Source organism: Clostridium sp. KNHs214 (assembly GCF_000744935.1).
Classification (GTDB): Bacteria; Bacillota; Clostridia; order Clostridiales; family Clostridiaceae; genus Haloimpatiens.
The window spans coordinates 230,686-692,058 of sequence record NZ_JQMW01000009.1; the positions used below are offsets into that span (position 1 = coordinate 230,686).

Sequence of the window (461,373 nt, forward strand, 5' to 3'; positions counted from 1 at the left end):
TATGGGTTTGTACTTTTATATCTGTACTTTTATATCTCAATATAGAGTCAAAAAATAATTCAACATTGTCATGAAGAGTTTTCTGATTTTCTTTTAATGCCAACACATAGTCAGCCTCTTTTTCTATAATAACTTCTGCTATTTTCTTTTGAGTTCCCATAGCATCAATTGTAACAATAGTATCTTTTAATTCTAATAGTTCAATTAATTTTGGAATTGCTGTGATTTCATTTGATTTATCATCTGTTTTGATTTGCCCTAAAACTACCTGATTCTGATTTGCCCAAGCACTAACCATATGAATTGATTTTTGATTTGAACTATTACAAGATGATCCTCTCACTGTTTTACCATCTATAGATACTACTTCTCCATTTACTAATTCAGCTAAATTCTTCATTAATTCATTAAAACATTTTTGAAATTGTTTAGGATTTATTTGGGAAAATACCCTATTGAATGTATCATGTGAAGGAATTCCATTAGGTAACTCAAAATATTGCTTTAGCCACTCTTCACTTGACTCTCCAAATTCTTCAATTTCATTATAAGATTCCATTCCACTGGTTACAGCACATAGTGCTATACCGATTATATCTATAAATTTATGTCTCTTGTTATCGCCTCGTGGGTCTTCGACCTCATTAAATGCATCAAATATTATACTTTCAATATCAAACATGTTTGGTTTAATAATAATCTTCCTTTCTATCTTTTGTACAATTTAAATTATAAGCATTATTTCAACAAAATAAAAGGGCTAGCGCCAAAAAATCATATGCGTTTGCCCTGGCGACATACCGTGAGGAGGTGGGGCGTCCATACCTGAATTTATTAGGGTAAGACGTTGGAGTTAAATCAATGCATATTTGTTAGAAAAATGGGTATTAAAGATTATTTATGTAATGCAGGGGGGCAAATAAAGTGGCAAGAGTTTATGGAATTAAAAAACGATTAGAGCAAAATAATATTGACAAAAAACTTATAAAGGAAATTATAGGAAACGGGGATTTAGTAGAAGTCATTACACGGATGGAAACTTTACTTGATTCTATTATAATGTATGAAAGTTTGGATTCTTGTGCCTGTCTGGGCGGCAAAGAATATCTGAAAAAATGTGAAAAAATCGGTAAAGAATTGACCGGCAAATCTATAAATGAGAAAATACTCTATCTCAATAGTAAGATTTTTCTTTCCGAAAGTATCGCCTTAAATAATGACGGTACATTAACTGCGGTACTGGTTTATAAAAACAATGATAAGTATTCGTGCGTTTGCTCAGCCACCGTTTGTAAAGGTGTGAAAGTTTCAGATCTTGCTCTATCAAAAAGCAATTCTGTTGACCGTGACATGCCTTTATCATACTGTTTATGTTGTGCGGGGTCATTTCGCCGCCATTTACAATTAATGTTAGATGTTAAACTGAAAACAAAGGAAATTATTTCGTCTCCGATTAACAGCCGAGGTGAAAAACCATGTGAATTTGTTTTTGAATTTAATTGATACAGTTTCCACCAATAAGCATAGTTAGAAGTTATTTTACTTTGCATTCCTTATATTTTCTGTGTGATAAAAGGGCTCGATATCTGTGTTGAGCTTCAAGCAAGGGGTCATGATCCGTCGCCTAACACCATATGCCCGTTTGTGCTGGTAGGCTCAATTCTTTGAGGTAAACCAGCACACATATCTTCAATACGGCTGGCTGCCGCCTAGTTCAGACACGTCGGGCATAAAAAACGTTATTTGAAATTTTAAGTTTACGCATCTAAAGGTTTTGGAGTTTTTATATACAAATATAAGTCACAAGTGAAGAATATTACGCACCTTATTTCTCCAAATTGTTACTTCACAATTTTCTTATGTATTACTTTAACAATTTAAATCTTTATTTGGACATTTAGCAGAAACCGTTGATAGGGATAAAATTTAAATGATTTCTACTTTATTTGAGAAGGCGATAGGTAAAAAATACATATATGGTAAATGAAAGAGAATTTCAATAATAAGGGGGAATAAAAATGAAGGTTTTAGTTATGGGTGGAACTCAGTTTGTAAGTAGCTCAGTGGCAAAATATTTAATTGGCAGGGGATATACGGTAGATATATTTACAAGAGGTGTTAAGCCTATTGAATATGATGGGGTTAGGAGACACTTACAAGGGGATAGAAGGTCCATTAAAGATTTAAAAGCAAATATTTCAATGGAAAAATATGATTATGTTTTTGATATATCTGCATATGCAAAAGAAGATGTGGAGAATTTAACTAAGGTTTTAAATAGAGAAAACTTAAAAAGATATATATTCTGCAGTTCAGGATCTGTGTATATACCTTCCAATGAAGTAGTTACAGAAGAATTTACTCGAGGTGAAAATGTAAACTGGGGAAAGTATGGATTGAATAAAAAGAAGGCTGAAGACTATTTATTTAATCTATATGAAGCTGAAGGGTTTCCCGTAACTATATTCAGACCTACTTATATATATGGAGATGGAAATAATTTATACAGGGAGATTTATTTATTTGATAGGATAAGTAGGGGACTAGATATTCCAATACCTGATGGTAATAAGAAAACTCAATTTATATATATTGATGATTTAGTTAAGATATTTGAAAGTGCCGTACATGTAGGCGAGGCTATAGGAAAAGCATATAATGTAACATATCCTGAATTTGTAACATGGCAGCAATTAGTTGAAACCGCCATGAAAGTGGTGGATAAAAAAGTAAATATAATAAAAGTGGACGATAAAAAATTAGACATATTAGATATAAATGTAAGAGAATTTTTTCCTTTCAGAAATGTAACGTATTTATTAGATACAGAAAAATTACAAAATCTGGAATATACGTACCAAAAGTTAATCTATTTGAAGGCATGAAAAAAACATATAAGTGGTATTGTGATTCTAAACCGCAAGTAAAAGATGATAGAATGAATAAAATGGATTTAGTATTGGAATGCACAATATAAAATAATATATCGACACAATTTTTAAAATGGGGTGATTTCAATGGCAACTTGGATTGCGCATCTAAGAGTAGCAGAAAATATTTTGAAAAAAGGATATAATTTTGAACAAAAGGCTTTCATAGTAGGAAATATTGGGCCTGATTGCGGAATGCCTAATGAAGATTGGAGTAATTTCAATCCACCAAAGAAAATTACACATTGGTTAGGCGAAGACAAGAAAATAAATGCCCAAGGTTTTTATGATAAATATTTAAATAGCAAAGAAAAGGAAAAAGACAATGAAGCATTTTCTTTTAAAATGGGATATTATGTGCATTTGTTAACTGACATTGAGTGGTCAAAATTATTTAAGGAAAAGAGAAAAGAGCCTTTATATAGAGAAGGTTTAGAAAAGGATAAAAATTTTATTTGGGTTATAAAAAAGGATTGGTATGGATTGGATTATATATATTTAGAAAAGCATCCAGAGTTTATATTTAATACAGTTTTTAAAAATGTACATAAAGTACCTGATTACTTAGATTATTTTCCAAAGGGAGCTTTTGAAAAACAAGTAAAATATATAACTGAGTTTTATTTAGGTGAGAATGAGGAGAATAAAGATAACTTTATTTATTTAACAGAAGATGAAATGGATAAATTTGTTGATGATACAACAATAATAATAGACAATTTACTAAGGAAGGAAGTATAAAATGGAAAATGCTGAGCTTACCAATATGTGTATGATAGAGGATAGTAAAAATGAAAAGGTGCTAGTGCAAAATCGTAAGAAAGGAAGTTGGACAGGCATTGCTTTTCCAGGAGGCCACATTGAAAAAGGTGAATCCATAGTTGAGTCTGTAATAAGAGAGATAAAGGAAGAAACTAATTTAGATATTGATAATATTAAATTATGTGGAATAAAAGATTGGTACGAAAAGGATAAAAATAAAAGATATATAGTTTTATTATTTAAGACACAAACTTTTTCTGGGAAGCTTTTAGAAAATGGAGAAGAAGGAGATGTGTATTGGGTAGATAAAAAATCTGTTTATACATTAAAATTGGCAGATGGATTCGATAAAATGTTAGATGTTATGCTAAGTGAAACATTAAATGAATATTTCGTAAGTGAAACTTTTGAACAAGATGGGTGGAAACATGAGTTAATGTAGGAAAAAGATGATAAATACATTGTGGAAATATAGGTGTAAATTTAGAAAAGTGTAAAATAGAAAGGAATGCAGAAGGAATGGTAGAAACATTTGCAAAGCCTGCGGCTGGTGCAATAATAGAGAAAGTGGAGGAAGACATTGATTATATTTTAATTCAAGAAAGATGTAAAGAAAATGGTGGAGAAGAAAATGGCCTTATAGAAATTCCAGCAGGAAAGATAAGAGAATATGAAAATATTTTTGACGGTTTGCGCAGAGAAATTTGGGAAGAGACAGGATTAGAATTAATAGAGATACAAGAGGAAAAAGATGCTGTTATATCTAATTGTAATGGATATAAAGTTATAAGTTTTAATCCATTTTATTCTTCACAAAACTTAAGTGGGGGCTATTCTATTATGTTGCAGACGTTTATTTGCAAGGCAAGAGGAGAGCTTCTAAAGAAATCTGAGGAATCAGTTAATATAAGATGGATAAAAGTTAAAGATTTAAAAAAAATATTGGAAGAAGATGAAAATACATTTTATCCTATGCATATTAATGCTTTAAAGAAATATCTTAAAGAAAAACTAATATAAATAATTTAGTATTTAAATTTAATATAAGTTTAGGATAATAAATTAAAGGGGCTGTTAATTATGAAAGTTGCTTTGGTAGTAAATAGAATAGAGAATTGTATGGAAAAAAATTTAAAAAATATAGTCTTCTATATAAATAAAGCCGCTGATGAAAAGACTGATTTAGTTCTTTTTTCAGAAACTGCTTTAACGGGGCTTATAAATGAGGACAAACCTCAATATGATATAAAGCTAGGTGTAGCAATACCTGGTGATGTAACAGATATAATTTGCAAAGCAGCTGAAAAAAGAAACATAAATGTAGCTATAGGATTGTTTGAAAGAGAAGAAAATTTTTTATATGATTCTGCTATTTTTGTTAATAGAAGTGGTGAAATAGCTTTGAAATATAGAAGAATAAGCAAGGGATGGCATGAGCCTAAAATTAAAGGTGAAATTTATAGAGAGGGCGATAAAATAAAAACGTATAAATCTGATATAGGAAATGTAGGATTTTTAATATGCGGAGATTTATTTGATGATGATTTAGTAGATAAAGCCAAGTTATTAAATATTGATTATTTACTATTTCCATTTGCTCGTTCTTTTTATGATGGTTCTATAGAGCAAAGTAGATGGAATGAAGAATTAAAATATTATATAGAAAGAGTAAAAAGGACAAACACCATTACCTTAGGAACTAATTATTTAGATAAAGAATATTTTGGAGGGGCATTCATTATATTAGGAACGGGAGAAGTTATTTCCACTTTAGAAGTGGGAACAGAAGGAATGTTAATAAGAGAATTTTAAAATGAAGCTATACGGAAAAATGAGATAGCAATGAAACAATGTGGTAAAAACAATTGAATATATAGGAGAAACTCGGTATTAAAAAGTTAAGTTTAAAGTAATAAACGATAAAATAGAAAATTTTAAGAATAAAATTTTTATAAGAAACCGCTGCGGTATAAAACGCAGCGGTTTTTTATATTGTCTATAAATGAAACAAAATGATGTAGAATATGAATATCAATTGAATTTTAGTATACTTGCAATAAATTTTAATTCGACCTAATAGTAAATTATTTTTATTAAATGTTAAAAAATATAATATTAACATGTTAAAGATTAATAGTTTTTTAAAAAGCATCACAAAAATATCATATATATGGAATAAGGCTATTTTTAAAATGTATATTACAATAATCGCTGTAAAAAAATAAACAAACATACATATTTATATAAGAATAAGAAATAAATTATTCAATAGCGCCTATAAATGAATGGATTATTGCAAATTTATTGGTAGTAGTATAGGATTGAATGGAAGGTATTTATAATATTGTAATATAAAATTTTTAAGTTGTAGTAGCATTATGGAGGTTGATATATGCTTAAAAATTATATGAGTTTTCATAAAAATAATATAAATAAAGAATTTAAGGTGAAAAAAATGGAAGAGAAAGAGGCTAAGGAGGTAGTAGAGTGCGCTTACAAGGCTTACGGAGGATCGTATATTCATAAATATATATATTCTTCAGAAGAACTTATTAAATTAAATGCCTTTGGAGGGATAATTTCATATGTAGCTGTTGACAAAGATGGGCAGGTAGTTGGACATATTGCCTTAGAGAAAGAAGAAAAATTATCTATATATGAATTGTCTTGTGCATTCATACATCCTTTTTATAGGGGGAGAGGTTATCTTAAAGGTTTAACTGAGGAGGTAATAAGAATATGCCAGCATGAAGGGATTAAAGGGGTGTTTGTAAGGTCTGTTACAAGTCATAATTATTCTCAAAAATCAGCTAGTAAAAATGGATTTATAGAATGTGCATTACTTTTATCTAGAATTAAATCGTTAAATTTTAAAGGTATATGTAATGAAATAAATAAAAGAGAAAATTTATTATTAGGTTATAGATATTTAAAAAAACCTTTGAGAAGAAAGAGTTTCTATAAAATTATAAAGCATATGGATATTATTAAAGAAATTTATAACAATATGGGAATTAAAGTTGAATTTAAAGATTCGGATAATTTAAATGTAAGTGATTTATCAGAAAGTAAAATTAGGGTTATATCTAAAGACAAGATAGAAGCTGTAGTATTTGTGGACAAGTTTGGGAATGAAATATTAAGTGAAGCTTCCAGGATAATTAATAAATTAAAGGCTCAGGGGAAAAAGGTTATAATTTTAAGAATTAAGTTAAATGACAAATTTACTCCTTGGTTTTGTGAATATATGGAGACAAAGGGGTTTATTTTTGCAGGAATCATGCCCTCATACAATAAAGATGATGAGTTGATACTTCAATATGTTCAAGATAAAGTTGATTTTGAAAATATAACCATGAGCTCTAAAATGGCACAAAGGTTATTAAATTATGTTAGAAATTGTTATATTGATAATTTAGAGAATGGGAGAATGAGTGTATGAAATTTTCGTATATTGATGAGTTATGCGCAAAAAAAGATGCGTTTAATTTTTCTAAAGAAACAGAAGAATTATTTTTAAATAGTATGATTGAAAATTATAAATTTCAATTAAAAAATCAGCCATATATAAGGTACTTAGCAGAAAAGAATAAATTTGATATAAGGGATATAAAGCATCTAGAGGAAGTATATAAAATACCTTTTCTTTTTGTGGAAACTATGAAGCTTAATAGTTTCTGTAATTTTAGAGAAGAAGATTTAGCTATGATATTGACAAGTTCAGGAACCAATGGACAAAAGACTCAAGCCTTTTTTGATAAAGGATCTCTTAGAAGACTTGAAGAATTGGCACTTAATGCTTTTGATTCTATAGGGTTTAGAAGTAAAACTCCAGTGCACTATTTCTTGTTTTCTTATGATATAAAGAATGCCAAGAATATAGGTACAAGCTGGAGTGATGAACAAATATTACAGTTAGCACCTGCAATTTCTATAAACTGGATGATTGAATGGGATGAAAATAAGGAGAATTTTTTCTTTGATAGTGAAAAATGGGCTAAAAAATTTGTTCAGCTAAGTAAAGAAGCACCAGTACGTTTATTAGGTTTTCCAGCATTTATGTATAAAATGGTAGAAGATATAAGAAGAATGTATGGGAACATTCAAGTTAAAAAAGAATCTTTTGTTATAGCTGGAGGTGGATGGAAGGACCATCTTGGTAAAAGTATGGAGTTAAAAAGTTTTTTACATTATATGAGAGAAAATATAGGATTAGAGCCTAATAATATAAGAGATACATATGGTATGGCAGAACATGGAGTGCCATATTGTTCGTGCCCTGAAGGACATTTGCATGTACCAATATATAGTAAAGTTTTAGTAAGAGATCCTATAACCTTAGAAAAAAAGAATTATGGAGAAGAGGGATTACTGCAGCTTTTAACGCCGTATAATATTGCTGAGGCTAATATGTCTTTGTTATCCACAGATATTGCAATATTGGGTAAAAATTGTAAATGTGGTATAAAAGGAGATTATATAAAAAAAGTAAGACGTGGAGGCATAAAAAAACATAAGGGATGTGCTATTAAAGCACAAGATATTTTAAGTAAGAGTAAATAGGGAGTGTTGGGAATATGAAATTAAGTGAATTTAAACATATATTATTCGGGGAAAAATTAAATTTGGAAGGTGAATTATCTGAAGAATTAGCTAATAAATATTTTTCTGAAAATATGCTTAGTAGAAGGTCTCAGAAATTTAGAGAAGTACCCATAGATAAAATACTACAAGTATTAGAGGATACTGCAAATAAACTTACTGATAAAAATGGTTTTTATTATAAGAAATTGATTGACAAAATGCCAGACATAACTAATTATTCTGCTCAAATGGTTAAAAAAGCAGTGGAACTTATACCAGATATGTTAAGTATAGATGCTTTGAAAAAAAGACTTAGATGTATTGGTGATTATCATGGTTTAGATTATTTTATAAATGACACATGCTCTAATACTAATAGAGTAGTTCCCATAGGATCTGTGCTTCATGTAGCTGCAGGAAATATTTTTTTGGGGTCTGTAGACTCTTTAGTAGTTGGAATAATTACTAAAAATGTGAATGTATTAAAAGTTTCTAGTGAAGATTTTTTATTTCCTGTATTATTTTATGAAGCATTAATGGAAGCAGATGAGGATAGAGTAGTAGTACCATATATTGCTGTAACTTATTGGAGGAGTAATAATCATAATATAGAAAGAATAGTTAAGAGTAAATTTGATGCTATATTGCTTTTCGGGGGAGAGGGGGCTGTTTTAAATTACAAAAATGGACTTTCTGCTAAAACAGAGATTTACTCATTTGGTCCAAAGATAAGCTTTGGACTTGTATGTAAGGATTTAGATGATGATAAACTTATGAATGCAGCAAAGGGATTTGCAAAGGATATAGTATACTGGGAACAAAGGGCTTGTACAAGCTGTCAAAATATATTTATAGAAAGTTGTAATAAAGATGAAAAGTTTGTTGATTATTTGGCAGAGAGTTTGGAAAACTTAGCTAGAGAGTTTCCGCAGAATAAATTAACATTGGATGCTGCTGTGGAAATAAGAAAAGAGAGAGAAATAGCAAAATGGAATGAATTTAATAATAATTGTAGAGTCATAGAGGGGAAAAAAGCTGACCACACTATAATAGTTAAGAAAAGCAATGATTTTATAAATTCACCCTTAAATAGAACTGTATATGTAAATATAGTTGATGATTATCAAGATATATTTAAAGGAAATTTAAAAGAGCTAAAATATTATATGTCTACTTTAGGGGTAATATCTAAGGAAAAACTACAGGATATTGTAGAGGAGTTTATGAAATATGGAGTAATGAGATTTTGTAAACCTGGATGTATGAATGAAGCTAATGATGAATACCAGTCACATGATGGAAAATATTTAGCTAATTTGCTTGTAAAATATATAAATAAGGAAGAATTAGAGAATAATAATTTTGGACTGGAATTTATAGAGAAAAATAAAAAGGAAGAAATCTTGCTTTCTAAGTTAAATGTTTTATTAAAAGAAGCTATTAAGGCACCTTTTTATAGAAAATTTTACAAGAATATTAAACTTCCTTTAAAAAGTTTAGATGAGTTTAGAAAAGTTCCAATTCTTGAAAAAAAGTATATGTTTAATAATAGTATAGACAAAAGTAATGATATGTTAACGAGAGATATGAAGCAATGCTATGTATTTTCGGCTGGTGGAACTACGGGTAAAATGAAGTATGTATTATATTCCAATAAGGAATTTGAAAACTCTCAAAAAGCTTTTGGAAAAGGATTTAAGGCTGTTGGTATTAATGAAAAGGATTTTGTTGCTAATTATATGAAAGCAGGTGCACTTTGGACAGCATTTTCAGCAGTTAACAAGGGGCTAGAAGAAGTGGGATGTAAAATATTATCTCTTACGGCTAATCAGTCAGAGAAGGACACTATAGAATATTTAAAAATATTTAAACCAAATGTAATTATAGGACTTCCAGGAAATATTATATTATTAGCAAGAGAAATAGAGAAATTAAATGAAAATATAAAAATAGAAAAAGTTTATTATGCAGGGGAGCACATGTCTGAAAAATCCCAAGAATATGTAAAAAAGATTTTAGGAGCAAAGGTTACAGCTTCTTTTGGTTATGCCGCAGTAGAAATAGGACCTATTGGTTTTCAATGTGAATGTTGTAAAGGAACTGACCATCATGTGATGGATGAATGGTGTTATTTAGAAAGTGATGAAAATGGAGAGGCAATAGTAACTGCATTAAATAAAACTCTTCATCCAATAATAAGATATAGAATAGGTGATAAGATACAGTGGATTCAAGAGAAATGTAGTTGTGGCAGAACATCTAAAAAATTTAAGCTTTTATCAAGAACGGATGATGTTGTAAGATTTAATGTATCAGATATATATTTAAATGATGTTTACAGTGTTTTAAAAAATGTAAAAGAAACTTCATCATTTTTTCAAATAGTGGTTGAAAATGTAGAGAATATGAGAGATGTTACATTTAAAATAGAAGCCCAAAATGAAAGAATACCTGTCTATGATGATAGTTTAACAAAGAAAATTCAATATTTATTAAAAACTAATATTAAAAGTATAGGAAAAGATTATAGAGAAAATTTAATTAATAATGTTTATGTTCAATTACTGCCACCTTGCACAATAGAACGGGTTGGTCGCACTGGGAAAATAAGAAGAATTGTCGACAAGAGAATTTAAGCATATAAGTATTTAAATTTATTGTTCCGGGCTCTTATGCAAGTTATGGAGGAAAAATTTCATAATTCCATCACATGTGGGTTAATCATAACAATATGATTTTCACAATTTAGTCACAATTACACCTAATTTTTATCAAATTACTCCTTTATTATGAAAACATGATGATTATAAAAAAGGAGTGATTTTATGAAAAAGCGAAATTATTTTAAGTGGGTTATATCTATATTTTTTTTGATTTTTGCACCTGTAATGGGATATATGCATCAAGTAAAAGGGGGAGGTCCTAGCGGTTCGCCTTCTGTAGATGCCCTTTGTCCCTTTGGAGGATTGGAAACACTATTTTCGTTAATAAAAGATAGAACTTATATAAATAGAATAGCACCATCATCTTTAATAATTTTAATATGTGTAATAGTGCTTACTATTTTGCTTGGAAGAATATTCTGCGGATATATATGTCCTTTGGGAACTATTCAGACTCTTATAAATAAATTAGCTAGAAAACTTAAAATAAAACAAATTAAAGTAAATGAAAAAATGGACAAGATTTTAAGATATTCTAAGTATGTGGTTTTAGTGGTGGTTTTATTTACAACATATAAAGCAGGAGAATTAATATTAAGACCGCTAGACCCTTGGGCTACATTTATGCACTTAGGTTCAGGCAGTGAAATATTTACTGAATTTTTAATAGGATTTATAATACTAATGTTAATTTTTATGTCTTCGTTGTTTATAGAAAGGGCTTGGTGCAGATATTTTTGTCCACTTGGAGCTTTTCTTGCAATAATATCACCTTTAAGAATATTTAAAGTAAAGAGAAATCCTCAAACATGTGTAAATTGTAAGAAATGTACTAAAAATTGCCCTATGGGAATAGAAATTAGTAATTGTAATGCCACTGATAGTATGGAATGTATAAAGTTGTGGTGAATGTATAACAGTATGTCCAAAGTCAGAAACTCTAGATATGAAAAAGGGTAAAAAGAAGCTTTCACTAAGTGTTATAGGTGCTGTTGTTACATTGGTTGTAGTTTTAGTGATAGGTGGCAATATAGCTTCAGGAAAATTTGAAGTAGCTCAAGGAAATACAGAAACTTTAACTCAAAATGGAGTGCTAAATCCAGACAATATAAAGGGTTACATGACTTTAAATGATATATGTAAAGAATTTAAAATAGAGTCCTCAATACTATTGAAAGAATGCAGTTTACCAGAGGATACAGATTTAAATAAGCCTATTAAAGAGTTGAAAACAGATTTGGAACAAAAAGATATAGAGTTTGAAACTGAGAATTTAAGAGAAGTTATTAAAAAAATATTAGAAAAATAATGAGAAATTAAGAATTTTTAAATATATTCTTATGAGGCTGTCGCATTAAGGAATTTATATACAATATATTGTTTTGCAAGTTTAAAATCAACACAATATGTTATAGGATTTATTCTTAGTGCGGCAGCCCTTTTTGATTTCTCATGTCATTTGTGTATATATTTTAAAATTAAATTTATATATCTACGTATTACAAAGTAATAATAACTATATAAAACGTGTATTTTAATCATGATATATAATAAAAAATACTTTACATTAAGCAAATATAATGGTAATATAAATGTATAGGAATTACTAACATAAATGGGGGCGGGAAACATGAATGTAAAAGTTTCTAATAATTTTATAAAAATTTCATCATGGATAATTAATTTAATATTTATAGTGTTTGTATTATGGTTTTCAAAATTAACTATGGTATCTAAAATAATTACCATAGTTGTGGTTAGCATATTTAATATGTATTTAATGCCAAGGATAATTAAAAAAATAAATGTAGAGATAGACAAAATGAAATTAGAGGAACTTCACTATTTAGGTCCAAGCCCAAAGTTTGAAATTATTTACAATATAGCATTTTTAGTAACCATATATTTTATGACTATTTACTATATGCTAGGTTACTACAGTAATAAAATTTCTTTTTTTTCTCCTTTGGGAATATTTATTCTTATATTTGTATTTATGATTATTATTGATTCATTATACGGACCACAGCTACACGTCAATAAACTTAAAAATAATATTACATTTATTATGGAGAAAAGTGATAGGACGGGTGTAAGTGTTTTAGGCAGCAGGGTTGGTTCTTATAAAGATGGAATTGTATTGGGAGATTATATATTTTTAAAAGAACATATATTGTATGCCAAAGATACAAAAGGAGATTTTATAATAATACTTACAGAGAATAGGGAGATAGTGATCAGGGAAAAAAGAGCCAAAGAATATTTTAGAAAGGTACTAATTGTGCATAAATAGAGCATAGTATGATTAACCAACAATAAGGTACAATGCAGTGGAATTATGAAATTTCTCCTCCATGAGTTGCATAAGAGCTAGGAACAATAAATTTAATTTAAGAAATTCTAATCTTTTAGCCATATAAAATTATCTAACACTCACATTCGACGTCCTGCCTCAGGTTCGCTAGCCTGGCGTACTTGCCAGGCTTACGATAATTTTATCTGTCTAAAAGAAGAATTTTTAAAATTAAATTTAAATAGTTCCGTCGCTTCTTATGCAACTCATTACAGAGAAATTTCATAATTGGAGTAATGTAATACTTTTTGTGGGATAATCATAGTATGATTTAGAATAGTTTTATCATATACGGTTACGATAAACTCATAAAGCAATAAAATAAAATGTGAAATATAGTATAAAATAATTGACGATGAATTAATAAAGTTATATTATAATTATATAAATATTAATTGATACTAATAAATCAATTTTGAGGAGGAATTTTCTATGATAATGACAACAACACCACAAATAGAGGGAAAAAGGATAATAGAGTATAGGGGAATAGTGTGCGGAGAAGTAATATCTGGTGTAAATTTTGTTAAAGATTTTATGGCAGGAATTAGAGATTTTGTAGGTGGAAGATCAGAAACTTATGAAGATGAATTAATAAGGGCAAGAGATGGTGCTATAGCTGAATTATCAAGAAGGGCACAAGCTATAGGAGCTAATGCTGTAGTAGGAATTGATATCGACTATGAAGTTCTTGGTCAAGGTGGAAGTATGCTCATGGTAACAGCCTCAGGAACCGCTGTAGTAACAGATTAATTCAATAATATATAAAAGTAAAAGGCTGTAGAAAAGTTATACAGCCTTTTTAATAACTTTAATTATTTTACTCCTACATTATCAAATGCCTGTTGAACAGCCTTTAATTCTTTACTGTTGTCACCATATAAGTCTTTTGCAGCTAGTTCTATACCTTTTCTTGCTTCTGAGAAATTAGTTGTTGATCTCCAGTAAAGGCAGTTAGCTCTATAAAATAGTTTGGCCATAGCTGGTTTTCCTAAGCTCTCACCAATATAGTAGGCAGCATGATTTATAATGCCTGAGTTGATGTGAACTCCACCCCAGTCGAAAAACGGAAGAGCTGGATAATTTTTATATTCGTTCATATGAGCTGGTTGATTACCTTTATGAGGATCTTGCATATCTCTTAAAGCATCACCTGGTTTATCAGGAGTATAGCAATCTTCACCAATCTGCCAATCATCAGCATCTACTGCTGCACCTATTATATCTGAAAATGCTTCATTTAGAGCACCAGATTGTTTCCTATATTCAAGGTTAGATTGCATACTAGTTACACCATGAGATAATTCATGAGCTATTACATCTAGGGATGATGTAAAGTTTGCAAAGTCTTTACCATCACCGTCGCCAAAGTACATGGCTTTATGGGAATCGAACCAAAAAGCATTACTATAATTGGTACCTACATGAACAAAGCCTTCTATATTCATACCATTATTGTCTATACTATTTCTATTTAGAATATCTCTATAATAATCATAAACTTTTGAGAAATTAATATAGGCATCTACACCAGCTACTTGTGCATTGTCTATAAATCTATTGTCATCATCGCTCATTAATGGGCCGTATTCTTTTACTTGATCTATTGTCTTTCTCGTTATATCATTTTCCTCAAGTGAATTGTTTAGATTATACACCATTATAGAACCGTTCATATTTTTAGTCCTATTGCATAAATAATATTTGCTATCTTCACAGTAAGTTGGAATTGCTACTTCTCCATCAAGGGTGGTTCTACCGGTTCCAGTGGTTACTTGTCCGTTATTAGTTATATTAGTTATATTTTTATTTTCGCTTTTTTTGTTTGTTTTATCATTCTGAAATAAAATTGGTCTATTATTAAATTCATCTACTATTTGTCCATTTTCAGCGTTTATAAATAGTTTCCAGTCTCCACTTTCACAATTTAAACTAACTAGATATACTACATAAAGATCTCCATCAAAATTATATAAATACAATTTTGATTTTTCTTCAAATATTTGCTTTGGTTTTATATGATTTTCAGCTATTTGTAAAGCATATTTAGATTGAAGTTTTATTTTTTTATTCCAATTTATATTTTGAAAACTTTTATCTAATTCGCCATTTATAGCATAAATTTTACCGTTATTATCTGTATGCAGAATTAAATCACAACCATAAACAGGTATTCCACTTACAAAATATTGAACTTTATAGTGCTTTTTACCTAAGTGATCTTCTAATATTTTTTCTACAGCTAATTTACTATTTTTAGATGCAGAAGGATTTGAATCGTTATTTAAAAGTTTTTCTACTTCGGATGAATTTTTAAAGTGTTTATTATTTATTTTTGATTTAACAGATTCAGGCATATTCTTTAAGTCTAAGAAAAATTCTCCATCTTTCAAAAAGTCATCTATCATACGGTTAGAATTATATGAAACCTCCTTTTGTGAACTAGTTGGAATGAGTACCCTTGCATGTGCTTTCTCAGTAAAGGTAAAGGTTGACATGAAAAGCATACTAGTTGTTAACAAAATTGAAGTCAGTTTTTTATTCATAAATTTGCCCCCTTAAAAAATACTTAAAAAATACTTCATATACATACATATAATATGTATATGAAGTATAAGATGTTACGGTAAATTAAAGTAAATTTATAGTATTCATAATAGATATTTAAATCCTATCCTTATTTAAAGTGTTTAAAATAGCAATATATCAAATTTTCATTAATATATAGTTATTTTATAATGTTAATTAAATCCAGTATCACTATATTCCTTAGACTTGATTTTATAGTAATTTAGTTATATTATGAGATTAGTTCATTTATTTGTAATTGGGCTAATGTTTTGACAATTTGCAACAAGCATGTATAACTTAATAAGGGGGGCTAGAATATGCATAATGAATTTAAAGTTAATGAAATGTATTACGGTTTTAAATTGTTAGAAGAAAACAAAATTGATGAAATTCAGTCTGTGGCTAGGGTGTTTGAACACATTAAAAGTGGAGCAAGACTTTTACACTTGGAGAACAAGGATGATAATAAGGTATTTTGTATAAGTTTTAGGACAACCCCTACAGATAGCACTGGAGTGGCACATATATTAGAACACTCTGTGCTTTGTGGATCAAGAAAATTTAAAACTAAAGATCCTTTTGGGGATATTGCAAAAAGTTCATTGAATACTTTTTTAAATGCCATGACTTATCCAGACAGAACTAGTTATCCGGTGGCTAGCAGAAATCAAAAGGATTTTATGAATTTAATGGATGTATATTTAGATGCAGTTTTATATCCTAATATATATGAAAATCATCAAATACTTCGTCAAGAAGGATGGAGATATGAGACAGAGCCAAAGACAGATAAGTTGATTTATAAAGGTGTTGTGTATAGTGAAATGCAGGGAGCATTGTCTTCACCACAGGAAGTTTTGACAGGGGAAATATATAAATCTTTATTTCCAAATACTACGTATGCATTTAATTCTGGTGGAGCTCCAGAGGAAATACCACAGTTAACTCAGAAGAATTTTGAAGAATTTCACAGTAAATTTTATCATCCATCCAATAGTTATATTTATTTATATGGTGATCAAGATTTAGATGAATGTCTTAAATTCATAAATGAAAATTATCTTATTAATTTTCACAGAATAGAAATACCATCTCATATAGATGATGTGAAACCTTTTAAAAAAATGGTAGAAAGAATTTCAGAATATTCTATAAGTCCAGAAGAAAACGAAGAAAACAAAAGCTTTTTTGCTTTGAATTTTGTTTGTGGTGAAAATTCTAATGCTGAAGAATATTTAGCTATGAAGATACTTTATAACATGCTTATAGAATCTTCAGCTTCTCCAATAAAACTTGCTTTACTTAAGGAAGAAATAGGGGAAAGTATGCTTAACTTTGATCAAATGAATATGGATCCAACTAAACAAGCTATATTTCCTATAGCTGTAAAAAACACAGATAATAGAAAAAAAGAAAGATTTAAAGAAGTAATTTTTGAAACTTTAAGGGCTTTGGTTAAAAATGGAATAGATGAAAAGCTTTTAAAGGCGTCTATAAATTCAATTGAATTTGAACTTCGTGAAGCAGACCCATGGAGAATTGCAAATAAAGGACTTCATTATAGTGGTAAGATAATGGAGAGTTGGCTTTATGATGGTAATCCATTAACACATTTAAAATATGAGGAGAATCTTAATAAAATAAAGGATTCTATAAATGATAAGTATTTTGAGAATTTCATAGAAAAATATATGTTAAATAATAATCACTGCTCTTTAGTGGTTTTAAATCCTAAAAAAGGATTAGAAGAAAGTAAAGTAAAAGCTTTAGACGAAAAGTTACAAAATTACAAAGCTTCTTTATCAAAGGAGGAATTACACAAGCTTCAAGAGAAAAATGAAAAATTAAATAAAGCTCAAATAGCAGAGGATACAGAGGAAGCTAAGGATACTATTCCAAAATTATCATTAGAAGAAGTGTCTCCTGAAGCTGAAAAAATTCCACAAGTAGTGAAAAAAGATAAGGGCGTTACTATACTTTCTCATAATATGAATACTAATAAAATATCCTATATAAATTTATTATTTGATGCTAGTATTATTGAACAAAAATACATCCCTTATATAGGATTATTACGTGATGTTTTAGGAAAACTTCATACTGAAAAGAGAAAATATTCAGATCTTGTAACAGAAATATATAGTACTACTGGTGGTATAGATTTTGATACAGAGGTTTATAATGAAAAAAATAATATAGAAGTGTATTATCCAAAATTTATTATTAAATCTAAGGTGCTTTCAGAAAATATTCCTAATTTATTTAAACTGATAAATGAGATAATAACTTTAACTAATTTTGATGATGCTAGAAGAATTAGAGAAGTAATAAGAGAGACAAAATCAAAACTTCAAATGAGAGTTATAAATGCAGGAAATCAATTGGCTACCCTTAAGGCATATTCATGTTTCTCTAATGCTGATAAGTATAATGATATATTAAAAGGTGCAGCATATTACGAGTTCTTATGCCATTTGGAGAAGGAGTTTGAAAACAATTGTAGTGAAATTGCTGATAATTTAAGAAAAGTATATAAGACTATATTTAATAAAAATAATTTAATAATCTCATTTGTAGGAGAAAAGGAAGAAGAAAATAAGGTAAACTCTAGCATGCATATTGTATTAGATGATCTTAAGAATGAGAAAATTAATGCTGCTGAAATTAACTTTAAACCATCAAATAAAAATCAAGCATTAGTTACTGCTAGTAATGTACAATACGTGGTTAAAGCCTTTGATTTTGGAAAGCTTAACTATAAATACTCTGGAAAAATGCCCGTTCTTCAAACCATATTAAATAGTGAGTATCTTTATACAAGGGTTAGACTTCAAGGTGGAGCTTATGGATGTTATATGGATATGAGAAGAGGAAATAATATTGCTTTTGCATCGTATCGTGATCCAAATCTTACAAGAACTATAGATGTATATGATGAAGCCTATAAATTTTTAGAAGGGATAAATTACGCACAAAAGGATATGGAGAAGTTTATAATTGGCTCTGTGGGATATGTTTATAAACCATTAACTCCTGACAGAAAAGGTGAAAAGGCTACGGAAAATTATATATGTGGCATAACTTATAAAGATTTACAAAAGGAAAAAGATGAACTTTTAAATACAAAGCTACAAGACATTAAGGAATTTGCCTATATGGTAAAAGAAGGAATGAAACAAAATTATTGTTGTGTTGCTGGTAATGAAAGGGAAATAAAACAAAATAAAAATTTATTTGATGAGATAAGTATGTTACTATAGAAAACAAGAGAGAAAAAACAGTAGTCTTTAATGATAGCTCATTCTATGACAAAGTTTTATCATTTTAACTTTTAGTCATAAAAGAAACATATCATTAGGCTGCTGTTTTTATGTTTATCTTTAATCTTTTAATCTTCACGTTTTTTTTCTTCATTGAGTTTTTTTGCTAATTTTATATCTGCACTGGTTACACCACTGTTTATATGAGCTGCAGTAAAGTTGGTGATTTCGGGAGTTAAAGAACCTGAGTATTTAAATTCATCTTTTCTAATTTTATCAAAATTATTAAGTTTATTTTTATCCATAATCACATCCTCCTTAAAAATAATATTTATTGGTATATAAATATTATTTCCCTATTTGTAAGGGATATTCAGGGACAACCATGGGATGATAAATTAATCTTATGATTATCCCACAATAAGTATTACATTGCTTGAATTATGAAATTTCTCTGGAATGACTTGCATAAGAAGCGAAGGAACTATTTAAATTTAATTTTAGAAATTCTTCTTTTAGACAGATAAAATTATCGTAAGCCTGGCAAGGACGCCAGGCTAGCGAACCTGAGGCAGGACGCTGAATGTGAGCGTTAGATAATTTTATATGGCTAAAAGATTAGAATTTCTTAAATTAAATTTATTGTTCCTAGCTCTTATGCAAGTCATGGAGGAAAAATTTCATAATTCCATTACATTCTACCTTATTGTGGGTTAATCATCTTATTAATTTATTTATGAGGAATATTAATTTATGCAGTAATTTTATGTTAAATTTTAGAATACTAAATATAAAATAAAACTTTTGAATTTAATGCAAATAATATAATAAGAATGTAGGAAAAATACAAAATAAAAATGTATAAAAACCTACATTCTTATTTTGTATTTTGGACATAATTGCTATACTTCTACATGGAGGTATAACAACTATGATTAACAACTTACAAGGAGAGCTATTTCTAATGAATAGCATAGGAATTAAACCAAATTACGCCCAACTGGCAAAAAAATATGGTATGGATTGGAGGACTGTAAAAAAGTATGATCAAGGCTACAAAGGGAAACCAAAAACGAGAATTAAGAAAAGCAAGCTTGACCCATATCGTGTAGAAATTACTGATAAGTTAGCAATTCGTAGGATTACAATGAAAGGTGTTTATGAATTTATGGTGGATAAACATGGGATTAATACTATAGGTACCTATTCAAATTTCATCACTTATATCAAGAAAAACAAGTTACTACCTAAACAAAGTAATACTGGCCATCCACGTTATGAAACAAAAATTGGAAAACAAGGGCAAGTTGACTGGAAGGAGGATATAACACTTACTTCAAGATCTGGGGAAAAATACACTATAAATATTTTGCATGTAACACTTAGTTTTTCAAGATATAGCTACTTAGGACTATCCATTCAAAAAAAAACAGATGATGTTTTTAGATGTCTTATTAATTCCTTTGAAGCCTTTGGAGGAATACCAGAAGAGCTTTTGTTTGATAACATGTCCACTGTTGCAAATGTACATGGAGTAAAGAAAAAGATTACTGAAACAATGGGTAAGTTTGCAAAAGATTTTGGATTTAATGTCAGATTGTGTGGGGCAAGAAAGCCTGAAACAAAAGGGACTGTTGAAGCAAAAAATAAGGTAATTGACTGGATTCGGGCATATGATGGTGAATTTGATACATTAGATAATTTATTAGAGAAACTAAAGGAAATTAATTTAAAAATGAATATAAATATTAATACGGAAACAGGCATGTCGCCAACCGCTCTGTTTTATAAGGAAAAGGAATATCTGCATTCTTTACCAAAAGCTTCAATTATTGATACCTATCTATCACCAAATAAATATAAAGTTTCAAATGAAGCACTAATTAGATTTGGAGAGAGCAAATATTCCGTACATCCTAAGCTTATTAATGAGGAAGTTAGCGTTGATATCCTCGACAATAAACTATATATCTATTATAAAGGAAAACTTGTAACATTTCACTCAATTAATAAAAATCCAATTAATTATGTTCCAGAACATTACACGATACTTATGAAAGGGAAGGTTAAGGCTGCAGATTTAGAGGCTGTAGCTAATGAAAATTTAAAACTTATGGATAGATTATTAGAATCAAGAAAAATAGATATTTCAAATATAGAGGCTACAAAGTCACCCGAAGCATTATTAGCATATATGAATGGGAGCCCCTATGGTAACTGGATTATAGGGCAGTATGCCCATATGTCAAAAGAAAATCGAAGCACCTTTATTAAAGGAATGAATTTAGTACTTCCTTATGTAAAGAATAAAGAAATCTTCATGTCTAATTTAAAATTTTCAGTTAAAAACAATTGGTGTAAGCAATTAGATTATGATTGCTGGATAAATGATTTTATGGCAGTATGCGATGCAGAATGCATTCTAACAGATGAAGGATATAAAATAATTCATAATAAATATGAAAAAGAAATACAGGAGTTTACCTTAGGGCAGGCTCCAGGGATCGTGAGGATGAATTGCTAAATGAACAACTACAATACCCTTATTAATAACCTGGACACACTTGAATTAGTGCGAATTAGAGAGAACATTGATAGATACATAGATATGATGACAGACGGTAGCAAAACACCTGTTGATGCCTTATATGAATTAAGCCAATTAGAAATAAATTTCAAGAAGGATGCTGTAATAAAAGGGAATGTAAAAGTTGCTAATTTTCCGTTTTTAAAAGAAATTGATCAGTTTGACTTTGGATTTCAACCCTCAATAGATAAGGGAAAAATCATGGATTTTATAACACTTAGATTTTTAGAAAAGACGGAAAATATAATATTTTGTGGAAGTCCAGGAGTTGGGAAAACAAATTTAGCTGTATCAATAGGTATTGAAGCGGCTAAGCAACGTAATTGTGTGTATTTTATCACATTCCAGGAACTTATATCACAACTAAAAAAAGCAAGTGAAGAAAACAGGTTAGAAAGAAGAATAAAGTGGTTTTGCCGTTATAAACTTCTTATAATAGATGAACTGGGATATCAAAAGATGAATAATGAGTCTGCCAACTTATTCTTTAATCTTATAGCCAAAAGGTACGAGAAATCTTCTACAATAATAACAACTAATTCTCCCTTTTCAAAATGGGGTGATATTTTTCAGGAGCCAGTATTAACAAATGCTCTTTTGGATAGATTACTGCATCATTGCTCAGTTATCAATATAAATGGTCCATCATATCGCCTTAAAGATCAACTTCAATCAATCACTGCTGAGGAGGGGTAAAAGTACTAAATAAAAATGTAGGTTTTCCTACCATATTATTTTTGAAAAAACCTACATTTTTATATTGACATTTGCATTAAAACATCAGACAAATTGTAAAAATGTAAAACATTGTGTTGACAATTGTGAAGATCCATAATAAAATAACTAGTAATAGTTAAATTCTTTGAAGGGAAGAGTAAGCATTTTAAGATTACTCTCAGCGAGTTAGGGGTGGTGTGAGCCTAACAGGAAATTAAATGCTGAAAGACGTCCTGGAGATGTTTACCTGAAAGCGTAGGTTATTAGGGTAAGCCGGGTTTCACCGTTATATGATTCTAAGTGAACTTTTAAATTTAAGGTTAAAAAGGATGGTACCGTGGGAATATACTCACTCCTGGTTTGGAGTGGGTTTTTTTTATTATCATCTTAAATATGGCAATGCATGGCTATATTGTTTTTAACCAGTGAATTTAGGGTTAATTAGGGTGGTACCGCGAAAAATTCGTCCCTTAGGCATTGAGCTTAAGGGATTTATTTTTTTATAATATGTAAGTATAAAATTGTAATTTAGTAAAGTAGTTTCTAATTAAAATTTTAAATTAACATTGCGCAGTGTTAAAGGGTAAAAAATTTAAATCAGCACATTATTCTATTGATTATGAAGATTTAAGAATAAGTAAATACATTGGTTTAAGTATCAAATTATAAAAGCTACTATTTAACTGAATATAAACTTATTAGAGTAGCGTAAAGTAAGCGATAACCATGAATTTATTAGAGATAGTGTAAAGTGAGATATGAAAAAAATTAGCCTTAAAAAATATGCTCCTTAGAGCTCAAATGGTTAAAATTTTTATATCAAATAGACTAGGAGGAATTTTTATGAAACGAATATTAGTTAAAAATTTATATAATGAAGTTAATAATGAAGTTTGTATTAAAGGCTGGGTGCATAAAATTAGAAAGCTTAGCAAAGTATCTTTTTTAATATTAAGAGATAGAACTGGACTGATTCAATGTGTATTAGGCAATAATGTGGATATTAAAGATCTTAAACTAGAATCAGTTATAGAGATAGTAGGTAAGATTGTAGAGGGCAAAAACAAAATAAGCAATGTGGAAATACAAGTAGGGGAGTTGAAAATTATATCTAAAGCACAGGAAGAGCTCCCAATAGAAGTTAATAAAGAAGATTTGGAGGCCAATTTGGAAACTATACTAGATCATAGGGTTTTAAGCTTAAGACATGAAAAAATAAATAGCATATTTAAAATACAAAGCATTATAGCCCAGGGATTTAGAGAATTTTTAGTTGAAAAAGGCTTTACAGAAATTTTTACTCCTAAAATAGTTTCAGAAGGTGCAGAAGGAGGCACAGCCATTTTTAAAGTTAAGTATTTTGAGAGAGAGGCGTATCTAGCTCAAAGTCCTCAATTTTATAAACAAATGCTGGTAGGCGCGGGATATGAAAGGGTTTTTGAGATAGCTCATGTGTATAGAGCCGAGGAACACAATACAAGCAGACATTTAAATGAATATGTGAGCATGGACTTAGAGATGGGATTTATAGAAGATGAAAAAGAAATAATACAGTTAGAAACGGGTATTTTAAAACACATTATGTTTAAGTTAACCCATAGGTGTAAGGATTTATTGGATAGTTTACAAATTAAACTGCCAAAAATAAAAGAAACTATTCCTTCCATTACCTTTTCAGAAGCCATAAATATATTAGAAAGAGAATATGATAAGTACTGTGAAGAGGGAGATTTGGACCCACAGGGCGAGAAGCTAATATGTAAGTACGCAGAGGAAAAATTAGGCTCAGAATTTTTATTTATAACAGACTACCCAAGAAAGAAGAGACCTATGTACACTATGCCTAAGGGTAAAGAATTTACCCATTCCTTTGACCTTTTATTTAGAGGATTGGAGATTACCACAGGGGGACAAAGAATACATGAACATTCTATGTTAAAGGAAAATATGATATATAAAGGTTTAAGCCCGGATAACTTTACAGCATATATGGAAGTATTTAAATATGGAATGCCGCCTCATGGGGGACTTGCCATAGGATTAGAAAGATTGACTTCTCAGATATTGGGATTAAAAAACGTGAGGGAGGCTTCTTTATTTCCTAGAGATAGAACAAGGATATTGCCGTAGACAAATTTATTTTGCCCATGGGCTTTACAATATAATACTATCATTGTATAATATATAATATAAATCATATTAATGGAATTTGTCTGAAAGGAGACTGTAAAATGATTAATTTAATATTTGGAAACAAGTTGAGAAATAATTTAACAATAAAATATGCAGTCTGCTGTCAGAGAAAGTTCTTATAATTTATTAGCATAAATAATAGAAATTATCCTAATGAATGTGGCTTGTGTTTGTGTGAGTTAAATTGTGTTTAATACAAGCAACATTATATTAATATTTAAAAGTATTAATATTTAAGGATGTTGATGTTTATGAATTGTTTTTTGCTAATACTATATATGTTATTGACCGCAGATATATAAACTGCGGTTTTGTTAATATAATAAAGTTAATTAACCGTGGAGAAATCTACGGTTTTTTATATTTATTTTCAAAGGTTATGCTAAAGGCTGCAGTATGCTTCTAGATATTTATTCTAGGGCAACTGTAGCTTTTTTATAACTAAAATAAACGGGAGCATACAGAGCTTGCTCCTAATTTATAGGGGGGTTATGAAAATGAGAATTTGGATGAGAATACGTTATTTTTAAAAAAATATATTAAAACAATTACAGATTAGTTTATCTGATGGCTACTTAACGTAAAATTTCCATTGTACATTAAATGAGAATGCAGTGGTGGCTATATTCACGGAGAATAATTTTAAGCTTCCTATGAAGCAAAACTTTCCATGAAAAAAGAACTTAGATTATTTACTAAATTTAAATAGGGGTGATTTTATGATACAAGGAAATATTGATGGTATAAGAAAATCTATTTTAGAAAGAATTGAAAATTTATATGATATAAGTATAGATAAATATAGTATTTTTTCTTATGAATTAGTAGATGAAATGAATGATATTAGTAGGATAATAAGAAAGGAAATAAGTGTAGCTATAGATAGAAAGGGAAAAATCCTTAGCGTTATAGTTGGTGACAGTAGAAGCGCCCAGATGCCATTTATTGAGGATAAAGGTAAAAGGCTTAGTGGCATTAGAATAATTCACACTCATCCCAGCGGGAATCCTAAGCTTTCCTCACTGGACATATCAGCTCTTTTAGATATGAAATTAGATGCTATGGTATCCATTGGAGTTAAAGAAAACACTGGTGATGCTAGGGTAAATATAGGTTTATGTGATGTATATGATAAAATTTTAATTTGTAGTGAACTTAAAAATTTGAGTATTAAGCAGGCTATAGATTTTCATTTTATGGATAAGGTTGGATATATAGATAAAATTATCACAGAGATTGAAGTATCTGAGGAAGGAATTGAAAGGGCAATTTTAGTTAGTACAGATAGTGAAGAGAGTTTAGAAGAGCTTCAGGGACTTGCAGAAGCCTGTGAAGTTCTTCCTGTATATAAAGTTTTTCAGAAAAAGAATAGAATAGATTCAGCTTATTATACAGGTCAAGGAAAGGCACAGGAACTTAAGTATTTAAGGCAAATTAAAAATGCAAACCTTGTAGTTTTTGATGATGAATTGTCTGGATCTCAAGTTAGAAATCTTGAAGAAAGGATTGGATGTAAAGTAATAGATAGAACCACATTGATACTGGAAATATTCGCAAAGAGGGCTAAAAGTAAGCAAGCTAAATTACAAGTGGAGCTAGCTATACTTAAGCACAGACTTTCAAGATTAAGAGGTTTTGGTGCTGATCTTGATAAGATAAAAGGTGGTGTAGGTACAAAAGGAGGTGTAGGTTCAAGAGGTCCTGGTGAAAAGAAACTTGAAACTGATAGAAGGCACATAGAAAAAAGAATACAGGACATTAAGGAGGAGCTTTTGAGAATAGCTTCCAATAGAGCAGTTCAAAGGGAGAATAGAAACAAGGGAAGCATAAGTAAGGTAGCGTTAGTTGGGTATACTAATGCTGGAAAATCAACTTTACGTAATAAGCTTTGTGAAATTTCATCTTGTAATAATAAATTAAAGAATGAAGTTTTTGAGGCAGATATGCTTTTTGCCACACTAGACACCACTGTAAGAGCTGTAGTTTTAAATGACAATAGAAAGATTGCTTTGTCAGATACTGTTGGATTTATAAGTAAACTTCCTCACGAATTAGTGGAAGCTTTTAAGTCAACTTTAGAGGAGGTTATAGAAGCAGATGTTCTTCTGCATGTGGTGGATGCTTCAAGTGAGGAAGCTTTAGAGCAGATAAAAGCTGTTAATGATGTGCTAGGAGAGCTAAATGTACTACACAAAAATATCATAGTTATTTTGAATAAAATTGATAAAGTTTCTATAGCTAATTTAGAATCTTTAAGAAGTTTTTTAAAGGATCAGAAGGTGGAGGAGGTAAGTGCTATAACTGGTAAAAATCTTAATTTACTGTTAAAAACCATAGGAGAAGAAATTCCAGTAAAGCTTATCCAAAAGGAATTTATTATTCCTTACCATGAGCAGGCTATGGTTTCTATGCTTCATGAAAACTGCAATATTGTAAATGAAGATTATAGAGAAGAAGGAGCTTATATTAAGGCGCAGGTGTATGAAGAAATATATGAAAGATGCAAAAAATTTGAGGTTTAAGGTACATGAAAAGAAATAACAAATCGAATATGCTAGTAGTTATTTAAATGTGCCTAACTTGTTTACATTTTAAATTATTGCTGTATAATTAAATAGTGATATATTATTTACGTTATAGAATTTAATTAGTTATACAGCTATGTTTATTTTAACAGGAAGTTTGGAGTGAACATTGATAATTTTGGTAAGTTTGTTTGGATATATTGACAAGAAGCGCTCACTTCAACTAAGTAAGTAGGGGTAATTTATAAAGTTGTAAATAGTATATGATAGGAGGAATTTGCATGAATACTATTATAGAAAATATTAAAAAGAGAAGAAGCATAAGAGATTATAAGAAAGAACAAATAAAAGAAGAAGAATTGCAGGCTATATTGGAAGCTGCTATCTATGCTCCTTCTGGTTGTAATGCTCAATCATGGCACTTTACTGTTATTCAAGACAGAGAACTAATAAATCTTATGAGCAATGTGGCAAAGGAAAAGTTAAAAACTTCTTCAGATGAAGGTTTTAGAAATATGGCAAATAATAAAGATTTAGACTTAACTCATGGAGCGCCAACTTTAGTGGTAGTATCAGGCAGACAAGATGCTTATTCACCATTAACTGATTGTTCTGCCGCCATACAAAATATGCTTCTTGTAGCGGAAAGTTTAGATATAGGTTCTCTTTGGATAGGACTTATTGGACTTTCTTTTGACCATGAAGAGGTGGCTAGAAAACTAAACATTCCAGAGGGATATAAGCCTTACTATGGAGTTGCCTTTGGTTATAAAGGTTCTGGAGAAGTTAGAGCTCCTAGAAGAAAAGAAAATGTTATAAGCTATATTAGATAACTGTTAATTAGTTATATCATATATAAGTGAGAAGTAACCACTTTGAAAAATCTTCAAGGTGGTTATTTTTTTTGCTGGTATTGGATTGAATATAAAAAATTAAAATTAAGAAGGAAATGTTAAGGAGGAAAAACTTGTGGGAAAATCTATATCAATAGGTTTAAGTCAAATATTTAGTGATAAAAAATTTTATAAAAACACTTTTAGGCTGTCGCTGCCTATAATTATTCAATATCTAATAGTGTCTTCTTTAAATATGCTAGATACTGTTATGATAGGAAGGGTAGGAGAAGTAGAACTAGCATCTGTGGGTATAGCCAACCAATATTATTTTCTTTATAGTTTAATAGTAATGGGTATAAGTTCAGGTTGTGCTGTACTTATATCACAGCTCTGGGGAAAAAGAGATAAGGATAATATAAAAAGAGTATTAGGCATTGGTATAGTAAGTGGGACGGTTATAACCATTTTATTTTTTATAGTAGCTTTATTTATACCAGGGAAAATTATTGCAATATTTAACAAGGATACAAGGGTAATAAAGTTAGGAGCAGACTATTTAAAAATTGTATGTTTTAGTTATATTTTCACTACATTTAGTTTTAATTATGCTACAGCATTGAAGAGTATAGAAAATGCTACTGTTCCAATGTTAGCTAGTTTAATGGGACTTATAGGCAATGGAATTTTAAATTATATATTTATATTTGGAAAGCTAGGATTACCTGCCATGGGAGTTAAAGGGGCAGCGCTGGCTACATTAATAGCAAGAATTTTGGAATTAAGTGTTTTAATTATCTATGTATACGGGAAAAAAGGAATACTTGCAGTAAGGATAAAAGATATAACTTCTACTACATATCCTTTGTTTAAAAATTTATACAAGATAGTAATTCCTGTAGTTGTGAATGAAGCTTGCTGGGGGCTTGGAAATGTAACTTATTCTGTGATATATGGAAGAATAGGTACTAAGGCTACCGCAGCTATACAAATCTGCAGTACAATATTTAATTTTTTTATGATAATAAACTTTGCATTAGGTAATGCTTCGGTAGTAATAATAGGAAAGGAAATAGGAGCTGGAAGAGAAGAAAGAGGAAAGTTATACGCTAAACGAATATGTGCCATTTCTTTAGGCGTTGGAGCTATTTTATCTCTTGTTTTATTTATTACATCACCATGGTTACTTTCTGTATTTAATGTTTCTAGTGAAGTAATTAAGAGTGCACTATACATCCTATACATATATTCTGCTATATTTACCATTAAGACATTTAACTTCATAATAATAGTAGGTATATTACGTGGTGGTGGAGATGCTACTTATGGAGTATATGTCCAAGCTATTACTCTATGGTGTATAGGGATACCAGCAGCTTTTATAGCAGCATTTGTATTTAAATTACCCGTTCATATAGTTGTGTTAATGTCAATGATAGAAGAAGTAGTTAAAACTGTAATAGTATTAAGGAGATTTATATCAAATAAATGGATTCATAATGTGGTGAAAGATATATAAAATATGAATTTAGTATGGAATTTACATATAATTGGGCATGTAAAAATAGTTTATGATAAATAACATTAGTATGATTATTCTAGAAAAAGCATTACATTACCTGAACTATGAAATTTATCCGGAATGACTTGCATAAGAAACAAAGAAACTGTTTAAATTTAATTTTAGAAATTCTTAAATTAAATTTATTGTTCCGAGCTCTTATGCAAGTCTTGGAGGAGAAATTTTATAGTTCCACCACATTATATATTTGCCAAAGTTCCTTTTGAAATTTGTATTATTTTTGTATTATTATAGTTATATTTGAAACAATTCTTTTATTTCTTCTTCACTCATTTTTCCTAAAACATTCACATCGGAAGCATTTTCAATAGTCATATTAAAAATATCTTTTTTCTTTTCTTGAAGCTTTTGAATTTTTTCTTCTATGGTACCTTTAGCTACTAGTTTTATAACTTCTACGGTTTTTTTCTGACCAATTCTATGAGCCCTGTCAGAAGCTTGATTTTCCACAGATGGGTTCCACCAAGGGTCAAAGTGAATAACTGTGTCTGCTCCAGTTAAATTTAAGCCTGTACCACCAGCTTTTAATGATATTAAAAAAACGCTGCATTTTCCTACATTAAACTCATTTACCATATTGATTCTATCTTCACTTTTTACAGAACCGTCTAAGTACATATAGTTTATATTTTTATTTTTTAATTCTTCAGCTATATTTTTAAGCATTGATGTAAATTGAGAGAATACCAAAACTCTATGGTCTTCTTCTAATATATTGTCTAATATATCTAAAAGTGCTGTTACTTTAGAACTTTCTCCTTTATAATCTTGTACGAATATTGCTGGGTCACAGCAAATTTGTCTTAGTCTTGTTAAAAGTGATAAAATTTTAAATTTGCTTTTATTAAATCCCATTTCATTTATGTTCTCATCAATTTCATTTTTAAAGGAATTAACGTAGGAAGTATAAAGTTTCTTTTGTTCATCACATAAATCTACAATAACTGTATGTTCTATTTTTTTAGGAAGTTCTTTTATAACATCATTTTTATGTCTTCTAAGAATAAAAGGTTTTATATGGTTATTCAGTTCTTTTAATGCCTCTTCATTTTTGTTTTTTAGTACAGGGTTTTCATATAGAGTTCTGAATTTAGTGTGGTTTAAAAGGTATCCTGGCATTATAAAGTCAAATATGGACCAAAGTTCTGTAAGAGAATTCTCTATAGGGGTACCAGTTAAGGCAAAACGTCCCTTAGCTTTTAAGTTTTTTACAGCATGGGCACTTTGTGAATGAGGATTTTTTATAGCTTGTGCTTCATCTAAAAAACAGTAACTGAAAGCTATAGCTTTATATTCATCTATATCTATTCTTATAAGAGGATAAGAGGTAATTATCACATCAAGATTATTAATATTTTTCATTTTTTCATATCTTAAATCTTTATTACCACACATAACTTCTACCTTAAGCTCAGGAGCAAATTTTTGTATTTCATTTTCCCAGTTATACACAAGGGAAGTTGGGCATACCACTAGAGAAGGATTAACTTGATCATCATTTTCTCTAGAAGCAATAAATGCAATAGCTTGAAGAGTTTTTCCAAGACCCATCTCATCAGCTAATATACCTCCAAAGCCATAGTGTGCTAAGGTTTTTAGCCACTTAAATCCTGTTTTTTGATAATCTCTTAGCATGTTTTGTATGTGACTTGGAGCTTTAAAATCACTTTCATGAACTTCCTTTATATTATTTATGGTTTCTCTAAATTTATTGTTTTTTTCAACTTCCACAATTTCATTGTCTTTAAATTTTTGGTCTAAATATAAGGCGTTATATTTACTTAGCAGAATTTTTTCAGACGAAAGTTGAGAGTTTTTAATCCCTAAGTAATCAATGGTGTTGGTGAAATCTTCGAGAGCTAAAGAATTTAATAGTACAAAGCTTCCATTTTTTAATTTATGATAGTTCTTTTTAGTTTTTATACTATTAAAAATATCTACTAGTTCGTTATTGTCTATATTATCCATATTAAAAGAAATTTCTAGAAGGTCATCATCATTTATTCTTAAAGAGGATTTTATACTAGAAGAACTGTGAACTTTCATATTTTTAAAATCGTCAGAGTAAAACAAGTTGCTTGTATTTTGTAGACTTGTTATACCTCTATATAAGAAGTCCACTATAGCTCCTTCATCCTTAAGAATTAGGAAAGTGTTCTCCTTTTGAAAACCGTGTTTCTTTAATAGATTTAAGATTTCTAGTTCTTTTTTATTTTCTCTTATAATAATAACTTCACTATTATTTTCTTCATTTAAAGGGTTTATTTTATGTATGCCGTATTTAAATTCTAAATTGGCAATTATATGATTATCAATTTTATCTAGATATATATTACTTTCTAAAGGTTCTTTAAGTATATAATCTTTTATTTCATCTTTAATTTGAATTGTTGAAGTTATATTTTTTACAAAAGGTATTATGTATTCTGAAAAATCTCCCCAGCTGCTTCTAGGTATTACTATAGGATTTTTCTTTAAAAATTTATTGTGAAAGGGTATGTAATGGTTAATTTGGATTTTGCTTGGTGCATATATTTTATCTTTACATAAAAAGTACTTCCCATCACTAGTTAGTGGCAAAAATGGGGGATTTTTTTGAAGCAATAATATATTTTTATGATTTCCACTTATCTGTAATTCTATAGGTAAATTTTCATGAACTACATTTACATTTTCAAAAGTTTTATTGTTAAGTTTAAAAGTAAAAATGTGATTATCTAAATAGGAAAGAAGTCTTTTAAACTGTAATTCATTTAAAGAAACTTGTTTGCCTTTGAAAAATTTCACAGAATTATTGTAGTAACTTAAATTTGAGCTAATGCTTGTTTGAGTCTCATATATTTCTTGAATTAAGCGAATAATTTTTTTATCCTCTGACTTAAAGGTATGGCAATGAGGATCGTATGTAAAGCCTTTGCCAAACTCTAAGGTTTCTAATGAATTAACCGCTTCTATAAATTGCTTCATATTTTTAACTACATATTTTTTATGTTCACCTATTTTTAATTCAATGGAAAATTCATCAGGGTGACAGTTATATTTATCTACAGCTAGTATTATGTCTAGTGCTAGTTCTTTTTTATTTAAAATATTATAATCTAATTCCTGTTTTATTGAATTTACAAAAGAAGTAATATCAATAGATTCAGTATTAATTTTCTTTCTATTTTTTTTTGCATTACTTATATCTATGTATTTTAAAAGTAATGCTACTGTGTGTTTACACAAGCCTTCGTATTTTGTAAAGGCTTCACAGTTACAAAAGCAACTGGAAAGGTTTAGTTTTTCCTCATGTTCTTTAAGAAGCACTGCAATGCAATTATAAGTTTTATAATTGGAATCTTTTACATTGGCAAAGATTCTTTGACATGGGTTACCATAATCATCTTCTATATCCTCTATAGAAAAGTTTGATATTTTATTTTCTTCATAATATTCTTTCCCCCTTTGAAAGGTAGAACTATAACATAAATTTTTTAAATCTTCCTTAGAAAAATTAATCATAAAAAGCACCTCATATGGTTTTAGTATATACTTTAGATTATATCAATATTTGAGAAATTATAAACAAAAGAATATTAAAACAGTAGATATTTCTAATTAACTACAATAGAAATTTCATAATTCAAGTAATGTAATGCTTTTGTGGGATAATCATTTAATGTGTATTAATGCTAGTAAAGCTTACTAATGATATTTCAAATTATTTTTGGTATAATATATTTATAATGCAATGTATGTGTAGATATAAGAGTTTAGTATATTAATGGCATTCAAATAATTTTATTGAATGCCTTGTTTTTGTATATATATTCCAAAACCTAATGAGAAAGACGGTGGTTTTATGTTAACATTAAGGAAGATGATGGAGATTTCCAGATTTTATGATTTTGAAGTATTAGCCGGAGAAGAAGGATTAGGTAGAGAAGTGAAATCTGTAACAGTTATGGATGCTCCAGACATATACAACTGGATGAAGGGTGGAGAATTTTTAATTACTACAGGATACTCTATTAAGGATAATCCTAAATATATAGAGTTTTTAATTAAAAAATTAAATGAAAAGGGCGCTGCTGGATTAGGAATAAAACTGGGAAGATTTATTAGGGAAGTCCCAGAATCTGTGGTTCATGTAGCCAATGAGCTAAGATTCCCTTTGATACATATTCCCGTAAAATATGCTTTTGTAGATATAATAAACCCTGTATTATCTAATCTTGTAAATGCACAATCTAGAAAACTTATGTATTCTGAAAAAATACATAAATCATTTACTCAACTGGTTATAAGTGGGGGGAACACCCAGCAAATAATAGATACTCTTGAAGATATATTAGAGATAGACATAATATTTTATGATTTATATTTCAATAAATACTATTTTGGGAAAAATAATGATAAATTAATAAAGAAAATGCAAAATTCATCTTTGGAAAATATGTTGAAAGAATATAATTATTACACGGTTTCTATCCATAAGCAAAATTATGGATATATATTTTTGATGCATGATATAAACAATGAAACCTTAAAGGAATATGCAGAGATAGCTTTAGAACATGCAGCAACTGTACTTAAACTTAATGTACAAAATAAAATATCAAATTTGCAAGTTGAAAGAAGATATAGAAGTGAATTTGTACAGGATATAATAATGAAAAATATAAAGTCTATAGAAGAAGTAAAAAATAGAGCTAAAATCTATGGATGGACCTTTGACAGTGGATTTCTTTGTTTGATTGTAGATATAGATAACTATAAGGCTCAGTACATAAAAATGAATAAAAAATATTATAGCGGGACTTTAGAAAATATAAAAGAGCAGATATTTATAACTACTAGGAAAATAATGAAAAAGTATTTTGAACAAAGGGTATATACAACCTTTAGTGATAGCATAGTGTTTTTATTAGAAGCATTTGAAGGGGATAATGAAAAATTACAAAAGAGTTTAGATAATATCTGCAGTGAAATAAGAAAAGAAATATTAAGGGTAAATGGTTTTACTGTTACCATAGGCATAGGAGAATATAAGACATCTATAATGGATATGCATGAAAGCTTTAAGGAAGCTCAAAAGGCTATAAAGCTTGGTAGGATTATGTATAATAAAAATAAAACCATATTTTACAATAAATTAGGTATATACAAATTGTTATCTAGCATATATTCCACTCAGGACGCTTGTGAATTTTGCAGAGAAAAATTAAAAAATATTATAGAATATGACGCAAAATATAATGGTAATTTTACAGAAACTTTAAAATGCATAGTTAAAAATGATTGGAATTTAAAAAGTGCATCTAGGGATATGTATATACACTACAATACAATAAAGTATAGGTTTAATAAGATAAATGAAATATTAAATATTAACTTACAAAATCAGGAGGAAAAACTCAATATAGCTATAGCATTAAAACTTTTGGATATGCAGGAGTGATGATGAAGTTGTTATAGGTGGACAATAATTGTCCACTTTTTTCGTCCTCGAAGTACGAAGTAAAACAATATAAATTATGATACTATAAAATCATCAATTAGAAATGACTTTCATGCGTTAACTGGCCGGTTACGTTATTTAATTTGTAAGTTAATAAATATTGAAAGGGGAACTTAGATATGTATGAAAATAAAGTTGGGACACTTCCAGATATATTAGCTTCAGCTAAATGTAACAAATTACATGATCCTATTGGAGAATTACCATGTGGTGGAAGGCTTATATTGAAAGCAGGTCTTGTAGTAGATCCTAAAAATAATTTAGAGGAAGTTAAAGATGTTGTTATATATGGAGATAAAATTCAAAGTATAGAAAATGATATAAAGCCAGAAAAGGGTGATAGAGTTATAAATTGCGAAGGGCTTATTGTGGCTCCAGGACTTGTAGATATGCACCTTCATTTAGGAGATTTATTTGAGGTGAGTACAGAACCTATTAAATGTGCAGTAGAAGACGGTGTTACAATAGGACTTTCACCAGGAGCAGGAAATACTTTTATGGCACCAGCTTTATTGGGAGCAGAAGTAGATAGAGGTTTGCCTATAAATATAGGACTTTATTTAGGAGCTGTTAATGTACTTGGAACTATGCTTTCTGTGGAGGAGTTAATACAGCTTTTTAGAGGAGAACTTAATGAGGAAGTATCTATTAGAAAAATGACTAGAAATAGGATAACTAATACTACTGCTCCTTTGACAGTAGGTATTAAAGACCACATGGGACACTTTATAATGAGTGATGAAAATATAGAAAAGATATTTGAAATAACTTCTAAGGCAAAGTTAATATATATGTCTCACACTCAAGATCCTGCCCATGCAGAAAGATTAGTTTCATTATCTAAAGGAAGACCAATACATTTAGCTCATGCTACTGCTGCTGGATGTGGAACTCATATGGGAGCAGCAGAAGGAATGGCTAGAGTTATAGAACTTTGCAAAAATGATCATGTAACTGGCGAGTTTGTAACTACTATGCTAAGAGCAGGAAAAGGCAGTAGGGAAGGACTTCAATTGCCTAAGGAATCACAGAAATTAGCTTATGATGCACTACATGAAGGAATAGTAAAAGTGTTAATATCAGATGGTCAAAATGAAGCAACCATGAAAGGCTTCGGAGATACTAGAGATAATATACCTGCCATAATTGAACTAAGTGAAATGGGAGTATTAACATTAAAAGATGCAGTAGCTTGTATGACTTGTAATCCAGCTAAATTAATAGCAGATAGAACAGGAAATCCATGGTGGGAAGAAGCTATTGGACACATTGGAGTTGGAGCAAATGCTAATATAACTGTATTGGATCCTAATGATAAACTTGCTACTTATACAATAGTAAATGGTCAGGTTGTAGCTTTTGAAAATAGAATTGTAAGAAGATCACAAGGTGCAGGTGGCTGGGTAAGCAAGTTTGGAATGGTAAAGAGAACAGGAGTAGGAGATTTAGCTGCCTTCTCTTATATTAAATAATTAACTTAGGCACATTCAAAGAAATAACAAGTCAGTATGCTAGTCTATTTTGCGTCATACTGCGTCATCAGAACCTGCCGATAGTCTTACTATCAACAGAAACTGTTTCCTTGTCTGACACAAAATATACCAGCATCTTTGACTTGTTATTTCTTTTCATGTACCTTAAATGGAGATGACACTGTGGCACAGAGAATAAATTCTACAATAAATTGTGTTTGCTATTAAATTTCAAATCAATATATTGTATGATTAAACCACAAAAAGGTACAATGCGATGGAATTATGAAAGTCATTCCAGAGAAATTTCATAATTCAAGTAATGTGATGATTTTTGTGGGATGATCATTGTATACGAATTTCTTAATGGGACAGCGTCATCGTGGCAGCAGATAGGAGAGAAAAATATGTTTAGATCAGATTTAGAATTGAGAGAAGAGGCTTGTAAAATTCTCAAAAAATTAATAAGAACTAAAAGTGTAAATACTCCTGGGGATGAAATGGACGTAGTAAAGTTAATACTTTCTTATTTTGAAGGCTATGATGTAAAATATACAATATTGGACCATGGAAACAATAGAGGATCTTTAATATTAGAAATTCCAGGAGAAGATAATTCATCACCTGTAGCATTTATAGGTCACATAGATACTGTACCTATAGGTGATGAAGGAGCATGGAAATATCCACCTTTTCAGGGGGTTGTAGAAGGAGATTACATGTACGGAAGAGGCACTTCGGACATGAAGGGCGGAGTATGTGCAATGATTCTTACAGCTAAGTATTTATTACAAAATAAAAATAAAATTTTGCCTCCTAGAAAGATATATTTTTGTTTTACAGCAGATGAAGAAAAAGATGGCATGGGAATTATGGCAATAAAAAAAGCTGGTATTATAAATGACGTAAAAGAAATAATAATAGCTGAACCTTCATGCCTTAAACTTGGAATATGTGAAAAGGGAGCTTTGTGGTTAAATATAAAAGTTAGAGGTAAGGAAGCACATGCATCTATGCCGCACTTGGGTATAAATGCCATTGAAATTATGGTTGAATTTATAAAAAGATTAAAAGAAAGCATAGATATGGATTCTTTTAATAAATATCTTGGACATTCAACAGTTGCTGTAACCAAAATAGAGGGAGGAGTAAAGACAAATATTATTCCTGCTTTTGCTGAGGCTTCTGTAGATATAAGAGCTATTCCAGGAATAATTAATCAGGAAGTATTAGAAAAAGCTGAAGAAATAGCAAAGAGTTTAATAAAAGAAAAAGATGTTTCTATAGAATTAGAAGTGGAAAATAACAGACCAGCATTAGAGATTGAGGAAGAACACGAATTTTTAAATAAGTTTAAAGACATATATAGTAATTTAAATTATAAATTGGATTACAAGGGCATAAATTTTTATACGGATGCATCTCAAATTATACCGGATTTGGACATGCCTTTTGTAATATTAGGGCCTGGCGATGATTCATTGGCTCATCAAAGAAATGAGAGAATAGAGATATCAACTATACCAAAAGCTGTAGAAATATATATAAATTATATAATGTATCATGCGAAAAAATAGGTTATACAGTTTTAATACTATATTTTTCAGTAAGAAATATATGAATTATATAATGTAACATGAAAAAATAGTAGGAGGTAAATTTTATGGGTAGTAACAATAATAAGGCTTACAATAGATTTTTAAGTAAACCTGTGGGTTCTCATATAGGATTTTTAATAACTATTGCTTTGGCTTTTGCTTTATATTTTGGTCTTGTAAATATAAAAGTAGTTGGGCAATGGTTTCCATACAATCAAGTGGTTAGTAATGCTAATAGCAGTATATTTTATAAATTTATTTGGTGCATAATGAATTTTACTGAAGCAGAGTTTTTTGCAGGAGTTATGGCATCTTTAGGAATAATAGTTGGAGGATTTATAGCTTGGAGACTGGATGTAAAGGATTCAAAATATGCAGGATTTAATGTATGTTATGGGACAAATCAATTTCCTTGGGTATTTGCATCACAGGTACTATCAGTATTTATAGCAGTTTTTGTTTTAAATTACACTCATTTATTTGCAGGAGGAAAGTATACATGGCTTCCAACTTTTATAACAATAGTGGGAGTTCCACCAGCTATAATGCTTCTTTATGGTCCTAGTATAAAGGCTTTGTTTACAGGTTCTATTTTAGGAGGGTTATTATCCTTCCCAATAGCTTTTTGGATAATGACAAAAATAATACCTGTGTTAAATGTGCCAGGAGTGGTTTCTAATGTATTAACTATGGCTATTACAGGTATAGTAGTTATAGAAATATGTGAGACACTGCCATGGATGGAGAAAAAGCCATGCAAACCTATAAAGAGAAAAACAGTAAACTTAAGTGATGAAGAAAAGTTAAAATCTATGTCTAAACCTACTTGGTTTATTAGAAGGGTTTTAGCAGATTTTTCAGAAGCGCAATTCTATGGTAATGAAATTCCAGGATTATTAGCAATATTGGGTGTAAGCATAGATTGGATATTGAATTCTGGACATGCTGCTTATGGTTCAGGAGCAGTGCCAGCTATACTTCTATCACAAATAATAGGTTCAGCAGTAGGTGTGTACATATATTTTAATAAATATTATAAAACTGGTTGGTATGCTACTTTTGTACCTGTAGTTAGTGTAGGACCTGCCTGTGTACTTATGTTTGGAGCTAGTATACCGGTAGCGGTACTTTCAGGAGTTCTAGGTGCAATAATAGGACCTCCACTTGCTGAATATTTAGTTAAAAAGCTGCCTTCAGAGCTTCACCCAACTGTAGGAAATGTAACTTCTATGGCAGCAACTACTATAATGGTATCTACTATAATGGCTGTTATATTTTAACATAGATAGGTTGCAATTAAACATAGACATGAGGGATGTTGGTTGCATTAGTGATTTAAATTGTACCCTTTGTCAAGCGTACATCAAGCTTTCATAGTTTATTGAAATGTTTTAATTGAATATAATTCAAAATGGGCTGCCGCATTAAGGAATTCACATGCAATATATTGTTTTGCAAGTTTAAAGTTAACATAATATATTGTAAGATTTATTCTTAGTGCCACAGCCCCTTTGTAATCAACTTGATTTGCTATTTGAATAGTAAGTTTATTATTTTATTGTTTTTAGATTCCTCTAATAAGTTTTTCAAATTGTATGGATGATCAGTTATTATGTTGTCAACTCCTAAATCAATTAGTTTGGTCATGTTTTTTTCATTATTAACTGTCCAAACATGAACTTCACGTCCAAGAAGATGAGAATTGTGAATAAATTTTTCTGTAGCATTATCAGTTTCAATGCTATAGAAATCCACATCTAAGTTAGACATATCTTCAATTACTATATATACAATGGTACCAATTTTTATAGTGGGATCTAGATTTCGTACTTTTTTTAGGCTTTCATAGTTTACAGAAGATATTATGCATTGATCTTTAAAGTTTTCTTCTTCTAAAATTTTTAATACTTTTTCTGATAGCTCTGGGTCATGACCGTTGGCTTTAAGTTCAATATTTAATTTAATTTTACCTTTGCATAGTTTTATTGCTTGTCTTAAAGAAGGTATTTTTTCACCTCTAAATTTTTCACCAAAAGGATTTATGAATTTTTTACCAATACTATAATATTTAAGTTCATCGTAAGTTACATCCCATATATTTTTGTTTATTCCCGTTACTCTTTTTAAATTAGTATCATGTAACAGCACCACTTCTCCATCTGCAGTTTCCTGTACATCTATTTCAGCATAATCAGCTCCATTATTTATGGCGTATTGCAGTGCACTTAAGGAATTCTCTGGTGCATATATAGGAGTGCCTCTATGAGCAGTTATATGTACAGCATTCATTTTTACACTTGAATAGTAAGTAACTAATAATATTATTGTAAATAACATTATTAGTGCAGAACAAGTTATTATAATAAAGATATTATTGTGTTTAAGTTCTTTAAAAGACGAAGGAGTATTAATACCATATTCCATATAGTCACTTAACTTTGAATCATAGTCATTTACTTCAATAAAATAGTAAAGTCTTGTAATAATTATTATATTTATAGGTATGGCGAATATTGATACTAAGAACATAATTATAGAAGAAAAAACTGAAAAAAGTGAAAGCGAAGTCAATACTGGGAAAGAATTGAAACCAGACTTTTTCATAAAAGTTACAAAGGCTAGTCCTATTATAAAAAATAAAATAAGTGTACATGAGATTATGAATACATATAAGAGTAAAATTATACCTGATATATTCCAAAGTTTACTTTTACACATATTTTTGCTTTTTATAAGTGAAGTTTTAAAATCCAAACCCTCTATAATGGATATATGAATAGCAAATATATTTTTAATTAAATACATATAGGATGTTATTATTATAGTTAAAATAATAAGTATTTTTAGTGGGGTGTTAACTAATATATTTGCAAAAAAAGTTGGTAAATAAGCATTTAATATTTTAGGGCTTATAATCATAAATAGTAATGACAGTATAATGCATATATGTAGAAAGAGCTGAACCAAGAGTATTTTAATCACTTTAGAAAAGTTTTTTAATATAGCTCCAAATACCTTTGAAAGTTTAAATTTATTTCCCAAATATATATTTTGTGATAGTATAACCAATCGTACTACATCGGTGGTTAGTAAAAAAACGTTTATAATTACCAGTATTAATATAGTCCAAAGTCCAGGAATGCTAAATGAAAATTTTAACAATATATTATTAGTAAGAACTCTTTTTTCACTTAGATACATAAAGAGATTTATAATTATAGACAATAATGGAATTAGTATGAAAAAAAGTACTAGTTTATATAGAAACTTATATTTTATATTTAATATGAAACACTTTTTAAAATCATTAAAAGTATTTTTAAATAATTTTTTGAATAAAAATTCGTAGTTTCTTTTTATTTCTGTAAATCTCAATTGAAGTCACCTGCCTTACGCTTATTATAACCATATATTTAATGAGGAACAATATACTTAGTCATCAAAAAAAATTTCAGACTAATTCATATATAATCAAGAAAATAATTTGGAGGTTAGAATAAACTGAGGTTAATTTTAGAAAAAGTTGAGAAAATATAGTTTCTATAGAATAGTGCAGATATATAAAGTATTTTTTCATTTGCAGACAATAAGGACAACTAAATGATTAGTTGCCCTATATTGTTTGAAACTCCATGTTTTTTAGCATGGATGTGTATAGTTTGCAATGATTTTAACTCTTATATCTAGAGGTGAGCATAGATCATTGTCAGGAAGAATAAAGCTAAATCTTCTATTGGTATCTACACATGGTGAACTTGTATTAGTAGATTTATTTTTGTCATATATTAAGTTGTCTTCTTGTGCACTGCAAGGACATCCTTGGTCTAAAGTAAATGTTTGAGATTTAAATGCTAATACTGTATTGCATTTGTCCAAAATTATACATCCTACAGTTAACTCATGTCCAGGACACACATTCTTTAAGCAAACATTTACCTGCAATAACCTTGATGCGTTAGCCACGTTAGTAGGATCTAATGTAGCACTTTTACAAAGTTCACATGGATCAAAATGGATACAGCTATTATCATCGGCTTTGTTACAAAAATCAGAAATGGTACATGAATTTATATTAGGAAAACTTTTGTTTTCACTATTTTCTTCAAAAACTCTATTCATATAATTACCCTCCTACTATTTATTAAATTGAATAATACTAGATGTCTATAATTACATTATATTAATAGGAGTTATATAAGGTTACTACATATTTTTAGCTTTTATTTAATATGTTCTTCGCCAGTATTCATGTCGTATTCTATATTTAGATTTATAGAGTTTTCTTTTTGATCTTTTGAAGTATTTTTTAAAGAAGTATATATAATTTCAGTGGGAACTTGCAAATTATCTTTTAAATAAACATCTATATTTTCCATAGGAATTTGCAAATTATTTTTTTGAGTAGTATCTATGTTTTCTACGGGGATTTGCAAATTACTTTTTGAAATAGTATCTATATTTTCTATAGGGATTTGTAAATTACTTTTTGAAGTAGTGTCTATATTTTCTATATGTGTTTGTGAATTATCTTTTGAAGAAACATTGATATTTTCTTTAGATGAATTATTGTTATTTAAAATTGTACATATCACCATTAATGTTGATATAGAAAAGCTTTTTTTGTTTATATGGTTAATAAAAGCTTCTTCAATAAATATAGCAGGTGTTAAATTAGGGGTACCAACATGTTCTATGGGTAAAATTTCAGATAATGGTCTGCTAAATTCTGTATAATATATATTTTTTGAATATAAGTTTGATTTAAAAAATACCCTTAAATTTAAAAAGCCTTCAATAAAAATTTTACTTTTACCATGAGTGAATATATGTTTCCAATTACTAATTGTTGCATTAAACGAAAGCTCCAATATTAGTTCTATGTTGGGCTTATTTTCAGGAAGAGTTATGTGATAAGATTTACAAATTTCTTTACAAGGATATTGAATATTATAATTATCCAGTTCTTTTTGGGATATTAATCCATTTATCTTTGTAGCATTATTGTCCATATAAATGCTCCTTTCATATTGGATTTATTCATAATTAATTTTGAATTAGCTTGATGTATATTTTAACTATGAATAATTAATTGTAAGTGATATAAAATTCACTACTATTTTATGCTATGAATCTGTTGTAATATATGTTACTATTACTATTCTGTGTGATTGATAGTAAGTCTATTAAACCTAAAAATAAAATGTATAGGTTTATAAATTTTGCTTCTAAGGTAGCTATATTTAAGTAATTACAAATATATATTAAAAATAAGATAAAGTATTTAAGAAATAGTACATATAGTTTGTCTTAGGTGGAATTTGGTAAAATAGTATATTATAATATGAGATATATACGGTGTAGGCAGAGAAGTATATATAGATGATTAGAAATCATGTTTACATTATCTGAATACAGTTTGCAGAAGAGTCAGGAGTTAGTTTAGAAAAATTTGAAAACAATTAATATTAATGGGGGGCAGGTATGGGAGTTTCAAAGAGTATCGATAATAGACAGGGAAGGGTTCCTTATGAATATATTCAAAATATATTTAAAAGGCAGGAGCCTAAGGAAATGGAGAAATTTACAGGTGCAATATATGATGAGGAAAGAGAGATTTTTAAATTAAGGCTTATGGGAAAAGATTATTACATAAAGTATCCATCGGCAGATACATTTAATGAAGCTGGACAAGAGATAAAAGGATATACCATTAAAACTATATTTTTAAGATATTTAGTAAATGGAAAAGGTGTCCCGCCTACAGGAAAAGATATAACATATAAAGAAATACCAGGAGGACATACTTATTATCCTAATTTTAGTAGCAGAACCATTGCAAAGTTGGCTAAAGTATTTGGAGACAAATTAGAGTTTTTACAAGAGGTTTTCGAAAAAATGGGAGCTCAGAGAGTAAAAAATGGAGATATGGCATATAGGTTTGAATTTATAAATAATGTGTATATGACTTTTATAGTTTGGCAAGGTGATGAGGAATTTTCAAGTTCTGCAAATATTTTATTTGATAATAATATTATATACTACTTTAATGCAGAGGATTTAGCTGTAGTAGGAGAGGTGGCAATAGAAATAGTAAGAAATGGAGGAGAACTTCCTAAGGGTATGACGCTCTACGAATACGAAGATAAGTAAGGAACGGTTCATTAATTTTATATAATAAAATTAATGAACCGTTCCTTACTTGCATTAGAATATAATATGTGCGATAACAGATATAATTGGAAGTGTTATCAAAGTTCTTTCTATAAATATTATAAATAGTTCTTTAAAATTCACAGGTATTTTGGAACCAATTAGTAATCCGCCTACTTCAGACATATAAATAAGTTGAGTTACAGAAACTGCAGCTATTATAAAAAGTGTAATAGGACTTTTTATAGTACTTGCAGCTATTACTGATGGAAGAAACATATCAGCAAAGCCTACAACTAATGTAGAGGAAGCAGCTTGTGCTTCTGGGATTTGTAATAGCTGAAGTAATGGTATAAATGGCATTCCTAGCCATTTGAAAATTGGAGTGTACTCAGCTAATATAAGAGCTATAGTACCCATAGCCATGACTATGGGAGTAACCCCAAGCCACATATCGAAAACATTCTTAAATCCATCTGTTAAAAATTTACGTACATTAGTATTCTTTTGAGACTTTTCTATTGCTTGTTCAAAGCCCCAATTTAATGCAGAATAACCTTCAGGAATAACCTCGCTAGAAGATTTGTTATTATCATTAAAATAAGTATCAGATTTTCTAGAAAGAGGTGGTATTCTTGGAGTTATTACAGCGGCCGCTATGCCTGATAATGTTACTGTAAGATAAAATGGAAGAAACATATGACCGAGTCCAACTTGTGAAATAACAACTAAACAAAAAGTTATAGATACTGCGGAAAAGGAAGTGCCAATTATGGCTGCTTCTCTTTTTGAGTAATATCCCTCTTCATATTGCTTGCTTGTTAAAAGCACTCCTATAGTACCGTCTCCAAGCCATGAGGTTATACAGTCTATTGACGAACGACCAGGTAGATTAAAAATAGGTCTCATTACTTTAGTTAGTAAAGTACCGAAAAATTCTAGTAGACCAAAATCTAATATTAATGGTAGTAATAATCCTGCAAATAAAAACACTGCAAATAAAATAGGAAGTAAGCTATATAGTAAAAGACCACCAGTATTTTCAGAATATATAACTTTGCTGCCTAATTTAAAAAACGTGCATATAGCTAGAATCATGCCTATAATTCTCGAGATAACCCAAAGGGGTGTAACATCTAAAAGTTTTTTTAAGTAATCATTATTCATTAGGAAACTTGGCTTGAATATTTTTATAATTAGGGTAAAAACACATGATGAGGTTATAAGTATTGTCATTATTAATGGCAAATAGTTTTCTAATGAAGTTTGTATAAATTTAGAGAGAAAAGCAATAGGAATTGTGACCTCTCCTTCTAGTGGAATTGGTGTCATAAATAATAATATTCCAGTTATTGATGGAAATATAAATCTAAGCAAATCCTTTAACGAATATTTTCTTTTTACATTATTTTTATTCATTGAATTCTCCATAAAAACCTCCTTAACATAATACCATGTAAGGTATTAATATTTATACAGCATTTTTTATAATAATACAAAAATGATTATTTTGCAATAAGTTTTAAAACATAATTTGATTATTCCCCAAAAGGCATTACATTACTTGAATTATGAAATTTCATAATTCCATGGCATTGTACCCTTTTGTGGTTTAATCATTTACTTTCTTATTAATTTATATTTTGTTAACAAAGTTGTCACTTAAGTGTCACTGTGTATAAGTAATATATGTTTATCTGATAGATACTTAACGTAATGTGTCTATTTCTTTAAATATATAAAGTAAGATTATTATGTTATGTATTGGACAGTTTTTTAGATTAAGGAGAGTAGTGTTTTTATTAAGTAATTTTTTGCTAAAGCTAAAAATAATTTAGTTAGATTTTTTAAAAATGTCTTTGAAAAAACAAGGAGGGAAAAAGGTGAGTAAAAAAATATCAAAAATAGTTTTTATAAGTGTAGTTGTAATAATTATTGCAGTAGCAGGATGGTGGATATTTAACAAATATAGTAAAGGAAAGAAAGTATCAGTAAATACAAAGTATATAACAGCAACTGCAGCAAAGAGAGATATAAAAGTAAGTGTACAGGGAACAGGAACCGTATTTGCAGATGTTACTAAAGAAATAGTTACTAATAATAATGGTGAAATAAAAGATTTAACTGTTAAAGTTGGAGATAGGGTAAAGAAAGGGCAAGTCATATGTAGAGTTGAAAGTGAGCAGCTAAGGCAACAAATTAGTAATGCTGAAATTAATTTACAAAAACAAAAACTTCAATTGGAGAAAGCTAAGACGGATGAGGAAATTAATTTACAAAACTTACTTGTAAATGAAGCGCAGAAGGATCTAGATTATGCCAATAGTCAAATGAATAAAGCTGTTCTTACGTCACCTATAGATGGAGTAGTAGTGGAAAAAAATAATAACAGTGGAGATGATGTTCAAAGTGGTAAAACAATAATTTCCATAATGGATCCAACATCATTAAAGATTAAGTCATCTATAGATGAATTGGATATTTCTAAAGTAAAAAAAGATCAAAAAGTTCAGATAAGTGCTAGTGCTGTTGAAGACAAGGTATATGAGGGAGTAGTTGATTTTATATCAGAAACAGGAACAAATAATAATAATGTAACAAAATACGATGTTATAATATCTATGAAAAATTATGAAGAATTGAAAATTGGAATGAATGTTAATGTGGATATATTAGTTAATAGTAAACAAGATGCTTTGGTAGTTCCCGCAGAAGCATTAATAGAGAAGAATGGTAAAAAATATATCATGACTGCTGATAGTAATAATATCAATAGTAGTGATGATAGCAATAATAAGAATACCAATAATGATAATAAAGTCAACACTAACGAAACAGAAGCTAATAGAAAAAATCAAAATAATGTAAGTTCCAAGGAAAAACAAAGTGGTCAAATAAGTAATAGAACAAATAGAAAAAGCGAAATATCAAGTTATGATAATTTAGTAGAAGTAAAAACAGGGCTAGAAAATGAAAATTATATAGAAATTTTAGAAGGAATAAATGCAGGTCAAAAAATTCTCATAGCATTACCTGAAAGTAATAATACGAATACTACCAATATGAGGAGCAACTTTGGAGGTATGGGTAATAGAATGGAGATGCCTGGTATGACTAATGAAAGACCTTCAAAATCAAGTAGTGGTAAACGATAAATGAAGGCAGAACCTATGAGTAAAAATATTAATAGTTTACTTATAATTTGTAGTGCCGATTAACAGGGAGGTAGTACTGTATGAATAAAAGTCTTGGAGAGAAATATGTTATAAAAATGAACAATATATGTAAAAATTATAAAATGGGAAAGGGAGAATATAAAGCATTAGAAAATATAGATTTAAATATTAAAAAGGGAGAATTTGTTGCTATAGTGGGTTCCTCAGGAGCTGGAAAAACTACTTTAATGAATATTATAGGATGTCTGGATATACCCACAAAAGGAGAGTATATATTAGATGGGCTAAATACACAGTGTAGTGATGATAAATTAGCTGAAATTAGAAATAACAAAATAGGATTCATATTTCAAAATTATAGTTTGTTACCTAAATTAAGTGTACTAGAAAATGTTGAATTACCTTTAATTTATTTGGGATTAAGTGAAAAAGAAATTAGAGAAAAATCAGAGAGCTGTTTGACAAAGGTGGGATTGAAAACTCATATTAAGCACAAACCATCAGAATTGTCTGGAGGGCAAATGCAAAGAGTTGCCATAGCAAGAGCACTAGTAACAAATCCTCAAATTATTTTGGCAGATGAACCCACTGGGGCCCTTGATAGCAAAACTGGAGAAGAAGTATTAAAAATGTTGAAGGAGCTGAATGAAGAAGGAAATACTATAATTCTGATCACTCATGATAAAGAAATTGCCAATAAGGCAAAAAGAATTATAACTATAAAGGATGGAAAGATAGTATTAGATGTTTTAAACCAGAGCCTAAGTAAAGAGGTGAGCCTATGAAGATAACTAGACTTTTTAAAATGGCTATAAAGTCCATATGGTCCAATAAAATGAGGTCTTTCTTAACTATGCTAGGTATAATTATTGGTATTTCATCTGTAATAGTACTTGTAGGCATGGGAGAAGGGACCAAACAGCAGGTTCAATCACAAATAGAAAAGCTTGGAACAAATTTAATAACAGTTAATATAGTAGGTAAAAGAACAAAAAGTTTTGCAGATGAAGAAATAGATGAATTAAAAAGTAAACCTGGAATAAAAGAAATTGCACCTACACTTACGCAAAATAATATAGATGTTAAGGCAGGAAGTAACTCAGCGAATACAACAGTGGAAGCATCTACACCAGAATATTCTAACATAAGGAAGACATATGTAAGTTACGGTAGATTTCTCAATAAAAGGGATATAGACAATAGATACAAAGTTGCGGTTATAGGAATAGATACAGCAAATGATTTATTTGGAACAACAAATGTAATTGGGAAAGTTGTAAATATAAATGGGATTAATTTTTCTATAGTAGGAGTATTAGAAGCTCAGGGCAGCAGCATGGGTGGTTCTGGAGATGATAAAATAATATTGCCTATAAGCACTGCTCAGCGATTATTTGAGAATACTGACATTAAAACTTTTTATGTAGAAGCAACGGATAAAGATAAAGTAAGTGAAGCTATGAGTTATTTACAATTGTTTTTGAACAAAAAGTTTAATAATGATACAGATAGTTATAGACTATTTGATCAAACCAGTTTGCTTAGTACGGCAAATGAAACAAATAGTAGTATGACAATGATGCTTACTGGTATTGCAGCAATATCACTTATTGTAGGTGGTATAGGTATTATGAATATAATGCTTGTATCAGTTATAGAGAGAACAAGAGAAATTGGAATAAGAAAAGCCATAGGGGCTAAGAGAAGAATTATATTATTACAATTCTTAATGGAATCTGCTATAATAAGCTGCTTAGGTGGAATAATAGGAGTATTAACGGGATTTTTAATAGCTTATTTTGCACAAACTGTTCTTAAAATGACTGTTGTGATATCAAGTAGTGTAGTTATGGGAGCTGTTGCTTTTTCAGTATTTGTTGGAATATTGTTTGGAATGTATCCTGCAAGCAAAGCCTCTAAATTAAATCCTATAGAAGCTCTTAGATTTGAATAAAATAGATTTATTCCTCTGCGAGGTATTTCGTAGAGGAATTTTCTAATATTCCATGTGAATTATAATTAATATAGTATAAAATAGTTAATATAATTGCTTTTGTATATGCAAAAGCAGAAATTGAGTGTAGAACTAGATATAACATGGAGAGTGAATTTATAATGGATACTATTCTTATAGTGGACGATGAGGAAAGAATTAGAAAACTTATTGCAGCATATTTAAAAAAAGATAATTACAATACAGTGGAAGCAGAAAATGGCATGGATGCTATAAAAATTTTAAAGGAAAATCATATTAAACTTATGATATTAGATGTTATGATGCCTGTAATGGATGGATGGACAGTATTAAATGAGGTAAGAAAATTTTCTAGTATACCAGTGATTATGCTTACGGCAAAATCTGAAGATGAGGATGCTTTATTGGCATTTGAATTAGGAACAGATATTTATTTAACTAAACCATTTAGCCCTAAGGTACTTGTTGCTAATGTAAAAGCTTCTTTAAAGAGAACTTATAATTCTCAAATTAGAGATAATAGAGAATGTGCATTTGCAGGTATTCACATAGATAAGAATTCCCATAGGGTAACTATAGATGAAAAGGAAATAAATTTTTCACCTAAGGAATTTCAATTATTAGTTTATTTTATGGAGAATAATAGACTAGTACTTACAAGAGAGCAAATATTGAATGCTGTTTGGGGGAATGATTATTATGGGGATTTGAGAACTGTGGACACACACATTAAACGATTAAGAGAGAAACTTGGTACAAGGGCATATGTCATATCTACCGTAAGAGGATATGGATATAAATTTGAGGTGAAAAATGAAGATTAAAAAGAGTATATCAAAGCAACTTTTTATTATAACGTCTTTATTATTTATTGTTTTTATTATTATAATATTAATTACGCAGACTTTGTTTTTTCAAAAGTTTTATGTTAATAAGAAAAGAAGAGATATACAATCAGTTGTAAGTAAATTTAAGGAAGAATATAAAAAAACTAATACTAATGAAGAAACTAAAAACTTAATAGAAAAGTATCATATGAATAATAATGTTGACATTAGTATTTTAGAATCTTCAGGAAATATACAAATGTGTTTGAGACGGGAATATTTAAAGCCAGAAAAAATAAAAACAATGTATATGAATGAATTTATAAATAACTGGGTACCTAATATTTATAAATTTCAAGAAATTATGACTAAAAATAAGAGTGATATTTATTTAGAAACCCTAAAGGAAAAAGAAGTTCCAAGGAAAAATATAGTTTGTATATGGCCTATTAAAGAAAAAAATCAAATTATATTTGGATTCGATTCACTAGAACCAGTAAATGAAGCTGTGTCTGTAATAAAGGAATTCTATTTATATTTTTTTGTAGTTGCAATTTTACTTATAATAGTTACTTCTTTGATTTATTCTAATATTATAACTAAGCCTTTAGTACAAATAAATAAAACTGCCTTAAAAATGGCTGAATTAGATTTTAATGAAAGGTGTACGGTGAAAAGTGAAAATGAAATAGGAAGTCTTGCTACTACACTGAATTTTTTATCTTACAATTTACAAAAGGCTTTGACATCTTTAAAAGAAGCAAATGCAAAATTAGAAGAAGATATTGAAAAGGAAAGGCAATTAGAAAAAATGAGAAGAGAATTTGTAGCTGCGGTTTCTCATGAACTTAAGACACCTATAACACTAATAGAAGGATATGCAGAAGGTATTAAAGATAATGTGTTTGATGATGAAGATAAGGACTATTATATTGATGTAATAATGGATGAATCTAAAAAAATGACAGGGTTAATTAATGATATGCTTGATTTATCTTTACTAGAATGTGGGAATTTTAAGTTAGTTAAAGAGAAATTTTTTATAGATCAACTAATTAAGTCCAATATAAAAAGATTTTGGGGTATTGTGAAGGAGAAAAACATTAACATTCAAACCAATTTAATTGATAATATAGAAGTAGATGCGGATTGGAATAGAATAGAACAGGTGATATACAATATATTGACCAATGCCGTAAAATATACTGGAGATAAGTGTACTATTTTTGTGAATATGGTAAGGTTAAATAAAAAAATTAAGATAGAGATAGAAAATGAGGGGGAACATATTGAAAAAGAAGAGCTAGAGAAAATATGGGATAAATTTTATAAAGTTGATAAATCTAGAAGTAGAAAATTTGGAGGTACGGGTATAGGACTTGCAGTAGTTAAAAATATTATAGTTTTACATGGAGGAGAATGTGGTGTAGAAAACACTGAAAGAGGAGTTAAGTTTTACTTTATATTACCACTGTAGTTTCACTAATAAAATTGCATATAATTTCAAATAATATTAATATAATTATAAACTTACCTAAAAAATAGAAGGAAATACAGTAATAACTGTGGTAAAATGAAAAAAGTACAAATTTATATAAAGCATTAATACAAGTTAAAAATTAATGGTAATATAAATATTAAAATACAAAGTTAAGGAAGGGTTAGTATGATTGAATTAGGAAAAATACAAAATTTAGAGGTAATTAGAATTACTCCTATAGGAGTATATTTAAATTCAAAAGAGGATAAGAGTGAAGAGGATATTCTACTTCCTCAAAAACAGGTACCAGAGGGAAAAGATGTAGGAGATGAAATAGAGGTATTTGTTTATAGGGACTCGGAGGATAGATTGATAGCTACTGTTAGAAAGCCTAAAATAAATTTGGGAGAAGTGGCATTACTTAAGGTAGTACAGGAAACAAAAATAGGTGCTTTTTTGGATTGGGGTTTAGAAAAGGATTTATTTTTACCTTTTAATGAACAAATTACTAGTGTAAAAGTGGGCAGAGAATATTTAGTTTATTTATATATAGATAAAAGTGACAGATTATGTGCATCTATGAGAATTTATAAAAGACTTGCCAGTGATTCACCATATAAGGAAGATGATAAAGTTAAAGGAATAATATACAGTATAAAGGATGACTTAGGCGCATTTGTAGCAGTGGATAATAAGTATCAAGGATTGATATCTAAGGATGAATTTTATGGTGAGTACAGATATGGAGATGAAATTGAAGCTAGGGTGGTAAAAGTTAAAGAGGATGGAAAGTTAGATTTAAGCCTTAGAGAAAAAGCTTATAAGCAAATGGATGAAGATGCAGAGGTAATTTTAGAAAAATTAAAAATTAATGGTGGAGTGCTTAATTTAAACGATGGAAGCGATCCAGAGGAAATAAAAGAAGAGCTAAATATGAGTAAAAAAGCTTTTAAAAGAGCTATAGGAAGGTTATTAAAAGAAAAAAGAATCCAGTTTATAGAAAAAGGAATTAAATTAGTTTAAATTTTATATATGAAAAAGAGGATATAAAAAATGCATAAATGTAGTTTTAAAGATTTTCATTTAGGTGAGGATATATTGAAGTCTATAGAAAAATTAGGATATATAAATCCATCACCTGTACAGGAGAAAGTGATTCCATTTGCACTTAAAAATAATGATATTATAGTTAAATCTGAAACAGGAAGTGGAAAAACAGCAGCTTTTGCCATACCTATTTGCCACAAGGTGGAAATAGAAGAGGTAAATCCTCAAGCATTGGTGCTTACGCCCACAAGAGAATTGGCAGTGCAGGTGAAAGAAGACATTTCTAATATTGGAAGATTCAAAAGAATAAGATGTGCTGCTATATATGGAAAACAGCCCATGAAAGTGCAGAAGAGAGAATTGAAACAAAGGGTTCATGTGGTAGTTGGCACACCAGGTAGAACAATAGATCATATAGAGCGCGGAACTTTAAATTTAGAAAAAGTAAGATACCTAGTTATTGACGAAGCAGATGAGATGTTAAATATGGGATTTATATATCAGGTAGAATCTATAATAAAAATATTGCCTAAAAACAGAGTAACCATGCTATTTTCTGCAACTATGTCGGAGGAAATTCAGAACTTGTGCGATAAGTATATGCGTAATGCTGAAAATATAGATATTAATCCGGAAAATATTACTGTGGATAAGATAAATGAGGAGTATTACACAGTAGAAGAAGATAAAAAATTTAATGCTTTAAATAGTATAATTTATACCGAAAGACCTAAGAAATGTATTTTGTTTTGTAATACTAGGGAAAAGGTTGATGAGTTGGTTAGAAGTATGAAAAAACAAGGATATTATGCTAGAAAGTTGCACGGAGGCATGGAACAGAAGGATAGGCTAGAAGTAATTGAAAGCTATAAAAGGGGAGAAATTCAATTTTTGGTAGCTACAGATGTAGCAGCTAGAGGAATTCATATAGAAGATGTAACGCATGTTATAAATTATGATGTGCCTGTAGAGAAAGAAAGTTATGTTCATAGAATTGGAAGAACGGGAAGAGCAGGAAGCACAGGTACAGCTATAACTTTTGTGCGTTCTTATGATAAGAGGCTTTTAGAGGATATAGAAGAGTATTTGGGATATAAAATACCTAAAAAAGAAATGCCATCGAAGGAAGAAGTTATACAAGGTGAAAAGATTTTTAAAGATTCACTTAAAAACAAACCTAAGCTTAAACCTGTTAAGAATATACAACTTAATAAGGAAATCACTAAGATATATATAAATGCTGGAAGAAAGAAAAAAATACGACCAGGTGATATTGTTGGTGCTATTACCAGTATAGACGGTATTAGTGCTGAAGATGTGGGAATTATTGATATACAAGATGGTTTTTCTTATGTTGACATATTAGGAGGAAAAGGAGAAATTGTGCTTGAAGCTGCTGAAAATATGAAAATAAAAGGCAAAAATGTAAGAGTGCAGAAGGCCGTAAAATAATAAAATATTATGAAACAATAAAATATGTTATTTTGCCATAATGTAGAGATAATATAATTTCATAATTTGTATAACCACATACCTTTTTAATAAGTAAGGGTATGTGGTTATGTTTATTAACAGCTATATTTATGATGGATTTTTAGAACTTAATGTAACTATAGCTACTTTTATTATGGAGTATATTGGAACTACAACAAAAGCACCAATAGGTCCAAAGATGGCAGCAGAAGCTACTACCAAAAAAATGTCGGTAATTGGGTGGATTTTCATGGCTTTGGACATAACTAGGGGTACGATTACCCTCCCCTTAATGGCTTGAGCCACAATAAATAGAAGGGAGAGTTTAACTACCATTTTCAACCCCATGCTTAAGGCTATTATATATGGTATTATCATAGAAATAAAAAAACCTACAAAGGGTATAAAGGCTAATACAAAGGTTATAGATGATAGTATAAGGCCACTGGGTATACCTATAATTAAGTATCCAAGGTAAATCATAGAAGCTAATGAAAGAGCCACTTTAGCCTGACCGATTATGTAATTTGAAAGCACATAATCACATTTAATGTAAACTTCTTCTAATTTATTACCATATTTATGTTTATATTTATTAGGAACAATTTTTAATAATCCTTTCTTTAAATCTCCATTGTCCTTTAATAAATAAAATACAATTATGATGATAAGCAGTATGTCAGAAAATGCTACCATCACAAAATTAGCGGTTTTAAAAGCACCATTTTTAAATAAGTATAAATAATTTTTTACATATGAAGCAAGTTGTTCTAATATCCACTTCATATCCAAGTTTTTAGATAAATTTCCGTTTACAAAATTAATAAGATTGTTTTTATGTTCTACAATAGATAACTTTTCCATAAGATTTTTAAATTGAGAAATAAAATAGAAACCTAATCCTTCTACAATTCCTATTGCAATGATCATTGCAATTATTAGAGTGAGAGTAGCTGCATAGGTGTTTTTTAAGCCTTTTTTAATAAATATATTTTTTAAAGGTTTTAAGATGTAGTAGATAAATACTGATATTAAAATTGGAACGATTATCAATTTATACACAGAGGAAAAAGCTTTATTCACTATGGGTAGTTTTATAAGAAAATGGATAGCTAGCAGTATTAAATTTATAAGTATTAAAGGAAGTAAAAATCTTTTTAATTTCATAAATAAATACGTTTTATTAAGATAAATTTTTAAAGTGTTTTATGCTTAAGCAGTAATATTCAAAATAAATCTTAATAAAAATAAACCTCCTCACTAAATATTTTATTTTTATTTTGTGCTTATATTGCACTTTTATGCCTATATCACTAAGATTTTAAATATTATTTATATAAGTGTTTTATATGATTTCAGGTTGTTGCTTTGTCTAGCACATTGTATTTATATACTAATTTGATATATAATTTAATTATGTATTATGGTAAACTCCATACAATTTAAATGAATGAATATAATTGATTAAATAATATGATTATCCATAAAAAGGTACAATGTGATGGACTTATGAAATTTCTCCTCCATGACTTGCATAAGAGCTTGAAACAATAAATTTAATTTAAGAAATTCTAATCTTTTAGCCATATAAAATTATCTAACGCTCAAATTCGACGTCCTGCCTCAGGTTCGCTAGCCTGGCGTCCTTGCCAGGCTTACGATAATTTTATCTGTCTAAAAGAAGAATTCCTAAAATTAAATTTAAATAGTTTCTTTGCTTCTTATGCAATTCATTCCAGAGAAATTTCATAAGTCAAGTAATGTAATATTTTTTGTGGTTTAATCATAATATGTTTTTACTAATGTACTTAAAAAATTAAATATTACGAGGTGGTAATGTGAAAAAGAGATTGTATATACTTAGTTTAATTGTACTAATATGTTTTTCAGTTTTGTTTGGAGGATGTGCTAGTTCTCAGAAGAATAATGATAAAAATGATACTAGCACCAAAAAAGAGAAAATAAAAATAGGTGCTTTAAAAGGACCTACAGGTATAGGTATGGTTAAGCTTATGGAAGAGGGGAAAGATAAGTATGAAATTACTTTGTTTAATTCACCAGATGAAATAGTTTCTAAGGTTGTAAATGGTGACTTGGATGGTGCAGCTGTCCCTTCAAATTTAGCATCGGTTTTATATAATAAAACAAAAGGAGAAGTTAAATTAGCAGCTATCAATACATTAGGAGTTTTATATGTGGTTGAAAACGGGAATGATATTAAAAGTATAAAGGATTTAAAGGGGAAAACTGTGTATTCTTCAGGAAAGGGATCAGCTCCAGAGTTTATATTCAACTATATACTTAAGAAAAATGGATTAGAACCAGATAAAGATGTTAAAATAGAATATAAAATGCAGCATAGTGATTTAGCTGCTTCTGTAGCTGCTAAAGAAGTAGAGATAGCATTGCTTCCAGAGCCATTTGTAACTTCTTCTAAAATGAAAAATGAAGATTTGAAAATTCCTATTAATTTAACAAAAGAGTGGGAAAAGACTTCTGGAGATGAAAGTAAACTAGTTATGGGTACAGTAGTGTTTAGAAATGATTTCATATCTAGCAGAAAAGAGGATTTAAATAATTTTCTTCAAGAATACGAGAAGTCTGTCGATTTTATTAATAAAAATGTTGAAAGCGCAGGTAAACTTGCTGAGAAGCATGGAGTTATGCCTAAGGCCAAAATAGCAGAATTAGCAATTCCTAAGTGTAATATAGTTCTTATTAAAGGGGATGAAGCTAAAAAATCTATAGAAGGTTTCTATAAGGTTTTATTCCAAAGTAATCCTAAATCAATTGGAGGAAAAATGCCAGATGAAGGATTCTATTATAAAAATAATTAAAAGGATATCTATATTGTTTTTCTGGTTAATTATATGGGAGCTAGGCTCCCTTTTTCTCAATAAAGAAATTTTATTGCCAGGTCCTATTTCTGTTTTTAAAAGGCTATCAGGACTTCTATTTGAAGAATACTTTTGGAAGAGTATATTTTATAGTTTATTAAGAGTATTTGGTGCTTTAATAATATCTATAATTATGGGAATAATATTTGGTATAATGGCAGGAATTTTTAAGATTTTTGAAGAAATTATGGAACCATTCATGGCAGCAGTAAAATCTACTCCGGTAATGTCCATAATAATATTAGCTTTAGTGTGGCTTAAAGCTGGTAATGTAGCTATTTTTACTGCCATGTTAATATGTTTTCCCATAATTTATACTAATGTACTTCAGGGATTAAAATCAGTGGATACTAAAATAATAGAGATGGCAAGGTTATATAGAGTAAAAAAGGTTTATGTAATAAAATATGTTTACTTACCAGCAATAAAGTCATATATAGTTTCCGGAATAATTCTTTGCTTGGGGCTTGCATGGAAAGTAGTAGTTGCATCTGAGATTTTAAGCACGCCTAAATATTCTATAGGTTTAAATCTTTTAAATTCTAAAACCATGCTTGATACTGAAGAGCTTTTTGCGTGGACTATTGTAGTAGTAATCTTGAGTTTAATTTTAGAAAATGTTTTTAGAAAGCAAATATTAAAAAAGGGAGATAAATATAATAATGGAAATGGGAGCAAAACAAAATTCAATAGAATATGAAATTGAATTAGTTAATGTTTGTAAGAAGTATGGAGAAAAAGAAATTTTAAATAATTTAAATATTAGCTTTCCAAAAGACAAAATTACTGTAATAACAGGTCCATCAGGAGTTGGAAAAACTACTTTATTAAATATAATAAGTGGATTAGACACGGAATATGAGGGAAATATATTTTGGCATGATAATGTGAGCAATAAGAAATTTTCATATATATTTCAGGAAGATAGATTAATTCCGTGGCTTACAGTTTATGAAAATATAGAATTTGTTTTAAAATCCCAGTTAAATAAAGAGCAAATTAAAAAGGTAATTGATAAAAATCTAAAATTAGTAAAACTGTACGATAATAGGAATATGTTACCTGAAACTTTAAGCGGAGGTATGAAAAGAAGAGTAGCTATTGCAAGGGCCTTTGCTTATGAAAGTAACCTATTACTTATGGACGAGCCATTTAAAGGGTTAGACAATGATTTAAAAAAAGAAATAATAGAAGAGTTTCTAACAATATGGAATAATAACAGGAGAACTGTAATATTAATAACCCATGACAAGGGTGAGGCTGAAGCATTAGGACATTATATATATAAAATGGAAGAATAAAAAATTAAACTTTGCTTGACATTTAGTCATAATTTTCTTATAATGATGTAAAAGTTAATATTAATGAAATGCTGTGATAAGAAAAAGTAGGTTTATTCTATCTTTTCAGAGAGTCTCTGGGTGGTGTGAAGAGATAAAGAAGAATGTGCCGAATACATCTTTGAGCATCGCACCGAAGCCATTATGGTTGTAGGCTGCTGACGGGACTTTCAGCCGTTAAAAACGATAGAGTATCATGTATGTATTGAGAAGTTTTACATCGTACTCGAAAAGGTTAATATCGCAAGATATTAATGAATTAAGGTGGTACCACGGGAAATTATCTCCCGTCCTTATTGTGTAAACAGTAAGGACGGGAGTTTTTATTTTGTGCAAAATATTACTCAGTGATAGCTATTGCAATAAATTTGTAATCAAATTGACAATGCCGGCGTAGGTTGCAAATTTATGGACATTTCAGTGGATATCTATAAGATAATTGTGAGAAAAATTAATAGTAAAAATTTAAGGAGAGAGGTAGGTGAAGGGGCTGTCGTATTAAGGAATTCACATGTAATATATTGTTTTGCAAGTTTAAAGTTAACACAATATATCATAGGATTTATTCTTAGTGCGACAACTCTAGATGATATTATGAATATAGATGAGCAAATAAAAATAATTAAAAAGGGTGCAGATGAAATAATAAATATAGAAGAATTAAAAGATAAATTAATAAATTGTGAAAAGGAAAATAGACCTCTAGTTGTAAAATTAGGTCTGGACCCAAGTGCTCCGGACATACACATCGGTCATGCGGTGGTTTTGAGAAAAATAAAGCAGATTCAGGATTTAGGGCACAAAGCAGTAATAATAATAGGTGATTTTACAGGAATGATAGGGGATCCTACTGGAAAATCTAAAGCTAGGAAGCAGCTTACTAGAGAGCAGGTTTTGGAAAATGCTAAGACCTATGAAACTCAAATATTTAAAATATTAGACAGAAGTAAGACAGAGTTAAGATTCAACAGTGAATGGTTATGTAAGCTTAATTTTAAAGATGTTATAGAATTGGCATCAAAATATACTGTGGCTAGAATGCTTGAAAGAGAAGATTTCAAAAATAGGTTTAATAACCAAATGAGTATAGGAATACATGAATTTTTTTACCCATTGATGCAAGCCTATGATTCTGTAGAAATAAAGGCTGATATAGAACTTGGAGGAACTGACCAGAGATTTAATATTTTAATGGGAAGAACTTTGCAAAAAGAATACAATCAAGAAAGCCAGATAGCTATATTTATGCCTATATTAGAGGGGTTAGATGGTAAGGAAAAAATGAGCAAAAGTCTTGGCAATTACATTGGTATAAAGGAAGATGCAAAAGTAATATACAACAAAGTAATGCAGATACCTGATGAGCTTATAATAAAATACTTTGAATTAGCAACAGATTTACATCCAGATATTATAGATAATATAAAAGAAAAATTGAATAAAGAGGGTGTAAATCCAAGAGATATTAAAATGAGGCTTGCGAGAGAAATTACAGCTTTATATCACAATGAAAAAGAAGCTTTAACAGCGGAGAAAAATTTCAAGAGTATATTTCAAAAAGATGAAGTGCCTGAGGATATTTCAGTGATAGAAATGCAAAATGGCTGGGGATTGATAGATATAATGGTTCAAGGAAATTTAGCTTCATCAAAAAATGAAGCTAGAAGGTTGGTATTACAAGGTGGAGTGAAGATAAACGGAGAAACAGTAAAGGACTTTAAAGAAGTTAAATTAAATAAAGAGGACATTATAAAAGTAGGTAAGAGAAAATTTATAAAAGTTTTATAAAATGTGCGAAAATTTAGTTTTAAAAAGAGGGTGTCGCCAAACTATTTTAAAATAGTTTACGATACTCTTTTTGTCTATAAAGAGTACTGTAAGATTAATGAACTGTAATTAGTTTGTACGTAAAACTGTAAACAAAATTAATAAACTATTTATGGTTATTAATTTATATGAGAACATGTGTATGTATAAAATATATTTTTTTGTCTATAATGTGAAATATGATTATCCCACAAAAAGTATTACATTACTTGAATTATAAAACTTCTCTGGAATGACTTGCATAATAAGCAAAGGAACTATTTAAATTAAATTTATTATTCTGAGCTCTTATGCAAGTCATGGAGGAGAAATTTTATAATTCTACCACATTGTACTTTATTGTGGGTTAATTAAAATATAAAATTATTAGATTCGGTATAATAAATTTAAGTTCTACACGTAGTAAAAACTTATTTGAAATTTACAAATTTGTTTATGATTTGTGTTAAACTAAATAGTATAGGTTTATAATTAACAGGTAAAAGGAGTAGGGATATTTAATGTACAGTTCAGAAGAAGTTCTTAAAAAATATTTTGGGTATGATGGTTTTAGAAGAGGACAGGAAAAAGTTATAGGTAGTGTATTAAATGGCAAAGATGTAGTGGCTATAATGCCTACAGGTGCTGGAAAATCATTATGTTTTCAAATTCCTGCTATTATGTTTAGTGGAATTACTATAGTTATATCTCCATTAATTTCTCTTATGAAAGATCAAGTGGATAGTTTAAATGAACAGGGGATACAAGCTACTTACATAAATAGTACTCTTACAGAAATGGAATATATGGAGAGAGTGCAGCAGATATCTGTGGGTAATTATAAGCTTATTTATATAGCTCCTGAAAGGTTAGAGTCAGAAGGCTTTTGTAGAATATTAAATGATGTAGAAGTATCCTTTGTAGCCATAGACGAGGCTCATTGTATTTCTCAGTGGGCTCATGATTTTAGACCTAGCTATAAAAAAATAGGTGAGTTTATAAATAATTTTTTTAAAAGACCAGTAATTGGTGCCTATACTGCTACAGCTACGGAAAAGGTAAAGGAAGATATAGTTAAGTTATTAGGATTAAATAATCCTGATGTGTATGTAACAGGATTTGACAGAGAAAATTTGTTTTTTTCTGTGTTAAGGGGAGAAGACAATCAAAATTATATATTATCCTATATATCAAATCATAAAGAAGATAAGGGAATTATATATGCAGCTACAAGAAGAGAAGTGGAAAGCATATATAATTTTTTGCTAAAACATGATATAAAGGTAGGCATGTATCATGCTGGACTAAGTGATAGGGAGAGAGAAGAGGCGCAAAATAGTTTTGCTTATGATGATATAGATGTAATGGTGGCCACTAATGCTTTTGGTATGGGTATAGATAAATCAAATGTGAGATTTGTTATTCATAATAATATGCCTAAAAATTTGGAAGCCTATTATCAAGAGGCAGGACGTGCAGGTAGAGACGGTGAAAAGAGTGAATGTATACTTTTATTTAATGCAAGAGATGTGCAACTTCAAAGTTTCTTTATAGAGCAGAGTGAATTGCCTTCTTATAGAAAAGAGTATGAGTATGAAAAATTAAGAGAAATGGTAGATTATTGTTATACATCTAAATGCCTTAGAAAATACATATTGGAGTATTTTGAAGATGAGGTGAATTATGAGGAATGTAAAAACTGTGGAAACTGTTTAGATGAAAGTGAGTACAGAGATATAACATTAGAAGCTCAAAAGATATTTTCTTGCATATATAGAATGAGAGAAAGATATGGCAGTGGCATGGTAGTTGATGTGCTAAGGGGATCAGAAAATAAGAAGGTTCTAACACCAGGATTAAATAAATTATCAACCTATGGCATAATGATGGAATACAGTAGAAAAGATTTAATTAATATAATTAATAAATTAACAGCAGATGGTTATTTGAGGCTTACAAATGATGGATATCCAGTAGTAAAGTTAACATCAAAAGCTGTGGATGTTTTAAAGAGTAGAGCCAATATTAAAATGAAGGTTGCAAAGGTTAAAAAGGTTACTAAAACTGATGACCAATTGTTCAATTTACTAAGGATACTTAGAAAACAAATATCAGAAGAAGAAAAGGTTCCACCATATATAGTATTTGGAGACAGTTCCCTAAAGGAAATGAGTGGATACATGCCTATTAAGAAGGAAGAATTTTTAAGTATAAGTGGAGTTGGAGAAGTGAAATATAAAAAATATGGTGAAAGATTTCTAAGGGAAATACAAAGCTACATGGAAGAAAATAATATAGATAGGGGAGCTTTCTTAAAAACCTTAAGAAGTATAGATAATAACTTAAAATTGAAAAATGAAGAGGATAAAAGTGAGGAAAATGGAAATAGTAAAATTCCAAGTTACCATATAACATATCAAATGTTCTCTAGAGGAGAGGAACTTGAGGAAATAGCTAAAGAGAGGAATATGGCATTACAGACTATTCAAAATCATTTAATTAAATGCTATATGGAGGGAAAAGAGTTAGATGTTAATAAATTTGTACCAAAAGAATATGTAGAAATGATAAAAGAAGCAATAGATAAGGTAGACACAGATAAATTAAAGCCTATAAAAGAATTATTGCCAAGGGAAGTGGAGTATTTTTGGATAAAGTTAATTAAATGTCAAGAAGAAAAAAAAGTTGGATAAATATTTTATTCTACTTATTGAAATTTTCAATGGTTGTGGTAAAATTTTAGTAGAGATAAAAATTTATGGATTGTTATTACAATTATTTAAGAAATAAACAAGGGTTATTTCACCGCAGGATTAGATTCTCTGCGGTTTTGTTATTATTTAATTAATTAGTGGCTTGTAGAATTGAAAAATAAAAACTGTGGATAATTTTTAAGATTTGGCTTAAAAGCGTGCAAAAAAAGACACGACAAAAAGCCTTTTGTTAAAAAGGTATGCGTAGCATGTGGAAAGATATTTATTTGTGGATATGTTAATTATGAAGCTATTTTAAGAAGTTTATTTATACTTCTAATGTATTCTGGTTTATTTATAGCGTAAGCTAGTATAACATTTATGAGTTTAGAAATAGCCGTTAGGCACAGGTCAGCACGCATAGTTGCGGTGTTTAAAGTTCTTGGTGATTCAATGCATGGGTTAGATTTTAACGATGAAAGAGTTCGTTCAATACATGCACGATTAGGATATTCATCGTCCCATTCATTAGAATTTCTTTGAACACCAGGATAAAGTCTAAAGTCTTTATTGGGATAAACATAAGTCATACGACCACTTTTTTTATCAGTACATGGATTTTCACAAGTATGATAGCACTTACCTTTTTTATCCCTATGGGCTTTGGGACAAGTAAATTTGAATCTTAAGCTTCTATTTTTGCCTTTACAAGGACCTTCAGCTTTAAAAGGGGTTTTGTCTAAAGGACATAGAGGAACACCTTCTATATCATATTCAAGATCACCTATTTTACTGTTACTTTGATTACGAGGGTTAAGAGGTATAAATACTTTTTCAAAGCCACATTGTTGAAGAAAACCAAAGTTATCATAACTATCAAATTCTGAGTCACCTAAGAAATATTTAAATTTAAAGTTAGAGGTGTTACTTAATGTTTCTAAGAATGGCTTAATTACTGGTTTTAAAGAAGCATTATCATAGCAATATTTTTGCTCTTTAGGAGTTTCAAATTCTTTATCAATAGGGTTATAAAAATCTTCATCAAAAAATTTGATATTCAACGGAATGCCCCAACCATTAGTAATTAGACCAAATTTGTAAAAATAGCCGAAATGTCCATTTACGAAGTCTAGCTTAATACTATGGTTTGCAAAAGCAAATTTAGGCATGTTCTTATATGCGACAGCATAAGGATTGAGCTGTTTGTTATTGGTAGCTTTAGCATAGGATTTTACCCTATTTACTTCAGAAACAAGAGTTTTGGGATTATTTTCTTTTACTCTTGGTTTTAAACCTGAAGTATCATATATAAGTTGATAATTACGGTTTTTATGAGGTGAATCATCAGGAAGAGATTCATTGATATTGTTACAAATATCAATGACTTGAGGAACCATTGAATTAAATAAGTCGGCAAGATCACCTTCAAAATCCGTTTTAAATCTACTGAAAAAAGATTCATCAGGAATATCATCATAGAAGCAACAAAATTCTCTTATTTCAGTAGAAAATATAAGAAAAAGATTTAACAGAACAGTAGTAGGAATATGAAATATCTGCATTAGAATTAAAGCAGATAACACTGATGAAAGATTATATTTCCTATCTCTGCCTAAATCGGCATAGTATTTTTGAGTAAAAGATTCTGGAATAAAAGATTGGATATCAAAATTATCAGCAAGTAATTTGATGAAGCCTACAGGTTGCTTTTTTCTAAGGTCTTTAAGTTCGGTTAACTGCTCAAAAATATTAAGTTGCTTAAGTTTATTAATACAAAACATGTAATTCTCCTCCTCTGTGGATAATATTTTGTGTGGTTACATTTATTTTCTCACAGTGGAGGAAAATATAAAAGCCTATCGGCTAAAAAGATAGGCAAATCAACGGTTGTGTAATTTCACAATCGACTAATTTAATTAATTTGTAGGAGGAAACATTATGGAGTTCTATGTTTACAATACCTTAGCTAGAAAAAAAGAAGAATTTGTACCAATAAAAGAAGGAAAAGTTGGAATGTATACTTGTGGACCAACAGTTTATGATTATGCACACATTGGAAACTTGAGGACATATATTTTCGAAGATGTTTTAAAGAGGTCTTTAGAATATACGGGATATAAAGTAAAACATGTGATGAATATAACAGATGTAGGTCATCTTCAATCTGATGCAGATGAGGGAGAAGATAAAATGGCTTTAGGGGCAAAACGTGAAAATAAAAGCCCTTGGGAAATTGCTAGATTTTATGAAGATGCCTTTTTTGAAGATTGCAAAAAACTTAATATAAAAAGACCAACAGTTACGTGCAGGGCTACAGAACATATAAATGATATGATAAACCTTATAAAATCATTAGAGGAAAGGGGATATACTTATATTTCTAATGGTAATGTATATTATCAAATAGATAAATTTAAAGATTATACCAAACTTGCAAATTTAAGTATAGATGAATTAGAGGCAGGTAGCAGAGTTGAAGTAGATACAAATAAAAAGAACCCTCTAGATTTTGTTCTTTGGTTCACTAACTCTAAATTTACTAATCAAATAATGCAGTGGGACTCTCCATGGGGTACAGGATTCCCAGGATGGCACTTAGAGTGTTCTGCCATGTCTATAAAGTACTTAGGAGAAAGGGTAGATATACATTGTGGAGGAATTGATCATATACCAGTGCATCATACCAATGAAATAGCTCAATCAGAGGGAGCTTTAGGACATAAATGGGTAAATTATTGGATGCATGGAGAATTCCTTGTTTTAGATAATGGTAAGATGTCAAAATCCAGTGGAGACTTTTTAACTTTATCTAGAGTTATAGAAGAGGGATTTGACCCTTTAGATTATAGATATTTTTGTCTTCAATCTAGATATAGAAAGCAGCTTTTATTTAGCTTCCAAAGCTTAAAGGAAGCTAGTAACGGACTTAAAAAGCTTAAAGAAAAGATATTTTCCATAGGAAAAGCTGCATTGGAAAATGAAAGATTAGATGAAGATAAAATTCAGGATTATAAAAATAAGTTTGCAAATAATATATGTGATGATTTAAATATGCCTAATGCTTTTACTACACTTCATGAGGTTTTAAAAGATGGAGAGCTTACAAACAAAGAAAAAATTGTATTAGTTGAAGATTTTGATAAAGTTCTGTCATTAGATTTATTAAATTACAAGGAAGAAAAAAATATAGATATAGATGAAGAACATATAAATGACCTAATAGCTAAAAGAGCGGAGGCTAGGAAAAATAGAGATTGGGCTAAAGCAGATCAATTAAGAAATGAGCTTTTAGAAATGGATATAGAACTTATTGACACTAAGGAAGGAACTACTTGGAAAATAAAGTAATGTTAAAATAGAAAAATAAGAATAAGGAATTTATCTAGAATATGAAAATATTTTAGTAATAAATTCCTTAATTTTATACAGTGACTAAATCACACTTTTGTGGATTCTGTCTCTAGCATTGGTTAAATGAGTCTCCATTATTTTTCTAGCAGTTTTTCCATCTCTATTTTTTAAGGCATCTATAAGTTGTATATGATCTTCCACAGCCACATCTTGAAGTAAGTGCATATAAGGATCAATCATAACTATACGTCTACCTTCATCTAAAAGATGATCAATTAGTTGAATTAGCTTACCATTGCCAGAGGCTTCAGCAACTATTGTATGAAATCTTTTGTTATACTCCCATATACATTCATAATCAGGATATTTAACAAGAGATTCTAGTTTGTTAATTTGTTCTTTTGTAATTTTAGTAGCAGCTAGCTCTGCAGCAGCTCCTTCTAGAAGTATTCTTACAAAATACATTTCTAATATGTCTACATGAGTTATGATTTTTATCATGTAGCCATTTTTAGGTAGAGCATCTAATAGGTTATCATGACAAAGCATAGATAGAGCTTCTCTTACAGGAGTTCTACTAACATTAAGTTCTTCTGCTAGAGAGGTTTCTAATATTATTTCACCAGGTTTGTAAAAACCAGATAATATTCTATTTCTTAAGCATTCATAAACTTTTTCCCTTAAACTTTTTTTAGGATTAGAATTTTTCATATAAGCCTCCAATCAATAAATACATAAAGTATACATTAAATTAATTATATACATATTCTACGCATATGTACATATATCCTTTAAACAAATAAATTTAATAAATTTACGAATAAAGTTTCATATAAGGCACATTCAAATAAATAACAAGTCAGTATGTTAGTCTATTTTGCATCATACTGCGTCAGCAGAACCCGCCGATAGTACTACCAAAGGCGGAACCTGCTTCCTTGTCTGACACAAAATATACAAGCATCTTTGACTTGTTATTTCTTCTCAGGTACCTTATTAATAAAACTTTTAAAAACTACTACAATAAATTATAATTAAGTATGTAAAAATAAATTTACACAAGGAATGATTAAAATGATAGAATTACTTAAAAATTTATTAAATAATTTGGGCTACATAATAGTAATTGCATTTATAGTTTCAAAACTAAAAAGTTTTAAAAAAATAATGCAAAAGGATACCTTTACAAGAACAGATATGTTAATTTTATCTTTGATTTTTGGTGGATTTGGAATTTTAGGAACCTATGTGGGTAAAGAAATAAATGGTGCAATAGCTAACACTAGGATTATAGGAGTTATGACTGGTGGAATAATGTGCGGACCTGTGGTGGGAATAGTAGGAGGAATAATTGCTGCATTTCATAGGCTTATTGTATATCCAGTGGGCATAACGGCAGTACCTTGTTCCATAGCTACAGTAATATCCGGAGTGATGGCAGGAATAATATATAAAAGGTGTAATAATGAAAAATACGAAAAAAATTGGATTTATGGATTTTTAGGAGCTATAGCTATGGAAAGCCTTGAAATGATGCTTATTTTGCTTATATCAAGACCTTTTGAAAAAGCATTTTCTATAGTTAAAAGTATATACATACCTATGCTTTTTGCTAATGCAGCGGGAGTTTCTATGGTAATACTTCTAATACAAAACATATATAATGAAAAGGAAAAAATAGCAGCCAGTCAATCAAAATTAGCTTTAGAAATAGCCAGTAAAACTCTTCCTTATTTTAGGAATACAGCAGAGAAATCTTATGATAAAATATGCGAGATAATTAAGAATTCTACTGGTGCAGATGCAGTAGCTATAACGGATAAAAAATGTATTTTATCTCATGTAGGCATGGGTTCAGATCATCATGTTAAAGGTTCTTGTGTACTTACAGAAGCCACTAAAAAAGTCATTGATGAAGGCAAAATGATGGTTTTAAATAAAGCTCATGAAATAAATTGTCAGAAAAAGAATTGCCCATTAAAATCTGCAGTTATAGTTCCTTTAAAAGAAGGAGAAAAAATAATAGGAACTTTGAAAATATATTATGCTAAAGAAAATAGTGTATCCTATAGAAATATAAATTTGGCTGAAGGATTGTCTCAAATTATTTCCACTCAAATTGAGATAAGTAAGGTTGGAAAACTTAAGGAAATGGCCAATAAAGCAGAAATAAAGGCTCTGCAGGCCCAAATTAATCCTCACTTTTTATTTAATGCATTAAATACTATATCATCTTTTGTGAGAATCAATCCGGATAGAGCAAGAGAACTTATTATAAGCCTTTCTACTTATTTAAGGTATAATTTAGAAGTAGGGGATGAATTGGTTGATATATATAAAGAATTGGAACAAGTAAAGGCATATGTAGAAATAGAAAAAGCTAGATTTGGCGATAAATTGAATGTTATATATAATGTAGATGATAATATAAATATTAAAATTCCTAGTTTAATAATACAACCTATAGTAGAGAACTCCATAAAGCATGGAATACTACCCACAGGAAAACCAGGTAATGTTAAAATTTATATAAAAAAAATAGAAAATACAGAAGCTGCAATCTGTATTGAGGATGACGGAATTGGAATTCCAGAAGAAATAATTAACAGAGTATATAAGGGAAGGTGCAGTGAAAATAAAATAGGCATATGTAATGTTAATAACAGATTAAAAATACTTTATGGTCAAGGACTTAAAATTGAGAGAAAAACTAGAGGAACTAGTACTAGTTTTATAGTTAGATATAAGAGGTGATTATATGAACTGTGTAATAGTTGACGATGAATATCCAGCACGTGAAGAGTTAAAGTATTTTATAGATAATTACAGTAAAATAAATATATTAGGCGAATTTGATAATGGTAAAGAGGCTTTAATGTTTATAGAAAAGAACATACCAGATATTATATTTTTGGATATAAATATGCCTAAAATTTCTGGAATCGAAATAGGAAGATTACTTAGACGCTTTGATAAAAAAGTTTATATTGTATTTATAACAGCATATGAACAGCATGCGGTGGAAGCTTTTGAAATACAAGCTTTTGACTATATATTAAAGCCTTATTCTAAGGAAAGAATAATAAATACATTAAGGCGTTTAGAGAAAAGTTCTTTGAATCAAAATTTGCCATATATAAATAATAAAATAACTCTTTGGAAAGAAAATAAAATGGTAGTTATAAATGTCAAGGATATATGTTATTGTGAAGCTAAGGAAAGAGAAACTTTTGTTTATACCATGGGTAATGAGTATATTATGAATCAAAGTATTTCACATGTGGCAGAGAAGCTTCCAGAAAATATGTTTTTTAGAACGCATAGATCGTTTCTTATAAATATTGATAAAGTGGTAGAGATAAATCCCTGGTTTAATAATACATACATGCTTAAATTAGAAGGGTCAACCAAGGAGATACCAGTTAGTAGGAATAACATAAGTAGTTTTAAGCACATTATGGGCATATAAATGCACTTTATGTGCTTTTTTTTACATTTCATGCGAAAAGTTTAAACAAATTCTGATAATTTTGTATACTTAAGTTGTAAACGATATTAAAAAATTATTTAGTTAATTTTTAAAAATATTAAAAGGAGGACTAATTATGGTTTCATTCTTCTTATCAATTATAGCTTTAGTAGTAGGATATTTTATTTATAGTAAAGTAGTTGAAAAGGCTTTTGGAGCTGACGAAAACATACAAACTCCAGCTGTAAGACTAGAAGATGGTGTGGACTTCGTTCCAATGCCTTCATGGAAGATTTTTCTTATACAATTTCTTAATATAGCAGGACTTGGACCTATATTTGGTGCTATTTCTGGTGCATTATGGGGACCATCAGCATTTTTATGGATAGTGCTTGGATCAATTTTTGCGGGTGGAGTTCATGATTATTTTTCAGGAATGTTATCAGTGAGACATGACGGTGCAAGTATACCAGAAGTAGTAGGTCATTATTTAGGTGGCGGTTTTAAAAACTTTATGAGAGTATTCTCAGTAATAGTGCTTGTACTTGTAGGTGTGGTATTTATAACAGGGCCAGCAGGACTACTTGCAGGATTAACACCAAAGGCTCTTGATAAAACTTTTTGGGTATATGTTATTTTTGCATATTATATAATTGCTACATTAGTTCCTATAGATAAGGTTATAGGAAAAATATACCCTATATTCGGTATAGTACTTTTAATAATGGCCATTGGAGTTAGTGCAGGTATAATATTTAAAGGATATCATATTCCAGAAATTGCTCTTACTAACATGCATCCAAAGGGACTTCCTATTTGGCCACTAATGTTTATAACTATAGCTTGTGGAGCTATTTCAGGATTCCACTCCACTCAATCACCACTTATGGCTAGATGTATAACTAGTGAAAGGCAAGGAAGACAAATATTTTATGGTGCTATGATAGCAGAGGGAATTGTAGCTTTAATATGGGCTGCAGCAGCTATGGCTTTCTTTGGAGGTACAGCTCAATTAGGAAAGGCTATGGCGGAAAATGGTGGAGCACCTTATGTAGTTAATGTAATATCTAATACTTTACTTGGAAAAGTAGGTGGTGTTCTTGCAATATTAGGAGTTGTTGCTTGCCCAGTTACATCTGGGGATACAGCTTTCAGAAGTGCTAGATTGACAATAGCTGATGTAGTTGGATATAAACAAGGCCCTATAAAAAATAGATTGGTTATAAGTTTACCGTTATTCATCATAGGATTTATATTAACAAAAATAAATTTTGATATAATATGGAGATATTTTGCATGGTCTAATCAAACTTTAGCAATGATTGTACTTTGGGCATCTGCAATGTATCTTGTAATGAAAAATAAATTCCACTGGATAGCAACAGTACCTGCAACATTTATGACAGCAGTGTCTATAACATATATATTAGTTGCACCAGAAGGATTTAAGATGGCTACAAGCATTGCTTATCCAATAGGAATAGCTGTAGCAGTGGCATCACTTGCCATATTCTTATTAGCAGCAAATAAAAAATCTAAGGAAACTAATGTACAAGCTTAGAAATTTACAAAAATAATTGTTTAGAGGCATAATCTAGTTATTTTCTCCAAATTATATAAATGAGGAAATATTACAGTAAATAGCTATGGCGTACAATAGATATGAAGGCTGTGAAAAGTATTAATGCTTTTCACAGCCTTCATTATATAATTACTCAGCTAATTCTAAAGCTATTTCCATCATTTTTGTGAATGTTTTTTGGCGTTCGTCTGAATTAGTTTCTTTACCAGTAATTATGTTATCGCTTACAGTTAATATAGAAAGAGTATCTACTCCATATTTAGCTCCAAGAGTGTAAAGTGCTGTACTTTCCATTTCTATAGCTAATACCCCGTAGTCAGCCCACATTTTAAAAGAATTTGGAATATCATCGTAAAATAAATCGCTAGTTAATACGTTTCCCACAGTAACTGGTATACCTTTTTCTTCAGCTACATCATAAGCCTTTTTTAGTAGCTTAAAACTAGCAGCAGGTGCAAAATCCATTCCATTAAAACGTCTTCTATTTATGCCAGAAGTTGTGCAGGAAGTCATAGCAAGTATAACATCTCTAACTTTAATATTTTCTTGTATTGCACCGCAAGTTCCTACTCTTATTAATTTTTTAACTCCGTAACTTTGTATAAGTTCATTCACATATATAGATATGGAAGGAACGCCCATACCTGTCCCTTGTACAGATATTCTTTTGCCTTTATATGTACCAGTATATCCATACATTCCACGAACTTCATTGTAGCAAATAACGTCTTCTAAATAGTTATCTGCAATATATTTAGCTCTCAGTGGATCGCCTGGCAGTAGTATAGTTTCAGCTATTTGTCCTTCTTTTGCACCAATGTGTGTACTCATATATTATCTCCTCCAATTCTTGTATATATTTTTTATAATAGCATATTTTACAATGGTATAGCTATATTTTGTGCATTTTTATAAAATAATTATTACATATATAGCTATGAAATGGTAAAATTAAATATATAGTTGCAGTGGTAATATAAAACTATACAGTAAAAATTGCTAACTGCATATATAAATTTATACTTAATATAATAAAATCGAAGGGGGGAAAAGCCGTTACAATATATTTACTAAAACGCTACCTTAAATAAGTAACGGTGGATTTATGGATTATAAGCTGCAATTGATAAAGAAGAAGCACCAAAAGACTTCTACTTGGTCAGGAGGTACTACTACAGAACTTTTTATATATCCAAAAGATGCTTCCTATGCTGATAGAAATTTTAAATGGAGATTAAGTTCTGCTACAGTAGAGCAGGAAGAATCGAACTTTACATATCTACAAGGGGTAAATAGATGGATAATGACCTTAGAAGGTGATATTAAACTTCAGCATAAAGGTTATGGAGAAAAGGAACTAAAACCTTTTGAACCTTATAATTTTAGTGGTCAGTGGGAAACTAAAAGTTTTGGTAAGGTAAGGGATTTCAATCTTATGTTAAAAGAAGACTGCAGTGGGGAAATTAGCAGTATTAATATTGAAAAGGATATGTCTAGAGAGATTTATATGCATAGGCAGGAGATTAAAAATAACAACTTTTCTAAAGTAAGCTATGCATTATATTGTGTAAAAGGACAAATTTTAATTAGAACTTTTCATGATGAAGTTAAACTGAATGAAGGGGATATACTCATTATAAATTGTAATTTAGATGTGGAAGAACATGAACAAAGTCCAAAACTTTATGTAGATGTCCATAATAATGGTGAAGACGAGGCAGTTGTAACTACTGCTATAGTTTATCAAATATAAATAGTAAATAATAATTTTTATGTTATAATAGATATATTAGATAGTATGCTTATTATTAAATAAAAATTAAACAGATAATTGTAAAATTTAAAAAATATATTAATTAATGCTTGAGGAATTTCTCAAGCAGCTAAAATAATTTATAGGAGGGTTTAACTATATGAAATCATTAAAGGGAACTAAAACAGCTGAAAATTTACTTAAGGCATTTGCAGGAGAATCACAAGCTAGAAACAGATATACTTATTATTCAAGTACAGCTAAAAAACAAGGATATGTTCAAATAGCTAATATATTTTTAGAAACTGCAGAAAATGAAAAAGAACATGCAAAGAGATTTTATAAATTCTTACTTAATGACTTGCAAGGAGAAGGTATTGAAATTAACGCGGCTTACCCTGTGGCTTTATATGGAGATACTAAATCTAATTTGAAGGCAGCCGCTGCTGGAGAAAATGAAGAGTGGTCAGAATTATATCCTGAATTTGCTAAAGTAGCAAGGGAAGAAGGATTTGAAGAAATAGCAGTAGCTTTTGAAAGAATTGCTGAAGTGGAAAAGCACCATGAAGCTAGATATAATAAATTAGTGGAAAATATAGAGAAAGACAGAGTATTCAAGAAAGATAAGGTACAACTTTGGAAATGTAATAACTGTGGATACATATTTGAAGGAGAAGAAGCTCCAGAAGTATGTCCTGCATGCGTTCATCCAAAAGCTTATTTTGAAGTGCTTTGCGAAAACTACTAAAATATTAGATAAAAATTTCCCAATCGGTTTTAGATTGGGGAATTTTTATGTAGTAGTTAATTCATTAATTTTCAAAAATAAAACATTGCTTGCAAAAGTATTTTAATAATAGTATAATGGCGTTGTAATGTTAAATAATAAATGGATATTAGCTTAATATTATCAACATATGTATAAATTAGTAAATGGTATTTTTAAAAGAAGTTTAAAACAAAATTGAATAAATACTTTTAAGGTGTTTCTTTAAAAGAAATGAAAAGGGAAAGTGGTGAAAGTCCACTACAGCCCCCGCTACTGTAAAGAGGATGAAACCTTGTAAATCACTGAAGCAGATGCTTTGGGAAGAGAAGGGAGTAAGATGATTCTAAGTCAGGAGACCTGCCTTATGAAGTTATGTTTTAATCTTTCGGAGGGAGAGATTGCGTAGAGTTCACTGTGTTAATTGTGAATAATGTTGTTTTTTACGCCTTCCATGAAGGCGTTTTTTATGCTTATATTAACACATCTATGAAACGAGCCTCCTTAAAGAGGCTTGTTTTTGTTTTAATTATATCAAGATGCAATAATTTGATTATAAGGGTAGAGGATTTATGATAAGAAAAAATAAAAAAGGGGAGATTAGAAATGAAAGGGAGACAAATATTGGCATTAGTTATGGTCATATCTATGGCATTGACTGGATGTGGGACAAAAGCAAAAGGAAAAATGGATACTAAAAATAAGTCGGGTATGTCCCAAGAAATGAAAGGCGAAATGAAAGGAAAAGGCTCAAAATCTATGGGCAAATTAACCATGTCAGAGGGGAAAGGTTATCCAGTTACTATAAAGGATATGATGGGAAATGAAGTTACATTAAAAGAAAAACCTAAGAAAATAGCAGCAATATCAGGTACATTTTTAGGGCTTTTATATTCGGTAGGCGGAGAAACTATTTGTACTGCTGATTTATCTGGAGGAAGTATAATACCAAAGGGTGTAGAAAATCTCCCCAAAATAGGAAAGGTTTATAATCCAGATGTGGAAAAATTAATATCTCTTAAACCTGATTTAGTGATTGCTCAATTTGGGCTTCAAAATAAATTAATACCAGCTTTAAAACAAAGTAATATACCAGTTTTAGCTTTAAATATGAAAACCTACGATGATGTAATAGAAAATTTAAAAGTTGTAGGAAGGATAGTTGGAAATGAAAATAAAGCTGAAGAAATTATAGGTAAAATGGATAAAGATAAAAAAGCTATAGAGGATAAACTCCCAGAAAAACCTAAGAAGGCAGTTATTCTATACGCAACATCTAAAGATGTATCAGTAAAACTTGAAAATAGTATAGCAGGTAATGTGGCAAAAATATTAAAATTGAACAATATAGCTTCAGGAAAAAAAGGAGAAGAAATGGGAGAAGAATCTATTCCATTTAGTATAGAAGAAATAGTAAAGGAAGATCCAGAGGTTATATTAGTAACCAGTATGGTGAAATCTGATAAAACTGCAAAAGAAGTAATAGAAAAACAACTTGGAAAAGATCCCGTATGGAAAAATTTAAAAGCTGTTAAAAATAATAAAATAGTATATTTACCGCAAAAATACTTCTTATATAACGCGGGGGATAAATTTGTAGATGCAATAGAATTTATGGCTAAAGGCGTATATCCAGAAATATACGGTGAGTTAAATGACAAGTAATATAAAAAAATATAAAAAGAGCAGTAGAAATTTTTATAAAATAGCTGTGATAATAGTATTTATTGTATTAGCTGTAAGTGCATTTTTTATAAGTAATGTGTATGGTAGCATGGAAATATCTATAAAAGATATACTTAACATATTAAAACATCCTAATAATTTAACTCCAGAGGGTCTTGTTATATGGAATGTTAGAATTCCAAGAACTATTGTAGGAGCACTGGTTGGAATTAACTTGGCCCTCTCTGGGGCAATGCTGCAGGGGGTGATGAGGAATCCCTTAGCAGACCCTGGAATAATAGGCATATCTTCAGGAGCTGGTCTTGCAGGTATGCTTGTATTAATAATTTTTCCTCAATATCAATACTTAGTACCTCCAGTTGCATTTATAGGAGCTATGGGTGCAGCTATAATGATATATATACTTGCTTGGAAAGGCGGAATACAACCTATGAGAGTTGTATTAGCCGGAGTAGCAGTTTCAGCTATATTAGGTGCAGGCATATCTGCACTTATGGTGTTTTTTAGTGACAGAGTTCATGGAGCTATTATGTTTATGAATGGGGGATTATCTGCAAGAAGTTGGCCACAAGTATATACCATTTTACCCTATACTGCAGTAGGCTTAATACTTGCTATTATTATGTCTGAAAGACTCAATATATTGGTATTGGGTGATGATACTGCAAGAGGATTGGGACTCAACGTAGAATTAGTTAGGCTAGAAATAACAGCCATAGCAGCTATGCTGGCAGCTAGCGCAGTATCTGTAGTTGGACTTTTAGGTTTTGTGGGTCTTATAATACCTCATACAACTAGGCTTATAATAGGAAGTGATTACAAATATTTGCTTCCAGGCTCAGCCTTTTTGGGAGCAGCTATAGTTGTGTTCTGTGACACTTTTGGAAGAACTATTTTTGCACCAGTTGAAATACCAGTGGGTATAATAATGGCACTTTTAGGAGCACCATTCTTTTTATATTTACTAAGGAGGCAGGCATAGAAAATTAAAATATTATTGTAGGGTGATAAAATGGGCATTTTAACTGTAGAAAACATAAAGGTTAATTATGGCGAAAAGGAAGTATTAAAAGAAATAAATTTAAATATAGAAAAGGGGAAAATAGTATCCATAATAGGTCCAAATGGATGTGGAAAAACCACACTGCTTAGGGTTATGAGTAGAAATTTAAAGCCAAAGGCAGGAAGGGTTTTATTAAATGGACAGGATATATATAAGTTAAAAGCTAAGACTTTAGCAAAAAATATGGCTATTTTATCTCAGAATAATGGATGTCCCGAGGATATTTGCATAAGAGATTTGGTGTCATATGGGAGGCATGCTCATAAAAAGTTTTTTTCAGGATTTACAGATGAAGATGAAAGAATAATAGAGTGGGCTATAAGAAGAACAGGACTCAATAATATGAAAGATAGAAAAGTAGCTACATTGTCAGGAGGAGAAAGCCAAAGGGCATGGATAGCTATGTCAATAGCTCAAAAACCTAAGGTTCTTCTTTTAGATGAACCTACTACTTATTTAGATATAAGCCATCAATTAGAAATTTTAGATCTTGTTAAAGGTTTAAATGAAGAAGAAAAAATAACAATAATTATGGTGCTTCACGATATAAATGAAGCAGCTAAATATTCTCACGAACTTATTGTTATTAAAAATGGAGAACTGTATTGTAAAGGGACTCCATGCAACATCATAAATGATGAAATGCTTAAACAGGTGTTTAGAGTGGAAGCTGATATAAATGAAGATAAGAATACTAAAAAGCCAGTTATATATCCGAGAAGGGTGTTTAGTTTAGCAAAATAATAGAGAAGTATTATGTACTTTGTTGTGGTTAGAATAAGATTTTTAAGTTTTGGGATGATGTGATCATAAAAAATGCGCAGCTACAGGAATTTCTATATCTGTAGCTGATTTTTATTTAAATAAGTAGTTATTATCTCAAATTTTGTAGTTATAAAATTATATTGGAGGAATTAAATTTGAAAGTTACAGTGGTTTCTGTCTCTACTAGTGTTTTTGGGGAACTTATAGAGGCTTGCAAATATATTAATGAAAGTTATGGCAATATACTGGAATTAAAATTGTATTATGTATCAAGAGATATAAAAGAAGAGAAATTAAAAAGCATGATGACAGATATAGAAAATGGGGATATGTCTATAATAGATTTGATGGGTGCACCAGATAAAATTGTTAAAACAACGTATGATTCTCTAGAAAATTCAAAAGGACAAGTAGTTATCATAGGCAGACAAGGTAGGGAATATTTAAAACTGGGCAGTTTAACTTCAAAGGATATGAACATGAAGAAAAATAAGGAACAAAGTAAAAAAACTGATGTAAAGGCCATGGATAAAATGATAAACATGGCAGAGAAAATGGGAAAAATCCTGCCCGTTGGAAAACTAAATCATATGAAGAATTATATTCATATAGGGAAATATTGGAATAATGCTCAATTTCAGGATATGAAGAATTTATTATACTTAATATTAAGAGATTATGGAAAGTATAAAGAAATACCTAAGCCATTAGAACCAGTGAAAAGAGAAGATATAAGCATATGTCATCCGGAAACTATGGAATTTTTTAATAACTATAAAGAGTATGTACAAAAATATGGTTTTAATGAAGAAAGACCTACTGTTGCTTTAATATTTTATGGTCACAGTTATCCTAGTAAAACATCAATTTTGTATATCTAGAATATTTGGACCTAAAGAAGCGGAGTATGGCACAGGAGTTACTAAGTTATTAGAAACAAAGGCTTGGGAAGAAGAAGAGGATATAGGTAAAAATTTTATAGAAAGTTTAAAATATGTATATAGCAATAATTTTAGAGGAAAGGAAATAGATGCATTATATAATAACAACTTAAAAACTGTAGATGTGGTATCACAAGTAAGAAGTAATCATGAATATGAAGTAACCGATTTAGATCACTATTATGAATTTTTTGGTGGACTTTCTAAATCTGTTGAAATGGTTAAAGGAAAAAAGCCTGTTATGTATATAAGTGATACTACAGGAGAAAGATTAGAAACTGAAACTGTGGATAAGTCTATAAATAGAGGTATAAGGACTAGAGTTTTAAATCCAAAATGGATTGATGGAATGTTAGAACATAAATACCACGGAGTTCAAAAGATAGCTGAGAGATTTGAAAATATATTGGGGCTAGCCGCTACTACTAACAGTGTAGAACAGTGGATATATAATGATTTGTGTAAAAAATATATTGAAGATGAGAAGCTAAGGGAGAGATTGAAGGGAAACAACTCATTTGCATATATGACCATAGTAGAGTGGATGCTTGAGTATAATAAAAGAGGATATTGGGAGGCAAGTAAAGAACAACTTGAAGAGCTTAAAAATGTGTATTTAGATATAGAGGGAGACATAGAGGATTTTCAAGAGGAGTAAATAAATTTTAACTTCTATGGAAATAGAATTCTAATAAAAGCATTCTATTTCCATAGAAGTTACTTTTATTCCAAAATGTAGTAGTTATTAAAAGCTATTTTATTTATATAAATAATTACACTTTTTATGTAATTATCATAAAATATATAAGGTGATTAAAATGAATAAAATTCTTAAGGATAATTTATGTAACACTATTATAAAATTAAATTCAGAAAGTAATTTTAAAATTCACGGCTATAATAAAGTCATTACTATAGACAAGGGGTTGACCATATTAGATGAAGTAAATGTACAAAAAAAAATAGTTTTAAAGGATATTGTAGTAAATGGAATACTAAATATAAGTTTAATACAAGGAAATTTATATTTAGTAAATGTTAAAGCAGATAGAATAAATATAATTTCTAAATGCCAAACTTCTATAGAGATAGATGATAAAAGTGATGTGAAAAAAATATATATTTGGAATAAACAAAATATGGATGTTAAATTTAATACTAATAATATAAATTTAAAAAGCATTTGTGTTATGCCTATAAATAAAAGAAGTAGAAATACTAGTATAAGTTTTCAAGGTGAGGCTCAAAACTGTAGAGTAGCAATTTTATCTAACACGTCAGTTTATTGCTCTAAATCCTTTAAGAATAAATTTATTGAGGTTGATATTAAAGAAGATAATAAAGAATTAAGATTATTGGGGGATTTTTTAAATACTAAATTAAATATATTGAATTGTAATTGTATAATTGGTGATGAAAAGGTCGTACCTAAGAATTTAGTAATAAATTTAATATCAAATTTTAATGATATAATTTTAAAGGGAAATTTATTAAATGCTCATATTATAGTGAAAAGTACAATGAGTTTAATTGTTAAATGTTTATATATAAATAGATTGTTTATAGAAGAAAAAATAAGAGTACAATTATATTTTTTTGAAAATACAGTAATAAAATCATTTGAAACAGAAGGATATGTTGTAATAGATGGAACGTTGCATACAGTAAGAAATGCTATTAAACAAATATTTATAATAAAAAATACTGGAAGGATAGAATTAAATTATAATAATAAAGAGTTGAGATACTTGAGGTCTTTTATAGAGTGCATAAATAAGATATTGTTGTACTTTATAAAAGAGATAGATTTTGATATAACAGTAAATAAATTGTTAGAAATATGTAGTAACGAAAATATAGAGATTTATATAAGTGATTTGCAGAAGGTTGTTCCAGAAAGTAATGTTTTTAATTTGAATATAGAAGAGCAGACCATAAAATATACTGCTTTACAACCAAATGCGGATAGCATATATATGCAGGAAGCAGTTATGACCATTATATTGTCAGAGGAACAAAATTTTATATATAAATGTGTACCAATTAAAGGTAAGTATTTATATATGAGTATAGATTATGAAGATAGTTGTCTATATATACAAAATTATTATAGTGCATTGAATTATGCTTTTACTCAAAATTATTTAGGTGAAATAGTTCTTATGGAAAATATAAGCGTAGATAATTTTAATTTATATATAGAGAATAAAAATTTAAATATAGATTTGAATGGTAAAGTATTTTTATTAAATAATATAAATGTATTAGATTCTTGTGTGAAAATAAAAAATGGTGTCATAGTGCCTACTAATAAAATAAGTAAATGGAATAGTGTAGATGAAAATATTTCTTCAAGATGCTTTGCTAAAGTTAATGGGAAAAGCATATATACAAAATTTTATTGTGAAAATTTATCTATTCCCAATGTAAACATGGATTTTTCTAATCTTTCAGAAGGTTCCACGAACACTATATTATTTTATATAGGGAATAATTCATGTTATTCAAAAGTGAAAGAGGTTTATTTTAAAGGATGCTCATTAGAAATAAAAAAACAGAGTATTGGTAATAGAGATAATGGAGAACCATATATTTTAGATACTTTTGCAGAGAATAATATTTTGTATTACAATCACTTTAATGAATCGTATAAATGCATTAAAGTGAATGGATGCAGTAACCGTCATTACGTAAATTTACAGATGTTATCAAATAACTTTTCTAATATTACGGAAATTAACAATAGTGTATTAACACTAGTTCCTTATAGAAATAGTTTAGGTATAGTTGTGAATGATGTAGAGTTTAAACCAAATTTAGAAGAAGCAGAGTTAGAAAAAAAGATGAAAAATTTATTGGATTTAAGTTCTATAACTTTAAATGCTTTTGGACAGGGGGCTTGTGCAGAGTTTTGGCAAAATGAAGAAGGAGAACTTATAGAGATTGCTATATATATTAATGGACAATGGCAGATAAAAGATATTCCTGAAGTTATTCCAGATACTGAAAACAATGACATGGAACATGTTATTTGTATGAGTTTTAAATCTAATATAATGTGGAGCAGTAATATAACAGAAATTAGAATTATAAATACAGAAGATAAAGTCTTACAAAGTTATCAATATAGTGTAGATGAAGATTTAGGTAAAATATATGTATATAATGTTATATTAAATGATGAAAAATTGCCCATATATCAGGGGTTACTGGAGCCAGGAAGTAATAAAGTTATAATAAAATCAAAATATTTTAATGATATAGAAATTAATCAAATAATAAAGCCTATTCAAATAGTTGAAGTAGTTAATGGCATAGGAAAAGCTATTACAAGGATAGAAAATATAGGACCTAATATTATAAGTGTTAAGTTAATGTTAAATACTGGTGGCTTAAATATAGGCGACCCAATTGAAGTAAATATTGAACCCTAAGAGAAAATTATAAAAGGATCTATATTTAAATTTTTTTATTTCAGCTTCTTAGGCACATTCAAATAAATAATAAGTCAGTATGCTAGTCTATTTTGCGTCATACTGCGTCAGTAGAACCCACCGATAGTCCTACTAGCGGTGGGTTCTACTTCCTTATCTGATACAAAATATACCAGCATCTTTGACTTGTTATTTATTTTCATGTACCTTATTTTTGAAATATTATTCAATTTCTACTTCATAAAATCCCTTAGGAACAGGATTACCATCCTCATTTATTAATTTGAAGTATACATGGATTATTTCTCCATAAGAATAATTAGGGTATTCAGTCCATGCTTCACATTTTTCTAAGTCTAGGGGTTTTATAGCCATTAGAGGATAACTAGTGATATTAGTATCTATGGAGTTGTATTTATTTAAAGTAAAAATATATTTACCTTCTTCAGCAAGATAAATTTTAAAAGGTATAAATTTGAAACCATCTTCAAGTTGTGTAAGAAAGATAATTTTTACAAAGTTTGAGTTGATATCCTCCTTATTAATTTTAAAGTCTAAGATATCTTGTAGGAGAAAATTAGTATGAGGGATTATTTTGTATAATTTATTAGAAGAGGTATCTATAGCAATTAAATCATATTCGTAGAATTCATTATCATTAAGGAAAACCTTCAAATCATTATTTGTAATAGGATCTATTTCTGGATCTAATATGAAGGATATTGAATCTAGGTTAATTTCTTGTATTAATATTTTAGTTGAAAACATTTTATCATCTCCAAATATAAATATTGTTAAGGTACATGAAAAGAAATAACAATTCAAAGATGCTAGTATATTTTGTGTCAGAACTGGAAACAGGTTCCGTCGCTAGTAGGAGTATAGTTGAGTTCTGCTGATGCAGTATGACTAGCATACTAACTTATTATTTATTTGAATGTGCCTATGAGAAATGTGTAAAAGGACTACCTATAAAAGGTAGCCCTCATTAATTTATTGCATATCACCATATACAGAAACTTCGCAGGCACCCTGTAAAGCATTATTGTCAGCATCTTTTAAATTTAATAATAATGATACATTTAAGGTTCCAGCGGAAATAACTTGTGCAAGATATGGCTTATCTAAACCACTAGTATCCATTGAAATAGAACTGTTAGTAGGACTAGGTGGATTGTTGAAGGTGTAGCTATCTGCGGAGGCCTTGTTTAAGGTTGTCCCATCAGCACTGTCTAGTACAAATTTATAGGTGCCAGGTGAGTTGACAGAATAACTTAAAGTTGCATCTCCACTACTATTAAAAGTTTGAGCAAAATCTATAAATAATTTATCGGATAAATTTCCGGATTTGTTTATTATCGATACTACATAATTAGTGTAATCTAATTCTTGTCCTGTAGTAAATACAATACCGTAGTTTCCATTAGTATTGTCTGCAGTATCTAAGGTCCAATCAGTAGTAGGTGTAAGAGTTCCAGTGCTATCAGATGCTGTGAAATCTGCTTGTACAAGGTCAGTAACAAGTGAGCTATCTGATTGTTTTATAACATGAACTATTAACTTTTGGATTTTTGTTTTATCACTAGATAATGGAACTACCGAATTTAAAGTTTGTTCATAATACTTTTGAGCCATTATGATCCTTCCTTTATACTATAATATTTTATAGAAGACTTCTAAACTGCAAGGGAAAATTTATTTTAAGCAATTTAAACCTTCCTATATATAATATGCTAATTTATAAAATAGTGTTAAAAAATTTATGTTATAAATAGTATATAATGTTAATTCATGTGGAAGTTTATCTAATGATATACTAGGATTGTATGATTAAATATAAACATTAGATAATTACGGAAATAAGAGTTACGTTGTTAGTTTGTTTGACACTTAAGTTTTTAACATGCTATAATTTGCTTAAAATTAGAGAATTTTTAAAATAATACAATGGTGGTAGCTAATATGATAAAACAAGAAGATATAGCCAAAATTTTAAATGTTTCAAGAACTACTGTGGCTAGGGCTTTAAATGGAAGTGAAAATATAAAGCCTGAAACTAAAGAAAAGATTATAGAACTTGCTAAGGAGTTGGGTTATAAAAAGAATCCAATAAGTAGCTCTTTAGCCAGTAAGAAGAAAAAGAATGTCTATGCTTTTATAATAAAATCAAAGAATAAATACTATACAGAGGAAATAGAGAGAGGGCTTAAGAGTGCTGAAAAGGAATTTAGATTTTATGGGTTTAATATAAATATAATAAAAACAGATATTGAAACTCCAGAAAAACAGTTAGAACAGTTAAAAATTGCAGTAAAGGAAGATGTACAGGGGATAATAATAACTCCTTTGTTAAAAGATAAGGTGAAAGAAGTAAGAAATCAAAATCCTAACATAATTTTTACAACATTGGATATTAATATAGATCAATCTATATTTCACGTAGGTACTAATTATTTTAAATCCGGTAGAATTGCAGCGGAAATACTTATAAATACCCTAGAAGAGAAGTCTAAGGTTTTGGTTTTAGATACGGTAGATGATAGAATTTCCTCTAAGCTATACATGGATGGCTTTTTAAGTAGAATGTCAGAAGAAAAAAATAATCCTATGATAGGACCTGTGTATTCGGAGCACTTAATGAATGATTTAGATAATATATTGGAAAAACATATGAAAAAAGAAGTAAAATCAATATATGCTACTAGATTTTTAACGGATATAGTGAAATATATAAGTTATAGATACAATATCCCAATGAAAATTGTAGGTAATGGTATGTCAGATGATATGAAAAGTTTAATATTAGAAAAGAAGATACTGGCTACAGTGGTGGAGCAGCCCTATGAAGAGGGGTATTTAGCAGGCAAGTTTATGTTTGAAAAACTATATAAAGATGCTAATTTTAAAGAAGCTTCTCATATTATGGAAAGTAAAATAATAGTTAGAGAAACCCTTTTTTAAGAATATAAAATAAACTGAAAAGGAGGAATTTAAGATAATAATACTTCCTTTTGCCTATGTAGCGGTGGTATAGAAATAAATGAAAAGGCCCAAACAGCTATAAAAGGCATATATGCTGCGGGTGAGGTAACTGGAGGGGTACACGGTGTAGATAGAATTGGAGGATTGTCTACAGTTAATGCTATGGTATTTGGCAAAATAGCAGGAAAAGAGGCTATAAAATATATAGAGGAAAAAGCTGTTGATGAAAAAGTCTATAAGGATATTAATGAAGTATTCCATTTTAGTGATAAGCAAGAATCTACTATAGAGCTAGATTGGGCTATAAATGAAATAAGGGAGATTATGTATAGAAATGCTAGCATAATAAGGAATAGGAAGTCGCTAGAAGATGCAGTGAAAACTATTAATAATATAAAGGATAAATTTAACTTGTACACATATGTGTCACAAAATAAGTATTGTAAAAAAGCATTTATAGCTCATAATTATATTAATACTGCAATAGTGGCGCTAAAGGCCATGATAGATAGAAATGAAAGTTTAGGAGCGCATTATAGAGAAGACTAAAAACTTAATTTAATAAATTTATGATTTAGCCCATATTTATAAGAATGAAGGGTGTTGTGGAAGGTAGCTATAAAAGTATAGGATTTTTATAAAATAAAAGTATATAAAAAAATTTAAAAAAATTAATTTTTATACTTGAAAATGTTCACGAGAACATATATAATGTTATTAGAAAATAAAAATATTAAGAATTTTCAAAGGCTTTATGTAAAGGATAACAAAACCTATATGCTTTAGAAAATTTAGTATATAGGCAAAAATTTATTTATAAAAGAGTAATAAATTTTTTTAACAATAAATGTTCACGAGAACAAAACACACAAAAGCGCATTATACAATAAATTTAAACTAAATTTAGAGGAGGACTTGAGATGAAAGGAATTTTTTCAGCACTATTAGTACCATATGATGAAAACGGAAACATTAAAGAAGAAGGGCTTAGACAGCTAGTTCGTCACAATATTGATGTATGTGGAATAGATGGTCTTTACGTTGGAGGAAGTACAGGAGAAAACTTTATGCTTTCTACTGAAGAAAAGAAAAGAATATTCAAAATTGTTAAGGATGAGGCTAAGGATAAAGTTAAATTAATTGCACAAGTAGGATCTATAAACTTAAAGGAAGCAGTTGAACTTGGAAAATTTGCTACAGCTTTAGGATATGATTCACTATCAGCAGTAACTCCTTTTTATTACAAATTTGATTTTAGCGAAATAAAAAATTATTATGATACAATCATAAGCGAAACTGGAAACAATATGATAATATATTCAATACCATTTTTAACAGGAGTTAATATAACACTAAATCAATTTGCAGAGTTATTTAAAAACGAAAAAGTAATTGGAGTTAAATTTACAGCAGCAGACTTCTATTTATTAGAAAGATTAAGAAAAGCTTTCCCAAATAAATTAATATTCTCTGGATTTGATGAAATGCTTTTACCAGCAGTAGTTTCAGGTGTAGATGGAGCTATAGGAAGTACATTTAATGTAAACGGTAAAAGGGCAAAAGAAATCTTTGAATTAGGCAGAAAAGGTGAAATAGAAAAAGCTTACCAGGTACAACACGTTACTAACGATTTAATTGAAGGAATATTAAGCAATGGCTTATATCAAACTATTAAGGAAATATTAAAGGATAAGGGTGTGGATGCAGGATACTGTAGACAACCTATGAAGAAATTAAATGAAGAAGGAATTAAGTTTGCAAAGGAATTATCTGCAAAGTATCTATAATTAGAATTTGTAATATACAGATGAATAGTAAAAGTTTAAGTTTTAAATTAAATTTAAATTGATATATTGTCAGCTATGTACAGAGTGTAGAAGATTATATAATATTTTATCAAGTTATATAATCTTCTCTAATAGAACAATTAAATAAAATAAAATGGAGGGTTTATTTATGAAGGCATCATTTCAAATGTTGGATTATATAGTTCTAGTTGTATACCTTTTATTTGTATTGTACGTAGGTATTAGAGTAGCTAAAAAAGAAATGAAAGGCAAAGAATATTTTAAAGGCGATGGAACAATTCCTTGGTGGGTTGCAGCCGTTAGCTTATTTGCAACAATGTTAAGTCCAATTTCTTATTTAGCCTTAGCTGGACGTTCATTTAAAACAGATTGGTCAGCTTGGGTAGCTCAGCTTGGTATATTTATAGCGGTTCCATTAACTATAAAATATTTCTTACCAGTATATAAGAAACTTGATTTAGATACAGCATATGAATACTTAGAAAGAAGATTTAATAAGAGTTTAAGATTAGTAGGAAGTATAATGTTTATAATTTACCAGGTAGGTAGAATGTCTATAATCATGTACTTACCAGCGTTGGCATTATCAATAGTTACAAAAGTAGATATAAATGTATTAATAATCCTTATGGGAGTAATAGCAATCATATACTCATATGTTGGAGGAATTAAATCGGTATTATGGACAGACTTTATACAAGGTGTTGTTCTATCATTAGGCGCTGTATTTGTAGTAATCTATATGTCATTTACCATTAAAGGTGGATTAGGTGAAGTAATCAGAGTAGGTATGGCGGATGCTAAGTTTTTACACTTATCGCAAATGCTTAATTTAAATATATTCAAAGAAGGATTCTTTATAGTACTTATAGGAGCAGGTTTGTCAACGCTTTCATCTTATGTATCAAGCCAAGATATGGTTCAAAGATATACAACTACAACTGATCTTGGAGAAATGAAAAAAATGACATATTTAAATGGTGCTTTATCTATAGGTATAGCAACTGTATTCTTTTTTATAGGAACAGGATTATATGTATTTTATAAACAAAATCCAGCATTGTTAATAACAAAGGCAGAAGATCAAGTTTTTGCAAGTTATATAGTTAGTCAATTACCAGCAGGTATATCAGGACTATTATTAGCTGGAGTATTTGCGGCAGGACAATCAACTTTATCTACCGGTTTAAATAGTGTGGCTACAAGCTGGACTTTAGACATACATAAGTTGATAAAAGGTGACATTGACAATGATGAGGCAACTAAGCTTGCTAAAATTCTTTCTTTACTAGTTGGAATAGTATCAATAATAGTTTCTATAGTTTTAGCACATTCTGATTTGAAATCTGCATATAGCTGGTTCAACGGATTTATGGGACTAGTTCTTGGAGTTGTAGGAGGTCTTTTCGGACTTGGAATATTTACAAAGAAAGCTAACTCTAAGGGAGCAGTGGCAGGATTTATAGTATCGGCAGTGTTAACTATAGCAGCAAAATATTTTACAACAGTTACATTCTGGATGTATTCAGTTATAAGTATAGTCTCATGTATGTTATTTGGATACATATTCAGTTTAATATTTAAGGATGAAGAAAAGAAAGATTTAGATAGTTTAACTATATATGGTGATAAATAATAAATATAAATCTAAGTGAGTAGTTTAAATTAATTTGCCAGTAAAGCATAGTCCTTAAATGGGCATGTTTTCTGGCTAATTTCAAATGTAAGGTGATTTTGTATTTAATTTAATGTAGAAGTAGTTTATTAAAAACACACTTTAGTATTTTGATTATGAAAATTTAAGAATAGTGAGTATATTAAAAGAGTTCAATTCGTACAGGGGGATGATACACTATGATGATTGATAAAATTAAAAATATAGAACTTTATGGTGAGGTTGAAAGCAATATAGGTAAGGCTCTGAAATTTATGAAGGAACATGATTTTTCAAAGGATGAAAAAGGTGTTCATAAAGTAGATGGAGATGAGCTTTATTATGTAGTTGCAGAATATCAAACTAAAGATTTAGAAAAAGGCTTTTGGGAGTCGCATAAGAAATATATCGATGTACACTATATGTTAAATGGAGAGGAAAAATTGCTATATTCTAATTTTGAAAGTATGGAAATAGAGAAGGATTATAATGAAAATGATGATGCTTATATTTTAAAAGGTAACAGTGAAGGAGAATTAACTATAAAAGAGGGGACTTTTGTATTATGTTATCCGGAGGATGTACATATGACAGGTATAAAAGTAAAAGATTCTAAGGATATAAGAAAAATTATATTTAAGATAGCTATTTAGTGAGATAATTTCATGACTTTGTAAGTGTTATATTTAGGAGATGATTATAATGAAAGAAGATTTAATCAATAAAATAAAGGGTGGTTTGATAGTATCTTGTCAAGCTTTAGAGGATGAGCCACTTCATAGTTCTTTTATAATGTCCAAAATGGCTCTTGCGGCTAAAATTGGAGGTGCAGTGGGCATAAGGGCAAACACTATAGAGGACGTAAAGGCTATAAAGGGTGAAGTGGATTTACCTATAATAGGAATAATTAAGAGAAACTATGGAGAATGCTCTGTTTATATAACTCCTACTATGAAAGAAGTAGATGAATTATGTAAAGAGGGAGTACACATAATTGCTATAGATGCTACTAAAAGAGAAAGACCAGATGGAAAGAAGCTTTGTGAATTTGTAAAAGAAATAAAAAATAAATATCCAAATCAATTATTGATGGCAGATATATCTGATTTAGAAGAGGCAAAGCTAGCAGAAGCGTATGGCTTTGATTTTATAGGAACTACTATGCATGGATATACTGAATATACTAATGGAATGGATATACAAGATAATGATTTTGAATTTTTAAGACAGGTTTTAGACAATGTAAGAATACCTGTAATTTCAGAGGGAAAAGTAGATACACCGGAAAAGGCAAAGAGATGTTTAGAGTTAGGTGCTTTAGCTGTGGTTACAGGAGGAGCTATTACTCGTCCCCAATTGATAACTAAAAAGTTTGTTGATGAAATCAATAATAAATAGGAGGATAAAACAGTGAAGTATTTAGCTGTGGACATAGGTGGAACTGGAATAAAATACGGAGTAGTAGAAGATGATGGCAATGTAATAGTTCATTATAGTATGGATACAGAAGCCTGTAGAGGAGCAGATTGCTTAATAGAAAAGGTAAAGAATATAATAAGATTTCTACTAAAAGAACACGGCGAAGATATAGGCGGTATAGGAATAAGCACTGCGGGACAAGTGAATAGAGTGGCTGGTGAAATTGTATTTGCCACAGAGGCTATACCTGGTTGGACAGGAGTAAAACTAAAAGAGATTATAGAAAAAGAATTTTCATATGGTTGTTATGTAGATAATGATGTAAACTGTGCAGCATTGGGAGAAATGTGGACAGGATCCGCTAAAAATGAAAAAAACTTTTTATGTCTCACTTTGGGTACGGGTATAGGTGGAGCTATAGTGATAAATAGAGATATTTTTACAGGAAGCAGTTATTCAGCAGGTGAATTTGGACACATGAATTTATATCCTAATGGATTAGAATGCAATTGTGGTCATAGGGGATGCTATGAAAGATATGCTTCTACATCAGCTTTAGTAAAATTTGCACAAGAAAAGGCAGAGACAAAAGAAAGATTAAATGGAAAAATAATATTTGAAAGAGCTAATAATGGAGAAAAAATATATAAAGATATAGTTAACCAATGGACTTACAATATTGCGTTAGGACTAAAAAACCTTGTACATATATTTAATCCACCCCTTATCATAATAGGTGGAGGGGTATCGGCACAGGGAAATTTAATTACAGATCTAATAAAAAAGCATTTGGACACTATGATAATGCCTTCTTTCAGCAAAAATTTAATGGTAAAGGTTGCTAGCTGTGGTAATAAGGCAGGTATGTTAGGTTCAGTATATGGATTGAAAAATAATATAAAAAAAGGTCTATAAAATAAAGATTATATTAAACAAAAATTATATATAATAAAAAAAGGATGAATGCAAAGTACAGTGCCATTCGTCCTTTTTTACTATATATAGTTTTAATTTATCCTATTTTGTTATATGAAATTAAAGGCAAAAGTTCAGTGTTAGAAATAGATGTAAAGTTTGAGCTATAATCCGTTAATTTTCCACTGTAAATTAGTTTTAAGTACTTGGAAGTTCTAAAGTCAGAAGGAGTGACTAATTCACATTTCTTATTGAATATTTTAACATCACTTTTTTCTAATACAGTTGCTGCAAATTGAGAACAGAAATAAGCATTTTCCCTTTTAAATGGTATATTAAAAGCCACAGCAAATAAACCTATGAAATTATACTTATATTTATGTTTTTCATCATGGAATTTATTGATAATTTTTTTCATATTTTCATATTGAAACTTGTCCACTTCTAAAATATAAACTGCACAATTTACATTGGAAAATATAGAATAAAGCCCTTCATATCTATTTTCAACTATAAAGCCGCCTATTAGTGGATTTTGTGGAAATATTCTTCCAAAACTATATATTTCATTTAATTCAATGTCAAAGCCTATGGAAACATGAGTATAAGGTTCATTAGTGTATCGCTTTATAGCCTTAGATAGCAATGTGCCTGTATTAGTTAAAAGTATTACTACTTTATATTTTTGGGTTTTGCACATAATTTTCTCTCCCTTTTATATTATGAATAACAAAAATTTTATTTAAGCTAAGTTTCAATTTATAAAAAGCTAATACTATTTTAACATATTAAAGTTTTATTGTATGTATGATTTTTACGCATAAAATGTATAATATTTGGCAATATATATATAAGTTTATTAAATAGGAGTGAAAAGTATGAGTAAAAGAAAAAATACCAACAAACAACTTTCAGCTATGGGCATAGAAAGAATGGACAATGATAAAGAAGCACGAAAGAAAAAGGGGAGAAATAAAGATGAACTTATGGAGGATGATGTATAACTTATTTACTGGCGAACACATATTTAAATAGTATGCTATTGGATATACAGATAGTTGTATAAAAAATTACATTGACATTTCTTTAGGTTTTTTGAAAATATTACTTGAAAACAATATATAAATGGTTTATACTAAATATTATGAAAATTAATAAAAAAGAATTTTAGAAAAGGAGGTCGTGAAATGTTAAGTAAAGTGAATATATGTTTTAATGGCAATTCAGATTTAAGTAAGTTAGATACTGTACACGGCCTTTGGAATATAGTGTGATTTTATGCTTATTACCATTACTATTTCTTTGTAATAAGTTTGTTTGAAATTATACTGCCATGGGTTAATTGCGACCTATGGCTTTTGTATTCTATATTAGTATTTTGTTTTAAGATATTAAAGCCGTGGGAAAATTTCTACGGTTTTTTTATATATTATGGAGGTGTGCAGTTATGAAAAAATTATTTAATAAATATTTTAGTAAACCATTAGTTTTTACGTGAGTTACTTTAAAAATTACAATAGAGAGGGGGACTTTATGTGAAAAATTCTAAACTTTTGTGGAATTTTATGAAAGGTAATAGACTCAAATATATTGGGGCAATACTCAGTGTAGGACTTGCAACATTTTTTTCTACCTTATCACCTTTAGTTATAAGGACTACCATAGACTCGATATTAGGTGGAAAGCCTATGGAGCTTCCAGAGGCAGGAGTAAGGTTTGTAAACTTTTTAGGTGGAAAATCTGTATTAGTTCAAAATCTTTGGATTTGTACAATATTATTAGTAATTATAACTTTAGTAAGGGGAATATTTTTATTTTTAAAAGGGAAGTGGTCAGCTTCTGCTTCAGAAAATATAGCTAAAAATATAAGGGAAACCTTGTATAATCATATTCAGCATTTGCCTTATGATTATCACGTAAAATGTGAAACAGGGGATTTGATTCAAAGATGTACCTCTGATGTAGACACAGTAAGAAGATTTTTAGCTATGCAGCTAGTGGACATTGGAAGAGCGGTTTTTATATTAATCTTTTCTATAACCATGATGCTTTCATTAAATGTTAAAATGACTCTTATAGCTATGGCAGCAGTGCCTATAATATTTGCGTATTCTTGGATTTTCTTTAACAGCATAAAAAAATTATTTCAAAAGGCAGATGAGTCTGAGGCTAAAATGACCACAGCACTTCAAGAAAATTTATCTGGTGTTAGGGTGGTAAGAGCCTTTGGAAGACAAAAATATGAGGTGGATAAATTCAATACTAGAAGTGAGCAGTTTAAAGATTTAAGCTACAAGATGTATGCTCTTAGAGGAAACTATTGGGCTATTTCAGATTTTTTATGTATGCTTCAAACAGGAGCAGTATTAGTATTTGGAGTTTATTTAACCGCGAGAGGTGAAATGACATTAGGTACCTTATTTGTTTTCACTACCTATGAAGGAATGTTATTATGGCCAGTTAGACAGCTTGGTAGAATACTATCTGATGCAGGTAAAATGGTAGTGTCTATAAACCGTATCAGTGAGGTTTTAGGAGAAAAAGAAGAACAAATAAGTTCAGAAGATTTAAAACCTGAAGTAAAAGGAAATATAGAATTCCAGCAGGTGTATTTTGAATATGAAAAAGATGTACCAGTACTAGATGGAGTATCCTTCCAAGTTAAAAAAGGAGAAACAGTAGGTATAATGGGAAAAACAGGCTCAGGAAAGTCATCATTAGTGCATTTATTAGCTAGATTGTATGATTATGATAGAGGTTCCATAAAGATAGACGGAGTAGAGCTTAAGGATATTAATAGAAAATGGATAAGAAAAAATATAGGCATAGTTCTTCAAGAACCTTTTCTATTTTCCAAAAGTATAAAAGATAATATAAGTATTGCTAAAAAAGAAGCAGTAGATAAAGATGTATTTGAAGCCGCTGACATTGCAGCTGTACATGATGTAATAATGAGCTTTGATAGAGGATATGAAACTTTAGTAGGAGAAAAAGGAGTAACATTGTCTGGAGGTCAAAGGCAGAGAGTTGCCATTGCTAGAACAGTTATAAATAAAAGTCCTATATTAATTTTTGACGATTCCCTAAGTGCAGTGGACACAGAAACAGACAGGGCTATAAGAAAAGCTTTGGCTAAAAGAAGTAAGGGAGTTACTACCTTGATAATTTCTCACCGTGTGTCTACTTTAAAGGAAGCTAGCAAAATAATAGTATTGGATAAAGGTAAAATAGTAGATATGGGTAGTCATGAAGAGCTTATTAAAAAAGATGGATTATACAAACGTATTTGGGAGATACAAAGTTCATCAGAAGGTGAGCATTCAAGCGGCAGCAAGGTAAGTTAAGGGGGTGAATTGTTTGAGTGCATATGTAGAAGAAAATTTTAATAATAAAAATGAAAAAATTGATTTTGGACTTTGGAGAAAACTTTTAAAGTATGCAGCGGATTTTAAAAAACAGCTTATAATTTTAGGATTTGTAATGATAGGGGTAGCGGGTATTGACGTTTTAATACCCTACCTTACTAAATATGCAATAGATAATTTTGTAGTAACTGGAAATGTACAGGGGCTTTTAAAATTTTCAATAGTTTATGTAGTAGTTATAGGGATTCAAGCTATAAATGTAAAGCTTCTAGTAACTTTTTCTGGAGGGGTAGAAACTAAACTTGCCCACCATATAAGAAAGCTTGGATTTAAAAGATTACAGGAATTATCATTTTCTTACTATGACACTACTCCTGTAGGATGGATGATGTCTAGAATGACTTCAGATATATATAGGTTAAGTGAAATAGTTTCATGGGGACTTACAGATATGGTGTGGGCTATAGTTATGATGATGGGTTTTGCAGGGGTTATGTTTTATCATAATTGGAAACTTACATTAATAACTTTATGTGTGGTTCCACCACTGTTTCTAATAGGAATATATTTTGAGAAAAAGATATTGGATGCTTATAGAAAGGTTAGAAAAATAAATTCTCGTATAACTGGTGATTTTAATGAATGTATAACGGGAGCTCAAACTACTAAAACATTAGTTAGAGAAGAAGATAATTTAACAGAGTTTAAATTGGATACAAAAAATATGAGAGACTCAGCAGTTAGAGCTGCGGTGTTTTCTGCGCTTTTCCTTCCTATAGTTTTAACTCTAGGAAGCATTGGAACAGGTTTAGCTCTTTGGTTTGGGGGACAGGATGTGCTTTTAAAAACCATAAGCTATGGAACATTAATGATGTTTATTTCCTACAGTGTTCAGTTTTTTGAACCAGTAAGTCAATTGGCAGCTACTATAGCGGAACTTCAACATGCTCAAGCTTCTGCAGAGAGAATTTTATCATTGATAGAAACAGAATCAGATATATACGACTCTAAAGAAGTTCAGGAGATTTACGGAGACGAGTACAATCCTAAAATAGAGAATTGGCCAGAGGTTCACGGAGATATAACTTTTAAAAATGTGTCTTTTGCATATAAAGATGGTCAAAGGGTTTTAGATAACTTCAATCTTGATATCAAGGCTGGGGAAACCATAGCTTTAGTTGGAGAAACAGGATCCGGAAAGAGTACTATAGTAAATCTTGCCTGTAGATTTTATGAGCCTACAGAAGGAGAGATTCTAATCGATGGAGTTAATTATAAAGAGAGATCTATTGGATGGCTTCAGGCTAATTTAGGTTATGTTTTGCAAAGTCCACATCTTTTTAGTGGTACCATAAAGGAGAATATAAAATATGGAAGACTAGATGCTACAGATGAGGAAATAATAGAAGCAGCAAAGCTTGTAGATGCCCATGATTTTATAATGAAAATGGATAAGGGCTATGATACAGAAGTTGGAGAAGGTGGAGGAATGTTATCCACTGGAGAAAAACAACTTATATCCTTTGCTAGAGCTATAGTTGCAAATCCATCTATATTTGTTTTAGATGAAGCTACCTCTTCTATAGATACTGAAACAGAAAGAATAATACAAAATGCTATAGATAAGGTGTTGGATGGAAGAACCAGCTTTGTAATAGCTCACAGACTTTCTACTATAGTATCTGCAGATAGAATATTAGTTATAAAAAATGGAAAAATACTAGAACAGGGTAATCATGAAAGTCTTATGAGAAGAAAAGGTTATTATTATAACTTGTACACTAATCAATTTGTACAGGAACAGGAAAATGAAATTTTAAATGAATAGGGATTTTAGTAGATAATTCAGAATATATATGCTATAATTTATATTGTTTGAGGCAACCATATGGTAGAGTTATAGGTGAACGAAGCATTTATAACATTAGTTATATAAAGCCAAAGCATTAAATAAAATTTAATAATTGAATAAAATTATACGAATATATTATGTTACCACGAAGGTAGAGATTTTTCTCTACCTTTTTATTTTTTTATCCGATGACTACCTGCCGTAACACTCCCACTTATAACAAAGTGGGAGATAACGGCAGCTACGTCCCTGGATAACGATCTCTAACCTTCAGATGGAGTAAAAACTCCATCTGAAGCTAAGAGCTTTGTTTATAGAAATTATATTATCGGGGGGTATAAAAATGAACAGTAAAACTAATAACATGATCAAGGCAGCTATTTTTATAGCAATAGGATTAATTTTACCTTACTTTTTTCATATGGTAGGCATGGCGGGACCTGTGTTTTTACCTATGCATATACCAGTTTTATTATGTGGAATGGTGCTTGGGTGGAAGTATGGAATTGTAGTAGGATTTATAACACCACTTTTAAATTCATTTTTAACAGGAATGCCACCATTATTTCCAACAGGAATTTCTATGGCGTGTGAACTTGCAGCTTATGGATTTTTATCAGGATATTTATATAATAAAAAAAGATTAAATATAATGTTTGCATTGGTATTATCTATGTTTGGTGGACGACTAATATCTGGTATAATGAATTATATACTACTTACTGCTAAAGGAAATAACTTTGTATTTAAAGCATTCTTAACAGGAGCCTTTGTAAAAGGCTTTATAGGCATAATTATACAATTAATATTAATTCCTGTAGTGGTAAAGGCACTAGAGAAAGGGGAAAAAGTAACTGCATGATGAATGATAAAGAGTTCTTTAACCAAGTAGCATTTAAGTGGGATGATATGTGTCATCATGATGAAAATAAAATAAATCATATAATAGATATAAGTGATGTTAAGAAAGAGTCTAAAATCCTTGATGTGGGCACAGGGACAGGAGTTCTTATAAAATATTTAATGAAGACAAATCCTAAAGAAATTTATGGTGTAGATTTGTCAGAAAATATGATACAGGTTGCCAAAAGTAAATATAAGGATGATAGAGTAAAATTTTATGCAGAAGATGTAGTAGAATTTAATGAAGAAAAAGATTTTGATTATATATTCATTTATTCTGCATATCCACATTTTAAAGATAAGGAAAAACTTTTTAGTCATTTAAGAAAGCTTATGAAGGAAAATGGTAAAATAATAATTTGTCATTCTCAAAGCAAGGAGGATATAAACAGGGTGCATGCTTCCAAGGAGGCTGTAAAAGAACATATACTTCCAAAGGCAGAGATTACCTGTGAAATTATGAAAAATTATTTTAAAATAAACAAGTGCATTGACAATGATGAAATGTATTATATATCTGCCGTAAAATAATTGTATATTGAAGTAATTTAGAGCTAAATATAGATTTATTTTATCTATACTTATTATTGACTGCTATACTGAGTGACTAGTATAGCAGTCCTATTTTTTTTACTCAAAAAAATCATTATATCTCCGATATAAAATAAATTTGTTAAAAAATATGAATTACAGGAAATAAGAGGTAAATAAAGAAATAAATATAAATATATATATATTTATACTCACTTGGAGTACTATACTTAATTACAAATATTGATAAAAATAACATATAAGTTTATTATAAGAATAACATATAACTGCATGATAATAGAGGAGGATTTGGGGAAATGTTAAAAAACAAATTTGCAAAAAAGCTAGCTGCTAGTATGCTAGTACTTGGAGTAGTATCTGGAGCAATTCTTACTAATGTAAAAGCTGCGAATACAGCGGATCATTATTGGCAATTTTATAAGGAACTAGGTAATGCAGGAAATCACTATATTCCAGAATTAAGGTCAAAAACTAATACTACGCCAGCATATGTAAAAATATCCTATTGGGAAGGGAAATCAGGAGATTATGTACAAATGTGGGTAGTTGATCAAGATCATAATAGTCTTCAAGGAGGTATACCTGTTAAGACAGTTTCTGGTAATGGACAATACTCTATTCATAGCAATGCATATGAAACTATAGGTAATAGTCCAGTAACTATAGGATTTTATGCACCATATCGAAATTTTCGTTCTTGGTCAGCTAGTGGTGTCTGGAGCCCAGATTCAACAAGAAATTATAATTAGTATAATTAAAAGTAGTAAATTTTATCCATGTAAGTGTAATATTTAAAATGTAAATATTACACTTTTTATGGGTGAAAAATTAAATTTGTGAATTATGAAATAATATGTATTGATTAATTATAGTTCAAAAGAAAGGAGAAAATATGTTTTCAATTGAATTAAAAAGGGCTTTTTCAAGATTATCATTTAAAATAGCTATTTCTATAGGAATTGTATTTTGTATATTAAGTATAGTTAAAATTCCTATGTATGGAGGCGATATTTTAGATAATTATATAAAAGGATTTGTTGGCACTCCTTTTGAACATTTCATATTTTTTAAAGCAAATCCTATATCAAATCTTCTTATAATTATTATGCCAATAATAAGCACATTGGGTTATTCAGATTCCTATATAGAGGATTTCAAAAGTGGAATGATAAAAGGCATTTATACTAGGCAAAACAAACGTAGATATTTGCTATCAAAGTATTTCGCAAATTTTATAGCAGGAGGAGCGGCTTTTGCACTTCCGTTAGTATTGAATTATGTTACTTTAATTCTTATTTATCCAAGTGTGCAACCTAACATGGTGTTTGGCGGTACAAGTATAATGCCTAATGGTTTACTTTCAAATCTTTTTTATGGTCATGCAAATTTATATATAATCATGTGGATAGCAATTTATTTTCTATATTCAGGAGCGTTTGCATCTATAGCATTATGTTTTAGCACAATCATAAAGAATAAGTTTGTAGTAATATTTATTCCATTCATATTATATATTTTGGTTGAAGGATTTTGCGAATTATTTAATAAAATTGAGTATTCACCACAGACTTTTTTGTATTTATCTATGAACAAGAATTTTTATGCGATTTTACTAGAATTTATACTTATTTTTATGATTACTATTAGTTTGTTCTTTTTTGGGGGAGTAAAGGATGAAGTTTACTAGTTTAATTAATGATTTTTATAAAAAACTATTATTAATAAAATATAGGGTATTTATTAGTCTTTTCATTATGTATGTAGTCTTGATTTGTTTGGCTAGAGTTTATGTAAGTAGCATACCAACAGATATTAAAGTATCAATATTTGATATGTTATGTGATGTGTATAAGGGATTTGGGATAGTAGGAGTATCTAGATATATATTTCCTATAATACCTGTGTTTACATTCATATTAATTAGCTTACTGGATTTTGACAACAAAATAGTATGTCTAATTCGTTACCATTCAAGAAGAAGTATTTGGAGAAAAAGGGTTTTATACACAATCAACCTTTCTTTTCTGTTTAGCGTAATAATAGTGTTAGGTGGGTATCTAGCAAGTGGGATATTAATGGGTGGTTTTGAAAACAAATGGATAAATACGGAAGGCACTATATATAAATTACTAGGAGAACCAACTAATTGGAGTACACTTTTTAGTAAGTTTACTTCATATAAAATACTATTTTTTATTTTTACAAGCAATTTTTTAGGGTTGTGTGCTATTGGACTTTTAATTTGCACCATGAAAACATTTTTAAAAAATCAATATGTTTGTATGCTACTAATTGCAATTATATTTGCACCAGTATTATTTAATAAATTTTCAATTGTATTAAAGCAAATGACTATTAATTTAGCAAAGTGGATGAATACAATGACTATTGTAGAAAACGGTGTATATTTAATTTTGCTCATACTTATGCTGTGCATGTTAGGAGAGTGGATTATAGGCAAAAAGGATATTATAAGCAAAATATAAATAATTGAGGTGAGGGGTTATATATAAAAAGAATTTTATATTGATGCGTTCTTTAATAAAAAGGGATTTTACATATACTTTTAAAAGTATTTTTATTAAGAATACTTTTATTGGAGTAGTTTTTTTAATAGTCAACCTTATTATAATAATCAATGTAAATAGATTTAGTGGAGCGAAAAGTATAAATTTGATTTTTGAAATTTTAAAAGGTGCACCATATTATAATGCAAATGATGGTTTATCAATACCTATGGTATGGTTTATTATTAATACTTTCGTAATTTTTAGTTTGGCAAATTATACTTATGATGATTTTAGGCACAATGGAAAATATGTTTTAACAAGGATTAAAAAAGTAGGCTATTTTTATTTTGCAAAAGTATTTTGGCTAATATATAATGTTTTGATATATTACGTAATGCTATTTGCAATAATGATAATATTAGAAAAGGTATTTTCACGTGAATTTAGTAAATGGATTTTTGCTGATGGTATTCATTTAAATATGAATGATATTGTTATAAAAATATTCTTATTGTATATTACCACATCTATTGCTTTAGCACTTCTTCAGAATACAATATCGTTAGTATTAAAGCCTGTGTATTCTTATATTATAATTTTAGTTGTAATTATTATTTCCGTTTTTACAGTTAATAATTTATTGCCAGGACAACATTCTTTAATTTTAAGGCATGTACCTTTTGACAATATACATGGGTTGAGCTTTAGAAAATCAATATTTTATAATTTCGTATTATCGATTTTTTCAATTATGGTAGGGTATGGTATATTTTTAAAAAAAGATATATTATAAGATAAACTACCCAAGGTATAGAACTTAAGAAAGGACGGTTTTATAAACATGGGGAAAGAGTACGTAGAAATTAGTAATTATAAAAAAGTCATTAAAGGAAATACTATTTTGTCAGATATAAATTTAAAATTTCAAAGGGGTAAAGTATATGGGTTTAAGGGGAAAAATGGTTCTGGAAAATCTATGTTATTTCGTGCTATTAGCGGACTTATTAAAGCTACAGAAGGAGAAGTAATGATAAATGGAAAGAAAATTGGTAGGGATATTTCCTTTCCAGAAAATTTAGGACTTCTAATTGAGTATCCTGGATTCTTATCTGACTTTACGGGATTTCAAAATTTAAAATATCTTGCAGATATAAATAAAAAAATTGATGATAATAAGATAAAAAATACATTAGAAGCAGTTGGTTTAGATCCAGAAGATAAGCGTAAATTTAAAAAATACTCTCTAGGTATGAAGCAGAGGTTAGGGGTAGCCCAAGCTGTAATGGAAAACCCAGACATAATAATATTGGATGAACCAACCAACGCACTGGATATTGATGGGGTAGAATTAATAAATAAAATTATTTTGGAACTAAGAAATCAAAACAAATTAATTTTAATTTCTAATCATGACAAGGAAGAAATGGAAATGATAGCTGATGAAATATATACTATTCATGAAGGAAAGATAACTGATCATGTAGTCTTAAGAAAGGAAAATATATAAAAATGAATAAAAAATCAAAGCTCATAATTATTGTATCTATAGTTCTGTGTATAATATTATTTTGCTTTTTTAGATATAAAAAAATAAATAATAATGTGGCTAAAACCTATGAAAAACAGGAATACAGTATTGGTGAAAATATTCATTTGGATAATTTAGATCTTGTGGTTAAATCTTATAAGTTTATTCAGTACAATAAGGATGATAATGTGGATGTTTTACTAGAGTTAAATTTAAAAAATACAAGCAAAAAAACAGTGGATGCTTCATCATTAATATATAATAGTAAATTAGCTGCGGAATTTGAGTATGTGGATACTCCCAGTGTAGAAAAACAAGATTTAAGTAGATTAAAAAAATTACAACCAAACCATGAAATAAGTATAACCTTTAAATATTCAGTATTAGCTAGAACTATAAAAAAATTCAAAAATAAGACTGAATTCAAATTCTATATTGCAAATGATTTATATAAAGAAGACATCATTAAAAAATATAAAGAATTAAAGCTTTATTCAAAATATGTTTATTTGAAAAGTTAGAAAATAAGTTTTTTGTTATGATAAAAAATCTTATGGATTCTAATGGGGATTTAGACATAAGAATGGGTTGAAAAAATATGAGTATATTTAAAACAGAATAATGGTTTAAGAAGCCTCCAAGTCATGGGGGCTTTTATTAGCTGAAAAAATAGATTATAGTACTTGCTAATATGGGATTATTTTTTACTGAATTTACAGTTTAAATAAGATATAATGTATTATGTATGTAAAAAAAATATAGAGGACTAAATAAGAAAAGTTTCTCTTATAATTTTGAAAATTTTAGGCAGGGATATAAATAGATATGCTAAATCTAGTCTTATTAATAAAACTAGAATATAGAATCTAAATAAAATCTATAATTAAAATAATAAAATTATTTGGAAATTAGTCACTAGAAATTGTGGATTCACATAGATAGAAAGGACGATAAAATGAATTTAATAACATTAGAAAATATAAATAAGAGTTACGGTGAGAAGATACTTTTAAGGGATGTGTCTCTTGGCATAAATGATGGAGAAAAAATAGGACTGATAGGAATAAATGGGACAGGTAAATCTACTCTTCTTAAGATTATAGGGGGGCTAGAGAATTTTGATGGAGGAAACATCATAAAGAAAAATAAGCTTATTATAGAATGTTTAAATCAAAGCATGGAATTTCAGGAGGAACTAACGGTTATACAGCAAATATTTAAGGGCGATTCTCCAGTGATGAAAGTTTTAAGAAAATATGAAGAGATGATGGACAGTATAGAGAAGAATCCTGAGAATTTAAATCTTCAAAGTAAACTTATGGATATTACAAGTAAGATAGATGCACTTGACGCATGGAGTCTTGAAAGTAATGCTAAGATAATTCTTACAAAGCTTGGAATAAACGATTTTAATGCAAAGGTAGGAAAGCTTTCTGGTGGGCAGAGAAAAAGAATAGCTCTAGCAGGAGCACTTATTAGGCCCTGTGACCTTTTGATATTAGATGAGCCTACCAACCATTTGGATAATGAAACTATAAAATGGCTTGAAGAGTATTTAAATGCCAGAAAGGGCTCTCTTATTATGATAACCCACGACAGATATTTTCTAGACAGGGTAACTAATAGAATATTGGAGTTAAATAGAGGAAATTTATACAGTTATGAAGGAAACTATAGTGTATATTTAAGCGCTAAGGTAGAAAGACAAGAACTAGAAAAATCTCTAGAACAAAAGAGGCAAAACTTATATAGAAGAGAATTGGCATGGATAAGAAGAGGAGTTAAAGCTAGGGGCACTAAGCAAAAGGCCAGAGTGGATAGATTTAAAGAACTAGCAGCAGAAGAAGGCTATGCAGATGATGAAAACATGGATATATGTGTTGGAAGCACTAGACTTGGAAAAAAAGTAATAATTGCAGAGGAAATAAATAAGAGTTTTGGAGACAAAAAAATTATAAAAGACTTTAATTTTATATTGAGTGGAGAAGATAGAGTAGGTATAATAGGAAACAATGGACTTGGTAAGTCTACTCTTTTAAATATTTTATCTAGAAATGTAGAAGCTGATAATGGTCTAATAGATGTGGGTGAAACAGTGCAAATAGGATATTTTTCTCAAGAATACACTCATATGGATGAAAATATGAGGGCTATAGAATATATAAAGGAAGCAGGAGAATTTATAAAAACGGCACATGGACATTCTATAAGTGCCTCTCAAATGATGGAAAGATTTTTGTTCCCAGGAGATATACAATATGCTCCTATAGGTAAGTTATCTGGGGGGGAAAAGAGAAGGCTTCAACTTTTAAGGGTTTTAATGCATGCACCTAATGTACTGTTTTTAGATGAGCCTACCAACGATTTGGATATTGATACATTAAATGTATTAGAAAATTATATTGAAAACTTTGAAGGGGCAGTGGTTACAGTTTCCCACGATAGATACTTCTTAGATAAAATTGCAAATAGAATACTTGCTTTTAGAGGAAATGGTGAAGTTTTAGAGCATACAGGAAATTATTCAGACTATGTGGATTTTTTAGAAAAAACACAGCAAAGTTCATGTGTAGAAGATGATATACAACAGAAAATACCTAAAGATAATCAAAAGGCAGGAAAATCTAAGAAAAGTGAAGATGAAAAAAGTGAAAATAGTAATTTGAAAAATAGCAATAAGCCTTCTAAAATAAAATTCTCCTATAAAGAGCAAAGAGAATATGAAAAAATAGATGAAGTTATAGAAGGAATAGAAAAAAATCTTTCAGAGATTGAAGAAAAAATAAATTCAACCGCCAGTGATTATACATTACTGGAGGAATTATTAGCTAAAAAAGAAGAGCTTGAAGGTGAACTTTTAGAGCTAATGGAAAGATGGGAGTATTTAAATGAAATAGCAGAAAAGATTAAAAATCAGAGCTAGGAAAACAAAATACAGAAGAGGAGAAAAGAGATGAGTATTTTAACAGTAAAAAACGTAAATCATGGCTTTGGAGCTAGAGCCATATTTGAAGATGTGTCCTTTAGACTTTTAAAGGGAGAGCATGTAGGTTTAATAGGAGCTAATGGAGAAGGAAAATCTACCTTTATGAATATAATAACTGGAAAGATAGCACCAGATGAGGGGACTGTAGAGTGGTCAAATAGAATTAGAGTTGGATACATGGATCAGCATGCAGTGCTGCAAAAGGGGAATACCATAAGAGATATACTTAGACAAAGTTTTAAATATCTTTTTGATCTAGAAAAGGAAATGATAGATATAACAGAAAAGATGGCTGATGCCTCAGAGGATGAACTTACAAAGCTTTTAGAGGATATGGGGACTATTCAAGATCTTTTGGATAACAATGGATTTTATGTTATAGATGCCAAAATAGAGGAAGTAGCAGGTGGTCTTGGACTTAGAGATGTGGGACTGGATAAAGACGTAGCAGAACTAAGTGGCGGACAGAGAACAAAGGTGCTTTTGGCGAAACTTCTTTTAGAAAATCCAGATATACTTCTTTTAGACGAGCCTACCAATTATTTGGACGAGCAGCATATAGAGTGGCTTAAGAGATATCTTCAAAATTATGAAAATGCATTTATACTTATATCCCATGATATTCCGTTTTTGAACAGTGTTATAAATTTAATTTATCATGTGGATAATAGAAAGCTAGAAAGATATGTAGGAGACTACAATACTTTTATGGCACAAAGAGAAGCAAAGATAAAGCAAATGGAAGCGGCTTATGAAAGACAGCAGCAGGAAATAAAAGGTCTTAAGGACTTTATAGCTAGAAATAAGGCTAGAGTTGCTACCACAAATATGGCAAAATCAAGACAGAAGAAGCTTGATAAAATGGATATCATAGAACTTCCAAAGGAAAAGGTAAAGCCTGAATTTAATTTTAAACAAGGAAGAACTTCAGGAAAAATGATTTTTGAAACTAAGGATTTAGTAATAGGATATGGAGAACCTCTTTCAAAACCTTTAAATATAAGCATGGAGAGAGGTCAGAAAATAGCCCTTGTGGGAGCTAATGGTATTGGTAAAACCACTCTTCTTAGAAGTTTAATGGGAGAAATTAAATCACTTTCAGGGGAAATTGAACTAGGAGATTATCAGTTAATAGGGTACTTTGAGCAAGAAGAAAAAGAAGGAAATTATAATACCTGCATAGAAGAGATTTGGCATGAATTTCCAGGATTTACTCAGTATGAGGTAAGAGCAGCTTTAGCAAAATGCGGACTTACTACAGAGCATATAGAAAGTCAAATAGTAGTTTTATCTGGAGGCGAAAAAGCTAAGGTAAGACTATGTAAGCTTATAAATAAGGAAACAAATATATTGATACTGGACGAGCCTACTAATCATTTAGATGTGGAAGCTAAGGATGAACTTAAAAGAGCTTTAAAAGAATACAAAGGCTCCATACTCATGGTTTGCCATGAACCTGAATTTTATATGGATGTGGTTACAGAGGTTTGGAATTGTGAAGATTGGACAACTAAGATTGTATAGTAATTTTATAATGGAACAATTAGTTTACAAGCTAGCTCTTTATAGTCTATAATAAAAATACAAAATGGTATATATCGGAGGGAAAAACATGAAGATATTAGAAATGACCATTGATAACTATGATGAAGTATTTATGCTATGGACTTCTATAAAAGGGGTAGGAATAAGGAGTATAGATGATTCTAAAGAGGGTATTAGCAAGTTTCTAAAGAAAAATCCAACAACTAATTTTACAGCTGTTGAGAATAATAAGATAATAGGAAGTATTTTATGTGGGCATGATGGTAGAAGAGCGTATATTTATCATACTGCAGTGGATAAAAATTATAGAGGAAAAGGTATTGGAAAACAATTGGTTAGTGCAGTTATAGAGGCTTTAAAACAAGAGAGAATAAATAAGGCTGCATTAGTTGTATTTAGCTATAACGAAATAGGAAATGGCTTTTGGAATTCTATAGGATGGGAGAAGAGAGAAGATTTGGATTATTACAATTTAAGTTTAAATTGTAATAATTTATAGATAAAGTGGGGATTTGTAACTATTCAGCTGTCATAAAAAATATATAAAAAACACCTTACTTTCAAATTTTTATGCATCTGACAGTAAGGTGTTAGTATTAAATTTGCGTACACTAAAAAGAGGTGGGACACCTCTCTTAGCGAAGCTTTTCAGGCTAAAGTTGGTTCAATTGGATTTGCTGTAGATACTGATTCTATACAATCTAAAGCATTTTTACCTTGTTTTCTTACAGTAGATACATATCCACGAATCCTAGTAAAAGCGTTAGCTCCCGTAGAACTTCTGAATGTTCCTGAAATCTTTTATTTTACTTTAGCCATACGTAAATCACGTTCGGCTAAGTTATTATCAAAAGGTATATCAAAGTCATACATAAAAGCAAGCACTTGATCTTTATAGCCACTTAATCTATTGAGAAGATTAAGGCTTACACTTTTCTTTACCTTTTTCTTAGAATATAATTCAACATTTTTAGCATAGTCTTCATTAAAACCAGCTTTAAGTATTTCATCATACTTAGATTCAAAATCTTGAATTTTATTTAAAGGTAAAGCATTATGTTTGTCATTAGCTAAATCTACTTCTTTTTTTATTTCTAACAATAGATCTTTCATAGGCTTTGCCCAGTTTTGACCTTGTAATTCAGTTATACCATTAAGTTCTCTTAATATATGAGCATTACATAGAGCATGGTTACATTTAGTATATTTATAGTAAGTTTTAAAACCATCGTGGACTGACGTCCCAGTGAAGTTTGGAAGTATTGTAATATCATCAATAGCTTTTTTACCACGTTTTTCATGACATTCATAGTAAGTAAGATTTTCATTAGAAGCTACATGAAGCCATTGACGCTTTTTGTCGATATACATACCTGTTTCATCAAAATGAACAGCTTTTGTAGATGAAGTAAGGAAATTTCTAATTTTATTTGTTATAGCTTCTAATTTATCATGGCAGCTTTGATTAAAAGTTACCATACTACCTTGACTTAAGTGAATATTGAATAAATCCTCAATGAGTTCAACCCCTCGTTTATAAGGAATGAGCTGATACTGTGTTAAATAAACAGCTATCGCTTTTAACTGCTCGCCATATTGGACTGTATTTTTAATTTCTTCTGGAAAGCTAGCTGTGTTTTTACTTTTACAATGAGGACATATTTTAACTTCTGCTCTATGCTCTACAATTTTAACTTTTATATCTGGTATATCTATAATTTGACGAACAATATATCTTTCAGGAGAGACATTTTTTAGGGATGCTCCGCATTCAGTACATTGTTCTACCTTATGAATTTCAATTTCATCAGGATTATCATTTAGGCACAGTGTTGTTCCTTCATGACCTTCTTGACCGCCAGGTTTTTTACCTGATTTTGTTCTTAAACTTTTAGTTTTCTTTTTGAAACCATCTGACGATGGTGGTTTACTACTATTATTACTATTTTTATTGATTTGACTCTCTAATGATTTTACAAGCTGGTTTAGAGCCTTGTTATCTTTAGAAAGTTTATCTATCTTTGAATTTTGTTCTTTTATTTGATTAGATAGCATTTTAATAGTATCTATTACTTGAGATATACCTTGGTTGTAGATCTCAATAATTTTGCTTTCGCTCACCAAGTGCTACCACTTTTATCATTAGTTTTTGCAAGACAGGGTTTATGATAACAGAAAATAATGATAAATGGAAGAGATATCTTTAATAAATTAATAATAACAGCAAACTTAAATTATTTTAATAGCTGAATAGTTATGGGGATTTTTAAAATATACTGGTATATTAAATCTCAGATATGATAATTGTTTGGAATAACAAAGAACAGAAATTCAGAGAATAAGCAGTGATGAAATGAAAAATGGAGGTATTATTATGAATAAACGGGAACGAATTAAAACAATATTTTTATATGGTGTTTTCATTTGTTACATACTTTTGTTAATTAAAATATTGTTGTTATCAAGAATTTCACATTTGGAGCATAGGTCAATCAATCTCATTCCTTTTTATAGTATAATGCAATATATATCTGGTAGCACTGCAAATTTAAAAAAATTTGCTTTTAGTAATTTGGTTGGAAATATCGTTATTTTTATTCCTCTTGGTGTATATTTGCCATTACTCAAAAAAGATAAAAGAGTAATCACCAATCTGTTGTTTATATTTATAGTGAGTTTATTTGTTGAAATCATTCAGGGGGTTTTAGGCATGGGAGCATCAGACATTGATGACATAATTTTAAATTGCTTGGGTGGATGGGCTGGTATTTTAGGATATAAGTTTTTATTGTTACTATTACGAGATGAGAAAAAAGTACGTACTACAATCACAATACTATCTGCTATTGTAGGATTACCTGTTCTATTATATTTATTATTCATGGTGAGATTGAGGCTCTGAATATATTTATCTTTAGAAAGATTGGTTATAGATAAAGATAAAGAAAAGAATATAATAAAATCTAAAATAAAGGAACTAAGAAAAGAAATAAATGAAAAGCACAAAAATGAGCTTTCAAGAAACGAATGGATAGATAAGGTAGAAGTTATCAAAGTCATTGATAAATCTAACTTTGAAGTAGTTTGGAGAATGTAATGTTGGTTGGACAACAAAGATTGTGTAAGACAAGTTGAATAATGGTTAATATAAAGAGAGATAGAAGAGATTCTATCTCTCTTTATTATGAAAATCTAATAACCGTAAGCGGTAATTACATGTGCCTGACAATCACCCCGTATACAAACAATTAAATATTGTTCTATTGTATTAAGGCGATTATGACAAGTATATTTACTTAAGGTTAATGGAGTTTTTAAATTAGTAGAATTTTCTAAGGAAGTATAAGGCTTTTTTAATATAAGTTTATTATAACTTTTAACTTGCATTTGCAATTTTAAATTTACACCAGGTATTGGGTCTGATGTAGTACCAAAATTTATTGGGTCACTAGCGGTAACATTACAAGTAAAGTGGTATCCAGGATTAGCGAAGATTGAATAAGGAGAAACAGTTGCGTCAGCTAAATAGTGACCAGAAGAATTAAAATTTCCATTACAACCATAAGAGATAAATAATACTATTTCAGCTATAGTATCATTTTTTGCATTTGTAAAATTAAATCTGAAAGGTCCATATCTTCTTAAAACAAACCCTTCCATATCTGACCAACTTGCATTTGGAGGTAAGATAGATACAGAAGTTGAATTAAAAGTTATATTTGAATTTTGTGTTTTAATATTATAGTCATATTTTATCATTCCTGATTCGGAAAAATTACAAGTGTTAAATTTGTGATTTTCCTCTATATTCAATTTGAACTCACTCTCCATAATAATTAAAATTTAATAGTATTTTTGATTAAAATAATATATTATGATTAACCCACAATAAGGTAGAATGTAATGGAATTATGAAATTTCTCCTCCATGATTTGCATAAGAGCTAGGAACAATAAATTTAATTTAAGAAATTCTAATCTTTTAGCCATATAAAATTATCTAACGCTCACATTCAGCGTCCTGCCTCAGGTTCGCTAGCCTAGCGTCCTTTTAAGGGTTACGATAATTTTATCTGTCTAAAAGAAGAATTTCTAAAATTAAATTTAAATAGTTCCTTCGCTTCTTATGCAACTCATTCCAGAGAAATTTCATAATTCAAGCAATGTAATACTTATTGTGGGTTAATCATATTATATAATATGTAATATGATAAAAATAAATTGTTTGTTACAAAAATTTTTTAAATATAATTTAGCTTGGTATGGTGAAGTTAATTAGATTTTATGAAATATTAATTGTGGAAAATGTAGTGAAAATTAGACAACAAAAATTGTATAATAATTTCATAATAAAAATAGTTAGTTTTAAATAAATTAAATTTTTTTATTATATTAAATATAAAATTAAAAAATATATAGTTTATTGTATTTTGCCAACAATTTTGGTAAATTAGTATGTAGAGATAAAAACACAGTTTCTGTTGGTAGTCAGAACCTATATAAATTTAATATAGCAGTAACCTGCCCTCCTGGGGTTGTCCATTCTCTAGAGATTTTAATTTAACAGGAGGAGATGTTTATGATAACATCAATTAAATTAACAGTTCTTTTCAATGAACCTTTTTGGATAGGTGTATTTGAAGTATATGAGAATGATGGTTATAAAGTATGTAAGGTGACTTTTGGATCGGAGCCTAAAGATGAAGAGATTCATCAATTTATATTAAAAGAATTTAAAAATTTAAAGTTCAGTAGTATAATAGCCAATTCAAATGAAAAATTAGGCATAAGACGGGAAAATCCCAAAAGGATGCAAAGAAAAATTAGAAAAGAAACTAAAAACGAGGGTATAGGAACTAAGGCTCAAATAGCTTTAAAAGAACAGTTTGAAGAAAATAAGTTAATTAACAAAAAAATTAACAAAGAGCGAAAAAATGAAATGGAAGAAAGAAAGTTTCAATTAAAGCAGACGAAAAAGAAAGAAAAGCATAAAGGGCATTAGAAGAATAATTGCACAGTATAAAATTAAAGGTTTATTTTTAAAGAATATTTGATATCTTATAAATAAGAAGAGGCTTAGTGCTGGTAACACTAAGCCAATCCTAGAACGTTTTTAGTTTTAGGGCTATTGGATTTTAGTTAAATAAACTAGATTATGAAATTAGTGCTTGCGTTTGGTGGACGGAGCATTTTTTTCATTTGTCTTAAATTTAATTTTAAGACTTTTTATACTAATATGTACTTCAAAATCACAAAGTTTCGAAGTCAACCAACTCTTTTTTAGGAAATATAGTAATACCTTAATGAAATTTCTTAAGACAAGTAGTCTAAAGCTTCTACATAATCTAAATCAAGAGAATCATTAATAAAGTCTCTTAAGAGTTTTAGATGAGCGGCTCCATATAAAACTAACACCCGATCGTTATTATTGCAAATATGTTTTAAATTAGAGAAAATGTGAAGATTTCTTTTATACCATGAAGCAACGAAATCTATTCCTACAGAGTCGTCCCCTATTTCAACATCGTTGAAAGGTAAAAATGAAGTTATGTGTTGAAATTCATTAGTTTTTTTATTATTAAAAAATCTATATATTTCTGTAATACTTGTTTCCTTAGTAAATATTTCATAATACTTATTTGCAAATTTCATAAATGATCCATTGAGTTTTTGATATAAAGTATCATTTTCTTTAGCTTTCTCAAATACGAGGGGTTGAGTCCAACCATCATAGTAGTCAATACTATATATGTGATTTATTTTATTGTATTTAGCTAAATCAAATGCAAACTTAATTCGTTCATCTATTGGATTAGTAATGTTATAATCTGCCCCTTTTATACCAATTTGGCCCAACATTATATTTAAATCTAAATCTGGTTTGTGCAAAAATTTCTGAAAAAGTTCATTATGCTTGTCTTCTTCGCTAGGTGTTAATTCAACACATAGTTTATTAGGTTTAAATAGTGATATTTTTTTTATAATTTCTTTTAATTCATTTTGAGGATTCTTGTTTTGAATTTTAATAATGTCAATGCTTTCCTCCATTCTAAAGTGGAAGGTACCTAAAATCATAATTTTTGGCTTATTCATAATTTCTCCTTTATTATTTTTGTATTAAAAAATACTTATTTTTAGTAAATTCTCAAAAATCTAATTTTTGAAAATAATACAAATCATTAATCACATTTTATATAATTAGCCGATTTCTGTCAATGTGATGCTTTTGTTATTAATTCCATAGAATTATAATTTACATATTGAGCAAAATAGTAAGGTGATAATATTTTAAATACTTATCTTGGTGGTTTAATACACGAGATATTGAGAGGAGTGAATGTTATGAATGAAAAACATGATTGTTCTTGTGCAAGTCAACAAGAAAAGGAAAAGAAAGCTAATAACTCTAGAACCAAACATAGTAAAAAGACACATAAAAAAGATTAATATTAATTTTTAACAGTGCGCCCTTGAATATTACAAAGTAGCATTTAGGGGTGCTTTTCTTTTTCTTTAAATACACTAAAACGTATAAGGAAAACATTTAAAATATGTACAGCTATAGGAAGTAGTGGTAATATATTTATATAAGGTGATCCATAAAAGTAAGGCACATTCAAATAAATAATAAGTTAGTATGCTAGTCTATTTTGCGTCATACTGCGTCAGCAGAACCCACCGATAGTCCTACTAGCGGTGGAACCTGCTTTCTTGTATGACACAAAATATACCAGCATCTTTGACTTGTTATTTCTTTTCATGTACCTAAAATAAAATGTGTCTTTAAAGGATTACGTTTTAATTATGCTTTTGATAAAGTGATTATTAGCATTAGATTTATAGGAGGTAAAAAATCATGAAAAGTGAAAAAGAAAAAATGTTATCAGGAGATTTATATAATGCTGGTGATGAACAACTGGTTAAGGAAAGAGATTATGCAAGAAATTTAACTTTTGAGTTTAATCATACAAAACCAAGTGAAAAAGAGATAAGGCAGGAAATTATAAAGAAACTGATCAATACAAAAGGTTTATTTCATATTGAAGCACCATTTAATTGTGATTACGGCTATAATATTAAGGTTGGTGAAAATTTTTTCGCTAACTTTGGTTGTACTATACTCGATGTAAATAGGGTTGAAATTGGTGATAATGTACTTTTAGCACCAAATGTTCAAATCTATACTGCTGCTCATCCTGTTGATCCTATTGAGAGACTCAATGGAAAAGAATGTGCAAAAATCATTGTCATAGGAAATAATGTTTGGGTTGGTGGTGGAACAATAATATGCCCAGGGGTTAAAATTGGAGATAATGTAACTATAGGAGCAGGAAGTGTTGTTACTAAAGATATACCTGATAATGTAATTGCTGTAGGAAATCCGTGCAAGGTTATTAAAAGTATATAGATATGGTATAAGCATAGATTTTTAAGAAGATAAGGTATATTTTAAATTTGTGGAATGAGCTTTTACCTTGAATATTTATTTGAGTTTTGCTTGATGAGACAGCACAGTTTTATTTCATAAAGGATAAATATAATTTGGAGGAAAGTATATGTTATGCAGAGAAGATATTATTAAAATACTTAAAAATATGGATTTACCTTCAAATGAGTATTGGATAACTTCCGGTGCGGCGTTGGTAATTCATGGGATTAAAGAAGAAACAAATGATATTGATTTAGGAGTTACAACTAATTTGATAGAGCACTTTTTAAATAAAGGTTGTAAATATAGTTTGGCGGAGGATAATTCCAGAATCGTAACAGTAAATGATCATATAGAACTATTGGAAAATTGGTTTGTTGATGAAATAGAATTTATTGATGGGCTGCCAGTAGGTACTTTAGAAAGTATAAAAAAGCAGAAAGCTGAGCTAGGAAGAGAAAAAGATAGTAGAGATATTAAAATCATAGATGAATATATAAAAAAATTATAAATTGAAAATGGGTGAAAGCATGGAAATTAAAAATGAAATTATTATTTTGCGGGATTTTATTAAACAGGATATAGAGGATAGAATCTATTGGGAAACGGTAGAAACTGAATGGCAACTATGGGATGCTCCATGGGAATATGATGAGGGAGAGGAAATATTTAATCCTGAAAAGTATCGTGAGGAAAAACTTGCATGGATTGAAAAAGATAAGGATAACAGTAGAATACGAAGTGTATTCCAAATTTGTATAAATAACAAAAAAAAATCTCATATTGGGTGGTGCAGTTGGTATTATATTGATGATAGTTATGAATACACAAGAAAACAGGGGAAATGTACAATTGGAATCGATATACCACCACTTTCCGCGAGACACAAAGGCTATGCTACATCTGCATGGGTTCTCTTTATACAATATTTGATATCAAAAGGAATTGAAGATATATATACTCAAACTTGGTCAGGCAATAAGAGATTGATAGGTCTTGCAACAAAGCTAGGATTCGAAGAATGTCATCGTAAAATTGCATTTAGGAAAGTGCGAGGAGAAATGTATGATGGATTGACTTTTAGATTAAACATGAATAAATTTTTTAGATATATAAACTTAGCGAAGTGAGTGTCACTAGACATGCGATTCAAATTGAACAAGAAAAGATATTTAATATGTTATTTGAAGAATGGTTGTATAGGATAGAGGGAGATTCATCTAAAAATGCATATTAAAAAGTAATAAAGCAAGAACTTTATAAAGTTCTTGCTTTATTTGAATAATTATTCACTAAAATTAAGTTGAGTTTCTTCAGTTTTGTAAAAGATTTCTGCATCTAGTTCGTTTTCTGATTTAGCAACCCATAGTGTAACTATGGCGTCTCCAGTTATATTAATAACAGTACGACACATATCAAGAATTCTGTCTACTCCTATTATCATAGCTATTCCTTCTACTGGAAGTCCTATGGATTGAAGAACCATGAACCATGGAGAGAGTTATCATACCAACTCCAGGAACTTCTTCAGTGCCAATAGATGCTAATGTAGCTGTAAGTACAACAGTTACAAGTTGAGAAAATGAAATATTAAAAAGCAATGTTAATTTTCTTCAATTCTTCTAAAAGAATTAAAAGTTTATTTACATGATAGTTAAATATAAGGTCTAAGTTTGTTGATAAACAGCCTTTATTAGAATTTATTTCTTCATCAAATAGTTTTTTATATTTAGAAGCATTATCAAAATTTAATTTACAATCCTCTTTTAAGCTATTTATAGTAAATAAGTGAATGTAAGCATTGCTACATATATTTAATATTTTTTTTATATTATCCACTTTTATATTATCTGTTTTTTGCAACTTAATTTCATTTAAGTAAGTTTTGAGTGAATTTTCTGAGTTATCTATTTCTTTCTGAAGTTTAATTATGTTTAAATTTGATGTATTTTTAATTAAACTTCTAGAAAATAAAAAAATATCATCTATAAGAGTATTGCAATTAGAGTACATTTTATTTAAATAATTCGGTGGTGAGATTAGATAATTTACTAGTACAGCAATGGCAATACCTATAAATGTTTCTAAGAGTCTAGTTACACTGTATATAAAAGGAATTTGACCTTTCATATTGGTCATGATAGCTAGAAAAACTATACATGCTATAGTTATAGAACTTTTTTTATTAAGTAAATTACAAAAATAAATAACTGCAATTATCCCAATACCAGTTAAGATGGAGTTTTCTGGATGTACAAGAGCAAAAACAAGGCCTATAAGAGCACCTACAGAAGTGCCTATCATTCTATTTTTACCCGTTATAAATGAATCGGAAACTGAACTTTGCATACTTATTACAGCAGCAATGCACGCATAAAAAGGGTAATGCATATTCAGTAATTTTAGTGTTACTATACATAAAAAAACAGACAATGCTGTTTTGATTGTACGCATACCTATTTTTGACATGGGTATCTATCCTTTCGTTAAATATATAAAGTGAAATTTAGTTATTTATAGTATTTGTTTTAATGTCATAATGTGATTAAAACACAAAAAGGTACAATGTGGTGGAATTATGAAATTTCTCTTCCATGACTTGCATAATAGCTGGGAACAATAAATTTAAATAGTTCCCTTGCTCCTTATGCAAGTCATTACAGAGAAGTTTCATAATTCAAGTAATTTAATACTTTTAGGGGATAATCATAATGTAAGTATATCAAAATTTATTGTATAAATAAATAAAGTTATAAGTTTTTTTATATAGAGTTTTTATTATAACAAGAATTTAGAAAACGTTATATAGAGTAGAGGCAAATTACAGGGAGTACTTAATTTAATATAATATTGGAATATTAGTATGAACAATTTAAGAATAAATATTCAAATTTGGGAAATATTCAAAAATCAATTTAGTGTGATAAAAAGTTTAGTTAAAATGCTATTAAAAATTGTAATACATAAAATGAAATGTATGGAATTTTTCTATTGGATAAGTATAGGGTAATGCCATAAAATAGGTATGAGATTTATTAGGTCAAATAGTAGAGGGAAAATAATAGGGAGTGATTAGCAAAATGGAGAGATATATAAAACCAGACCAAATGACACCGAAGGAAAGAACGGATGCCTTTGCTAGAGGACAAGAAATAGACAGAATTCCTTGTATGCCTCAAATGGGAGTAACTATGGCTAATTTGATGGGTATAACTACTTATGAATATTATCATTCTGCAGAGAGAATGGCTGAGCTAGAAATATTTTTATTTGAAAAAATAAGACCGGACAGCGTTGGCGTAGGAACTACATTAAGAGGTGTGGCAGAAGCTATGGGGAGCAAAATAGGCTATCCACCTAATGGAATTTCTTATTTAGAGGAACCTGTACTTAAAGATATACGAGATGCACATAATTTATTGCCAGCAGATCCTTATAAGGATGGAAAATTACCACTCTGCTTAAAGGCTTTAAAAATTGTTATTGATAAAATAGGCCATTTGGTAGATGTAGGTAGTGATATAGCAGGACCTTTTAGTGCAGCAGCGGCAGTAGTAGGCACAGAAAACTTATTAAAAGGAATGATAAAGTATCCAGACAAAGTGCACACATTATTAGAGGTGGTCACAGAGACAAATTTAAGAATAGTTGAAGCGTTTGCTCAGTATGGGGTAGGATTATGTATGTCTGATCCAGTGGCATCTACAAGTTTAATAAGTGTTAAGCAATTCAAAGAATTTGCTATGCCTTATCAAAAGAAATGTGTGGACAAGATGAAAGAACTTACAGGAAAAGGCACTACTATCCACATATGCGGGAGAAGTAGAGAAATATGGGAACCCATTTTGGAAACGGGAATTACTACATTTAGCTTAGATAATGCTGAGGATATGGAAGAAGCTAAAAATGTTATGGGAGATAGAGTTTGTATAGTAGGAAATCTAAAGCCTGTTGATACCATGCGAAATGGAACTATTGAAGATGTAATGATGGAAGCTAAAGAATGCATAAGAAAATCCTATGATAGTAAAATGGGATATATATTGAGTACAGGATGCCAAATACCTATGGGTACACCTATAGAAAATATACAGGCGCTTATGGATGCTGCTAGGATTTATGGAAGATGCCCTATAGATAAGGAAATTTTAAAATAGATGATAGAAATTATGTTCGGGATAGGTTAATGGTAGGGGGATAATAAAATTATAAAAGGGGAAACAGAATTTCATTATTTTAAAATTCTGTTTCCCCTTTTATAATTATTGGAATACATTACGTATATTTGAATATAAGTATTCATGTAAGATTTTATTAATAATTTTGAAGTGAAAGCACATATTGACATGTAGTCATAAAAGGAATAGAATTTATTAATTATAGGGGGGTGATAAAGTGGAATTCACTATAAAAAAGATAATATCTATAGATAAGAATGCTCAGAAATTTAGAGAAGAAATGGATAAAAAAATACATATGGAAAGTAGGGAGTTAGAAAATATCATCCTAGCCATGAATGAAAAGTCAAAAATACAAATAGAGAAAAATCAAATGGACTTAATGGAGTCTAAGATAGGAAAAGCTAATGATGAAGCACAAATAATTCTAATTCAAGGCAAGGAAATTTCAAAAGAGATTACAGAAAAATTTTATAAAAAAGAAAATAATATTTTAGAAGAAATATTTAATGAGATAATAGCCTCGCTAGAGGAGGAATAGTATGAATAGTGTGGTAAGGTATTCTGCAATTAATACAAAGATAAGGGCATTAGAAGGTAAAATGTTAACAGACAAGCAGTATCGAGAGCTTATGGAATGTAAATCTTATAGAGAAGCTATTTTGTATTTGAAAAATGAAACTTCATATGCTGAGGCCTTTAAGGGATATGATACAGAAAAAATAAATAGGGGTTTTTTGGAGTTTATTTTGAAAAGAAATTATATAAATGGATTTGCGAAGTTAAGTAATTATTTAGTAGGTGATTATAAAAAATTCCTAAAGATATTTCTTATGAGATTTGAAATTGAAGATTTGAAGGTAATTATAAGAGGAAAATATATAGGAAAAAGCACAGAAAAAATAAGAGAACATTTGATATATAAAGGACGTCTAAATTATGTGGATTATGAAAAAATTATAGACGCTAAGAGTGTAGAAGATGTAGTTCAAAGGCTTAAAAGCACTCCATATTATAATCATTTATCACCAGTTGTACCATATGTAAAAGCTGAAGGATTATTTAGAGTAGAGATGGCATTGGATTTTGCTTACTTTAGTTCCGTAAGAAAATTTGTAGACAAAATTTCTAAGGAGGATAGAGCAGAAATTAAAAAAACAATAGGTATAGAAGCTGACCTTTTAAATATACAGTGGATATTTAGAGGGAAAATATACTATAATCTTCCTCCAGAGATTCTTTTTAACTACACTATTTATGATGGATATAAGCTTAAATCATCAGATATAAAAGAGCTTTGCTATGTAAAAGATCAAGAGCAATTTTATGAAGTTTTAAATAAATTTAAATATAGAGACATTTTTATAAGAGGTAAGGATGAATATCTAATGGAAAAGAATGTAATAGCTTATCTTAAAGGCATTTTTCAAAAAAGTAAAAGAGAGAACAAATTAAATATAAGTTTTTTACTAAGCTATATAAAACTTGTGATAATAGAAGTTAGAAATATTATATCCATAGTTGAAAACAAAAGATATAATATTGAAAAACAAGAAGCAATAAAATATGTAAGTATTACTTATTAGCAGTACTATAAGGAGGGATTATGTTTGGCAATAGAAAAAATGGTCATGTTAAATATAGTGGGTCCTAAATCTTATTTAAATGAAGTTGCCAAGAAAGTTGTATTATTAGGTGCTATACATCCCGTAAATGCCATAGAGGAAATAGATACAACGGATTTTACATTTCCTACAACGGAGGATAATATAAAAGCTTTAGAAGATGTATGCTATATAAGGCCCTACGGGGAAGAAGATGATTATGGCGATTTAAGTAAAAAGATAAAAAGCTTTGAAGAAATATATAAGGGAGTAGAAAAGGTTTCTTTGAGGAAGGAAGAATTACTGTACTCTATGGATGATATGGAGTCCCTTATTTGTGAACTAGAAGAAAAAATAAGTTATAAGTATAACATATTAAAAGAATTAAGGAATAAAAAAAACCAGTTGGAGCAAAAAATAGAACGTTTTAAATATATCGAAAACTTAGATATAGATATTAAAGAACTTTACGAACTTAACAATTTTGACTTCAAAATAATAAAAATTCAAAATGATAATATACCAAAACTTAAATACAATTATGAAAATATACCTTCAATAGTTTTAAAAATATACTCCCATTCAGAGTATTCTGCGTACATGGTTTTCACTCCCAAGTCTCTATATATAGAATCGGAGAGAATATTTAAGGCATTAAGTAGTGAAATAATAGAAATAACAGGAGAGCCTAGGGGGACTCCCAGTGAAATTTTAAAAGGCTTAAAAACAGAACTAAATAAAGTAGATGAAAACATATCTATTAGTGAAAAGAAAGTTAAAGAACTTTTAAAAGAGAACAATAAGAAGCTTTTAATACTACAGAAGAGTTTTGAATTAGAAATGAAGGGTAAAGAAATTAAAAGCTATACAGGAGTGACAGAGGAATTTTTTTATTTATGTGGATGGATACCTGTTAACTCTTTAAAAAGTTTTAAAAATGCATTAAAAGATTTAGATAACAAATTAATAGTTATAAAGAAGAACTCAAATGAAATAAACCCTAATTTAACACCGCCTACAAAGCTTAAAAATAATAAAATTACAAAACCTTTTGAATCCATGGTAAACATGTATGGTGTACCATCTTATAAAGAAATAGATCCTACAGGATTTTTAGCCATAACATATATGATAATGTTTGGAATAATGTTTGGTGATTTAGGTCAGGGGTTAGTATTTGTATTGGCAGGAATCTTATTAAAATATAAAAAATCCAGAGTTAATTTTGGGGGAGTCTTAACCAGAATAGGCATAAGTTCTTGTATATTTGGAGCTTTATATGGAAGCTTTTTTGGATTTGAAAATGTAATACCAGCGGCATTAGGAAGACCTATGGAAAATATAAATAAAGTATTAATATATGCTATAGGCTTTGGATGTGTATTGCTGCTAGGTGGGTATGTATTTAATTTTATAAACTGTTACAAAAGAAAAGATATAAAAGAAGGAATATTTGGCAGTAACGGTTTAGCAGGGCTTATATTTTATATATGTTTTATAGGCTGTATATTTACAAAGCTTACAAAATCTAAATTTCAAATGCCTGCTGTAGCTTGGATAATAATGTTTATAACATTAATAGCTGCTATATTGTTTAAGGAACCTTTGTCAAACTTAGTTATAGGTAAAAAACCTTTATATAGTGAGAGTAAAGGGGATTACTATATAGAAAGTGGATTTGGAATATTAGAGGTATTTTTAAGTATGTTATCAAATACTTTATCCTTTATAAGAGTAGGAGCATTTGCTATAAACCATGCAGGGTTGTTTTTAGCCTTTTCAGCTATAGCATCCATGATGAATAATGGAGTGGGAAGTACTTTAATGTATGTTTTAGGCAACCTAGTAATAATAGGACTTGAGGGTCTTATAGTGTTTATACAAGGATTAAGATTAGAGTACTATGAACTTTTTAGTAAATATTACGAAGGAGGAGGAATTAGTTATTCTCCAGTTAATATAAATTTACTTTAAGATTAGAAAGGGGACATAATAAATGTATATTTTATTAGTAATAACATTTTTAGTAGTAATAGGAACTATAACTTATGGAGTAGTAGAAAATTTAAAGGGAAATTTAGAGGGAAAAAAGAAGGTAAAAAAAGCTTTAAAAATAAATTTAGGTGCTTTTATTCCCGTAATGAGTGGCTCTATAGTATTTATGATACCTAATATAGTACAAGCAGCAGGACAAAGTACAGCTAATTCTTCAACAGGTATGGGATATATAGCAGCTGCCCTATGTACTGGACTCGCAACTATAGGGGCAGGTTATGCGGTAGGAGCTGTTGGATCTTCAGCACTAGGAGCAGTTTCAGAGGATTCTAAAATTTTAGGTAAAACTCTTATATTTGTAGGACTTGCTGAAGGAATTGCTATATATGGACTTATAATTTCTATAATGATATTAATGAGATTATAAATAAAGTTATAAATATTAAAAGCTGTGGAGTTGATTGTATAATGAAAGCTTATTTGATAAGTGATAACAGGGATACTTATAAAGGATTAAACATAGCTGGTATAAATGGAGCTGTGGCTCACAGTAAGGGAGAAGTTCTGGAGATTTTATCCAAACTTCTTCAAGATAAAAATATTGGCATTATTATTTTTACAGAAAAAATAGTGGACATGATACCTGAAAAAATAGATTCTCTGAAAATTTCCAAGGGACTTCCTTTGATAGTTGAAATACCTGATAGGCATGGAAGCTCTAGGGGAAATGATACTATATTAAAATATGTAAAAGAGTCTATAGGCATTAATTTGTAGTTATTTTAAAGAGAGAGGGTGTTTATTTTGACCACTATAGATGATAAAATAAAGCTTTTTACAAAGTTTACCTATGATAAGATTCAGGCTGAAAAGGGAATTGAGTTAGAAAAGATACAAAATATGAAAGAAAAAGTCATAAAGGAAGAAGAGCAAAAAATAAAAAAGATAGAAGACTTAGAGATGAAAGAGGCTTTGAAGAAGGCAGAATTAAAAGCTAATGAAATACTTGCCAAAGCTAAATCTGAAAACCATCAAAAATTATTAAATTTAAAGGAAGATTTAATAGGAAAAGTTTATAAAGATGTGATGAATAAACTAATGAAATTTACTGATAAAGAGGAATACAAAGATTTATTAATTAAAATAATTAAGTCAACCCTTGAACAATGTGAAGAAGGGGAATATAAGATGTATTTAACTATAAAGGATTATGATAAATACTATAAAGATGTAGAAGCCTTGATAAAAGAATTTAAGAATATTAAAGTAACTATAGAAAAAGCTAGACAAGATATAATAGGAGGAGTAATTATAGAGGATTCAAAGAACAAAATGAGAATAGATAATAGTCTTGGTGTTAGGCTTAAGGATAGTATTTGGGATATTGGTTTAAAGGTTACAGAAAATGTTGATTTTGAAAAATAGAAAGGAGGGTGTAACTTGGAAAATGCAAAAGGAATAATAGTAGGAATTAATGGGCCAGTTATAAAAGGCAAGGGCATGAAAAATTTTAAAATGAGAGAAATGGTTACTGTTGGGCAAAAGAAATTAATAGGAGAAATAATAATATTAGAAGATGATACAGCCACAATTCAAGTTTATGAAGAAACCTCCGGACTTAAGGTAGGAGAAGATATATTTTCCACAGGAAGACCTTTATCTTTAAAATTAGGGCCAGGAATAATAGGAAATATATTTGATGGTATAGAGAGACCATTAGAGAAAATAAATGAAATAAATTATGGTTTTATAGAAGAGGGTATAGGCCTTATATCCTTAGATGAGCAGAAGCTTTGGGATGTAAAGATAACTGTCAGTGAAGGAGATATTTTAAAGCCAGGGGATGTATACGCTCTAGTAAAGGAAACAAATTCTATAGAACATAGACTTATGATTCCATCAGATATAAGTGGAGAAGTAATATATAAGAAAGAGGATGGCAAATACAATATAAATGAAGTAGTGGTAAAACTTCAAAATGGAGATAAAATAGAGGAAATTCCCTTATATCAAATGTGGCCAGTAAGAACTCCCAGGCCAATTAAAAGGAGGAAGGCAATAGAAAAACCTTTGGTTACGGGACAAAGAATACTAGATACGTTTTTTCCTTTAGCTAAGGGAGGAACTGTAGCTATACCAGGAGGATTTGGTACGGGTAAAACTATGACCCAACATCAACTAGCTAAATGGTGTGATGCAGATATAATAGTGTATATAGGCTGCGGCGAAAGAGGAAATGAAATGACAGAGGTTTTGGAGGACTTTCCAAAACTCATTGACCCTAGAACTGGTATGAGCATTATGAATAGAACGGTGCTCATAGCCAATACTTCAAATATGCCTGTGGCAGCTAGAGAAGCAAGTATATATACAGGCATTACTTTTGCAGAATATTTTAGAGATATGGGGTATCATGTGGCCATAATGGCAGATTCCACATCTAGATGGGCAGAAGCACTTAGGGAAATATCTGGAAGACTCGAAGAGATGCCAGCGGAGGAGGGATATCCAGCATATCTTCCTTCAAGATTGGCAGAGTTCTATGAAAGAGCAGGTTACACGGAGAATTTAAATGGAAGTGAAGGTTCTATAACTGTAATTGGAGCTGTATCTCCAGCAGGAGGAGATTTTTCAGAACCAGTTACTTTAAATACAAAGAGATTTGTAAGTGTATTTTTAGGACTCGATAGAAATCTAGCCTATGCAAGACATTACCCAGCTATTAATTGGTTATCTAGTTATAGTGGATATCTAGATTCACTTAAGGATTGGTATGGTGAAAATGTAGCTAAAGACATGATGGAGATTAGAAATAAGGCTATGAAAGTACTTTTTGAAGAGAGCAAACTTCAGGAAATTGTTAAACTAGTAGGAGAAGATGTATTGCCAGATGATCAAAGACTTGTCATAGAAATAGCTAAAGTATTAAAAGTTGCATTTCTTCAACAAAATGCATACCACAAGGATGATACCTATGTTCCACTTAAAAAGCAATATAAAATGTTAAAGGTTATAGATGGTTTATATCAATACGGATGTAAGGCAGTAAAAATGGGAATACCTATATCTATAATACACAATAAGGAAATTTATGATAGCATAAATAAGATGAAATATAATGTGTCTAATGAAGATTTAAGTCTTATAGACCATTTAGAAGAAAATATAAAAAATTATTATAATAAATTATTTAAGCAGTACACTGCATAGAGGAGGTGGAAATTTGAAAAAGCAATATCTATTATTAGACAAGGTTCAAGGACCTACAATAGTATTATCAGATGTAGAAAATGTGGCTTATGATGAAATTGTAGATATAACCGTTGATGGGAAAGAAAATAAAAAGGGTAAGGTCGTACAAATAGATGAAGATAAAGTGACGATACAGGTATTTGAAGGTACTTCAGGTATTTCCACAAATAATTCATCCGTTAGCTTTACGGGAAATTCTTTGCAGGTTAGCTTATCTAAAGAAATTTTAGGTAGGGAGTTTGATGGTATAGGGGAACCTATAGATGGTGGAGGAAGAATTTATAGTAGAAAAAAGTATAATATAAATGGGAAAGCTATAAATCCTGTAGCTAGAAAATACCCAAGAAATTTTATTCAAACAGGTATATCATCTATAGATTGTCTTACCACATTAATAAGGGGACAGAAAATCCCCATATTTTCAGGAAATGGTATGCCGCATAATCAATTGGCGGCTCAAATTGTAAGACAGGCTAAAATTAGTGAAGAAGAAAATTCAAATTTTGCAGTAGTATTTGCAGCTATGGGGATTAAACATGATGATGCGGAGTTTTTTAGAAAGAGCTTTCAGCAGTCAGGAGTTTTAGATAGAGTGGTTATGTATGTAAACTTAGCAGATGACCCAATTGTAGAAAGGGTTATGACTCCTAGATGTGCTCTTACTGCAGCAGAATACTTAGCTTTTGAGGAGAATATGCATATACTTGTTATAATGACGGATATAACTAGTTATTGTGAGGCTTTAAGAGAATTATCTTCTGCTAGAGAAGAAGTTCCAAGTAGAAAGGGTTATCCAGGATATTTATACTCAGATTTAGCTTCCTTATATGAGAGAGCAGGTATGATTAAAGGAAAAGGAGGCTCTATAACTCAAATACCTATAGTATCTATGCCTAATGATGATATAACTCATCCAGTACCAGATTTAACTGGATATATTACAGAGGGGCAAATAGTGCTTAGTAGGGATATATATCAAAAAAATGTATACCCACCAGTTAATATATTGCCTTCACTATCTAGACTTATGAAAGATGGAATCGGAGAAGGTTACACACGAGATGATCATGGAGAAGTGGCTAATCAATTATTTGCTTCCTATTCCCATGTGCAGGAAGTTAGAGCACTAGCTCAAGTAATTGGAGAAGAGGAGCTTTCGGAACTAGATAAAAGTTATATAAAATTTGGAGGAGATTTTGAAGAAAAATTTCTAAAGCAAGGATATGAAGAAAATAGAAGCATAGGAGAAACCTTAGATTTAGCTTGGGATATCATTTCTATATTACCTAAAAATGAATTAGATAGAGTGAGTCCTAAAATTCTTGAAAAATATTACAGGGGTGGTGAATAATGCAGCAAATAGCTCCTACCAAGTCAAATTTAATAAGCGCTCAAAATACCTTGGAGTTTTCCAAGAAGGGATTTCAGCTTTTAGACCAAAAAAGAAATGTTTTAATAAGGGAAATGATGTCCTACATATCTAGAGCAGAAAAACTTCAGAATAGGATAAATTCTACTTTTAGTGAAGCGTATGAAGCACTAAGGCAGGCCAATATAACTATGGGAATATCCTCAGTTTCGGATATTTCCATGGCAATACCAGAAACTGAGGATTATGATGTAAGGTTTAAAAGTGTTATGGGTGTTGAGGTACCTCATTTAAATTATGAAAAAAAGCCTATACAGCCAAATTATAGCTTTCACAGAAGTAATACAGCTATGGACATTGCATATAAAAAATTTAATGAAGTTAAATATTTAATATATGAAATAGCAGAGGTGGAAAATGCAGTTTACAGATTAGCTATGGAAGTTAAAAAGACGCAAAAAAGAGCTAATGCTCTTCAAAATATACAAATTCCTAAATTGCAGGAAAGAGTTAAATTTATATCTGAAGTATTAGATGAAAAGGAAAGAGAAGACTTTTTTAGATTAAAAATGGTAAAGAAAAAGAAGAAAAAATATAAAGAATAAAAATATAATATTATAAATAAAAGGTATATTGTCTAGGTGTAATACTTAAGCACATATACCTTTTATTATTGGTAGTTCGTAATATAAAACAAAAATTATCAATATTAAATTTGTAATATAAATTGCCAATTACAGTATTGATATATGATAGTATTTACACTAATGATTATATATGATAAAATAGAATTAAATAGTAAAATATGTAAATTAAATGAAAGGTTTATAAAATTATAATTGCATTATATATATGTTATATGTATTTAATGGGTACAGTAAAATCAGTTAAAAATCCCAATGTGTTTGTAAAACGTGCAATAGCTGTTTGTCGTGTACATGGAGCAAAACACGAGGCACATGCTAAAGCGGCGGTTCAAGCATTTTATAATGACAAATATTTGGGACCTTGGACTCTTTATGGATGCGAATGTGGTGAAGCTTTTGCTTGTGATGGAAGACCTAATTGGACGACTGGAGCATAATGTTGGCAATTATTCTACTGATTTTGAATATAATTATGTAGATGATTATGGTGTGCTTAAATTAAAAAGTAAACATTACTTTAAGGGCATACCTAGTGGTTGGAATTTCTTTTCATATTAATCATGAGGGGGAGATATTATAGTTAATTTTATAATTGTTTTAAATGTTATTTTGGCAATAGCTTCCACGGTACTTATAATAAGAAATTTTTTAATTAAGTACAAGGGTAGTGACAGTGGTTTTAAAAATCTTGTGTTTTTAGCTTTTATAATTGTTGCTTTAATGTGTGCTTTAGGTGGGGCTTGGCAAGGAATGTCTACAAAGGGAAAAATGGAGTATTTAATAAATGTTAAGGAAATTCCAAAGAAAGAAATGGAAATCTTAAAGGTGGATATAGAATCTGGAAAAAGTGACATAAAAAAGAGTAGTGTAACGGGGTATATATGCTTAATAGGAGGGTATTTAATACTTTTAAACATTAAAAAAGAAAGGAAAAAGCAGTTAGAAGAAGATAAGAAAAAGTATAATTGGAGTAAAATCTAGAATTTTTTTTAAAGAAAAACCTTATTTTAAAGTGATTTATAATAAGGTTTTTTACTGAAATATAATAATTTAAATTAATTAAGTTGATTATCCTATAATTCCACCACATTGTACCTTTTTGTGGTTTAATCATTAAGTTGGATATTGCAAAAATAAAAAATGCCCTGAATCATTGATTCTTTCAATGATTTAGGGCATTTTTAAATTAAATGTATGTTGTGTAATGAGGATATTAAAATATTGATAAATTTAATAGTTGAACTTATTTCTATTTTAAAATAAAATAATAAGATGTATCAGAGTATTTGTAATTGGTCAAATTTATATATGAATGATTAACGATGATATGGGCTGGTATATAATTTTTAACGATGAATTTGCCCCTGTCATGAATGAATAACATATGATAAGAGCTAGTTGGGAAGGAGAAAAATATGTTTAGAGACATAGAATATGAAAATTTAGAAGGAGAGTATGTACTAGTAGATGTAAGAAGTGAAGGAGAGTATAAGGAATACACTATACCTGGAGCTATAAATATACCTATTTTTAATAATGAGGAAAGAAAAGAAATAGGCACGGTTTATGTAAGAGAAAGTGTAGATAAGGCTAAAGCTATGGGAGTGGAGGCGGCATCTAAAAAACTTCCATATATATATGAAAAAATATATGATTTACAAAAGAAATATAAAAAAGTAGTGCTTTTTTGTGCTAGAGGGGGGCTAAGAAGTACTGTTTTAACTACATTTCTCACCAGTTTGGGTGTGAAGGTTTACAAATTAAGGGGTGGATATAAAGGATATAGGGCATATATAAACAGAGAGCTACCAGTTCTTAATGAAAAAGTAGAGTATGTAATTCTTCAAGGAAATACAGGCATGGGTAAAACAAAAATTTTAAAGGAACTAAAGAGAAGAGGATATAATATAGTGGATTTAGAGGGCTGTGCAAATCACAGGGGATCACTTTTAGGAAGTGTTGGTATAGGAAAGTGTAATAGCCAAAAGGCATTTGAATCATTGGTATATGAGCAGTTAAAAGAGAGAAATGGTAATTTGGTGTTTGTAGAAGGTGAAAGTAAAAGAATAGGGAATATCATAATACCAGATTGTGTTTATAATAAAATGAGAGAAAGTAAAAGAATTTTGGTAAAGGGGGATTTGGATTACAGGGCTAAAAATATAATAGAGGAATACACAAGTGGACAAAAATGGAAGGAAGAGGTTGCACAAAGTTTAAATAATTTAAGAAAATATATAAGTGAAGAAAATATTGCAAGGTACTTGAAAATGGTAGAAAAAGGTGAGATCCTAGACTTGACTAAGGAACTTATGGTAAAATATTATGATCCCATGTATAAAAATGGGGAAAATAAGTACAAATATGAATTAGTTGAAGAGATAAACAGTATAAAAACTGCCTGTGATACTATAGAAAAATGGGTAGCTAAATTATAAGTTATTATAAGTGAATTTTTGGGGATTAGATATTGAGGAGTGGGACTAGTAAAAAAGGAGGGTGTTGTATGGCTTTAAATTTTACAAATAGCCCTGTGCTAGGGGCATTATTGGCTACTTTATTTACTTGGCTTATGACAGCTTTAGGAGCAGCAGTAGTATTTCTATTTAAAGAAATAAACAGAAAAGTATTAGATGGTATGTTAGGTTTTGCAGCAGGAGTTATGATAGCAGCAAGCTTTTGGTCACTTTTGGAACCTTCTATTGAAATGGCAGTTTCTTTAAATATGAAAGCTTGGGTACCGGCAGCAGTTGGATTTTTGGCCGGTGGTCTTTTTCTTTGGGCTGTAGATAAAATTCTTCCACATCTACATTCGGGTATGAAAACAGAAGAAGCAGAGGGTATAAAAACCAGTTGGCAGAGAAGTATACTTTTGGTTTTGGCTATAACCCTTCATAACATACCAGAAGGATTAGCAGTGGGTGTTGCCTTTGGAGCATTGGGTACTAATATCTCCTCTGCTACCTTTGCAGGAGCAGCAGCACTAGCTATTGGTATAGGAATTCAAAATTTTCCTGAGGGAGCAGCAGTATCTATACCCTTGAGAAGAGAAGGCATGTCTAGATGGAAAAGTTTTCTTTATGGTCAGGCTTCGGGAATAGTGGAACCTATAGCGGCGGTAATAGGAGCAGCCGCAGTGGTTCATATGAGACCAATACTTCCCTATGCTCTTTCTTTTGCAGCAGGGGCTATGATATTTGTAGTTGTTGAGGAATTAATACCAGAATCACAATTAGGTAAAAATACTGATTTTGCAACGCTGGGAACTATATTAGGTTTTGTAGTAATGATGGTACTAGATGTGGCCTTGGGTTAAGTTTTTACTGAATTAAATATTTGTAGTGATAAAATGCATACAAAGGAGGAATAGTTTTGGTAAATTCATTAGAAAAACTTATTAATGGAAATGACATAAGAGGTGTGGCATTAGAAGGAGTTGAAGGCGAAAAGGTAAATTTAACGCCGGAAATAGTTGAGATTTTAGGGTTGGCCTTTGCAAAATGGCTATCAATTAAAAAGGATGTAAAAATAGAAAATTTGAAGATTTCTGTAGGTAGAGATTCAAGACTTTCAGGAGAAAATTTAAAGTCATCTCTAATCAAAGGCATAAAAAACGGCGGTTCTGAAGTTTTCGATTGTGGCTTAGCATCTACTCCTGCTATGTTTATGACTACTGTTTTAGAAGGATATAAATATGACGGAGCTATAATGATGACAGCTAGTCACTTGCCTTTTAACAGAAATGGAATGAAATTTTTTACCAATGAAGGTGCCATAGAAAAAACGGATCTAAAGGAAGTAGTAAATATAGCTAAAGAGATGAAGGCGATAGATGGAGTTAAAAAAGGAAAAGTTAATACTATAGATTTTATTTCTCAGTATTCAAAATTTTTAGTGGGAAAAATAAAAGCAGGAGTAAATAGTAGTATAAATAAGGAAGAGCCTTTAAAGGGTTTTAAGATAATAGTAGATGCAGGAAATGGAGCTGGAGGATTTTTTGTAGATAAGGTTTTAAAACCACTAGGAGCTGACACAGAAGGAAGTCAATTTACAGAACCAGATGGAAGATTTCCAAATCATATACCAAATCCAGAAGATAAAGTGGCAATGCACTCCATACAAAAGGCTGTTTTGGACAATAAAGCAGACTTAGGAATAATATTTGACACAGATGTGGATCGTGCTGCAGTGGTAGATAGCCATGGCAATGAAATAAATAGAAATAAACTAATAGCACTAATTTCTGCTATCATATTAGAAGAAAATCCTAAAACTACTGTAGTTACAGATTCAGTTACTTCAGAAGGATTAAAAGAGTTTATAGAAAATAAATGTGGTGGAAAACATCACAGATTTAAAAGAGGATATAAAAATGTAATAAATGAAGCTATAAGACTTAATAATAAAGGTGAAGAATGTCATATAGCTATAGAAACCTCAGGACATGCTGCTTTAAAAGAAAATTATTTCTTGGATGACGGAGCTTACTTAGTGTCTAAAATTCTTGTTAAAACTGCTAAGTTAAAGGAAGAAAATGGTGAAGATATTCACAATTTAATAAAGGATTTAGAGGAAGCTAGTATAAGTAATGAATACAGAATGAAAATAACTTGCGAAGATTTCAAGGAATATGGAAATAAGGTTTTAGAGGATTTAAAAATATACTGTGATAGAAGAGAAGGCTGGGAATTTGAAGTACCAAACTATGAAGGCGTTAGGGTTAAGTGTAATAAAGAGAATGGTGGAGGATGGTTTTTAGTAAGACTATCACTGCATGATCCAGTGATACCTATGAATGTAGAAACAGACAGTAGAGAAGGAGAAAAATTAATAGTTAATGAACTCAATAAATTCTTTAGCGGGTATGAAAATCTAGATATAAAAGCATTAAATAAATAATTTAAAAAAGAGGCTGTTGCATTAAAGAATTTACATACGATATATTGTCTTAAACATTTAAATTTAGCACAATATATCGTAGTATTTATTCTTAGTGCAACATCCCCTTCGCTACTCAAAATAAATCTGAAATTATTGTACGTATACGTAAATATTTATTAAATATTGATATAATTATGAAAATTTATTATAATAGTTGATATGTGTATTAAAAGGTAGATAATATTATTAGGATGAATTATTTTATATGGGGGAATTTAGCTATGCATAAAGTGAATAATATAGTAGAAGGAAATATTTTAAAATCCTTATTAAAATTAGCGTTACCTATTATGGGCACCTCTTGTATACAAATGGCGTATAGCATGACTGATATGATATGGATAGGGAGAGTAGGAAGTAAAGCTTCTGCCGCAGTAGGCATAGCGGGGTATTTTACTTGGTTTGCAGTAGCTTTTATTGTTCTGTCAAAAGTAGCAGCAGAAATAGGTATATCACAATCTATAGGTAAAAGAGATATTAAAGAAGCAAGAAAGTATGCAAAACATGCTATACAAATAAATATATTTCTAGGTTTACTGTATGGGGCAGTTCTTATAATCTTCAGAAATAAATTTATAGGTTTTTTTAATTCGGGCAGTAACGAAGTATTTAATATGGCAGTAGATTACTTGGTAATAGTATCTTTAGGTATAAATTTCTATTTTATTAATCCAGTACTTACTGGCATATATAATGGTTATGGAAATAGTACAACTCCTTTTATCATTAATACTATTGGTCTTGTAACTAACATTATTTTAGATCCAATTTTGATATATGGAATAGGGCCTTTCCCTAGATTAGGGGTGAAAGGTGCAGCATTAGCTACAATAACTGCTCAATTAGTAGTTACATTGGTTTTTATATACAATATATATAAGACTAAATTTATAATGTTTCACAAGATAAATTTATTTACTAAACCAGAAACTTATTATATTAAAAAAATATTTAAATTAAGTACTCCTGTAGCTATTGAAGAAGGAATGTTTTGTTTTTTTTCTATGGTAATAGCTAGAATAGTTTCTCGTTGGGGATACATACCTATTGCAGTTCAAAATGTAGGATCTCAAATTGAATCCTTATCATGGCTTACGGCAGGAGGATTTTCAACTGCGCTTAGAACTTTTGTGGGGCAAAATTATGGAGCTGAAAAATGGGATAGAATCAAGAAGGGATACGTTACATCAATTAAGATAGTTGGTACCATAGGTATAGCAGTATCATTATTATTATTTTTCGGTGCAAAACCTATATTCTCATTGTTCATTCCAGGAGAACCAGAGACTATAAAATATGGAATGGTATATTTGAGAATATTGAGTCTTTCACAGTTCTTTATGTGTATTGAAATAACTACTGCTGGAGCATTTAATGGCCTTGGCAAAACCATGCCTCCATCTTTTGTAAGTACATTATTTACAGGACTTAGAATACCCTTTGCTTTAATATTGTCTTCTAACAAAATATTAGGTTTAAATGGAGTTTGGTGGACTGTGAGTATGAGTAGTGTAATAAAAGGAATAGTGCTTATAGCTTGGTTTGTGATATATATAAAAAGTAGACCAGAATTTTCACGTAGGCATGAAATTGCTTGTAAAAATTAATTTCATATTAAGTAAATATTCTCTCCTAAAATGGGAAAAATACATTATATATTATATAAATGGAGGAGGGAATGTAAATGGAAAAAACTATAAACGTTATGGATGAAAAGGGTAATCCTATTCAACTGGATATAATTGATGTATTAAATGTAGAAAATAACCAATATGTTATAGTAGGTGCTCAAAACTCAGATGAAGCCTATGCTTACAGAGCTATCCCTAAGGGAAAAGAAGTGGAGTATGTTTCTATAGGTGAGGGAGTAGAATTTAACAAAGTACTAAATGCCTATAATGAAAAGCATAAAGATGAATAAATATATAAATATCTTTTTAAATTAATTGATTTATATAAAAATGAAGAACTAGGGTTTAATTAAGAAATGATTTTAACATTTCCTAATTCCCTAGTTTTTTTATGTGAGTATTATGAGCCAGAAATACTTAAATATAATTTACTATAAAATATAATTATTATAATTTATAGTTAGGAAATTTCACCCTTTGCTTTGTTTCTTAGTCCATTGGAAACCTTTTTTGAAGTTGGGTTTCCTTTTGCAGTTTCTCTTGTGATAGGTGTTTGATAATTACATTTTTCCATCCTAGCTTTCTTATTATCTGGTTGACTATCCTTTGGCATAAAATATTCACCTCACTTTTATATAGGTTTATAGTATTATTTTGTACAGATTATATATCATATATACGATATATATATCGGGATATTAAGTAATTAGTAGGAGTCTTTATCTTCAACAATAGGATAGGGATATGATGCATAAAACAGAGTGCTAAGTATAGGCTAATTAGCAGAAATGAGGTTGTACTAATAAGAAATAAAGTATATTATAAAATAATATTATAGATTAATAGTAATTATTATTAAATAATATTGATTTCTTAATAGTTTAGTTATAAAATGAATGGAGGATATGTTTAAATTACCTAATATTTAAATAAAATCAATTTATAAGTATATTATGGAATGGGAAACGTAACTTAGGAGGATGAAAATGTTTAAATTTAAAAATGAAATGGAAGAACTAATGAATGCCTTTCAAAGGGAGGATGCCTATACACTGCAGCAAATTATTGAAGCGCCTAAAACAGAAAAATTTGCAAAAGAAATGTCACTTATACTTAGAGATTTAATGGAGGTTTCTCCAAAGATAAAGGATTTAGTGACAGAAATATTTAATAATACTACAAAGGTTAGCAATTTTAATGTTCAATTAGCACATCATTCTAAATCACTATACCAATCATCAATGGGACTTGGGCATGCTACTGAAGAATTATTAGCCGCTTCTGAGGAGATTACTGCTAGTATGAACCAAGTTACAGAAACTATTGTAGATGAAACTAGTGTAGTAGAAAATATATCAGGTTATACAGAGGATTTAGCTAAGGATTTTGAAAATAATGAAACAATATTAAAGGAAATGGTAGAAGTAAGTGGGGATGTCTATAATAAGTCTGGATATATGAAAAAGGACATGGAGAATTTGATAAATATATCTGAGCAGATAAAAAATATTGTAGAGGGTATAAAAAAAATAGCAGATCATACTAATTTATTGGCTTTAAATGCTAGTATAGAGGCGGCAAGGGCAGGAGAAGGCGGAAGAGGATTTGCTGTGGTTGCGGAAGAGGTAAAAAAATTATCAGAGGAAACTCGAAATCAACTTGATGAAATGGAAAAATTTATGGGTAATATGGAAGTGGCATCTAAAGATAGTTATGAAAGTATAAATTATACTATTGACTTCATAAGTAAATTAAATAATAATACTGATGATATGGAGAAATCCTTTAGTAAGAGCAAAAAGAGCATTAAAACAGTGTTATCTAGTATAGATTCTTTAGCTAGCAGTATGCAAGAAATTAGTGCTTCAGCAGAAGAAGTTAATGCAGCTATGTCTAACTTTTCTAATAATGCTGAGGATATGACAGTATTGGGTGAGTCATTATCAAATCAATCAAAAGAAATAGATGAGATGGCATCAGAAATTGAGAAATTAGATGATGATATATCTAATTTAGCTAAAAAAGGAGGAGAAGTTGTAAATTATTCTTTTTTTAAAATTTCCAATGGTAAGTTTATTTCAACTATTGACAATGCGATTTTAGCTCACCAAAAATGGCTAGATGATTTAGTGGTAGAGGTGGAAAATATGAAAGAGAGACCTTTACAACTAGATGGTCATAAATGTGGATTTGGACATTTTTATTATGCTATAGATCCAAAGGAGGCTAGTATAAAAAAAATATGGGATAGTATAGGAGAAGAACATCTTAAATTACATAGTATGGGACACAATGTTAAAGAGAGAGTGAAAGTAGGAGATGAAAAGGGAGCTAGGGAGGCTTTAAATAATACTAAAGACTTCTCAAAAAAAATTATAAAAAGTTTAGAACTTATAAGAGAAGAATCGAAAATACTTACTGCCGAAAATAAATATATTCTTTAAAAATATTTTTACATATAAAAATATATGGTAATACCATACCACTACATGGGAAAAACAATAGTGTAGTGGTTCTTTTTTTACGTCAACTAAAAACATACAATGGTATAGAGAAGATTAAGATATAAATATATTAAAAAATTAACCTTGGAGGTAAATATATATGCAAATAGGAGTTATAATGGGAGGAGTATCTTCCGAAAGAGAGGTTTCAATGCTTTCTGGAGAAGCTATAATAGAAAATTTAGATAAGAATAAATACGAGGTGCTTCCTATTCCAGTAAATACTCAATATCAACTTATTGATATGGTAAAATGTTTGGATTTTGCTTTTATAGCATTGCATGGTCAATTTGGAGAGGATGGCACTATACAGGGAATATTAAAAAGCATGGGGGTTCCATTTACAGGCAGTGATGTTTTATCTAGTGCTCTTTGCATGGATAAGAATATAACTAAAGAGCTATTACACACTAAAAATATTAATACTCCCGATTGGGTTATGATTAGAAAAGGAAAAGCAATAAATTTTCATGAAATAGAAAGAATTTCATATCCTTTGGTGGTAAAACCTAATAATGGAGGTTCCAGTATAGGAATAAGTATAGTTAAAAATAGAGAAGAATTTGAAATAGCCATAGAAGAAGCATTTAAATATGATGATGAAGTTATGATAGAACAATATATAGAAGGGGAAGAAATAACTTGTTGTATGCTAGACGGAGAGTTACTTCCGGTGTTATCTATAAAGCCTAAGGAAGATATTTGGTTTGATTATAATTCAAAATATACAGAGCAAGGTGCTGAAGAAGTGGTGGCAGAACTTAACGAAAATATAATGAAGCAGTTAGAGATTATAAGTAAAAAGTGTTGGGGAATTTTTAAGTTAAAAGCCTACGGTAGAATAGATATGATGATAAAGCATAATAAAGTATATGTACTGGAAATAAATACTTTGCCAGGGATGACAAAAAATAGCCTATTTCCTAAAAGTGCATGGGCTGCAGGGATGAATTTTAGCCAGCTTTTAGATAAAATAATAGAATGTTCTTTAGAAGAATAATCAATATATTTAGGCACTTAAAATTAAGTTTGTATTTGAAAGGTCTTTTGTTATTTTTGTATTAGTTGCAAGATAAATCATAAAGAATTAAAATTAGAGATAAACTACAATGTAAATGAGTTTAGGCACATTCGGATAAATAATAAGTTAGTATGCTAGTATATTTTGCGTCATACTGCGTCAGCAGAACCCGCCGCTAGTATTAAGTATTACTAGCGACAGAACCTGCTTCATTGTCTGACACAAAATATACTAGTAGCTTTGACTTGTTATTTCTTTTCATGTACCTTATTTCTAATTTGATTTGAAAATATTTTAAAATAGCAAGAGGTGTTTAAATGCTTTTTAATATAAAATTTCACAAGGGAGAGCCTATATATATTCAACTTTATAAATATATTAAAGATATGATAGATAACGGCATGCTGCCATACTTAAGTAAGCTTCCTTCTACTAGAGAAATGGCAAGTATTATCAAAATAAGTAGAAGTACAGTTATGAATGTTTATGAAAAGCTAGAAGAGGAAGGGTTAGTTAATACATTAAAGGGTAAAGGAACCTTTGTAGCTAAGCTTAATATAAACAATAATAGGGAGTGGAGTATAAATTGGGAAAAAAATTTAAATAACTATGCTGTAGAAGCTGAAAATATGGATATAATGAAGCATGAAAAACTTTATAAAAAAGGAATGATATCTTTTAAAAGTATGGCTCCAGATGAAAATTATTTTGATATGGAAGAGGTAAAAAGGGCATTTGCAAATTTAATTTCTGTGGAAGGTAATAGAATTTTAAATTATGGATATGCAAGGGGATATAAACCTTTAATAGGGTTTTTAAAGGAATACATGAGCGATAAAGGGGTAAATTTAAAAAGCAAAGATATAATAATAACCAATGGTTTCACAGAAGGATTTAATATGGTTTTGTCATCCATTACAAAAAGAGGAGATAATATACTATGTGAAAATCCAACCCATAACACAGCAATTAAGATTATGAAGCTTCATGGGTTGAAATTAATAGGTGTACCTATGAATAAGGATGGAATGGATATTAAGGCTCTAGAGAAAATATTGAAGGATAATAAAGTAAAGCTTTCTTATTTAATACCATCTTATCATAATCCTACAGGAATAGTAATGTCATATAAAAGTAGAGAACAGGTTTATAATATTCTTAAAGAATATAATATACCTATAATAGAAGATGGTTTTAATGAAGAATTACAGCATTTGGGAGCTCACATAGCACCCATGTCCACTATAGCAGGGGAGGAAAATTCTGTAGTTTATATAGGAAGTTTTTCAAAAATATTATTTCCAGGTATTAGAATAGGATGGATTTGTGCAGATAGTAAACTTATAGATGCTATGGAAAGTGTTAAAAGGAGTAAAAACATCCATACCTCTGCCTTAGATCAAGGAGTTTTATACCAATATATGTTAAGTGGTGAGTTTTCAAGGTATTTAAAAAGAGTTAGAAATATATACAGAGAAAAATATGATTTAGCTAGAAATTTATCAGAAAAATATATACCTAATGAATACATATATGGAGATGGTGGACTGTATATATTTATAAAACTAAAAGACATAAATTCAAGAAAGCTTTTGGAAAAGTGTTGTAAAAGAGGTGTTATTTTTACTCCGGGAGATATATTTTATACAGACTCAGGAGGAAAGGATACCTTTAGGCTAGCCTTTTCTAGAACATCTCTGGAAGATATAGAAAAAGGCATAAAAATAATAGGGGAGGAAGCACAAAGAGAATATATTGTGAAGTAAGTGCCGTAAGAAAAATCTGTCTTTAAGTCCACAATAAATATATTTTCTTAGACTGTTCGCAGTACGCCAAAAAATTCTAATGTTTTCAAATTCCAATACCCTAAAGCTTTCAAACTCGCTTCTGACGGCGCTCAAACAATGAAAGCTTCTTAACGGGTATTGAAATTTGAAAACAAAGAATTTCTAAGGCTAGCTCAATAGTCTAAGAAAATATATTTATTGTTACCTTAAAGACAGATTTTTCAGTTCATGCGTACATTGCTTCTAGGGGAGATGGCCTACTAAAGGATGATTTTCCTCCGCTACGCTATGGAAAATCTTTAATTTATATCTCACATTTCGCAGGTTAAAATTACCTATTAAATAATTTCTAAAAATATATCTCTAAACAAGATTATTTGATATTATTAAATTTACAAAACTTAGTTTAGAGGAATCAAGATGAATATTAAAAATATAATGAATTCAATCGATGGACCTATTCCTTTAATTTTGAAATACTGTAGAAAATTAAAAATCGGTGAATATATAAACCGACAGGTTGCTTATGATGATAATAAACGAATTGTCTCACCAGGTACAGCTGTAGAAGCTTTAATTGCAAATATACTTACAAATCGGAAGGCTCTTTATAAAATTGATGAATTTTATGCTGAAAAGGATGTTGAAACAAATTTTAAAAGATTCCTATTTTATTGATGAAATATATTTAAAAACATCTAGTCGTATAGAGGCTTTAGGATATGTTTTTCTATTTGCACTTATGGTATATATACATTAATAGAAAGAGATGTTAGAAAATCTTTAAAAGAAAACAAAGAACCATTAATTATTCCAGGTAAAGTGAAAACCCATGCCCCTACGGGGAAAAACATTTTAGAGCTTTTAGAAAATATAATAGTTTCTATAATTACATTTGAAGATGGTTCTATACAACGTATTATTGGCAATAAACTCAATGGTAATATTCAAAGACTTCTTAAGTTATCAGGGTTTTGTGAAAATATATATACTCAGGATTATATTTAACATTAATTTATAATAATCAATTTATAGAAAAATGACCCATTTAAGGGCCTAGATAGATGCGAATTTTTTTGCATATGAGGGAAAATATTCTCAATTTTGTTACCTAAAGTACACATTAGATTTTAACGGTAATGAAAATTATGCGTTAGTTATAAAATCAAATAAAATAATTTATTGGTATTTTATACATGCGAAATATAAGTTATATAAATCCTAATCATGCCTACGTATTTAAGGTGGCTAGCACCAATAAAAGATTTTTAAAGCGCTAAAGAGAAAAGCTAAAACTATTTTATTTAATGAAATAATTTTAACTTTTTCATTTTACTTTTTTATCTAAACTAAATATTTTCCATAACGTAGTGGAGGAAAATCATCCTTTAGTTAGCTGTATTCCCCCATAGATAGCTTATGCATGAACCGAAAAATCACACTTTAAGGGAGTAAAAAAATTGGAATTGGGGACTATGGAACTAGCTTTAGAACTTCTTATGTTTGCAGATTTCAATTCCCGTTAAGAAACCTTCTTGTTTGAGGGACGCAAGGAGCGAGTTAAGGTTTTAGGGAATTGAAATCTGCAAACATGTAGAAGTTCTTAGCGTATTGTGATTAGTCCCAAATTACAATTATTTCACGGACTTAAAGTGTGATTTTTCTTACGGCACTTGTTTCACAATATTCTTATTTGCAGATCATTATGTCTAGGATAAGTTTATCTGTTTCGCTCATGCCTTTAGCACCTATTTCAGCTATATTTTTAATAGTTTTTTCTATGTCTTTGTCTATAATTCCGTCTTTTTCTGATATTTCTATGCCTTCCATAGCTAATAGTGAAGATTGGATAGCAGCACTTACACCGGTGGAAACTTTTAGAGCACAACCAGTTTTAGCACCATCACATATCATACCAGCTATGTTTCCAGCCATGTTTTTAATGGAATAAATTACATTTTGTAAGTTTCCACCCATAAGATAAGTTATTCCGCAACTAGCTCCAGAAGAAGCAACTACGCAACCACATAGAGCAGAAAGTCTTCCTAGATAAGATTTAATGTGTATAGCTACTAAGTTAGCTAAAACTAAAGCTCTAGCTAGTTTTTCTTCGCTTACATTTAATTTCTCGGCAACAGCTACTACAGGCATCATAACTGTAATACCTTGGTTTCCACTACCGGAATTACTCATAACAGGAAGCATGCATCCTGCCATTCTAGCATCAGAAGCAGCTGCAGTTACAGCCATGGCGTAATTTTGTAAATCATTGCTTAATATTCCTGCATTTACTTTATTTAATAAAGTTTTCCCTACTTTAAGACCATAATCATTTTTTAATCCATCTAAAGAGATAGCTTTATTCATTTTTGCTCCTTCTAATATAAACTTTATGTCTTCAAAATCTGTAGCAAGGGCAAAATTATATATTTCATCCACCGTAGTATGTTCATATGAATTTGTGTCTTCAGCAGCAGTGCTACTTTCTGCATCTTCATTTTTATAGATATATTTACCATCCGCGTTTATAGATACTATATTTGAATGTTTATCTTTTATTACAACTGTTGCATTATGATCACCGTTAGAAACAGTAACTTCTACGTATAATTTTTCAGGCACATTTTTTGCAGTTACATATACTCTACCTTGTTCAAGGAATTTCTTTGATTTTTCTATGTCTTCCTTAGTTATATCTTTTAGTACCTCAAGTACAGCTTCAGAGTTTCCGCCTATAGCTCCTAGAGCGGCTGCTATATCTAATCCCACCATTCCAGTGCCAGGTATTCCAACACCCATGCCATTTTTTAATATATTAGGACTTACAAAAACTTTTATTTTTTCAGGATAAAGATTAAGTTCCTTACAAGCTCTACTTGATGCTAATGCTACTGCTATTGGTTCAGTACATCCTAAAGCTGGAACCACTTCATTTTTTAATAATCCTATAAAATACTCTTTATCATTAATTTTCATTTATAATTCATCCCTTCCTAAAAATCTTGTAATACAATCATATATGTTTAATAAAGCAAAATGTATGCCAAAATAAATTTATATTAAATTTTATTAATGAATAATTTTGAAAAGATATAATCTTTTGTTTTATTTTAGATAATGAGATAAAATATAATAATAAATATATATTGCTATGTTTTATTAAATAACGTCATTATAAAAGTAATTAAGGAGAGATGGAGTATGCAATCCATAGGTATAGTTACTGATAGTAATTCTAGAGTGGCAAGGTTTTTAAAGGACAATTTAAAGGAAGTATTAGGAGATTTTGTTCATATAAATAATTACTATATAAGAGAGCTTAAACAGGAGCAGATTATTAGAGATCAAGTAGTGCTATTCATGATTAAAGAAAGAGCATTAAGCATAAAAAAGTTTATAAGTAGTAAAAGTAAAATTTTGATTATAAGAAGAACTATACTAGAAAATGAAGTTTATAAGTTATTTTCTATTCCTGATGACAATAACGTTTTGGTTGTTAATGATAATGACGAAACTACGTTGGAAACTTTATCTTTGTTTTATGAATTGGGAATAAATCATCTTAATTTAATTCCATATGAGGAAGGAAAAATCTATGATAATGTAAATGTAGCAGTTACACCAAGTGAATCATGGAGGGTACCTTCCTATATAAATAAAATAATTGATTTAGGCGATAGGTATATTGATGTATCCACTTTTTTTCAAATAATAAGTGCATTATCTTTGCACAATGATGAAATAGGAAGAAATTTAATTAAGTACTCTGAAAAAATAGTTAGTTTAGATGGGGGAATAAGAGATAATTACAAGGAGCTTTTTATAAAAAATATTGAATTAGATATTGTAATAAATCTTTCTAAAAATGGAATAGCACTTACCAATACTAAGGGGGTCATAACAGTATGTAACAAGAGTTTTGAAGATATGTTTGCTCTAAAGGAACATGTAGAAGGTAAGTTAGTTGAAAACGTATTTAAAGGTGAGTTAGAAAAAATAATAATCGAAGAAGAGATATTTGATGAAGTTTTTGTTTATAAAAATAGATATATAAATGCTAACAAGAGAATTATACATTATCTAGGAGTGGAGATGGGAACTTACTATAATCTGCAGGAAATTACGTATATAAAGCAATTAGAGCAGAATTTAAGTCAAAAGATAAGAGAGAAGGGACAGGTAGCTAGATATACGTTTAATGATATACAAACTAAGTCAAAGATTATGAATGAATGTGTAGATTTGGCAAAAAAGATTTCTAAATCTGATTTGACAGTACTTATAATGGGAGAAAGTGGTACCGGAAAAGAGTTGATGTCGCAATCTATACATAATAATTCTGCAAGGGCTAAACAGCCATTTGTAGCAGTTAACTGTGCTGCCATGCCTGAAAATTTATTGGAAAGTGAATTGTTCGGATATGAAAGAGGAGCTTTCACAGGAGCACTAAAGGAAGGAAAAAAGGGACTTTTTGAGCAAGCTAATAATGGCACTATATTTTTAGATGAAATAGGAGATATGCCAGTGCTTCTTCAGACAAAGCTTTTAAGAGTTTTGCAAGAGAGACAGGTTATGAGGATAGGAGCTCAAAAGGTAATAGATATAAATGTAAGGGTAATAGCTGCTACTAATAGAAACTTACTTCAAATGATAAAAGAAGGAAAGTTCAGAGAAGATTTATACTACAGACTGAATGTTTTACCTATAAATATACCATCTTTGAGAGAAAGAAAGGAAGATATATTAGAATTATTAAAATATTTTATGGATAAGGATTTAAATATAACAAATGAAGCAAAGCAAGCTATATGTAAGTATGATTGGCCAGGTAATATACGAGAACTTCAAAATGCAGCTTCATACATATCCTTAATGTGCAAAGATGAAGTTACTGTTTATAATTTACCTTTTAATATTATTAATGATGAAAAAAAAGAAAAGAATAAATTAAATTACCAAGAAATGAATGAAATTTGCAGTGAAGAGGTTTATATATTAAAAAGTAAATGTGATTTTGAAAAAACTTTAGAAGTACTTAATATACTGAATGCATTTAGTATACGTGGAGAATCCTTGGGGAGAAATAAGCTTTTAATAATATTGAGAGAAAAAAATATAGAAACTAAAGAAGGAGAAGTAAGAAAAATATTAAATGTTCTAAGTTCTTTAGAATTTATAATATCTAAAGTTGGTCGTGGAGGAAGTACTATAACAGAAAAAGGGAAAGAATTTTTAAAAACAGGAAAATAAATAGGGGATTTAATAGGAAAAATAGGTTAATAGGTTAAACATATGTTATGTTTAACCTATTTTTTTGTTTTAATATATTTATAATTTTTTAAATACTAAATTTTCTAAATAAATATTTTGTAAATGTTTAAACTAATAAAATCAATGATTAGAAAGAATTTGTTAAAAAACTTTGTTAATGCAATAACAAATTGGCATGAGGCTTGCTTATAATATTTGCATAAATAAAACATTTAGGAGGCTTAGATTAATGGACAAGAAACCAGTGATAGGTATATCAGGAAGCGTAATTGTAGACGATGGAGGAATGTTTCCTGGATACGAGAGAGCATATGTAAATGACGATTACATTAAAGCAGTAACTTTGGCTGGAGGTATACCTGTTATGTTACCTATGGTATACGAAGAAGAAATAATAAGAAAACAGCTAGAAGCAGTAGATGGGCTTGTAATGTCAGGAGGTCATGATGTAAATCCGCTATTATATGGTGAGGAGCCTAGTCAAAAACTAGGAGGAATACTTCCAAAGAGAGATGTATTTGATTGTACGCTAATAAAAATTGCTATGGAAATGAAAAAGCCTATTTTGGGTATTTGTAGAGGACATCAAATTATAAATGTAGTTAATGGCGGAAATCTTTACCAAGATTTATCTTTTATAGATGGATGCTATATTAAACACAATCAAGGATCATTATCTAATGTACCTACACACACAGTAAAAGTAGAAAAAAACACTAAGCTAAATGTAATATTAGGAGATGAAGTGATAACTAACAGCTTTCACCATTTAGCAGTAAAAGATGTTGCACCAGGGTTTAAAGCAGTAGCAATGGCGAAGGATGGAGTTATAGAGGCTATTGAAAAAGAAGGAGAACACTTTGTAATGGGAATACAGTGGCATCCTGAAATGATGGCTAAAGAAAATGAAAAAATGTTAGGTGTATTTAAAAAATTAGTTCAAGAAAGTGCAAAGTAATAACATAAGGAGAGGGAGGAAAAGAGTATGTCAAGCAAAAACAAATTAGGTTTTTGGAGTATAGTACTACTAGGAATAAACGCTATAATAGGTTCAGGAATATTTTTATTACCAAACCAAGCAGCAAAATTAATAGGACCTGCAAGTTTAGGTGTAATAGTATTCGATATGCTTTTAGTTATAAGTATAGCAATGTGCTTTGCAGAAGTTGGCGGAATGTTTAAGAAAAACGGTGGACCATATGTTTATGCAAAAGAAGCATTTGGTGACTTTGTAGGTTTCGAAGTCGGATTTATGAAATGGGCTATAAGTATAATTGCATGGGCGGCTATGGCAGTGGCATTTGCTACAGCTTTAGGAAAGGTTTGGCCAGCAGCATCAGTAGGAGCTACTAAAAATATTATAGTTGTAGCAATATTAGTAGGATTAGGAATTATAAATATATTAGGAGTAAGCATTTCAAAAACATTAAATAACGTAATTACAGTAGGAAAATTAGTTCCACTTGTAATGTTTGTGGCTATAGGAATATTCTTTATAAAGGGAGGAAATTTCACTCCAATGTTGCCAAATGGTCAATATACACCAGGTTCTTTTGGTGCAGCAGCACTTTTAATATTCTATGCATTCACAGGATTTGAATCTATAGCAGTAGCAGCAGAAGATATGGAAAATCCAGAAAAGAACGTTCCAAAGGCAATTATAACAGTTATGATAATAGTGTCAGCATTTTATTTATTAATTCAAGCAGTATCTATAGGGGTACTTGGAACTAAACTTGCAGAAACTGCAACACCGGTAGCAGATGCAGCAGCAATATTTTTAGGACCTATAGGAGGAGCGATAGTTACAGCAGGTACATTAGTTTCTATAGGTGGAATAAATATAGCAGCTTCATTTATCACTCCAAGAAGTGGTGTGGCTTTAGCAGAAGATGGACTTCTTCCAAAAGCAATTGCTAAACAAAGTAAAAAAGGAACACCTTATGTAGCTATAATAATAACAGTGGCATTAGCAATTCCAATAGCTTTATCAGGAAGCTTTACAAAACTTGCAGCAATAAGTGTTGTTTCAAGATTTGCTCAATATGTTCCAACATGTTTAGCAGTAATAGTTCTAAGAAAAAAGAGACCAGAATTACAAAGTTCATTTAGAGTTCCATTTGGACCAGTTATTCCAATGATAGCTATAGTAGTTAGCGGATGGCTTTTAGTACAATCTTCTATGGAAAAAATACTATGGGGTCTTGGAGGATTAGTGGTAGGAGTTCCAATATATTTCTTAATGAGGAAATATAACAAAGAATCTGAAAATAAATAATATTATTAACCCACAATAAGGTATAATGTGATGGAATTATGAAGCAAGTCATTCCAGAGAAATTTCATAATTCAGGTAATATAATGCTTTTGTGGGATAATCATAATATAAATTAAAATAAAAAACTTGAAGATTAAAATAAAAACCCTTTGTGTTTATAGCATCAAGGGTTTTTATTTTGAAGTAAAATGAAAATTAAATTATTGAACTGTGATTGCATTTACAGGACATTCAGATTCTGCGTCTTGTGCGGAATCTGCTAAGTTTTCTGATACATCAGGCTGGTATGCTACAGCTTTTCCGTCATCATCCATTTGAAATACTTCTGGACATATTTCTGGGCATAAACCACAACCAATGCAGGTATCTTTATCTACTTTAGCCTTCATTAATAAAACCTCCATGTATGTATAATAGTTTTATAAATCTCCAATCCCTAGTTTACAATCCCCAACAAATATTTTAGTTAGAACTAAATTAGGTTCTATATATTAGAATAAATATAGGGGTTTAGGATTTATTACTATAACTTGGTACTTAAATAAAACCTAAAGCCTAGATTAAAACTAAGTATCAATTAAAAAAATAGTATATAAATTATATAACCGTAAAATTATGGTACAAGAATTTTTATTAATAATAAATATGATTAACCCACAATAAGGTACAATGCAGAGAAATTTCATAATTCAAGTAATGTAATACTTTTTGTGGGATAATCGTAAATATATATTTGTTATTATTAATAAAAATAGTATAATCAATAGTAAGAATTTTTATACATATGGTAAAATATAAAGCAAATATAATTATAAATATGGGGGGAAGAATAATGAAGTTAAACGTTTTCCAAGTTCCTTTTAGTAGATATGGTTCTTATATTGTCATTTCACCTTTAGAATATGGTGAAATAAAGAAGGGACTTTACATAAGAAATATTAGAGGTGGAGATGATGATTTAGGAGAAGTATTTAGAATAGAAACTGTATATAATGAGAATATTATTCCTTATAAAATAGAATGCAGTGAAACGCTTATGCAGTTAAATTCTGAAGAAGGATTTGTAAAAATTTGTATGCCGAATTCCAATACTGTTAGGATTCATTCAGAAGGAATAGTACTTAGATTAATTATGAAAAAAAGAGCTTATGATGACATAATAAAAGCTGAAAAAGAAGCATATGAAGTTAATTGTTCATCTAAAAAAATAAGGTTTATGATAAATCCTATTATAGGTGAGGTAAAAGTAAGAAGAGAATTAGAAGAATATCCAGAAGAGATAGTTATAGATTTATTACCACATAAAGGTGTTATGGACTTTTCTATAGAAGATTACCACACTGTATGGAAAGAAAAAAAGGATTTGAGTGATTTTAATCATTGTTTAAAAGCAGTGGAAGAAGATTATAATAGTTGGCTGGAAAATACATTGAATGTACCAGAAAGATATAGTGTGGGTAAAAGCTTAGCTTCTTATATAACTTGGTCTTGTGTAGTAAACCCTGAAGGGTTTTTAAAAAGACCTGCCATGTATATGTCTAAAAATTGGATGACCAATATATGGAGTTGGGATCACTGTTTTAATGCGATGGCTTTAGTTAAGAACAACCCTGAGTTAGCTTGGGATCAGTTTATGGCATTTATAGATGTACAGGATGAAAGTGGTACGTTTCCTGATTTTATTAATGATAGGTTTGCATTATGGAATTATTGTAAGCCTCCTATTCATGGATGGACATTAAAATGGATGATGGATAGATGTGATTTTATAACTGAAGAAAAAATTAAGGAAGTGTACGAACCTTTATGTAAGTGGACAGATTGGTGGCTTAAATATAGAGATTATGATAAGGATGGAGTACCTCAATATAACCATGGAAATGATTCGGGATGGGATAATGCTACAATTTTTAAGGAAAGTATGGCTGTGGAAAGTCCGGATTTATGTGCATTTTTAATAATTCAAATGGATGTTTTAGAAAAGATAGCAAATAAACTTGGAAAAAAGGAAGAGGCATGTGAGTGGAGAATAAGAGGGGAAGAACTTTTAAATAAAATGATTAAGCATTTTTGGAGAAAAGATAGATTTGTGGCAGTAGACAGTTACACTCATGAAGATATAGAGTCAGATAGTTTAATATTATATGTCCCCTTAATTTTAGGTAAAAGATTAAATAAAGATATAAGAAATAAATTATTAGAAAAAATCAAAAAAGAAGGTGATTTTTTAACAGAGTTTGGCCTTGCTACAGAAAAAATAAATAGTGAATACTATATTGAAGATGGATACTGGAGGGGACCTATATGGGCACCTTCAACTATGATTTTAGTATATGCCTTAAATGAATGTGGTGAATATGAATTAGCTAAAAAGGTGGCTGAAAGATTTTGTAGTATGGCAAACAAAAATGGAATGGCAGAAAATTTTAATGCATTAACTGGGGAAGGATTAAGGGATACAGCATTTACTTGGACATCTAGTGTATTTTTAGTACTATGTAATGAATATATATAATAAAACTTTAAAATATTATATTAAAATGGAGGATTTGCATGGATTTAATATTGTTTAATGGTAAAGTGGTTACCATGGATGAAGAAAACATAAGATGTGAAGCTGTGGCCATAAGGGGAGATAAGATATATGCAGTAGGAGATAATGAAGATATTCTTAGTTTAAAAAATGATACTACAAAGTTAGTAGATTTAAAAGGTAAATTGGTTCTTCCGGGTTTTACGGATAGTCATATGCATCTATTGGGATATGCCAGCAGTTTACAAAAGGTAGATTTAAGAGAGGCACATTCTATAGAAGAGGTGATAGAAAAAACAAGAAAGTTTATAAGAGAGAGAAATATTCCTAAAGGTCATTGGGTACTGGGCACTAATTGGAATCACGAAAATTTCAAAGAAAAAAGATTTTTAGATAGGAATGATTTAGATAAAATATCTAAGGAACATCCTATAAGTTTAATAAGAGCTTGTTATCATGTTTACTCAGTAAATAGTAAGGCCTTAGAAGTGTTAGGAATAAAATATGACAATATACCTAAAGTGCAAGGTGGTAAGGTGGAAGTAGATGGTCAAGGAAATCCAACAGGGGTACTTACAGAAAATGCAGTTTGGCTTGCAGATAATGCTGTAAATGAACCAGATTTAGAGGAACTTAAGGACATGATAGAAGAGGCAGCAGAAAAAGCCTCAGAGCAAGGAATAACTACAGTTTTTTCCGATGACTTTGCATATCTTCCAAGCAGAAATTATAAAAAAATAATTAAGGCTTATAGAGAACTTATAGATGAAGATAGACTAAAAGTAAGAATAAATCAGCAGTGCAGACTTTCTGATATGGATATATTGGAAGATTTTTTAAATGAAGGATGGCATAAGGAAAAGGGAGACAAGAATTTTAAATTAGGTCCTTTAAAATTAATATGCGATGGATCTTTAGGCGCAAGAACTGCGTATTTATCTTATTCCTATAAAGATAAACCATCTACCTTTGGAATGATTGCTTATAGTCAAGACGAACTAGATGAATTAATAATAACTGCTCATAAAGAGGGAATGCAGGTATCTACTCACTGTATTGGAGATAAAGCTATGTATATGGTTTTCGATAGCATTGAAAAAGCACAGAAACTATACCCTAGAAAGAATGCCAGGCATACTATAATCCATGCACAAATAACAGACGAAGTTTTGATTAATAAGTTTAAAGAATTAGATGTTATAGCCAATGTACAACCTATATTTTTAAATTATGATCTTCATGTGGTGGAGGAAAGGATCGGAAAGGATAAGGCAAAATATACTTACAATTGGAAAACTATGGTAGATAATGATATACATTTAACATTTGGTTCAGATTGCCCTATAGAAGCTTTTGATGTACTTCCTAATATATATTCTGCGGTTACAAGAAAAGATTTAAATGGATATCCAAAAGGAGGATGGCTTCCAGAACAAAAGTTATCTGTTTATGAAGCTGTATACGGATTTACTATGGGAGGATCTTATGCTTCTTTCGAGGAAAATGTTAAAGGTTCTATAACTCCAGGTAAATTTGCAGATATAGTTGTTTTGGAAGAAGATATTTTTAATGTAGAAGAAGAGCATATTAAAGATGTGAAAGTTGAAGCTACAATTTTAGGTGGAAAAACAGTGTATACTAGAGAAAAATTATATATTGTGAAGTAATACATTGAAGAAAAATCTGATTTTAATTCCGTAATAAATGTGTAATTTGGGACTGTTCACAATACGCCAAGAACTTCTAAATGTCTTACAGTTAAAACCCCTAAAGCTTTCAAACTCACTCGTTCCTCGTTCAAACATGAAATCTTCTTAACGGGTCTTTAACTGTGAGACATAAGAAGTTCTAAGGCTAGTTCAATAGTCCCCAATTACACATTTATTATTACATTAAAATCAGATTTTTAGTTTAATAGGAAAAAGCTATAACTGTTTCATTAAATGGAGTAGTTATAGCTTTTCTTTAAGGGCTTAAAAATTTTTTATTGGCGATAGCCAGCCTAAATACGTAGGCATGATTAGGATTTATATAAAAATATATAACTTTAATTGTTAGATAAATAAGAACTTGTAGATAAGTAATAAGTAATAAGTAATAGATAAGAAGTAATACCTATTACCTGGTCTAAATTACAAATTCTGATTTGTACAAACAACTGCCTTACGGCAAAATGAATTGAATTTTAGTTATTATTTTAATAGGTACCATATAACTTTTCGAAAGGCTGCGCCTAAAAAATATTATGAGCGCCTTTCTATTTATAAATTAAAGATTTTCCATAGCGAAGCGGAGGAAAATCATCCTTTAGTCAGCTGTGTTCCTCCTCTGATAGCCTATGCATGAACTGAAAAATCTGTCTTTAAGGTAACAATAAATATATTTTCTTAGACTATTGAGCTAGCCTTAGAAATTCTTTGTTTTCAAATTTCAATACCCGTTAAGAAGCTTTCATGTTTGGGCGCCGCCAGAAGCGAGTTTGAAAGCTTTAAGGTATTGAAATTTGAAAACATTAGAATTTCTTGGCGTATTGCGAGTAGTCTAAGAAAATATATTTATTGTGGACTTAAAGACAGATTTTTCTTCAATGTATTGTGTCACAATTATCTTATGTTTAACCGTAGACCTTCTACATACAATACTCTTTTAGAAAATATTCCGTGAACTACGGCGATATTGGAGCCTTCATCTATAAATAATGGACCATCTACAAAAAATGTTATTTCCCTTTCTCTTTCATAATCAGTAATATAGACTTTATGATATATAGAGCTGCTAGACTTACCATGATGTTCAGTTATGCCTGTACATATTCCGCTTAATGAAGTTTGCAGTCCTAAAAATCCTTCTAGCCAGGATAATAAATCAGGTAAAAGTAAAACTACGAATATAAATGAAATTAATTGGACTTTAGTTATATAAATAGCATATAGTAAGGCCAAATCATATAGTAGCCTAAAGGGACCTTTCCATCTGTTTTTAAAAGGAACATTTACATGAGGAGTGAACCAAGGCTTAAATCTCCATAGAATACTGCTTTCTTTGGATTCTTTTTTAGGGGATTCCCAGGCTTTTTTCCATTGAAGTTGCCTACTGTTTAAACCTAGCATTAATATATTTTTAGTTAACATAAATATTCCTAAAAATATTATTTCCATTACTATAGAGGATAATATTATATCCCTATTTTTTACTACAAAAGAAGCTATTAAAATATATGTTATAAAAAACACATTAATAAAATATAAAGGTTTTATTTTATTATTAATCTTTTCTTGAATATCCCTGTTAGCGTTAAGGTTTTTACTAGAAATAATAACTACAGATAAAAATAACAGTGACATAAAGCTAAAACTATTGATGGCACTTATCTTTAATACTTCAAACATTTCCATATTAATTCCCTTGATATTTAAATAAAAAACTATATTACAAACAATGTTTGTAATCAGTAGCCATACATAGAAAATTCTTATGCTCTCTAAATTTCTTTTTTCACTCATGTCTATAACCAGCTTTCTTTATTATAGTTAAATGATATTATCTTAATTTAAATTATAACACGGCAAACTTAATATAATAGTTATTTTTTAGTGATACAAAGTTTTATTACATATGTTATAGTTTTTGAGTTGCAAAAGACAGTACAATTTTAGTTTATGGATACCTAAAATTGTAACTATGTCTAAAAGAATATTGCATGCTAATGCACTATAATATATATTTATATAATTTAAATGTAGTTGATAATGGGGAGTTATTTAAGTGAAAAATTTTGCTGTACCACATTATGAATAATTTTAGAATATAGTGGGAAATGTAGAACATGAAAGAAATAGTGATACTTAAATAGAGTAGGCTAATTTCATAATCAAAATAAAAAGGGGAAGATAAGTTTATGTTAACTAAGGAACATGTAGCAAAGGATAAAAGCTTAGACAGTTCCCTCCATTTGCTGAAGGAGGGATATTTATTTATAGAAAACAGAGTTGATAAGTATCATTCTAACTTGTTTGAAACTCACTTATTGGGGGAAAAAGTAATCTGCATGACTGGAGAGGAAGCAACAAAGCTGTTTTATGATCAGGAACGGTTTCAACGAAAGGGTGCAGCATCTAAACGGGTACAAAAAACATTGTTTGGACAGAATGCAATCCAGACTATGGATGGAGAGGCACATGCTCATCGAAAGCAGCTTTTTATGTCACTGATAAATCCATTACATAAGAAAAAATTATTTGAACTTGTAATGGAGAAATGGGAAGATTCAATTGAGAAATGGAGAGTTAGCAGGAAAGTTGTACTTTTTGATGAAGCAAATGAAATTTTATGTCAGGCAGCATGCCAGTGGTCAGGAGTTCCACTGTATGAATCAGAAATAAAGAAGCGAGCAGAAGACTTTAGTTCAATGGTTGATGCTTTTGGGGCAGTTGGGCCACGATACTGGAAAGGAAAAATGGCAAGATTCAGAACAGAAGAGTGGATAAGGGGTGTCGTGGAAGATGTTCGTTTTGGTAGACTGGAGGCTGAAGAAGGTTCAGCACTATATGCTATGGCTTTTTATAGGGAGCTTGATGGTAGTCAGATGGATATTCAAATGGCTGCCATAGAACTTATTAACGTATTGCGACCGATTGTTGCTATTTCAACTTTTATTACCTTTGCAGCTTTAGCTCTATATGATTATCCAGAATGTAAAGAGAAGCTGCTTTCAGGTGACAGCAGCTATCTTGAAATGTTTGTGCAGGAAGTCCGCCGTTACTACCCTTTTGCTCCTCTTCTTAGTGCAAGGGTGCGAAAAGATTTTATATTGAATGAATACCAATTTAAAATAGGAACACTGGTGTTACTTGATATGTATGGTACGAACCACGATCCACAGATATGGAAAAGACCTTATGAATTTTATCCAGAACGATTTAAAGAATGGAAAGGAAGTTTATTTGATTTCATTCCTCAAGGCGGAGGTGACCCTGAAAAAACACACCGTTGTCCAGGTGAGGACGTTACTGTAGAAATTATGAAAATAAGTTTGGATTTTATTATTAATAGGATTGAATTTGACGTACCAGAGCAGAATTTAAGCTATAGTTTAGGAAGAATGCCTACATTACCTGAAAGTGGGTTTATCATGAGTAATATTAAACGAAAATTAAGATAAAGAAAGAGCTAATTAGGGCTTATCTTCTATTGAAGAAGTAATTAAACCGAAAAATCTGTCTTTAAGGTAACAATAAATATATTTTTTTAGACTATTGAGCTAACCTTACAAATTCTTTGTTTTGAAATTTCAATACCCATTAAGAAGCTTTCATCGTTTCAGCGCCGTAAGAAGCGAGTTTTAAAGTTTTAGGGTATTGAAGGCTGAAAACATTAGAATTTGTTGGAGTATTGCGAGTAGTCTAAGAAAATATATTTATTGTGGACTTAAAGACAGATTTTTTTATTGCACTTGCTTCACAATATTCTTAAGTTCTTCAGTGGATTTTTTTATATCATTGCTTCCAAGAATGCAAGATATTACAGAAAGACCACTTACACCAGTTTCCATAACTGACTTTGCATTAGAGTGATTTACTCCACCTATGGCTACAGAAGGAATATGAATTTTTGAAGTTATTTCTTTCAGTCCATTTAAGCCTATAGGTATATCTATATCTTTTTTAGTATTGGTGGAAAACACAGCACCGAGGCCTAAATAATTTGCCCCTTTGTTTTGAGCTTCCAAAGCTTCATTTACATTGCCACAGGATATACCTATTATGATGTCTTCTCCCAATATTTTTCTTGCATATTCTATAGGCATATCGTCTTGACCTAAATGAACCCCCTCAGCTTTTATTGCCTGGGCTATATCTATTCTGTCATTAATTATAAGAGGTACATTATAATATTTAGTTATGTCATGAATTTCATTGGCTATATTAAAAAATTCTCTAGTAGTTGCTTCTTTTTCTCTAATTTGTATTATACTTGCTCCTCCTTTTATGGATTCCTCTACAGCTTTTTTTAAAGGTGTATTCTTTAAAAATCTTCTATCCGTAACCAAATAAATTTTGTAGTCTATACTCAATTTTAATACCCCCTGTTGTAAAATTTTTGTTTTAAATTTAATTTCTAAGCTTACTATAGTAAGTTTATATCTAGGTTATCTTTAAATTCTTGTTCAGTTAAGCCATAAATGTAATCTATTAACTTGACTTTAAAGGAAGCAGGGAACTTTGTTTCATGAAATGCCTTTTCTCCTGCTATATTCATCCAAGCTACAGCAGCACATACCGCATTGAACTTATCCTTTTCAGCACCACAAGCCCCTGCGCATAAAGCACCTAGCATGCAGCCAGCTCCAGTAATTTTAGTGAATAGCTGGACACCATTTTTTATTAATGCAGTTTGAATACCGTCGGATATTACATCCATTTGGCCAGTAGCGGCAATTACGCAATTATATTTTTTAGCTAAAGTTTTACAAGCTTCTATTAATCCCTCACCATCATCTATAGAATCTACACCTCTAGTTTTAGAGGATAATCCAGATAAAAATTTTATTTCTCCTGCATTACCTTTAATAACGTCTATTCTACCTAATTCTATTAGTTTATTAATAACATCTAATTTTCGTGGAATAGCACCACAGGCTACAGGGTCTAATACCACAGGTATATTATTGTTTTTTGCTGAAGTTGCAGCCATAATCATGGCTATTTCTTGTTCTTTTGGTAGACTTCCTAAGTTTAAGTATAGACAAGATGAAATTTTAGAAAAGTCATAGCTTTCATCGTAGGCTTCTACCATGGCAGGAGAAGCACCAAAAGCAAGTAATATATTAGCACAATCATTTATAGTTACATAATTTGTTATAGCATGTACTAATGGAGTGGTATTTCTAACCTTTGATATAACGTTAAATAAATGGTTTTTCATTTTTGTATTCCCCTTTCGTTAGATGGTAGTGTGAAATTTTTTACACTACCTTTTTAAAAAAGCTAAGTAGTTTTTTATTCATAACGTACGCCAGCTGCTTTGTAAAGTTCAACAAAATGTCCTAAAGGACCTACACCATGACCAATGGAAAAGGAATTTTCTATAGCTTTTGTAATATAATTTTTAGATTTTATTACAGACTCTTGGATACTTAAACCCTTTGCTAAATGAGATGCTATAGCAGAAGATAAAGTGCAACCTGTACCATGAGTATTGTTAGTTTGGATTCTTTTTCCCGGTATTTTTATGAAGTTTTCTCCTGTATATAAAATATCGTTTGCATCATTACATCTGTGACCACCTTTTACAAGCACCCACTTAGCACCCATTTCTGAGATTTTTAAGGCTGCTTTTTTCATATGTTCTTCATTTTCTATTTTAAAACCAGCTAGAGTTTCCGCTTCTGGAATATTTGGAGTTACCATATGAGCTATAGAAATTAATTTTTTTAGCTCATTTATTGCATCGGGTTTAAGTAGAAAATATCCACTTTTTGATATCATAACAGGATCTACAACTATATTTTTAGTTTGATATTCTATCAGTAGTTCTGTTATGGTTTTTATAATTTCACTGTTGGAAACCATGCCAATTTTCACTGCATCCACTTCAATATCATCAAATATACATTTTATCTGAGAATGTACTATATTATTATTTATTTCTTGTATGTCAAATACATCTTTAGTATTTTGACAAGTTACAGCGGTGATTACGCTCATGCCATAAACGCCTAAAGCACTCATAGTTTTTAAATCTGCTTGAATACCTGCTCCACCGCAACTATCAGAGCCTGCAATAGTTAAAACTTTTTTCATTTGAAATCCTCCTAATTTGCAAAAAATAAAAGTTGTACCATAGCGGTACAACTTTAAAGTGAATAATTTCTAAATTATAAAATAAAAAACTGCTTAAAGAAAAGCAGCACATAAGGTAACTTTAGAAGTTATGTACCTACTTACCTCCGCCAGTATTATCTGGAATCAGGTTCAAAGGGTTAGAGCAATAGCTCTTCTCAGCTTTAGGCACCCCCGTAGTAATATTAAGTTAGTGTTCAACAATAATTATATCAAATGAATATAATATTTCAATACTGGTTACATAACAAAAAGTTTTTATTTATAGTGTAAATGTTATATAATATATATAGTAAAAACTATGTAAATATGTAAGAGCGTGCATTTGGGGGGATAATTATGAGGAACGTTTCTTTAAAAAGAAAAATAATGAGAAGTTTTCTTTTAGTGGCACTATTAGTCTTAGTACCCATATGTGTTATGACTATTAATATTGGGACTAAGGCCTCTGGGAAAGTATTGAGCCAAGTAGTAGAAAAAGCAAGTGTTACTGGAAAAAGTATAATAGATGAAGTTTATCCAGGCGAATGGTCTTTAGATAATGAGGAACTATGTAAAGGGGATAAAAAAATTAGTAACAGTGATATTGTATCAAAAATAAAAAAGGACTTAGGATTTGACATGATATTTTTATCTAGGGATAAGATAATATCTAGCAGTATTGATAGCAAGGATAGTTCTATTAAGCATATAGATGAAAAGGGTAAGCTAAATGAGCAGGTTTTTCAACAAGGTAGCAACGTAAATACTAGATTAAGAATTAGTGATGAAAAATATTTATCTCATATAGAGCCTATAAAGGATCAACAAGGGAAAATTATAGGTGCTTGGGCTATAGCCATAAAAGAGACATCCATAGTACAATATTTTAAAAGTACAGGCATCATAGAAATGGTAGGCATAATTAATGGTTTGTGTCTCCTTTCCTTAATACTGGTAATATATATAGCTTATAGACTATCAAGCTATTTAACATGTAATATAAATGAGGCTTCAAAATTTGCTAAAAAAATGGCTAGTGGAGACTTGACTTATAAGGTTGATGGTTTGAAAGAGAAAATAAGGAATACTAACGGAAATAAAGATGAAGTTGTAGAACTTATAGAGTCTTTAAATATAGCAGGAGATAGCCTAAGGAGATTGATATTAAATATAAAAAGTAGTGCTGAAAATTTAACTAAGGTATCTGGTAATGTGGGAGTCTCTATTGAGGAAATAAATGTGGGATTTCAAGAAATAGTAAGCGGAGTTAATGAAATGGCAGTAAGTACGGAAAATAATGCTAGTGCAGCAGAAGAAACAGCAGCAAGTGTTCAAGAAATAGCTAATAATTCACAGAAAATAGCTATAGATACAGAAAGTGTAACTAAAGATGGAAAAAATGCGTTAAGATTAGCAGAACAGGGTGTTGAAAAGGTAAAGGATGTAGTTGAATCAATGAATAATATAAAAAATACTACAAATGAAGCATGTAAAACTATGGAGGAATTACAGGAGTATTCTGAAAAGATAAATGAAATGGTGCTTATTATAAATTCCATAGCAGAACAAACAAATTTATTAGCTTTGAATGCGGCTATAGAAGCTGCACGTGCTGGGGAACATGGGAAAGGTTTTGCGGTTGTAGCAGATGAAGTAAGAAAATTAGCAGAAGAAAGTAAAAGTGCATCTGGTGATATAATATCATTTGTTAAAAATATTCAAGAAAAAACTAAAAATGCATCAGAAGCTATGGAAAAAGAATTAAAGTTAGTAGAATTAGGAGTTGAAAAATCTTATTTAACTAGTGAAGAATTTAATAATATATATGATACTATGAAGAATATGAGTAAAAATATTGAAAATATAGCTAACTCTATAGAACAACAAACTCAAATTTCTATAGATATGGCCAAGGTTGTAGATAAATTTTCTTGCAATACTCAAGAAACAGCTGCTAATTCTCAAATAATAAATTCAATAGTGGAGCAGAAGGTGGATTCCATAGAAAATGTAAGAAGTACTGCAGATGATTTAAATACTATGTCAAAAAGTTTAAAAGGGGAGATTAAAAAATTTAAGCTTTAGATGAAATCCCAAGATAGTAAGTGTTGTTTTTAATATATTTGTAACTTTTTATATTAGCTAAATGTTATTATTATAATGAAAGAAAAATAAGCCATTTTGGGAAAGGAAAAGGAGTATGAGTAGAAGTAAAAGGAGTGAAAAAAACAATAAACCCCATAAATCAAAAGTATTATTATTAGTAGTATCATTTTTTATAATTATAGTTGTGGCTGGAGCGCTAGGAGTAAGACATCATATATATTCAGTTTGTGAAAAGTATGATAATGTTATCTATCCAGGTGTATCAATAGAAAATATAGATGTTTCTGGAAAAACAAAGGAGCAAGCTATAACTTTAATTAATGAAAAATATGGAGATAAGGTTTTAAAGAAGAATATACTAATAAAGGCTCCTAATAAGGAATATAAAATTAGCTATTCACAATTAAATGCTAAATACAATATTTCAGAAACTGTGGATGAAGCTTTTAAGTATGCTAGAAATATGGGGATTTTACAAAAGTATAAATTAATAAAAAATCCTAAAAATCAAAAACACATGTTGAAATTTAAGTATGATGGAAAATATATAGATGTATTGCTTAATGAGATGAAAAAAGAAATAAATAAGGAAGCTAAAGATGCAACTATAAGAAAAGTTGGAGATTTAAGTTTTGATGTTACTGAAAGTGTAGATGGTAAAGTTTTAAACGAGGATAAGTTGAAGAAGAATATTAATAGCAGTATAAATGGAAAAGTAGATGATAAGGACTCAATTATTACACCTGAAATTAAAACAGTAGCTGCAAAGGTTCAATCAAAAAGTTTGAAAAGTATAAATTCTAGAATATCTTATTTTACTACAAAATTTAATACTTCTGCTTCTAATGAAAATAGAAATTATAATATTAAATTATCTGCCAAAGCTATAAATGGAAGAATTATAATGCCAGGAGAATCTTTTAGTTTTAACGAGGTAGTAGGAGAGAGAAGTGCAGCTAGAGGATATAAGGATGCACCGGTAATAGTAGGAAACAAGGTAGAAAGTGGTTTAGGTGGAGGGGTATGTCAAGTATCAAGTACACTATATAATGCGGTTTTAAGAGCTAATATGCGTTCTATACAAAGGACGCCTCATACTTTACCTTCTAGCTATGTACCTAAGGGATTAGATGCGACAGTAAGTTATGGAAGTTTAGATTATAAGTTTAAAAATACTTTGAATTATCCCGTATACCTAGAGAGCTATGCAGAGGGAAATACATTAGTTTGTAGTATATATTCAAATTTAAGTCTTAACCAAGTTAAATATGATTTTGTCAGTGAAGTTTATGAAACTATACCTTCAAGTACAAATTATGTAAATGACTCTACACTTCCAAAGGGAACTGAGGTTATAGAAACAACAGCTAAAAATGGATATAGAGTAAATGTCTATAAAGTAACCTATAAAAATGGACAACAAGTTTCAAAAGATCTATTATATAAAGATTACTATAAACCAGTAAATGGAGTAGTTAAAAGAGGTATAAAATAAAGCCCAATATTGGGCTTTATTTTATGTTTTCATATGATAAAAATATGTTCAAGGTCATCAAACTAGTAGAGTGTGCCATAGACATTCATAATAAATAAAGGTCCTTTTATAGATTTTATCAATTAGACAAAATTCCATAAATTTATTAATATTTAATTAATAAACATTCGAAAATGAGTAGGAAAGTTTACAAAAAGGTGAGAATAAGTGGAAAAATAGTCGAAAAAAGTTTTTGAAATAAGGAAGGAGCTGATATTTATGAAAAAATTTAAGAAGATATTTGCTTTATTTTTGCTAGTGGCAGTGGCATTTGGAACTTTAGCTGGATGTGGAAACAAAAAAACATCACAAAGCGGCGCTAAAGGTAAAAAGGAGCATATAACAGTCTGGCTACCACCTATAGGTGAAAATGATAAGCCAGTTTGGGAGCCAATTTTAAAGGAATTTGAAGAAAAAAATAACTGTGAGATTAGCTTAGAAATAATCCCATGGGAGACATATCCAGAAAAGTATGCTACGGCTATAGCAGCAGGAAAAGGACCAGATGTAGGTTATATGTATGCAGAAATGTTTCCTCAATTTATAAGTATGGGAGCGGTAGAAGATTTAACTAAAAAATTATCTAAAGAAGATTATGAAAAGTACATATATATTAATGATGCAAAAGAAATGGGAGGAATTTATGGTCTTCCTATAGAAGCCGCAAATCCAGCAGTACTTTACTACAATAAGGACATACTTGATAAAATAGGTGAAAAACCTCCAGTAACTTGGGAAGATTTTAGAAGAATAGCTAAAAAGGCAACTAAGGACACTAACGGAGATGGAAAAATAGATCAATGGGGATTTGCTCAAGGTTGGGGAGCTAAATTTTTTGGTGATTTAAACTGGAATTGGTACGGATTTTTATGGCAAGCAGGCGGTGAACTTTATAATGACGATTTAAAGACTGTAAAGTTTAACAATGAAGCTGGTGTACAAACAGCTCAATTTTTACATGACCTTAAATTTGTAGATAAAGTTATACCAGAAAATGCAATATCTCAAACAAATAAGGAAATGCTTCAAACAACTTTTGGAACTGGAAATGCTGCATTTTGCATATATTTATCTTCAGCATCTTCAGAAATACTAGATAAATCTTTCCCAAATCTTAAATATGGATTCATTACATCATTGCAAAATAAAGACAAGGGAACTTTTGCATCTGTTGACCAATTAACACTTATGTCATCAGCTAAAAATAAGGATCTATCCTTTAAATTAATGAAGCACATGTTAAGTGCAGAATCTATGACTAAATTCCATAAATATCATCCAAGAGCACCAATAACAAAGGATGAACCATATCAGGGTGATCCAAAATTAAAAGAGATGATAGAGAAAGATAAAGGTGTATATAGACCTCTTAAGGTTGCTCCACACGGTGTAGAAGTGTATGAATACTTATGGAAACAACTTCAAAAAATGATGAATGGTCAAGCAGCACCAAAAGAAGCGTTAGACGAAGCTGCAAGATATGCTAATGACTTACTAAAAAAAGACGCTAAATAAACTGAAAAGAGGGTTGTATATATTAGTATGTGTATACGCCCCCTTTTCTTTTGTAATTCATATAGATAAGCAAAATAATAATATGATTAACCCACAATAAGGTACAATGTGGTGGAATTATGAAATTTATCCTCCATTACTTGCATAAGAGCTGGGAACAATAAATTTAAACAGTTCCTTTGCTTCTTATGCAAGTAATTCCAGAGAAATTTCATAATTCAGGTAATATAATGCTTTTTGTGGGATAATCATAATATAATTTCATAAATTCATAGAAATTTTTAATGACTAATTTTTGACATATATAAATTATTAGTAATAATTCCCAGAAACGATGTAAGTACTTTGAAAGTAACTAGAGAATTTTAACATCTGGTGTTTAGTAACTGAGTGGCAAAGAATTAAAAAATCTTAGTATTACTACTAAATTATTTGAAAATTGGACACTGAAGATTAGAAATTGAAATTAAGGAATTAGGTACATGAAAAGAAATAACAAGTCAAATATACTAGTATACTGACTTATTATTTATTTGAATATGCATTAATAAAAGGGCGGTGAGAAACGTGAGTAGAAACAAAAAAATCAATTTAAATAAACTAAAGCCCTATGGTTATATATTACCCTTAGGAGTAATATTATTTAGTTTTTATATAATTCCCATAATTATGTCTATATACTTTAGTTTTACAAAGTACAATATAATGACTCCAGCAGTGTTTACAGGTATGGATAATTATAAAAGATTGTTTCAGGATAAAGTTTTTATAGAGGCAGTTAAAAACACCATAATTGTAACTTTGGTGGTGGTACCAGTTCAAACTATCCTTTCTCTTTTAATGGCCGTATGGCTTGTGAGTAAAAAGGAAAGTAGACTTGCAAGATTCGTAAGAGGAGTGGTTTTTATACCTGTAATATCTTCTATGATATTAATAGGGATTGTTTGGAGAGTTATGTTAAATTCAGATATGTCACCTATAAATTATATAATGTCTACATTTTTTAATGTGAGTGCTAATTGGCTTGGTAATCCTAAAACGGCATTACCGACATTAATGGCTATTGCTATTTGGAAAAATATAGGGTATTTTATAGTTATTTATATAGCAGCATTAATGGATATTCCATCTAGCTATTATGAAGCATCTAAAGTAGATGGAGCCAATAAACTTCAGGAATTTTTTCATATAACTCTTCCGCTTTTAAAGCCTACAACTATAATGGTAGTATTTTTAGGAACTATATGGTCTTTTCAAATATTTGATCTAGTATATACGCTAACAGGGGGAGGTCCTGGTACCACTACTATGACATTAGTAATGCATATATACAATTTATCTTTTAAAGAGTTTAACGCAGGCTATGCTATGACTGTAGCTAATGTACTTTTCTTTATAATAGCCATAATCTCTATACTTCAAAGAAAGTTTATAAGGAGGGAAGAATCAAGCATTTAGAAAAGTTTTTAGCTAATGATTATTAATTGGTTGAAATCCAGACCCAATGCCTAAACATAACTTAAGACTTTGGCATTGGGGACTAAAAATAGGGAGGAGGAAAAACATGAAAACATTAAAGAATATCATATGTAATTTTATTTTACTTGTAATTGCTAGTTGTATGCTGGTTCCGTTTATATACATGTTAATAATGTCTTTTAAAGTGACTTATACTGCTTATAATTTTAATTTATCCTTAGCTGATGTTACTTTGCAAAACTATATAACAATTTTTAAGGATAATAATTTTATGCATTACTTTTTTAACAGTATGTTTATAGCTTTAAGTGGCGTAATTTTAACTGTTATTTTTAGCAGTCTAGCAGGCTATGCTTTTGCTAAAATGGACTTCGCAGGAAACAATAAGTTGTTTTTCTTTATGATAATAACCCTTATAATACCTTCTCAGGTTACAATGATACCACTATATATAATAATGAAAAATTTAGGATGGATAGATAGTTATTTCGCTTTGATCTTACCTATACCAACGGCTTTTGGAGTTTTTTTAATGCGTCAGGCTATTTTGAATATTCCTAAAGAATTATTAGAATCTGCAAAGATAGATGGTTGCTCAGATATTAGAATATTTTTTCAAATAGTATTACCGCTTATAAAGCCAGCCATAATAACACTATCCATATTTACTTTTGTAGGGGCTTGGAATGAATTTTTATGGCCATTAATCATAACCACTGATGATACGGTGAGAACTTTAACTGTAGGGCTTTCTACATTGGGAGCACAATATACAGTGAACTATGGACTTATAATGGCAGGGGCAACTATTACGTTTATTCCTTCATTTATATTCTACTTAATACTTCAAAATAAATTTGTAGAAGGAGTAACTTTATCGGGAATGAAAGGATAGTTGCTTGTTAGCAACTAGTCAACAGTGATTGGGGATGCAGACTAATGATTAGGAATTAGTTCTTTTGGAGTGTTCATTAAAAGTAAGAGAGTGAATTTTATGGAATTGAGATCTGCTAGAAGAGAAGATTTTGAAGAAATTTTAAAACTTATAAATCATGTATTTAGAGATACAAGAGGAGAAAAGGCAACTATGGGTCAGGAGTTTCCTCTGCTTTTAAATATAAATAATCTAGAAAACATGATAGGAATTTATGAAAATGATAAACCTATAAGTGAAGTGAATTTTTTAAAGGAGAAAATATACATAGAGTCAGCAATTATAAATGCAGCATCTATAGGTGGCGTTTGCACTCATGAAAATTTTAGAGGAAAAAATTATGCTTCAAAGATACTAGATAAGGTAGAAGAAAAAATGTATGTGGATGGAATAGATGTAGTTCTTATATCTGGAGAAAGGACTTTATACACTAGAAGACAATGTATGAAGGTTGAAAATTTTTATAGATACACTATAATTCCTGAAGATTTAGAAATGGTATACATAAGAAAGGATAACATGAAATCAGAAAGTGCCTTATGCATAAAGAATTACCAAGAAAAATATTTTGATTCTATGGTTCATATATATAACTTGAATTCTACAAGATATAAAAGAACTTTGAAAGAGTTTAGTGTGCTTTTAGAGTCAGCTACTATTTCTTGGGGTAATTATACTTATGAAAAATACGTTATTGCTAGAGAAGATGAGTTTTTAGGATATATAATTTTAAGAATAATAAATGAGGAAAGTAAACATGGACAAGTGATTGAGTGTGCAGGAAAAGCTGAACATGTATATGAATGTCTTAAAAAGATAGCTTATGATAAAAAACTCAGTTATATAGATCACTATGTTCATATTAAAGATAGAATGAATTATTTTCCTAGTACAGAGCAAAGAAATTTAGATTGTCTTCATGGTACGGTGAAAATAATAAATTTTACAAGCTTTATGAAAAATTTGAAACCATATTTTAATCAGCATGTAGAGGAAGAAATAATTAATAAATTGAGCTTTACAAGCGGAGAAGACGGATCTCATATAATTATAGGAGAGGAAGATTTTAAAATTTCATCTATAGAAATGGCTACTAAGTTAGTGTTTGAAGGGATAGATAGTGAACAAGATTTATTAGAAAGATTACCTAAAGTAAAAAGGTTTATGAGTCGGGTTTTTCCAATTCCTTTTGTATGGACTGCAAATTTAAACTATCAATAAAGTAAATTAAAATGTGTATCCTATTTATATATTTAAGTTTAAGATTAGAGAGGAATTATTATGAATGTACAGTATGTTTTTTTAAATTCATCTTTTAAGCATATAAAGGATGAAACTCCTAAAGAGATTTGGGAAGAAAAAGGATTTAAAAAGCCAGTAAATTTAAATGTTATTAAGGAAGAAAAATTTGCTTTTTGTATTATGATAAAGGCAGATGAGGATTTTGTATGTTCTTTAGATATGAACAATAATATTGGTCATTTAGGACTTATAAATAGAGTTAGATTTTCCTTAGAATGTTTAAAAATTAATAATCAAGATTATAAAGAAAGTAGTAATAAGATTGAAGAAGACTTTTCAATACATTTTATAGGATATGTTAAAGATGATAATGGAAAGTTAGTTGGAGATGCTATTTTAAGGGAAAATTATACTGTAGTAAAAAAAGATGAAGAGAGGCTTCTTTGGGTACAGGGGAAAGTACCTAAGAACTATATAGGGGAGAAATTTTTAATTAATTTAAATATGTACTTACAAAGTCAGTATCTAGAGGAAGAAAAAATAGCTAATGAGATTATCAGTATAAATGTCACTGACATGCTTTTAAAGCCTTTAAAAAAGGAATATTTTCATTTGGATTTATGGCAGCACTTGAGAAGTTTATCTACATACTACAAGGTGCCTTTGTGGTCTGAAGAGCATTTTATTATAATAAAGAATTATACAAAAGAACTGGCTTCTTTAGGGCAAAAAACTATAACTGCTGTAGTATCTGATTTTCCATGGGCAGGGCAAGGTTGCTATAAAGTTAAAGAAAAGCAGGCAAATCTTTTTGAAAGCAATCTAGTTAAGGTAAAAAAGGATCAATACGGAAATTTAAATTGTGATTTTTCCATATTGGATAGATATATTGAACTGTGTATTGAACAAGGTATAGAAGAAGAAATAGATTTGTTTGGACTTTTAGGTAATTGGGATGCTATGAGTTTTGGAAATCCTTTAAAGGATTATAAAGATCCTATTAGAATTAGTTATTTAAATGAGGATACTGGAAGCTTTAAGTACATAGATTCAAAAGAAGAGTTAGGTGTATATATAAAACTTCTTTTAGAGCATTTTATAGAAAAGGGTTGGTGGAGTAAGGTGAGGATTATAAGTGATGAACCGAACAATCCACAAATTGCTAAACAATGTAAGGAGTTTATTAGTGGTTTAGTGCCAGAGTATGAAGTGTTTTATAAGGTAGCACTTCATGATATGAAGTTTTTGAAGGAATATGCTCATGCTTTTCATGATATATCCTTAAGTTTGCCTCTTACAATTCAAAGTATAAATTCACTTTCTTTAAGGGAGAAAAATAAAGGCAAATGTACTTATTATGTTTGTTGCTTTCCAGATAAATTAAATAGTTTTTTAAGTTCCCCCCTTATAGAAAGTAGATTAATAGGTTGGTATGCTTATTATTTTAAAATGGATGGATTTTTAAGATGGGCTTATGTTCTTTGGCCTTTTAAGCCTTTTGAGGATGCTTCCTATAAACATCCAGTATGGAAAGCAGGGGATATGTTTTTTCTATATCCAGGGAGTGATTTAAAGCCTATATCTTCTGTAAGATGGGAAAATTTAAGATTTGGGCTTCAGGATTACCAAAAACTTATGATGATACAGGATAATTTTAAGAGTTTGAATAGGATTAGTGAAATGGAAAAAGATTTAGGGCATAAAATACAGGATGAATTGAGTGAACTTTTAGGAAATAAGGAAGAAATGAAATCACCAGATGATAGAACTGTGGAAATGAATTATAGTTTAAATTTACAAGATTATACGAATTTTTTTGAAAAATTTTTAAAGTAGATTTTTGTAAAAGCTACCATAATTAAATAATAGAATTTTGTATTGGAGGGAAAAGTTTGTCGGGATTAAAACTTACTAATATAAATAAGAAATATAAAAATGGAGTTCATGCGGTAAAAGATGTAAATCTAGATATAAAGGATAAAGAATTTGTAGTGCTTGTAGGTCCGTCTGGTTGTGGAAAATCTACTATTTTAAGAATGATAGCAGGTCTTGAAGAAATAACTTCAGGAGAGCTTTCCATAGGAAATAAGGTAGTAAATGAAATAGATGCAAAGGATAGGGACATAGCTATGGTATTTCAAAATTATGCTCTATATCCTCATATGACTGTTTATGAAAATATGGCTTTTGGACTTAAAATGAGAAAAATACCTAAAGATGAAATAAAAGAAAGAGTAAATAATGTAGCAGAAATACTTGGTATACAGGAGTTCTTAAGAAGAAAGCCTAAGCAACTTTCAGGGGGTCAGAGGCAAAGGGTCGCACTGGGAAGAGCCATAGTAAGGGAACCTAAAGTATTTTTAATGGATGAACCACTTTCTAATCTAGATGCAAAGCTGAGAGTTCAAACTCGTTCAGAAATAACCAAACTCCATAAAGCGTTAAATACAACCTTTGTATATGTGACTCATGATCAAACAGAAGCTATGACTATGGGCACTAGAATAGTAGTTATGAAAGATGGAATAATTCAGCAAGTAGATACTCCGCAGAATATATACGATAAACCTAATAATGTATTTGTAGCTAGTTTTATAGGTTCACCACAGATGAATTTTATGGAGGGGACTTTAAAAGAAGTGGACGGATATATATATATTGTATTAAATGAAGACAGTATAATTTTAAATAATGAATTATCAAATAAAGTAAGGGAAAAAGCATACATAGGAAAGAAGTGTATTTTAGGTGTTAGACCAGAACATATAACCATAGCGTCTAATATTTGTGATGATAACTTAAGTGTGGGAGGTAAAGTTCATGTAGTAGAACACTTAGGAGCGGAAAATTATGTACATGTAGATACACCTAATGGAAGTATAGTTCTAAGGACTCCCTCACATCAGCAAATATCAGCAGAAAATGAAGTTAAATTATTCATCCATAAAGAAAACATATACTTATTTGATAAAGAAACAGAAGAAAATATAAATTAAGATAGTGGATATCTTATAGTAATTTGTTAGGGTGTCGTAGGATTAGTTGTACAAAAGAAGGGTGTGATAAATTTGTCATTATTAGATTATATAAATGAGAAAAAAGGAGCGTGCTTACTTCCTTTTATGGGCACTAATGGCTTGTTTTTAACAGGATACACTATATATGAAGTTTATAATTCTCCAGAAAAACAGCTAGAAGTAGCTAAGAAAATGGATGAGTATTTTCCATCGGATTTTATATATCCAATGGATGATGGAAATATATTTTGTGAAACTTTAAGTATTCCTATGAAAACTCCGGACTATGATTTCCCATCGGTAGAAGAACATCCCGTGAAGAGTTTAGAGATACTTAAAGAATATAAAGTACCTAATCCATATAAAGATGGAAGAATGTCCACTAATTTAAAGTCACTAAAGCTTATAAGTTGTAATTTTAAAAAGCCTTTATTTGTTTCCTTGCAAGGTCCATTTACGTTAGCTTGTCAAATGGCTGGCATATCTAGAATAGCTAAAAGTTTAGTAAGAGAACCAGAATTTGTGCAGGAAATTTTAGAATTTACAACGGAAGTAGTTTTAAATTATGCAAAAGCTATAGAAGAACATGGAGTACAATATATATCTATAGCTGAGCCTTCTTCAGGAATGATTTCTCCTAAGGCTTTTTCTAAATTTATATATCCTAAACTGCAACACATATATAATAACTTAAGCTGTTGGAAGGGAATACATATATGTGGTAAAATATATCATATAGTAGATCAACTTATGACTGTAGGAGCAGAAGGCATAAGTTTTGACCAAATAATGAATTTACCTAAGTTAGCTAAGAATTTTCCTAAAGATAAGGTAATTGTAGGTAATATAGATCCTATACAGGTGCTTAAAGTTATGAGACCAGAAGAAATAGAGAAAGAATCTAAAAAACTTATAGATTCTATGAAACCATATAATAACTTTCTTTTGGCATTTGGGTGTACCTGCTTAAATGATACCCCTGTAGAAAATTTAAAAGCTGTGATCTCAGCACTTAAGTAAATATTAAAAAATAATTTTTATTATAGTATGGCATATGGAGATTTAAAGTTATTTATTATGAATAAGAAGATATTATAAAATAATTTTATCTGTCTAAAAGAAGAATTTCTAAAATTAAATTTAGACAGTTCCTTTGCTTCTTATGCAAGTCATTCCAGATAAATTTCATAATTCAGGTAATGTAATGCTTTTGTGGTATAATACTTAATATAAAAATAGTTATAAATATATTGTATTAGGCACATTCAAATAAATAACAAGTCAGTATGCCAGTCTATTTTGCATCATACTGCATCAGCAGAACCCGCTGATAGTTCTTACTAGCGACGGAACCTGCTTCCTTGTCTGACACAAAATATACCAGCATCTTTGACTTGTTATTTCTTTTCATGTACCTTAGCTTTTTCTTATGTATAGTTTATGCAAATAAGGAATTAAAATAAAAATTCTTGATAGTTTTCTATAATAATTAAAGGAGTTTGGGGGAGTTGTTGTGCAAAAAAGAATAAGAGATTATGGAATAAACATAGGAAAACTAAAAATAGGTAAGAATAATTTAATTACAGATGTGCTAGGTGTAAGAGTAGGGCATGTAACTTTAAAAAGTGGAGATATAAATACAGGAGTTACAGCTATAATTCCTCATGAAGGAAATATATTTAAGGAAAAGTTAGTAGCTTGTAGCCATGTAATAAATGGATTTGGTAAAACAGTAGGAACAGTTCAAATAGAAGAATTAGGAACATTAGAAACACCTATTTTATTAACCAATACATTGAGCGTTGGTTTGGTAAGTGATGCTTTAATAGAGTATATGCTTAAGGAAAATGAAGATATAGGGGTTACAACAGGAACCATAAATCCTGTTGTATGTGAATGTAATGATGGCTATTTAAATTGTATAAGAGAAAGAAATGTAGGTAGGAAGAATGTTTTTGAAAGTATGGAGAATGCAGATGTGATATTTAAAGAGGGAGCCGTTGGTGCAGGAACAGGAATGACATGCTATGGATTTAAAGGTGGTATAGGCTCAGCTTCTAGGATAATAGAATTAGATGGTAAAGAGTATACTATAGGAGTTTTAACCCTTACTAACTTTGGAAGAGGTGAAGACTTAATAGTAGATGGTGAAAAAATAGGAGAAGAAGTATTTTGTTGTAATGAAGAAGATAAGGGGTCTTGTATAATAATAATTGCAACGGATATTCCATTAAGCTATAGGCAAATTAAAAGGGTATGTAAAAGGGCCTCTGTAGGCATGGCTAGAACAGGTTCCTTTATAGGTAATGGCAGCGGGGAAATAGTCATAGGATTTAGTACGGCCAATAAAATATATCATTATGAACAACAGGATATAATAAATATAAAAATAATAAATGAAGATAAGATAAATTTAATTTTTAGAGGGGTTGCTGAATCAGTTGAAGAGGCAGTACTTAATTCTTTAGTGTGTGCAGAAACTTTAAAAGGAAGAGATGGACATGTTAGACAAGGATTTAGTGAGATTTTAGAAAAACTGCAGTTCAATAATCAATAATCCCTAGTCTCCATTAGGACTTGTTATTTAGTAAGTACTAGTCTTCATTTAGGTTTTAGAAATAAGACTGAAGGAGCATATTTATTATACTAGTATCTAAATAAAATCTTTCTTGAGGGTTATAGACTGGAGATTAGGGATTGATAAAAAAATAGTGTTTCTATGGTTTGAATTTTTTCAAAACCTGGGCATTTAGTATGAAATTATATTGAGAATTATGTTTTTGTACATCTTGCAGTATTTCAAAGGCCATATTAGTGAAAGATTCATTGCAAACACTTTGAATCATGAGTATATAAAATTTTGTAAATAAATCGATATATATTTGGTTATTAAAAAAGGCTGTTTCTATTCCCTGGATAAAGTCAGTAGGTTCAGTAAAAAAATTTTTTTCAGTTATAGATGGATTCTTACCATTAAAATATAAAAAAAAGTTTTTTAATAAACACTGATGTTTATTCATATCGTTTTTAATAGAATTTAACAAATTTATTTCATTTTTATCTGATGTATTTTTTATTAGATAATTGAAAAGTTTTTGATTATAGCATTCTTTCTTTATATATTGAAAGGAAAGATTTATAGCATCATTTAAGCAATCTAACTTAACATTGTAAACAGGTGGCATGCCATCGTACAAATTTATCACCTCCGGGTATAAAAATATATAACATATAAAAAAAGGAAAAGTGTATAATAATATAATATGAATAAAAATACTTTTTGTTGAAATAAATATTTTAAAGTTATTTATATTTTTATTTCTAGTATGTTAGAATTTATATTAGTAAAAGATTTTAAACTTTTTTATAAGGTAAGGAGTGTTTTATATGACTACAGAAAATATGAATGATGTGTCAATGAAAGAATTTATGGATGAAGTGGATGCAAGCATGAGAAAATTACACAAAGGGGAAATAGTAAAGGGGACAATAATAGGTTTAAATGAAAATGAATTAATGGTTAATATAGGCTATATAACGGATGGAATAATACCTAAAAGTGAAATATCAGAGGGTGAAGGAGAAATAAAAGATTATTTTAAAATTGGTGAAGAAGTATATGCTTATATTTTAGATATTAATGATGGAGAAGGAAATGTATTATTATCTAAAAAGAAGGCTGATAGGATAAAAGTATGGGATGAACTGGAGAATTTCTATAAAAATGAAGAGGTATTTGAAGTTATAGTGAATGAAATTGTTAAAGGTGGAGTTACTGCTAAAATAAAAGGGTTGAGAGCATTTATACCAGCATCACAAATTTCGCTTTCATACGTAAAAGACTTGAATGTATTTGTTGGAAAATCACTAAATGTCAAGATAATAGAATTTGATAGTAAAAAGGAAAAGATAATATTATCCGCAAAAGAAGTAGAGAAAAAAATTGCTAACGAAAGAAAAGAACAGTTATGGAATAGTGTACAAAAAGGTGAAATTAGAAGTGGTGTAGTTAAGAAGTTAGCTAAATTTGGAGCTTTTGTGGATATTGGAGGATTAGAAGGTCTTGTACATGTGTCAGAACTATCTTGGGGAAGAGTTAAAGACCCATCACAGTTGCTATCAGTAGGTGACAATGTACAAGTTTATGTATTGGATGTCGATAGAGAAAAAGAGCGATTATCCTTATCCATAAAAGATATAACTACTGATCCATGGGAAGAAGTAGCAGTAAAATTTAAAGTAAATGATGTGGTAGAGGGCACAGTAGTTAAGTTAGCTAGTTTTGGTGCTTTTGTAGAGATAACTGCGGGAGTAGAAGGTCTTGTACATTTATCAGAGATATGTGAAGAGAATATAGCTAAACCTTCAGATAAACTAAAAATAGGAGATAAAGTAAAGGTTAAAATTTTGGGCTTGAATCTTGAAGAAAAAAGAATAAGCTTGAGCATTAAAGAAGCTGTAGATAAGCCTGTAGAAGATTTTTCAGCTTTTTTAGATGAAAAAGAATCAGGAGTTAATTTAGGTGAATTATTTAAAGATAAACTTAAGGATCTTATGTAAGAAATTTGTGACGCAAGTACAATAAGAAAAATCATACTTTAAGTCCATAAAAAAATTGTAATTTGGGACTAATCACAATACGCTAAGAACTTCTACATGTTTGCAGATTTCAATACCCTAAAACCTTAACTCGCTCCTTGCGTCCCTCAAACAAGAAGGTTTCTTAACGGGAATTGAAATCTGCAAACATAAGAAGTTCTAAAGCTAGTTCAATAGTCCCCAATTCCAATTTTTTTATTCCCTTAAAGTATGATTTTTCTTATGGCACTTACTTCGTAATTTATTCTTACGGTGGAGTATAAAATGAGAATAGCGGGAAAACATAATATTGAGGTGAAAAGTATTATGGAAAATAAGATGAAAAGCACTAAAAATAATAAAAAAGAAGATGGAGACTTTAAGAAGAAAAATATAAAGCATGGATATGAAGAGAGTGCTAGAGCAGTTTTTGGTATGGAAAATCAAATAAAACCATTAGAGGATTAGAATAGGAGAATAGATATGGCAAAGAAAATGTACGAAACTCATAAAAAAGGTAAAAAAAATGATGGGCATAAGCCAGAAGAAAGGGCAAAGGGGAACAAAAGGACAGAGGAAAGATACGAGAATTTCCATGGTGAACCTATAGAATAAGAATTACCCCAGTTTACAGTGAACAACTGGGGCAGTTTCATTATAAACAAAGTTAATATTAAAGATTGCATTAAACAAGATTTACCATTTTTAAAGTATGAAATCTTGTGGTATTCTTTGATACATTGGAAAATCAGCGTATCTGGTGAATTTTTCTTCAGAATATTCATCTTCTAAATTTTCTCTTTTCTTTTCACAGCAATTTAAATATAGTATATAGTTATATTTTATACTATGTTTTATTTCATCTGTTATTATTTCGAATAACATATCTCTTGAACATCTAGAAGGTAAGCCTTTCTTTATTTCTCTATATTTTTCTACGGCAGCTAATTCACCAAATAGCGCTTTTTTAATTCCAGCTATATAAGATTTAGGCTTTTTAAATTCTGAATCTTCACTTGGAGGAACATGCATTCCCGTTATTCCTTTATATATTTCCCTGAACATTTTGTTGTGTTTTAATTCATCATTTCTTATGGACTCTATTATTTCTTTTTCTTCTTTTGTTGGAGCTTTTTTAATAAGGTATTCATAAAATTGGGCATCTTCTTTTTCACCTTGAACAGCTTCTTTTATTAGTCTTAAAGAATTATTTAAAGCTGCTATATTACACATCATTCCACCATAATAGTAAGGATTGCTATACATATGCCTTAGGACCTCCAATAAATATTTACTCACTAAATATTATATTAAACATTTAAGAATAAGGTTCTTAATATTTAAAATATCTTTAAAAATTAAATTTTGGTTAAGTTTTACATCCAATTGTCAAAATAGTATGAAAATATGGTATAATTAATTATAATATTCAAAAATAAGTATATATATAAATAAAGGTTTTGAGCAACATAAATAAGTAGAATAATAAAAAAGGGGTGGATTTTATGCAAAGAACCATGATAATTTATGAGGGATTAAAGGAAACTACAGAAAAAATCGTTAAAAAAATGGCACTAGTACTAGGCCCTGCAAGATATTGTACTACAGAAGGGTTTAAAGAGGACTATAAAAATTATGATTTATTTGTAATTGCAGCTCCAGTATCTGGAGAAAAATTAAATGATAAGATTTTAAAATTTGTAATGGAAAATGCAACTTGGCTTATTAATAAAGAAATAGGATTGATATGTACAGATACTGAAAAGGATCCGGGAATAAAGGCATTAAAAAAACTTCAGTCTATATTAGGGAGTGCAGTAGTACACTGTAAAACTATAAAGTGTGACAAGTGTATAGGAGAAATAGTGCAGTTTTCTCTAGAACTTAAGAGAATAAGAGAGAGTTTTTTAAAGACTATGCCAAAAGAAGATTTAAAGAAAAGTATAGATGATTTTATAAATTCTCATAAAATATGTGATTTGGCTACAGGATACAATAATTGGATCAGGTCAACTCCTATGGAATATATATATAAGGACGGAGGTATATATATATTATCAGAAGGTGGAAAAAAATTTGCAAATATAATATTAAATAATAGAGTTAGCATAAGTATATATGGAAAACCTAATAATGAGGATTCTTGGGAAGGTATGCAAATAAGAGGGAAAGCGGAAATATTAGAGCTAGGCACGGAAGAATATAGTGAAATATTGAAATTGAAGGGAATTGATGAAGCAAAATTAAATTTAATGCCTGGGATATTAAATTGCATAAAAATTAATTTTGATAAAATCGAATATTTAAGTTCTAAATTTAAATCTTTAGGATATAGTACAAAACAAATATACTATTATAAGCCATTTTAGTATTATGGTAATAGGTGATAGTAAGTAAATATGGAATAAACTCATTTTGCGGCTAGTAAATAAGAACATTACTTATTGCTCAAAGTAATATTTATTAAATTTTTAAAATACCCTTGATTTTTGTTTAGCCACTGTGGTAAAATACAGAAAGAAAAAATAATATAGCCTTTAAGAACAATCCAGAGAGATTGGGAAGGAAAGTAAAAAGTACAAATATATTTACGAGGTAAATATATGTACCTTTTATAGCTATAGGTAAATTTAGATTTGCGTATTCTATGCCTTCCCTAAAGGGAAGGCATTTTTAATACCTTTAAGACTAGTCCAGAGAGACTAAAAAGGAGGAAAATAGATATGTTAAAAGGAAGAAATTTAATTGACCCTATGGATTTTACTACAAAAGAATTAGAGGAAATTTTTGAAAGGGCAGAGGACATAATTGCAAACCCAAAAGACTACATGCATATATGTGACGGGAAGTTATTAGGAACTCTTTTCTTTGAACCAAGTACAAGAACAAGATTAAGTTTTGAAGCAGCTATGCTTAGACTTGGAGGAAGTGTTTTAGGATTTTCAGAGGCAGGCTCCAGCTCAACAGCTAAGGGAGAAAGCGTAATGGATACAGTGAAAACTGTAAGTTGCTATGCTGATGTAATAACTATGAGACACCCTAAAGAAGGAGCTCCAGTAGTAGGTGCTATGGGAGCAGATGTACCTATAATAAACGCTGGAGATGGAGGACATCAACATCCAACTCAAACATTAACAGATCTACTAACCATAAGATGTACAAAAGGAAACCTATCTAATTTAACAATAGGTCTTTGTGGAGATTTAAAGTTCGGTAGAACAGTACACTCACTAATAAAGGCCATGTCTAGATACGAAAACAACAAATTCGTATTGATATCTCCAAATGAATTGAGAATTCCAGATTACATAAGAACAGAAATATTAGAAAAAAACAATATAGAATTTATAGAAGTAGAGAAACTAGAGGATGTAATAGGAAAGTTAGATATACTATATATGACAAGAGTTCAAAAGGAAAGATTCTTTAATGAAGCAGATTATATAAGACTTAAAGACAGCTATATATTGGATAATGAAAAAATGTCTAAAGCTAAAGAAGATATGATAGTAATGCATCCACTACCTAGAGTAAATGAAATAGCATATGAGGTAGATAGTGATCCTAGAGCATGTTATTTCAAACAAGCAAAATACGGAATGTTCGTTAGAATGGCTTTAATAACAAAACTTTTGGGGGTGGAAAAATAATGTTAAAAGTAGATAGTGTCAAAAGAGGTATTGTAATTGACCATATTAAAGCAGGAATGGGAATGAAGATATTTAACTTTCTAGGTCTTGATAAAATAGATGGCTCTGTAGCTTTAATAATGAATGCTTGTAGCGAAAAGATGGGTAAAAAAGATATTATAAAAATTGATAATGTAATTAATATGGACTTTACAATGATAGGTATAATGGATCCTAATGCCACTGTGAATATAATAGAAAATGAACAAATAAAAGAAAAAATAGCATTAAAGTTGCCAGACAAAGTGGAGGATTTAATAAAGTGTAAAAATCCAAGATGCATAACTTCCGTAGAAAAATATATACCACATGTTTTCTATCTAGTAGATAGAGAGAAAGGTCAATATAGATGTAAATACTGTGATGAGGCACATAATTTAGAAAGAGAATAAAATAACAATCCCCAGTAGCCAGCCTTTAGTTTTCAAATTAAAATGAAGATTAGGGAGTGGAGACTGGGGACTAAATTAAAGGGGGTTTTTGTATGGAGCTTCTTATAAAAAATGCTCAGGTAGTGGATTCATCACAAAACTTTATAGGTGATGTTTATATAAAACATGGAATAATAAATGAGATAGGAGTAGATTTACATAAACAGTGTGATGTTTTAGATGCAAAAGGAACTGTATTAATGCCAGCTTTTGTGGATTTGCATGCTCACTTTAGAGAGCCTGGATATACCTACAAAGAAGATATATTAACAGGATGTTCTGCAGCAGTAAAAGGTGGGTATACAACAGTAAATTTAATGGCTAATACAAAACCAGTATGCAGTAGTATGGATATGGTCAATTATATTGTTGATAAAGGAAATAAAATAGGGTTGGTAGATATAAATCAAGTGGTTTCTATAACAGAAGGACTTAAGGGGGAAAGCCTTAAACACTTAGATACCATAGATAAATCTGTAAGATTTATCTCGGATGATGGCAGAGGCGTTCAAGATAGTAAAACAATGCTAAATGCTATGATGAAAGCTAAAGAGAAAGGCTTAACTGTCATTGCTCACGAGGAAAATGAAGATATAAAAGATTGTGATACAAGACTTGCAGAAAATTTAATGACCTGGAGAGATTTAACTTTAGCTAGGGTTACTGGTGCTAGACTTCATGTTACTCATATGAGTACTAAAGAATCAGTAAAGGACATTATAGAAGCAAAGAAAAGTGGTTTAGAAGTAACTTGTGATGTAACTCCACATCATATAGCTCTTACTAAAAATGAAGATTATAGAGTAAATCCACCTTTAAGGGAAAAAGAAGATATAGACTTTATAATAGAGGCTATAAAAAGTAATTATATAGATGCTATAGGAACAGATCATGCTCCACACTCTAAAGAGGATAAAGAAAAAGGAGCCAATGGAATATCAGGAATAGAAACGGCTTTTTCAGTATGCTATACAAAGCTGGTGCGAGAAAACGGCTTGAGTTTAAATAAATTAGTGGAAATTATGAGTAAAAATCCAGCAAAAATATTGGACGTGAGTAAGGGAGAAGTGAAAATAGGATATAAAGGAGATTTGGTTTTAGTAGATTTAAATAAGAAATATACTGTAGATTGTATGAGTTTTAGATCAAAAGGAAAAAATTCACCTTTCCATGGTAAAGAAGTTTTTGGTGAAATAATTAAGACAATTAAAGAGGGGAAAATTGTATATAGTAGAGAAGATTAAAACTGTATTAAGAGTTAAAGTATATTGAAATTTAGGAACGGTTTTAAAATAAATATATAATTTGAATTTTTTTATCCGATGACTACCTGCCGGAACACTGCCACTTCTAACAAAGTGGGAGATAACGGCAGCTACGTCCCTGGATAACGATCTCTAACCTTCAGTTGGAGTAAAAAAACTCCATCTGAAGCTAAGAGCTCTGTTTATAAAATAAACTTTTGGAGGTAAAAAAATTGATTATAGATAGATTGTACCAAAGCGTAAAAGAGAAAGGTTCTGTATGTGTAGGATTGGACACAGCAGTTGAATATATACCAGAGGAGTTTTTAAAAAAATATAATTCACTAGAGGATGGAATAGTTAGTTTTAACCAAAGAATAATAGATGCTACTATTGAAAATGCAGCGTGCTTTAAAGTGCAAATAGCATATTATGAAGCTTTGGGACTTTTAGGGCTTAGGGCCTATAAGAGAACTTTAAAGTATATAAAAGAAAATAAAGCTATATCCATATCTGATATTAAAAGAGGAGATATAGCTAAAACCGCACAAATGTATGCTAAAGCCCATTTTGAAGGAGATTTTGAAAGTGACTTTATAACATTAAGTCCATATATGGGAATGGATAGTGTAGAGCCTTATTTAGAATATGTAGATAAAAAGGAAAAGGGATTATTTTTATTATTAAGAACATCAAATGAGGGAGCAAAGGATATACAATACATAACAACGAAAAATGATAAAAGAGTGTACAACGTAGTAGGTGAAAAGATACAGCATATAGGTGAAAAGTACTTAGGAAACTGCCAATATAGCAGTATAGGAGCAGTTGTAGGATGTACTCACGGCGAGGAAGCTGAAAAAATTAGAAAAGATCTAAATAAAACATTTTTCTTAATACCTGGATATGGTGCTCAAGGCGGTGGGGCTAAAGATGTAGCCTTATATATGAACAAGGGTAATGGTGGTATAGTAAATTCTTCTAGAGGCATACTTCTGGCATATAAAAAGAGAGAGAATGGTGAAAAAGAATTTGATAGATGGGCTGGAGAGGAAGCATTAAATATGAGAAAAGCGCTGGAAGAGGCCTGTAAAAATATATAAGTAAGCTTAGGAATATTAATTATATAACTTTGGAGGATAAAATATAATGATTTGTTCCATAAAAAAAGTATTGAAAAATGAAAAAGTATGTGAAGATATATATAAAATAAGTATTAAAGGAAATTTTGAAGGAAATCCCGGTCAATTTTACATGTTGAAGGTTCCGTATAAGGAACCACTTCTTCCAAGACCTATTAGTATATATGAGGTTGTGGATGGGAAAATCGAATTTTTATATAAAGTAGTAGGTGAGGGGACAAAACTTTTATGCAAACTTAAACAAGGTGATGAAATTCAAGTTTTAGGACCTTTAGGAAACAGTTTTAATTTAAAAGATAGTAGCAAAAAAGTAGCGATGGTGTCAGGTGGAATCGGAATAGCTCCATTAGCATTCTTGTCAAGCCGACTAAAAAAACAATGTATAGATTTTTATGCAGGATTCTACAATGAGTCATATGCTGTGGACAATGTGGAAAAAAATGTTAATAACTTATACATATCCATGGAAAAAGAAGTAAATGGTAATAAATTACAAAGTTATACACAGAAAAGTAATATAAAAGTTGTGGATAACTCTTATATTACGGATATTTTTAAGCCTGAGAAGTATGAAATTGTATATTGTTGTGGTCCAAAGGTAATGATGGAAAAGGTCGTAAAAATGTGTAAAGAGAAGAATGTGCCAGTTTATGTATCTATGGAAAATAAAATGGCTTGTGGCATTGGAGCATGTCTTGGTTGTACCTGTGAAACTGGAGATGGATATAAAAGAGTTTGTAGTGATGGACCAGTGTTTAAAGGGGAAGAGATTATATTTTAAAGTTCAGAATAATGAGTGACATAATTTTAATAAAAGTATAAAAATATTAAAAATTATATATTTATTAAAAACAGATTGTTTTGATGATTTTTAAAACTGTGGGAGGATTTGATAATAGATGAGTAATATAGATACTTCATTAAGTATATGTGATGTAAATTTTAAAAATCCTGTTATTGCAGCTTCGGGAACCTTTGGTTTTGGACAAGAGTTTAATAAGATATATCCTGTAGAAAAATTAGGCGGTATATGTTCAAAGGGATTAACTTTAAATGAAAAAGCTGGCAATGCTGGTGTTAGAGTACATGAAACTAGAGCTGGAATGATGAATAGTGTGGGACTTCAAAATCCTGGAGTAGATTTTTTTATAAAAAAAGAGCTACCTAATATGAGAGAATTAGGAACAAATATTATAGCTAATTTAGGTGGAAATAATTTAGAAGATTACCTAGAAGGAGTAGAAAAATTAAATAATACAGATGTTGAAATTATAGAACTTAATATATCTTGTCCCAATGTAAAACAGGGTGGCATGGCTTTTGGAATAAAATCGAAAGTTGCATATGATGTGGTTAAGGAAGTAAAAAAAATATGCAAAAAGCCTCTTATGGTAAAGCTTTCACCTAATGCAGAGAACATAGTAGATATGGCATTAAAATGTGAGGAAGCTGGAGCAGATGCGCTTTCACTAGTAAATACATTTAAAGCTATGGCTATAGATATAAATACTGGTAAACCAGTGTTTGAAAATGTATTTGCGGGGCTCTCAGGTCCATGTATAAAACCCATAGCCTTGAGAATGGTGTATGAAGTTTGCAAAAATGTTCATGTGCCTGTAGTCGGCATGGGTGGAATTGAAAATTGGAAGGATGCAGTGGAGTTTCTAATGGCAGGAGCTTCAGCAGTACAAATAGGAACAATAAATTTTTCTAATCCATATGCTTGCTTAGATATAATTAAAGGTATAGAAGAATTTATGGAAAGAAAACATATTAGTTCCTTATCACAAATTAAATTGAGTATAAAATAAGTAAAGGCTATTTTAGCAAATAAGACTTAGTAAATAAATTTTATTTGCTATTAATGTGATAGATATATTAAATATAAACACTAGGAGGAATTATAATGAATAGTATGGTTATAGATATATTAAAGGAATGTGATGCACTTTTAGAAGGACATTTTTTATTATCTAGTGGAAAACATAGTGACAAATATGTACAATGCGCTAAATTACTTCAATATCCAGATAAGGCTGAAAAAGTTTTAAATGTAGTTGTTCATAAAATAAAGGATGTAGATTTTGATATAGTTGTAGGACCTGCCATGGGAGGAATTATAGTTGCATATGAAATAGGAAGACAAACAGGTAAGCCAGCTATATTTACTGAAAGAGTAGATGGAAAAATGGATTTAAGAAGGGGATTTCAAATACAAAAGGGACAAAAAATATTAATAACTGAAGATGTAGTAACCACGGGAAAATCTTCTATGGAAACAGCAAAATTATTAGAAGAATTAGGAGGAGAAGTGGTAGGCATTTGTTGTATAGCTGATAGGGGAGAAAGCAGTATGCCTTATACTATATATAGCTCTACAAAAATAGAAGTTAAAAGTTACGAAAAGAAATTATGCCCTTTATGCAAAGCGGGAATAGCATATGTAAAGCCAGGAAGTAGAAATATAAAATAATTTATGAATATCATTAACCTACAATAAGGTACAATGCGGTGGAATTATGAAATACTTTTTGTGGGTTAATCATGAATATAATAAAATAAGCTACCTACATAAAAAAGGTAGCTGTTTTATTATGTTTAAAATTTTGTAGTTTTAATCAGAGATTTCCATGCTAACAATGTATTTTAAATCCCTTATAGGTAAAAGTTCATGTTTTTTTAAACAAGCGCTAAGGCCGAGCTCTTCAGCAGCCTTAAACATATGGCATAGACCAATTCCCATGTCAATAAGATTTAATTTAGATAATATTTTTTCAGAGATAAAATTTTTAGTTTTCATATATACATGTAGAGTATTTTCTTCTACTACTATACGCCAAGGTTGTGAATTAACAGCAGAAGGAGCTATTCTCAAGGCATTTAATATTGGAATAAAATCTTTATTTATTTCACCTTCTACAAACTGTTTTATAGTTAATCTATTTCTTTTAGAAATAGGTGATAAATCTTCTTCAGCATACCCAAAAGATATTAAAATTATATAAGATTGATTAGTTTTTATAGGAGCTATTTTGTTAAATACATTTCTATCAATAGATCTACCTAGCCAACAGCTTCCAATACCTAAAGCTGTTAATTTTAATATTAATTGTTCGCCTACAAATCCAACATTTTCTAGGTAGCCAGGTTCTTCCTTAGAAGTAATTGCAATATAATGGGGCGCTATTACCTTAGAGTACATATTTGCAATCCCTTTGAATGTTTTTGAAATTACTTCACCATTTTCGAAAAATATAATGTCAAAGGGTATGTCGTTAAGGGGAGTTAGTTCATTTACAAACCATTTTACTGCATCCATGTGAGCTCTAGATATGGCTTGGCCTTTATATGTTCTTACAGATCTCCTTAAATTCATGGCTTCCATATTACTCATAGTATCCCTCCAATCCACCATTATTTTGTTTAAACTGCGGCTATTAATAATTTTTATACCACTATATAAAAATTACTAATACTAAATTTAAATCTGTTACTTTGCTTATAAGTAATATTTAAATTCATGTATTAACTAAATTATAATTAAAAAAAAAGTTTTTGCAAATGTTCACACTATTCTTTAAATAGCTTTATACTTTAGTATTTGCCTTATTATTTATCTTTCACCTAGTCTCCTCCTTAATAAAGATTAGTATTTAAATTATAAGTAGCCAAGTAATAAGTGAAGACTAAGGATTAGAGACTAGGACTTATATTAGTATAAATATTATTACTAAAGGGGTCTATAAACAATCCCACAGAATTTTTTTAATGCATTATTAAAAAGGCGTATATGAACTTTTTCATCTAGGATAATTCTTTGAAGTATTGCTCTAATATAAGGGTCATCAATGATGAATATGTGTTTTTTGTATTCTTCTATAGCCTTATATTCTGAATCTATATCAGCTTTTAGCCTTTCACAAAGAGTTATACCATAATAGACAAAACTACCATTCCAAAAATTGCCGCAGGTGCTATAAGAGCCTCTAATTACTGGATTTCCTCCTAGCTTTTTTATGAGATCTGCTAATATTTCCATGTGAAGCATTTCTGTTATGGATACATTTTCCATAAGAGCTCCCAATTCATCACTAATGTCCTCAAAAAAGAAGTGATGATACAGATATTGACTAATAGCGGTAAATTCACTAACCATTCCGGCATAGTCGTCCATTAATATAGAAGCATAATAAAGATTAGGACGAAGTACTTTTACCTCAGGATATGGAGATGGATCAGCGTATTTCTCTCTTTGATGCATTTCATAATTAATTTTACTCAAAATATATTCCTCCTAAACATAAGTGTATTACTACTATATATTTTTGTTATTTAAAAATTATGAATGTATAGAAGAGAATATCAGGGTATTTTTCACAAGTTTATTTTTTAGGTCATAAATTTCTATTAATTTAGGAATAATAAAGAATATAAAATATTATGATTAAAGGTATTTTTATTAAAAGAAAGAGGAGAAGATATGGAGAATTTAAAATTTGCAGATTTGGGTTTTAATAATAATATTCTTAAGGCTATAGATGATATGGGGTTTGAAGAACCTTCTAAGATTCAAGCAGAAGTTATACCCGTTCTTTTGGAAGGATTTGATGTTATAGGTCAGGCTCAAACAGGTACTGGAAAAACTTTTGCTTTTGGAGCTCCAATTTTAAACAGTTTTGAAAAAAGTACTGGCAAAATATATAGTCTTATTTTAGCACCTACAAGAGAATTGGCTATACAAGTAAATGATGAGATATCACGTATAGCAAAGCATACTAAAATTAAACTTCTGCCTGTATATGGAGGGCAACCTATAGAAAGACAGATTAAAACTTTAAAAAATGGAATAGACATTGTTGTAGGTACCCCAGGAAGAGTCTTGGATCTTATAAGAAGGAAGGTAATGGATTTAGGTTCTATTAAATTTTTAGTGCTTGATGAAGCTGATGAAATGCTTAATATGGGATTTATTGAAGATATAGAGGAGATAATAAATAAATGTAATAGTGAAAGGCAGACTTTATTATTTTCTGCTACAATGCCAAATGAAATCAAAAAACTTAGTAAAAAATATATGAAACCAGAAACGAAACAGATATCCATAATAAAAAATGCTATGACTGTGTCTACTGTAAGTCAATATTATTATGAAATTAAGCAAAAAGAAAGATTTGAATCTTTTTGCAGGATATTGGATGTGGATGCTCCATCCACTGCAATTATTTTTTGTAGAACTAAAAAAGGCGTAGATCAATTAGTAGAGTCAATGCAGGCTAGAGGATACAATGTAGAAGGAATGCATGGAGATATGAATCAAAATCAAAGGATGAATACTTTAAGAAAGTTTAAAGAGGGGAATCTTGAATTTTTAGTAGCAACAGATGTAGCAGCTAGGGGCATTGATATTGAAAATATATCTCATGTAATAAATTATGATTTGCCTCAGGATGTGGAATCTTATGTACATAGAATTGGAAGAACTGGTAGAGCTAATAGAGAAGGTACAGCGTACACCCTAGTTACTTCGAGAGAATACAGTCTTTTAAAACAAATTGAAAAGGCTACAAAAAGCAAAGTAAAGAGAAAAGAAATTCCAACTATTGATGACATATTTTATGCAAAATATGAAAATATGCGCGTTAAAGTAAAAGAAACATTAGAACGGGAAGATTATAAAAAATTTGTTCCTTTAGCTAAGGAAATGGATGATGAATTTAGTTTAGTGGATGTAGCTGCTGCATTGATGAAAAACATATACGATAAAGAAATAAGTTATGATTATACAGAAAATAATTTGGGAGGCAGTTCTTATAATGTAAGATTATTTTTAACCGTTGGCCGTATGGATAAGTTAAGTGCGAAGGGTTTAGTTCAATTTTTATGTGATACTGCTAAAGTAGATAAAGAGGATATTGGGGACATAGATATACTACAGAAGTTTTCTTTTGTAGATGTAACGGAAAAAGCCTCTAATCATATAATAAATTATTGTTCAGGCAAAAGGCTTTGTGGAAGAAAAATGAAAATTGAAGTATCGAAATCTAAAAAAAGATAATAAATATAGTGAATTATTCCATGTCTAGCGGATCTAACACTGTATTTTATAGAAGATGCAGTATTAGATCCATCACGACACTGGATAACTATTATAAGTTTATAATTTCTAGATATTCATCATAGGTCATTTGCTTATCTACTATGCCAGTAGGTTTAATTTCTATAATTCTATTTGCAATAGTTTGGATAAATTGATGGTCATGAGATGTAAACAAAATATTGCTCTTGTAATCTCTTAAACCATTATTTAAAGCAGTAATAGATTCTAAGTCTAGATGGTTAGTGGGCTGATCTAAAAGAAGTACATTTGCAGTGCTTAGCATCATTTTAGAAAGCATGCATCTAACTTTTTCTCCTCCAGAAAGTACATTTGCCTTTTTTAAGGCTTCTTCACCAGAGAATAGCATTTTACCTAGAAATCCTCTTAAATAGCTTTCAGATTTTTCCTCTGAAAATTGACGAAGCCAATCTACAAGGGATAGATCTACACCATTAAAAAATTCTGAGTTATCTTTAGGAAAATATGAAGTTGTAATAGTGATTCCCCACTTATAAGAGCCGCTATCTGGTTCAATTTCTCCTGTTAGTATTTTAAATAATGTAGTGTTTGCTATTTCATTTTCTCCTATAAAAGCAATTTTATCTCCTTTAGAGACTATAAAGGACACATTATCAATCACCTTAACTCCATCGATGGTTTTAGTCAGTCCATCTACTACAAGTATGTCGTTACCTACTTCTCTTTCAGGTTTAAATCCCACATAAGGATATCTTCTGGTAGATGGCTGAATGTCATCTAAATCAATTTTATCTAATAATTTTTTGCGGGAAGTAGCTTGCTTAGATTTAGAAGCATTAGCGCTGAAACGGGCAATAAAGTCTTGAGTGTCTGTCATGGGATACTACAATTACAGTTCCTTCAAAATTAATTAAAAATTCCTCTAACCAATTGATGGATTTTATATCTAAATGGTTTGTAGGTTCGTCCAAAACCAGTATTCCGGGATTGCCAAATAAGGCTTGAGCTAGTAGCACTTTAACCTTTTCACTACCGGACAGTTCCTCCACTTTTTTATTGTGTAAATCTGTTTCTATACCTAATCCTTGAAGAACAGAAGAGGCTTCAGATTCGGCTTCCCACCCATTTAATTCTGCAAATTCACATTCAAGTTCAGAGGCTTTAATACCATCTTCGTCACTGAAATTCGGTTTTGCATAGAGAACCTCTTTTTCTTTTATAATGTCGTATAATCTTTTGTTTCCCATAATAACTGTTTCTAAAACTTCATACTGGTCATATTCATAGTGATCCTGTTTTAAAACAGACATTCTAGTTCCATGAGCAACGGAAACATCGCCTGTATTGGGCTCTATTTCTCCAGATAAAATTTTTAAAAAAGTACTTTTACCAGCTCCATTAGCGCCTATAACTCCATAACAGTTGCCAGGAGTGAATTTTAAGCTTACATCTTCAAAAAGTTTTCTTTCACCATATCTTAAGCTAACATTAGTTACATTAATCACGTTAATTCCATCCTTTACTTAGATTTTCATACTCAATTCGACATTATATCATAAAAACCTGTGGATTTCACTCATAAAAATAAAGGATGCAACAAAATATTTGGAGCACCCTTTATTAAGAATATTGTTTAATCTAAGTAAGAATGTATTTTAAAAATTTTAATAGTTAAAATTACATAACCCTACCAGGTATTATGGCATCAACTATTCCAATGATAACTGCTGCTATTAATGCACCTAATATGGTAACTCGCATAGTAGGTACTATAAATTGTGTTAAGTAAAGTATTAAGGCTGCAATTAAGAAACCTTTTATGCCTTTTCCAAAAGGTGAAGCATCTACTTTCATAAATCTTTCAACTAAATAATCTAATACACTTATTACCACTGAGGCTAATAGTAATGGCCATAATCCATCAATAGTAAAGCCTGGTGTTAAAAAGGCTGTTATACTAACTACTACAGCAGTTACTACTAATCTAATTAAATAACTGACAATACCTGATATTTCTTTTTCTGGTCTATTTTCACTCATGTTTAATCACTCCTTGTTTAAATCATTATTTATATATATTTTGCACAAAAATACTAAAAATATTACTTATATGTATTAGTTTTTGTAAGTAAAATAAATCAAATTTTATTTTTAAAATTATAATTATAAAATATGCCATAGAAGTTTTATTTTTATCTGTCTAAAAGAAGAATTTCTAAAATAAAATTTAAACAGTTCCTTCGCTTCTTATGCAAGTCATTCCAGAGAAATTTCATAATTCAGGTAATGTAATGCTTTTTGTGGGATAATCATGATATAATTAATATTATGATTTTAACTTGACTAAACATATTTCAAAATTTACGTTTTTTTATTGGAGGTAAAAATGTCAACGCAAATAATTATCGTACTTTTATTAACATTTGTAATATACGTTATATCTACATTGGCATATTCAGTAAGGATAGTTGGAGTTAGAACAGGAAGAATAGCCATATCTTTTGCAGTGTTTAATGTGTTTGCCTTGATATCAAGGACTGCAAACACTATACAAGCACCGCTATTGGCTAAAAATATAGAGAAGAGCATACAGATGGGTAATTCTGAAGCATTGTTATATATGTTTAGATGGATACTACTTTCTACTACACTAGCTACTATAACAGGAGCTCTTTTGATGCCTACATTTATAAAAGTATTTTCTAAGGCAGTGGAAGCTTTTAGTGTACATCGTTCCATACCTAAGTTATTAATACATGGTTTTTCAAAAACAGGAGTGGAGCAGTTTAAAAAAAGTATTACTAAGCCTACTCGAAGTAATATAGCTCAATTAAAAAGTTTTAAAAGAATACCTAAAAAAGTTATAGTTTTAAGTACTGTAGCTTTCTCCATTTCAACAGTTGGAGTATTAGCTTCATTATATGCTGGGTGTTTAAATCCAGAATTAAGAACTACTTGCAGTACATTATCCTCAGTTATTAATGGTGCAGCTACTATATTGATGTTTATATTTGTAGATCCATTTGTATCCATGTTAACAGATGATGTTATAAGAGGAGAGTGCAGCGAAGTACAGTTCAATAGGTGCATAACTTTTATAGTAGCAGGGTTAATAGTAGGAACTTTAGTAGCACAAGTTCTTCTTGTACCCGCTGCAAAAATAATCGGATTTGTGGCAAAGATTATATAATAACTCCGCAGGCCAATCTTCTACCAGCATTTCCTGCAGGTTGGCTTCTATAGTCGTCGGGACTTTCATGTATAATCACAGCTTTGCCTATAACATCTTTAACCTTAAATTTATTTGTAAAGAAGCACATAGCAGCATAGCCGTTATTAGAAAAGAGTACAGGAAAATCACCAGCGTGATTTCCATGTGGCTGATTTGTAGGGTTCCAATGTTCACCAGCTCCTTTAAAAGGAGCATTATTATCTCCTACTTCACAATTTCCAAATTGGTGTATATGAAAACCATGAGGACCTATAGGAGGATTGTTTCCAGAAGCAGGCTTATATTCAGGCAGTCCTGAAACTTTAATGCAAACTTGTGTGCCACCAGGTACATCCATAAAATATACTATCCCTCTTATATTGGGAGCAAGGGGACTAGCTTTTAATTGGGCGTAAGCAGTATTTTTTATATTAGGATTTACATCACTCCTAAAATAATCATCTATGATAGTTTCACCATAGCAATCATAAGGGGAGTTTAGTTCATCAAAATATGGATAATAATAAGAATAATCATACATAATTAAAAACCTCTTTCAATAAATATTTATTCAAATTATAGATGATATTACACACAATAGAAAGAATCTATTTTTCTTAAGTCAAGACCAAAATAAACCCATCTAAATCCCATCCAGCGCCATCCGCTTATGGATCTTCTGCCTACATAGGTTAAATAAGCCCAATAGGATCTTCTATTGGATTGCCATATATAGGTAAATCTATATAGACAAGGTCTTATGGAACCAGTGTCTACAGCTTTTGTGTTTATTCCTCCAGCTTTTGCTGTAGATTTACTAGGAGTAAAACTTGGTGGAGGTGCAGTTGGAGGGCCTTGCATATTTGGGGCATTTGGTATACCAGGGAAAGGGGGCATATTTACTTGTCTTTGTCCTCCTGGTATTTGGCGCATTCCGTGCATTTGAGCAAAAGGACAAAATTCACAAGAAACGTTCATAGGATAATAATCATTAGAATTCATATAAGAATAGTCCATTTCATCTAGATCTAGGTCATCAAAATCTGAGTCATCAAAATAATTTTCATATAGATCCATATCATTAAAATCCATATTTTCATTTTCATAAACTTCCATAATGTATTTAATCTCCTATTAAATTGATACAATATATAATATGTAAAATAAATAGTATGGTTACTTAATATATAGAGCATATATGCTACTATAACTTAAATTTGTAACTTGAATCCTTAACATTTAAAACTTTGATATTAAAATTGCGAAAGTTTTAATATTTAATATACAACTGTAGAGTAGAAATTGAAGCATGCTATAAAATGGGAATAATCAATTGACGAATTTTGTAGTATAATAAAAATGTATATAAAAAGGGAAAGGAAAGAAAACTATGAGACGTGAATATGTAAATTACATGGCAGATTTGCCCATTGCAATTTCTATGATAAATATAATACAGTACCCGATACATTGGCATGACAGCATAGAAATATTATTTGTACTCAAGGGTAGTATAAGTGTAACAATTGAAACTGAAAAATATGAGGTTGAAGAAGGAGAAATAGAGATAATAAACTGTGATGAGGCTCACAGCATAAAGGCTATACAAGAGGAAAATAAAGTACTTTTATTTCATTTGGATCCTAATTTTTTTGAAAAGTACTTTAACGATATAAGAAATATATTTTTTTATACGAATTCATCAGAAGAAGGGGCCCAGGAAGAAGAAAAATACTATGAACTTAGAAGATATTTATCCATACTGGTTTGTGAGGCTATTCAAAAGGCAGATAAATATGAAGATAATATAGAAGAAAGTTTAGTAGAACTATTATATCATCTTATAAATAATTTTCATCAGCTTATGTATGAAAGGGAAACCTTAAAAGACAATGATGAACAGTTTAAAAGATATGATAGAATAGTTAGATATATATACAGTAATTATAAGGATAAAATAAGTCTTCAAGAAATAGCAAAAAAAGAGTTTTTAAGTTCGGATTACTTATCCCATGAAATAAAAAATACTGTAGGATATAGTTTCAAGGATTTCTTAAATTTAACAAGGGTAGAAGAATCTATAAAATTACTGCTTGATACAGACATGACGGTGTCAGAGATTTCTGAGGAATTGGGATTTTCTCATATTAGATACTTTAATAAGCATTTTAAAAAGCATTATAATTGTACTCCTCTTCAGTATAGAAAAAAATATAAAGTAGATGATGAAAAACTTGAAGCATTAAAGAATACTAATATATTAGATATAAAGGAAAGTTTAGAATATGTTTCTGTTTACTTAGAAGATTATGATAGGTTTAATTATGAAAATAAGATAGTTAAGGTTGGTATAAATCCTTTAGCTGAAAAAGGAGAATTCCAACATGATTTTAGAGAAATTATAAATATAGGAGAAGCTAAAGAATTATTAAAGGAATCTGGAAGAAATTTCATAAGTGAGTTGCAAAGAGATATAGAATTCAGTTATGCTACAATATATGATGTGTTTTCTGACCATATGGGTGTAGGAATATGCAATGAAGATTTTTTCAATTGGAATGAAGTAAAAGAAGTGATGGACTTTTTACTATCTATAAAATTAAGACCCTTTATAGTTATAGATGATAAAATAGGAATAGTAAAACTTAAAAGTATATTAGAAAGCTTTGTAAGTTATTTTAGGGAAGAATATGGAGACTATGAAATATCAAAATGGAAAGTTAAAATCTCACAAGAGTTAACAGAAAAAAATAAAAAAATTGTAGAAGAAGCACTTAATGGATATTTGGATATTGAAGAATATTACGTACCTAAACTTAATAGAGATTTAATATATGACACTTGTTACATGATACCATATATAATAGAAAACTCTATAGAGGGCAATAATCTTTATTTTAAAGCTTTTGATTGTATGGCTTCTGGGGCACATATTACTAATGAATTATTTCTTGGAGATTATGGTCTAATAAATCAACATGGAATGAAAAAACCATCATATTATGCTTATTATTTTTTATCTAAATTAGGAGATACATTAATAGATAAGGGAGAGGGGTATATAGTTACAAAACAAGGAGATGATATTCAAATATTGCTATGCAGTTATGGTGATGAGATAACCAAATTAATAATGTTTGAAAATATGTTAAAAAAGAGAGGAATAAAGAAAACTGCAGAAAGAAAATTTTCATTAAACATAGTTAATTTGTCCTATGATTATAACATAATTAAATATGACATAAATGAAAGGCAAGGTTCTACCTATAATTATTGGATTAACATGGGTAAGCCTAAAAGATTAAAAGATGAGGAAGTAGAACTTTTAAAAAATTCTTCATTTCCTAAAATTTCTTTCCAATTTGCTAAAAGGAGTACGGTTTATAATATTGTATCCAAAATAAATGGATATGGAGCTACTCTCATAATCTTAAAAAAAGTACAAAAGCACCTTTATTAAGGTGCTTTTTTTGTTTATTTCCGTAAAACAACATTTTATAAAGTAAGCAAGTTTATACCTAATTATAAGCATATAAGTGAATGTAATAGTTATTATTTTAAATTATAATGTTAATATAAGAGTTTTAAAAAAGCAATAACAAAAAAGTACTTAAATTTTAAAATGATTAAATTTAAGGAATACTTAAGGGATAAATTTCCCCAATAATTATAGAAAGGTCGTGAGACTATAAAGCTTCAGAGAAAAATTAAATACGAAAACAGGAAAGAAAGGTGAAAAATATGGCAGTAAACACTCAGAAGTCTACTCATGGTAATATGGATTTTGCCACGGGAAAAGTGAGTAGAGTATTAATCAAATTTGCCATTCCAGCCATAATATCCTTGTTCGTTGCAGAGCTTTATAATATGGTAGACACCATATTTGTAGGTAGAGCCATAGGAGCTACGGCCATAGGCGCATTAACTATAGCCTTCCCTATACAAAGATTAATGTCATCTTTAGGACTTTTAATCGCTGTAGGAGCTTCAACTATAGTAGCTAGAAGTTTAGGAGAAGGTAACTACAAAAAAATTTCAAAGATAATAATCAATTCTTTAATTATCATGGTTTTAATTATGTCTACACTTATAATGGGTATATATATTTTTAAAAATCCTATTATAAGAGGATTAGGTGCAACTGACAATATATTTCCTTATGCAAATGACTATATAAAAATAGTTGTAATTGGAGGAATATTTCAAGGTTTTACATTGATTATAGGTTATATTTTGACTGCCCTAGGGAATGCCAGAATTAATTTAGTAGCTACATCTATAGGAGCTATATGTAATGTAATAATAGACTTTTTACTTGTAATAGTCTTTCCTTTAGGAGTTACAGGAGCAGCAATTGCCACTGTGGCATCTCAAATTATTTCTAGTATATTTGCACTATATCATTTCTTAAAGGTAAAAGGTAAACTAAATTTGTCTTTAAGTTTCAATATGGATAGAAAAATAAGTTCTACTATAATGGCTGTAGGTTTTTCTACATTTATAGTTGAAATATCAGATGCGGTAGTTGCAGTAGTTTTAAATAATATGTTGGTTCCCTATGGAGATACAGCCATAGTTATAGTTGGAATTATATCGAAAATATCTATGTTTATGTATATTACAATAATAGGTATAAGCTCTGCTATGCAGCCAATAGCAGCTTTCAACTATGGTGCTAAAAACTATAAGAGGGTTAAAGAAGTGGCAAAAAAGGCTAAAATTGCAACTTGGATAACTTCAATAGTTATTTGGGCAGTAATGATGATATTTGCAGCACCTATAATAGGAAGTTTTGTAAGAGAAAAGGATATATTGATGGAGGCTATAAAGGCATTTAGAATAGTGATATGCATTTTCCCATGTATAGGAAGTTATTTTGTAGCTATATATTATTATCAAGCTATTGGTGAGGCAAAGATTTCTTTACTTCTATCTATATACAGACAGCTTTTAATATTTATTCCGGTAGTTGTAATTACTATAAAGTACTTTGGAATGCTAGGTACTTGGATAGCATATCCTTTATCTGATATGATATCAGCGATTACAGGAATATATTATATGAGAAAGGCTAGAGTATATATAGATGAAGATATAATGGAAGAAAGAAAAATTGCAGAGAAAAGAAAACTTAAAGAATCATATGCTAATGGCAGAATAGGACGAATGAGAGAGGCTTAATATGGTAAAGTTTTAAAACTCAATATAAGGAACATTCAAAGAAATAACAAGTCAGTATGATAGTATATATTGCGTCATATTGTGTTAGCAGAACCCGCCGATAGTTCTAAGGCGGAACCTGCTTCCTTGTCTGACACAAAATATACCAGCATTTTTGCCTTGCTATTTCTTTTCATGTACCTAAATACTGAATGAATGATAAGTATATTCAATATAGTTACCATCTATTCAGTATTTTTTATTTTAAAAATTAAGTAACAAAATTGTTAAATTACATACTGTTATTTTCATATAGTAAAGACTATGATAGAATTATGATAAATGTATATTAATATATAAATTTTATTTAAATTGCCAATAAATAATATGAAAGCTATTTAAAATATAATATACTTTATGGAGGATTTTAATCATGGAAGAAATTACTGCGTGCTATTATAAATCTCCTATTGGTACCATAGAGATAAAAGGAGTTGCAAAAGGAATTACGTCAGTACAATTTGTAGAAAAGCAGTTAGAAAATAATAAATATATTTATGAAGGAGATAATAAGAAAATATATCCGGTGATAATCCAGTGTAAAAATCAGCTGGAGGAGTATTTTAATGGTGATAGAGAAGAGTTTCAATTAGATATTATATTAAAAGGAACTTCCTTTCAAAATAAAGTTTGGAATGAGCTTGTTAAAATACCTTTTGGAACTACAGTATCATATAAATATATAGCAGAAGCTGTAGGTAACAGTAAAGCCTTTAGGGCAGTTGGAAATGCAAATAATAAAAATCCCATAACTATTGTAGTTCCATGTCATAGAGTGATTGGTGAGAATAATAAATTAGTAGGTTATGGGGGAGGACTATGGAGGAAAGAATGGCTACTAGACCATGAAAAGAAGTTTTATCATAAAGGTAGCATTTAATATATTAATATATTCAAGTTGAATTTACTGATAATTGGAGATGATTCTATGCAAATGTGTTCTATTTGTCACAAAAATATAGCAACTATATATACTGCAAAACTACAAAATGGAAAACAAGAAATTATAGGTCTGTGTATGCAGTGTGCAAAAAAAATGGGATACCCAATGATGGATCAAATAATAAGTGAAACGGGTATTAGTCCAGAAGAGTTTGAGAGTATTTCACAGCAAATGAATAGTATGTTACAAAATGTGAATATAGAAGAAGCAATGGAAGAGGTAAAAGAACTACAAGAAGCAGGAGCATTGGGAGAGACTGGAGATGAAAAGTCTATTTCAAATTTTTTTAATAGTATATTTCCTAATGCTAGAGCTTTTAGACAGCCTGTGGATAATGAAGAAAGTAAAAACGAGGGAGCTTCTAACGTAGCAGATACTAAAATAAAAAATAAAAGAGTTAGGAAGAAGAGAAAAAATTTAGAGAACTATGGAATAAATTTAACTAGAAAAGCCAAAGAAGGCGGCGTAGATAAGGTTATAGGAAGAAATAGAGAAATAGATAGAGTGGTTCAGATATTAAATAGAAGGACTAAGAATAATCCAGTACTTATAGGAGAACCTGGGGTTGGTAAAACTGCTATAGCTGAAGGACTGGCAGTTAGAATTGTGGAAAAAGAAATACCAGAGAAACTTTTTAATGCAGAAGTATATTTATTAGATTTGACATCAGTGGTTGCAGGAACTCAATTTAGAGGTCAATTTGAAGCTAGAATGAAGGCTATTATAGAAGAAGCTAAAGAAAATGGAAATATTATTTTAGTAATAGATGAAATACACAACATAATAGGAGTTGGTGAAGCTCAGGGTGGAGCTATAAATGCTGCTAATATTTTAAAGCCAGCACTGGCTAGAGGTGAAATTCAAGTACTCGGAGCTACAACTTTAGAGGAGTACAGAAAAAACATAGAAAAGGATTCTGCCTTAGAAAGAAGATTCCAACCAGTATTAGTGGAGGAGCCTTCAGTTGAAGATACTATAGAAATAGTAAAAGGCATAAAGCATTATTATGAAGATTATCATAAAGTGAAAATATCTGATGAAGTTATAGAAACAGCTACAAATTTAGCTGAGAGATATATAAATGATAGATTTTTACCTGATAAGGCTATTGATGTTATTGATGAAGCTAGCTCTAGAGCTAATTTAAAGAATAAAGGATTAGTAGAGATTAAGGCTTTAAAAGAAGAAAAATATAATTTGGAAAAGATTATGGAAGAATCTGCAGATAAAAATGATTACGAAAAGGCAGCTGATTATAAAGTTAAGTTGTGTAAGATTAAAGAAAAAATAAATCACATGGAAAAGGAATGTAGTCATATAGAATTAACAATAGAAGATGTAGCATTTATAATAGAGTCTTGGACTAAAATACCTGTTATGAAAGTAACTGAAGAAGAAGGGGATAAATTATTAAACTTAGAAAAAACTCTTCATAGAAGAATAATTGGTCAAGAAAAAGCCGTGGCTTCTTTAGCCAAAGCCATAAGAAGAAATAGATTAGGGTTTAGCAAAAAGAAAAAACCTTCTTCATTTATATTTGTAGGACCTACGGGAGTAGGAAAGACTCAACTTGTAAAGACTCTTTCGGAAGAATTGTTTGGCAGTGAGGATTCACTTATAAGAATAGATATGTCAGAGTATATGGAGAAGCATACAGCATCTAAACTAATAGGTGCTCCTCCAGGATACGTAGGTTACGATGAAGGAGGACAGTTAACGGAAAAAGTTAGAAGAAAGCCATACTCAGTAATACTCTTAGATGAAATTGAAAAAGCACATCCAGATGTTTTTAATATGTTACTTCAAATTTTAGAAGATGGGAGGCTTACAGATAGCCAAGGTAGAACGGTAAATTTTGAAAATACAGTAATAATAATGACATCTAATGCGGGCACTAATTTTAAATCCGCAGGTATAGGCTTTGCAAATGAAAGCTATAAAATAGTGGAAAACAAGGTAAGAGATGCTTTGAAAGAAACTTTTAAGCCAGAGTTTTTAAACAGAGTGGATGAAATAGTAATATTCTCTAGTTTAACTAGGGATGAACTACACGAAATTTTAGATTTAATGTTAAAGGAAGTAATGGGGGAAATTAAAGAAAAGGGAATAAATGTTGAAATATCTGAGGAAGTGAAAGAATTCATATTACAAAAGGGTTATGATCCTAAATATGGAGCAAGACCTTTAAGAAGAGCAATACAAAAGTATATTGAGGACGAAATAGTAGAGCAGTATTTACAAAAAAGGTTTAAAAAAGGTCATACTATAAAAGTTATATTGGAACATGGAGAAGTGAAAATAAAATAATTTGAAACCAGGAGACTATATTCCTGGTTTTTTAAGAGCATAATAAAATCTTTTATCATATGTTCTATTTCATATTAGTGATAAAAGTGGTATAATTAGGTTATATTCAAGTATCATATAAAATAATTACTCATACAAAGGATGATTTTATGTTAAAGGTTTCGTTACTAGTGATGGTGTTGAGAGGAATGCCAGAATTATATTTGATGTTTGTGTTAATGTATATATTAGATCATAAACCAATTAATAGATTTAAAATAATGTTGTCTACTATAATCATGAGTGCAATAACTTATTTTGTTAGATTTCTCCCAATACACTTTGGAGTACATACAATAATAGCAATTGCATTCAATATTATTTTTGCGGTTTATATAAATAAAATTAGTCCAATAAAGGTTATGTCAAGTGCTCTTATTGGAGCAATAATGTTGTTTTTATGTGAAGGTATAAATTTATGGATTGTACAAAGGTTTTTTAATGTATCCTTTTCGCAAGGTTCCATAAGGACACTTAGAGAGTTTATATTTTCACTTCCAGCTTTATTTTTATTTTTAATTATTATATTCATTTGGAAAAAAATGTTCAATGAGGAGGAAGTTTGTACTAGTGATTCAAAGAATATGTGATAAATTATCAAAGTATATATCTCATAATTTAAAATTAGACAAAGATAGGGAAGAAGTAATATCATATGGTGTATTTGCTTGTATTCAAACTACATATTCAATTTTGTTTATAATAATTGTGAGCTTAGCTTTAGGGGTATTAAAAGAAGCTCTTATATTTTCATTTAGTGCAAGTTTTTTAAGAAGAACTTCTGGAGGAGTGCATTCTAGTACCCCTAGTAGGTGTGCCATAACTGGAGCAATTGTATCAGGCATTATTGCATGGCTTATTAAAAGATTTTCAAATAACATAAATTTAAATTTACTTATAATAGTTAATATATTGATTTTCTTAATATCGTATTACTTAGTAAGTAAATTAGCCCCAGTGGATAGCAAGTCAAAACCTATAAAAAGCAAAGAAAAGAGAAATATTTTAAGAAAAAAATCTATTAAAATATGGGGTGTTTTATTTTTAATTAGCACCTTTTTCATATTTTTTTATTATATATACAATAATAAAATTTTATTAACATTTAGTATGTGTGTAAGTACAGGAGTATTATGGCAAACATTAAGTCTTACACAATTTGGACAAGCTTTTATTAACTTTACAGATATAATTTTTAATAAAATAAAATTTTTGTTTGGAGGTGTACTAGATGAAAAAAAGAATAATTAAAGGTATATTAGGTTTAGGTGCAGTATTATTTACATCTATAGCATTGACTACATCTGCTTATGCATGTTTCTTTTTTATGTATCAACCAGAAGAACCTAAATGCTTAAGAGAAGAATAATAATTTAAGGGTGGTGAATACCACCTTTAAATTTACAAATTTAATTTGAGAGAGTGACTTTTATGAATAAAGTTCAAAATATTAAAAGTAAGAAAATAAATGAAATAGTAGCTATAGTAAAATTGGCATCTTTGCTTTTTTGTGGAATAATAATTTTTCAATACTATTCAAGTAAAAGCAACCAGTTTATGCATTTTCATAAAAATTATTACTATATGTTTATGACGCTTTCAGCAACCTTAATATTGATACTGATATATACATTATGGAATATTTTTTCACGGAAAGAATCTATATTCAAAAAATATGTTTTTATGCAACAAGTTGAGAATATATACTTTATAATTTTATTTATGTACTTAGTTATTCGATCAGGAGGTCACTTAAGTCCATATAAATTTATATTTATGCTTATAATTATAACCTCTAATATTCAATTAGGAATAAATTCAGGAATTTTTGTATCAGTAGTGTCATCAACTTTTATTTTAGCTTTAGATTTGATAAGCGTTAAAAATGTGGAGGTAAACACATTCTTTGAAAATGATTTAATATTATCAGGTGTGTTTATTTTAACAAGTATTTCTTTGGGGTATTATGTAAAAATAGAAGAAGAACATAATGCAAAGCTATCTGAAATGGTTAATCTTGATGGCTTGACAGGAGTGTACAATCATAGATATTTTCAAGAGATATTAAAAGAAAAAATAAACGAAGCTGGAAAGTTGAAGGAAAATTTATCTATATTGTTTTTGGATATAGATTATTTTAAGTATTATAATGATTTATATGGACATCAAAATGGCGACAAAGTATTAGAAAAAATAGGAGACATATTAAAAAACAATGTAAGAGAAATAGATGTAGTTGCAAGATATGGAGGCGAAGAATTTGCGGTTATAATGCCTAAAGCCTTTGAAAAAGAAGCAATACAGGTGGCAGAAAAAATAAGAGTAGCTGTGGAGAAATATAAATTTCAAGGAGAAGAGAATCAGCCTAATGGGAATTTAACCGTTTCTATAGGGGTATCAAGCTTCCCAGATAAGGCAAAAAATGATTTAGAACTTTTAAAAAGCGTTGATGATGCATTATATAGGGCAAAGTTTTTTCATAAAAATAGAGTTGAAAGCTATTATTCAGTTTTAGAAGAATTAAAAAGGGATATAGAAGAAGAACATATTGATTTAATAACTTCTATAAAAACATTAATTAGTATAATTAATGCTAAAGATAGATATACATATGGACATGTGGAGAGAGTGGTTGTTTACTGTAAGCTCATGGCGGAAAGCTTAAACTTATCAGAAAAAGAGAAAAAAATATTAATATATGGTGCATATATGCATGATATAGGTAAAATAAATATACCAGAGGTAGTAATAAATAAAAGGATGCCACTTACGAAGGAAGAATGGGAAATGCTGAAACAGCATCCGCAAAAGGGTGTGGAGATTATAAAACCAGTAGGGTCATTAAAAGATACTACTCCCTTAATTTTGCATCATCATGAAAGGTATGATGGTAGTGGCTACCCATATGGTTTAAGTGGAAAAAATATACCTTATTTGGCTAGAATATTAACAGTAGTTGATAGTTTTGATGCTATGACATCTAACAGGCCATATAATACAAAGAAAAGCTATGATGAGGCTATAGAAGAATTGAAAAAATGCAGTGGAACTCAATTTGATCCAATTTTGGCGGAAAAATTTATTCAGGTTGTTGTAGGTAATAAGAGTAAGTTTGATGAAATGTAGATATTTAAAATTCACAGGGCAAACGCATATGATTTTTTGGCGCTAGCCCTTTTATTTTGTTGAAATAATGCTTATAATTTAAATTGTACAAAAGATAGAAAGGAAGATTATTATTAAACCAAACATGTTTGATATTGAAAGTATAATATTTGATGCATTTAATGAGGTCGAAGACCCACGAGGCGATAACAAGAGACATAAATTTATAGATATAATCGGTATAGCACTATGTGCTGTAACCAGTGGAATGGAATCTTATAATGAAATTGAAGAATTTGGAGAGTCAAGTGAAGAGTGGCTAAAGCAATATTTTGAGTTACCTAATGGAATTCCTTCACATGATACATTCAATAGGGTATTTTCCCAAATAAATCCTAAACAATTTCAAAAATGTTTTAATGAATTAATGAAGAATTTAGCTGAATTAGTAAATGGAGAAGTAGTATCTATAGATGGTAAAACAGTGAGAGGATCATCTTGTAATAGTTCAAATCAAAAATCAATTCATATGGTTAGTGCTTGGGCAAATCAGAATCAGGTAGTTTTAGGGCAAATCAAAACAGATGATAAATCAAATGAAATCACAGCAATTCCAAAATTAATTGAACTATTAGAATTAAAAGATACTATTGTTACAATTGATGCTATGGGAACTCAAAAGAAAATAGCAGAAGTTATTATAGAAAAAGAGGCTGACTATGTGTTGGCATTAAAAGAAAATCAGAAAACTCTTCATGACAATGTTGAATTATTTTTTGACTCTATATTGAGATATAAAAGTACAGATATAAAAGTACAAACCCATACTACTCATGATAAAGATCATGGGAGAATTGAAGCACGAAAATACTTTTTAGTTAATGAAATTTCATGGCTAGATAATAAAGAAGACTGGAGAAATATTCAATCTATAGGTATGGTTGAAAGAAAACGAATTGTAGGAGATAAAGAAACTTTTGAGCGAAGCTACTATATAACAAGTTTAGAGTCTATAGAGTTATTCTCAAATGCAGTTAGGCAACATTGGGGTATAGAAAATAAGCTCCATTGGGTTTTAGACGTATCTTTTAATGAGGATAAATGTAGAGCTAGAAAAGATAATTCAGCTGAAAATTTGGCTGTCTTACGACATTTAGCCTTAAATCTACTTAGACAAGAAAAAACTTTAAAGAAAAGTTTAAATATAAAAAAAGTTAAATGTGCATTAGATAAAAAATATCTAGAAAAAGTTATTTTCGACCCTCTACGAGGTAAAGAATAAAGAATATTAAAATACCACTAGGGAAAGTCTATGAATAGTTTTTTCAATATTCACTTTATTTATAGTAGCTCATTTATTTTACATATTTTATAAAAACGCATCTTTATATTGAAAGAAATACAATATAAAGATGCGTTTGCCCTGTTAAAATTCATTAAAAGTATTGCAATTTTATATTAGATTTTGTATAATAATGTCGAAGAGAAAATTATATAAGAATTATATTTCTGGGATATTTGTTAGCTCTTATTTTGAACCTACAGTTTGCAAAAGGGAATTCAATATTCAAATGTATAAATGAGCTATAAGACCTTTTAGGCCAGTTCGTGGAAGCGTTTATGAGAATACCCACCTATCTAGAGGATAGGTGTCAAAATTAGAGTGGCGGTATTTCGGATTTAATTTATAAAAAATAAATGATTATAAAGCAGAGAGTATTCTCTGCTTTTTTGTTATGTATATGAGAAGAAATAACAAGTCAAATATTCTGGTATATTTTGTGTCAGACAAGGAAGTAGGGTTCAGCCTTAGGTAGGACTATCTGCGGGTTCTACTCACGCAGTATGACGTAAAATAGATTAGCATACTGGCTTGTTATTTATTTGAATGTGCCTTATATTTAATATCATGGTTACATGTGGTAAAATATAAATAATACTAAATATAAATTCCTTTTGTAAGGAGATATAGCATGTTAAATATGACTGTTCTTGAGTTGAACTTGTGATATTTTATCTGTAGTATTAGTTTGCTAGATTAGGAAAGGAAGGAATAATATGACTTGTAAATTTGGAATGCCTACATTAATTGAAAAAGATAGTATTGAGGACAACGTAGTATTATGCAATGAATTAGGATTAGATTTTGTGGAGTTAAACATGAATTTACCTTATTGTATGCCTGAAAATAATAGCCTTGAGGATTTAATGAAATTAAAAGAAAAATATAATGTGGAGTTCACTTTACATTTTCCAGAAGAAATTGATTTTGGGTGTTTTTATGAGGAAGTAAGAGAAGCAAATATTAGGCTTTTTAAGTATATTGCTACTTGGGCTTCAAAATTTGGAGCTAAAAAAATTAATATTCATTTAAACTCAGGGGTATACTTTACATTACCACATAAGAAGATGTTTGTATACGAGAAAAACAATGAATTATTTACGGACAAGCTTAAAGATTCTTTGAATAATATAATTGCTGTTGCAGAGCCTTTAGACATAAAGGTATGTGTTGAAAATATGCAAGTACATAAATTTGTAGAAGAAGCTTTTTTAGAGCTATGTGATGTCTCTGGAGTGAATTTTACGTGGGATGTGGGGCACGATGCTATGACTGGATATAAAATAAAAAATATATACTTAAATCATCCATATAAAGTTAGTCATATGCATTTGCATGATTATAACGGAATAAGCGATCATCAAGTGTTGTTTGATGGTGATATTCCTTTAAAAGAAAGAATTGAATTTGCAGAAGAAAATAAATTAAGCGTGCTAATTGAGACAAAAACCGTAGAGTCACTTAAGGAGTCAGTAAAAAGGCTTAGGGAATGTTCACTATTATAAATATAGTAATAGGCATAAAAGTATGAATTACTTTGTGGATTATTGCATGTACAAGTAAATATACTATATTTGTATTAAGAATTTACAGAGGGGAGAGTAGGGGCTATGTTACATGAAAAAGCAAGTAAGTATATTAAAGTAGTAATGTTAGTTTTTGTCTTATATTTTTTAAGTGAAAATGGTAATAATTACGGAATTTTTGAAAAAAATTTTAGATATGCAATTTTTGCAGGTTTTTATATATTTTTTATGATGTTTTTAATATCAGAAGAAAAAAATAGAAAAGGTAAAATTTACAAGATATTAAAGTGCTTGCTTCTAGTTCTTTTTATATGTATGGTTGGAGTTAAGATATATGATTTTAATGTATGTAGAAGAGTTGATAAATTGTGTAACCATATAGAATTTAATTTTAATAATATAAAAAGAGTAAAGGTGGAAAAAGTCACACCAGAAAGTGATAGAAAAAGTGCTCCAGATGAAAGAATAACAGATGATAAAGATAAAATAAATTATTTGAAGAATTATATATGTTCTATTGGTTTTACAAAAGTAAAAGGCAAATCACGCATAAAAGATGAAAAATATTTAAAAGAGCAGATGTTTTTTTGTATTTCTTTTATAAATAATAAGTATGAAGATTCTAATGATAATAGGCTGATTTTGGAAATATTCCCCAATAAAATAATAGTAAAAGGTATAGAAGAAGATACTATTTATTATAGTGTTGAAAAGGTTTTGAATAAGGAGTTATTGTGGAAGTTTTATGATGGTTTATAGTAGTATTTAATCAAGAAACTCCTACTTCAGCGTAAGCCAGTGAAGAGAGTTTACTGAGCAGTACATAATAACATCGTTTTGCGATTTGAGAAGGTGAGAATACACATGGAATTAAAAGAAATTACTTATCCAGAGATTATACAAATAGAAAATAACTTAAGATTAAGAATTTTACAAGAAGAGGATTATAAATTAGCTCTACCATGGTACCATAATGAAAAGGTAATGTACTATTCTGAGGGAGTTAAGGATAAGGTATATAATATAGAAAAAATTAGCTGTATGTATAATTATTTAAATGGTATTGGAGAACTATATTTAATAGAGATTTTAGAAAAGGAAGAATGGAGAGCAATTGGCGATGTTACTTTATCCGAGGAAAACATGCCTATAGTTATAGGAGAAGAAAAATATTGGGGACTTGGTATTGGAAGAAAAGTGATAAAAAAGCTTTTAGAAAGAGGAAATGAAATAGGACTAAGTAAGACTAAAGTGGAAATTTATAAATATAATAATCGTTCAAAAAATTTGTTTCTATCTTTAGGATTCACAAAGGTTTCAGAAAATGAAAAATCCTATAAACTGGAATATGTGTTTTAATGGTTAAATAATAAATGAGGTTTATTTTAAAATATATGAAAGCCATATACAAGATCAAAAACCATGCATAAAGAGGAACATAAATTCTTTATACATGGTTTTTATTTATGGAGTTTTAATTTATTGATTATTTGATTACTAAATTGCAGAACGACGCCTTAAAGCAGTGTTTACAGCTTTAAATAATATAAGTGTTGCTGCAATATTTATAGCACAAGCAGGTAAAACTACAGTTAAGAACAATGTAGAAAATGGTGCTGGAAGAGAAAATAATACTAATGCACTTCCTAAAAATACACATCCACTTACCAGTGTTCCAAGAATACTAGCAACAGCCATAGTTATCTGACAGTTTAATTTGTTTTCTGTAACTTTAAAAAATACATATAATACATGAGCAGTAACTATTTTGTCCACTATGTTTGGAATTTGGCCACCAGGAAAAGTAGTAGTAGCAGCTGTTAGAAATCCAGCAATAATACCTATAATTAAGGAGGATTTATAATCTTTAGTAATATAAAGTGCTATAAACATCATAGCTAGCAAGAAATCTGGTCTCATTCCTAAAAATAATGGAGGTGAAATCTGATGTAATATTAAACCTATAGCTAGTAATAAGGAACTGATAATTAGTTTTTTTAAATTCATAATTTTTGAACCCCTTTCAAAGAATAATTTTAATAAATGATAATTGTAAATAATACACCAATGGTATTCATCAGTTCACAACATAGATTCCACCTCCTTTTTTTAATACATTGCTTTCTAATTAACAGCTGATTAATTTGCAAAAAATAAAAAAACCTCATCCTATATTAGGACGAAGGTTATTCGCGTTGCCACCTAATTTATATTAATCTTATTGTATACAAATTAAAATTAAGACTAAATATCACTCTTTTCAGGTACTAACATACCCTATCCTTTTTAACGGCAGGATTCCGGTAAATGCTACTCTCTATAAATAGATTTCGTTTTACTTCTAACAGGGCCATTCGCTAAAACTAGTAATGTTAAGATTTCACCATCCTTAACTCTCTGTAAATACGTTATTATAGTTACTCTTCCTGATCGATGAAGTTTAAAAATATTAAATTTTAAAGTAATTATATCAATTTAATGTGTAAAAGTAAAGAAAAATTTGTAAGCAAGTTTTGACAGAAAATTTATAACTAAGCTTTTGCACATAAATTTTGAGCTCTACATTATTTTTTAATTTAAAATTTCAATTCTACATTTTCAAGGAGGTTCTATATTTAAATTTTTTATTTTATAACTGTGAAAGTTGAATTTATAAAATGTACATAATTATTTTATAAAAAGCTGTTGACGGTGACGTAACGTAATGTAGTATAATGTTTAAAAAGAGGTGGTAAATATGAAACAAGATGCCAGCCAGCTCATGAGTATAGGGGATTTTGCTAAGAAAGCGGGAACAACCCTAAGGACTTTAAGATACTACGATAATATAGGACTTTTAAAGCCTTCTAAGTATAATCAAAAAGGTCAAAGATTTTATGACAAACATGATTTTGCTAAACTTCAAAAGATATTAACTTTAAAATTTATAGGATTTTCCTTGGATGAGATAAAAAAAATATCTGTTTATGATGTAAGTGAAGAGGACTTTAAAAAATCTCTAGAGATACAAAAGAAAATAGTGGATAGAAAAATTCAACATACTAAGATGGTAATGAAAGCTATAGATGATACACTAAAAATGTTAAACAAAAATGAAGAAATAAATTGGGAAAACTTTGCTAACATAATAAATGTATTAAATATGGATAATAAATTGTTGGTACAATATCAAAATGCATCAAATTTAAGGGCGAGAATAAGAATACATGATGAACTTAGCGCCAATAAATATGGATGGATGAGATGGTATTTTGATAGACTGTTAAATATCCCTCATATGTCTAAAAATTTAAAAATACTTGAACTTGGATGTGGAGATGCTAGTTTATGGGCTAAAAATATGGATAGAATACCTAAAGAGTGGGATATAACTCTTACGGATTTTTCAAAAGGAATGCTTTATGATGCTAAAATGAACTTAAAGGAAAAGGTTAATAGATTTAAGTTTAAAATAGTAGATGTGCAGGAGATACCCTTTGATGATGGAACTTTCCATGTGGTTATAGCTAATCATATGCTTTATCATGTAGAGGATATACATAGAGCTCTTGGTGAAATCCATAGAGTATTGAATAAAGATGGACATTTTTATGCGTCCACTGTGGGTAAAAATCATATGGTGGAAATGAGAAATCTAATGTGGGAATTTGGATCTGAGGATATAAATTCAAAAAGCTGGGACAATACATCTAATTTTCAACTAGAAAATGGTACGAATGTAATGAAAAAGTGGTTTAATGATATTAACATAGAAAGATACGAAGATAGTTTAAACATAACTAAGGCAGAGCCACTTATAGATTACATATTTTCCATGCCAGGTAATGTGAGAGAAAAATTTGATGAAGAAAAAATCCAAGAACTTAGAGAGTTTTTAAATAAAAAGATAAAAGAACAAAATGGTATTCATATTTCAAAAGATACTGGCTTGTTTACAGCATTGAAAAAATATGTATGAAAGAAGGAAGAAAGAATATGAAGAATATAACTTTTTCACCACCGGATATAACACAAAAGGAAATAGATTTAGTAGTGGAGGTTTTAAAATCAGGCTGGATAACTACAGGGCCTAAAACAGCAGAATTTGAAGGAAAACTTGAAAAATTCTGTGAGTGTGATAATGTAGTAACTCTTTCTAGTGCTACAGCAGGTATGGAACTTATACTAAAGAGCTTTGGCATAGGAGAAGGAGATGAAGTTATTACTACAGCATATACTTATACAGCTACTGCTAGTGTTATACTTCATAGGGGTGCAAAACCAGTTTTTGTAGATGTTAAACAAGGAAGTTTTTTAATTGATGAAGAAAAATTAGGTGAAGCTATAACAACAAAAACTAAAGCTATAATAACTGTAGATGTGGCAGGTGTACCTATAGATTATGATAGAATAAGAGAAATACTTAAAGAAAAAGGAAGAGAAGATATCATATTTATATCAGATTCAGCTCACTCACTAGGTGGAAAGTATAAAGGAAAGAGAGTTGGAAGCCAAGCAGATTTTCATGTGTTTTCTTTTCACGCAGTAAAGAACCTAACAACTGTAGAGGGTGGAGCTATTACATTTAATAATAAAATAGGAAGAGAAGACTTGAAAAAAGAATTTAAGATAAATTCTCTTCATGGTCAAACTAAGGATGCTTTATCAAAGATGAAGGCTGGAGCATGGAAGTATGATATAGTAACTGATGGATTTAAATGTAATATGACAGATTTGAATGCAGCAATAGGTTTAGGTCAGCTTAGTAGATATGAAGAAATGCTTAGAATAAGAGAGCAAATATTTGATATTTATAGAGGAACTTTAAATGATAAAAAATGGGCTGAAATTCCATTTAAGAAAGATGATATAAGAGAAACATCATATCACTTGTTTTTACTTAGACTAAAAGACTTTACAGAAGAGATGAGAAATAATGTAATTATTGATATGGCAGAGAAAGGAATAGCTACTAATGTTCACTATATGCCATTGCCACTTTTGAGTTTATATAAGAACTTAGGATATAAAATGGAAGATTATCCAAATGCATACAAGCGATATGTTAATGAAATATCTTTACCAGTGTATTCTACATTGAGTTTAGAGGATGCTAAGTATGTGGTTGAAGAATTAATAAAGAGTGTAGAAAAGTTTATAAAGTAAATAATAAGTAAACATTTTACGTTAATGACCATTTAAGTAAATATTGATTGTATTACATAAGGATTATGTAATATTAGTGATAAAAAAAGGGAGGTAACTTTAATGAAAGTTAATTTTTATACTTCAAAAAGAGAATATGAAGAAAAGAAGATAGAGTTTGATACTGCCATTAAAAATGTAATAGAAAGGGGAATATCCACTTTAGGGCAGGAAGTTAAGGCTTTTGAAAAATCTATAGAAGAATTTACAGGAGCTAAGCATGCCATAGGAGTTGCATCTGGTACGGATGCATTAGTTATAGCTTCAGATATACTAGGATTTAAAGATGGAAAGGAAGTTATAACTTCACCATTTACATTTTTAGCATCCACTTCTTGTATAGCTAAACATAGAGCAAAACCAGTTTTTGTAGATATAGATGAAGAAACTTTTGATATAGATATAAACAAAATTGAAGAAAAAATAAATAAAAATACTGCAGGGATACTTCCAATTCACTTATTTTCACAAATGGTTGATATGGATAAAATAATGGAAATAGCAAATAAATATGATATAAGAGTTTTAGAAGATGCAGCAGAAGCTTTTGGTATGAGATGGAAGGGAAATGGAGAAACTTATAGACATTCAGGAACTATAGGCGATATGGGAATATTCTCATTCTTTCCAACAAAAACTTTAGGTGGCTATGGTGATGGAGGAATGATAGTTACTAATAGTGATGAACTTGCAGAAATGGCAAGAAAGCTAAGAGTTCATGGAGCTTCTAAAAAATATCACTATGACTATATTGGATATAATTCAAGATTAGATACAATTCAAGCAGCAGTATTAGGTGTTAAGCTAAAATATATGAATGAGGCTATAAAGAAAAGAGAAGAAATAGCTAAATTATACATGGAAAGACTAGGACAATGCGAATATATAAATATTCCTAAAATAAAAGGAGCTCAACAAGGCGTTTACTATGTATTTAATATATTAGCAGAGAGAAGAGATGAACTTGCAGCATACTTAAAAGAAAATGAAATTGGATACAGCATATACTATCCAGTACCACTACATCTTCAAGAATGTTTCAGTTACTTAGGGTATAAGAAAGGTGATTTCCCGGTAGCAGAGAGAACTTGTGAAAAGATATTAGCACTTCCTATTTATCCAGAGATAACTAGAGAAGAAGTGGAATTTGTTTGTGATACAATATTAAAATTCTATAAAAAGTAACTTGAAAACAGTATAGTAATTTTACTAATTAATAATTTTAGGCAAAAGTCTTTATTACAAAAGCTTTTTGCAGTATAATAAAGTATTATTGTTATATTTTTGTCAAAAAGAAGGGAGATTTAAAATGAATCCATTAGCAGAAAATTTAATAGAGAAAATTAGTAATAAAACAGCTACAGTAGGTGTTGTTGGACTTGGGTATGTTGGACTTCCACTAGCAGTAGAAAAAGCTAAAGCAGGATATAAAGTAATAGGATTTGATGTTCAAGATCAAAAGGTAGAACTTGTAAATAAAGGACATAACTATATAGGAGATATAATAGATGAAGAATTAGCTGATTTGGTTAAGTCTGGAAAACTTAAAGCTACAACAGATTTTTCTTTTGTAAAAGAAGTAGATTGTGTTGCTATAGCGGTTCCAACACCATTAGATAAATTTAAACAACCAGATGTATCTTATGTAGAAAGTTCTACAAAAGACATAGCAAAATATCTTCATAGAGGAATGCTTGTAGTACTTGAGAGCACTACATATCCAGGAACTACTGAAGAAATAGTTAAACCAATATTAGAACAATCAGGATTAAAATGTGGAGAAGACTTCTTCCTAGCCTTTTCACCAGAGAGAGTTGACCCAGGTAATAAATTATTTAAAACCAAAAACACTCCAAAGGTAGTAGGGGGATGCACAGAAGAATGTACAAAAGTAGCAGCTACTTTGTATAGAAGTGTATTAGAAGGAGAAGTATTTGAGGTATCATCTCCAGCTGTAGCAGAAATGGAGAAAATACTAGAAAATACATTTAGACATATAAACATAGGACTTGCAAATGAAATGGCAATATTATGCAAGAAAATGGGTATTGACATATGGGAAGTAATTGAAGCAGCTAAGACTAAACCTTATGGATTTATGGCATTCTATCCAGGTCCAGGACTAGGTGGACATTGTATACCACTAGATCCGTTCTACTTAACATATAAAGCTAGAGAGTACGACTACCATACAAGACTTATAGAAACAGCAGGAGAAATAAATGACTTTATGCCAGAATTTGTAGTAGATAATGCTATGAGATTATTAAATGGTCATAAGAAAGCATTAAATGGTGCAAATGTACTTTTAATGGGAGTAGCTTATAAGAAGGATATAGATGATATGAGAGAATCTCCAGCATTAAAAGTAATAGAACATTTAGAGAAAAATGGTGCAAATGTTATATACAATGATCCATATGTTCCAGAATTCAAACATGCTGGAAAAGAGTATACTTCAGTAAATTGGGAAGAAGCTATAAAAACTGCTGATATAGTACTAATAACTACAGATCATAGCGATTATGATTATGAAAGAATAGTTAAAGAAGCAGCACTTCTTTACGATACAAGAAATGCAACTAAAGAAGTTAAAAACAATAGAGAAAAAATACACAAACTTTAACAGCATTATTTAATAGTATAAGGCACATTCAAATAAATAATAAAGTCAGTATGCTAGTTTATTTTGTGTCATACTGTGTCAGCAGAACCCGCCGATAGTCCTACCAAAGGTGGAACCTGCTTCCTTGTCTGAAATAAAATATACTAGCATCTTTGACTTGTTATTTCTTTTCACATGTACCTTATACATTTGTTATAATAAAAATAGTTAATGAAAGTTCTATAATAATTTGATTATTATAGAACTTTTATATTGTCTATAAATAAAACCAACTGTCATGCAGGTGTGTCTGGTAAAATTTCCGTATAAGGCTTAAGAAAAATGGGCTGTCGCACTAAAAATAAGTTCTACAATGTATTGTATTAAGTTTAAATTTGCATAACAGTACATTTTGTGTAAATTTTTTAATGCGATAGCGCCATATTTATTTTTTGCAAAATTGGACAAAATAAATTAAGAGATTTTAGTTAAAGAATTTCATATGATTAAAAGTGTTAGTTAAAACTAATAAATCTCTTTATTATTTTAGTTTGAGTTAAGAGCAAATCACCATAGAAATAATATTAAAAAGCTAGATTAAGAATTAAGAAAGGGTTATTTATAGGTGATAGTATGAAAAAGGATACAGTTTACTTAATAGGAGCGGGAATAAATAAATGTATAAAAGGAGAAGAGGGAATAAGTCCACCTTTATCGAAAAGTTTTTTCAGCACTTTATTTAAAAAAGATAAATGTGCTAAAGAATATTACATTACTAAATTTTCATCTGTATTCTTTTATATAGAAAAGTATTGGAGATTGAATCCAGATAGTTTAAGTAAAACTCATTTTGATATAGGAGAATGTTTTGCACTTTTACAACTACAAATATTAGAAGCATTGGATGAGAAAAGATACTTAGATGCCTATGAATTAATTAAAATAAATTCATTATTTAAGGTTATGTTTATAGAAAATTTATATCCATTTCAGAAGTTTGCTAAAGAATCTTCAGCTATGGTTTCTTTTGGTAAAAGTATTTGTGAAAATGGAGAGAGTGTGATTACATTTAATTATGATTGTAATTTAGAGAATGCTATTGAATATGCCACAGGAGTTTCTGCCCAAAATAGCCAATGTTATGGTGTATATTTTGATGAAGTCAAAATGCAGGAAGAGAGCAATCCTATCAATGGCAAAATTAATAATGAAAGTTTAAATGATTTTGAAATTTTAAAGTTGCATGGTTCATTAAATTGGGTGAATTATATAGAATTGAAAGATGATAAAAAAATTAATATAGATGGTTCTGGTAAGGTTATTTTAACTAATAAATGTTGGTGGGAGGATAATGAAATTTATACATATAAGGGCATATTAGATCCATTAATTATTCCCCCTGTACTTTATAAAGATTATAGACAAAAACTTATACATAGTATATGGAAAAAAGCCAAGGATAAATTAAAAAACTGTAAAGAGTTAGTGATAATAGGATATTCTTTCCCTATAACTGATTTTTCTATAAAAAAATTATTATTAGAAAGTTTTCAGGGGCGAGAACTTGAAAAATTAATATGGGTAAATCCCAATACTACTGCAATAGAGGACGTTAAGAGAATACTGCACTATAATAAACCAATAATTTTATGCGGCTGCCTTGAGGAATTCATAAAGTAAGAAAATTATGATGTAAGTGCAATAAGAAAAATCTGTAGTTAAGTTCACAATAAATATATTTTTTAGACTACTCGCAATACGCTAAGAAATTCTAATGTTTTCAAATTTCAATACCCTAAAGCTTTCAAACTCGCTTCTGACGGCGCTCAAACATGAAAGCTTCTTAACGGGTATTGAAATCTGTAAACATGTAGAAGTTCTTAGCGTATTGTGATTAGTCCCAAATTACAATTTTTTTATGGACTTAAAGTGTGCTTTTTCTTATTGCACTTGCGTCACAATTCATCTTTATTCCCACTGGTTAAGAAATTTATAAAGTGCAGGGTAAACATTTAAATCAGACATTAACTTTAAATATTCATCCATGGCCTTAGTATTTTCGTTTTTTGTTTTTATAGCTCTTATCATTAAATTTTTAGGGGTCTCTAGAGGTGATATGTATTCTACTATAGAAACATCATAGCCTTTGGCTTCTAGCATAGTGCCTCTCATGCCGTCAGTTAGTATGTCAGCCATTCTTGCTTTTAAAACTCCATATTTAGTTATGTTTTTGAAAGGCTTATAAGAGTATTGATTTAAAAGCTCTCTGTGACAACAAGGCACAGCTATTATTACATCAGAATTAACCCTAATACCTAAAGCTAAAGCCATATCTGTGGCAGTATCACAGGCGTGAAGAGATAGTACTACATTTATTTTTTTATCCGGTACATAATCTTTTATATCAATAGCGTGGAATTCCATATTTCTATAGCCTAAGTTCTCAGCCATTTTTTTAGAAGAGGCTATAACATTTTTAGAATAATCAAGTCCTATAAAATGACATTTTAATTTTTTTACTTCTGTTAAATAGTAATTTAATACAAAGGATAAGTAGGATTTACCACAGCCGCAGTCTAATACAGTGATATCTTTTTTGTTGTTTTTATCTAGTTTATCAAATATACTATCTAAAAGCTCCACATAATGATCTATTTGATTATATTTTCTTATTTTGTCATTTTTAATTTTGCCGTCCTTTGTCATTATATTTATTTCTTTTAATAAACTATCTGCTTTTCCAACTTTAATATAGTAGTCTCTATTTAAAAGCGTTGAAGTTCCTTCCAAACTGTGATGTTTTGAGCAGACATCCTTTTTAGAAACCTTAGATCTAGTATTAGGTTCTTTAGAAGATTCTTTAATTTCTATGTTTTTCATGGTTACATTTTTATGGTCAGCAGATATTAGTATATTTGTGCCTCTCTCACTATATACAAATTCTAGAGTTTCATAGTTTTCAGCATCTATACATATGTCTTGTAAAATTTCTTTTAAACCTTGTAGTTTTGTAATTCCGTTGAAATTATATTGAATTTTATTATCCTTATAAATGCCTAGGCCTTTAAATTCTTTTAAACCAGTTTTAAAATTTGTACTTATTTCTTTAAATATAGAAGAGTTTTCTTCAAATCTGCTTTCTAACCCCATGAAGAAAAGCTTTAATTTATTTATACTTGATTTATTCATTATATCATCCCTTTTCATATACTATATGCAAATGCAATTATATCAAAGTTATCTATTATAATTCAACATTTACAATAATTTTATTTACCTAAATAGAAAAAAGTGTTATGATGTATATGTAAAATTTAATATGTAAGCAAGGGGATCCTGTAATGACAGGCTGAGAAAGGGATGTTATCTCTGACCCTAGGAACCTGATTTGGTTAGAACCAACGTAGGGAATGCTTTTGTTGTAGTATTTTTAGGTACATTTCCTGCGGATTTGTATCTTTTTTGTTTTATAAAGAAAAAAGATACAAAGGCTAAATATATTAAAGGTAGGAGGTGTGAAAATGATAGTAAATGGAAAAGAAATGGATTTTAAGGAAGGTATTACAGTAGAAAAAATGCTTGAAGAGCTGAATATTTCCAGGGAAAAAGTTGTTGTAGAAATAAACTTAGAAATATCAGACAGAGATAAGTTTAAGGAAAGAATATTAAATAAAGAAGATAAAGTTGAAATTGTAGCTTTTGTAGGTGGGGGTTAAAATTGAAGATTTTTTTTAATGGAAGGAAAATTGAAGTTCATGAAAATATTACAGCTTTTGAATTAAAAAAGATATTTAATTATAAAGGAGACATATGTATTTTAAATGGATTTCCTTTGGATAAGAATTATGAACTAAAAGAAGGGGATAATTTATTTTTTATAAATAAAGGACAGATGCCAGACAAAGAAGAAATTGAATATTTATTAACTTCCAGACATACTCCTGGGGTGCATAAAAAAATTAAAAAGGCATCTATTGGTATAGCAGGGCTTGGGGGACTAGGATCTAATATAGCCGTATCTTTAGCAAGAATGGGTATTGGTAAACTTATATTAGTAGATTTTGATCTGGTGGAACCTAGTAACTTAAATAGGCAGCAGTATTTCATAGAACACATAGGTATGAAGAAAACCCAAGCTATAAAAGATATAATAGGCAACATAAATCCCTTTGTGGAAGTTGTAACGAAAGATTTATATTTGGATAAAAACAATGTAGTTAAATGCTTTGATGATGCAAGTATTGTGGCAGAAGCTTTGGATAATCCCATTAACAAGGCAGAAATAGTTAATACCATACTTTTGGACGGAGAAAAAACTGTTGTAGCTGCATCGGGTATGGCAGGTTATTTTAGTTCAAATTTAATAAAGACAAAGAGAGTTATGAAAAATTTTTATATGGTAGGAGACTTAGAATCTGAAGCAAAGATAGGCTGTGGACTTATGGCTCCAAGGACTGCTATTGCAGCAAATCATCAAGCAAATATGATAATTAGAATTTTGTTAGGTGAAAATGATTGTTAATTATGAGGAGATGTGTATTATGGAAAATTTAATTATAGGTGGAGCGGAATTAGAAAGTAGATTATTTGTTGGAACTGGAAAGTTTCCTTCCACAAAAGTTATACCTAAAGTAATCGAAAAGTCACAAACTCAAGTGGTAACTACAGCTATAAGAAGAGTAGATTTAAATTCAAGGGGGGAAAATATTATAGAATGCATACCTAAAGATGTAATATTACTTCCTAATACTTCAGGAGCAAGAACTGCAGAAGAAGCTATAAGAATAGCTAGGCTTGGAAAAGCTATGGGCTGTGGAAATTGGGTTAAAATAGAGGTTATACCGGATAATAAATATTTACTTCCTGACAATCAAGAAACTATTAAAGCTACAGAAGTATTAAGTAAAGAAGGCTTTGTAGTACTTCCTTATATGAGTCCTGATTTGATGGCTGCAAAAAGATTAGTAAATGTTGGAGCAGCGGCAGTTATGCCATTGGGAGCACCTATAGGAAGTAATAGGGGAATTAGGACAGGTGAATTAATAAGAATACTTATAGAAGAAATAAAGGTTCCTATTATAGTAGATGCAGGTGTAGGGAAACCATCAGATGCAGTACAAGCTATGGAAATGGGTGCAGGGGCCGTTTTAGTAGACACAGCTATAGCCACATCTGAAGATCCAGTTAAAATGGCAGAAGCTTTTTCATTAGGCGTTAAGTCAGGTAGGATGGCTTACGAGGCTAGATTAGGTGCACAATCACAATATGGAAATGCATCTTCACCACTTACTGGTTTTTTGAATGGGGGTAAATAGAGTGAGATTTTATGATTATTATTCTAGGTATAAGGACTTTGATTATGATGAATTCTTTAATAATGTTACTGAATTGGATGTAAAAAGAGTTTTGAGTAAAAACGTAATAAGTGAATTGGATTTTTTAACATTGTTGTCGTCAAAGGCAGAAGAATTTTTAGAGGAAATGGCACAAAAAGCACATACATTAGCTTTGCAGAATTACGGTAAGGTAATAGAGTTATTTACACCTTTATATCTTGCAAATTATTGTGTAAATAAATGTGCTTATTGCGGATTTAACTGTGCAAATAGTATTAAAAGAAATAAATTGAGTATAGAGGAGATAGAAAAAGAAGCTAAGAATATAGTATCTAAAGGATTTAAGCACATACTTATTTTGACGGGAGAATCTCCAAAGGATACGCCTGTATCATATATTGTTGAGGCAGTAAAAGTTTTAAAAAAATATTTTCAATCTGTAGCTATAGAAATATACCCACTAAATCAGGAAGAATATAATCAGGTGGTAGAAGCAGGGGTGGATGGACTTACTGTTTACCAAGAAGTATATGATGAAAAAATATATGATAGGGTACATATTGCCGGACCTAAGAAAAACTATAAGTTTAGATTAGATGCCCCTGAAAAGGGATGTATAGCTAAAATGAGAACGGTAAATATAGGAGCGCTTCTAGGTTTAAATGAATGGAGAAGAGAAGCTTTTGCCACAGGACTACATGCAAAATACTTACAAGATAAGTATTCAGATGTAGATGTTAGTGTTTCTCCTCCTAGAATAAGACCTCATGCAGGGGTTTTTGAGGATGTATACCCAGTAAATGATAAAAATATTGTACAGTATATATTGGCTATTAGAATACTTATGCCAAGGGTAGGAATTACCGTATCTACTAGAGAAAAGGCAGAGTTTAGGGATAACCTAATCCCTTTAGGTGTTACTAAAATGTCAGCTGAATCAAGCACAGAAGTAGGTGGACATGAATTGAAAAATGAAAGTGAACCTCAATTTGACACAGCGGATAAAAGAAACCTAGAACAGGTTATGGACAGTATAGTAAAAAGAGGATATGAGCCTATATTTAAGAATTGGATGCAATTCTAATTTAACTAATAATCTCAACTTTAGTGTGTGTATTATTTCACTTAATTAGGATATACGCTGCAGTTTTAATTTAAGGAATTCTTCTCCACTTTAGCGTGAGTAGGTGGGGGAGAATTCAATGATAAAATCAATTATGAAAGAAACTATACATTAAAAAGGTTGTGTTTAATATGCCTAAATTGTATTTAATAACTAATAGAAAACTTGTAAAAAATCATAATTTCTTTCATGTAATAAATGAGAGCATTAAAGGCGGAGTTGATACTATAATATTAAGGGAGAAAGATTTAAATGAGCAAGAGCTCATAAGTTATGGTAAAAAAATAAAAGAAATAATAGGTTATAGAAAAGTTAAGCTTATAATAAATGGGAATTTTAATGCTATGAAAGCGGTAAAAGCAAACGGATACCATATGAAATTTAAAGATTTTTTAGATAAAAAACCTAAAAACATTTCTGTAGGTGTTTCAGTGCATAGTGTAGAAGAAGCTATGATTTGTGAGGAAAAGGGTGCAGACTATATTTTAGTTAGCCATATCTATCCAACGGATTGCAAGAAAGGGCTACAGCCTAAAGGAGTTAATTTTATTAAAGAAGTTAGAAGTAAGGTGTCTATACCAGTAATAACATTAGGTGGCATAAATGCTGAAAACGCAAGAGAAGCAATAGAAAATGGTGCTGATGGAGTGGCGGTAATGTCTTATATAATGGCATCGGAAGAGCCCTTTATAAGTGCAAAAAAATTAAAAGAGAACATAAAAATTGTTACGGGGTAACAATTTTTAGTGAACAAGAGGGCGGAGTGCTAGAGTGCTAGTGTGCCAGTGGGCTAGAGTGCTAGGTATGGTGGATTTTCCTTCGCTATGCTATGGGAAATCTTTTATTGTACGAAAAAAATATGAATGGAGACATAAAGTTTGAATTATTTTATTTAGTGAAATGATTCAAGCTTTTAGTTTTTTATACTTTAAAATTTTTTTAATTTGTAATTTTAATGTTCTAATGTTACTTATGAATTAAATTTTGAGCTAATAAACTACTAAAATAGATAAGAACATGTGTTTAATGAGTAGAATATTTTTGGAAAATATATCAATAATAGTTGAATAATTGAAGTTCAAATGCTAAGATATAAATATAAATGAACTTATCTAAAATTATGGTTAATAGAACTATAATTTTAAAGAAAATATTAAAAGTGAAGTGATGAAATCTGAAAAAGATTAAGTATATTATTAGTTTTTGTATTATATTTATAGCTCTTTTAATTATAGGAGAAAGCCATATTTTTCATTTAGACAATTTTTATACTCAATATTGGAGTACTACATTATATTTACAAGATGGTATAAAAAGTGAAGAAATGATTAAGGATATAGTTGATTCAGCAGTTTGTAATGAAGTTGAGGTATTTACGTTTATAAATTCAGGGGTAAATACCTCTTCTGTTCAATATAATATTTATGGAACTCCAGGGGCTGAAAAATGCATAAATAAAAATTCAAATATATTTGAAAAGAAATATACAAGTCTCTTTTTGGGAAGTATTGATTTTAAGTTTAGCAATATTCAAGATATAGCTGATATTAAAAATCAAAATGAATATTATGTTATAGGTAGTGGTGAAAAAGTTCATAAATTTAAAATGGATTTAATTAATAAGTATGCAGGAAATCATCCTAAAAAGGGTTATCTGGATAAAGAGTCAAAAAAGAATACCATTTTTATATGGATACTTTCCAATTAGCATTATTTTATTACTATCTTTTTATGATACTATTTCACAAAAAAAAGAAGATGTCATTAAAATAACTATGGGTGAAAGAATAAGTAAGATCATAATTCAAAATATCCTCTTAGATTCTTTTGTATTTATAGCTTCTTTTTTATTAATAGTATTTATTTTATCTAGATATACTTATGTATTCTTTAATTTTAAAATTTCAATTATATTATTTGGTGCATTACTTATTATCAATGGATTGTTATATTTAAATTTATATTTTTATGATCTAAAAGAGGCTTTCTCTAATGGAAAAAGCTCTAGAAATTTATTATCAATTAATTATGGTTTAAAATTAATAACAACCATTGTTACAATTTTTATAATATCCAGTAATATAGCATTTATTTTTGAGTCTTATAGTTTTTGTAAACAAAAAAACTTTTTTACAAACCATAAGGATTACTACCACGTAGAATTTTTGTATAAACCAGTTAGAAATAGTGATGGAACTATAGATGATAGATTAGATGAATCTATGGCTGTACAATGGAAATTTTATACGGAATTTTTTAACCAATTTAATTCAATTGCCTTAAAGGATATTTCTGATTTTTTTGAAATAAAATCTATTTATGCAAATAGAAATGCTTTAAATTATTTAAAAAGAAAAATAACTGAACTTAATAATTTAAATTTAGATAAAGAATACTATTTTATATTACCTAGTAAAATGAAAGATGATCCTCGTATTATTGATAAAATAAAAGGGAGTATAAATTATTCAGGTGGAGATGCTGATTTTTATTACAAGTATGAAGTTATATATTATGATGATAATATCCATATAGTTGGAATGGATGAGGATAATGTATACGGAAGTGATTTAATTAAAAATCCTGTTATTGTTTACAATAATATGGAAGTTCATAGAATCAAAAGTGAAAATGATGATGAATATAGAGAACCACTAAATGAATTAGATGATGTTATATATAGAATATCATCTAATGATGATATGTATAAATTTAATAAATTTTTAGAGAAACATAATCTAGTAGGTCAAAATATCTATAAAATAAATGCATTAGAAAAGTATGAAAATATGTGGAAGATAGCTAAAAGAATTTTATATATTAATTTAGTATTTAGCATTTTGGTTTTACTTTTAGAAATTATAGTGATTAATTGGATTATTAAAATGGAGTATAAAATTAATGCTATTGAGCTTTCTATTAAGAAAATTGTTGGATACAGTATTTTAGAAAAAAATAGAAAAATTATCATGATGACGGTTATAACTACTATGATGAGTATATTAACAGCTGTTATTTTAAATATAATAATGAAAACTCAGAAAGCTTATTATCTGGCTTTGGGTGGAATTGTAATATTGATATTTGAAATTTTGATTATTATATTTAATATACAGAAAGTAGAAAATTGTGAAATTCAAAAGATATTGAAAGGAGGGAATCTATGATTAAAATAAAAAACTTAAATAAAAAATTTGATGATAAAATAGTATTTTCGAATTTAAATTATTTTAGGAAAAAAATAGGTTTTCTTTTTCAAAATTTTGCATTGGTTGATAATAAGACTGTTAAAGAAAATTTAAAAATTATTCGTAAGGATTGTAAGACAAATTTATCAATGGAAGAGGCATTGAGAATTGTTGGTCTTGAAGATAAATTAAATAAAGAGGTGTATAAATTATCAGGTGGAGAGCAGCAAAGAGTAGCCATAGCTAGATTAATGCTTAAAAAATGTGATGTAATACTGGCAGATGAGCCTACGGGTTCCCTTGATAGGAAAAATGCAGAAGCTGTAATTAATATTTTAAAAGAATTAAATACACAAGGAAAAACAATTGTACTGGTTACACATGATGAGTATATAAAAAAACAAGGAAAAAGAGTGGTGGATTTATGAATAAAATAAATGGGAAAAAAATTATTATATTTATTATAGTCATATTTGTAGTTTTAAATATTAGTTGGTTTTTAATAACAACTATAAAATATAATAGATTTGTAAAAGCTGTACCTAAAAATGAAGATGGTTTTTATGCTATGACAAAAGAAGATGGGTATACGTATAGTGTAAAAAAACCAGATTATTTACATTATACAGGAAATTTGGCAGTTGCTAATAATAAAAATGGTGAACTTTTAATTATATGGCCACGTATAACTGGTGGATATGAGTATGGGCTAATATTACAGGAAAATGAGGGTGGATATAATATTTATGTGGATGAGGACATGAAACCTATAGACATAGATAAAGATAATCCACATGCGATTAAAATGATAGAGGAGCATAAAGCTGGTGTAGAGGCATTAATTTCTAGAGCTAATAAGATGTGGGGATTAAAAGAATAGAAAATAAAAAAAATGTTCACTACGGGATTAATGGCAGTTTTTTAGAGTAAGGTTTCGGTAAGATATGTATATTAGTTGAGTAGTGGTATAGGGTATTAGGAAAGAAAGGTGTGGTTTGTACGTGGAAAATATTTAATTGAAATTATAGCAATATAGCATAAAATCTAGAACTACACCATCAATGATATAGTCCTAAATTTTATATTTTAAAAATGTTTAAGCTATTTTATTCCAGTGTATTCTCTTATCAAGTCTTGAAATTTATTGCAAATATCTTTATCCATAGCATCTACATCTTCTAAAGCATATTTAATTCCTAGTTTTTTATATTTTTGTATTCCTAAAGTGTGGTATGGGAGAAGTTCAATTTTTTCAACATTTTTAACGTTTTCTTTTATAAAATCACCTAATTTTAATATATGTTCTTTAGAATTTGTAATTCCAGGTACAACTACGTGTCTTATCCATACTTTTGAGTTAGAATCATTTAGAGCCTTTAAAAACTCTTTGAATTTATCTTGACTTTGACCTGTAAGTTTTAAATATCCTTCATTATCAACATGTTTAATGTCTAATAATACCAAATCTGTATATTTTAATATTTCATCATAGTTGCCTAGGCCATGACCTGCTGTGTCTATAGCAGTATGAATTCCTTTTTCTTTGCAGAGTTTTAAAGTTTCTATTAGAAAATCAGGTTGAAGTAATGGATCTCCTCCGGAAAAGGTTACACCACCGCCAGACTTATCATAATAAGTTTTAAAACGTTCTAGTTTATCTACAATTTGTCCTGAAGTAGTTTCTTTTCCACCAGATAAGCACCAGGTGTCTGGATTATGACAATAAGCGCATCTTAAAGTACAACCTTGAAGAAATACAACTGAGCGTATACCAGGACCATCTACTAGCCCCATACTTTCCATAGAATGAAGTTTCCCTTTTATCATAGTTCCTCCTATATTGTATAAAATATCCCCAAGACCATTTAGAGTAAAGCTCAGAATTAGTTCAAGGGGACATTTTATATATTAATTTTTCGTTTATATATTATTTTTATAATTTTAATGTTTATTAAAATTTACAACTACATTTAATTTTATTTAAGTTACATTCTTTCATGGAAAGTTCTGCTTATAACTTCTTTTTGTTGTTCTTTAGTTAATCTATTGAAGTGTACAGCATAACCAGAAACTCTTATAGTAAGTGTAGGATATTTTTCAGGGTTTTCCATAGCATCAATTAAAGTTTCTCTTCTAAGTACATTTACATTTAAATGGAATGCATGTCTTGCAAAATATCCATCGAGTAAAGCTGCTAAATTGCTTATTCTTGAATCTTCATCTTTTCCTAAAGCATCTGGAATTATAGAGAAAGTATTAGATATTCCATCTTGACACCATTCTCTGTATGGTATTTTTGCTACTGAATTTAATGAAGCAAGAGCACCATTTTCATCTCTTCCGTGCATTGGGTTAGCTCCAGGTGCTAAAGGTTCTCCAGCTTTTCTTCCATCAGGGGTAGAACCTGTTTTTTTACCATAAACTACGTTTGAAGTAATTGTTAAAGCTGATAAAGTGTGTTCTGCATTTCTGTAAGTAGGATGTTTCTTAAGTTCAGAAGAGAACTTTTTAACTAATTCTACAGCTATATCGTCAACTCTGTCGTCATCATTTCCGTATTTAGGGAATTCGCCGTCTATTTTAAAGTCAACAGTTATTCCATCTTCATTTCTTATAGGTGTAACCTTAGCATATTTTATAGCACTTAAAGCATCAGCTGCTACAGATAATCCAGCTATACCAAAGGCCATAAATCTATGAACCTTGGAGTCATGTAATGCCATTTGACCTGCTTCATAAGCGTATTTGTCATGCATGTAGTGAATTGTATTCATAGTATTTACATAAAGATCAGCTACATATTCAATAACTTTCCAGTAACTTTCTTTAACTTTTTTATAGTCTAGAACTTCATCTTCCATTTTTTCTATCATAGGTATTACTTTTATAAGACTTCCGTCTTTAGCTTTTTTAACTTCATCGAATCCACCGTTAATAGCATATAAAAGTGATTTAGCAAGGTTTGCTCTAGCTCCGAAGAATTGCATTTGTTTACCTACTTGCATAGCAGATACACAACATGCTATAGCATAGTCATCTCCATATATAAGTCTCATAAGATCATCATTTTCATATTGAATGGAATCAGTCTTTATAGACATTTCTGCACAATATTTTTTGAAGTTTTCTGGTAATCTTTCTGACCAAAGTATTGTCATATTTGGTTCTGGCGCAGGCCCTAAATTAGTTAATGTGTGTAAAAATCTATATGAAGTTTTAGTAACAAGTGGTTGACCATTTAGAGATACTCCACCAATAGATTCTGTAATCCAGTTAGGATCTCCAGCAAATAAATCATTATATTCAGGAGTTCTTAAGTGTCTCACAAGTCTTAATTTAATAACTAATTGGTCTATAAGTTCTTGAGCTTCTTTTTCAGTGATGATTCCTCTTTCTAAATCTCTTTCTATATAAACATCTAGGAATGCAGTATTTCTTCCAAGAGACATAGCAGCACCATTGTTTTCTTTTACTCCAGCTAAATAGCCAAGATATAAGAATTGAACAGCTTCTTTAGCATCCTTAGCAGGCTTAGATATATCTATACCATATTTTGCCGCCATGCTTTTTATTTCGGCTAATGCTCTTATTTGTTCAGAAAGTTCCTCTCTAGATCTTATAAATTCTTCGGTAGCAGGTCCTTTTAAATTTTTTAGATCCTTTTGCTTTTGAGCTGTTAAGAAATCAATTCCGTATAAAGCAATTCTTCTGTAGTCGCCTATTATTCTTCCTCTACCATATGCATCAGGAAGTCCAGTTAAAAGACCAACACTTCTAGCAGTTCTAGTTTCATCAGTGTATGCATCGAAAACTCCTTGATTATGAGTTTTTCTATATTCATTAAATTCTTCTTCTAAACCTTCCTGCATTTTAAATCCATATTGAGTTAGAGATTGTTCTACCATTCTCATACCACCATAAGGGTTCATTATTCTCTTTAATGGAGCATCTGTTTGAAAACCAACAATAATTTCATTTTCTTTATCTAAATAACCAGGTTCAAAATTGTCTATACCTGAGAATTTTGAAGTTTCTACATCTATTATTCCTTTTTTTATTTCTTCCAATATAAGATCATATGCTTTTCCCCAAACATTCTTAGTTTTATCTGTTGGAGATGCTAAGAAGTCTTTGGTTCCTTCGTAACACTTGTAGTTCTTTAGTATAAAGTCTCTTACGTCTATTTCCTCAGTCCAATTAGCTAAATTGAAATCTTCCCATTGTTTAAACATTATAAATCCTCCTTATATAACACAGCTGTTCATTTTATAACACAGAGAAAAACTTTGAAATGTGTTTAATTAGAAATTCAAACTGTATTACTAATAATTTTTTTATTAAAACCAACTCGATGAAATGATTATAACATAGATATTCATGTTAAATCAATATAATTTTACAGTTTTATATTTTCTGTTTTATGATTTTATATAATCTGTTTTATTTTTAAAAATGGTTGTTTGAAATAGAATATAAAGTAAAACAGAATACAAAAGCATATATAACAGTTTCGGAATGAGCTTCTTAAAGAATAAAAATTACTTAAAATTAAGAAAAAAATATTAAATATTAGTAAAAGAAATACTAATTGACTATAATTTGAGTTATAATATATGTTGTAAGATATAATGAGGAGGTAGACTTGTTGTGGCAAAACCAAGTATATTCAGTAAACATTATGAAAAGGCTGTTAAAAAACGTAGGAAGAAAATGGCAGCTGTAATTATATCTGTAGTTTTTATACTAGGAATAGTAATGTATATAAATTTATCTAAAAATAAAGGTTTTAATATAATAAATAAGATAAATAAAATTAATAAAAAAACTGGAGCAGAAAAGGTAGAAAGCAAAAAGACTGTTAATAGTAAAAAAGAAGATAAGGACAAGAAGCAAAATACACCAGTAAAAAAAGAAAATGAAACAAAATATATAACAGTAAATTTAAATGAAAATTTAATTGTGAAAATTTCCTATGAAGAAAAAGAAAACAAAAAAATATATAAGGATGTAGTAAAAGAAAGTGATAATAGTAAGATATATTATGATGCTAATCCATCAAAGACAGCGTTAGTTGTATATGAAGAGAAAACTCAGAAGATATTTTTTATAGACAATCAGGGAAAGGTGTTAGATATATCAAAAGAGCAGTATGTGTCTAAAAGTGGAAATGTATTCTTAAGAGAAAATAAAATTAAAGAAGATAGTAATTATTTATGGTGTCAATCACCTAGATTTGTAGATGAAGAAAATATTGTATTCATAAGTAGACTTCCATGGTTAAAAACAGATGGAAAGAAATTCATATGGTATGGAAAAGTAGGAGAGAAGAAATATAAGTATATTAGAAATAAGCAAGGAGAAGATGTGCAGTTTCAAAATATAACACAAAAGGGTTTAGCAGTAAAAATAGATGACAAAATTTATTATGTGACATCAGATGGTACACTTAGTGAATAGATATGCATTATTTGGGGAAAAAGCAAAAAAAATGCAGATAAAAAACAATTCGATTTTAATTGAAGAAAATATATGTTTTAGTATATAATGAATATTATAAGAGTTTATCATAAATAATTTAAAATTTGATAAAATTACACATTGTATGTTATAATGTTAAAGTTAAATATGCATTGACGGTGAGTAGGAGGAATAAAATAATGAATACTAAAATGGAAAAAACAGAAAAAAATATTGTTAAACTGGAGATAACTGTAGAGGCTGCAGAATTTAATAAAGCTCTAGAAAAAGCATATAAAAAGAATGTTAAAAAATTCAACGTTCCAGGATTTAGAAAGGGTAAAGTTCCTATGAACATGGTAAAGCAATACTATGGAGAAGGAGTTCTTTACGAAGATGCAATAAATTTCTGTTGTGATGATACATATCCAAAGGCTATAGAAGAAAATGATATTAAACCAGTTGACTATCCAAAAGTGGACATAGTTGAAATAGCTTCAGGTAAAGATTTTGTATATACTGCTACAGTAACAGTAACTCCAGAAGTTGAACTTGGAGAATATAAAGGTGTAGAAGTCAAAGAAGTAAAATATGAAGTCAAAGAAGAAGATGTTGAAAATGAATTAAAGTCAATGCAAGAAAAAAATGCAAGAATAGAAACAAAAGAAGATGGAGAAGTTGAAAAAGGCGACATAGCTGTTATAGATTTTAAAGGTTTTGTAGGAGAAGAAGCTTTTGAAGGTGGAGAAGGAAAAGATTATAAATTAGAAATAGGTTCTGGAACATTTATAGATAACTTTGAAGAGCAATTAATCGGAGTTAAAAAAGGTGAAGAAAAAGATGTAAATGTTAAGTTCCCAGAGGAATATGGTAAGGAAGAATTAAATGGGAAGGACGCTACTTTCAAAGTTACAGTAAATGAGATTCAAAAGAAAGAATTACCAGCATTAGATGATGAATTTGCAAAAGAAGTTTCAGAATTTGATACATTAGAAGAAGTAAAAGCTGATATAAGAAAAAAAATGGAAGAAGCTAATGAATTAAGAGCAAAGAGAGAATATGAAGAAGCAGTTATAAATGCAGTATGCGATAATGCAAAAATAGATATACCAGCAGTTATGATAGAAAAAGAAACAGATATGATGTTAAAGGATCTTGAAATGAGATTGAGATATCAAGGATTAGATTTAGAAACATACTACAAATACACTGATAATACAGAAGAAAAAGTTAGAGATTACATGAAAGAAACAGCAGAAAAGAGAGTAAAAACAAACTTAGTATTAGAAGAGATTGGGAAAAAAGAAGCTGTAGAAGTAACTGAAGAAGAATTATTAGCGAAAGCTACTGAAATGGCAAAACAGTATGGTGGAAAAGATATAGAAAAAACTACTAAATTAATAGTAGATGCACAAAAGAGTTTATTAAAAACTGAAATAGTTACAGAAAAAGTTATAGATATATTGGTTAAAAATAGCAAGACTGTAGCATAATATAATGTGTATAATAATTGCCAGAATATTTCTGGCAATTAATTTTAGGGTTTTAAGGAGGGAATATTATGAGTTTAGTACCAGTAGTTGTAGAACAAACAGGAAGAGGAGAGAGATCTTATGATATCTACTCTAGATTATTAAAGGATAGAATAGTATTCTTAGGAGAAGAGGTTAATGACACAACTGCAAGTTTAGTAGTAGCTCAATTATTATTTTTAGAAGCAGAAGATCCAGATAAAGATATATTTTTATACATAAATAGTCCAGGAGGATCTATAACTTCAGGTATGGCTATTTATGATACTATGCAATATATAAAGCCTGATGTAAGTACTATATGCATAGGAATGGCCGCTTCTATGGGAGCTTTCTTATTAGTTGCAGGAGCTAAGGGAAAAAGATTTGCGCTTCCAAATAGCGAAATAATGATACATCAGCCACTTGGTGGTTTTCAAGGGCAAGCTACAGATATTAATATACATGCAAAAAGAATACTTCAAATAAAAGAAAAATTAAATAAAATTTTAAGCGAGAGAACAGGTCAGCCACTTGAGAAAATTCAAAAAGACGTGGAAAGAGATTATTTTATGACATCAGAAGAAGCTAAAATATATGGTTTAATTGATGAAGTTATAGTAAAGAATAGTAAGTAGAAGACTAAATAAACCCTTAGTGAGGTGTGAATATGGCTAAATTTGATGACAAAAAACAACTAAAATGCTCCTTCTGTGGGAAAAATCAAGAGCAAGTAAGGAGATTAATAGCAGGACCTGGAGTTTATATTTGTGATGAATGTATAGAACTTTGTTCTGAAATAATTACAGATGAATTTGATGATGAAGTAGAAGTAGATATGACAAATCTTCCAAAACCTAAAGAAATAAAAGAACATTTAGATGAATACGTAGTTGGGCAGGAAGAAGCAAAAAAAGCTTTAGCAGTAGCTGTTTACAATCATTATAAAAGAATAAACTCTAGTATTAATACATCAGATGTGGAATTACAAAAGAGCAATATAATGCTTTTGGGACCAACAGGTTCAGGAAAAACCTTATTAGCTCAAACACTTGCAAAGTTATTAAATGTGCCTTTTGCTATAGCTGATGCAACAACGCTTACAGAAGCAGGATATGTGGGAGAAGATGTAGAAAATATTCTTCTTAAACTAATTCAAAATGCAGACTATGATATTGAAAGAGCAGAAAAAGGTATAATATATATAGATGAAATTGATAAAATAGCTAGAAAGTCAGAAAATCCTTCTATAACTAGAGATGTATCTGGCGAAGGAGTTCAACAGGCTTTGTTAAAGATATTAGAGGGAACCGTAGCATCAGTTCCGCCACAAGGTGGAAGAAAACATCCTCATCAAGAGTTCATACAAATAGATACTGGAAATATATTATTTATATGCGGTGGAGCCTTTGATGGAATAGATAAGATTATTGAAAGAAGAACAAGAAAAAGTTCTTTAGGTTTTGGAGCTGAAATTCAATCTAAGAAGGACGAGGATGTAGGAGAATTACTTAAACAAATAATGCCAGGAGATTTGTTGAAATTTGGATTAATCCCCGAATTTGTAGGTAGACTTCCTATAGTTGTAACATTAGAGTCTTTAGATAGAGAAGCTTTAATAAGAATATTAAAGGAACCTAAGAATTCTTTAATAAAGCAGTATAAGAAATTATTTGAGCTTGATAATGTTATGTTAGAATTTTTAGATGAAGCTCTAGAGGAGATAGCAGACGAGGCTATAGAGAGAAAAACAGGAGCAAGAGGACTTAGATCTATAATAGAAGATGTAATGCGAAATATAATGTTCGAAGTTCCTTCAGATGAGTCAATAGAAAAGGTGATAATTACAAAGGAAACAATGAAAAATAAGACACCAGATATTGTGAATTCAAAAGATGGGAAAAGAAAAGCTATAAAAGCTCCAAAAAAAAGTTTAGAAAAGAAAAAGAACAACAATAATGAAACAGCATAAAATTGGCATTAAAATGCCAATTTTTTTTATAATAAAATATAAGGAATATATTTCTAGTGGTAAGTTAATAATATAAATAAAAGTTATTCTAGAGTACAGGTATAAGGCACATTCAAATAAATAATAAGTCAGTATGTTAGCTTATTTTGTGTAATACTGTGTCAGCAGAACCCTCCGATAGTCCTATCAAAGGCGGAACCTGCTTCCTTGTCTGACACAAAATATACTAGTATCTTTGACTTGCTATTTCTTTTCATGTACTTAAGATTAAATGAAGAGGAGAAAAATAATCATGAATACAAATGTATTGATACTACTAGAAATTTTTTTTACCATGGCAATTGGAATATACATATTAAGTAATCTTAAAGGCGGTCAATATAAAAAGGGATATGTTGAAAAAAATTATAGCAAGGAATTGGAAAAATTAAACCAGTTAAAAAGTATTAGTTTAACAGTGCCCTTAACAGAAAAAAGTAGACCTAGTAATTTTTCAGAGATTATAGGTCAAGAAAAAGCTATAAAATCTTTAAAAGCAGCTGTATGTGTGTCAAATCCTCAAAATGTAATTATATATGGTCCACCTGGAGTTGGGAAGACTGCAGCAGCTAGATTGGTACTAGAAGATGCTAAAACTAGAGTGTATTCTCCTTTTAAAAAAGATGCTAAATTTATAGAAATTGATGCCACAACAGTAAGATTTGATGAACGAGGTATAGCGGATCCACTTATAGGTTCAGTACATGATCCGATATATCAAGGGGCAGGTGCATTAGGGGTTTCTGGTATTCCACAGCCTAAACCAGGAGCAGTTACTAAGGCTCACGGAGGAATACTTTTTATAGATGAAATAGGAGAATTACATCCTACGGAAATGAATAAATTATTAAAGGTTTTAGAGGATAGAAAAGTATTTTTAGATAGTGCCTATTATAATTCAGAAGACACTAATTTACCTGAATACATAAAAGAAATATTTGAAAATGGACTTCCAGCAGATTTTAGATTAATTGGTGCTACCACTAGAAGTCCAGAAGAGATTTGTCCCGCTCTAAGATCCAGATGTGTAGAGATATTTTTTAAGGGATTATCACCAGAAGAAATAAAAATTGTGGCCAAAAATTGTGCAAATAAGATACCTATTAAGATAGAGGAAAATGCTTTAAATTTAATAAGTAAGTACGCTGAAAATGGAAGGGAAGCAGTGAATTTAGTTCAATTAAGTGCTGGAATATCTATTGACGAGGAGAGAAATGAAATTAGAGTAAATGATGTAGAGTGGATTATAGAAAATGGTCAATATACCCAAAGACTAGAAAAAAAAGTTTTATCAAAACCTGAAATAGGGTGTGTTAATGGATTAGCTGTTTATGGAGCAAACATGGGAATTGTAATGGAAATAGAAGCAATAGCCATAAGGAGCAAAGATGGAGAAGGAGATTTAAAGGTCACAGGAATAATAGAAAAAGAGGAAATAACTAATAGTAATAGAAAACTTATAAAAAGCAGTACAGCTAAGTGTTCAGTAGAAAATGTAATAACTGTATTACATAATATATTTGATATTAACAGTAAAAATTATAATATTCATGTGAATTTTCCTAGTGGAATACCAGTGGATGGACCTTCAGCGGGAATAAGTATAGCTACTGCTATATATAGTGCTATTAAAGGTATACCTATAAACAATAAAGTAGCTATGACTGGAGAAGTGTCCTTAAATGGAAAGGTAAAGCCTATTGGAGGTGTTACTGCTAAAATAGGAGCAGCTAAGAAAGCTGGAGCAGATAAAGTAATAATACCTAAGGAAAACTGGCAAGAAAACTTTAAATTTATTAGTGGTATAGAAATAATTCCAGTAGATAATTTACAACAAGTAATTAAAATAGCTCTTTTGAAGGAGATACTTAATAAAAATTATGAAGAAAGTAATAGTGTAATACTGTCTGCCACGCAGCTGAAGGATCAAAATATCCCTCAAGAAGTTTAATATGAGGGATGTTTGTGCTTTTTTTATGGAAAATATTAAATATAAAAATTGAAAAATTATATTTTTATGGTTATAATATATTAGTCTAGGTATGTATTTACTGTTAAAAATGAAGATAGAAAGAGGGGAGATAGAATGACAGATAATATAAAAACTCTTCCATTAATCCCTTTAAGGGGAATTGTTATTTTCCCTGAAATGATAATACATTTTGATGTAGGAAGAAACAAGTCCATTTTAGCATTAGAGGAGGCTATGCTAAAGGAACAAGAGGTATTTTTGGTAGCACAGAAAGAGGCAAAGATAGAAGAACCAGATAAAGAAGATATAAATATAGTGGGTACAGTTTGTAATATAAAACAAATTTTAAGATTGCCAGGTGATACTGTAAGAGTTCTTGTAGAAGGGGAAAATAGGGCTAGAATAATAAAATACAATAAGGAAGAACCTTATTTTGAAGTAGATATAGAAATACTAGAAGAGGAAGATGTATCTGATAAAAAAATACAAGCTTTGACTAGAAAGGTAAAAAAAGTTTTTAGCGAATATGTTAAACTTTCAGATATAATTCCAATGGAAGCTATAATAAACTTAGAAGATATGGAGAGTTCTGGAGAGTTAGCAGATATAATACTTTCATATATTCCACTTAAACAAAATAAAAAACAAGAGTTACTTGAAACATATGAAGTAACTAAAAGATTGGAAAAGCTATTATATGTATTAAATAATGAATTAGAAATAGCTAAAATAGAAAATAAAATAGGTAATAAGGTTAAAAATAGTATAGATAAAGTTCAGAAGGAATATTATTTGAAGGAACAGCTAAAGGCAATTCAGGAGGAATTGGGAGAAGAAGATGATATAAACAAGGATATAGAAGCTTATAAAAGAAAAATAACTAAAATGAAATTACCTAAGGAAGCTAAAGAAAAGGTAATGTATGAATTAAAGAAGTTAGAGAGAAATGGAAATTATTCTCCCGAGAGCAATGTGGTTAGAACATATTTAGATTGGGTGTTAGATTTGCCATGGAATAAAAAAACTAATGATACTATAGACATAAAAAAAGCAAGAGAAATTTTAGACAAAGAACATTATGGATTAAATGAAGTTAAAGACAGAATAGTAGAATATTTAGCTGTTAAGAAAGTTAGTAATTCTATAAAAGGGCCTATATTATGCTTAGTTGGTCCTCCTGGTGTTGGAAAAACATCTATAGCTAAGTCTGTAGCACATGCAGTGAATAGAAATTTTGTAAGAATGTCCTTAGGAGGAGTTCGAGATGAGGCTGAGATAAGGGGACATAGAAGAACTTATGTAGGTGCAATACCTGGAAGAATAGTATATGGAATGAAAAAAGCAAAATCCAAAAATCCATTATTTTTACTGGATGAAATAGATAAAATGAGCAATGATTTTAGAGGTGATCCTGCAGATGCTCTTTTAGAGGTACTGGATGATGAACAAAATAGTACTTTTAGAGATCACTATTTAGAGTTAGATTTTGATTTGTCTAATGTATTGTTTATTACTACAGCCAATAGGTTGGATACCATACCAAGACCTTTATTAGATAGAATGGAAGTTATCGAAGTTTCAGGGTATACTTCAGAAGAAAAATACCATATAGCTAAGAAACATCTTATTCAGAAAGCTTTAGAAGAACACAATATAAAGGATAAAAGAATAATTTTTTCTGATTCAGCTATATATAAAGTTATAGAAAATTATACAAGAGAATCAGGAGTAAGGGAATTAGAAAGAAAAATTTCAGCTCTAGTAAGAAAAGCTATAACTGAAATGTTAGAAAAAGATAAAGAAAAAATAAATATAACGTCTGTTATAGTAAGTAAATACCTAGGGCCAGCAATATATACATATGATACTGCTGAAAAGGAAGACAAAATAGGTGTTGTTAAAGGATTAGCATGGACTGGTTATGGTGGTGATACACTACCTATAGAAGTAAGTGTTATGGAGGGAAATGGAAAACTACAATTAACAGGTCAATTAGGAGATGTCATGGTAGAATCGGCTAAAACAGCATACAGCTACGTAAGAGCCAATGCAGCTCAATATGGTATAGATAGCAATTTTTATAAATCTAAGGATATGCATATACATGTTCCTGAGGGAGCTGTACCTAAAGATGGACCATCTGCAGGTATAACTATGGCTACAGCTATTGTATCAGCATTAAGTGGAAAAAAAGTAAAACATAATGTAGCTATGACAGGTGAAATAACCTTAACCGGAAGGGTTTTACCTATTGGAGGATTAAAGGAAAAAAGTTTGGCTGCATACAGAGCAGGGATTGATACTATAATAATACCTAAAGAAAACGAAAAAGATGTAAATAAAATTCCTAAAAGTGTCCAGAAAAAATTAAAATTTATTGCAGTAGATAAAATACAGCAGGTTATAGAAAATGCCTTGGTTGGAGAGATGAATAATGGAAATTAAAAAAGCGGAATTTATAATATCAGCAGTAAAAAGAGAGCAATATCCTGATGACAATTTACCAGAAGTAGCTTTTGTGGGAAGATCTAATGCTGGAAAATCATCACTTATAAACACTATAACAAATAGAAAAAAATTAGCTAAAACGAGTAGTACGCCAGGGAAAACGAGATTAGTAAACTTTTTTTTAATAAATGAAGATATATATTTTGTAGACTTACCTGGTTATGGATATGCCAAAGTTTCCAAGAAGGAAAAAGAAAGCTGGGTAAAGGTAATAGAAACTTACTTAGTGGATAGGGAACCTTTAGGAAAAGTTGTTTTATTAGTAGATTGCAGACATAAACCTACAGGAGATGATGTTATGATGTATAATTGGATTAAACATTATAATTACAAACCTATAGTAGTGGCAACTAAAGCTGATAAAATTAGCAATAATGAACTATTTAAAAATCTGAAAGTTATAAGGGAAACTTTAGGTATGGATAAGGATGAACAAATAGTTAAATTTTCTTCATTAAAAAAGGTTGGTGTTGAGGAACTTATAAATGCCATATACGAATAAATAAATTAATTTTAAAACACACAGTAAATGAATTATTTTTGCTGTGTGTTTTTTTATTTAAATTAGGTACATGAAAATAAATAACAAGTCAAAGATGCTAGTATATTTTGCTCCAGACAAAAAAACAGGTTCCGTTGTTATAGAGACTATGGACGGGTTAGGTTGACGCAGTATGAAAGTAGATTAGCATACTGACTTATTATTTATTTGAATGTGCCTTAAGTTTTATAAAGCTATAAATTTAATATTTGTGTTTAAGTAATAATAATTTAGTGTCATATTAAAACAAATTGAATAGTATATAGTATGAAACAAAAGATGTAAAGTAATAAATTCGTAGTGAAAGGAGGAGTATGCTTGGACTTTAATAAGGTATTTGAGCAAATGTTCAGCGAAAATGGTGATAACAAAGGATTTAATCCAATGAATTATGCAGATATACTAGGCAGCATGGGAAGCGGTAGTGGAAGTGGTAAATGGTTGTTAATATTACTGTTATTGCTCCTATGCTGCTGTGGTGGTTCGGGATTTGGTAACTTTGGAGGCTGTGGACAATGTAACAATAGGTGCTTTGATTTATGTTGTAGGCGTAAAAAACACTGTTGTAAAAAATTTAGAAAATACGAATGCTATTTAGATCCTTGTAGCTGTAATGCTGGTTGTGGTGGTTTAGGTGGTTTCGGAGGCTGTGGTTCGGGATGTAGCTGGATATGGGTAATAATCTTTATAGTAATAATATGCAGCTTGAGAGGTAAACCAGGAAAAGATAGTAGAACATGCTCCAGTAATGTGATTAATGTAGATACCGCAGAATAAAAATAATAAACAAAAATACCATTGCCCAAGAAAGGGGGGTTGATTATGTCAAGAAAAAGATGTTGCTGTGATTCATCAGCATGTGGTTGTGGATGTGGTTGTGGAAAACAAACATGCTTTGGGAATATATGTAATCCTTTCTGTTTAGTAGTGCTATTAATAGCGCTTAGAAAAGGAGAGGTAATACAATCCCAATCCACAATTGAAGCTTTATTCTTCTTGTTCTTACTTTTATGCTGCTGCAATAACGGTAGCTTTGGAGGATTTGGAAGTCAAAGACGTGATTGCTGCTGCTAGTAAAAGTAATGGGAGGGAGTACGTCCCTCCCTAGTGTAAAAAGGGGTGATATGGTGTCTAAGAAAAAACATAAAAATAGAGAAAGGGAAATGAGAGAAGAAAACAATTTTAACAATAATTCATATAATAATCAAAATCCGTACGGCGGTTTTGATAATTCTCCATTAGCCCAAATATCAAGAATGATAGGTAATATAGATATGAATGCATTAGCGCAGTTACTGGCTAATTTTAACATACAAGAAAACGATTATAAAGGGGATAAAGTAAACAATTATGAAAGTGAAAAGAAAAAAAGTAAAATGACAGAAAAAAATAGAGGAGAGCAGAAAAACATAAGTAAAGAAGAGAATACAGTAGATGAAAATGAAGATGTAAATGAACAATATAATAAAATAAACAATACAGAAAGCATAAATAATGTAGAAATTGTAGATGAACCAGTAATTATAGATAATATAAAAGCTATAAATATAGATAATGAAGTTGATAATGATAAAAGAGAAGAAATAATAAAATTATTAATGTGTTTAAGAAATTTATGTGATGACAAAATTAAGGAAGAAATAAATAGACTTATTCAAATATATTCTTGTAATTAATACCTATAGTTTATCAAAGTAAATAAATTTATCGATATAATGTATAAATTTTATTATATGTGGAAATATTATTAATGTAATCAAATTAATATTTGATTTACAAACTATAAATTTTAAGTTGTTTTATGCCCCAAACCCCCCATCCCCCTTGGACCGCATTAGCGGTCCATTTTACTTTAAGGGAGATGAGGATAATTTAGTGATTTTATAATAAAATTCTTTATTTTTATCCTCTGAAGGCTTTAATGTTAAAACAAAGGTATAGTTTTTTATGTCATTAGAATCTTTTAAATTTCCTTTGAAGTTTAAAGTCCAATATATTTCTCCAGGCTCACCATTTTTAGTATATTTAGAATCTTTAAAGAATCCATCTTGAAAAGATAACTTAGAAGTTTTTGAATTAAATCCGCATACAAATTCATCAATTTCTTTTAGGGAAGATTCACTAAAAACCATATTTTTCAAAGAATCTTTAAAAGAATCTTTATCCTTAGGCATAGAAGATAAAAAATTTACGAACTCTCCTATGGTATCTCTTCCAAAAAAATTCTCTTCACATTTATAATTGAATTTTTTTAGTTCCTTTCCAACTAGTATATAATTATCAAAGTTTATTTTACCATCTTTGTAGCTTCCAGATATAAATTTTGGTGTTCTAGTATTTGAGAAGTCCACAAAACCTAATATATTATTATAACTGCAAAATACATCCTTGAAAATTTCCCTATTCCAAAGAAAAACATGTTGTATAGCCTTGTCATTTTTACATGATTGAATAAATATTTCAGGTGTATTATCCCTATTTATGTCCTTTAAGGTAAGGCGCATTGGCCAGTATTCATAATAGTCTCCTAAAGTATCTAATTTTTTTTCTGGCTCTAAAAAAATGCTTTTATTATCTTTTGTACTTACTTGAAGATAATATTTATTATTTTTTGTTTTAACATACAGCAAATCTTCTTCTCCATCTCCAGTTAAATCAGTTTTAAATATTTTATCTCTGGACATAATATTGAAAGTAGACAGGGAATTTTTTTTCTTCCCTATGGTTATAAAAAAAAGGCAGAGTAAAAGGACTATTAATACACTAATTACCAAGTATATATGTTTTTTCTTTAAAAATATTACTTTTAACTTCATATAATTCACCCCCATTAAAGTATATGCATGAATAATATAATTAATTAATTACATAAACTAATTTTAATAAAATCCTTTGAAATGGAGTGAAGTGTTTTATGAAAAACATAAAAAAAATATTAATTAGCATTTTAATATGTTCTATATGTTTTAGTTTTATTGGATGCAGTAAAGGGAAAAAAAATAAAGTAGAAGAAAAAGGTGGATTAAAAGAGATAAATATTTGTACGAATTTAGAAGATAGGGATAATTTGTATTTAATAAATTACATAAAAAACCAATATGAAAGCATAAATACAAAATATAGAGTTAATATTACTAATTTTACAGAATTCAATGAAATTACAGCTATATTGAACGAGAAAAAAGTTGATTTAATATTCTCAGATAGAAATAATATGATACAACTAGCAGATAAGGGGTTTGTTGGTGAACTATCTTTAATAATAAAAGAAGAAAAAATAAAAGAGAGATATTATGAGGTATTAAGTAATTATGGAACACATAATAATGGAATATACGGAGTAGGTATACTACCATTTTCAGTTGAAATGTTGTATAATGGGAATGTTGCAGATAAGATGAAACTTTCTTACCCTAAGGATATCAATGATATATTCAGTTTATTTAAGCAGCTAAACAGTAAAGGAATGGAGGTTCCAGTGATTTTACCTGAAGACATTGAAATTAATGAAGTTTTATTTTCTACAATATTTAGTAATATAGCTCTTGAAAATAATATAGACGAGTTTTATGGAAGTTCTGATAAATACTACAAAGATTCAAAGGATATACAGAAAGTTTTTCAATATATAAATTATCTACAAAAAAACAATATATTGAATAATAAAACTTTTAAAAGAGTGTCCTCAGATAATTTGAAAGAAATACAGGGAAAGGAATATCCATTAATTATAGCTGCCTACAATGGAAAAGGTTTGAATAAATTTGAAGAAATTTATAAATATGAATTATTAGATTTAAGCAAAAATAATTTTAGAAACATTATTATAGTTGAGCCAATAGTTTGTGTAAATACTGCCAGTGTAGATAAGGAAGAAGTGAGAAATTTTATAAAGTTTATATATACTGAAGACTTGCAAAAGAAATTATCGCAGCAAGGGTTCTACATAGGAAATATGGAATTAAGTAAAAAAGTTACTGAAGGTACTGAAAAGGTATTCTTAGAACACATAAAGTATAGTAATAGAAGAAACATGCTAATAAATAACAGCATTCCAAAAGAAATTAATAAGGGTATAGAAAAAATAATAACTGAAATTTTAAATGGACATTATACGGGTGAAGAGTGGAAGAAAGTTGTAAAGAGTACATATAAATAAAAAGCATAAGTAGTAAATCTACTTATGCTTGCAATCAGGACATAGTCCGTAGAAATAAATTTTATTGGAAAGTACTGAATAATTTGTGTATTCTTTAATATCTTCGTTCAATTTAGAAAAAGATAGATTCTCAATGTCATCTACTCTACCACAGTTTAGGCATTGTATGTGAGGATGAGAATTTACGTTTCCATCGTATCGGAAACTTCCTTCACCCACATTTATTTCTTGTATTAAATTTACTTCAACTAAAGTTTTTAAAGCTTTATAAACTGTAGCAAGACTCATGGTAGGATAGTCCTTTTGTAAAGCTTTATAAATTGTCTCTGCAGAAGGGTGCTCTTTAGTTGATTTTAGATATTTGTAAACTGCTATTCTTTGAGGAGTCAGTTTTAGACTCTTTTCCTTAAAAACAGATGTAATATTATTCATAATCACCATTCCTTATTTTTAAACTACTTATATTATATAATAAAAATTATTATCTGTAAAGCTAGGGTAAATAATATAACTTTCTTTATTATATGGACATTTTGATAGAGAATCTATTTTAGATAAAAGTAAGATATAAAAGTGTAGCTACGTTCTTAAATAACAATTTCTTAGTTTTAGATGTACCAAAAGCTTCATCTAAGACTAAGAAATTTGTTTATAAAGAAATTTAATATTGTTATACTATTGAAAATAAAACAATATTAATATAGTAAATACAATTTAGTGGTTTAGCAATTATAGGAAGGAGGATTTGTTGGCTTGTACATTATGCCAACAATTATATATTGAGTCGGACATATATTATAGATACAAATGTGCTTTTATATTCTCCAGAATCTATATTAAATTTCCAAAGCGGTGATGTGGTAATACCGGAAGTAGTACTGGAAGAGTTAGATAATTTTAAAAGAAACAATGGAGAAATAGGTTATAATGCTAGGCATGTAGCTAAATTAATAGAACAGCTTAGAAAGGACGGAAATTTAGTTGACGGAATTATATTATCAAGTGGTAGAAAATTGAGAGTGGAAACGAATTACTATGAAATAGGAATACCAAAGTCTTGGGATAAAAATAAACCTGATAATAGAATAATTCAAATCTGCAAAGGATTAAAGGAAAAAGGTGAAGACGTGTATTTAGTTACCATGGATATTATGCAGAGAATAAAGTGTGATGCTTTGGGAATTCAAGTTGGTGATTTCTCGGATAATATCCACAGCAGCTATAGTACAAACTATACTGGAAGGACAGAATTGTATGCTTCTGAAGAAAATGTAAATGAGTTTTATATAAGAAAATGTATTGATTTAAAAGAATTGTTTTGTTACTGTGAAGAAAAAGAGGAGTATATCCGTCCTAATTTAATAGTAAATGAATTTATATTGATTAGAGCTATAGAAAATCCTAGAAAAACTGCATTAGGAAGATATGATGGCAAGAGAGTTGTTCCTTTAATATATAGCAATATAAGGCCTCTTAATATATCACCTAGAAATATAGGACAAAAATTTATGCAAGAAGCTCTCTTTATGGAATGTGATGAAGCGCCGTTAGTTATAATAAAGGGACCTGCTGGCACAGCTAAAACATTATTTTCTCTAGCTATAGGACTCTACAAAGTGTTAGAAACGAATTCTAGGGAATACAGGAGGATTTTAGTTTGTAGAGCTAATGTAACTATGGATGAGGAAATTGGATTTCTACCTGGATCGGAGCAAGACAAAATATTGCCTTTTATGAGACCAGTGTATGATAATCTGGAGGTTTTAGTGAATTCCTATTATAAATGTAAGGAGGAAGATGAGCTCAATGATAAAATAAGAGAGTTTTTTGATAAAAGAATTATAACTACTGAGGCAGTAGCATACTTAAGAGGTAGGTCTATATATAAAAACTGGGTAATCATTGATGAGGCACAAAACCTTTCTCCTAAACAAATTAAAGCTATAATTACTAGAATTGGAAAGGGTACTAAACTAATACTTATAGGAGATCCAGAACAAATAGATCAACCGTCTTTAGACTTTAAATTCAATGGATTGTGTTATGCTTCAGAGAAAATGAAGGGCAGCAACCTTTGTTATCAGCTTACCTTAAATTATGAAGAATGTGAAAGATCTTCTTTAGCATATGAAGGAGCTAAAAGATTATAAAATATTTTAATCATACATTATTAAAAATAATATAATATTAATTATTACGCCCAATTTTTAGTGTCTAATTGCCAGTTGCTAGTGAATAAACAGTATAGTAATTTGGTGATTAGACATTATTTATTGGGAAATAATATGTTAACTAAAAATTAAAAAAATTTATATTACTATAGGCATGTGGAATATGTTGTAATGAATATATACTTGTGATATATTTTACTTTATACTTGTATAGTTTAAGAAAGGTGATAAATTTGAAAAGAAATAAGAAAATCACTAAAATTTTAGCTTTCTTAGTTTTTCAAGTGGTATTTATATTTATAACCATTCCATTTTTTATATTTTGGGGTCCATTTGAAAATATTAAAAAAACTATGGTAGGGGCTTCAATGACTACTTTAAGTCATCAATATATAGCAAAAAAAATTTTATCACAAGATCGTATAGATGAAATTTTAAGTGAAAATAAATTTGATATAAAAAAGCAAAAGAACTTGGAAGAAATAAAAAATAATATAAAAAATAGAATTAAAAAAACAAGTATAGAGAAATATTCTATCAGCAGTAAAAGATTTAAGGGATATGTGCTAATTATAGATGATCCTAGTAAAATAAAAGTGGGGTATAGTGGTAAAATTGGATTAGAAGGAGAAACTACAAGTAAGATAGCAGAAAGAAATAAAGCTATAGCAGCTGTAAATGGTGGAGCTTTTGCTTACAACGAGCAGGAAGAATCATGGGTTAGTTCAGGTGCAAAACCTATGGGTATTTTAATATCCAATGGAAGGAATATCTGTAAAAGTGTAGGAAGAGACTCTCAAATGTATGTTATGGCTTTCACGGAAGATGGAGTGCTATTAGTGGGAAACTATAATTTTAAGGAATTAGAGAGTTTAAAGGTAAGAGATGCCATATCTTTTGGGCCTCCAATAGTTATTGATGGAAAGGGTACTGTAGTCAAAGGAGATGGTGGATGGGGTATTGCTCCAAGGACAGCTATAGGTCAGAGAAAAGATGGAAGTATAATTTTATTGGTTATAGATGGAAGACAACCTAGTAGTTATGGAGCTAGTTTAAAGGATTTACAGGACATAATGATTCAGTTTGCCGCTTATAATGCCACTAATTTAGATGGAGGATCATCTTCCACTATGTACTATAAAGGAGATATACTAAATAATCCTTCAGACCCTTTAGGTGAAAGAACGGTTCCTTCTATTGTGTATGTAGAAAAATAATATTATGATTAACCCACAATAAGGTACAATGTGGTGAAATTATGAAATTTTATAATTAAAGTAACTTAATACTTTTTGTGGGATAATCATATTATATTGTTGCTAAATAAATGATAAGGTGATTTTATGAAAAAATTTCAAAAGGTTCTATTATGGGTTATAATAGGTGTATTTATAGAAACATCTTTGCTTTGGTATTTAGATAAATACATATTAGATAATAACATTAATGTTAAAATAACAAAGTTAATATATAAAGAAAAAGAAGAAAATTATAATACAAAAGCTAGTATACCTTTAGAGACAAAAAATATAAAGATATCTCATGAAGGTAGCTATATTAGCTATTTAACAGAAGAAAAACTGAATATAATACATGTAGAAAAAGGTGTAAACGAAAGTTTACCAATAAGTGAAAAAAGCACAATATTGGATTATACATGGGTGGAAAATAGGGATAGAATGTTGATATTAGAAGCGCAAAAAGAAAAAAATTCTAATAGAATTAATATATCCTACTATGATGTAAAAAAGCATGAAAAAGAAGAAATAGCACATTTAGCTTGGTCAAATAATCAAGGAATTACTGGAAACATACTTGTATCTCCAGTAATAGAAATGATATATGTAAATATTGTAGAGGATGAAAAATCTAAGGTATATATGGTGGATTTAATGAAAAATGTAAAGGAAGTAGATTTAGGTGAAACTCATATAGGAAATATGCTTGTGACTAAAGAAAATATACTTTTATATGAGAACCTAGAGGATTCTGTACTAATGCAATATAATAAGGGGGAATGTAAAGACATATGTAAATTAGCTAGTGGTAGGCTGTGGAATTTGGATGATAGAGGAAATATTTATTTCTATGCAATGGGAAATTCAAGGATTAGTGATATATTATATATTGATAATGCAAGTAATTTGAATAACATGAAGAATAAAAATTTTAAGAAGATAAGTTTAGACAAGGAATATAGTTTAAGTAGTATTTATGTAAAAGCCAATGGGGAAGTTTATGTAGAAGATGGAAAGCATAACTTAGTTAAAGGGTATAATTCTGATAAAGTATTTAAATACAAAGGAAGTTTTATTGGATTTTATAAATATGGTTTCCTTTATAAAAATCAGAGTGGAGATATTAAAAGAGAAGAAATAAAATAATTATTAATTACTATTGATTTATAAGCCCCTAATTTCTGGGCATCAAGTCTAGACAGCAAATTATAATTATCTAAATGGTAATTGGAGACTAGGGGTTGAAGATTAGAAAACTTTAGTGCGTAAATAAATTTTTAATATTTTAGGGGGAGAGAAGTTTGTTCAGTAGAGAATATATATTAGAAAAAATATTAATTATTCCAGCTATATTAGTAGCATTTACCGTGCATGAATATGCTCATGCAAAGATAGCAGATAAACTAGGTGATAAAACACCTAGATTTCAAGGAAGACTCACATTAAATCCTATTAATCACATAGACCCAATAGGATTTATCATGATACTGATTTTAGGATTTGGATGGGCAAAACCTGTTGAAACTAATCCTAGAGCTTTTAAAAATTATTATAAAGATGATTTAAAAGTATCCATAGCAGGCCCTATTTCAAATTTATTAGCAGCATTGATTTTTGTATTGATTTATGGTTTTATAGCTAATCATATTTTTATTGGGGATTTTGGACGAAAAGTCAATACCATAATGTTCCTTATACTTTACATATTGCGAGGAGTAGTAGAAATTAATGTACTTCTATTTTTATTTAATTTATTGCCTATACCAGGACTAGATGGATTTCATGTTTTAAAAGATTTATTCCACAAGTTTTTTTATAAATTTTCAGATGTAATTTATGGTTATCAAATGGTGATACTTGTTTTATTTATAGTCCCATTGCCAGGATTAAGAATTTCTATAGCTTCTTTAATAATAGGCTTTCCTTATAGAGCTATAGTTAGTTTTTTCTTTAAAATAGCAAGTTTCATTTAGTAGAAAAATATTCATACAATAGCTATAATATCTTCAGATGGATTTTCAATGGCAGTAAATAGGTTCGGAAGTATCAACATACTTTTAGTAGAAGCAGAGAAGATTAACTCTTTGCTTCTTATTTTTGGATTTTTTATTGTTTTATACAACTTTTCTATGTTAAAATTATAGACGTATGTTATGTATATAGGAGGAAGAACATGAGACTAAGGAAAAAATGGTGGGCAAGACCTGAATTAGAGAAAAGTGAAGCATTCATTTCAGATGCTAAAGAATTAAAAGGAAGATGGCATGAAGAATTTAGAAATGATAATGATATATATTTAGAATTAGGATGTGGAAGAGGTGGATTTGTATCTAAAGCAGCTTTGAAACATCTAGATAAAAATTTTGTAGCAGTGGATCTTAAAGATGAAGTTTTAATATATGTGCTTAGAAGACTTCAAGAAGAGGAAATTACAAATGTAAGAATAACAGCTATGAATATAATGGGAATATCTGATGTATTTCAAAAGGGAGAAATTAAAAGAATATTTATAAATTTTTGTAATCCATGGCCTAAGGAAAGACATAAAAAGAGAAGGCTTACTCATACAAAATTTTTAGAATACTATAAACAGTTTATAGAAAAAGGGTGCCAAATATGGTTTAAAACTGATGATGATGAATTGTTTGAGGAATCTTTGGAGTATTTTAAGGAAAGTGGATTTAGTTTTAAATATTTAACTAGAGATTTACATAATGAAAATTTTAATGATAATATAGTTACTGAATATGAATCTAAATTCGTAGAGCAAGGAATAAAAATAAAGTTTTTAATAGCGGAATTAAATTAATAAAAGATATATATGCAAGGCTATACCTGAAATGGTAAGGTCTTGCAACTTTTTTTATTATGTTATTTTATTTTTTTATATAAGAATTAAAATTCACGAACTATTTACTGAAATAAAAGAAATATGTTAGTATTATTAAGAAAGGTACATATGGATGGGGGATTGAAAATGTCATTATTAAAAAGTACAATAAAGGAAATTAAGCCATTAAAAGAAGAGGCTATAAAAAAAGCGTGGGATAGAATAGATAATTTAACCAAACCTATTGGAAGTTTGGGAAGGCTTGAAGAAATAGCTGCTCAAATGGCAGGTATTACGGGAGAAGTTTTTCCTAAGATAAAAAATAAAAATATAATAATAATGTGTTCGGATAATGGAGTTGTAGAGGAGAATGTAAGTAATAATTCTCAAAAGATAACAAGTATAGTTACAAATAATTTTACTAGAGATATAACTGGGGTTCATGTTCTTTCTAAGTTCACTAACACAGATATGACGGTGGTAGATATAGGTGTAAATTGTGATTTCCATAATAATTTAATAATAGATAAAAAAATTTCTTATGGTACAAAAAACATGGCTAAGGAACCTGCTATGACAAGAGAACAAGCCATAAGAGCGGTAGAAATTGGTATAGAAATGGTAGATAACCTAGTAGAAGAAGGAGTAAATTTATTTGGTACAGGAGAAATGGGAGTGGGAAATACCACTACTAGTGCAGCAGTTTTAAGTGTGCTTTGTGATTTAGAGCCAGAAATTACTGCAGGAAAGGGTTCTGGTATAACAGATACACAATTAATGTGTAAAAGAGAGGCCATTAGAAAGGCTATAGAAGTAAACAAGCCAGATAAAAGTGATGTTATAGATGTATTATCTAAAGTTGGTGGGTATGACATTGCAGGGCTTTGTGGCTGTTTTTTAGGAGCAGCTAAAAATAGAGTGCCCATTGTGATAGATGGATTTATAGCGTCGGCAGCTGCTTTGTGTGCTTGTAGATTAAATCCTTTATGCAAAAATTATATATTTTCATCACATTTATCAGCAGAACCAGCTGCCATACACATGTTAAAAGAAATAGGAGTAGAACCATTATTGAATTTAAAAATGAGATTGGGAGAAGGATCTGGATGCCCTTTGGCTTTTAATATAATAGAAGCTGCAATTTATACTATGGAAAACATGGGAACTTTTGAAGATGCAGCACTAGATGTTAATGAATATATAGATATAAGAGAAAAATAAACATAAGGTAAGAAGTAAAAGTGAAAAGGTGAGAACTAATAGGTAAAAAGTAAAAACTATTGAAAAAATTCAGTAAAGCTGAATTTTCACTACAACTATTACTTCTTACTTCTTAGCTATTACCTATTATAACTGCGAAAATTGAACTAATAAATTTTAAACCCTAGTGTAAGATTATAATTGAAGATTAAAAAAGAGATGAGGTTTTATGGAGAAATGAATATATACTTAGTACGGCATGGGGAAACTGCTGAAAATGCAAAAGGAACCTATTATGGCAGTATGAATGTAGGGTTAAATAAAAAAGGAATTGCCCAAATAGAAACTTTATCAAAATTCTTTAATAATGTGAATATAGATAAGGTTTATATAAGTGATACTAAAAGGGCATATGAAACAGCAAAAATTATATTAAGCGAAAAGTCCATGCCGCTATTTAGGGATGAGAGATTAAAAGAAACCAGTTTTGGCGATTTTGAGGGGAAAACTTTTGAAGAACTATCTAAAGATTATCCAAAGGAGTGCCAATTGTGGGTGAAAGATTGGAAAAACTTTAGACCGCCTAATGGAGAAACCTATATGGAGATGTATGAAAGGGTTTCTAATTTTATGGATGAATTAAAAGAAATGAGCTACGATAATGTGCTGGTTGTAACCCATTCAGGAGTTATTAAGGCAATTTTATGCTATGTAATGGATGGCAACATGGATTTGTTTTGGAAGTTTGCTTGTTCAAATGGAGATAGAGTTTTGATTAAATATGAATATGGAAATCTTTATTTGGATTCCATAACACACGCTTTATTAGTTGACTAGTTTGCTAGTGAAATAAAAGAAGTTCAATTTAAAATTCAGTACAAAATATTTTTGAAGTTTTTGTAAGAAAAGTTCGATGGGCACATTAGTGATTACGAGAGAAATAATTTAGCACTAGAATTATAGCATATAGGAAGGGGAGACTTTTAAAGTGAGTAAAGTTGTTTTAGTTACTGGTGGAAGTAGAAGTGGGAAAAGTAGTTTTGCAGAGAATTTGTTGAAGGATACAAATGATGTGCTTTATATAGCTACGGCAATAATTACAGATGGAGAGATGAAGGATAGAATCAAAAAACATAGGGAAAGCAGAAATGCAAAATGGCAAACCTATGAGGGATTTAAGGATTTAGACAAAGTTGTAGAGAAATGTACCCATAAAAACATAATGCTAGATTGTGTTACTGTTATGATAACTAATTTAATGTTTGAAGAACACAAGGACTTTGATAGTATGTCCATGGAAGAAGTGGATGAGCTATTGATATACATAAAAGATCAATTTGGAAAGTTTATAGATAAAGCCAAGGAGAAAGATATAAATCTAGTTATGGTAACTAACGAAGTGGGAAGTGGTTTGGTGCCGGAGTATAAGTTGAGTAGAATTTTTAGAGATATTGCAGGGTTTACCAATCAATTTATAGCTAGAAAAAGTCACGAAGTTTATTTTACGGCCTGTGGACTGCCACTAAAACTAAAATAATTAATAATAAATATTATGATTAAACCACAAAAAGGTCAATGCGGTGGAATTATGAAATTTCATAATTCAAGTAATGTAATGCTTTTTGTGAGATAATCATATTATACTTGCGAAATAAAAGTTTACTAAAAGATAATTTTACAATTTAAATAATTGGAGATGAGTATAGTGAAGGAATTCTTTAATAATTTTCTACTTTTTGTACAGTTTTTAACAAGAATACCTATAAATAAAAATTTGCCTTGTGAAATGGACAATTTTAAAAATGGAATAATATTTTTCCCTGTAATTGGACTTATAATTGGCGGCGTTCAATGGATAGTGGTATATGTTTTTAGTAGAATTTTGCCTGTAAATATAGTGGCAGTTTTTGCAATAATAGCAGCACTTCTAATAACAGGAGCTCTCCATGTAGATGGATGGGGAGATGTGTTTGATGGTTTTTTTTCCTTTAAAGGAGGAAAAGAAAAAATAATAGAGGTAATGAAGGACAGTAGAATTGGAACTTATTCATGTATAGCTATAATTTGCAATTTTATTTTAAAGTATGCAGGAATATCAAATTTAATTACTGGGGGCTTTAGTTTATGGATTATAGCGGTTCCTGTAATGGCAAAGTGTTGTGTGGTATTTATATGCTACATTGGGAATACTGCAAAAAAAACTGGTTCGGGAAATGTATTTATAGGAAATGTAGAGCTCATAGGAGTAATAGTATCCTCTTTAATAGGAATGATTATAATAGTACCTATAGTAGGGGCAGGAAACTTTTTAATAATTGCTATAGTAGATATATTGTTAACTTTACTAATAAATATATTTTGTAAACATTATATAGGTGGTCACACTGGAGATACTTTAGGATTTACTAGTGAAGCTATAGAGATAGTTACTTTAATAGTTATGTCTTCTATTGTTTTTAATATGTAAATAAAACTATAGTTATTACAAGAGGGAGTGTTTTAATGAAAAAGTCATATGTCCATGTATATACAGGAAATGGTAAAGGTAAAACTACAGCAGCTATAGGACTTGCAATTAGAGCGGCTATGTCAGGAAAAAATGTTTATATTGGACAGTTTATAAAAGGAATGAAATACAATGAGTGTAAGGTAGTAGAATATATACCTAATATAATCATAGAGCAATTAGGCAGAGAGTGTTTTATAAATAGAGAGCCGCAGGAAGAAGACATATTAGCTGCAAAAGAAGCCTGGAGGAAATGTAAGCAAATTCTTAATTCAAGGGAGTATTCTTTGGTTATATTAGATGAAATAACTATAGCATTTTACTATAATTTAGTAGATGTAAAAGATGTAGTGGATGCAGTAAAAAATAGAAATGACCAAATAGAAGTGGTGATAACAGGTAGGTATGCTCCAGAAGAAATTATAGAAATGGCAGACTTAGTTACGGAAATGAAAGAAATAAAACATTACTATACACAAGGAGTACTTTCTAGAGATGGTATAGATAAATGATTGAAAGTAAGGGAGTTGATACAGTGAGTTTAGGTGGTAAAATAGCAGTAGTTACAGGAGCTTCTAGAGGTATAGGTAGAAGTATTGCTGTAGAACTTGCTAAAAGAGGAGCAAATGTTATAGTAAATTATAAAGAAGACCAAAACGGGGCAGAGAAAACGGTAAAATTAATTAATGAAAATGGTGGAAGAGGTTTTTTGTATAAAGGCGATGTAAGCAACTATTATTTCTGTAAAAGCATGATGGAAGATATAATAAATAGGTTTTCTAAAATAGATATATTAGTTAACAATGCAGGTATATCAAAAGTTGGTTTATTCATGGACCTAAAAGAGAAAGACTTTGATGACATAATGAATGTAAACTTTAAAGGAGTATTTAACTGTTGTCATGCGGTGGTGGAGCACATGATAAGTAGGAAAAAAGGTAATATTGTTAATATTTCATCCATATGGGGCAATGTAGGAGCTTCTTGTGAAGTTATATATTCAGCATCTAAGGGAGCGGTAAACTCTTTTACGAAGGCTTTAGCTAAAGAATTAGCGCCTTCTTGCATTAGAGTTAATGCTGTATCACCAGGAGTCATAGATACGGAAATGAATAAATGTTTTTCTGCAGAAGAAAAAAAAGCTTTGATTGAAGAAATACCTATGATGAGAATGGGACAAGGAGAAGATATAGGAAAGGTAGTAGGATTTTTATGTGATGAATCTTCAGGATATATAACTGGACAAATAATAACAGTGGATGGAGGTTTCTTATAATATGATTTAACCACAAAAAGGTACAATGTAGTGGATTTATGGGATTTCTCCTCCATGCCTAGCATAAGAGCCCGGAACAATAAATTAAATTTAAATAGTTCCTTCGCTTCTTATGCAAGGCATTCCAGAGAGATTTCATAATTTAGGTAATGTAATTCTTATTGTGGGATAATCATTTTATAAAAATACTTTTTTATAGAATGGTTTCAAGTATAAAGATCAATGACATATAGTAAATGTTAAAATATTTAAAAAAATGTAATTTATAAAGGGATTTTTTAATATAATATAGAACATTAATAATATATTGCATTGATTGGTTGGTGATTTTAAATGTATTGTGATATTCATGATATAAACAAATTGCACCAGGAAACTGACAGTAAAAATATATCCTATGAAAATAATAAGAAACTTATATACCTTTATAAAGCTAATGGAGATATGAAGGCAAAAGAAAAATTAATATTGAACAATATAAATTTAGTAAGAAAAATAGCTTTTAAAAAATCCAAGATATCATCTTTTACCTATGAAGATTTGATTCAAGAGGGAGTAATAGGTCTTATAAAGGGTATAGAAAAATTTGATATTAATAAAGGTACGGAGTTCTCTACTTATGTTTATTATTGGATAAATCAACACATAGATAGGGCCATATACGATAAAGGTTTTTTAGTAAGACTTCCTGTTCACGTAATTGAAAAGATAAATAAAATAAATAGAATAGAAAAAAGTCAACTGTGTAGCTATGGATATATAAAAAAAGAGTTTATATGTAGCAAATTGAATATTTCATTAGAGGAATATGAAGAGATGAAGGAGTTTGAGGATAAAATAAAGTGGATAGTTTCATTAAATCAAAGTGCTAGTTCTGAAGATGGAAGTGATGAAGGAGAGCTTTTAGATATAATCCCCTCATACTATAGTTTAAATAGTTATGTATATGATGATTTTAATGTAGAAGATAAAGTTTATAGAAATTTGCTAAGAAAAGATATAGAAAGAGTACTTCAAACTTTATCACCGAGAGAAGAAAAAATAATAAGGGATAGATTTGGATTATATGAAAGGGAGCCTAAAACTTTAGAAGAAATAGGAAAGTATTACAAAATAACTAGAGAGAGAATAAGACAGATAGAGGCTAAAGCCATAAGAAAATTAAGGCATCCTACTAGGGCAAGAGCATTAAAAGACTATATTATATCATAAAATAAATAATTGTAATTTAGTTTTATGAAATATATAGAGGATGTGGTAAAATATATTTAATAAATTCATATTAAGGGGGATTGTATATGGGGATATTACTGGGTATAATTTTAACTTTAATAGTACTAGTACTTGTGGCGGCTATATTGGGAGCTGTGGTCTTACCAATAGTTGCAGTTGTATTTGTAGTTGGTATAATTTTAGCTATAATTTCTGCAGTATTTAAATTTGTATTTGGAGTACCTTTTTTAGTGGCTATTCTTATAATAGCAATAATATATTATTTTATTAAGAAATAGAGTTTTGTATTTTAATTAAATAAAGATACTATAAAATGCGGGTTTAAGGAATACTTACCGCTTTTTATATTTTATTTACCTTTTTAGAATTTGGAGGAATTATCACATGGATAATAGGGATATAATAAAAGTTTCAGTAAGAGATTTAGTAGAATTTTTATATAGAAGAGGAGACTTGGTATCTAGTTTTAAAGGAGTATCTAGAAATATAGATGCAATAAAAATTCATCAAAAAATTCAAAAAAAAGGTGGAGAAAATTATAATAAGGAATTTTACCTATGTCATACTTCAGATGTAAATGATATAAAAATAGAGGTAAGTGGAAGAGCGGATGGTGTAATAATTTTAGAAAATGAAGTTATAATAGATGAAATAAAAACTACCACAAGACCTTTAGAAGAGATATATGAGGAATTTAATTTGGCTCATTGGGCGCAGGCTCAATGTTATGGATATATATACTCAGAGGAGAATTCCTTAAGTAATATAAAGGTCCAACTCACATATTATTCTTTTGTAGATGAGGATATAAAAACATTTATAAAAGAGTTTTCTTTTGAAGAATTAAAGAATTTTTTTAATCAAATGCTAAATAGATATATAAAGTATGCAAAGATGAGACAAAGTTGGAGAAGTGTTAGAGATAATTCTATAAAAGACTTTAAATTCCCATTTAGTAATTATAGAAAGGGTCAGAGAGAATTTGCTATAGGGGTATATAAAACCCTAAAGAAGGGAAAAAAATTGTTTGCAGAGGCTCCAACGGGTACAGGAAAAACTTTAGCCACTTTATTCCCAAGCATAAAAGCAATGGGAGAGGAAATTTGTTCAAAGATCTTTTATTTGACGGCTAAAAATATGGGTAAAATAGCTGCAGAAGATACTATGAACTATATGTTAGAAAATGGACTTAAAATAAAGGTGGTTTCATTAACTTCCAAAGAAAGGATATGTTTTAAAGATAAAAATTGTGATCCTGACATATGTCCCTATGCAAAAGGACACTATGACAGGGTTACAGATGCATTAGGAGAGATTTTTCAAAATGAAGATTTGATAAATGATGATAAAATTAAAGTATATGCTGAAAAATACAGAGTGTGTCCCTTTGAGTTATCTCTTGATTTATGCAATTGGGCTGATTGTATAATTTGTGATTATAATTATGTGTTTGACCCTAGAGTTTATCTGAAAAGATTTTTTGATTCTTATAATGATTATGTAATTTTAGTAGATGAAGCGCACAATCTAGTAGATAGAAGTAGAGAGATGTATTCAGCTGAATTAAGTAAAAAAGCTATGTTGAGTTTAAAAAAAATAGTAAGAGAAGAGATACCAGATTTATGTAAAAGTTTAAATAAAATAAATTCATTTTTTCTCAAAAATAAAAAGAAGATGACAGATGAATATTATATAAATAAAAATTTACCGGAAGATATTTATTCTTTATCTAAAAAGTTTTTAAGTATATGTGATAAATGGCTGAGTAAGGAAGAAGAGTGGGAGTTTAAAGACGAACTTTTAGAGGTATATTTTAATGTTCATAGATTTTGTAAGGTTTGTGAATGGTATGGGGAACAGTATGTAAGTTATTTTAAAAAAGAAAAAGATGATGTTATATTGAAGTTATTTTGCTTAGATCCATCTAAATTTATAGAGGACTTTGGAAAAGTAGTTAAATCTACTATATTTTTTTCAGCTACCTTAGCTCCAATGGATTATTATATGAACGTACTTAATGGGGAGGGTGAAAGTTATAAATTAAGGCTTAAATCTCCATTTCCAGAGAAAAATTTATGCTTAATTGTAGATAATAAGATTTCTACTAAATATTCTCAAAGAAAGTATACATACAACCAAGTGGTACAAGATATATACAATGTAGTTAAATCTAAAAAAGGAAATTATTTAGTTTTTGCACCTTCCTATGAATATATGGAAGTATTGTATGAAAAATTTATGGACTTAAATTTAAAAGTACAATGTATAAAGCAAAATTATAGTATGGATGAACAGGAAAAGGAAAACTTTTTAGAAAAATTTAGTGAAGAAAAAGATGAAACTTTGGTAGGGTTTGTTGTAATGGGAGGGATGTTTGGCGAAGGGATAGATTTGACCGGTGATAAGCTAATAGGAGCGGTGGTGGTAGGAGTTGGTATGCCTCAAATCTGTGCAGAAAGGAATTTAATAAGAGATTATTATGATGAAAAAAACTCAAAAGGATTTCAATATTCATATATATATCCAGGGATGAATAAGGTCATGCAAGCAGCAGGAAGGGTAATAAGAAGGGAAAGTGATAAGGGAGTTGTACTTCTTATAGACACTAGATTTGGTACAGTTTCCTATAGAAGTTTATTTCCTAAGCATTGGCTTACTATTTTCAAAAAGAATCAGGGAGATATTATAAAAATACTAGAAGATTTTTGGTATGTTAAATAATTAAAATTACGGCACTTTCTATTACTTATAGAAAGTGCCGTATATACTTTATTGTATATACTTAATAGGTATGTATATATTAATAAGACATTCCTCAGGATTATCGTCACAATAGGTATTATCATATTCTTCTATATCAGGCAATGTTGAGTGTTCATAAGGTGAATTAGGTAGCCATACTCCATATATATATTCGTAAGTTTGACCAAGACTATTTAAAGATCCCTTATGGGTAAACAATGCATATTTAGAAAAAGGTATTATTCTGCACATCATATTCTTTGGAACTTCCTCAGAATTGGCAACTTTAACAGAGGATATATAAGAAAATTTAGAACTACCGGGGAATAATTCACATATGCCGTAGTTTTTATTCTCATTTATTCTACTTTTAATTTCTTTAATTCTTGGATAGAAATCATCCCAAAGTTTATTTACTTCATTATGTTGATTTTTGCCAAAATATTTAGTACCTATTATTTTAAAGGTGTCTAATTCTACTATGTTAGGCTCAGGTAATCCCATAAAGTTCCCTCCAAATATATGAAATGGTATAACTAATAAAATCAATCATATCACATACTAAATTATACACTAATAAATATAAAAATAGTAGTTGAGTTTTGAAATAATTATATGAGTGCTTATTTATGTTTAACATTTTTACCAAATATATTTTGTAAAAAATGAAAGAAAAAACTTGAACTGATTCATATATTTTGGTATAACTATATATATACAAATTCTTTAAAGGTAGTGAAACATAGCAAATGAATGTTAAAAGCTGAATGGAGAATATACAGAAAATTTTAAAAATGGATAAAAAGTTAACAAACTAATTCAGTACCTAGAATATGTAGTATTTTTGGGGGTGTATTTATCGTGAGTAAAAAAAATAAAGATGCTTTGGTAGTAGGATTAGCCTTATTCGCTATGTTCTTTGGGGCAGGTAATTTAATATTTCCACCAGAACTAGGAATGCAATCTGGATCAAAGTGGATGTTGGCTACATTAGGATTTTTCTTAATAGGAATAGGAATGCCACTTTTAGGAATTATGGCAGTATCTAGAGCGGGAGGAAGTATTGACAAATTATGCAGTAAAGTAAGTCCTACCTTTAGCAAAATATTAGGAACTGTAATAGTTCTTTGCATCGGACCATTTTTGGCTATTCCGAGAACTGGTGCTACCACCTTTGAGATGGGTATAAGCCCAATTTTTCCAGGATTGAATTCAGTTATATTTTCTATAATTTACTTTTCAGTAACGCTGTTCTTTGTAATAAAACCATCAGGAATAGTAGATAAGATTGGTAAAATATTAACACCAGCTTTACTAGCAGTATTGGCACTTATAATATTTAAGGGGATAATTTCCCCTATGGCGAATCCAGGAACACCATTTATAAAAAATGCTTTTTCCAGTGGATTTGTAGGTGGATATCAGACAATGGATGCTATGGGGTCAATACTTATGGCTGGTATAGTTTTAAAAAGCCTTATAGATAAGGGATATAAAGAACCAAAAGTTCAAATGAAGTTGGCTTTTAAATCATCGTTAATAGCTGCATTGGGTTTGGCTTTTGTTTATGGGGGACTATTATACCTTGGTGCTACAAGTAATACGGTCTTCCCACAAAATATAACTAAAACTCAGTTAGTTATGAACATTGCTGAAAGTACACTAGGGGGATTTGGTTCAATTGCCTTAGCTATATGTGTTACATTAGCATGCCTAACTACATCTATAGGGCTTACAGCTACTACAGGAAATTATTTTAATGAACTTACAAAAGGAAAGGTTAGCTATGAAAAAATAGTTATAATTACTACTGTAATAAGTGCTATTTTAGCTAATGTTGGAGTAGAAAAAATAGTTAGATTATCTATGCCTGTACTTGTAGCAGTATATCCAATAACTATAGTTTTAATAGTGATGAACATGTTTGATAATTTGATACGTAATAAAGGAGCATATATAGGAGCTGTTTATGGAGCTTTATTTGTAAGTTTATTTGATGCAATGTCCGCTTTGGGATTTAATACATCTTTTATAGGAAATTTTATGAATATAATTCCATTATCTCAGCAGGGATTTGCATGGATAGTTCCATCAATAATCGGGGGAATACTATTTAGCTTAATGAGACAAAAGAAAAAGGGGCTAATAGAAGAATAATTAAAGTGGGGAATAAAATATGTATACTTGGGATTGTTTAGCTCCTAGATTTATAGTATTTAAATATATGATAAAATGGTATATTGATAAATTTGGAATGTTTTGTTATATAGCTATATTTGTTGGAGTTATTTTAATAGCGCTTTTAAGAGCTATCATATTAGACATAAAAATGGGGGAATATGACAGAGTAATAATGATAATTATTTTTACATTTATACTAATTGGAGGACTAATAGGGGTGGGATTAGATATGTATAATGGAAGTATTTCTATACCATAAATGAAAGTTTTAAATAGCCCATTAGTAATCTTTATATTAATTTTAAGGACGTTATACTTTTATTAAGTTGAAATAAAAGAAGCCTTCTGTGGTAAAATACTACCATAGTAGACTTCTTTTTTACTAGGAAAAAATTTAGTGCTATATGATGATATAATTTATATAGGTAAAATTTGATATAATACTATTAAGTGAAATAGCTGAGGGTAATGCAGAATATATAAAAAATATGGATGGTGAGGATATGAGTTTAAGATTTATATATGGAAGAAGTGGTAGTGGAAAGAGCTACTTTTGCACAGAAAGTATAAAAAATGCCTTATCTAAGGGAGTTAATAATAAAATCATATTATTGGTACCAGAACAATTTTCTTTTCAAGCAGAAAAGAATTTAATCGAAAAAGTAGGAGCTACAGGACTTTTGAATGTTGAAGTTTTGAGTTTTAAAAGACTTGCTCATAGAGTATTTAGTGAAGTGGGAGGACTAATTCATAAAAACATGGATGAGTCTGGAAAATGCATGCTTATATATAAAATTATGATGGATATGAAGGATGAGCTGCAGGTTTTTAATACTGCTGCAAAACAGCAGGGATTTGCCACAGTAATAGCTGATTTAATAACAGAGTTTAAAAATTATAATGTAACTCCAGAAACACTTATGGAAACATCAAATTCTATAGAAGGAGATGAATTTTTAGCTAAAAAAATACGAGACATAGGAATTATATATGATAAATTTGTAAAAATAGTAAATGAAGGGTATATTGATCCAGAGGATTACCTGACAATACTTTATAATAAAATAGATTTTTATGAAGCCATTAAGAATAGTGAAATATGGATAGATGAATTTAATTATTTTACTCCGCAACAGTATAAAATAATAGAAAAATTTTTAAAGCTAACTAAGAGGGTAAACATAACTTTATGTATGAACACCAGTAAAGACAAGGGGATGGATGGAGGAGTATTTAACTTAATAGAAAAAACAGAAAAAAAACTTATAGATATAGCTATGAATAATAATATATCTCTAGATAAACCAATAGAACTTTGGAAAAAACCATATCCAAGATTTAAAGAAAGTAAAGAGATTTCATATTTGGAAGGCAATTTTTTTAACTATAATTGTGTACCTTATAAAGGAAATACAAAGGATATAAAGATATTAAAAGGTGCTAACTTGTACAGTGAGGTTGAAAATGTAGCTAAGGATATAGTTAAGCTTTGTAGAGACAAGGGCTTTAGATTTAAGGATATAGCAGTGGTTAGTAGGGATTTATCTATTTACGAAAATACTGTTAAGGCTATTTTTTCAGAATATGAAATACCTAATTTTATTGATAGAAAAAAAGATATTGATGATAATCCTTTAATAATACTAATAAAAGCATCCATAGAGATATTTACAAAGAACTGGTCCTATCAATCTATATTTAGATATTTAAAAACAGGATTATTGGATATAGATGAAGAGGATGTTTTTTTACTAGAAAATTATGTTTTAGCTTGCGGAATAAAGGGAAAGAATAAGTGGACTGGAGAGAAGAAGTGGGAGAATTTTATAAGTTATAATTTTGAAAAAGAAATAGAAGATGAAGAAAAAGAAAAAATGTTAGAAAGAATAAATAACATAAGATATAAAGTAGCAGAGCCACTTTTAGAACTATGGAAAAATATTCATGGAAAGCATAAGGCAGTTCATATATGTACTTCAGCTTTTAATTTTTTATGTAGTATAGGAGTTCCTGAAAAGATAGAAAGCTGGGTAGATAAATTTAAAGAAGAAGGAAACCAACAGTTAGGTAGAGAGTACAGCAGTATATGGAACTTAGTAATGGAGCTCTTAGATGAAGTCGTAGAGGTGGTTGGTGAAGAAGAGTTAACCCTAGAGGAATTTATTGACATTATAACCATAGGATTTAGCCATAATAAAATGGGGCTCATACCTCCAGCACTAGATCAAGTTTTAGTAAGTAGTGTAGATAGAATTAAAAGCCATAATATAAAAGCTTTGTATATAATAGGTGTAAATGATGGGATTTTTCCAAAGGGCAATTGGGAGGAAGGAGTATTTACAGATTTAGATAGAATTGCATTAAGGAATTCAGGTATAGAACTTGCTAGCGATACTAAAACAAAAGCTTTAGAAGAACAATTTTTAATATACTCCTCTTTAACCATTGCTTCAGATTATTTAAGAATAAGTTATTCTATTGCAGATCATGAGGGAAAGGCATTGAGACCATCAATGATAATATCTAGATTAAAAAGACTTTATTCTAAAATAGAAGAACAGTGGGAACAGGTGGATGAGGCAAAAGCTGCATTGGAAAATATATATAGAAAAGTTCCTACTTTTAATAAATTAATAACTCTTATGAGAAAGGATAATAGTTTGAGTACTGTAGATCCAACTTGGAAGCAAGTACATCTTTGGTACAAGAATAATGAGCAGTGGCGAGAAACTTATAAAAGAGTTATTTTGGGATTTGAATATGATAACCAAATGAAAAAATTAAATAAAGGTAGTGTACAAAAATTATATGGTAAGAATATTAAGCTTTCAGTTTCTAGATTGGAGAGATATGTAGAATGTCCATTTGCATATTACGTTCAATATGGATTAAAAGCGAAAGAAAGAAAGATATTTAAACTTAGTTCTCCAGACATAGGAACTTTTATGCATAAAGTAATAGATGATTTCTCAGAAACAGTTAGAAAAAGTCAGTTGCATTGGGGAGATTTATCTAAAGAATGGTGTGAAGCAAATATAGATATATCCATAGAAAAGATTATAAATGAGACTTCCGGGTCTATATTAAACAGTTCAGCTAGATACAGATATCTTATGGAGAGACTAAAGAGAGTTTTACTAAGAGCAGTTTGGCTTATAGTTACTCATATGAAGCAAAGTGGATTTCAGCCTTTGGGATATGAAATGATATTTGCAGAAGATGGGGATTTTCCACCTATAGAAATATCACTTTCTAATGGTGAAAAGATTAAATTAATTGGAAAAATAGATAGAGTTGATAAATTAGTAGGAGAAGAGGGAGTGTTTTATAGAATCATAGACTATAAATCAGGTAATAAAGATTTTAAACTTTCAGATGTTTATTACGGGCTTCAAATACAGCTTATAACTTATTTAGATGCTATAATAAGTGCTGGTAGTGGAGAAAAAGATGTTCCATCACTGCCAGCAGGAGTTTTATATTTTAAATTACAAGACCCAATTATAAAGGGAAATAAGAACTTGACAGAAGAAGAAATAGAAAAGGCTATTATGAAAGAGTTGAAAATGAAAGGATTAATATTGAAGGATACTGAAATAGTAAAGGAAATGGATAGAGATATAGAAGGAATCTCTCTTATAATACCTGCGGAAATTAAAAAGGACGGAAATTTAAGCAGTAGATCCTCTACAGCAACTAAAGAACAGTTTGAAGAACTTAGGGAGCATGTAAGAAATAATTTAATCAAGAGTTGTGAGCAGATGTTAGATGGAGATATAGGAATAAAGCCTTATAGGAAAAAAGAAAGTGTGCCATGTAAATATTGTATATTCTCATCCATATGTCAATTTGATGATTCTATAGAAAGTAATAAATATAATTCAATACATGAATTGAAAGATCATCAGGTATGGGAGAAATTAGATGAGGAATTAGGCAGCAAAGATTCTAGAGAGGGTGATGAGTAATGGCAGGAGTAAAGTGGACAAAAGAGCAGCAGGAGGCTATTTATACAAGGAACTGTAATCTTTTAGTGGCTGCTGCGGCAGGCTCTGGTAAAACGGCAGTATTAGTTCAAAGGATAATAAATATAATAACGGATTTAAATAATCCAGTGGATATAGATAAGCTTTTAGTTGTAACTTTCACCAATGCTGCGGCATCAGAAATGAGGGAGAGAATAGCAGCAGCTATTATAGATAAACTGGAGGAGGAACCTAATTCTGCAAAGTTGCAAAGACAGCTAACCCTTTTACCTAAGGCAAGTATAACAACACTTCATTCCTTTTGTTTAGATATAATAAGGAACAATTTCCACATTATTGGCTTGAATCCAGATTTTAAAATAAGTGATGCCACAGAAAATATTCTTTTAAAACAGGAAACTTTAGAGGAATTGTTTGAAAAAAAATATGAGAGTGAAGAAAATCAGGAGTTTTTAAATCTTGTACAAATTTATTGTAATAATAGAGATGATAGAAACCTGCAGGATATGGTAATAGATTTATATAACTTCTCTACATCATTTCCTTGGCAAGAAAAATGGCTAAAAGAAGCAGCAGAAAAGTTTAACGTGGATAATATAGATTTAAAAGCTTTAGATGGCATTAAAACTTATTTAAAATATATATCAGAGGAAATAAGAGCTTTTAAGCAAAAATTATATATTTGTATAGAAATAATAGAAGAGGAAGAAACACTAGAGTCTTATAGGGAAAATATTAATGATGATTTAGCAATGATAAATGATTTAATAATGGTGTCTGAAACATCTTGGGATAATTTTGTTAAAAGCATAAAGAAGATAGATTTCAAGAGTCTAAAAAGATGTAAAAAAGGCGTGGATAAGGATAAGCAGGAGATTGTTAAAAAATTAAGAGAAGAAGTTAAAAAAGGTATTAATTCCATTAAAGATGAAGTTGCGCCTTTTAGCTATGAAGATATAAAAGAAGATTTTAAATGTCTATATCCTGTTATATCTAGCCTTTGTGCACTGGTTGTGGAATTTTCCGAAGAATTTTCTAAAAAGAAAAGAGAAAGAGGTCTTATAGACTTCAATGACTTTGAACATATGTGTCTTCAGATATTATCTAAAACAGAAGGAGAAAAAGTAGTGCCTTCAGAAATAGCATTAGAGCTTAGAAAATCCTATGAAGAAATACTTGTAGATGAGTATCAAGACACAAACACTATACAGGAGACTATAATAAATATTATAAGTAGAAAAGAAGAGCCTAATATTTTTATGGTAGGGGATATAAAACAAAGTATTTATAGGTTTAGACAGGCAAAGCCGGAAATATTTTTAGGCAAATACAATAGTTACTCACAGGAAGAGGGAAGCTTATATAGAAAGGTACTTTTATATAAGAATTTTAGAAGTAGGAGAGAAATTATAGAGGGAATAAATTTTATATTTAGGCAAATAATGAGTGAGAGTGTTGGAGAGTTAGAATATGATGAGGAAGAAAAGTTAAATTTAGGGGCAGATTATAAAGAAGAAAGTGATGGATTCAAAGTAGGTGGTCCAGTAGAACTACACTTAATAGAAAATAAAGATAAAGATGAACTCTCTGAAGAAGCTTTGGAAGAAAACATTGAGGAAGATAATCCTTCAAATATACAAATAGAAGCTAGAATGGTTGCAAATAGAATTAATGAACTTATAGATAATAAAAATGAAAAATTTATGGTTTTTAGTAAGGAGAGTGGCGAATATAGAGATGTAACCTATAGGGACATAGTGGTGCTTCTTAGAAGTACACAAAAATGGGCCCCAGTGTTTATGGAAGAGTTTAAAGAAAAGGGAATACCTGTGTATGCAGATACTGGAACGGGATATTTTCAAACTATAGAGATAAAAACAATGATGAGTTTGCTTCAAGTAATAGATAACCCAATACAGGACATACCTATGTTAGCTTTAATGAATTCCCCTATAGGAGGCTTTACCCAGGAGGAATTAATAGAAATAAAAATAAATAGCAAAGAAGATAGTTATTATGAAAAAATGGTTGATATAGTAAAAGTCTTGAAGTCTAGTATTCAGGAAATAAATTATAGTGAAGAGCAGTTAGAAGATCACATATATGAAGAGCAAATTGAGCAAAGTGTAAAATCTAATGATAACTCAATAGAAGTAGAGAGAGACTTATTAAATAAAATAGAGGGATTTTTGACAAATATGGAGATGTGGAGAGAAATATCTATTCACATGCCTTTAGATGAATTTATATGGTTTTTGTACAAAAGCACAGGATACTATGGGTACGTAGGAGCTATGCCTGCTGGAGAACAAAGACAGGCAAACTTAAAGATGTTGTTTCAAAGGGCTAAGCAGTATCAAAATACTAGCTATAAAGGTCTATTTAACTTTATAAATTTTATAAATAGACTAAAAGAAAATAGCGGTGACATGGGCAGTGCTAAAATCATTGGCGAAAATGAAAATGTAGTTAGAATAATGAGTATACACAAAAGTAAGGGATTAGAGTTTCCTGTAGTTATTGTAGCTGGTATGGGCAAAAAGTTTAATATGATGGATATTAATAAAAGATTATTGATTCATCAAGAACTGGGCTTTGGTCCTGATTGCATAGATTTGGAAAAGAGGCTAGTATATCCTTCTCTCATGAAAGGAATAATAAGGAAAAAAATAAAATTAGAAAGCCTTTCAGAAGAGATGAGAGTTTTATATGTGGCACTAACTAGGGCAAAGGAAAAGCTTATAATAACTGGTATGGTAAAAGATGTGGAAAAAGCTATAAGTAAATGGCATTTTAGCATAGAAAAAGGCAGTACAAAGTTATCAGCATACCACAGGGCTAATGCGGATAATTATCTAGACTGGATAGTGCCATGTGTAATGAGGCATGAACAGGGAAAAAAGCTTTTAATAAAGGGAGATATAAGAAATATAGAACTTTTAGAAGATACATCCAATTGGAGAATAAAATTATGGTCACGTGCGGAATTGTTAAATTCAGAGCAAATGTCCATGGAAGATATATTTAGCACTGAAGAGGTAAATAATCAGAATATAGAACTGGAGGATAACATTTATAAAGAAGTAGATAAGAAGTTAAACTATAAATATGCATATGAAGAGTCTCAAGAAATGCCAACGGTAATAACTGTTACTGAACTTAAGAGAAAGTTTCAAGAAATTTTAGATGAAGAGTATGATTCCAGTGTAGCTATTCCTAAACTAGTGAAGAAACCATTGTTTTTGTTAGAGAAAAAAGGGTTGACACCAGCAGAAAAAGGTACTGCTATGCATGCGGTGATGCAGAGAATTTCCTTTGATAGAGTGGAAAAATATCAAGATATAGAAGAGCAAATAAATACTATGATTGAAAAAGAATTTATTACAGAGGAAGAAGGAAAATCCGTAAATATAAATAAAATAATAGAATTTTTCAAATCCTCAATAGGTAAAAGAATGCTGAATGCTGAAAAGGTGTATAGGGAAGTACCATTTCATATGGATATAAAAAGTACTGAAATTTACAAGGAATTACCTAAAGATTTGTATGAAGGAGAAAAGATAATGCTTCAAGGAATAATTGACTGTTATTTTGAAGAAAATGGGAATATAATACTCCTTGACTATAAGACAGATTATGTAGAAAATGTAGAAGATATAAAAGAAAGATATAAAGTGCAAATAGAATATTATTCTAAAGCTCTTGAAAGCGTAACGGGTAGAAGAGTAAGTGAAAAATATTTATATTTGTTTTATAATAATAGCATAGTGACAATATAATATAGTAATTAATAGTAAGGAGAGATTTTTAGATGAATATAGAAATTATGACTATAAATCAGTTTCAAGCAGGAAATAGAATCGATGGGTTCTTTTTAATAAAATCAGTAGAATGTAAATCATCTAGCAACAATAAAAAGTATCTAGATTTTACGCTTGCAGATAGAACTGGAGAAATAAATGCAAAGCTTTGGAATTCCACTGAAGCAGATGAAATATATAGAGCAAATACTCTTGTAAAAGTTAGGGGAATGGTTACTGAGTGGCAGAACACTCTTCAATTTAAGATAGAAAAAATAAGAGAAGTAATGGATGAAGATGGAGTAGATATAACAGATTTTGTGCCAGTAGCGCCCTATACTTCGGAAGAAATGTACAATGATGTAATGGAGTATATTAACAAAATAAATAATGAAGAAATAAAAAAATTAGTTAATTATATTTTAGATGAATATAAGGAAACTTTAATGTATTACCCAGCAGCTAAAAGTAACCATCATTCTGTAAGAGGAGGACTTTTATATCATATAACTACAATGCTTAAAGCGGGAGAAAAATTGTGTCAAATATATACATTTTTAAATAAGGATTTACTTTATTCAGGAATAATCCTTCATGATATATCAAAAATGGAGGAAATGGCCTCTAGTGAGCTGGGAATAGTAAGTGAATACACTATAGAAGGGCAACTTTTAGGACATATAGTAATGGGAGTAAAGAAAATAGAAACTGCCGCAGAAAAATTAAATATAAATCCAGAAATAAAAATGCTTCTAGAACATATGGTGCTTGCGCATCACTATGAGCCAGATTATGGTAGTCCTAAAAAACCTATGATTCCAGAAGCTGAGATGCTTCATAGACTGGATGACATGGATGCTAAAATGTATGACATGAAAAAGGCTTTAGAAGATGTAGAGCCAGGTAGTATGTCCGATAGAGTTTGGTCTTTAGAGAAAAGAGCCATTTATAAAGCTAGGGAATTTTAAGAGGGGTGATTTTGTGAAGTTTATTCATACTTCAGACTGGCATTTGGGAAAAATGTTAGAGGGTTATAGTAGGTTAGATGAACAAGAGAAATTTATAGATGAGTTTGTAGATATGGTAAACCGTGAAAATCCGGATATGATAATAATATCCGGAGACATATACGATAATAGCAATCCTCCAGCAAGAGCGGAGGGTTTGTTTTATAAAGCACTTAGGGAAATAAGCTGTAATGGGAAAAGAGTTGTTCTAGTGATATCAGGTAATCATGATAATCCAGATAGGCTGGAAGCAGCATCTCCCATTGCCCACCAACAGGGTATAATACTTTTAGGTACACCTAGAAGTGTAGTGAGCGTTGGTAAGTGTGGTGAAGCTAATATAATAGAAGCAGATGAAGGATATTTCGAAATAGAAATAAATGGAGAAAAAGCTATTATTCTTGCAATGCCATATCCTAGTGAAAAGAGATTAAATGAAATTATATCAGATAAACTATCCGAAGAGGAAAGGCAAAAAGATTACTCACAAAAGATAGGAGATATATTTTTAAAACTATCAGAAAAGTTTAGAGAAGATACTATAAACTTAGTGGTATCTCATTTATTTGTTTTAGGTGGAGAGAGTTCTGATTCTGAAAGGCCTATTCAATTAGGGGGGAGTCTAACAGTAGATGCTAATAAGTTACCTAAAAAAGCTCAATACATAGCATTAGGACATCTACATAAGCCCCAGAAAGTAAAGGGTACTGATGGAAGAATAAGATATTCGGGTGCACCTATTCAATACAGTAAAAGTGAAAGAAATAATGCTAACTGTGCTTATATAGTAGAGGTATCCCCAGGGAAAGAGGCAGAAATAAATGAAGTTTATTTTAAAAATTATAAGCCTATAGAAGTTTGGAAATGTCATGGGGTGGAAGAGGCCATATATAAATGTAAGGAAAACAGTGATAGAGATGTTTGGGCTTATATAGAAATATATACGGACAGAGTAATTCTTCAGGAGGAAATAAAGGAAATGAAGAGTTATAAAAATGACATAGTTCAAATACTTCCTAAAATTCAAGGGGAAGAAGATGATGAGGTATATGAAAATTTAACGGAAAAAAGTATGGAAGAAGTTTTTAAGGAATTTTATAAATATGAGAGAAAAGTGGAGCCTGATAAGGATATATTAGATTTGTTTTTAAATATAGTCAATGAACATGAAGAAGAGGTGATGGAAAATGAAACCTATACTTCTGAAAATTAAAGGCTTAAATAGCTTCGTTCAGGAACAAAAGATACCTTTTAATGAACTTACAGAGAAAGGATTTTTTGGCATATTTGGACCTACAGGCAGTGGAAAATCTACTATATTAGACGGTATAACCATGGCTCTATATGGTAAAATTACTAGAGATAATAAAGGGTTTATTAATTCAGAAAGTGATAGATTAGAAGTAAGCTATACCTTTTCTATTGGATTAGGAAACAATATTAAAGAGTATCAATGTGATAGATGTATTAAGGTGGACAAAAATGGTGGATACAAGACCACCTTAGCTAGAATATATAAATTAAATGGAGAAAACAATGAAGTAATAGCAGAGGGTGCGGTAAATGTTAGAAATGCAGTGGAAAGTATAATAGGACTTTCTGTAGATGATTTTACCAGATCCGTAGTGCTTCCTCAGGGTAAATTTAGTGAATTTTTAAAACTAACTGGGGTAGATAGAAGAAGTATGCTAGAAAGAATATTTAAACTAGAACGTTATGGCAGAGGACTTAGGGAGAAAATTAAAAAACTAAAGGAACAGGAAGAAAAGAGATTAATAGAGCTAAATGGAGAGTTAAACAGATATAATGATGTATCTAAAGAAAAAGTAGATACTTTAAAAGAAGAATTAAAAAATTTAGAGGAAAAAGAACAAGCATTAAAGAAGGAAAAAGAAAAGATAGATAAGTTATATGAAGAGTATACTATTTTGTGGAATACCAAAAAAGAACTTCAAAACTATATTCAACAGCAAAGTGAATTGGTGAAAAAAGCAGAAGCCATTGAGAATAAAAAGCTAAAATTAGAATATGGAAAAAATGCCTTTAATATTAAGCCTTTTATAGATGAAGTTAAAAACACTGAAAATAGTGTAAAAATAAATGAAACTAAATTAAAAGAAAAAGAAGAACTTTTAATAGACATAAATCAAAAACTTTTATTGCTTCAAAAGGAATATGAAGTTGCTTTAGAAAATCAAAGAGAAAAAACTCCAAAGTTGGTTAAAAAGGCTACAGAGCTATCTAGAGCAGTGGATATAAATAAAAGAGTAAAGGAAGTTGAAAAGGAAAGACAGGAGTTAAGATTTAAGTACGATAATTTAAATAAAAAGATAAAATCCCTAGAGTCAGCTTTATTAGATATAACTACAAAAAGAGAAGTTTTAATTAATGATTTGGAGGAATTAGAAAAAAGTTTAAGCAATAAGACTATATCTCCAGAGTATAGAAATTCCATCTATAGTGCATATGATAAATATTGCAAATATAAGGAATTAAATGAAAATATAACTTTATTAAATAAAAAATATAATACCTTTAGTGAAGCTATAAAGAACAATGAAAAACAGTTCATAGAAATAAAGAATAAAAAGATAAATTTAGATAGTTCAATAAGTGGTTTAATAGAAAATAGAGAAGCTACTCAAAAGAAGTGTCCAGGAGATGGAGAAACTTTATTAAAAGCTCAGCAGGAAGTGACTTCAGTAAAAGAAAGAAAAGAAAAGATATTGATATGTTTAGATACTAAAGGGAAATTACATAAAAAATATGAAGATATTTTGTTAAAAAAGAAAGAACTTCAGGAAAAAATTAATTCTTTAAATTTAGAGTATGACCATGAGGTAGATGAACTTAAAAATGGTGAAAAATTATTTAAGGAAAAGTACAATAAAAACATTGCAGCAATGCTGGCAAAGGAACTACAAGAAGGAAAACCTTGTCCAGTATGTGGAGCCACTCACCATGTGAAAAAAGCCAATTTTATAGGTGAAGATGAATTAAAACATGTGGAAGAGTTAAACAGAGAATTAAAAGAAAAATGTGAAGCCCTTAAGGAAAATATTAACCATTATAATATTAACATGGCAGCAGTTCATAGAGATCAGCAGTATTTAGAAGAGGAACTTAAAAAAGTAAATAAAGAATTAGAAGGAATAGATATAGATAATTTACAAGAAGAAGCAAAGGCTAAAGAAGTTTATTTTACTAATTTAAAGGAAAAAATAAATAAGTGGAATGAAGAACTTAATAATTTAGAGAGGGATTTAGAGCATAAGAGGGAAGAAAAGGCTTCTATTGATAAAATGTATGCATCCCTAGAGGAAAAAATAAATGCGGCACAATATAATTTGAAAAGTATAAATGAGGATTTAAAAGATGCAAATGGCAAGTGCTCTAATGTATTTAAAGAATACACAGATATTATAAAAGTATTAGAGGTAGAAAATATAGAATTGGAAATAAAGAAAATAAAAATTTGGGATGAAGAGATAGTTAAACTTAAAAAACAAGAAAAAGAAAGTAGAAGAGCAGTAGATAAATTAAATAAGAAAAGGGAAGAAATACAAAGGGAAGTATCAAAACTACAAAGTGAAAGAGCGCAAATAACCCAAAGTGGAACAGAGAAAAAGAATTTCATAGATGAATATGGAGAAGAAGTAAAAAGAATATGTGGAGAAGAAGATCCTGAGGAATCTATATTAAAAGTTAACAAGGAAATAGACTATATAAACACCACTGAAAAATCTCTAAGAGATAAATTAGAATTAAAAAAGAATAAAAAAAATAATTGTGACAAAGAAAAATCTAGCTTAGAGAAAAATTTAGAGACTTTAAATGGCATATTAAAGAATCAAAAAGAAAATTTATACATTAAATTAAAGGAGTGTAGCTTTAAAGATGAAAAACAGGTTTTAGAGTATTTTATAACCAAAGAACATATAGAGAATCTGCAGCAAATAATAAATAAATATGAAGATGATAAAATAAAATTAGAGGATAATATAAAAAGATTAGAAGATAAAATCAGTGGCAGAGATATTACTGAAGAGCAGTGGCAGCAGACAAAAGAGTATAAATTTCAACTGCAAGAAAATTTAAATGAATGCATAGAAATAAAGGCGCAAAAGAAAAAGGAATTAGATGATACCATAAGGGATTTAGAGGAAGTGTTAAAGCTAATAGAAAGAAAGGAAAAATATCAGCATAAATATAGTTTATGTCAGGAGTTAGACGATTTAGTAAAAGGAAATAAATTTGTAGAATTTGTGGCTATGAATGAACTGAAGTATATAGCTATAGAGGCTTCAAAGAGGTTGAAAAGTATTACTAAGGGAAGATATGCTTTAGAAATAGATGTGGATGGTAATTTTATAATGAGAGATGACTTTAATGGAGGCGCTAGAAGGCATACAAGCACTTTATCAGGTGGCGAAACCTTCCTAACATCCCTATCCTTAGCTTTAGCACTTTCATCACAAATTCAATTAAAAGGTAGTGCTCCACTACAGTTTTTCTTCTTAGATGAAGGATTTGGAACTTTAGACAATGATCTTTTAGATGTAGTAATGACATCATTAGAAAAACTTAGAAGCGAAAACTTAGCAGTGGGAATCATAAGTCATGTGGAAGAATTAAAAAATAGAGTTCCAGTTAAGCTTATAGTAAGTGCTCCAGTGGCAGGGGTAAATGGAAGCGAAGTAAAAATGGAATATAGTTAAGAAAAGATATAGAGATTAAAACACATAAGATAATTTTTGTTTGTCTGTGAAAGAGGAATTCAATAAAAATACTATGATATTTAGTAAAAAATAAGGTTAAAGCTTAAAAATGAACTGTTTAAAACTTGAAAAATAAGAATTCATTCATTATTATTATATTAGTGAAAAAGTTATTTCAATTTAAGGAAAATTATGAAGTATAAACAGAAAGGATGAATGAAATGTCTTGTGATGAGTGTGGATGTAAAGGTTTTATAGAAATACTTAAATCGGAGGTAGTTCCAGCATTAGGATGTACAGAGCCAATTGCAGTGGCTTTAGCAGCTGCAAAAGCTAAGGAGGCTTTAAATTCTTATCCTGAATTAATAAAAGTTTTTGTAAGTGATAATATATTAAAGAACGGAATGGGTGTAGGTATACCGGGAACTGGTATGACAGGACTAGATATAGCGGCAGCATTAGGTGCTATTGGAGGAAATCCTAATGTGGAATTAGAAGTTTTAAAGGATATAACTAAGCAAAATATAGAAGATGCAAAAGATATGTTAAAGGGTGGAAAAGTATCAGTAAATACAAAAGCTGTACCCAATAAACTTTATATAGAGGTTCAATGCGTAAGTGGAAAAAATATTTCAAAGGCCATTATAAAGGATAAACACAATAATTTAGTTTTAGTTCAGCTAAATGAAGAGATTTTATTTCAAGTAGAGGATGAAGAAGAAGCAGAAGTATCTATTGATAAAGATAAAAATAAAGAGCATTGTATAAAATTAAGTGTTGAAGATATATATGATTTTGCTATAAATAGTCCTCTAGAGGATATAGAATTTATTTTAGAAGGGGCAAAAATGAATAGAAAAATAGCAGAAGAAGGCTTAAAAGGCTATGGCTTAAATGTAGGAAAAACCATTACAGATAATATAAAAAAAGGTGTACTATCAGATGATATTCAGAACTATGCTATGGCATTAACTGCTGCTGCGTCAGATGCAAGAATGGCAGGATGTATGTACCCAGTTATGAGTAACTCTGGTAGTGGTAATCAAGGATTAACAGTTATGCTCCCTGTGGTAGCAGTGGCAGAAAAATTAAATGTTAGCTCTGAAAAATTAGCAAGAGCTTTGGTTTTAAGTAATTTAGTAGCAATTCATATTAAAACTTATTTAGGAAGATTATCGGCTTTGTGTGGCTGTGTGGTAGCTTCTGCAGGTGCAAGCTGTGGTATTACATATCTTTTAGGTGGACAACTTAAGGAAATAAATTATTCTATTAAAAATATGGTTGGAAATATATCAGGTATGATATGTGATGGAGCAAAAACAGGCTGTGCTCTAAAAGTATCTACAGGAGTAAGTGCTGCAGTACAATCTTCACTTTTAGCCATGAATAATATAGTTATATCAGAAAAAGAGGGAATAATAGAAAAAGACGTGGAAAAAACCATCAGGAATATAGCTCAAATTGGAAGAGAAGGAATGCTTCAAACAGATAAATTAATATTGAATATAATGACTCATAAATAATGAAAAAAATACATAATTCAAAGCGGGGAAGCTCAAAAGCTTCCCCTTTTATATATCATTATAATTTAGCGGCGTCCACATAAAGCTAAAAGTAGTAATATCCAACATAGTCCACTGCTACGTCCACAGTTGTTAAAACATCTTCCGCCGCCTAGACCTAAAAATGGAAAACCACTATATGGACCGCAGTTGCAAGAAGGCCTGCATCTACATGGATCACATTGACAACTATTGCATCTGCAAGGGTCGCAGCAGCAGTTACAACAATCATGATGTTTATGGCTCATAGTATCCCTCCTTTACTTATAATAAGTACTAAAGAAGAATGAAATTATATGAGGATACTACTACTAACTAGTATATGTTAAAGTATGAGCATAAGTGAAGAAATTTTTAGTATTTTTTGTGATGTAGAATAACATATTAACAAATACTTTTGTTTCTTAAGTTTTTTAGTAACCTATATAATTAATTACCTGATTCGTAAAATGCCATGTTTATCATAACTTCTGTAGGATAGAAGCCTTCATTCCTTATGGACAATATATAATTAGTATCATATTGCAGAATTCTCTCGAATAGTGTAGATTCTATAGGAGAACCACCTTGAGTAAATGCAAATTTTGGTATCATATTCTCTGACAATACTAGTCCATCATGTATATTATAAGCATTATAATAAAATGATGTAGCCGCTTTAATCTTGGATCTATCATCTAGGTTTATTACCGGAATTTTTTTAGTTCCAGGAATAAAACCAGGAGCTTTTATTAGTTTGATGCCTAATTGTTCCATCTGACTTACTATTGTTTGATTTGTTATGTGTGTAATAGTATTTTTGCCAGTGGATATTTGAATATTAAGACTTCTACCTGGCCTAATTGTTTCTCTATGGGAAATAGTAAATGCCTGACCTGCGAAAACAAAACCTAGCCAGTAAGGTTGATTTCTAAATTGATAACTGGTAAGTGCCATATTAAATCACCTCGAATACTCTAATTGTTACAGGATACTCTTTGGTCCTTGCATAAATAGTCAAATTTTCATCGGGATTAAGGTCATAAACAATAACTTCCGCAGGAACATTAAATATATATTTACCACTTTCAAGTGTAAAATTTGGATCAGTAGAATGATAAATATAAGTAGCGGAGTCATTAACAACCCACAATTGCCTTCTCCTAGGTAAATTTTCAGATTTCACTCTTAAGGGCGTTGGTTCAGTATTAATGAGAACTTTCCCTATTCGAGTATCTTTAGTCCAATAAAGAGGAGTTATATTACTATAATCAAGTTTTTCCATAATTTTAACCTCCATAAAATGCAAATAAATATTGAATGATTAAACCACAAAAAGGTACGATACGATGGAATTATGCAAGTCATTCTAGAAAAATTTCATAATTCAGGTAATGTAATGCTTATTGTGGGATAATTATTGAATATTTTATTTTTATTACTGGTACATATTATGGTAGCAGCTAACTATATGTTACAGTTAAAATATGTAAGCATATATTAAAAAAATGTTAAAAAGTTTAGAATAAGTGTGCGAATTGCGAAGGAAAAGATAGTGTTCGAAATTATTCTCTACTGATGTTGTATGTGGCTATTGGCTTTAGAATTTATAAGATTTGTAAGAACTGTACAGTGTAGATATAGAAGAAGGAAATGGAAGAGATTTGTTGAATATAATTAATGCAAATACAAAAATGAAAAAGCTGAAGACAAAAGGGAGCAGTATAATGAATTAAGGAAAATATTAGCGGAATAAGGAAAAGATATTGTAGAAAGTATGTTTTTTATAATATGGAAGAGATACCAGAAAAGAAATTGAATAATGCAATTAGCACATATGCAGAATCAGTTGAAAAAACAAAGGTATATGCATTAGTTGATACAACTCTTTTTGGTAGTGCAAAAGAAGGCATGCTATTCACAAAAGCAGGTATTACATTTTTAAAGCATTAAATATTTTATAGGATTTATAAATTTAGGTATTTTAGGGTAACTTATTATGATTGTGTGAGATTAGGGGAAAAATTTTATATTTTATAGAATGGTACTGTGCAAAGAGTTTTTTAACAAGAATAATATATAAGAGCACTGTGATAAGTAGAGGGGAATTTCAAATATTATATGTATCACAGTAATAATTGGGAGGATATCATGGTAGAAGCAAAATTAATGAATATGTGTATGATTATAGATAAGGAAAACAACAAAGTTGTTGTACAGGATAAAGTTAATAAACCGGAATGGCGTGGTATAACTTTTCCTGGAGGTAAGGTGCAGAATGCTGAAAGTATTATTGAATCTACAGTTCGTGAAGTTAAAGAGGAAACAGGACTTGATGTAAAAAACTTAGAGTTTAGTGGTCTTATTGATTGGTATAATGATATTACTCATGAGAGATGGTTCATTTTTCTTTTCAAGACATATACATATTCAGGTGAAATGATAGACGAAACTCATGAGGGTAAAGTGTTTTGGACAGAAATAGAAATACTAGAAAATATGAATTTGGCAAGTGGTATGAAGAATTATTTAAAATTGTTTTTTAATGATAATTTAAATGAAGCTTATGCAGTTTGGAACGACAAAAATTGGGGAAAGTTTAGGTTTATGTAATGCATTTTTTATAAAGCAGCTTAAGATATTGAAAGTTAATAGCTTAAGCTGTTTTATATTTAACTTTTAGTTTCTATATTTATGTGTCTTTTCACCCATAAGTTAATTTAAAAATAAAGCTTATGGAATTATATATCATAGCTTTTTCGGGTATAGTAATAGGGATAAAGATATAAAGGAAGAGTGATAATATGGTAAAAAAAAATATGTTTGAAAAAGCTAATAAACTTATAAATGAAAAATCTCCATATTTACTTCAACACGCACATAACCCCGTAGATTGGTATCCTTGGTGTGAGGAGGCTTTTAAAAAGGCACAAGCTGAAGATAAACCCATATTTTTGAGCATAGGTTATAGTACTTGTCATTGGTGTCACGTAATGGCTCACGAAAGTTTTGAGGATGAAGAAGTGGCTAAAATATTAAACGAAAACTTTGTGTCTATAAAGGTGGATAGAGAAGAGAGACCGGATATTGACAGTATATACATGACATTTTGCCAGATGTTTACCGGCAGTGGAGGATGGCCCTTAAGTGTTTTTATGACTCCTGAAAAGAAACCTTTTTTTGCAGGTACTTATTTTCCAAAAGAAGATAGGTATGGAATGAGAGGAATTGTAAGTTTGCTAAAAGGCATAGTTGATGCTTGGAGGAAAGATAAAGGGAATTTAATAGAAAAAAGTCATTATATAACAGGGAGAATGCAAGAAGCCATTAAGGATGAAGTGGGAGAAGTAGGAGAAAATTTAATAAATAAGGCGTATACAGAGCTTAGGGAAGGTTTTGATAAAAAATATGGTGGATTTGGGTTTTATCCTAAGTTTCCCATTGCTCAAAATTTAATGTTTTTGCTCAGATATTATGATCATCATAAAGATGAAAAAGCTCTTTATATGGTAGAGGAAACCTTAAAGCATATGTTTAAGGGGGGCATATTTGACCACATAGGATATGGATTTTCTAGATATTCTACAGATGAAAAGTGGTTAATTCCTCATTTTGAAAAAATGCTTTATGACAATGCTCTTCTAGCTATTGCTTATATAGAGACCTATGAAGTCACTAAAAAAGAATTTTACAGGGAAGTGTGTGAAAAAATAATAGACTATGTAATAAGGGTTATGATGAGTAATGAAGGAGCTTTTTATTGTGCAGAAGATGCAGATTCAGAGGGTGTAGAAGGTAAATTTTACGTATGGCGTAAGGATGAAATTAAGGACGTACTTAAGAATAATTGGGAAGTATATTGTAAGTATTATGACATAACTGACAGAGGAAACTTTCAAGGCCAAAACATACCTAATTTAATAAATACTGATATAAATGATTTAGAAAAGGATAAAGAAGTTAGAAAGATTTTACAAAAGTGCAGGGAGAAACTTTTTGAACATAGAGAAAAAAGAATACATCCGCATAAGGACGATAAAATATTAACCTCATGGAATGGATTGATGATTGCAGCTATAGCCCATGTGGGAAGGGTTTTAAATAATGAAAGTTATATAAGTTATGCAGAAAAGGCAGTGAATTTTATTCTCCATAATATGATAAATGAAAAAGGAAGATTAATGGCTAGATATAAGGATGGTCAGGCTGACTTTTTAGCCTATCTAGATGATTATGCTTTTATTATTTGGTCTCTTATAGAACTTTATAATGCTACTTTCAAGGAGGAATACTTAAAAGAAGCGGTAAAATTAAATGATGAAATGTTAAGGCTTTTTTGGGACGATGAAAATGGTGGATTCTTCTTATATGGCGAAGATGGAGAAAATTTAATAGTAAGGCCTAAAGAAATTTACGATGGGGCAATTCCATCTGGAAATTCAGTAGCGGCTTTAAATATGATTAGATTGGCTAGAATAACAGGAAATGTGGAACTTGAAAATAAAGTGAATCAAATGTTTAAATGCTTTGGGGGAAAGGTAAATTCTAACCCAAGTTTATATAATTTCTTTAATATGGCACTTATGTATGCTAAAGAAGGAGGTAAGGAGATTGTTATATGTGGTCATAAGGAAGATAAAGAAGTAAGGGATATACTAAAGGAGGTTAATAAGAGATTTTTACCATATACTAGTACCATAGTATATGATGGAAATGAGGATATTGTAAAGATAATACCTTATATTAAAGATTACAGTAGAATAGACAATAAGACCACTATATATGTATGCAAAAATAATAGCTGTAGCAGAGGTATAAATTCTCTAGAGGAATTTGTAAAAAAAGAATTCTCTTAAATATAAAGATCGCAAAAGCGGTCTTTTTGTTTAGGGAAAAATCTATAGAACTAAAGTTATAAATTATAATTGTAATATATTGTATGGCAAGTGTTATAAGGAATAGTTATAATTAAGTGAGTAATCTATTATTTATATATGTGTATCAAGTATATCTATTATAATATTCTAAAATCATATGAAAATGAAATATAATGGCGGATATAGTATTGAGAATAATTTATAAATTTTGAAAATTTTATATAATATGATTATCCCACAAAAAGCATTACATTACCTGAATTATGAAATTTCTCTGTAATGACTTGCATAAGAAGCAAAGGAACTGTTTAAATTTAATTTTAGAAATTCTTCTTTTAGACAGATAAAATTATCGTAAGCCTGGCAAGGACGCCAGGCTAGCGAACCTGAGGCAGGACGCTGAATGTGAGCATTAGATAATTTTATATGGCTAAAAGATTAGAATTTCTTAAATTAAATTTATTGTTCCGAGCTCTTATGCAAGTCATGGAGGAGAAATTTCATAATTCCATCACATTATACTTTTATTGTAGGATAATCGTAATATAGATTTGATTAAAAAATAATATTTGTATAGGAGGAAAATTATGAATAGATATCCTGAACCAACGGTTGGAGCTATAATCTTTAATCCAGAGGGCAAAATACTTCTTTGTAAATCTCATAAATGGGGAAATAAATATGTAATTCCTGGGGGACATATTGAATTGGGAGAAAGAATGGAAGATGCTTTAAAAAGGGAAATATTAGAGGAGACAGGCTTAGACATATATGATATTAAATTAATTAGTTTAAAGGAAAGTGTATATAGTGACACATTCCATGAGGGAAAGCATTTTATTTTTATCGACTATATGTGTAAGACTGACTCAAGTAATGTTATTTTAAATGATGAAGCAGAAGAATACATATGGGCAGATTTAAAAAAAATTCAACATTATGACTTAGGTGGCTTTATGAAAGAATTACTATTAGAGTTGAAAAATAGAAAAAAATCAAATAAATGTATAGAAATATTTTATAACTATTAATACAATGAGAAATATTTTTAGTTTTTGTAAAAGGGGTGTTGTTATGGGGAATATTTTATTAGTAGAAGATGATGAATCTTTAAATAGAGGGATAAGCTTTAAACTTAGAAAAGAAGGATATAATGTTTTTACATGTAAATGCATAAAAGAGGCAAAGGGTATTTTAAAAAAAAGTAATATAGATCTTGTTCTGTTGGATGTTAATTTACCTGATGGAAATGGTTTTAAATTTTGCGAGTTTATAAGGGAAAATGGTGATACATTGGTTATATTTTTAACTGCTTGTGACCAAGAGGTAGATATAGTTAATGGGTATGACTTAGGAGCAGATGACTATATTACAAAACCCTTCAGTCTTATGGTACTTATATCAAAAGTCAGAGCGGTGTTAAGAAGAAAAAATAATAAACATGGTGAAAAAGTTATATACACAGGTAACATAGCTTTTTATACAGATAAATTTAAAGTCTTTAAAGATAAAGAAGAATTAATTTTAAGTAAAACTGAATTTAAACTATTAAAATACTTAATATCTAATTCTGGACAAGTTATAACTAAAGAACAACTTTTAAGTGAGTTATGGGATTTAGATGGGAATTTTGTAGATGAAAATACTGTGGCAGTAAATATAAGTAGGCTTAGAAAAAAAATAGAAGAAGATCCGTCTAATCCTAAATATATAAAGAACATAAGGGGAATTGGGTACACTTGGGCAGAAAGGTGTGCAATAAAATGATTAGATATATTAAAAGAGAACCTTTACTTAAAAAAGTATTATTCATTGGAATAACCATTTTACTAATTAATAATTTAATTGTTTTTTACCTACATTTTACAACTTTAAATTCAATTCATAAACAGCATATGGAATTTTCACAAGAGCTAATAGGAAAAATGGTAAATGTATTTCCAGAAAAAGAAAATGAAATAGTAAAAACCTTTTTTAATGAGGGAAATGAAAAGGATATAAATAACGGGAAAAAAATACTAGATAAATATGGTTATGAAACTGAAATAAAAATGTGGCAAGATCTTACTTTTAAAAAATATTTTTATAATTTAGGGTTCTATGATTTTATCTCTATGAATTTGTTAACAGTAGTTGTTATTTGTGTATTAGCATATGCAGTTATCTATTTTATAAAGAACGTAGATAAAATATCTATAGCTGCGGACTCTATAATGGATAATAATTTTAAGTTGAATTTAGAAGACAATGTAGAAGGTGTATTTTCAGAGTTATCTTCTAAAATAAAACAGATGTCAAAGACTCTGCAATATAATTTTACAAATTTAAAAAAAGAAAAGGAAAATATAAAATCTTTAGTTACAGACATATCCCATCAACTTAAAACTCCTTTAGCTTCTATTAAATTATTTAATTCTCTTTTAATAGAGGAGAAGTTAACTAAAGGAGAAATACAGGAATTTTTACTTAGAAGTAAACAGGAAATAAATAAATTGGAATGGCTTTTTAATTCTTTGCTAAAGATATCTAGAATGGAAGCCGGCATGATAGAACTTAAGAAGGAGTTAAAGGATATAAAGTCAACTTTGTTAAGGGCTATTAGTGAAATTTTTATTAAAGCACAAGAAAAAAATATTGAAATAAATGCAGAAGAAATACATTCTGTGTTAGTTTGTCATGATCCTAAATGGACTAAAGAGGCTATATTTAATATTTTAGAGAACTCAGTAAAGTATACTGAAAACAGTGATTACCACTGAATTAATGGAAAGCTATTTAAGGATAGATATTGAAGATAACGGTATAGGGATACCTAAAGAAGAATTTAATGATATATTTAAAAGATTTTACAGAGGAAAATTACAGAGGGTTAAATACTGCGAAGGTTCTGGTGTTGGTTTATATTTAACTAGGAAGATATTTGAGGAACAGGGAGGAAGTATAATGGTAGATTCAATAGAAGGTAGAGGAACTAAGTTTAGTCTTTACTTAGAAAACTGTAAGTAAGTTTGAAAGTTTAATGTAAATATTAGATGCTATCCTATAGTTGTAATTGAAAAGAAGAGTTACAAGTTTTATCTGAAACTAAGTAATGTCAGATTAATAATTACAAGGGGGAGTAAATATGAAAATTTTGCAAGCAAGTTTATTGAAGAAATATTATGGAGCAGGGGATAATCTTGTAAAGGCATTAGATGGCGTTAATCTCAGTATTGATGAGGGTGAATTTGTTGCAATAGTAGGTGCTTCAGGTTCTGGAAAGAGTACCTTACTTCATATATTAGGAGGTTTAGACAGACCCACTAGTGGGAAGGTGGTTATAGATGGAAAAGATATATTTTCTATGAATGACAACAAACTGGCTGTATTTAGAAGAAGAAAAATAGGATTTATTTTTCAATCATACAATCTTGTGCCAGTTTTAAATGTTTGGGAGAATATAACACTTCCTATAGGATTAGATGGTAAAAAAGTAGATAAGATGTATATTGATGATTTGATGAATACTTTAGGAATATATGAAAAAAAGAAGTTTCTTACAAATGCGCTTTCAGGAGGACAGCAACAGAGAACTGCTATAGCTAGAGCTTTAGCAACAAAGCCGGCTATAATATTAGCAGATGAACCTACAGGAAATTTAGATTCTAAAAATAGTGCGGAAGTAATTAATTTGCTGAAAATGTCTATAAAGAAGTATCATCAAACTTTAATTATGATTACACATGATGATAGAATAGCTCAAATGGCTGATAGGGTAATTAGGATCACTGATGGAAAAGTAGTTAATGGGGGGAATAAAAATGAGTAGTATATTAAATTTTTCGTGGAAAAATTTTAAATGCAATAAACGAAAAAATATTCTCACTATTATTACAATAATGCTAACAACATGTTTATTGATATCTATAGGTATATTATCTAATAGTGTTAGAATTATGAATATAAGAGGAATAGAGGGAAGGGTAGGAAAATGTCATGGCAAATATTCCAATTTGAATAAAAAACAGGAGAATACATTAAAAAATAATATAAAGGTAAAAGAAATTGGACAATATATTTTTGCAGCAGATGTAAAAAATAAGGATTTAGGCTCCTGCATAATGAATTTTTTATATATGGATAAAACATATATGGAAATGCAAAATGTAAAATTGGAAAAGGGCCATATGCCCGAAAAAAGTAATGAAATAGCTGTAGAGAGATGGATACTAGAAAGGCTGCGTGTAAAACCAGAGGTTGGTGAAAAAGTACATTTTAAATATTTATTTCGCCTAAAGGATGATAAAAAAGAGCCTATTATAGATGAAAAGGAATTTATTATAAGTGGAATCTTAAAAGAAAATGAGTATGCAAGAATGCAATATGTTTCAAATGCAGTGGTATCTAAAAATTTTATTGAGGATAAATTTAGTTCAGATGATTTTAAAACGTCTTATTACGTAAGACTAAAGGATAATAAGAATATAGAAGAGAACATACTTCATATAGGTAAAAATTTAGGAGTATCATCTGATGACATGAGTATAAATGAAGATTATATAAAATCTTTTGAAATAGATTTTGAGGCTATAATGCCTTACATTGTTATTGGGCTAGTAGTAATTTTGTCTGCAATTATAGTAATCCATAATATTTTTCATATTTCTATAATTGATAAAATAAGACAATTTGGTCTTTTAGGTGCATTAGGAGCCACCAAAAAACAGATAAGAAAAAGTATTATGTTAGATGGAATTTTTATGTCAAGTATAGGGATACCCTTAGGTATTTTGATGGGTTATATTTTAAGCTATTTTGTAATACCTATGGTTTACGTTGAAAATTTAACTATAGAATCCTCTCCATATATAATTTTGGTAACAATTATAGTAAGTCTTCTTACAGTAATAATTTCATTAATAAAACCTGCAAGAATGGCAGCAAAAGTATCTCCTATAGAGGCTATAAGGTTTAGTGGAGCCAAGATGAAAGAGAAAAATGTAATAAAAGATGGTGAAAAAGAAATAGATGAGAAGAAACTTTCATATTTAAATTTATGGAGAAACAAAAAAAGAACTATTATGACATTATTATCCTTAACCATAAGTGGAGTTTTATTTATGATATTTTCAACAATTATTCCAAGCATGGATATAAATCAGCGTGTGAAGGAGGATATTAGAAGTGATTTTCAACTCACTTCAATGCATGCGCATACTGATGACGGTGTATCTAATCCATTCAAAAGCGATTTAATTAAAAGAATAAAAGATATAAATGGTGTTGAAAATGTAAATTTATTAAGACACACTTCACTTAAATTAGAAGATAAAACTATACTCAATAAAAAAAATATATCATGCAATTTTTATGGATTTGATGATAAAATGTTAAGAGATTCTAAAAAGTATTTACTTGATGGAAAGATGTCTTTAGATGATTTAAAGAATAAAAATGGAGTATTGGTAGTGATTTCAGAAAATAGACCCTGTCATTTTAAAGTTGGAGAGAAAGTAAATTTAAAGAAAATTAGTGGCAATAATAAAGAAAAAATTTTAGAGTTTACGGTAATTGGAATAGTAAGAAAAAATATAGAAGATTTAGGTTGGTCCCATTGGGGAGGTGTACAATTTATAACTCACAAAGATACTTTTGTAAGGACTCTTGAAGATGATAGACCTGTAAGATTAAATATAGATATAAAGGAAGATAAATACGATTATGTAAAAAAATCTTTAAAAAGCTTGGGAAATAGCAATGTAACCATTATGGATTATAGAGAAGTTAAAGAGAAACTTGAAAATCAATTCAGAGGAATTAAAGTGGTTTCTGGTAGTATAATTTTTGTAATAGCGATTATTGGTATTCTTAATTTAATAAATACCATAATTACTAGTATACTTGCAAGAAAAAAGGAAATAGGTATGCTTCAAGCTGTAGGACTTTCAGATAGGCAGCTTATAAAAACTCTTCAAATAGAGGGGATGTACTATGCCTTAATAAGTGGAGTAGTATCAGTAACTTTAGGAACTGCAATAGGATATATATGCTATAGGTTATTTAGAAAAAAAGCTACCTATGCAGTGTATAAGTTTCCGTTAATTTCGCTTATATCCCTTATAGTTATACTAATAGCTATAGAAATTTTAATTACTTACTTAGCTCAAAGAAGTCTTAAAAAAGATTCTATAGTAGATAAAATAAGATATAATGAATAGTCGTTTATAAAAATATATTAGGATATGTCATAATGGTGAGGTTTTCACCTATATAAATATATACTAAAATATATCATGTGTAAGGGATTTCGTATTTATAAACGAAATCTCTTATTTTTATGATGCTTATTAGAGAAAAGGTGATGAAATGTATAAAATTTTTCTTATAGAGGACGATGAGAAATTGCAGGAACACATAAAAGAGTATCTTGAAAGATATGATTATCAAGTGGAAACTGTAGAAGATTATAAAAAAGTAGAGGAACAATTTTACAGTATAAATCCAGATTTGGTTTTATTGGATATAAACCTACCTTATTATGATGGATTTTATTTCTGTCGTATATTGAGAAGAAAAAATACAATTCCAATTATTATTATATCTGCAAGAACAGCAGAAGCGGAACAGGTTATGGGAATTGAATTGGGAGCAGATGATTATATTACAAAGCCCCTTAGTCTTCAAATACTTTTAGCAAAGATAAAAGCATGTTTTAGAAGAAGTTGTGGAGAGTATGTAAAAAACAATAATATAAGTATAAATGGCTTAACGTTGGATGAAAGCAATTATAAGATAATTTATGAAAATAAAGAGCTAGAGTTTAGTAAAAATGAATGTAAATTAATAAAAAAGTTAATTGAGGATAAGGATAAGGTGGTTACAAGGGAGAAATTATTAGAAATTCTATGGGATGATACTGTGTTTGTGGATGATAACACATTAACTGTAAATGTAACAAGGGTAAAAAATAAGTTAAGGGACGTTGGTATAGAAAATGCTATTAAAACTAAGAGGGGTGTAGGCTATTTCATTGATTCTAAATCAATAAAGTAGTTTTAAATATTGGGTGATGAAATGAAAAGAATAATTTTAAATTTTATAAAGGATAAGATTAGGACAACCTTCATTTATTTTATTAATACGTTTGCTATTATTTTATTTTTTTATCTTTATGTAGATAAAAGAATTCCCTTATTTTATCTTATAACGATTTCAACCTTTTTATATGTAATGTTTTTAGTATTTCAGTTTTATACCTATTATAAGTTTAATTTGAGTATTAAAAATATGTCAAAAGATTCAAATATAGATGGTGTATATGCAATAACCTATGAGCAAAAAGGAGTAAAACAGTTATTACATGAAATGAATAAAAGATATATATGCAATGTAAATTCTATGAAAGAGGAAAATAAAATAAATAACAAATTTTTTCACAATGGGTTCATAATATGAAAACTCCTGTATCTATAATTGAAATTATAATTCAAAAGATTATAGAAAACTTAGATTATCATTGCTTTACTGAAAAGTTAGATGATTCAATGTTAATATACAAATATATTGAAGAAATAAGGGAAGAAAATACAAAGCTTTTAGATGGTTTAGACCAGATATTAAATATGATACGTATAGAGGACTTCTCAAAGGATTATATTCCAGAAGCTGTGGACTTATGTGATTCATTGAAGAAGGTTATTAATCAGCAAAAAAATCAATTCATATATAACAAGGTTTTTCCAAAGGTGTTGTGTGAATGTGAAAATACGAAAATTCTAACGGATAGAAAATGGAATGAATTTATGATCGGTCAAATTATTTCCAATGCTATTAAGTATAGTAGAGCGGGTGAAGTAGAGAAAGATGTAAGTAAATTTGTGATTTGTAGAATTGAGAGGGAGGAAAATCATATAGTTCTCAATATAAAGGATGAAGGTATAGGTATACCAAGTTATGATATTAATAGGGTTTTTGAGGCATTTTTTACAGGAACTAATGGTAGAAAACATAAACAAAGTACGGGAATAGGATTATACATATGTAAAATAATATGTGGAAAATTGGGACATGAAATATCTGTAAGAAGTGAAGTGAAGAAAGAAACAGAAATAAAAATAAAGTACCTTTCAAAATCGTAAGGTTAGGGTAAGGTAAATGCATTACTCCTTTAAGTTGTAAGATATATAATTTAGCTATAAGGAATGAATTGAATAATTAAAATAATATATTGATTATGGCACAAAAAGTATTACATTACTTGAATTATGAAATTTCACCACATTGTATCTTTTTGTGGTTTAATTATATATTACATTTGGAGGGGAAAACATGATAGTAGTGGATACAAAACAACTAACTAAGATTTATGGAGGAAAAAATGATAGCAATTCTACTCACGCCTTAAATGGAGTAGATGTGAAAATTGAAGAGGGAGAGTTCGTAGGAGTTATGGGGCCTTCTGGAAGTGGAAAGAGTACACTTTTAAATATTTTAGGAGGCATAGATAAGCCTACATCCGGTAATGTAAAGATTATGGGTAAAAATATTGAAACTTTAAGTAAAGATGAGCTAGCCATATTCAGAAGAAAGAGCCTAGGATTTGTGTTTCAAGATTTTAATCTTATGGATAGTTTAACCTTAAAAGAAAATGTAATGTTGCCAATGATACTGGACAAAATCAAACCCAATGTTATGGAGAAGAAAACAAAAGAAATTATGAAATTTTTTGAAATACAGGATATTGCAAATAAATACCCTTATAATGTGTCCGGTGGTCAGCAGCAAAGGGTAGCAGCAAGTAGAGCACTTGTAAATGATCCTGCTATTGTACTTGCAGATGAGCCTACAGGGAATTTAGATTCAAAGTCCTCAAATAACGTAATGAAATGCCTTAGTAAAATGAATGAATGTATGAATAGCACTATTTTAATGGTAACTCATGATCCATTTGCTGCTAGCTTTTGTAAGAGAATTATATTTATAAAAGATGGGAACATTCATATGGAAATTGTAAAAAAGGGTGATAGAAAACAGTTTTTTGATGAAATACTTGATTGTCAAGCTATTATGGGTGGTGAGAGAAGTGACATTTAAAGATATTGCAATTAAAAATTTTAGATTTAATATTAAAAAATATTTTGCGTATTTTTTATGTAGTAGTTTTTGTATAACAGTTTTATTTATGTATAGCACGCTATTATTCAATGACAGCATAATAAAGGGTGTTAGCCCTAATCTATACAATACTATAAAAAGTTGTCTTATAATTATTGGTGCATTTTGCTTTTTCTTTATAAGCTATGCTCATTCTTCATTTATAAAATCTAGGAGTAAAGAATTTGGATTATTTTTAACTTTAGGTATGACAGAAAAAGATATAAATAGAATAGTAAATATTGAAAACAGCATTATTATTTTGGGAGCTTTAACTTTTGGTTTGTTAGTAGCTTCAGTTTTTTCTAGATTATTTTTTATGATAGTAACTAGAATATTGGAACTTAAGAATATAAATTATACTTTAAGTTATAAGAGCTACATTTTAAGTATAGGATTATTTTTTCTAATATATGTAGCTGTAATGTTCATAATAAAAATGTATATAAGAAAATTGGAAGTAACAGAGCTTTTAAAAAATAGTAAAAAGTGTGTAAATAAAAAAGTTACTCACCCTATGTTGGGAATTTTAGGTGTGATTTTAATAGGGGCTTCATTTATACTAACCTATTATACAATTTTAGGAGATATTTTTAAACATCAACCTTTTATGGTAGTAGTTTTTATGTGTATATTGGGAATAGGATTATATTTTATAATTTCAGAGTTTGGTTCTTTAGGTATAAAATTGTATAAAAAAAATATTACAATATATTTTAAACGAATTATAAGTTTAAATGAGATAAATTATAAGTTTAACGAGTATAAGAAAATATTATATACCTTATCCATTTTAAGTAGTGCAGCTATATTTTTTATAGGGTTAACCTTTGGATTTTATATAACAGTAAGGGATAACATAATGAAGGAATATCCTTATGATATTATGTATGTAGAGACTTTAAGTATGAATAAGTTATATCAGAATAAATTAAAAGAAGTGGTGAATACAAAAGAAAACCCACTTAAAGAGCAAAAGAAAGTAAATTTTACTACAATGGAACTTCAGAGATATTATGATGGTAAATATGAGCTTTGGAATAGAAATAGCATAATTTTTTCTGAAAGTGAGATTAATAAAATATCAAGAAAAAAAGTTCATGTTAAAAAAGATAATGCTGTAAGTTGTTGTTATAGAAAAGAGAAAAAAGCATGGTGTAAAAAAGGCGAAATTCTAAAGATAAAGGGAGAAGATAAAGGAAAGTTTCATGAATTTAAAGTACAAGAAGAAATATATGAAAATACATTAAATTATATGGCTACGGGTAAATATGATACTTTGCAGTTAATTATTTTAAATGATGAAGATTATAATATGATGACTGAAAAGAGTAGTAAAAATGTTGGGTCATTCAATTTATTGAAATTTGAAAATTGGAATAATACTGAAACTAATTTAGAAAATTTAATTACAGCTTTAAAAAAGAGTAATGGAATTTCTGATAATAATATATGGAATAATATTGAGAAGCGTGAGCGATGGGATGCAGAAGGCATTGAAGTATATAGACCTGTGTCCAAATTAGAGAGCTACAAAATTGATATAAGTAAATATGGTTTTTTATTCTTTGTAATAAGTTTTATGGGGTTACTGTTTTTAATATCTAGTGGAGTTGTATTATATTTTAAGGTATATACAGATATAGAAAATGAAAAAGAAAAATATAAAAAACTGTTTAAAATAGGTATTACAGATTGCGAGATGAAAAAGATTATTTCGAAGGAACTAAGACCTACTTTCTTTATTCCTATTATTTTAGGAAGCATTGTAGGAATAGGATATATTGCTATTATGGCTTCTAATTATTCAATGTACAAAAAGTTGTTATTAGTTTCAATTATAGTATCTTTAATATATCTTATGCTACAAACCTCGTTTTATTTTATTACAAAAAGAAAGTATTTAAATGAAATATTAGAGTAAAATAGAATTAATGAAAAGAAATGAAGTTATAATTAAGTTTATCAATTATAATAATATTGATAATTATTATTGAATAAAATACAATAGTAATATCTAAAATACTTAATTATGGAGGTGACAATTTTATGAAGCAAAAAGGTGTTAAGATAGCTATAATAGGAGCTGGTTTTGTAGGAGCCACTACTGCCTATGCTTTGATGATAGGCGGAATAGCTTCCGAAATAGTATTGGTAGATATAAACAAACAAAAGGCATATGGAGAAGCTATGGACTTAGCTCATGGGGCTTCATTTGTTCAACCAGTGGAAATAAAATCTGGAAGTTATAAGGATACTAAAAATTCAGATATAGTTATAATTACAGCAGGAGCAGCACAAAAAGAAGGAGAAACTAGGCTTGATTTAGTTAATAAAAATATAAAGATTTTTAAAACCATAATTCCAGAAGTGGTTGAATATAGCCCTAATTCTATACTTTTAGTGGTTTCAAATCCAGTGGATATTTTATCATATATAACTTATAAATTATCAGGGTTTCCAAAGGAAAGGGTTATAGGTTCAGGAACAGTTTTAGATACTTCAAGATTTAAATATTTGTTGGGAGAGCACTTTAAAATAGATGTAAGAAATATACATACTTACATAATGGGTGAACATGGCGATTCTGAAATAGCCACGTGGAGCTTGACTAATATAGCGGGAGTTAATATAGAAGACTATTGTAGTGCTACTTGTGGAAAATGTACTGGTGATTTTAAATATAGATTTGCAGAGGATGTTAAAAATGCAGCTTATGAGATAATTGATAAAAAGGGAGCAACTTATTATGCAGTGGCCTTAGCTATAACGAGAATAGTTGAGGCTATAATAAGGGATGAAAAGTCTATACTTACAGTGTCTACTCTGCTTCAGGGTGAATACAGTATGAATGATGTATACTTAGGTGTACCATCTATAGTTGGAATAGATGGTGTGAAAGAAATAATACAAGTGCCATTAAATAAAGAAGAAAAGACAAAACTAATGGATTCTGGAGAAAAGTTAAAACAGGTACTAAAAAATGGAGAATTTTAAATGAACCTTGACAAAAGTTTATATATGGTACTATAATATAGTGTAAAATCTTATATATAAATTTTATGAAGAGGAGAGTACTTTTTTAATCTAACTTCAAGCGAGCAGGGGATGGTGTGAGCCCTGTAGGAGATAAAGGAGGAAGAGAACCTTGGAGAAACTGCCTCAAAAGGAAAATATATTCCAAGTAAGGTAAGTCGCATTAAGCGTTAAATTTTTAAGTGGACTAAATTTATTAGTCAACTAGAGTGGTACCGCGGATACTCCGTCTCTACAGTAGTGTAGGGGCGGATTTTTATATTTGAGTAAGGCACATTCAAATAAATAGTAAGTCAGTATGCTAGTCTATTTTGCGTCATACTGCGTCAGCAGAACCCACAGATAGTCCTACTAAAGGCGGAACCTGTTTCCTTGTCTGACACAAAATATACTAGCATCGTTGACTTGTTATTTCTTTTCATGTACCTAAGCTTTAGTTTATATAAATTTTAAAATGGAGGTATAATATATGGATTATAAAAATTATGTTGCAGAAAAAATCAAAGCTCATGTAGATATGAAAATAGAAGATATAATGGCTTTAATTGAAATACCACCAAAGTCAGATATGGGTGATTATGCATTTCCATGTTTTAAATTGGCAAAAAACTTTAGAAAAGCTCCAAATTTAATAGCAGAAGAGCTTAAGGATAAAATAGATAAGACTGGATTTGAAAAGGTTGAAAATTTAGGACCTTATTTAAATTTCTTTTTAGAAAAAAGTAATGTAGCTAGGGATATTGTAGAAAAAGTATTAAATGAGGGAGAAAATTATGCAACTTCCAATGAAGGGGAAGATAAAAAAGTAGTGGTAGAGTATTCTTCTCCTAATATAGCGAAACCTTTTCACGTAGGACATTTATTTACTACAGTTATAGGAAATTCACTTTATAAAATACTGTCTTCACAAGGTTATGATGTGGTGAGGATAAACCACTTAGGTGATTGGGGAACTCAATTTGGAAAATTAATTTCTGCATATAAAAGATGGGGAAACGAAGAAGCTTTAGAAAAAGAACCAATAAAAGAACTTTTAAGAATTTATGTTAAATTCCACGAAGAAGCAGAAAGGGATCCTTCACTAGATAATGAGGGAAGATCATATTTTAAAAAGCTTGAGGATGGAGCAGAAGAGGAAACAGCTCTTTGGAAGAGATTTAGAGATTTAAGCTTAAAGGAATTTAACACTGTTTATGATATTTTAGGAGTAGAATTCGATTCTTATGCAGGCGAAAGCTTCTATAATGACAAGATGGATGCAGTAGTAGAGGAAATAGACAAAAAAGGAATACTTACAGAAAGTAATGGAGCTAAAGTTGTAATGCTTGATCAATACAATATGCCGCCATGTATTGTTAAAAAATCTGACGGTGCTACTATATATGCTACAAGGGATTTGACGGCTGCAATTTATAGAAAGAAAACTTACGATTTCTATAAAAATATATATGTAGTTGGAACACCACAAGCACTTCACTTTAAGCAAATATTTACTACCCTAAAACTTATGGGTAATGAATGGGCTAAGGATTGTGTTCATGTAGGTTTTGGTCTTGTAAAATTTGCTGATAGAAAGCTTTCCACAAGAAAAGGAGAGGTTATTTTCCTTGAAGATTTATTAAATGAAGCAGTTACAAAAACACTTGAAGTAATAGATGCGAAAAATCCTCAACTAGAGAATAAGGAAGAAGTTGCTAAAAAAATAGGAATAGGTGCAGTTATATTTACTTATTTAAAGAATAACAGAGAAAGAGATATAGTATTTGATTGGAAGGAAATGCTTAACTTCGATGGAGAAACTGGCCCTTATGTTCAATATACTTATGCCAGAGGTAAGAGTATATTAAGAAAGTTAGGAAATGCTTCTGGTGAAGTAGATTATTCTAAGTTGAATTCTAAAGAGGAATTTGAGTTAATTAAGCTTTTAGGTGCATTCAAAGGTGCTATAGATAACTCTATAGAAAAGTTAGAGCCTTCCATAGTTACTAGATATGTGGTGGAGGTGGCTAAAGCCTTCAATAAATTCTACAATTCTCATAGTATTGCTAATGCAGAGGATGAAGAAACTAAGAATGCTAGATTAAAAATGGTTGAAGCTACTTGTATAGTTATAGGCAATGCTTTAAATTTATTAGGAATTTCAACAGTAGAAAAAATGTAATTGAATTTTAACTAAGATTTAGAAATTATTATCCGTGGTTTAGCTATCGTTACCTCCCACTTTCACAGAAGGTGGGAGTATTACGGTAGGTGGCCACTGTATAAATAAATTTTGAAATTATTTTACAAGAATTTTAAGGAGTTATTTATGATTATTAGGGAGTACGAAAGCAAAGTTCATATAAATAAGAGCATATTAGCAAGGTATAGTATGTTGGATATGTGCTATTATGATATAGAAACCACAGGTTTTGATAAGGATAAGGATTGTATAATGTTGATATCCTTAGGTTATTTTACAGGAAATGATAGTTTTAAAATAAAGCAGTATTTTGCAGAACAATTGAGCGAAGAAAATAATATACTGGTAAAATTTAAAGAAGAGGCAGAGAAATTTAACAGATGGTGTTCATATAACGGCATTGCATTTGATGAGCCATTTATTACAAATAGAATGGACAAGTATTTTATAAATTTTAAGGTTCCTATTTATCATATAGATTTATACAGAATAATAAGACCATACTATGAACAGTTAGGTATAAATAGATGCAATCTAAAAACTGTAGAAAAATTTGTGGGTATACAGCGTAAAGATAGTATTACGGGTGAAGAAAGTGTTCACATGTATAATAGATTTTTAAATACTGGAAATGAAAAAATAAGAGATATAATACTTCTTCACAATTATGAGGATGTTTTGGATTTACCATATTTATTCAATTTGGTATATAGAATAGATGAAGATACAAGTTTAATAAGAAATAATTTGGTGAATAGTAGGCAGATAGATTATTTAAAGTTCCTTTTGAATAAAAATGAAATCTCAATAGACTGTAATTTTCACAGAATGAAAAAGAAGCAAGCATATAAAATAATAAACATGCTAAATAATGGCAAGGTGGATAAAAAAGACATATTTAACATACTAAATAATATATATTAAAAGCCAGAGAAGGTTACTAAAATAAATTTAGAGACCAACTCTGGCTTTATAGTTATTCTTTATGCTCTTTCTCAGTTTGTTCTTTATGCTTGTTTTTATAATAAGGACAGTGAGAAGAGCAGGAACTACAGTCACATTTTCCCTTTGTCTTATTTCTTATGTTTTTATATAAGAAATAGAAAGCTGCGGAAACTAGTATTAATGTTATTAATATTTCCATAAAAACACCTCATTTATAGGTTACAATTTTAGTATAATCCAAATTAATAGTTTTAAACAACTATTAATGGTATATGGATAAATACTCATTAGAAACTATACTTTATATAATATAAAGCATCAAAGTTAAAAGAATAGTTTGCCTACATTAAATACTAAAAATGAAATAATCCATGCTAATGAAATTTGGTACAAAACTGAAAATATAGCCATTTTTTTTCCGTACTCTTTTCTCATTACAGCCACAGTCGAAATACAAGGTGTATATAGAAGTACAAACACTAAAAAGCTGAAGGCGGATAGTGGAGTGAAATATGAAGGCAATATAGTAGCTAAATCACCACCGTATATTACACCCATACTGCCTACAATCACCTCTTTAGCCATAAGTCCAGTAAGTAGTGAAACTGAGGTTTCCCAAGTTCCAAAGCCAAGAGGTTTAAATATAGGTGATAAAAATCTACCTATGGCAGCTAAGAAACTGCTATTTATATCTGTCATTCCATTAAAATTGAAGTTAGATAAAAGCCAAACTACAATAGAAATGGAAAAGATTATGGTGCCGGCTTTTTTTAGAAAGCCTTTACCCTTGTCCCAAGTGTGATTAAATAGATTTTTAAGTTCAGGCATTTTATATTCAGGCAACTCGATTAAAAAAGGTTCTTCATCTTTTTTAAATAAAGTATTTTTAAATAGAAGTCCAATTACAAAGGATAGAAAAATTCCTATGAAATATAATGTGAATATAACCGCCGTCTGTTTACCTGGAAAAAAGATTGAAGACATAAGAGCATATACTGGTAATCTAGCATTGCAGGACATTAAAGGAACTAGAAGAGCAGTTAATTTTCTATCCTTTTCGCTTTCAAGGGTTCTAGCAGACATAATGCCTGGTACAGAACATCCAAAACCTACTACAAGAGGTATAAATGCTTTTCCAGAAAGCCCCATGGCTCTCATAAACTTATCCATTATAAAAGCAGCTCTTGCCATATAACCACTATCTTCTAAGAAGGATATGCCTATGAATAAGGCCAATATAATTGGTAAAAATACTACAACAGAGCCTACACCAGACACAATACCGTCTAATAATAATGATTTAAACCATGGACTTGAATTAGACAATAAAGAACCTAGTTTGGGAATTAAAATTTTGTTTAGTCCGTCGTCAAGTAAATCAGATAAAGGTTGTCCAACCCAACTAAATGTAAATTTAAATATAAAGAAAAATATAATCAGAAAAATTGGATAGGATAAAAACTTGTGAAGTAGCACCTTGTCAATTTTTTCTGATATAGTTTCAGTATTATTAAATGTGCTTTTAATACATTTATTCAAAACAGTTTCTATATAAACATAAGCTTCTTTTTCACTGCTAAAATTAAAGTTTGAATTCGAAATATAATTTTTAAAACTGGATTCTAAAAGAGCATTTTTTACCTCAGATAATCCTTTATTTTTAGAGGCAGATATAGGTATTACCATAACACCTAGTTCTTCGGAAAGGGTAGAATAATTTATTTCTATTCCCTTAGACTCAGCTACATCAATCATATTTAAAACCAGTATTATTGGTATGTTAAATTCCTTCAATTGAGTAGTTAGATATAAGTTTCTATTTAAATTTGAAGCATCTACTATATTTATAATAACGTCCACATTTCCATTTAATAAAAAATCCTTTGATACCTTTTCCTCATTAGAAAAAGTATCCATAGCATATATTCCAGGTAAATCTACAATTTTAAAATTAGAGTCTAAAAAACCCTCTTTTTTTTCTACAGTAACCCCAGCCCAATTGCCTACATATTGGTTCGAACCGGTTAATGTATTAAAAAGAGTAGTTTTTCCTACATTTGGGTTACCTACTAAAGCTGCAGTAAACATTAGGCTCTTAGCCCTCCTTAATTATTATATTTTTAGCATCATTTTTTCTTATAGCTAAGTCAAAACCTCTAAAGTTAATTACTAGGGGATCACCTAAAGGAGCAGTTCTTTTTAAAATTACTTCAGTTCCCTCTATACAACCTAAAGCTAAAAGTCTCTTTGTAAGTTTTTCATTTCCACTAATATTATTAATATAAGCTGTTTTACCAGGCTTTAAATCACATAAGCACATATTGAGACCTCCTCAATAATTTTTATAAGAGCTACCCATAAGCATATATACCGTTATTTTTCACTTACATAAAAGATAAAATCAATAGGTAAGTAGCCATTAGGTAAATGCGAATGAAAATAGTTCTCAATGAAATATTATCATTAACTTCATTTTTTGTCAATACCATATTATAATAATAAGTATGGCAATAAATTAGTGGGGGGAAGAGCATGAACGGTAATTTTATTAATAAAAATTCTTATGAAAAGAGAAAATATATAAGAGTAGATTTTAAACAAGAATTATATTATCCACTAGTAAACAATGAAAGCATATACAAAAACTTTGATGGAAGGAAACCTATTTTAAGCGCTATAAACATATCTGAAACAGGAATATGTTTTAAAAGCATCATTAAGCTTAATGAAGGGGATTTTATATCATTTTTAATGAAGGTTGAGAACAAACCGTCATTTTGGTGTTTGTGTCAAGTTAAGTGGGTTAGAAGTCAACAGGATAATATTTTTTTATTAGGTTGCGAATTTTATTTGCTTTCTTTAGTACAATTAAGTAATATAAGAGAATATATAATAGCTAATTTATAATTTTTTTAAAATCTATGGTAAAAATAATTTATAAGAGGTGATAGGCATGGAAAAAAATATAGCAGCTTTTTTTGACATAGACGGAACGTTATATAGAGAGGGTTTAATATCAGAGGTTTTTAAAAAGTTGGTAAAATACGAAATAATAAAACCAGAAAAATGGTATAATGAAGTAAGACCAGAATATTTGAAGTGGGATAACAGAAGAGGAAATTACGATAATTATTTATTAAAAGTAGCAAGCATATATATAGAGGCTATAAAGGGAATGCATAAATCTCAAATTGAATTTATAGCCAAAAAGGTAGTGGAACAAAAGGGAGATAGAGTGTATACTTACACTAGAGATAGGATAAAATGGCACAAAGAAAAAGGTCATAAAATTATAACTATATCAGGGAGTCCTGTAGAATTAGTGAGGGAAATGGCTTCAAAACATGGATTTCATGATTATAGAGGCGCAGTATATACCATAAAAGATGATATATATACTGGAGAAGTTACGCCTATGTGGGATAGTATTAGTAAAAAAGAGGCAATAATGGACTTTGTGAAAAAATACAATATAGATTTAAATGAAAGCTATGCTTATGGAGATACTTCGGGAGATTTCTCTATGTTTCAGCTAGTAGGATATCCTGTATGCATAAATCCAACAAAGGAATTAATTATGAAAGTGTTAAATAGCAGTGAAATAAAGAAAAGAGCAAATATAATAGTGGAAAGAAAAGATGTAGTTTATAATATGACAGGAGAGAATATAGCATTAGTAGAAAGAGTGGTAGAATGATTTTAAGAGAAAATAGAGAAAAAATATCCGTAAAGAGCGCAAGGTTTCTTTTGCCTATAGAATATGAAAAAGACTTTTATAAGAAGGCGTTATTTTTTGATTTAGAGCATTGTGTGAATAAAAAGCCCATATGTGTAGGTGTGTTTGGGTGCAGCTATTATGATGAGGTAAGAGAAGAATTAGTAGTAAATCAATATATGATAGAAAATAAGAGAGATGCAGAAGATGTACTTTATATTGCGGAAAAATATTTTATTAAAATGAAGAGCTTACTAAATAAAAAATATATAGTTACTTTTGCAGGGAATAATGATTTTACTGTAATAGATTATTTGTTTAAGAAAAATAATATTGAATTTAATATAAGGGAAAACTTTAAGGAAATAGATTTGCAAAAGGAATATGAAAAGAAAACTGGTTCCGGCATAGGGCTTAAAAATTTGGAAAAGGAATTTAATATAAACAGAGAAACAGAAGTTATAGGTGGACAAAACTTAGCTAAAACTTTTAATAAAATAGTTAGAGATAGTGATTATATATATAGAATGCCTCAGGAAAAAAAGGAAAAAATACTTCTTTATAATGAGCAAGATGTGGTTAGTTTATTTCAAATATGCTTAAATTGGCAGAAATACATTAAAACATCAGAAGAGTAGTAGCGTATAGAGGACTTAAATACGACTATAGTTTAAATTTATAGTTGTATTTAAGTCTTTTTGGTTATAAAAAATTTTTAAATAAATATGTACAGAAAATGTCGAAAACATAAAAGCTTTTTTTAATATGACTAAAATTCATATTACTATTGAAAAGTATAATATAGTTTAATATAATAGAGTAAATATGGAAATTAAAGAAAAGTTACGTGTAAAATGGCAAAAAATAAAAAGAGCTAAGTAAAATAGATAATTATTAAAAATTCATATAAATATGTTTGGACATATTTAAAAGGAAACTAGGAAGCATGTACTTATGTGGGCACTTTGTATATGTGGAGTTTATAGTGCAACCGGCCTTTGATTACAAAGGTCTTTTTTTTGTTGCAAATATTTAATTCATTTAAGAGTATACTCATATTGAAAAGTGTTATTAAGTCTAATATAATAGAATTAATATGAAAATTAAGTTAAAAATGTATGTAAATGGGAGGAAAAATGAGGAAAAAACTAGGAGACTTACTTTTACAACAAAATAAAATAAATTCAGAACAACTTAAATTGGCATTGGAAAAGCAAAAGGGTACTGGTAAAAGATTAGGTGAAATACTTATAGAAAAAAATATAGTAACCGAGGAAGACATAATAAATACATTAGAAGAGCAACTTGGAATTACTAGGGTATATATAGATTCTATTAGTATAGATGAAAAATTTACAAAAATGGTGCCAGAAAGCATAGCATTAAAATACAATCTTATTCCCATTGGCATTGATAATGAAAAGATAAAAGTTGCTATGTCCGACCCATTAAACATATTTGCTATAGACGATGTAAGGTTATCATCCACCCGGGAAGTAGAGCCATATATAGCTGGTGATGAGGAAATAAAGAAAGCAATAAATAAGTATTATTCTAGTCAATATATTAAAAAAGCCGCAGAAGACTTGTCTAAACAGCAAAATATTTTCCAAAAAACACAAGAAGATACTATGAAAATAGATGATATAAAGAATGCGCCAGCAGTTAGACTAGTTGATTCTGTTATAAATAATGCAGTAAAGATGAAGGCTAGTGACATACATATAGAGCCTTTTGAAGAATATGTAAGGATAAGATATAGAGTGGATGGAATACTTCAAGAGGTTTTTAAGTATAACAGAGACATTTTTAATGCTTTAATTACTCGTATAAAAATATTAGCAGACTTGAATATTGCGGAAAAGAGAATACCCCAAGATGGGAGAATTTTAACTATAATTGAGGAGAAGCCTATAGATCTTAGAGTATCTACTTTACCTACAGTTTACGGTGAAAAGGCAGTGCTTAGAATACTAGATAGAAGCAATTTTTTAATACATAAGGAACAGTTAGGCATGTGCTTAGAGGATATAGAAAAAGTGGAAAGAATGATAAACAGTCCCTATGGAATTATACTAGTTACAGGGCCTACTGGAAGTGGTAAGTCCACTACACTGTATGCTTTATTGAATGAAATAAATAATAGTGGCAAAAACATAATAACTGTAGAGGATCCAGTAGAGTATATGTTGGAAGGGGTAAATCAAGTAAATGTAAATCCAAAAGTAGGACTTACCTTTGCTTCATCTCTTAGATCCATATTAAGGCAAGATCCAGACATAGTTATGATAGGAGAAATAAGGGATAAAGAAACTGCGGAAATATCCATTAGGGCATCTATAACAGGCCATTTAATGCTCAGCACAATACATACTAATGATGCTCCATCATCTGTTATAAGACTTATAGATATGGGTATTGAACCATATCTAGTGGCCAGTTCTTTATCAGGAGTAATATCACAAAGGCTTGTAAGAAAAATATGCCCACATTGTAAACAAAAGTATAAAGCTAATGTTTTAGAAAAAAATATTCTAGGAGTTAAAGAGCAAGAAAATTTACAAATATTTAGAGGGACAGGCTGTACCTATTGTAATGGTAGCGGATATATGGGAAGAGTTGGAGTATATGAAATTATGGAAATAACAAAAGAACATAGGGAATATGTGGTTAAAAGCATTGATGTAGAAGGGTTAAGAGAAATCAGCATAGAAAAAGGAATGAAAACTTTAAAAAATTCATGCAAAGAATTAGTTTTGCAGGGGAGAACCACTGTAGATGAGCTTTTAAATATAAGCTTTTTGAAAGATTAAAGAAAAAGAGGTGTGTGTATGCCTAACTACAAATATAAGGTAATGAATAATGAAGGTGAAAAATTAGAAGGAAGTTTCAAGGGTGCTAACAAAAACGAAGTATTGGCAATGATCCAGGATAATAATTATTATCCTATAAGCATAGAAGAAATATCTGAAATAAGTGAAAAAGATGTGCTGCAAAGCCTTAAAAAAGTAAAAACTAGAGATTTATACATTTTCTGTAGGCAATTTCACACTATGATAAATGCAGGAGCTAATATAGCTACATGTATAGATACCTTAAAAATGCAAAGTTCCAATGTTTTAATGAGGGAAGCTCTTAAACAGGTATACGAAGATATACAAAAGGGTATAACTTTATCTGAGGCCTTAAAAAAACAACCAGAGATATTTCCAGAACTTCTAGTAAATATGGTGGAGACTGGAGAGACCAGTGGTAAGTTAGATTTAATTATGGAAAGAATGGCAGCTCATTATGAAAGAGAAAACAAGATAAACAATAAAATAAAAAATGCTATGGTTTATCCCGTAATACTAGGGGTATTGTCCATAGGTATAGTAATTTTTTTAGTAGCTTTCATAATGCCAATATTTATAGAAATGTTTCAAGGTAGTGGACTCCAACTGCCGCTTCCAACTAGAATTTCCTTAGCCATAAGTTCAGGCATAAGGAAAAATTGGTATATGATAATATTGATAATTGTAGTAGCTATTTTTTTGGTAAAGACTTATTCAAAAAGTGAAAATGGTAAACTGTTTTTTCATAGTTTAAAATTAACGAATCCACTAACTAAAGATATGAACACCAAGATAATAACTGCTAGATTTACAAGAACATTGTCAACATTGCTATACAGTGGTATACCTTTGGTTCAATCCATAGAAATCACTGCTAAAGTTTTAGGAAATAAAGTGGTAGAAAATAGAATGGAAGATGTGAAAACCAGAGTAGTTAAGGGAGAAAATCTATCAGATTCCATAAGAGAAATTAAGTTATTCCCTCCAATGCTAATATCTATGATAAACATAGGGGAAGAATCAGGAGCGCTAGATGACATATTGGACAAAACCGCAAATTTTTATGATGAGGAGCTAGATGCAGCTCTAAAGAGAATGACAGCCATGATGGAACCTTTAATGATTTTAATAATGGGTTTAATAATTGGATTTATAGTTATATCCATGATGCTCCCAATGTTTGATGTATTTAGAACTATACCAACATAAAAAAGTCATAAAGCCAATAAAAAGAGTTATCTCATGCCTTACAGTTAAAAACTCATATCTTTATAAGAGAAAGAGGGAAGAACAGTAAGACTTTGGATGATTTCTTATAAGAACAATAAAAATAATAAATAAGGAGGTATCTCATATGGAGATAACAAAAAATTTAAAAAAATCAAAAAAGAAAGGCTTTACATTAATAGAACTTATAATAGTAATTGCTATTATAGGAATAATAGCATTAATTGCTATACCTAAGTTTACCGGTGCTCAGAAGGAAGCAAAAATAAATGCGGATAAAGCTAGTGCTAAGACTATAGCTAATGCTGCAGCAGTAGCTCTAACTAAAGAGGATAGTTCAACAATAGCCGAGGTTAATGATGGTGAGGTTGAAGATGCATTAAGTGGGAAGATAAAGGAGCAACTTCAAAGTGTACCTGAACCTAAAGCAACTAATGGAAAGTTTTATGTTGATATTGATAAGGACGGAAATGTAACAATTAAAGCAGGAGGAGAAAAAAAATATATAGTTTATCCTGAAGATAAGGCTAAAGGGGATTCAACAGAAGGAAGCCCTTATAAATAAGTAGAAATTTTCAATTAGAACATTAGTGGTAACTTTACCATAATACTATTTATAGGTAAAGACATTAATTTTATAGCATTTAAGAAATTACTTATTGGGACTTGGGGGCTAGAAAATAAATTTTGCCCCTATCCTTTAACCTATTAAAAAATGGAGGTTAAACCATGTTCACAAATAACATTTTATCCATAGACATAGGAGCAAAAAACATAAAAATATTAGATTTAAAAGTAAATAAGAAAAATATCTGTGTAAACAATGTTTTTTCTATAAGAACACCAGAAAATTCTTATAGTGATGGTGAAATAACTGATATTGGAAAGATTAAAGAGTTTTTAGAAAAGAATTTGGAACTTAGAAGTATCAAAACTAAAAAGGCAGTATTTACATCAAAAAGTACTTCCATTATAACAAGAGAAATTTTGGTACCTGCTGCAGATGAAAAGGATATGGAAGCCTTAATAAAGTTTCAAATAGAAAGATATCTTCCTATAATGTCGGAGGATTATATAATTCAACATAAAATAATTGGTAACTTTACGGAAAATAATGTGGAAAAATCTAGAGTAAATGTAGTTGCATACCCCAAAAGTATTGTACAGGGATATTTGGCTTTATGCAAGGAATTAAAATTTACACCCTTGGCATTAGACATAAATAGCAATAGTATATGCAAACTTTTTTATTCAACATGTAATATTAATGGAAAAGAATATGAGAAAGGAAAATCCATTGCATTTATAGATATAGGAAGCGAGTACAGTGAGATAAATGTGCTTAAAAATTATAATGTAGAATTTTCAAGGCTTATATCTATTGGCAGTTCATATATAGATGTGGATATATCAAAAAACTTATTTATATCCGAGGAAGAGGGAGAAGAAAAGAAATTAAATCTTTTAAATGTAAGCAAGGAAATGGAGAAGGGATCTTTAAAGGAACTTGTAAGTAATATTGGAAGAGATTGGACAGACAATCTTGTTATAGAAATAGATAAAATAATACAATATTATAGAAAGAAAAACTTAGGGGATACAATAGAAGAGATATTTATATATGGTGGAGGAGCAAAGTTAACAGGGATAGAAGAGTATATGAGTAAAAGTTTAGGTATTCCAGTGAATTTTATAAAAAATATGCCTAATTTTAATATGGACAAGCATCAAGAAAATATAATAGACTATCTAAATGCTGCTGGTGCGGCTATTAGACTTTAAATGGGGGGTTAAAATGAAAGACTTTAACTTTTTCCAAATAGAATCCTATGATGAAAAGAAAAAAAACAATAAAAAAAATTATATATTAGCTACAGCAGGAGTTTTAGTTTTTATTATGGTTTTAATATCAGGATATAAATTAATGAAGAATGCTAAATTAAATAAAGAGATTCAAACTATGAAAAGTTACATAAATTCCAAGGAAAATAGTAAAAAACTAGAGGATGCTGAAAGGGAGCAAGAAAAATTAAAGATTTTGGAAAAATATAAGCAAAAGGTTTCTCCCATTGCTGAGTTTATAGAGAGTTCTGGAAATATAAACAGTTATCTAATAAATAATATTTATACTTCAGTACCTAAGAATGTGTATTTTAAGAGCGTAAATATGGATAATAACAATATTCAAATACAAGCAGAAGGAAGTAAGAGACAAGATATCGCTGAGTTTCAATATAATTTAAAAGAAACAAATTTATTTAAAAATATATTTGTATCTAATATAAACCAGTCGAAGGGTGGAAAATATATTTTTAATTTAAAATGCACATTAAAGGATGTGGGTATTAATGAAAATAAGTAAAAGGGAGCAATTACTTTTAAGTGTTTTAGTAGTTTTATGTTTAGGACTTTTATATTATAAATTGATTCTTGCAAAACAAAACAGACAAATCAATGATTTAATGATTAAAAAGGCTAATTACGAAGAAAAAGTTTCCAAAATAAAAAATAAAATAGCTAGGCAACCTAAAATAAAAAGTGATATAAAAAAGGTCAATTCTAAAATAATGGAAGATGTTAGAATGATTTTTCCTGAAATAGAGCAGGAGAGAATAATAATAGCTATAAATAAGCTCTTAAATGATTCAAACTTAACAGGTAATGTAATAAATTTTACGGAGTCCAAATTAGTTAATTTGTCAGGAGAAGATAATAAGGATAATAAAAAAAGAAAAGAAGATAAAGCCTTAAATTCTAATGAGTTAACGGGTTTAGTACAAAAATATAATGAAATTAATGGAGAAGAAAACAATAAAGTAAATAATAAAAAAGCAACTATAGAAAATAAAAAAGGTCCAAGTGGACAAGCAGAAAAAATGAGTATTAATATAAATTTTAAGGGGAATCATCCATCTTTAATGAATTTTATAAAATCAGTTGAAGGTTTTAGCAAGAAAATAATAATATCTAAAATAGACATAAATACTTCAGATGGAAATAACTTATCGGGAATTTTAACATTAGATATTTATGGAATTCCTCAATTTAATGTAGATGAATATATTCCATATGATTTTGATGTGCCTCATGGTAAGAATGATCCTTTTGCGGGGGGAGTAATTGCTAAAGATACTGTAAGTGAGCCTAAAAAAGAAGTGTATGATTTTTTAATGAGTGTAAGGGCAGAAACCTCTGATTTACCAACGATTATACTAGGAGAAGCAAAGGATAAGAATGAAAAAACCTATGTGTATGGAGATAAAAATGATGTAGAACAGGTATCTATGGAGCTTTGGAAAAAATCGGGACAATATTACTATAGATATAAAACCTCAAGAGATAAGTATCCAATGAGTTACGAGGCTGGTTCAAAATTAAAACCTCAAGGAAATGAAATAAGTATAAAAGTATATTCAAATCCAAGAAAATCTAATGGCGATATGGCTGGAGTTAACTTTAAGGTTAATAACAAAACAAATTTGAATTTAAATATAGTGGTGGAAAATGACGATAGAGTTGCCCCAAGAGTTAACATTATAAAAGAAGGTGGCAATATTAATATAAGATAAGGCACATTCAAATAAAGTTTTTAGTTTTATATGAAGTTTTTTTATAATGATAAAAGGAACAGATAGATTGGGGAGATTATACATGAAAAGGGCAATGAAAAAGAAAAGTGGACTTACATTAATTGAAGTAATTATAAGTTTAGCCATACTAGGCATAATAATTACCCCCTTTTTATCCATGGGATTATCTACTGTAAATTTAGGTGAAAAATCTAAAGAAAAACAGCAAGCTTTGATTATAGCGCAAGAGTATATGGAAAAGATAAAATCTCCAGAATTTAAAATCAGCAAATTGGATGCTGAAGAAGCCTCAGAGGGTATTTCAAAGGAAGTAACAAGAGGTGGCAAAAAATATTTAGTTAAATATAAAATAGAATCCTTAAAACAAGAGGAAAAGATAGAAAAGGTTAAATTTCAATATATATTGGAAATAGAAGATGGCGTAAAAGTTTATAAAAAAAGTGGAGAAGAAAAAACTTTATTGAATGAAATAGGAAGTTTATTTGATGAATCTGAGAAATTAGTTATACAGAAAAAAAACGATGGAATTATTTTTGAGATAGATACAAATGAGGGCAGAGATAATACAATTAAAGTGGAAGATAATATTAATGATTTACAAGTTTTAAATATAGGGTTATATAATACTAGTGATAATAAAATTAATTTGGATATAAAAAATTACCAAGGTGAACTGAATTTATATATGGATTCACAGGAATTTTATAATATAAATAGTAGCTTAGGAAAGATAAATTATATTTCTAATTACAATGAAAATGGTGAAGAGACTTATGGAAATTTATTTAAGGTGAACATAACTGTAAGTAAAAAGAATTTTAAAGGTAATGAAGAAATTCTTCAAACATTAGAAGGATACAAAAGGTATTGATGGAGGTGAACATATGTTAAAAAAGAAAAAGGGCTCTACTCTGTACATGGTGCTAATAATAATGTCCATACTTTTTGTATTTGGTACGGCTATGTTCACATTAGCACTATCCACTAATAATACCAGGTATTTAAAAAGTGATATTAAGGGAAATCTTTATGGAGCAGAATCAGGATTGGATATAGCTTATAGTATAGTAAATGAACATGTAAAAAGGGCTGTAAAAGAAGCAAATGACCAAGTAGAAAAATATATGCAGAATTTTATTGAAAAGGAATTGATTAAAGCAAAGGAGGAAGGCTCAAGCCCTTATATAAATAAGGATTTTAGTTTAAATACAGGAGAATTATTTAAAGAGCAAGATAGGGTATTTAAAGAAAAATATAAAATGGCGTTATTAAAAGAAAATACTTCAGGAGATAAGAAGGGGAAAATATCCCTATTAGAAGATTTAGAGGATGCAGAAGAGTATAAAGCTATTATAGGAAAAACCAAAAAAGAACAGGATATACCTGTGGTTACAGTAGAAAATAAAGATGAAATAGAAACACATATAGATGATTTTTTAAATGATAGTTTAAAAAACAGTTTAGATTTAAATCTCCAATCAGATTTTAATCATAAGGGTATCGTAAAAGCTGTAAGTTGTAATTTTACTATAGGTATACCTAAATACAGTGGAAGTAAAATAGGTTCTAACACTGTTAAAATTCAAAATAATGCTGTATGGTCAAAGGCAATAAATGTGGAGGAAAATATGAATGTTAAGGCTCCAGCCATCCTAGCAGGGGATGTTTATGTAGGAAAGAATTTAGAAATTAAAGAAAATGGGAAATTGAATACACAAGGTAAATTAAGCGCCTTTGAGGATTTTATTATAAATAATTCTTCTAAAAATAATGTGTCGGGCAATATATATGGTAGAAATGTGATATTGAATAAAAATGTTTATGGAGCTGAGCTGAATGTTACTAAAAATGAAAAATTTAATGGTAGTGTATATACAAAGGATGATCTAGAAATTAATGGGGAAAGCTGTAAGGCATTTATAGAAGGAGATTATTATGGACTAGAAGATGGCCAAAATGCTGATACACCGGATAGTTCTAGTTCTATTATAATCAATTCAGAGGATATAAGAGATGGGAAAGAAAATGATGTGAGACTTAACGTAGGGGGAACAGCATATATTTTAGGAACATCTTATATTAAAACTTCTCCCATATATCAAACAGGTGAGTCTCTATCTATAAAGGGAAATTATTTAGCATATACATATCCTCTTAAGGATGCATACACATCTAATGAAAATAGAAACTTAAAAGATGTGCAGTTTAAGTACTATAATCCATTGGCATTGGCAGATAGTTTTATGGATGGAAATAAATTAACTTCTAAGGATAAAAGTGAGTATTTTCAGAAATACCATAATCAGTATAAAGGCAAAGATGAATATAAAGAAAGCCAATCTATTCTTAATAAGGTTAAGCTTGGAGGATATTTCACTGCAGGGGCAGTAGTTTCTAATGGAGAGGTTGGAGCAGGAAGCTATAATGTTTCTGGGGAAGAGAAGGTTATAGAGGCTAAAAAAGCATATATAACTGAAGTGCTTAATATGGGTCAGGAACTAAAGGATTATAATGATGTAACCATTCAGAGTGAGAGGTTGAAAAACTTATATTATTATAAGGAAAATTTTAAGTCAATGGACAAGCGCTATAAGGATGGCAGCAGAATATTAGTAGTTCAAGGGGATTATTCTTTGTCTAAAGATAAAGATTTTAAAAAAGGAATACTTATTGTTAAGGGAGACTTAAATATTGATGAGGATATAGAGTTTACAGGAACTATAATAGTTACAGGAAACTTAAATCTATCGCAGAAGTGTAAGATAACTTATAATGAAGCTTTAGTAAAAAAGCTTATAGCGGATAATTATAATGAGTTTAAAAATATGTTTCCTGAAGAGGAAAATGCTGAATATTTTTATGTGAATATAAATCCTACATGGAACAAGGAAAATGTATTTATTAGAGAAAAAATAATAAAGGTTTCAAAGTGGAAGATACTTAAATAGAAATTAGGTGTTTATATGAAGAAAAAGGGTTTTACTCTTATAGAAACTTTAATAACCACTGCTATATTTATAATAGTCCTTTCAATTTTGTACACTTTCTTCAATACAAATTATAAAAGTTACAGCAGCACAGAAGCGGAAATAAATTTGCAAGAAGAAGGAGATAAGGCTATAGAAAAAATAACGGAAAAAGCTATGCAATGTAGTAAGGTATTGCAGGTGGTTGATGAAAATGATGTAACTGTATATTCTTATGATGATGAAAGTAGTGAAGAAGAAAATAATTATGATATTTCAATTAAAAGCATAAAAATAGATAATGTATTTGAAGAAAATAAATATTATAAATTTTATCTAAAGGAAAATAAATTATACATGAGTACTGATGATGCACATACTGGGATTTTAATAGCAGAAGATGTAGAAAAACTCCTAATAAAACCAGCAGGAAATGAGGGCTATTTTCAAGGAACTAAAGGTATGTATGTTAAATTTCAGCTAGCTGCAGGAAGAGGGAACGATTTAAAAAAGGTAGTGGAAACAGAAATATATTTTAGAAACTAAAATTAAAAGGAAGGGAGTGAAGATTTTGAAAAAAAGATTATTTGCTCTATTTGCTTTAATATTATTTACTTTAAGTTTGTTTTTACCTTCTCATGAAGTTTTTTCAAAAGGTAATGGTAAAGGTTCCTATGGGGAAGAATTAACTAGTAAATTAAATTATGATAAAAAAGCAGAAGCTTTACAAGGAACCAATCCACAAGAATTTAAGGTAACTGTTACATTGAATTTGGAAAAAAACAATAATAAAACTAAATTTCAAGATTTTATATTTGAAGATAAAATAAATTATGAGTATTTTGAAATAGTTCCTAAAACTTTAGCCATTGAATATCCTAATGACTCATCTAAGGGGGAAATAAGTTTTGACCATGAGACTAATATGGTAATAGGTGATTTTAGGAAACTTCAAAACAACTTTCAAAAAATAACAATTGTTTATAATATAAGATTAAAGGATGGTTTGATTATAAAGGAAGAGCAAGAAGTACCTGCAAGTAAAGATACGAAGTTAACTTGTAATGTAAAAGATGGAGGAAATACAGAAAGAATAACTATAGATTTAGATTGTTCACTGAAAATACAAATAAAAGATAACACACTTAAAGATTTATTAACTTTAACGCAAAAAAGTGAAAAGAAAGAGTATAAATTAAATGAAGAATTTAATTTAAATTATTCTATAATCCCAAGAAAAATAAAAAGTAGCGAGGTAAGTGGTTTAGTTTCAAAACCTAAGGATGTGGTTTTGATGGTGGATACTTCTGGAAGTATGGATTGGGATTTATATGGAAATGAAATCAATATAGATTGGTATGGAAATAAAATGAGTAAAATTAAGAATATAAGAGATTTCAAAAGTTTTTTAGAAAAAAATAATTATGGTGATAGTGAGGCAAAACAAGTTTTAGAGGATATTAGATTTTTAGAAGAAAAGGATATAAGGTTTGCTAATGATAGAGAGGTAGTTGATAACTTTAATCTTTTGAATAATCCCAATAAATATTCATGGTGGTATAAGCAATGGTATTACAGATGGGTTAGAACTGATGAGCAAATAATAAAAATAATAGAAAAAATTCAAAATTACTATAAAAAATTTAATTTTGATAAATCTAGATTGGATATAGTTAAAGAAGCATTATATAAATTTCTAGACAGTTTTAAGGATAAATCCTATAGTGAAGGAGTAAACATAGTACTAAACAATTTTTCTTCGGATATTAATAGAAAATATCCAACTATAGAATTAGGTTTAGATAAAAGTATTAATAATAGTATTATCGAGAAGGCAAAAAAATGGATAAGTAGTTTAACGCCAATGGAAAGTACTAATATTGGTGCTGCTTTAGAAGAAGGACAAGATATATTAAAAAGTTATCAAAAAGATGATTCAAAAACCCACGAACAGTATTTAGTTATGCTTACAGATGGAGTGCCGGAGGCAAATGAATATCTAGAAACTGCAGCTTGGAGAGAAAATGGTAATTCAGCAAAATACACAAATAATAGAATATTATCAGAAGCTAAAGATTATGCTATTACTGCAGCTAATAATATAGCTAAGAATTCACCAAATATAAATAATTATTTATTAGGGTTTTCCAAGGATTCACCTTTAGAACAACTACAAAGCATTGCATCTGAGTATGGTTACTATAATTTGGATAATATAACAAGGAATATAACTGGTAATAATAGAGATAAAATTTTAAAATCAGTAAATAAAGAGTTTGCAAAATATAAAAAGAAAAATGGTGAGTTACCTAATTTTAATATAAAACAAGCTTTAAAGGCAGAGGATATAAAAGATGTTTATTCTAAAATAGCAGAAGATATAAATGCAGATTTGACTCTTAAAAATTTAAGATTTGAATTCCAATTACCACCTGGATTAGAGCCAGTGGAAATTCCTAAGGGATTTCAGTACCAAGATGGTAAAATAATAGGAAGCTTGAATAATGTAAAGTACAGTTTAAAAAATGGACAATATGTGGCAGAAAAAATAGATTTTAATATTAAAGTAAAAGGAATAGCTTCAGGAAAAATAGATTTGAAAAACAAATCAAAATTAATTTATAAGGATGTATATGATGAGGGTAAAGAGGAGTTTTTTCAAGGTTTAAATAGTGTGGAAATAAAATCTTATAGCAGTGTGATTTCCATAATAAATCACGGCTTATTTCTAAAAAACACAGGTATCGGGGAAAGCTCAGGTGTAGCAGTGGCAAATAAAATAAAGTCTAATTTTGGAGTTAAAATAGAATCTAATGTATATGAAGTCTTTTCTATGGATATAGTTGTAAATAGCGATGAAAGTAATTTGAACAATGGGGAACAAATATTAGTAGATAAAAAAGATATATTTATTTACGGAATAGAAAATGAAATTCTAAAGGAAACACCACTAGAAAATATATTAAATAATTGCGCAGGGCTAAAAGTTGAAAAACATGGACAAAAAACCATAATAACTTTTACAAACTTGAAACTTCAGCCAGGAGAATACATTATGTCCTATAAAGTATGCCCTAAACTAAAAAATTCATCTAATAATGTAACTATGATAAATGATGCTGTTTGTACTATAGATAATAATCAAAAGCTAAATAAGCCACTAAATATAACTATACAACCATTACCAGATTTAGACTAAATATATAATATCCTATGGGATAATCCTATAGGATATTATATATTATGATAATTCCACCGCATTGTACCTTTTGTGGTTTAATCATATTATAAATAAGCATAAAATTCATTTCATGGCTTTTACATGAAATATTTTAATTGTATTTATATGTGATAACCACTGATAAGTTTATGGATAAGTTATTGGAGGACGGATTAATGAACTATATTTTAATTTTCATTTTAGGCTTATTGTTTGGAAGCTTTTTTAATGTTTGCATATATAGAATTCCTATAGAAGAATCTATTGCATTTCCACCTTCTCATTGTACTAATTGTGGTAATAAACTTAAGCCTTTCGATTTAGTACCAGTGATAAGTTATTTATTTTTGAAGGGCAGATGTCGATACTGCAGGGAAAAGATATCTATAAGGTATCCTATGATTGAATTATTTACCGCATTAATATGGCTTAGTATATATGTGGTTTATGGATACTCTATTTTGACCATTAAATATATATTTTTATTTAGTTGTATTTTAATTATTGGCATGATAGATTATGATACTCAGGAAGTTTATTTTTCCAATTCTCTAGTTGGCATATTAGGTGGAATTATATTTATTATTATAGAGATTTTTATGTATAAAGCTATAACCATACCTTATGGATATATTTTAAAGGATTATATTTTGGGAGGGTTAATTCCAGCTGCAATAATTGCAATAATAGCTTTCTTAACTAAGGGTATGGGCTGGGGTGATGTGGAGATAATGTTCATGTGTGGCTTATTTTTAGGTATAAAGAAATCCTTATTATTAATGGTTCTTTCCTTTATAGTAGGCGGTGCAATAGGAGCTATATTGTTAGTCACTAAAAAGAAAGGGAGAAAAGATCCAGTGGCTTTTGTACCATTTATAGCAGTGGCAGCGGTGATAGTTATGCTTTGGGGAGAGAAATTAATAAATTGGTATTTTTTAGTTTGCTAGTGTGCTAAGGAATAAAAAAAGGGGCTGTCGCATTAAATAATTCACATGCAATATATTGTTCTGCAAGTTTAAAGTTAACACAATATATCGTAGGATTTAGTCTTAGTGCAACAGCCATATTTTTTTATGAAAGTTTTTCTATTCCTATTTTTATTCTTCTTAAAGATTCTTCTTTCCCAAGTATATCAGCTAACTCGAAAGCACCACCTGGTGTGAATTGCTCACCTGATAGAGCTGTTCTTATAGGCCATAGCATTTGACCATTTTTGATTTCTAACTCTTTTATTAGAGAGAATACAGTGTTGTGTATTGAATCTAAAGACCAATCCTCTAAAGCTTCTAATATTGGAAGAACCTTTTGTAAATTTTCTAAAGAGTTTTCAGGGTTTGTTTTCATTTTTTTATGAGTATATATAGCTATATCATAATCAGGTAACTCTTGGAAGAATTTAATCATTCCAGGTATTTCAGTCAATACTTCTGTTCTTGTATGAAGTAGCTCACTTATTTTCATTAAATCTATATTTTCATTAAATATTACTTCCTTATAGTAAGGAAGGGCTGTATTGTGGAACTCTTCTATAGATAGTTTTTTAATATATTCTCCATTCATCCATCTAAGTTTTTTAGTATCAAATACTGCTGGAGCTTTATTTATATTTCTATAGTCAAAAGCTTTAGCTAATTCTTCTAAAGAGAATATTTCTTGGTTGTCGCCGGGGTTCCAGCCAAGAAGTGCTACGAAGTTTATAACAGTATCTTTTAAATAACCATTTTCTAATAAATCTTCGAAAGAAGAATGACCACTTCTCTTACTTAATTTTTGATGTTCTTCATTAGTTATTAATGGGCAGTGTACATAAGTTGGAATATCCCATCCAAAAGCTTTGTAGAGACGGTTGTATTTTGGCGTAGATGAAAGGTACTCATTACCTCTAACTACGTGTGTAATGCCCATTAAATGGTCGTCAACCACATTTGCAAAATTGTATGTTGGAAGTCCGTCTGATTTAATAAGTATCATATCATCTAATTCAGAGTTATCCACTGCAATTTTTCCGTAAATTTCATCATCAAATACAGTTTGACCTTCTGTTGGGTTATTTTGTCTTATAACATAAGGAAGACCTTTTTTTAGGTTTTCTTCAATTTCTTCTTTTGAAAGGCCCATACAGTGTTTATCATATTTAAAAGGTCTCTTTAGAGCTTCTGCATTTTTTCTAAGCATATCTAATCTATCCTTTGAGCAGAAACAGTAATAAGCCTCTCCCTTTTCTATTAATTGTTTAGCATATTCTAAATAAATATTTCTTCTTTCACTTTGAACGTAAGGTCCTACAGGACCGCCTATATCTGGACCTTCATCATGTTTAAGGCCAGTTAGTTTTAAGGTGTTATATATAATGTCTACAGCACCTTCTACAAATCTCTCTTGATCTGTATCTTCAATTCTCAATATAAAATCACCATCTTCATGTTTTGCAATTAGATAGGCATATAAAGCTGTTCTTAAATTACCTACGTGCATTCTACCCGTTGGACTTGGGGCGAATCTTGTTCTAACTCTTTTAGTACTCATATATTTCACTCCTATGTATTAAAATTTATTTTAATCTTTTGAGGACTGCTACTATAAAATAAAAACCTCTCATCCTTGAGGACGAAAGGCATAAATGCCATAGGGATACCTCTGAATGATACCCTTTAATAATAAAATAGCGCTAGTTCACAATTACACATAATATCATAATATAATAATGGTTTTTTTATGTCAAGATTATGCAAGAATATTTTAAATTTAAAATTTATAATTTTAAATTAAAGGGAATTTATGTTTATAATATTTAGAAAGAATTTAAATCTTCACTAATTATTATTTTAATATATATTAAATTTTATTACTATAATTTTAGAAAGGGGATAAGAGTAGGTGGAAGAATAAGGTGTAAAATTAAATACAAATTATCTCATAGGTAAAAATAATATATAGAAGGAATTAAGTATTGTTATGTAGAATAAATACATAATGCGAAAATTGAGGAGGTACCAACATGAATAATACTGCTACAAGATTTAGCAAGCTGCTAGAGAAAAATGGATTTCCTATGCCCATAATAAGAGTAAAGGAAAATGAAAATGAAACTATATTTGCTTTTGGTCAAATAATAAAAAATCACAATGTAAATGTGGTAATAGATTTTGATGAAGATAATACTTGTGTAGACTTTAACATATTTGATTTAATTCAACTATCTGAGGAAAACAATAAAGAAAAAGTTTATGACTTAATAAATAGAATAAATGGGTCTTATAGATTTCCTAAATTTTATATAAATGAAGAGGGGTCAGTAACAGCTCAAATAACAGTTCCTTATGAAAATTCTGTAAGTGAAGAAATGTTATTTGATATGTTGCGTTCTATGATGACTTTCTGCAATAATGTAATGGATGACCTAGAAAAGGCCTCTAAATAGCAACAATAATAGTGTGGTAGGATTATGTGAAAAATCTGACTTTAAGTTGGTAAAAATTATAATTAGATTCTATATATTAGCAATAAGCTACTAATAGTATCAGATTTTAATTATTTTACTTTAGGTACATGAAAAGAAATAATAAGTCAAAGATGCTGGCATATTTTGTGTCAGAAAAGGAAGCAGGTTCCGCCTTAGGCAGGACTATCATCGGTCTCTGATGACGCAAAATAGACTAGTATACTGACTTATTATTTATTTGAATGTACCTTATTAAAGTTGGATTTTTTTTATTTTATTAAAATACAGCTATCCAAGTGAAAAAACAGCCAATTGACAAACTAATGAGTTAAAAAAGTGGGGGAATAAAAATGCTTGTAGAAAATTTATTTAAAAGAGTGGATATGAATTATTTAATGGAGTATTTTAACAATCAGTACATAGAAATGTTTTGTAAAGAGTGTCCAAACTATGGAAAAGTATGGACGTGTCCACCACATAGTTTTGATTTAGAAGAAACTTTAAGAAAGTATAAGACTGCATATTTGGTAGGAACTTTAATTTATTCAGAGGAACTTCCAGAACACATACAAAAGTTAGTGAATAAAAATCCTTATGACATAGAAAAAGCTACAGAAATAATGATGGCAGAAGTCAGAAAGAAATTAGATAAGGAGCTTTTAAGGGTAGAAGAAGAAATACCTAAAAGTAGAGCGGTGTTTTCAGGTAAATGCTTATTTTGTGCAAAATGTACCAGAGAAGAAAATAATCAGTGTAAAAATCCTAAAATAATGAGAGTATCCCTAGAATCTTTTGGATTTGACATATGTAGAATATGTAGTGAAGTTTTAGGGGTGGAGATAGTTTGGGGACTTTATGATTTGCCAACCTATGTAATACTAGTTAGTGTTATATTAAGTGAGGAAGAGGAAACGGATTATTCAGATATAGTGGAAAAGCACATTAATGCAATAGAATTTTAAATGCTCAATCATCAATTAATTACTATATAATGATTAATCCACAATAAGGTACAATGTAATGGAATTATGAAATTTCTCCTCCATGACTTGCATAAGAGCTAGGAACAATAAATTTAATTTAAGAAATTCTAATCTTTTAGCCATATAAAATTATCTAACGCTCACATTCAGCGTCCTGTCTCAGGTTCGCTAGCCTGGCGTCCTTTTAAGGGTTACGATAATTTTATCTGTCTAAAAGAAGAATTTCTAAAATTAAATTTAAATAGTTCCTTCGCTTCTTATGCAAGTCATTCCAGAGAAATTTCATAATTCAAGCAATGTAATACTTATTGTGGGATAATCATATAATACAAAATTTAAAATGTAGAATGTAAAATTAAAAAATCCAAAGGAATTTTTTAAAAATTTGTATTTTTAAAAACCCCTTTGGATTTTAATATTAAGATTCTATTTTAAATTATCGCAAATTATTTTGTCAATAAGTTTTTCGTCAGCAACATAAGGTATAGTGATGTGGTTTTCACCTTTTGTTTTTAGGTTGTAATCTATACTTGTTTCTACAGCATTTTCATTTCTAGCCCAAGAACGTCTTGCAACTCCGCTCATAACATCCCAAGCCATAGCAGATTTGATGATATTATCAATTCTTTGGCTGCCATCTAGAACTAAACCAAAGCCTCCATTGACAGAGTTGCCTATGCCAACACCGCCGCCATTGTGAAGGGCAACTAGGCTCATACCTCTAGCAGAGTTTCCTGCAAAGCATTGTACTGCCATATCAGCAGTTATGTTGCTGCCGTCTTTAATGTTAGAAGTTTCTCTAAATGGTGAATCAGTACCACTTACATCGTGATGATCTCTTCCTATCATAACAGGTCCTATTTCGCCTTTTCTAACCATATCATTGAATTTAAGTGCTATTCTCATTCTTCCTTCAGCATCTTGATAAAGAATTCTAGCTTCAGTGCCTACAACTAAGCCATTTTTTTCAGCGTCTCTAATCCATATATAGTTGTCTCTATCTTGTCCACGTCTATTTGGATCTATACATTCCATAGCTGCATGGTCTGTTTTTACTAGGTCTTCATGATCATGGCTTAAGCAAACCCATCTAAATGGTCCATAGCCATAGTCGAATAGCATAGGTCCCATAATGTCTTCAACATATGATGGGAATATAAATCCATCTTTTTCATCTATGCCATTTTTGGATATTTCTTTTGCACCTGCATCAAAAACAGATTTCATAAATGAGTTACCATAATCAAAGAAATAAGTTCCTCTTTCTACTAGTATCTTTACAAGTCTAAAGTGTTCTCTTAAAGTTTTATCTACCAGTTCTCTGTATTTATTTCTGTCATTCTTTAATAGGGCAGTTCTTTCTTCAAAAGTAAGTCCCTGAGGGCAATAGCCGCCATCGTAAGGTGCATGGCATGAAGTTTGGTCAGATAATAAATGAACCTTTATATTGTTTTTAACTATATAGTCTAATAAATCAACAATATTTCCATGATATGCTATAGAAATAGATTTCTTAGCTTCCATAGCTTCGTGAGCCCATTTAATTACTTCTTCTAGATTAGAAGAAGCTTTGTTAACCCAACCTTGATCTAATCTTGTTTGAATTCTTGAATAGTCTACTTCAGCTATAATTCCAACGCCGTTAGCTATTTCTACAGCTTTTGGTTGAGCACCACTCATTCCACCAAGACCAGAGGAAACAAATAAATATCCTTTTAAATCTCCATCATGAGGAATACCAAATTTTAATCTACCAGCATTTAATAAAGTATTAAATGTACCGTGAACTATACCTTGAGGTCCTATATACATCCATCCACCAGCAGTCATCTGACCGTAGTTGGAAACTCCAAGCTGCATTGCAGTGTGCCAATTTTCTTGGTCATTAAACATACCTATTAAAAGACCATTAGTTATTATAACTCTTGGTGCTTCAGGCTTTGATTTAAATAAGCCTAGAGGATGACCTGATTCTATAACAAGAGTTTGATCTTCAGTTAATTCTTCTAAATACTTTTTAATTAATCTGTATTGCATCCAGTTTTGACACACTTGTCCAGTCTCTCCATAGGTAACAAGCTCATAAGGGTAAAGTGCAACTTCAAAATCTAAGTTGTTGTCTATCATTACTTGGAATGCTTTACCTTCAATACATTTTCCCTTGTAGTCATTTATAGATTTTCCATAAATTCTTCCTTCTGGACGGAACCTGTATCCGTAAATTCTTCCCCTAGTTAATAATTCATTCATGAACTCTGGTGCCAACTGTTCATGATACTTTTCAGGTATATAGCGAAGAGCATTTTTTAAAGCTAATTTCGCCTGTGCTTTTGTAAGAGTAAATCCCCTATCTGGTGCACGTCTTATGCCTTTAACAAATTCAGGCATTTTAGGAAGTTGTTCTTCCAATTTAATAGTCATAGCATTTGAAATATCTAAGTTAGTAATCATTAAAACTCACCCCGTAACTAATTAATTTTTTAACTTAACACTATATATATTCACTAAAAAATCGCATATTCCTTTTTAAAATTTCAAAATTTTATAGAATTTTAAAAGTTTTCTTTCATATGGCTATAAATTTTGCAACAAATTATTGTGCTAAAGTGAAAAAGTGATGCGAAAAAGCAAAAAAAAGAGATGAATTTGTCATCATCTCTTTTTTTCTTAAACTATAATCACATTTTTGCAACCGTTGCTTATTGCGATTCGTTGTAATTCTTCCATAAATTCTTTAGAAGGAGTGGAACTATTTATAAGTTCTTCTCTAACCCCTAGTGGTCGGTACTTTATTATCTTGTATATTGTATTAGGATTTAAAGATGCTATTAATTTGCTAACATTGTGAACATTAGATTTATTATTTAATAAATCTGGAACTATTACAGTTCTTATTTCATATAGTTTGTTTAACTTACTAAGTTTCTTTATATTTTTTAGTACAATATTATTTTCCATAGAAGTAAGCATTTTATGTTCTTCCAAAGAGTAAGATTTTAAATCTATCATGGACTTATCCATTACTTCAAGAAGAGCAAGGTCTTCATATAAAGGTATTGAACCGTTGGTGTCCACAAAGCAAGTTAATCCAAGTTTTTTAACTTCAGTAAATAAAGAAATTAGAAAGTCCTTTTGGAGAGTACATTCACCGCCGGAAACAGTAATTCCTTCTATAAAAGGTTTAACTTTTTTTATTTCTAAAATAATATCCTCCACAGACATTTCTTTAACTTTAGGTGAAGCATTATAAGAGCAATTTTTTAAACATTCATCACATTTTATACAAAGCTCTTCTTTCCAATGAACTTTGTGGTTTTCAAAAGAAAGTGCACCTGAAGAACAAGCACTTACACAATTTCCACAATGTATACATTTGTTTATAGTCTCAGGATTATGACAATAAAGACAATTGAAGTTACAACCTTGAAGAAATATAGATGTTCTATTGCCAGGGCCATCCACTGCGCTAAAAGGTATTATCCTATTTACTAGGGCTTTATTCATATTTTCTTACCTTTCTTTCAAGAACTCTTTGATTTTTAACTGCTCCTAGGCCTAAAGCTACAGTATCTTGAAGTGCCTGCTCACCTTTTTCTAATTTTTCTATATCTGATTTTTTAACTAAATATCCTGTGATTCTAATAACATCTGAATCAGAAGAATAAAGTGAGAAGTATCTCATGTTTAAGCTAAAGGCACCCTTTATAATATCTAATATAAATTTAGGATTTCTCTTGGTAGTTTCCTCAAATGGGAATATATCACCAATACCTGATGGAAAATACTTGTGGAAAGGTGCAGATTGAACTATGTGCTCATGAAGTTCTGGTTCCTCGCCTATAGGTATTCTACAGCCAGGGCTAATATTTTTATCGCTATCTATACCAACTTGTGCATGAAGTAAATATTTATTATCTGATTTTTCACAGTAAGGAGCTTTATGATTAGAGACTTCTTTGTATAATTTTTCAATTATATCTAATCCCAATTTATTAGCTTCTTCTCCATGACCAAATCTATCTTCTAATTTGTCAGAGGAAACAAAGTGGTTTACGCATTCAGCAAGACCAAACATTCCAAACATGGCAGAAAAGTTTTCTCTAGATATTAAGCCTTCTTTTACTAAGAAACTGCTCTCAAAGAATCCGCTTTCCTCTACAAGAAATTTAACTCTCTTATCCATGTAACGTGCCATTCTATCTACAGCGTTAGGTAGAACTTTATTTAAAAAGTCTTCTCTGTTGTCAGCTTTTTTAGCTAGAAAAGCTAGGTTAAGTCTGCATAAGGTATAACTTCCGCCTCCAGTGTAAAGCCCATTATAACAGCTTACTATATTGTAATTTTCTCCCAACTCATTAGAGAACATTTTATCATTAGCAAAACTAGGTTTAGCAGTTACAAGAGCTGTATTTATACAATCTATAGCAAAATCCTCCGGCGTATTTTTGTTGTATTTAACAGTAATATTAGGAATAGCTGTTTGAAGTTCTCTTTGTACTTTTAATATTATTCTGCCTGCTTTAGAGTCCCTTGGTCCCACATTAGCATGGCAGAAGGAGTCAGTTAAAGTTCTGTCTATGTGAAGTAAAAACATTTTTATAGCTCTATAGGCTTCTTGTTCATTTTCTACATAAGGATCTAACAAATAATCAATATTTCCTAAAGATACAGGGAAAGATGTGATTGATGGTACATGCTTATATAGAATTAATAAGTTGTTAACAGCTTCCCATATATCGCTAGCTGGTTCAAGTCCTAAAAATTCACTGCCATTTTTCATGAATTTTTCGTAATCAGGAACTATATATCTAGGTCTATAAGGGGCGTGTCCTTCACCTAAATCGCATATAACTCCAGCATTTAAATATTCTTTTGAATCCGCATCTATGTTTAAAATATCTAAAGAATCTTCTGCAGCTCTAGCTAGACTCAATACTTTTTGTTCATAAGTTAAAGTGGTATCTTTTATAATATTTAATATTTTGTCCATAGTTTTCACACTCCTATACGATAAATTTAAACAGTTCCTTTGCTTCTTATGCAAGGCATTCCAGAGAAATTCCATAATTCAGGTAATGTAATGCTTTTTGTGGGATAATCATAATATAACAATACAAATGTGTAACTGTTTACACATTTGCATATAATAATTTATATTAATTACATTTTACAATTTTTCAATAGAAATATCAATGTATAATACGATAAATTCATACAAATTTCGTCACAGGCATTTCTAAAAAAATCTAATTGAATATTATACCTAGTGTTAAGAAAATTGAACAAGTGGCAGCTAATTATTGACTAGGAATTGAAAATGGTTTTATTTAAAATAATATGATATAATTCTAATATAATAGAGTGTTATTCAGTGATTATCTGCTTCAATACTTTAATATTCTATAGAAGTGTGGGAGAAGGGTAGTTACGATTCTGGACAAGTAGTGGGTGCAGGAGATTCATCTTAATTAAACTCCCGCTGAAGCTAAAAATTACTTCAACATTAGTTTAAATTATTTTAATTAAAATAGGAGGCAAAAAATTATGAAAAAAATTATGTACTTTATATTATGTTCTTTACTTGCTATAAGTTTTGTTGGCTGTGGTAAAACTAGCGAAAATTCAAATGAAAAGGATCAAAAAGAAAAATCAGCAGTATCTACAGAAAAGAAGGATGAAAATAAAGATGTAGAACAAAAACAGGAGGATGCGAAAAAGGAAACTGCTAAGAAAGTTTCTCTATATTTTGTAGATGATCAAGCTATGTATCTAAATAAAGAAGAAGTGGAATTAGGGGAAGTTACACCAGAAATTTTAATTAAAAAGTTACAAGAAGGGCCAAAGGAAAAAAATCATTATCCAGCAGTGCCAAAGGATGCTGAGATAAAGATAAATGTAAAAGAAAATGTTGCTTATGTGGATTTAGAAAAGAACATAGCTACAAAGATAAATGGTGGCTCTACAGGGGAGAATATGTTTGTATACTCTATAGCTAATACATTAATTTTGAATAAGGATTTAGGTATAAATGAGGTTAAATTTTTATTAGATGGAAAGGATACAGAAACTATTAATGGACATATGGACACTAGCGGTAAATTCAAAGCCAATGAAAAAATAGTTAAATAGCAATAAAGCAAGCAACCTTTCTGGTGAGATTATTTTTACTAGAGAGGTTGCTTTATTTACTTTTATTCATTAAGAGTTTTAAATTTTTCTTTATTTTTTACAATATATTTAAGGGCATTTATAAAAATATCTATTTCTTGTGGGGTGTTGTATAAGCCAAAGCTTATCCTTACTAGGCCTTTCTTTGGATTATCAGGATTACGCATCATGTGTTCTATTTCATCTTCAGAAACATTTAAAAGTCTTTCCACATATGGATGTGCACAAAAACATCCACTTCTAACTCCAATACCCCAATGATCTGAAAGAGCTTTAGCCACATTTGCATGATATAGTCCTTTTATATTAAAAGGAATTATAGAAACTGTATTTTGATAATCATCCTTTTTACAATATATTTCCACATCTTCTATGGCACAAAGTTTAGAAAGAGCATATTTTTTTAAAGCATCTTCAAGTTTGTAAATTACATCCATGCCAACAGAATTTAAAACGCTTATTGAAGCGCATAATGCAAGAGCACCCATTAAGTTTGGAGTACCTGCTTCTTGATTATCTGGAGAGTCTGCCCAGGCTATTTCTTCTGGTGTAACTATTTTTATAGTCCCACCACCTACTTGCTCAGAAATATTGTTATTAAAGAAATCTTTAGGTCCAATTAATGCTCCACAGCCAAAGGGAGCATACATCTTATGAGCGGAAAAAGCTAAGAAATCAATGTGACTAGAAGAATCATGAGGCTTCATAGTAAATGGTACGTGTGGTATAAGTTGAGCCCCGTCTACTAAGATTTTTGCACCATTTTCGTGAGCTAAGGAAGCTATTTGATGCACTGGGTTTATATAACCGGTTACATTTGATGCCCCAGAAACTGCAACTAATTTAATTTTTCCTTTATATTTTTTTAGTTTAGCTTCCAAGTCATCTATAGAAAGTTTACCATCTTGGTCTACGTTTATATAAATCACATTAAATTTATTTCTCCAAGGTAGATCATTGGAGTGGTGTTCCATAAAGGTGCTTAGGATAATATCCTTATCCCCATTGCTTTTATCCCCTTTTAATAAATAGGAAAGTTTGTTAATCCCCTCAGTAGTATTTTTTACAAATAAAACTTCATCCTTATTTAAATCAGCTTTAACGAAATTTGCAACCACAGTTCTACATAAATTATACATATCAGTGGAGAGCTTCGATTTATATCCAGTGCCTCTGTGGATAGAGGAATACCAAGGGGCAAATTTATTCAATCTATCCATAACAGCTAAAAAAGCAGGTGTGGTAGCGGCATTATCAAAATTTATATAGTAGGTTGAGGTACCATTAGATATAGGAACTTTGCAGTGAGTCCCAACTACTAAATCTTTTAAATTTTTATTTTTAAAATTATTATACATTCATATTCCACCTCAATTGTGGGCAGTGTTTTAGTTCCCATTATTATTATATTAATTTTTTAATTTTTAGTGATACAAAGTATTTAGAATAATTTATTGTAATTAGGATAAAATAGGATTAACGCTTAGGAAAGGGGGAAAGATCATGGCTAAAAAAGGTATGAAGAGACCTTCAATGGAAGAAACTGCAAGACCTCAAAATAAAGGTAAGAAAAACAAAAAAGAAATAAATACTCCAGAAGAGAAATAACAAATACAGTTTTCATCTGGGTGTGAATGGTTAATAAGAAGAGTATATATTAAAAAGGAGTGCATATAAGATGCATAGCCAAGGAAAAAAGGCTAAAAGAAAATCTAATCATCAAGCAGCAAAACCAGAAGTTATAGAGGATAAAGAATTTCAAAAAAATCCCAAGAAGGGTGCTATAGAAGGAAAAAGTTAATATATAATAAGCAATGCTTAAAATAAATCCTCAGCATCCAATCCCTAATCCACACTAATGTTTAGAAATTTATTTTAGGGATTAGGGATTGGTGACTAGGGATCAACTAAAGTACGTTTCTTTAAGCAAAATAGCATCCCTTTCTAAAATAGGGCTTTCACAAATGAGGCATCCTTTTACATGAAAGTCTTTTAAAGCTTGTAGACAAGCTTTGTAATTAAAATCACTTTCCATTAGAGGAAGATGATTTTTTTCTCCCTTGAGACCATAATTTATTCCAGATAAATGCATATGTAAATCTTCTAAAGCATCTTTTCCTAAATGATTTTCTATATAATTAAGAATGTTTGCAAAATCATCATAATCTTTTAAAGAACCATTATACCTAGCGTGTAGATGAGAAAAGTCTATGCAAAGTTTACAATGAGGTAAGTCTTTGCATAGGTAAACCAATTCTTCTAGAGAACCAAACTGTGTACCCTTACCAGTGGTTTCAAGTCTGTAATCTACCCCAAAATAAGGAAGTTTACTTAGATTTTCCTTAATTTTATTAAAGGTTTCTTCTTTGCTCTTTTTTAAATAAAATCCCGGATGAAATATAAGGCTTCTTCCTCCTACCTTTTGTAACGCCTCTGCACCTTTAATAATTCTCTCTAAAGATTTTTCTTGTTTTTCTTCTTCTTCTGCATTTAAATTTATAAAATAAGAACCATGAGCAGATAGGTAAAATTTATTTTCTTTTTTTGCTTTTAATATACCATCCTTATTTTTCTCTGTTACATTTACAGATCTTACGAATGGAAGTTCCATGGCATCCAATCCGTAACTTTTAAGATATTCTATGCCGGTTTTATATGTGAATTTCTTATCATCTTCTCCTAAAGGGAGACCTGAAATACCAAATAATAATTTATCCATTCTAGACAATCCTTTCATTAGTAAATATATTTAACTATTATCTACAATAATTAGTATAGATATTATAACATAAATTAACTTAACTTTTGCACATAAGTTTCAAGCGCTACATTAGATGAATAAAGGAAATACAAATATATTTTTAAATTTTAAATCCAGAACTTAAAATTTAAAATGAAGGTTGAAATTCTTAGAGAATTTCTTTAATTTATATTTTATAACTTCGAAAATTGAATAAATAATAATTTGGTAGCATTTTAACTTTGTGACATACTACTTAAAATTTGTGATAAAATAAAGTGAAACGTATAATTGTAATTTTATATTAAAGATATTATTATAATACATAAGTGAAATTACATTAAAATTACATGAAAAGAGGTATATAATGAAGTCGAAATGGCTACTTAGAACTACTAAAATAGATATTGAAAATTTATCAAAGAAAACAAATTTAAGCCCTACAGTGGTGAAGATTTTAATAGATAGAGGAATTACAAATCCTAAAGATATAAAGAGATTTATAGAATCTTCTATTAATGATTTGCACAATCCTCTTTTGATGCAAGACATGGAAATGGGAATAGAAATAATAAAGGATTCTATACAAAAGGATAAAAAAATATGTATATATGGAGATTATGATGCTGATGGAGTAACCAGTACGGTAATATTATATAAGGCATTAAAGCTTTGTGGTGCAGATGTTAAATACCATGTACCAGATAGAGAATCAGAAGGGTATGGCATGAATTCTGAAAGAATAAAAAAACTTTATAAGGAAGGTATAGAAGTTATATTGACCTGTGACAACGGGATATCCTGTACTGAAGAAGTTAAGTTAGCTAAGGAATTAGGTATGACTGTGGTTATAACAGATCATCATGAACTACCCTTCCTAGAGGAAAATGGTCAAAGAAAATATGTTTTGCCAGAAGCCGATGCGATTATTAATCCTAAGAGAAAGGATTGTAAGTATCCTTTTAAACTTTTATGTGGTGCAGGTATTGCATTTAAATTTGTACAAACCTTGTTTAGTAAATTTAAGGTGGATTATGATGTTAATGAATATATAGAATTAGCGGGCATTGGAACAGTATGTGATATAGTTGATTTAGTGGATGAAAATAGAATAATAGCAAAAAGAGCTATAGAACAATTAAATAAAACTTCTAATTTGGGGTTAAAATGTTTAATAGAACAAATGGGTTGTAAGAGTATAAGTTCTTACACAATTGGTTTTCAAATAGGACCCTGCATAAATGCTACGGGTAGATTGGAAAATGCGTCTTTATCTGTAGAGCTATTACTATGCAATGAAGAAAGAAGAGCTAGGGAACTTGCTGATGTTTTATATGGATTAAATAAAAAAAGACAGGATATAACTAATGAAAATGTGGAAGAGATTATTGAGAGTATAGAAGAATCATCTATGAAAAATCAAAAGGTACTTGTAATTTATAAAGAAAATGTACATGAAAGTATAGCTGGTATTGTGGCAGGAAAAATAAAAGAAAAGTATAATGTTCCAACTATTGTATTAACCAAGGGAAAGGATATGCCAAAAGGCTCAGGTAGATCCATAGAAGAATATAATTTATTTGAAGAACTTATAAAATGTAAAGAATATATATACAAATTTGGTGGACACCCTATGGCTGCAGGACTTTCAATAAAAGAAGAAAATATACCTAAGCTTAGGGAAGCGTTGCTCAAAAATTGTAGACTTACAGATGAAGATATAATACCAAAAATAAGGATAGACAGAAGGTTATCTTTGAGAGAAATTAATTTTGATATTATAAATGAGATAAAAATGTTAGAACCTTTTGGAAAGGGAAATTCAGCTCCTGTTTTAGCAGAAAAAAATATAACTGTAAAGGCAATATCTATTTTAGGTAAAGACAAAAATACATTAAAATTGAGATGTATTTTTAGTAGAGAGGGAAATTTTATAGATGCCCTAGGATTTGGAATGGTGGAGGAATTTATAGAATTATTAAAAGAAGAATATGGAGAAGATTATTTAGGGATAATAGATGAACCTAAAGGACTTAAAGTAGATCTTATATTCTCACCTTTTAAAAATAATTATAAGGATAAAGATTATCTTCAACTAAAAATTAATGATATTAGATTATCAAATAAATAAATGGTTAAGGGTATGGCAATTTTGCCATACCCATTATTTTAATAAAGTATTAAAAACAAGTTTCATCAATAGTGGCATCGTAGAACTAATTTTATAAAGTTCTTTCGTATTGTTCTACCATTCGTTTAACCATTTCTCCACCAACAGAACCACATTGTCTAGAAGTTAAGTTACCATTGTAATCTGTAAAAGGAACGCCTAGTTCATTAGCTACTTCCATTTTAAATCTGTTTAATCCATTTCTAGCTTCTGGTACTAAGTTTCTCATTATAACAACCTCCTTTTTTATTGGTGTACTATTATTATTGCACATTTTATATTAATTATATTGGGAGATTGAAGGAGATATATGAAATACGTACAAGGTATAGAAAACAAGTGTTCAATTGGAAAATTTTTTGATGAAATTTTATTTTAATGTACAGGCAATGTAGTATATAATAAGGGTATAGTTGAGAATTGAGAGTTGAAAATTTAAATTTTAGTAATTCTAATTGTGAATGAAAGATATAATAAAACTATAGTTGAGAAATAGGAAGGATGAATAAAATGAAGATAATAATGACTGGTGGCGGTTCAGCAGGGCATGTAACTCCTAACCTGGCGTTAATACCAAAGCTAAGAGAATTAGGATATGAAATAGAATACATAGGTAGTGAACAAGGTATTGAAAGAAAAATAATAGAGGAGCAGGGGATAAAATATTATTCTATATCTACAGGAAAGTTTAGAAGATATTTTGATTTGAAAAATATATCGGATCCATTTAAAGTTATAAAAGGAGTATTTGAAGCGGCAGCAATAATTAGGAGGGAAAAACCAGAAGCGGTGTTTTCTAAAGGTGGATTTGTTTCTGTGCCGGTGGTTATAGGGGCTAGATTAAATAAAGTTCCAGTTGTATCCCATGAATCAGATATGACACCGGGATTGGCGAATAAAATAGCCGTACCGTATTGTAACAAGATATGTGTTACTTTTCCTGAAACCTTAAAACATATAAAAAATGGAAAGGGAATTGTAAGTGGAACTCCTATAAGAGAAGAGTTATTTGAAGGGAGTAAAATTAAGGCTTTAAAAATATGCGAATTTAATGGAAACAAGCCTATTTTATTAGTAATAGGAGGGAGCTTAGGCTCTAAGTTTATAAATGATTTGATTAGAAATAATATAGATAAACTTCTTAGTAAGTATGATATTATTCATATTTGTGGTAAAAATAACTTAGATACTTATTTAGAAAACAGAGAAGGATACAGACAGTATGAATATGTAGGAGAGGAATTAAAGCATTTTATGACTGCAGCAGATTTGGTAGTATCTAGAGCGGGAGCTAATGTTATTTATGAATTATTAGCATTAAGTAAACCTAATCTATTAATACCATTGTCAGCTAAAGCAAGTAGAGGAGACCAAATATTAAATGCTGGCTCTTTTAAAAGGAGTGGCTTTAGTAAAGTTCTTCTAGAGGAAGAGACTAATAATGAAGTATTTATGCAAAATTTAGAGGAATTATATAATCAAAAACATTTATACATTAAAAAAATGAGAGAAAGTGGATTCCAAAATGGAACTGATATTATTATCGATACCATTAAAAAAGCAATTGAAAATTAAAAACGATGTAGGGTGAAATTTATGTGCAAAAGTTTAGTTAATAACTATTAATTATTAACTAAAAAAAGGAGGGGTTAAAATGGATATGGAGTTTTATGGTGCAGCTGGATGTGTAACTGGGTCTTGTCATATTCTTAAATATAATGGCAAGAAAATACTTTTGGACTGTGGCTTATATCAAGGCAAGGATGAAAAAGAAAGGGGAAATGATTTTTTCCCTTTTAATCCAAAGGAAATAGACTATGTAATACTATCTCATGCTCATATTGACCACAGTGGCAGAATACCTCTTTTATATAAAATGGGTTTTAAAGGAGAGATTATTTGTACAGAGGCTACTATGGAGCTATGTAGTGCAATGCTTAGAGATAGTGGATTCATACAAGAGATGGAAGTAGAGTGGAAAAATAGAAAGAGAATGAGACAAGGGTTGGATTCAATAGAACCACTTTATACAGCTAAAATAGCAGAATTAAGTATGTATTTGTTTAGAGGATATAAATATGATAGATTTATAGAATTATTTCCAGGTTTTAAGATTAGATTTAAAGACTCAGGACATCTTTTAGGTTCAGCTACAGTAGAAATATTTATGCTGGAAAAAGATGAAGAAGTTAAAGTTGTTTATAGTGGTGATTTGGGTAATGTAAATGTACCTATATTGAAGGATCCTACCACTATAGACTATGCGGATTATGTTATATTGGAAACTACATATGGTAACAAATATCATGGAAATATTACGAATCAACTAGAAAAACTGGCTGCAATAATTAAGTCAACTATATCTAGAGGGGGAAATGTAATAATACCATCTTTTGCGGTAGGAAGAACCCAAGAAGTACTATATTGTTTGAATAAATATGTGGAAAGTAATTTTTTTAAAAATGTGAAATTTTTCGTAGATAGTCCATTGGCCAATGAGACCACTAAGATATTTGAAAGGCATACAGAAGAATATGATGATGAAGCTAAAAAATTAATAAGAAAAGGCGATGACCCTTTAAATTTTAGAGGACTTACCTTTGTAAATTCAGTAGAAGAATCTGTACAAGTAAATAAAATACCAAAAGGCGCAGTGGTCATATCAGCTAGTGGCATGTGTGAAGCAGGTAGAATAAGACATCATTTGAAACATAATTTATGGAGAAAAGAGTGCTCCATAGTGTTTGTAGGATATCAAGCTGAGGGAACATTAGGTCATAAAATATTAAATGGTGAAAAAAAGGTTAAAATTTTTGGAGAAGAAATAGCGGTTAATGCTGAAATTCATAGATTAGATGGCCTTTCTGGCCATGCCGACAGGCAAGGGCTTTTGAATTGGATAGATGGATTTAAAAATAAGCCTAAAGGTATACTTTTGGTTCATGGAGAAAGAGAAGTGCAAGAAAGTTTTAAAATTGCTTTAGAAAGTAAAGGATATAATGCAAAAATAATGCAACTAGGAGATGCTTTTAACGGAAATATTTTTCCAAAAGAAGATAAAACAACAATTAAAGATAAAATAATTAGAAGGTTAGATTCCTATGAAAAGATTGACAAGAATAATATAGATGGGCTAATTAGAGAAATTAGAGGAATAATGGAGATGAATGAAAAATAGCATATTTATAAAAAATCAATATTTTAATGAATAAAAAAAATCAAAATTAAAGATAAAATAGCTATTTAAATATTATATATGAAACAATTCTTGAATTATTTTTTATATGGTATATAATAATATGTGGGTATTGAATATAAAAAAGGATATTTTTTCTAAAATGAAATAATGAGAGGTGAGATTTGTGAAAAAAATGTCAATTATTTACTGGAGTAATGGTGGTAATGTTGAAGTTTTAGCAAGTAAGATAAAAGAGGGCGCTGAAAGCTCAAATGCAAATGTAAATATAAAATTAGTTTCACAAGCAAAAGTTGAAGATGTAACTGAAAGTCATGTGGTTGCTTTTGGAAGTCCTTCTATGGATAATAATAAAATTGAACAACTAGAAATGGAACCTTTCATAAATGAATTCAAGATGATTCCTATAAACGGTAAAAACATTGTATTATTTGGCTCTTATGGCTGGGATAATGGGAAGTTTATGGAAGAATGGAAGGAAAAAATGATAGACTACGGATTTAATGTAATCGATACTTTAGTAGTTAGAGAAGCACCTAACGAGCATCAACTTGAAAAAGCCTATGAGTTAGGAAGAAAATTAGCCAATCTATAGGTTGTGTAATTTAGCAGCCTTTACATAAAATAAAAGTGTCATTTAAAATTGCATATTTAAAGAAAGGAATGATTTAAATGAGTCCAATCCAAAGAAAATGGAAGACAATGGACGGTAATACTGCAGCAGCACACGTTGCTTATGCATTTACTGACGTTGCAGCAATTTACCCAATTACACCATCATCACCTATGGCAGAGCACGTAGATGAATGGGCAACTCAAGGAAGAAAGAATATATTTGGACAAACTGTAAAAGTAATGGAAATGCAATCTGAAGCTGGAGCAGCTGGTGCTGTTCACGGTTCATTACAAGCAGGTGCATTAACATCAACATTCACAGCTTCTCAAGGATTATTATTAATGATCCCTAATATGTATAAAATAGCAGGTGAATTATTACCAGGAGTATTCCACGTAAGTGCTAGAGCTTTAGCTACTCACGCTTTATCAATATTTGGAGACCATGGTGACGTAATGGCAGCTAGACAAACAGGTTTTGCCCTACTAGCTTCTGGTGGAGTTCAAGAAGTTATGGATCTTTCCCCAGTTGCACACCTTGCATCTATAGAAGGAAAAGTTCCATTTGTAAACTTCTTCGATGGATTTAGAACTTCTCACGAAGTACAAAAGATACAAATGTGGGATTATGAAGAACTTGCAAAAATGATTGATATGGATCAAGTAGAAGCATTTAAGCAAAAAGCTTTAAATCCAGAGCATCCAGTAACTAGAGGTACTGCTCAAAACCCAGATATATACTTCCAAGGAAGAGAAGCTTCTAATAAATACTATGAAGATCTTCCAGAAATAGTAGAAAAATATATGGGAAAAATAAATGAATCTATAGGAACTAACTATCACTTATTCAACTATTATGGAGCACCAGATGCTGAAAGAATGATAGTAGCTATGGGATCAGTTTGTGATACTATAGAAGAAACTGTTGATTACTTAATGAATAAGGGAGAAAAAGTAGGTGTGCTTAATGTTCACTTATACAGACCATTCTCACTAGAACATTTCTTTAAATATATACCAAAAACTGTTAAAAAAATAGCTGTTCTTGATAGAACTAAAGAACCAGGTTCAGAAGGAGAACCACTATACCTAGACGTAAGAAATGCATTCTTTGAAAAAGATCAAAATGTATTAATCGTTGGTGGAAGATATGGATTAGGTTCAAAAGATACAACTCCTTCACATATAGCAGCTGTTTATGAAAACTTAAATGCTGCAGCACCAAAGAACGGATTTACTATAGGAATAGTTGATGATGTAACTAATACATCTCTAGAAATAAAAGAAACAGTTGTAACAGTTCCAGAAGGAACTTCTGAATGTAAATTCTGGGGTCTTGGATCAGATGGTACTGTTGGAGCTAACAAGAGTGCTATAAAAATCATAGGAGACCATACAGATATGTATGCTCAAGGATATTTTGCATACGACTCTAAAAAATCTGGTGGAGTTACAATATCTCACTTAAGATTTGGTAAAAAACCAATTAAATCTACTTATTTAATAAGTGCAGCTAACTATGTTGCTTGTCATAACCAAGCATATGTTTACAAATATGACGTATTAGCTGGAATTAAAGATGGTGGCATATTCTTATTAAACACTATATGGAATGCAGAAGAATTGGACAAGAACTTACCATCATCAATGAAAAAATACATTGCAGAACATAATATTAACTTCTACACAATAGATGCAGTTAAAATAGCACAAAGCATCGGTCTTGGTGGAAGAATAAACATGATAATGCAATCTGCTTTCTTCAAATTAGCTAACATAATACCTGTAGAAGAAGCTGCTAAATATTTAAAAGATGCAGTTGTTCAAATGTATGGTAAAAAAGGTGAAAAAGTTGTTAACATGAACCATGCTGCTATAGATGCAGGTGCTGAAGGCGTAGTTAAAATAGAAGTTCCAGCAAGCTGGAAAGAAGCTAAAGAAGAAGAATGTTGCTGCTGCGGAGGAGAAAGACCAGAATTCGTTAAAGAAGTAGCAGATGTTATGAATAGACAAGAAGGAGATAAACTTCCTGTAAGCAAATTCATGGATTATGTAGATGGTACTATACCAGCTGGAACTGCAGCATACGAAAAGAGAGGTATAGCTGTAAATGTACCAGAATGGCAAGTAGATAAATGTATACAATGTAACCAATGTTCATATGTATGTCCACATGCTGTTATAAGACCAGCTCTATTAACAGATGAAGAAGTTAAGAATGCACCAGAAGGAATGAAAGTAGTTAAAGCTTCAGGTGGAAAGAACTTCGAGGGATTAAACTTTGCTATGACTGTTAGCGTTATGGACTGTACAGGATGCGGAAGCTGTGCTGACGTTTGTCCTGCTAAGGAAAAAGCTCTTATAATGAAACCATTTGGAGAACAAGTAAAGGAACAAGATTCATTTGACTACGCACTTAAACTTGAAAAAAGAAACCCAATGGGAGTATCTAACGTAAAAGGCAGTCAATTTGAAAAACCACTTCTAGAATTCAGTGGAGCTTGTGGTGGATGTGGAGAAACTCCATATGCTAAATTAGTAACACAATTATTTGGAGACAGAATGATGGTAGCTAATGCTACAGGATGTTCTTCAATTTGGGGTGGATCATCACCAGCATCTCCATATACTGTAAATGACAATGGCCATGGACCAGCTTGGGCTAACTCATTATTCGAAGACAATGCTGAATTTGGTCTTGGAATGTACTTAGGAGTTAAAGCTATAAGAGAAACTCTTGCTGAAACTGCTAAGGAAGCTATTGAAGGAAATCATGTAAGTGCTAATTTAAAAGCTGCTTTAAATGAATGGCTAGAAGTTATGAATAAAGGTGATGAATCAAAAGCTATAACAGCTAAGATATTGCCATTATTAGAAGCTGAAAAGGATAAAAATGACTTAACTAAGAAAATGTACTCTAGAAAAGAATACTTCACTAAAAAATCTCAATGGATATTTGGTGGAGACGGTTGGGCTTATGATATAGGATATGGTGGACTAGACCACGTTCTAGCAACTGGAGAAGATGTAAATGTTCTTGTATTTGATACAGAAGTTTACTCTAATACAGGTGGACAATCTTCTAAAGCTACTCCAACAGCAGCTATAGCTAAATTTGCAGCTGGTGGAAAGAGAACTAAGAAGAAAGATCTTGGAATGATGGCTATGAGTTATGGATATGTTTATGTTGCTCAAATAGCTATGGGAGCTGACAAAAATCAAACTCTTAAAGCTATAAAAGAAGCAGAAGCTTATCCAGGACCATCACTAATAATAGCTTATGCTCCATGTATAAACCACGGATTAAAATCAGGAATGGGCAAGAGCCAATTAGAAGAAAAGAAAGCTGTAGAATGTGGATATTGGGCTCTATATAGATACAACCCATCATTAGCAGAGGATGGCAAAAAGTCATTCGCGTTGGATTCTAAAGAGCCAACTGGAGATTTCAAGGAATTCTTATTAGGTGAAGTTAGATATGCATCACTTCAAAAAGTATTCCCAGATCAAGCAGACTCATTATTTGACTTAAACGAAAAACAAGCTAAGGATAGAATAGCAACTTACAAAAGACTTGCTGACTAAGCACTAAGTGTCAGGCACCTGTCGAAAGTAATATTGTGGAAAATTTAAAAAAAGGAAGTACTTTCTTATAAAAGAAGGTACTTCCTTTTTAGTTGGTGCCTGGCACTTGCCGAGTTTTGTCGAAATTTTAGTTTGGTGCAGGAACCTACCGAATTTGGCAAAAGGTTTATAGTTTAATTTAAACTAATCGGTACAAAATATTAATAGAAAGGAGATGATGTTATAATGGAAAGAATAATGAGAAGGATGAGGATGAGAAGATCACTTAATGGTATGGGAAGGAATATGAAAAGAATGGTAAGAAGAGCAAAAAGAATGTTTTAAATATAATTAATATAATTAATGAAATAATTTCAAAAAAGGCTTTTAAAATTATCGAATTAAGGGTAAAATTATACCATAACCTATAAGGGGAGGTATAAATATGAATAATGAAGAAATAAAAAAGTGTTGCTGCAATGAAGAAGATAATCATAGCTGCTGCGGAGAACATGGTGAAGATCATGAATGCTGCGGAGAACATGAACATGAATGTGGTTGCGGTTGTGGCGAACATGAGGCTTTAATAGTAGACTTAGAAGACGAAAATGGAAATGTAGTGAAATGTGAAGTGGTAGATGGCTTTGCATATAAAGAAAATGAATATGCCATTGTTCAAAATCCAGAAGATGGTTCAGTATATCTATTTAAAGTAATAGGTGACGGAGAAGAAATAGCGGAACTTGCCATACCAGACGATGAAGAATTTGATGAAGTTAAAGAATACTATGAAAGCTTACTAGAAGATTAATAAAGTAAAGGGTCGCTGCTTATGCATCGGCTCTTTCTTTTACAATATTATAATAAGGCACATTCAAATAAGTAACAAATCAGTATACTAGTCTATTTTGCGTCATACCGCGTCAGTAGAACTTGCCGAGTCCTACAAGGGCGGAACCTGCTTCCTTGTCTGACATAAAATATGCCAGCATCTTTGACTTGTTATTTTTTCATGTACCTAACATAGATTTATTAAAGCTATGTATAGATAAATACATATTTGGAGGATTGTTATGGAAAAATTGGCTATATTTGATGTAGATTACACGCTAACAAAAAGAGAAACTGCTATGGAATTTATGTTTTTTATGATGAAAAAGAATCCTAAATTTATAATTCATTTTCCTAAAAGTGCTATATCAGCAGTATTATATGCTATAAAAGTATATGATGCAGGTAAAGCTAAAGAAAAATTTTTGGGATTTATAGATGGTATTGAAGAAAAGCGTATGCAAGATACAGTAAAGGAATTTTATAGAGAAAGATTAAGTAAAATACTTTACAAAGATGCCATAGATACTATAAAAAAATTAAGAGCCGAAGGATATAGAATAATTTTAATATCTGCTTCTGCTGAGTTTTATTTAAATCAACTATATAATATAAAAGAAGTAGATAAGGTAATGGGAACTAGATTTGAAGTGGTAGATGGAAAACATGGAAGTAAAATAATAGGTGTAAACTGTAAAGGGGAAGAAAAGGTAAAAAGATTAAAAGAATATATTAAAAAAGAAGGAATACAGGTAGATTTCAAGAACTCTTATATGTTTTCGGATTCTATGGCAGATTTGCCATTATTTAAATTAGTTGGGAAACCTTATTTAATTAACGCAAGGAAAAAGAGAGAGAATATAGAAGTATTACATTGGAAGTAATTTTACGAAAGGAATGGTGTATTTATGTCTGAATGCATAAAGAATTTTTATATATTTAATGGTGAAGTTAAAAATAGTGATGGTTTTGATAACAAATATTTAAAGGAAGGGAAAGCTCTATATGAAGTCATAAGGATAATAGATGGAATTCCTCTTTATTTAGAAAAACATTTAGAAAGGCTTCGGAACACTGCTAAATTGGAAGCGGATAAATTATGGCTTACTATAGATGAAATAAAGCTCAGCATGGAGAAGCTTATAGAGATTAACAAAGTAAAAGAAGGAAATATAAAGATGGTTTTTAATTTTAATCAAAACAATAATTTTCTAGTTTATTTTGTAAAACACAGTTATCCAACAGAGCACATGTACAGTGAAGGGGTAAAGACTATATTGTATCATGGGGAAAGAAACAATCCAAATGCCAAGGTAATAGATATGGATTTTAGAAATAAAGTTACAGATGAAATAAATAAGAACAAGGCTTTTGAAGCTATATTAGTTGATAGGAATGGTCATATAACTGAAGGGAGCAAGTCTAATATATTTATGATACAAGGCAATGAAGTTATAACTTCACCATGTGATAAAGTACTTCCGGGTGTAACGAGAGCTATGATTATAGATGTGTGTAATAATATAGGCATAAAAGTTAGAGAAGAAAAATTTCATTATAACAATATAAATAAATTAGATGCTCTATTTATATCCGGAACTTCACCAAAAGTATTACCTATAAAGCAAGTGGGAGAAGTTTGTTTTAATTCATCAAAAAATAATATTTTAAATAAGATACGAGAGGGGTATGATAGAAATATTGAAAATTATATAAAAGAAAAACTAGAATTAAAGATTATTAAATAAAGATTAAGTATAAGTTAACGATAAAATAATAAATGAGCATTTTGTTTAAATGCAAAGTTATAAATGTGGGGGAAATGGTATGGAGGTAGTGAGATTTACATTTAAAACATTGGAAGAGTGTATTGAAGAGGCTTGTAAAGAACTTAATATATCGGAAGATAAATTAGAATATATTGTAATAGAAAATAAAAAAGGGTTATTTAAAAGTAAGGCAACAATAGAAGTTAAAGTACAAGAAAATGAAAATTCACATAATGAAATAGAAGAAAATGGAGATGAAAACTCCCAAGTAAATATAGAAAGTGAAAAGAATACAAAACAATTAAATACAAACAATGGAACAGTAAGGGTTGAAAATGGAAAAATAATTGTCAATAATGCCATAGGAGGGGGAAAGCCTCCTTGCATTATTCCACCTAAAAATTTAAGTGTATTTGTAGATGGTAAGGAGATTAAGGAGTCAACAGAATTAAGTGAAAGTAGTATAATTAAGATTTGCCAAAATGAAGAAGTGCCTCAAAGATTTTTAAACATACAAATTGATAATAATAGAATGCATGCATTTGTAACAATAAAATATGTACCTCAATATATATATAAACTTAAGGATATTCCAAAAACTACTGTTTTGAGATTGGAAGAAGAAATTTTACAAGAAAATTACCCTCCAATGTATAGTGAAGAGGAGATAATAGAAGCTTTAAATAGTAAGAATGTAGTTTATGGAATAATTAAGGAAAATATAAATAAGTGTTTAGATAAAGAAGGGGTAGAAGAAATTCTAATAGCAGAAGGAATTCCTTTTTTACCAGATGAAGAAGACATTATAGATATAAAATTTAAAGGAAATGATTTATCGGACAAGATATCAGACGAGGTACAAAAGGTAGACTTTAAAAATCTACATTCCATAAAGGAAGTCAAAAGAGGCGATATAATAGCAGTAAAGCATAATGGAAAAGAAGGTCAAGACGGAGTTAATATATTTGGAAAAGAAGTTAAAAGACCAAAAAATAAAAGAAAGCTTCTAAAAGTAGGACAAGGTGCTTTAATTAACGGAAATACAGTTATTGCAGGTTTAGAAGGAAAACCAGTTTATAAAAATGGAACATTTTATGTTTTCCCAGTGCATGAAGTTGTAGAAGATGTTGATATTGCTACGGGAAATATAGACTTCATAGGTGAAGTAATAATACATGGAAATATAAAAGAAGGTATGGAAGTTAAGGCTCAAGGAAAAATTACAGTGGATAAAAATGTAGCTGGCAGCAAACTATTTAGCAAAAGTGATATAAATGTAGAAAAAAATATTATATCTTCTGAAATCCTTGGAGGGGGAGAAGATGTAGAAATTTTAAATGTAATAGATTGTTTAGAGAAAATGAGAGATAATGTACAGGAACTAATAGTAGCAGCAGAACAAATAAGGAATTTAACTAGTAATGACAGTAAGGATGGGGAAATAATCAAGGTACTTATTGAAAATAAATTTAAAAATATACCTAAATTATATTTTAAACTGTTAAGATATAAGAATCTTGATAATGAGGAAAAAGATGAAGTGCTGGAGATAATAAAAAATAAGCTAATAGGATTAGGGCCTATAGAAATAAAAGGTATTTCAGAATTATATAAAATAGTAGAAATAATAGAAAATAAATTAAAAAGTTTAAATAAACAAGTAACTTTGCCAGTTAACGTAAATATAGGATATTCTCAAGATAGTATAATTAAAAGTTCTGGAAGTGTCTATATAAATGGCAAAGGAGAATACGTTTCACAGATTTTGGCTAAATACGAAGTGGTATTTACCAATGAAAATGCTGTAGCTAGAGGGGGGTTAATTGAGGCAGATAATAAAATAGAGTGTGCTGAAGTGGGCAGTGAAGGCGGAGTAATCACAAAGCTTCAAGTTGGAAAAAAAGGCCATATATATGCAAAAAAAGCTTATCAAAATACTGTTTTTCTTGTAGGAAGTAGAGAATATGTATTGGATACATGTAGTAGGGATGTACACGTTTATTTGGATTCACAAGGCGAGATAAACGTTGATAGGTTAAAGGAATAGTCAATCCAATGTACTATAAAAATTAACAAGTTAAATGTATAGGAGGGTTTATTATGAATGAAGAGGATATTAAAGTATTAATATTTAATATTAATACTGAATATTATGCAGCAGATATAATGGAAGTTGAAAGAATACTAGGATACAAAGTTCCTACTAAACTTCCTGACTCACCTGATTTTGTTGAAGGAGTTATAAATTATGAAGAAAAGATACTTCCAGTAATATCTATAGGGAAAAAGTTTAATTTACATGGGGAAAACATTTCAGATGACAGTAAAATAATTGTAGCAAAAAGTGGTGATGAAAGAATAGGTATAATTGTTGATGAGGTATCAGAAGTGAAGGACATAAAAAGCTTCAATATAGAAAATGCGCCAGATATTGCGGCGTCAATATCTAATAGATATATAAAGGGGCTTATAAAGTTAGATGAAAAAATAATAATATTTTTAAGATTAGCATCAATACTTAGTGATGAGGAAAAGGAAGAAATTATGAGTAAATAATATTTCATAGAGGAGATAGCGTATGGAATTACAGGACATAAGAATTGGAATAGCAGACTTAAATGTTGCACGTTCTCCTAATAAGCTTATAACTGTAGGATTAGGTTCTTGCATAGGGATAGCGTTATATGACAGTATAAGCAAAATAGGAGGACTTGCTCATATTATGTTACCAGATAGTAAAAAGTTTTCCAATGTAACTAATCCAGCTAAGTTTGCAGATTTAGCAATTCCAATATTAGTAGAAAACATGAAAAGCAAGGGCGCCAAAGAAAAAAATATAAGGGCAAAAATAGCTGGTGGAGCTTCAATGTTTAATTTTTCTGATAAAAGTATGATAATGGATATAGGAAATAGAAATAGTCAATGTGTAATTAAGACCTTAAATGATATGTCAATACCTATTATTTCACAGGATGTAGGGGGAAATAAAGGCAGAACCATGATACTATATACAGAAAGTGGACTGGTGGAAATTAAAACAGTTGGGATAGGCACAAGACAAATATAGAAAATGGAGTGATCAGCTTGGAAAGAAAAAAAGTTATGGTAGTTGATGATTCAGCCCTTATGAGAAAAATTATTTCAGATATGATTAATGAACAAGAGGACATGGAAGTAGTCGCTGTAGGAAGAAATGGTGAAGAATTATTGGAAAAAGTACATAAAATAAATCCAGATGTAATAACAATGGATTTAGAAATGCCTAAAATTGATGGCATGACAGCTTTAAATAATTTAAAGAGTAAAAACATACAAATTCCTGTAATAATACTGAGCAGCATATCTAATAGAGGGCCTAGTATGACTATGGATTGTTTAGAGAGAGGAGCTTTTGATTTTTTAGCAAAACCTTCAGGTAATATATCTCTAGACATAAAAAAAGTAAAGGATGAGCTTATAGAAAAAATAAGAGTAGCTTATTCATCCAAAAAACAAAATATAAAAAAAATAAATATACAGTATAAAGAAATAAATAGTAATGATAAATTAAAAAGAGTACATATATCATGTAATAAAGTTCAAGCAGTGGCTATAGGAGCATCTACAGGTGGACCTAAGGCACTATATAATGTAATAACTCACTTGCCTGGAAATATAGGTATACCAATATTTGTAGTACAGCATATGCCAGTAGGATTTACCAAAGCTTTTTCTGAAAGATTAGATAAAAATAGTAAATTAAAAGTAGTAGAGGCAAGTGAAGGTGAAAACATAGAGAATAATACTGTGTATGTAGCTCCAGGCGGATTCCATATGGAAGTTGGACTAGATAAAAGAATTCATTTAAACAAAGAACCAAGTATTTGGGGAGTTAGGCCAGCAGTAGATAAATTGTTTTTTTCAGCTGCAGATTTATACCGTTGCAATCTTTTAAGTGTTGTACTCACTGGCATGGGAAGAGATGGAGCAAATGGAACAGCATATATAAAAGAAAAAGGAGGAATTACCATATCTGAGGATGAATCCACATGTACCATATATGGAATGCCAAAAGCCGCATATGAAACAGGAAAAGTGGACATGGTTTTACCTCTCAATGCCATAGCGGATGAAATAATTAAAATTGTAAGCAATAAGGAGAGATAGTAGTGGATTTGTTTGAATTTGAAAAATGGGTGTTTAGGGAATTTAACATAGATTTATCTGCATACAAGTCAAATCAATTACATAGAAGAATTGAAAGTCTTATGTCTAGAGTAGGAGTAAAATCTGTAGATGAGTACACTAGAGTTTTAAAGACGAACCCTAAGCAAAAGGAAAAGTTTTTGGATTTCATAACTATAAATGTAACAGAATTTTTTAGAAATCCTGAAATATTTGATGAATTATCAAAAGTATTAAGAGACGAGCTTTTACCACTTAAAAGACCTCTCAAGATATGGAGTGCTGCTTGCTCTACTGGAGCTGAACCATATTCATTAGCTATGATTCTAAATGTATTGGATCCTGGTGTGAAACACAAAATTTTAGCTACAGATATAGACAAAAATATATTAGAGAAAGCTAAAAAGGGTGAATATGGTGAATCAGAAATTAAAAATATAAAAAAAGCATATCTAGATAAATATTTTAAAAAACTAGACGATAAATATATTATAAGCGATAGTATAAAAAGCATGGTTAATTTTAAAAAGCATGACTTAATATTAGACAACTATGAAAATAATTTTGATCTTATAGTTTGTAGAAATGTGGTTATATATTTTAAACCTGAAATTAAAAATTCTATATATAGCAAATTTGGAAGAGCTATGAATAAAGGGTCACTTTTATTTGTAGGAGCTACAGAAAGCATATATAACTATAGGGATTTCGGCTTTGAAAAATCTTCTACATTCATTTATAAGAAATCTTAGGAGGGAAATAAAATGGATACTTCTCAGTATATGTCTATGTTTTTGGAAGAATCTATGGATAATCTTCAAGTTCTAAATGATTCATTACTACAACTAGAACAAGACCCAGAGGATATTGATAAGTTAAATGAAATCTTTAGAATAGCACATACTTTAAAAGGTATGTCTGCAACTATGGGGTTTAATAATATTGCAGATTTAACTCATAAAATGGAGGATGTACTTACAGAGTTTAGAGAAGGAAGTATAAAGGCTGATCAGCAGGTGGTAACTATACTTTTTAAATGTTTAGATACTCTAGAAAGGATGATAAGTAATATATCAGATGGTATAGATGAAGATATTCCAATAGAGCATATAATAGAACAGTTACATAGTTTAACTGAGCATGGAGACATGAGTGAAAAAAATCAACAAAAAGAACAATGTAGTGAGGAAAGTTTTGATAAGCAAGACGATGAAGAATCAGAAATAGAATTAAATGAATATGAAATAAGTGTAATAAATCAGGCAAAAGAGAGAGCGTATAAAGCTTATGAAATTCATGTATTTTTAAATGAAAATACTCTTTTGAAATCAGCCAGGGCATTTTTAATATTTAAAGATTTAGAGGATTATGGAGAAATCATAAAATCAATACCTTGTACTGAAGATATAGAAAGCGAAAATTTTGATTTAACCATGGGACTTATATATATAACTAAAAGACATGAGGAAGAGGTATACGATTCCTTAATGCATATATCCGAAATCGACAAAGTGGTTGTAAAAGAGATACAAGGAACCCAAAAATCTTCTAAAGAAAGTGAAGAAAAAGAGACAGTAGAGAAAAAGTCAACAGAAAAAAATATAGAAAAAAATGAAAAAAGACCAAAAAATAAATCCTTAAAGGATAATCAAACACATCATAAAAAAAATCATCAATCAGTAAGGGTTGACTTAGAAAGATTAGATAAATTTATGAACATGGTTTCAGAACTAGTTATACATAGAACGAGATTAGAGCAAATTGGTGAAGAAGTTAAAGTTCCAGAATTAAATGAAACTTTAGAACAGGTAGCAAGAACTACTTCGGATTTACAGGACTTGGTTATGAAAATAAGAATGTTACCTTTAGAAGTGGTTTTCAGTAGATTTCCAAGAATGATAAGAGACCTTTCAGTGGAATTAAATAGGGAAATGGAGCTTATAATTCAAGGACAGGAAACTGAACTTGATAGAACTGTTATAGACGAAATAGGGGAACCTCTTATACATCTTCTAAGAAATGCTGCAGACCATGGAATTGAAGGTAAGGAAGAGAGAATTAAAAAGGGTAAGGATCCTGTTGGAAAAATAAAACTTGTAGCATATCAAGAAGGTACTAAGGCTGTAATAAAGGTATCTGATGATGGCGGAGGATTAGATCCTGAAAAAATAAGAAATAAAGCAGAAAAGCTAGGAATAAATACAGATGGTATGAGTGAGGATGATATTAAAAATCTAATACTAATGCAAGGTTTTAGCACCAATGAAGAAGTTACAGATATCTCAGGAAGGGGAGTGGGTATGGATGTAGTAAAGACAAAAATATCTTCATTAGGTGGAACATTAGATTTAGTCAGTGAAATTGACAAAGGTACTACTTTTATTATAACATTACCTTTGACACTTCAAATAATACAAGCCCTTCTTGTGAAAGTTGGAGATGAAAATATGGCTATATCCCTTGGCTATATAGATAGGGTTATAGATTACCATGAAGATCAAGTTAAAAAGAGTAATAATAAAGAAGTAATAATATATAGTGATAAAGTGATACCTTTAATAAGAGTAAATGAAAGATTAGGAATGCCATGTAAGCAAGAAGGTAAAAAGTATATAATAATAGTTAGAGTGGGAGAAAAAACTTCAGGACTTTTAGTTGATTCTCTGCTTGGACAACAAGAAATAGTTATAAAGCCTCTAGGAAAAACTTTACAATCATTAAAGGAATATATTGGAGCTACCATTTTAGGAGGAAAAGTTACCTTAATATTAGATGTTTCCTCATTAGTGTAAAGGGAGGATAGAATGAGTTATTTGGATTTAAACGATTTACAGCTGGATGCATTAAAAGAAATAGTGAACATTGGAACTGGTAATGCAGCTACAGCGTTAGCTCAGCTTTTAAACATAAAAGTTAATATGTCAGTTCCTTCAATAAATGTCATTCCTTTTGATGAAATATTTAATGATATTGGAGGAGAAGAAGTTGTAATAGGTGTCTTGGTTAGAGTATTGGGGGATGCACCAGGAAATATACTGTTTGTCATGGAAAAGGATGTGGCTATGAAAATTATAAACAAGCTACTAGACAGAAATGAAAAAGAAATAAGTGAAATGGGAAACTCAGTTTTATGTGAAATAGGAAATATAATGTGTAGTGCTTATATGAATTCCATAGCTAAGTTTACTAATTTAGTGATAATGCCATCTGTGCCAGCAGTTACATATGATATGCTTGGAGCAATACTTTCTACAACATTTATTGAGTCTGGTCAATTTAATGAGTATGTTTTAGACATCGAGACTTTATTTAGTCAAAATGATGAAATGATAAATGGACATTTTTACTATATACCGATGCCTGGTTCATTGGAAAAAATATTAAATTCTATAGGAATAAAATAGTGGAGGGAAAATAAATGAGTTCAAAAGTTTTAATAGTTGATGATGCTGCTTTTATGAGAATGATGATCAAAGATATATTAGAGAAAAATGGATTTGAAGTAGTAGGAGAAGCAAGTAATGGAATAAAAGCTGTAGAAATATATAAGGCTGAAAAACCAGATGTAGTAACCATGGACATAACTATGCCAGATATGGATGGAATTGAAGCAGTGAAAGCTATAAAAAATATAGATCCAGCGGCAAAAGTAATAATGTGTAGTGCCATGGGACAGCAGACCATGGTAATGGATGCTATAAAAGCAGGAGCAAAAGATTTTATAGTAAAGCCATTTCAAGCAGACAGGGTACTTGAAGCTATTAAAAAAGTACTTGGTTAGGAGGGCGTGTTATGCAGGTTGTGGTGTTTAAGCTTCAGGATGAAGAATTTGCAGTGGAAACTGCAAAAATTCAAAGTATAAGTGATACTATGGAAATTACTAGGGTGCCTAAGGCACCCGACTACATAAGAGGTTTAATAAATTTAAGAGGAAACATAATTACACTTTTAAATTTAAAATTACTTTTAGATATAGAAAGTAATGATATTAAACAAGAAAATATAATAATAGTATCTATAAATGAGGAATCTATAGGTATAATAGTAGATGTAGTAGAAGAAGTTTTAGAAATAGAGGAAAATATAATAGAAAGTGTAAGTGAAAAGGATAAAAAGGAATACATAAAGGGAATAATTAATTTTAAAAATAGAATAGTTACTTTAATTGATATAGATAAACTAGTTCTAAATTAAATAGAAATGAGGTATTAGTATGGCAGAGGTTTTAAGTCAAGGTGAGATAGATGCCCTCTTGTCTGCCTTATCTTCTGGTGAGTTAGAGCCAGAACAACTGGCCAAACAGGAAGAACATAAAGTTAAAAAGTATGATTTTAGAAGTCCTCAGAAATTTTCTAAAGACCATATAAGAACGTTAGAGCTGGTTCATGATAATTATGCCAGGATAATATCAAGTTATTTATCTGCTCATTTAAGGACAAATGTTAAGGTTAAAATAATGTCTGTTCAACAGATAACCTATGAAGAATTTATTCATTCTATACCAAATCCAACAATACTTACAGCTTTTAATATGAGTCCTCTAAGTGGCTCTATACTCTTTGAGGCTAATCCTGAATTTGTATTTAAGGTTTTAGATATACTTTTGGGTGGCAGCGGTGAGAAAGAATTTAAAATGAGGGAATTTACAGATATTGATAAAAATATAATAAGAAATGTTAATGAAGGATTAATAGGAAATTTAAAGTTGGCATGGGAGGATATACTTGATGTAGTGGATCCTAAAATAGAGAGTTTGGAAACTAATCCAGCTTTAAACCAGACTCTTGCCCCTAATGAGCCAGTGGCTCTCATAACATTTTCTGTGGATATGGTAGATAGTAATTCATTTATAAACATTTGCATACCTTATTTAAGCATTGAAAAGGTATTAGATAAATTAGTTGTTCAATACTGGTTTAAAGAAAGTGATGATGCTTTTAAAGAAGATTCACGAGAAAAGATTAAAAACAGGCTGAATATAGTTGATATACAAATTAAAGCTTTACTTGGTAAATGTTCTTTAACTGTAGAAGATTTTTTAAGGCTTAACAAAGGAGACATAATAACCTTAGACCAAAAGACAAGTGAGCCTATGGATGTTTTAATAGGAGAACAGACTCACTATTATGGTAAAGTCGGAACAATAGGCAAAAATAAAGGTGTACAAATATTAGATATTAAGGATGTGGAAAATTATGGCTAATAGTTTTCTTTCACAAGAAGAAATAGATTCTCTTTTAAATGGTGGAAGTGTGGAGTCAAATGATGATGAAAATAAAGCTAACGAAGAGTATTTGAGTGAAACAGAAAAAGATCTTTTAGGTGAAGTGGGTAATATTTCCATGGGATCTGCATCTACTGCTCTTTCTACTATATTAAATCAAACAGTTAACATCACAACGCCACAAGTAACTACAACTACTTTGAGAAAATTAAGGGAAACTTTTGAAGTACCAAATATATGTCTTGAAGTAAAATATGTAAGTGGAATTACTGGAGAAAATCTTCTTGTAATGAAAGTATCAGATGCTGCTGTTATAGCTAGCTTAATGATGGGTTGAGATGGACTTGTTCCAGATAATATAAGTACTTTGTCTGAAATAGAAGAAAGTGCTGTGTCAGAAGCTATGAATCAAATGATTGGTTCAGCAGCTACATCTATGGCTACTATGTTTGGTAGAGAAGTTAATATATCACCACCAAAATCAAGGATATGGAATGAAAATACAGAAATACTCACAGAAAGTGTAAAGGACGATGAAGAGATAATAAAAGTGGCATTTAAGTTAACTATAGGTGATTTAGTAGATAGTGAAATAATGCAAATACTTCCTCTAAATACTGGAAAGAAGATAGTAGGTATAATGACTGGTGAGGAAGAAAAGTCAGAGCCTAGTATTGAAAAGAATGAAAAAACACAAGAGGTATATACCACAAATCAAAACAATAATGTAAATTCAAATAGTTCTAATAATGCTCATGAGGTAAATGCGTTAATGGAAAAAGGTATAGAACAGCAAGTGCATGAACCACAAGTAGAAGTTAAAAAAGCTGCCTTTAAACCTCTTCAAAATTCAGGACCAGTAGCTATGCCTAATAATATTGATTTAATACTAGATGTTCCTTTGGAAATATCGGTGGTTTTGGGAAAAACTAAGAAAAGCATAAAGGAAATATTAGATTTAGGCACTGGTTCATTAGTAGAGCTAGATAAATTGGCGGAGGAACCAGTAGAAATATTGGTAAATGGAAAGATGGTAGCTGAAGGGGAAGTAGTTGTGGTAGACGAGAACTTTGGCGTTAGAATAACGAGTATAATGAGCAATGTTGAAAGAGTAAAAAGTTTAGGAAAGTAAATATAAAATTAGGGGCTGAAAAGTTCCTAATTTTTACTTTATAATTAAAATCTTTTAACAAGGGACTAAACTTTTGAAATTCTAACTCGATAAATATTTTAAGAAAGTAATTTGAGGAGTGTATATTATGAAAGTCAATGGAATAAACCCTAATAAGGTAATAAACATGTATGGGGTGAAAAATAGTAGAGCCCTAGAGAGAAAAAAGGACATAGACTTATCAGATAAACTAGAGATTTCAGATGTAGGAAAAAGTTTAAGTGCTTACTCTATTGGGAATGACATAATTCCAAATGATAAAAAGGTTAGAGAAATAAAAAACAAAATAGCTTCTGGAAAGTATAGTGTAACCCCAGAAGATTTAGCTAGAAGTATAATGGAAGCTTTTGAAAGAAAGGAAATTTAGTTATGCCAAGGGAGCTTAAAAAAATAATAAATGAAGAAATAGATGCATTAAATAACTTACTTATGCTACTAGAAACTCAGCATGACTATATAGTTAAGGAAAATGTTTTTAAAATGGATGAGATAATTAATAGTATAAAAGAAGCTAGCGTTAAAATTGCTAAAATAGAAATGGACAGAAGAAATTTACTTGGTGATGCAGCAATAAGTGAAATAGTATTGGAAAGTAAGGATTTACAGCTAGAAGAAGCTTATAGAGAAATAAGAAAAGTGTTACATTCAGTAACACTTCAAAAGGAAACCAATGAACTTTTAATAAAGCAAGGGCTTAGTTATACAAATAAAATGCTAGAGATAATAAATCCATCAAGACCAGTGTCTAGGACTTATGGAGCTACTGGAAAGATTAAGAAATAATCTTCGAATCTTGGTCGCTATACTACCTAGTGACTAAAATTTGTGAATCAGTATTAAAAAAGGGGGAAATAAAGTGTCAGGATTATTTGCTACATTTAATGTGGCCAAAAGAGGGCTTTTTGCTCAACAGAAAGCTATAGATGTAACTACACACAATATTGCAAATGCTAATACAGAGGGATATTCAAGGCAAAGAGCTATAATGGAAACTACAAGACCTTTTGCTATGCCTTCTGTAAATAATGCTATAGGGCCAGGACAATTAGGTACTGGAGTTGAAATATCTATAATTCAAAGGGTTAGGGATGAATTTTTAGATTTCCAATTTAGAAATGAGCAGAGCGTTATGGGCACTTATGAAGCTAGGGACAAATTTTTAAGTGAAATAGAAAGTGTATTTAATGAACCTTCAGATAAGGCACTTTCAGCAGTTATAGGTAAGTTTTTTGACTCATGGCAGGAATTATCAAAGCAAGCAGAAACATCTAATGCAAGAACTGTAGTAGCTCAACAGTCCAATGCTTTAGCTAATGAATTAAATCATACCTACAATCAACTTCAAAAGATAAGAGTTAATACTCAAACGGTTATAAAGGATACTGTGTTTCAACTTAATAATTATCTTGATCAAATTGACTCGCTAAATCAGCAAATAATGAATGTTAAGATTTCTGGCCAGGAGCCTAATGATTTAATGGACAGAAGAGACTTACTTATAGACAAGTTAAGTGCAGAGTTTAATATAGATGTTAAAAAGAAGAATTTTTATACTATAGATTTAAATCCTTCAGATGTAGAAAATATTCCAGGAGGTGGAGAAAAACTCCTAGTGAGAAAAGAACCTAATTATGCTGTAAGTAGATTTTCTTATATAAATGGAATAGAAGAAGTTAAGAATGATGCAGGAAAAGTAACTGGTTTCAAAATAAATTATCTAAAAGAAGGAGACAGTAATAAGCCTGGTAAGGAAATAATGATAAATTTTAATCCGCCAATTGAACAAGGAAAGTCTAAGGAAGTAAAGAGGCACATAGATGAATGTAGAGTGATTTGGGCCGATGAAGAAGGTAATGCTTATGTAGATAAAGCTATAGATATATCAAATCCAAATGACTTAGCTATGTTGGATAAAAAATTAGGATTATTTAAGCCATCAAATGGAAGCCTTCAAGGTTATATGTCAGTTCAGAAAGATGTAGATAATTATGAGGACCAACTAAATAAATTAGCTAAATCTATAGTTTTTTCAGTGAATGCAGTACACAGTGGAGAAAGTGAAGCTTCGAAGGATGATATGCCTTTTTTTGTTAATAAAGATGCATTTAAATTAAATCCTGATGGAAGTATACAGGTATTGGGGGAAGAAGAAATAAATGCTAGCAATATAGCAGTAAATACTAAGATAATGGATAATGTAATGAATATAAAGACAGGGGTTGGAGACAAGCCAGGTGAAAATGATGGTAAAAGGGCTCTAGCCATAGCAAAACTTAGAAATACATTATACAAAATACAAAATATAGACTTGTCACAAACAGATAGACAAAAATTTATAAAAGATTTAACTGGTGGATTTGCGGTAGATGAGGAATTAGGGGTTTACACCATACAAAGTAATGTAAATGGCATGACTATAGATAACTATTTTAAAGATACAGTAGATACATTGGGAATACAAGAGAATGAAGCTAGAAGAATAGTGGGAAATCAAGAAAAACTTCTAAGTGATTTTGAACAAAGAAGAACTTCAGTGTCAGGTGTATCTATGGATGAGGAAATGGCAAATTTAATACAATTTCAACATGCTTATGGAGCTAATGCTAAAATAATTTCTACAGTTGATGAACTTTTAGATGTGGTGGTTAATGGATTAAAACGATAGAGGGGTGATAAAAAGTGCGTATAACAAATAAAATGCTCTCAAACAATTTTTTACGAGACATGAGGACTAATTTGACAAATTTAAAGACATTGCAGGAACAAATGACTTCTGGTAAATCAGTTAGAAGACCTTCAGATAATCCTTTTAAAGTAGCTAGGGCTATGCAACTTCATACAGAAATCAACTCGAATAAACAATACAATGAAAATATAAAAGATACTTTAAATTGGTTGGATACTACAGATACTGCGCTAGGTCAAGCAGGAGATATTTTTCATAGAATAAGAGAACTTTTAATATCTTCAGGTAACGGAACATATAGTGCTGGAGAAAGAAGAGCCGCAAAAGATGAAATAAATGAAAAAATTTCAGAGTTTTCTCAAGTAATGAATACAAACTTTGATGGTAAATATATATTTGGTGGAACTAGAGGAACTACTAAACCTATGGATACAATAGGTGGAAGTAGCTTTGTTGGTGCTGCTGAAACAAATGCTTTGAATTTTTCAGGTACGAGCAGTTTAACTGAAGCAGATAAAACCTTGGTAAGCGAAATGAAAATAAAGTTTCAAATTGGAACTGATACAACTGATCATGAAATAACCATTGGAAGCAATGAGGTAATAAATAATTTAAGAGATTTAGCTGATAAACTAAATAATAAAATACAAGCTGATAATAATTTAAAGGGAAAAATAGAAGTTGTAGCAAATATAGCAAATAATAGGTTAGAGTTTAAAAATAGAACTAGTGATAAAATTAAAATTAGCAATGAAGTTACAGCATTAGGAATAACTGCGAATACAAAAATTGAATCCAATAAATCAATAAATAGTACTTCTCTAAATTTATCTGGAGCCGATAGTTTAACTACAAATGGTTCTCTTAATAATGATTTAAAAATAGAAGTTGGTTCACAACAAATAATTATAAAAAAGGATACACCTGTTAGTAGTTTAAGTGATTTAGCTAGTAAGATAAATGAACAGATAGCAAATAATGATAATATAAAGGATAAAGTAAAGGTTGTAACTAATTTAGCTGATGGAATTTTAAAGTTTGTAAATACAGATGCCAAGGATAAAAAGGAAATTGAAATAACATCTTCTAAATTATTCGGAGCTACAAACACTAAAAAAGCTACTTTTAATGAAAATAATAATGAAAATACTAGATTGCTTTACTATAAAAAAGGTGGCGGAGAATTAATAGGTGGGTCAGAATATCAGCATATAGGTGAAAAGCTAAAAGTAGAAGTATCACAAGGTGTTGTATTTACCTATAATGTTTCAGCAAAGGAAATAATAGAGTTTAAAAATGCAGATGGTGAAACTAAGGATTTAAGAGATATATTTAAGAATATAGTTAATCACTTAGATGGAAAGAATGAAGATGGAACAGCACTAGATGAAGAATCAGTTAAAAAACTCGTAAATGAAGATCTTAAGGATATAAATGATGCAATGAACAATATATTGAAAGTTCGTTCAGAGGTAGGAGCAAAGCAAAACAGCATGGAAAGCGCTAATGATAAAAATAAGGATCAGAACTTTAACATGACAGAGATACTTTCAAAAACAGAGGATATTGATATTACCGAAACTACAATGCAATTTGCCACAGCTCAAACAGTATATATAGCTTCACTTCAAACCAGTGCTAGAGTTCTTCAACCAACTTTAATTGACTACATTAGATAAATTTAGGGACTAGTGAACTAGTGAGCTAAAGGTTAGTATTGAAAAACTAGCCCTCTAGCCCTCTAGCCCCCTAGCCCCCTAAAAAGGGGTGTATTACATGAAATTAAGCACAAAATATCACGGAATTCGTGAATATAAAGAAGAGGATGTATGGGATTTTAATAAAGGTATATGTGGATTTGAAGATTTAAAAAGATTTATTTCCTTTCCAGTGGAGGAAAATGAAATTTTCAATGTTCTACATTCTGTAGAAGATGGCTCTGTGGGATTTGTGGTGATTTCTCCTTTTATAGTAGATAAAAATTATGAATTTCATCTATGTGAAGAAGTAATAAAAAGATTAAAAATAAACTCACAAGAAGATGTGCTGGTTTTAACTACAGTTACTTTAGATTCAGATGTAGAAAAAATAACTACTAATTTGAGAGCTCCTATTATAATTAATATAAAAGAAAAATTAGGGGAACAAATAATATTAAATAATGAAAAATATTTAATAAAGCAGCCTATTTTTAAGGAGGTAACTAACAGTTACAAATAAGTTATAATTCACTGTGAAGTTTTATAACTTTTAACTTAGAAAATTGTTGACAGCCTCCCATGTTCATAAAGAGCATGGAGTGATGTATTATATACATCCAAAATCCTTTGAATTGCTGGAAACCCCTAAAGCTAACTAAACTACAACGTAAGGATGAAAAAAACCTAGGCGTGATAGTTGTGAAAGCAGAAAAAATTAGTTAGATAGCATAAGGTTAAATCCTAAGTGCACCAATCTTATGGTTAAAAACCGTTAGGTTGCGACAATGGGCAATCAGCAGGTAAGCCTCAAAAAGGGGAAACTTCAACGACTATCCTGTGATGGGAGTACACTACAAGCTATTGGTAGTGGAAGTGGAGGACACCTTAGATTAATTGAGAATTAAGAATTGAAAATTGACAGTTGATAATTTTTAATTTAATTAAGGTGATGATATAGTCTACGCTTATATGAAAGTATGAGAAGTTCATGAGTTTTACAAGACTTTGAGAACTGCTTAGTATTAGCGATACTAGGTGAATATGCGTAAAACTTGTAAGAAGTTATAAATATATAATGCAATCATTAATTTCAATACAGTATAAATTTTTAACTTTAAAATCTAAAATCTTGCCAACTTTTAGTATTAGCCTATAAACCTAGTAATATAGGGAATACTAATATTAGAAAGTGAGGTGAGATGATGATTAAGGCAATAAAAATAAGATTAAAACCCACTAATGAGCAAGAAATATTAATGTTTAAATCCGTAGGATGTGCAAGATTTGCTTACAACTGGGGACTTTCAAAATGAGAAGAGATGAAGGAAAATGGGCTTAAACCCTCAAAGGCAAAAGTAAGAACAGATTTTAACAATAACCTTAAAAAGAATAAGGATTATAAGTGGTTAAATGAAGTATCTGCTCAAGTTACACAATATGCCTTTGAAGATTTAAATAATGCCTATGATAATTTCTTTAAAGGATTATCAAAACATCCTAAATTTAAAACCAAAAGACATTCTAAAAAATCCTTTTATGTTAGATATGATGCCATTAAATTTAACCATGGAAAAGTCAATATAGAGAAAATAGGTAAAGTTAAGTATAAGACTAATTATAATATACCCAATTTGCCTAAATACAATAATCCAAGATGCTATTTTGACGGTAAGTACTGGCATTTAACATTAGGATTTGAGCACAATGAAAACCAAGTTGAGATTAATAAAGATTTATCTTTAGGTATTGATTTGGGATTAATGAATTTAGCCATTGTAAACTGTTTAGAAAAGCCCATTAAAAACATTAATAAATCCTTAAGGGTTAGAAAGTTAAAAAAGAAATTAAAAAGATTGCAAAGAAAGGTATCAAGAAAATATGAAGCTAATAGACAGGAAAATAAATTTATAAAAACTAAAAATATATTAAAAACAGAAAGACAAATCAAATTAGTCCATAGAAAGCTAAACTATATAAGACTAAATCATATTCATCAGGCTACTAATAAAATAGTTAAGTTAAGACCTTATAGAATTGTCATGGAAGATTTAAATATAAGTGGAATGATGAAAAATAAACACTTAGCAAAGGCAATTCAAGAGCAATGTTTTTATGAATTTATAAGACAAATAAAATACAAATGTGAATTTAATGGAATAGAATTTTTCACGGCAGATAGATTTTATCCAAGTTCTAAAACTTGTAGCTCTTGTGGAAGTGTTAAAAAAGATTTAAAGTTAAAAGATAGAATTTATGTATGCCCTAAATGTGGACTAAAAATAGACAGAGATAAAAATGCTTCAGTTAATCTTGGTAACTATAAATTAGCATAATATCACACAAAAAGATAATGCTAATGTGTACCCTGCGTTGTGGGGGAATTCAAGTCCTTGGAGAGTTACACAAACTAAAGTAGAATAATTAATTATTCAAAATAGGACTCCATGAACAGGAAATGTTGTTTGGTAACGAACAATACAAGTAAGATTTATATATTTATAACTTTTTATAAGTTTTATGCAACGGCAGAATAATGTTAGTAGTTAAAAGAAAAAAAGGAGAAGCTATAGTTTTAGGAGAAGATATAGAAATAAGTATAGTAGACATAGATGGTGGTTCTGTAAAAATAGCTATAAATGCACCTAAAGAAGTCACTATACTTAGAAAAGAGCTTTTAAAAGAAGTAGAAGAGGAAAACAAAAACGCATTAAATTTTCACATGGATATGCTTAAAAATTTAAAAAAATAGGAGCTAGCGGTGCTAAGCGCTAGGGGTTCTTCACTAGCCCCCTAGTCCTCCAGCCCCCTAGCCCCCTAATAAGCGGGGTGTTTGATATGGAAATCAACTCAATAAGTCAAGGAAGACAGAGTATTGTAAATGTAAATTCTGCAGCTAAGGTATCATTACAATCATCTAATAATAGTGCCAAAGAAACATTAGAAAGTACGTCTAAAGTAGCATATAACAATAAGGATGCAAAAGTAGTAGACGGAAGAGAAGTAAAAAATATGGTGGATGGATTAAACAAATTGATAAAAAACGCGGATACTCATTTAGAATACGAAAAACACGAGAAACTCAACGAATATGTAATAAGAATAGTAGACAATGAAACAAAAGAAGTAGTGAAGGAAATACCGCCAAAGAAGATACTCGATATGGTTGCTAAAATGTGTGAAATGATAGGAATCATCGTCGATAAAAAAGCTTAGCTTTTTTATTGACGAAGGGGGCTAGAGTGTCAGAGGGCTAGAGGACCAGGAGGAAATAGTGTGCTAGTTTGCCAGCGTGCTAGAGTGCTTGTGATTATAGATGGTGTTTTAGTTTTGTATTTCTGATAATTGAACTTAGTATTTTGATTATTTGAGTAATTTGATCTAGTAAATCTTTATAGGTAGCGTCATTTATAGTATTTGATGCATTGAGAAGTTCTAATTTTATATATAATACTATTTTGTTCAGAAATCAATGAAACCACCTCATAATAAATACTATATTTACATTATAGACAAAAAATTAAAAATTAATACAAAAACTAGTCTTCTAGCCCTCTAGAACCCTAGCCCACTAACGTGGGGGTGTTTTTATGGAGTTTCGATTGAATAAAATAGACACAGAACTTAGACAACGGGTGAAAGACACCACAAAGTCAGGAGTTGTGCACAGAAAAGACGAAATAAGAATAAACCATGACAAAAGTGAAGATACTCCTAAAGACAGAAGTTTTGCCTATAGACTTAAAAAGTTTAAAAAGGGAGAAGGCAAGATAGAAGTAGAAGCGTATAAATCACAAGATATAGATGTAGATGCTTACAAAGAAGAAGTAGAGTATTGTAATGAAGATAGAGGGATGTTTATAGACATTAGAAAATAGGAGGAATAAGAATGTACGGTGGACATGCAAATGCATATAATGCCTACAAAAATAATAGTGTGAACTTTGCTTCAAAAGAACAACTTTTACTAATGCTGGTTGATGGAGCAGTTAAATTTTCAAAAATAGCAAGACAAGCTATGGTAGATAAAGATATAAAAAAAGCTCACGAAAATATAGTAAAAACTCAAGACATATTTTATGAGTTAATGGTGACCTTAGATGTGAACAAGGGTGGAGAATGGGCAAAAAATTTAATGGCAGTATATCAATTTATAGTAGACAGATTGGTACAAGCTAATTTAAAAAAAGATGTACAGATAATGAATGAAGTAATACCACTTATTGAAGAAGTAAAGGATATGTGGGATCAAGCATATAAGGTTTCTAAAGGCGCAAAGTAATGCATTTATTTTAATCACCAGTAGCCAATCCCCAAAATAAATTGTCATTAAATTTCATAATAAATATAATTAAATTTAATGACTAATCATTAATAACTAGTGCTTATAAATTTAAAATTAAAAACTAAGTATTAAGGACTGGTTACTAGAGATTAGGGATTGGGAATTATAAAAAGGGGGTGTTCTAATTTAATACACAACTAAAAGAAAAACTCTTATTATATAAGCAATTAACACAAAAGCTAATAAATTGCATAGAGCAAGAGAAATTAGAAAATATGGATGCTTATGTAGAAGAGAGGGAAAAGACTATATCATCTATAGGTGATTTAAAATATACACAAAATGAATTTCAAAATATATGTGAAGAAATAGATTTGGTTAAATATGAAAATACATTGACAAAATTAGCATGGAAGAAAAAAGATGAAGCAAAACTTGAGATGAACAAGATGAAAGTTAAAAATAGCGCCAATAAGAATTATAATAAAAATTCTACAGTAAATAGAAATTTCTTTAGTACAAAAATATAGTGGAGGTGATTTTATGCAAATAAATGGGACAAGTAATAAAAATACAGATTATAGTAGAATTACAGGTCTAGCCACAGGCATGGATATTGATGGTATGGTTAATAAAATGCTTACTGGAGACAACATGAAATTAGACCAAATGAAGCAAGGAAAACAGATAGAAGAATGGCAACAAGAAGCTTATATAGATATAATTAATGATTTGAAGGAGTTTTACAACTCGTATTTAGATATACTAGGCCCAGAAGAAACTAACTTAATGTCTAATTTAGCTTATTCAGGATTGAAGGTTCAAAGTAGTGATGAAAATAAAATTAAAGCTATTGCTCTAGGTGGAGCTGCAAAGGGAAACTATGCAGTGAAGGTTTTGCAAGTAGCAGAAACTGCTAGAAAACAAAGTGATGCGTTTACAGAGGGAACAGACTTAAATACTAAGTTGGAAACTCTTGGAATTTCCAATGGAACAATGAAGTTTCAAGTAGGTGACAAAGAATCTTCTGTAAATGTAGATAATACCAAATCTATAGGTGGTTTTTTAAGTGATATTAGAAATACTAAACTTAGCAGTGATAGCGAAGATCCTTTAGGCAATCATATAAATATAAGCTTTAGTGAACTTACTAGAAAATTTACAATTGAAACTAAGGAGACGGGAGCTACTGAAACATTAAGTATATCAGGAACACCAGCAGAAGTTCTTAAAATAGATGGTAGTTTTACTGGTAAAGATGCTAAGGTATCTATTAAACCGCCAGGAGAAACTGAGTATTTTGAATCTAAAACTTTTAATAAAAATATTTTTACCATAGATAATATCCAATATGACATAGATGGTGCTAATGTTAATGATGAAGTAAGCATAGACATAAAGCCAGATGCTACAGATAAAATAGAAAAGTTCAGAAAATTTATTGATAAATACAATTCTCTAATAGATAAAATTAAAACTAAAGTAGATGAGAAAAGAGAATATAAATTCAAGCCACTTACAGAAGAACAGAAGAAAGAGTTGAGTAATGATGAAATAAAAAGGTGGGAAGAAAAAGCTAAGAAAGGAATACTTTCTAGAGAAGCTAGTCTTTCTAGTTTACTTACAAATTTAAGAGAAACTTTTTATAGCACCGTAGAAGGAGCTGGACTAAGTGCTCAAGAAATAGGTATAGAAACTACTAGTAAATGGAAAGATGGCGGAAAACTTAAATTAAATGAAGCAAAACTTAAAGAAGCACTAGAGACAAAAGGTGATCAAGTCCAAAAACTATTTACTCAAAGTAGTGATAATAAAAATGAAAAAGGAATACTTCAAAGATTTAAAGAAACTTTTAATAGCTATATAGGTTCAGAAGGCGTTTTAATTAAAAAAGCTGGTTATAAAGATACTAGATGGGTAACAAATAATGACTTATCTAATAAAATAGAAAAAAGAAATAAATCCATAAAGGAAATGCAAGAGAAAATTTATCGAAAACAAGAAAAATATTATAATATGTTTGCTGTATTAGAGAGAAATATGAATAATTTAAATTCACAAAGTAACTGGTTGTATTCACAAATGGGAATGTCTTAAGATTTAGTAAAATTATAAAAAAATATTAAAAAAGGTGTAAAGGTTAAGAGAGAGAATACGATAATTAAAACAAGCAAGCAATAAATAAAAAGTTGTTAGTAGGACATTAGTCTTAACTATAAATAAAAAATAGTGCGCAGGGAAGTGCACTTTAAACTCAAGGAGGAATTTATTATGATAATTAACCACAATATGAACGCTATGAACGCTCATAGAATGATGACAGCTAACACAGTAGCATCAGGAAAATCAATGGAAAAATTAAGCTCAGGTTTAAGAATAAACAGAGCTGGAGATGACGCTGCAGGATTAGCTATTTCTGAAAAAATGAGAGCTCAAGTAAGAGGATTAGACCAAGCTTCAAGAAATGCTCAAGACGGTATTTCTTTAATCCAAACAGCTGAAGGTGGATTAAATGAATCTCACTCAATACTACAAAGAATGAGAGAACTTGCAGTTCAATCATCAAACGATACAAACGTAAAAGTAGATAGAGGAGAAATTCAAAAAGAAGTAGACCAATTAGCACAAGAACTTTCAAGAATAGCTAATACTACAGAATTCAATACTCAAAATCTTTTAGGTGGAGATTTCGAAGGAAAATTCCATATAGGAGCTAATGAAGGACAAGACATTACATTAAAGATTGGTGCTATGGGTGCTAAGGCATTAGGTGTAGAAGGAACTGCTTATAAAGCAAGTGATGTTACTGATGTAACTGGCCTTCAAGTTACTAGTAAAACAGGAGAAGCTTTAACTATTAAATTTGCAGCAGCAGATACAACTAGTACAGCAAAAGCAGTAGATACAACTACAGCAAAATTAAATACTGCTGGAAATGAAATTACTATTACATTAAAACAAAGTGCTGGAAAAACAGGAGTAGTTGGTGCTATAACATCAAAAAATGATGACGTTAAAGCAGCATTAGAAGCAATTGCAGACGAAGCTGGAATTGCAGTATCTGCATTAGATACTTTTGTTGGAACTACTACATCAACAGTTGCAGGAGATACTACTGTTAATGTAACTACTGTAGACGAAGAAGCAAGTAAAGCTATAGGTATTAATGTTTCTAGTCAAAAGAGAGCATCAGCATCTATTACAACAATTAACAAGGCAATTGAATCAGTTTCAGCTGAAAGATCAAAACTTGGTGCATACCAAAATAGATTAGAACATACAATTGCTAACTTGAATACATCTTCAGAAAACTTACAAGCATCAGAATCAAGAGTTAGAGACGTAGACATGGCTAAAGAAATGATGAACTTCAGCAAGAACAATATACTTGCTCAAGCAGCTCAAGCTATGCTTGCTCAAGCTAACCAACAACCTCAAGGAGTTCTTCAATTATTAAGATAGTTGAAGATAAAACTATAAAGGTAATATTAAAGAGTCAGAGTACATTACTCAGACTCTTTTTTCTATTAAAAAAATAATGTATACGATAAATAATTATTCTATATTTATTATTAATAAATTAGGTGTAATAAGCTGTTAGTTACAAATAATATATGTAGAAATGGGAAGAGCTGTTATATAAAATTGAGGACAATATTAGAATAACTATAAAATAATATTTTAATTTAACCTATAAAGTACACATAGTGAATTTCGATAATGTAAGTGTAGGTGTAAGTATATATCTAATATTATGATAAAATGTTTAATGATTAATATAAAGTAAATTTAATAATTATTATAATGATTCTTTTAGTGAAGTTTTCAAATAATAAAAATAGAGGGGCAGGGAGTTTTCTCTCTGACCCTTTTTGGGATAATATTTAAAAGAAAGTTGGTGTAGCTATGAATAAAGATTTTTTGATAAAAAAGATATATTATATTGAGGAACTAGTATTTAAATGTAATTTTCATGAAGTTATAAAAGAAACAGTGGAAATAGTAGAAAATATTGAAGAAAATTTTAAATTTTCTAAGGAAGAAAATCAAAGAATATGGAAAGAAATAATATATTACTTAACTTTAAGTTTAGAAAACAAAGATTACTTATTAGCATCAGATATTTTAAAATATGAATTAAAGACTGTCTTACAAAATGAAAATTTATTTTAAAGGAGGATGCACATGGATATATTTGAAGAAAATTTGGATTTTTTGAAAAAGAGAACCCCCTTATTATATAGAACTGTATTAGAAGAGAAACCAATACAAAGTATTTATTTAGAAAAAGTACCAAATCAAGATAATTACATAATAGAGTCAAAGGAAGCTAAATGTTATATGCAAAGTGCTTATAATATAGAAAATGAAATAAGATCAATGTTGAAAAATACAGAGAATGATGTGGATACTGTTATATTATTTGGGATAGGTAATGGTGATGCACTTAAGCATATAGTAAATAATTGTAAAAAATTATATAAAATAATAGTAATTGAACCTTCACTGCAAATTTTTAAGTCTTATTTAGAAAATCGTCGTATTAATGAAATCCTAAAAAAGGATTTAAATATTACTTTTGTAGTTAACAAGAAAGAAGATTTTGTGGTTGATGCCTTATATTTTAATATGTTAGAATCAAAAAAAGCATCTATGGTTTTTCATGTATCCTATTGTAGTGTATTTAATTCTTATTATAATGAAATGACTACCGAATTATTTAAAATATTAAAAGTAAAGTCAGGAGATATAAGAACATTTGCAGGTTTATGGCAGTTATGGCTTATGAATTCTATAAAAAATTTAAAAATAGAAGATGTAATTCCTATAGAGATTATAATTGATAATTTTAAAGGGAAAACAGCTGTAATTGTATCGGCAGGGCCTTCTTTAAATAAAAATATAAATATTATAGAACAATTAAAGGAAAAGGCTATTATTGTGGCTGTAGGTTCTGCTATAAAAGTCTTGGAGAGTAAGGGGATTACACCACATTTTAGGGTAGCTATAGATGGAGCGCCACATGAAAATACTATTTTTAAGAATATCGATACAAGTTCCTCTCCATTGATATTTACCAATCAGCTATATTATGAAATACTGCCAGAATATAAAGGGGATAAAATAAGGTTTATATTAGAATCAGAATACTTAGGTAAATATATATACAAAAAAACAGGAATACCATTTAGAGAATTTCTTTCAGGTTCTTCTGTAGCAAATGGAGTATTAAATTTCCTATGTGAAATTGGCTGCAGTAGAGTAGTTTTTATGGGTCAAGACTTATCTTATACTGAGGAAGGATTACACGCAAAAGGTATAACTACAGAAAAAGAGGATAAACAATGGCTTGAAAAACAGAGATATATTATATTAAAAAATATTTATGGGGAAAAAGTATATTCCATAGACTCTTATTTGCAAATGAAATATGTAATGGAAGCAACTATAAGGAACTATAAAAATATTGAATTTCTTAATGCAACAGAGGGGGGAATTGGTATTGAAGGTGCAGAAAATTTAACAGCTCAAGAAGTTTTCGATAAAAAACTAAAGAGAGAGACACGGATTAATTTAGAAGAAATAGGTTCTAGATTTAGCAATGAAGATATAAAAAAACAATATAAGAAAAAAATTGATCAAGGTTTAAATATAATGAAAGAGGAATTATTAGAGATAAGAAATATACAAGAAGATATGTTAAAATTTATAAAAAAATTAATTAAACTTAAAGAAAAAAATGTAAGTTTAAATAGAATAGAAAATGAGTTAATATATTTAGAAACTCTTGAAAATAGAATAAAGGAAATACCGGTATATAAAGAGGTAGTATCTCCTGCTTTACAATCTGATATTTTAAGTATAAAGACGAGCTTTAGCTATAAAGGTTCTGATAGAAATAAAATAGTACAGTCAAAGGAAAAAATTATTGTAAACAGTATTATGAAAGTAAGAGAATACATAGATTTAGCTTATAAACTAATAGAAGATGATTACAGTGAAATTATATTCAAACAAGTATAAAAAGATATTTCAATACAGTTATATTTAATATTAAATATGAGAAGTTTTTAATTAATCAAAATAACTATAGATTAAGTAGGTGGTATGTATGCTAAAAAATAAAGTAATATTAATTACAGGTGGTACCGGATCCTTCGGTAAAAAATTTGCCCAAATGACCTTAGAAAAATATGATGTAAAAAAAATAATAATATATTCAAGAGATGAATTTAAACAGGATCTTATGAAAAAGGAATTTTTACTAAAATATCCTGATAAAATAGGCAAGCTAAGGTTTTTTATAGGAGATGTTAGAGATAAAGATAGATTATATAGAGCTTTTAACGGAGTAGATTATGTGATACATGCTGCAGCTATGAAACAGGTTCCAGCTTGTGAATACAATCCTTTTGAAGCTATAAAAACTAATATTCATGGCGCGCAAAATATAATAGACGCAGCATTAGATAGAGAGGTTAAAAAAGTAGTAGCACTTTCAACAGATAAAGCAGTTAATCCTATAAATTTATATGGAGGGACTAAATTGGTATCTGATAAGCTTTTTATTGCTGCAGATGCTTATTCAGGGGAAGGAGGAACTGTATTTTCAGTAGTTAGATATGGTAATGTTGCTGGCAGTAGAGGATCTGTAATTCCTTTTTTTAAATCATTAATAGAAAATGGATGCGATGAGCTTCCTATAACAGATTTTAGAATGACTAGATTTTGGATTACCCTAGAACAGGGAGTAGAGTTAGTGTTTAAAGCTTTAGAAGAATCTAAGGGCGGAGAAACTTACATATCTAAGATACCTTCATTTAAGATAACAGATTTAGCAAATGCGATGTTACCAAATTGTAAACTTAAAGAAGTAGGTATAAGAGAAGGTGAAAAATTACATGAAGTGATGATAACTAGTGATGATTGGAGGACTACATATGAATATCCTAAACATTACATAATATATCCTCATTTTGACTGGTGGAACGTTGATAGGTATTTTACTCCAGGTGGTGAGTTAATACAAGAAGGATTTGAGTATGATTCAGGAAAAAATACTGAATGGTTAACTAAAGAGCAGTTAAAAGAAGAAATGATTAAACTTAGATTATATGATTATAGAGAAGCCAAAGCTGAATTTGAGGCTGCAGCTACTAGATAGGAGGGGAGCATATGGAACTTGCTATTAATGGTGGAATACCAGTTAGAAATACATATTTATCTTATGGTAAACAGTGGATAGATGATGAGGATATTATTGAAGTTATAAACACTTTGAAATCAGATTATTTAACAACTGGGCCTAAAGTTAAAGAATTTGAACAAAAGGTAGCAGAATATGTAGGAGCAAAATATGCAGTAGCAGTTTCAAATGGAACAGCAGCTCTTCATGCAGCTTGTCATGCTGCAGGTATAAAAGATGGGGATGAAGTAATAGTTACACCGCTTACTTTTGCAGCTTCTGCTAACTGTGTTTTATATTGTGGTGGAACTCCAGTTTTTTGTGATGTTGATCCTAAAACAATGAATATAGATGTAAATAAAATAGAGGAGAAAATAACAAATAAGACAAGGGCTATTATTCCGGTGGATTTTTCAGGACAATCAGTAGATATAGATAAAATAATGGAGATAGCTAAAAAATATAGTTTAACAGTAATAGAAGATGGAGCTCATGCTTTAGGGAGTGAATACAAAGGAAGAAAAGTTGGTACCAAAGCACATATGACAGAATTTAGTTTTCATCCAGTTAAGCCGATAACTACGGCAGAAGGCGGTATTATTGTAACAGATGATGAAGAAATGTATAAAAAAGTAAGTTTATTTAGAACTCATGGAATTACTAGAGATAGAGATTTAATGTTCAATAATGAGGGTTCGTGGTACTATGAGCAAATAGATTTAGGGTATAATTATAGGATAACTGATTTGCAATGTGCATTAGGTATAAGTCAGATAAATAAAATAGACAAATTTTTAAGTAAAAGAAGAAATATAGTAAGGAAATATAATCAAGAATTTAAGAATTTAAAGGAAGTCATTACTCCATATGAGACCCAATATTCAAATTCAGGTTGGCACATATATGTTATAAGACTAAATCTAGATGGATTAAAAGTGGGAAGAAAGGAAATTTTTGAAGCTTTACAAGAAGAAAATATAGGAGTAAATGTGCACTATATACTTGTTTATCTACATCCTTATTATCAAAAGTTAGGATATAAAAAAGGTATATGTAAAGAGGCTGAAAAAGCATATGAAAGCATGATTACATTACCACTATTTCCCAAGATGACTGATAAAGACGTTGAGGATGTTATTCAAGCTGTAAATAAAGTAATAGCTTATTATAGAAAGTAGGGATTTTTATGAGAGTAGTATGTATTATGCAAGCTAGAACAGGTTCCACAAGATTACCTGGTAAGGTATTAAAAAATATATGTGGAAAAACAGTTTTAGAACATGACGTTGAGAGGTTAAGGAAGATTAGAAATATAGATGAAATAGTTATTGCTACTACAGATAAAGAAAATGATAATAAAATAGTTGAGGAAGCTTTAAGACTTAAAGTTAAATATTTTAGGGGTTCAGAAGATGATGTACTTTCAAGGTACTACTATGCAGCTAAAAAATATAAGGCAGATGTAGTGGTTAGAGTTACAAGTGACTGTCCTCTTATTGATTACGAAGTAAGCGAAAAAATAATACAATATTATTTAGATAATAATGATAAGTATGATTACGTAAGTAATACTATAAAAAGGACATATCCACGGGGATTGGATACAGAAGTATTTAGTTTTAGAACACTGGAAAAAGCCTTTAATGAATCTAAATTGCAGAGAGATAGGGAGCATGTTACTCCATACATATGGGATAACAGTAACATTTTTAAATTATATTATTATAAGAATGATATAGATTACTCAGAATTAAGATGGACATTAGATACTGAAGAAGATTTTCAACTTATTAATAAAATATATGATTTATTGTATCCTCATATGATTTCAGAATTTAGATTTAAAGATATATTGGATTTATATAATGATTATCCCGAACTTAAAAGTATAAATGCTAATATAGAACAGAAAAAAGTATAAAAGGATGATTAGTATGTTAATTACTTTAATGTGTGATAACCCAAATAGTTGGATAATTCCTTATATTGAAGAATTAAAAGAAGAAATAAAGGAATTAGGTCATAAAGTAAGGGTTATTGATGATTATAAAAAAATTACTTCAGGTGATTTATTATTTTTATTATCTTGCGAAAAAATCCTACCAGTTTCTTATATGAAAATGAATAAACATAATTTAGTTGTACATGAAAGTGATTTACCTATGGGTAAGGGTTGGAGTCCTGTTACATGGCAAGTATTAGAAGGTAAAGATACAATTCCAGTAACCCTTTTTGAAGCTGCTGAAAGTGTTGATGCTGGAAATATATATTTACAGGAATTTATACATTTAGATGGCAGTGAACTTTTAGAAGAAATAAAGCATAAACAGGGATTATATACGAAAAAACTAGTTTTAGAATTTATAAAAAGATATCCTAATGTTCAAGGAAAATCTCAACAAGGTGAGGAATGCTTTTATCCTAAAAGAAGTCCTAAGGATAGTCAACTAGATATTAATAAAACCATTGGAGAACAGTTTAATTTACTTAGAGTTGTTGATAATGAAAGATATCCAGCTTATTTTATGCTTAATGGTAAAAAGTATATTGTTAAAATATACAGGGAGGAGTAGTTATGAATAGTAGGATAAGTATTAATGGCAGGCTTATTGGAGGCAATCAGCCATGTTATATAATTGCAGAAATGTCAGCAAATCATGCTGGAAATTATGAAAGAGCTGTAGAAATAGTAAAAGCAGCAAAGGTTTCTGGTGCAGATTGTATTAAAATTCAAACATATACTCCAGATACTATGACCATTGATTGTAATAATGAATATTTTTCCATTAAGGATGGAACGTGGAAGGGAGAAAATCTATATAAGCTATATGAGAAGGCTTATACTCCTTGGGAATGGCAAGAAGGATTAAAAAAAGAAGCTGAAAAAATAGGAATAGATTTTTTATCTACTCCATTTGATAAAACTTCAGTAGATTTCCTAGAAAATATGGATGTAGATTTTTATAAGATAGCATCTTTTGAATTGGTTGATATTCCACTTATTAAATATGTTGCATCTAGGAATAAACCTATTATTATGTCTACAGGAATGGGAACACTAGAAGAAATTGAGGAAGCAATAAATGCCATTAAATCACAAGGAAATAATAATTTATGTTTGCTAAAGTGTTCCAGTGCATATCCTGCTATACCAGAGGATATGAATTTAATGACTATGAAAAATCTAAAGGATATTTTTGGAGTCCCAGTGGGATTATCAGATCATTCTTTAGGATCAATTGCAGCAGTTACTGCAGTTGCTATGGGCGCTAAAGTAATTGAAAAACACTTTTGTTTAAGTAGAAATATAGAAAATCCAGATTCTTCTTTTTCTATGGAGCCACATGAATTTAAAAAAATGGTGCAAGATATTAGAGCCGCAGAAAGAGCTATAGGAAAAGTAAGCTATAATCTTTCTGATAAAGAAAGTCAAAGTAAGATATTTAGAAGATCAATTTTTATAGTAGAAAATATTAAAAAAGGTGAAAAATTTACAGAGAAAAATATAAGAATAATAAGACCAGGTGATGGTTTGAAACCTAAATATTATGATGAAATATTGGGAAAAACTGCATCTTGTGATATAGAAAGAGGAACACCTCTTTCATGGAGTAAGGTGATATAGTATGAAGATTATAGTAGCTACAATTAAATCATGGAATATAAAAAATGCAGAAAAATTTAAAAGATGTAATGAATTTAAGGATGATATTTCTATAATTACCGATAGAAAAGATTTAGAGTATGAAAAAGTATGCAAAATAAATCCTAATTATATCTTTTTCCCGCATTGGTCATGGATTATAGAGAGTAAGCTTTATAAAAACTTTAATTGTGTGGTTTTTCATATGACCGATTTACCTTATGGTAGAGGGGGAAGTCCTTTACAAAATTTGATAGAAAGAGGAGTAGAAAATACAAAAATATCAGCAATTAAAGTTAATGATGGCATTGATGCAGGAGATATTTATTTTAAGGAAAATTTAAATTTAAATGGTACTGCTGATGAGATATTTATGCGTGCTTCTAAGATTATTTTTAATAAAATGATACCTAGAATAATTAATGAGAGGATAACACCTAAAAAACAAAGCGGAGAGGTTGTTGAATTTAAAAGAAGAAAGCCCTCACAAAGTGAGATGCTTTCAGAATTTGATATTGAAAAAATATATGATTATATAAGAATGTTAGATGGAGAGGGATATCCTAAAGCTTTTATAAAATTTGGAAAATACAAGCTCGAATTTTCAAGAGCTAGTTTTAAAAGTAATAAAATAATTGCTAATGTTGAAATAATAGATGAGGATGATTAAGATGAAAAAAATATTAGTAATAGCCGCACACCCAGATGATGAAATACTAGGAATAGGTGGAACTATTGCGAAACATGTTAAAGATGGTGATGAATGTTTTGCAATAATATTGGGAGAGGGAATGACATCGAGATATGATAGAAGAGAACTGGCGGATAATAATAAAGTGCAAAAACTTCATGAAGATACCTTTAGAGCAGCAGAATTTGTAGGATATAAAAACGTCTATATGGAAAACTTGCTGGATAATAGATTTGATTCAGTTCCTTTATTAGATATAACAAAAATTGTAGAAAGATACATAGAAGATATAAAACCAGATATAATATACACACATTTTGGAGGAGATTTAAATATAGATCATAGGATAACTTTCGAAGCTGTATTAACGGCTACAAGGCCTATTGGACATGAATATGTAAAAGAAATATATGTATTTGAAACAGTTTCCTCCACAGAATGGAATTTTAGTAATACAACAAATTTTAAGCCAAATTATTTTGTTGATATAACAGAAACTTTAGATACAAAATTAAAGGCAATGGAATGTTATGTTAGTGAACTAAGGGAATTTCCACACCCAAGATCAAATAAAAATTTGAAGGTTTCTGCTTTAAAGTGGGGTAGCATTATAAGTAGGCAATATGCAGAAGCATTTGAGGTTGTGAGAATAATAAAATAAGGTGATAAATATGAAGATAGCTATTAGAGCAGATGGTGGTTCTAAAATTGGTATGGGACATATTATGAGAACATTAGTTTTAGCTAAGGAATTAGCTAAGGCTAATGATGTTTTTTATATCTGTAGGGTAGATGAGCCGCTTTCAGATATATATAGCCCAGGTATAATAAAGATTAAAAAACAAGGATTTCATGTTGTAACTATTGATGAAAGTAACATTTTAGAAGAATTAAGCAATGTACAGGCAGATATTCTTATTACAGACAGTTATGATGTAGATGAGAATTATTTTAATGAAACAAAAAAATTATTTAAATACACAGGATATATAGATGATATGAATTTGTATTATTTTAATGTGGATTTTTTAATTAATCAAAATATTAATGCAGAAGATTTGAATTATAGAGTTAATAATAATACAAAATTATTTTTAGGTCCTAAATATGCTATGCTCAGAGAAGAATTTAGAAATGTACCTAAAAAGATTATAAAGAAAAAAGTAGAAGATATTTTAATAACAGTTGGTGGAGCGGACCCCAATAATGTTATAGGGAAAATTTTATCTTATGTGAAACAACTAGATTATAAGTTTCATGTAATAGTAGGTCCAACTTTTAATACTGTAAATGAACTAAAACAATATGAAAAAGAAAATAAAAACATAAAATTGTATTTTAATGCAAATATGTTTCAATTAATGCAAAAATGCGATTTAGCAATATCAGCTTGTGGCAGCACTTTGTATGAACTTTCAAGTTGTGGAGTTCCTACTTTAGGAGTTATTATAGCAGATAATCAAATAAAAATAGGAAATAAGTTTCACCATATGGGTATGATAAGTAATTTAGGATGGCATGAGAAGTTAAATAAATATATATTAGTAAGTAAATTAGATGAAATTTGCAATAATAGGAATTACAGAGAAGAAATAAGTAAATTAACTCAAAAATTGATTAGTAATAACTATTCCCTAAACTGTGAATTTTTCATGTCAAAATACAAGCACAAATAAAATAACTTATATAATTGAGATTAGATAAATTTTAAATTGTATTTTGTTTAATATTAATAAATATCTAACTATGAAAAGTCACACGAATATAGAGCAAATAATATTTTATGATAAAATATTTATTTAGCTATAATTAAGTACGAGCACTATTGAGATAGTTAATATGAAAAATAATTTTAATTAAAAAGTAAAAAAATATTTATACATTAGGTTGTATTAAATTTAGTATTAATTTGGAAGGAAGGTTTAAGCTATATGAAAAATAATACTGTAAAAAAGTATGTTCCAATTAATAAAGGAAATTATACACTAGAAACAGAAAATAGGGAAAAAGAATATGAAAGAAAAAGGGCAATAGGTTTTGAAAAGGAGTACTATGAATATAGAAAAAAATGGACTGAACTAGCTAAAAATTTAGATGTTACAGAATATCCTCTTGAGGTTGGACTAGAACTTTCAAGTGTATGTAATTTAAAATGCCCGTTTTGTTATACTATAACGGAAGGTTTTCAAAAAAAGGTATCTAAAAAATTTATGGAAACTAAATTAGCAAAAAAAATCATAGATGAAATTGGAGGAAAAGTAGTTACTTTAAGATTAAGTTTTAGAGGAGAAACAACATTAAATCCAGATTTGATTGAAATTATAAAGTATGCAAAACAAAAAAATATTAAAGAAATTTCTTTTTTAACTAATGGTAGTAAATTAGAACCAGATTATTTTGAACAATTGTTATTAGCTGGTGTTGATTGGATAATAATATCTTTTGATGGGTTATATGAAGAATATGACAAAAATAGATATCCTTTAAAATTTAATGATATGATTCATAAGTTAACAAAGATGAAAGAAATAAAAGAAAAGTATAATTCAGAAAAGCCAGTAATAAAAGTTCAAACTATCTGGCCAGCAATTGAAAAAAATCCTTTTGAATATTATGAAAAATTAGCTCCTTTAACAGATATGGTAAGTTATCTTCCTCTTATAAAGTGGAATGTTGGGCTTATGCCAGAAAGTTATTATATTGATAATTTTTCATGTCCAATGCTATACCAGAGATTATTTATAACATCTGATGGACAAGCTTTACCTTGTTGTGCAAATGCTGAAGGACAGTGTGTAGTAGGCGATGCATATTCTGAAAGTATATATGATATATGGCATGGAAAAAAACTCAATACTATAAGAGAACTTCATGTAGAAAATGAGGGATTTAAGAAGATAGAGGCATGCAGAAAATGTTTTATTCCTAGAAAGACTAAAGATGATGTTTATCAGTATGGTAATAGAAAAATAATAGTTAAAAACTATTTAGATTAAATATGATGTAATTAAATAGTAGAAAAATAATACAGTAAATAAGTGAGCACCAGTGATAGTAAGAAAACTACTGGTGCTTTTTTATCTGTAATGCATTTAGAAATTATAGGAATATAACAAGTTATATTTTGAAGGCTAAAATGAAATTTATTATATAATATGGTATAATAGTGATGTTTAATGATATATATTGAAAACATGTAATATAATTTCAAAAACCCAAGTATATGGGTAAATGAAATTTATAATAAATGATAATAATACGTTGTTCTATAGAATAGTAAAAATAAAATTAGAATGTTTATATAGATATATAGATTGATGTAAGGAGGGGGATTATGGATATAGCAGGTTTATCAATGACAATGAGCCAAAGTAAGCTTATGGAGCAAGCTAGTTTGTCTGTTATGAAATTAGCTTTAAATACGGGAAAAGAAAATGCAGCGGAAATGACAAAAATGTTAGAGCAATCAACTGACCCTAATTTAGGAAGAAATTTAGATGTGAGAATCTAAAGGTGATTAAAGGAGCACTAGTAGCTAATATGAAAGTTACTAGTGTTTTTTAGGTAGATGTTACTTAAAAAGGGGGATGATAGATTTTGTCTTATAGAATAAATACAATGTATTTTAGTGCTACAGGTACAACTAAAAAAATAGTATTAGGTATAGCAAAAGAACTTCGGCATAATATTGGTTTAAAAGAAAATGTAAATATAATTGATTTTACATTACCGGAGGAAAGAAAAAAAGTAATATCTTTTTCAAAAGATGACATTATTATCATAGGTGTTCCAGTTTACGCAGGAAGAGTACCTAATGTACTTTTAAAATATTTAAATTCTATCATAGGTAATGGGGCGTTAGCAATTTCGATGGTGATTTATGGAAATAGAAATTATGATGATGCATTGATAGAACTAAGAGATATACTAGAATCGGATGGATTTAGAGTTATTGCGGGAGCTGCTTTTATAGGAGAACATTCTTTTTCCAATGATTTAGGTAAAAACAGACCTGACGAAAAAGATATGCATGTGGTAAATGAGTTTGCTAATAAAATCTATAATAAAATTATATATGAGAACCCTATAGAAACTGTAGTTGTAAAAGGAAATAAACCTTATAGAAAATACTATATGCCTAAAGATGAATATGGAAATCCTTTTGATATAAGAAAAGTTAAACCAAAAACAAATAATGACTGTATAAATTGTAAGCTTTGTGTATCAGTTTGTCCCATGGGGTCTATTGATTATCAAAATGTAACTAAGTTAAATGGAATTTGCATTAAATGTTGTGCATGCATTAAAAAATGTCCTGTGCAGGCGAAATGTTTTGACAATACGGTATATTTGAGACATAAACAGGAGTTGGAAATTAAATTTCATTATAGGAAAGAACCAGAGTTATTTATTTAGGTAATTATTACTTGGAAAAAATGCTTAAGTTTTTTATGAATTATACGTACGCTAGGGTACCTGGTATCTGGTGGTTACTTGGTGGTTTGGTATCTGGTAGTTACTGATAGGTTTTGTTGAATGAACATGTAAAGAGATTTGTAAAGTTTTCTACACAAGAAATATTAAATAGTCAAGTTCGAATTTTGCAACAAAAAATGTTTATTTTTTGTTGTAAGTGTTATAATATATATAGTATATAACAAAAATCAACGAAGTTATATTGGAGGGGATAATATGGCAAAAGCATATGAGCCTTTTAATTTACCTATAGATGATTTAATTAATATTAAAGAATTTATTAAAGAATTATTAGAAGCAAACAAATTAGTAGGGATATATCAAGTGCTATTAAATAAATCTAAAATAGATCCAGAGTTATTATTAGCACCTATAACATTACAGGAAGCAATACAATCAACTAAAATAGAAGGAACTCAAGTTACTTTAGATGATATGCTTGAATATGGGGCTGATGAAAATAAAAAAACAAATGACATTCAGGAAGTATTAAATTATTCTGAAGCCTTAAGAGTCGGGGAAGATTTAATAAGGAGAATACCTATATCAACAAGGCTAATAAAGGGGATGCATAAAATACTATTATCTGGTGATGTAAGGGGGAAAAATAGAAATCCAGGCGAATTTAGGACAATACAGAATTTTATAGGGCCAAAAGGATGTACAATTCAAACTGCTTCATATATACCACCAGAACCACAGAGAGTTCCTGAATATATGAGTAATTTAGAAAAATATATAAATGAGCCTAAGGATGACTTACATGATTTAATACGAATAGCAATTATCCATGCTCAATTTGAAACTATACACCCCTTTTTAGATGGTAATGGAAGAATAGGGAGAATACTTATACCACTATATTTATTTGATAAGGGTTTTATTGATTCTCCAAATTTCTTTATAAGTGAAAGTTTAGAAAAAGATAAATTTAAGTATTATAAGTTGTTAAATGATATAAGAATTGAAGGTTCCAATGATGATGATAAATTCAAAATGCTAGCATCACAAAGATGGAATGCATGGATAAAGTTTTTCATAACTGCTATTATAAATCAAGCAAATCAAAATATAAAATTAATTGAGAAGATAGATGAGTTATATAATATAACTATAGAAGAGAGTAGAAAAATAATAAATTCAAATAAATTAATAGATATAGTTAATGTAATGTTTAAACGACCTATATTTACCAAGAAAAGAATATTAGAGATAGTTGATATTCCAAGCAGTACATTAGGAGTGTATTTGAATAAGTTAGAAGAAAAGCAAATTATTTATTCAGATGGTAAGAGTAGAAATAAAAAATATTATTTTTATAATTTAATAAATATTTTAAGGCAGCATTAGCAAACAAAAAAAGTCTTCCGCTTCGCTACATCCTTTTGTTACGACCTTAGGGGGCACGTCCAGCTAAGCTGGACCATACTAGCTGGTGAAAGTCCAGCAAAGGTAATCGTCAAGGAGCCTTTTAGCTAGCTACGGTGCCCCACCTGCACCCCAGGGGTGAAAATTTTCCCAGTGCCAAGCTATAACAAGGTAAATGAGAGAATAAAAGAAAGAGAAAAAAAGAATTAAAATAGCATTAGAGTAAGAGCTACAGTGGGTACAATATAGACAGAACATGTTAGATACTATGAAAGAGGAACTAATACATATGATTATAATGAAAAAGTGTATATCGGATAAGTATACATATGAAAATTTTTTGGAAAATTTTAACATAGGCATTGAAGTATTTGAAAGATTTAATTCTACAGAGGAATCTAGGAGGAAAAAACTAGATACAAGCATATCAAGAATGCAAAAAAATGAACCTAATATAAAAAGAAATAGTATTAAAATTGATGATAAATTTAATGCTATTTTTCAAATTAAGAATGTTCGAGGAAAAGATAAAGTATATAAAATGGATTTTTTGCATGGAGAGGAATATCTTTATAAAGATGTAACTGCACAAACTTTTATATTTGCTACGGGCATAATTCTAAATGCGAGATTTCACAAAGAATATGATTATGCAACAATAAATGAATTTTACAAGGCTATGAGAGAAAGAAAAGATAGCAGTAAAAGTATTAATGATAGTTGTTTTAGAGAAATACTAAAGGAGCTAAGTATATTAGCAGACGAAATTGGGTAAATTGGGTAACTGTTACTTACAAAAAACAGGAAAAGAGATCCTCATGGATTAAGCTAGATCCTGCTTAATCCATGAGGATTTCGCTAAAATTTAAGGTAACTGATACTTGGAAAAAACAGTATGAAAGGTTTAAAATATTTAATACTCATAGTTATGGGGAAGTAATTCATGGAGTGAAATACTCAAAGTAAAATTGCAATAGGAGGTGATAAGATCAAATGATAATAAATCATAATATAAATGCCATGACTGCTTATAGAAACATAATGTTGCATTCAAATATGTGTAGTAAGGCTATGATGAGGCTTTCTTCTGGACTTAGAATAAATAGCGCTGCAGATGATGCTGCAGGACTTGCTATATCAGAAAGAATGAGAGGGCAAATACGAGGGCTGGAACAGGCAGCTAGAAATACACAGGATGGTATATCTCTAATCCAAACTGCAGAGGGAGCACTAAATGAGACTCACTCAATTTTACAAAGGATGAGAGAATTGGCTGTACAAGCAGCCAATGATACCAATTCACCAGAAGATAGAAAAGCACTCCAAGAAGAGTTAAATCAATTAACTTCAGAGATAAACAGAATTGGAAACACCACTGAGTTCAATACTAGAAAGCTTTTAAATGGAGGTGAAGGAGATTTATCAAATATAATCCTCCAAACTGGCGCTAATAAAGGACAAGAGTGTTCGGTAGGAATAAAGGATATGAGAGCTGAAGCTTTAAAAATAAGTGGAGATACTGCAGATGGAATTGTAACTTCTAAGGATGGAACTGTTACTGCAAAGTATACTAAAATTAAAAATGTAACTAATGATACCAGTAGTAATTCACAATATGCATTGGATATTTCTAGTCATGAAAATGCATCCTCTGCCATTAAAATATTAGATGATGCCATAAATAATGTATCTTCCCAAAGAGCTAGTTTGGGAGCGTCTGAAAATATGCTGGAACACAGAATAAGTTATTTAGAAAATACATCTGAAAATCTAACTGCGGCAGAATCTAGAATAAGAGATGCAGATATGGCTAAGGAAATTATGAATTTATCAAGACATAGCATTCTTCAGCAGGTAGCACAAGCTATGCTTGTTCAAGCTAATCAGCAGCCAAATTATATAATAGAACTTTTAAAATCTCTTTAATTAAGTGATATGCTAAAGATTCTAAGGTTTTTTATTTTTGCTACGATATATAGATTAATACAAGGAGGGGTAATATGGATATAGCAGGTTTATCAATGACAATGAGCCAAAGTAAGCTTATGGAGCAAGCTAGTTTGTCTGTTATGAAGTTAGCTTTGAATACGGGAAAAGAAAATGCAGCGGAAATGACAAAAATGTTAGAGCAATCAGCTGACCCTAGTTTAGGAATAAATTTAGATGTGAGAATCTAAAGGTGATTAAAGAGACACTAGTAGCTAGCATGAAAGTTACTAGTGTCTTTTGGTATAGGTATTTATACTAAACTGGAATGAATTTCTAGTTGATGTAATATAAATCTAATGATAAAATATATGTATAAATAAATTATGGTGGTGAATTCAATGGATAAAGATATATTGAGTGCAATTAGTAATTTGTTAGATGAGAAATTAAATCCAATAAAAGAAGATATATCTGGTTTAAAGGAAGATGTGTTTAGTTTAAAGGAAGATGTGTCTGGTTTAAAGGAAGATGTGTCTGGTTTAAAGGAAGATATATCTGGTTTAAAGGGAGATGTGTCTAGTTTAAAAGGAGATGTATCTAGTTTAAAAGAAGATGTAAAATTTATAAAAATTCAGCAAAAGGAACATGGAAGAATTTTAAGAATACTTGAAGATAAGGCAATAACTAATAAGGCAGAACATGATAATATGTGTAATGAAATTTCTCATCTTTCAGCAAAAGTTGAAAATATGAGAAAAGACTTGGCAACAGTAGAGATAGTAACAGCTAGAAATATGGAGAATATAGCAAATCTTAAGGTTATAAAATAAAATATGAAAGCATAAATGAACACCAAGTAGATACCAGGGCTTTGGTGTTTTTTTACGCTTACAAAGAGTTATGATAAAATATTAATAAAGAAATGAAGCGATAATTAGAGGTGAAATATGAAAGATATAGATAGTTATAGTAAGAAAATTATAGAATTGGATAAAATTGATGAAATATATAAAACAGAATCCTATGAAGAATTATGCAAGGTTGTAGCTGATTTAATAAAAGAGGAAAGAATTTTGCCGGTGAAGAATAGTGGTGGAAATGGTAAAAAGCCAACGCTATATAAAAAATATAGGATATTAGAGAAAAATAAAGATAATAGTGAGATCCTTGATGAAATAAATTATAAACTATCAACTAAATTCAGTATTGAATATTATAAAAATCATTTAGAAAAGTATAAGGAACATAGAGAATATATTTTTAAATTAGATGATTTTATAACTAATAAGCAGTGGTTATTAAGTAAAACCATTTCTATGAATGAAAGAGCCTTTCAAATATGGGGAAGGGAGAAATTTTTGCAAAAGGAAGGGGGAAAAACTATTTTAAAAAATTTAGGAATTGATTTAAAAGAACTAAATTATTATGATACTTCTGAACCTTTGGCATACTATTCAAAATATAAAGAAACGCCACAAAAGGTTTTAATTATAGAAAATAAAGATACTTATTATACAATGAGAAGACATTTAATTAGTGGCGGAGATAATATTTTTGGAGAAAATATTGGCACTTTAATATATGGTGGAGGTAAAAATATTAATAAAGCTTTTAATGATTATAAAATATCAGTTGAAGATTATGTTTCAGATAGTAGAAATAAAATATTATACTTTGGTGATTTAGATTATGAAGGAATTATTATATATGAAGGTTTATATAAGTTGTTTAGCAAAGAGTATAATATGATTCCATTTATAAGTGGATATAAAAGGATGATTGACAAGGCTAAAATTGAATCAATATGTTTACCAAAGACTAAAGAGGGCCAGAATAAAAATATTAGCCAGATATTTTTAAGGGAATTTGATGAGGAGTACAGAACTAAAATAGAAGAAATATTAAAAAATGATATATATATACCACAGGAGATAGTTAGTATTATAGATTTATAGTTGGAGGAGAAAATGGATTTAAGCTTTTTAGATGTACAGCATATAAGAATGAAGAAAATTGGTGCTTATGCTTTGCTTTTTAGAAATAGTATAGCTAAGGGTACTTGGAAAAAGTATGGTTTTAATGAAGGCTATGAACAGGATAATTTAATATTTTCAATATTACTTTACATAATGGAACAATCTTTAAAGGAAGAATTATGTACTATTGACCATATAGCAGCCTTTATTGATGAGGTTAACAATCTTCATTTTAAAAAGGGTATAACCTATGAGGAGTGCAAGAATTTAGGGGAGTTTATAGTGAATGCTATTTTATGTGATGAAGGTAATGCAATGTATTTTAAAGCCTACAACTTTAAGGAAGGGCAATACAAGGATATTAATATAAGCTTTATTAAAAACAAAATGGAATATATTGATGGTGTAAGAAGGGTGTCATATTCATTAACAGATGATGGATACTCACTGCTGTTATCTACCTTAGAAATTGAGGAAAATTTAAAAATTACTATTCATGAGATTGTATTTAAAATGCATTTAGAAAAAGCATCTTATGATAAGGCAGTAGATGATATTAAAAATATATTTAATATGCTTAGAATAAGAGTTCAAAGCATGGAGAATGCCATAAGGAAAATAAGAGAAAACCCTCTGTCCTATTCAGCAGAGGACTATAAGTCTATGATGGAAGGAAATTTAGAAATTTTAAATAATACTAAAAAACAGTTTCTTGTTCATAGGGAGATGGTAAATGAAAAGATTAATGAGTTCATTGAACATGATATACATATTAAAGAGTTAAATAAAGAGGAAGAAGAAAATCTTAATAATTTAAAAATAATAGAGAAGTATTTAAGCAGGACTATAGATGAGGATCAGAAGGTGCTGAAAAAGCATTTTGATTTGAAGGATGTTTATGGAAGGGAACTTGAGAATATCTCGAAAATGTCTTTGATTGAAAGATTTAATTTTAAGTCAGAGGTTTATGATAAAATACTAGAGAGCCCAGAGAAACTAGAAGATATTGATATATTTTTTAGACCACTATTTAAAACGAAGCCTCACAAATTTTATAACATAAATAAAGCATTAGAATATCAAAAGATTATTAGAAAAAATCAAGTTGAAGAGGATGAGGAGTTTGCCATTGATGAGGATGAAGTAATTGAAGCTGAAAATAAGAAAAAGCTAGAAAGACTAGACAAGTATAAAGGGGTAATAGAATTACTTTTGGAGCTAGCCGCTGAAAGAAATAAAATTTCTTTAGGGGAAATTAATTCACTGATAAAAGAAAGTAACATATTAATGAATACTTTAATTCCAACAGTGGAAATATTTAGAGAAGTTATTATTGAAATGCTTAAAAATAGAATTATAGATATAGCTGACATAAGAGAAGAAAGAAAAAACTCTGTTGAGTCTGGTGAAATAGAATTTCAACTTAATAAGAGTATTTTAGAAATTATTGATGGAAATAAAAGTTTTAAAAACATATCAAAAATAAAAGTTGAAAAGATATTGGATAGTGAGGACGTTAAATTAGAGGGATTAATGAATGAAAATGGAGATATAAAAAACTTCATATGCTCGGATATTTCTATTGAGATTACAAAGTCAGGAGGCTTGAGGTTATAATGGCATATACTACTGAAGAAATTAAGCTTAGCAATAAAATATTTTACTATTTATTAAAGCATGGTGAGCTGAAAGAAGATGTAGAAGAGCTTTACAAGAATTATTCTGAAAATGAGAATGTAACGGAGCTTGTCAAAGAGCAGGGGGAGGCGTCAGAATGCTATGTTAAAAAGTATGGTGGAATAGTATATCTGATACCTAAGGAAGACAATGACTTTATAGGATATTCAAAAGGGGAGCTTAAAAAAGTATTATGTAAATCTGGAGCAAATGATAAGGATTATTATTTATCTCAATTTGTCATATTAACTCTTTTAGTTGAGTTTTATAGCTCTCAAAGTATTTCTAGCAAGTCCAGAGAGTATATTAAAGTTGGTGAATTTTTGAATATTATCACTGAGAGATTAAGGGATGGTATTGATAGAGCAGCAGATAATGTTGAAAGTGGAATTGACTTTGAAAATATACTTGAAAGATTTGAAGCTTTAAAAAGTAGTGATAGTAAAAGTACTTCCAAGACAACAAAGGAAGGTTTTATAAATACAATTTTAGATTTCTTGGATAGTCAGGGTTTAATATATTATATTAAGGGCGACGATATGATTAAAACCACTAAAAAGCTGGACAGTTTTATGGACTGGAATTTGTTAAATAAGAATAATTACAATAGGGTATTAAAAGCTTTAGGAGAAGAGATAAATGAGTAAAATACATAAAATTAGATTTGTTAATTTAAATTATAATTATAATACTATGAAAATAGATGATGAGAAATTTTATTTAAACGGCGAAAATACTATGCTTAACTTGAGAAACGGTGGAGGTAAATCTGTACTTGTTCAAATGGTTATGGCTCCTTTTGTTAATAGAAGATACAGAAATACAAAGGATAGAGCTTTTGAAAGTTATTTTACATCAAGAACTCCTACGTACATATTGGTTGAATGGAAGCTGGATGATGGAGCAGGTTATTTATTAACAGGTATGATGGTTAGAAAAAAGGAAGCAGCTTCCGATGAAAATTCAAAGGAAAAGCTGGACATTATAAACTTTATTCATGAATACAGAGATAGAAATGAATATGATATTGATAACATTCCTGTAATTGAGGAGAAAGATGATAGGAGGGTAGTAAAGAGCTACGCTAATTCTAAAAATCTATTTGAGAATTTGAAAAAGAATAGAGAGCTTAAGTTTAATTGTTATGATATGAATAACTCTGTAACTACTAAAAATTATTTTAGTAAATTAGAGGAATATAAAATTAATTATAGAGAATGGGAAACTATAATTAAGCAGATAAACTTAAAGGAGTCAGGGTTATCAGAACTTTTTACGAAGGCTAAGGATAGCAAGGGCTTAGTTAAAGAATGGTTTTTACCAGCAGTAGAAAATAAGCTAAAAACTGATGAGGACAGGATTGATAATTATAGAAAATTATTAGATGCATATATTAAGCAGTATAGGCAAAATAAAGCAAACATTGATAAAAAGGCAAAGCTTGAACTATTTAATGAGTTATCTAAGGGTATACATATGTGCTGTGATGAATTTATAAGTACAGCTGAGAAAAAGGAAGAGATAAAAAATTATATTGGGAATGTAATAGAATTTTTAAAGGAAAAGCTTGAAGATAAAGAAAGGGAAGAACTGGAATTAGAGGAATTAGCTAAAAGCCTTAATGACAAAATAGAAGAGCTTAGATATGAAGAAGAATCAATAAAAATATATAAAAAGCAGGATGAAATTTATACTTTAGAAGCCCAAAGTAAAAACCAGCAGGAGCTTCTTAATGAAAGCGAAGGTAGAAAAGATAGTTTAATAAGAAAAGGGAATATATTAGAGTGTGCTAAGATACACAGGATGTATCAAAATACTTCAAAAGAGCTACAGCAGTATGAAACTGAACTGCGTATATTGAATAAAAAGAATGAAGATAGTGCACCGTATATTAATAATCTTGGTTTTACTATAAGAGGAATTCTACAAAAGGAACTAGATAATGTAAAGATAGAGAAATCAGATAAGGTACAATTGAAGAAGGATTTAATAAAGGAAAAAGAGGATATCAATGATAAACTTAATGCTAATAGAAAAGAAAATTATGGCTTAACGGAGAAGAAAGGTAGCTTGTCAGCGGAGATTCTATCCTTTGATAAATTGGAATATAGCTTTAACAGTAATTATAGTTTAAATCTATTTAGAAATATTGAGGGGTATTTTGATGAACAGAAAGTGCTTGTTATTGATAAAGAAATTAATGATGAAATTTTTACCTTAAATAAGGAAAGAAAAAGTATTGTAGAGAAAATATTATCTGATGAAGAAAAATTAAAAAGTAAACAAAGTGAAAGAAAAAGAAATTTCGAAAATATCTATGATGTTAAAAATAAATTTGCTAACAAAACTTCAGACCTTGAAAAGGCTGAAGAAGAAATAAAGAAACGAAAGGATATAATTAAGTTTGTTTATTTAGAAGAAGATAAGGTTTTTGATGGTGAAAGTATAGTCAACGCTTTTGATAGAAAAATAGACTTTTTAAAGGAAGATGAAACAAAGTTAAAAAGGCAATTTGAGAGTATAGTAAGTGAAATTGAAAAGCTTAAAACTGGAAAAGTTCTAGAGCTTCCCAAGGATGTTGAAGAAAAGCTTAGACAGAAGGATATTAGTATAACTTATGGAATGGAGTGGTTGAAGAAAAATGGGTATTCGCTAGAGAAGAATAAAAAGCTTGTAGAGGATAATCCATTTATTCCGTATTCTTTAGTAATGGATGATAAAGAATTGGAAAGCCTAGAAAAAGAATGCTTAGATATTTTTACATCTTTCCCTATATCGATTATTAGCAGGAAAGACCTTGAGAAGGGAATTGACAATATCAATGCAGGTATTGTGAATTTAAAGGGAGTTAGCTTTTTTATTTCCTTTAATAATAAGCTGCTAAATGAAAGTGAACTATTAATATTGATATCAGCTAAAGAAAAAGAGGCAGAAGCTGTACAGTCTAAGATAGGTGAAAAGAAAGAGAATATTGCTTTCTATGAGGAAAAAAGAAATCTAGTTAAGTATTCAGAATTAACCCTTGAAGGTTATGAGGAATTAAAAAGAGAAATAAAACTATTAGGGGAAGAAGAACAGAAATTAAGACAAATTGAAATTGATTTAGAAAAGAATATCTTAAGCCTTGAGGATGAAATAAAGAATAATAAAGAAAAGGGAAAGCTTTTAGAGAAGAATATTGAAAGCAACAGTGCTAAGGCAAAAGCTTTTAAAGGGCTTATAGAAGCTTATGAACAATATAAAAAGGAAAAAATTTCTTTAGAAAGAGTTCAGGAAAGACAAAAGATAATACAGAATGAAATAGATAAAGGAGAAAACAGAAAAAATCAGATAGAAAATGAAATAAATGAGTGCAGCATCTCAATTAATCATTATAATAATAAAGAAGAAAAAGCTTTGAAGGAGCTTTCTAACTTTAATATTTATAGATCTGGAACTGAAATTGAAAAAGATATAGAAGATTTATTATCTGAATACTATGCTTTAACTAAAGACATTACAAGTACAGAAAAAGAATTGGGAGATAAAATAAAGGTTCTTTCTGAGAAGTTTAATGAGGTTGAAAGAGAACTTAATTTAAAAGCTGATAAATATAAAGTAAGTGAAAGTGATTATATTAATGAAACTTATGATATTCATAAAGAGTTTGAAATAAAAGATGAATTGGATAAAGAAAGTAATAGCTATAGCAGTTTACTTAAGGAATATAATAAGCTCAATAGTGCTATTAATATTGCAAAAAGTAAGTTAGAGGATTTATATAGCTTTTTAAAAAATAAATTTGATAGAGAAGAGCCTAAAAATAAGAGTTTATTAGTAGAAAAGGATTTTAAGCTGGAAATTGAAAAGCTTAAATTAATGATTCATGAAAGTAACAATAAAAAAGTTCAGGTTAATAAGTTAAAAGCTAAAATAGAAAATAATTTAACTACCTTAAATGAATTTAATGACTTAAATGTTATAGAAAAAGTGGTTGTAGACATAGACTTAAATCAATTAGATAGTTTCATAGGAAGGCTTAAAAGAGATTTTAATAATATTAAGGATGAAGAAATTAATAAGGAAAAAAATCTTACTAATTTAGTTGTTGATATTGAAATAAAAGATGAATTTAAACATGAAAGCTTGTTTAAAGAGCCAATTCAAACACTTAAAGCCTTAAAAAGCAAGCCTAAAGAGTTTAAGAAACAATTGAATTTAATTACTAATTCCTATGAACTGATCATGGAAAAGCTATTGGCAGATATTGAGCTTATTGAAAAAGAAGAGGGCAAAATACTAGAGAGCATATTAGAGTATATAGAGGATGTTCATGAAAATATTGAAAAAATAGATGAGAATTCATCCATTACCATTGGAACCAAAAGGCTAAAGATGCTAAGTATAAAGGTTTCTGATTGGAATGAAAATAAAGAGCTTTATAAGATCAGATTAAAGGAATATATCGAGCAGGTAAGAGGGCAAAGCATAAAGGCTTTAGCGCAGAACGAAGATATAGAAGATATTATTAGTAATAATATCAATATAAATAAGCTTTATGATGAAGTTGTTGGGATTGGATCAGTAAATATTAAGTTGTACAAAATTGAAGAAGATAGGCAAAGGCAGATTACTTGGGATGAAGTTTCAAAGAACTCAGGGGGAGAAGGATTTTTATCAGCCTTTGTAATACTATCAAGTTTGTTATCTTATATGAGGAAGGATGAAAGTGATATATTCAGCAGAAAAGAAAGTGGTAAGGTGCTTATAATGGATAACCCTTTTGCTCAAACAAGTTCAGCTCACCTTTTAAAACCATTAATTGATATTGCTAAAAAGAGTAATACTCAGCTTATATGTTTAACAGGGCTTGGTGGAGATTCTATATACAATAGATTTGACAATATTTATGTGTTAAATCTTATACCATCTAAGCTTAAAAGTGGTGTTAAGTATTTGAGAAGTGAACATACAAAGGGAGCGGAAGAAGTCATTGTAGCATCAAGATTTAAAATAGAAGAACAAATTAAATTGTTTTAGCTAAGTTACCTGATATCTGGTGGTCGTTGGTTAATCCTTGGTATGAAATTCCACTAAAATTGAGTAATTGTGAAATGCAATACATTTTAGTGCTGTAGATACAAACAGAAAAAGTTGTATGTGATATAGTAAGAAGATTTTAGAAAAATATAGAATTAAGAGTAGTGAAGGGGCATGTGAATATTATTGATTTCACATTGAAAGAGAAAAGGAAATAGAATTTTTAAAGGAATAGAATTTTGCGTATCGAATTATAAACTATGGTTGTAAATATTTAGTGAAAAGATATTTAATGAATAACTATAGAAATAAAAAAGTTAGTAATTGGATAAATGAAAATAACAAAAACTGTGGTGGTCTTTTAGTGGACCTAGGTAACTGGCTATTTGGAGCACTTGGGTAAATATCCATATCTAATTTAATATGTAATAGATATATTATCAGGGATTAAAAGTAAATAATAGTGTAACAGAGGGCAAATAAGAGGGCTGTAACAGGCGGCAAGAAATACTCAAGCTAATCAGCAGCCAAATTATATAATAGAACTTTTAAAATCTCTTTAATTAAGTGATATGCTAAAAATTCTAAGTTTTTTTATTTTTGCTTAGATGTAAGAAGTTAAAATGTAATTAAAGGAGCACTAGTAACTAATATAAAAGTTGCTAGTGTTTTTTAGGTAACTGTTACTTGAAAAAAATGCTTAAGTTTTTTATGAATTATACGAAAAATAAAATTATAAAAAGTATATTTTAACTTTAAGTGAAAAAGGAATTTCACTAATTTTTTCAAGGAGGAAATTACAAATGATAATTAATCACAACTTAAATGCTATGAATGCCCATAGAAATATGTTTAAGAACGCGCTTGATTCGGGAAAGTCTATGGAAAAATTATCTTCTGGCTTTAGAATAAATAGGGCTGGAGATGATGCTGCAGGACTTGCTATATCCGAAAAGATGAGAGGACAGATTAGGGGATTAGATCAAGCGTCGCGAAATGCTCAAGATGGTATATCCTTAATTCAGACTGCAGAAGGTGGATTAAATGAAACTCATTCCATTATACAAAGAATGAGGGAATTATCTGTACAAGCTGCTAATGACACTAATACTAAAGAAGATAGGGATAAAATTCAAAAGGAAATTAGTCAATTAACAGCTGAAATTGATAGAATAGGGAATACTACAGAATTTAATACTATAAAGCTTTTAAAGTCAGGTGGAGAAAGTAGTGAAACAGCGAAGAATATAATAAAAGGACTTAAAGAAGGCTGGCTTGAGATGGCTGAAAAAAGAATAAAAAATCAGTATGGATTGGAAGGTAAGGGAACTACAAGTCTTAAGATTGTATTAGATTCAGGAACTCCTTATGGTGAGCTTGCCCATGTTGGAGGTACTTCAGCAGTGCTTGAGCTTCATATAGATATGTCGGACTTTGCACCTGGTACTGGTGATGATGGAAATAACCATCTTCAAAAACTTTATAATGACCGTATAATAGCCCATGAAATGACTCATGCTGTTATGGATGATGCATTTGGTGCAAATAAAATGAACACAATGCCTACTTGGTTTGTTGAAGGTACTGCGGAATTTATAGCAGGAGCAGATGAAAGAGTTAAAAATTTGCTTAGTAATGTAAATGGAACGGGAGCAGATACGGGAAAAGTTACAGAACTTATAAATAGAGCTTCTTCATTGCTTGGAGGAGCAGCTTGGAGTGGTGATGATAAGGACTATTCAGCAGGATATATTATAGTTAAGTATTTAAGTTCTAAATTAAACACCTCTAATAATATGAGTAATTTAATGACTGCTATAAAGGGGGATGCTTCAGCTGATGGAGCTACTGCCTTAGGTAATGCATTAGGAGTTCAGGGTACCACTAATGGTATAAATTCTATAGCTAATTTAAAAACTAAATTTGATGCAGAGGCTGCTGCATTTATCAATGATATAACAACTAATCAGCTTAATTGGGGAACAGATGAAACGGATGTTGGAGCTATTGGAGGTAACACTACTGGAGGAGCTGCAATGAAAGCAGAGGATGTTTTGGATGAAGGAGCAGCTACGGATAAGACAGATGGACAACCTATGCAGAAATTCAATGTAATATGGCCACAGGAAGAGGAAATATCTAATTCTGAATTAATCATGCAAATAGGAGCTAATTCAGGTCAAACTGCAGCTATTAAATTACAGGATATGAGAGCATCAGCTCTTGGGGTAAATTCTATAGATGTTTCAGATAGTAAAAAAGCTTCTGAATCTATAACAAAGTGTGACAATGCTATTGCAAAGGTTTCTAGCTTTAGATCAGCTTTAGGGGCAATACAAAATAGATTAGAACACACTATTTCTAATTTAAATAATACTTCAGAAAATTTAACAGCTTCAGAATCACGTATTAGAGATGTGGACATGGCAAAAGAAATGATGATGTTCAGTAAAAATAACATTCTAGCTCAAGCGGCTCAAGCTATGCTTACACAAGCGAATGGACAACCTCAGGGAGTATTGCAACTCTTAAGATAGGGTAGTGCCTATATTAAATTAATTTTAAGGGTGTAAAATATAATGGTAAAATGATGAATTAATAAAAAACACCAGTAGTTCTGGTGTCTTTTTACACTAACAATTACTTGGAATTTGAAAAAATACTTAAGTTTTTTAAAAATTATACGAAGAAATAACTAGATAACAGATAAATGGAAAAGATGACTAGATAACTGTTAATCGGAATTATTAGGAAAGGAATCCTAAGAAATTTACAAGGAGGTGAAAACGTGATAGTTAGCAGCAATGTGGCAGTGCTTAATTCTTTTAATAAAGTTACTAAAAATAAAGGCGCTAAAAATGAATTAGTAGAGAAGATATCCTCTGGAAAAAGGATAAATAGGGCAGCTGATGATGCGGCAGGTCTTTCTATAAGTGAGAGTATAAAGGCTCAGGTTAGAGGTATGTCTATGGCGGAAAGAAATATTCAAGATGGAATTTCACTTGTTCAAGCAGCTGATGGGGCTATGGGTGAAATAACTAAAAGCCTTCATAGGATGAAGGAACTTTCTGTACAAGCTTCTAATGATACTTTGACAGATAAGGATAGAGGAAACTTAGAGGATGAGCTTACTCAACTGAAGCATAATATAAATACAATAGCATCAGAGACGGAATTTAATGGTATCAAAATTTTAAAGGAAGACAGAGCCCTTACTTTGCAGATAAAAGATAGCCCCTATACTACCTATGAGTTGCAATTATTTAACGTAACTACTGGAGCTTTAGGCATAGAGGATATAAGTGTAGCTCTTGGTCAAAAGGCTCAAGAAGCTAATTTCAAAGTTGATGAAGCTTTGAATAAAATTACTGGGTGCAGAACTAGTTTGGGTAGCGATTTAAATAATCTTCAGCATTCTTTTAATGATGCTAGCAATTCAGGGGGCAATTTAACAGCAGCTCTTTCTGGAATTGAAGATATAAATATGGCCACAGCCCTTATGAGGTCAGTTAAAGAAAAAGTCATGCTAGACTGCAATGAATCTATGTTGACAGCAGCAAGACAAAATAATGATAACGTAAATGTGGTTTTAAATAAGTGGCTTTCATAATAGAAGGCAGGATTCCTAGGTAACTGTTACTTGGGAATCCTTGATATTCAAGTAGACACAGAATTTTAAAATCACCGATGTATATATGTGAGGGAATTAGTTTATTTAATTAAAAGTATGAAAGGATTGATTTTATGAGGCTTATGCATAATTTGGCTTCTTTGAATATCTATAGAAATTATTCTAGAACACTAGAAAGACAAAGTGTGGCTATGGGTAAAATATCTTCAGGATATAAAATAAATGGAGCTAAAGAAGAAGCTAATGATTTAGCAAAGAGTGAAAGAATGAGAATGAGCATAAGAGGGCTTAATATAGCATCTAGAAATGCTCAGGATGGTGTAAGTATGCTACAAACAGCAGAAGGTGGCATGGAAAATATGACATCTATACTTCAAAGGGTTAGGGAGTTAACTGTTAAATACAATAATGGCACTAATAGTGATGGTGATAAGGCGATTATTCAAGAAGAAATAAAAGAATTAATAAATGCCTATGATGGCATATGTGAAAATACAGAGTTCAATGATAAAAAACTTTTATCTGTCGAAGAAACCATAGAAACAACTATTGGGTCAGAATGTGGAGAAAATTTAAAAATAGAATTGAAAGATTTGCGAAGCGGTAGTATGAAGAAAAATGATATAAAGCTGGAAGACTTAAAAGAAATATATGATAAAAATATAGATTCTAACAAATCTATAGAAATATTAGATTACTCTATAGATACACTTGTAAAAGCTAGAAGCCAATATGGTGCTTTGGAAAATAGACTTGGAAGTACTATGGAAAGATTAGTAGAAATAAAGGATAGAGTACAGGGCGCTGAAAGTGAGATAAGAGATACAGATATTGCAGAGGAATCGTTATCTGTTGCTAGAGATAATATATTAATTGATGCTGCCAATGCAATGATGACTCAAAGTAACAAATTTCCTCAGGATGTGTTAAAGATTTTAGAAAATGTTAGAAGTAAATAAACCTTTTGTATATGCAAGAGGTTTTTTTATTTTATAGGATATTATATTTTTTTTAGAATGTTTAACTTTTTTACACAAATATTTGAAATGTATATACAAAATATGCTAAAATAATACCAGAGCAATTATTTAATATGAATTTTAATTGTATTCGAGTAAATTGCTATAAAAATCTACAGAAACCAAAAAATATTTGTTAAGTTTTACGTTTTATGCAGGAAAATTCATTATAAGTGTTTAATAGTATAGAAAGATAGAAAGGATGTGAAAAAAATGCCGGTAAAAAATGTAAACTCATATAATTTGTTGAAAAAGTCATTAGATGCATCAGCTTTAAGAAGCAAAGTTATATCCAATAATTTGGTTAACATAAATACTAAAGGTTATAAAAGAAGATATGTTACTTTTGAAGAGAGTTTAAAAAACGCTGAAAACGACATAGCGATGAAAAGAACTTCTCAAAAGCACATGGATGCAGGCGAGATTTTTGGAAACATGGAAGTTAAAAAAGATACGAAGACTTCTATGAGGCAAGATGGAAATAATGTGGATATTGATAGCGAAATAGTAAATCAATCAGCTAATACCTTAATGTACGATGCTCTTACAGTAGAACTAAATAATAGAATTTTAATGAGAAGAAGTGTGATAAAGGGGGGTAGATAGATATGACAGGTGCATTTAGTACTATGCGTATAAGCGCTAGTGGACTTTCAGCAGAAAGATTAAGGATGGACACTATAGCTTCTAATATTGCTAATTATCAAACTACTAGGGACAGTGAGGGAAACAAAAGAGCATATAGAAGAAAAATAGCTGTTTTTCAAGAAAACTTATCAAATAGCATGGAGAATTTAGAAAAGAATCAAGGTAATGAACTCTTAGGGGTAAAGAGCATAGGTATAAAGGAAGATAATTCTCCTCTTAGAAAGGTATATGATCCTGCTAATCCAGATTCAGATGCAAATGGATATGTAGAGATGCCTAATGTAAATGTGCTAAATGAGATGGCGGATATGATAGCTTCATCGAGAGCATATGAAGCCAATATTTCAGCTATAAACTCAGAAAAAACTATGTTTTCAAAGGCATTGCAAATAGGAAGGTAGGTATTTAAATGAGAATTAATGAATTTACTCCAGATGCAAAAATTTTTGAATTTTCCCAAGATACAAAATATAAAAAAGAAAACAATTTAGATTTTGGGAATTTTCTTAAAGAAAAATTAGATAGTGTAAATGAAAAACAGATAAAAGCTGAAGAAACTACACAGAACTTTATAAGTGGCGAAGAAAAAAATATACATAATGTTATGGTCAATACTGCAGAAGCAAAACTATCATTAGATATGGCCATAGAGGTTAGAAATAAAATAGTTGAGGCATACCAAGAGTTAAATAGGATGCAGGTTTAATCTGTATTTAATTAATAGCAAGGTTGTAAGGAGCAATAGGAATGGACAAACTTAAGGAATTTACTAAAAAAATTAAAGATAAGTGGTCAAAACTTACAAAGGGAAAGAAAATAACTTTTACCATTATACCTATTGGGATTATATGTGCAATCATAGTTTTAGTTATTACTATGAATTCACAGAAATATGGTGTGTTATTTTCTAATATGAATGATAAAGACTTAGGAGCTATTTTAACTAAGTTAAAAGAAAAAAAAGTAGAATATAAGGTAGAAGGAAAAGCTATAAAGGTTCCAAAGGATAAAGTTGATGTTTTAAGATTAGAGTTAGCTTCAGAAGTTCCTTTGACTAACGGTAGTGTTGGTTTTGAAATTTTTGATGAGAGTAAATTTGGAGCCACAGATGAAGAAATGAAAATCAAATATCAAAGGGCATTAGAAGGAGAACTTGAAAGAACTATAAAAGGTCTTCCTGAGGTGGATGATGCAAAGGTGCATTTAGTTATGTCAGAGGACAGTGTTTTTGTAAAACAGGATACTCCGTCCAGTGCTTCTCTAACCTTACGCTTAAAATCTGGAAAAGAATTAAAAAAAGAGCAGGTTAAGGCTATCGTGGCATTACTTTGTGGAAGCGTAAAAAACTTAGATAAAAAAAATGTAGAAGTAATTGCTGCAGGTGAATATGGAACAGCTCTTTTAACAACTCCAGATTTATTTAATGAGGAGGATAAAGAGTACATAGGTAATACCCAAGAACAAGAAAAAATGAAAAATTCACTAGAAAAAAGTTTGGAATCCAAGATACAGTCTATGCTTGAAAAAGTTTACGGAAAGAATAACATTGTTGTAAAAGTAAATGCAGATTTAAATTTTGATGCTATACAGCAAAATAGCACAGAATTTGCTCCAAAGGGAACAGTGGTAAGTGAACATATTATCCAGGATAGTAACAACAATGCTGATACTGCTAACACTAATAGTCCAGTAGATGATAATATGGCAGCTAGAGAAGAAACTACTAAAGGAAATTCTAATGTTACGCATAAAGAAGAAAAGAGAAATTATGAAATCTCTAAGAGTGAGAAAAAAATAATAAAAGCACCAGGTGCCGTGAATAAATTATCTACTTCTGTACTATTAAATGGAAACATAGATACAATGACTAAATCTTCTATTACCAATTTAGTTACAGGAACTATTGGATATGATGAAAAAAGGGGAGACACCATAAGTGTTGAAGGAATGAATTTTGATAAGAGTCTTGAAAATAAAGCTAAAAAAGATATAGAAGCTATGGAAAAGCTTAAAGAAAAGGAAAGATTAAAGAAGATAATAATGTATAGCGTAATGGGAGTAATATTATTAATAACATTAATAATAGTTTTAATAGTTAGAAACAGGAAGAAGAGAAAAGAAGAAGAGTTAGAAGAGGAAGTTAATGGAATTGATGTGGTTATAGGAGATAATGTACAGCCTAAAGAAGCTTTTGAATCAATTAATTTTGAAGAAGATAACGAGAAAACTCATTTAGAGAGAGAAATACAGAATTACGCAACAGAGAAGCCAGAGCAGGTAGCAGAAATAGTAAAATCATGGCTTACGGAAGATGAGAGGTGATTTTAATTGGCTAGAAGTACAGAAAAACTAAATGGGGTTCAAAAGGCAGCTATACTTTTTATAACTCTAGGGCCAGAAGCTGCAGCTAAAATAATAAAAAAGCTTCCAGAAACAGATATACAGAAAATAACTTATGAAATAGCAAATATAACCACTGTAAAATCAGAACAAAGAATGGAAATATTAAATGAATTTATTGAAATAAACAAAGCTAAGGATTACATAAAAGAGGGCGGTATAGAGTATGCTAGAGATATATTATCTAAAGCACTAGGCCCTCAAAGAGCTATGGATATACTTAATAAGGTTACAGAAGCTACCCAACAGTATAGACCATTTGCTATAGCTAGAAAAGCAGATGCTCATCAGCTTTTGAATGTAATAGCCAATGAGCATCCTCAAACTATCGCACTTATACTTTGCTATATGCAGGCAGAAAAAGCTGGTCAAATTATATCGGCTTTACCAGAAGATATGCAAAGTGATGTGGCGTATAGAATAGCTACTTTAAGTAATACGTCTCCTATGGTAATAAAAGAAATAGAGAAGGTTCTTGATGGAAAGTTATCTTCAGTAGTTCGCTCAGATGCTACAGCTATGGGTGGAGTTCAAACTCTTGTTGATATTTTAAATAGAGTGGATAGAACTACAGAGAAAAATATAACTGAAGGTCTAGAGAGAGAAAATGAAGAATTAGCAGAAAAGATAAGACAATCTATGTTTGTATTTGAAGACATTATTTCATTGGATGATGTATCAATACAAAGAATCTTAAGAGAAGTAGACGTAAAAGAATTGGCACTAGCTTTAAAGGGTGCTTCAGAAGAAGTTTCAAATGTAGTATTTAGAAATCAGTCTAAGAGAGCTTCAGCTTCATTAAAAGAAGATATAGAATTCTTAGGACCAGTAAGACTTATGGATGTAGAAAAGGCACAACAAAAGATAGTAGCTGTAATAAGAAGATTAGATGATGCTGGAGAGATAGTGATTTCAAGAGGTGGAGAAGATGCAATCATCGTTTAACGTAATAAAAAATGAAAATGCAAAAGCCCTAGGTGAAAAGGAAATAATCGTAGACTATGTGCCTAAAAAGAATATCAGTATAAACTCGGATAATAATGCAGAAAATGAATCTTATAATAGACTAGCGACATCTATAGTGGAAACTGCCAGGAGTAAAAGTGATGAAATAATAAGAAACGCTTATGAAGAAGTGGCAAAAGTTCAAATGAAAGCTGAAGAACAGGGATATAAAAATGGATATGACAATGGATATGCAAAAGGTTATGAAGAAGGCTATAGAAAGGCTTTGGAGGAGGCTTATGATGAAGCTTCTGCTATAAGAGAAGATGCTAGTAATATAATAAGAGATGCTAAAAAGCAATATGAGATGTATTTAGAGGAAAAGACTGGAAATATAAAAGAACTTATGTCAGAAATAGTTTCAAATGTATTAAAAAAAGAAATGGAATCTGAAGACACAATTATTAATTTAATAAAAGAAACAATAAGGGAATCTAGAAATGCAGAGACCTTCATAATTAAATGCAATAGCATTCATGAAAAAGAATTAAAAGACAAAGTGGATTTATGGAAATTATCCTTAGGAGTTAAAGGAGAAATTTTTATAGTTGCTGATGACTTTCTAGAAAATGCACAAATTATTATAGAGAAGGACAATGGAAAAGTAGAAATACATATAGAGGATTCCATGGAAAAAATTAAAGACATAATTTTAAATTCTTGAAAGGAATGAGACTTCTTGATTAATATAGATTTTCAAAAAATATTAAAAGAAGTTAAAAATACAAATTTTACCTATGAAGAGGGAAAAGTTAAAAATGTAATAGGTTTAACTATAGAAGTACAAGGAATAAAGGCTTTTATAGGTGAAGTGTGTACAATATATAATGAAAAAAATTATCCTATAAATTGTGAAGTAGTTGGATTTAAGGAGCAAAATGTAATATTGATGCCTCTTGGAGAACTGGTGGGGATATCCCCAGGATGTAAAGTAGTACCTGGTGGAAGACCTTTAAGTGTTAAATGTTCTGATGAGCTTTTGGGAAAGGTTTTAGATGGTATTGGAACCCCTTTGAATTCAGAAGAATTAAAGCAAGGCTATATGTATCCATTAGATACAGAACCACCAGATCCTCTTAATAGGAGGAGGATTAAAGAAGTTATTCCTACTGGAGTAAGGGCGATAGATGGATTCTTAACCTGCGGAGAAGGTCAAAGAATTGGTATATTTGCAGGAAGTGGAGTGGGAAAGAGTACTACTTTAGGTATGATAGCTAGAGAAGCTAAGGCTGATGTGAATATTATTGCTCTAGTTGGAGAAAGAGGTAGGGAAGTTTTAGATTTTATCGAAAAAGATTTAGGAGAAGAGGGAATGAAAAAATCTGTTATTGTTTGTGCTACTTCAGATAAACCAGCCTTGGTTAGGCTCAAAGGAGCTTTTACAGCCACAGCAATAGCAGAATATTTTAGAGATAAAGGCAAAAAGGTTATATTGATGATGGACTCTGTAACTAGATTTGCCATGGCTCAAAGAGAAATAGGATTAGCTATAGGTGAACCACCTGCTACTAAAGGATACACTCCTTCAGTTTTTGCAAAACTTCCAAGACTCATGGAAAGAGCAGGAATGTCTCAAAAAGGTTCCATAACAGCTTTTTATACTGTACTGGTAGATGGAGACGACTTTAATGAACCCATTGCAGATGCTGTAAGGGGTATTTTGGATGGACACATAGTGTTATCTAGAGCATTAGCAGCTAAAAATCACTACCCAGCTATTGATATTTTGAATAGTGTAAGCAGACTTATGTCAGAGATAGTGGAGGATGAACATAAAAAAGCAGCTTCTATAGGTAGAGATATGCTGGCAACCTATAAGGAATCAGAAGATTTAATAAATATAGGTGCTTATGTGAAGGGAACTAATAAAAAATTAGATCTTGCTATACAATATAATGATTTTTTAGAAGATTATCTTAAGCAAGGTATAAATGAGAAAAGTGAATTTGATGAAAGTATAGAAAAACTTAAGAATATTTTTTCCACTAATTAAATTTAGGGGGTATAAAAGTTGCAATCTTTTAATTTTAAACTTCAAAAATTATTAGATATAAGAGAAAATATGGAAGAACAGTGTAAAATAGAGTTTAAAAAAGTACAAAATGAAAAAAATAAAGTAGAGGATAAGTTACAAAATTTAAAAGAAAATTATCATAAACATAGAATTATAGATTTTAACAATTCTACAGTAGAAAAGAAGATACAACAAAATTATCTTAATTCTTTAAACATATCTATAAAAGAAACAGAATGTATTTTAAATATTAAAGAAAAGGAGGTGAATACCAAGAGAGAGGAACTAAAACAAAAACAAATAGATAAAAAAATAGTGGGAACATTAAAGGAGAAGAAAAAACAGCAGTTCATAACAGAGCAAAATCTAATTGAACAAAAGAACAATGATGAATTTGCTCTTTATGCATATATAAGAAATAATGCGAAAGGAGGTGAAATATAAAATGATAGGAATAGCAAACACGACTTCTAAATCTATAGATATTCCAGTAAAAAACCTATCTAATGATGGCAACAAATATAAGGAGATACCTAAGGAACAGGAAAATAATTTCTTTAAAGATAAACTAAAGGAAAAGGTATCTAATAGTTCTAAGGGTAAAATGAGAGATAAAGAAGAAATTGTAAATTCTAGAGTTACATCAGAAGGAAAAGGAAGTATAAATTCTAAATTTAGATTAGAAGAAGAAAAGAAGGAATGCCTTCCTGAAGAGAAAGACAAAGAAGAAATTTTACTAGATGATAATCAAAATTTAATAAGTATATTAGAAACTCTTTATCAACTTTTATGTGAAAACAATTATTTAGATAATACTGAAAAATTAAAAGGCCAAGTAAATTTAGATAAAGCGGAAGAAATAAATGATATGCTTAATAAGACTTTTCATGATTTTCTACATCAATCTCCAAAGATAAATGAGAAAGACAGTAAAGAATTAGCAAAATTAAAGTTTCTTCTTGAAAATGATAAACCTGCTTTAATTTCTCAAAATGCAACAGAAAAATTAGTTGAAAAAATCCAAATGAAAATAAATAGACAACTATCTACGGATAGTGAAAACTTAAATGTAAAAGACTTAATTAAATTTATAAGTGGAGAATTAGAAAAAGAAATAAAAAGTAATAAAGCAATTCATAAAAATATAAGCGCTGTAGAATACATAACCAATAGAAGCAATATAACAAATATGAAATCGGAAAATAATATATTATCTAAGGAAGAAAACTTCTTAAAAAATTTAATTGAACATGCAGAGACGCAGAGTGAACCTAAAAATGCAGATGTGGAAATCAAGAAACCAACTAATTTAGAAGGATTAAATAAATTCAGTCCAATAGATAGAAATATATCAGTGGAAGTAAAAGAAAATAGAACAGTTACTAAAGCAAACATTGTACAGGATATGGTTAAAAGTATAAAATACATGGAAAATAATAATTTAAAGAACTTAACTGTTAAAGTTATGCCTAGGGAATTAGGGGAAATAGTTATAAGGCTTACAATGGAATCAGGAAAGATAAAATTAGCCTTAAATGCTACAAACAAAGAAACATACAGTTTATTAAACTCTAACTTAGGAGAAATTAGTGAAAAATTAAGCACAGCCAATGTAAAAATACAGCCAGCAGAAATAAATGTTTATAACGATGATACTACATTCTTCAGTGGACAGTTTATGGGAGACAACCCTAAGGGAAGAAATGAAGGAAAAAGTTATAATTCAGACCTTTCTAAGAAAAATGTCTTAGCCAGTGATGAACAAGAGAACATGGTTATAGATGAAAATCATAACGGAAACTTAAATGCTAAAGTTTAGGCTTTAAATGAAAGTTTAAATTTTTAGGAAACGTTTAAAATTGATAGGAGGTATTTTTTTATGCCTGAAAGTGTAAAAACTTCAAATGGAACTGGAATTTATAGGGGAATTTCAGGAAGTTACGAAACTTCTAGAGCTACTGATAGAGGTACAAGAATTGTAAAAAAGGGACAAGACCTTGATAAAAATGCTTTTTTAAAAATACTCACAGCTGAATTATCAAATCAAGATCCAACTAACGCTAAGGATTCCACACAGTTTGTATCTCAATTAGCACAATTTTCATCATTAGAACAAATGACTAATTTAAACACCACTATGACATTTTCAAGTGCACAATCTCTTGTAGGTAAAGTAGTAGCCCTAAATGACTACGACAATAGAGGGGTGCAATATGGAGGACAAGTAGTTAGTGTAAATAAAAATGGAGATGACATTAAATTAAAAGTGCAGATAGTTGACAAAGGGGAAATTAAATATAAAGACTATAGCCTTTCTGCAGTAGAGGATGTAATTCATTTAAATGATGATAGATTAGATTATATTAACTCAAATGTTGGATTCTTACTAGCTTCAAATATGATAGATAAAAAAGTTGAGGCTGTAATGAATGAAGTGGATGAGTATGGAAAAAAAGTAGAGAAAACTTATTCTGGTGTGGTAAAGGGAGTTTCTAGAGGCCTGAAAGGAATTAATTTAACAATTTTAGTAGAGAAAGATGGAAAATTAGAAGAAAAAACTATTCCTTATGATGCAGTTACTAAAGTGGGTATGTCTTCAAAGGAAGATGGAGGAACTGAAGAAAAAGAAAAATAAGAAAAGTTTAAAGAAAAATAGATTTATACAGAAAGGATATTGATGGTATGGGATACAGAGTAGTGAATGGAAAGCTATATCCCGTAGAAAATTTAAGTGCTCCTTTCAGTGGCAGCAAGAGTTGTTATAATGATAAGGAAAAAGTAGATGTAAGCTTTAAGAAAATATTAGAAAAAGCTATAGATAGAGAAAATGGATTTAATATATCTAATCATGCATCTAAAAGATTGGAGAGCAGAAAAATAAAGTTTTCTGAAAAGGATATGGAAAAGATAAACAGTGCTATAAATAAAGCTAGAGAAAAAGATGGAAGAGAATGCTTAATATTATACAAAGACACTGCGCTAATAACTAATATAAAAAATAGAACCATAATAACAGCAGTGCCTAAGGAAGAAATGAGTGTATTTACAAATTTAGATACAGTGGTGTTAATTTAAAAGGAGCTGGACCGAAAGGGAGCTCACTCTTTGTGGATTGACAGAAGCAAAGAATAAACCTAGTGATTATGGAATAGGGACTAAGATAAAAGGAGGAATATAAATGCTAAGATCAATGTATTCAGGTATCAGTGGAATGAGAGTAAATCAAACAAAGCTTGATGTAACTGGTAATAATATAGCTAATGTTGGAACTACAGCTTTCAAAGGTTCTAGGGTTAGATTTCAAGATATGTTAAGTCAAAGTATGAGTGAAGCAATAGGACCGGGAAGAAATCAGGGAGGTGTTAACCCTAAACAAGTTGGACTTGGAGTTCAACTTGCAGGCATAGATACTTTGATGAGCCAAGGAATGATGCAACCTACAGGAAGAAATCTTGATGTAGGAGTTGATGGAGAAGGATATTTTATAGTAGGAAGAGGTCCTATTCCAGAAACTAATGCTGCAGGTATAAAAGTAAATCCAAATGAACATACAATGAATGGTAATGGAATGCAAGTAAGCTTTACAAGAGATGGTTCATTCACACTAGATCATAGGGGAAATCTATTAACTTCAGATGGATACAGGATTATGGGATATGCAGTAACTCTTAAGGATGCCAATGGAAATAATATGGGGGCAAATAGTATAGAGTATAGTGCTAATGGAGTTTGTAATTTTGTAGACGTAGATTCGGAAAATGGAATAAAAGCTACAGATAACTTAGTACCACTTAGAATACCAGAAGCTATATATGTAAAAGCTACAGTATTAAATAATAATGCTGATGCTACTAAGAATACAAAATTGAATTATACAGGTACAGTGGATGCTACTTTAGATAATGAAAAATTTCCTACTATAGGAATAAGTAGCGCAGATAATAAATATAAAGGGGTACAAGATGCAAAAATAGAAATTAAATGGGTAAAGGATACTGCAGACCCTGCCAAAGGTTCTTTTAATGTATTTGTAAACGGAAAAGATTATGGAAAAGCAGAAGAATTTAACAATAAGACAGATATAACAAATGGTGCAAAAAATGAAGAGCTATGCAAAATATTAGGAGACACTAAATTAAATATAGACGTAAGTAAGTTACCATCAGATGCATCAGCTCCAGCAATAACAGATGAGCAAAAGAAGTACAGCTGGACATATGTTTTATCATCAGAAGGAGATAAAAAAGTAACTAGTTTTTCTATAGAAAAAGATGGTGTTATAAAAGCTACTCTTGATGATGGCAAGGTTTCAGCTCTTGGACAAATTGCTATGGCTAGCTTTAGAAATACAAGTGGATTAAAGAAATTAGGTAAGAATATGTATCAAAATACTGCTAACTCTGGAGAACCTAATATAAGAAGTGGAATAGGCAGTAATCCAATGGTAGATAATAGTGACGGCTATGGAGACATGATGCAAGGAATGCTGGAAATGTCAAATATAGATTTAGCAGAACAATTTACAGATATGATAGTTGCCAGCAGAGCTTTCCAAGCTAGTGGTAAAATGATAACTACAGGAGATGAGATACTACAAGATATTATCAATTTAAAGAGATAATAATACTAAAATAAAAAGTATTTTAATTAGTTTAGGTTGTTAGGGAGCAGGGATTAGCCATTGGGGATTTGGGATTAGTTTGATTAGCAAACTAATCTTAGCCCACTAGCCCCCTAGTCCACTAAAAAAAGGGGTGTGTTTTAATGATTGAACTTACAAAAATGACACATAAAAAATTTATATTAAATGCAGAACATATTCAAGAAATAGAGGAAGTTCCTGAGACTCTTATTACTCTTATTAATGGTAAGAAGTATATTGTATTAGAGAGTGTAGATTATGTTATTAAAGAAGTAATAAAATACAAAAGAAAGATATTTTCAGGTGATTTGTAGGAGGCAGTGTTATGAAGAAGCGAGACATAATGACAAGCATAGGTATGCTAGCAGGTGTTGTGTGTGTTATTTATGGAATTATGGTAGGGGGAAATGGTTCTATAGGTCAAAGACTTAAGATTTTTTATGATTTAAGTTCTATATTTATAACAATAGGAGGTTCTTTTGCTGCCTTACTTATTAACTATCCTCTTGGACAATTAAGAAAGATGATTAAGGTAAATATAGAGGCATATAAAGAACACACTATGGAGAGTGGAGAAATCATAGAAGATTTTATAAACTTATCTAGGAAAGCTAGAAGAGAAGGACTTTTATCTTTAGAGGATGGTATTTCAGAGATAGGTGATAGTTTTCTGAAAAAAGGTCTTCAAATGGTTATAGATGGTATAGAACCAGAAACTATAAGAGAAGTTATGGAGTTAGAAATAGATGAGATGGAAAGAAGACATAGGCAAGGAGCAGAAATGTTTAAAGCATGGGCAGCATATGCACCAGCTTTTGGTATGATTGGTACCTTAATAGGACTTATTCAAATGCTTGCTAATTTAAGCGATTCAGCATCTTTGGCATCTGGTATGGCAAAGGCGCTTATAACTACATTTTATGGTTCCTTAATGGCCAATCTATTGTTTAACCCTATAGCATCTAATTTGAATTATAAAACAGATATAGAAGTAGCAAGTAGGGAAATGATGCTTGAAGGTATTTTAGCTATTCAATCTGGAGTAAACCCAAGAATTGTACAAGAAAAATTAATTTCTTATTTGTCACCAGAGGAAAGAATAAAGTTTAATGAAACACAAGTTTCAGGAGATGAGGTATTAGGAAATGTCTAGAAAAAAGAAAAATGGAGGTTCAGGGTTAACAGGGGAGGAATGGTTAACTACTTATTCGGATACTATTACCCTTTTACTTACTTTCTTTGTTCTTTTATATTCTATGTCTACGGTAAATACAAATAAGTTTAAACAGATAGCTAGTTCTTTGCAAAGTGTTCTTTCTGGTCAGGGAAGCAATTCTATATTAGATTTTGGCAATGGACAAGGTGAAGTACCTATAGTTGGTGAAACTGCGAAGTCTAGCGGTAAAAGTGGAACTGTGGCTAAAAAGTCTATGTATGAAGAAGTGGCTAGATATGTAAAAGAAAATAAAATGAAAGATAAAATCGAAGTTCTTAAAGAACCAAAAGGAGTAGTTTTAAGACTTAAAGAAAGTGTATTATTCGATATAGGAAAAGGTGAAGTAAAAGAGAATAGTGCAGATGTATTAAATATGATAAGTAACATTTTGCAAAAGTTTCCGGAGAGTCACGTTATTGTGGAAGGTCATACGGACAATGTGCCTATAAGTACTTATAAATATCCAAGTAACTGGGAGTTGTCTACTGCTAGAGCTGTAAATGTACTTAAATATTTTGTGGAAACAAATAAAATGAATCCTGATAGATTTACTGCAGCAGGATATGGAGAGCAGAAGCCTATAGTGCCTAATGATAATGATGGAAACAGAGCGAAAAATAGAAGGGTAAATATAATTATAGAAGACACAACTATTGATAGTGAAAAAGGAGAGACAAAATAAAATGAAACAAAAAGAGAAAGAAAACGGTACTGGTAAAGGAAAAAAAATTATTATTATTATTTTATTCTTAATAGTTGCAGGGGGGTTTGCTTTTGGAGGGTATTATTTTGCCAACAAGAAGGCCTCTGAATCTATGGCAGTGAATACTGGAGTATCAAAAAGGGCTCCCTTGGTTGAAGAAAGTTTCTTACAACTAGGAGAATTTACAGTGAATTTAGCAGATGAAAATTCAAAAAATTATATAAAGTTAAATATTTATATATCTTTTCCTAAGAAAAATAAAAAATTAGCTAAAGAAATTGAAGAAAGAAAGTCTACTTTAAGAGATGCAGTTAACTTAGAACTTATGAGTAAAAAAAGTACTGAATTGGATGTTAAAGGGGTAGAAAAATTAAAAAAAGATCTTTTAGATAAAATTAATTCTAAGTTGTATAAGGGCGAGATAATGAATGTTAACTTTGACAACATAATAATTCAGTAAGGAAGAGTCAAGATGGACAAAGAATTTTTTATGATGATAATAAAACTTATATGTTTTTTTCCTTTTATACTTTTAAGCATATATTTAGTTTTAAAATATGGTGGAAGTAAAATTGGAAATATGCAAAATGGCAAATACATAAAAATTTTTGAAAGAGTTCAGCTATCTAAAGATAACAGTATTTTGGTGGTGAAAATTGGACAAAAGGGATACGTTATTTCTAATAGTAATAAAGGGGTAGAAATACTAATGCCTATCTCAGAAGAAGAACTTTTAGATATTGAGAAAGGCAGAAACATACCTCAATATAAGGACTTAAAAGAATTTTACGGAAGATTTAAGAAGAGGAAAGAATGATATGAAAAAAAATACTAAAATTGTCACATTTATAATTTTGTTTATAACATGCTTGTGTATTTTTTCTGGGAGCAGGGCATATGCAGCATCTAATACTAATATTCCAGTGCCTAAGGTAAATTTTTCTGTAGATGGAGCTGGTACACCTAAGGAATATGTGGACAATATTAAAATACTAATAATGTTTACAATTCTTACATTACTACCTTCCTTTATAATAATGATGACTAGTTTTGTAAGAATAGTAGTGGTTTTTTCCTTCTTAAAGAGTGCTTTAGGAGCTCAACAATCTATACCTAGCCAAGTTATTATAGGATTGGCATTGTTTTTAACTGTATTTATAATGGCACCTACTGTAGGAAAAATAAATTCAGAAGCTATACAGCCCTATCTAAAGGGCAGTATTACCCAGCAGGAAGCTATAGACAAAGGAACCAAGCCTTTAAAGGACTTTATGTTAAAGCAGACTAGAAAAAAGGATTTGCAATTATTTAAAGAAACAGCAAAAATTGATGCTAAAGTGGAACTTAAAGATTTACCTTTACATGCAATAATACCTGCTTTTACTATAAGTGAGTTAAAGAGGGCCTTTGAAATAGGTTTTTTATTGTACATACCATTTTTAATAATAGATTTAGTAGTGGCAAGTATACTTATGTCCATGGGAATGTTTATGTTGCCGCCGGTTATGATATCAATGCCTTTTAAATTATTACTTTTTGTAATGGTGGATGGATGGTATCTAATTGTAAAATCCTTAATATTAAGTTTTAGATGAGGTGAGTTAATTGACAGAGAACATGGTTATTTCAGTTATGAAGGATGCTATTTCAACAGCATTAACTTTATCAGCACCTATTTTAATCACAGGAATACTGGTAGGGTTATTTGTTAGTATTTTACAGGCAACTACTCAAGTACAGGAGCAAACTTTAACCTTTGTGCCTAAGCTAATTGCAGTGGCAGTGGTAGGACTTATAACAGCTCCGTGGATGATACATGTAATGAATGGATTTACTAGAAGAATTTTTGATATTATTGCAAATTTAATTCAGTAGGTGAGGTATTTTGTTAAACGTAGCATATTTTACAGCATTTTTACTTATATTTCTAAGAATTATATCATTATTTATAGCATCACCTATTTTTTTCCCTAAGGGTGCACCTAAAGCTTTAAACATAGGATTCTGTGCTATATTAGCTTATGTTATTGTTCCCACAGTAAATTATTCAGCTTTAGCAGGAGTAGACAGTGGGGCAACCCTTATGTTTTACTGCTTAAATGAAATTTTAACAGGGTTAATGCTGGGATACATAGTTAGATTTTGTTTTTTTAGTATTAGTTTTGCGGGACAACTTATAGATGTTCAAATTGGTTTTGCTATGATGAATATGTTTGACCCTCAAACAGGAAGTAATGTAACAGTGCTTAGTAATTTAATGTACTGGCTTTCTGTAGTATTGTTTTTTTTAGTGGATGGTCACCACATATTAATAAGAACCATATCAGAAAGTTTTACTGTAGGAAGTTTAGGCAAACTCCTACTTACAGATGAGTCTTCCATGCTGGTTATAAAAGGGTTTATAGACTTTTTTACTATAGGATTTAAAATTGCTCTCCCTATTATACTCGTTATAATTATTACAGACTTAACCCTGGCTTTAGTAGGAAGAACAGTTCCACAGTTAAATGTTATGATACTAGGACTTCCTATAAAAATATTAGTGGGATTAATGGCCATATCCATAGCTATACCTACTTTAATTGATTTTATAGTAAATTCTTTTGACAAAATACCATTGATAATGAGAAGAATTATAAGTATAGCTCCTGTAATTGTAATATTTAGCTCAGAGGACAAAACGGAAGAAGCTACTCCTAAAAAGAAAAAAGATGCTAGAAAAAAAGGACAAGTAGCCAAAAGTAAAGAATTAGGTTTAACATTTACGCTATTAGCATCTACTATAGTATTTGTAGCATTAGGTGATTTTATATTAAATAGCTTAAGGGAAGATATGATAGCTTTTTTAAATAATTATATTAACATGCATGTAGATTCTAACAATTTGCAATTTATTTTACTCACTGTGCTTGTGAGAGCGGCTTTGGTTATATTACCCGTAGCAATACCTATTGCAATAATGGGCATTATAGCCAACTTTATACAGACAGGTTTCCTTTTTACAAAAGAAACTATAAAACCAGATTTGAAAAAGTTAAACCCTCTTAATGGTTTAAAAAGAATATTTTCCATGCGAACTTTAGTGGAACTTTTTAAAGATTTAGCTATGGTTTTTGTGGTAGCCTTTGTTGGTTATAAATATTTAATGAAAAATTATGGTTATATTTTAAATTTAGGGTACTCAGGAATCAATTACATTCCACCTGCTATAAAGAAATTAGTAGTAGAAATTTTTCAAAAAGTAACTTTGGTAATGATTGCTATTTCACTTATGGACTTTATATATCAAAAGCGTCAGTACAATAAAGAGTTAAGAATGACTAAGCAGGAAATAAAAGAGGAGTTCAAGCAAGATGAAGGAGATCCCCAAATAAAAGGAAAGATTAAGCAGATGCAAAGGGAGATGGCATCTAGAAGAATGATGCAAAGTGTACCAGACGCTACGGTAATAGTCACAAATCCAACACATATATCAGTGGCTTTAAAGTATGAAGAGGGACAAAGTGCTCCAGTAGTGGTGGCTAAAGGACAAGGTGAGGTAGCTGCAAAAATAAAAGAAATTGCAAAAGAACATGAAATACCTATTGTTGAAAATAAACCTCTAGCAAGACTTATGTATAAGGAGGTTGAGATAGATTCACAAATTCCCGTAGAAATGTATGAAGGAGTAGCAGAAGTATTAGCTATTGTATATAAACTTAAAAATAAAAAGAGAAACTAATTTCTAATCATTAATCTTCAAAATACTAAATTACAATTTAGAACACTAATAAGACTAGTTTCAAGTCTAAAAACTTATAATAGAGTATTGACATTAAAAATCGGTAATAAGATACGGGAATTGACGACTAGAGATTAGAAATTAAAAGAAAGGGTGTAGCGTTTTGGAGCAACGAAGATTATTAAATGGTAATTTAAAAAAGAACATAGATGTAATCGTAGCATTTGGAGTAATGGCTATAGTTCTTATGATGATAATACCTTTGCCTACTTGGGTTTTGGATATACTTATAGCTATTAATATAACTATTGCTTCAGTAATAATACTCTTAACCATGTTTACCACAGAAGTGCTTCAATTTTCATCTTTTCCAACATTGCTTCTTGTGACAACTTTATTTAGGCTAGGACTTAATATATCTTCTACAAGGTTAATACTTAGCCAGCATGATGCAGGTAAGATAATAGAAGCTTTTGGAAGTTTCGTGGCAGGAAATAACTACATAGTAGGAGTAACTATATTTTTAATACTTATAATAATTCAATTTGTAGTAATTACCAATGGTGCTGGAAGAGTATCTGAAGTATCAGCTAGATTTACTTTGGATGCTATGCCAGGAAAGCAGATGAGTGTAGATGCGGACTTAAATGCAGGTTTAATTACAGAGGCACAGGCAAAAGAAAGAAGAAAAAAGCTTCAGATGGAAGCAGATTTCTATGGAGCTATGGATGGTGCTTCTAAATTTGTAAAAGGAGATGCTATAGCAGGTATAGTTATTACATTAATAAATATAATAGTTGGAATAATAATAGGTGTTTTGGTAGAAAAGATGCCTGCTGGTGAGGCTGCCAAAACTTATGTTAGGTTAACTGTTGGAGATGGTCTTGTAAGCCAAATTCCATCTATTTTAATATCTACTGCTTCTGGTATATTGGTAACTAGGTCAGCTAGCGATACAAGCTTTGGTTCACTGGTTACATCCCAGCTTACTAAATTTCCTAAAGTACTTGGTATAGCGTCTGCTGTAATGTTGTTTTTAGCTTTTGTACCAGGAATGCCTTGGTTACCTTTCTTAATTTTATCCTTATGTTTAGCAGCTGGTGCATATTTCCTTTATAAAGATGAAAAAGAAAAGATAGTGCAACAAATAGAAACTGAACAGCAGGAAATTATAGAAACTGAAAATAGAGAACCAGAAAATGTATCTACACTAATACAAGTGGAGCCTATGGAGATAGAAATAGGATATGGACTTATTCCTTTAGCAGATGAGGCATCAGGAGGAGACTTACTTCAAAGAATAGCTTCCGTGCGAAGGCAATGTGCCATAGAAATGGGAATAGTGGTACAACCTATAAGAATAAGGGATAATCTTCAGCTAAATACAGATGAGTACACCGTTAAAATAAGAGGTACGGTGATAGCAAAGGGTGAAGTAATGCCTAGTATGTTACTATGTATGGATCCTACCAGTGAAAATATAGATTTGCCAGGCATAAGAACTGTAGAACCTACCTTTGGACTTCCAGCAGTTTGGATAAATAAAGATCAAAAGGAAGATGCAGAGATAAATGGATTTACAGTGGTAGATCCTACTACAGTGATGGTTACACACTTAACAGAAACTATAAAAATTCATGCTTATGAGCTTTTAGGAAGACAAGAAACTAAAATGATAGTAGATTCACTAAAAGAAAAATATAATGCGGTGGTAGAAGAATTAATACCAGATTTGATGACATTAGGTGAGGTTCAAAAAGTTCTTCAAAATTTACTTAGAGAAAAAGTTACTATAAGGGATATGGTAACTATACTAGAAACCTTAGCGGATTATTCTATTAATACTAAGGATATAGAACTTTTAACAGAGTATGTGAGAATGGCTTTGGGCAGAAGTATATGTAATCCTTTATTAGATGAAAATAGAGCTATAATTGTAGCTACATTGAATCCAGAAATAGAAGATTTAATAGGAAATAGCATACAAAAATCAGTTCAGGGTTCTTTCCCGGCAGTGGAACCTGAAATTACTCAGAGAATATTTAATTCTATGAAGAATATTTTAGATAATGTTTATTTTAATGATAATCAACCAGTATTTTTAGTATCTCCTAAAATTAGACCAGCATTTAGAAGACTTACAGAATTGGTTTTCCCAAGCATAATTATTTTATCTTTAAATGAAATACCTAATGATGTGGAGATTAGAACAGAAGGAGTAGTGACCTTATAATGAAAGTAAAAAAGTTCATTGTAAAAGATATGAATGAGGCAGTTTCAAAAATACGATATGAATTAGGTGACGGGGCAGTAATAATAAACCAAGCTAAGGTGAGACAGCCGGGTATAAGGGGCTTTTTTTCTAAAAAGTTGATTCAGGTTACTGCAGCTATAGAAAGTGAAAAAGAAAAAAAAAATTTAGCTTCAAATGATGATGCTTTGATAAACAGCTTGGAAGCTATAAAAAAAGCAGTTAATGATGCTAATATGGAAGATAAAAAAGATTATATGGAAAAAAAGGAATTTCCAATGAAACAATTTGCCACATACGGAAAAAAAGAAACTGCAAAAGAACAGTTAGAAACTAAGAAACTTTTAGATGAAATGGGTCAAATGAAGAGTTTATTAAATAGCTTGGTAAGTAACGGTAAAAATAAAGATGAAGTAAATCCACTATATGAAAAACTAAATAATTTGGATTTAGAACCAGCACTTATAGAGAATATAATAGAAAAGGTTAACAGTATGGAAGAAGAGTTATCACTAGAGGAAAAACTTAAACAAGTTTTAGAAAAAAGCATTAAAATTTCTCAAGTAGATATGAAGGGACCAGTGGTTTTTATTGGACCTACAGGAGTAGGGAAAACTACTACTATAGCTAAGTTAGCAGGAAGACTTTCCCTAGTTGAAAATAAGAAAGTAGGATTAATAACTGTAGATACTTATAGAATTGGAGCAGTAGAACAGCTTAAAACTTATGCTGAAATTATGGATATACCTTTTAAAGTAGTTTTTGATATAAATGACATGGAAGAAACAGTGAATTCCATGAAAGACTGTGATGTTATACTAATAGATACCACTGGAAGAAGTAGTAAAAATTCTATGCAAATTTCTCAGCTTAGAGCGTTTGTTGATAAGGTAAATACGGAAAATATAAATTTAGTTATAAGCGCTACAACTAAGAATAAAGATATATCTACTATAGTAGAGGGATATAAAAAATTGAATTTTAATCATCTTATAATAACTAAATTAGATGAGACTATTTCATATGGTTCTATTTTAAATATAATTTATCATGGAAACAAAGATATAAGTTTTGTGACTACAGGTCAAAATGTACCAGATGACATAAAAAAATTAGATTCGTCTTCTATATGTAGACTAGTATTAGGAGAGGATATTGTATGTTAGACCAAGCTGAGAGACTGAGACAAATGGCATTAAGTAAAAATAGAGAAAAAGACATTCCTAAGGAGAAAACTAGAATAATAACCATAACTTCTGGAAAAGGTGGAGTGGGTAAAAGCAATATAGTAGTGAATTTATCTATAGCTCTTCAAAAAATGGGCAAAAAAGTACTTATTTTGGATGCTGACATAGGAATGGGAAATGATGATATATTAATGGGTTTTTTACCTAAGTATACAGTGTTTGATACTATATTTAACGATATGGAAATAGAAGATATTTTAATAGAAGGATCTTATGGAGTAAAGCTTCTTCCGGGAGGAACTGGAATATCTAAAGTAGAGGAACTTACAAATTATCAAAGAGAAAAATTATTAACAAAAATAAGTTCATTAAATGGATTTGATTACATACTTATGGACACTGGAGCAGGTATTAATAGAACTGTTTTGGGATTTGTAGCAGTGTGCGAGGAACTTATAGTGATAACTACTCCTGAACCTACAGCATTAACGGATGCCTATAGTTTAATGAAAGCTATAGCTAAATTTCAATTAAAACCTAAAGGAAAGATTATAGTAAATAGAGTTATAAAGGAAAAAGAAGGGGAAATAACCTTTAAAAAATTTGACAATGCTGTAAAAAAATTTTTGGATATAAATGTGGAGTATCTTGGAAAGGTTTCGGAGGACAGGGCTTTAATTCAATCCGTAAGGGAGCAAAAACCTTTTATAATTAATTATCCAGATAGTGAAGTCAGCAAAGATATAAAAAATATAGCATACAGATTAACTGGAGAAGCAAATAAATCTAATTCTATGGGTATTCAAGGATTATTTAAGAAGATTTTTAATATTTTTTCTTAAAGTAGGGAGGCTGGCAAATGAGGAAACTAGAGATTAAGCTAAATAACAAAATTAAAATAAAAAGTAAAGATGGCGAGTACTCTAGTAATGTGCAAGATGTAAGTAATGAGTGTATTTCTATAAGTATTCCTGTAAGGCAAGGTTCGTATTTATTTTTAAGAGAAGATGATTTAGTGGAGGCAGTTTACTATGATCATAGGGAATTGTACCATTTTAAAAGTAAGGTTTTAAGAAGAGAAGTTGGAAAGATACCTGTTATAGTTATAGAAAAGCCCTTGCACTATAAAAAAATTCAAAGAAGAAATTATGTAAGAATAGATCATGTATTAGAGGCTTATTATACTTTATTAGAAAAAGGAACTAAAAATAGTGATTTGGAAATATTTTTTAGAAATAATAGAAATAAATTACAAAAAGCAATTATAGCTGATTTAAGTGGGGGAGGCTGCAGATTAAAAGTAGAAAAAAAATTAGAGTACGGCAATAAGATATTTTTAAGGATTCCTATATATAGTGAGGAAATGAATTTAATTTGTAAAGTGGTTAGAGAAGATGAAAAGGAAAATAATTTATATATATATGGAGTTTCTTTTTCTTCTATTCAGGAATCTTCCAGGGAAAAATTAATAAAATATGTTTTCGAAATAATAAGACAGCAGAGGAAAAGAGCATTGAAAAGATAAAGGAGGACAATGAAATGGCTATAGCCACTAATAATAGAGAAGAAATAATAAAAAAATATATTCCTCTAGTGAAATACATAGCTTCGAGGGTTATAATTGGAAAAACTAAGTATATAGAATATGAAGACTTAGTGAGTTATGGTCTGTTAGGTCTTATGGATGCTATGAAAAAATTTGATGAAACCAAAGGAATGAAATTTTCCACTTATGCATCTATTAGGATAAGAGGTTCAATGATTGATGAAATAAGAAGGAACAGTCCTATATCTAAAGGTGCTATGGACAAGCTAAATAGATATAATCTAGCAGTGGAAAAATTGCAAAATGATTATTGTAGGGAACCTAGTAAAGAAGAAATAGGTAAAGAACTTAATTTATCTTTAAAAGAACTAGGAGAAATAGAAAATTATATAAACTACATATCATTGGTGTCTTTAGAGGAACTTATATTTTCAAAAGAGGATGAAATTCCTCTAAAAAATGCTATAGAAGATGAAAATAGCCCAAATCCAATAGAGAGTTTTGAAAAAAAAGAACAAATACAGTATTTAACGAAAGCTATAACAATGCTGGGGGAAAAAGATAAGACTATTATATCCCTGTACTACTATGAAAGACTTACATTGAAACAAATAGGAGAGATTTTGGGAGTTTCAGAATCTAGAGTTTGTCAGTTACATAGCAGAGCAATTTTAAACATAAGAAATATGTTAAAAAAACTTAAGTACTGTATTTAAACATTTATTTTTAATAAGGCACATTCAAATAAATAACAAGTAAGTATGTTAGTCTATTTTGCGTCATACTGCGTCAACAGAACCGCCGTCCTACTAGTGACGGAACCTACTTCCTTGTTTGACACAAAATATATTAGCATCTTTGATTTGTTATTTCTTTTATGTATCTTAAAAGGAAATAAAACTATAATATTTGGAGTGATATTATGTGGTTGTTTTTAATTTTAATAGGAGCAATGTTAATAGTTTTAAATTTAGGTGCTATAAAAAAAGAAAAAAATAGTTTTGATAATATACTTTTAAAGAAAGAAAATAATACTAAAGAATATGAAGTAGAATTGTATAGGATGAGAAGCGAATTTAAAGAAGAAATAGATAAATTGGAAAAAGATATTGAAGAATTAAAAGAAAAGCTCGAATATAATAATAGTTTAGCTTTACAAAATGTCAGTTCTCATGCTGAATATTATAAAGAAAAAAATCAGAATTCTAATTTACAATCACAATCAAAAACAGACAATGTAAATGAATTAGTAGTTGAGAACAATAAAATAGATAATAATTTTGAAAAAAAGCAGGAAAAAGAAACAGATGGTAGAAATAAAAGCATAAGAGTTTTAGAGATGGAAGAACTTCTAAGGAAGGGATTTACCATAGATCAGGTGGCACAAAAATTAAATATAAGTAAGGGGGAGGCACTATTAATAAAAGATTTATATCTAAGATAAAGGAAACCTTAAATTTTTTATGTGATAGAAAACTGCTTATTGGAATTGGTATAGGAATGATTATGTCTACTCTTTTAATGCTTGGAGGAAGAAAAAATACAAGTTATGAAAAAGCAATTATAGAACAAAAGGCTAGAAGTATGGGTATGGAATATCCAGAAGAGATGAGGGTTACGGATAATAAGAAAGGAAGTAAGTAAAATGATAAGAGGATTATATACTGCAGTATCAGGACTTATAACTGAGGAAGCTAAACAGCAATCAATTACAAATAATTTAGCTAATGCAAATACTAATGGATATAAAAAAGAAGATCTTAGGTTTAAGGATTTTAAAGAAGCAGCTATGATAAATTATGATAAGGTTATAAATGGAAGGAATACCAAACAAGAGTTGGGAAATTTATCTCTAGGTAGTAAAATAGATGATGTAATAGTAAAATTCACCCAAGGTGCTATTGTAGAAACTAACAATAAAACAGATTTTGCTATAGATGGACAAGGGTTTTTTGCAGTACAAGATGAAAACGGAAGGGTATTGTATACCAGAGATGGTAGTTTTAAAGTAGATATACAAGGGAATTTGGTTAATTCTAATGGATATAAAGTTTTAGGCTTTAATCAGAATAATAATTTAGAAACTATAAAAGTTGGAAATGATAAAATTGTATGTGATTCACTTGGAAATATACAATTAAATGGAAAAAACGCCTATAGATTTGCTTTTGCGGGATTTAATGAGGGGGAAATAAAAAAAATAGGAGAAAATATTTATTCATCAGATAAAAATCCTACATTTATAAATACTCATGTAAAACAAGAATGTATCGAAAAATCCAATGTTAATATTATAAATGAAATGATAGATATGATGACAGTTATGAGAAACTTTGAATCAAATCAGAGGGTAGTACAAACTATGGATGACACTTTAGGAAAGCTTATAAGCGGAGTTGGGGAAGTTAGATAGTTTAAAATTAGTAGTTAAATAGGGAAACAAAGACTAAGGATTGGTGTCTGAGGATTAATTTAGTATGGAGGTGATTTTATGCTTAGAATGTTTTGGAATTCTAGAACAGCTATGAATTCTATGCAAAATAAGTTAGAGATAATATCTAATAATATGACAAATGTAAGCACTGTAGGTTACAAAAAGGTAAATGTTGGTTTTCAAGATTTACTTCAAGAGTCTTTAGATAGAAAGGGATACCCAGTGTCACGAGGCAGTAGAAATTTGCAAGTAGGTACAGGTGTGAGAAATACAGGCATAATAAGAAGTAAAGGGGAAGGTGTATTAAATCAAACAGGTAATAAAACAGATTTTGCTATAGATGGACAAGGATTTTTTAAGGTATATTTACAAGATAATTCAGTTGCTTACACTAGAAATGGTAGTTTTCAAGTAAATACTGAAGGCAAACTAGTGGATGGAAGTGGAAACCTAGTTAGTATAACAGATGAGAATGGAAGAGAATTAAATGGAAGTATAAGATTAACTAGGGATAATTTTGCGGTAAGTGAAAAGGGTGAAGTATATGTAAATCTTGGAGATGGTAAAAGCACCAAGATAGGTAATATAGGTGTTTATTATGCTGTTGGAGATGATGCATTTAAATCTGTAGGGGAAAATCTATATGTACCTTCTAACGGGAATATAGAAATTTTAAAAAGTAATGATAATGATGTACTTCAGGGGTATTTAGAGCTTTCCAATGTTAGAATGGAAGAGGAAATGAGCGATCTTATAATGACTCAGAGGGCATTTCAATTAAATTCTAGCGCATTAAGAACTGCAGATGAAATGTGGGGAATGGCAAACAATCTTAAGAAATAGAAAAAATCTCATTCATGGTTCAGAGAGCTGTTTTATGAGTAAATAGTTCAGTGAATATAATGGAATATATTATATAAGGCCTAGCACCATGGTATTGTGTGCTAGGTCTAGTATTTTTTAGAACGTAATAGGTTAATTGAATATTAAAAAATAATCTTATTTAAGTGAATTTATAGCTGAGGTTAAAGGTGGTATAATTTGTTTTTTTCTAGACAGTACATCTGGAAGATATATAGATGGACCATCTAATTTTATGTTAAAGGCTCTTTCTACTATATCACTATCTTCACCTACTACTAGAAGTTCCGAGCCGCCATTTAAAATGTCAGTAACCATCAATATAACTAAATTAAAGTTTTGATCCGTGCACACATTATTCATTAGTTTTAATATATCATCTTTTACAGGTAAAAAACTTTCCATATACATGGTGCCCACTTGAGAAACACCTATTTTGTAATCTTTTATAGAAAATACTTTAAAATCTTGACTAAATATTTCCTTAGGAGTTTTCCCTTCTAGTGAAGTTCCAGCCTTAAACATTTCCTTTGCAAAATCTTCTATGCCTATATTAGCTATATCTGATAAACGGCTTAACATAAGTTTATCTATGGGTGTGGAAGTAGGGGATTTTAATAGTAGTGTGTCAGATATTATAGCAGCACATAAAATACCAGCTATTTTTTTAGATGGTCTTAAGCCATTTTCAAAAAACATCGTAGCTACAATAGTAGAAGTGCTTCCCACAGGTTCATTTCTAAAATATATAGGGAGACCTGTTTGTATGTCAGCAATTCTATGATGATCTATTATTTCCAAAACCTCAGCATCTTCAAGCCCATGAACGGATTGTGATTTTTCATTATGATCCATTATGATTACTTTTTTTCTGTTTTTAGATATCAAATGATATCTTGATATGGTGCCTATAACTTTATTATTTTTATTTGTTACAGGATAGCTTCTATACCTAGTTTCTAGCATTATCTCTCTTATTTCATCCACAAAATCTTCTGTATTAAATCCAGTTATTTTTTCATCAGTCATAACATATTTAACAGGTATGCTTTGAATTATAAGTCTAGAGGCTGTGAATGTGTCGAAAGGAGTTGATATTATAGATGTTTTTTTGCTTTTAGCCATTTCTATTATATTTTCTCTAACTGAGTGATTGCCAGTTATAATCAGTATTGAAGCGCCGTTTTCTATGGCACTTAGCTGAGAGTCTTCTCTATTGCCGCAAATAACTATATCACCAACTTCTACTAGATTTTTTATTTCAGTTGCATCTAAGGCTGCAACTATTATTTTTCCCTTTAATTTAGGGCTTTCATTGTGCATATAAACTTGTTTTGCACAAAGTGTGTCTAGTATATTTTGTATTTTAGTTCCACTTTTAGATAGTATGTAATTATCCCATACATCCATATAGTTAGAAGTTAGATTAGAAAGAGAAACTATGCCTAATAGTGAATCATTCTCATCAACTACAGGAAGAGTTTTTACTCCATATTTTTTCATCATATTCCAAGCCATTTTTAGGGATGTGTCAGGGGAAATGGGAACTGTATTGTCTATATCTAAGTCAGAAACTTGTGTTTTAACGGTTTCAATAAGTTCAGGAACTTCTATACCAAAATAATTCATTATAAATTTAGTCTCTCTATTTAATTCACCTAGTCTTACAGGAATTGCGTTAAGTGAACTGGTTTTATTCTTAAATTCTGCATAAGCTATGGCAGAACAAATAGAATCGCTATCTGGATTTTTGTGCCCAGTTATGTAAACAGCATCTTTCATAGATATATACCTCCATATCTTTAGTTTGTCTGATGACTAACAATTTTAATAATATTTTAAATCGTAAACTCAGCTTTATATAATGATATTATACGCACATATTTATCCTTGTCAACTTAAAATAAATCCTCAATCCCCAGTTTTCATTCACTTACACTTATCGTGAGACGCTCATCTATCACGTATACATTGTTAATTGCCTAGCTCCATTTTGAAGCATTTAAGTCAATAACATTTTCATCTGTTAAATATACATTGTTAATTTCTCAGAACTAGAAGTGTAATGACAATATGTAGTATCTAGAATAAAATTGTTCTATAAAAAAAGTTGTCCACATATAATTACTATAGAAAAAGCTGATTAAATAATTTAATAAAGCGCAGGGCGACTAAGGAGGTATGAGGTATGATAAATGAAATGAGAGTGCTGGAAGGACTTACAGAAGAAGAAGCAAGCAGGAGGGTGCAAAAATACGGTTTAAATAGATTAAGCAATGGTAAAAAGGTTTCAGCAATAAAAATACTTTTAGAGCAGTTTAATGATTTTATAATATGGGTTCTTATAGGAGCAACGATTATTTCGGGATTTATGAATGAAAAGGCAGATGCTATAACTATATTGATAATTGTAGTTATGAATGCTGTATTAGGTTTTATACAGGAATATAAGACTGAAAAATCTTTAGAGGCATTAAAAAAACTAGCAGCACCTACAGCTAAAGTTAAAAGGAATGGAAGGCTTAGGGTTATAAGTGCAGAGGAGTTAGTGCCAGGGGATATAATTATTTTAGAAAGTGGAGATAGAGTTCCGGCAGACTGTGAACTTATAAATAGCAATAATGTGATGATAGACGAGTCCCTTTTAACAGGAGAATCCGTTGGAGTTGAAAAAAGTGACAGTGGTAAAAATAAAAATTTATATATGGGCACTATAGTTTTAACCGGGAAAGCATTAGCAAAGGTAATATGTACAGGCATGACTACAGAAATGGGCAAAATAGCTAATATGCTAGAGGATATAGAGGGAGAAAAATCTCCTTTGAAAGAAAAACTAGCACATTTAGGAAAAATATTAGTTATCATATGCATTGGAGTATGTGCAGTGGTTACTATAATGGGAATTTTAAGAGGACAAGATGCCTATGGTATGTTTTTATTAGGAGTAAGCCTTGCGGTGGCAGCTATACCAGAAGGATTACCGGCTATAGTTACAGTGTCATTGGCTTTAGGAGTTTCTAAGATGCTAAAGAGAAAGGCATTAATAAGAAAACTACCTGCAGTAGAGACATTAGGATGTACTTCTGTCATATGCAGTGACAAAACTGGAACTTTAACGGAAAACAAAATGACTGTAAAAGCTGTATTTTTTAATGGGAGAATATATGATTTAGATGAGGAGGATATACCTAGAAACATCATGCTTAAGAAGGCTTTTACATATTGTAATGACTGCAATTTTAATTTTAGAAGTGAACATTTAAAAGATGGGGTTTTAGGTAGTCCTACAGAATATGCACTTATAGAGGCTTATTTTAGAGAATTGAAGGAAGTTAAGGAATTTTTAAAACAAGTAGATAAAGTAGAGGAAATACCCTTTAATTCTGATAGAAAGATGATGTCAGTATTAGTTAAGGAGGGAGCTAAATATAATTCCTATGTAAAAGGAGCTCCTGAAAGGATAATAGATAGATGTAAATATATATGGATAAATGGTGAAGTAAGAGTATTTACTGAGTTATATAAAAAAGAAGTTTTAGAGGCGTTAGATCACATGTCTTATAAAGCTTTAAGGTGTGTGGCTGGGGCTTATAAGGAAAAGGCTTCTAGTAAAAATGATATGGAAAAAGAGTTGACATTCATTGGAATAGCGGGCATGATAGATCCTCCTAGAAAAGAAATAAAGGATGCGGTTTTAAAATGTAGAATTGCAGGTATTAAGCCTGTTATGATTACTGGAGATCATAAAAATACAGCTTATGCTATAGGAAAACAAGTGGATATATGTAAAAGTATGGATCAGGTTATAACAGGAAAAGAATTAGATAATTTAAAAGATAAAGAATTAGAAAAAAGTATAGAAAAATACACTGTATTTGCAAGGGTAACTCCAAAGCATAAGCTTAGAATAGTAAGAGCTTTTAAGAAAAGGGCACATATTGTTGCTATGACTGGAGATGGGGTAAATGATGCTCCAGCAGTTAAAGAAGCAGACATTGGAATATCAATGGGCATTTCTGGTACAGATGTAACTAAAGAGGCATCAGCTATGATACTTTTAGATGACAATTTTGCCACCATAGTTGCTGCAGTGGAAGAAGGCAGAGTTATTTATAATAATATAAGAAAATTTATAAGGTATCTTCTATCATGTAATTTAGGAGAGGTTTTAACTATGTTTTTATCATCATTATTTTATTTAGAAAATCCTCTTTTACCTATTCAAATCCTCTTTGTAAATTTAGCTACAGATGGGCTTCCTGCTATAGCTTTAGGAGTAGATCCAAAGGATGAAGATATAATGATGGAAAAACCAAGAAGAAAAGGTGAAAGCATTTTTTCTAGGGGTTTAAGTGAAAAAATAATTATAAGAGGGGCTTTAATTGGTATATGTACAGTTTTCTCTTTTATAGCAGGAAAGTATTATGGTATGGGTCTAGATGCTTCAAGAACCTTGGCATTAAGTACTCTTATAATGTCACAACTTATACACGTATTTGAATGTAGATCTGAAAAGCATTCTATTTTTGAAATGAATTTATTTACCAATTTATATTTAATGGGAGCTGTTGGAATTTCTATAGTTATGTTGATATGCATAATTTATGTACCTTTTTTACAAAATATATTTCATACTAAAGCTTTAAATTTAGGACAATGGCTTATTGTGATTTTCTTCTCGGGAATAATATCTTTCATAAACAGTTTTTATATCTTTATAGGAAATACTAAAAAAAATGGGCATTAATGCCCATTTTTATCTCATTCTATTTGTTTTTCTTATTTTTTGAACCTTAGGTATTCCGCCTTCAATAGGTATAAGGCTTTGTTTATTTGAAAGGTTAAGGATATTTATCACTTGTAGACTATCATTGGTGTTTTTATTTTTTTTACTTTTTTTACCCTTAAGTCCTTGAACAATTACAGAATTACCTTGAGATAGTTTCATAAATTCAGGTTTTTTAAACCAACGTTTTTTGTTATAAGTACATTTAGCAACAGCTCTATTACCATCAAGCTTTACTACTAAAGAAACAGTTAACTTGTGGAAAATCCATAGTATGCTTTTTTCATATATTTTTACAGAAAGTACATTACCTTGAACTTGGGTAATTCTATCTCCGTACTTTTTTAAATAGGCTTCACTATAATATTTAGAAAATTTTTCTTTAAAACTCATAATATATTACTCCTTTTCAAATGATTTAGTAAAATACTGGCAAATAAGTGCAACAACTTCATTATAAATTATAATATTAAAAAGTACATTTGTATAGGGTTATGATAAAAAAGTATTTATAAGACTTTTTTTCCCTTTTTGTTCCTAAAATAAACTTTGAAGAATACTATTATACTAAAGAAGTTCGTTAAGGGGGAAAAAGCATGTATAAAAAATTAACTCCTAAAGAAGTTGTTTATAATATGAATTTGGATTTATTAAATATAAGAGAAATAGAGAAAAATCTGGATTATAAGGATGTATTTAAGGTCATAAAAACAGCTCTTAGTATAAACAAGGAAGGCTACAACTTATATATAGTAGATGACTTTTCAAAGGAAAGAGTGGAAAACATAATTAATTACGTTGGAGAAATATATAAAAATAAAGAGGCTCCAAAGGATATATGTTATCTTTCAGACAGTATAGACAGGTGCCCAAAATCCATATTTTTAACAGCAGGTATGGGCAGTTTACTTAGGGATATTATAGAGGAAATTAAAAATTTTTATTTTAACGTAACCTTTGATTTTTATAACAATTCATCGAGCAAAGAAAAAGAAGAAATTATGGATTTAATAGATCAGAAGAGAAGCGATGCAGTAGAAAGGCTTATTTTATTATCAAAAGAAAAAGGATTTCACATGAAGGCTGTGCACAATGGTTTTACTTTTATACCTTTAGAGGATGAAAAAGAAATGACAGAAAATGAATATGATGAATTAAGTGAGGAAAGGAAAAAAGAAATATTAGAAAATATAGCAGAGTTAAAAGAAAAATCTAGAGAAGTACTAGATGAACTGAAAAAATTAGAAGAAAATAGTATCGACAAAATTAAAGTAATACTTAATTTATATTATGGTGAAAAAAGTTATGAAATTAAAAGAAAGTATAGGACAATATTTAAAGAAGAACAAGAAACTTTAAAGTTTTTAGAAAAGATGTGTGATGATATTGAAGAAAATATAGTTGAGAATTATTCTACTAATTATAGTGATGATGAGTCATTGATAAATAAAACATTAGATAAATTTGCAGTAAATACATTAGTAGATAACACTTGTAATAAAAAACCTCAATGTATATTTGAAGAAGATCCTAGTGTGCAAAATCTAATAGGTGGTATTGAATATGAAAATAAAAATGGAACTTATGTTACGGATATAAATTTAATAAGAGCAGGAACATTATTAAAAGCAAATGAAGGCTGTATAATAATGAGAGTAAAAAGCTTGCTTAGCAATGCAGCTTCTTATTATTATTTAAAAAAGGCCCTTATTACAGGAAAGGTTGATTTTAATTATAACAGAGGTTATCTAGAAATTTTATCTTTAAGTGGATTAAATCCTGAACCTATACCAGTTAAAAGCAAAGTTATATTAGTAGGAGATTATGAAACTTATAATTTATTGTATAGTTATGATGAGGATTTTAAAAAGTTGTTTAAAATTAAGGGTGAATATTACCCTGTAGGAGATATAGGGGAAAAATCCATAGGCATAGTAATGAAAAATATAAAAAATATATGCAAGGATGAAGAAATACTTAGTTTAAAAAATGATGCAGCAGAAGAGATTTTTAAGTACTTATCTAGAATAGTTGAAAATAATAAAAAAATATATTTAGATAAGGATGAAATTAAGAAAATAGCAATTTTATCAAACTATAAAGCAGAAGAAAAAGAAAAATGTTTTATCGATAGAGATGATGTGTTAGATGCTATCTATAAAGAAGAAATAATAGAAAAAAACATACTAAACAGTTATAAGGAAAAAAAGCAATTTATATGCTTAAATGAAAGTGAAATAGGTCAAATAAATGGATTGTCTGTTATAGATGGAGAATATTTTAAAATTGGAAAGCCTGTAAGAATCACTTGTAGTTGTTATAAAGGAAATGGAAACATATTCGATGTACAGAAAGAAAGTGAATTAAGTGGCAATATACACAGAAAATCTATAAATATATTAAAGGGACTTATAAATAATTTGTTAGGTGGCTATGACTCTTTACCTGTAGATTTTCATTTGAGTTTTGAGCAGTTATATGGATATTTAGAGGGGGATAGTGCTTCTGTAGCTGAAGGAGTTGGAATTATATCTTCAATATGTAGAATTCCTATAAAGCAAAGTATAGCAGTGACAGGCTCAATAGATCAGTTTGGCAAAGTTCAACCAGTAGGTGGAGTTAATGAAAAGATTGAAGGCTTTTTCAATGTATGTAAAGAAGTAGATTCTATAAAGGGAAAAGGCGTAATTATACCTAGTACCAATGTAGATAATTTAGTTTTAAAAGGAGAAGTTGAAGAGGCTGTGAGCAGTGGTGATTTCTCTATATATAGTATAGAAAATATATTTGATGCCACAGATATACTTTTAGATAAAGATAAGGAATTTATATTAAGTACCATGCAAAGAGAAGTTAAAAAATATTCAAAGGGGAAAAAGAAAGAATAAAAATATTAAGACGAATCTCCAATCCCCAGTTCATATAAGTAGTAATCTAGTACTTACCTATCTAGTATTTTAGACTTCACTAACCATAAAAAAGTTCCTAAAAAAAAAGTCCCTAGTTCCTAAACAAAATCTTTGTTAGGGACTAGAGACTGGGGATTAGGGATTATTTTAAACATTAAATCTAAATACTACTACGTCCCCATCCTGCATTACATAATCTTTTCCTTCTAATCTATAGTAGCCTTTTTCTTTGGCTGCGGACTCAGAGCCACATTGGATTAATTTATCATAAGACACTATCTCAGCTCTTATAAATCCTCTTTCCATATCAGAGTGTATTTTACCAGCAGCTCCTGGAGCTTTAGTACCTTTTACTATAGTCCAGGCTCTTACTTCTTTTTCTCCAGCAGTTAAGAAACTTATAAGACCTAGAAGTTTATAGCTGGCATGGATTAATTTATTTAGACCAGGTTCCTCAAGACCATATTCTTTAAGCATTTCCATTTTTTCTTCATCTTCTAAAGTTGAAAGCTCTTCCTCGAGACGAGCACAAATAGTTACTACTTCAGAATTTTCCTTTTGGGCATATTCTTTAACTTTCTTAACTAAAGGAGTTTCTAAATTTCCTTCCATTAAATCATCTTCACATATGTTAGCCACATATAATACTGGTTTTGAAGTTAAAAGAAATAATCCATCTACAAAGATTTTCTCATCATCAGTTAATTCTAAAGTTCTTACAGGTTTATTGTCTTCTAGATGAGCCTTTAATTTTTCCATTAAAGCTAGTTCAGCCTTAGCTTTTTTATCTCCAGAACGAGCTAATTTAACAGCTTTATCTAGTCGTCTTTCTAGAACTTCAATATCCGCGAATATTAATTCTAAATTTATAGTTTCTATATCTCTTATAGGGTCTACAGAACCATCCACGTGTACTATATTGCTATCTTCAAAACATCTAACCACATGCACTATGGAAGAAACTTCTCTTATGTGAGATAAAAATTTATTTCCAAGTCCCTCGCCTTTACTAGCACCCTTTACAAGACCAGCTATGTCGTAGAATTCAATACTAGTGTGAGTTTTCTTTTTAGCAGTGTACATTTCTTCTAGCACATCAAGTCTTTTATCTGGAACTGCTACTACTCCTACATTTGGTTCAATAGTACAAAATGGGTAATTAGCAGATTCTGCTCCGGCTTTAGTAATAGCATTAAACAAGGTGCTTTTACCTATGTTTGGTAATCCTACGATACCTAATTTCATAATTGTTTATACCTATCCGAAAAGCCTTGATTTATAAGGCTTTTCGCCTTTCCTTAAATTTCTTGTACGCCCTTTTTACGCCCTTTTTTTGAAACTGGCGGCGTAGCCTGTTGAAATTGGCGTATGGCGTTTACCAGTGATTCGTCCGTAACATGAACATATCTGTCCATTGTTGTTTTAATACTTGCGTGTCCTAAAAGCTGTTGCAGCACTTTAGGCTGTACGCCGCGCTCAATGGCGCGTGTAGCATAAGTATGTCGCAAGGCGTGCATACAAAAGCGTTTAATACCTGCTTCATCACACAATTTGTATAAGTGTGTGTCATAGGAACTGTTTTTTGCGGGTTCTCCTGTTCTCCAGTTGACAAAAACCAAATCTCGCATAACAAGGCATTTATTTTCGCCTGTCCTGCTGTCGATATACTCTAAAACCTGTGACAATGTTTCAGACTGTTTTCGTTGGTCTTTTTCATCATAGCAGCTTTTGAGAATGGAATATGCCTTATCTGTGAGAGGAATGGTACGATAACTTTTTTGCGTCTTAGGTGGTCCCGCACGCCAATATCCCTGGCTGTGTCGATACTCTAAACTTTTGTTTACTGTCAATGTCCGCTTTTTCCAATCAATAGCGTCCCAAGTCAGACCAATCAATTCAGCCGTTCTCAATCCTGTTTCCAGTAACAAGGCGTACTGCCTGTAATTATGAGAGCGTTCTGCTGCTTCCAAGAACTTCTCCTGTTCCTCAACGGTTAAGTATTTAATATCATCTACCGCACGAACGGGTTTTGTGTAGCGGACACCATTCATCGGGTGCTTTGCGATAATATCATTCATAACTGCTGATTTCAGCATGGTTCCCATTGTGATATAAGCCTGTCGAATGGTCGAGCCTGCGTAGGTAGTTTCCATTCGGTTCAGAACAGCTTTACAGTGCATGGGTTTTACATCAGCTATGCACATGGCACCTATTACGGGTTGGATATTCCATTTGTAACGCTCTTTATAATTTCTTATGGTATTCGGAGCAAGGTCACAAACGATATTCTCAATCCAGTAAGTAAACCACTTGTCTACCGTCATATCGGGAGAAGTGATGATAAGGTTATGCCGTTCCTCATATCTTGCGTCAGCAAGCCAGTTTTTCGCTTCCGGCAATGTTTCAAAATATTTCTCTTTGCGTTTGCCGTCTTTTGCGTAGTATCTTGCGGAGAATAAACCGTCCTTTCTTTGGTAAATGCCTTTGCCGCACTCTTTACCTTTAAGATTTTTTCCCATATATCGGACTCCTTTCGTATCTCAAAAGAGAGTCCAATGCAATCATATATTATAGCATAAAGACTCTGTTTTTTCAATCTCAATAACAAGAATTGTCGATTAGATATTCATATTGTCAGCTCACGCCGGATATATTCTTCAAATTCACGACGTTTGACTAATTTTCTTGTCCCCACATATAGTACAAATGGACAATTAGGTTGCTTTAGCATGGTGTCAATCTTGTTAATTCCAATATTGCTATATTCGGCAGCTTCTTTTATGGTCAATGTCAGTTTAAGATGTATCGGTACTCTTTGTTCGCTGCCAGTTGTAACTGCTCCTTTAGTGCCTATCGCACAAGGGGCGTTCATTTTTTCTTCATTCATAAGAACATTTCCCCTTTCAATGGTTGAAACAATTAAAAACATTAGTAAAGTGGGCTATCGTCAGACGGTCGATTAGCTTCTCAACCTCACGGGAATTGCACCCCTGCGCGGTTCTCGCGCAGCCCTACCCATTGCCTGCGACGCTTCTAACGCTCGGACTATGGCGATAAGGGAGTATCATTATGTATTTTGCGCTTCGTCGCCGACCGGCTGCTGTGCCTGTTTTCCGGCGTCGGTGTTGGTCGCTCGGCAATCCGGGGCGGGAAGTCCCGCCGGGGTCGCGTCATGGCGCACCCGCCGCATGGCTCGGCGCAAAAGGAACGTATCTGATTTGCCCTATGCTGCGCCGCCGTTTTCTTGCGTCGCTTTCTTTTTCAAGGTTCAAAATGGCTGTGCTGCCACATTAGAAGCAGAACGGAAAAGGGGGTTGTAAAGACATTCTACTTCGGATTGCGGTTATTCCTCTGTTCTGAAATTGAGGACAGCCATCATCAGTTTTGCTTGCAGCCGTTCACGAATATCATGGTCTACGCCAAAATAGACGTTCCCGCGCTCGTCGTACAGCTTCCGCATGGAGAGGCGGGCTATGTAGCCACTGAAATGCTGCAAGACCATTTTCATAGCGTCCGGGTGTAGTGCGTCAAAATATAGCTTTTGAAAACTGCATTTCTAAGTCAAATTATAACTATAACTCCAATAACTATCCAGTAATTAAATGCATTTTAAATAATCATATTATTGCTAAATAAAACCTCCTAATGACTTGACATCATTTGGAGGTTATTTTAAGCTTATTATAAAAACTAGAGAAAGGAAAGGGAAGAACCCCAAGCCGTGCAAAGCGAAGGTTCTTCCCTAAAAATAAGAGCGTAAGCTCTTACAACCTATTATTATGATAAGATTATTTTCACAACTATGCAAGTGTTTTAAACAAATTTCTTTTGAAAATGAGATAAATATTTTTGAAGAGTATATGAAAACGGTTAATTCAGAGGCTTTGGTATGTCCAGTCTGCGGATCTAAACACGATCTATCCCTATTTGCCTCTTATAAACGCCATCTTGTGACTTATGATAATAATGAAGTTCACGATAATATAATAACTATCAATAGATATATTTGCCCGTCATGTGGACATACTCATGCTATCCTACCTTCGGTAATTGTGCCCTACATGTCATTTAGCTTTAAATTTACTGTGTCTATTATTCATGATTATCTTGTACATAAATTTACCTCTGTAGAAGCTATGTGTGAACATTATTGTATAGCAATATCCACATTCTATCGAATTTTAAATAAGTTCAAAAAACATAAACAACTATGGCTTGGACTTCTACAAGACAAGCTTATTTCTAATCTAAGTTTTATACAGCGTGTTATAAATAGTACCTTTATTGAAATTGAAACCTTTATAACAAACTTTTTTAATAGAAACGGCTTATCCTTTTTTCAAGGAACATCATAATTAAGCTATAGCTATATACTTTTTATTTTATTTTATATATACCACTTAATACGATAATGGATATTATAATTTCCCCATGATAGCATTTTTATAGAGGTGATGTTGAAATGAATAACAAAGAAATGATTGAAATAGCTTCTATTAGACTAGCACTAATAGCTCCAGCTATAAATAATACTTATACTGAAAGCTCGAAAATTGCTTACTATAGACGTGTTGCTGCTACTCCTGTAAAATTACCTAACGGTAAGTCAGTTTTATATAGTCCTGGAACACTATCTAATTGGGAATCAGATTATAATAGGTTTGGTTTTGATGCCCTTCTACCGAAGACGCGTAGCGACATAGGGAAAACCAGAAAGTTAAATGATGTAGCTATAGAACAGATATATATGCTAAAAAATGCATTTCCTAAAATTAATGCTACTCTTATATATCATAAACTTATCGAAGATGGCTTTATCAATGAAAAAAATATATCATTATCTACAGTTCAAAGATTTATAAAAAATAATGATCTTAAATCTGCTAGATGCATAAATATGAAAGATAGAAAAGCCTTTGAAGAAGAGTTTGCAACTGGCATGTACCAAGGTGATACATGCTATGGCCCGTATATTACTGAAAATGGCATACGTAAAAGAACATATCTAATTATGCTAATTGATGATAAATCAAGACTTATCGTTGGCGGAAGATTCTTTTACAATGATAACTCTTATAATTTTCAAAAGGTACTTAAAGAAGCTATCGCTAGATATGGCATACCTAATAAACTTTACTTGGACAACGGTTCTCCTTATAAAAATGAGCAATTAAGTCTTATCTGTGGATCTCTTGGAATAGTAGAACTGCACACTATGGTAAGGGATGGAGCATCCAAAGGAAAAGTAGAAAGAAATTTTAGAACATTAAAAAGTAGATGGCTAAACACTCTAGATGTAGAATCTATATCCTCCTTAGCGGAGCTAAATGATGAGCTATTCGCATATATAAACAAGCATAATGTAACAGTACATTCAGCTACATCTCAACGTCCGATCGATAGATATAAAAGCGATTTAGCTCATGTTAAGGTAGCTACTGATAGTGAGTGGCTGGATAATTGCTTTATGAATCGCATACAACGAAGAGTTAATAATGACTCAACCATAAGCATTGATAAAATATCTTATGATGTACCTATGCAATTTATAGGACAGAAAGTTGAAGTAAGATATTTACCTGATGATATGGATAATGCATATGTATATTATGAAAATGCTAAATACAGCATTAGAAAAACAAATAAGATTGAAAATGGTAAAACCAAACGCAGGAATGCATTTACTATAGACTATTCAAAGGATGGTGTTAAAAATGTTTAAACAATTTTATGGTATGACAATGAATCCATTTGAAAAAGGCATAAAAGAAAAAGATGCCTATATGTCAAATGATCTAAAAGAGATGATATCAAGACTTGAGTATCTTAATGAAGCTAGGGGAATCGGCTTATTTACAGCTTCACCAGGTAGTGGAAAAACCTTTGCCTTAAGGTGCTTTGCTAAAAAAGTAAACCCTAATTTAACAAAGGTTATATATCTTTGCTTTACCACTGTAACTACTACTGAGTTCTATAGGCAATTTTGCATCTCCTTAGGAATTGAACCTTCTTCTCGTAAATCTGACATGTTTAAGAGCATAAAAGACTATATGGAAAGTATGAGTACAGATAAACGTGTGCATTATATATTAGTTTGGGATGAAGCACAATATCTAAATAATGATATTTTAAAGGATTTAAAGCTACTTATGAACTTCTCTATGGACTCAAAAGATTGCTTTTCCTTAGTTTTGATAGGACAACCTGTGTTAAATAATATCTTAGAAAAGCAGATACACGAGGCATTAAAACAAAGAATAATAATAAATTATAATTTTGAAGGATTTTCTGAAATTGAAGCTTTAGAATATATTAATTCTAGATTATCATTAGCAGGGGCTTCGCCAGAAATATTTGATAATAATGCTGTTTTGGCTGCATATAGAAGCTGTGCTGGCTCTATAAGACGCTTAAATATGATATTAACTAAGGCTTTAATAATAGGTGCGCAGCACGAAAAAAACGTAATCGATACTGATATAATAATGGCTGCCGCCAATGAAATATCACTGCATTAAAATCACAAGGAGCGCTAGCTCCTTTTTCTTTTAGGTGCAAAATGATTTTTCATTAAAAATAAAGTGATTTTGTAGAAATAATTTGACGTAAATTGTACTATAATTATAGAAATAAACTGACGTTTAAATTAGGAGAAATTTGACGTTTAACATCCGGGTCGCCCTTTGTCGCTGCCACAATGACAGGATAAGGAATAAGGGCTTTTTCCGGGTAGCCAGGTTCATTACCATTCGTCCCATTCATCAGCATTTTCCTCCAAGTATTTTCTCAACAGCTCAAAAGAGCTTGTCCGCCTGTACTGTATCGTGCTTCTCGACGTATTGAACAACTCCGCAATCTCGCTGTCATTCATTCCCTCAAAGTAGTACAGCAGTACAGCTTTGCGCTTTTCTTCCGGTAAAGTACGGATTGCTTCAAGAAGCAGCTTCGGCGTGATTTTCTTTCCGGCTTTTTCAAAGACGGTTTCGACAGTTTCCCGTTTGAAATATTCATCAAACGTATGAAGCTGCCGCGCTTCATCTAAGGTCAAGTCGGAAAAAGTAACTTCCTTTGCCTTATGCTTGCGAAGCTCTTTGTGAGCGTCGCAGGCTTCATTGTGCAGTACCGTATTACAATACTTCTGAAAAGAGCATTGCTTATAAAATTCCCTACGTTCAGGTTCCACATTCTCACCTCCTTTCTCGTTGAAAGTTGGTGGTGCTTCCCCCTTTTCGTCGGGCAATACTGCGTTTTGAAAAAACGCCGAACATTTCCGGAAATTTGTTCAAAAATTTTTTTGAACAAACAAAAAACGCCCGTCTGCAAGGCGCAGACAGACGCAAAGGAAATGTAAGTAGTATTCAGATGATTTGACAGTTCATACTCATAGGTAGACTTGCCCGGTGGTGGAGCTATGCTTTTTTTAATTGATGAAGCTCATGGGTATTATGGAATACCAAAGTAGACACAGCGGCAACCTCCTAAATGCCGCCGTGTCAGTTCGTGGTGTTCGGGTCGTCGAAAATGTGGGATAAGTAGACGAAAAAACGGCGGCTCTGAAAATCAAAGCCGCCGGAATAGAATAGGCGCGTGAAAATATGTCTGCTCCACGACGGCTTTTTTTCTTTTGCCGTCGTCCGGCAGATTAACTTCCCATTAAAATAAACCTTTCAATTTTTCAATATTTCCTGTCTGAATTGCTTCAATATTTTTAGCAATCTGTTCTTTAGACCAATTCCACCATTTGATTTCAAGCAAGGAAGCAATCGTTTCATCTGAAAAACGCTTTCTGATTGTTTTTGCAGGTACGCCTCCAACAATCGTATAAGGTGGAACATCTTTAGTAACAACTGCACGAGTGCCAATAATAGCACCATCTCCAATAGTGACACCGGACAGTATGACAGCTTCATAACCTATCCAAACGTCGCTTCCGATAATAATATCTCCTTTGTTATCCCATGCCTTTGTAACATTTTTAATATCTAATCCCCATTCTTCAAAAAAGATAGGAAAGGGATATGTAGACAATGAAGATAATGTATGGTTCGCACTTGTAAAAATAAACTTTGCGCCGCAAGCAATAGAACAAAATTTACCAATCACTAGCTTATCGTGATTGACTGGATAATGATACAAGACATTATTTTTTTCAAAATTGCAAGGGTCATTCACAAAATCGTTATACATTGAGAAATCCCCAACTAAGATATTCGGGTTAGAAACAACGTCCTTTAGGTAAACGGTTTCTTTATCGCCTGTACGGGGATAAATCTTTTTATTCGGTAATGACATATAGACACCTCTTTTCTTTTTGCTTTCACAAAGATATTTTATGTTTTGACATAGACATTTTCAATATACCGGACATTTCGGTAATGTTTTATATAAAGAAAAAGAGGTCGCATTTCTGCAACCTCCCAAAAGCTATTTTTGATAAATGATTTTACGAATGGCATAAACTGAAAGAAAATATTTGTCAGCAAGCTGCTCTATGGAAATACCACTTCTATATTCAGCAATAATGATTTTGTTTCTTTCTTGCAGTTCTTTTCGATAACCGGATAATTCTCCCCAGTGCTTCTGCTGCTCTTGAATAGCTGGAACGTAAATATATCCACCTTGAATGTACTCTTGCAGTTCCTTAACTAATCTTGTGGGAAGAAGTATCTTTGCATTGATATATTTCATGCAGGCTTCCTCCTTGAATTTAATAATCAAGTAGCAAAGCCAGCATATATTATAGCGACACTATTTTATTACTCCATGCAAACGTCGCTATTTACTGGCTTTGCATGGAGCCATACTTCATTTTGACCTTTTTTATCGGCACGCATAAGCTCACCTCTTTCAAACAATAAATGTACAAACAATAACATTATATCATTTCATCCGTAAAAACACAACTCCGCTGCCATAAATAATATGCTCTATTATAGTGCATAGTAGGAACTGTGTAAGCATATCCAACAGGAAAGAGGAACAGTAAAATGTAACTGGGTGAATGAATATGGCAAAAAGACCAGTGGAAAAATATGACTTCAAGGCTTTTGGAGAAGCGATAAAAGCAGCGCGGACAGGTAGAAAAGAGAGCCGCAAGAAAGTAAGCGACGAAATGTTTATTTCCCCTCGCTACCTTGCGAACATTGAGAACAACGGGCAGCACCCAAGTCTGCAAATCTTTTTTGAGCTTATGCTCCGTTATGATATATCCGTAGACCAGTTTCTTTTAGAGAAGCCGGACACAAAAAACACGCAGCGTCGACAGCTCGATACATTGCTTGATACTATGAGCGATAAAGGAATACGGATTGTAACCGCAACGGCGAAAGAAATTAAAGAAGTCGAAAAAGAGGACAAATGAGAATGTCCGGCAAAATTGAATATGGATTTTAGGAAGCGTTGTAATCTTTGCAGATTGCAGCGTTTTTCTTTTGTATAAGTTTGGCAAAATCGCTTTTTCTCCGTAGTGGGAAATAAGGGCATAAAAGATAAAAAACATTCTTAGCAAGCATAGGAAAAGAGTACCCTTTTCCGTATTTTCGCCCTCTGCGCTGCGGCGCGTCGGCTGAAAATTGCTTGTTGGGAAGTGTCCCAAACCCTCGGAATGGAAAGGAGCGTCAGAGCATGAACGGAAGAAAACGGACTATACAAGTCAAGTTCTATGTGACAAAGGAAGAAAAAGCGTTGATTGAGCAGAAAATGAAGCTCGTCCCCACCGGGAACATGGCGGCATACTTACGGAAAATCGCCATTGACGGGTGTATCATTCAAGTAGACCATAGCGACATAAAAGCTATGACAGCGGAATTACAGAAAATCGGAGTCAACATCAATCAGATTGCAAAGCGTGTCAATGCAACGGGCAGCGTTTACCAAGAGGACATAGAGGAAATAAAGGGGGTGCTTGCGGAGATATGGCGGTTACAAAGATTAAGCCTATTAAAAGCACGTTGAGCAAAGCCCTTGACTATATCCAAAACCCGGACAAGACAGACGGAAAAATGCTTGTGTCCTCCTTTGGCTGCTCGGCAGAAACGGCAGATATTGAGTTCGGCTTTACCCTCGCCCAAGCCATAGACAAGGGGAACAATCTCGCCCACCATTTGATACAGTCCTTTGAGCCGGGAGAGGTAGACTATGAGAAAGCCCATGCAATCGGAAAGCAGCTTGCCGACGCGGTAACAAAGGGGCAATATGAATATGTCCTCACTACTCACATAGATAGAGGTCACGTTCATAATCATGTGATTTTCTGTGCTGTCAATTTCGTAGACCACCACAAGTACAATTCTAACAGACGCAGCTACTACGGCATACGGAACATGAGCGACAGGCTGTGCCGGGAACATGGCTTGTCTGTTATCGCTCCGAACAGGGGCAGCAAGGGAAAAAGCTATGCGGAGTACCAGGCAGAGAAAACGGGTACCAGTTGGAAAAGCAAACTGAAAATCGCTGTTGATGCACTCATTCCCCAAGTGTCAAGTTTTGAGGAACTACTACAACGGCTGCAAGCTGCGGGCTATGAGATAAAACCGGGGAAATATGTATCGTGCCGCGCTCCGGGGCAGGAACGGTTTACCCGCCTTAAAACCCTCGGCGCAGACTATACAGAGGAAACCATAAGGGAACGGATAAGCGGCAAACGCGCCCGCGCTGCGAAAGCTCCCCGCGCAGATCGCTGCGGCGTTAGTCTGCTCATTGATATTCAGAACAGTATCAAGGCGCAGGAAAGCCGGGGCTATGAGCAATGGGCAAAAATCCACAATCTGAAGCAGGCAGCAAAAACCATGAATTTCTTGACGGAACATAAAATTGAGCAGTACGCGGAGCTAACCGCAAAAATCGCGGAAGTTGCCGCAGCAAGCGAACAGGCAGCGGACAGCTTGAAAGAGGTTGAAAAGCGGCTTACCGATATGACGCTGCTTATCAAGAATATCAATACCTATCAAAAGACCAAGCCCGTCTATGCTGCATACCGAAAGGCAAAGGATAAGGAGAAATACCGGACAGCCCATGAGAGCGATATTATTCTCTATGAAGCAGCGGCAAAGGCAATTAAGGCGGCGGGGATAACCAAGCTACCAAGCCTTGCCGCCCTGCAAGCAGAGTACGCAGCACTTCAAGAGCAGAAAGAAGCCCTGTATGCCGACTATGGGAAGCTGAAAAAGCAGGTCAAGGAATATGACGTTATCAAGAAGAATATCGACAGTATTTTGAAAGTGGAACGTCAGCCTGAACGGGAAAAAGAAGCAGAGCGCGGATAAATGAGCGCAAAAAAAGAACGGACGCGGCAGCCGATATGTTGGCCACCGCGCCCGTTTTCTCATAGGTGCAGCTTTTGAAATGTTACGCAGTAGAACCGCAATTTTAGGGGTAAAGGTATCAATCCTTTACCTCTTTGTTTTTGTGTCCGAAAAGCCCTGCAATCAAAGGCTTTTTTCGCCCCTACTGCGTAACAATAGTACGCTTTTTTCTCATGCGCTCGGCTGCCTGTCTGCGGGTAATTCGCTTTCGACAGTCCGGGCAGTATTTGACGCTGTTAGAGGTGGACGCAAAGAACGCGCCGCACACGGTACATTTCTTCCTGTCCTCGGTCTGATAGAGTTCCGCATAGAGCAGCTTATCAAGGGGAAGTACGGCAATCCGAAACCACTTGCAGAGCAGCGAATAGGAAATGAGCTGCGGGCATACGCAAGTGTCCCCGTCGTCCAGTAAAATACAGTTGCCATTTTCGCAGTTGCAGCACTCTTTTTTTACAAGAGCGTTTACCCGGCGGCTTTGGGGCGGCGACAGCCGCTTAATCCCGGTCATACTTCATCAGCAGGATAAACGGCAAGCTCCCTGTATTCGGCTTCGGTCAGCGCGCCTACTTTGGAAAGGGTGCACTTTGCAAGCTCCCGTAATCCCGCGTCCATGTAAGGTAGCGCAGCGGTCATGTTCTCAATAAGCTGCGCCTTGCTTCCCTCATGGTAAATGCTCAAAAGGTTTGTTTCCTCAACAGTAAATCTATTCATGCTCATACCTCCAAATGGTGATTTTTTCTTTTTACCGCTGCCTTTTTCGGGGCGGCTGTTTTCTTGTCTGCGGTAAGCTGCGCCCGGACAGAGGGGCGCGCTTTTCGGATATTCCGGCTTCTGTCCTCGCTTTTGTCTAAAAATGCAAAAGTGCCATGTCTGCCCTCAATCTTAGAAAAAGAAAGTGTTTTGTATGGCAGCATAGCAAACAGACGGTCGGTGTCCTTTGTAGAAGCTAACTGCATAAAATAAGGCGAAAGCTCCACCATGAAATGTGTTTTGTTGGGGCTGTTAGGGCTGTCCTGCCGCTTCATTTCCGCTACAATACGCTGTGCTTCGGCTTCAATCCGGCTGTCATGCAATGCGGCAATATGCGCCTTGAAATCCCCCGGCTTTAAGCGGTCATAGCTGCGCTTTTCCTCCCGCATGAGAAAATGCAATGCTTCCGGGTCATTAGGCTGCGCTTCAAAGTGTTCAAACTTCCCAAGCTGCGGGTCGGGATTGCCGTCAAGATACTGTCCGGCGGGCTGCACCCGTTCTCCATGCTCATAGAGCAGCGTGTAATTATCTGCGGGTAATGCCTGTTCCTTAACGTGCCGGAAATGCTGCGGATAGTCAAGCTCATAGAGATTGCCTTTGATTTTTCCGTTTACAATCCCGGTCAGCTCCACCGCATAGGCAAGGACTTTATCGCGCGTCTGTTCCCCGTAAAACCGCCATGTGTTATGCTGTCTTGTGCCTTTTAGAAAAACGTCGCGCTCCCGGAAGCAGCTCGTCCCGGACGGGCGGGAAAACCATAAAAGCCGCCTGTCCTCGGCTGTGGGGCTTGCCGCCGCTTTCTGTAAAATGTTTCTATCAAGGTCAAAATCATTCTGATAAAAAGCGGTATTTTGTTTCATAATCGCTTCAAGGGAAGCGATAACGTCCACATCTTCAAACTTATTCATAGGTCAGCTCCTTTCCAAGTCCTGCGATTTTTGCTTCGTGGGTTTCTTCTTTCCCGCCCGTTCCTTATCCGCTTTGAGCTGCGCCCGGATAGAGGGCTTTTCCTTCGCTGCGGCTTTCTTGCCCCTGCCGTTTTCCCGGTCTGTCTTGATAGCTTCCGCAAGGTCAACAAGGGAGATAACCTCGCCCGCTTTTGCTTTCTGCTCCAGAGCGTCCACGGTCGGCGTCTGCGGCGTGTTGTTGATGATACCGTCAAAGTTATTGTCGTTCTGCTCGATAGTGTCCTCGATATGTTTTAACGGGTTAGCTTTGTCCGGCTGTTCGGCGGCAACGGCAAACGCCCGCGTACCGTTTCCCATAATCAGATATTTCCCGTCGTCGGATTGATGATGAAGTCCATACCCGGCTTCTTTCATTTGTTCAACGCTCATATCCGATACATAAAAACTGCCGCGCGGCGTTCTAATCTGTTCCCCGGTCAAATGCTCGTCGGGGATAAGCTGTGGCTGTTTCTCCTGTAAAAACTCCGGCACGTTCTGAAAACCAATACTGTCTACATAGTGGGCGGTGTTCCCGCCATTCTGATGAAGCACCACAATATCGGAAATGGAAAGGCTGTGTCCCTTAAAATCTTTCGGGTGGTCGATATTGAATTTTTCCCAAATGCTGTTAAGGGTAATGTCTGCCGTAAGGGGCGCGGTGTAGATAAGCTCATAATTCGCCCGGTCTACGGTGTGTCCCGCCGCCTGCAGGCGGTCGTAAGGCTCAAAGTGCAAGTTCCTTGTGGTGTCGCCGCGGGCTAACTGATAAATCCCGTAGCTGTCCTCTTTGCCATAGAGTAAAAGAGCTTCCTTTGTCGGTGCAAATAATATAATAAGAATGTAGGAAAAATACAAAATAAAAATGTATAAAAACCTACATTCTTATTTTGTATTTTGGACATAATTGCTATACTTCTACATGGAGGTATAACAACTATGATTAACAACTTACAAGGAGAGCTATTTCTAATGAATAGCATAGGAATTAAACCAAATTACGCCCAACTGGCAAAAAAATATGGTATGGATTGGAGGACTGTAAAAAAGTATGATCAAGGCTACAAAGGGAAACCAAAAACGAGAATTAAGAAAAGCAAGCTTGACCCATATCGTGTAGAAATTACTGATAAGTTAGCAATTCGTAGGATTACAATGAAAGGTGTTTATGAATTTATGGTGGATAAACATGGGATTAATACTATAGGTACCTATTCAAATTTCATCACTTATATCAAGAAAAACAAGTTACTACCTAAACAAAGTAATACTGGCCATCCACGTTATGAAACAAAAATTGGAAAACAAGGGCAAGTTGACTGGAAGGAGGATATAACACTTACTTCAAGATCTGGGGAAAAATACACTATAAATATTTTGCATGTAACACTTAGTTTTTCAAGATATAGCTACTTAGGACTATCCATTCAAAAAAAAACAGATGATGTTTTTAGATGTCTTATTAATTCCTTTGAAGCCTTTGGAGGAATACCAGAAGAGCTTTTGTTTGATAACATGTCCACTGTTGCAAATGTACATGGAGTAAAGAAAAAGATTACTGAAACAATGGGTAAGTTTGCAAAAGATTTTGGATTTAATGTCAGATTGTGTGGGGCAAGAAAGCCTGAAACAAAAGGGACTGTTGAAGCAAAAAATAAGGTAATTGACTGGATTCGGGCATATGATGGTGAATTTGATACATTAGATAATTTATTAGAGAAACTAAAGGAAATTAATTTAAAAATGAATATAAATATTAATACGGAAACAGGCATGTCGCCAACCGCTCTGTTTTATAAGGAAAAGGAATATCTGCATTCTTTACCAAAAGCTTCAATTATTGATACCTATCTATCACCAAATAAATATAAAGTTTCAAATGAAGCACTAATTAGATTTGGAGAGAGCAAATATTCCGTACATCCTAAGCTTATTAATGAGGAAGTTAGCGTTGATATCCTCGACAATAAACTATATATCTATTATAAAGGAAAACTTGTAACATTTCACTCAATTAATAAAAATCCAATTAATTATGTTCCAGAACATTACACGATACTTATGAAAGGGAAGGTTAAGGCTGCAGATTTAGAGGCTGTAGCTAATGAAAATTTAAAACTTATGGATAGATTATTAGAATCAAGAAAAATAGATATTTCAAATATAGAGGCTACAAAGTCACCCGAAGCATTATTAGCATATATGAATGGGAGCCCCTATGGTAACTGGATTATAGGGCAGTATGCCCATATGTCAAAAGAAAATCGAAGCACCTTTATTAAAGGAATGAATTTAGTACTTCCTTATGTAAAGAATAAAGAAATCTTCATGTCTAATTTAAAATTTTCAGTTAAAAACAATTGGTGTAAGCAATTAGATTATGATTGCTGGATAAATGATTTTATGGCAGTATGCGATGCAGAATGCATTCTAACAGATGAAGGATATAAAATAATTCATAATAAATATGAAAAAGAAATACAGGAGTTTACCTTAGGGCAGGCTCCAGGGATCGTGAGGATGAATTGCTAAATGAACAACTACAATACCCTTATTAATAACCTGGACACACTTGAATTAGTGCGAATTAGAGAGAACATTGATAGATACATAGATATGATGACAGACGGTAGCAAAACACCTGTTGATGCCTTATATGAATTAAGCCAATTAGAAATAAATTTCAAGAAGGATGCTGTAATAAAAGGGAATGTAAAAGTTGCTAATTTTCCGTTTTTAAAAGAAATTGATCAGTTTGACTTTGGATTTCAACCCTCAATAGATAAGGGAAAAATCATGGATTTTATAACACTTAGATTTTTAGAAAAGACGGAAAATATAATATTTTGTGGAAGTCCAGGAGTTGGGAAAACAAATTTAGCTGTATCAATAGGTATTGAAGCGGCTAAGCAACGTAATTGTGTGTATTTTATCACATTCCAGGAACTTATATCACAACTAAAAAAAGCAAGTGAAGAAAACAGGTTAGAAAGAAGAATAAAGTGGTTTTGCCGTTATAAACTTCTTATAATAGATGAACTGGGATATCAAAAGATGAATAATGAGTCTGCCAACTTATTCTTTAATCTTATAGCCAAAAGGTACGAGAAATCTTCTACAATAATAACAACTAATTCTCCCTTTTCAAAATGGGGTGATATTTTTCAGGAGCCAGTATTAACAAATGCTCTTTTGGATAGATTACTGCATCATTGCTCAGTTATCAATATAAATGGTCCATCATATCGCCTTAAAGATCAACTTCAATCAATCACTGCTGAGGAGGGGTAAAAGTACTAAATAAAAATGTAGGTTTTCCTACCATATTATTTTTGAAAAAACCTACATTTTTATATTGACATTTGCAGTCGGCTCACTTTCCCGTAGCTGCTGCTTCATGGCGTTGTATTCATGCAGGGCTTCCCAAGTTTCCTTTTCTACACCGAACAAGCCGTCTTTTTCTGCGTGTTCCTGTAAATCGGTCAGACTGGTAACGGCTCCCTCGGTGCCGTCCTCATAGATACGGAAAACCTCGATACCGTCCTGTGTAAACAAACGCTCGGCGGCTTCCTGTTTCAGCGGAAACATACCGTCCCAAGAATAGCCGTAGTCCTGCATTTCTTTTATGCTGATAGTGGCGTCGGGTACGGGGATTTCCGGCTGCTCCTGCGGTGGTGCGTCTTGCCCGATTTCCTGTACCTCGGAAGTCTGCGCCTGTTCCTGTGCCTTTTGCAGCTCTGCGATATGTTCATCAATGCTGTTGATAATTTCCGCTGCGGTGCTGCGGATTGTTTCAAGAGAGCTTTTCAGTTCGGCAAGCTCCCGTCCGGCACTCCACCCGGCAACGTACCCAAAGGAATAGTCAGAAGTATCAAGCCCGTAATGCTGGCACACGGTATAGGCGATACTTTCTGCCTGTACCTCGCGGGTGCGGCGGTCGGGTCTGTTCTCCAAGTCCTCCAAAGGGGCGTTAAGGTCAATGTCATGGATCTTCGCATGGGCGATTTCATGGATAAGGGTTTTTAATGTTTGCAGCTCGCTCATGCCCTCATCAAGGGCAATACGCTTGTCCTCCAAATGGTAGTACCCGTGTGCGCCGCCCTCGATTTTCTCAAAAGCAACGGGAACAGGGGAAGTCTTTTCAAGGGCAGCAAAAACGTCCTTGTAATGCTCCACATCTCCGGTCAGCATATTTACGGCAATGTCGGGGATTTCCTTGCCCTCGGTCTGCGATACATCAAAGACAGATACCACCTTAAAGGCGGGGATTGTGATTTCCTTTTCTTCGGTTACGGGCTTTCCGTCCTTACCGATAATGACTTTCTGTGTCTGCGGGTCGATTTTCTCCATTTCTTTTTTAATCTTAAAGGGCGACGGTGCAAGGATTTTGATACCCTTTTGTCCTTTCATCACATTTCGCCCAAAGTTATTTTTCCATGCGTTAAATCCGGCGATAAGAGAAGCGTCGGGCTTCTGCATGGTGATCAGCAGCGTATTGTTAAAGCTGTAATTATGAAACTTTGACATAACGCGCAGATATTCCTTGTAACGCTCGCTGTCGAACAGCTCCGTAATACCCTGCTCCAAGCGGTCAGTTATTTCTTTGAGCTTTTCGGCGGGTTTCTCGGACGTTAAGACAATGGGGATAACTGGGCGTGGCTCCTGCGGCGTTGCTTCGGGAACAGCCGCCTGTACTGCCGGGGTTGCGTCCAGTTCGACGGTCGGCTGTGGGTAGCTCATAATGCGATAGTCCTCCGGCACATCGCGCCCCTCAAAGTGTTTCTCCCATGCGTCGCCGCTTTCCACAAGGTAGCCGTATTCCGTAAAGCTGCCTTTTTCCTGTGCGGCGGCGTTTCGTCCAAAGGCGATAAGGTCAATGCTGTTTTTCCATTCAGCGGGCATTTGCACCATGCCGGATTTGTTAAGGTAATAATCGCCCAATTCGCGGGGATTATGTACTTCGGGGATATGCACGAAAAAGTCCGGGTTATAGGTTAGGTCGATTATCTGCCCGATATTCTCAAAACCGTTCTTTCGCTGTGTGGCGGCGTTCAGCGCGGCAATTCCGGAAACGTCAAGGGTTTCCAGTCTTGCCGCAAGGAAATTCAGCTCGTCCACCTGTGCCGCGCATACCATGTCATACGGCAGGGCAATGTGTCTGTCCTCCCGGTCAGAGTAGCCGTGAATGAAAAATTCCTGCGGGTTGTCTGCGGTAATGCCGACGCTTTGCATGGCTTCGTGAAGCTGCTCTTTGGTGGCGGGCATGGAAAGCCAGTAGCCACCCGGTTCTCCCGTTTCAAAACGGGTGTGGCTGTCAATCAGGATTGCAAACTGTTCCGTTTCCTGTCCCGGTTCGGTTCTCGGTGCAGCGGCGGGAATGTCGGCGGCGGGCTGCTTGATTTCCTCGCCCTCTACGGTGTAGCCCGGTAAGAGCTGCCCGTTTACCTTGAACGGCTCCGCATACTCCGGCGGGATAGGCGGGGATATTTCTGTAAAGAGCTTTTCATACGCCTTGATACGCCCATTCAGATATTTTTCCATAGCTGCCCGGTCAGCAAATACCTTTCTGTCCTGTCCGGCGATTTTTTTCTGCCCGTACCCGTGGGGGCTGTTGGTGTAGACGTTCCAAGACAGCGTATAGGAATACGGGATAGACTTCTGTGCTGCCTTGTCGTAACGGGTATTTTCGTAAACATGGTAGCTCATTTTATATACCCGGTTGCTGATAGTGTGGCGGTCGTTGTCCTCGTCCTGCCACTTGTTCGCGGTGTGCTTCACTTCGGGTATTCTCGCATACTCAATCGCCTTGTCAAATAGCAGGGTCTTAGCTGCCTGTTCCTCCCATGCGGAAGCCTGTACTTTTAGATTTTCAAATACAGTCTGCTCCGCAGCCGCGCTTTCCTCTCGCAGCTTCATAAGCTCGGCAAGGGGTAAGGCGGTCAGCGGGGAAATATCCGCGTCTTTCGTTTCAAAATAGATACCGCGCTCAATCTTCATTTTGTCGGCGGCGTCCAGTCTGTTGCGGTCATATGAGGAATAACCTGTTTTCCATTCGTCCATTTGCTCGCTCCTTTCTTTTTCAATCATGCGGTGCATAAGCTCGTAGTCCTCAATGCTCATGCTCCCGTCAAATACATAAGGGTCAAAATCTTCCCCGTCCCGGTAGGGCTTTTCGGAAAAGGGAAGCCCCGCTGCATGGGCGGCGGCTCTTGCTTCTTTGATAACCTCCGGGGGAAGTCTGTCGTCATGCGCCCCGATAAAACCGTCAAGGTCATTCATGCTGTTTTCATAGTGATAGCGCACTCCGGCGGTCAGCTCGTCAAGGCTCATATCCTCGCCTAAATGCCCGCAGTAGTAGCCGTTTAGGATTACAGCGGCGGGGTCAGCCGCTTTGATTTCCTCTAACCGGCTCCTGTCAAACGGTTCTAAAGTGCCGTCCACTTCAAGATGAAACAGCTCGGCGTTCCATGAACGCCCCTCTTTCCAAAACGCCACCCATGCGATACCGTCCCTAAGTTCCTCTTGATAGTCCTTTACGCTGTCGCGCAAACTTGCCATGTGTAAAACCTCCTTTCGCGTATGGCAGCGCGGACGCTGCGTTTGTGGTTGCATAGTCCTACTACGGTGCGCCCGTATTTTTGCCAAAGATTTTTGAGGATTTTTAGAGGGTTTGGGAAACTTCCCAACAAGCAAAATCCCCGCCAAGCTCGGTTAGAGTGGCAGGGATTTTACGGAAGTGGGTACCCGCTTCCTATGCTTGCTATTCCAGTTCTTTGTCCTTTGAAATGGTTACTTTGTAATTCACATACTTACCGCCCGTATCAGCTAAAAGCACCGTTCCGTCGTAGGTTTTGCCCGTTTTTACGGAATACAGCTTTTTGACTTTTGCCTTGCCGGATTTCAAGAGTGCAGCGGCAATCTTCGGGGTAAAGACAGTTTTTCGTTCCTCAAAGAAGCGGTCATTTTTCCACATGGTAAAGCTGCACTCTTTGTTGGAACAGTAGTAGTTTTTCTTTCCCTCATAGACCGGGGACTTGCAGCGGGGACACTTCCCAAGCTCTGTTTTTTCTGTCTTGAAAAGCTCTTGTTTCTCACCCAACACGGAAGCATAGGTTTTTACAAGCTCCTGCGTCATTGCTTCGATACCCTGCATGAAAGCGGCAGGGTCAGCGTTACCCTTTGCAATCTGCGTCAGATTGTTTTCCCATGCAGCCGTAAGCTGCGGAGAAGTTAAGCTGTCCGGCAGGACGCAGACAAGGCTTGTGCCGTCTTTGGTGGGAAGCAGCTGCTTGCCCTTGCGCTCCACAAAGCCGCCTTTCACTAATTTTTCAATGACGGCGGCGCGGGTGGCAGGCGTACCAAGCCCCCGGCGTTCTGCGTCCGGGTCGGTGTCCTCATTCCCGGCGCGTTCCATAGCCGACAAAAGGCTTGCTTCATTGTGGGGCTTCGGGGGCGTGGTGTCATGCTCCGTAATCGCTGCGGCAGGGTTTTCAAAGGTCTGCCCCTCGGTAAAATCGGGAACATCTAAGACAAGTTCGTTTTCGTCGTCGCTGTCCGGCTTTTTTTTGAGGGTCGCCCGAAAGCGGCGGTCAATGTCTTTCCACCCGGCAGCGATTACCGTCCTGCCCCTTGCCGTAAAGTCATGGTCGGCGCAGGAGAAAACCGCCGTTACCGCTTCGTAAACGTGCGGCTCTGCGGTCGCCATAAGCAGCCGCGCCCCGGTAAGGGTAAGGATATTTCTTTCACTTTCCGGCAGCGCTGCAAGGTCAGCTTTTGCAAGCTCCATAGTGGGGATAATGGCGTGGTGGTCTGATACTTTTTTGCTGTTCAGAATGCGGGAAACTTCCGGCGTAAAGGAGACGCCCGCCATAAAAGGCAGCTTGCCGCAAAGCAGCGATACGATACCCGCCGCTGTGTCGCCCATGTCGTCGGTCAGATAGTTGCTGTCCGTTCTCGGATAGGTCAAGAGCTTCTTTTCGTAAAGGGTCTGTGCAAGGTCAAGGGTCTGCTTCGCTGTGTACCCGTAGATACGGTTTGCTTCCCGCTGTAAACTGGTAAGGTCAAAGAGCTTCGGTGGGGCAATGGTTTTCTTTTCACGGGTCAAGGAAGTGCAGACAGCCGCCGACGCTTCGCAGGCCGCTTTCAGTTTGCCCGCTTCATCAGCGGCGCAGATCTTCGCGCTTGCCGCTTCTGCGCCGGGGAGCATAAGGCGCACATGGTAGTAGGTTTCTTTCTTGAAGCTTGTAATGGCAGCGTCCCGGTCTACAAGCATTTTTAGGGTCGGGGTCTGGACGCGCCCCACATTCAAGGTCTTTCCATACAGGCAGGAGAAAAGACGGGTTGCGTTAATGCCGATAAGCCAGTCAGCCTTTGCCCTGCATAAAGCAGAATGATAGAGGGCGTCATATCCGCGCCCGTCCTTCAGATGTTCAAAGCCGCTTCGGATTGCACCCGTTTCCATTGAGGAAATCCAAAGACGGGTAAAGGGCTTCTTGCAGCCCGCCATTTCATAGACAAAGCGGAAAATCAACTCGCCCTCGCGTCCTGCGTCGCAGGCGTTCACGACTTCCGAAATGTCGGCGCGGTGCATGAGGTCTTTTAAGATGTTGAATTGCTTTCCTTTATCGGCAGCTACGGTGTACTGCCATTCCTGCGGCAGAATGGGTAAGCTATCATAGCTCCACTTTTTATACTGCTCCCCGTAGGCGGCAGCTTCGGAAAGCTGTACCAAATGCCCGATACACCAAGAGATTACATAACCGTTCCTCTCAATATATCCGTCCTTTTTTCCCGTAACGCCGAGGGCGGCGGCAACCGCCGCCCCGACGCTGGGTTTCTCACAAATCACTAACTTCATTCTTCCTCGTCCTCCTGTTCGGGGTCTGCGCTGTCGGCTTCGTCCTCCGGCTCGTCCTCGTCGTATTCGTCAAAATCGAACTCGTCAAGGTCGGTGCTGCCTTTTACGTTCTGTTTTGATTTCATAACCTTAAAGTAGTAGAGGGCTGCGCCGCCGCCAAGAAGTCCCACAACAAGCAAAATCAAAAGCCCGCCCATGCTGTTTTTCGGTTTCTCCGGCTCTGTGGGAGCTTCCGGCTCGGCTTCCTTGCCTGTGCAGTTATTCATGGTTACAGAGCAGACAGGACAGGTTGTGTTGACTTCGCCCGTTTTGCATTTCTCGGTACAGTTGCAGACAGCAGGGGGCGGGGTGGTCTGCCCGTCCTCAATGATTGCCATAAGGTCGGTTTCGTCTACTTGATTTAAGAAGTGGACGGAATTTTCGCCCTCGGCTGCGCGGTCAACGATGATGTAAAAATAGTTGCCGCCTTTGCTTTTCACGACGATAAACTGCTTGTCCTCGGCAGCGTCCCCGTCGATGTCGTCCACAAGGGTCATATTGCCCTCCGGGGTTAAGGGCTGCGGCTCGGTTTCCACGATTACGCCGCTGTCGTCGGTTTCCTCCGTCGGCGTCTGTGCATAGGCTGTAACGGAAAAGCCGCCCACAAGGACAAGGGCGGCGCAAAGTGCGGTAAGGCTTGCAAGGATTTTATTCTTCATTCTCGGTTTCCTCCTGTTCCTCATAGTCTGCGGGGATAGGGGCAATGCCCGGAATACCGCCGCCCGCAAGCATGGCGGTAAGCTCCTGCGGGGTCAGACGCATGGAGCGCACGAGCTGAACGATTTGCAGATTTTCCGCTTCGGTTTTCTGTGCTTCCAGTCCGCGCAGCTTGTTCTGATACTCCGTGATTTTCTCACGGGTCTTTTGGATTTCCTTTTCAATTCTTTCGATTTTACTCATAGCCATAATGATTTTTCTCCTTTCGATTTTCAAATGTGTTGTTGTATGTCAGTTCCAGTTCATCAGCCCGTACCCTTTGATACAGGCATAGTCAAGGGGATAGCTCTTAATCTTGCAGGCGTCACCGGAATTGCCCTCCACGGTATAAACGCGGTTTGCGTCCCTGCCGATAACAAGCCCTACATGGTCTGCGCTTCCGTCTAAGTCCCAGTCAAAAAAGATAGCGTCACCGGGGGCAATGTTTTCATAGCCCCGCGCTCCCCATTGTCCATGAGAGGTAAACCACGGAATACCCTGCGACTGGCAGGCGGCAAAACGCGGCTCGGAAAGTCCCATTTGCCCGTAGCACCAGGACACAAAACAGGCGCACCATTCCACGCGGGAGTTGAAGCCGTACCAGCTCCAATACGGATAGCCGCCCACATTTCCGACTTGCTGCTTTGCAAGGTCAACGATAGCGGTATTACCGGGGCGCGTTCCGTTCACAAAATCCACGCCGCTTAAATCCTCGGACGCGGAAGTATCGGAAGAACCGCCGCCAAAGATAAGGGGCTTGTTTCCGCTTGTCTGTAAGTACACCCGGTACATTTCAAGCTGTTCCGGGGTCAGATTGTTTTCTGCAATCGTGGATAACGGGGTGTTCGTCAGCTTGACGTTTAAGATGTAATACTCATAAGGCACTTGTACCGTGTAGGTGTCCGTATGCTCGTTGCCGTCCTCGTCTGTCCATGTGTCGGTGCGTTCTTCCTCCCGGTAGCGTATTTCCACTTCCTCGGTCAGCGTCAGCTTGTATTGCTGATTGAAAATCCGCTGTAATTCGCTTTGTACCTCGGCGCGGGTGTAGCTTTGATATTTTGCAGTCAGATAGGACGCTAATTCGTGTGGATTGTGTCCGATATTTGCAAGGTCATAGCGGTACTCGTCATAGCCCGGATTGTCGCGCTCGATATTGTCAATCCTGCTTTGCAGCTCGTTTTCCAATCCGGCGTAGCTGTTTTCCACTTCCACAAGGTCGCTGTCCTCGGACGTATAGGACGTTCCAAGCACGCCGTTTAACATGCCGGAAAACATTGCCCCACAAGAGGACAGCCCGGACATAACCATGATAAAGAGCAGCAGCACCCCGACAGCGATTGCCACACCCGCCGGGTGCCTTGCCACAAATGCTGCGGTCTGCTTTGTTTTCTCGGCGGCTTTGGCTGCCGCCTTGCGGGTGCGTTCTGCCGCGCCCTTGATACCCTTTGCAGTATTGCGGGCTTCCTTTGCATACTGCCGTTTGATTTGCTGCTTCTGCCAAAAGCGGGAAATAGGGTTAGAGGTAAGCTGCGGATTGTCGTGCAGCGTTTTGTGATACTGAAAATCCACATTTGCCCGAAAAGCCGCTTTTTCTGCCTTTGCCGCTTCCCGGTAGGGTTTCAGCTTATGGCTGCGGTAGCCCTGCTTGATTTTCCGCGCCCCGTACTTCAATCCCCGTTCTGCGGCTTCCTCGCTCTTGTGTGCGCCCTCCACGCCGGAATTATCCTTTTCGACAGAATGGATTTTGTTATGTACCAAAATCCCGGCTTCCTGTGTGGGGCGGGATAGCGGGTTGTGCTTCTCCTTAAATCCAGGCGGCTTGTCCTTTTCCTCAAAGTGCAGGAGGGTCTTGCCTTTCCCGGTGGTTTCGTCAAAGGTGCGCTCTTTTACCAGTTTCTTTTCTTTGGGGATAGCTGCCTTTGCCTTATCCAAGCGTTCGGCGGCTTTATCGGATTTCTTGATATACTTTTCAAGCTCCGGGGCAGCGCGTTCCTCGTCGGTAAATTGCAGCTGGGAAGATTTCGTCCCGGCGGTAGCTTCTGCCTGTGCCTTTCGTACCGCTTTTTTAGACGCTTTGCGAGTATGGGCGGCTTCGATATGCTCCATGACGCGTTCCGTTTTGCCTGTGTCCGCTTTGGGGGCAGCTCCCGGCACATGGGGCAAGGGAGAAGTCGGGGAAGCTGCACCTTGTAGCTGCGCTGCGTCCTGTGCTGCCTGTTGCTCCGGCGTTTTCTGTAACTCTGCGTCCTGTGTCCGTTTGCTGATACGTTCTGTTTCGCCCGTCGTTTGATTTTCTGTGATAGCTCCGTCGCGGGTCATTTTCTGCGTGATTTTATCACGGGGCTTTAATGGGTCTTTCAAGTGTTACCACCTCCAATCCGCGCCCCTGCAAGGGCACAATACTCGGCGTTCAGTTCAATGCCGATATAGCGGCGGTCAAGGCTTTTCGCTGCAAGCCCGGTGGTGCCGCTTCCAAAAAACGGGTCAAGGACAACGCCGCCTGCCGGACAGCCCGCCAGTATGCACGTTTCCGCGAGCTTCGGGGGATAGGCGGCAAAATGCCCACCCTTATACGGTACGGTATTGATAAGCCAAACGTCCCGCTTGTTCCTTGTGGTCGGCATAAGGGCGTCGTCATAATAGCCGCCGCTGCGGGTCTTATTGATACCCTGTACCTTGCCCTGTCCCGGTACTTCCTCGGCGTATTTGTGCCCTGCGCCGCGCCCCTGTCGGTACCGCGCAGCCGTTCCCGGCGCAATCGGCTCTGCAATGGCGGCAGCGTCATAGTAATATTTCTTTGATTTCGTCAGTAAAAAGATATGCTCATAGCAGCGGCTCGGTCGGTCGCGGCAGCTCTCCGGCATAGGATTTTCTTTCAGCCAGATAATATCGCTGCGTAAATACCACCCGTCAGAGCGCAGGGCAAAAGCTAAAAGCCACGGAATACCGATTAAGTCCTTTTGCTTGCAGCCCGCTTTCATGCCTGTGCCGCAGTAGGTATCTGCGATATTCAGCCAAAACGTCCCGTCGTCTTTAAGTACCCGGTGCAGTTCCCGGAATACTTCTACAAGCCTGTCAATGTACTGCTCCGGCGTGTCCTCCCGTCCAATCTGTGCGTCAAGCCCGTAGTCCCTAAGCCCATAGTAGGGTGGGCTTGTGACGCAGCAGTTCACGCTTTCGCTCGGCAGCTCCCGCAGGGCATAGAGGGCTTCACGGTTGATGATTACGTCCGTTTTCATGGCTTGCTCACTTCCTCCGGCTTTGTCGTAAGCAGACGGTAAAGCTCGGTGTCCGTCGGGAAGCGGTCAATGAACGGCAGCACCACATTCCCGTAAAAGATAAGCCCCTCGCCCGCTTCGGTATGGGTCACATACTTCATCTGCTGCGGGGAGATATTGAGCTGCTTTGCAAGGATAGCCCGGTCGCCCTGTGCCTGATTGAGCATGAGGACAAAATCGGAATTTTCAAAGATATTCTCGACTTCGCGGCTTGATAAAAGGTCTTTGACGTTCTGTGTGATTGCCGTCGGTATGCCGCCCCATTTACGAAAACGCTTCCAAATCTCCACGGAATAGGCTGCGGTCTGTTCCTCTTTCAAAAGCAGATGAAATTCGTCCATATAGTAACGGGTTGCTTTTTTCTCTGCGCGGTTGACGGTAACGCGGTTCCACACCTGGTCTTGCACAATGAGCATACCTAATTTTTTGAGCTGCTTTCCAAGCTGCTTAATATCAAAGCAGACAAGACGGTTTGAAAGCTCCACGTTGGTACGGTGGTTAAAGACGTTCAGAGAGCCGGAAACATAAAGCTCCAATGCCGCCGCAATGCGGGCAGCTTCCTGCTCCGGCTGCTTCAAAAGCTCGTTGTAAAGGTCGCCCAAAATCGGCATTTTTTCCGGGTCGGGGTCTGCAAGGAAAGGTCGGTACACATTCCTAACGGCGCGGTCAATGACGGTCTTTTCCACGGGCTGCAAGCCCTCTTTGCCGCCGATAACAAGCTCGCAGAGGGAAAGGATAAAGTCGGATTTCAAGGCAAGCGGGTTGTCGTCCTCGGAGTAGTTGAGGTTAATATCCATAGGGTTCACATACTGGGGCTTGCCGTCCATGCCTTTTCCGGCAGGCGACAGGCGTATCACTTGCCCGCCCAAACGCTGCACAAGGGGAAAATATTCTGCTTCCGGGTCGCAGATAATAATATCGTCGTCAGTAATGAGAAAGGCGTTTGTCATTTCCCGTTTTGCCGCAAAGGATTTACCGCTTCCCGGTGTTCCAAGAATAAGCCCGTTGGGGTTTTTCAGTTGCTTGCGGTCGCAGAGTATCATGTTATTGCTTAATGCGTTCAGCCCGTAGTAAAGGGCTGCGCCCTTTTGGAAAAGCTCCTGCGTGATAAAGGGAATGAAAATAGCGGTGCTGCTGGTCGTAAGTCCCCGCTGAATGGGGATAAGGTTCTCTCCAAGAGGGATAGAGGACATAAAGCCCGCTTCCTGCAAATAGTCAAGGCGGGTCAGAGCGCAGTTGTTTTTCTGTGCAAAGCCCGCCGTAGCAAATACGTCATTATCCAGTTTCCGTTTTGTGTCTGCCATGTTTACCACAAGGAACGTCAGCAGAAACATTCGCTCGTTGCGGCTCTGTAAATCCTGCAACAGATTTTTTGCTTCGCTGCCGAAAGTAGCAAGGTCGGACGGAATTATATCCATGTCATACCCGCTGCGTACCGCTTTTTTCTGTTCCTCAATCTTCATCTTGTCGAGGTCAGTTATCTTGCGCTTGATAGTCTTGATTGCTTCGCTCTGGTCGATACTGCGGATATGCAGATTGACGATAATCCCGTTTTCAAGGTCAAGAATATCCGAAAGCATACGGTCGTTCAGCTCCGGCGCAAGGATTTCAAGGAACGATACCGCGCCTAATTTCTTTCCCATGCGGAACGTGCGCCCGTCGCCAAAGCGGAACGAGGACGGGGCGATAAAGTCCTTTGTGGTAAGCCCGGACGGTACAAGCCAGTCCCAAGAGAAGCGGAACGGCTCGCCCTCCGGGTGGAAAATCCCATGCAGTACGTTCAAGCGTTTCTGTCCGTTCATGGGGCGGGCTGTTACGCCAAGCACCTTAAAATTATTGAGTACGTCGGTTTCGATACGGGAAAGGCGGGCTTTTGCGGCTGCGAGATTGTCCGCTTCAATGGAAAAGGTAATGTACTTGCACTTTTCCAGTCCGTTGTTGCCTTTTTCAAGCTGATTTTTCAGCATATCCGCGTACTCCCTGCGGATAGAGTTAAAAGCGTCGTCCTGCGCCGGAATTTCGATAGCCGCCTGTGCCTTTTCCTTTCTTGCGCCTTGATTGATGAAAGAGAGCTGCACCGAAACGGAAGCGTCAAAGTAGTTGAGAAAATCGCACCAGTTTTCAAAAATGGCGGTCTTATCATCTGCCTGTGCAAGCTGATAGTTAATATCTTCAAAGACAAGGCTTTTACTGTATTTCTTTTCCGTTACCCTACAAATCCCGTCCGGGTACATCTGCAAGTAGGGAATGGTCTGTTGTGCGGTGTGGGGCTTCCCGTCGCCCTTTGCCGCCTGTATCACGGCGGCGATTTCTTTCTTTTCTGCGCGGGTCAGCTTACGCTTCACGGGATTTTTTACCGCGCGGGTCATGGTTTTTCGTTCTGCCATTGACAATAGCCGATACCTCCTTTTCCAGTTTTCGTTGTTTTTCTATGACGGCATAAAAATTTTCCGTCTGATAGGGACGTTCCTTTGGTCGGATAAACTTTGTCTGAATGACGTTCTTTATCACGACTTCAAGGGGCTGCCCGTGTTTTTCATACATTGCCAAGAGGAAGCAGGGAAGCATAACGACAATCATTGCAAATGCCGCCATGCTTGTTCCCGCGCTGTCTTTGAGCAAAAAGAAAAGCGGTAGTCCCATAGCGAGGGCTGCCGCAAAACATATAATCTGCCGCTTTGTCAGATTAAAAGCGACTTTCGTTTTGATTTTTGATAAGTCTTTGGGTACGGGTACATACGCCAAGTGAAAACCTCCTTTCGGTCTTTAATGGGCGTTAAAGATTGACTTCGCAAGTGCGCCTGTTTTGAATAGGGAGAAGCACAAAATCACGGTGTAGGCTGCAAGGGAGAAAATCGCGCTGTGCAGGTTGTCCGCTACAATCATGCTGCCAACCAAAACCGCATAAATGCCGACGCATATCATTATGAGGAAGCCTTGAAAACCGAGGGCGAACAGGGCTTTTAAGTAGTTGTTGCCTATCTGCCCCCACTCTCTGTTGGTCATAGTTGCAAACGGGATAGGCGATACCGAACAGTAAAGGTAAATTTCTATCATTCTGCCGTACAGGATAACCGTGATAAGCACCGACATGATTTTCATGCAAAGGCTCACAAGGCTTGTTTCCATAACGAGCAGTAACAGTTCGGGGATTTCCATAGCGTCAAGTCCGGCTTGCATGGACGAGAGGGCGGCGTCAACGTCGATATTCGTATTGCCGCCGATCACGCCCGCCGCGCCGGAAACAACGTGCTGCGCCATATCGAACACCGCCATAGTGATAGTAAAGGTGTGGGTAACGAGATACACCGCTATCCACGCCTTGAAAAACCACTTAAAGAACATGAACGTGTCAATATCGTGCATATTGTTCTTTTCCGTTACCATGCTGATAAGCTCCACGCATAGAACGTAGGTAATGACAAGCCCCGCAATGGGTACAATCACATTTTCCGACAAGCTCTGTATCATGGAAAATATGCCTGCGTTCCACCCCTGCGGGGTTTGTCCTACCTCTGCGGCGATAGTTCCGACTTTTTCGTTTACGTCCCCGAACATAGTTGACAGATTACCGTTAATGGCTCCAATGAGGATTTCCTTTATCCATTCGTTAATCGCGTCAAGTATGCTCTGCATAGGCTAACCCCGCCGCTTAACCGAACAGTCCGGCAAGCAGGGGTACGAGGGTGCCGCCGATAAGGGCAACGCCGCCGCCCGCCATGAGCTGCTTCATGCCCTGGCTCTTCGCGCCCGGATTGTCGTTTCCGTAGCCCTCCAAGAGGTTGATAACGCCCCAAATGCCAAGACCTGCTCCGAGAGCGATAACGAGTGTCTGCAAAACTCCTACTGCGCTGTTGAAAAATGCCATAATAAAACTCCTTTCTGCCGCTTTGCGGCTGCCCGAAAAAGGGCATAAAAAACGGCGGTCAGTTTTCGATAACTGCCGCGGTCATAAGTCCCCGCGCTGCGTAATTTCTGCGGCGCGGCGGTATTCAGTTGTAAGGGTGCGGCTTCCTGCCGCGATACGCGCAAGGAGTAGGGGCGCGTACCATGTAGCCCGTGTTTATTGTTTTTACTTTAAGCTCCCTCCTTTTCAAAAAGTGGTGTGTAGACAGGCATAATGCCGTACTGCCGTTCCCGGACAACTTCGATATACTTGATATAGGAAATACCTGCCTGTCTTATCCTGCGTTCCTGTTCCCGCTGCATTTCCTCGGCTGCTTCCACAAGCCCGCTGATAGCTCGGATTAGCTGCTGTTTTGCCTTTTTCTTTCTGATACGCTTATTCATTCTGTATCCTCCTGCAAATCTGCTTCGTCAACTTCGTAATAGTCAAATACCTCGTCCGGCTTTACGATTGCAGGACGGCGGCGCAAGTGCTTTTCCATGTCAAAAGCGTTTTTCTTGTCATAGTCGGAAAGGTACTTGTACTTCGGGTGTTTGGTAATATCGTATTTTTCGGAGAAGAACGGGCGCACCCCGCGTAGCTGCAAGATACATTTCCCGCCGTCCATGACCGCAATTTCATCTTCGCTCATAAGCTGCTTGCCTAACTTCTGATAGTTCAGCCCGTGGGAAAGCTCCCGTCCTCTTGTTTCGGAAGTATTGAAGCTGTCTATGGTTTCTTTCCCCAAAATTTCCGACATTTCTTTGAGGGTGGTTTTCTCCTTGCCGCCCAAGAACAGGGTCGTATCGCAGTTGCCGACAATGGTATCGGCGTTGTCCTTGTAGATAGCCTTTAGCTGCGACTGGCTCTGCAAGATGATGGCCGCGGAGATTTCGCGGCTTCGGATAGTAGCAATGAGCTTTTCAAACTTCGGTATCTGTCCGATATTCGCAAACTCGTCAAGCAGACAGCGCACATGAACAGGCAGCCGCCCGCCGTAAACGTCGTCTGCTTTATCACACAAAAGGTTAAAAAGCTGTGTGTAAAGGATTGATACAATAAAGTTAAAAGTATCGTCGGTGTCGGAGATGATAACAAAAAGGGCGGTTTTTCGGTCGCCCAAAGTGTCAAGCTCCATTTCGTCAGTTTCCATCAGCTCGCGCAGTTCCCGAATATCAAAGGGGGCAAGACGCGCACCGCAGGAAATAAGGATAGAGCTTCTTGTTTTTCCGGCAGAAAGCAAAAACTTCTTGTACTGCCTTACTGCAAAGTGTTCCGGGTCTTTTTCCTCCAACCGTTCAAACATGAGGTCAACGGGGGATTGAAATTCCGGGTCGTCCTCGCGGGCTTCCGACGCATTTATCATTTCAAGCAGCGTCGTAAAGTTTTTCTCATTCTCCGGGGCTTCGTACCAGATGTAGCCGATAAGGGCGCAGTAAAAAAGCCGTTCCGATTTCACCCAAAAATCCTCGCCGGATTTTTCCCCGTCGCCTTTGGTGTTGGCGATAATGGTATTTACCAGTTTCAAAATATCCTTTTCGCTGCGCAGATAGGCAAAGGGATTGTACCGCATGGATTTCTTGAAATTGATGGTGTTTAGCACCTTGATTTTGTACCCGCCCCGCTGCAAGAGCTTCCCACACTCGATTAAAACCGTTCCTTTCGGGTCAGTGACTACATAGCTGCTGTGCATTTGCATTAAGTTGGGCTTTACAAAAAACCTCGTTTTGCCGCTGCCGGAGCCGCCGATTACAAGTACGTTTTTGTTTCGTGCATATTTCGGGTGCTTCGGGCGGCTGCTCATCATCAGCCTTTCGGTCTGCGTCAGCAGCACGTTATTTTCAAAAATGGGGTCGATATATGGCTTTATATCCTCGGCATTGCCCCAACGTGCAGAGCCGTACTCCATGCCCTTACGGTATTTCTTTGCGTTCTTGCCTTTCACATAGACCGCAAGCCGGATAACGACAGCCCCGACAATGCCGATAAGCAAATCCATAGGGGCAAAACTCGGCAGGGCATTTGAAAAGGCGGCAGAAAAGCCGCTGCCAATGGAAAGCAGCTTGCCGGAGAGGTCACCCCCCGGAGAGAGCCGCACCGCCTGTCCGACTTTATCAAAGAGATACACAAAGAGCAGATAGGGGGCGTTTCGGATAAGCAGCTTCTTGATATTCGGCTTCATAGCGATACCTCCCTGTCCTTGTGTTTTGTCTTTTGACGGTTCGCGTTAAGCTGCTTTGCTGCTTCCCGGAATGTGGCAAGTGCCTTTCGGATAGAGGGCTTTTGCTCCTGTGTCAGCTTCTTTGCGGAAAACTCCTTAAAGGCTGCGGTCAGAGCGTCCGCGTCCCGCCCTTTGAAAAAGACGAGATAACGGGGCGGCATTTCGGTGCTGTCTTTTTTTAGGGCAAAGTCGATACCGTATTTTTTCGCCGTCTGCTCAAAGGCTTTGATATTGCCCTCGGTTATCTCAATGTTGGATAGCCCCGCGTTCTGCTTCGCAAGCTGCTTTAGGGTCTGCTTCCCGTGGGGCTGTTTTTCCTGCTGCTTTTTTGCCTGTGCAAGCATGGCTTTGATTGCCTTTTGCAGCATTTCAGCGGTCAGCTTTGCTCCCTTGACCGAGAGCGCAACCACTTTTTCGTTGATTTCGTCCTGCAATGTTTACCGTCCTCCTTTCCCGGTAGTGATAGTGTTAAGGTGGTACGCCGCTTTTGGGCGTGAAAAAAGGGCGTCCGTTCTTCACGTCGCCCCGTTAAATCCGCACCCGCAGCCCGTTCAAGTCCTCGGCGCGGATACCTACAAGATACCAGTTGTCCCCGTACTCAATCCGGGTCGGCTTCCATTTGCCGCCTGTGAATACGTCCATGCACTCGCCGCAATGCAGACCGCCGTAATAGTCGGCAATGTCAAAGCGAATGTCGTAGCGGTCAGCGGTTTCGTCAAAAATCAAAGCTCCTGTTTTCTGTGCCATGTGGTAAATCCTCCTTTTTTTCGTTTACAGGCTTTCGCCCAATGTCATCAAGTTAATATTCAATAATATGGAATCTTAGCTTGCGATTTTTATTTTATTGGGTTAATTTATGAAATATTAAAATAAGACTTGTTTTAGACTTATTTTTTTGTATGACAAATAAATCCTGATAACTGTCAGAATTTTTGTACAAACATGAAATAGGATTCTTGTTAAAGGCTATTTGTTTAAAGCTACAGACTACGTTTTTTATTTTTCTTATACTTTCCTCTTGCAATTCTTTTGATGCGAGGATTTTGTCTATTAGGTCTTATGGGAATGCTACTTTTTGAAACCTTTTGCATGATTTCTTTATAAATCTTATTTCTTTTTCTTGGACTTTCTTCAAGATACATCATTATAAGCTTATCTTTTAAGCTGCCTATTAAAATATTTAAGTTTGTCTTATATTCATACTTTGTTTCTTTATTTTCTCTTTCAACTCTTGCTATTTCATCACTATCTTTACGTGCCAATTCAATCATATTTGACAGATAAATAGAAGCATAGAAATCCTGCTCTATTGCTATTTTAGTTATACCTGTAAAGTTTTCTATTTCAAGTCGATTTTTTAATTCATCATATTTTATCTCTATGCCCCATCTTTTAAAATATAATTCTTTAAATTCTTGAATTTTCATAGATTCATCAAATAAATTAGTTACTAAAACTTCTTCAGTTTCTGGGTCAAGATAGAATTTTATAACTCTAACTTTATATGTTTTTTTATCATGTGTAATTTCTATTATTTGATCCTGTTTTTCTACATTAATTTTTTTCTTGAATACATTATTTTTTAGTCTCATGACAAAATAAATATTGCTTTCAATCAACGTAGACATCAGCTCAATACTTGGGTATCCCCTATCAAATAATATCAAGTCCTTTATTGAAGAAACTTTTTTCATTTCAGAAATTAATTCTAATGCTATCTTTCTTTCAGAAGTTTCAAAACGATATATTTTACTTTTTATAACAATCTTATTTAGCACATCAAAGAGACATGAAGCACTTGCGCGAGCAATGGCTACGCTAGTGTGTTGATTCTTTGCATATCCAAACTCATTTCTCAAGGTTTCTGTATTAGGTAACTCTATTGTAGTACCATCAATGGCAGTTAATCTGTATCCATTCCAAAGCTTGTATTCATCACATTCTTCATAAATAACATCTACTATTTTATCATTTAGCTCAATAAATGCATTAGGATTAATTTTTTGCCTGTTTTCTGAAAAAGCTTGTTTTGAAATTGTATCTTCTCTTTTTAAAATCACTTCAAAAAAATTGTTTAATTCTACTTGTAAAGACTTGTTTATCATATTTAGCATAAATAGCATTGTTTCTTTAAATCCCATTTTTCCTGCCCTCGTAAAGTATGATGGACTTGTTCTATTCGAACATTTAAATATATAGTCCTCAATCATTATTTTACTTTGTAACATGGCTTTTTTAAAGCTTTTTTTAAATTTCATTTTTATCACCTTTAATCATTAGAAATACACAAAATTTATGTGCTCTTTTTGATTATTTGTGATAATTTTAAAATGTAAAGTGTTTTTGAAAGGAGTTTTTTACTTTTTATTACATTTTAGTTTGATGACATTGGGCTTTCGCCCTCTTTGTAGGTGTAATAGTCCGGGTCGCCGTACTTCGGCTTCCTCGGTGCAAGTGCGCCGCTTGCCATATCGTGAGCCACAAGGGAAGTGTAATAGCTGTCAATGGTAGACGGGGCATTGAAAAGCACCGCCTTTAGGTACTGCTTGATGTTGCGGATTTTTGTGGTGTTCTCCTGCATACAGTCAAGCACAAAGCGGATATGTTCGCTGTTCAGCTTCATAAACTTTGACTTCACAAGCTCGGCAGGGTAATCGTCCCCGGCAATACGGATTTTCTTTCTTGCCGTACAGACGGTTTCAAGCATGAGGTCAACAATCTCATTCAGACGGTCGCGGTCAAGGCTTCTGTCCTGCAAGAGAATGTCATAGGCGATATTGTCCTTGATAATTTCCTCATACACTCGGTAAGCGTCGTTCCTTTCCGTTCTTTTCCGTTCCGGCGGCTCTGCCGCTTCGTCCTCGCCATAAGGCAAGGGATTTAGGGAATGGATAGGAATGGAATGGGTACTTTGTTCATCAGTAATTATTTTTTCTTTTTTTGGTAAGTTAGTTCTTGATATATCTTTATTTAATTGCGTTGGATTTTCCGACGTCGGATTATCCGTTGTCGGATTTTCCAATATCGGGTTATCCGCTGTTGGATTTTCCAATATCGGGTTATCCGCTGTTGGATTTTCCAATACCGGGTTATCCAATCCCGGCGGCTGCGGCTGTTCGTAAATGGTGTACTCGATAGCGGTCATTTTGCCTTTCTCGTCGCGTCCCTGCCGCCTTGTGATATACCCAGCTTTTTCAAGCTCCCAAACTGCGGTACGGATAGCGTCGATACTTTCCCGGTTGATGTAGGACAGCCCCGCAAGGGTGTAGTCCCAATCCTCCGGCAATGACAGCATTTGTGAAAGCAGCCCCTTTGCCTTTAGGGAAAGCTCCTTATTGCGTAAGTGGTGGTTGCTCATTACGGTGTAGCCCGTCGTTCTTTCCACACGGAAAACTGCCATAGCTTCATCACTCCTTTGCTGTGGATTTGTTACGCAGTAGAACGGCGATTTTGAGGGAAAAGATATAAACCCCTTGCCGTGTCAAAAATGCGCCCGCAAAGCTGCTTGTAGCAAGGCTTTTTCAGCCCCTACTGCGTAACAAAGGGCATGAAAAAAGCGGCGTTCCTGTTCTTCCGTGTGGAAGTTGGAAACGCCGCTTGTGCGGTGCAATATAAAATTTTCGGTTTGTTCTGTTATGCCGTATAGTCTTATCCGTAGAAACTTATAAGCGCACTATTTACCAGTAAAAATTGCATTGGACTCCGATTTTGAACTATCAATCTACGCCCATTTCTACGCCCAAATGGCATTAAATTATGTGATTTTACATGGAGCTTTATGCTTTTGCTTTTTTAAGAAACCTTGTAACCATGCGGTTTTACGGACTTTTATTGAGGTACATGGATTTATGAAAAAAGGCTAATTTATTACAATTCCTAATTTCATATCTATGTACATTCCTTTCCTACATTAATATAAGAATTAATAATTAATAATTAAACAATCTTAATTATTAATTTTAAATTTTTAGTTTTAAATTGATTAACAGTGGTATCTTTACAAGTCAAGTAAAATTATACTCTAGAATTTATTTCATTTCAAGGAAAACAGAATTTAAGCTATCTACCGGAAGAGAAAAAGTAACATTTATTATAGGGGTAATTTTAATAATCCTAAAAAAAATATTAAAAAATATTTATATCAATTGAAGGAATTTAAGTTTTTATATAGAATAAAATATTTAGTGGTTTAAAGTGGAGTAAAGTGGAACAAAGTAGTCCATGGAGGTATGGATATGTTTATAGGGGAGTATCAACATGCTATAGATAATAAAAATAGAATGATAGTGCCCTCTAAATTAAGAGAAGAATTAGGGGATAAGTTTGTGCTCACTAAGGGATTAGATGGATGCATTTATGCATATCCTATGGCCGAATGGACGAAGTTAGAGGAAAAGCTAAAGGGGCTTCCTTTAACTAATAAAAATGCTAGAACTTTTGTAAGATTTTTCTTTTCTGGAGCTAATGAAGTTACACCAGATAAACAAGGTAGGGTTTTGATACCTCAAAGTTTATGTGAATATGGGAAGATAAATAAGGAAATAGTAAGTATAGGTGTGGCGACCAGAATTGAAATTTGGAGCAAGGAAAATTGGGATGAGTATAATAATTCTAATATAGATTTTGATTCTATAGCAGAGCAAATGAGTGAACTTGGCATATAAAATTATTTTAAGGAGAATAAATATGAATTTCAAACACATATCAGTATTATTAGATGAGGTAATAGGCGGATTAGACATTAAACCTGATGGGATATATGTGGATTGTACATTAGGAGGTGGTGGACACTCTATAGAAATACTAAAGAGATTGTCTGAAAAAGGTAGGCTTATTGGTATTGATCAAGACACTAATGCTTTAAAGGCTGCAGGAGAAAAACTAAAGAATTTTGAAAATGTTACATATGTACATGATAACTTTTACAATATAGAAGAAATACTTAAAAGTTTAAACATAGAAAAAGTGGACGGCATTCTAATGGATTTAGGAGTTTCTTCTCATCAATTAGATGAGGGAGAAAGAGGCTTTAGCTATATGCAGGATGCTCCTTTGGATATGAGAATGAACAGAGAAAGCGATTTTTCAGCTTATAATGTGATAAATGAATATGAGGAAAAAGAACTATATAGAATAATAAAAGAGTATGGAGAAGAAAAGTTTGCCAAAAGAATTGCTTTTAACATAGTGAAAAGTAGAAATGAAAAAGCTATAGAAACTACTCTTCAATTGGTGGATATTATTAAAAGTTCCATTCCAGCAAAATTTAGAAGAGAGGGGCATCATCCAGCAAAGAGAACTTTTCAAGCTATAAGAATAGAAGTTAATAGAGAGTTATACATATTGGATAAGGCTATAGAAGATGGGGTAAATAGACTAAATAAAGGTGGTAGAATTACCATAATAACTTTTCATTCTTTAGAGGATAGAATTGTAAAGAATAAATTCAAGCAATTACAAAACCCATGTACTTGTCCTAAAGATTTTCCAATATGTGTTTGTGGTAAGATACCTAAACTAAAGGTTATAAGTAGGAAACCTATAGTGGCATCTGAAGAAGAGCTAGAAGATAATCCTAGAAGTAGAAGTGCAAAATTACGAATTGGGGAAAAAGTATAGTTCTAAAAGAGAATAGGGGTGAATAAAGTGATATTGATGAATAAAAACAATATAGATGGTAGCACCGCATTAGTACCAAAAAGAGAAGAGATAAATTACGAAGAAGAACGAAGAAAACAACAAAAGAAAGAAATGGACTTATTGAATAAAAGAAAAGAAAAATCTCTTAAGAACAAATTAGGAATTATGTTGAGCATTGGAATTGTATTTTCTATAGGTATGATTTTAGTATTGCGCTTTGCTTATATTTGTAATTTAAGACAACAGGTTATAGATACACAAAATCAAATAACAACTATAAGTAGAGAAAATGAAAATTTAAAAGTAGAGTTATTAAAATACGATAATATAAAATATATTGAAAAAGTAGCTACTGAAAAACTAAATATGGAAAGACCAAATCTAGGGCATGCAGTTTATTGTGATTTGGGAACTAAATATTTTAAAGAAAATACTAAGGAGAATGGTATTAACAAAGGAAAAAAAATATCTTTTATAGAGTTTATTAAGAGTAAGTTATTCTAATGGAGGTAGTAATTTGGCAAAAAGGATTTATAAAGACAGAGGAATAATGCGAAAGAGGATGGTAGTGGTATTCTTAATTTTTCTTTTAGTTTTTTTTGCTCTAGTCTCTAGACTTTGTTACTTAATGGTATATAAATCTCCAGAATATAAAAAGAAGGCAGTATCGCAATGGACTAGCATTGTACAAATTGATCCTAAAAGAGGAGATATATTGGACAGATATGGCAATGAATTAGCCATAAGCGCAAATGTATATAGAGTAGATTTGGATTTAAATACATTAAGAGCCTATATGAAAGACAAGAAGATATCTGAGGTGGAAGTAAGTAAAAGATTAGCAAAAGCATTAGATATGGATGAATTAGAGATATTAAAAACTATAAAGAAAACTATAAATGGTAAAAAAATAGGAGCAGCTATATTAGCTAGAAGAATTGAAAAAGGAAAGGCAGATAAGGTAAGAAACTTAGATATTGAAGGTGTTGTTATTTCAGGAGATACTAAGAGATACTATCCTAATGGTAATTTTTTAGCCCATGCTATGGGACATACTAATTCTGATGGAAAAGGTTTGACAGGTATAGAGCTTATGTATGATGAATACTTAAGAGGTACTAAGGGTAAAAAGATTTCTGAAACAGATAGTAGAAGAAAAGATTTGCCCTATTCAATATCTAGATATGAAAAACCTATAGATGGATACGATATAGTATTAACTGTAGATCAAATGATACAACATTTTGCTGAAAAAGCTGCAGATGAGGCTTTGCGGGTAAATAAAGCAAAGGCTGTTTCAATAATAGTAATGGATCCTAATAACGGTGAAGTGCTTGCTATGGTTAATAAACCAGATTATAATCCAAATAATCCATGGGAAGAAAATCTCTCTTACGATGAATTACAAAAAAAGTGGAGAAATAGAATTGTAAGTGACACCTTTGAACCTGGTTCCATATTTAAGGTAGTTACTGCTACGGCTGCATTAAGTGAAAAAATAATTGATCCTAGTAGCTATAGTGTTGTGTGTAATGGTTCTAGAAGGATTGGAAAAGATACTATACGTTGCTGGAAAACTACAGGCCATGGAAAACAGGGATTTATAGACATATTGAAAAACTCTTGTAACGTAGGTTTTATGGATGTAGGTGAAAAAATAGGGGCTGAAAAATTAAATAAATATATAAAAGCTTTTGGATTTGGTAAAAAAACTGGTATAGATTTAAATGGAGAAGCTTTGGGAATTATAAAACCTACGGAAAAAATAACAAATACGGATTTAGCTACCATATCTTTTGGTCAAACCAATACCCTATCTTGTATTCAGTATTTGACGGCATTTAATGCTATTGCTAATGGCGGAAAATGGGTAAGACCTCATATGTTAAACAGAGTGTCTAGAAATATTGATGGAAAAGAAGTAGTCTATAAGGAATATGATAAATACGATGAAAAGCAAATTATAGATAAAAAAATTGCAGATGAGTTAAGAGGTTATCTTGAAAAGGTAATTTCTGAAGGTGGAGGAAGAAAGGCTTTTATAGATGGATATCATATAGCAGGTAAAACAGGAACAGCTCAAAAAGTTGTAAATGGTAAATATGCAAGTGGAAAATATATAGCATCATTTGGAGGAATGGCTCCAGCTAATAATCCTAAGATATCTATTATGGTGTCTATAGATGAACCAGACCCATCTAACTATTATGCAGGACAAATAGCTACAGTAGTAGCTAAACAAGTTTTTTATGACACTTTTAATTATTTAGCATTTAAACCAGATGCTACAGGAGAAGATATAGCTAAAAGCTTGTTAAAGGATGTAGTAGTGCCTGAAATAAGAGGCATGAAAAAGAGTGAAGCTTTAAAGATATTAAAAGAAAATGGATTAAATGCTGATATTGAGGGAGATGGAGAGTATATACAAGATATAAATCCTAAACCAGGCTATACGGTAAAAGAAAACTCTAAAATTATACTTTACAGTGGAAACGGTGGAAATTATAATAAGGAAGTAGCAGTTCCTAATTTATTTGGATGTACTCAGGAAAGTGCTTCTAAAATTCTAAGGGAATTAGGCTTAAGAGTTGAGTATACTGGACAGGGATTAGTATCTGAACAAAGTATAAAACCTGGTCAGAAAGTGCCTAAGGGAACTTTAATAAATTTACATCTTAATGTGATAGGCGATTAATAGTAAGCTGTTGACAAAATTATTATATTTGTCAACAGCATTTGTATTGCTAGTGAAATGGAGTGTTTTTATGAATTTAAAAAAATTACTAGAAGGTTTAGATTATAGCGTATTGCAAGGAAACAATAGTTTAGAAATTAGTAATATTCAATATGATTCTAGAAAAATACAAAAGGGAGATGTATTTTTCTGTATCAAGGGTTTTAACGAAGATGGGCATAAATTTATTTCCTCAGCACTTAAGAAGGGTGCAAATGCTATTGTATGTGAAGAGGATGTAGTAGAACCTATGCCTAATACTGCTGTTATAAAAGTTAAAGATGGAAGAAAGGCATTAGCTTTGTGCTCTGCAAATTTTTACGGCAGACCGGCTGAAAAAATGAAAATAATAGGCATAACTGGTACTAATGGAAAAACCACTTCTGCCTTTATGATAAAAAGTATTTTAGAAGAAGCAGGTTATAAGGTTGGATTAATAGGAACCATAGCTAATTATATAGGAAATCAAAAACTTCATTCTGAAAGAACAACACCAGAATCATTAGAGTTACATGAATTGTTTAAAAAAATGGTGGATAATGGAGTGGAGTATTGTGTTATGGAGGTATCATCGCATTCTTTAAGTTTAAACAGAGTATATGGCATAGAATTTTGCCAAGGGATGTTTACAAATTTAACTCAAGACCACTTGGATTTTCATAAAACTTTTGATAATTATTATAATGCTAAATTAGAATTGTTTAAAAATAGTGTTAATTCCATTGTAAATATAGATGATTCTTATGGCAAAAAAGTATTAGAAGATGCCAGCAATAATAAGATAAGCTATGGAATAAAAGAAGCTGCTGATGTAAAGGCTGAAAACATAAGTATACATCCAAGAGGAGCAGAGTTTAAGATTTTTTATAAAGATAACTATGAAAATGTAGAGCTGCAGATACCAGGAAACTATAATGTATACAACGCATTAGGTAGTGCAGCTACATGCTTGAATGAAGGCATAGATATACAAAAGGTTATAAAGGGACTTAATAGGGTTCAAGTACCAGGAAGATGTGAAATAGTTACTAAGAAATATAATTTGGGATTTGATGTGATAGTAGACTATGCACATACTCCAGATGGATTACAAAATATACTAGAAACTGCTAGAGAATTTACAAAGGGAAGACTTATAAGTGTATTTGGATGTGGAGGAGATAGAGATAAAACTAAAAGACCTATAATGGGTAAAATAGGGTCAGAACTAAGTAATGTAGCAATAATAACTTCAGACAATCCAAGAACTGAGGAGCCGGATAAAATAATAGAGGATGTAGTAGCAGGAATAGTTAAAGATAATTATATGGTTATTACGGATAGAAGAGAAGGAATTAAAAAAGCTATGGAAATAGCTAAAAAAGGTGATGTTATTGTAGTTGCAGGAAAGGGTCATGAAGATTATCAAGTACTTAAAGATGGAACTATTCACTTTGACGAAAGAGAAGTTATCGCAGAGATAGTAAAGGAGCTGTTTTAAGTGGAAAAATTGACTTTAGAAGAAATAAAGATTGCTGTAAATGGAGAACTGATTTTAAAGGGCAATACTCAGAAATATACAAGGGTAAATACTGATACTAGAACTTTATCAAAAGGAGATATATTCATAGCTCTAAAAGGAGAAAAATTTGATGCTAATGAATTTATAGAAGAAGCTAGTGATAAAGGAGCTAATCTTTGTATTGTAAGTGATACTAAATTTAATAAAGATAGTATAAAGGAAGAAACTTCTGTTATATTAGTAGAAGATACATATAAAGCATTATTAGACTTAGGTAAATACTATAGAGAAAAATTAAATTTAAAGATTGTAGGTATAACTGGATCCACTGGAAAGACATCAACAAAAGATGTGGTAGCTGCAGCTTTAAGTGGGAAGTATAAAGTTTTTAAAACAAAGGGCAATTTTAATAATGAAATAGGACTTCCACTTATGCTTATGTCACTAGATAATAGCTATGAAGTAGCAGTATTAGAAATGGGGATGAGTAATTTAGGTGAAATTCATAGACTTTCAGAAGTGGCAAAGCCAGATGTAGCTATTATAACAAATATAGGAATTTCTCATATAGAAAATTTGAAAACTAGAGAAAACATACTTAAGGCTAAAATGGAAATAGTGGATTTCTTTCAAAGTAACAATACTTTAATTGTAAATGGTGACGATGAATTTTTATCTACAGTGAAGAAAAAGAATTTTAATTTGATTAAAGTAGGCATAAATGGTAATAACCACTACTGGGGTGAAAATATAATATTAAATGAAGATGGAATTTCGTACCAGCTTAAAGAAAAATCTTCAAATGTTAATAAAAAAATAACTTTAAATATGATTGGTAAGCATAATGTATATAATTCGTTGTTGGCTATTGCTTGTGCAAGAGAGTTAGATGTAAGTTATGAGGAAATAATTAAAGGATTTGAAAATATAGAAGCTACTTCTATGAGATTGGATTTTATAAAAGGCAAAAAATTTACTATAATAAATGATTGTTATAATTCTAGCCCTGATTCTGTAAAAGCCGCTATAGATGTGCTTATAAATGTTAAATGCAATAGAAAGATAGCTATATTGGGAACTATGAGAGAACTAGGTCATATAGCTTATGAAGCACATAGACAGGTGGCTGAATATGCTAAAGAGAAGGGAATAGATTACTTATTTTCTTTAGGAGAATTCGAAGAAGCTTTTAGAAGTGGTTTTGGAGAACAAAAATTTAAACAATTTGATGATTTACAACAGTTAGAAGTATATATGAAGGATTTTTTACAAAAGGATGATTGTGTTTTAGTAAAGGCTTCTAGATACATGAAATTTGAAAATGTAGTAGAAAAACTTCAGATAATAAATTACTAGAGAAGGTGA

Annotated in this window: 403 protein-coding genes, 1 other RNA gene, 6 pseudogenes, 4 riboswitches and 4 other annotated features (1 of these 418 only partly in view); of the genes and pseudogenes, 325 read left to right on the top strand and 85 right to left on the bottom strand. The window is 30.9% G+C overall.

All coding sequences use genetic code 11. The features are described 5' to 3' along the window. A protein-coding gene (locus CC89_RS03680) for an ISAs1 family transposase (RefSeq protein WP_035288450.1) crosses the window boundary here: on the bottom strand, positions 1-682 show its 5' portion. The gene continues 455 nt to the left of window position 1, outside the view; the window shows 682 of its 1,137 coding nt (coding positions 1-682); the start codon lies at positions 680-682; the stop codon falls past the left edge of the window. 242 nt (positions 683-924) lie between these two features. On the opposite strand from CC89_RS03680, the gene CC89_RS03685 reads away from it, so the two are divergent. The 13 genes from CC89_RS03685 (at position 925) to CC89_RS03745 (ending at position 14,045) form a co-directional block, all read left to right on the top strand. Then, positions 925-1,503 (top strand): hypothetical protein, encoded by a 579-nt coding sequence (locus CC89_RS03685; RefSeq protein WP_035289182.1) that lies wholly within the window; start codon positions 925-927, stop codon positions 1,501-1,503. A 515-nt stretch (positions 1,504-2,018) separates the two neighbouring features. Further along, positions 2,019-2,885, top strand: a complete 867-nt coding sequence (locus CC89_RS03690) for an SDR family oxidoreductase (protein ID WP_286161297.1) — start codon at positions 2,019-2,021, stop codon at positions 2,883-2,885. A 132-nt stretch (positions 2,886-3,017) separates the two neighbouring features. Further along, positions 3,018-3,671: a zinc dependent phospholipase C family protein gene (locus CC89_RS03695; protein WP_035289185.1), complete on the top strand. Its 654-nt coding sequence runs from the start codon at positions 3,018-3,020 to the stop codon at positions 3,669-3,671. A 1-nt stretch (position 3,672) separates the two neighbouring features. Then, positions 3,673-4,134 (top strand): 8-oxo-dGTP diphosphatase, encoded by a 462-nt coding sequence (locus CC89_RS03700; RefSeq protein WP_035289188.1) that lies wholly within the window; start codon positions 3,673-3,675, stop codon positions 4,132-4,134. Between the two features lie 77 nt (positions 4,135-4,211). Continuing rightward, positions 4,212-4,712, top strand: a complete 501-nt coding sequence (locus tag CC89_RS03705) for an NUDIX hydrolase (protein ID WP_035289191.1) — start codon at positions 4,212-4,214, stop codon at positions 4,710-4,712. 60 nt (positions 4,713-4,772) lie between these two features. Next, on the top strand, positions 4,773-5,504 hold the full coding sequence (locus CC89_RS03710; protein ID WP_035289194.1) for a carbon-nitrogen hydrolase family protein: 732 nt from the start codon (positions 4,773-4,775) through the stop codon (positions 5,502-5,504). 580 nt (positions 5,505-6,084) lie between these two features. Further along, positions 6,085-7,134 (top strand): GNAT family N-acetyltransferase, encoded by a 1,050-nt coding sequence (locus CC89_RS03715; protein ID WP_035289197.1) that lies wholly within the window; start codon positions 6,085-6,087, stop codon positions 7,132-7,134. Next, a complete protein-coding gene (locus CC89_RS03720; protein ID WP_035289200.1) occupies positions 7,131-8,255 on the top strand; it encodes a LuxE/PaaK family acyltransferase in 1,125 nt (374 codons plus the stop codon). Before CC89_RS03715 ends, CC89_RS03720 begins: the two co-directional genes overlap by 4 nt. A 14-nt stretch (positions 8,256-8,269) precedes the next feature. Then, entirely contained in the window at positions 8,270-10,912 is a 2,643-nt protein-coding gene (locus CC89_RS03725; RefSeq protein WP_035289202.1) for an acyl-CoA reductase, read from the top strand. A gap of 189 nt (positions 10,913-11,101) precedes the next feature. Further along, entirely contained in the window at positions 11,102-11,848 is a 747-nt protein-coding gene (locus CC89_RS03730) for a 4Fe-4S binding protein (RefSeq protein ID WP_035289204.1), read from the top strand. Between the two features lie 37 nt (positions 11,849-11,885). Next, entirely contained in the window at positions 11,886-12,248 is a 363-nt protein-coding gene (locus CC89_RS03735) for a hypothetical protein (RefSeq protein WP_035289209.1), read from the top strand. A 321-nt stretch (positions 12,249-12,569) separates the two neighbouring features. Beyond that, on the top strand, positions 12,570-13,232 hold the full coding sequence (locus tag CC89_RS03740; RefSeq protein ID WP_035289212.1) for a hypothetical protein: 663 nt from the start codon (positions 12,570-12,572) through the stop codon (positions 13,230-13,232). Between the two features lie 492 nt (positions 13,233-13,724). After that, a complete protein-coding gene (locus CC89_RS03745; RefSeq protein WP_035289214.1) occupies positions 13,725-14,045 on the top strand; it encodes a heavy metal-binding domain-containing protein in 321 nt (106 codons plus the stop codon). Between the two features lie 62 nt (positions 14,046-14,107). Here the strand turns inward: CC89_RS03745 and CC89_RS03750 are convergent, their stop codons facing one another. Further along, positions 14,108-15,838 carry a M4 family metallopeptidase gene (locus tag CC89_RS03750; protein WP_051931459.1) on the bottom strand — a complete coding sequence of 577 codons (1,731 nt, stop codon included), beginning with the start codon at positions 15,836-15,838 and terminating at the stop codon, positions 14,108-14,110. Positions 15,839-16,180: 342 nt separating this feature from the next. Between CC89_RS03750 and CC89_RS03755 the strand changes: the two genes are divergently transcribed. Then, positions 16,181-19,123 carry an insulinase family protein gene (locus CC89_RS03755; protein ID WP_035289216.1) on the top strand — a complete coding sequence of 981 codons (2,943 nt, stop codon included), beginning with the start codon at positions 16,181-16,183 and terminating at the stop codon, positions 19,121-19,123. 128 nt (positions 19,124-19,251) lie between these two features. On the opposite strand, the gene CC89_RS20355 is transcribed toward CC89_RS03755, so the two are convergent. After that, positions 19,252-19,428, bottom strand: a complete 177-nt coding sequence (locus tag CC89_RS20355) for a hypothetical protein (protein ID WP_185750667.1) — start codon at positions 19,426-19,428, stop codon at positions 19,252-19,254. Between the two features lie 626 nt (positions 19,429-20,054). Between CC89_RS20355 and istA (CC89_RS03760) the strand changes: the two genes are divergently transcribed. From istA (CC89_RS03760) to CC89_RS03785, 6 genes are all read left to right on the top strand, one after another. Beyond that, positions 20,055-21,647, top strand: a complete 1,593-nt coding sequence (gene istA, locus CC89_RS03760; RefSeq protein ID WP_051931461.1) for an IS21 family transposase — start codon at positions 20,055-20,057, stop codon at positions 21,645-21,647. Continuing rightward, positions 21,648-22,406: an IS21-like element helper ATPase IstB gene (istB, locus tag CC89_RS03765; protein WP_035289149.1), complete on the top strand. Its 759-nt coding sequence runs from the start codon at positions 21,648-21,650 to the stop codon at positions 22,404-22,406. It begins immediately after the preceding gene. A 157-nt stretch (positions 22,407-22,563) separates the two neighbouring features. Next, positions 22,564-22,787: a binding site (T-box leader), on the top strand. 483 nt (positions 22,788-23,270) lie between these two features. Next, positions 23,271-24,557 (top strand): aspartate--tRNA(Asn) ligase, encoded by a 1,287-nt coding sequence (gene aspS, locus CC89_RS03770; protein ID WP_035289221.1) that lies wholly within the window; start codon positions 23,271-23,273, stop codon positions 24,555-24,557. Between the two features lie 782 nt (positions 24,558-25,339). Continuing rightward, a complete protein-coding gene (gene hflX / locus CC89_RS03775; protein WP_035289223.1) occupies positions 25,340-27,142 on the top strand; it encodes a GTPase HflX in 1,803 nt (600 codons plus the stop codon). Between the two features lie 284 nt (positions 27,143-27,426). Then, positions 27,427-27,978, top strand: coding sequence for a nitroreductase family protein (locus CC89_RS03780; RefSeq protein ID WP_035289225.1), 552 nt, complete (start codon positions 27,427-27,429; stop codon positions 27,976-27,978). A 136-nt stretch (positions 27,979-28,114) separates the two neighbouring features. After that, positions 28,115-29,497: an MATE family efflux transporter gene (locus CC89_RS03785; protein ID WP_286161298.1), complete on the top strand. Its 1,383-nt coding sequence runs from the start codon at positions 28,115-28,117 to the stop codon at positions 29,495-29,497. Between the two features lie 297 nt (positions 29,498-29,794). Here CC89_RS03785 and CC89_RS03790 read toward each other — a convergent pair whose 3' ends face one another. Beyond that, positions 29,795-33,064 carry a DEAD/DEAH box helicase gene (locus CC89_RS03790; RefSeq protein WP_185750668.1) on the bottom strand — a complete coding sequence of 1,090 codons (3,270 nt, stop codon included), beginning with the start codon at positions 33,062-33,064 and terminating at the stop codon, positions 29,795-29,797. Positions 33,065-33,404: 340 nt separating this feature from the next. Here CC89_RS03790 and CC89_RS03795 point away from each other — a divergent pair, with 340 nt between their 5' ends. The 4 genes from CC89_RS03795 to CC89_RS03810 all read left to right on the top strand — a co-directional run bounded on the left by CC89_RS03795 (position 33,405) and on the right by CC89_RS03810 (position 39,413). After that, complete coding sequence (locus CC89_RS03795; RefSeq protein ID WP_035289228.1) at positions 33,405-35,003, top strand: PucR family transcriptional regulator; 1,599 nt, start codon at positions 33,405-33,407, stop codon at positions 35,001-35,003. Between the two features lie 179 nt (positions 35,004-35,182). Further along, positions 35,183-36,535 carry an amidohydrolase family protein gene (locus CC89_RS03800; RefSeq protein WP_035289230.1) on the top strand — a complete coding sequence of 451 codons (1,353 nt, stop codon included), beginning with the start codon at positions 35,183-35,185 and terminating at the stop codon, positions 36,533-36,535. Between the two features lie 407 nt (positions 36,536-36,942). Then, on the top strand, positions 36,943-38,112 hold the full coding sequence (locus CC89_RS03805) for a M20 family metallopeptidase (protein ID WP_035289232.1): 1,170 nt from the start codon (positions 36,943-36,945) through the stop codon (positions 38,110-38,112). 86 nt (positions 38,113-38,198) lie between these two features. After that, entirely contained in the window at positions 38,199-39,413 is a 1,215-nt protein-coding gene (locus CC89_RS03810; RefSeq protein WP_051931463.1) for a hypothetical protein, read from the top strand. A gap of 250 nt (positions 39,414-39,663) precedes the next feature. On the opposite strand, the gene CC89_RS03815 is transcribed toward CC89_RS03810, so the two are convergent. The 3 genes from CC89_RS03815 to CC89_RS19410 all read right to left on the bottom strand — a co-directional run bounded on the left by CC89_RS03815 (position 39,664) and on the right by CC89_RS19410 (position 43,142). Next, the gene (locus CC89_RS03815) at positions 39,664-41,508 is read right to left on the bottom strand and encodes a glycerophosphodiester phosphodiesterase (RefSeq protein ID WP_035289234.1); all 1,845 of its coding nucleotides are present in this window, start codon (positions 41,506-41,508) and stop codon (positions 39,664-39,666) included. A 264-nt stretch (positions 41,509-41,772) separates the two neighbouring features. Further along, positions 41,773-42,252 carry a hypothetical protein gene (locus CC89_RS03820; RefSeq protein ID WP_035289235.1) on the bottom strand — a complete coding sequence of 160 codons (480 nt, stop codon included), beginning with the start codon at positions 42,250-42,252 and terminating at the stop codon, positions 41,773-41,775. A gap of 101 nt (positions 42,253-42,353) precedes the next feature. After that, on the bottom strand, positions 42,354-43,142 hold the full coding sequence (locus CC89_RS19410) for a hypothetical protein (protein WP_051931465.1): 789 nt from the start codon (positions 43,140-43,142) through the stop codon (positions 42,354-42,356). Positions 43,143-43,614: 472 nt separating this feature from the next. Here CC89_RS19410 and CC89_RS03830 point away from each other — a divergent pair, with 472 nt between their 5' ends. Beyond that, on the top strand, positions 43,615-44,283 hold the full coding sequence (locus CC89_RS03830; protein ID WP_035289239.1) for a DUF3786 domain-containing protein: 669 nt from the start codon (positions 43,615-43,617) through the stop codon (positions 44,281-44,283). Between the two features lie 54 nt (positions 44,284-44,337). On the opposite strand, the gene CC89_RS03835 is transcribed toward CC89_RS03830, so the two are convergent. Further along, positions 44,338-45,714, bottom strand: coding sequence for a YjiH family protein (locus CC89_RS03835; protein ID WP_035289242.1), 1,377 nt, complete (start codon positions 45,712-45,714; stop codon positions 44,338-44,340). Positions 45,715-46,166: 452 nt separating this feature from the next. Here CC89_RS03835 and CC89_RS03840 point away from each other — a divergent pair, with 452 nt between their 5' ends. The 7 genes from CC89_RS03840 (at position 46,167) to CC89_RS03870 (ending at position 54,240) form a co-directional block, all read left to right on the top strand. After that, positions 46,167-47,438, top strand: coding sequence for an efflux RND transporter periplasmic adaptor subunit (locus CC89_RS03840; RefSeq protein WP_035289244.1), 1,272 nt, complete (start codon positions 46,167-46,169; stop codon positions 47,436-47,438). A gap of 80 nt (positions 47,439-47,518) precedes the next feature. Then, positions 47,519-48,244, top strand: a complete 726-nt coding sequence (locus CC89_RS03845) for an ABC transporter ATP-binding protein (protein ID WP_035289247.1) — start codon at positions 47,519-47,521, stop codon at positions 48,242-48,244. Continuing rightward, on the top strand, positions 48,241-49,413 hold the full coding sequence (locus CC89_RS03850) for an ABC transporter permease (protein WP_035289250.1): 1,173 nt from the start codon (positions 48,241-48,243) through the stop codon (positions 49,411-49,413). The genes CC89_RS03845 and CC89_RS03850 overlap by 4 nt, the downstream gene beginning before the upstream one ends. A gap of 158 nt (positions 49,414-49,571) precedes the next feature. Then, positions 49,572-50,258 (top strand): response regulator, encoded by a 687-nt coding sequence (locus tag CC89_RS03855; protein ID WP_185750712.1) that lies wholly within the window; start codon positions 49,572-49,574, stop codon positions 50,256-50,258. Then, entirely contained in the window at positions 50,248-51,738 is a 1,491-nt protein-coding gene (locus CC89_RS03860; RefSeq protein ID WP_035289255.1) for a sensor histidine kinase, read from the top strand. The genes CC89_RS03855 and CC89_RS03860 overlap by 11 nt, the downstream gene beginning before the upstream one ends. A 189-nt stretch (positions 51,739-51,927) precedes the next feature. After that, positions 51,928-52,764, top strand: a complete 837-nt coding sequence (locus CC89_RS03865) for a CvfB family protein (protein ID WP_035289258.1) — start codon at positions 51,928-51,930, stop codon at positions 52,762-52,764. Between the two features lie 30 nt (positions 52,765-52,794). Continuing rightward, positions 52,795-54,240: a DEAD/DEAH box helicase gene (locus CC89_RS03870; RefSeq protein ID WP_035289262.1), complete on the top strand. Its 1,446-nt coding sequence runs from the start codon at positions 52,795-52,797 to the stop codon at positions 54,238-54,240. Between the two features lie 129 nt (positions 54,241-54,369). Here the strand turns inward: CC89_RS03870 and CC89_RS03875 are convergent, their stop codons facing one another. Continuing rightward, on the bottom strand, positions 54,370-55,428 hold the full coding sequence (locus CC89_RS03875) for an AI-2E family transporter (RefSeq protein ID WP_035289264.1): 1,059 nt from the start codon (positions 55,426-55,428) through the stop codon (positions 54,370-54,372). A 671-nt stretch (positions 55,429-56,099) separates the two neighbouring features. On the opposite strand from CC89_RS03875, the gene CC89_RS03880 reads away from it, so the two are divergent. From CC89_RS03880 to recQ, 5 genes are all read left to right on the top strand, one after another. Next, positions 56,100-57,098: an ABC transporter substrate-binding protein gene (locus CC89_RS03880; protein ID WP_035289268.1), complete on the top strand. Its 999-nt coding sequence runs from the start codon at positions 56,100-56,102 to the stop codon at positions 57,096-57,098. Further along, positions 57,070-57,858, top strand: coding sequence for an ABC transporter permease (locus CC89_RS03885; protein WP_051931468.1), 789 nt, complete (start codon positions 57,070-57,072; stop codon positions 57,856-57,858). The genes CC89_RS03880 and CC89_RS03885 overlap by 29 nt, the downstream gene beginning before the upstream one ends. Then, positions 57,827-58,459, top strand: coding sequence for an ABC transporter ATP-binding protein (locus CC89_RS03890; RefSeq protein WP_035291152.1), 633 nt, complete (start codon positions 57,827-57,829; stop codon positions 58,457-58,459). The genes CC89_RS03885 and CC89_RS03890 overlap by 32 nt, the downstream gene beginning before the upstream one ends. A 64-nt stretch (positions 58,460-58,523) precedes the next feature. After that, positions 58,524-58,796, top strand: a binding site (T-box leader). Between the two features lie 293 nt (positions 58,797-59,089). Next, positions 59,090-60,286, top strand: coding sequence for a tyrosine--tRNA ligase (gene tyrS / locus CC89_RS03895; protein ID WP_035291154.1), 1,197 nt, complete (start codon positions 59,090-59,092; stop codon positions 60,284-60,286). 539 nt (positions 60,287-60,825) lie between these two features. After that, positions 60,826-62,997 (top strand): DNA helicase RecQ, encoded by a 2,172-nt coding sequence (recQ, locus tag CC89_RS03900; RefSeq protein ID WP_035289271.1) that lies wholly within the window; start codon positions 60,826-60,828, stop codon positions 62,995-62,997. A 302-nt stretch (positions 62,998-63,299) separates the two neighbouring features. Here recQ and CC89_RS03905 read toward each other — a convergent pair whose 3' ends face one another. Then, the gene (locus CC89_RS03905) at positions 63,300-64,778 is read right to left on the bottom strand and encodes a transposase (protein WP_035289274.1); all 1,479 of its coding nucleotides are present in this window, start codon (positions 64,776-64,778) and stop codon (positions 63,300-63,302) included. Positions 64,779-64,935: 157 nt separating this feature from the next. Between CC89_RS03905 and cysS the strand changes: the two genes are divergently transcribed. After that, the gene (cysS, locus tag CC89_RS03910; RefSeq protein ID WP_035289277.1) at positions 64,936-66,345 is read left to right on the top strand and encodes a cysteine--tRNA ligase; all 1,410 of its coding nucleotides are present in this window, start codon (positions 64,936-64,938) and stop codon (positions 66,343-66,345) included. 84 nt (positions 66,346-66,429) lie between these two features. Here cysS and CC89_RS03915 read toward each other — a convergent pair whose 3' ends face one another. Further along, complete coding sequence (locus CC89_RS03915) at positions 66,430-67,059, bottom strand: GntR family transcriptional regulator (RefSeq protein WP_035289279.1); 630 nt, start codon at positions 67,057-67,059, stop codon at positions 66,430-66,432. Between the two features lie 363 nt (positions 67,060-67,422). On the opposite strand from CC89_RS03915, the gene CC89_RS03920 reads away from it, so the two are divergent. From CC89_RS03920 to CC89_RS03930, 3 genes are all read left to right on the top strand, one after another. Next, positions 67,423-69,102: a sensor histidine kinase gene (locus CC89_RS03920; protein WP_035289281.1), complete on the top strand. Its 1,680-nt coding sequence runs from the start codon at positions 67,423-67,425 to the stop codon at positions 69,100-69,102. Between the two features lie 4 nt (positions 69,103-69,106). Further along, positions 69,107-69,817, top strand: coding sequence for a LytR/AlgR family response regulator transcription factor (locus CC89_RS03925; protein ID WP_035289284.1), 711 nt, complete (start codon positions 69,107-69,109; stop codon positions 69,815-69,817). 136 nt (positions 69,818-69,953) lie between these two features. Next, positions 69,954-71,378 (top strand): carbon starvation CstA family protein, encoded by a 1,425-nt coding sequence (locus tag CC89_RS03930; RefSeq protein WP_035289286.1) that lies wholly within the window; start codon positions 69,954-69,956, stop codon positions 71,376-71,378. Positions 71,379-71,528: 150 nt separating this feature from the next. Here CC89_RS03930 and deoD read toward each other — a convergent pair whose 3' ends face one another. After that, on the bottom strand, positions 71,529-72,230 hold the full coding sequence (deoD, locus tag CC89_RS03935) for a purine-nucleoside phosphorylase (RefSeq protein ID WP_035289288.1): 702 nt from the start codon (positions 72,228-72,230) through the stop codon (positions 71,529-71,531). Positions 72,231-72,504: 274 nt separating this feature from the next. On the opposite strand from deoD, the gene CC89_RS03940 reads away from it, so the two are divergent. From CC89_RS03940 to CC89_RS03975, 8 genes are all read left to right on the top strand, one after another. Continuing rightward, on the top strand, positions 72,505-73,152 hold the full coding sequence (locus CC89_RS03940; protein ID WP_051931470.1) for a HutD family protein: 648 nt from the start codon (positions 72,505-72,507) through the stop codon (positions 73,150-73,152). A gap of 160 nt (positions 73,153-73,312) precedes the next feature. Next, a complete protein-coding gene (rbr, locus tag CC89_RS03945) occupies positions 73,313-73,900 on the top strand; it encodes a rubrerythrin (RefSeq protein WP_035289291.1) in 588 nt (195 codons plus the stop codon). A gap of 216 nt (positions 73,901-74,116) precedes the next feature. After that, positions 74,117-74,300: riboswitch (cobalamin riboswitch) on the top strand. Positions 74,301-74,524: 224 nt separating this feature from the next. Continuing rightward, positions 74,525-75,583, top strand: a complete 1,059-nt coding sequence (locus CC89_RS03950) for an ABC transporter substrate-binding protein (protein WP_051931472.1) — start codon at positions 74,525-74,527, stop codon at positions 75,581-75,583. Next, positions 75,573-76,586 (top strand): FecCD family ABC transporter permease, encoded by a 1,014-nt coding sequence (locus tag CC89_RS03955; RefSeq protein ID WP_035289294.1) that lies wholly within the window; start codon positions 75,573-75,575, stop codon positions 76,584-76,586. The genes CC89_RS03950 and CC89_RS03955 overlap by 11 nt, the downstream gene beginning before the upstream one ends. 30 nt (positions 76,587-76,616) lie before the next feature. Beyond that, positions 76,617-77,411 carry an ABC transporter ATP-binding protein gene (locus CC89_RS03960; protein ID WP_035289297.1) on the top strand — a complete coding sequence of 265 codons (795 nt, stop codon included), beginning with the start codon at positions 76,617-76,619 and terminating at the stop codon, positions 77,409-77,411. Positions 77,412-77,587: 176 nt separating this feature from the next. Then, the gene (locus CC89_RS03965; protein WP_035289299.1) at positions 77,588-78,313 is read left to right on the top strand and encodes a cobaltochelatase subunit CobN; all 726 of its coding nucleotides are present in this window, start codon (positions 77,588-77,590) and stop codon (positions 78,311-78,313) included. Beyond that, positions 78,270-79,031, top strand: a complete 762-nt coding sequence (locus CC89_RS03970) for a cobaltochelatase subunit CobN (RefSeq protein WP_035289303.1) — start codon at positions 78,270-78,272, stop codon at positions 79,029-79,031. The genes CC89_RS03965 and CC89_RS03970 overlap by 44 nt, the downstream gene beginning before the upstream one ends. A 160-nt stretch (positions 79,032-79,191) precedes the next feature. Beyond that, on the top strand, positions 79,192-81,807 hold the full coding sequence (locus CC89_RS03975; RefSeq protein WP_035289306.1) for a hemoblobin-interacting domain-containing protein: 2,616 nt from the start codon (positions 79,192-79,194) through the stop codon (positions 81,805-81,807). Positions 81,808-82,029: 222 nt separating this feature from the next. Here CC89_RS03975 and CC89_RS03980 read toward each other — a convergent pair whose 3' ends face one another. Both CC89_RS03980 and CC89_RS03985 read right to left on the bottom strand, forming a co-directional pair. Beyond that, the gene (locus tag CC89_RS03980; protein ID WP_035289309.1) at positions 82,030-82,575 is read right to left on the bottom strand and encodes a hypothetical protein; all 546 of its coding nucleotides are present in this window, start codon (positions 82,573-82,575) and stop codon (positions 82,030-82,032) included. A 225-nt stretch (positions 82,576-82,800) separates the two neighbouring features. Next, entirely contained in the window at positions 82,801-83,442 is a 642-nt protein-coding gene (locus CC89_RS03985) for a hypothetical protein (RefSeq protein WP_035289311.1), read from the bottom strand. Between the two features lie 327 nt (positions 83,443-83,769). Here CC89_RS03985 and CC89_RS03990 point away from each other — a divergent pair, with 327 nt between their 5' ends. From CC89_RS03990 to CC89_RS04020, 8 genes and pseudogenes are all read left to right on the top strand, one after another. Further along, entirely contained in the window at positions 83,770-84,768 is a 999-nt protein-coding gene (locus CC89_RS03990) for a LacI family DNA-binding transcriptional regulator (protein ID WP_035289313.1), read from the top strand. A 69-nt stretch (positions 84,769-84,837) separates the two neighbouring features. Next, positions 84,838-84,927 (top strand): annotated as a pseudogene (locus CC89_RS21410) (FAD-binding protein); the annotation flags it as partial. A 6-nt stretch (positions 84,928-84,933) separates the two neighbouring features. Next, positions 84,934-85,338 carry a hypothetical protein gene (locus CC89_RS03995; protein WP_035289315.1) on the top strand — a complete coding sequence of 135 codons (405 nt, stop codon included), beginning with the start codon at positions 84,934-84,936 and terminating at the stop codon, positions 85,336-85,338. A gap of 371 nt (positions 85,339-85,709) precedes the next feature. Further along, the gene (locus CC89_RS04000; protein ID WP_035289317.1) at positions 85,710-86,576 is read left to right on the top strand and encodes an N-acetylneuraminate lyase; all 867 of its coding nucleotides are present in this window, start codon (positions 85,710-85,712) and stop codon (positions 86,574-86,576) included. 169 nt (positions 86,577-86,745) lie between these two features. Beyond that, a complete protein-coding gene (locus CC89_RS04005) occupies positions 86,746-88,233 on the top strand; it encodes a sodium:solute symporter family protein (protein ID WP_035289320.1) in 1,488 nt (495 codons plus the stop codon). A gap of 218 nt (positions 88,234-88,451) precedes the next feature. Then, entirely contained in the window at positions 88,452-88,904 is a 453-nt protein-coding gene (locus tag CC89_RS04010; protein ID WP_035289322.1) for a NanQ anomerase/TabA/YiaL family protein, read from the top strand. A 49-nt stretch (positions 88,905-88,953) separates the two neighbouring features. Continuing rightward, on the top strand, positions 88,954-89,649 hold the full coding sequence (locus CC89_RS04015) for an N-acetylmannosamine-6-phosphate 2-epimerase (RefSeq protein ID WP_207641494.1): 696 nt from the start codon (positions 88,954-88,956) through the stop codon (positions 89,647-89,649). Positions 89,650-89,661: 12 nt separating this feature from the next. Then, complete coding sequence (locus CC89_RS04020) at positions 89,662-90,585, top strand: ROK family protein (protein ID WP_035289326.1); 924 nt, start codon at positions 89,662-89,664, stop codon at positions 90,583-90,585. 97 nt (positions 90,586-90,682) lie between these two features. Here the strand turns inward: CC89_RS04020 and CC89_RS04025 are convergent, their stop codons facing one another. Beyond that, positions 90,683-91,285 (bottom strand): hypothetical protein, encoded by a 603-nt coding sequence (locus CC89_RS04025; RefSeq protein ID WP_207641495.1) that lies wholly within the window; start codon positions 91,283-91,285, stop codon positions 90,683-90,685. A gap of 178 nt (positions 91,286-91,463) precedes the next feature. Between CC89_RS04025 and CC89_RS21025 the strand changes: the two genes are divergently transcribed. From CC89_RS21025 to CC89_RS04090, 14 genes are all read left to right on the top strand, one after another. Then, positions 91,464-91,589, top strand: coding sequence for a hypothetical protein (locus CC89_RS21025; RefSeq protein ID WP_286161300.1), 126 nt, complete (start codon positions 91,464-91,466; stop codon positions 91,587-91,589). Between the two features lie 531 nt (positions 91,590-92,120). Next, entirely contained in the window at positions 92,121-93,929 is a 1,809-nt protein-coding gene (locus CC89_RS04030) for an ABC transporter ATP-binding protein (RefSeq protein ID WP_035289328.1), read from the top strand. A 13-nt stretch (positions 93,930-93,942) separates the two neighbouring features. Beyond that, positions 93,943-95,778, top strand: a complete 1,836-nt coding sequence (locus CC89_RS04035; RefSeq protein ID WP_035289334.1) for an ABC transporter ATP-binding protein — start codon at positions 93,943-93,945, stop codon at positions 95,776-95,778. Positions 95,779-96,145: 367 nt separating this feature from the next. Beyond that, positions 96,146-96,664 carry an ECF transporter S component gene (locus tag CC89_RS04040; RefSeq protein WP_035289335.1) on the top strand — a complete coding sequence of 173 codons (519 nt, stop codon included), beginning with the start codon at positions 96,146-96,148 and terminating at the stop codon, positions 96,662-96,664. Beyond that, entirely contained in the window at positions 96,661-97,236 is a 576-nt protein-coding gene (locus tag CC89_RS04045) for a class I SAM-dependent methyltransferase (protein WP_051931474.1), read from the top strand. The genes CC89_RS04040 and CC89_RS04045 overlap by 4 nt, the downstream gene beginning before the upstream one ends. A 317-nt stretch (positions 97,237-97,553) precedes the next feature. Next, entirely contained in the window at positions 97,554-98,006 is a 453-nt protein-coding gene (locus tag CC89_RS19415; protein ID WP_051931476.1) for a DUF2712 domain-containing protein, read from the top strand. Between the two features lie 143 nt (positions 98,007-98,149). After that, positions 98,150-98,944, top strand: a complete 795-nt coding sequence (locus CC89_RS04055; protein WP_035289336.1) for an ABC transporter permease — start codon at positions 98,150-98,152, stop codon at positions 98,942-98,944. Then, the gene (locus CC89_RS04060) at positions 98,931-99,743 is read left to right on the top strand and encodes a hypothetical protein (protein WP_035289337.1); all 813 of its coding nucleotides are present in this window, start codon (positions 98,931-98,933) and stop codon (positions 99,741-99,743) included. Before CC89_RS04055 ends, CC89_RS04060 begins: the two co-directional genes overlap by 14 nt. 43 nt (positions 99,744-99,786) lie before the next feature. Further along, positions 99,787-100,560 carry a DUF2705 family protein gene (locus CC89_RS19420; RefSeq protein ID WP_051931478.1) on the top strand — a complete coding sequence of 258 codons (774 nt, stop codon included), beginning with the start codon at positions 99,787-99,789 and terminating at the stop codon, positions 100,558-100,560. 48 nt (positions 100,561-100,608) lie between these two features. Beyond that, complete coding sequence (locus CC89_RS04070) at positions 100,609-101,274, top strand: ATP-binding cassette domain-containing protein (protein ID WP_035289338.1); 666 nt, start codon at positions 100,609-100,611, stop codon at positions 101,272-101,274. A 2-nt stretch (positions 101,275-101,276) separates the two neighbouring features. Further along, positions 101,277-101,816 carry a hypothetical protein gene (locus CC89_RS04075; protein WP_035289339.1) on the top strand — a complete coding sequence of 180 codons (540 nt, stop codon included), beginning with the start codon at positions 101,277-101,279 and terminating at the stop codon, positions 101,814-101,816. A 434-nt stretch (positions 101,817-102,250) separates the two neighbouring features. Then, entirely contained in the window at positions 102,251-104,218 is a 1,968-nt protein-coding gene (locus CC89_RS04080; RefSeq protein ID WP_035289340.1) for an ABC-F family ATP-binding cassette domain-containing protein, read from the top strand. A 30-nt stretch (positions 104,219-104,248) separates the two neighbouring features. Beyond that, positions 104,249-105,805, top strand: a complete 1,557-nt coding sequence (locus tag CC89_RS04085) for an ABC-F family ATP-binding cassette domain-containing protein (protein ID WP_035289342.1) — start codon at positions 104,249-104,251, stop codon at positions 105,803-105,805. A gap of 88 nt (positions 105,806-105,893) precedes the next feature. Beyond that, on the top strand, positions 105,894-106,325 hold the full coding sequence (locus CC89_RS04090; RefSeq protein WP_035289344.1) for a GNAT family N-acetyltransferase: 432 nt from the start codon (positions 105,894-105,896) through the stop codon (positions 106,323-106,325). Between the two features lie 302 nt (positions 106,326-106,627). On the opposite strand, the gene tnpC is transcribed toward CC89_RS04090, so the two are convergent. Further along, positions 106,628-107,947, bottom strand: a complete 1,320-nt coding sequence (gene tnpC, locus CC89_RS04095) for an IS66 family transposase (protein WP_286161301.1) — start codon at positions 107,945-107,947, stop codon at positions 106,628-106,630. A 253-nt stretch (positions 107,948-108,200) separates the two neighbouring features. Between tnpC and CC89_RS04100 the strand changes: the two genes are divergently transcribed. Together CC89_RS04100 and CC89_RS20365 are read left to right on the top strand one after the other, a co-directional pair. Then, positions 108,201-108,728, top strand: a complete 528-nt coding sequence (locus CC89_RS04100) for a VanZ family protein (protein ID WP_035289346.1) — start codon at positions 108,201-108,203, stop codon at positions 108,726-108,728. Between the two features lie 21 nt (positions 108,729-108,749). Then, entirely contained in the window at positions 108,750-108,923 is a 174-nt protein-coding gene (locus CC89_RS20365) for a hypothetical protein (protein ID WP_185750670.1), read from the top strand. Positions 108,924-109,018: 95 nt separating this feature from the next. Here CC89_RS20365 and CC89_RS04105 read toward each other — a convergent pair whose 3' ends face one another. Next, entirely contained in the window at positions 109,019-109,639 is a 621-nt protein-coding gene (locus CC89_RS04105) for a hypothetical protein (protein WP_035289350.1), read from the bottom strand. Positions 109,640-110,404: 765 nt separating this feature from the next. On the opposite strand from CC89_RS04105, the gene CC89_RS04110 reads away from it, so the two are divergent. After that, positions 110,405-110,827 carry a YjdF family protein gene (locus tag CC89_RS04110; RefSeq protein WP_035289353.1) on the top strand — a complete coding sequence of 141 codons (423 nt, stop codon included), beginning with the start codon at positions 110,405-110,407 and terminating at the stop codon, positions 110,825-110,827. A 311-nt stretch (positions 110,828-111,138) separates the two neighbouring features. On the opposite strand, the gene CC89_RS04115 is transcribed toward CC89_RS04110, so the two are convergent. Then, complete coding sequence (locus CC89_RS04115) at positions 111,139-111,918, bottom strand: DUF5694 domain-containing protein (RefSeq protein ID WP_035289356.1); 780 nt, start codon at positions 111,916-111,918, stop codon at positions 111,139-111,141. Positions 111,919-112,681: 763 nt separating this feature from the next. On the opposite strand from CC89_RS04115, the gene CC89_RS04120 reads away from it, so the two are divergent. The 3 genes from CC89_RS04120 to CC89_RS04130 all read left to right on the top strand — a co-directional run bounded on the left by CC89_RS04120 (position 112,682) and on the right by CC89_RS04130 (position 114,384). Beyond that, complete coding sequence (locus CC89_RS04120) at positions 112,682-113,233, top strand: sugar O-acetyltransferase (protein ID WP_035289359.1); 552 nt, start codon at positions 112,682-112,684, stop codon at positions 113,231-113,233. A gap of 148 nt (positions 113,234-113,381) precedes the next feature. Beyond that, on the top strand, positions 113,382-113,765 hold the full coding sequence (locus CC89_RS04125) for a hypothetical protein (RefSeq protein WP_035289361.1): 384 nt from the start codon (positions 113,382-113,384) through the stop codon (positions 113,763-113,765). A gap of 19 nt (positions 113,766-113,784) precedes the next feature. After that, positions 113,785-114,384, top strand: coding sequence for a GNAT family N-acetyltransferase (locus CC89_RS04130; protein WP_035289364.1), 600 nt, complete (start codon positions 113,785-113,787; stop codon positions 114,382-114,384). Positions 114,385-114,539: 155 nt separating this feature from the next. Here the strand turns inward: CC89_RS04130 and CC89_RS04135 are convergent. Together CC89_RS04135 and CC89_RS04140 are read right to left on the bottom strand one after the other, a co-directional pair. Then, a pseudogene (locus tag CC89_RS04135) lies at positions 114,540-114,828 on the bottom strand (dicarboxylate/amino acid:cation symporter); the annotation flags it as partial. Positions 114,829-114,844: 16 nt separating this feature from the next. Beyond that, the gene (locus CC89_RS04140) at positions 114,845-115,723 is read right to left on the bottom strand and encodes an FUSC family protein (protein WP_035289370.1); all 879 of its coding nucleotides are present in this window, start codon (positions 115,721-115,723) and stop codon (positions 114,845-114,847) included. A 611-nt stretch (positions 115,724-116,334) separates the two neighbouring features. On the opposite strand from CC89_RS04140, the gene CC89_RS04145 reads away from it, so the two are divergent. The 17 genes from CC89_RS04145 to CC89_RS04225 all read left to right on the top strand — a co-directional run bounded on the left by CC89_RS04145 (position 116,335) and on the right by CC89_RS04225 (position 133,161). Next, complete coding sequence (locus CC89_RS04145; RefSeq protein WP_081896955.1) at positions 116,335-117,411, top strand: uroporphyrinogen decarboxylase family protein; 1,077 nt, start codon at positions 116,335-116,337, stop codon at positions 117,409-117,411. Positions 117,412-117,649: 238 nt separating this feature from the next. Beyond that, complete coding sequence (locus tag CC89_RS04150) at positions 117,650-117,973, top strand: hypothetical protein (protein ID WP_035289372.1); 324 nt, start codon at positions 117,650-117,652, stop codon at positions 117,971-117,973. A gap of 1 nt (position 117,974) precedes the next feature. Further along, positions 117,975-119,018, top strand: coding sequence for a V-type ATPase subunit (locus tag CC89_RS04155; protein ID WP_035289375.1), 1,044 nt, complete (start codon positions 117,975-117,977; stop codon positions 119,016-119,018). 24 nt (positions 119,019-119,042) lie between these two features. Beyond that, positions 119,043-121,010: a V-type ATP synthase subunit I gene (locus CC89_RS04160; protein ID WP_035289379.1), complete on the top strand. Its 1,968-nt coding sequence runs from the start codon at positions 119,043-119,045 to the stop codon at positions 121,008-121,010. Between the two features lie 22 nt (positions 121,011-121,032). Continuing rightward, a complete protein-coding gene (locus CC89_RS04165; RefSeq protein WP_035289381.1) occupies positions 121,033-121,458 on the top strand; it encodes an ATP synthase subunit C in 426 nt (141 codons plus the stop codon). A 41-nt stretch (positions 121,459-121,499) separates the two neighbouring features. Then, positions 121,500-121,808, top strand: coding sequence for a V-type ATP synthase subunit F (locus CC89_RS04170; protein WP_035289382.1), 309 nt, complete (start codon positions 121,500-121,502; stop codon positions 121,806-121,808). A 27-nt stretch (positions 121,809-121,835) separates the two neighbouring features. Then, positions 121,836-122,456 (top strand): V-type ATP synthase subunit E, encoded by a 621-nt coding sequence (locus CC89_RS04175; protein ID WP_035289386.1) that lies wholly within the window; start codon positions 121,836-121,838, stop codon positions 122,454-122,456. Between the two features lie 15 nt (positions 122,457-122,471). Next, on the top strand, positions 122,472-124,241 hold the full coding sequence (locus CC89_RS04180) for a V-type ATP synthase subunit A (RefSeq protein WP_035289389.1): 1,770 nt from the start codon (positions 122,472-122,474) through the stop codon (positions 124,239-124,241). A gap of 13 nt (positions 124,242-124,254) precedes the next feature. Beyond that, positions 124,255-125,634, top strand: a complete 1,380-nt coding sequence (locus CC89_RS04185) for a V-type ATP synthase subunit B (protein WP_035289397.1) — start codon at positions 124,255-124,257, stop codon at positions 125,632-125,634. Further along, positions 125,634-126,257 carry a V-type ATP synthase subunit D gene (locus CC89_RS04190; RefSeq protein WP_035289399.1) on the top strand — a complete coding sequence of 208 codons (624 nt, stop codon included), beginning with the start codon at positions 125,634-125,636 and terminating at the stop codon, positions 126,255-126,257. The genes CC89_RS04185 and CC89_RS04190 overlap by 1 nt, the downstream gene beginning before the upstream one ends. A gap of 263 nt (positions 126,258-126,520) precedes the next feature. Next, a complete protein-coding gene (locus CC89_RS04195; protein WP_207641496.1) occupies positions 126,521-126,736 on the top strand; it encodes a hypothetical protein in 216 nt (71 codons plus the stop codon). Between the two features lie 172 nt (positions 126,737-126,908). Beyond that, positions 126,909-127,280 carry a hypothetical protein gene (locus CC89_RS04200; RefSeq protein ID WP_035289405.1) on the top strand — a complete coding sequence of 124 codons (372 nt, stop codon included), beginning with the start codon at positions 126,909-126,911 and terminating at the stop codon, positions 127,278-127,280. 434 nt (positions 127,281-127,714) lie between these two features. Next, positions 127,715-128,737, top strand: coding sequence for a tRNA 2-selenouridine(34) synthase MnmH (mnmH, locus tag CC89_RS04205; RefSeq protein ID WP_035289410.1), 1,023 nt, complete (start codon positions 127,715-127,717; stop codon positions 128,735-128,737). Between the two features lie 68 nt (positions 128,738-128,805). After that, positions 128,806-129,615, top strand: coding sequence for a ZIP family metal transporter (locus CC89_RS04210; protein ID WP_035289415.1), 810 nt, complete (start codon positions 128,806-128,808; stop codon positions 129,613-129,615). A gap of 56 nt (positions 129,616-129,671) precedes the next feature. Next, entirely contained in the window at positions 129,672-131,198 is a 1,527-nt protein-coding gene (locus CC89_RS04215) for a phosphomannomutase/phosphoglucomutase (protein WP_035289417.1), read from the top strand. A 263-nt stretch (positions 131,199-131,461) separates the two neighbouring features. After that, positions 131,462-132,847 carry an MATE family efflux transporter gene (locus tag CC89_RS04220; RefSeq protein ID WP_035289420.1) on the top strand — a complete coding sequence of 462 codons (1,386 nt, stop codon included), beginning with the start codon at positions 131,462-131,464 and terminating at the stop codon, positions 132,845-132,847. 77 nt (positions 132,848-132,924) lie between these two features. Beyond that, positions 132,925-133,161: a DUF1292 domain-containing protein gene (locus CC89_RS04225; protein ID WP_035289423.1), complete on the top strand. Its 237-nt coding sequence runs from the start codon at positions 132,925-132,927 to the stop codon at positions 133,159-133,161. 170 nt (positions 133,162-133,331) lie between these two features. Here CC89_RS04225 and CC89_RS20370 read toward each other — a convergent pair whose 3' ends face one another. Further along, positions 133,332-133,484 carry a hypothetical protein gene (locus CC89_RS20370; RefSeq protein WP_180964102.1) on the bottom strand — a complete coding sequence of 51 codons (153 nt, stop codon included), beginning with the start codon at positions 133,482-133,484 and terminating at the stop codon, positions 133,332-133,334. 373 nt (positions 133,485-133,857) lie between these two features. Here CC89_RS20370 and CC89_RS04230 point away from each other — a divergent pair, with 373 nt between their 5' ends. The 5 genes from CC89_RS04230 to CC89_RS20375 all read left to right on the top strand — a co-directional run bounded on the left by CC89_RS04230 (position 133,858) and on the right by CC89_RS20375 (position 139,191). Beyond that, the gene (locus tag CC89_RS04230; RefSeq protein WP_051931479.1) at positions 133,858-135,315 is read left to right on the top strand and encodes a methyl-accepting chemotaxis protein; all 1,458 of its coding nucleotides are present in this window, start codon (positions 133,858-133,860) and stop codon (positions 135,313-135,315) included. Between the two features lie 160 nt (positions 135,316-135,475). Further along, entirely contained in the window at positions 135,476-136,375 is a 900-nt protein-coding gene (locus CC89_RS04235) for a D-alanine--D-alanine ligase (protein ID WP_035289424.1), read from the top strand. Between the two features lie 338 nt (positions 136,376-136,713). Then, on the top strand, positions 136,714-138,162 hold the full coding sequence (gene pdxR / locus CC89_RS04240; protein ID WP_035289426.1) for a MocR-like pyridoxine biosynthesis transcription factor PdxR: 1,449 nt from the start codon (positions 136,714-136,716) through the stop codon (positions 138,160-138,162). A 459-nt stretch (positions 138,163-138,621) separates the two neighbouring features. Next, positions 138,622-138,861 carry a DUF4277 domain-containing protein gene (locus tag CC89_RS04245; protein WP_185750671.1) on the top strand — a complete coding sequence of 80 codons (240 nt, stop codon included), beginning with the start codon at positions 138,622-138,624 and terminating at the stop codon, positions 138,859-138,861. 144 nt (positions 138,862-139,005) lie between these two features. Further along, entirely contained in the window at positions 139,006-139,191 is a 186-nt protein-coding gene (locus tag CC89_RS20375) for a hypothetical protein (RefSeq protein WP_185750672.1), read from the top strand. 681 nt (positions 139,192-139,872) lie between these two features. On the opposite strand, the gene CC89_RS04250 is transcribed toward CC89_RS20375, so the two are convergent. Then, positions 139,873-141,159 carry an L-cysteine desulfidase family protein gene (locus CC89_RS04250; RefSeq protein WP_035289430.1) on the bottom strand — a complete coding sequence of 429 codons (1,287 nt, stop codon included), beginning with the start codon at positions 141,157-141,159 and terminating at the stop codon, positions 139,873-139,875. Between the two features lie 225 nt (positions 141,160-141,384). Between CC89_RS04250 and CC89_RS04255 the strand changes: the two genes are divergently transcribed. The 3 genes from CC89_RS04255 to CC89_RS04265 all read left to right on the top strand — a co-directional run bounded on the left by CC89_RS04255 (position 141,385) and on the right by CC89_RS04265 (position 145,732). Continuing rightward, complete coding sequence (locus CC89_RS04255) at positions 141,385-143,433, top strand: sigma 54-interacting transcriptional regulator (RefSeq protein ID WP_035289432.1); 2,049 nt, start codon at positions 141,385-141,387, stop codon at positions 143,431-143,433. Between the two features lie 250 nt (positions 143,434-143,683). Beyond that, positions 143,684-144,412 carry a gamma-glutamyl-gamma-aminobutyrate hydrolase family protein gene (locus tag CC89_RS04260; RefSeq protein ID WP_035289435.1) on the top strand — a complete coding sequence of 243 codons (729 nt, stop codon included), beginning with the start codon at positions 143,684-143,686 and terminating at the stop codon, positions 144,410-144,412. A 27-nt stretch (positions 144,413-144,439) separates the two neighbouring features. After that, positions 144,440-145,732, top strand: a complete 1,293-nt coding sequence (locus CC89_RS04265; protein ID WP_035289436.1) for an APC family permease — start codon at positions 144,440-144,442, stop codon at positions 145,730-145,732. Positions 145,733-145,932: 200 nt separating this feature from the next. Here CC89_RS04265 and CC89_RS04270 read toward each other — a convergent pair whose 3' ends face one another. Further along, positions 145,933-146,121, bottom strand: a complete 189-nt coding sequence (locus CC89_RS04270) for a ferredoxin (RefSeq protein WP_035289439.1) — start codon at positions 146,119-146,121, stop codon at positions 145,933-145,935. Between the two features lie 443 nt (positions 146,122-146,564). Here CC89_RS04270 and CC89_RS04275 point away from each other — a divergent pair, with 443 nt between their 5' ends. Together CC89_RS04275 and CC89_RS04280 are read left to right on the top strand one after the other, a co-directional pair. Further along, positions 146,565-148,247, top strand: coding sequence for an amylo-alpha-1,6-glucosidase (locus CC89_RS04275; protein WP_035289441.1), 1,683 nt, complete (start codon positions 146,565-146,567; stop codon positions 148,245-148,247). Between the two features lie 38 nt (positions 148,248-148,285). Continuing rightward, positions 148,286-149,932 carry an amidohydrolase gene (locus CC89_RS04280; protein ID WP_035289443.1) on the top strand — a complete coding sequence of 549 codons (1,647 nt, stop codon included), beginning with the start codon at positions 148,286-148,288 and terminating at the stop codon, positions 149,930-149,932. A 936-nt stretch (positions 149,933-150,868) separates the two neighbouring features. Here the strand turns inward: CC89_RS04280 and CC89_RS04285 are convergent. Next, positions 150,869-151,768, bottom strand: coding sequence for a hypothetical protein (locus CC89_RS04285; protein ID WP_035289446.1), 900 nt, complete (start codon positions 151,766-151,768; stop codon positions 150,869-150,871). Between the two features lie 395 nt (positions 151,769-152,163). On the opposite strand from CC89_RS04285, the gene cypC reads away from it, so the two are divergent. Beyond that, the gene (cypC, locus tag CC89_RS04290) at positions 152,164-153,426 is read left to right on the top strand and encodes a CYP152 family fatty-acid peroxygenase CypC (RefSeq protein WP_035289449.1); all 1,263 of its coding nucleotides are present in this window, start codon (positions 152,164-152,166) and stop codon (positions 153,424-153,426) included. A gap of 282 nt (positions 153,427-153,708) precedes the next feature. On the opposite strand, the gene thiE is transcribed toward cypC, so the two are convergent. The 3 genes from thiE to thiD form a co-directional block, all read right to left on the bottom strand. Next, complete coding sequence (gene thiE, locus CC89_RS04295) at positions 153,709-154,338, bottom strand: thiamine phosphate synthase (protein WP_035289452.1); 630 nt, start codon at positions 154,336-154,338, stop codon at positions 153,709-153,711. A 53-nt stretch (positions 154,339-154,391) separates the two neighbouring features. Beyond that, positions 154,392-155,189: a hydroxyethylthiazole kinase gene (gene thiM / locus CC89_RS04300; protein WP_035289456.1), complete on the bottom strand. Its 798-nt coding sequence runs from the start codon at positions 155,187-155,189 to the stop codon at positions 154,392-154,394. 74 nt (positions 155,190-155,263) lie between these two features. Further along, on the bottom strand, positions 155,264-156,067 hold the full coding sequence (gene thiD, locus CC89_RS04305) for a bifunctional hydroxymethylpyrimidine kinase/phosphomethylpyrimidine kinase (RefSeq protein ID WP_035289458.1): 804 nt from the start codon (positions 156,065-156,067) through the stop codon (positions 155,264-155,266). A gap of 123 nt (positions 156,068-156,190) precedes the next feature. Then, positions 156,191-156,292, bottom strand: a riboswitch (TPP riboswitch). 153 nt (positions 156,293-156,445) lie between these two features. Between thiD and CC89_RS04310 the strand changes: the two genes are divergently transcribed. The 10 genes from CC89_RS04310 (at position 156,446) to CC89_RS04355 (ending at position 170,472) form a co-directional block, all read left to right on the top strand. Beyond that, entirely contained in the window at positions 156,446-158,173 is a 1,728-nt protein-coding gene (locus CC89_RS04310) for a methyl-accepting chemotaxis protein (protein WP_035289461.1), read from the top strand. Positions 158,174-158,288: 115 nt separating this feature from the next. After that, positions 158,289-159,689 carry a VanW family protein gene (locus CC89_RS04315; RefSeq protein WP_035289464.1) on the top strand — a complete coding sequence of 467 codons (1,401 nt, stop codon included), beginning with the start codon at positions 158,289-158,291 and terminating at the stop codon, positions 159,687-159,689. 258 nt (positions 159,690-159,947) lie between these two features. Beyond that, positions 159,948-161,243, top strand: coding sequence for an ABC transporter substrate-binding protein (locus tag CC89_RS04320; protein WP_035289466.1), 1,296 nt, complete (start codon positions 159,948-159,950; stop codon positions 161,241-161,243). Between the two features lie 567 nt (positions 161,244-161,810). Beyond that, entirely contained in the window at positions 161,811-162,701 is an 891-nt protein-coding gene (locus CC89_RS04325; protein WP_051931481.1) for a carbohydrate ABC transporter permease, read from the top strand. A gap of 106 nt (positions 162,702-162,807) precedes the next feature. After that, positions 162,808-163,617, top strand: a complete 810-nt coding sequence (locus CC89_RS04330) for a carbohydrate ABC transporter permease (protein WP_035289468.1) — start codon at positions 162,808-162,810, stop codon at positions 163,615-163,617. A 99-nt stretch (positions 163,618-163,716) separates the two neighbouring features. Further along, the gene (locus CC89_RS04335; RefSeq protein WP_035289470.1) at positions 163,717-164,877 is read left to right on the top strand and encodes a GNAT family N-acetyltransferase; all 1,161 of its coding nucleotides are present in this window, start codon (positions 163,717-163,719) and stop codon (positions 164,875-164,877) included. 60 nt (positions 164,878-164,937) lie between these two features. Then, positions 164,938-166,734: a DUF4091 domain-containing protein gene (locus CC89_RS04340; RefSeq protein ID WP_035289473.1), complete on the top strand. Its 1,797-nt coding sequence runs from the start codon at positions 164,938-164,940 to the stop codon at positions 166,732-166,734. Between the two features lie 56 nt (positions 166,735-166,790). After that, positions 166,791-167,894, top strand: coding sequence for an ABC transporter ATP-binding protein (locus tag CC89_RS04345; protein WP_035289476.1), 1,104 nt, complete (start codon positions 166,791-166,793; stop codon positions 167,892-167,894). Positions 167,895-167,966: 72 nt separating this feature from the next. Next, on the top strand, positions 167,967-168,935 hold the full coding sequence (locus CC89_RS04350) for a uroporphyrinogen decarboxylase family protein (protein WP_051931484.1): 969 nt from the start codon (positions 167,967-167,969) through the stop codon (positions 168,933-168,935). A gap of 493 nt (positions 168,936-169,428) precedes the next feature. Continuing rightward, positions 169,429-170,472, top strand: a complete 1,044-nt coding sequence (locus CC89_RS04355; protein ID WP_081896957.1) for a DmpA family aminopeptidase — start codon at positions 169,429-169,431, stop codon at positions 170,470-170,472. Positions 170,473-170,632: 160 nt separating this feature from the next. On the opposite strand, the gene CC89_RS04360 is transcribed toward CC89_RS04355, so the two are convergent. Continuing rightward, entirely contained in the window at positions 170,633-171,112 is a 480-nt protein-coding gene (locus CC89_RS04360; RefSeq protein WP_035289479.1) for a hypothetical protein, read from the bottom strand. 190 nt (positions 171,113-171,302) lie between these two features. On the opposite strand from CC89_RS04360, the gene rpsA reads away from it, so the two are divergent. The 3 genes from rpsA to CC89_RS21030 all read left to right on the top strand — a co-directional run bounded on the left by rpsA (position 171,303) and on the right by CC89_RS21030 (position 173,108). Then, complete coding sequence (gene rpsA, locus CC89_RS04365) at positions 171,303-172,475, top strand: 30S ribosomal protein S1 (protein ID WP_035289482.1); 1,173 nt, start codon at positions 171,303-171,305, stop codon at positions 172,473-172,475. Positions 172,476-172,820: 345 nt separating this feature from the next. Next, positions 172,821-172,961, top strand: coding sequence for a CPC_1213 family protein (locus CC89_RS04370; protein WP_207641497.1), 141 nt, complete (start codon positions 172,821-172,823; stop codon positions 172,959-172,961). Positions 172,962-172,976: 15 nt separating this feature from the next. Continuing rightward, positions 172,977-173,108, top strand: coding sequence for a hypothetical protein (locus CC89_RS21030; protein ID WP_286161302.1), 132 nt, complete (start codon positions 172,977-172,979; stop codon positions 173,106-173,108). A gap of 90 nt (positions 173,109-173,198) precedes the next feature. Here the strand turns inward: CC89_RS21030 and CC89_RS04375 are convergent, their stop codons facing one another. Further along, a complete protein-coding gene (locus CC89_RS04375; protein WP_081896958.1) occupies positions 173,199-173,759 on the bottom strand; it encodes a ferritin family protein in 561 nt (186 codons plus the stop codon). A 239-nt stretch (positions 173,760-173,998) separates the two neighbouring features. Between CC89_RS04375 and CC89_RS04380 the strand changes: the two genes are divergently transcribed. The 8 genes from CC89_RS04380 to pyrE all read left to right on the top strand — a co-directional run bounded on the left by CC89_RS04380 (position 173,999) and on the right by pyrE (position 181,472). Beyond that, on the top strand, positions 173,999-174,862 hold the full coding sequence (locus CC89_RS04380) for a pyridoxamine 5'-phosphate oxidase family protein (RefSeq protein ID WP_035289489.1): 864 nt from the start codon (positions 173,999-174,001) through the stop codon (positions 174,860-174,862). Positions 174,863-175,216: 354 nt separating this feature from the next. Then, positions 175,217-176,143, top strand: a complete 927-nt coding sequence (pyrB, locus tag CC89_RS04385) for an aspartate carbamoyltransferase (protein WP_035289492.1) — start codon at positions 175,217-175,219, stop codon at positions 176,141-176,143. Next, on the top strand, positions 176,143-176,574 hold the full coding sequence (locus CC89_RS04390) for an aspartate carbamoyltransferase regulatory subunit (protein ID WP_035289495.1): 432 nt from the start codon (positions 176,143-176,145) through the stop codon (positions 176,572-176,574). Before pyrB ends, CC89_RS04390 begins: the two co-directional genes overlap by 1 nt. 92 nt (positions 176,575-176,666) lie before the next feature. After that, on the top strand, positions 176,667-177,857 hold the full coding sequence (locus CC89_RS04395; RefSeq protein WP_035289498.1) for a dihydroorotase: 1,191 nt from the start codon (positions 176,667-176,669) through the stop codon (positions 177,855-177,857). Between the two features lie 233 nt (positions 177,858-178,090). Beyond that, a complete protein-coding gene (pyrF, locus tag CC89_RS04400) occupies positions 178,091-178,960 on the top strand; it encodes an orotidine-5'-phosphate decarboxylase (protein ID WP_035289500.1) in 870 nt (289 codons plus the stop codon). Between the two features lie 46 nt (positions 178,961-179,006). After that, positions 179,007-179,780 (top strand): dihydroorotate dehydrogenase electron transfer subunit, encoded by a 774-nt coding sequence (locus CC89_RS04405; RefSeq protein WP_035289503.1) that lies wholly within the window; start codon positions 179,007-179,009, stop codon positions 179,778-179,780. A gap of 118 nt (positions 179,781-179,898) precedes the next feature. Then, positions 179,899-180,810 (top strand): dihydroorotate dehydrogenase, encoded by a 912-nt coding sequence (locus CC89_RS04410; protein ID WP_035289506.1) that lies wholly within the window; start codon positions 179,899-179,901, stop codon positions 180,808-180,810. 95 nt (positions 180,811-180,905) lie between these two features. Next, positions 180,906-181,472, top strand: coding sequence for an orotate phosphoribosyltransferase (pyrE, locus tag CC89_RS04415; RefSeq protein WP_035289509.1), 567 nt, complete (start codon positions 180,906-180,908; stop codon positions 181,470-181,472). Between the two features lie 141 nt (positions 181,473-181,613). Here pyrE and CC89_RS04420 read toward each other — a convergent pair whose 3' ends face one another. Both CC89_RS04420 and CC89_RS04425 read right to left on the bottom strand, forming a co-directional pair. Beyond that, the gene (locus CC89_RS04420; protein ID WP_035289512.1) at positions 181,614-182,393 is read right to left on the bottom strand and encodes a nitroreductase family protein; all 780 of its coding nucleotides are present in this window, start codon (positions 182,391-182,393) and stop codon (positions 181,614-181,616) included. Between the two features lie 336 nt (positions 182,394-182,729). Further along, entirely contained in the window at positions 182,730-183,281 is a 552-nt protein-coding gene (locus CC89_RS04425) for a ferritin-like domain-containing protein (protein WP_051931486.1), read from the bottom strand. Between the two features lie 198 nt (positions 183,282-183,479). Between CC89_RS04425 and CC89_RS04430 the strand changes: the two genes are divergently transcribed. Beyond that, complete coding sequence (locus tag CC89_RS04430) at positions 183,480-185,054, top strand: DEAD/DEAH box helicase (RefSeq protein ID WP_035289515.1); 1,575 nt, start codon at positions 183,480-183,482, stop codon at positions 185,052-185,054. 91 nt (positions 185,055-185,145) lie between these two features. Here CC89_RS04430 and CC89_RS04435 read toward each other — a convergent pair. Then, positions 185,146-186,580 (bottom strand): annotated as a pseudogene (locus tag CC89_RS04435) (ABC-F family ATP-binding cassette domain-containing protein). Positions 186,581-186,752: 172 nt separating this feature from the next. Then, on the bottom strand, positions 186,753-187,115 hold the full coding sequence (locus CC89_RS04440; RefSeq protein WP_035289519.1) for a phage holin family protein: 363 nt from the start codon (positions 187,113-187,115) through the stop codon (positions 186,753-186,755). Positions 187,116-187,461: 346 nt separating this feature from the next. On the opposite strand from CC89_RS04440, the gene CC89_RS04445 reads away from it, so the two are divergent. Further along, a complete protein-coding gene (locus CC89_RS04445) occupies positions 187,462-188,265 on the top strand; it encodes a lipid II flippase Amj family protein (protein WP_035289522.1) in 804 nt (267 codons plus the stop codon). Here CC89_RS04445 and CC89_RS04450 read toward each other — a convergent pair. Together CC89_RS04450 and CC89_RS21035 are read right to left on the bottom strand one after the other, a co-directional pair. Beyond that, positions 188,258-188,827: a superoxide dismutase family protein gene (locus CC89_RS04450; RefSeq protein ID WP_081896960.1), complete on the bottom strand. Its 570-nt coding sequence runs from the start codon at positions 188,825-188,827 to the stop codon at positions 188,258-188,260. The genes CC89_RS04445 and CC89_RS04450 overlap by 8 nt on opposite strands. Before the next feature lie 47 nt (positions 188,828-188,874). Next, complete coding sequence (locus tag CC89_RS21035) at positions 188,875-189,402, bottom strand: hypothetical protein (RefSeq protein WP_035289525.1); 528 nt, start codon at positions 189,400-189,402, stop codon at positions 188,875-188,877. 274 nt (positions 189,403-189,676) lie between these two features. Here CC89_RS21035 and CC89_RS04460 point away from each other — a divergent pair, with 274 nt between their 5' ends. The 13 genes from CC89_RS04460 to CC89_RS04510 all read left to right on the top strand — a co-directional run bounded on the left by CC89_RS04460 (position 189,677) and on the right by CC89_RS04510 (position 204,127). Continuing rightward, positions 189,677-191,746, top strand: coding sequence for a helix-turn-helix domain-containing protein (locus tag CC89_RS04460; protein WP_035289527.1), 2,070 nt, complete (start codon positions 189,677-189,679; stop codon positions 191,744-191,746). A gap of 281 nt (positions 191,747-192,027) precedes the next feature. Beyond that, the gene (locus CC89_RS04465; RefSeq protein WP_286161303.1) at positions 192,028-193,467 is read left to right on the top strand and encodes an MATE family efflux transporter; all 1,440 of its coding nucleotides are present in this window, start codon (positions 192,028-192,030) and stop codon (positions 193,465-193,467) included. 412 nt (positions 193,468-193,879) lie between these two features. Beyond that, entirely contained in the window at positions 193,880-194,386 is a 507-nt protein-coding gene (locus tag CC89_RS04470) for a methylated-DNA--[protein]-cysteine S-methyltransferase (RefSeq protein WP_035289529.1), read from the top strand. 48 nt (positions 194,387-194,434) lie between these two features. Next, positions 194,435-196,756 (top strand): ATP-dependent Clp protease ATP-binding subunit, encoded by a 2,322-nt coding sequence (locus CC89_RS04475; RefSeq protein ID WP_035289531.1) that lies wholly within the window; start codon positions 194,435-194,437, stop codon positions 196,754-196,756. Between the two features lie 149 nt (positions 196,757-196,905). Then, on the top strand, positions 196,906-197,385 hold the full coding sequence (locus CC89_RS04480; RefSeq protein ID WP_035289534.1) for a hypothetical protein: 480 nt from the start codon (positions 196,906-196,908) through the stop codon (positions 197,383-197,385). After that, the gene (locus CC89_RS04485) at positions 197,366-198,046 is read left to right on the top strand and encodes an accessory gene regulator ArgB-like protein (protein WP_051931488.1); all 681 of its coding nucleotides are present in this window, start codon (positions 197,366-197,368) and stop codon (positions 198,044-198,046) included. Before CC89_RS04480 ends, CC89_RS04485 begins: the two co-directional genes overlap by 20 nt. Further along, positions 198,027-198,164 (top strand): cyclic lactone autoinducer peptide, encoded by a 138-nt coding sequence (locus CC89_RS19850; protein WP_081896962.1) that lies wholly within the window; start codon positions 198,027-198,029, stop codon positions 198,162-198,164. The genes CC89_RS04485 and CC89_RS19850 overlap by 20 nt, the downstream gene beginning before the upstream one ends. A gap of 62 nt (positions 198,165-198,226) precedes the next feature. Next, a complete protein-coding gene (locus CC89_RS04490) occupies positions 198,227-199,921 on the top strand; it encodes a bifunctional diguanylate cyclase/phosphohydrolase (protein ID WP_035289537.1) in 1,695 nt (564 codons plus the stop codon). A gap of 124 nt (positions 199,922-200,045) precedes the next feature. Further along, entirely contained in the window at positions 200,046-201,182 is a 1,137-nt protein-coding gene (locus CC89_RS04495) for an ISAs1 family transposase (protein WP_035289540.1), read from the top strand. 221 nt (positions 201,183-201,403) lie between these two features. After that, a non-coding RNA gene (gene ssrS, locus CC89_RS19855) (6S RNA) lies at positions 201,404-201,585 on the top strand. 373 nt (positions 201,586-201,958) lie between these two features. Further along, entirely contained in the window at positions 201,959-202,747 is a 789-nt protein-coding gene (locus tag CC89_RS04500; RefSeq protein ID WP_035289543.1) for a sugar phosphate isomerase/epimerase family protein, read from the top strand. 105 nt (positions 202,748-202,852) lie between these two features. Next, positions 202,853-203,527: a hypothetical protein gene (locus CC89_RS04505; protein ID WP_035289546.1), complete on the top strand. Its 675-nt coding sequence runs from the start codon at positions 202,853-202,855 to the stop codon at positions 203,525-203,527. 105 nt (positions 203,528-203,632) lie between these two features. Then, positions 203,633-204,127, top strand: a complete 495-nt coding sequence (locus tag CC89_RS04510; protein WP_035289549.1) for a GNAT family N-acetyltransferase — start codon at positions 203,633-203,635, stop codon at positions 204,125-204,127. A 138-nt stretch (positions 204,128-204,265) separates the two neighbouring features. Here CC89_RS04510 and CC89_RS04515 read toward each other — a convergent pair whose 3' ends face one another. Further along, positions 204,266-204,775, bottom strand: coding sequence for a tryptophan transporter (locus CC89_RS04515; protein ID WP_035289552.1), 510 nt, complete (start codon positions 204,773-204,775; stop codon positions 204,266-204,268). Positions 204,776-204,940: 165 nt separating this feature from the next. Beyond that, positions 204,941-205,211: a binding site (T-box leader), on the bottom strand. A 294-nt stretch (positions 205,212-205,505) separates the two neighbouring features. Here CC89_RS04515 and CC89_RS04520 point away from each other — a divergent pair. From CC89_RS04520 to CC89_RS04540, 5 genes are all read left to right on the top strand, one after another. Next, the gene (locus CC89_RS04520) at positions 205,506-206,726 is read left to right on the top strand and encodes a MerR family transcriptional regulator (RefSeq protein ID WP_035289555.1); all 1,221 of its coding nucleotides are present in this window, start codon (positions 205,506-205,508) and stop codon (positions 206,724-206,726) included. A 17-nt stretch (positions 206,727-206,743) separates the two neighbouring features. Beyond that, positions 206,744-207,913, top strand: a complete 1,170-nt coding sequence (locus CC89_RS04525; RefSeq protein WP_035289558.1) for a DegT/DnrJ/EryC1/StrS family aminotransferase — start codon at positions 206,744-206,746, stop codon at positions 207,911-207,913. 102 nt (positions 207,914-208,015) lie between these two features. Next, positions 208,016-209,137, top strand: coding sequence for a DegT/DnrJ/EryC1/StrS family aminotransferase (locus CC89_RS04530; RefSeq protein WP_035289561.1), 1,122 nt, complete (start codon positions 208,016-208,018; stop codon positions 209,135-209,137). A gap of 124 nt (positions 209,138-209,261) precedes the next feature. Further along, positions 209,262-210,578 carry a nucleotide sugar dehydrogenase gene (locus CC89_RS04535; protein ID WP_035289564.1) on the top strand — a complete coding sequence of 439 codons (1,317 nt, stop codon included), beginning with the start codon at positions 209,262-209,264 and terminating at the stop codon, positions 210,576-210,578. A 612-nt stretch (positions 210,579-211,190) separates the two neighbouring features. Continuing rightward, positions 211,191-212,237, top strand: a complete 1,047-nt coding sequence (locus CC89_RS04540) for an SIR2 family protein (RefSeq protein ID WP_035289567.1) — start codon at positions 211,191-211,193, stop codon at positions 212,235-212,237. Positions 212,238-212,525: 288 nt separating this feature from the next. Here CC89_RS04540 and CC89_RS04545 read toward each other — a convergent pair whose 3' ends face one another. After that, on the bottom strand, positions 212,526-213,746 hold the full coding sequence (locus tag CC89_RS04545) for a class I SAM-dependent methyltransferase (RefSeq protein WP_035289570.1): 1,221 nt from the start codon (positions 213,744-213,746) through the stop codon (positions 212,526-212,528). A gap of 129 nt (positions 213,747-213,875) precedes the next feature. After that, a riboswitch (TPP riboswitch) is annotated at positions 213,876-213,985 on the top strand. Between the two features lie 93 nt (positions 213,986-214,078). Between CC89_RS04545 and thiS the strand changes: the two genes are divergently transcribed. The 9 genes from thiS to CC89_RS04585 all read left to right on the top strand — a co-directional run bounded on the left by thiS (position 214,079) and on the right by CC89_RS04585 (position 221,084). Then, positions 214,079-214,273 carry a sulfur carrier protein ThiS gene (gene thiS, locus CC89_RS04550; RefSeq protein WP_035289572.1) on the top strand — a complete coding sequence of 65 codons (195 nt, stop codon included), beginning with the start codon at positions 214,079-214,081 and terminating at the stop codon, positions 214,271-214,273. A gap of 2 nt (positions 214,274-214,275) precedes the next feature. Continuing rightward, the gene (thiF, locus tag CC89_RS04555) at positions 214,276-215,079 is read left to right on the top strand and encodes a sulfur carrier protein ThiS adenylyltransferase ThiF (protein WP_035289575.1); all 804 of its coding nucleotides are present in this window, start codon (positions 214,276-214,278) and stop codon (positions 215,077-215,079) included. 19 nt (positions 215,080-215,098) lie between these two features. Then, entirely contained in the window at positions 215,099-215,872 is a 774-nt protein-coding gene (locus tag CC89_RS04560) for a thiazole synthase (protein ID WP_035289577.1), read from the top strand. 1 nt (position 215,873) lies between these two features. Continuing rightward, on the top strand, positions 215,874-216,977 hold the full coding sequence (thiH, locus tag CC89_RS04565; protein WP_035289580.1) for a 2-iminoacetate synthase ThiH: 1,104 nt from the start codon (positions 215,874-215,876) through the stop codon (positions 216,975-216,977). A gap of 170 nt (positions 216,978-217,147) precedes the next feature. Next, on the top strand, positions 217,148-217,753 hold the full coding sequence (locus CC89_RS04570; RefSeq protein WP_051931490.1) for a thiamine phosphate synthase: 606 nt from the start codon (positions 217,148-217,150) through the stop codon (positions 217,751-217,753). Between the two features lie 587 nt (positions 217,754-218,340). Then, entirely contained in the window at positions 218,341-218,724 is a 384-nt protein-coding gene (locus tag CC89_RS21040; protein ID WP_286161304.1) for a hypothetical protein, read from the top strand. A gap of 67 nt (positions 218,725-218,791) precedes the next feature. Then, positions 218,792-220,183 carry a DUF1430 domain-containing protein gene (locus CC89_RS04575; protein ID WP_286161305.1) on the top strand — a complete coding sequence of 464 codons (1,392 nt, stop codon included), beginning with the start codon at positions 218,792-218,794 and terminating at the stop codon, positions 220,181-220,183. Continuing rightward, complete coding sequence (locus CC89_RS04580; protein ID WP_035289583.1) at positions 220,180-220,632, top strand: ATP-binding cassette domain-containing protein; 453 nt, start codon at positions 220,180-220,182, stop codon at positions 220,630-220,632. The genes CC89_RS04575 and CC89_RS04580 overlap by 4 nt, the downstream gene beginning before the upstream one ends. Beyond that, a complete protein-coding gene (locus CC89_RS04585; RefSeq protein ID WP_035289585.1) occupies positions 220,629-221,084 on the top strand; it encodes a hypothetical protein in 456 nt (151 codons plus the stop codon). Before CC89_RS04580 ends, CC89_RS04585 begins: the two co-directional genes overlap by 4 nt. Before the next feature lie 221 nt (positions 221,085-221,305). Here CC89_RS04585 and pflA read toward each other — a convergent pair whose 3' ends face one another. Further along, positions 221,306-222,031, bottom strand: coding sequence for a pyruvate formate-lyase-activating protein (gene pflA, locus CC89_RS04590; RefSeq protein WP_035289588.1), 726 nt, complete (start codon positions 222,029-222,031; stop codon positions 221,306-221,308). A 158-nt stretch (positions 222,032-222,189) separates the two neighbouring features. Further along, the gene (gene pflB / locus CC89_RS04595; RefSeq protein WP_035289590.1) at positions 222,190-224,436 is read right to left on the bottom strand and encodes a formate C-acetyltransferase; all 2,247 of its coding nucleotides are present in this window, start codon (positions 224,434-224,436) and stop codon (positions 222,190-222,192) included. A 415-nt stretch (positions 224,437-224,851) separates the two neighbouring features. Between pflB and CC89_RS04600 the strand changes: the two genes are divergently transcribed. The 10 genes from CC89_RS04600 (at position 224,852) to CC89_RS04645 (ending at position 235,880) form a co-directional block, all read left to right on the top strand. Then, a complete protein-coding gene (locus tag CC89_RS04600; RefSeq protein WP_035289592.1) occupies positions 224,852-225,661 on the top strand; it encodes a hypothetical protein in 810 nt (269 codons plus the stop codon). A 200-nt stretch (positions 225,662-225,861) separates the two neighbouring features. Beyond that, positions 225,862-227,154, top strand: coding sequence for a trigger factor (gene tig / locus CC89_RS04605; RefSeq protein ID WP_035289595.1), 1,293 nt, complete (start codon positions 225,862-225,864; stop codon positions 227,152-227,154). A 68-nt stretch (positions 227,155-227,222) separates the two neighbouring features. Beyond that, positions 227,223-227,810: an ATP-dependent Clp endopeptidase proteolytic subunit ClpP gene (gene clpP / locus CC89_RS04610; protein ID WP_035289598.1), complete on the top strand. Its 588-nt coding sequence runs from the start codon at positions 227,223-227,225 to the stop codon at positions 227,808-227,810. 32 nt (positions 227,811-227,842) lie between these two features. Next, on the top strand, positions 227,843-229,144 hold the full coding sequence (clpX, locus tag CC89_RS04615) for an ATP-dependent Clp protease ATP-binding subunit ClpX (protein WP_035289600.1): 1,302 nt from the start codon (positions 227,843-227,845) through the stop codon (positions 229,142-229,144). Positions 229,145-229,436: 292 nt separating this feature from the next. Beyond that, on the top strand, positions 229,437-231,134 hold the full coding sequence (gene lonB, locus CC89_RS04620; RefSeq protein WP_035289601.1) for an ATP-dependent protease LonB: 1,698 nt from the start codon (positions 229,437-229,439) through the stop codon (positions 231,132-231,134). A 135-nt stretch (positions 231,135-231,269) separates the two neighbouring features. Further along, positions 231,270-233,600: an endopeptidase La gene (lon, locus tag CC89_RS04625; RefSeq protein ID WP_035289602.1), complete on the top strand. Its 2,331-nt coding sequence runs from the start codon at positions 231,270-231,272 to the stop codon at positions 233,598-233,600. Continuing rightward, complete coding sequence (gene yihA / locus CC89_RS04630) at positions 233,590-234,165, top strand: ribosome biogenesis GTP-binding protein YihA/YsxC (RefSeq protein WP_035289603.1); 576 nt, start codon at positions 233,590-233,592, stop codon at positions 234,163-234,165. The genes lon and yihA overlap by 11 nt, the downstream gene beginning before the upstream one ends. Positions 234,166-234,522: 357 nt before the next feature. After that, entirely contained in the window at positions 234,523-234,981 is a 459-nt protein-coding gene (locus CC89_RS19425; RefSeq protein ID WP_051931491.1) for a hypothetical protein, read from the top strand. A gap of 45 nt (positions 234,982-235,026) precedes the next feature. Continuing rightward, complete coding sequence (locus tag CC89_RS04640; protein WP_035289605.1) at positions 235,027-235,278, top strand: hypothetical protein; 252 nt, start codon at positions 235,027-235,029, stop codon at positions 235,276-235,278. A gap of 53 nt (positions 235,279-235,331) precedes the next feature. Continuing rightward, on the top strand, positions 235,332-235,880 hold the full coding sequence (locus tag CC89_RS04645) for a hypothetical protein (RefSeq protein ID WP_035289607.1): 549 nt from the start codon (positions 235,332-235,334) through the stop codon (positions 235,878-235,880). 171 nt (positions 235,881-236,051) lie between these two features. Here CC89_RS04645 and CC89_RS04650 read toward each other — a convergent pair whose 3' ends face one another. Further along, entirely contained in the window at positions 236,052-236,888 is an 837-nt protein-coding gene (locus CC89_RS04650; RefSeq protein ID WP_185750673.1) for a VCBS repeat-containing protein, read from the bottom strand. A gap of 230 nt (positions 236,889-237,118) precedes the next feature. Here CC89_RS04650 and CC89_RS04655 point away from each other — a divergent pair, with 230 nt between their 5' ends. Continuing rightward, positions 237,119-238,363 carry an extracellular solute-binding protein gene (locus CC89_RS04655; protein ID WP_035289610.1) on the top strand — a complete coding sequence of 415 codons (1,245 nt, stop codon included), beginning with the start codon at positions 237,119-237,121 and terminating at the stop codon, positions 238,361-238,363. 18 nt (positions 238,364-238,381) lie between these two features. On the opposite strand, the gene perR is transcribed toward CC89_RS04655, so the two are convergent. Beyond that, on the bottom strand, positions 238,382-238,795 hold the full coding sequence (perR, locus tag CC89_RS04660; protein WP_035289612.1) for a transcriptional regulator PerR: 414 nt from the start codon (positions 238,793-238,795) through the stop codon (positions 238,382-238,384). A 347-nt stretch (positions 238,796-239,142) separates the two neighbouring features. Here perR and CC89_RS04665 point away from each other — a divergent pair, with 347 nt between their 5' ends. From CC89_RS04665 to CC89_RS04730, 14 genes are all read left to right on the top strand, one after another. Further along, positions 239,143-240,513 (top strand): PhoH family protein, encoded by a 1,371-nt coding sequence (locus CC89_RS04665; protein ID WP_035289614.1) that lies wholly within the window; start codon positions 239,143-239,145, stop codon positions 240,511-240,513. A gap of 254 nt (positions 240,514-240,767) precedes the next feature. Beyond that, a complete protein-coding gene (locus tag CC89_RS04670; RefSeq protein WP_286161306.1) occupies positions 240,768-241,751 on the top strand; it encodes a phosphodiester glycosidase family protein in 984 nt (327 codons plus the stop codon). A gap of 126 nt (positions 241,752-241,877) precedes the next feature. Further along, positions 241,878-242,918: a hypothetical protein gene (locus CC89_RS04675; RefSeq protein ID WP_035289617.1), complete on the top strand. Its 1,041-nt coding sequence runs from the start codon at positions 241,878-241,880 to the stop codon at positions 242,916-242,918. Between the two features lie 155 nt (positions 242,919-243,073). After that, on the top strand, positions 243,074-243,745 hold the full coding sequence (locus CC89_RS04680) for a site-2 protease family protein (protein ID WP_035289619.1): 672 nt from the start codon (positions 243,074-243,076) through the stop codon (positions 243,743-243,745). A gap of 200 nt (positions 243,746-243,945) precedes the next feature. Beyond that, positions 243,946-244,581: a tRNA (guanosine(46)-N7)-methyltransferase TrmB gene (gene trmB / locus CC89_RS04685; RefSeq protein ID WP_035289621.1), complete on the top strand. Its 636-nt coding sequence runs from the start codon at positions 243,946-243,948 to the stop codon at positions 244,579-244,581. Between the two features lie 168 nt (positions 244,582-244,749). Beyond that, entirely contained in the window at positions 244,750-245,823 is a 1,074-nt protein-coding gene (gene cobT / locus CC89_RS04690; protein ID WP_035289623.1) for a nicotinate-nucleotide--dimethylbenzimidazole phosphoribosyltransferase, read from the top strand. A gap of 216 nt (positions 245,824-246,039) precedes the next feature. Further along, entirely contained in the window at positions 246,040-246,639 is a 600-nt protein-coding gene (gene cobC / locus CC89_RS04695; RefSeq protein ID WP_035289625.1) for an alpha-ribazole phosphatase, read from the top strand. A gap of 151 nt (positions 246,640-246,790) precedes the next feature. Next, a complete protein-coding gene (cobU, locus tag CC89_RS04700) occupies positions 246,791-247,339 on the top strand; it encodes a bifunctional adenosylcobinamide kinase/adenosylcobinamide-phosphate guanylyltransferase (protein ID WP_035289627.1) in 549 nt (182 codons plus the stop codon). Positions 247,340-247,507: 168 nt separating this feature from the next. Further along, positions 247,508-248,269, top strand: a complete 762-nt coding sequence (gene cobS, locus CC89_RS04705; RefSeq protein ID WP_035289629.1) for an adenosylcobinamide-GDP ribazoletransferase — start codon at positions 247,508-247,510, stop codon at positions 248,267-248,269. Between the two features lie 35 nt (positions 248,270-248,304). Continuing rightward, positions 248,305-248,820, top strand: coding sequence for a cob(I)yrinic acid a,c-diamide adenosyltransferase (gene cobO, locus CC89_RS04710; RefSeq protein WP_035289632.1), 516 nt, complete (start codon positions 248,305-248,307; stop codon positions 248,818-248,820). After that, a complete protein-coding gene (ymfI, locus tag CC89_RS04715; protein ID WP_502685618.1) occupies positions 248,817-249,584 on the top strand; it encodes an elongation factor P 5-aminopentanone reductase in 768 nt (255 codons plus the stop codon). Before cobO ends, ymfI begins: the two co-directional genes overlap by 4 nt. Before the next feature lie 333 nt (positions 249,585-249,917). Beyond that, a complete protein-coding gene (locus tag CC89_RS04720) occupies positions 249,918-250,796 on the top strand; it encodes a sigma-70 family RNA polymerase sigma factor (protein WP_051931493.1) in 879 nt (292 codons plus the stop codon). An 86-nt stretch (positions 250,797-250,882) separates the two neighbouring features. Beyond that, on the top strand, positions 250,883-251,095 hold the full coding sequence (locus CC89_RS04725; RefSeq protein ID WP_035289634.1) for a hypothetical protein: 213 nt from the start codon (positions 250,883-250,885) through the stop codon (positions 251,093-251,095). Positions 251,096-251,201: 106 nt separating this feature from the next. Continuing rightward, positions 251,202-253,538 (top strand): ATP-dependent DNA helicase, encoded by a 2,337-nt coding sequence (locus CC89_RS04730; protein ID WP_035289637.1) that lies wholly within the window; start codon positions 251,202-251,204, stop codon positions 253,536-253,538. A gap of 48 nt (positions 253,539-253,586) precedes the next feature. On the opposite strand, the gene CC89_RS04735 is transcribed toward CC89_RS04730, so the two are convergent. Next, positions 253,587-254,063: a GyrI-like domain-containing protein gene (locus tag CC89_RS04735; protein WP_035289640.1), complete on the bottom strand. Its 477-nt coding sequence runs from the start codon at positions 254,061-254,063 to the stop codon at positions 253,587-253,589. Positions 254,064-254,420: 357 nt separating this feature from the next. Between CC89_RS04735 and brnQ the strand changes: the two genes are divergently transcribed. From brnQ to CC89_RS04775, 8 genes are all read left to right on the top strand, one after another. Next, complete coding sequence (brnQ, locus tag CC89_RS04740) at positions 254,421-255,716, top strand: branched-chain amino acid transport system II carrier protein (protein WP_051931495.1); 1,296 nt, start codon at positions 254,421-254,423, stop codon at positions 255,714-255,716. A 19-nt stretch (positions 255,717-255,735) separates the two neighbouring features. After that, on the top strand, positions 255,736-255,999 hold the full coding sequence (locus CC89_RS04745) for a hypothetical protein (RefSeq protein WP_035289645.1): 264 nt from the start codon (positions 255,736-255,738) through the stop codon (positions 255,997-255,999). A 244-nt stretch (positions 256,000-256,243) separates the two neighbouring features. Next, complete coding sequence (gene addB, locus CC89_RS04750) at positions 256,244-259,708, top strand: helicase-exonuclease AddAB subunit AddB (protein ID WP_035291196.1); 3,465 nt, start codon at positions 256,244-256,246, stop codon at positions 259,706-259,708. Beyond that, a complete protein-coding gene (addA, locus tag CC89_RS04755; RefSeq protein ID WP_035289648.1) occupies positions 259,708-263,505 on the top strand; it encodes a helicase-exonuclease AddAB subunit AddA in 3,798 nt (1,265 codons plus the stop codon). Before addB ends, addA begins: the two co-directional genes overlap by 1 nt. 32 nt (positions 263,506-263,537) lie before the next feature. Continuing rightward, a complete protein-coding gene (locus tag CC89_RS04760) occupies positions 263,538-264,494 on the top strand; it encodes a 3'-5' exoribonuclease YhaM family protein (RefSeq protein WP_081896963.1) in 957 nt (318 codons plus the stop codon). A gap of 13 nt (positions 264,495-264,507) precedes the next feature. Beyond that, complete coding sequence (locus tag CC89_RS04765) at positions 264,508-265,746, top strand: exonuclease SbcCD subunit D (RefSeq protein ID WP_035289651.1); 1,239 nt, start codon at positions 264,508-264,510, stop codon at positions 265,744-265,746. Beyond that, positions 265,721-269,251 (top strand): SbcC/MukB-like Walker B domain-containing protein, encoded by a 3,531-nt coding sequence (locus CC89_RS04770; RefSeq protein ID WP_035289654.1) that lies wholly within the window; start codon positions 265,721-265,723, stop codon positions 269,249-269,251. Before CC89_RS04765 ends, CC89_RS04770 begins: the two co-directional genes overlap by 26 nt. A 221-nt stretch (positions 269,252-269,472) precedes the next feature. Then, positions 269,473-270,774: an L-cysteine desulfidase family protein gene (locus tag CC89_RS04775; protein ID WP_035289657.1), complete on the top strand. Its 1,302-nt coding sequence runs from the start codon at positions 269,473-269,475 to the stop codon at positions 270,772-270,774. A 65-nt stretch (positions 270,775-270,839) separates the two neighbouring features. On the opposite strand, the gene CC89_RS20380 is transcribed toward CC89_RS04775, so the two are convergent. The 3 genes from CC89_RS20380 to CC89_RS04790 form a co-directional block, all read right to left on the bottom strand. Continuing rightward, a complete protein-coding gene (locus CC89_RS20380) occupies positions 270,840-271,061 on the bottom strand; it encodes a hypothetical protein (protein WP_035289660.1) in 222 nt (73 codons plus the stop codon). 181 nt (positions 271,062-271,242) lie between these two features. Then, positions 271,243-271,749 (bottom strand): hypothetical protein, encoded by a 507-nt coding sequence (locus CC89_RS04785; RefSeq protein ID WP_035289662.1) that lies wholly within the window; start codon positions 271,747-271,749, stop codon positions 271,243-271,245. Between the two features lies 1 nt (position 271,750). Continuing rightward, positions 271,751-272,077: a hypothetical protein gene (locus CC89_RS04790; protein WP_035289665.1), complete on the bottom strand. Its 327-nt coding sequence runs from the start codon at positions 272,075-272,077 to the stop codon at positions 271,751-271,753. Between the two features lie 506 nt (positions 272,078-272,583). On the opposite strand from CC89_RS04790, the gene CC89_RS20385 reads away from it, so the two are divergent. The 17 genes from CC89_RS20385 (at position 272,584) to CC89_RS04860 (ending at position 290,943) form a co-directional block, all read left to right on the top strand. Continuing rightward, on the top strand, positions 272,584-272,745 hold the full coding sequence (locus CC89_RS20385) for a hypothetical protein (RefSeq protein WP_185750674.1): 162 nt from the start codon (positions 272,584-272,586) through the stop codon (positions 272,743-272,745). Between the two features lie 198 nt (positions 272,746-272,943). Continuing rightward, the gene (locus tag CC89_RS04795) at positions 272,944-273,405 is read left to right on the top strand and encodes an 8-oxo-dGTP diphosphatase (RefSeq protein ID WP_035289668.1); all 462 of its coding nucleotides are present in this window, start codon (positions 272,944-272,946) and stop codon (positions 273,403-273,405) included. 191 nt (positions 273,406-273,596) lie between these two features. Further along, positions 273,597-275,648: a thioredoxin domain-containing protein gene (locus CC89_RS04800; protein ID WP_035289671.1), complete on the top strand. Its 2,052-nt coding sequence runs from the start codon at positions 273,597-273,599 to the stop codon at positions 275,646-275,648. Between the two features lie 608 nt (positions 275,649-276,256). Next, positions 276,257-276,700, top strand: a complete 444-nt coding sequence (locus tag CC89_RS04805; protein ID WP_035289674.1) for an NUDIX domain-containing protein — start codon at positions 276,257-276,259, stop codon at positions 276,698-276,700. A 43-nt stretch (positions 276,701-276,743) separates the two neighbouring features. Further along, positions 276,744-277,436, top strand: a complete 693-nt coding sequence (locus CC89_RS04810) for a response regulator transcription factor (RefSeq protein WP_035289677.1) — start codon at positions 276,744-276,746, stop codon at positions 277,434-277,436. Continuing rightward, positions 277,433-278,428, top strand: coding sequence for a sensor histidine kinase (locus tag CC89_RS04815; protein WP_051931497.1), 996 nt, complete (start codon positions 277,433-277,435; stop codon positions 278,426-278,428). Before CC89_RS04810 ends, CC89_RS04815 begins: the two co-directional genes overlap by 4 nt. A 4-nt stretch (positions 278,429-278,432) precedes the next feature. Then, positions 278,433-278,675 (top strand): sensor histidine kinase, encoded by a 243-nt coding sequence (locus tag CC89_RS19430; protein ID WP_185750675.1) that lies wholly within the window; start codon positions 278,433-278,435, stop codon positions 278,673-278,675. A gap of 118 nt (positions 278,676-278,793) precedes the next feature. Beyond that, positions 278,794-279,477 (top strand): ABC transporter ATP-binding protein, encoded by a 684-nt coding sequence (locus tag CC89_RS04820; RefSeq protein ID WP_035289680.1) that lies wholly within the window; start codon positions 278,794-278,796, stop codon positions 279,475-279,477. Then, on the top strand, positions 279,470-281,866 hold the full coding sequence (locus CC89_RS04825) for an ABC transporter permease (protein WP_035289682.1): 2,397 nt from the start codon (positions 279,470-279,472) through the stop codon (positions 281,864-281,866). The genes CC89_RS04820 and CC89_RS04825 overlap by 8 nt, the downstream gene beginning before the upstream one ends. Before the next feature lie 148 nt (positions 281,867-282,014). Beyond that, a complete protein-coding gene (locus CC89_RS04830) occupies positions 282,015-282,701 on the top strand; it encodes a response regulator transcription factor (protein ID WP_035289685.1) in 687 nt (228 codons plus the stop codon). A 21-nt stretch (positions 282,702-282,722) separates the two neighbouring features. After that, positions 282,723-283,103, top strand: coding sequence for a hypothetical protein (locus CC89_RS20815; RefSeq protein WP_051931501.1), 381 nt, complete (start codon positions 282,723-282,725; stop codon positions 283,101-283,103). Beyond that, positions 283,100-283,786, top strand: coding sequence for an ATP-binding protein (locus CC89_RS19440; RefSeq protein WP_051931503.1), 687 nt, complete (start codon positions 283,100-283,102; stop codon positions 283,784-283,786). Before CC89_RS20815 ends, CC89_RS19440 begins: the two co-directional genes overlap by 4 nt. Before the next feature lie 190 nt (positions 283,787-283,976). Further along, positions 283,977-284,741 carry an ABC transporter ATP-binding protein gene (locus tag CC89_RS04840; protein WP_035289688.1) on the top strand — a complete coding sequence of 255 codons (765 nt, stop codon included), beginning with the start codon at positions 283,977-283,979 and terminating at the stop codon, positions 284,739-284,741. Next, a complete protein-coding gene (locus CC89_RS04845) occupies positions 284,731-286,725 on the top strand; it encodes an ABC transporter permease (RefSeq protein ID WP_035289691.1) in 1,995 nt (664 codons plus the stop codon). Before CC89_RS04840 ends, CC89_RS04845 begins: the two co-directional genes overlap by 11 nt. A 125-nt stretch (positions 286,726-286,850) precedes the next feature. Further along, positions 286,851-287,798, top strand: a complete 948-nt coding sequence (locus CC89_RS04850) for an L-lactate dehydrogenase (protein WP_035289693.1) — start codon at positions 286,851-286,853, stop codon at positions 287,796-287,798. A gap of 56 nt (positions 287,799-287,854) precedes the next feature. Beyond that, positions 287,855-288,074: a binding site (T-box leader), on the top strand. A gap of 232 nt (positions 288,075-288,306) precedes the next feature. Beyond that, the gene (argS, locus tag CC89_RS04855; protein ID WP_035289696.1) at positions 288,307-289,998 is read left to right on the top strand and encodes an arginine--tRNA ligase; all 1,692 of its coding nucleotides are present in this window, start codon (positions 288,307-288,309) and stop codon (positions 289,996-289,998) included. A gap of 147 nt (positions 289,999-290,145) precedes the next feature. After that, positions 290,146-290,943 carry a ribonuclease H-like domain-containing protein gene (locus tag CC89_RS04860; protein WP_035289699.1) on the top strand — a complete coding sequence of 266 codons (798 nt, stop codon included), beginning with the start codon at positions 290,146-290,148 and terminating at the stop codon, positions 290,941-290,943. Positions 290,944-290,995: 52 nt separating this feature from the next. On the opposite strand, the gene CC89_RS19860 is transcribed toward CC89_RS04860, so the two are convergent. From CC89_RS19860 to CC89_RS04870, 3 genes are all read right to left on the bottom strand, one after another. Further along, complete coding sequence (locus CC89_RS19860) at positions 290,996-291,163, bottom strand: FeoB-associated Cys-rich membrane protein (protein WP_081896967.1); 168 nt, start codon at positions 291,161-291,163, stop codon at positions 290,996-290,998. A 125-nt stretch (positions 291,164-291,288) separates the two neighbouring features. Further along, positions 291,289-293,052 carry a ferrous iron transport protein B gene (feoB, locus tag CC89_RS04865; RefSeq protein WP_035289702.1) on the bottom strand — a complete coding sequence of 588 codons (1,764 nt, stop codon included), beginning with the start codon at positions 293,050-293,052 and terminating at the stop codon, positions 291,289-291,291. 7 nt (positions 293,053-293,059) lie between these two features. Continuing rightward, positions 293,060-293,284: a FeoA family protein gene (locus CC89_RS04870; protein ID WP_035289705.1), complete on the bottom strand. Its 225-nt coding sequence runs from the start codon at positions 293,282-293,284 to the stop codon at positions 293,060-293,062. A gap of 212 nt (positions 293,285-293,496) precedes the next feature. Here CC89_RS04870 and CC89_RS04875 point away from each other — a divergent pair, with 212 nt between their 5' ends. The 14 genes from CC89_RS04875 (at position 293,497) to CC89_RS04940 (ending at position 309,463) form a co-directional block, all read left to right on the top strand. Continuing rightward, complete coding sequence (locus CC89_RS04875; protein ID WP_035289708.1) at positions 293,497-293,871, top strand: PilZ domain-containing protein; 375 nt, start codon at positions 293,497-293,499, stop codon at positions 293,869-293,871. A gap of 46 nt (positions 293,872-293,917) precedes the next feature. Then, positions 293,918-294,661 (top strand): HAD-IB family hydrolase, encoded by a 744-nt coding sequence (locus CC89_RS04880; RefSeq protein ID WP_035289711.1) that lies wholly within the window; start codon positions 293,918-293,920, stop codon positions 294,659-294,661. Further along, entirely contained in the window at positions 294,658-295,317 is a 660-nt protein-coding gene (locus CC89_RS04885; protein ID WP_035289714.1) for a ribonuclease H-like domain-containing protein, read from the top strand. Before CC89_RS04880 ends, CC89_RS04885 begins: the two co-directional genes overlap by 4 nt. A gap of 285 nt (positions 295,318-295,602) precedes the next feature. Continuing rightward, a riboswitch (cyclic di-GMP riboswitch) is annotated at positions 295,603-295,684 on the top strand. Positions 295,685-295,815: 131 nt separating this feature from the next. Next, positions 295,816-297,492, top strand: coding sequence for a GspE/PulE family protein (locus tag CC89_RS04890; protein WP_185750677.1), 1,677 nt, complete (start codon positions 295,816-295,818; stop codon positions 297,490-297,492). 18 nt (positions 297,493-297,510) lie between these two features. Continuing rightward, a complete protein-coding gene (locus CC89_RS04895) occupies positions 297,511-298,722 on the top strand; it encodes a type II secretion system F family protein (RefSeq protein ID WP_035289719.1) in 1,212 nt (403 codons plus the stop codon). Positions 298,723-298,867: 145 nt separating this feature from the next. Continuing rightward, a complete protein-coding gene (locus CC89_RS04900; protein ID WP_035289721.1) occupies positions 298,868-299,305 on the top strand; it encodes a prepilin-type N-terminal cleavage/methylation domain-containing protein in 438 nt (145 codons plus the stop codon). Between the two features lie 164 nt (positions 299,306-299,469). Further along, positions 299,470-300,522, top strand: a complete 1,053-nt coding sequence (pilM, locus tag CC89_RS04905) for a type IV pilus assembly protein PilM (RefSeq protein WP_035289723.1) — start codon at positions 299,470-299,472, stop codon at positions 300,520-300,522. Positions 300,523-300,535: 13 nt separating this feature from the next. After that, positions 300,536-301,102 (top strand): PilN domain-containing protein, encoded by a 567-nt coding sequence (locus CC89_RS04910; protein WP_035289724.1) that lies wholly within the window; start codon positions 300,536-300,538, stop codon positions 301,100-301,102. Further along, on the top strand, positions 301,089-302,309 hold the full coding sequence (locus CC89_RS04915) for a hypothetical protein (protein ID WP_035289725.1): 1,221 nt from the start codon (positions 301,089-301,091) through the stop codon (positions 302,307-302,309). The genes CC89_RS04910 and CC89_RS04915 overlap by 14 nt, the downstream gene beginning before the upstream one ends. Before the next feature lie 82 nt (positions 302,310-302,391). Next, positions 302,392-303,201, top strand: a complete 810-nt coding sequence (locus CC89_RS04920) for a type IV pilus modification PilV family protein (protein ID WP_035289726.1) — start codon at positions 302,392-302,394, stop codon at positions 303,199-303,201. Between the two features lie 13 nt (positions 303,202-303,214). Then, positions 303,215-305,278, top strand: a complete 2,064-nt coding sequence (locus CC89_RS04925; protein WP_035289729.1) for a DUF2572 family protein — start codon at positions 303,215-303,217, stop codon at positions 305,276-305,278. A gap of 15 nt (positions 305,279-305,293) precedes the next feature. Beyond that, positions 305,294-305,842: a PilW family protein gene (locus CC89_RS04930; RefSeq protein ID WP_035289731.1), complete on the top strand. Its 549-nt coding sequence runs from the start codon at positions 305,294-305,296 to the stop codon at positions 305,840-305,842. A gap of 25 nt (positions 305,843-305,867) precedes the next feature. Continuing rightward, complete coding sequence (locus CC89_RS04935; protein ID WP_035289734.1) at positions 305,868-308,495, top strand: vWA domain-containing protein; 2,628 nt, start codon at positions 305,868-305,870, stop codon at positions 308,493-308,495. A gap of 197 nt (positions 308,496-308,692) precedes the next feature. Continuing rightward, positions 308,693-309,463, top strand: coding sequence for a prepilin peptidase (locus CC89_RS04940; protein WP_035289737.1), 771 nt, complete (start codon positions 308,693-308,695; stop codon positions 309,461-309,463). A gap of 124 nt (positions 309,464-309,587) precedes the next feature. On the opposite strand, the gene gltX is transcribed toward CC89_RS04940, so the two are convergent. Continuing rightward, positions 309,588-311,042, bottom strand: a complete 1,455-nt coding sequence (gene gltX, locus CC89_RS04945) for a glutamate--tRNA ligase (RefSeq protein WP_035289740.1) — start codon at positions 311,040-311,042, stop codon at positions 309,588-309,590. A 472-nt stretch (positions 311,043-311,514) separates the two neighbouring features. Here gltX and CC89_RS04950 point away from each other — a divergent pair, with 472 nt between their 5' ends. Continuing rightward, positions 311,515-311,937: a YbjN domain-containing protein gene (locus CC89_RS04950; RefSeq protein WP_035289743.1), complete on the top strand. Its 423-nt coding sequence runs from the start codon at positions 311,515-311,517 to the stop codon at positions 311,935-311,937. 371 nt (positions 311,938-312,308) lie between these two features. Then, positions 312,309-312,920, top strand: a complete 612-nt coding sequence (locus CC89_RS04955) for a DUF2284 domain-containing protein (RefSeq protein WP_051931505.1) — start codon at positions 312,309-312,311, stop codon at positions 312,918-312,920. Between the two features lie 447 nt (positions 312,921-313,367). On the opposite strand, the gene hutU is transcribed toward CC89_RS04955, so the two are convergent. From hutU to CC89_RS04970, 3 genes are all read right to left on the bottom strand, one after another. Continuing rightward, on the bottom strand, positions 313,368-315,392 hold the full coding sequence (gene hutU / locus CC89_RS04960) for a urocanate hydratase (protein ID WP_035289746.1): 2,025 nt from the start codon (positions 315,390-315,392) through the stop codon (positions 313,368-313,370). 216 nt (positions 315,393-315,608) lie between these two features. Beyond that, complete coding sequence (locus CC89_RS04965) at positions 315,609-316,445, bottom strand: YjjW family glycine radical enzyme activase (protein ID WP_035289748.1); 837 nt, start codon at positions 316,443-316,445, stop codon at positions 315,609-315,611. Continuing rightward, complete coding sequence (locus CC89_RS04970) at positions 316,438-317,931, bottom strand: YjjI family glycine radical enzyme (protein WP_035289751.1); 1,494 nt, start codon at positions 317,929-317,931, stop codon at positions 316,438-316,440. Before CC89_RS04970 ends, CC89_RS04965 begins: the two co-directional genes overlap by 8 nt. Before the next feature lie 554 nt (positions 317,932-318,485). Between CC89_RS04970 and CC89_RS19445 the strand changes: the two genes are divergently transcribed. Further along, positions 318,486-319,070, top strand: a complete 585-nt coding sequence (locus CC89_RS19445) for a GerMN domain-containing protein (RefSeq protein WP_051931507.1) — start codon at positions 318,486-318,488, stop codon at positions 319,068-319,070. Positions 319,071-319,132: 62 nt separating this feature from the next. On the opposite strand, the gene CC89_RS04980 is transcribed toward CC89_RS19445, so the two are convergent. Beyond that, positions 319,133-320,467 (bottom strand): aminotransferase class V-fold PLP-dependent enzyme, encoded by a 1,335-nt coding sequence (locus CC89_RS04980; protein ID WP_035289753.1) that lies wholly within the window; start codon positions 320,465-320,467, stop codon positions 319,133-319,135. A 320-nt stretch (positions 320,468-320,787) separates the two neighbouring features. Between CC89_RS04980 and CC89_RS21045 the strand changes: the two genes are divergently transcribed. Beyond that, positions 320,788-320,910 (top strand): hypothetical protein, encoded by a 123-nt coding sequence (locus CC89_RS21045; RefSeq protein ID WP_286161307.1) that lies wholly within the window; start codon positions 320,788-320,790, stop codon positions 320,908-320,910. A gap of 102 nt (positions 320,911-321,012) precedes the next feature. On the opposite strand, the gene CC89_RS04985 is transcribed toward CC89_RS21045, so the two are convergent. Then, a complete protein-coding gene (locus CC89_RS04985; protein ID WP_035289755.1) occupies positions 321,013-321,828 on the bottom strand; it encodes a TIM barrel protein in 816 nt (271 codons plus the stop codon). Between the two features lie 388 nt (positions 321,829-322,216). Between CC89_RS04985 and recJ the strand changes: the two genes are divergently transcribed. Then, entirely contained in the window at positions 322,217-323,980 is a 1,764-nt protein-coding gene (gene recJ, locus CC89_RS04990) for a single-stranded-DNA-specific exonuclease RecJ (RefSeq protein WP_035289757.1), read from the top strand. A 91-nt stretch (positions 323,981-324,071) separates the two neighbouring features. Here the strand turns inward: recJ and CC89_RS04995 are convergent, their stop codons facing one another. After that, entirely contained in the window at positions 324,072-324,251 is a 180-nt protein-coding gene (locus CC89_RS04995; protein ID WP_180964161.1) for an alpha/beta-type small acid-soluble spore protein, read from the bottom strand. A 269-nt stretch (positions 324,252-324,520) separates the two neighbouring features. Between CC89_RS04995 and murG the strand changes: the two genes are divergently transcribed. The 85 genes and pseudogenes from murG to CC89_RS05410 all read left to right on the top strand — a co-directional run bounded on the left by murG (position 324,521) and on the right by CC89_RS05410 (position 410,446). Then, entirely contained in the window at positions 324,521-325,594 is a 1,074-nt protein-coding gene (gene murG / locus CC89_RS05000) for an undecaprenyldiphospho-muramoylpentapeptide beta-N-acetylglucosaminyltransferase (protein ID WP_035289763.1), read from the top strand. Between the two features lie 79 nt (positions 325,595-325,673). Beyond that, complete coding sequence (locus tag CC89_RS05005; RefSeq protein WP_035289766.1) at positions 325,674-327,197, top strand: MBL fold metallo-hydrolase RNA specificity domain-containing protein; 1,524 nt, start codon at positions 325,674-325,676, stop codon at positions 327,195-327,197. 184 nt (positions 327,198-327,381) lie between these two features. Next, the gene (locus tag CC89_RS05010; protein ID WP_035289769.1) at positions 327,382-327,810 is read left to right on the top strand and encodes a flavodoxin; all 429 of its coding nucleotides are present in this window, start codon (positions 327,382-327,384) and stop codon (positions 327,808-327,810) included. A 77-nt stretch (positions 327,811-327,887) separates the two neighbouring features. Continuing rightward, positions 327,888-331,415, top strand: a complete 3,528-nt coding sequence (gene nifJ, locus CC89_RS05015) for a pyruvate:ferredoxin (flavodoxin) oxidoreductase (RefSeq protein WP_035289772.1) — start codon at positions 327,888-327,890, stop codon at positions 331,413-331,415. A gap of 424 nt (positions 331,416-331,839) precedes the next feature. Beyond that, positions 331,840-332,205, top strand: a complete 366-nt coding sequence (locus CC89_RS05020) for a DUF1292 domain-containing protein (RefSeq protein ID WP_035289776.1) — start codon at positions 331,840-331,842, stop codon at positions 332,203-332,205. 262 nt (positions 332,206-332,467) lie between these two features. Next, a complete protein-coding gene (locus CC89_RS05025) occupies positions 332,468-333,109 on the top strand; it encodes an HAD-IB family hydrolase (RefSeq protein ID WP_035289779.1) in 642 nt (213 codons plus the stop codon). 24 nt (positions 333,110-333,133) lie between these two features. Then, positions 333,134-333,973, top strand: coding sequence for an aminotransferase class IV (locus CC89_RS05030; protein ID WP_035289782.1), 840 nt, complete (start codon positions 333,134-333,136; stop codon positions 333,971-333,973). A gap of 79 nt (positions 333,974-334,052) precedes the next feature. Continuing rightward, entirely contained in the window at positions 334,053-336,041 is a 1,989-nt protein-coding gene (locus CC89_RS05035; RefSeq protein WP_035289786.1) for a flagellar assembly protein A, read from the top strand. Between the two features lie 53 nt (positions 336,042-336,094). Next, positions 336,095-336,550, top strand: coding sequence for a chemotaxis protein CheW (locus CC89_RS05040; RefSeq protein ID WP_035289789.1), 456 nt, complete (start codon positions 336,095-336,097; stop codon positions 336,548-336,550). 22 nt (positions 336,551-336,572) lie between these two features. Beyond that, positions 336,573-337,061 (top strand): chemotaxis protein CheD, encoded by a 489-nt coding sequence (locus CC89_RS05045; protein WP_035289791.1) that lies wholly within the window; start codon positions 336,573-336,575, stop codon positions 337,059-337,061. A 17-nt stretch (positions 337,062-337,078) separates the two neighbouring features. Further along, positions 337,079-338,140, top strand: coding sequence for a protein-glutamate methylesterase/protein-glutamine glutaminase (locus CC89_RS05050; RefSeq protein ID WP_035289794.1), 1,062 nt, complete (start codon positions 337,079-337,081; stop codon positions 338,138-338,140). 2 nt (positions 338,141-338,142) lie between these two features. Beyond that, entirely contained in the window at positions 338,143-338,910 is a 768-nt protein-coding gene (locus tag CC89_RS05055; protein ID WP_035289797.1) for a CheR family methyltransferase, read from the top strand. 12 nt (positions 338,911-338,922) lie between these two features. Then, positions 338,923-340,950, top strand: a complete 2,028-nt coding sequence (locus CC89_RS05060; RefSeq protein WP_035289800.1) for a chemotaxis protein CheA — start codon at positions 338,923-338,925, stop codon at positions 340,948-340,950. 12 nt (positions 340,951-340,962) lie between these two features. After that, a complete protein-coding gene (locus tag CC89_RS05065) occupies positions 340,963-341,562 on the top strand; it encodes a chemotaxis protein CheC (RefSeq protein ID WP_035289803.1) in 600 nt (199 codons plus the stop codon). Between the two features lie 14 nt (positions 341,563-341,576). After that, entirely contained in the window at positions 341,577-341,939 is a 363-nt protein-coding gene (locus tag CC89_RS05070; RefSeq protein WP_035289806.1) for a response regulator, read from the top strand. Between the two features lie 11 nt (positions 341,940-341,950). After that, positions 341,951-342,352, top strand: coding sequence for a chemotaxis protein CheW (locus CC89_RS05075; protein WP_035289809.1), 402 nt, complete (start codon positions 341,951-341,953; stop codon positions 342,350-342,352). A 19-nt stretch (positions 342,353-342,371) separates the two neighbouring features. Next, positions 342,372-343,361: a flagellar motor switch protein FliM gene (gene fliM, locus CC89_RS05080; protein WP_035289812.1), complete on the top strand. Its 990-nt coding sequence runs from the start codon at positions 342,372-342,374 to the stop codon at positions 343,359-343,361. Continuing rightward, positions 343,354-344,514: pseudogene (gene fliY / locus CC89_RS05085) on the top strand (flagellar motor switch phosphatase FliY). The gene fliM and the pseudogene fliY overlap by 8 nt, the downstream one beginning before the upstream one ends. 127 nt (positions 344,515-344,641) lie before the next feature. Continuing rightward, positions 344,642-344,920 (top strand): flagellar biosynthesis anti-sigma factor FlgM, encoded by a 279-nt coding sequence (locus CC89_RS05090; RefSeq protein ID WP_035289815.1) that lies wholly within the window; start codon positions 344,642-344,644, stop codon positions 344,918-344,920. A gap of 2 nt (positions 344,921-344,922) precedes the next feature. Continuing rightward, complete coding sequence (locus CC89_RS05095) at positions 344,923-345,336, top strand: flagellar protein FlgN (protein ID WP_035289818.1); 414 nt, start codon at positions 344,923-344,925, stop codon at positions 345,334-345,336. Between the two features lie 73 nt (positions 345,337-345,409). Further along, on the top strand, positions 345,410-347,218 hold the full coding sequence (flgK, locus tag CC89_RS05100; RefSeq protein WP_035289821.1) for a flagellar hook-associated protein FlgK: 1,809 nt from the start codon (positions 345,410-345,412) through the stop codon (positions 347,216-347,218). 71 nt (positions 347,219-347,289) lie between these two features. Further along, positions 347,290-348,918, top strand: a complete 1,629-nt coding sequence (gene flgL, locus CC89_RS05105) for a flagellar hook-associated protein FlgL (protein WP_051931510.1) — start codon at positions 347,290-347,292, stop codon at positions 348,916-348,918. Positions 348,919-349,015: 97 nt separating this feature from the next. After that, complete coding sequence (gene fliW / locus CC89_RS05110) at positions 349,016-349,459, top strand: flagellar assembly protein FliW (protein ID WP_035289829.1); 444 nt, start codon at positions 349,016-349,018, stop codon at positions 349,457-349,459. A 682-nt stretch (positions 349,460-350,141) separates the two neighbouring features. Next, positions 350,142-351,272: pseudogene (locus tag CC89_RS05115) on the top strand (RNA-guided endonuclease InsQ/TnpB family protein). A gap of 200 nt (positions 351,273-351,472) precedes the next feature. After that, positions 351,473-351,688: a carbon storage regulator CsrA gene (csrA, locus tag CC89_RS05120; RefSeq protein ID WP_035289832.1), complete on the top strand. Its 216-nt coding sequence runs from the start codon at positions 351,473-351,475 to the stop codon at positions 351,686-351,688. 86 nt (positions 351,689-351,774) lie between these two features. After that, entirely contained in the window at positions 351,775-352,152 is a 378-nt protein-coding gene (locus tag CC89_RS05125; RefSeq protein WP_035289836.1) for a flagellar protein FlaG, read from the top strand. A 374-nt stretch (positions 352,153-352,526) separates the two neighbouring features. Continuing rightward, on the top strand, positions 352,527-352,814 hold the full coding sequence (locus tag CC89_RS05130) for a hypothetical protein (protein ID WP_035289839.1): 288 nt from the start codon (positions 352,527-352,529) through the stop codon (positions 352,812-352,814). An 11-nt stretch (positions 352,815-352,825) separates the two neighbouring features. After that, complete coding sequence (gene fliS, locus CC89_RS05135) at positions 352,826-353,218, top strand: flagellar export chaperone FliS (RefSeq protein WP_035289842.1); 393 nt, start codon at positions 352,826-352,828, stop codon at positions 353,216-353,218. Positions 353,219-353,448: 230 nt separating this feature from the next. Next, a pseudogene (gene fliT, locus CC89_RS05140) lies at positions 353,449-353,751 on the top strand (flagellar protein FliT); the annotation flags it as partial. A 13-nt stretch (positions 353,752-353,764) separates the two neighbouring features. Beyond that, positions 353,765-355,318: a flagellar filament capping protein FliD gene (fliD, locus tag CC89_RS19450; RefSeq protein ID WP_051931512.1), complete on the top strand. Its 1,554-nt coding sequence runs from the start codon at positions 353,765-353,767 to the stop codon at positions 355,316-355,318. Between the two features lie 174 nt (positions 355,319-355,492). Continuing rightward, positions 355,493-356,683 (top strand): flagellin N-terminal helical domain-containing protein, encoded by a 1,191-nt coding sequence (locus CC89_RS05150; RefSeq protein WP_035289848.1) that lies wholly within the window; start codon positions 355,493-355,495, stop codon positions 356,681-356,683. A gap of 444 nt (positions 356,684-357,127) precedes the next feature. Further along, entirely contained in the window at positions 357,128-357,394 is a 267-nt protein-coding gene (locus tag CC89_RS05155; RefSeq protein WP_035289851.1) for a hypothetical protein, read from the top strand. A gap of 12 nt (positions 357,395-357,406) precedes the next feature. After that, positions 357,407-359,245, top strand: coding sequence for a motility associated factor glycosyltransferase family protein (locus tag CC89_RS05160; RefSeq protein WP_035289854.1), 1,839 nt, complete (start codon positions 357,407-357,409; stop codon positions 359,243-359,245). An 88-nt stretch (positions 359,246-359,333) separates the two neighbouring features. Next, on the top strand, positions 359,334-360,386 hold the full coding sequence (pseB, locus tag CC89_RS05165) for a UDP-N-acetylglucosamine 4,6-dehydratase (inverting) (RefSeq protein ID WP_035289857.1): 1,053 nt from the start codon (positions 359,334-359,336) through the stop codon (positions 360,384-360,386). Positions 360,387-360,397: 11 nt separating this feature from the next. Then, entirely contained in the window at positions 360,398-361,585 is a 1,188-nt protein-coding gene (gene pseC / locus CC89_RS05170; RefSeq protein ID WP_035289862.1) for a UDP-4-amino-4,6-dideoxy-N-acetyl-beta-L-altrosamine transaminase, read from the top strand. Between the two features lie 8 nt (positions 361,586-361,593). Beyond that, positions 361,594-362,328 (top strand): cytidylyltransferase domain-containing protein, encoded by a 735-nt coding sequence (locus tag CC89_RS05175; protein WP_035289864.1) that lies wholly within the window; start codon positions 361,594-361,596, stop codon positions 362,326-362,328. Between the two features lie 13 nt (positions 362,329-362,341). Next, positions 362,342-362,980, top strand: a complete 639-nt coding sequence (locus tag CC89_RS05180; protein WP_035289866.1) for a formyltransferase family protein — start codon at positions 362,342-362,344, stop codon at positions 362,978-362,980. A gap of 2 nt (positions 362,981-362,982) precedes the next feature. Next, entirely contained in the window at positions 362,983-364,032 is a 1,050-nt protein-coding gene (gene pseI / locus CC89_RS05185; protein WP_035289868.1) for a pseudaminic acid synthase, read from the top strand. A 1-nt stretch (position 364,033) separates the two neighbouring features. Beyond that, positions 364,034-364,720, top strand: coding sequence for a formyl transferase (locus CC89_RS05190; protein WP_035289870.1), 687 nt, complete (start codon positions 364,034-364,036; stop codon positions 364,718-364,720). 1 nt (position 364,721) lies between these two features. After that, entirely contained in the window at positions 364,722-365,402 is a 681-nt protein-coding gene (locus CC89_RS05195) for a PIG-L deacetylase family protein (protein ID WP_035289872.1), read from the top strand. Between the two features lie 10 nt (positions 365,403-365,412). Continuing rightward, positions 365,413-366,417: a UDP-2,4-diacetamido-2,4,6-trideoxy-beta-L-altropyranose hydrolase gene (pseG, locus tag CC89_RS05200; RefSeq protein WP_051931514.1), complete on the top strand. Its 1,005-nt coding sequence runs from the start codon at positions 365,413-365,415 to the stop codon at positions 366,415-366,417. 255 nt (positions 366,418-366,672) lie between these two features. Then, positions 366,673-367,737 carry a radical SAM/SPASM domain-containing protein gene (locus CC89_RS05205; RefSeq protein WP_035289874.1) on the top strand — a complete coding sequence of 355 codons (1,065 nt, stop codon included), beginning with the start codon at positions 366,673-366,675 and terminating at the stop codon, positions 367,735-367,737. Between the two features lie 338 nt (positions 367,738-368,075). After that, a complete protein-coding gene (locus tag CC89_RS19865) occupies positions 368,076-368,252 on the top strand; it encodes a YjfB family protein (RefSeq protein ID WP_081896972.1) in 177 nt (58 codons plus the stop codon). A gap of 107 nt (positions 368,253-368,359) precedes the next feature. Then, positions 368,360-369,157 carry a flavodoxin family protein gene (locus tag CC89_RS05210; RefSeq protein ID WP_502685625.1) on the top strand — a complete coding sequence of 266 codons (798 nt, stop codon included), beginning with the start codon at positions 368,360-368,362 and terminating at the stop codon, positions 369,155-369,157. A 276-nt stretch (positions 369,158-369,433) separates the two neighbouring features. Next, positions 369,434-370,567, top strand: coding sequence for a Fic family protein (locus tag CC89_RS05215; RefSeq protein ID WP_035289878.1), 1,134 nt, complete (start codon positions 369,434-369,436; stop codon positions 370,565-370,567). Between the two features lie 316 nt (positions 370,568-370,883). Beyond that, positions 370,884-371,360 carry a hypothetical protein gene (locus tag CC89_RS05220; protein ID WP_207641498.1) on the top strand — a complete coding sequence of 159 codons (477 nt, stop codon included), beginning with the start codon at positions 370,884-370,886 and terminating at the stop codon, positions 371,358-371,360. Positions 371,361-371,578: 218 nt separating this feature from the next. After that, positions 371,579-372,511, top strand: a complete 933-nt coding sequence (locus CC89_RS05225) for a flagellin N-terminal helical domain-containing protein (RefSeq protein WP_035289882.1) — start codon at positions 371,579-371,581, stop codon at positions 372,509-372,511. Positions 372,512-372,585: 74 nt separating this feature from the next. Beyond that, positions 372,586-372,762 (top strand): YjfB family protein, encoded by a 177-nt coding sequence (locus CC89_RS19870; protein WP_081896973.1) that lies wholly within the window; start codon positions 372,586-372,588, stop codon positions 372,760-372,762. Positions 372,763-372,912: 150 nt separating this feature from the next. Continuing rightward, on the top strand, positions 372,913-373,344 hold the full coding sequence (locus tag CC89_RS05230) for a hypothetical protein (RefSeq protein WP_035289884.1): 432 nt from the start codon (positions 372,913-372,915) through the stop codon (positions 373,342-373,344). Positions 373,345-373,461: 117 nt separating this feature from the next. Continuing rightward, complete coding sequence (locus CC89_RS05235) at positions 373,462-374,469, top strand: Wadjet anti-phage system protein JetD domain-containing protein (RefSeq protein ID WP_035289886.1); 1,008 nt, start codon at positions 373,462-373,464, stop codon at positions 374,467-374,469. A gap of 12 nt (positions 374,470-374,481) precedes the next feature. Further along, positions 374,482-376,107 carry a hypothetical protein gene (locus CC89_RS05240; RefSeq protein ID WP_035289888.1) on the top strand — a complete coding sequence of 542 codons (1,626 nt, stop codon included), beginning with the start codon at positions 374,482-374,484 and terminating at the stop codon, positions 376,105-376,107. Then, complete coding sequence (locus CC89_RS05245) at positions 376,107-376,814, top strand: DUF6063 family protein (RefSeq protein WP_035289890.1); 708 nt, start codon at positions 376,107-376,109, stop codon at positions 376,812-376,814. Before CC89_RS05240 ends, CC89_RS05245 begins: the two co-directional genes overlap by 1 nt. Continuing rightward, the gene (locus tag CC89_RS05250) at positions 376,807-381,186 is read left to right on the top strand and encodes a coiled-coil domain-containing protein (RefSeq protein ID WP_035289892.1); all 4,380 of its coding nucleotides are present in this window, start codon (positions 376,807-376,809) and stop codon (positions 381,184-381,186) included. Before CC89_RS05245 ends, CC89_RS05250 begins: the two co-directional genes overlap by 8 nt. An 803-nt stretch (positions 381,187-381,989) precedes the next feature. After that, positions 381,990-383,723 carry a flagellinolysin gene (locus CC89_RS05255; protein ID WP_035289894.1) on the top strand — a complete coding sequence of 578 codons (1,734 nt, stop codon included), beginning with the start codon at positions 381,990-381,992 and terminating at the stop codon, positions 383,721-383,723. 251 nt (positions 383,724-383,974) lie between these two features. After that, positions 383,975-384,796, top strand: coding sequence for a flagellin N-terminal helical domain-containing protein (locus CC89_RS05260; RefSeq protein WP_051931516.1), 822 nt, complete (start codon positions 383,975-383,977; stop codon positions 384,794-384,796). Between the two features lie 143 nt (positions 384,797-384,939). Continuing rightward, complete coding sequence (locus tag CC89_RS05265) at positions 384,940-385,776, top strand: flagellin N-terminal helical domain-containing protein (protein ID WP_286161308.1); 837 nt, start codon at positions 384,940-384,942, stop codon at positions 385,774-385,776. Positions 385,777-386,049: 273 nt separating this feature from the next. Further along, positions 386,050-386,442, top strand: a complete 393-nt coding sequence (gene flgB / locus CC89_RS05270; RefSeq protein ID WP_035289897.1) for a flagellar basal body rod protein FlgB — start codon at positions 386,050-386,052, stop codon at positions 386,440-386,442. A 2-nt stretch (positions 386,443-386,444) separates the two neighbouring features. Next, positions 386,445-386,885 (top strand): flagellar basal body rod protein FlgC, encoded by a 441-nt coding sequence (gene flgC / locus CC89_RS05275; RefSeq protein ID WP_035289899.1) that lies wholly within the window; start codon positions 386,445-386,447, stop codon positions 386,883-386,885. A gap of 8 nt (positions 386,886-386,893) precedes the next feature. Further along, positions 386,894-387,190 (top strand): flagellar hook-basal body complex protein FliE, encoded by a 297-nt coding sequence (gene fliE / locus CC89_RS05280; protein ID WP_035289902.1) that lies wholly within the window; start codon positions 386,894-386,896, stop codon positions 387,188-387,190. Between the two features lie 41 nt (positions 387,191-387,231). Further along, positions 387,232-388,806 (top strand): flagellar basal-body MS-ring/collar protein FliF, encoded by a 1,575-nt coding sequence (fliF, locus tag CC89_RS05285; RefSeq protein WP_035289905.1) that lies wholly within the window; start codon positions 387,232-387,234, stop codon positions 388,804-388,806. Positions 388,807-388,812: 6 nt separating this feature from the next. Then, positions 388,813-389,829, top strand: coding sequence for a flagellar motor switch protein FliG (gene fliG, locus CC89_RS05290; protein WP_035289907.1), 1,017 nt, complete (start codon positions 388,813-388,815; stop codon positions 389,827-389,829). Beyond that, a complete protein-coding gene (locus CC89_RS05295) occupies positions 389,813-390,553 on the top strand; it encodes a FliH/SctL family protein (protein WP_035289910.1) in 741 nt (246 codons plus the stop codon). Before fliG ends, CC89_RS05295 begins: the two co-directional genes overlap by 17 nt. 15 nt (positions 390,554-390,568) lie before the next feature. Next, positions 390,569-391,882, top strand: a complete 1,314-nt coding sequence (fliI, locus tag CC89_RS05300) for a flagellar protein export ATPase FliI (RefSeq protein ID WP_035289913.1) — start codon at positions 390,569-390,571, stop codon at positions 391,880-391,882. Positions 391,883-391,900: 18 nt separating this feature from the next. Continuing rightward, entirely contained in the window at positions 391,901-392,347 is a 447-nt protein-coding gene (gene fliJ, locus CC89_RS05305; protein ID WP_035289916.1) for a flagellar export protein FliJ, read from the top strand. Between the two features lies 1 nt (position 392,348). Then, positions 392,349-393,722, top strand: a complete 1,374-nt coding sequence (locus CC89_RS05310) for a flagellar hook-length control protein FliK (RefSeq protein ID WP_035289919.1) — start codon at positions 392,349-392,351, stop codon at positions 393,720-393,722. A gap of 60 nt (positions 393,723-393,782) precedes the next feature. Next, positions 393,783-394,538 (top strand): flagellar hook assembly protein FlgD, encoded by a 756-nt coding sequence (locus CC89_RS05315; RefSeq protein WP_051931518.1) that lies wholly within the window; start codon positions 393,783-393,785, stop codon positions 394,536-394,538. 47 nt (positions 394,539-394,585) lie between these two features. Next, positions 394,586-394,978, top strand: a complete 393-nt coding sequence (locus tag CC89_RS05320; protein WP_035289921.1) for a TIGR02530 family flagellar biosynthesis protein — start codon at positions 394,586-394,588, stop codon at positions 394,976-394,978. Between the two features lie 103 nt (positions 394,979-395,081). Beyond that, positions 395,082-396,524 (top strand): flagellar hook protein FlgE, encoded by a 1,443-nt coding sequence (locus tag CC89_RS05325; protein WP_035289924.1) that lies wholly within the window; start codon positions 395,082-395,084, stop codon positions 396,522-396,524. 143 nt (positions 396,525-396,667) lie between these two features. Next, positions 396,668-396,859, top strand: coding sequence for a flagellar FlbD family protein (locus CC89_RS05330; protein WP_035289927.1), 192 nt, complete (start codon positions 396,668-396,670; stop codon positions 396,857-396,859). An 11-nt stretch (positions 396,860-396,870) separates the two neighbouring features. Next, positions 396,871-397,698 carry a motility protein A gene (locus CC89_RS05335; RefSeq protein WP_035289929.1) on the top strand — a complete coding sequence of 276 codons (828 nt, stop codon included), beginning with the start codon at positions 396,871-396,873 and terminating at the stop codon, positions 397,696-397,698. Next, positions 397,691-398,443: a flagellar motor protein MotB gene (locus CC89_RS05340; RefSeq protein ID WP_035289932.1), complete on the top strand. Its 753-nt coding sequence runs from the start codon at positions 397,691-397,693 to the stop codon at positions 398,441-398,443. Before CC89_RS05335 ends, CC89_RS05340 begins: the two co-directional genes overlap by 8 nt. A 1-nt stretch (position 398,444) precedes the next feature. Then, positions 398,445-398,924, top strand: a complete 480-nt coding sequence (locus tag CC89_RS05345; RefSeq protein WP_035289934.1) for a flagellar basal body-associated FliL family protein — start codon at positions 398,445-398,447, stop codon at positions 398,922-398,924. A 12-nt stretch (positions 398,925-398,936) separates the two neighbouring features. Beyond that, on the top strand, positions 398,937-399,281 hold the full coding sequence (locus CC89_RS05350) for a flagellar biosynthetic protein FliO (RefSeq protein ID WP_035289937.1): 345 nt from the start codon (positions 398,937-398,939) through the stop codon (positions 399,279-399,281). 1 nt (position 399,282) lies between these two features. Next, the gene (gene fliP / locus CC89_RS05355; RefSeq protein ID WP_035289939.1) at positions 399,283-400,059 is read left to right on the top strand and encodes a flagellar type III secretion system pore protein FliP; all 777 of its coding nucleotides are present in this window, start codon (positions 399,283-399,285) and stop codon (positions 400,057-400,059) included. Between the two features lie 10 nt (positions 400,060-400,069). Beyond that, the gene (gene fliQ, locus CC89_RS05360; protein ID WP_035289941.1) at positions 400,070-400,339 is read left to right on the top strand and encodes a flagellar biosynthesis protein FliQ; all 270 of its coding nucleotides are present in this window, start codon (positions 400,070-400,072) and stop codon (positions 400,337-400,339) included. A gap of 10 nt (positions 400,340-400,349) precedes the next feature. Continuing rightward, the gene (locus CC89_RS05365; protein WP_035289943.1) at positions 400,350-402,185 is read left to right on the top strand and encodes a fused FliR family export protein/FlhB family type III secretion system protein; all 1,836 of its coding nucleotides are present in this window, start codon (positions 400,350-400,352) and stop codon (positions 402,183-402,185) included. 163 nt (positions 402,186-402,348) lie between these two features. Continuing rightward, on the top strand, positions 402,349-404,418 hold the full coding sequence (gene flhA, locus CC89_RS05370) for a flagellar biosynthesis protein FlhA (protein ID WP_035289946.1): 2,070 nt from the start codon (positions 402,349-402,351) through the stop codon (positions 404,416-404,418). Further along, positions 404,418-405,602 carry a flagellar biosynthesis GTPase FlhF gene (gene flhF / locus CC89_RS05375; RefSeq protein WP_035289949.1) on the top strand — a complete coding sequence of 395 codons (1,185 nt, stop codon included), beginning with the start codon at positions 404,418-404,420 and terminating at the stop codon, positions 405,600-405,602. Before flhA ends, flhF begins: the two co-directional genes overlap by 1 nt. Next, entirely contained in the window at positions 405,596-406,465 is an 870-nt protein-coding gene (locus CC89_RS05380) for a MinD/ParA family protein (RefSeq protein WP_035289951.1), read from the top strand. Before flhF ends, CC89_RS05380 begins: the two co-directional genes overlap by 7 nt. Positions 406,466-406,482: 17 nt before the next feature. Next, positions 406,483-407,148, top strand: coding sequence for a flagellar brake protein (locus CC89_RS05385; RefSeq protein WP_035289954.1), 666 nt, complete (start codon positions 406,483-406,485; stop codon positions 407,146-407,148). A 14-nt stretch (positions 407,149-407,162) separates the two neighbouring features. After that, a complete protein-coding gene (locus CC89_RS05390) occupies positions 407,163-407,885 on the top strand; it encodes a FliA/WhiG family RNA polymerase sigma factor (RefSeq protein WP_035289957.1) in 723 nt (240 codons plus the stop codon). A gap of 206 nt (positions 407,886-408,091) precedes the next feature. Continuing rightward, positions 408,092-408,613 carry a hypothetical protein gene (locus CC89_RS05395; protein WP_035289959.1) on the top strand — a complete coding sequence of 174 codons (522 nt, stop codon included), beginning with the start codon at positions 408,092-408,094 and terminating at the stop codon, positions 408,611-408,613. 56 nt (positions 408,614-408,669) lie between these two features. Next, on the top strand, positions 408,670-408,813 hold the full coding sequence (locus tag CC89_RS20395) for a hypothetical protein (RefSeq protein ID WP_286161309.1): 144 nt from the start codon (positions 408,670-408,672) through the stop codon (positions 408,811-408,813). A 1-nt stretch (position 408,814) separates the two neighbouring features. Further along, a complete protein-coding gene (locus tag CC89_RS05405) occupies positions 408,815-409,582 on the top strand; it encodes a flagellar hook-basal body complex protein (RefSeq protein ID WP_035289965.1) in 768 nt (255 codons plus the stop codon). 78 nt (positions 409,583-409,660) lie between these two features. Beyond that, a complete protein-coding gene (locus tag CC89_RS05410) occupies positions 409,661-410,446 on the top strand; it encodes a flagellar hook-basal body complex protein (RefSeq protein WP_035289968.1) in 786 nt (261 codons plus the stop codon). A 156-nt stretch (positions 410,447-410,602) separates the two neighbouring features. On the opposite strand, the gene CC89_RS05415 is transcribed toward CC89_RS05410, so the two are convergent. Further along, the gene (locus CC89_RS05415) at positions 410,603-412,246 is read right to left on the bottom strand and encodes a putative manganese-dependent inorganic diphosphatase (RefSeq protein WP_035289971.1); all 1,644 of its coding nucleotides are present in this window, start codon (positions 412,244-412,246) and stop codon (positions 410,603-410,605) included. Positions 412,247-412,652: 406 nt separating this feature from the next. Between CC89_RS05415 and CC89_RS05420 the strand changes: the two genes are divergently transcribed. Further along, positions 412,653-415,211, top strand: coding sequence for a calcium-translocating P-type ATPase, SERCA-type (locus CC89_RS05420; protein WP_035289973.1), 2,559 nt, complete (start codon positions 412,653-412,655; stop codon positions 415,209-415,211). Between the two features lie 9 nt (positions 415,212-415,220). Here the strand turns inward: CC89_RS05420 and CC89_RS05425 are convergent, their stop codons facing one another. Then, positions 415,221-415,643 (bottom strand): hypothetical protein, encoded by a 423-nt coding sequence (locus CC89_RS05425; protein WP_035289976.1) that lies wholly within the window; start codon positions 415,641-415,643, stop codon positions 415,221-415,223. A 203-nt stretch (positions 415,644-415,846) separates the two neighbouring features. Here CC89_RS05425 and CC89_RS05430 point away from each other — a divergent pair, with 203 nt between their 5' ends. Beyond that, positions 415,847-418,138, top strand: a complete 2,292-nt coding sequence (locus CC89_RS05430; protein ID WP_035289979.1) for an AAA family ATPase — start codon at positions 415,847-415,849, stop codon at positions 418,136-418,138. A gap of 168 nt (positions 418,139-418,306) precedes the next feature. Here CC89_RS05430 and ychF read toward each other — a convergent pair whose 3' ends face one another. The 4 genes from ychF to CC89_RS19885 all read right to left on the bottom strand — a co-directional run bounded on the left by ychF (position 418,307) and on the right by CC89_RS19885 (position 421,667). Next, positions 418,307-419,404, bottom strand: coding sequence for a redox-regulated ATPase YchF (gene ychF, locus CC89_RS05435; RefSeq protein ID WP_035289982.1), 1,098 nt, complete (start codon positions 419,402-419,404; stop codon positions 418,307-418,309). Positions 419,405-419,457: 53 nt separating this feature from the next. After that, on the bottom strand, positions 419,458-420,678 hold the full coding sequence (locus tag CC89_RS05440) for a tyrosine-type recombinase/integrase (RefSeq protein WP_035289985.1): 1,221 nt from the start codon (positions 420,676-420,678) through the stop codon (positions 419,458-419,460). Between the two features lie 107 nt (positions 420,679-420,785). Then, entirely contained in the window at positions 420,786-421,046 is a 261-nt protein-coding gene (locus tag CC89_RS05445; protein ID WP_329735910.1) for an excisionase, read from the bottom strand. A 456-nt stretch (positions 421,047-421,502) separates the two neighbouring features. Continuing rightward, a complete protein-coding gene (locus CC89_RS19885) occupies positions 421,503-421,667 on the bottom strand; it encodes a helix-turn-helix domain-containing protein (RefSeq protein ID WP_502685619.1) in 165 nt (54 codons plus the stop codon). 271 nt (positions 421,668-421,938) lie between these two features. Between CC89_RS19885 and CC89_RS05455 the strand changes: the two genes are divergently transcribed. The 3 genes from CC89_RS05455 (at position 421,939) to CC89_RS05465 (ending at position 424,677) form a co-directional block, all read left to right on the top strand. Continuing rightward, positions 421,939-422,514, top strand: a complete 576-nt coding sequence (locus tag CC89_RS05455) for a DUF6431 domain-containing protein (RefSeq protein ID WP_035289157.1) — start codon at positions 421,939-421,941, stop codon at positions 422,512-422,514. A gap of 107 nt (positions 422,515-422,621) precedes the next feature. After that, a complete protein-coding gene (locus tag CC89_RS05460) occupies positions 422,622-423,881 on the top strand; it encodes a DDE-type integrase/transposase/recombinase (RefSeq protein ID WP_035289160.1) in 1,260 nt (419 codons plus the stop codon). Beyond that, positions 423,874-424,677, top strand: a complete 804-nt coding sequence (locus tag CC89_RS05465) for an ExeA family protein (protein WP_035289163.1) — start codon at positions 423,874-423,876, stop codon at positions 424,675-424,677. The genes CC89_RS05460 and CC89_RS05465 overlap by 8 nt, the downstream gene beginning before the upstream one ends. A 103-nt stretch (positions 424,678-424,780) precedes the next feature. Here the strand turns inward: CC89_RS05465 and CC89_RS20400 are convergent, their stop codons facing one another. From CC89_RS20400 to CC89_RS05485, 4 genes are all read right to left on the bottom strand, one after another. Beyond that, positions 424,781-424,921 carry a hypothetical protein gene (locus CC89_RS20400; RefSeq protein WP_502685620.1) on the bottom strand — a complete coding sequence of 47 codons (141 nt, stop codon included), beginning with the start codon at positions 424,919-424,921 and terminating at the stop codon, positions 424,781-424,783. Beyond that, complete coding sequence (locus tag CC89_RS05475) at positions 424,902-425,342, bottom strand: RNA polymerase sigma factor (RefSeq protein WP_035289990.1); 441 nt, start codon at positions 425,340-425,342, stop codon at positions 424,902-424,904. Before CC89_RS05475 ends, CC89_RS20400 begins: the two co-directional genes overlap by 20 nt. A gap of 470 nt (positions 425,343-425,812) precedes the next feature. Next, positions 425,813-426,451, bottom strand: coding sequence for a CatB-related O-acetyltransferase (locus CC89_RS05480; RefSeq protein WP_035289992.1), 639 nt, complete (start codon positions 426,449-426,451; stop codon positions 425,813-425,815). Positions 426,452-426,583: 132 nt separating this feature from the next. Continuing rightward, positions 426,584-426,847 (bottom strand): CD3324 family protein, encoded by a 264-nt coding sequence (locus tag CC89_RS05485; RefSeq protein WP_035289995.1) that lies wholly within the window; start codon positions 426,845-426,847, stop codon positions 426,584-426,586. Between the two features lie 319 nt (positions 426,848-427,166). Here CC89_RS05485 and CC89_RS05490 point away from each other — a divergent pair, with 319 nt between their 5' ends. The 3 genes from CC89_RS05490 (at position 427,167) to CC89_RS05500 (ending at position 429,423) form a co-directional block, all read left to right on the top strand. Beyond that, complete coding sequence (locus CC89_RS05490) at positions 427,167-427,520, top strand: helix-turn-helix transcriptional regulator (protein ID WP_035289999.1); 354 nt, start codon at positions 427,167-427,169, stop codon at positions 427,518-427,520. 263 nt (positions 427,521-427,783) lie between these two features. After that, positions 427,784-428,113, top strand: a complete 330-nt coding sequence (locus CC89_RS05495) for a plasmid mobilization protein (protein WP_035290002.1) — start codon at positions 427,784-427,786, stop codon at positions 428,111-428,113. Continuing rightward, positions 428,074-429,423 carry a relaxase/mobilization nuclease domain-containing protein gene (locus CC89_RS05500; protein ID WP_035290005.1) on the top strand — a complete coding sequence of 450 codons (1,350 nt, stop codon included), beginning with the start codon at positions 428,074-428,076 and terminating at the stop codon, positions 429,421-429,423. The genes CC89_RS05495 and CC89_RS05500 overlap by 40 nt, the downstream gene beginning before the upstream one ends. Before the next feature lie 181 nt (positions 429,424-429,604). Here CC89_RS05500 and CC89_RS19890 read toward each other — a convergent pair whose 3' ends face one another. The 4 genes from CC89_RS19890 to CC89_RS05520 are packed head-to-tail and all read right to left on the bottom strand — an operon-like array spanning position 429,605 to position 432,014. Continuing rightward, positions 429,605-429,970 carry a cysteine-rich VLP domain-containing protein gene (locus CC89_RS19890; protein WP_081896975.1) on the bottom strand — a complete coding sequence of 122 codons (366 nt, stop codon included), beginning with the start codon at positions 429,968-429,970 and terminating at the stop codon, positions 429,605-429,607. Further along, a complete protein-coding gene (locus CC89_RS05510; protein WP_035290011.1) occupies positions 429,967-430,173 on the bottom strand; it encodes a transposon-transfer assisting family protein in 207 nt (68 codons plus the stop codon). The genes CC89_RS19890 and CC89_RS05510 overlap by 4 nt, the downstream gene beginning before the upstream one ends. Positions 430,174-430,175: 2 nt before the next feature. Next, a complete protein-coding gene (locus tag CC89_RS05515; RefSeq protein WP_035290014.1) occupies positions 430,176-431,120 on the bottom strand; it encodes a hypothetical protein in 945 nt (314 codons plus the stop codon). Between the two features lie 3 nt (positions 431,121-431,123). After that, entirely contained in the window at positions 431,124-432,014 is an 891-nt protein-coding gene (locus CC89_RS05520; protein WP_035290022.1) for a YodL domain-containing protein, read from the bottom strand. 81 nt (positions 432,015-432,095) lie between these two features. On the opposite strand from CC89_RS05520, the gene istA (CC89_RS05525) reads away from it, so the two are divergent. Next, on the top strand, positions 432,096-433,688 hold the full coding sequence (istA, locus tag CC89_RS05525; protein WP_051931461.1) for an IS21 family transposase: 1,593 nt from the start codon (positions 432,096-432,098) through the stop codon (positions 433,686-433,688). After that, positions 433,689-434,447 carry an IS21-like element helper ATPase IstB gene (gene istB, locus CC89_RS05530; protein WP_035289149.1) on the top strand — a complete coding sequence of 253 codons (759 nt, stop codon included), beginning with the start codon at positions 433,689-433,691 and terminating at the stop codon, positions 434,445-434,447. It abuts the gene before it with no gap. Positions 434,448-434,498: 51 nt separating this feature from the next. Here istB (CC89_RS05530) and CC89_RS05535 read toward each other — a convergent pair whose 3' ends face one another. From CC89_RS05535 to CC89_RS05610, 16 genes are all read right to left on the bottom strand, one after another. Further along, positions 434,499-437,714, bottom strand: a complete 3,216-nt coding sequence (locus CC89_RS05535; RefSeq protein WP_502685621.1) for an antirestriction protein ArdA — start codon at positions 437,712-437,714, stop codon at positions 434,499-434,501. Between the two features lie 202 nt (positions 437,715-437,916). Further along, entirely contained in the window at positions 437,917-440,013 is a 2,097-nt protein-coding gene (locus CC89_RS05540) for a DNA topoisomerase 3 (protein ID WP_035290026.1), read from the bottom strand. Continuing rightward, a complete protein-coding gene (locus tag CC89_RS05545; protein WP_035290029.1) occupies positions 440,010-440,711 on the bottom strand; it encodes a DUF4366 domain-containing protein in 702 nt (233 codons plus the stop codon). The genes CC89_RS05540 and CC89_RS05545 overlap by 4 nt, the downstream gene beginning before the upstream one ends. Then, a complete protein-coding gene (locus CC89_RS05550) occupies positions 440,701-440,958 on the bottom strand; it encodes a DUF4315 family protein (protein WP_035290032.1) in 258 nt (85 codons plus the stop codon). The genes CC89_RS05545 and CC89_RS05550 overlap by 11 nt, the downstream gene beginning before the upstream one ends. A gap of 42 nt (positions 440,959-441,000) precedes the next feature. Continuing rightward, complete coding sequence (locus CC89_RS05555; RefSeq protein ID WP_035291218.1) at positions 441,001-443,067, bottom strand: C40 family peptidase; 2,067 nt, start codon at positions 443,065-443,067, stop codon at positions 441,001-441,003. Between the two features lie 38 nt (positions 443,068-443,105). After that, positions 443,106-443,987, bottom strand: a complete 882-nt coding sequence (locus tag CC89_RS05560) for a DNA-methyltransferase (protein ID WP_035290035.1) — start codon at positions 443,985-443,987, stop codon at positions 443,106-443,108. Further along, complete coding sequence (locus CC89_RS05565; protein WP_051931636.1) at positions 443,984-446,413, bottom strand: VirB4-like conjugal transfer ATPase, CD1110 family; 2,430 nt, start codon at positions 446,411-446,413, stop codon at positions 443,984-443,986. The genes CC89_RS05560 and CC89_RS05565 overlap by 4 nt, the downstream gene beginning before the upstream one ends. Then, positions 446,361-446,771 carry a PrgI family protein gene (locus tag CC89_RS05570; protein ID WP_035290041.1) on the bottom strand — a complete coding sequence of 137 codons (411 nt, stop codon included), beginning with the start codon at positions 446,769-446,771 and terminating at the stop codon, positions 446,361-446,363. Before CC89_RS05570 ends, CC89_RS05565 begins: the two co-directional genes overlap by 53 nt. A gap of 21 nt (positions 446,772-446,792) precedes the next feature. Next, complete coding sequence (locus CC89_RS05575; RefSeq protein WP_035290044.1) at positions 446,793-447,662, bottom strand: VirB6/TrbL-like conjugal transfer protein, CD1112 family; 870 nt, start codon at positions 447,660-447,662, stop codon at positions 446,793-446,795. A 16-nt stretch (positions 447,663-447,678) separates the two neighbouring features. Further along, positions 447,679-447,894 carry a Maff2 family mobile element protein gene (locus tag CC89_RS05580; RefSeq protein ID WP_035290046.1) on the bottom strand — a complete coding sequence of 72 codons (216 nt, stop codon included), beginning with the start codon at positions 447,892-447,894 and terminating at the stop codon, positions 447,679-447,681. Between the two features lie 209 nt (positions 447,895-448,103). Continuing rightward, positions 448,104-448,316: a condensin complex subunit 2 gene (locus CC89_RS05585; RefSeq protein ID WP_035290049.1), complete on the bottom strand. Its 213-nt coding sequence runs from the start codon at positions 448,314-448,316 to the stop codon at positions 448,104-448,106. Beyond that, positions 448,313-450,094, bottom strand: coding sequence for a VirD4-like conjugal transfer protein, CD1115 family (locus tag CC89_RS05590; protein ID WP_035290052.1), 1,782 nt, complete (start codon positions 450,092-450,094; stop codon positions 448,313-448,315). Before CC89_RS05590 ends, CC89_RS05585 begins: the two co-directional genes overlap by 4 nt. Further along, entirely contained in the window at positions 450,091-450,567 is a 477-nt protein-coding gene (locus tag CC89_RS05595) for a PcfB family protein (protein WP_035290055.1), read from the bottom strand. Before CC89_RS05595 ends, CC89_RS05590 begins: the two co-directional genes overlap by 4 nt. A 94-nt stretch (positions 450,568-450,661) precedes the next feature. Continuing rightward, positions 450,662-450,880 (bottom strand): DUF5348 domain-containing protein, encoded by a 219-nt coding sequence (locus CC89_RS05600; protein ID WP_005422968.1) that lies wholly within the window; start codon positions 450,878-450,880, stop codon positions 450,662-450,664. Between the two features lie 233 nt (positions 450,881-451,113). Beyond that, on the bottom strand, positions 451,114-452,391 hold the full coding sequence (locus tag CC89_RS05605; RefSeq protein WP_035290061.1) for an IS4 family transposase: 1,278 nt from the start codon (positions 452,389-452,391) through the stop codon (positions 451,114-451,116). A gap of 116 nt (positions 452,392-452,507) precedes the next feature. Next, positions 452,508-453,533 carry a DUF6017 domain-containing protein gene (locus CC89_RS05610; protein ID WP_035290064.1) on the bottom strand — a complete coding sequence of 342 codons (1,026 nt, stop codon included), beginning with the start codon at positions 453,531-453,533 and terminating at the stop codon, positions 452,508-452,510. An 835-nt stretch (positions 453,534-454,368) separates the two neighbouring features. Between CC89_RS05610 and mraZ the strand changes: the two genes are divergently transcribed. The 6 genes from mraZ to CC89_RS05640 all read left to right on the top strand — a co-directional run bounded on the left by mraZ (position 454,369) and on the right by CC89_RS05640 (position 461,364). Beyond that, positions 454,369-454,797, top strand: a complete 429-nt coding sequence (gene mraZ / locus CC89_RS05615) for a division/cell wall cluster transcriptional repressor MraZ (protein ID WP_035290067.1) — start codon at positions 454,369-454,371, stop codon at positions 454,795-454,797. Between the two features lie 22 nt (positions 454,798-454,819). Beyond that, positions 454,820-455,752 (top strand): 16S rRNA (cytosine(1402)-N(4))-methyltransferase RsmH, encoded by a 933-nt coding sequence (gene rsmH, locus CC89_RS05620; RefSeq protein WP_035290070.1) that lies wholly within the window; start codon positions 454,820-454,822, stop codon positions 455,750-455,752. A gap of 36 nt (positions 455,753-455,788) precedes the next feature. After that, a complete protein-coding gene (locus CC89_RS05625) occupies positions 455,789-456,277 on the top strand; it encodes a septum formation initiator family protein (RefSeq protein WP_185750679.1) in 489 nt (162 codons plus the stop codon). A 13-nt stretch (positions 456,278-456,290) separates the two neighbouring features. Further along, positions 456,291-458,468, top strand: coding sequence for a stage V sporulation protein D (locus CC89_RS05630; protein WP_035290073.1), 2,178 nt, complete (start codon positions 456,291-456,293; stop codon positions 458,466-458,468). A 70-nt stretch (positions 458,469-458,538) separates the two neighbouring features. Then, entirely contained in the window at positions 458,539-459,987 is a 1,449-nt protein-coding gene (locus CC89_RS05635; protein WP_035290076.1) for a UDP-N-acetylmuramoyl-L-alanyl-D-glutamate--2,6-diaminopimelate ligase, read from the top strand. Continuing rightward, the gene (locus CC89_RS05640; RefSeq protein ID WP_035290079.1) at positions 459,988-461,364 is read left to right on the top strand and encodes a UDP-N-acetylmuramoyl-tripeptide--D-alanyl-D-alanine ligase; all 1,377 of its coding nucleotides are present in this window, start codon (positions 459,988-459,990) and stop codon (positions 461,362-461,364) included. Positions 461,365-461,373: the final 9 nt, after the last annotated feature.

Coding starts and splice junctions, on each gene's coding strand:
- CC89_RS04275 (WP_035289441.1), top strand. CDS start 146,565: ATGAAGTTAAACGTTTTCCAAGTTCCTTTTAGTAGATATGGTTCTTAT.
- CC89_RS04315 (WP_035289464.1), top strand. CDS start 158,289: ATGAGTAGAAGTAAAAGGAGTGAAAAAAACAATAAACCCCATAAATCA.
- CC89_RS03700 (WP_035289188.1), top strand. CDS start 3,673: ATGGAAAATGCTGAGCTTACCAATATGTGTATGATAGAGGATAGTAAA.
- murG (WP_035289763.1), top strand. CDS start 324,521: ATGAATAAAATGAAGATAATAATGACTGGTGGCGGTTCAGCAGGGCAT.
- CC89_RS04025 (WP_207641495.1), bottom strand. CDS start 91,285: ATGTGCAAAACCCAAAAATATAAAGTAGTAATACTTTTAACTAATACA.
- aspS (WP_035289221.1), top strand. CDS start 23,271: ATGAAACGAATATTAGTTAAAAATTTATATAATGAAGTTAATAATGAA.
- CC89_RS03850 (WP_035289250.1), top strand. CDS start 48,241: ATGAAGATAACTAGACTTTTTAAAATGGCTATAAAGTCCATATGGTCC.
- CC89_RS04265 (WP_035289436.1), top strand. CDS start 144,440: ATGTCAAGCAAAAACAAATTAGGTTTTTGGAGTATAGTACTACTAGGA.
- CC89_RS04950 (WP_035289743.1), top strand. CDS start 311,515: ATGAATAATACTGCTACAAGATTTAGCAAGCTGCTAGAGAAAAATGGA.
- CC89_RS20815 (WP_051931501.1), top strand. CDS start 282,723: ATGAAAAGAATAATTTTAAATTTTATAAAGGATAAGATTAGGACAACC.
- CC89_RS05605 (WP_035290061.1), bottom strand. CDS start 452,391: ATGAAATTTAAAAAAAGCTTTAAAAAAGCCATGTTACAAAGTAAAATA.
- rpsA (WP_035289482.1), top strand. CDS start 171,303: ATGACTACAGAAAATATGAATGATGTGTCAATGAAAGAATTTATGGAT.
- CC89_RS04395 (WP_035289498.1), top strand. CDS start 176,667: ATGGAGCTTCTTATAAAAAATGCTCAGGTAGTGGATTCATCACAAAAC.
- CC89_RS03885 (WP_051931468.1), top strand. CDS start 57,070: ATGAAGGATTCTATTATAAAAATAATTAAAAGGATATCTATATTGTTT.
- CC89_RS04955 (WP_051931505.1), top strand. CDS start 312,309: ATGCTTGTAGAAAATTTATTTAAAAGAGTGGATATGAATTATTTAATG.
- pseI (WP_035289868.1), top strand. CDS start 362,983: ATGAATAGTAGGATAAGTATTAATGGCAGGCTTATTGGAGGCAATCAG.
- CC89_RS04165 (WP_035289381.1), top strand. CDS start 121,033: ATGTATATTTTATTAGTAATAACATTTTTAGTAGTAATAGGAACTATA.
- CC89_RS05445 (WP_329735910.1), bottom strand. CDS start 421,046: ATGAATGAAGAAAAAATGAACGCCCCTTGTGCGATAGGCACTAAAGGA.
- CC89_RS04880 (WP_035289711.1), top strand. CDS start 293,918: ATGGAAAAAAATATAGCAGCTTTTTTTGACATAGACGGAACGTTATAT.
- CC89_RS04885 (WP_035289714.1), top strand. CDS start 294,658: ATGATTTTAAGAGAAAATAGAGAAAAAATATCCGTAAAGAGCGCAAGG.
- CC89_RS04640 (WP_035289605.1), top strand. CDS start 235,027: ATGTCAAGAAAAAGATGTTGCTGTGATTCATCAGCATGTGGTTGTGGA.
- ychF (WP_035289982.1), bottom strand. CDS start 419,404: ATGAAATTAGGTATCGTAGGATTACCAAACATAGGTAAAAGCACCTTG.
- CC89_RS04320 (WP_035289466.1), top strand. CDS start 159,948: ATGAAAAAATTTAAGAAGATATTTGCTTTATTTTTGCTAGTGGCAGTG.
- CC89_RS03870 (WP_035289262.1), top strand. CDS start 52,795: ATGCATAAATGTAGTTTTAAAGATTTTCATTTAGGTGAGGATATATTG.
- CC89_RS04525 (WP_035289558.1), top strand. CDS start 206,744: ATGAAGAATATAACTTTTTCACCACCGGATATAACACAAAAGGAAATA.
- CC89_RS19430 (WP_185750675.1), top strand. CDS start 278,433: ATGGAAAGCTATTTAAGGATAGATATTGAAGATAACGGTATAGGGATA.
- CC89_RS04270 (WP_035289439.1), bottom strand. CDS start 146,121: ATGAAGGCTAAAGTAGATAAAGATACCTGCATTGGTTGTGGTTTATGC.
- CC89_RS05340 (WP_035289932.1), top strand. CDS start 397,691: ATGTCTAGAAAAAAGAAAAATGGAGGTTCAGGGTTAACAGGGGAGGAA.
- CC89_RS04235 (WP_035289424.1), top strand. CDS start 135,476: ATGCAAATAGGAGTTATAATGGGAGGAGTATCTTCCGAAAGAGAGGTT.
- CC89_RS03980 (WP_035289309.1), bottom strand. CDS start 82,575: ATGTTTTCAACTAAAATATTAATACAAGAAATTAACCTAGATTCAATA.
- CC89_RS04875 (WP_035289708.1), top strand. CDS start 293,497: ATGAACGGTAATTTTATTAATAAAAATTCTTATGAAAAGAGAAAATAT.
- CC89_RS04900 (WP_035289721.1), top strand. CDS start 298,868: ATGGAGATAACAAAAAATTTAAAAAAATCAAAAAAGAAAGGCTTTACA.
- CC89_RS03920 (WP_035289281.1), top strand. CDS start 67,423: ATGATAGAATTACTTAAAAATTTATTAAATAATTTGGGCTACATAATA.
- CC89_RS05385 (WP_035289954.1), top strand. CDS start 406,483: ATGAGGAAACTAGAGATTAAGCTAAATAACAAAATTAAAATAAAAAGT.
- CC89_RS05175 (WP_035289864.1), top strand. CDS start 361,594: ATGAGAGTAGTATGTATTATGCAAGCTAGAACAGGTTCCACAAGATTA.
- cobO (WP_035289632.1), top strand. CDS start 248,305: ATGAAAAAGTCATATGTCCATGTATATACAGGAAATGGTAAAGGTAAA.
- CC89_RS03710 (WP_035289194.1), top strand. CDS start 4,773: ATGAAAGTTGCTTTGGTAGTAAATAGAATAGAGAATTGTATGGAAAAA.
- CC89_RS05555 (WP_035291218.1), bottom strand. CDS start 443,067: ATGACCCGCGACGGAGCTATCACAGAAAATCAAACGACGGGCGAAACA.
- fliM (WP_035289812.1), top strand. CDS start 342,372: ATGGCAGAGGTTTTAAGTCAAGGTGAGATAGATGCCCTCTTGTCTGCC.
- CC89_RS05295 (WP_035289910.1), top strand. CDS start 389,813: ATGCAATCATCGTTTAACGTAATAAAAAATGAAAATGCAAAAGCCCTA.
- CC89_RS04830 (WP_035289685.1), top strand. CDS start 282,015: ATGTATAAAATTTTTCTTATAGAGGACGATGAGAAATTGCAGGAACAC.
- CC89_RS04850 (WP_035289693.1), top strand. CDS start 286,851: ATGAAGCAAAAAGGTGTTAAGATAGCTATAATAGGAGCTGGTTTTGTA.
- CC89_RS04260 (WP_035289435.1), top strand. CDS start 143,684: ATGGACAAGAAACCAGTGATAGGTATATCAGGAAGCGTAATTGTAGAC.
- CC89_RS05565 (WP_051931636.1), bottom strand. CDS start 446,413: ATGGCAGAACGAAAAACCATGACCCGCGCGGTAAAAAATCCCGTGAAG.
- CC89_RS04125 (WP_035289361.1), top strand. CDS start 113,382: ATGTTATGCAGAGAAGATATTATTAAAATACTTAAAAATATGGATTTA.
- CC89_RS04450 (WP_081896960.1), bottom strand. CDS start 188,827: ATGTATGATTATTCTTATTATTATCCATATTTTGATGAACTAAACTCC.
- recQ (WP_035289271.1), top strand. CDS start 60,826: ATGTACAGTTCAGAAGAAGTTCTTAAAAAATATTTTGGGTATGATGGT.
- CC89_RS05625 (WP_185750679.1), top strand. CDS start 455,789: ATGAATAAAAACAATATAGATGGTAGCACCGCATTAGTACCAAAAAGA.
- CC89_RS04965 (WP_035289748.1), bottom strand. CDS start 316,445: ATGAATAAAGCCCTAGTAAATAGGATAATACCTTTTAGCGCAGTGGAT.
- CC89_RS03860 (WP_035289255.1), top strand. CDS start 50,248: ATGAAGATTAAAAAGAGTATATCAAAGCAACTTTTTATTATAACGTCT.
- CC89_RS20355 (WP_185750667.1), bottom strand. CDS start 19,428: ATGGATAAAAATAAACTTAATAATTTTGATAAAATTAGAAAAGATGAA.
- CC89_RS04210 (WP_035289415.1), top strand. CDS start 128,806: ATGGCTTTAAATTTTACAAATAGCCCTGTGCTAGGGGCATTATTGGCT.
- CC89_RS05580 (WP_035290046.1), bottom strand. CDS start 447,894: ATGGCATTTTTCAACAGCGCAGTAGGAGTTTTGCAGACACTCGTTATC.
- CC89_RS04545 (WP_035289570.1), bottom strand. CDS start 213,746: ATGAATAAATCAAGTATAAATAAATTAAAGCTTTTCTTCATGGGGTTA.
- CC89_RS04195 (WP_207641496.1), top strand. CDS start 126,521: ATGGGTACAGTAAAATCAGTTAAAAATCCCAATGTGTTTGTAAAACGT.
- CC89_RS04145 (WP_081896955.1), top strand. CDS start 116,335: ATGGAGAGATATATAAAACCAGACCAAATGACACCGAAGGAAAGAACG.
- CC89_RS05325 (WP_035289924.1), top strand. CDS start 395,082: ATGCTAAGATCAATGTATTCAGGTATCAGTGGAATGAGAGTAAATCAA.
- CC89_RS05550 (WP_035290032.1), bottom strand. CDS start 440,958: ATGGCTATGAGTAAAATCGAAAGAATTGAAAAGGAAATCCAAAAGACC.
- CC89_RS05255 (WP_035289894.1), top strand. CDS start 381,990: ATGATAATTAATCACAACTTAAATGCTATGAATGCCCATAGAAATATG.
- CC89_RS05380 (WP_035289951.1), top strand. CDS start 405,596: ATGTTAGACCAAGCTGAGAGACTGAGACAAATGGCATTAAGTAAAAAT.
- fliE (WP_035289902.1), top strand. CDS start 386,894: ATGAGAATTAATGAATTTACTCCAGATGCAAAAATTTTTGAATTTTCC.
- CC89_RS04475 (WP_035289531.1), top strand. CDS start 194,435: ATGCAAATGTGTTCTATTTGTCACAAAAATATAGCAACTATATATACT.
- CC89_RS04675 (WP_035289617.1), top strand. CDS start 241,878: ATGAAAAAATTTCAAAAGGTTCTATTATGGGTTATAATAGGTGTATTT.
- pilM (WP_035289723.1), top strand. CDS start 299,470: ATGTTCACAAATAACATTTTATCCATAGACATAGGAGCAAAAAACATA.
- clpX (WP_035289600.1), top strand. CDS start 227,843: ATGGCTAAATTTGATGACAAAAAACAACTAAAATGCTCCTTCTGTGGG.
- mnmH (WP_035289410.1), top strand. CDS start 127,715: ATGTTTAGAGACATAGAATATGAAAATTTAGAAGGAGAGTATGTACTA.
- CC89_RS04510 (WP_035289549.1), top strand. CDS start 203,633: ATGGAATTAAAAGAAATTACTTATCCAGAGATTATACAAATAGAAAAT.
- CC89_RS04785 (WP_035289662.1), bottom strand. CDS start 271,749: ATGGCACTTACCAGTTATCAATTTAGAAATCAACCTTACTGGCTAGGT.
- CC89_RS03865 (WP_035289258.1), top strand. CDS start 51,928: ATGATTGAATTAGGAAAAATACAAAATTTAGAGGTAATTAGAATTACT.
- CC89_RS04000 (WP_035289317.1), top strand. CDS start 85,710: ATGAAAGGAATTTTTTCAGCACTATTAGTACCATATGATGAAAACGGA.
- CC89_RS05250 (WP_035289892.1), top strand. CDS start 376,807: ATGAGTAAAATACATAAAATTAGATTTGTTAATTTAAATTATAATTAT.
- CC89_RS04330 (WP_035289468.1), top strand. CDS start 162,808: ATGAAAACATTAAAGAATATCATATGTAATTTTATTTTACTTGTAATT.
- CC89_RS05095 (WP_035289818.1), top strand. CDS start 344,923: ATGCCAAGGGAGCTTAAAAAAATAATAAATGAAGAAATAGATGCATTA.
- cysS (WP_035289277.1), top strand. CDS start 64,936: ATGGAGTTCTATGTTTACAATACCTTAGCTAGAAAAAAAGAAGAATTT.
- CC89_RS04420 (WP_035289512.1), bottom strand. CDS start 182,393: ATGAGTAATATGGAAGCCATGAATTTAAGGAGATCTGTAAGAACATAT.
- CC89_RS05220 (WP_207641498.1), top strand. CDS start 370,884: ATGAAAAAGTGTATATCGGATAAGTATACATATGAAAATTTTTTGGAA.
- CC89_RS05065 (WP_035289803.1), top strand. CDS start 340,963: ATGAGTTATTTGGATTTAAACGATTTACAGCTGGATGCATTAAAAGAA.
- CC89_RS05310 (WP_035289919.1), top strand. CDS start 392,349: ATGATAGGAATAGCAAACACGACTTCTAAATCTATAGATATTCCAGTA.
- CC89_RS03845 (WP_035289247.1), top strand. CDS start 47,519: ATGAATAAAAGTCTTGGAGAGAAATATGTTATAAAAATGAACAATATA.
- CC89_RS04580 (WP_035289583.1), top strand. CDS start 220,180: ATGATTAAAATAAAAAACTTAAATAAAAAATTTGATGATAAAATAGTA.
- mraZ (WP_035290067.1), top strand. CDS start 454,369: ATGTTTATAGGGGAGTATCAACATGCTATAGATAATAAAAATAGAATG.
- CC89_RS05315 (WP_051931518.1), top strand. CDS start 393,783: ATGCCTGAAAGTGTAAAAACTTCAAATGGAACTGGAATTTATAGGGGA.
- CC89_RS05540 (WP_035290026.1), bottom strand. CDS start 440,013: ATGAAGTTAGTGATTTGTGAGAAACCCAGCGTCGGGGCGGCGGTTGCC.
- CC89_RS05160 (WP_035289854.1), top strand. CDS start 357,407: ATGGATATATTTGAAGAAAATTTGGATTTTTTGAAAAAGAGAACCCCC.
- CC89_RS04895 (WP_035289719.1), top strand. CDS start 297,511: ATGCCTAACTACAAATATAAGGTAATGAATAATGAAGGTGAAAAATTA.
- CC89_RS05575 (WP_035290044.1), bottom strand. CDS start 447,662: ATGCAGAGCATACTTGACGCGATTAACGAATGGATAAAGGAAATCCTC.
- CC89_RS04920 (WP_035289726.1), top strand. CDS start 302,392: ATGAAAAGGGCAATGAAAAAGAAAAGTGGACTTACATTAATTGAAGTA.
- CC89_RS05510 (WP_035290011.1), bottom strand. CDS start 430,173: ATGAATAGATTTACTGTTGAGGAAACAAACCTTTTGAGCATTTACCAT.
- CC89_RS05245 (WP_035289890.1), top strand. CDS start 376,107: ATGGCATATACTACTGAAGAAATTAAGCTTAGCAATAAAATATTTTAC.
- CC89_RS04005 (WP_035289320.1), top strand. CDS start 86,746: ATGAAGGCATCATTTCAAATGTTGGATTATATAGTTCTAGTTGTATAC.
- tig (WP_035289595.1), top strand. CDS start 225,862: ATGAATACTAAAATGGAAAAAACAGAAAAAAATATTGTTAAACTGGAG.
- CC89_RS04250 (WP_035289430.1), bottom strand. CDS start 141,159: ATGAAAATTAATGATAAAGAGTATTTTATAGGATTATTAAAAAATGAA.
- CC89_RS04790 (WP_035289665.1), bottom strand. CDS start 272,077: ATGGAAAAACTTGATTATAGTAATATAACTCCTCTTTATTGGACTAAA.
- CC89_RS05610 (WP_035290064.1), bottom strand. CDS start 453,533: ATGGCAGTTTTCCGTGTGGAAAGAACGACGGGCTACACCGTAATGAGC.
- CC89_RS04560 (WP_035289577.1), top strand. CDS start 215,099: ATGGAAAATTTAATTATAGGTGGAGCGGAATTAGAAAGTAGATTATTT.
- CC89_RS04980 (WP_035289753.1), bottom strand. CDS start 320,467: ATGTATAATAATTTTAAAAATAAAAATTTAAAAGATTTAGTAGTTGGG.
- CC89_RS04010 (WP_035289322.1), top strand. CDS start 88,452: ATGATGATTGATAAAATTAAAAATATAGAACTTTATGGTGAGGTTGAA.
- CC89_RS04535 (WP_035289564.1), top strand. CDS start 209,262: ATGAATCCATTAGCAGAAAATTTAATAGAGAAAATTAGTAATAAAACA.
- CC89_RS04795 (WP_035289668.1), top strand. CDS start 272,944: ATGGTAGAAGCAAAATTAATGAATATGTGTATGATTATAGATAAGGAA.
- rbr (WP_035289291.1), top strand. CDS start 73,313: ATGAAATCATTAAAGGGAACTAAAACAGCTGAAAATTTACTTAAGGCA.
- CC89_RS05425 (WP_035289976.1), bottom strand. CDS start 415,643: ATGAGTTTTAAAGAAAAATTTTCTAAATATTATAGTGAAGCCTATTTA.
- CC89_RS04655 (WP_035289610.1), top strand. CDS start 237,119: ATGAAAAACATAAAAAAAATATTAATTAGCATTTTAATATGTTCTATA.
- CC89_RS04925 (WP_035289729.1), top strand. CDS start 303,215: ATGTTAAAAAAGAAAAAGGGCTCTACTCTGTACATGGTGCTAATAATA.
- CC89_RS04405 (WP_035289503.1), top strand. CDS start 179,007: ATGATTTGTTCCATAAAAAAAGTATTGAAAAATGAAAAAGTATGTGAA.
- CC89_RS04225 (WP_035289423.1), top strand. CDS start 132,925: ATGGAAAAAACTATAAACGTTATGGATGAAAAGGGTAATCCTATTCAA.
- CC89_RS04725 (WP_035289634.1), top strand. CDS start 250,883: ATGGGGATATTACTGGGTATAATTTTAACTTTAATAGTACTAGTACTT.
- CC89_RS03790 (WP_185750668.1), bottom strand. CDS start 33,064: ATGATTAATTTTTCTAAGGAAGATTTAAAAAATTTATGTTATAGTTCT.
- CC89_RS19420 (WP_051931478.1), top strand. CDS start 99,787: ATGCGTTCTTTAATAAAAAGGGATTTTACATATACTTTTAAAAGTATT.
- istA (WP_051931461.1), top strand. CDS start 20,055: ATGATTAACAACTTACAAGGAGAGCTATTTCTAATGAATAGCATAGGA.
- thiD (WP_035289458.1), bottom strand. CDS start 156,067: ATGAAAAAAGTTTTAACTATTGCAGGCTCTGATAGTTGCGGTGGAGCA.
- CC89_RS05320 (WP_035289921.1), top strand. CDS start 394,586: ATGGGATACAGAGTAGTGAATGGAAAGCTATATCCCGTAGAAAATTTA.
- cypC (WP_035289449.1), top strand. CDS start 152,164: ATGTTAACTAAGGAACATGTAGCAAAGGATAAAAGCTTAGACAGTTCC.
- CC89_RS05225 (WP_035289882.1), top strand. CDS start 371,579: ATGATAATAAATCATAATATAAATGCCATGACTGCTTATAGAAACATA.
- fliP (WP_035289939.1), top strand. CDS start 399,283: ATGAAAAAAAATACTAAAATTGTCACATTTATAATTTTGTTTATAACA.
- CC89_RS04370 (WP_207641497.1), top strand. CDS start 172,821: ATGGAAAATAAGATGAAAAGCACTAAAAATAATAAAAAAGAAGATGGA.
- cobT (WP_035289623.1), top strand. CDS start 244,750: ATGTCATTATTAAAAAGTACAATAAAGGAAATTAAGCCATTAAAAGAA.
- CC89_RS05060 (WP_035289800.1), top strand. CDS start 338,923: ATGGATACTTCTCAGTATATGTCTATGTTTTTGGAAGAATCTATGGAT.
- CC89_RS05150 (WP_035289848.1), top strand. CDS start 355,493: ATGATAATTAACCACAATATGAACGCTATGAACGCTCATAGAATGATG.
- CC89_RS04390 (WP_035289495.1), top strand. CDS start 176,143: ATGTTAAAAGTAGATAGTGTCAAAAGAGGTATTGTAATTGACCATATT.
- CC89_RS04970 (WP_035289751.1), bottom strand. CDS start 317,931: ATGGACAAAATATTAAATATTATAAAAGATACCACTTTAACTTATGAA.
- pseC (WP_035289862.1), top strand. CDS start 360,398: ATGGAACTTGCTATTAATGGTGGAATACCAGTTAGAAATACATATTTA.
- pflB (WP_035289590.1), bottom strand. CDS start 224,436: ATGTTTAAACAATGGGAAGATTTCAATTTAGCTAATTGGACTGAGGAA.
- CC89_RS04940 (WP_035289737.1), top strand. CDS start 308,693: ATGAACTATATTTTAATTTTCATTTTAGGCTTATTGTTTGGAAGCTTT.
- CC89_RS03715 (WP_035289197.1), top strand. CDS start 6,085: ATGCTTAAAAATTATATGAGTTTTCATAAAAATAATATAAATAAAGAA.
- CC89_RS04470 (WP_035289529.1), top strand. CDS start 193,880: ATGGAAGAAATTACTGCGTGCTATTATAAATCTCCTATTGGTACCATA.
- CC89_RS03730 (WP_035289204.1), top strand. CDS start 11,102: ATGAAAAAGCGAAATTATTTTAAGTGGGTTATATCTATATTTTTTTTG.
- CC89_RS04430 (WP_035289515.1), top strand. CDS start 183,480: ATGGAGAATTTAAAATTTGCAGATTTGGGTTTTAATAATAATATTCTT.
- CC89_RS03750 (WP_051931459.1), bottom strand. CDS start 15,838: ATGAATAAAAAACTGACTTCAATTTTGTTAACAACTAGTATGCTTTTC.
- CC89_RS04860 (WP_035289699.1), top strand. CDS start 290,146: ATGATTATTAGGGAGTACGAAAGCAAAGTTCATATAAATAAGAGCATA.
- CC89_RS05130 (WP_035289839.1), top strand. CDS start 352,527: ATGGAGTTTCGATTGAATAAAATAGACACAGAACTTAGACAACGGGTG.
- CC89_RS03985 (WP_035289311.1), bottom strand. CDS start 83,442: ATGGCTCAAAAGTATTATGAACAAACTTTAAATTCGGTAGTTCCATTA.
- gltX (WP_035289740.1), bottom strand. CDS start 311,042: ATGAGTACTAAAAGAGTTAGAACAAGATTCGCCCCAAGTCCAACGGGT.
- CC89_RS04815 (WP_051931497.1), top strand. CDS start 277,433: ATGATTAGATATATTAAAAGAGAACCTTTACTTAAAAAAGTATTATTC.
- CC89_RS05025 (WP_035289779.1), top strand. CDS start 332,468: ATGGAAAAATTGGCTATATTTGATGTAGATTACACGCTAACAAAAAGA.
- CC89_RS19890 (WP_081896975.1), bottom strand. CDS start 429,970: ATGACCGGGATTAAGCGGCTGTCGCCGCCCCAAAGCCGCCGGGTAAAC.
- argS (WP_035289696.1), top strand. CDS start 288,307: ATGGATTATAAAAATTATGTTGCAGAAAAAATCAAAGCTCATGTAGAT.
- CC89_RS04720 (WP_051931493.1), top strand. CDS start 249,918: ATGTATTGTGATATTCATGATATAAACAAATTGCACCAGGAAACTGAC.
- CC89_RS05600 (WP_005422968.1), bottom strand. CDS start 450,880: ATGGCACAGAAAACAGGAGCTTTGATTTTTGACGAAACCGCTGACCGC.
- CC89_RS04110 (WP_035289353.1), top strand. CDS start 110,405: ATGATAACATCAATTAAATTAACAGTTCTTTTCAATGAACCTTTTTGG.
- CC89_RS20400 (WP_502685620.1), bottom strand. CDS start 424,921: ATGAATGGGACGAATGGTAATGAACCTGGCTACCCGGAAAAAGCCCTT.
- CC89_RS05415 (WP_035289971.1), bottom strand. CDS start 412,246: ATGAAAGATGCTGTTTACATAACTGGGCACAAAAATCCAGATAGCGAT.
- CC89_RS04490 (WP_035289537.1), top strand. CDS start 198,227: ATGAATAAAGTTCAAAATATTAAAAGTAAGAAAATAAATGAAATAGTA.
- feoB (WP_035289702.1), bottom strand. CDS start 293,052: ATGTTTACTGCAGCTTTAGTAGGTAACCCAAATGTAGGAAAAACTACT.
- CC89_RS04080 (WP_035289340.1), top strand. CDS start 102,251: ATGAATTTAATAACATTAGAAAATATAAATAAGAGTTACGGTGAGAAG.
- CC89_RS05515 (WP_035290014.1), bottom strand. CDS start 431,120: ATGAATAAGTTTGAAGATGTGGACGTTATCGCTTCCCTTGAAGCGATT.
- rsmH (WP_035290070.1), top strand. CDS start 454,820: ATGAATTTCAAACACATATCAGTATTATTAGATGAGGTAATAGGCGGA.
- CC89_RS03970 (WP_035289303.1), top strand. CDS start 78,270: ATGGTCACAGTTATCCTAGTAAAACATCAATTTTGTATATCTAGAATA.
- CC89_RS04515 (WP_035289552.1), bottom strand. CDS start 204,775: ATGAATTTAAAAAAACTAATTATCAGTTCCTTATTACTAGCTATAGGT.
- CC89_RS04910 (WP_035289724.1), top strand. CDS start 300,536: ATGAAAGACTTTAACTTTTTCCAAATAGAATCCTATGATGAAAAGAAA.
- CC89_RS04230 (WP_051931479.1), top strand. CDS start 133,858: ATGTTTAAATTTAAAAATGAAATGGAAGAACTAATGAATGCCTTTCAA.
- CC89_RS04805 (WP_035289674.1), top strand. CDS start 276,257: ATGAATAGATATCCTGAACCAACGGTTGGAGCTATAATCTTTAATCCA.
- yihA (WP_035289603.1), top strand. CDS start 233,590: ATGGAAATTAAAAAAGCGGAATTTATAATATCAGCAGTAAAAAGAGAG.
- CC89_RS04055 (WP_035289336.1), top strand. CDS start 98,150: ATGTTTTCAATTGAATTAAAAAGGGCTTTTTCAAGATTATCATTTAAA.
- addB (WP_035291196.1), top strand. CDS start 256,244: ATGAGTTTAAGATTTATATATGGAAGAAGTGGTAGTGGAAAGAGCTAC.
- flgC (WP_035289899.1), top strand. CDS start 386,445: ATGACAGGTGCATTTAGTACTATGCGTATAAGCGCTAGTGGACTTTCA.
- CC89_RS03780 (WP_035289225.1), top strand. CDS start 27,427: ATGAATACTATTATAGAAAATATTAAAAAGAGAAGAAGCATAAGAGAT.
- CC89_RS03830 (WP_035289239.1), top strand. CDS start 43,615: ATGGGAGTTTCAAAGAGTATCGATAATAGACAGGGAAGGGTTCCTTAT.
- trmB (WP_035289621.1), top strand. CDS start 243,946: ATGAGACTAAGGAAAAAATGGTGGGCAAGACCTGAATTAGAGAAAAGT.
- CC89_RS05155 (WP_035289851.1), top strand. CDS start 357,128: ATGAATAAAGATTTTTTGATAAAAAAGATATATTATATTGAGGAACTA.
- CC89_RS04650 (WP_185750673.1), bottom strand. CDS start 236,888: ATGTCCAGAGATAAAATATTTAAAACTGATTTAACTGGAGATGGAGAA.
- CC89_RS05070 (WP_035289806.1), top strand. CDS start 341,577: ATGAGTTCAAAAGTTTTAATAGTTGATGATGCTGCTTTTATGAGAATG.
- CC89_RS03810 (WP_051931463.1), top strand. CDS start 38,199: ATGGGTAGTAACAATAATAAGGCTTACAATAGATTTTTAAGTAAACCT.
- CC89_RS05440 (WP_035289985.1), bottom strand. CDS start 420,678: ATGGGAAAAAATCTTAAAGGTAAAGAGTGCGGCAAAGGCATTTACCAA.
- CC89_RS05020 (WP_035289776.1), top strand. CDS start 331,840: ATGAATAATGAAGAAATAAAAAAGTGTTGCTGCAATGAAGAAGATAAT.
- CC89_RS05420 (WP_035289973.1), top strand. CDS start 412,653: ATGATAAATGAAATGAGAGTGCTGGAAGGACTTACAGAAGAAGAAGCA.
- CC89_RS21025 (WP_286161300.1), top strand. CDS start 91,464: ATGAGTAAAAGAAAAAATACCAACAAACAACTTTCAGCTATGGGCATA.
- CC89_RS03915 (WP_035289279.1), bottom strand. CDS start 67,059: ATGAAAAATTCTAATCCTAAAAAAAGTTTAAGGGAAAAAGTTTATGAA.
- fliF (WP_035289905.1), top strand. CDS start 387,232: ATGGACAAACTTAAGGAATTTACTAAAAAAATTAAAGATAAGTGGTCA.
- flgB (WP_035289897.1), top strand. CDS start 386,050: ATGCCGGTAAAAAATGTAAACTCATATAATTTGTTGAAAAAGTCATTA.
- CC89_RS05395 (WP_035289959.1), top strand. CDS start 408,092: ATGTGGTTGTTTTTAATTTTAATAGGAGCAATGTTAATAGTTTTAAAT.
- CC89_RS19860 (WP_081896967.1), bottom strand. CDS start 291,163: ATGGAAATATTAATAACATTAATACTAGTTTCCGCAGCTTTCTATTTC.
- CC89_RS04915 (WP_035289725.1), top strand. CDS start 301,089: ATGAAAATAAGTAAAAGGGAGCAATTACTTTTAAGTGTTTTAGTAGTT.
- CC89_RS04520 (WP_035289555.1), top strand. CDS start 205,506: ATGAAACAAGATGCCAGCCAGCTCATGAGTATAGGGGATTTTGCTAAG.
- CC89_RS19870 (WP_081896973.1), top strand. CDS start 372,586: ATGGATATAGCAGGTTTATCAATGACAATGAGCCAAAGTAAGCTTATG.
- CC89_RS04890 (WP_185750677.1), top strand. CDS start 295,816: ATGAGGAAAAAACTAGGAGACTTACTTTTACAACAAAATAAAATAAAT.
- CC89_RS03720 (WP_035289200.1), top strand. CDS start 7,131: ATGAAATTTTCGTATATTGATGAGTTATGCGCAAAAAAAGATGCGTTT.
- CC89_RS05405 (WP_035289965.1), top strand. CDS start 408,815: ATGATAAGAGGATTATATACTGCAGTATCAGGACTTATAACTGAGGAA.
- CC89_RS04170 (WP_035289382.1), top strand. CDS start 121,500: ATGAAAGCTTATTTGATAAGTGATAACAGGGATACTTATAAAGGATTA.
- CC89_RS03705 (WP_035289191.1), top strand. CDS start 4,212: ATGGTAGAAACATTTGCAAAGCCTGCGGCTGGTGCAATAATAGAGAAA.
- CC89_RS04310 (WP_035289461.1), top strand. CDS start 156,446: ATGAGGAACGTTTCTTTAAAAAGAAAAATAATGAGAAGTTTTCTTTTA.
- perR (WP_035289612.1), bottom strand. CDS start 238,795: ATGAATAATATTACATCTGTTTTTAAGGAAAAGAGTCTAAAACTGACT.
- CC89_RS04130 (WP_035289364.1), top strand. CDS start 113,785: ATGGAAATTAAAAATGAAATTATTATTTTGCGGGATTTTATTAAACAG.
- CC89_RS05410 (WP_035289968.1), top strand. CDS start 409,661: ATGCTTAGAATGTTTTGGAATTCTAGAACAGCTATGAATTCTATGCAA.
- CC89_RS04570 (WP_051931490.1), top strand. CDS start 217,148: ATGCCTAAATTGTATTTAATAACTAATAGAAAACTTGTAAAAAATCAT.
- CC89_RS21030 (WP_286161302.1), top strand. CDS start 172,977: ATGGCAAAGAAAATGTACGAAACTCATAAAAAAGGTAAAAAAAATGAT.
- pflA (WP_035289588.1), bottom strand. CDS start 222,031: ATGATAAAAGGGAAACTTCATTCTATGGAAAGTATGGGGCTAGTAGAT.
- CC89_RS05230 (WP_035289884.1), top strand. CDS start 372,913: ATGGATAAAGATATATTGAGTGCAATTAGTAATTTGTTAGATGAGAAA.
- CC89_RS04465 (WP_286161303.1), top strand. CDS start 192,028: ATGGCAGTAAACACTCAGAAGTCTACTCATGGTAATATGGATTTTGCC.
- CC89_RS03950 (WP_051931472.1), top strand. CDS start 74,525: ATGAAAGGGAGACAAATATTGGCATTAGTTATGGTCATATCTATGGCA.
- CC89_RS04445 (WP_035289522.1), top strand. CDS start 187,462: ATGTCAACGCAAATAATTATCGTACTTTTATTAACATTTGTAATATAC.
- CC89_RS19445 (WP_051931507.1), top strand. CDS start 318,486: ATGAAAAAAATTATGTACTTTATATTATGTTCTTTACTTGCTATAAGT.
- CC89_RS03875 (WP_035289264.1), bottom strand. CDS start 55,428: ATGAAATTAAAAAGATTTTTACTTCCTTTAATACTTATAAATTTAATA.
- CC89_RS05430 (WP_035289979.1), top strand. CDS start 415,847: ATGTATAAAAAATTAACTCCTAAAGAAGTTGTTTATAATATGAATTTG.
- CC89_RS05035 (WP_035289786.1), top strand. CDS start 334,053: ATGGAGGTAGTGAGATTTACATTTAAAACATTGGAAGAGTGTATTGAA.
- CC89_RS05235 (WP_035289886.1), top strand. CDS start 373,462: ATGAAAGATATAGATAGTTATAGTAAGAAAATTATAGAATTGGATAAA.
- istB (WP_035289149.1), top strand. CDS start 21,648: ATGAACAACTACAATACCCTTATTAATAACCTGGACACACTTGAATTA.
- CC89_RS05090 (WP_035289815.1), top strand. CDS start 344,642: ATGAAAGTCAATGGAATAAACCCTAATAAGGTAATAAACATGTATGGG.
- CC89_RS04335 (WP_035289470.1), top strand. CDS start 163,717: ATGGAATTGAGATCTGCTAGAAGAGAAGATTTTGAAGAAATTTTAAAA.
- CC89_RS04870 (WP_035289705.1), bottom strand. CDS start 293,284: ATGTGCTTATGTGATTTAAAGCCTGGTAAAACAGCTTATATTAATAAT.
- CC89_RS04985 (WP_035289755.1), bottom strand. CDS start 321,828: ATGGATAAATTATTATTTGGTATTTCAGGTCTCCCTTTAGGAGAAGAT.
- pyrB (WP_035289492.1), top strand. CDS start 175,217: ATGTTAAAAGGAAGAAATTTAATTGACCCTATGGATTTTACTACAAAA.
- CC89_RS04070 (WP_035289338.1), top strand. CDS start 100,609: ATGGGGAAAGAGTACGTAGAAATTAGTAATTATAAAAAAGTCATTAAA.
- CC89_RS05465 (WP_035289163.1), top strand. CDS start 423,874: ATGTTTAAACAATTTTATGGTATGACAATGAATCCATTTGAAAAAGGC.
- CC89_RS04115 (WP_035289356.1), bottom strand. CDS start 111,918: ATGAATAAGCCAAAAATTATGATTTTAGGTACCTTCCACTTTAGAATG.
- CC89_RS04340 (WP_035289473.1), top strand. CDS start 164,938: ATGAATGTACAGTATGTTTTTTTAAATTCATCTTTTAAGCATATAAAG.
- CC89_RS19885 (WP_502685619.1), bottom strand. CDS start 421,667: ATGAAAATGGTCTTGCAGCATTTCAGTGGCTACATAGCCCGCCTCTCC.
- cobC (WP_035289625.1), top strand. CDS start 246,040: ATGAATATATACTTAGTACGGCATGGGGAAACTGCTGAAAATGCAAAA.
- CC89_RS04775 (WP_035289657.1), top strand. CDS start 269,473: ATGTCTTGTGATGAGTGTGGATGTAAAGGTTTTATAGAAATACTTAAA.
- CC89_RS05345 (WP_035289934.1), top strand. CDS start 398,445: ATGAAACAAAAAGAGAAAGAAAACGGTACTGGTAAAGGAAAAAAAATT.
- CC89_RS03955 (WP_035289294.1), top strand. CDS start 75,573: ATGACAAGTAATATAAAAAAATATAAAAAGAGCAGTAGAAATTTTTAT.
- CC89_RS21045 (WP_286161307.1), top strand. CDS start 320,788: ATGCATAGCCAAGGAAAAAAGGCTAAAAGAAAATCTAATCATCAAGCA.
- CC89_RS05480 (WP_035289992.1), bottom strand. CDS start 426,451: ATGTCATTACCGAATAAAAAGATTTATCCCCGTACAGGCGATAAAGAA.
- CC89_RS04460 (WP_035289527.1), top strand. CDS start 189,677: ATGAGACGTGAATATGTAAATTACATGGCAGATTTGCCCATTGCAATT.
- CC89_RS04100 (WP_035289346.1), top strand. CDS start 108,201: ATGAATAAACGGGAACGAATTAAAACAATATTTTTATATGGTGTTTTC.
- CC89_RS21035 (WP_035289525.1), bottom strand. CDS start 189,402: ATGGAAGTTTATGAAAATGAAAATATGGATTTTAATGATATGGATCTA.
- CC89_RS04770 (WP_035289654.1), top strand. CDS start 265,721: ATGAAACCTATACTTCTGAAAATTAAAGGCTTAAATAGCTTCGTTCAG.
- pyrE (WP_035289509.1), top strand. CDS start 180,906: ATGAATAGTATGGTTATAGATATATTAAAGGAATGTGATGCACTTTTA.
- CC89_RS04220 (WP_035289420.1), top strand. CDS start 131,462: ATGCATAAAGTGAATAATATAGTAGAAGGAAATATTTTAAAATCCTTA.
- CC89_RS03940 (WP_051931470.1), top strand. CDS start 72,505: ATGGATTATAAGCTGCAATTGATAAAGAAGAAGCACCAAAAGACTTCT.
- pdxR (WP_035289426.1), top strand. CDS start 136,714: ATGCTTTTTAATATAAAATTTCACAAGGGAGAGCCTATATATATTCAA.
- CC89_RS03905 (WP_035289274.1), bottom strand. CDS start 64,778: ATGTTTTGTATTAATAAACTTAAGCAACTTAATATTTTTGAGCAGTTA.
- clpP (WP_035289598.1), top strand. CDS start 227,223: ATGAGTTTAGTACCAGTAGTTGTAGAACAAACAGGAAGAGGAGAGAGA.
- CC89_RS05350 (WP_035289937.1), top strand. CDS start 398,937: ATGGACAAAGAATTTTTTATGATGATAATAAAACTTATATGTTTTTTT.
- hflX (WP_035289223.1), top strand. CDS start 25,340: ATGATACAAGGAAATATTGATGGTATAAGAAAATCTATTTTAGAAAGA.
- thiM (WP_035289456.1), bottom strand. CDS start 155,189: ATGAAAAACCATTTATTTAACGTTATATCAAAGGTTAGAAATACCACT.
- CC89_RS05545 (WP_035290029.1), bottom strand. CDS start 440,711: ATGAAGAATAAAATCCTTGCAAGCCTTACCGCACTTTGCGCCGCCCTT.
- CC89_RS05205 (WP_035289874.1), top strand. CDS start 366,673: ATGAAAAATAATACTGTAAAAAAGTATGTTCCAATTAATAAAGGAAAT.
- CC89_RS05125 (WP_035289836.1), top strand. CDS start 351,775: ATGGAAATCAACTCAATAAGTCAAGGAAGACAGAGTATTGTAAATGTA.
- CC89_RS03695 (WP_035289185.1), top strand. CDS start 3,018: ATGGCAACTTGGATTGCGCATCTAAGAGTAGCAGAAAATATTTTGAAA.
- CC89_RS05460 (WP_035289160.1), top strand. CDS start 422,622: ATGAATAACAAAGAAATGATTGAAATAGCTTCTATTAGACTAGCACTA.
- CC89_RS19415 (WP_051931476.1), top strand. CDS start 97,554: ATGTTAAAAAACAAATTTGCAAAAAAGCTAGCTGCTAGTATGCTAGTA.
- CC89_RS04090 (WP_035289344.1), top strand. CDS start 105,894: ATGAAGATATTAGAAATGACCATTGATAACTATGATGAAGTATTTATG.
- thiS (WP_035289572.1), top strand. CDS start 214,079: ATGATAGTAAATGGAAAAGAAATGGATTTTAAGGAAGGTATTACAGTA.
- CC89_RS04140 (WP_035289370.1), bottom strand. CDS start 115,723: ATGTCAAAAATAGGTATGCGTACAATCAAAACAGCATTGTCTGTTTTT.
- CC89_RS04085 (WP_035289342.1), top strand. CDS start 104,249: ATGAGTATTTTAACAGTAAAAAACGTAAATCATGGCTTTGGAGCTAGA.
- CC89_RS05635 (WP_035290076.1), top strand. CDS start 458,539: ATGAATTTAAAAAAATTACTAGAAGGTTTAGATTATAGCGTATTGCAA.
- CC89_RS05495 (WP_035290002.1), top strand. CDS start 427,784: ATGAACGGAAGAAAACGGACTATACAAGTCAAGTTCTATGTGACAAAG.
- pseB (WP_035289857.1), top strand. CDS start 359,334: ATGCTAAAAAATAAAGTAATATTAATTACAGGTGGTACCGGATCCTTC.
- CC89_RS04495 (WP_035289540.1), top strand. CDS start 200,046: ATGTTTGATATTGAAAGTATAATATTTGATGCATTTAATGAGGTCGAA.
- CC89_RS04155 (WP_035289375.1), top strand. CDS start 117,975: ATGAATAGTGTGGTAAGGTATTCTGCAATTAATACAAAGATAAGGGCA.
- fliW (WP_035289829.1), top strand. CDS start 349,016: ATGAAATTAAGCACAAAATATCACGGAATTCGTGAATATAAAGAAGAG.
- CC89_RS04540 (WP_035289567.1), top strand. CDS start 211,191: ATGAAAAAGGATACAGTTTACTTAATAGGAGCGGGAATAAATAAATGT.
- CC89_RS04745 (WP_035289645.1), top strand. CDS start 255,736: ATGTATACTTGGGATTGTTTAGCTCCTAGATTTATAGTATTTAAATAT.
- CC89_RS05180 (WP_035289866.1), top strand. CDS start 362,342: ATGTTAATTACTTTAATGTGTGATAACCCAAATAGTTGGATAATTCCT.
- CC89_RS04410 (WP_035289506.1), top strand. CDS start 179,899: ATGAGTAATATAGATACTTCATTAAGTATATGTGATGTAAATTTTAAA.
- CC89_RS20395 (WP_286161309.1), top strand. CDS start 408,670: ATGATTATGTCTACTCTTTTAATGCTTGGAGGAAGAAAAAATACAAGT.
- CC89_RS05075 (WP_035289809.1), top strand. CDS start 341,951: ATGCAGGTTGTGGTGTTTAAGCTTCAGGATGAAGAATTTGCAGTGGAA.
- CC89_RS04120 (WP_035289359.1), top strand. CDS start 112,682: ATGAAAAGTGAAAAAGAAAAAATGTTATCAGGAGATTTATATAATGCT.
- lon (WP_035289602.1), top strand. CDS start 231,270: ATGACAGATAATATAAAAACTCTTCCATTAATCCCTTTAAGGGGAATT.
- CC89_RS04255 (WP_035289432.1), top strand. CDS start 141,385: ATGCAATCCATAGGTATAGTTACTGATAGTAATTCTAGAGTGGCAAGG.
- CC89_RS03925 (WP_035289284.1), top strand. CDS start 69,107: ATGAACTGTGTAATAGTTGACGATGAATATCCAGCACGTGAAGAGTTA.
- CC89_RS03690 (WP_286161297.1), top strand. CDS start 2,019: ATGAAGGTTTTAGTTATGGGTGGAACTCAGTTTGTAAGTAGCTCAGTG.
- CC89_RS03835 (WP_035289242.1), bottom strand. CDS start 45,714: ATGGAGAATTCAATGAATAAAAATAATGTAAAAAGAAAATATTCGTTA.
- CC89_RS19440 (WP_051931503.1), top strand. CDS start 283,100: ATGAAAACTCCTGTATCTATAATTGAAATTATAATTCAAAAGATTATA.
- CC89_RS19410 (WP_051931465.1), bottom strand. CDS start 43,142: ATGGACAATAATGCTACAAAGATAAATGGATTAATATCCCAAAAAGAA.
- CC89_RS20370 (WP_180964102.1), bottom strand. CDS start 133,484: ATGCCAAAGGATAGTCAACCAGATAATAAGAAAGCTAGGATGGAAAAA.
- flhF (WP_035289949.1), top strand. CDS start 404,418: ATGAAAGTAAAAAAGTTCATTGTAAAAGATATGAATGAGGCAGTTTCA.
- recJ (WP_035289757.1), top strand. CDS start 322,217: ATGAAGTCGAAATGGCTACTTAGAACTACTAAAATAGATATTGAAAAT.
- CC89_RS04840 (WP_035289688.1), top strand. CDS start 283,977: ATGATAGTAGTGGATACAAAACAACTAACTAAGATTTATGGAGGAAAA.
- CC89_RS04730 (WP_035289637.1), top strand. CDS start 251,202: ATGGATAATAGGGATATAATAAAAGTTTCAGTAAGAGATTTAGTAGAA.
- CC89_RS03820 (WP_035289235.1), bottom strand. CDS start 42,252: ATGAATAGAGTTTTTGAAGAAAATAGTGAAAACAAAAGTTTTCCTAAT.
- CC89_RS04505 (WP_035289546.1), top strand. CDS start 202,853: ATGTTACATGAAAAAGCAAGTAAGTATATTAAAGTAGTAATGTTAGTT.
- CC89_RS04760 (WP_081896963.1), top strand. CDS start 263,538: ATGAATATAGAAATTATGACTATAAATCAGTTTCAAGCAGGAAATAGA.
- CC89_RS04060 (WP_035289337.1), top strand. CDS start 98,931: ATGAAGTTTACTAGTTTAATTAATGATTTTTATAAAAAACTATTATTA.
- CC89_RS04820 (WP_035289680.1), top strand. CDS start 278,794: ATGAAAATTTTGCAAGCAAGTTTATTGAAGAAATATTATGGAGCAGGG.
- CC89_RS05390 (WP_035289957.1), top strand. CDS start 407,163: ATGGCTATAGCCACTAATAATAGAGAAGAAATAATAAAAAAATATATT.
- CC89_RS03795 (WP_035289228.1), top strand. CDS start 33,405: ATGTTAACATTAAGGAAGATGATGGAGATTTCCAGATTTTATGATTTT.
- ymfI (WP_502685618.1), top strand. CDS start 248,817: ATGATTGAAAGTAAGGGAGTTGATACAGTGAGTTTAGGTGGTAAAATA.
- CC89_RS03890 (WP_035291152.1), top strand. CDS start 57,827: ATGGGAGCAAAACAAAATTCAATAGAATATGAAATTGAATTAGTTAAT.
- CC89_RS04245 (WP_185750671.1), top strand. CDS start 138,622: ATGAATTCAATCGATGGACCTATTCCTTTAATTTTGAAATACTGTAGA.
- CC89_RS20380 (WP_035289660.1), bottom strand. CDS start 271,061: ATGAGCCATAAACATCATGATTGTTGTAACTGCTGCTGCGACCCTTGC.
- CC89_RS03735 (WP_035289209.1), top strand. CDS start 11,886: ATGAAAAAGGGTAAAAAGAAGCTTTCACTAAGTGTTATAGGTGCTGTT.
- CC89_RS04825 (WP_035289682.1), top strand. CDS start 279,470: ATGAGTAGTATATTAAATTTTTCGTGGAAAAATTTTAAATGCAATAAA.
- CC89_RS20385 (WP_185750674.1), top strand. CDS start 272,584: ATGGAAGAGATACCAGAAAAGAAATTGAATAATGCAATTAGCACATAT.
- lonB (WP_035289601.1), top strand. CDS start 229,437: ATGAATACAAATGTATTGATACTACTAGAAATTTTTTTTACCATGGCA.
- CC89_RS03745 (WP_035289214.1), top strand. CDS start 13,725: ATGATAATGACAACAACACCACAAATAGAGGGAAAAAGGATAATAGAG.
- CC89_RS05535 (WP_502685621.1), bottom strand. CDS start 437,714: ATGGCAAGTTTGCGCGACAGCGTAAAGGACTATCAAGAGGAACTTAGG.
- CC89_RS05485 (WP_035289995.1), bottom strand. CDS start 426,847: ATGAAATATATCAATGCAAAGATACTTCTTCCCACAAGATTAGTTAAG.
- CC89_RS04015 (WP_207641494.1), top strand. CDS start 88,954: ATGAAAGAAGATTTAATCAATAAAATAAAGGGTGGTTTGATAGTATCT.
- fliS (WP_035289842.1), top strand. CDS start 352,826: ATGTACGGTGGACATGCAAATGCATATAATGCCTACAAAAATAATAGT.
- CC89_RS03930 (WP_035289286.1), top strand. CDS start 69,954: ATGGTTTCATTCTTCTTATCAATTATAGCTTTAGTAGTAGGATATTTT.
- CC89_RS03755 (WP_035289216.1), top strand. CDS start 16,181: ATGCATAATGAATTTAAAGTTAATGAAATGTATTACGGTTTTAAATTG.
- CC89_RS05500 (WP_035290005.1), top strand. CDS start 428,074: ATGGCGGTTACAAAGATTAAGCCTATTAAAAGCACGTTGAGCAAAGCC.
- CC89_RS19865 (WP_081896972.1), top strand. CDS start 368,076: ATGGATATAGCAGGTTTATCAATGACAATGAGCCAAAGTAAGCTTATG.
- CC89_RS04800 (WP_035289671.1), top strand. CDS start 273,597: ATGGTAAAAAAAAATATGTTTGAAAAAGCTAATAAACTTATAAATGAA.
- CC89_RS04810 (WP_035289677.1), top strand. CDS start 276,744: ATGGGGAATATTTTATTAGTAGAAGATGATGAATCTTTAAATAGAGGG.
- CC89_RS05240 (WP_035289888.1), top strand. CDS start 374,482: ATGGATTTAAGCTTTTTAGATGTACAGCATATAAGAATGAAGAAAATT.
- CC89_RS05330 (WP_035289927.1), top strand. CDS start 396,668: ATGATTGAACTTACAAAAATGACACATAAAAAATTTATATTAAATGCA.
- CC89_RS04530 (WP_035289561.1), top strand. CDS start 208,016: ATGAAAGTTAATTTTTATACTTCAAAAAGAGAATATGAAGAAAAGAAG.
- CC89_RS05590 (WP_035290052.1), bottom strand. CDS start 450,094: ATGAAGCCGAATATCAAGAAGCTGCTTATCCGAAACGCCCCCTATCTG.
- CC89_RS04930 (WP_035289731.1), top strand. CDS start 305,294: ATGAAGAAAAAGGGTTTTACTCTTATAGAAACTTTAATAACCACTGCT.
- CC89_RS05585 (WP_035290049.1), bottom strand. CDS start 448,316: ATGAATAAGCGTATCAGAAAGAAAAAGGCAAAACAGCAGCTAATCCGA.
- CC89_RS05005 (WP_035289766.1), top strand. CDS start 325,674: ATGGATATGGAGTTTTATGGTGCAGCTGGATGTGTAACTGGGTCTTGT.
- CC89_RS05490 (WP_035289999.1), top strand. CDS start 427,167: ATGGCAAAAAGACCAGTGGAAAAATATGACTTCAAGGCTTTTGGAGAA.
- CC89_RS03800 (WP_035289230.1), top strand. CDS start 35,183: ATGTATGAAAATAAAGTTGGGACACTTCCAGATATATTAGCTTCAGCT.
- CC89_RS05045 (WP_035289791.1), top strand. CDS start 336,573: ATGGAATTACAGGACATAAGAATTGGAATAGCAGACTTAAATGTTGCA.
- CC89_RS04190 (WP_035289399.1), top strand. CDS start 125,634: ATGCAGCAAATAGCTCCTACCAAGTCAAATTTAATAAGCGCTCAAAAT.
- CC89_RS03990 (WP_035289313.1), top strand. CDS start 83,770: ATGATAAAACAAGAAGATATAGCCAAAATTTTAAATGTTTCAAGAACT.
- CC89_RS05210 (WP_502685625.1), top strand. CDS start 368,360: ATGTATTTTAGTGCTACAGGTACAACTAAAAAAATAGTATTAGGTATA.
- CC89_RS04075 (WP_035289339.1), top strand. CDS start 101,277: ATGAATAAAAAATCAAAGCTCATAATTATTGTATCTATAGTTCTGTGT.
- CC89_RS04735 (WP_035289640.1), bottom strand. CDS start 254,063: ATGGGATTACCTGAGCCTAACATAGTAGAATTAGACACCTTTAAAATA.
- CC89_RS05215 (WP_035289878.1), top strand. CDS start 369,434: ATGGCAAAAGCATATGAGCCTTTTAATTTACCTATAGATGATTTAATT.
- CC89_RS05455 (WP_035289157.1), top strand. CDS start 421,939: ATGATAAGATTATTTTCACAACTATGCAAGTGTTTTAAACAAATTTCT.
- CC89_RS04280 (WP_035289443.1), top strand. CDS start 148,286: ATGGATTTAATATTGTTTAATGGTAAAGTGGTTACCATGGATGAAGAA.
- istA (WP_051931461.1), top strand. CDS start 432,096: ATGATTAACAACTTACAAGGAGAGCTATTTCTAATGAATAGCATAGGA.
- CC89_RS05195 (WP_035289872.1), top strand. CDS start 364,722: ATGAAAAAAATATTAGTAATAGCCGCACACCCAGATGATGAAATACTA.
- deoD (WP_035289288.1), bottom strand. CDS start 72,230: ATGAGTACACACATTGGTGCAAAAGAAGGACAAATAGCTGAAACTATA.
- CC89_RS05030 (WP_035289782.1), top strand. CDS start 333,134: ATGTCTGAATGCATAAAGAATTTTTATATATTTAATGGTGAAGTTAAA.
- CC89_RS03725 (WP_035289202.1), top strand. CDS start 8,270: ATGAAATTAAGTGAATTTAAACATATATTATTCGGGGAAAAATTAAAT.
- CC89_RS03975 (WP_035289306.1), top strand. CDS start 79,192: ATGAATAAAATTCTTAAGGATAATTTATGTAACACTATTATAAAATTA.
- CC89_RS03740 (WP_035289212.1), top strand. CDS start 12,570: ATGAATGTAAAAGTTTCTAATAATTTTATAAAAATTTCATCATGGATA.
- CC89_RS04440 (WP_035289519.1), bottom strand. CDS start 187,115: ATGAGTGAAAATAGACCAGAAAAAGAAATATCAGGTATTGTCAGTTAT.
- CC89_RS19850 (WP_081896962.1), top strand. CDS start 198,027: ATGAAAAAAAGAATAATTAAAGGTATATTAGGTTTAGGTGCAGTATTA.
- CC89_RS03805 (WP_035289232.1), top strand. CDS start 36,943: ATGTTTAGATCAGATTTAGAATTGAGAGAAGAGGCTTGTAAAATTCTC.
- CC89_RS05560 (WP_035290035.1), bottom strand. CDS start 443,987: ATGAAAACGGACGTAATCATCAACCGTGAAGCCCTCTATGCCCTGCGG.
- pseG (WP_051931514.1), top strand. CDS start 365,413: ATGAAGATAGCTATTAGAGCAGATGGTGGTTCTAAAATTGGTATGGGA.
- csrA (WP_035289832.1), top strand. CDS start 351,473: ATGTTAGTAGTTAAAAGAAAAAAAGGAGAAGCTATAGTTTTAGGAGAA.
- fliD (WP_051931512.1), top strand. CDS start 353,765: ATGCAAATAAATGGGACAAGTAATAAAAATACAGATTATAGTAGAATT.
- CC89_RS04285 (WP_035289446.1), bottom strand. CDS start 151,768: ATGAGTGAAAAAAGAAATTTAGAGAGCATAAGAATTTTCTATGTATGG.
- CC89_RS21040 (WP_286161304.1), top strand. CDS start 218,341: ATGATTAAGGATATAGTTGATTCAGCAGTTTGTAATGAAGTTGAGGTA.
- CC89_RS04375 (WP_081896958.1), bottom strand. CDS start 173,759: ATGTATAGCAATCCTTACTATTATGGTGGAATGATGTGTAATATAGCA.
- CC89_RS04480 (WP_035289534.1), top strand. CDS start 196,906: ATGTTAAAGGTTTCGTTACTAGTGATGGTGTTGAGAGGAATGCCAGAA.
- CC89_RS04575 (WP_286161305.1), top strand. CDS start 218,792: ATGGGTGAAAGAATAAGTAAGATCATAATTCAAAATATCCTCTTAGAT.
- addA (WP_035289648.1), top strand. CDS start 259,708: ATGGCAGGAGTAAAGTGGACAAAAGAGCAGCAGGAGGCTATTTATACA.
- CC89_RS04380 (WP_035289489.1), top strand. CDS start 173,999: ATGCAAAGAACCATGATAATTTATGAGGGATTAAAGGAAACTACAGAA.
- nifJ (WP_035289772.1), top strand. CDS start 327,888: ATGAGTCCAATCCAAAGAAAATGGAAGACAATGGACGGTAATACTGCA.
- CC89_RS05335 (WP_035289929.1), top strand. CDS start 396,871: ATGAAGAAGCGAGACATAATGACAAGCATAGGTATGCTAGCAGGTGTT.
- hutU (WP_035289746.1), bottom strand. CDS start 315,392: ATGATTACTAACTTAGATATTTCAAATGCTATGACTATTAAATTGGAA.
- CC89_RS04045 (WP_051931474.1), top strand. CDS start 96,661: ATGATGAATGATAAAGAGTTCTTTAACCAAGTAGCATTTAAGTGGGAT.
- CC89_RS05190 (WP_035289870.1), top strand. CDS start 364,034: ATGAAGATTATAGTAGCTACAATTAAATCATGGAATATAAAAAATGCA.
- CC89_RS03960 (WP_035289297.1), top strand. CDS start 76,617: ATGGGCATTTTAACTGTAGAAAACATAAAGGTTAATTATGGCGAAAAG.
- CC89_RS05040 (WP_035289789.1), top strand. CDS start 336,095: ATGAATGAAGAGGATATTAAAGTATTAATATTTAATATTAATACTGAA.
- CC89_RS04585 (WP_035289585.1), top strand. CDS start 220,629: ATGAATAAAATAAATGGGAAAAAAATTATTATATTTATTATAGTCATA.
- CC89_RS05265 (WP_286161308.1), top strand. CDS start 384,940: ATGCATAATTTGGCTTCTTTGAATATCTATAGAAATTATTCTAGAACA.
- istB (WP_035289149.1), top strand. CDS start 433,689: ATGAACAACTACAATACCCTTATTAATAACCTGGACACACTTGAATTA.
- CC89_RS04500 (WP_035289543.1), top strand. CDS start 201,959: ATGACTTGTAAATTTGGAATGCCTACATTAATTGAAAAAGATAGTATT.
- CC89_RS04040 (WP_035289335.1), top strand. CDS start 96,146: ATGAACAGTAAAACTAATAACATGATCAAGGCAGCTATTTTTATAGCA.